This is a genomic window from Lactobacillus johnsonii (genome assembly GCF_013487865.1).
Classification (GTDB): Bacteria; Bacillota; Bacilli; order Lactobacillales; family Lactobacillaceae; genus Lactobacillus; species Lactobacillus johnsonii_A.
The window spans coordinates 980415-1441787 of record NZ_CP047409.1 but is presented as its reverse complement, the minus strand read 5'-3'; the positions used below and the strand labels follow the sequence as shown (position 1 = coordinate 1441787).

The 461373-nt window shown below is 33.8% G+C and carries 427 protein-coding genes, 2 tRNA genes, 2 other RNA genes, 17 pseudogenes, 1 CRISPR repeat array, 4 riboswitches and 2 other annotated features (1 of these 455 cut by a window edge); of the genes and pseudogenes, 364 read left to right on the top strand and 84 right to left on the bottom strand.

Annotated elements, in window-relative coordinates; genetic code table 11:
- Window positions 1-291: 291 nt before the first annotated feature.
- The gene (gene rlmD / locus GTO82_RS06845; RefSeq protein WP_180872992.1) at window positions 292-1671 is read right to left on the bottom strand and encodes a 23S rRNA (uracil(1939)-C(5))-methyltransferase RlmD; all 1380 of its coding nucleotides are present in this window, start codon (window positions 1669-1671) and stop codon (window positions 292-294) included.
- 128 nt (window positions 1672-1799) lie between these two features.
- Between rlmD and recX the strand changes: the two genes are divergently transcribed.
- Genes recX through GTO82_RS06830 form a run of 3 tightly spaced genes read left to right on the top strand, consistent with a single transcriptional unit; the run spans window position 1800 to window position 3711 of the window.
- Window positions 1800-2615 carry a recombination regulator RecX gene (gene recX / locus GTO82_RS06840; protein WP_180872991.1) on the top strand — a complete coding sequence of 272 codons (816 nt, stop codon included), beginning with the start codon at window positions 1800-1802 and terminating at the stop codon, window positions 2613-2615.
- A 36-nt stretch (window positions 2616-2651) separates the two neighbouring features.
- Window positions 2652-3242 (top strand): DUF402 domain-containing protein, encoded by a 591-nt coding sequence (locus tag GTO82_RS06835; protein WP_023599822.1) that lies wholly within the window; start codon window positions 2652-2654, stop codon window positions 3240-3242.
- Window positions 3214-3711, top strand: coding sequence for a hypothetical protein (locus GTO82_RS06830; protein ID WP_180874129.1), 498 nt, complete (start codon window positions 3214-3216; stop codon window positions 3709-3711). Before GTO82_RS06835 ends, GTO82_RS06830 begins: the two co-directional genes overlap by 29 nt.
- On the opposite strand, the gene GTO82_RS06825 is transcribed toward GTO82_RS06830, so the two are convergent.
- Window positions 3712-4173, bottom strand: coding sequence for a hypothetical protein (locus GTO82_RS06825; RefSeq protein WP_180872990.1), 462 nt, complete (start codon window positions 4171-4173; stop codon window positions 3712-3714).
- 115 nt (window positions 4174-4288) lie between these two features.
- Here GTO82_RS06825 and GTO82_RS06820 point away from each other — a divergent pair, with 115 nt between their 5' ends.
- Both GTO82_RS06820 and GTO82_RS06815 read left to right on the top strand, forming a co-directional pair.
- Window positions 4289-5155, top strand: a complete 867-nt coding sequence (locus GTO82_RS06820; RefSeq protein ID WP_180872989.1) for a hemolysin family protein — start codon at window positions 4289-4291, stop codon at window positions 5153-5155.
- Window positions 5155-6723: a peptide chain release factor 3 gene (locus GTO82_RS06815; protein ID WP_180872988.1), complete on the top strand. Its 1569-nt coding sequence runs from the start codon at window positions 5155-5157 to the stop codon at window positions 6721-6723. Before GTO82_RS06820 ends, GTO82_RS06815 begins: the two co-directional genes overlap by 1 nt.
- 44 nt (window positions 6724-6767) lie before the next feature.
- Here GTO82_RS06815 and GTO82_RS06810 read toward each other — a convergent pair whose 3' ends face one another.
- A complete protein-coding gene (locus GTO82_RS06810; protein WP_034525186.1) occupies window positions 6768-7046 on the bottom strand; it encodes a DUF1827 family protein in 279 nt (92 codons plus the stop codon).
- Window positions 7047-7172: 126 nt separating this feature from the next.
- Window positions 7173-9338: an ATP-dependent Clp protease ATP-binding subunit gene (locus GTO82_RS06805; protein WP_180872987.1), complete on the bottom strand. Its 2166-nt coding sequence runs from the start codon at window positions 9336-9338 to the stop codon at window positions 7173-7175.
- Window positions 9339-9545: 207 nt separating this feature from the next.
- On the opposite strand from GTO82_RS06805, the gene GTO82_RS06800 reads away from it, so the two are divergent.
- The 6 genes from GTO82_RS06800 to GTO82_RS06775 all read left to right on the top strand — a co-directional run bounded on the left by GTO82_RS06800 (window position 9546) and on the right by GTO82_RS06775 (window position 14154).
- Window positions 9546-9728, top strand: coding sequence for a hypothetical protein (locus GTO82_RS06800; RefSeq protein WP_004893811.1), 183 nt, complete (start codon window positions 9546-9548; stop codon window positions 9726-9728).
- A 119-nt stretch (window positions 9729-9847) separates the two neighbouring features.
- On the top strand, window positions 9848-10114 hold the full coding sequence (locus tag GTO82_RS06795) for a phosphocarrier protein HPr (RefSeq protein WP_004893814.1): 267 nt from the start codon (window positions 9848-9850) through the stop codon (window positions 10112-10114).
- Window positions 10114-11853, top strand: coding sequence for a phosphoenolpyruvate--protein phosphotransferase (gene ptsP / locus GTO82_RS06790; RefSeq protein WP_180872986.1), 1740 nt, complete (start codon window positions 10114-10116; stop codon window positions 11851-11853). Before GTO82_RS06795 ends, ptsP begins: the two co-directional genes overlap by 1 nt.
- A gap of 200 nt (window positions 11854-12053) precedes the next feature.
- Window positions 12054-12455, top strand: a complete 402-nt coding sequence (gene spxA / locus GTO82_RS06785; protein ID WP_023599818.1) for a transcriptional regulator SpxA — start codon at window positions 12054-12056, stop codon at window positions 12453-12455.
- Window positions 12456-12558: 103 nt separating this feature from the next.
- Window positions 12559-13215, top strand: coding sequence for an adaptor protein MecA (locus GTO82_RS06780; RefSeq protein WP_180872985.1), 657 nt, complete (start codon window positions 12559-12561; stop codon window positions 13213-13215).
- A 57-nt stretch (window positions 13216-13272) separates the two neighbouring features.
- Entirely contained in the window at window positions 13273-14154 is an 882-nt protein-coding gene (locus tag GTO82_RS06775) for a competence protein CoiA (RefSeq protein ID WP_180874102.1), read from the top strand.
- A 5-nt stretch (window positions 14155-14159) separates the two neighbouring features.
- On the opposite strand, the gene GTO82_RS06770 is transcribed toward GTO82_RS06775, so the two are convergent.
- Window positions 14160-14765: a DsbA family protein gene (locus tag GTO82_RS06770; RefSeq protein ID WP_180872984.1), complete on the bottom strand. Its 606-nt coding sequence runs from the start codon at window positions 14763-14765 to the stop codon at window positions 14160-14162.
- A gap of 70 nt (window positions 14766-14835) precedes the next feature.
- Window positions 14836-15459 (bottom strand): CYTH domain-containing protein, encoded by a 624-nt coding sequence (locus GTO82_RS06765; RefSeq protein ID WP_180872983.1) that lies wholly within the window; start codon window positions 15457-15459, stop codon window positions 14836-14838.
- A 77-nt stretch (window positions 15460-15536) separates the two neighbouring features.
- Here GTO82_RS06765 and GTO82_RS06760 point away from each other — a divergent pair, with 77 nt between their 5' ends.
- From GTO82_RS06760 to GTO82_RS06745, 4 genes are all read left to right on the top strand, one after another.
- Window positions 15537-16163 carry a GTP pyrophosphokinase gene (locus GTO82_RS06760; RefSeq protein ID WP_004897745.1) on the top strand — a complete coding sequence of 209 codons (627 nt, stop codon included), beginning with the start codon at window positions 15537-15539 and terminating at the stop codon, window positions 16161-16163.
- Window positions 16163-16975 carry an NAD kinase gene (locus tag GTO82_RS06755; protein WP_180872982.1) on the top strand — a complete coding sequence of 271 codons (813 nt, stop codon included), beginning with the start codon at window positions 16163-16165 and terminating at the stop codon, window positions 16973-16975. Before GTO82_RS06760 ends, GTO82_RS06755 begins: the two co-directional genes overlap by 1 nt.
- Window positions 16975-17874 (top strand): RluA family pseudouridine synthase, encoded by a 900-nt coding sequence (locus GTO82_RS06750; RefSeq protein ID WP_180872981.1) that lies wholly within the window; start codon window positions 16975-16977, stop codon window positions 17872-17874. The genes GTO82_RS06755 and GTO82_RS06750 overlap by 1 nt, the downstream gene beginning before the upstream one ends.
- Window positions 17875-17973: 99 nt before the next feature.
- Window positions 17974-19749 (top strand): oleate hydratase, encoded by a 1776-nt coding sequence (locus GTO82_RS06745; RefSeq protein WP_180872980.1) that lies wholly within the window; start codon window positions 17974-17976, stop codon window positions 19747-19749.
- A gap of 67 nt (window positions 19750-19816) precedes the next feature.
- Here GTO82_RS06745 and GTO82_RS06740 read toward each other — a convergent pair whose 3' ends face one another.
- Together GTO82_RS06740 and GTO82_RS06735 are read right to left on the bottom strand one after the other, a co-directional pair.
- Complete coding sequence (locus tag GTO82_RS06740) at window positions 19817-21046, bottom strand: DUF2075 domain-containing protein (RefSeq protein ID WP_061400720.1); 1230 nt, start codon at window positions 21044-21046, stop codon at window positions 19817-19819.
- Window positions 21047-21115: 69 nt separating this feature from the next.
- Window positions 21116-22138 (bottom strand): lactonase family protein, encoded by a 1023-nt coding sequence (locus GTO82_RS06735; RefSeq protein WP_180872979.1) that lies wholly within the window; start codon window positions 22136-22138, stop codon window positions 21116-21118.
- A 138-nt stretch (window positions 22139-22276) separates the two neighbouring features.
- On the opposite strand from GTO82_RS06735, the gene GTO82_RS06730 reads away from it, so the two are divergent.
- The 13 genes from GTO82_RS06730 (at window position 22277) to GTO82_RS06670 (ending at window position 36447) form a co-directional block, all read left to right on the top strand.
- Complete coding sequence (locus GTO82_RS06730) at window positions 22277-22657, top strand: PTS glucitol/sorbitol transporter subunit IIA (protein ID WP_180872978.1); 381 nt, start codon at window positions 22277-22279, stop codon at window positions 22655-22657.
- A gap of 11 nt (window positions 22658-22668) precedes the next feature.
- On the top strand, window positions 22669-23850 hold the full coding sequence (locus GTO82_RS06725) for an AI-2E family transporter (protein WP_180872977.1): 1182 nt from the start codon (window positions 22669-22671) through the stop codon (window positions 23848-23850).
- A 72-nt stretch (window positions 23851-23922) separates the two neighbouring features.
- On the top strand, window positions 23923-24480 hold the full coding sequence (locus GTO82_RS06720; protein WP_061400724.1) for a tRNA (cytidine(34)-2'-O)-methyltransferase: 558 nt from the start codon (window positions 23923-23925) through the stop codon (window positions 24478-24480).
- A gap of 1 nt (window position 24481) precedes the next feature.
- Window positions 24482-24916 (top strand): DUF1149 family protein, encoded by a 435-nt coding sequence (locus GTO82_RS06715; RefSeq protein ID WP_180872976.1) that lies wholly within the window; start codon window positions 24482-24484, stop codon window positions 24914-24916.
- Between the two features lie 21 nt (window positions 24917-24937).
- Window positions 24938-27361, top strand: a complete 2424-nt coding sequence (locus GTO82_RS06710; RefSeq protein WP_180872975.1) for an FtsK/SpoIIIE family DNA translocase — start codon at window positions 24938-24940, stop codon at window positions 27359-27361.
- A gap of 2 nt (window positions 27362-27363) precedes the next feature.
- Window positions 27364-28578 carry a M16 family metallopeptidase gene (locus GTO82_RS06705; protein WP_011161756.1) on the top strand — a complete coding sequence of 405 codons (1215 nt, stop codon included), beginning with the start codon at window positions 27364-27366 and terminating at the stop codon, window positions 28576-28578.
- On the top strand, window positions 28575-29810 hold the full coding sequence (locus GTO82_RS06700) for a M16 family metallopeptidase (protein ID WP_004897733.1): 1236 nt from the start codon (window positions 28575-28577) through the stop codon (window positions 29808-29810). Before GTO82_RS06705 ends, GTO82_RS06700 begins: the two co-directional genes overlap by 4 nt.
- Window positions 29811-30539 (top strand): elongation factor P 5-aminopentanone reductase, encoded by a 729-nt coding sequence (gene ymfI / locus GTO82_RS06695; RefSeq protein ID WP_011161757.1) that lies wholly within the window; start codon window positions 29811-29813, stop codon window positions 30537-30539.
- 58 nt (window positions 30540-30597) lie between these two features.
- Complete coding sequence (locus tag GTO82_RS06690; RefSeq protein WP_180872974.1) at window positions 30598-31647, top strand: helix-turn-helix domain-containing protein; 1050 nt, start codon at window positions 30598-30600, stop codon at window positions 31645-31647.
- Window positions 31647-32210 (top strand): CDP-diacylglycerol--glycerol-3-phosphate 3-phosphatidyltransferase, encoded by a 564-nt coding sequence (gene pgsA / locus GTO82_RS06685; RefSeq protein WP_011161759.1) that lies wholly within the window; start codon window positions 31647-31649, stop codon window positions 32208-32210. The genes GTO82_RS06690 and pgsA overlap by 1 nt, the downstream gene beginning before the upstream one ends.
- A 162-nt stretch (window positions 32211-32372) precedes the next feature.
- Window positions 32373-33455 carry a recombinase RecA gene (recA, locus tag GTO82_RS06680; protein WP_004897730.1) on the top strand — a complete coding sequence of 361 codons (1083 nt, stop codon included), beginning with the start codon at window positions 32373-32375 and terminating at the stop codon, window positions 33453-33455.
- 126 nt (window positions 33456-33581) lie between these two features.
- Window positions 33582-35204, top strand: a complete 1623-nt coding sequence (rny, locus tag GTO82_RS06675; RefSeq protein ID WP_004897729.1) for a ribonuclease Y — start codon at window positions 33582-33584, stop codon at window positions 35202-35204.
- A gap of 100 nt (window positions 35205-35304) precedes the next feature.
- Entirely contained in the window at window positions 35305-36447 is a 1143-nt protein-coding gene (locus GTO82_RS06670; RefSeq protein WP_180872973.1) for a glycosyltransferase family 4 protein, read from the top strand.
- Window positions 36448-36464: 17 nt separating this feature from the next.
- On the opposite strand, the gene GTO82_RS06665 is transcribed toward GTO82_RS06670, so the two are convergent.
- A complete protein-coding gene (locus GTO82_RS06665) occupies window positions 36465-37130 on the bottom strand; it encodes a YigZ family protein (protein WP_180872972.1) in 666 nt (221 codons plus the stop codon).
- 122 nt (window positions 37131-37252) lie between these two features.
- Here GTO82_RS06665 and GTO82_RS06660 point away from each other — a divergent pair, with 122 nt between their 5' ends.
- The 21 genes from GTO82_RS06660 to whiA all read left to right on the top strand — a co-directional run bounded on the left by GTO82_RS06660 (window position 37253) and on the right by whiA (window position 62992).
- Entirely contained in the window at window positions 37253-38440 is a 1188-nt protein-coding gene (locus GTO82_RS06660; protein ID WP_180872971.1) for a DEAD/DEAH box helicase family protein, read from the top strand.
- Window positions 38437-39108, top strand: a complete 672-nt coding sequence (locus tag GTO82_RS06655; RefSeq protein WP_180872970.1) for a ComF family protein — start codon at window positions 38437-38439, stop codon at window positions 39106-39108. The genes GTO82_RS06660 and GTO82_RS06655 overlap by 4 nt, the downstream gene beginning before the upstream one ends.
- Before the next feature lie 81 nt (window positions 39109-39189).
- A complete protein-coding gene (gene hpf / locus GTO82_RS06650) occupies window positions 39190-39735 on the top strand; it encodes a ribosome hibernation-promoting factor, HPF/YfiA family (protein WP_180872969.1) in 546 nt (181 codons plus the stop codon).
- Between the two features lie 157 nt (window positions 39736-39892).
- Window positions 39893-42292: a preprotein translocase subunit SecA gene (gene secA / locus GTO82_RS06645; protein WP_180872968.1), complete on the top strand. Its 2400-nt coding sequence runs from the start codon at window positions 39893-39895 to the stop codon at window positions 42290-42292.
- Between the two features lie 81 nt (window positions 42293-42373).
- Window positions 42374-43490, top strand: a protein-coding gene (gene prfB, locus GTO82_RS06640; protein WP_180872967.1) for a peptide chain release factor 2 whose coding sequence is annotated in 2 segments (ribosomal slippage) — window positions 42374-42445 and window positions 42447-43490 — 1116 coding nt in all. Because the reading frame shifts where the segments join, the coding sequence is not laid out codon by codon here.
- A gap of 18 nt (window positions 43491-43508) precedes the next feature.
- On the top strand, window positions 43509-43787 hold the full coding sequence (locus GTO82_RS06635) for a hypothetical protein (protein WP_180872966.1): 279 nt from the start codon (window positions 43509-43511) through the stop codon (window positions 43785-43787).
- Complete coding sequence (hprK, locus tag GTO82_RS06630) at window positions 43780-44739, top strand: HPr(Ser) kinase/phosphatase (protein WP_180872965.1); 960 nt, start codon at window positions 43780-43782, stop codon at window positions 44737-44739. Before GTO82_RS06635 ends, hprK begins: the two co-directional genes overlap by 8 nt.
- On the top strand, window positions 44736-45572 hold the full coding sequence (lgt, locus tag GTO82_RS06625) for a prolipoprotein diacylglyceryl transferase (protein WP_180872964.1): 837 nt from the start codon (window positions 44736-44738) through the stop codon (window positions 45570-45572). Before hprK ends, lgt begins: the two co-directional genes overlap by 4 nt.
- A 36-nt stretch (window positions 45573-45608) precedes the next feature.
- A complete protein-coding gene (locus tag GTO82_RS06620; protein ID WP_180872963.1) occupies window positions 45609-46628 on the top strand; it encodes an NAD(P)H-dependent glycerol-3-phosphate dehydrogenase in 1020 nt (339 codons plus the stop codon).
- A 70-nt stretch (window positions 46629-46698) separates the two neighbouring features.
- The gene (trxB, locus tag GTO82_RS06615; RefSeq protein WP_180872962.1) at window positions 46699-47634 is read left to right on the top strand and encodes a thioredoxin-disulfide reductase; all 936 of its coding nucleotides are present in this window, start codon (window positions 46699-46701) and stop codon (window positions 47632-47634) included.
- Window positions 47635-47805: 171 nt separating this feature from the next.
- Window positions 47806-48813 (top strand): LacI family DNA-binding transcriptional regulator, encoded by a 1008-nt coding sequence (locus GTO82_RS06610; protein WP_180872961.1) that lies wholly within the window; start codon window positions 47806-47808, stop codon window positions 48811-48813.
- A 118-nt stretch (window positions 48814-48931) separates the two neighbouring features.
- Window positions 48932-50101 (top strand): galactokinase, encoded by a 1170-nt coding sequence (locus tag GTO82_RS06605; RefSeq protein ID WP_180872960.1) that lies wholly within the window; start codon window positions 48932-48934, stop codon window positions 50099-50101.
- 18 nt (window positions 50102-50119) lie between these two features.
- Window positions 50120-51589, top strand: a complete 1470-nt coding sequence (locus GTO82_RS06600) for a UDP-glucose--hexose-1-phosphate uridylyltransferase (protein ID WP_180872959.1) — start codon at window positions 50120-50122, stop codon at window positions 51587-51589.
- A complete protein-coding gene (locus GTO82_RS06595; protein ID WP_180872958.1) occupies window positions 51590-52576 on the top strand; it encodes an aldose epimerase family protein in 987 nt (328 codons plus the stop codon).
- 126 nt (window positions 52577-52702) lie between these two features.
- Complete coding sequence (locus GTO82_RS06590; protein ID WP_180872957.1) at window positions 52703-54427, top strand: phospho-sugar mutase; 1725 nt, start codon at window positions 52703-52705, stop codon at window positions 54425-54427.
- A gap of 98 nt (window positions 54428-54525) precedes the next feature.
- Window positions 54526-56541, top strand: a complete 2016-nt coding sequence (gene uvrB / locus GTO82_RS06585) for an excinuclease ABC subunit UvrB (protein WP_180872956.1) — start codon at window positions 54526-54528, stop codon at window positions 56539-56541.
- A 14-nt stretch (window positions 56542-56555) separates the two neighbouring features.
- Entirely contained in the window at window positions 56556-59423 is a 2868-nt protein-coding gene (gene uvrA / locus GTO82_RS06580) for an excinuclease ABC subunit UvrA (RefSeq protein ID WP_180872955.1), read from the top strand.
- A gap of 49 nt (window positions 59424-59472) precedes the next feature.
- A complete protein-coding gene (locus tag GTO82_RS06575; RefSeq protein WP_004893923.1) occupies window positions 59473-60012 on the top strand; it encodes an HdeD family acid-resistance protein in 540 nt (179 codons plus the stop codon).
- 111 nt (window positions 60013-60123) lie between these two features.
- Window positions 60124-60999, top strand: a complete 876-nt coding sequence (rapZ, locus tag GTO82_RS06570) for an RNase adapter RapZ (protein WP_180872954.1) — start codon at window positions 60124-60126, stop codon at window positions 60997-60999.
- A gap of 10 nt (window positions 61000-61009) precedes the next feature.
- Window positions 61010-62047 (top strand): gluconeogenesis factor YvcK family protein, encoded by a 1038-nt coding sequence (locus tag GTO82_RS06565; RefSeq protein ID WP_004897706.1) that lies wholly within the window; start codon window positions 61010-61012, stop codon window positions 62045-62047.
- Between the two features lie 3 nt (window positions 62048-62050).
- A complete protein-coding gene (gene whiA, locus GTO82_RS06560; RefSeq protein ID WP_180872953.1) occupies window positions 62051-62992 on the top strand; it encodes a DNA-binding protein WhiA in 942 nt (313 codons plus the stop codon).
- A 48-nt stretch (window positions 62993-63040) separates the two neighbouring features.
- On the opposite strand, the gene clpP is transcribed toward whiA, so the two are convergent.
- Both clpP and GTO82_RS06550 read right to left on the bottom strand, forming a co-directional pair.
- Window positions 63041-63628 carry an ATP-dependent Clp endopeptidase proteolytic subunit ClpP gene (gene clpP / locus GTO82_RS06555; RefSeq protein WP_003647009.1) on the bottom strand — a complete coding sequence of 196 codons (588 nt, stop codon included), beginning with the start codon at window positions 63626-63628 and terminating at the stop codon, window positions 63041-63043.
- Between the two features lie 140 nt (window positions 63629-63768).
- Window positions 63769-65217 carry an APC family permease gene (locus tag GTO82_RS06550; RefSeq protein ID WP_180872952.1) on the bottom strand — a complete coding sequence of 483 codons (1449 nt, stop codon included), beginning with the start codon at window positions 65215-65217 and terminating at the stop codon, window positions 63769-63771.
- Window positions 65218-65653: 436 nt separating this feature from the next.
- Between GTO82_RS06550 and GTO82_RS06545 the strand changes: the two genes are divergently transcribed.
- The 10 genes from GTO82_RS06545 to GTO82_RS06500 all read left to right on the top strand — a co-directional run bounded on the left by GTO82_RS06545 (window position 65654) and on the right by GTO82_RS06500 (window position 75787).
- A complete protein-coding gene (locus GTO82_RS06545) occupies window positions 65654-66685 on the top strand; it encodes a sugar-binding transcriptional regulator (protein ID WP_004897703.1) in 1032 nt (343 codons plus the stop codon).
- Window positions 66686-66739: 54 nt separating this feature from the next.
- Entirely contained in the window at window positions 66740-67756 is a 1017-nt protein-coding gene (gene gap, locus GTO82_RS06540) for a type I glyceraldehyde-3-phosphate dehydrogenase (RefSeq protein WP_003647012.1), read from the top strand.
- Between the two features lie 106 nt (window positions 67757-67862).
- Window positions 67863-69074 carry a phosphoglycerate kinase gene (locus GTO82_RS06535; protein WP_004897702.1) on the top strand — a complete coding sequence of 404 codons (1212 nt, stop codon included), beginning with the start codon at window positions 67863-67865 and terminating at the stop codon, window positions 69072-69074.
- 18 nt (window positions 69075-69092) lie between these two features.
- Entirely contained in the window at window positions 69093-69848 is a 756-nt protein-coding gene (gene tpiA, locus GTO82_RS06530; RefSeq protein WP_004893957.1) for a triose-phosphate isomerase, read from the top strand.
- Window positions 69849-69894: 46 nt separating this feature from the next.
- Window positions 69895-71193, top strand: coding sequence for a phosphopyruvate hydratase (eno, locus tag GTO82_RS06525; RefSeq protein WP_004897701.1), 1299 nt, complete (start codon window positions 69895-69897; stop codon window positions 71191-71193).
- A 123-nt stretch (window positions 71194-71316) separates the two neighbouring features.
- A complete protein-coding gene (secG, locus tag GTO82_RS06520) occupies window positions 71317-71550 on the top strand; it encodes a preprotein translocase subunit SecG (RefSeq protein WP_004897700.1) in 234 nt (77 codons plus the stop codon).
- An 83-nt stretch (window positions 71551-71633) separates the two neighbouring features.
- On the top strand, window positions 71634-73976 hold the full coding sequence (rnr, locus tag GTO82_RS06515) for a ribonuclease R (protein ID WP_180872951.1): 2343 nt from the start codon (window positions 71634-71636) through the stop codon (window positions 73974-73976).
- 14 nt (window positions 73977-73990) lie between these two features.
- Window positions 73991-74446: an SsrA-binding protein SmpB gene (gene smpB / locus GTO82_RS06510; RefSeq protein ID WP_004897698.1), complete on the top strand. Its 456-nt coding sequence runs from the start codon at window positions 73991-73993 to the stop codon at window positions 74444-74446.
- Window positions 74447-74460: 14 nt separating this feature from the next.
- Window positions 74461-75030 (top strand): GNAT family N-acetyltransferase, encoded by a 570-nt coding sequence (locus tag GTO82_RS06505; protein ID WP_180872950.1) that lies wholly within the window; start codon window positions 74461-74463, stop codon window positions 75028-75030.
- Window positions 75031-75217: 187 nt separating this feature from the next.
- The gene (locus GTO82_RS06500) at window positions 75218-75787 is read left to right on the top strand and encodes a TetR/AcrR family transcriptional regulator C-terminal domain-containing protein (RefSeq protein ID WP_180872949.1); all 570 of its coding nucleotides are present in this window, start codon (window positions 75218-75220) and stop codon (window positions 75785-75787) included.
- Here GTO82_RS06500 and GTO82_RS06495 read toward each other — a convergent pair.
- Entirely contained in the window at window positions 75784-76299 is a 516-nt protein-coding gene (locus GTO82_RS06495; protein ID WP_180872948.1) for a hypothetical protein, read from the bottom strand. The genes GTO82_RS06500 and GTO82_RS06495 overlap by 4 nt on opposite strands.
- 29 nt (window positions 76300-76328) lie before the next feature.
- Window positions 76329-77189, bottom strand: coding sequence for a Cof-type HAD-IIB family hydrolase (locus tag GTO82_RS06490; RefSeq protein ID WP_180872947.1), 861 nt, complete (start codon window positions 77187-77189; stop codon window positions 76329-76331).
- Between the two features lie 76 nt (window positions 77190-77265).
- On the opposite strand from GTO82_RS06490, the gene GTO82_RS06485 reads away from it, so the two are divergent.
- The 3 genes from GTO82_RS06485 (at window position 77266) to tsaE (ending at window position 79489) form a co-directional block, all read left to right on the top strand.
- Complete coding sequence (locus GTO82_RS06485) at window positions 77266-77961, top strand: uracil-DNA glycosylase (protein ID WP_180872946.1); 696 nt, start codon at window positions 77266-77268, stop codon at window positions 77959-77961.
- 72 nt (window positions 77962-78033) lie between these two features.
- On the top strand, window positions 78034-79011 hold the full coding sequence (gene pta / locus GTO82_RS06480) for a phosphate acetyltransferase (RefSeq protein WP_180872945.1): 978 nt from the start codon (window positions 78034-78036) through the stop codon (window positions 79009-79011).
- Between the two features lies 1 nt (window position 79012).
- A complete protein-coding gene (gene tsaE / locus GTO82_RS06475; protein ID WP_180872944.1) occupies window positions 79013-79489 on the top strand; it encodes a tRNA (adenosine(37)-N6)-threonylcarbamoyltransferase complex ATPase subunit type 1 TsaE in 477 nt (158 codons plus the stop codon).
- A 15-nt stretch (window positions 79490-79504) separates the two neighbouring features.
- Here the strand turns inward: tsaE and GTO82_RS06470 are convergent, their stop codons facing one another.
- Window positions 79505-80038, bottom strand: coding sequence for a 3'-5' exonuclease (locus GTO82_RS06470; protein ID WP_180872943.1), 534 nt, complete (start codon window positions 80036-80038; stop codon window positions 79505-79507).
- Window positions 80039-80156: 118 nt separating this feature from the next.
- Between GTO82_RS06470 and murB the strand changes: the two genes are divergently transcribed.
- From murB to crcB, 11 genes are all read left to right on the top strand, one after another.
- Window positions 80157-81062 carry a UDP-N-acetylmuramate dehydrogenase gene (gene murB / locus GTO82_RS06465; RefSeq protein ID WP_180872942.1) on the top strand — a complete coding sequence of 302 codons (906 nt, stop codon included), beginning with the start codon at window positions 80157-80159 and terminating at the stop codon, window positions 81060-81062.
- 65 nt (window positions 81063-81127) lie between these two features.
- Complete coding sequence (locus tag GTO82_RS06460; protein WP_061400747.1) at window positions 81128-82219, top strand: ABC transporter ATP-binding protein; 1092 nt, start codon at window positions 81128-81130, stop codon at window positions 82217-82219.
- 3 nt (window positions 82220-82222) lie between these two features.
- Window positions 82223-83035, top strand: coding sequence for an ABC transporter permease (locus GTO82_RS06455; RefSeq protein WP_004893994.1), 813 nt, complete (start codon window positions 82223-82225; stop codon window positions 83033-83035).
- Window positions 83032-83829 (top strand): ABC transporter permease, encoded by a 798-nt coding sequence (locus tag GTO82_RS06450; protein ID WP_004893996.1) that lies wholly within the window; start codon window positions 83032-83034, stop codon window positions 83827-83829. The genes GTO82_RS06455 and GTO82_RS06450 overlap by 4 nt, the downstream gene beginning before the upstream one ends.
- Window positions 83826-84899, top strand: coding sequence for an ABC transporter substrate-binding protein (locus GTO82_RS06445; protein ID WP_180872941.1), 1074 nt, complete (start codon window positions 83826-83828; stop codon window positions 84897-84899). Before GTO82_RS06450 ends, GTO82_RS06445 begins: the two co-directional genes overlap by 4 nt.
- A gap of 40 nt (window positions 84900-84939) precedes the next feature.
- Window positions 84940-85788: a diadenylate cyclase CdaA gene (gene cdaA / locus GTO82_RS06440; RefSeq protein ID WP_011161793.1), complete on the top strand. Its 849-nt coding sequence runs from the start codon at window positions 84940-84942 to the stop codon at window positions 85786-85788.
- Complete coding sequence (locus GTO82_RS06435; protein ID WP_180872940.1) at window positions 85785-86753, top strand: CdaR family protein; 969 nt, start codon at window positions 85785-85787, stop codon at window positions 86751-86753. Before cdaA ends, GTO82_RS06435 begins: the two co-directional genes overlap by 4 nt.
- A 24-nt stretch (window positions 86754-86777) precedes the next feature.
- Window positions 86778-88133: a phosphoglucosamine mutase gene (gene glmM / locus GTO82_RS06430; RefSeq protein ID WP_180872939.1), complete on the top strand. Its 1356-nt coding sequence runs from the start codon at window positions 86778-86780 to the stop codon at window positions 88131-88133.
- 28 nt (window positions 88134-88161) lie between these two features.
- Window positions 88162-88224: riboswitch (Fluoride riboswitch) on the top strand.
- An 88-nt stretch (window positions 88225-88312) separates the two neighbouring features.
- On the top strand, window positions 88313-89128 hold the full coding sequence (locus GTO82_RS06425) for a Cof-type HAD-IIB family hydrolase (protein WP_180872938.1): 816 nt from the start codon (window positions 88313-88315) through the stop codon (window positions 89126-89128).
- A complete protein-coding gene (locus GTO82_RS06420) occupies window positions 89121-89510 on the top strand; it encodes a fluoride efflux transporter FluC (protein ID WP_004897682.1) in 390 nt (129 codons plus the stop codon). The genes GTO82_RS06425 and GTO82_RS06420 overlap by 8 nt, the downstream gene beginning before the upstream one ends.
- Window positions 89507-89866 (top strand): fluoride efflux transporter CrcB, encoded by a 360-nt coding sequence (gene crcB / locus GTO82_RS06415; protein WP_011161795.1) that lies wholly within the window; start codon window positions 89507-89509, stop codon window positions 89864-89866. Before GTO82_RS06420 ends, crcB begins: the two co-directional genes overlap by 4 nt.
- A 54-nt stretch (window positions 89867-89920) precedes the next feature.
- Here the strand turns inward: crcB and GTO82_RS06410 are convergent, their stop codons facing one another.
- On the bottom strand, window positions 89921-91138 hold the full coding sequence (locus tag GTO82_RS06410; RefSeq protein ID WP_180872937.1) for a DUF4097 family beta strand repeat-containing protein: 1218 nt from the start codon (window positions 91136-91138) through the stop codon (window positions 89921-89923).
- Window positions 91139-91250: 112 nt separating this feature from the next.
- On the opposite strand from GTO82_RS06410, the gene GTO82_RS06405 reads away from it, so the two are divergent.
- Together GTO82_RS06405 and GTO82_RS06400 are read left to right on the top strand one after the other, a co-directional pair.
- Entirely contained in the window at window positions 91251-91958 is a 708-nt protein-coding gene (locus tag GTO82_RS06405) for a hypothetical protein (RefSeq protein ID WP_180872936.1), read from the top strand.
- A gap of 2 nt (window positions 91959-91960) precedes the next feature.
- A complete protein-coding gene (locus GTO82_RS06400) occupies window positions 91961-92737 on the top strand; it encodes an alpha/beta fold hydrolase (RefSeq protein ID WP_180872935.1) in 777 nt (258 codons plus the stop codon).
- Window positions 92738-92781: 44 nt separating this feature from the next.
- Here the strand turns inward: GTO82_RS06400 and GTO82_RS06395 are convergent, their stop codons facing one another.
- The gene (locus tag GTO82_RS06395; protein ID WP_180872934.1) at window positions 92782-93672 is read right to left on the bottom strand and encodes a metal ABC transporter solute-binding protein, Zn/Mn family; all 891 of its coding nucleotides are present in this window, start codon (window positions 93670-93672) and stop codon (window positions 92782-92784) included.
- Between the two features lie 163 nt (window positions 93673-93835).
- Here GTO82_RS06395 and coaBC point away from each other — a divergent pair, with 163 nt between their 5' ends.
- The 20 genes from coaBC (at window position 93836) to GTO82_RS06295 (ending at window position 111322) form a co-directional block, all read left to right on the top strand.
- Window positions 93836-95044 carry a bifunctional phosphopantothenoylcysteine decarboxylase/phosphopantothenate--cysteine ligase CoaBC gene (gene coaBC, locus GTO82_RS06390; RefSeq protein ID WP_180872933.1) on the top strand — a complete coding sequence of 403 codons (1209 nt, stop codon included), beginning with the start codon at window positions 93836-93838 and terminating at the stop codon, window positions 95042-95044.
- Entirely contained in the window at window positions 95041-95556 is a 516-nt protein-coding gene (locus tag GTO82_RS06385; protein WP_180872932.1) for a VanZ family protein, read from the top strand. The genes coaBC and GTO82_RS06385 overlap by 4 nt, the downstream gene beginning before the upstream one ends.
- A gap of 73 nt (window positions 95557-95629) precedes the next feature.
- Window positions 95630-96361, top strand: a complete 732-nt coding sequence (locus GTO82_RS06380) for a YebC/PmpR family DNA-binding transcriptional regulator (RefSeq protein ID WP_004894030.1) — start codon at window positions 95630-95632, stop codon at window positions 96359-96361.
- 157 nt (window positions 96362-96518) lie between these two features.
- Window positions 96519-97496 (top strand): competence type IV pilus ATPase ComGA, encoded by a 978-nt coding sequence (gene comGA / locus GTO82_RS06375; RefSeq protein ID WP_004897674.1) that lies wholly within the window; start codon window positions 96519-96521, stop codon window positions 97494-97496.
- The gene (locus GTO82_RS06370; RefSeq protein WP_180872931.1) at window positions 97462-98463 is read left to right on the top strand and encodes a type II secretion system F family protein; all 1002 of its coding nucleotides are present in this window, start codon (window positions 97462-97464) and stop codon (window positions 98461-98463) included. Before comGA ends, GTO82_RS06370 begins: the two co-directional genes overlap by 35 nt.
- Window positions 98464-98475: 12 nt before the next feature.
- Window positions 98476-98772, top strand: a complete 297-nt coding sequence (gene comGC / locus GTO82_RS06365) for a competence type IV pilus major pilin ComGC (RefSeq protein WP_180872930.1) — start codon at window positions 98476-98478, stop codon at window positions 98770-98772.
- Window positions 98769-99185 (top strand): type II secretion system protein, encoded by a 417-nt coding sequence (locus GTO82_RS06360; protein ID WP_180872929.1) that lies wholly within the window; start codon window positions 98769-98771, stop codon window positions 99183-99185. Before comGC ends, GTO82_RS06360 begins: the two co-directional genes overlap by 4 nt.
- A complete protein-coding gene (locus GTO82_RS06355; RefSeq protein ID WP_180872928.1) occupies window positions 99175-99393 on the top strand; it encodes a type II secretion system protein in 219 nt (72 codons plus the stop codon). The genes GTO82_RS06360 and GTO82_RS06355 overlap by 11 nt, the downstream gene beginning before the upstream one ends.
- Before the next feature lie 5 nt (window positions 99394-99398).
- On the top strand, window positions 99399-99908 hold the full coding sequence (gene comGF, locus GTO82_RS06350) for a competence type IV pilus minor pilin ComGF (RefSeq protein WP_180872927.1): 510 nt from the start codon (window positions 99399-99401) through the stop codon (window positions 99906-99908).
- A 205-nt stretch (window positions 99909-100113) separates the two neighbouring features.
- Complete coding sequence (locus GTO82_RS06345) at window positions 100114-101115, top strand: class I SAM-dependent methyltransferase (RefSeq protein ID WP_180872926.1); 1002 nt, start codon at window positions 100114-100116, stop codon at window positions 101113-101115.
- Window positions 101116-101143: 28 nt separating this feature from the next.
- On the top strand, window positions 101144-102352 hold the full coding sequence (locus tag GTO82_RS06340; RefSeq protein ID WP_180872925.1) for an acetate/propionate family kinase: 1209 nt from the start codon (window positions 101144-101146) through the stop codon (window positions 102350-102352).
- Window positions 102353-102408: 56 nt separating this feature from the next.
- Window positions 102409-102774, top strand: a transfer-messenger RNA (tmRNA) gene (gene ssrA / locus GTO82_RS06335).
- Window positions 102775-103011: 237 nt separating this feature from the next.
- Complete coding sequence (locus GTO82_RS06330; protein WP_180872924.1) at window positions 103012-103452, top strand: levansucrase; 441 nt, start codon at window positions 103012-103014, stop codon at window positions 103450-103452.
- A 159-nt stretch (window positions 103453-103611) separates the two neighbouring features.
- On the top strand, window positions 103612-105420 hold the full coding sequence (locus GTO82_RS06325) for a glycoside hydrolase family 68 protein (protein WP_432759957.1): 1809 nt from the start codon (window positions 103612-103614) through the stop codon (window positions 105418-105420).
- 238 nt (window positions 105421-105658) lie between these two features.
- On the top strand, window positions 105659-106549 hold the full coding sequence (locus tag GTO82_RS06320; RefSeq protein ID WP_180872923.1) for a DUF3737 family protein: 891 nt from the start codon (window positions 105659-105661) through the stop codon (window positions 106547-106549).
- A 79-nt stretch (window positions 106550-106628) separates the two neighbouring features.
- Complete coding sequence (locus GTO82_RS06315) at window positions 106629-107714, top strand: MalY/PatB family protein (RefSeq protein ID WP_432759953.1); 1086 nt, start codon at window positions 106629-106631, stop codon at window positions 107712-107714.
- Between the two features lie 60 nt (window positions 107715-107774).
- Complete coding sequence (gene manA / locus GTO82_RS06310) at window positions 107775-108740, top strand: mannose-6-phosphate isomerase, class I (protein WP_180872922.1); 966 nt, start codon at window positions 107775-107777, stop codon at window positions 108738-108740.
- A 24-nt stretch (window positions 108741-108764) separates the two neighbouring features.
- Window positions 108765-109157, top strand: coding sequence for an SdpI family protein (locus GTO82_RS06305; RefSeq protein ID WP_180874096.1), 393 nt, complete (start codon window positions 108765-108767; stop codon window positions 109155-109157).
- A complete protein-coding gene (locus GTO82_RS06300) occupies window positions 109157-109867 on the top strand; it encodes a response regulator transcription factor (protein WP_180872921.1) in 711 nt (236 codons plus the stop codon). Before GTO82_RS06305 ends, GTO82_RS06300 begins: the two co-directional genes overlap by 1 nt.
- A gap of 3 nt (window positions 109868-109870) precedes the next feature.
- Window positions 109871-111322, top strand: coding sequence for a sensor histidine kinase (locus GTO82_RS06295; protein ID WP_180872920.1), 1452 nt, complete (start codon window positions 109871-109873; stop codon window positions 111320-111322).
- A 44-nt stretch (window positions 111323-111366) separates the two neighbouring features.
- Here GTO82_RS06295 and GTO82_RS06290 read toward each other — a convergent pair whose 3' ends face one another.
- Complete coding sequence (locus tag GTO82_RS06290) at window positions 111367-113559, bottom strand: LTA synthase family protein (protein WP_180872919.1); 2193 nt, start codon at window positions 113557-113559, stop codon at window positions 111367-111369.
- A gap of 159 nt (window positions 113560-113718) precedes the next feature.
- Here GTO82_RS06290 and GTO82_RS06285 point away from each other — a divergent pair, with 159 nt between their 5' ends.
- From GTO82_RS06285 to GTO82_RS06250, 8 genes and pseudogenes are all read left to right on the top strand, one after another.
- Window positions 113719-114321 carry a VanZ family protein gene (locus tag GTO82_RS06285; RefSeq protein ID WP_180872918.1) on the top strand — a complete coding sequence of 201 codons (603 nt, stop codon included), beginning with the start codon at window positions 113719-113721 and terminating at the stop codon, window positions 114319-114321.
- An 83-nt stretch (window positions 114322-114404) separates the two neighbouring features.
- The gene (locus GTO82_RS06280; RefSeq protein ID WP_004897655.1) at window positions 114405-115748 is read left to right on the top strand and encodes a glucose-6-phosphate isomerase; all 1344 of its coding nucleotides are present in this window, start codon (window positions 114405-114407) and stop codon (window positions 115746-115748) included.
- A gap of 104 nt (window positions 115749-115852) precedes the next feature.
- A pseudogene (locus GTO82_RS06275) lies at window positions 115853-117265 on the top strand (MFS transporter).
- Window positions 117258-117698 (top strand): hypothetical protein, encoded by a 441-nt coding sequence (locus GTO82_RS06270; protein WP_180872917.1) that lies wholly within the window; start codon window positions 117258-117260, stop codon window positions 117696-117698. The pseudogene GTO82_RS06275 and the gene GTO82_RS06270 overlap by 8 nt, the downstream one beginning before the upstream one ends.
- A gap of 151 nt (window positions 117699-117849) precedes the next feature.
- Window positions 117850-117921 (top strand) — tRNA-Glu (locus tag GTO82_RS06265).
- Window positions 117922-117926: 5 nt separating this feature from the next.
- Window positions 117927-117999 (top strand) — tRNA-Gln (locus GTO82_RS06260).
- Between the two features lie 57 nt (window positions 118000-118056).
- Window positions 118057-119076 (top strand): serine hydrolase domain-containing protein, encoded by a 1020-nt coding sequence (locus GTO82_RS06255; RefSeq protein WP_180872916.1) that lies wholly within the window; start codon window positions 118057-118059, stop codon window positions 119074-119076.
- 146 nt (window positions 119077-119222) lie between these two features.
- Window positions 119223-120982 (top strand): annotated as a pseudogene (locus GTO82_RS06250) (IS1182 family transposase).
- Here the strand turns inward: GTO82_RS06250 and GTO82_RS06245 are convergent.
- Window positions 120916-122268 carry a Mur ligase family protein gene (locus GTO82_RS06245; RefSeq protein WP_180872915.1) on the bottom strand — a complete coding sequence of 451 codons (1353 nt, stop codon included), beginning with the start codon at window positions 122266-122268 and terminating at the stop codon, window positions 120916-120918. The pseudogene GTO82_RS06250 and the gene GTO82_RS06245 overlap by 67 nt on opposite strands.
- Before the next feature lie 159 nt (window positions 122269-122427).
- Between GTO82_RS06245 and GTO82_RS06240 the strand changes: the two genes are divergently transcribed.
- The 19 genes from GTO82_RS06240 (at window position 122428) to GTO82_RS06150 (ending at window position 136581) form a co-directional block, all read left to right on the top strand.
- On the top strand, window positions 122428-123027 hold the full coding sequence (locus GTO82_RS06240; RefSeq protein WP_180872914.1) for a thymidine kinase: 600 nt from the start codon (window positions 122428-122430) through the stop codon (window positions 123025-123027).
- A 24-nt stretch (window positions 123028-123051) separates the two neighbouring features.
- Complete coding sequence (gene prfA, locus GTO82_RS06235) at window positions 123052-124140, top strand: peptide chain release factor 1 (protein WP_180872913.1); 1089 nt, start codon at window positions 123052-123054, stop codon at window positions 124138-124140.
- Window positions 124133-124975, top strand: coding sequence for a peptide chain release factor N(5)-glutamine methyltransferase (gene prmC / locus GTO82_RS06230; RefSeq protein ID WP_180872912.1), 843 nt, complete (start codon window positions 124133-124135; stop codon window positions 124973-124975). Before prfA ends, prmC begins: the two co-directional genes overlap by 8 nt.
- Window positions 124975-125967: an L-threonylcarbamoyladenylate synthase gene (locus GTO82_RS06225; protein ID WP_180872911.1), complete on the top strand. Its 993-nt coding sequence runs from the start codon at window positions 124975-124977 to the stop codon at window positions 125965-125967. Before prmC ends, GTO82_RS06225 begins: the two co-directional genes overlap by 1 nt.
- Window positions 125968-126080: 113 nt before the next feature.
- Window positions 126081-126710, top strand: a complete 630-nt coding sequence (upp, locus tag GTO82_RS06220; protein ID WP_180872910.1) for a uracil phosphoribosyltransferase — start codon at window positions 126081-126083, stop codon at window positions 126708-126710.
- 91 nt (window positions 126711-126801) lie between these two features.
- A complete protein-coding gene (gene atpB / locus GTO82_RS06215) occupies window positions 126802-127518 on the top strand; it encodes a F0F1 ATP synthase subunit A (RefSeq protein ID WP_180872909.1) in 717 nt (238 codons plus the stop codon).
- Window positions 127519-127536: 18 nt separating this feature from the next.
- A complete protein-coding gene (gene atpE / locus GTO82_RS06210) occupies window positions 127537-127749 on the top strand; it encodes a F0F1 ATP synthase subunit C (RefSeq protein ID WP_004894153.1) in 213 nt (70 codons plus the stop codon).
- Window positions 127750-127798: 49 nt separating this feature from the next.
- The gene (gene atpF, locus GTO82_RS06205) at window positions 127799-128299 is read left to right on the top strand and encodes a F0F1 ATP synthase subunit B (protein WP_004894154.1); all 501 of its coding nucleotides are present in this window, start codon (window positions 127799-127801) and stop codon (window positions 128297-128299) included.
- Window positions 128299-128847, top strand: coding sequence for a F0F1 ATP synthase subunit delta (locus GTO82_RS06200; RefSeq protein WP_180872908.1), 549 nt, complete (start codon window positions 128299-128301; stop codon window positions 128845-128847). The genes atpF and GTO82_RS06200 overlap by 1 nt, the downstream gene beginning before the upstream one ends.
- 14 nt (window positions 128848-128861) lie before the next feature.
- Complete coding sequence (gene atpA / locus GTO82_RS06195) at window positions 128862-130373, top strand: F0F1 ATP synthase subunit alpha (RefSeq protein WP_004897610.1); 1512 nt, start codon at window positions 128862-128864, stop codon at window positions 130371-130373.
- Between the two features lie 17 nt (window positions 130374-130390).
- Window positions 130391-131347, top strand: a complete 957-nt coding sequence (locus GTO82_RS06190; RefSeq protein WP_180872907.1) for a F0F1 ATP synthase subunit gamma — start codon at window positions 130391-130393, stop codon at window positions 131345-131347.
- Between the two features lie 22 nt (window positions 131348-131369).
- Complete coding sequence (atpD, locus tag GTO82_RS06185; protein WP_004897607.1) at window positions 131370-132812, top strand: F0F1 ATP synthase subunit beta; 1443 nt, start codon at window positions 131370-131372, stop codon at window positions 132810-132812.
- Window positions 132813-132823: 11 nt separating this feature from the next.
- A complete protein-coding gene (locus tag GTO82_RS06180; protein WP_180872906.1) occupies window positions 132824-133264 on the top strand; it encodes a F0F1 ATP synthase subunit epsilon in 441 nt (146 codons plus the stop codon).
- A gap of 50 nt (window positions 133265-133314) precedes the next feature.
- Window positions 133315-133548, top strand: coding sequence for a DUF1146 family protein (locus tag GTO82_RS06175; protein WP_180872905.1), 234 nt, complete (start codon window positions 133315-133317; stop codon window positions 133546-133548).
- A gap of 107 nt (window positions 133549-133655) precedes the next feature.
- Entirely contained in the window at window positions 133656-134645 is a 990-nt protein-coding gene (locus GTO82_RS06170) for a rod shape-determining protein (RefSeq protein WP_004894172.1), read from the top strand.
- 2 nt (window positions 134646-134647) lie between these two features.
- Window positions 134648-134833, top strand: a complete 186-nt coding sequence (locus GTO82_RS06165; RefSeq protein WP_180872904.1) for a DNA-directed RNA polymerase subunit beta — start codon at window positions 134648-134650, stop codon at window positions 134831-134833.
- A 1-nt stretch (window position 134834) separates the two neighbouring features.
- Entirely contained in the window at window positions 134835-135128 is a 294-nt protein-coding gene (yidD, locus tag GTO82_RS06160; protein WP_011161824.1) for a membrane protein insertion efficiency factor YidD, read from the top strand.
- A 10-nt stretch (window positions 135129-135138) separates the two neighbouring features.
- A complete protein-coding gene (locus GTO82_RS06155) occupies window positions 135139-135366 on the top strand; it encodes a DUF2969 domain-containing protein (RefSeq protein WP_004894179.1) in 228 nt (75 codons plus the stop codon).
- An 18-nt stretch (window positions 135367-135384) separates the two neighbouring features.
- The gene (locus tag GTO82_RS06150; protein WP_180872903.1) at window positions 135385-136581 is read left to right on the top strand and encodes an FtsW/RodA/SpoVE family cell cycle protein; all 1197 of its coding nucleotides are present in this window, start codon (window positions 135385-135387) and stop codon (window positions 136579-136581) included.
- A gap of 48 nt (window positions 136582-136629) precedes the next feature.
- On the opposite strand, the gene GTO82_RS06145 is transcribed toward GTO82_RS06150, so the two are convergent.
- From GTO82_RS06145 to rpsD, 5 genes are all read right to left on the bottom strand, one after another.
- Window positions 136630-137109 carry a universal stress protein gene (locus tag GTO82_RS06145; RefSeq protein ID WP_180872902.1) on the bottom strand — a complete coding sequence of 160 codons (480 nt, stop codon included), beginning with the start codon at window positions 137107-137109 and terminating at the stop codon, window positions 136630-136632.
- 57 nt (window positions 137110-137166) lie between these two features.
- The gene (locus GTO82_RS06140; protein ID WP_180872901.1) at window positions 137167-137451 is read right to left on the bottom strand and encodes a hypothetical protein; all 285 of its coding nucleotides are present in this window, start codon (window positions 137449-137451) and stop codon (window positions 137167-137169) included.
- 284 nt (window positions 137452-137735) lie between these two features.
- A complete protein-coding gene (locus GTO82_RS06135; protein ID WP_180872900.1) occupies window positions 137736-139031 on the bottom strand; it encodes a replication-associated recombination protein A in 1296 nt (431 codons plus the stop codon).
- A gap of 2 nt (window positions 139032-139033) precedes the next feature.
- Window positions 139034-139498 (bottom strand): YueI family protein, encoded by a 465-nt coding sequence (locus tag GTO82_RS06130; RefSeq protein ID WP_180872899.1) that lies wholly within the window; start codon window positions 139496-139498, stop codon window positions 139034-139036.
- A 117-nt stretch (window positions 139499-139615) separates the two neighbouring features.
- Entirely contained in the window at window positions 139616-140227 is a 612-nt protein-coding gene (rpsD, locus tag GTO82_RS06125) for a 30S ribosomal protein S4 (RefSeq protein ID WP_003647084.1), read from the bottom strand.
- Window positions 140228-140506: 279 nt separating this feature from the next.
- Between rpsD and ezrA the strand changes: the two genes are divergently transcribed.
- The 13 genes from ezrA to mreD all read left to right on the top strand — a co-directional run bounded on the left by ezrA (window position 140507) and on the right by mreD (window position 157518).
- A complete protein-coding gene (ezrA, locus tag GTO82_RS06120) occupies window positions 140507-142231 on the top strand; it encodes a septation ring formation regulator EzrA (protein ID WP_180872898.1) in 1725 nt (574 codons plus the stop codon).
- Window positions 142232-142321: 90 nt separating this feature from the next.
- Complete coding sequence (locus GTO82_RS06115) at window positions 142322-143476, top strand: cysteine desulfurase family protein (RefSeq protein WP_180872897.1); 1155 nt, start codon at window positions 142322-142324, stop codon at window positions 143474-143476.
- Between the two features lie 9 nt (window positions 143477-143485).
- Complete coding sequence (thiI, locus tag GTO82_RS06110) at window positions 143486-144703, top strand: tRNA uracil 4-sulfurtransferase ThiI (protein ID WP_180872896.1); 1218 nt, start codon at window positions 143486-143488, stop codon at window positions 144701-144703.
- Between the two features lie 50 nt (window positions 144704-144753).
- Entirely contained in the window at window positions 144754-145455 is a 702-nt protein-coding gene (locus GTO82_RS06105) for a pseudouridine synthase (protein WP_180872895.1), read from the top strand.
- 12 nt (window positions 145456-145467) lie between these two features.
- Complete coding sequence (locus GTO82_RS06100) at window positions 145468-146571, top strand: glycerophosphodiester phosphodiesterase (protein ID WP_180872894.1); 1104 nt, start codon at window positions 145468-145470, stop codon at window positions 146569-146571.
- 211 nt (window positions 146572-146782) lie between these two features.
- On the top strand, window positions 146783-149410 hold the full coding sequence (locus GTO82_RS06095) for a cation-translocating P-type ATPase (RefSeq protein ID WP_180872893.1): 2628 nt from the start codon (window positions 146783-146785) through the stop codon (window positions 149408-149410).
- 41 nt (window positions 149411-149451) lie between these two features.
- Window positions 149452-149664, top strand: a binding site (T-box leader).
- A gap of 38 nt (window positions 149665-149702) precedes the next feature.
- Window positions 149703-152342 carry a valine--tRNA ligase gene (locus GTO82_RS06090; protein ID WP_180872892.1) on the top strand — a complete coding sequence of 880 codons (2640 nt, stop codon included), beginning with the start codon at window positions 149703-149705 and terminating at the stop codon, window positions 152340-152342.
- A 2-nt stretch (window positions 152343-152344) separates the two neighbouring features.
- Window positions 152345-153610 (top strand): bifunctional folylpolyglutamate synthase/dihydrofolate synthase, encoded by a 1266-nt coding sequence (locus GTO82_RS06085; protein WP_180872891.1) that lies wholly within the window; start codon window positions 152345-152347, stop codon window positions 153608-153610.
- Window positions 153600-154280, top strand: a complete 681-nt coding sequence (locus GTO82_RS06080; RefSeq protein WP_180872890.1) for an HAD family hydrolase — start codon at window positions 153600-153602, stop codon at window positions 154278-154280. The genes GTO82_RS06085 and GTO82_RS06080 overlap by 11 nt, the downstream gene beginning before the upstream one ends.
- Window positions 154281-154318: 38 nt before the next feature.
- Window positions 154319-154930: a JAB domain-containing protein gene (locus GTO82_RS06075; protein ID WP_180872889.1), complete on the top strand. Its 612-nt coding sequence runs from the start codon at window positions 154319-154321 to the stop codon at window positions 154928-154930.
- A gap of 137 nt (window positions 154931-155067) precedes the next feature.
- Complete coding sequence (locus tag GTO82_RS06070; protein ID WP_004897587.1) at window positions 155068-156069, top strand: rod shape-determining protein; 1002 nt, start codon at window positions 155068-155070, stop codon at window positions 156067-156069.
- Between the two features lie 64 nt (window positions 156070-156133).
- Complete coding sequence (gene mreC, locus GTO82_RS06065; RefSeq protein ID WP_180872888.1) at window positions 156134-156985, top strand: rod shape-determining protein MreC; 852 nt, start codon at window positions 156134-156136, stop codon at window positions 156983-156985.
- Window positions 156985-157518 (top strand): rod shape-determining protein MreD, encoded by a 534-nt coding sequence (gene mreD, locus GTO82_RS06060; RefSeq protein WP_053106985.1) that lies wholly within the window; start codon window positions 156985-156987, stop codon window positions 157516-157518. Before mreC ends, mreD begins: the two co-directional genes overlap by 1 nt.
- A gap of 47 nt (window positions 157519-157565) precedes the next feature.
- Here the strand turns inward: mreD and GTO82_RS06055 are convergent, their stop codons facing one another.
- Window positions 157566-157694: a DUF4044 domain-containing protein gene (locus GTO82_RS06055; RefSeq protein ID WP_004894226.1), complete on the bottom strand. Its 129-nt coding sequence runs from the start codon at window positions 157692-157694 to the stop codon at window positions 157566-157568.
- A 97-nt stretch (window positions 157695-157791) separates the two neighbouring features.
- On the opposite strand from GTO82_RS06055, the gene GTO82_RS06050 reads away from it, so the two are divergent.
- From GTO82_RS06050 to recD2, 26 genes are all read left to right on the top strand, one after another.
- A complete protein-coding gene (locus tag GTO82_RS06050) occupies window positions 157792-158127 on the top strand; it encodes a DUF3397 domain-containing protein (RefSeq protein ID WP_172476327.1) in 336 nt (111 codons plus the stop codon).
- Between the two features lie 180 nt (window positions 158128-158307).
- Window positions 158308-158739, top strand: a complete 432-nt coding sequence (gene mraZ / locus GTO82_RS06045) for a division/cell wall cluster transcriptional repressor MraZ (RefSeq protein WP_011161838.1) — start codon at window positions 158308-158310, stop codon at window positions 158737-158739.
- Window positions 158740-158743: 4 nt separating this feature from the next.
- On the top strand, window positions 158744-159691 hold the full coding sequence (gene rsmH / locus GTO82_RS06040) for a 16S rRNA (cytosine(1402)-N(4))-methyltransferase RsmH (protein WP_180874094.1): 948 nt from the start codon (window positions 158744-158746) through the stop codon (window positions 159689-159691).
- A gap of 28 nt (window positions 159692-159719) precedes the next feature.
- On the top strand, window positions 159720-160082 hold the full coding sequence (gene ftsL / locus GTO82_RS06035) for a cell division protein FtsL (RefSeq protein ID WP_004897582.1): 363 nt from the start codon (window positions 159720-159722) through the stop codon (window positions 160080-160082).
- Complete coding sequence (locus GTO82_RS06030; protein WP_180872887.1) at window positions 160082-162232, top strand: penicillin-binding protein; 2151 nt, start codon at window positions 160082-160084, stop codon at window positions 162230-162232. The genes ftsL and GTO82_RS06030 overlap by 1 nt, the downstream gene beginning before the upstream one ends.
- 24 nt (window positions 162233-162256) lie before the next feature.
- Complete coding sequence (gene mraY, locus GTO82_RS06025) at window positions 162257-163216, top strand: phospho-N-acetylmuramoyl-pentapeptide-transferase (RefSeq protein WP_180872886.1); 960 nt, start codon at window positions 162257-162259, stop codon at window positions 163214-163216.
- Between the two features lie 7 nt (window positions 163217-163223).
- The gene (murD, locus tag GTO82_RS06020; RefSeq protein WP_180872885.1) at window positions 163224-164606 is read left to right on the top strand and encodes a UDP-N-acetylmuramoyl-L-alanine--D-glutamate ligase; all 1383 of its coding nucleotides are present in this window, start codon (window positions 163224-163226) and stop codon (window positions 164604-164606) included.
- A gap of 1 nt (window position 164607) precedes the next feature.
- Entirely contained in the window at window positions 164608-165720 is a 1113-nt protein-coding gene (gene murG, locus GTO82_RS06015; RefSeq protein WP_023599735.1) for an undecaprenyldiphospho-muramoylpentapeptide beta-N-acetylglucosaminyltransferase, read from the top strand.
- 18 nt (window positions 165721-165738) lie between these two features.
- Window positions 165739-166587: a cell division protein FtsQ/DivIB gene (locus GTO82_RS06010; RefSeq protein ID WP_180872884.1), complete on the top strand. Its 849-nt coding sequence runs from the start codon at window positions 165739-165741 to the stop codon at window positions 166585-166587.
- 64 nt (window positions 166588-166651) lie between these two features.
- Window positions 166652-168022 carry a cell division protein FtsA gene (ftsA, locus tag GTO82_RS06005; RefSeq protein ID WP_180872883.1) on the top strand — a complete coding sequence of 457 codons (1371 nt, stop codon included), beginning with the start codon at window positions 166652-166654 and terminating at the stop codon, window positions 168020-168022.
- A gap of 17 nt (window positions 168023-168039) precedes the next feature.
- Window positions 168040-169413: a cell division protein FtsZ gene (ftsZ, locus tag GTO82_RS06000; RefSeq protein ID WP_180872882.1), complete on the top strand. Its 1374-nt coding sequence runs from the start codon at window positions 168040-168042 to the stop codon at window positions 169411-169413.
- A gap of 18 nt (window positions 169414-169431) precedes the next feature.
- Window positions 169432-169866: a cell division protein SepF gene (locus GTO82_RS05995; protein WP_004897575.1), complete on the top strand. Its 435-nt coding sequence runs from the start codon at window positions 169432-169434 to the stop codon at window positions 169864-169866.
- Window positions 169866-170162 carry a YggT family protein gene (locus tag GTO82_RS05990; protein ID WP_180872881.1) on the top strand — a complete coding sequence of 99 codons (297 nt, stop codon included), beginning with the start codon at window positions 169866-169868 and terminating at the stop codon, window positions 170160-170162. The genes GTO82_RS05995 and GTO82_RS05990 overlap by 1 nt, the downstream gene beginning before the upstream one ends.
- A gap of 1 nt (window position 170163) precedes the next feature.
- Window positions 170164-170961 carry an RNA-binding protein gene (locus tag GTO82_RS05985; RefSeq protein ID WP_180872880.1) on the top strand — a complete coding sequence of 266 codons (798 nt, stop codon included), beginning with the start codon at window positions 170164-170166 and terminating at the stop codon, window positions 170959-170961.
- Window positions 170962-170965: 4 nt separating this feature from the next.
- The gene (locus GTO82_RS05980) at window positions 170966-171754 is read left to right on the top strand and encodes a DivIVA domain-containing protein (RefSeq protein WP_180872879.1); all 789 of its coding nucleotides are present in this window, start codon (window positions 170966-170968) and stop codon (window positions 171752-171754) included.
- 228 nt (window positions 171755-171982) lie between these two features.
- Entirely contained in the window at window positions 171983-174769 is a 2787-nt protein-coding gene (gene ileS / locus GTO82_RS05975; protein WP_180872878.1) for an isoleucine--tRNA ligase, read from the top strand.
- Complete coding sequence (locus GTO82_RS05970) at window positions 174769-174978, top strand: cold-shock protein (RefSeq protein WP_004894259.1); 210 nt, start codon at window positions 174769-174771, stop codon at window positions 174976-174978. Before ileS ends, GTO82_RS05970 begins: the two co-directional genes overlap by 1 nt.
- A 13-nt stretch (window positions 174979-174991) precedes the next feature.
- On the top strand, window positions 174992-175555 hold the full coding sequence (locus tag GTO82_RS05965) for an NUDIX hydrolase (RefSeq protein ID WP_180872877.1): 564 nt from the start codon (window positions 174992-174994) through the stop codon (window positions 175553-175555).
- Complete coding sequence (locus GTO82_RS05960; RefSeq protein WP_180872876.1) at window positions 175548-175838, top strand: hypothetical protein; 291 nt, start codon at window positions 175548-175550, stop codon at window positions 175836-175838. Before GTO82_RS05965 ends, GTO82_RS05960 begins: the two co-directional genes overlap by 8 nt.
- A gap of 15 nt (window positions 175839-175853) precedes the next feature.
- Window positions 175854-176555, top strand: coding sequence for a 5'-methylthioadenosine/adenosylhomocysteine nucleosidase (locus GTO82_RS05955; protein WP_180872875.1), 702 nt, complete (start codon window positions 175854-175856; stop codon window positions 176553-176555).
- Window positions 176556-176656: 101 nt separating this feature from the next.
- The gene (locus GTO82_RS05950; RefSeq protein WP_180872874.1) at window positions 176657-177811 is read left to right on the top strand and encodes a cysteine desulfurase family protein; all 1155 of its coding nucleotides are present in this window, start codon (window positions 176657-176659) and stop codon (window positions 177809-177811) included.
- A 103-nt stretch (window positions 177812-177914) separates the two neighbouring features.
- The gene (locus tag GTO82_RS05945) at window positions 177915-178250 is read left to right on the top strand and encodes a DUF1831 domain-containing protein (protein WP_180872873.1); all 336 of its coding nucleotides are present in this window, start codon (window positions 177915-177917) and stop codon (window positions 178248-178250) included.
- Between the two features lie 17 nt (window positions 178251-178267).
- Window positions 178268-179395, top strand: coding sequence for a tRNA 2-thiouridine(34) synthase MnmA (gene mnmA, locus GTO82_RS05940; protein WP_180872872.1), 1128 nt, complete (start codon window positions 178268-178270; stop codon window positions 179393-179395).
- A gap of 102 nt (window positions 179396-179497) precedes the next feature.
- Window positions 179498-180157, top strand: a complete 660-nt coding sequence (locus tag GTO82_RS05935; protein WP_180872871.1) for a histidine phosphatase family protein — start codon at window positions 179498-179500, stop codon at window positions 180155-180157.
- 2 nt (window positions 180158-180159) lie between these two features.
- Entirely contained in the window at window positions 180160-180804 is a 645-nt protein-coding gene (locus GTO82_RS05930) for a tetratricopeptide repeat protein (protein WP_180872870.1), read from the top strand.
- Window positions 180791-183166, top strand: coding sequence for an SF1B family DNA helicase RecD2 (gene recD2, locus GTO82_RS05925; protein ID WP_180872869.1), 2376 nt, complete (start codon window positions 180791-180793; stop codon window positions 183164-183166). Before GTO82_RS05930 ends, recD2 begins: the two co-directional genes overlap by 14 nt.
- A 38-nt stretch (window positions 183167-183204) precedes the next feature.
- Here the strand turns inward: recD2 and GTO82_RS05920 are convergent, their stop codons facing one another.
- The 4 genes from GTO82_RS05920 to def form a co-directional block, all read right to left on the bottom strand.
- The gene (locus GTO82_RS05920) at window positions 183205-184140 is read right to left on the bottom strand and encodes a diacylglycerol/lipid kinase family protein (RefSeq protein ID WP_180874092.1); all 936 of its coding nucleotides are present in this window, start codon (window positions 184138-184140) and stop codon (window positions 183205-183207) included.
- A gap of 49 nt (window positions 184141-184189) precedes the next feature.
- Window positions 184190-185869 (bottom strand): ribonuclease J1, encoded by a 1680-nt coding sequence (gene rnjA / locus GTO82_RS05915; RefSeq protein ID WP_023599724.1) that lies wholly within the window; start codon window positions 185867-185869, stop codon window positions 184190-184192.
- A 5-nt stretch (window positions 185870-185874) separates the two neighbouring features.
- Window positions 185875-186102, bottom strand: coding sequence for a DNA-dependent RNA polymerase subunit epsilon (locus tag GTO82_RS05910; protein ID WP_004894289.1), 228 nt, complete (start codon window positions 186100-186102; stop codon window positions 185875-185877).
- Between the two features lie 185 nt (window positions 186103-186287).
- Window positions 186288-186842, bottom strand: a complete 555-nt coding sequence (def, locus tag GTO82_RS05905) for a peptide deformylase (RefSeq protein WP_180872868.1) — start codon at window positions 186840-186842, stop codon at window positions 186288-186290.
- Window positions 186843-187088: 246 nt separating this feature from the next.
- Between def and typA the strand changes: the two genes are divergently transcribed.
- The 9 genes from typA to holA all read left to right on the top strand — a co-directional run bounded on the left by typA (window position 187089) and on the right by holA (window position 196587).
- Window positions 187089-188945, top strand: coding sequence for a translational GTPase TypA (typA, locus tag GTO82_RS05900; protein ID WP_012846345.1), 1857 nt, complete (start codon window positions 187089-187091; stop codon window positions 188943-188945).
- Window positions 188946-189058: 113 nt separating this feature from the next.
- Window positions 189059-190243, top strand: a complete 1185-nt coding sequence (locus GTO82_RS05895) for an FtsW/RodA/SpoVE family cell cycle protein (protein ID WP_180872867.1) — start codon at window positions 189059-189061, stop codon at window positions 190241-190243.
- Entirely contained in the window at window positions 190240-190575 is a 336-nt protein-coding gene (locus GTO82_RS05890) for a YlbG family protein (RefSeq protein ID WP_012846343.1), read from the top strand. Before GTO82_RS05895 ends, GTO82_RS05890 begins: the two co-directional genes overlap by 4 nt.
- Entirely contained in the window at window positions 190572-191120 is a 549-nt protein-coding gene (gene rsmD, locus GTO82_RS05885) for a 16S rRNA (guanine(966)-N(2))-methyltransferase RsmD (protein WP_180872866.1), read from the top strand. Before GTO82_RS05890 ends, rsmD begins: the two co-directional genes overlap by 4 nt.
- Before the next feature lies 1 nt (window position 191121).
- Window positions 191122-191622 carry a pantetheine-phosphate adenylyltransferase gene (gene coaD, locus GTO82_RS05880; RefSeq protein ID WP_087285282.1) on the top strand — a complete coding sequence of 167 codons (501 nt, stop codon included), beginning with the start codon at window positions 191122-191124 and terminating at the stop codon, window positions 191620-191622.
- On the top strand, window positions 191609-192619 hold the full coding sequence (locus GTO82_RS05875; protein ID WP_180872865.1) for a SepM family pheromone-processing serine protease: 1011 nt from the start codon (window positions 191609-191611) through the stop codon (window positions 192617-192619). Before coaD ends, GTO82_RS05875 begins: the two co-directional genes overlap by 14 nt.
- A 56-nt stretch (window positions 192620-192675) precedes the next feature.
- Window positions 192676-193362 carry a helix-hairpin-helix domain-containing protein gene (locus GTO82_RS05870; RefSeq protein WP_180872864.1) on the top strand — a complete coding sequence of 229 codons (687 nt, stop codon included), beginning with the start codon at window positions 192676-192678 and terminating at the stop codon, window positions 193360-193362.
- On the top strand, window positions 193319-195601 hold the full coding sequence (locus tag GTO82_RS05865) for a DNA internalization-related competence protein ComEC/Rec2 (protein WP_180872863.1): 2283 nt from the start codon (window positions 193319-193321) through the stop codon (window positions 195599-195601). The genes GTO82_RS05870 and GTO82_RS05865 overlap by 44 nt, the downstream gene beginning before the upstream one ends.
- Entirely contained in the window at window positions 195598-196587 is a 990-nt protein-coding gene (holA, locus tag GTO82_RS05860; protein ID WP_180872862.1) for a DNA polymerase III subunit delta, read from the top strand. The genes GTO82_RS05865 and holA overlap by 4 nt, the downstream gene beginning before the upstream one ends.
- A 68-nt stretch (window positions 196588-196655) precedes the next feature.
- Here holA and rpsT read toward each other — a convergent pair whose 3' ends face one another.
- Window positions 196656-196913: a 30S ribosomal protein S20 gene (rpsT, locus tag GTO82_RS05855; RefSeq protein WP_011161866.1), complete on the bottom strand. Its 258-nt coding sequence runs from the start codon at window positions 196911-196913 to the stop codon at window positions 196656-196658.
- 194 nt (window positions 196914-197107) lie between these two features.
- On the opposite strand from rpsT, the gene rpsO reads away from it, so the two are divergent.
- The 47 genes and pseudogenes from rpsO (at window position 197108) to GTO82_RS05630 (ending at window position 239292) form a co-directional block, all read left to right on the top strand.
- A complete protein-coding gene (gene rpsO / locus GTO82_RS05850; protein ID WP_004894315.1) occupies window positions 197108-197377 on the top strand; it encodes a 30S ribosomal protein S15 in 270 nt (89 codons plus the stop codon).
- A 160-nt stretch (window positions 197378-197537) separates the two neighbouring features.
- Entirely contained in the window at window positions 197538-199313 is a 1776-nt protein-coding gene (locus tag GTO82_RS05845; RefSeq protein ID WP_180872861.1) for a ribonuclease J, read from the top strand.
- Window positions 199313-200170, top strand: a complete 858-nt coding sequence (locus GTO82_RS05840; protein ID WP_012846334.1) for a hypothetical protein — start codon at window positions 199313-199315, stop codon at window positions 200168-200170. The genes GTO82_RS05845 and GTO82_RS05840 overlap by 1 nt, the downstream gene beginning before the upstream one ends.
- A 177-nt stretch (window positions 200171-200347) precedes the next feature.
- Entirely contained in the window at window positions 200348-201538 is a 1191-nt protein-coding gene (gene tuf, locus GTO82_RS05835; RefSeq protein WP_004894320.1) for an elongation factor Tu, read from the top strand.
- A gap of 158 nt (window positions 201539-201696) precedes the next feature.
- Window positions 201697-203034 (top strand): trigger factor, encoded by a 1338-nt coding sequence (gene tig / locus GTO82_RS05830; protein WP_180872860.1) that lies wholly within the window; start codon window positions 201697-201699, stop codon window positions 203032-203034.
- 144 nt (window positions 203035-203178) lie between these two features.
- Window positions 203179-204444, top strand: a complete 1266-nt coding sequence (gene clpX, locus GTO82_RS05825; RefSeq protein WP_180872859.1) for an ATP-dependent Clp protease ATP-binding subunit ClpX — start codon at window positions 203179-203181, stop codon at window positions 204442-204444.
- Complete coding sequence (gene yihA, locus GTO82_RS05820) at window positions 204444-205028, top strand: ribosome biogenesis GTP-binding protein YihA/YsxC (RefSeq protein ID WP_011161870.1); 585 nt, start codon at window positions 204444-204446, stop codon at window positions 205026-205028. Before clpX ends, yihA begins: the two co-directional genes overlap by 1 nt.
- A gap of 217 nt (window positions 205029-205245) precedes the next feature.
- Entirely contained in the window at window positions 205246-205722 is a 477-nt protein-coding gene (locus GTO82_RS05815) for a low molecular weight protein-tyrosine-phosphatase (protein ID WP_180872858.1), read from the top strand.
- Window positions 205722-206237 (top strand): SA1002 family membrane protein, encoded by a 516-nt coding sequence (locus GTO82_RS05810; protein WP_180872857.1) that lies wholly within the window; start codon window positions 205722-205724, stop codon window positions 206235-206237. Before GTO82_RS05815 ends, GTO82_RS05810 begins: the two co-directional genes overlap by 1 nt.
- A 120-nt stretch (window positions 206238-206357) precedes the next feature.
- Window positions 206358-206528, top strand: coding sequence for a hypothetical protein (locus tag GTO82_RS05805; protein ID WP_180872856.1), 171 nt, complete (start codon window positions 206358-206360; stop codon window positions 206526-206528).
- 18 nt (window positions 206529-206546) lie between these two features.
- A complete protein-coding gene (locus tag GTO82_RS05800) occupies window positions 206547-207182 on the top strand; it encodes a DsbA family oxidoreductase (protein ID WP_180872855.1) in 636 nt (211 codons plus the stop codon).
- 139 nt (window positions 207183-207321) lie between these two features.
- Entirely contained in the window at window positions 207322-207855 is a 534-nt protein-coding gene (locus tag GTO82_RS05795) for a DUF4767 domain-containing protein (protein ID WP_180872854.1), read from the top strand.
- A gap of 96 nt (window positions 207856-207951) precedes the next feature.
- Window positions 207952-209220, top strand: a complete 1269-nt coding sequence (locus GTO82_RS05790) for a hypothetical protein (RefSeq protein WP_180872853.1) — start codon at window positions 207952-207954, stop codon at window positions 209218-209220.
- A gap of 67 nt (window positions 209221-209287) precedes the next feature.
- The gene (locus tag GTO82_RS05785) at window positions 209288-209953 is read left to right on the top strand and encodes a DsbA family oxidoreductase (protein ID WP_053106962.1); all 666 of its coding nucleotides are present in this window, start codon (window positions 209288-209290) and stop codon (window positions 209951-209953) included.
- A 93-nt stretch (window positions 209954-210046) separates the two neighbouring features.
- Window positions 210047-210220, top strand: a complete 174-nt coding sequence (locus tag GTO82_RS09765) for a hypothetical protein (RefSeq protein WP_260983133.1) — start codon at window positions 210047-210049, stop codon at window positions 210218-210220.
- Between the two features lie 265 nt (window positions 210221-210485).
- Complete coding sequence (locus GTO82_RS09760; protein ID WP_260983132.1) at window positions 210486-210728, top strand: hypothetical protein; 243 nt, start codon at window positions 210486-210488, stop codon at window positions 210726-210728.
- A gap of 339 nt (window positions 210729-211067) precedes the next feature.
- A complete protein-coding gene (locus GTO82_RS05775) occupies window positions 211068-211412 on the top strand; it encodes a sigma-70 family RNA polymerase sigma factor (RefSeq protein ID WP_260983131.1) in 345 nt (114 codons plus the stop codon).
- Between the two features lie 237 nt (window positions 211413-211649).
- Entirely contained in the window at window positions 211650-212654 is a 1005-nt protein-coding gene (locus GTO82_RS05770; RefSeq protein ID WP_180872852.1) for an LCP family protein, read from the top strand.
- 6 nt (window positions 212655-212660) lie between these two features.
- Window positions 212661-213524, top strand: a complete 864-nt coding sequence (locus tag GTO82_RS05765) for a YveK family protein (protein WP_180872851.1) — start codon at window positions 212661-212663, stop codon at window positions 213522-213524.
- A 10-nt stretch (window positions 213525-213534) separates the two neighbouring features.
- Window positions 213535-214302 (top strand): CpsD/CapB family tyrosine-protein kinase, encoded by a 768-nt coding sequence (locus GTO82_RS05760; RefSeq protein WP_180872850.1) that lies wholly within the window; start codon window positions 213535-213537, stop codon window positions 214300-214302.
- 5 nt (window positions 214303-214307) lie between these two features.
- Window positions 214308-215078, top strand: coding sequence for a tyrosine-protein phosphatase (locus GTO82_RS05755; protein WP_180872849.1), 771 nt, complete (start codon window positions 214308-214310; stop codon window positions 215076-215078).
- 26 nt (window positions 215079-215104) lie between these two features.
- Window positions 215105-215764, top strand: coding sequence for a sugar transferase (locus GTO82_RS05750; protein WP_180874091.1), 660 nt, complete (start codon window positions 215105-215107; stop codon window positions 215762-215764).
- Window positions 215765-215774: 10 nt separating this feature from the next.
- A complete protein-coding gene (locus tag GTO82_RS05745) occupies window positions 215775-216551 on the top strand; it encodes a DUF4422 domain-containing protein (RefSeq protein ID WP_127835876.1) in 777 nt (258 codons plus the stop codon).
- 26 nt (window positions 216552-216577) lie between these two features.
- Window positions 216578-217678, top strand: a complete 1101-nt coding sequence (locus GTO82_RS05740) for a glycosyltransferase family 1 protein (RefSeq protein WP_180872848.1) — start codon at window positions 216578-216580, stop codon at window positions 217676-217678.
- Window positions 217675-218796, top strand: coding sequence for a glycosyltransferase (locus tag GTO82_RS05735; protein WP_180872847.1), 1122 nt, complete (start codon window positions 217675-217677; stop codon window positions 218794-218796). Before GTO82_RS05740 ends, GTO82_RS05735 begins: the two co-directional genes overlap by 4 nt.
- 6 nt (window positions 218797-218802) lie before the next feature.
- On the top strand, window positions 218803-219897 hold the full coding sequence (locus GTO82_RS05730; RefSeq protein WP_180872846.1) for a glycosyltransferase: 1095 nt from the start codon (window positions 218803-218805) through the stop codon (window positions 219895-219897).
- Window positions 219898-219914: 17 nt separating this feature from the next.
- Window positions 219915-220823, top strand: coding sequence for a glycosyltransferase family 2 protein (locus GTO82_RS05725; protein WP_180872845.1), 909 nt, complete (start codon window positions 219915-219917; stop codon window positions 220821-220823).
- Window positions 220823-222115: an O-antigen polymerase gene (locus GTO82_RS05720; RefSeq protein WP_180872844.1), complete on the top strand. Its 1293-nt coding sequence runs from the start codon at window positions 220823-220825 to the stop codon at window positions 222113-222115. Before GTO82_RS05725 ends, GTO82_RS05720 begins: the two co-directional genes overlap by 1 nt.
- Window positions 222112-223224, top strand: a complete 1113-nt coding sequence (gene glf, locus GTO82_RS05715) for a UDP-galactopyranose mutase (RefSeq protein WP_180872843.1) — start codon at window positions 222112-222114, stop codon at window positions 223222-223224. Before GTO82_RS05720 ends, glf begins: the two co-directional genes overlap by 4 nt.
- Window positions 223214-224116 (top strand): beta-1,6-N-acetylglucosaminyltransferase, encoded by a 903-nt coding sequence (locus tag GTO82_RS05710; protein ID WP_260983130.1) that lies wholly within the window; start codon window positions 223214-223216, stop codon window positions 224114-224116. The genes glf and GTO82_RS05710 overlap by 11 nt, the downstream gene beginning before the upstream one ends.
- Window position 224117: 1 nt before the next feature.
- Window positions 224118-225545 carry a flippase gene (locus GTO82_RS05705; RefSeq protein ID WP_180872842.1) on the top strand — a complete coding sequence of 476 codons (1428 nt, stop codon included), beginning with the start codon at window positions 224118-224120 and terminating at the stop codon, window positions 225543-225545.
- A 1-nt stretch (window position 225546) separates the two neighbouring features.
- The gene (locus GTO82_RS05700; RefSeq protein ID WP_180872841.1) at window positions 225547-226563 is read left to right on the top strand and encodes an acyltransferase; all 1017 of its coding nucleotides are present in this window, start codon (window positions 225547-225549) and stop codon (window positions 226561-226563) included.
- Between the two features lie 637 nt (window positions 226564-227200).
- Complete coding sequence (locus tag GTO82_RS09665) at window positions 227201-227587, top strand: hypothetical protein (protein ID WP_222125470.1); 387 nt, start codon at window positions 227201-227203, stop codon at window positions 227585-227587.
- Between the two features lie 189 nt (window positions 227588-227776).
- Entirely contained in the window at window positions 227777-227947 is a 171-nt protein-coding gene (locus tag GTO82_RS05695) for a hypothetical protein (RefSeq protein ID WP_180872840.1), read from the top strand.
- Window positions 227944-228261, top strand: coding sequence for an IS66 family insertion sequence element accessory protein TnpB (tnpB, locus tag GTO82_RS05690; protein ID WP_260983129.1), 318 nt, complete (start codon window positions 227944-227946; stop codon window positions 228259-228261). The genes GTO82_RS05695 and tnpB overlap by 4 nt, the downstream gene beginning before the upstream one ends.
- Before the next feature lie 84 nt (window positions 228262-228345).
- The gene (locus tag GTO82_RS05685; RefSeq protein WP_095183156.1) at window positions 228346-228579 is read left to right on the top strand and encodes a hypothetical protein; all 234 of its coding nucleotides are present in this window, start codon (window positions 228346-228348) and stop codon (window positions 228577-228579) included.
- Window positions 228527-229811: pseudogene (tnpC, locus tag GTO82_RS05680) on the top strand (IS66 family transposase). The gene GTO82_RS05685 and the pseudogene tnpC overlap by 53 nt, the downstream one beginning before the upstream one ends.
- 168 nt (window positions 229812-229979) lie before the next feature.
- A complete protein-coding gene (gene rfbB, locus GTO82_RS05675; protein ID WP_180872839.1) occupies window positions 229980-231017 on the top strand; it encodes a dTDP-glucose 4,6-dehydratase in 1038 nt (345 codons plus the stop codon).
- A 6-nt stretch (window positions 231018-231023) separates the two neighbouring features.
- Window positions 231024-231908, top strand: coding sequence for a glucose-1-phosphate thymidylyltransferase RfbA (gene rfbA / locus GTO82_RS05670; RefSeq protein WP_180872838.1), 885 nt, complete (start codon window positions 231024-231026; stop codon window positions 231906-231908).
- A 29-nt stretch (window positions 231909-231937) separates the two neighbouring features.
- On the top strand, window positions 231938-232546 hold the full coding sequence (gene rfbC, locus GTO82_RS05665) for a dTDP-4-dehydrorhamnose 3,5-epimerase (protein WP_004897504.1): 609 nt from the start codon (window positions 231938-231940) through the stop codon (window positions 232544-232546).
- 16 nt (window positions 232547-232562) lie between these two features.
- On the top strand, window positions 232563-233549 hold the full coding sequence (gene rfbD / locus GTO82_RS05660) for a dTDP-4-dehydrorhamnose reductase (protein ID WP_180872837.1): 987 nt from the start codon (window positions 232563-232565) through the stop codon (window positions 233547-233549).
- A 218-nt stretch (window positions 233550-233767) separates the two neighbouring features.
- The gene (locus GTO82_RS05655; RefSeq protein ID WP_180872836.1) at window positions 233768-234445 is read left to right on the top strand and encodes a helix-turn-helix domain-containing protein; all 678 of its coding nucleotides are present in this window, start codon (window positions 233768-233770) and stop codon (window positions 234443-234445) included.
- A gap of 161 nt (window positions 234446-234606) precedes the next feature.
- Window positions 234607-235977 carry an FRG domain-containing protein gene (locus GTO82_RS05650; RefSeq protein WP_180872835.1) on the top strand — a complete coding sequence of 457 codons (1371 nt, stop codon included), beginning with the start codon at window positions 234607-234609 and terminating at the stop codon, window positions 235975-235977.
- A gap of 289 nt (window positions 235978-236266) precedes the next feature.
- A complete protein-coding gene (locus GTO82_RS05645) occupies window positions 236267-237268 on the top strand; it encodes a DUF3644 domain-containing protein (RefSeq protein ID WP_180872834.1) in 1002 nt (333 codons plus the stop codon).
- 683 nt (window positions 237269-237951) lie between these two features.
- Window positions 237952-238259 (top strand): annotated as a pseudogene (locus GTO82_RS05640) (PTS sugar transporter subunit IIB).
- 128 nt (window positions 238260-238387) lie between these two features.
- Window positions 238388-238963 carry a hypothetical protein gene (locus GTO82_RS05635; RefSeq protein ID WP_180872832.1) on the top strand — a complete coding sequence of 192 codons (576 nt, stop codon included), beginning with the start codon at window positions 238388-238390 and terminating at the stop codon, window positions 238961-238963.
- A 185-nt stretch (window positions 238964-239148) separates the two neighbouring features.
- A complete protein-coding gene (locus tag GTO82_RS05630) occupies window positions 239149-239292 on the top strand; it encodes a hypothetical protein (protein ID WP_180872831.1) in 144 nt (47 codons plus the stop codon).
- 176 nt (window positions 239293-239468) lie between these two features.
- Here the strand turns inward: GTO82_RS05630 and GTO82_RS05625 are convergent, their stop codons facing one another.
- On the bottom strand, window positions 239469-239972 hold the full coding sequence (locus GTO82_RS05625) for an ArpU family phage packaging/lysis transcriptional regulator (protein ID WP_127795545.1): 504 nt from the start codon (window positions 239970-239972) through the stop codon (window positions 239469-239471).
- Window positions 239973-240453: 481 nt separating this feature from the next.
- Between GTO82_RS05625 and GTO82_RS09755 the strand changes: the two genes are divergently transcribed.
- Entirely contained in the window at window positions 240454-240714 is a 261-nt protein-coding gene (locus GTO82_RS09755; RefSeq protein WP_260983128.1) for a hypothetical protein, read from the top strand.
- A gap of 23 nt (window positions 240715-240737) precedes the next feature.
- Entirely contained in the window at window positions 240738-242009 is a 1272-nt protein-coding gene (locus GTO82_RS05620; protein WP_260983127.1) for a hypothetical protein, read from the top strand.
- 803 nt (window positions 242010-242812) lie between these two features.
- Here the strand turns inward: GTO82_RS05620 and GTO82_RS05615 are convergent.
- A complete protein-coding gene (locus GTO82_RS05615) occupies window positions 242813-242995 on the bottom strand; it encodes a hypothetical protein (protein ID WP_127795546.1) in 183 nt (60 codons plus the stop codon).
- Between the two features lie 184 nt (window positions 242996-243179).
- On the opposite strand from GTO82_RS05615, the gene GTO82_RS05610 reads away from it, so the two are divergent.
- The 11 genes from GTO82_RS05610 to GTO82_RS05560 all read left to right on the top strand — a co-directional run bounded on the left by GTO82_RS05610 (window position 243180) and on the right by GTO82_RS05560 (window position 258070).
- Window positions 243180-243605, top strand: coding sequence for an HIRAN domain-containing protein (locus GTO82_RS05610; RefSeq protein WP_180872830.1), 426 nt, complete (start codon window positions 243180-243182; stop codon window positions 243603-243605).
- Window positions 243606-244202: 597 nt separating this feature from the next.
- The gene (locus GTO82_RS05605) at window positions 244203-245120 is read left to right on the top strand and encodes a M48 family metallopeptidase (protein ID WP_180872829.1); all 918 of its coding nucleotides are present in this window, start codon (window positions 244203-244205) and stop codon (window positions 245118-245120) included.
- 1645 nt (window positions 245121-246765) lie between these two features.
- The gene (gene cas3, locus GTO82_RS05600) at window positions 246766-249516 is read left to right on the top strand and encodes a CRISPR-associated helicase Cas3' (protein ID WP_180872828.1); all 2751 of its coding nucleotides are present in this window, start codon (window positions 246766-246768) and stop codon (window positions 249514-249516) included.
- Complete coding sequence (locus GTO82_RS05595) at window positions 249509-251194, top strand: type I-E CRISPR-associated protein Cse1/CasA (protein ID WP_180872827.1); 1686 nt, start codon at window positions 249509-249511, stop codon at window positions 251192-251194. The genes cas3 and GTO82_RS05595 overlap by 8 nt, the downstream gene beginning before the upstream one ends.
- Window positions 251195-251222: 28 nt before the next feature.
- The gene (gene casB, locus GTO82_RS05590; RefSeq protein ID WP_180872826.1) at window positions 251223-251819 is read left to right on the top strand and encodes a type I-E CRISPR-associated protein Cse2/CasB; all 597 of its coding nucleotides are present in this window, start codon (window positions 251223-251225) and stop codon (window positions 251817-251819) included.
- A 2-nt stretch (window positions 251820-251821) separates the two neighbouring features.
- Window positions 251822-252982: a type I-E CRISPR-associated protein Cas7/Cse4/CasC gene (cas7e, locus tag GTO82_RS05585; protein ID WP_180872825.1), complete on the top strand. Its 1161-nt coding sequence runs from the start codon at window positions 251822-251824 to the stop codon at window positions 252980-252982.
- Window positions 252963-253673, top strand: a complete 711-nt coding sequence (gene cas5e, locus GTO82_RS05580; RefSeq protein WP_127795552.1) for a type I-E CRISPR-associated protein Cas5/CasD — start codon at window positions 252963-252965, stop codon at window positions 253671-253673. Before cas7e ends, cas5e begins: the two co-directional genes overlap by 20 nt.
- 11 nt (window positions 253674-253684) lie before the next feature.
- Window positions 253685-254332 carry a type I-E CRISPR-associated protein Cas6/Cse3/CasE gene (gene cas6e / locus GTO82_RS05575; RefSeq protein ID WP_180872824.1) on the top strand — a complete coding sequence of 216 codons (648 nt, stop codon included), beginning with the start codon at window positions 253685-253687 and terminating at the stop codon, window positions 254330-254332.
- A gap of 2 nt (window positions 254333-254334) precedes the next feature.
- A complete protein-coding gene (cas1e, locus tag GTO82_RS05570) occupies window positions 254335-255273 on the top strand; it encodes a type I-E CRISPR-associated endonuclease Cas1e (RefSeq protein ID WP_180872823.1) in 939 nt (312 codons plus the stop codon).
- 5 nt (window positions 255274-255278) lie between these two features.
- On the top strand, window positions 255279-256157 hold the full coding sequence (cas2e, locus tag GTO82_RS05565) for a type I-E CRISPR-associated endoribonuclease Cas2e (protein ID WP_180872822.1): 879 nt from the start codon (window positions 255279-255281) through the stop codon (window positions 256155-256157).
- 69 nt (window positions 256158-256226) lie between these two features.
- Window positions 256227-256621: a CRISPR direct-repeat array (repeat unit 28 nt; unit sequence GTGTTCTCCACGTATGTGGAGATGATCC).
- A gap of 672 nt (window positions 256622-257293) precedes the next feature.
- Entirely contained in the window at window positions 257294-258070 is a 777-nt protein-coding gene (locus GTO82_RS05560; RefSeq protein ID WP_180872821.1) for a hypothetical protein, read from the top strand.
- Between the two features lie 65 nt (window positions 258071-258135).
- On the opposite strand, the gene GTO82_RS05555 is transcribed toward GTO82_RS05560, so the two are convergent.
- A complete protein-coding gene (locus tag GTO82_RS05555) occupies window positions 258136-258978 on the bottom strand; it encodes a hypothetical protein (protein ID WP_180872820.1) in 843 nt (280 codons plus the stop codon).
- Window positions 258979-259129: 151 nt separating this feature from the next.
- On the opposite strand from GTO82_RS05555, the gene GTO82_RS05550 reads away from it, so the two are divergent.
- On the top strand, window positions 259130-259570 hold the full coding sequence (locus GTO82_RS05550) for an 8-oxo-dGTP diphosphatase (RefSeq protein WP_180872819.1): 441 nt from the start codon (window positions 259130-259132) through the stop codon (window positions 259568-259570).
- Window positions 259571-259599: 29 nt separating this feature from the next.
- Here GTO82_RS05550 and GTO82_RS05545 read toward each other — a convergent pair whose 3' ends face one another.
- Window positions 259600-260259 (bottom strand): hypothetical protein, encoded by a 660-nt coding sequence (locus tag GTO82_RS05545; RefSeq protein ID WP_180872818.1) that lies wholly within the window; start codon window positions 260257-260259, stop codon window positions 259600-259602.
- A gap of 204 nt (window positions 260260-260463) precedes the next feature.
- Between GTO82_RS05545 and GTO82_RS05540 the strand changes: the two genes are divergently transcribed.
- The 3 genes from GTO82_RS05540 to GTO82_RS05530 all read left to right on the top strand — a co-directional run bounded on the left by GTO82_RS05540 (window position 260464) and on the right by GTO82_RS05530 (window position 262407).
- Window positions 260464-260865, top strand: a complete 402-nt coding sequence (locus tag GTO82_RS05540; protein WP_180872817.1) for a hypothetical protein — start codon at window positions 260464-260466, stop codon at window positions 260863-260865.
- 88 nt (window positions 260866-260953) lie between these two features.
- Window positions 260954-261334: a DUF1828 domain-containing protein gene (locus tag GTO82_RS05535; RefSeq protein WP_180872816.1), complete on the top strand. Its 381-nt coding sequence runs from the start codon at window positions 260954-260956 to the stop codon at window positions 261332-261334.
- Window positions 261335-261555: 221 nt separating this feature from the next.
- Window positions 261556-262407, top strand: coding sequence for a Rib/alpha-like domain-containing protein (locus GTO82_RS05530; RefSeq protein WP_180872815.1), 852 nt, complete (start codon window positions 261556-261558; stop codon window positions 262405-262407).
- 44 nt (window positions 262408-262451) lie between these two features.
- Here GTO82_RS05530 and GTO82_RS09750 read toward each other — a convergent pair whose 3' ends face one another.
- Together GTO82_RS09750 and GTO82_RS05525 are read right to left on the bottom strand one after the other, a co-directional pair.
- The gene (locus tag GTO82_RS09750; protein WP_260307612.1) at window positions 262452-262580 is read right to left on the bottom strand and encodes an SPJ_0845 family protein; all 129 of its coding nucleotides are present in this window, start codon (window positions 262578-262580) and stop codon (window positions 262452-262454) included.
- Window positions 262581-262675: 95 nt separating this feature from the next.
- Window positions 262676-264028, bottom strand: a complete 1353-nt coding sequence (locus GTO82_RS05525; RefSeq protein ID WP_180872814.1) for an APC family permease — start codon at window positions 264026-264028, stop codon at window positions 262676-262678.
- Window positions 264029-264298: 270 nt separating this feature from the next.
- On the opposite strand from GTO82_RS05525, the gene GTO82_RS05520 reads away from it, so the two are divergent.
- Entirely contained in the window at window positions 264299-264943 is a 645-nt protein-coding gene (locus GTO82_RS05520) for an NAD(P)H-binding protein (RefSeq protein WP_180872813.1), read from the top strand.
- A gap of 35 nt (window positions 264944-264978) precedes the next feature.
- Here the strand turns inward: GTO82_RS05520 and GTO82_RS05515 are convergent, their stop codons facing one another.
- The gene (locus GTO82_RS05515) at window positions 264979-265776 is read right to left on the bottom strand and encodes a site-specific integrase (protein WP_180872812.1); all 798 of its coding nucleotides are present in this window, start codon (window positions 265774-265776) and stop codon (window positions 264979-264981) included.
- A 184-nt stretch (window positions 265777-265960) separates the two neighbouring features.
- Window positions 265961-267276, bottom strand: a pseudogene (locus GTO82_RS05510) (IS4 family transposase).
- A 463-nt stretch (window positions 267277-267739) separates the two neighbouring features.
- Here GTO82_RS05510 and GTO82_RS05505 point away from each other — a divergent pair.
- A protein-coding gene (locus GTO82_RS05505; RefSeq protein ID WP_180872811.1) for an IS3-like element IS1223 family transposase occupies window positions 267740-269142 on the top strand; the annotation gives its coding sequence in 2 pieces (ribosomal slippage) (window positions 267740-268214 and window positions 268214-269142; 1404 coding nt in all).
- 88 nt (window positions 269143-269230) lie between these two features.
- Here GTO82_RS05505 and GTO82_RS05500 read toward each other — a convergent pair.
- The 5 genes and pseudogenes from GTO82_RS05500 to GTO82_RS05480 all read right to left on the bottom strand — a co-directional run.
- A pseudogene (locus GTO82_RS05500) lies at window positions 269231-269371 on the bottom strand (IS110 family transposase); the annotation flags it as partial.
- 77 nt (window positions 269372-269448) lie between these two features.
- On the bottom strand, window positions 269449-270099 hold the full coding sequence (locus tag GTO82_RS05495; RefSeq protein WP_180872810.1) for a histidine phosphatase family protein: 651 nt from the start codon (window positions 270097-270099) through the stop codon (window positions 269449-269451).
- 8 nt (window positions 270100-270107) lie between these two features.
- Window positions 270108-270932 carry a Cof-type HAD-IIB family hydrolase gene (locus tag GTO82_RS05490; protein WP_180872809.1) on the bottom strand — a complete coding sequence of 275 codons (825 nt, stop codon included), beginning with the start codon at window positions 270930-270932 and terminating at the stop codon, window positions 270108-270110.
- Between the two features lie 10 nt (window positions 270933-270942).
- The gene (locus tag GTO82_RS05485) at window positions 270943-271896 is read right to left on the bottom strand and encodes a 1-phosphofructokinase family hexose kinase (RefSeq protein ID WP_180872808.1); all 954 of its coding nucleotides are present in this window, start codon (window positions 271894-271896) and stop codon (window positions 270943-270945) included.
- A 2-nt stretch (window positions 271897-271898) separates the two neighbouring features.
- Complete coding sequence (locus tag GTO82_RS05480) at window positions 271899-272657, bottom strand: DeoR/GlpR family DNA-binding transcription regulator (RefSeq protein WP_180872807.1); 759 nt, start codon at window positions 272655-272657, stop codon at window positions 271899-271901.
- Between the two features lie 184 nt (window positions 272658-272841).
- Between GTO82_RS05480 and GTO82_RS05475 the strand changes: the two genes are divergently transcribed.
- The 8 genes and pseudogenes from GTO82_RS05475 (at window position 272842) to GTO82_RS05445 (ending at window position 279039) form a co-directional block, all read left to right on the top strand.
- On the top strand, window positions 272842-273300 hold the full coding sequence (locus tag GTO82_RS05475) for a PTS sugar transporter subunit IIA (protein ID WP_180872806.1): 459 nt from the start codon (window positions 272842-272844) through the stop codon (window positions 273298-273300).
- A gap of 50 nt (window positions 273301-273350) precedes the next feature.
- Window positions 273351-273671, top strand: coding sequence for a PTS galactitol transporter subunit IIB (locus GTO82_RS05470; protein ID WP_180872805.1), 321 nt, complete (start codon window positions 273351-273353; stop codon window positions 273669-273671).
- 30 nt (window positions 273672-273701) lie between these two features.
- Window positions 273702-275090: a PTS galactitol transporter subunit IIC gene (locus tag GTO82_RS05465; RefSeq protein WP_180872804.1), complete on the top strand. Its 1389-nt coding sequence runs from the start codon at window positions 273702-273704 to the stop codon at window positions 275088-275090.
- A 23-nt stretch (window positions 275091-275113) separates the two neighbouring features.
- Entirely contained in the window at window positions 275114-275383 is a 270-nt protein-coding gene (locus GTO82_RS05460) for a hypothetical protein (RefSeq protein WP_180872803.1), read from the top strand.
- A 7-nt stretch (window positions 275384-275390) separates the two neighbouring features.
- Window positions 275391-276164, top strand: a complete 774-nt coding sequence (locus GTO82_RS05455) for a class II aldolase/adducin family protein (RefSeq protein ID WP_180872802.1) — start codon at window positions 275391-275393, stop codon at window positions 276162-276164.
- A 356-nt stretch (window positions 276165-276520) separates the two neighbouring features.
- Window positions 276521-277330 (top strand): hypothetical protein, encoded by an 810-nt coding sequence (locus GTO82_RS05450; protein WP_180872801.1) that lies wholly within the window; start codon window positions 276521-276523, stop codon window positions 277328-277330.
- 27 nt (window positions 277331-277357) lie between these two features.
- The gene (locus GTO82_RS09660) at window positions 277358-277597 is read left to right on the top strand and encodes a hypothetical protein (RefSeq protein WP_222125469.1); all 240 of its coding nucleotides are present in this window, start codon (window positions 277358-277360) and stop codon (window positions 277595-277597) included.
- Window positions 277598-277723: 126 nt separating this feature from the next.
- Window positions 277724-279039, top strand: a pseudogene (locus GTO82_RS05445) (IS4 family transposase).
- A 67-nt stretch (window positions 279040-279106) separates the two neighbouring features.
- Here GTO82_RS05445 and GTO82_RS05440 read toward each other — a convergent pair.
- Window positions 279107-279718, bottom strand: coding sequence for a DedA family protein (locus GTO82_RS05440; RefSeq protein WP_180872800.1), 612 nt, complete (start codon window positions 279716-279718; stop codon window positions 279107-279109).
- 8 nt (window positions 279719-279726) lie between these two features.
- Entirely contained in the window at window positions 279727-280653 is a 927-nt protein-coding gene (locus GTO82_RS05435; protein ID WP_180872799.1) for a nucleoside hydrolase, read from the bottom strand.
- 141 nt (window positions 280654-280794) lie between these two features.
- On the opposite strand from GTO82_RS05435, the gene uvrC reads away from it, so the two are divergent.
- From uvrC to GTO82_RS05395, 8 genes are all read left to right on the top strand, one after another.
- Window positions 280795-282597 carry an excinuclease ABC subunit UvrC gene (gene uvrC, locus GTO82_RS05430; protein ID WP_180872798.1) on the top strand — a complete coding sequence of 601 codons (1803 nt, stop codon included), beginning with the start codon at window positions 280795-280797 and terminating at the stop codon, window positions 282595-282597.
- A gap of 104 nt (window positions 282598-282701) precedes the next feature.
- Complete coding sequence (obgE, locus tag GTO82_RS05425; protein WP_180872797.1) at window positions 282702-283988, top strand: GTPase ObgE; 1287 nt, start codon at window positions 282702-282704, stop codon at window positions 283986-283988.
- Between the two features lie 30 nt (window positions 283989-284018).
- Window positions 284019-285944 (top strand): acyltransferase family protein, encoded by a 1926-nt coding sequence (locus GTO82_RS05420; RefSeq protein ID WP_180872796.1) that lies wholly within the window; start codon window positions 284019-284021, stop codon window positions 285942-285944.
- 13 nt (window positions 285945-285957) lie between these two features.
- Entirely contained in the window at window positions 285958-286887 is a 930-nt protein-coding gene (gene rnz / locus GTO82_RS05415; RefSeq protein WP_180872795.1) for a ribonuclease Z, read from the top strand.
- A 4-nt stretch (window positions 286888-286891) separates the two neighbouring features.
- A complete protein-coding gene (locus GTO82_RS05410) occupies window positions 286892-287686 on the top strand; it encodes an SDR family NAD(P)-dependent oxidoreductase (RefSeq protein WP_011161924.1) in 795 nt (264 codons plus the stop codon).
- Between the two features lie 9 nt (window positions 287687-287695).
- Window positions 287696-288022 (top strand): lipopolysaccharide assembly protein LapA domain-containing protein, encoded by a 327-nt coding sequence (locus tag GTO82_RS05405; RefSeq protein WP_180874087.1) that lies wholly within the window; start codon window positions 287696-287698, stop codon window positions 288020-288022.
- A gap of 116 nt (window positions 288023-288138) precedes the next feature.
- A complete protein-coding gene (rpmF, locus tag GTO82_RS05400; RefSeq protein ID WP_004894461.1) occupies window positions 288139-288330 on the top strand; it encodes a 50S ribosomal protein L32 in 192 nt (63 codons plus the stop codon).
- Between the two features lie 59 nt (window positions 288331-288389).
- Entirely contained in the window at window positions 288390-289955 is a 1566-nt protein-coding gene (locus tag GTO82_RS05395) for a bifunctional metallophosphatase/5'-nucleotidase (RefSeq protein WP_180872794.1), read from the top strand.
- A 57-nt stretch (window positions 289956-290012) separates the two neighbouring features.
- On the opposite strand, the gene GTO82_RS05390 is transcribed toward GTO82_RS05395, so the two are convergent.
- On the bottom strand, window positions 290013-290213 hold the full coding sequence (locus tag GTO82_RS05390; protein ID WP_012846275.1) for a YjzD family protein: 201 nt from the start codon (window positions 290211-290213) through the stop codon (window positions 290013-290015).
- A 102-nt stretch (window positions 290214-290315) separates the two neighbouring features.
- On the opposite strand from GTO82_RS05390, the gene GTO82_RS05385 reads away from it, so the two are divergent.
- The 22 genes from GTO82_RS05385 to GTO82_RS05280 all read left to right on the top strand — a co-directional run bounded on the left by GTO82_RS05385 (window position 290316) and on the right by GTO82_RS05280 (window position 312842).
- Window positions 290316-293432: a DNA polymerase III subunit alpha gene (locus tag GTO82_RS05385; protein WP_180872793.1), complete on the top strand. Its 3117-nt coding sequence runs from the start codon at window positions 290316-290318 to the stop codon at window positions 293430-293432.
- Window positions 293433-293605: 173 nt separating this feature from the next.
- A complete protein-coding gene (gene pfkA / locus GTO82_RS05380) occupies window positions 293606-294565 on the top strand; it encodes a 6-phosphofructokinase (protein ID WP_011161928.1) in 960 nt (319 codons plus the stop codon).
- A 34-nt stretch (window positions 294566-294599) separates the two neighbouring features.
- On the top strand, window positions 294600-296369 hold the full coding sequence (gene pyk / locus GTO82_RS05375) for a pyruvate kinase (protein ID WP_004897452.1): 1770 nt from the start codon (window positions 294600-294602) through the stop codon (window positions 296367-296369).
- 112 nt (window positions 296370-296481) lie between these two features.
- Complete coding sequence (locus GTO82_RS05370) at window positions 296482-297375, top strand: CvfB family protein (RefSeq protein WP_004897451.1); 894 nt, start codon at window positions 296482-296484, stop codon at window positions 297373-297375.
- Window positions 297365-298255, top strand: a complete 891-nt coding sequence (gene xerD / locus GTO82_RS05365) for a site-specific tyrosine recombinase XerD (protein ID WP_180872792.1) — start codon at window positions 297365-297367, stop codon at window positions 298253-298255. Before GTO82_RS05370 ends, xerD begins: the two co-directional genes overlap by 11 nt.
- 5 nt (window positions 298256-298260) lie before the next feature.
- Complete coding sequence (locus GTO82_RS05360) at window positions 298261-298623, top strand: hypothetical protein (protein ID WP_004897447.1); 363 nt, start codon at window positions 298261-298263, stop codon at window positions 298621-298623.
- The gene (locus GTO82_RS05355; protein ID WP_061399952.1) at window positions 298616-299359 is read left to right on the top strand and encodes a segregation and condensation protein A; all 744 of its coding nucleotides are present in this window, start codon (window positions 298616-298618) and stop codon (window positions 299357-299359) included. The genes GTO82_RS05360 and GTO82_RS05355 overlap by 8 nt, the downstream gene beginning before the upstream one ends.
- On the top strand, window positions 299349-299939 hold the full coding sequence (scpB, locus tag GTO82_RS05350; protein WP_180872791.1) for an SMC-Scp complex subunit ScpB: 591 nt from the start codon (window positions 299349-299351) through the stop codon (window positions 299937-299939). Before GTO82_RS05355 ends, scpB begins: the two co-directional genes overlap by 11 nt.
- 1 nt (window position 299940) lies before the next feature.
- Complete coding sequence (locus tag GTO82_RS05345) at window positions 299941-300660, top strand: pseudouridine synthase (protein ID WP_011161931.1); 720 nt, start codon at window positions 299941-299943, stop codon at window positions 300658-300660.
- Window positions 300661-300720: 60 nt separating this feature from the next.
- Window positions 300721-301482 carry a LysM peptidoglycan-binding domain-containing protein gene (locus tag GTO82_RS05340; RefSeq protein ID WP_180872790.1) on the top strand — a complete coding sequence of 254 codons (762 nt, stop codon included), beginning with the start codon at window positions 300721-300723 and terminating at the stop codon, window positions 301480-301482.
- 70 nt (window positions 301483-301552) lie between these two features.
- A riboswitch (FMN riboswitch) is annotated at window positions 301553-301664 on the top strand.
- Window positions 301665-301746: 82 nt separating this feature from the next.
- Window positions 301747-302340: an ECF transporter S component gene (locus GTO82_RS05335; protein ID WP_004894495.1), complete on the top strand. Its 594-nt coding sequence runs from the start codon at window positions 301747-301749 to the stop codon at window positions 302338-302340.
- 107 nt (window positions 302341-302447) lie between these two features.
- Window positions 302448-303113, top strand: a complete 666-nt coding sequence (gene cmk, locus GTO82_RS05330; RefSeq protein ID WP_012846264.1) for a (d)CMP kinase — start codon at window positions 302448-302450, stop codon at window positions 303111-303113.
- Between the two features lie 62 nt (window positions 303114-303175).
- Window positions 303176-304378, top strand: coding sequence for a 30S ribosomal protein S1 (gene rpsA, locus GTO82_RS05325; protein WP_011161934.1), 1203 nt, complete (start codon window positions 303176-303178; stop codon window positions 304376-304378).
- A gap of 74 nt (window positions 304379-304452) precedes the next feature.
- Window positions 304453-305760: a ribosome biogenesis GTPase Der gene (gene der, locus GTO82_RS05320; protein WP_180872789.1), complete on the top strand. Its 1308-nt coding sequence runs from the start codon at window positions 304453-304455 to the stop codon at window positions 305758-305760.
- A 163-nt stretch (window positions 305761-305923) separates the two neighbouring features.
- On the top strand, window positions 305924-306199 hold the full coding sequence (locus GTO82_RS05315) for an HU family DNA-binding protein (protein ID WP_004894504.1): 276 nt from the start codon (window positions 305924-305926) through the stop codon (window positions 306197-306199).
- A 100-nt stretch (window positions 306200-306299) separates the two neighbouring features.
- The gene (locus GTO82_RS05310; protein WP_180872788.1) at window positions 306300-307559 is read left to right on the top strand and encodes a tetratricopeptide repeat protein; all 1260 of its coding nucleotides are present in this window, start codon (window positions 306300-306302) and stop codon (window positions 307557-307559) included.
- 163 nt (window positions 307560-307722) lie between these two features.
- Entirely contained in the window at window positions 307723-309543 is a 1821-nt protein-coding gene (locus GTO82_RS05305) for a DUF2075 domain-containing protein (protein ID WP_180872787.1), read from the top strand.
- A gap of 19 nt (window positions 309544-309562) precedes the next feature.
- Window positions 309563-310384: an SIR2 family protein gene (locus GTO82_RS05300; protein ID WP_180872786.1), complete on the top strand. Its 822-nt coding sequence runs from the start codon at window positions 309563-309565 to the stop codon at window positions 310382-310384.
- A 15-nt stretch (window positions 310385-310399) separates the two neighbouring features.
- Window positions 310400-310849, top strand: coding sequence for a hypothetical protein (locus GTO82_RS05295; RefSeq protein ID WP_180872785.1), 450 nt, complete (start codon window positions 310400-310402; stop codon window positions 310847-310849).
- A 22-nt stretch (window positions 310850-310871) separates the two neighbouring features.
- Window positions 310872-311444 (top strand): hypothetical protein, encoded by a 573-nt coding sequence (locus GTO82_RS05290; protein ID WP_180872784.1) that lies wholly within the window; start codon window positions 310872-310874, stop codon window positions 311442-311444.
- A gap of 12 nt (window positions 311445-311456) precedes the next feature.
- On the top strand, window positions 311457-311915 hold the full coding sequence (locus tag GTO82_RS05285) for a hypothetical protein (RefSeq protein ID WP_180872783.1): 459 nt from the start codon (window positions 311457-311459) through the stop codon (window positions 311913-311915).
- A gap of 159 nt (window positions 311916-312074) precedes the next feature.
- Complete coding sequence (locus GTO82_RS05280; RefSeq protein ID WP_222125468.1) at window positions 312075-312842, top strand: hypothetical protein; 768 nt, start codon at window positions 312075-312077, stop codon at window positions 312840-312842.
- 250 nt (window positions 312843-313092) lie between these two features.
- Here GTO82_RS05280 and GTO82_RS05275 read toward each other — a convergent pair.
- Window positions 313093-314322 (bottom strand): annotated as a pseudogene (locus GTO82_RS05275) (ISL3 family transposase).
- A 654-nt stretch (window positions 314323-314976) separates the two neighbouring features.
- Here GTO82_RS05275 and GTO82_RS05270 point away from each other — a divergent pair.
- Entirely contained in the window at window positions 314977-316698 is a 1722-nt protein-coding gene (locus GTO82_RS05270; protein WP_180872781.1) for an IS1182 family transposase, read from the top strand.
- 195 nt (window positions 316699-316893) lie between these two features.
- On the opposite strand, the gene GTO82_RS05265 is transcribed toward GTO82_RS05270, so the two are convergent.
- A complete protein-coding gene (locus tag GTO82_RS05265; RefSeq protein WP_180872780.1) occupies window positions 316894-317784 on the bottom strand; it encodes a YitT family protein in 891 nt (296 codons plus the stop codon).
- Between the two features lie 56 nt (window positions 317785-317840).
- Here GTO82_RS05265 and GTO82_RS05260 point away from each other — a divergent pair, with 56 nt between their 5' ends.
- Entirely contained in the window at window positions 317841-319037 is a 1197-nt protein-coding gene (locus GTO82_RS05260; RefSeq protein ID WP_180872779.1) for a CCA tRNA nucleotidyltransferase, read from the top strand.
- A gap of 48 nt (window positions 319038-319085) precedes the next feature.
- Here the strand turns inward: GTO82_RS05260 and trhA are convergent, their stop codons facing one another.
- The gene (gene trhA / locus GTO82_RS05255; protein ID WP_180872778.1) at window positions 319086-319751 is read right to left on the bottom strand and encodes a PAQR family membrane homeostasis protein TrhA; all 666 of its coding nucleotides are present in this window, start codon (window positions 319749-319751) and stop codon (window positions 319086-319088) included.
- Window positions 319752-319895: 144 nt separating this feature from the next.
- Here trhA and GTO82_RS05250 point away from each other — a divergent pair, with 144 nt between their 5' ends.
- The 17 genes from GTO82_RS05250 (at window position 319896) to GTO82_RS05170 (ending at window position 337096) form a co-directional block, all read left to right on the top strand.
- Window positions 319896-320753, top strand: a complete 858-nt coding sequence (locus GTO82_RS05250; protein WP_180872777.1) for a DegV family protein — start codon at window positions 319896-319898, stop codon at window positions 320751-320753.
- Window positions 320753-320980 (top strand): YozE family protein, encoded by a 228-nt coding sequence (locus GTO82_RS05245; RefSeq protein WP_004894551.1) that lies wholly within the window; start codon window positions 320753-320755, stop codon window positions 320978-320980. The genes GTO82_RS05250 and GTO82_RS05245 overlap by 1 nt, the downstream gene beginning before the upstream one ends.
- Before the next feature lie 7 nt (window positions 320981-320987).
- Window positions 320988-322439 carry a S41 family peptidase gene (locus GTO82_RS05240; protein WP_180872776.1) on the top strand — a complete coding sequence of 484 codons (1452 nt, stop codon included), beginning with the start codon at window positions 320988-320990 and terminating at the stop codon, window positions 322437-322439.
- Between the two features lie 2 nt (window positions 322440-322441).
- Window positions 322442-323281 (top strand): ribosome biogenesis GTPase YlqF, encoded by an 840-nt coding sequence (gene ylqF / locus GTO82_RS05235; protein WP_180872775.1) that lies wholly within the window; start codon window positions 322442-322444, stop codon window positions 323279-323281.
- A complete protein-coding gene (locus GTO82_RS05230; RefSeq protein WP_004897410.1) occupies window positions 323278-324030 on the top strand; it encodes a ribonuclease HII in 753 nt (250 codons plus the stop codon). Before ylqF ends, GTO82_RS05230 begins: the two co-directional genes overlap by 4 nt.
- A gap of 52 nt (window positions 324031-324082) precedes the next feature.
- The gene (gene dprA / locus GTO82_RS05225) at window positions 324083-324928 is read left to right on the top strand and encodes a DNA-processing protein DprA (protein ID WP_180872774.1); all 846 of its coding nucleotides are present in this window, start codon (window positions 324083-324085) and stop codon (window positions 324926-324928) included.
- Between the two features lie 65 nt (window positions 324929-324993).
- Window positions 324994-327075: a type I DNA topoisomerase gene (topA, locus tag GTO82_RS05220; RefSeq protein ID WP_180872773.1), complete on the top strand. Its 2082-nt coding sequence runs from the start codon at window positions 324994-324996 to the stop codon at window positions 327073-327075.
- Window positions 327076-327172: 97 nt separating this feature from the next.
- Window positions 327173-328489: a methylenetetrahydrofolate--tRNA-(uracil(54)-C(5))-methyltransferase (FADH(2)-oxidizing) TrmFO gene (gene trmFO / locus GTO82_RS05215; protein WP_004894568.1), complete on the top strand. Its 1317-nt coding sequence runs from the start codon at window positions 327173-327175 to the stop codon at window positions 328487-328489.
- Between the two features lie 2 nt (window positions 328490-328491).
- Window positions 328492-329415 (top strand): tyrosine recombinase XerC, encoded by a 924-nt coding sequence (gene xerC, locus GTO82_RS05210; RefSeq protein WP_180872772.1) that lies wholly within the window; start codon window positions 328492-328494, stop codon window positions 329413-329415.
- 4 nt (window positions 329416-329419) lie between these two features.
- Window positions 329420-329944 (top strand): ATP-dependent protease subunit HslV, encoded by a 525-nt coding sequence (gene hslV, locus GTO82_RS05205; RefSeq protein WP_004894572.1) that lies wholly within the window; start codon window positions 329420-329422, stop codon window positions 329942-329944.
- A gap of 10 nt (window positions 329945-329954) precedes the next feature.
- Window positions 329955-331349, top strand: a complete 1395-nt coding sequence (hslU, locus tag GTO82_RS05200; RefSeq protein ID WP_004894575.1) for an ATP-dependent protease ATPase subunit HslU — start codon at window positions 329955-329957, stop codon at window positions 331347-331349.
- Between the two features lie 27 nt (window positions 331350-331376).
- Window positions 331377-332264, top strand: a complete 888-nt coding sequence (locus tag GTO82_RS05195; RefSeq protein WP_180872771.1) for an aldose 1-epimerase family protein — start codon at window positions 331377-331379, stop codon at window positions 332262-332264.
- Window positions 332265-332324: 60 nt separating this feature from the next.
- A complete protein-coding gene (locus GTO82_RS05190; RefSeq protein WP_180872770.1) occupies window positions 332325-332921 on the top strand; it encodes a hypothetical protein in 597 nt (198 codons plus the stop codon).
- 118 nt (window positions 332922-333039) lie between these two features.
- A protein-coding gene (locus tag GTO82_RS05185) for an IS3-like element IS1223 family transposase (protein ID WP_180872769.1) occupies window positions 333040-334442 on the top strand; the annotation gives its coding sequence in 2 pieces (ribosomal slippage) (window positions 333040-333514 and window positions 333514-334442; 1404 coding nt in all).
- A 134-nt stretch (window positions 334443-334576) separates the two neighbouring features.
- A complete protein-coding gene (locus GTO82_RS05180; RefSeq protein WP_180872768.1) occupies window positions 334577-335140 on the top strand; it encodes a metal-dependent hydrolase in 564 nt (187 codons plus the stop codon).
- Window positions 335141-335407: 267 nt separating this feature from the next.
- Window positions 335408-335869, top strand: coding sequence for a hypothetical protein (locus GTO82_RS05175; RefSeq protein ID WP_004894587.1), 462 nt, complete (start codon window positions 335408-335410; stop codon window positions 335867-335869).
- A 195-nt stretch (window positions 335870-336064) separates the two neighbouring features.
- A complete protein-coding gene (locus tag GTO82_RS05170) occupies window positions 336065-337096 on the top strand; it encodes a YeiH family protein (protein WP_180872767.1) in 1032 nt (343 codons plus the stop codon).
- A 228-nt stretch (window positions 337097-337324) separates the two neighbouring features.
- Here the strand turns inward: GTO82_RS05170 and GTO82_RS09745 are convergent, their stop codons facing one another.
- A complete protein-coding gene (locus tag GTO82_RS09745) occupies window positions 337325-337627 on the bottom strand; it encodes a hypothetical protein (RefSeq protein WP_260983124.1) in 303 nt (100 codons plus the stop codon).
- On the opposite strand from GTO82_RS09745, the gene GTO82_RS05160 reads away from it, so the two are divergent.
- Window positions 337572-337757, top strand: a complete 186-nt coding sequence (locus GTO82_RS05160) for an alpha/beta hydrolase (RefSeq protein WP_180874086.1) — start codon at window positions 337572-337574, stop codon at window positions 337755-337757. The genes GTO82_RS09745 and GTO82_RS05160 overlap by 56 nt on opposite strands.
- A gap of 368 nt (window positions 337758-338125) precedes the next feature.
- Here GTO82_RS05160 and GTO82_RS09740 read toward each other — a convergent pair whose 3' ends face one another.
- A complete protein-coding gene (locus GTO82_RS09740; RefSeq protein WP_260983123.1) occupies window positions 338126-338395 on the bottom strand; it encodes a hypothetical protein in 270 nt (89 codons plus the stop codon).
- A 188-nt stretch (window positions 338396-338583) separates the two neighbouring features.
- On the opposite strand from GTO82_RS09740, the gene alsS reads away from it, so the two are divergent.
- Complete coding sequence (alsS, locus tag GTO82_RS05150; protein WP_180872766.1) at window positions 338584-340263, top strand: acetolactate synthase AlsS; 1680 nt, start codon at window positions 338584-338586, stop codon at window positions 340261-340263.
- 17 nt (window positions 340264-340280) lie between these two features.
- On the top strand, window positions 340281-340997 hold the full coding sequence (budA, locus tag GTO82_RS05145) for an acetolactate decarboxylase (protein ID WP_180872765.1): 717 nt from the start codon (window positions 340281-340283) through the stop codon (window positions 340995-340997).
- 45 nt (window positions 340998-341042) lie between these two features.
- On the opposite strand, the gene GTO82_RS05140 is transcribed toward budA, so the two are convergent.
- The gene (locus GTO82_RS05140) at window positions 341043-341456 is read right to left on the bottom strand and encodes a DUF3021 domain-containing protein (protein ID WP_180872764.1); all 414 of its coding nucleotides are present in this window, start codon (window positions 341454-341456) and stop codon (window positions 341043-341045) included.
- A gap of 1 nt (window position 341457) precedes the next feature.
- Window positions 341458-341892 carry a LytTR family DNA-binding domain-containing protein gene (locus GTO82_RS05135; RefSeq protein ID WP_180872763.1) on the bottom strand — a complete coding sequence of 145 codons (435 nt, stop codon included), beginning with the start codon at window positions 341890-341892 and terminating at the stop codon, window positions 341458-341460.
- Window positions 341893-342438: 546 nt separating this feature from the next.
- On the opposite strand from GTO82_RS05135, the gene GTO82_RS09735 reads away from it, so the two are divergent.
- On the top strand, window positions 342439-343002 hold the full coding sequence (locus tag GTO82_RS09735) for a pectate lyase-like adhesive domain-containing protein (protein ID WP_349304730.1): 564 nt from the start codon (window positions 342439-342441) through the stop codon (window positions 343000-343002).
- Between the two features lie 202 nt (window positions 343003-343204).
- On the opposite strand, the gene GTO82_RS05125 is transcribed toward GTO82_RS09735, so the two are convergent.
- Window positions 343205-343888 carry a TMEM175 family protein gene (locus tag GTO82_RS05125; RefSeq protein WP_180872762.1) on the bottom strand — a complete coding sequence of 228 codons (684 nt, stop codon included), beginning with the start codon at window positions 343886-343888 and terminating at the stop codon, window positions 343205-343207.
- Window positions 343889-344060: 172 nt separating this feature from the next.
- Between GTO82_RS05125 and GTO82_RS05120 the strand changes: the two genes are divergently transcribed.
- From GTO82_RS05120 to brnQ, 9 genes are all read left to right on the top strand, one after another.
- Window positions 344061-344612, top strand: a complete 552-nt coding sequence (locus tag GTO82_RS05120) for an aldo/keto reductase (RefSeq protein ID WP_180872761.1) — start codon at window positions 344061-344063, stop codon at window positions 344610-344612.
- Window positions 344613-344962: 350 nt separating this feature from the next.
- The gene (locus GTO82_RS05115; protein WP_180872760.1) at window positions 344963-345562 is read left to right on the top strand and encodes an HAD family hydrolase; all 600 of its coding nucleotides are present in this window, start codon (window positions 344963-344965) and stop codon (window positions 345560-345562) included.
- A gap of 22 nt (window positions 345563-345584) precedes the next feature.
- Window positions 345585-346208: an NUDIX hydrolase N-terminal domain-containing protein gene (locus GTO82_RS05110; protein WP_180872759.1), complete on the top strand. Its 624-nt coding sequence runs from the start codon at window positions 345585-345587 to the stop codon at window positions 346206-346208.
- A gap of 139 nt (window positions 346209-346347) precedes the next feature.
- On the top strand, window positions 346348-347043 hold the full coding sequence (locus GTO82_RS05105) for a response regulator transcription factor (protein ID WP_180872758.1): 696 nt from the start codon (window positions 346348-346350) through the stop codon (window positions 347041-347043).
- A complete protein-coding gene (locus tag GTO82_RS05100) occupies window positions 347036-348388 on the top strand; it encodes a sensor histidine kinase (protein ID WP_180872757.1) in 1353 nt (450 codons plus the stop codon). Before GTO82_RS05105 ends, GTO82_RS05100 begins: the two co-directional genes overlap by 8 nt.
- Window positions 348389-348517: 129 nt before the next feature.
- Window positions 348518-349165 carry a PepSY domain-containing protein gene (locus GTO82_RS05095; RefSeq protein WP_180872756.1) on the top strand — a complete coding sequence of 216 codons (648 nt, stop codon included), beginning with the start codon at window positions 348518-348520 and terminating at the stop codon, window positions 349163-349165.
- Window positions 349166-349316: 151 nt separating this feature from the next.
- The gene (locus GTO82_RS05090) at window positions 349317-350360 is read left to right on the top strand and encodes a zinc-binding dehydrogenase (protein ID WP_180872755.1); all 1044 of its coding nucleotides are present in this window, start codon (window positions 349317-349319) and stop codon (window positions 350358-350360) included.
- Window positions 350361-350521: 161 nt separating this feature from the next.
- Window positions 350522-351268, top strand: coding sequence for a DUF4097 family beta strand repeat-containing protein (locus tag GTO82_RS05085; protein ID WP_011161975.1), 747 nt, complete (start codon window positions 350522-350524; stop codon window positions 351266-351268).
- A gap of 90 nt (window positions 351269-351358) precedes the next feature.
- Window positions 351359-351604 (top strand) — a binding site (T-box leader).
- Between the two features lie 66 nt (window positions 351605-351670).
- Entirely contained in the window at window positions 351671-353047 is a 1377-nt protein-coding gene (brnQ, locus tag GTO82_RS05080; RefSeq protein WP_086874865.1) for a branched-chain amino acid transport system II carrier protein, read from the top strand.
- Between the two features lie 96 nt (window positions 353048-353143).
- On the opposite strand, the pseudogene GTO82_RS05075 reads toward brnQ, so the two are convergent.
- The 3 genes and pseudogenes from GTO82_RS05075 to GTO82_RS05065 all read right to left on the bottom strand — a co-directional run bounded on the left by GTO82_RS05075 (window position 353144) and on the right by GTO82_RS05065 (window position 356936).
- A pseudogene (locus GTO82_RS05075) lies at window positions 353144-354422 on the bottom strand (ISL3 family transposase).
- 145 nt (window positions 354423-354567) lie between these two features.
- The gene (gene dapF / locus GTO82_RS05070) at window positions 354568-355569 is read right to left on the bottom strand and encodes a diaminopimelate epimerase (protein ID WP_180872754.1); all 1002 of its coding nucleotides are present in this window, start codon (window positions 355567-355569) and stop codon (window positions 354568-354570) included.
- 14 nt (window positions 355570-355583) lie between these two features.
- Complete coding sequence (locus GTO82_RS05065; protein ID WP_180872753.1) at window positions 355584-356936, bottom strand: aspartate kinase; 1353 nt, start codon at window positions 356934-356936, stop codon at window positions 355584-355586.
- 158 nt (window positions 356937-357094) lie between these two features.
- A riboswitch (Lysine riboswitch) is annotated at window positions 357095-357276 on the top strand.
- Between the two features lie 89 nt (window positions 357277-357365).
- On the opposite strand from GTO82_RS05065, the gene lysA reads away from it, so the two are divergent.
- The 15 genes from lysA to GTO82_RS04990 all read left to right on the top strand — a co-directional run bounded on the left by lysA (window position 357366) and on the right by GTO82_RS04990 (window position 372679).
- A complete protein-coding gene (gene lysA, locus GTO82_RS05060; RefSeq protein ID WP_180872752.1) occupies window positions 357366-358670 on the top strand; it encodes a diaminopimelate decarboxylase in 1305 nt (434 codons plus the stop codon).
- Between the two features lie 18 nt (window positions 358671-358688).
- The gene (gene dapD, locus GTO82_RS05055) at window positions 358689-359399 is read left to right on the top strand and encodes a 2,3,4,5-tetrahydropyridine-2,6-dicarboxylate N-acetyltransferase (protein ID WP_180872751.1); all 711 of its coding nucleotides are present in this window, start codon (window positions 358689-358691) and stop codon (window positions 359397-359399) included.
- Between the two features lie 2 nt (window positions 359400-359401).
- Complete coding sequence (locus GTO82_RS05050) at window positions 359402-360550, top strand: N-acetyldiaminopimelate deacetylase (protein WP_004894673.1); 1149 nt, start codon at window positions 359402-359404, stop codon at window positions 360548-360550.
- Between the two features lie 2 nt (window positions 360551-360552).
- Window positions 360553-361491 (top strand): 4-hydroxy-tetrahydrodipicolinate synthase, encoded by a 939-nt coding sequence (dapA, locus tag GTO82_RS05045; RefSeq protein ID WP_180872750.1) that lies wholly within the window; start codon window positions 360553-360555, stop codon window positions 361489-361491.
- Window positions 361484-362263 (top strand): 4-hydroxy-tetrahydrodipicolinate reductase, encoded by a 780-nt coding sequence (gene dapB, locus GTO82_RS05040; protein WP_180872749.1) that lies wholly within the window; start codon window positions 361484-361486, stop codon window positions 362261-362263. The genes dapA and dapB overlap by 8 nt, the downstream gene beginning before the upstream one ends.
- A gap of 15 nt (window positions 362264-362278) precedes the next feature.
- Window positions 362279-363460, top strand: coding sequence for an aminotransferase class I/II-fold pyridoxal phosphate-dependent enzyme (locus GTO82_RS05035; RefSeq protein WP_180872748.1), 1182 nt, complete (start codon window positions 362279-362281; stop codon window positions 363458-363460).
- The gene (locus tag GTO82_RS05030) at window positions 363457-364515 is read left to right on the top strand and encodes an aspartate-semialdehyde dehydrogenase (protein WP_180872747.1); all 1059 of its coding nucleotides are present in this window, start codon (window positions 363457-363459) and stop codon (window positions 364513-364515) included. The genes GTO82_RS05035 and GTO82_RS05030 overlap by 4 nt, the downstream gene beginning before the upstream one ends.
- A 455-nt stretch (window positions 364516-364970) precedes the next feature.
- The gene (gene sufC / locus GTO82_RS05025; RefSeq protein ID WP_086874870.1) at window positions 364971-365765 is read left to right on the top strand and encodes a Fe-S cluster assembly ATPase SufC; all 795 of its coding nucleotides are present in this window, start codon (window positions 364971-364973) and stop codon (window positions 365763-365765) included.
- Between the two features lie 8 nt (window positions 365766-365773).
- Window positions 365774-366979 carry a Fe-S cluster assembly protein SufD gene (sufD, locus tag GTO82_RS05020; RefSeq protein ID WP_004897367.1) on the top strand — a complete coding sequence of 402 codons (1206 nt, stop codon included), beginning with the start codon at window positions 365774-365776 and terminating at the stop codon, window positions 366977-366979.
- A complete protein-coding gene (locus GTO82_RS05015; RefSeq protein WP_180872746.1) occupies window positions 366960-368198 on the top strand; it encodes an aminotransferase class V-fold PLP-dependent enzyme in 1239 nt (412 codons plus the stop codon). Before sufD ends, GTO82_RS05015 begins: the two co-directional genes overlap by 20 nt.
- Window positions 368185-368643: a Fe-S cluster assembly sulfur transfer protein SufU gene (gene sufU / locus GTO82_RS05010; protein ID WP_034525085.1), complete on the top strand. Its 459-nt coding sequence runs from the start codon at window positions 368185-368187 to the stop codon at window positions 368641-368643. Before GTO82_RS05015 ends, sufU begins: the two co-directional genes overlap by 14 nt.
- Window positions 368636-370039, top strand: a complete 1404-nt coding sequence (gene sufB / locus GTO82_RS05005) for a Fe-S cluster assembly protein SufB (protein WP_180872745.1) — start codon at window positions 368636-368638, stop codon at window positions 370037-370039. Before sufU ends, sufB begins: the two co-directional genes overlap by 8 nt.
- Entirely contained in the window at window positions 370039-370362 is a 324-nt protein-coding gene (locus GTO82_RS05000) for a metal-sulfur cluster assembly factor (protein ID WP_023599635.1), read from the top strand. The genes sufB and GTO82_RS05000 overlap by 1 nt, the downstream gene beginning before the upstream one ends.
- Window positions 370363-370370: 8 nt before the next feature.
- Window positions 370371-371870: an Nramp family divalent metal transporter gene (locus tag GTO82_RS04995; protein WP_011161983.1), complete on the top strand. Its 1500-nt coding sequence runs from the start codon at window positions 370371-370373 to the stop codon at window positions 371868-371870.
- A gap of 68 nt (window positions 371871-371938) precedes the next feature.
- Entirely contained in the window at window positions 371939-372679 is a 741-nt protein-coding gene (locus GTO82_RS04990; protein WP_172475697.1) for a class I SAM-dependent DNA methyltransferase, read from the top strand.
- Window positions 372680-372812: 133 nt separating this feature from the next.
- Here GTO82_RS04990 and GTO82_RS09730 read toward each other — a convergent pair.
- Together GTO82_RS09730 and GTO82_RS04985 are read right to left on the bottom strand one after the other, a co-directional pair.
- A pseudogene (locus tag GTO82_RS09730) lies at window positions 372813-372947 on the bottom strand (M57 family metalloprotease); the annotation flags it as partial.
- Between the two features lie 114 nt (window positions 372948-373061).
- Window positions 373062-373301 carry a hypothetical protein gene (locus tag GTO82_RS04985; protein WP_180872744.1) on the bottom strand — a complete coding sequence of 80 codons (240 nt, stop codon included), beginning with the start codon at window positions 373299-373301 and terminating at the stop codon, window positions 373062-373064.
- A gap of 275 nt (window positions 373302-373576) precedes the next feature.
- Here GTO82_RS04985 and bsh point away from each other — a divergent pair, with 275 nt between their 5' ends.
- Entirely contained in the window at window positions 373577-374554 is a 978-nt protein-coding gene (bsh, locus tag GTO82_RS04980) for a choloylglycine hydrolase (protein ID WP_180872743.1), read from the top strand.
- 101 nt (window positions 374555-374655) lie between these two features.
- On the opposite strand, the pseudogene GTO82_RS04975 reads toward bsh, so the two are convergent.
- The 3 genes and pseudogenes from GTO82_RS04975 to GTO82_RS04965 form a co-directional block, all read right to left on the bottom strand.
- Window positions 374656-376394 (bottom strand): annotated as a pseudogene (locus tag GTO82_RS04975) (IS1182 family transposase).
- A gap of 146 nt (window positions 376395-376540) precedes the next feature.
- Window positions 376541-377620 carry an NB-ARC domain-containing protein gene (locus GTO82_RS04970; protein WP_180872742.1) on the bottom strand — a complete coding sequence of 360 codons (1080 nt, stop codon included), beginning with the start codon at window positions 377618-377620 and terminating at the stop codon, window positions 376541-376543.
- Between the two features lie 320 nt (window positions 377621-377940).
- Entirely contained in the window at window positions 377941-379041 is a 1101-nt protein-coding gene (locus GTO82_RS04965) for an ATP-binding protein (RefSeq protein ID WP_180872741.1), read from the bottom strand.
- A gap of 230 nt (window positions 379042-379271) precedes the next feature.
- Between GTO82_RS04965 and GTO82_RS04960 the strand changes: the two are divergent.
- Together GTO82_RS04960 and GTO82_RS04955 are read left to right on the top strand one after the other, a co-directional pair.
- A pseudogene (locus GTO82_RS04960) lies at window positions 379272-381794 on the top strand (excinuclease ABC subunit UvrA).
- A 209-nt stretch (window positions 381795-382003) separates the two neighbouring features.
- Entirely contained in the window at window positions 382004-382456 is a 453-nt protein-coding gene (locus GTO82_RS04955) for a hypothetical protein (RefSeq protein ID WP_180872740.1), read from the top strand.
- A gap of 67 nt (window positions 382457-382523) precedes the next feature.
- Here the strand turns inward: GTO82_RS04955 and GTO82_RS04950 are convergent, their stop codons facing one another.
- A complete protein-coding gene (locus GTO82_RS04950; protein WP_004897354.1) occupies window positions 382524-382856 on the bottom strand; it encodes a putative quinol monooxygenase in 333 nt (110 codons plus the stop codon).
- A gap of 133 nt (window positions 382857-382989) precedes the next feature.
- Window positions 382990-383484 carry a thiol peroxidase gene (gene tpx / locus GTO82_RS04945; RefSeq protein ID WP_004897353.1) on the bottom strand — a complete coding sequence of 165 codons (495 nt, stop codon included), beginning with the start codon at window positions 383482-383484 and terminating at the stop codon, window positions 382990-382992.
- Between the two features lie 196 nt (window positions 383485-383680).
- Here tpx and GTO82_RS04940 point away from each other — a divergent pair, with 196 nt between their 5' ends.
- The 5 genes from GTO82_RS04940 to GTO82_RS04920 all read left to right on the top strand — a co-directional run bounded on the left by GTO82_RS04940 (window position 383681) and on the right by GTO82_RS04920 (window position 390575).
- On the top strand, window positions 383681-384094 hold the full coding sequence (locus GTO82_RS04940; RefSeq protein WP_086874876.1) for a cupin domain-containing protein: 414 nt from the start codon (window positions 383681-383683) through the stop codon (window positions 384092-384094).
- A 208-nt stretch (window positions 384095-384302) separates the two neighbouring features.
- Window positions 384303-384470: riboswitch (M-box (ykoK) riboswitch) on the top strand.
- A 76-nt stretch (window positions 384471-384546) separates the two neighbouring features.
- Window positions 384547-387225, top strand: coding sequence for a magnesium-translocating P-type ATPase (gene mgtA / locus GTO82_RS04935; RefSeq protein WP_180872739.1), 2679 nt, complete (start codon window positions 384547-384549; stop codon window positions 387223-387225).
- Between the two features lie 131 nt (window positions 387226-387356).
- Window positions 387357-387794 (top strand): MarR family winged helix-turn-helix transcriptional regulator, encoded by a 438-nt coding sequence (locus GTO82_RS04930; protein WP_094497281.1) that lies wholly within the window; start codon window positions 387357-387359, stop codon window positions 387792-387794.
- An 84-nt stretch (window positions 387795-387878) separates the two neighbouring features.
- Complete coding sequence (locus GTO82_RS04925; RefSeq protein ID WP_180872738.1) at window positions 387879-389630, top strand: ABC transporter ATP-binding protein; 1752 nt, start codon at window positions 387879-387881, stop codon at window positions 389628-389630.
- Between the two features lie 123 nt (window positions 389631-389753).
- Window positions 389754-390575, top strand: a complete 822-nt coding sequence (locus GTO82_RS04920; protein ID WP_135014258.1) for an aldo/keto reductase — start codon at window positions 389754-389756, stop codon at window positions 390573-390575.
- Between the two features lie 88 nt (window positions 390576-390663).
- On the opposite strand, the gene GTO82_RS04915 is transcribed toward GTO82_RS04920, so the two are convergent.
- Complete coding sequence (locus tag GTO82_RS04915) at window positions 390664-390927, bottom strand: transcriptional regulator (protein ID WP_086874879.1); 264 nt, start codon at window positions 390925-390927, stop codon at window positions 390664-390666.
- 115 nt (window positions 390928-391042) lie between these two features.
- Between GTO82_RS04915 and GTO82_RS04910 the strand changes: the two genes are divergently transcribed.
- Both GTO82_RS04910 and GTO82_RS04905 read left to right on the top strand, forming a co-directional pair.
- Window positions 391043-392323, top strand: a complete 1281-nt coding sequence (locus tag GTO82_RS04910) for a replication-associated recombination protein A (protein WP_180872737.1) — start codon at window positions 391043-391045, stop codon at window positions 392321-392323.
- A 799-nt stretch (window positions 392324-393122) separates the two neighbouring features.
- A complete protein-coding gene (locus GTO82_RS04905) occupies window positions 393123-393401 on the top strand; it encodes an NAD(P)H-binding protein (protein WP_180872736.1) in 279 nt (92 codons plus the stop codon).
- A gap of 55 nt (window positions 393402-393456) precedes the next feature.
- On the opposite strand, the pseudogene GTO82_RS04900 reads toward GTO82_RS04905, so the two are convergent.
- Window positions 393457-394744, bottom strand: a pseudogene (locus GTO82_RS04900) (transposase); the annotation flags it as partial.
- Window positions 394745-394994: 250 nt separating this feature from the next.
- Here GTO82_RS04900 and GTO82_RS04895 point away from each other — a divergent pair.
- The 10 genes and pseudogenes from GTO82_RS04895 to GTO82_RS09725 form a co-directional block, all read left to right on the top strand.
- Entirely contained in the window at window positions 394995-395150 is a 156-nt protein-coding gene (locus tag GTO82_RS04895) for a hypothetical protein (RefSeq protein WP_173644855.1), read from the top strand.
- Between the two features lie 162 nt (window positions 395151-395312).
- Window positions 395313-395912, top strand: coding sequence for a DUF1819 family protein (locus GTO82_RS04890; protein ID WP_180872735.1), 600 nt, complete (start codon window positions 395313-395315; stop codon window positions 395910-395912).
- Window positions 395912-396502 carry a DUF1788 domain-containing protein gene (locus GTO82_RS04885; protein ID WP_180872734.1) on the top strand — a complete coding sequence of 197 codons (591 nt, stop codon included), beginning with the start codon at window positions 395912-395914 and terminating at the stop codon, window positions 396500-396502. Before GTO82_RS04890 ends, GTO82_RS04885 begins: the two co-directional genes overlap by 1 nt.
- A gap of 11 nt (window positions 396503-396513) precedes the next feature.
- Window positions 396514-400233: a BREX system P-loop protein BrxC gene (gene brxC, locus GTO82_RS04880; protein WP_180872733.1), complete on the top strand. Its 3720-nt coding sequence runs from the start codon at window positions 396514-396516 to the stop codon at window positions 400231-400233.
- Between the two features lie 87 nt (window positions 400234-400320).
- Window positions 400321-403833 carry a BREX-1 system adenine-specific DNA-methyltransferase PglX gene (gene pglX / locus GTO82_RS04875; protein WP_180872732.1) on the top strand — a complete coding sequence of 1171 codons (3513 nt, stop codon included), beginning with the start codon at window positions 400321-400323 and terminating at the stop codon, window positions 403831-403833.
- A 112-nt stretch (window positions 403834-403945) separates the two neighbouring features.
- On the top strand, window positions 403946-407659 hold the full coding sequence (locus GTO82_RS04870; RefSeq protein WP_180872731.1) for an ATP-binding protein: 3714 nt from the start codon (window positions 403946-403948) through the stop codon (window positions 407657-407659).
- 130 nt (window positions 407660-407789) lie between these two features.
- Window positions 407790-408697, top strand: a pseudogene (locus GTO82_RS04865) (DUF3644 domain-containing protein).
- A 255-nt stretch (window positions 408698-408952) separates the two neighbouring features.
- A complete protein-coding gene (pglZ, locus tag GTO82_RS04860) occupies window positions 408953-411445 on the top strand; it encodes a BREX-1 system phosphatase PglZ type A (protein ID WP_180872730.1) in 2493 nt (830 codons plus the stop codon).
- A gap of 354 nt (window positions 411446-411799) precedes the next feature.
- Window positions 411800-412072: a hypothetical protein gene (locus GTO82_RS04855; RefSeq protein WP_180872729.1), complete on the top strand. Its 273-nt coding sequence runs from the start codon at window positions 411800-411802 to the stop codon at window positions 412070-412072.
- A gap of 303 nt (window positions 412073-412375) precedes the next feature.
- Window positions 412376-412471 (top strand): annotated as a pseudogene (locus tag GTO82_RS09725) (GNAT family N-acetyltransferase); the annotation flags it as partial.
- A gap of 4 nt (window positions 412472-412475) precedes the next feature.
- Here GTO82_RS09725 and GTO82_RS04845 read toward each other — a convergent pair.
- Entirely contained in the window at window positions 412476-414257 is a 1782-nt protein-coding gene (locus tag GTO82_RS04845) for a hypothetical protein (RefSeq protein WP_180872728.1), read from the bottom strand.
- A 144-nt stretch (window positions 414258-414401) separates the two neighbouring features.
- Between GTO82_RS04845 and GTO82_RS04840 the strand changes: the two are divergent.
- From GTO82_RS04840 to GTO82_RS04800, 9 genes and pseudogenes are all read left to right on the top strand, one after another.
- Window positions 414402-415410, top strand: a pseudogene (locus GTO82_RS04840) (AAA family ATPase).
- Between the two features lie 57 nt (window positions 415411-415467).
- Window positions 415468-416379 carry an amidohydrolase family protein gene (locus GTO82_RS04835; protein WP_180872727.1) on the top strand — a complete coding sequence of 304 codons (912 nt, stop codon included), beginning with the start codon at window positions 415468-415470 and terminating at the stop codon, window positions 416377-416379.
- Between the two features lie 17 nt (window positions 416380-416396).
- The gene (locus GTO82_RS04830) at window positions 416397-416627 is read left to right on the top strand and encodes a hypothetical protein (RefSeq protein ID WP_094497270.1); all 231 of its coding nucleotides are present in this window, start codon (window positions 416397-416399) and stop codon (window positions 416625-416627) included.
- A 128-nt stretch (window positions 416628-416755) separates the two neighbouring features.
- Entirely contained in the window at window positions 416756-417472 is a 717-nt protein-coding gene (locus GTO82_RS04825) for a Bax inhibitor-1/YccA family protein (RefSeq protein WP_011162000.1), read from the top strand.
- Between the two features lie 298 nt (window positions 417473-417770).
- On the top strand, window positions 417771-418880 hold the full coding sequence (locus GTO82_RS04820) for an ABC transporter permease (RefSeq protein WP_180872726.1): 1110 nt from the start codon (window positions 417771-417773) through the stop codon (window positions 418878-418880).
- Window positions 418877-420130, top strand: a complete 1254-nt coding sequence (locus GTO82_RS04815) for a tellurium resistance protein TerC (RefSeq protein ID WP_180872725.1) — start codon at window positions 418877-418879, stop codon at window positions 420128-420130. The genes GTO82_RS04820 and GTO82_RS04815 overlap by 4 nt, the downstream gene beginning before the upstream one ends.
- Before the next feature lie 6 nt (window positions 420131-420136).
- Complete coding sequence (locus GTO82_RS04810; protein ID WP_180872724.1) at window positions 420137-420940, top strand: ABC transporter ATP-binding protein; 804 nt, start codon at window positions 420137-420139, stop codon at window positions 420938-420940.
- Window positions 420941-421058: 118 nt separating this feature from the next.
- Window positions 421059-421934 (top strand): aldo/keto reductase, encoded by an 876-nt coding sequence (locus tag GTO82_RS04805; RefSeq protein WP_086874883.1) that lies wholly within the window; start codon window positions 421059-421061, stop codon window positions 421932-421934.
- Between the two features lie 135 nt (window positions 421935-422069).
- The gene (locus tag GTO82_RS04800; RefSeq protein WP_086874884.1) at window positions 422070-422684 is read left to right on the top strand and encodes a sugar O-acetyltransferase; all 615 of its coding nucleotides are present in this window, start codon (window positions 422070-422072) and stop codon (window positions 422682-422684) included.
- 102 nt (window positions 422685-422786) lie between these two features.
- Here GTO82_RS04800 and plsY read toward each other — a convergent pair whose 3' ends face one another.
- Window positions 422787-423443 carry a glycerol-3-phosphate 1-O-acyltransferase PlsY gene (plsY, locus tag GTO82_RS04795; RefSeq protein WP_180872723.1) on the bottom strand — a complete coding sequence of 219 codons (657 nt, stop codon included), beginning with the start codon at window positions 423441-423443 and terminating at the stop codon, window positions 422787-422789.
- Between the two features lie 99 nt (window positions 423444-423542).
- On the opposite strand from plsY, the gene parE reads away from it, so the two are divergent.
- From parE to GTO82_RS04750, 9 genes are all read left to right on the top strand, one after another.
- A complete protein-coding gene (parE, locus tag GTO82_RS04790; RefSeq protein WP_180872722.1) occupies window positions 423543-425501 on the top strand; it encodes a DNA topoisomerase IV subunit B in 1959 nt (652 codons plus the stop codon).
- Window positions 425502-425517: 16 nt separating this feature from the next.
- On the top strand, window positions 425518-427998 hold the full coding sequence (gene parC / locus GTO82_RS04785; RefSeq protein WP_180872721.1) for a DNA topoisomerase IV subunit A: 2481 nt from the start codon (window positions 425518-425520) through the stop codon (window positions 427996-427998).
- Window positions 427999-428240: 242 nt separating this feature from the next.
- Window positions 428241-429194 (top strand): LysR family transcriptional regulator, encoded by a 954-nt coding sequence (locus GTO82_RS04780; RefSeq protein ID WP_004897334.1) that lies wholly within the window; start codon window positions 428241-428243, stop codon window positions 429192-429194.
- A gap of 118 nt (window positions 429195-429312) precedes the next feature.
- On the top strand, window positions 429313-430248 hold the full coding sequence (locus tag GTO82_RS04775) for a manganese-dependent inorganic pyrophosphatase (RefSeq protein ID WP_004894829.1): 936 nt from the start codon (window positions 429313-429315) through the stop codon (window positions 430246-430248).
- Window positions 430249-430318: 70 nt separating this feature from the next.
- On the top strand, window positions 430319-432115 hold the full coding sequence (recQ, locus tag GTO82_RS04770) for a DNA helicase RecQ (RefSeq protein ID WP_180872720.1): 1797 nt from the start codon (window positions 430319-430321) through the stop codon (window positions 432113-432115).
- 61 nt (window positions 432116-432176) lie between these two features.
- Window positions 432177-432764, top strand: a complete 588-nt coding sequence (locus tag GTO82_RS04765) for a peptidylprolyl isomerase (protein WP_004894833.1) — start codon at window positions 432177-432179, stop codon at window positions 432762-432764.
- 66 nt (window positions 432765-432830) lie between these two features.
- Window positions 432831-433526 carry a YoaK family protein gene (locus GTO82_RS04760; protein WP_011162010.1) on the top strand — a complete coding sequence of 232 codons (696 nt, stop codon included), beginning with the start codon at window positions 432831-432833 and terminating at the stop codon, window positions 433524-433526.
- Between the two features lie 1290 nt (window positions 433527-434816).
- Window positions 434817-435887, top strand: a complete 1071-nt coding sequence (gene xerS, locus GTO82_RS04755) for a tyrosine recombinase XerS (RefSeq protein ID WP_011162011.1) — start codon at window positions 434817-434819, stop codon at window positions 435885-435887.
- A gap of 70 nt (window positions 435888-435957) precedes the next feature.
- Window positions 435958-436839 (top strand): LysR family transcriptional regulator, encoded by an 882-nt coding sequence (locus GTO82_RS04750; RefSeq protein WP_011162012.1) that lies wholly within the window; start codon window positions 435958-435960, stop codon window positions 436837-436839.
- A gap of 56 nt (window positions 436840-436895) precedes the next feature.
- On the opposite strand, the gene GTO82_RS04745 is transcribed toward GTO82_RS04750, so the two are convergent.
- The 3 genes from GTO82_RS04745 to GTO82_RS04735 all read right to left on the bottom strand — a co-directional run bounded on the left by GTO82_RS04745 (window position 436896) and on the right by GTO82_RS04735 (window position 439506).
- A complete protein-coding gene (locus GTO82_RS04745) occupies window positions 436896-438008 on the bottom strand; it encodes a hypothetical protein (RefSeq protein ID WP_180872719.1) in 1113 nt (370 codons plus the stop codon).
- Between the two features lie 84 nt (window positions 438009-438092).
- Window positions 438093-438980 carry a DegV family protein gene (locus tag GTO82_RS04740; protein ID WP_011162014.1) on the bottom strand — a complete coding sequence of 296 codons (888 nt, stop codon included), beginning with the start codon at window positions 438978-438980 and terminating at the stop codon, window positions 438093-438095.
- A 115-nt stretch (window positions 438981-439095) separates the two neighbouring features.
- A complete protein-coding gene (locus GTO82_RS04735) occupies window positions 439096-439506 on the bottom strand; it encodes a MarR family winged helix-turn-helix transcriptional regulator (protein WP_004894850.1) in 411 nt (136 codons plus the stop codon).
- Window positions 439507-439693: 187 nt separating this feature from the next.
- On the opposite strand from GTO82_RS04735, the gene GTO82_RS04730 reads away from it, so the two are divergent.
- Window positions 439694-441385 (top strand): Rqc2 family fibronectin-binding protein, encoded by a 1692-nt coding sequence (locus GTO82_RS04730; RefSeq protein ID WP_180872718.1) that lies wholly within the window; start codon window positions 439694-439696, stop codon window positions 441383-441385.
- A 72-nt stretch (window positions 441386-441457) separates the two neighbouring features.
- Here the strand turns inward: GTO82_RS04730 and GTO82_RS04725 are convergent, their stop codons facing one another.
- Genes GTO82_RS04725 through GTO82_RS04700 form a run of 6 tightly spaced genes read right to left on the bottom strand, consistent with a single transcriptional unit; the run spans window position 441458 to window position 449098 of the window.
- The gene (locus tag GTO82_RS04725; protein ID WP_004897325.1) at window positions 441458-444622 is read right to left on the bottom strand and encodes a carbamoyl phosphate synthase large subunit; all 3165 of its coding nucleotides are present in this window, start codon (window positions 444620-444622) and stop codon (window positions 441458-441460) included.
- A gap of 3 nt (window positions 444623-444625) precedes the next feature.
- Window positions 444626-445681, bottom strand: coding sequence for a carbamoyl phosphate synthase small subunit (locus GTO82_RS04720; RefSeq protein WP_180874046.1), 1056 nt, complete (start codon window positions 445679-445681; stop codon window positions 444626-444628).
- Window positions 445682-445684: 3 nt separating this feature from the next.
- On the bottom strand, window positions 445685-446599 hold the full coding sequence (locus GTO82_RS04715; protein ID WP_180874044.1) for an RluA family pseudouridine synthase: 915 nt from the start codon (window positions 446597-446599) through the stop codon (window positions 445685-445687).
- A 14-nt stretch (window positions 446600-446613) separates the two neighbouring features.
- Entirely contained in the window at window positions 446614-447078 is a 465-nt protein-coding gene (gene lspA / locus GTO82_RS04710) for a signal peptidase II (protein ID WP_004894860.1), read from the bottom strand.
- Window positions 447078-448757: a formate--tetrahydrofolate ligase gene (locus GTO82_RS04705; protein ID WP_180874043.1), complete on the bottom strand. Its 1680-nt coding sequence runs from the start codon at window positions 448755-448757 to the stop codon at window positions 447078-447080. The genes lspA and GTO82_RS04705 overlap by 1 nt, the downstream gene beginning before the upstream one ends.
- Window positions 448754-449098 carry a hypothetical protein gene (locus tag GTO82_RS04700; protein ID WP_180874041.1) on the bottom strand — a complete coding sequence of 115 codons (345 nt, stop codon included), beginning with the start codon at window positions 449096-449098 and terminating at the stop codon, window positions 448754-448756. The genes GTO82_RS04705 and GTO82_RS04700 overlap by 4 nt, the downstream gene beginning before the upstream one ends.
- Window positions 449099-449230: 132 nt before the next feature.
- On the opposite strand from GTO82_RS04700, the gene GTO82_RS04695 reads away from it, so the two are divergent.
- Window positions 449231-450154 carry a DegV family protein gene (locus GTO82_RS04695; RefSeq protein WP_180874039.1) on the top strand — a complete coding sequence of 308 codons (924 nt, stop codon included), beginning with the start codon at window positions 449231-449233 and terminating at the stop codon, window positions 450152-450154.
- Between the two features lie 86 nt (window positions 450155-450240).
- On the top strand, window positions 450241-451368 hold the full coding sequence (locus GTO82_RS04690; protein ID WP_180874037.1) for an acyltransferase family protein: 1128 nt from the start codon (window positions 450241-450243) through the stop codon (window positions 451366-451368).
- 46 nt (window positions 451369-451414) lie between these two features.
- Here GTO82_RS04690 and GTO82_RS04685 read toward each other — a convergent pair whose 3' ends face one another.
- From GTO82_RS04685 to GTO82_RS04665, 5 genes are all read right to left on the bottom strand, one after another.
- Window positions 451415-452647, bottom strand: coding sequence for a metallophosphoesterase (locus tag GTO82_RS04685; RefSeq protein WP_180874035.1), 1233 nt, complete (start codon window positions 452645-452647; stop codon window positions 451415-451417).
- 5 nt (window positions 452648-452652) lie between these two features.
- Window positions 452653-453777 carry a THUMP domain-containing class I SAM-dependent RNA methyltransferase gene (locus GTO82_RS04680; protein ID WP_180874034.1) on the bottom strand — a complete coding sequence of 375 codons (1125 nt, stop codon included), beginning with the start codon at window positions 453775-453777 and terminating at the stop codon, window positions 452653-452655.
- Window positions 453778-453851: 74 nt separating this feature from the next.
- Window positions 453852-454222: RNase P RNA component class B (gene rnpB / locus GTO82_RS04675), an RNA gene on the bottom strand.
- Between the two features lie 24 nt (window positions 454223-454246).
- Window positions 454247-454684: a DivIVA domain-containing protein gene (locus GTO82_RS04670; protein ID WP_180874032.1), complete on the bottom strand. Its 438-nt coding sequence runs from the start codon at window positions 454682-454684 to the stop codon at window positions 454247-454249.
- 203 nt (window positions 454685-454887) lie between these two features.
- Window positions 454888-455451, bottom strand: coding sequence for a DUF1273 domain-containing protein (locus GTO82_RS04665; protein WP_180874031.1), 564 nt, complete (start codon window positions 455449-455451; stop codon window positions 454888-454890).
- Between the two features lie 67 nt (window positions 455452-455518).
- On the opposite strand from GTO82_RS04665, the gene recU reads away from it, so the two are divergent.
- The gene (recU, locus tag GTO82_RS04660) at window positions 455519-456130 is read left to right on the top strand and encodes a Holliday junction resolvase RecU (protein ID WP_180874029.1); all 612 of its coding nucleotides are present in this window, start codon (window positions 455519-455521) and stop codon (window positions 456128-456130) included.
- Between the two features lie 11 nt (window positions 456131-456141).
- Window positions 456142-458532, top strand: a complete 2391-nt coding sequence (locus tag GTO82_RS04655) for a PBP1A family penicillin-binding protein (RefSeq protein ID WP_180874027.1) — start codon at window positions 456142-456144, stop codon at window positions 458530-458532.
- 67 nt (window positions 458533-458599) lie between these two features.
- Here GTO82_RS04655 and GTO82_RS04650 read toward each other — a convergent pair.
- From GTO82_RS04650 to GTO82_RS04640, 3 genes and pseudogenes are all read right to left on the bottom strand, one after another.
- Window positions 458600-460001 (bottom strand): annotated as a pseudogene (locus tag GTO82_RS04650) (IS3-like element IS1223 family transposase).
- A gap of 97 nt (window positions 460002-460098) precedes the next feature.
- Complete coding sequence (nth, locus tag GTO82_RS04645; RefSeq protein WP_180874026.1) at window positions 460099-460728, bottom strand: endonuclease III; 630 nt, start codon at window positions 460726-460728, stop codon at window positions 460099-460101.
- A gap of 10 nt (window positions 460729-460738) precedes the next feature.
- On the bottom strand, window positions 460739-461373 hold the 3' portion of the coding sequence (locus tag GTO82_RS04640) for a DnaD domain protein (RefSeq protein WP_180874024.1). It continues 10 nt past the right edge of the window; 635 of the gene's 645 nt are visible here — the last part of the coding sequence; its start codon lies off the right edge, out of view; its stop codon occupies window positions 460739-460741.

The window sequence follows — 461373 nt, the reverse complement described above, 5'->3', positions numbered from 1 at the left end:
TTGTTATAATAAGATGTGTGGAGAGGTAGAATAATATTGTAAATAGTTTTTATCTCCAGATTGTAGTGTTTTAAAGACAAGATTCTCTTAGTAAGATCAAATAGTCGTTATTCAATACAGATGCAAACAAGTGATGTTGATCAAGTCATAATATCAAACCCAGATACTGACGTTATGGCGCTAGATAGTATTTACCTCATCCACTTGAAAAAAGGTTGTAGACCAGGCAGTCTACAACCTTTTTTATAAGCACAAAAAAAGCAGTCACATCGACTGCTTAAATTAATATAATTACTTATTTTTTCTTAAAACTAGTTTGGTAACGCCTTCCCAACGTGGTGTTTGTGGCATCATATCAACCGGTTGAATTACCCTAACATCATAAGCGTCACTTAGAAGAACTAAATCTTTTGCAAGAGTAGCTGGGTTACAAGAAACATAAACAAAGGTTTCAGGCTTTACTTCAAGTAGAGTTTTAATTAACTTTTTGCTTAATCCTGTACGTGGAGGGTCGACGATTAATGCATTAATTGGAACACCTTGATTTTTTAGTTCTGGAAGTAATTTTTCTACATTTCCTTGAATATATTCCGCATTTCTTACATGATTTAAGCGGCAGTTTTCTTGAGCATCGATTACGGCTTCAGGAATAGATTCAATTCCAATAACCTGTCTTACTTGATCGCTAGCTAAGATTCCCAAAGTACCAACGCCCGCATAAGCATCGATCAAAGTTTGATCAGGAGTTAAGTCAAGATATTTAAGGGCTTCTGAGTAAAGAGTAGTAGTTTGTTCAGGGTTAAGCTGGAAAAATGCGCGTGGTGAAAGCTTAAATTTTTTACCTAGTATTTCTTCTGTAATATGTGACTTTCCGAACAATTTAATAGTTTTATTGCCCCAAACTTGAGGATTTTGCCATTGAGTTTCATTTTGGAAAACAGAAACTACATTCGGAAGTTTCATAATATGACTAGCAAGTAACTTGAGATCTTTAATTTTTTTACCAATTGTAATTAAAGTTACCTGAATTTCACCAGTAGCATTGCTTTGACGAACGGCAATGGTTTTAATTCCATCGGTATGACGTCTAAAGTCGGCAATTCGGATGTGAAGTTTATCGATTAGTTTCTTAATTTCACGTTCTACTTTTTGAGTCTCTTTTGTTTGAGTAGGCATATCAGGCAGGTCAATAAGACGACGGGAATTAGGAGCATAGAGACCAAGTTTACTCTTCCCCTTATTAAATTCAATTTGATATTGAGCTTTATTTCGATAATTCCAAGCGTTTGGTGCAGGAATTGTCTTTTTAACTTTATATTTAATATAGTCTCTTGGATGATATTTTCTAAGCGATTCTAGAATTAGGTGTTGTTTAAATTCAAGTTGTTTTGAATAAGAAAGGTGTGCGAGTTCTAATCCACCAACTGCAGGATCAACTCCTTTAGGAAAGGTAACTCTGTCAGGAGATTTTTCTTTAATTCTTACTAATTCACCTTCCAGATAGTGTGGATGGCGATCAACGATCTTAGCAACAACTGCCTCATTTGGAAGCGCACCAGGAATAAAAATAATTTTCTTTTTATAGTATCCAATACCTTCACCATTAATACCCAAGCGTTTAATAGTGATGATAATATTTTTTTCTTGTTTGTTTTTAGTAAATTTTGTCAAAATAAGGCCCTCATTTCGATTGATTCATGAAAAAAGTGTCACAATAAGCATAAGCGTTATTTTCAAGTGATACAAGTATTTAATTTATTATAATATAGAAGAAATAAAAAAATGAAGAAGGTGTAATAATGCCAATTATTACTAAGATTAGTACACAAAAGCGGAAGGGCCGCTATAATATTTTTATTGATAATGAATATGCCTTCAGTGTCAGTGAAAGAACATTAGCTGAAAAAAGACTGTTAAAAGGAACTGAACTAAGCCTTGAAGATATTGAAAAAATAAAAAAAGCTGAAGCAGATAGTCATGCGCTCCAGTTAGCTATGTCTTATTTAAGCTATCAGCCGCGTAGTGTATATGAAGTTTTAACTTATTTAAATAAGCAGGGGATTAGTCCAGAAGCTAGTCAAAGTGCTATAGAAAACTTAATAGAATTAAATTATCTTGATGATAATAATTTTGCACGCTTATTTATCCAGAATAACCTTAGAGTAGGAAAAGATGGTCCAAGATCGATTAGTAATAAATTAAAACAAAAAGGTGTAGCCAATGATATTATTCAGGATGCTCTATATGAAGTAGAAGATGAGGAATGGGTAGAAGCTGGAGTGCGATTAATACATTCAATTGGTCATCAAGTAGGAAAAATGTCATATAAAGAAATTAAGCAAAAAGCTCTAAAAAAACTACAGACACATGGTTTTAATCAAGAGTTGGGAGAACTTGTAGTTGATCAGTTAGACTTAGAAAGTACAGAAGATGATCAACTAGAGGCTTTGGAAAAACAAGGAATCAAAGCTTGGCGTCGTTATCGAAGAGATGATGACTTTAAGAGACGACAGAAAGTTAAAAGATACTTATTTCAACATGGTTTTTCGAGTGGAGAGATTGATAGTTTTTTAAGTGGTGAAGTAGTAGATTTAGAAGAAATAGATGAATATTAATTTGCTGGTATAATATCTAGTTAGGAGGCGAAGATCATGGAGATGCCTCGTGAAGGCGATTATATCGCAATACAAAGCTATAAACATAATGGTACGCTACACCGAAATTGGCGTGACACTATGGTAGTTAAAACAGAACAAAATATTATTATTGGCGTTAATGATCGGACCTTGATTACCGAAGAAGACGGTAGAAAGTGGATTAGTCGTGAACCAGCAATTGTTTATTTTCATCGTAAACTTTGGTTTAATGTGATAGCAATGCTTAGGCCAGATGGTGTTGCATACTATGCAAATTTAGCTAGTCCATTTATTTTGGACCGAGAAGCATTAAAATACATCGACTATGATTTAGATATTAAAGTTTTTCCAGATGGAGAAAAAAGACTTCTAGATGCCGATGAGTATGCTATGAACAAAAAACGCTGGCATTATAGCGAAGAGATTGATAGTATTTTGCGTAGTACTAGTTTTGAATTATTAGATTGGATTGATCAAAAGAAGGGACCATTTGCTAAGAAGTTTGTGCAAATTTGGTATGAACGCTATAACCAATTGCGTCCTGACTTAGATCGAAGCTTTTTTAAGGGGAGAGAAAATGAAGAAAGAAAAATACTCGGCACATAATTTTATTGGTAAGGTTTTTATGCCAAATCAAATTGATGAAAATAAGACATATACAGCTGCTATTCAAGAGATGGAAAATGATTCTGTATTCCAAAAGTTTATCAAAGACAATGGGTATGAAAATGAACGAGCAAGCTTGGTAGTATTTGGACCAGAAAACTTTATGTTTTGGTATGGAGTCTTAGCTGATGACAAGCAAATGCCGGTTGAAGGATTAAATAAATTTGAATTACCTACTTCAGAAATCGCAGAAATTGATACACCAGATAGCAATTTAGCTTTCTTTAGCCAACCTTTAAATTTTGTTATTCCTACTTTTTTAGATAAATTGTCAAAAGATGGCATTACGATGTATGAAAACTTAGGTGACAGTGAAAAGCCATATGTTTTAGCTAAGTTAAACTTAGAAACAAAAGAACTGGCCCAGATTTTATATCTAGATGCCAGTTCTGAAGAAAGTTCAAAATAATTATTTCTGTTTGGGGTCAATAGAAAGATTATCATATTCAATATAGGCGCCAATACATGTTGAAATTAGCATGATCAATAGGACTATCCCAACAGAATTACCAATAATAAAAGATAGTGAGAAGAATTTTCTTACTAAATCCATAGCAAGCCAGCAGAGTGCAAAGTCAACTAAACAATTACAAATAAGTAGAAATTTACGTCTACGAATACTATAAAAACGTAGAATTTGTTTAAATACGTTATTTGGTACTTCGTCAGAGACTAAATCAAGTGGACGCTGAATAGTGGCCTTAATTGCAAACATAATAATTGCACCAACTAAGGCACCAATAAAACTTCTAAAAATATCACTAGAGTGTCTAACTAGAGCATTGTAACAGATACCAATTAAGGTTAAACTGCAAAGATACGGAATTAATAGTAAAAAAGTAAAGACTAAGTAGATGTTTTGTTTTTTCATCTATAGGACCCCATTTCTTGTTCCTTATTTTATCATATATTTGCATGTGATATAATTACCGATAATTGTAGTTAAAATGGGCATTAATACATCAATAGAAAGAGAGAATTTAAAGATGAGTAGTGATCCCGGTGCGGGGGATATATTTAGCAAATTAAGAGCTAAATTTCGTGGCGAAGAAGATATTGATGGCCAACGTAAGTTAAATAAAATTTTAAATAAATTACATGAGCAAAAAGAAATTAGTGATCGCGAATATTCAATGATGGAAGGTATTCTTGAATTTGAGGAAAAAATGGCACGAGAAGTAATGGTGCCTCGAACTGATGCCTTTATGGTCGATATTAATGATAGTTTTCAAGAAAACTTAGATAAGATCTTAAAAGAACCTTATTCAAGAGTGCCTGTTTATGATGGGGATAAAGATAAGATTGTAGGCGTCATTCATATTAGAACTGTTTTACGAGAAGCTCACAAAGTTGGTTTTGATAAGCTAGATTACGATCAGGTTATGTTTAAGCCCTTATTTGCACCTGAAACTATTGAATTAGGAGAATTGTTAGTCGAGATGCAGGAGACTCAAAGACAGCTTGCGATTTTGACTGATGAGTACGGCGGTGTTGTTGGGCTCGCAACAATTGAAGATTTAATTGAAGAAATTGTCGGCGATATTGACGATGAAGTTGATAAGGCTGAGGTATTATTTTCAAAAATTGGTCCAAGAGAATATGTGATTTATGGGAAAATGCCTTTAGCTGACTTTAATGAAGAATTTGGAACTGATTTAGTAATGGAAAATGTGGATACTGTTGCTGGATATGTAATTACTAAATTAGGTCTAATTCCAGCTAAGGGAGAGAAGTTGAGCGTTAAACTTGATAACGGGATAGTTTTAACCACTAGACGAATGAAAGGCTCGCGTTTATTAACACTCCTACTAACAATTCCAGAAAAACAAGAAAAGGAAGAAGCAAAAGATTAATGACAAAGTTAACGGATGAAGTGAAAAAAAGACGTACATTTGCGATTATTTCTCACCCTGATGCGGGTAAGACTACAATCACTGAACAAATGCTCCTTTTTGGTGGAGTAATTCGAAGTGCAGGTACAGTTAAAGCACGTAAAAGTGGTCATTATGCAACTAGTGACTGGATGGCGATTGAAAAAAAGCGTGGTATTTCAGTTACTAGTTCAGTAATGCAGTTTGAATACCAGGGAAAGAGAATTAATATTCTAGATACTCCTGGACACCAAGATTTCTCTGAAGATACCTATCGTACTTTAATGGCGGTTGATGCTGCAGTAATGGTTATTGATTCTGCTAAGGGTATCGAGCCTCAAACTAAAAAGCTGTTTAAAGTTGTAAAGAAGAGAGGTATTCCGATCTTTACCTTCATGAACAAATTAGATCGGGATGGACGTGAACCGTTAGACTTAATTGCTGAATTAGAAGATTTGCTAGGTATTGAAGGGGTAGCAATGAACTGGCCAATTGGTATGGGTAAGCAATTAAAAGGATTATACGATATTGCGAACAATCGAGTTGAACTTTATCGAAAAGACGATGATGATCGTTATATGCCATTAGATGAAAATGGCAAATTATCTGAAGATGAGGCTTTAGCACAGGATAGTTTATACCAATCGACTTTAGATGATATCGACTTGCTTAAAGAAGCTGGGAATACTTTTGATAAAGATAAGATTTTAAGAGGAGATCAAACACCAGTCTTCTTTGGATCTGCTTTAACTAATTTTGGTGTAGAAACTTTCTTAGATAGTTTTGTTAATTTAGCACCTGCTCCTCAGGAACATGTGGTTAATGACGATGAAAAGCTAGCCGCAGATGATCCAGAATTCTCCGGTTTTGTCTTTAAAATTCAAGCCAATATGAATCCTAACCACCGTGATCGAATCGCTTTTGTAAGAATCGGAAGTGGTGAATTCAAGAAGGGAATTGATGTAACTTTAGCTCGAACTGGGAAGCCGGTTAGATTAAATACTGCAACTGAGTTTATGTCTAGTGAACGTGTACAGGTTTCTGATGCAGTAGCTGGAGATATAGTTGGCTTGTACGATACGGGTGATTTTCAGATTGGTGACTCAATTTATGCTGGAAAGAAGAAAATTGTCTATCCAGAGTTACCACAATTTACGCCTGAAATTTTTATGCGAGTAACTGCTAAGAATGTTATGAAACAAAAGTCATTCCATAAAGGGATGAATCAATTAGTTCAAGAAGGTGCAATTCAACTTTACCGTGGCTATTCAACTGATGATTATATTTTGGGGGCAGTTGGTCAATTACAATTTGAAGTATTCTCTTTCAGAATGAAAAATGAATACAATTCAGAAGTTGAACTCCATACGTTAGGAAACCGTGTAGCTCGTTGGATTAACCCAGATCAATTAGATCCTAAAATGTCATCATCCCGTAACTTATTGGTTAAAGATCGGGATGGCGAGCCATTGTTCTTATTTGAAAATGCATTTGCTGAGAGATGGTTTAAAGATAAGTATCCTGATGTTGAGTTGACTTCAAGATTATAAGATAGAAAAAAGCCGTGGAAAAACTCCACGGCTTTTTTGTGATTTTAACGATCACAAGTGATAGAAATGATTTTTCTACTTTTATCAACTGTTATATCATAAATTCGATCTTCATGAATTAGACGCTTAATAACAAATTCTACTTCATCTTGTCTAATAGGACGTTTATGATTTTCCATAACGATTTCAATTTTATCAGCTGTTTCGCTGTATACTACTGTGGTATTACCTAAAGAGTAAACTTTTACGAATTGACTATTAGTAGCTGCTAATTGTCTTTGGACTAAATCACGGTAGCTATTTGTAACATCAATTAAATGCATCATATTTATAACCTCGATATATAAATGTGTCTTTAAAATCCCAATTTAAGTATAACCTTTTTATAGAATTTATAAAAATAAAAATAAGAGTCACAAATTATGTGGCTCTTATTTACTCTTAAATAATTAATTTTCACTAATTACTATTTCACCGTCAACTACATCAGCTTTTAATTCTTTGGCAGCTGGATTATCTAATTTATAATCGGCTACCTTATCTTCAATTTCTTCTTGGATTGTACGACGAAGTGGACGAGCACCCATAGAAGGATCATAACCTTTTTCGACAAGAAGGTCTTTTGCTTCAGATGTAACATCAATATGTAGGCCTTGATCTTTTACCATATCATTGGTATTTGCAAGCATTAAATCAACAATCTTGATTAAGTCTTTCTTATCAAGTGCATTAAATTCAACTATATCATCAAGTCTATTTAAGAATTCAGGTTTAAAGTATTGACCTAAGCTATTCTTAAATTGTTCTTGATGACTGTTTTCAGCTGCAAAACCTACGCTAGCTTCTTTGATTCCTTGACCAGCATTAGAAGTCATGATGATAATGGTATCTTTAAATGAAACTGTGCGACCTTGCGAATCAGTTAAGCGACCATCATCGAGAATTTGCAAGAATAGGTGGAGTACATCAGGATGAGCTTTTTCAATTTCGTCAAATAAAATTAGGCTATATGGATTATGGCGTACTCTTTCTGTTAATTGACCAGCTTCTTCATAACCTACATAACCTGGTGCAGATCCGATGAGCTTAGATACGGAATATTGTTCCATATATTCACTCATATCGAACCGAATCATTGCATCTTCTGTACCAAAGATTTGCTTAGCTAATTGTTTAGCTAATTCTGTTTTACCTACACCAGTAGGTCCTACAAATAAGAATGAGCCGATTGGACGACCAGATTTGTTAAATCCAACTCGATTTCGTCTTATTGCACGAGCAACAGTTTCAACGGCTTTGTTTTGACCAATTACATTATCTTTAAGGTCAGTAGCTAAATTCTTTAATTGAGTTTCTTCTTGTTTTTGTAAGTCACCAACAGGAATATTAGTTTTCTCCTCAACGATCTTATTCATGATCTTTTCGGTGATTTTAGGTGTTTGATCAGGATCTACTTTCTGATCTTTTAATTTTTCATACTTTTCAATTTGATCACGATAGTAGGCAGCTTTTTCGTAATCCTCATTTTTTAAAGCATCTTGCTTTAAGCTTTCAGCAGCATCCAGTCTTTCTTTGATTTTTTCACTATCAACATAAGGAATAGTGAGATTCATTCTTGAACCAGCTTCGTCTAAAAGATCGATGGCTTTATCAGGTAAGAAACGATCTTGAATGTAGCGTGAAGAAAGATCTACGGCAGCTTGTATAGATTCATCAGTATAGTGAACATGGTGGTAATCTTCGTAACGCTTACGAATGCCTTGTAAAATCTTAATTGTTTCTTCAGTTGTAGGTTCTTTAACCTCTACTGGTTGGAATCTACGAGCAAGGGCAGAATCCTTTTCGATGTTTCGATATTCCTTAATAGTAGTAGCACCAATTAATTGGAAATCTCCACGAGCTAAGGCTGGTTTAATAATGTTACCAGCATCCATACCACCTTCAGCATTACCGGCACCAACTAATTCATGAATTTCGTCGATAAATAGGATAATATTATCGTTTTGTTCTAATTCTTTGATTAATTGTTGCATTCTTTGTTCAAATTGACCGCGAATTCCCGTCCCTTGAACCATTGATACCATATTTAAAGAAATGATTCTCTTGTCTTGAAGTTTAGCTGGAACTGAACCATCGACAATTTGTTGTGCTAAGCCTTCAACAACAGCGGTTTTACCAACACCGGCTTCTCCGATAAGAACAGGGTTATTTTTAGTCCGTCTGTTTAAAATTTCAATAACGCGAGCAATTTCTTTATCACGACCAATAACTGGATCAATTTTACCCTTTTTTGCTAAGTCGGTTAAATCCGTACCATACTGGTCGAGTAGAGATTTTTGACCACCATTATTTCCACCTCGACGGCCACCACCCATTTGCATACGTGGATCACGGCCTTGAGGATTATTTTGTTCATTGTTGTTATTATTTAAGGCGTTGAATAAATCATCAAAATCGCCAAAAAATGCATTATTATTCATACTATTATTTTGTCCTTGTTGATTTTTCAATTCTTGATAACATTGTTGACATAATGAAATTTCACGATCTTGCCCATTAACATTTGTATAAAGATGAATGGAAGCAGGACGTTCATGACAGTTATCGCATAGCATTAATATTTCCGCCTTTCTTACAATATTCAGGCCATATTTCTGTTTTAGCACTCTTAGTATATGAGTGCTAACTCGCTAATATCATAGTACGGATACTTACTAATTGCAAGTGGTAAGCCCAGATTTTTATAGAAAATTGATATAATAGGATGAAGAACAAAATTTTTTTATAAAGATATGAAAACTTCAAGGAGATAAGTATAAGAAATGGATTATAAAGAAATATTAGATAAAATTATCAGTGGTGAATTGAAAGAATATAGGGTTAGTCCGAAAGATGCTTTTCAATTCCAATTGGCTCTTAGAAGCTATGGAAAAAGACAGAGTATAACTGGAATTGCTCAGAGAGGTGGGGATATAATTTATACCTTATCTGATAATGAAAATTAAGTACTTTATAATGTAAACATTTACATTTGTGTTGTTTTCATTTAAAAAACATGATAACCTAATAAACGAGTGGGTATAAAACTCCCGATTATTTTTGATTTTAAAGGAGATAATTTAAAATGGAAAAACGCGAATTTCATATTATTGCTGAAACTGGTATTCATGCTCGTCCAGCTACTTTGTTGGTACAAGCTGCTTCTAAGTTTAACTCAGATATTAACTTGGAATACAACGGTAAATCAGTAAACTTGAAGTCAATCATGGGTGTTATGTCTTTAGGTGTTGGCCAAGGTGCAGATGTAACTATTACTGCTGATGGTGACGATGCTAAAGAAGCAATTGAAGCTATTGCTGACACTATGAAAAAGGAAGGTTTAGCTGAATAATGTCGAAAACTTTAAAGGGAATTGCAGCCAGCGATGGTATTGCAGTTGCACCAGCCTACCTTTTGGTAGAACCTGACCTTTCGTTTTCTAAAACCTCAGTTAGCGATGTTGATGCTGAAGTAGCTCGCTTTAAAAAAGTTGTTGAAGAATCAACTAAAGAACTTGAAAAAGTTCGTGATAAAGCTAAGGAAAGTTTAGGAGCAGAAGAAGCACAAGTTTTTGATGCTCACCTTCTATTCTTAAGTGACCCAGAATTTACTGGGGCCATTGAAACAGAAATCAAAGATCAAAAAATTAATGCTGAAGCTGCATTAGATGAAACTGCTCAAAAATTCATTACTATTTTTGAAGGTATGACTGACAATGCATATATGCAAGAACGTGCAGCTGACGTACGCGATGTTTCAAAGCGTCTTATGGCACATCTTCTTGGTAAAAAATTGCCAGATCCTGCAGCTATTGACCATGAAGTTGTAGTAGTAGCCTATGATTTAACACCAAGTGATACAGCTCAACTTAACAAGAAGTACGTTAAGGGATTTGTAACTGATGTTGGTGGTAGAACTGCTCACTCAGCAATCATGGCTCGTTCATTGGAAATTCCAGCTGTTGTTGGTACTGAAACGATTACTAAAGATGTTAAAGATGGCGATATGCTTATTGCCGATGGTTTAGACGGCGATGCTATCATTAATCCAACTGATGCTCAAATCGAAGAATACACTAAGAAAGGTGAAGCCTTCGCTAAGCAAAAGGAAGAATGGAAGAAGCTAAAGAATGAACCATCTGTAACTGCAAATGGTAAGAAGTTCATTATCGCTGCTAATATCGGTACTCCTAATGATATGAAGGGTGTAAAAGAAAACGGTGCTGAAGCAATTGGTTTGTACAGAACTGAATTCTTATACATGGATTCAAAAGACTTCCCATCCGAAGAAGCTCAATTTGATGCTTACAAGAAAGTTATCGAAGACATGGATGGTAAGCAAACTATCATTAGAACTTGTGATATTGGTGGAGACAAGCACTTAGATTACTGGGATCTTCCAGAAGAAATGAACCCATTCTTAGGTGTTCGTGCTATTCGTCTTTCAATGCAATACAAGGATATCTTTAGAACCCAATTAAGAGCTTTACTTCGTGCCTCTGCATATGGTCCATTAGGAATTATGTTCCCAATGATTGGTACTTTGGCAGAATTACGTGAAGCAAAGCAAATCTTAGCTGAAGAAAAAGATAAACTTGCCAAAGAAGGCGTTAAGATCGGTGACGACTTACAAGTTGGTATGATGATCGAAGTTCCAGCTGCTGCTGTATTAGCTGATCAATTTGCTAAAGAAGTTGATTTCTTCTCAATTGGAACTAACGACTTAATCCAATATACTATGGCTGCTGATCGTGGTAATGATAACGTTTCTTATCTTTACCAACCATACAACCCATCTGTTTTACGTTTGATTAAGCACACTATTGATGGTGCTCATGAAAACGGTATTTGGTGTGGTATGTGTGGTGAAGCTGCCGGTGATGACATTATGTTCCCAATCCTTTTGTCAATGGGACTTGATGAATACTCAATGAGTGCAACTTCAATCTTACGTATCAGAAGTTTGATGAAGAAGATCAATACTGAAGATATTAAAGAATTAGCAAATAAAGCTTGTTTTGTTTCAGAAACTGCTGATGAAAACAAGAAATTAGTTGAAGAAACTATGAAGAAACTTAATATTCTTGATTAGAAAAAAGAGTACTTTTAGTACTCTTTTTTGTTTTTTTGTTGGAACTTCACACAAACTTCAATATTTGCTGCTAAAGTATATTATGTAAGCTAATAAAAGAAATATGATTACAACTTATAAAAGACAAGTATTTGTGATACAATATCTTATGTAAGTGAAACAGTAGTTATTTTTCTACACGCAAAGGAGTGTGGAGTTAAGTGTTAAATTTATATACATCACCAAGTTGTACTTCATGTCGTAAAGCTAAAGCATGGTTGAAGGAACACGATATTTCATTTAAGGAAAGAAATATTTTCGCCAATCCACTAAATAAAGAGGAAATCATGCAAGTTTTACGAATGACTGAAAACGGCACAGAAGAAATTATTTCTACTCGTTCCCGTACTTTCCAAAACTTAAAGATTAATTTAGATGATTTATCAATTGATCAACTAATTGATCTTGTTGAAAAGAATCCTAGCCTATTAAGACGTCCAATCATTATGGATGATAGACGTTTACAGGTAGGCTACAACGAAGATGAAATTAGAAGATTTCTTCCTCGTAAAGTTCGTCGCTTAGAACTTGAAGAGATCCAAGCAATGACTGCTGATTTTTAATTAAAAATTGTAAAAACGTTAGCTTTTTTTAAGCTAGCGTTTTTATATGAGTAGGAAAATAGGTTACAATGTATTAAAGATAGAGACTTCGAGGTGATAATAAGTGGAAGTACACAGAATAAGTGAAAATACCATTCGTGTAACAATGGACGCAGATGAACTTAAAGAACGCGGAATAACAATGCTCGACTTGTTAGGAAACAAAAGTCAAATTCAACATTTCTTCTATCAAATTTTAAGTGAAGTCGACACAGATCATACTTTTGCTAAAGGAGATCCCGTTACTTTTCAGGTGATGCCAAGTAGTTCGGGATTAGAATTACTTATTTCAAAAGTACCTGATGGTAATGATGATAGTAGTAACAATCCGAATGATCAATTACGAGATCTTTTAAAGGGACTAGGAGCTGGCGAAGATGACAATCAACGCAAAACTGAAATTAATGATGATCGGGAAAAATTAGTCAGTGATAATCGTCGCGTCTTTAAGCTGGATAGTATTGATTTAGTTGCAGCCTTAGCGGATGCTTTAAAGGTTGAAGGATTAGCCTCCAGTTTATATACCTATCATCATGAATACTATCTAGATTTAGCCTATTTAGATGATAATTATGTAGAATTGAAACCCGAAGATACTTGGGTAATTGCTAATGAATATGGAAATGGAATGACTGAAAAGCAATTCCAAAGAATAAAGAAAAATGCTAAGTGCTTAATTGGCCAAGATGCATTAGGGAATATAAGAGAATATTTCGATTAAAAAAGGGAGATGAAAAAAATCATCTCTCTTTTTGCGTATATAATATTGGGCGATAAAATGTACGCGGCTATTTTAAATAAAAAATTAGTCTTAGCAATTAACGAAGCAGAACAAGTTAACAAAGGATTTAAGAAGTTGAATCAAGATTATTATACTTGTCCATCTTGTAGGAAACGAATGATTTTGATTTTATCTGAAGAAAAACTACCATTTTTTAAACATTTCTATCAAGTAAAAGGAACAGGAGAAAAGGAAGAACATTATCAATCAAAGCAACTTTTATGTACTGCACTAAAAGCAAATGGAGTTAATTCAGAAGTTGAAGTTCCTTTATTCGACCAACAATTGAGAGCTGATGTATTAGTAGAAAATAAATTAGCTTTTGAAGTGCAATGCGCACCTTTAAGTGAAACAGAATTTAATCATCGACATAATTTATACGAAAAACTATCCATAAAAGATATTTGGATTGTGGGGCAAAGGCATTATTTAAAAAATAAACTTAATCGTTCAAAAGAAATATTTTTAAGGTATAGCCCAAAATGGCAATGGTATTATTTAGAAATTAATCCATTTAGTTGTGTAATTACACTGAAATTTAATATTTTAAAGGCTGCACTTAGTTCAGAAATAAGCTATGAGATAAAACATTTTTCTTTAGATGAGAAGGGAATTGCAAATTTATTTACTTTTGTTCCAGCTAATCGACGAAAGATAAAGTATACTTCTATTCAAGATCAAAAAATATATTTACAGAAACAAATTACCCAGAAAAGCAAACTAGGGTTAGAAATTGCTTCTTTGTTATACCAATTACACTCTTCAATAGAGGATATACCTGATGAGTTATTTTTAGAATTGAGAGGGCCTAAGGAAAAGAGTCCAATAATAACTTATCTACAAAAAAAGCTAGACGATTCAAAAAATCATCTAGCCTAATTGAATTATAACAAGCGTAAACTATTATCACTACTAGTCTGTTTATCCTCAACGATTGCAGACTCAATTTCTTCACGATTTGCACAGCCTTCGATCATCATACCAGAATCTCCTCGGTCATCATCGTAGTTAAAAATGATGGTCGTAGGAGTAGTGACAACATTTAAGTCGTCAGCGAGTTTTAAATCTTTATCCATTGATAGCTTTATGTAGTTTGATTCTCGATTCTTTTTGAAGTTTTTTATTGAAACATCTAAAGAATTTAGAATCTCATCAACGAGCTCTGGAGAATAAGTTTTATTCATATCATTAATCGCATGCTGCAAATTAATGATATATTGTCTAGCTTTTTTATTGCCGACAATTAATTTTAGGGTGTGGTAATCTTTAGTGGCGTTGTAAGCACTTTGACTAAAAGTGTTGAAAACTTCGACGTTATTTGAAGAAAGATGTCTAGCTTTGATATCGTTACGAATTGTGTTCATCGTAGTCATGGGAATAAAGTGGTAAGAAATATTTTGATTGTAACCACTGACTGCAGCGATTATTTCCTGCTCATTTTGATAACAGTTAATCCCAATTGGATTAACAAAGAAAAATATTTCAAACATTTTGTTATTTCCTCCATCCAAGTTCATGAATACTGTATCAGAAAATGAATGAAATGGAAAAAAATTTGTTTTATTTTTTATGTTCCCAAGCACGTTGTACTTTACTTTGATTAGTATTTTCTTTATTAATTGTAAAATTAAATTGCTTTTCTAATTGAGAAAGTACCTTTTTAATAGTATCAGGATCGTCATTTTCAATTTCTAATTCAAAGTCATAGTATCCATCTGGAAATTCTGTTAAATCTAAAGTCAACTCACAGTTTTCTGGACCGTTAGCTAGTATTCTTCGAGTTTGACTCCAGGAAATTAATTTCAAAGAGTGAATTGCTTCATTGGAATAATGCTTTTGGAGGTAATCACCAACATCCCCTCCAAATAAAAAGAAGGTACCCTCATATGAACTTTGAGTCATTTGTTCTGCTTGGGTTACAGATAGTAAATCATTAATTTCAACTCGTTCACTATATTTATTTTCCTTAGGATTAGTTTCTTTAACTTTAATAGTTTGCTCTGCATGATCAACAAGAATTCTGATTCTTAAGCTAGCATCACTATTTTTTAAATCAGAGTCTGGTGTATCGAAATAATAATTCTTTTGAATAAAATCAGATTTTGCGGTAAAAGCTGCACGCATTTTCTCATAGGTTTCTTTATCTAGTAGGGTTTTTGATTCAATTTCTAAATTTTTACTCATAATTTTATCCTTTCACTAGTTAATGTTATCCCTCTATATGGTAGAATAATTTTGTTTGAAACGGAAAGGATTTATACATGAAAGATTGGGATTTATTTTTATGGCCTTATCAACAGGCTGTTTCTGAATTAAAAGTTAAATTTCGATCACTTAGACAAAGTTTTTTAAACAAGGGTGAGCATTCGCCGATTGAATTCGTGGTCGGACGTGTTAAAACAGTTGATTCAATTAAAGAGAAAATGACACGGCGTGTTATTGCCCCTGAGGTCATTGAAAATGATATGCAAGATATTGCTGGTATTAGAATTATGTGTCAATTTGTCGATGATATTTATCGAGTAGTTGATCTAATTCATGAACGGCAAGATATGCAGGTAGTTGAGGAAAGAGACTATATTCAAAATGCTAAACCATCAGGATATCGATCCTATCACATGGTAATTGAATATTCAGTTTTTTTACCTGATGGACCAAAAAAAATAATTGCTGAAATTCAAATTCGTACCTTAGCAATGAATTTCTGGGCAACAGTAGAACATACACTAAATTATAAATATCAGGGAAAATACCCGGAAGATATTTCTAAGCGACTTAAGACAACAGCTGAAGCTGCTTATAAGTTAGATGAAGAAATGTCATCAATTAAAGATGAAGTGCAGGAAGCACAGAGAATTTTTACTAAATCTAAAGGAAAAGAGCAATAATGAAAGTCGCACTCGTTTATAATAATAAAGTTGGAACCTTAGCAGTAGTTAAAGCATTGGAAAAATTACTAAATGCTAGAAAAATTGAAATTGATCCTGAAAATCCTGACGTGGTAATTACTATCGGAGGAGATGGAACATTAATTTCAGGATTTCATAAATACCAAGATCTAGTTGATAAAATTAGATTCATTGGTGTTCATACTGGACACTTAGGTTTTTATACTGACTGGCGTAATTTTGAAATTAACAAAATGGTAGATAATTTGACTAAGAAGCAACCATCTTCAGCTTCCTATCCACTCTTGGAATTGATCATTACTACTGGAGCAGGTGAAAAGAAAAAGTTGCTTGCATTAAATGAGGCAACTATTAAACGAGTTTCTAAGACTTTAAAGGCCGATGTTTACATCAGAGACCAGTTTTTTGAAAGTTTTAAGGGAGACGGACTATGTGTTTCAACACCTACTGGCTCTACTGCCTATAGTAAGTCATTAGGCGGTGCTGTTATTCATCCACGTTTAAAAGCTTTACAAATGACTGAAATAGCTTCAATTAATAATCGTGTGTTTAGAACGCTCTCATCTCCAATTGTAATTGCACCCGATGAATGGATCACGATCAAGCCAGAAACAGGTAGTGATGATCACTATGTAGTTACATTTGATGGGTATGAATTTAATCATAAGCATATTAAGAAAATTGAATACCGTATTTCTCAACATGTTATTCGCTTTGATAAGTATCAACATACTCATTTTTGGAATCGTGTAGAAGATGCCTTTATCGGCCAACCTAAAGATAAACAATAATGCAATATTTTAAATTAAAATTTGAAAATAAAACACCTCAGAAACTGGGGCGTTTTTTATTAAAAAATGGTTTTTCTAAACGGGCTTTGACTAATAGCCAGCATCATGGTGGGATGCTTCTAGTAAATCATCACCGCCGGTATACTAGCTACTTGCTACATGCTGGGGATGAGGTGATTTTTATTTTAGGAGAAGAAAAAGAAAATAAATGGTTAAAGCCCTCGTCTAAGAAGCTAAATATCGTTTTTGAACAAAAAGATTATTTAGTTATTAATAAAGAAGCCGGAGTATTATCAATTCCATCGCGCTATGAAGATAGTGATTCAGTAGTAAATCGCCTATTGCACTATTTTCAACAACAAAAACAAACTGAGCTTAAACCACATGTGATTACAAGACTTGATCGAGATACATCTGGATTAGTTTTGGTAGGAAAAAACGCAGTTGCCCATGCACGTTTTAGTAAGATAGAAAAGAATGACTTCATTAAGAGATATCATGCAATTGTGCATGGAAATTTTGAAGAAACACAAAGACAAGGAACTATTGATGCTCCAATTGGCAAACTAGATACAGGAGTTAAGCGCGGAGTAGTAAACAACGGACAAAGATCAGTTACAAAATATCGGGTTTTAGATCAAGTTAGAGGTGCTAGTTTAGTAGAATTACAGCTTTTGACCGGACGAACTCATCAAATTAGGGTGCACATGCAATATTTAGGACATCCTCTGTTTGGTGATCCGTTGTATGGAATTGAAGATAATTTTAAGCGACAAGCTTTAAATTGCTTTTATCTTGAATTTGATGACCCCTTTTCAGAAAAAAAACAAAAAATTGAAATATCAGATCCGACTGATATGGAAACACTATGGAAGAACTTGATAAGTAATAAATTATAAATATAACAGCTAAATTTATTGACTATTGTAACCGCTTTACATAGAATTGTATATAAGAAGTGTTAATACTATTCGAATATAGAAAAGAGGATCACTTGTATGTACTATTCAAAAGGAAACTATGAAGCTTTTGCGGATACGAAAAAGCCGGCGGATGTAGACAAGAAGTCGGCTTACATAATTGGTAGTGGCTTAGCGGGCCTTTCAGCAGCATTCTTTTTGGTTCGAGATGCTAAGATGTCTGGTGATAAAATTCATATTTTAGAAGAATTGGATGTTGCGGGCGGCTCTCTAGATGGGACTAACCGGCCTAATGCTGGTTTTGTAGTTCGAGGTGGTAGAGAAATGGAAGACCACTTTGAATGTATGTGGGATATGTATCGATCAGTTCCCTCATTGCGGATACCAGGTGCTTCTTACTTAGATGAATATTACTGGCTTGATAAAGAAGATCCTAACTCCTCGAATTGTCGATTGATTCATAAGCGTGGCAATGAATTACCAACAGATGGACTGTATCAATTGGGTTCGCATGCTAGTGAAATTGTTAAGTTAGTTTTAACACCAGAATCTGAAATTCAAGGAAAAACAATTGAAGAATGGTTTTCACCTGAATTTTTTGAAACTAATTTTTGGACTTATTGGTCAACAATGTTTGCCTTTGAAAAATGGCATTCTCTTGCAGAGATGAGGCGCTATTGTATGCGTTTCATTCATCATATTGATGGATTACCTGACTTTACTGCCTTGAAGTTTAACAAGTATGATCAATATGATTCTATGGTAAAACCATTACTTAAATACTTAAAAGACCATGGCGTTAAGTTTGAATATGGTGTTCAAGTAGAAAATGTATTAGTTGACCATGAAGAAAATGAAAAAGTTGCTAAAAAGATTGTGATGAAGAAGAACGGTAAGCAAGAAGATATTGACTTAACTGAAAATGACATTGTCTTTGTAACTAATGGCTCAATTACTGAAAGTTCTACTTACGGCAACCAAACTACTCCTGCGCCAATTACTCATGCTAAGGGTGGATCTTGGAAGTTATGGGAAAACCTAGCTAAACAAGATCCTGCGTTTGGTCATCCTGACGTCTTTAGTGAAAACTTACCTGAAAAATCATGGTTTGTTTCTGCAACTACAACATTAAAGAATAAAAAAGTAGCTCCTTACTTTGAAAGATTGACTAAACGTAGTTTGTATGATGGAAAGGTAAATACTGGTGGAATTATTACGGTTACAGATTCAAATTGGGGTCTAAGTTTTACTATTCACCGTCAACCTCATTTTCCAACTCAAAAGCCGAATGAAATTGTAGTCTGGATCTATGCTTTGTATTCAGATACTGAGGGGAATTATATTAAGAAAAAGGTGGTCGACTGTACTGGACAAGAAATTGCTGAAGAAATGCTTTATCATTTGGGTGTACCAGAAAGTGAAATTAAAGAATTGTCTTCAGAAGAAAATATGAACACCGTTCCGGTATATATGCCTTATATTACTAGTTACTTCATGCCTCGTCATGATGGGGACCGGCCAGCTGTTGTACCAGAAGGATCAAAAAATTTAGCATTTATTGGTAACTTTGCTGAAAGTCCTACTAGAGATACAGTGTTTACTACAGAATATTCAGTTAGAACAGCTATGGAATCTGTTTATACACTACTTAATGTAGATCGAGGAGTTCCAGAAGTTTGGAGTTCTGTTTATGATATTCGAGAACTACTTCGTGCTATGTATTACATGTCTGATAAAAAGAAATTAGCAGATCAAGAGATGCCATTACCAGAAAAGTTAGCTGTAAAAGCTGGTATGAAGAAGATTAAGGGAACATGGATTGAAGAATTGCTTGAAGAAGCAAATTTAATTTAAAGATGTAACAATTTATTTAAATGAGAATTAAAAAAGATTATGGTTTGTTGTTTTAAACCATAATCTTTTATTTTGTCTTCTGTGTTGCTTGCTTGAACATAGAGACTAAAGTTTTTCTAAGCAAAGGATCATGAGCATAAAGATAAGTTCCTTTGATTCCACGCTTAAATAAAACATTTAGAGAATTAAGAACCATTTCTTCTTCAAGGGTTTTGATTTCATGAGGATCAGATAGATCTTTTCTCTTTTTAAACATTTCTATATCAGTTATTTTGTCCAAATTAACACGGATTTTGTTTTTACCTGGGATTTGGCTGATGGGCGGTCCGATAATAATACCAGCATAGTTTAAATCAAATCCCTGACAAGTATATATTGAACCTACCTCGTCAATTGTTTTTGGTATTTCAGCCCAAGGGGTAGCAGTGTAATTATACTGGTCCCATGGCATTTTGAATTTTCCTTCTTGGATGTAATGTTTGCCTCCATCTAAGGTCGAAGGATAGCCGGATGTAGAAAGAACTCGACTTAACCCTACTTCACAGTTACGCTTAACGATTTCCTTTCGCATTTTCTCGGCATCATCAAAAATACGAAAGTCATAGTTGCTATTAGCATTAGTAGGGATAGGATCAATGATTTTATGTTTAGTAAATGAATTGAACCAACTAAGTAATTCAGAAGAAGCAGTCATCCTAAATTGATGTTTTAAATGATATTTTTGATGAGGATAGGGATCGATAATTTTTTCTAGGCGATCTTTAGTCCAAAGAGTTTTCATTTTTAGTACTTGATATGGATCAAATACTAAAATCACTACCTTGCTTCTTTTAATAATTTCAGTTAACTGATTATCATGATAAAAATTATTGTAATGATCTGGCTTAGAAAGAAGTAAGTGGGCCTCATCGATTATCACAATATCAGCCTGTTCATTTTTTTTATCTAATTGATTAATAAAAGTAGTTGGTCTTTGAAAATTTTTCTTTAAGAGGTTAGGTAAAGTTCCAGCAATTTGACGATAAACTTTCAAAATCTCTGGATGATTAACAAGAAAATAATTGTTAGTTTGATAAATACTACTAGTTTTATCATGACGTAATTTTTGTATTTGGTAAAACAGGGAAGAAAGAACAACGCTTTTTCCTGTACCAGCCTCGCCATAGATGGTGAAAACAGCGGGAAAGTTCCGATTAATGTGTTGTTTAGTAAAAGAAATAATTTGAGTAATTAGATTTTGTTGTTCTATTGTTAATTTCGTGAAAGGTGAAAGTTTATCAGCTGCATTATTTTGCATATTGTATATCCTTTTTCCAATAAATAAAGAAAAGCCATGAATATTCATGGCTTAATTTATAGAATGAGTTTAATCTTCTTCAAATAATACGCGTGTAGCTTCAGGAACAGAAATGTCTTTTTGAATTGGAGTTAGATTACCGGTTTCAGAGTTTCGACGGTAAAGAGTTGCGTTATTAGTATTTTGATTAGCTACAACTAGGTACTTTTCTGCTTTATCCCAGTTAAAATCACGTGGGAAGGAACCAAAGACAGAAATTCTTTGGGCTAATTCTAGTTTTCCATCATCTAAAACTTTAAAGACAGCAATTGAATCATGACCACGATTAGAAATATAAATAAATTTTCCATCTTTAGAAATTCGAATTGCAGCAGCTCCATTATGATCAGTAAAATCATCCGGGATAGTCTTATATGTTGCTATATCCTCAAATTCCCAAGTGTTTTCATTTAAACGGGCAACATTAACCTGACTAGATAATTCACCAACAATGTACATGGTTTTACCATCTGGTGAAAAGGTAAGGTGCCGAGTACCAAAGCCTTTTTCCATTTGATAGCGTGCTAGGTGTTTTAATCTGTTATCGTCTAACTTATAAAAATCAACAGCGTCGATTCCTAAATCACATGAAACTAAATTACCAGCAGGAGTTTCATCGAAGAAATGTGGGTGGGCCTGATCTTGTTCTACTCTTGGTCCATGACCCTCATGCTTGTCGTTAGTAATGAAGGTTAATTTTCCATTTTTGTCGTAAGAAAACACATTAATAGTTGCTAAGTGATAGTTTGCAGTGAAAACTAAATGCTTTTGTGGATCAACACTGATGTAGCAAGGAGCTGCTCCTTTGTGAAAATAGGTATCTAATTTTTCAGCTTCACCATTTTTAATTCTATAGGTAGCAATACCGCTTTGGTCGTCTTTTTGGATGATAGTAAACAATAAATCACCAACTAATTGGAAATACGTTGGTCTTTCAACTTCAACAATATTTTTAATATTAATTAGTTTAATATCAGTTCCATCATTTTCAACATTAGCGGTATAAATACCCTTTGAGTCATGGCTCGTATAGCCACCAAACCAAACTTTCATAATTTTTATGTTAGCCTCCTGATAAAACTTTCCATAACATATTTATTTTCTACCTTTTAATAAGAATAGGCAATCGTAATTAAGTGTTATTGGATAAATAAGTTGATATGGTAAAATTTAATAAAGAGGTTGATAAAAATGAAATGGAATTCTACAATTACTGCTATTGGTTCGGAAGCATTGGATCCAGCAGATAACATCGTAATTTTATTTGATAATAAGGCTACCGATAAGTTGCGGGATGTTGCTGTATTGCAAGAGTTCGATTCAGCAACACCAGTAGAAAAATTTGTCTTTAAAAAAGACGATTCTATCACAATTGATGGCACTACCTATTTAGCTCTATATGTTGGACCAATGGTTCAAATGAATATGCAAGCTATTGGTCATGCTACTTTAGTATTTACTGATGAAGTTCCGAAAAAGCCAATGACTAATGCTATATATTTAGAAAAAGATTCTAAAGAAAAATTGCCAGAATTTAAGGTAGGCGACTGGATTACCTATGAACATAGATAAGAGGGAAAGCTATGGATGTAAAAAAACATCATCAGAAGAGTAATTTTTTTGTTAAGTGGTTTTTGAACAACCGTTTTAGCATAGCCTTACTTAATATTTTATTGTTCTTCTTGATCATTTTGGTATTTAACCAAATTTCTTTTGTGTTAAATCCTTTTTGGACATTTTTTAATGCAATTTTTCCACCAATTTTAGTTGCATCAATCCAATACTATTTAATGGATCCAGTAGTTGATTGGATGGAGAAAAAATTAAAAGTTCCCCGAATAATTACGATCATTCTACTGTTTGTTATCGTTGTAGGAGGATTGATTTGGATCATTAATACTTTGATCCCTATTATTCAGCATCAAACTGATTCCCTAGTAAAGAATTGGCCAACTTATTGGAAAGATGCACAAAAAGGTTTCGAAAAGATGATTCGCGATCCACGCTTAAATGGAGTTCGCGGAGGAATTAATCGAGCTATTTCTGATGCACAAACTAAAATGTTTAAAACAGGTCAGGATAGCTTCAATTTAGCCTTGAGTAACTTGTCATCTGCTGTTAACGTAATTACAATGATTTTTATGACCTTATTAACAGCACCATTTGTTTTATTCTTTATGTTAAAAAATGGTCATCGTTTGAATCCTTATGTGACTAAGATTGCTCCTAAAAAACTACAACCTAGTTTTTCAAGCTTACTTAGTGATATTAACGGAGCAGTTGCTTCCTATATTCGAGGTCAAATTACTGTTGCCTTCTGGGTTGGAGTAATGTTTGCAATAGGTTATTCATTAATTGGATTAAATTATGGAATTACATTAGCAGTTTTAGCTGGAATTTTGAATATGATCCCATATTTTGGTACATTTATTGCCTTTATTCCTGCAATTATTTTAGGATTAATCAGCTCTCCAATGATGTTGATCAAAGTCTTAATAGTTTTTGCTATAGAGCAAACACTTGAAGGACGCGTTATTTCACCACTAGTAATGGGAAATAAGATGAATATGAATCCTGTTACAACTATTTTGCTATTAATTGGTGCAAGCGCAGTAGCTGGTTTATGGGGAGTTATTTTTGCCATCCCTGTCTATGCTGTAATCAAAATAATTGTAACCAGACTATTCAATTATTATCGTAAGATTTCAAATCTTTATGATGATGAGTCAATCGAAGATAGTGATACTCAAGGAAGTAAAGAGTAGAATTGAAGATAGAATTAAGCGTGGTACTTGCCATATTACAGGTGCTGCGTTTTTTTACAAGAGGAGTTTTTTATGACAAATCACGTTGTACTTTATGAACCATTGATGCCAGCAAATACGGGAAATATTGCTCGTACTTGTGCAGGTACTAATACAGTGTTAGATTTAATCGAACCGCTTGGCTTTCAAATTGATAATAAAAAAATGAAGCGTGCTGGATTAGATTATTGGGATAAAGTTGATATTAGAATGCATGATGATTTAGAAGCTTTTTTAAATACACTTGGTCCAAATGATGAAATGTACTTAATTTCAAAGTTTTCTTCAAAAAATTATGCTCAAGTAGACTATACGGATCCCGATAAAGATTATTATTTTGTTTTTGGTAAAGAAACAACAGGCTTGCCAGAAACTTTTATGAGAGAATATTATGATAGGAATCTTAGAATTCCTATGTCTGATAATATTCGTTGTTATAATTTATCAAATTCAGTTGCTATGGTTCTTTTAGAGGCTTTAAGACAGCAAGGTTTTCCAAATATGGAAAAGAGCCACCATTATGAAAATGATAAGTTAAAGGATAATTACAATCGTCCTGAACGTTATGAAAGAAATTTAGGAGAGAATTAAAATGGATTTTAAAAATATGACTCCAATCGTAGTTCGTTCTTTTCACTATGATTTAAATGATGAACAAAAGGTGAAAAATGAAGTTAATGTTTCATTGAGACAAGTCTACCAAGATTTAGAAGATGGCAGTCAAGATGAAGGTAAGAATGGCAAATATTTCGAAATTGCCGTTCCTTTTGAAGTATCACCTGCTCCAGGTGACTTTACAGTTAGTGGAGTAATTACTAGAGTGGTTCAATTTGTTGACTATTTTGGGGATGGTTCAGATTTAGAACCGTCAGATTATCAACTACTTTCTAGACCTTTAGTTGAAGAAATTGAGACTTTGACTTATGAAATTACTCAATTAACTTTAGACCACCCGGTTAACCTTAGTTTTAAGTCAAACTTTAACGAGTTAAACAAGGACAATCAAAAAGATAAAGATGACAAATAAAAAGATTGAGAAGGTATCTTGATGGCTAAAAAGCGAAAACGCAGGGCAACAAAAAAGAAAAAAACAACTACTAAAAAGAAAAAGCAAAGTATGGACTGGGTCATTACAGGAATAGTACTTGTTTTAGTAGCAGTTTTAAGTTGCGTTCATTTCGGTTTATTTAGTCAACAACTAATTAATTTAATTCGATTTTTTGTTGGTGATAGCCACTATTTAGCTAGTATTATTCTTGGTTTGTTTGGCTTAGTGATGGTTATTTATAATCAACCCCCGCATTTTAGTTTGAAGCGTGGGAGTGGGTTAGGCGTATTTTACTTGGGCTTACTTCTTTGGGAAAGTTCTCGCGTTTTTAATCAAATGATGATTCATCAAGGATTTGTAAATGCTTTTTTGACATCAATTGGTGAAGAATTTTCCCGGGCGCAGATTACAACTAAGGTTGGTGGCGGCTTTATTGGAAGCATGTTTTATCAACTTGTTTTTCCAATTTTGGGAACCGTAGGATCTGAAGTAATATCTTTGTTGATGATGCTAATCGGTATTTTAATGATCTGTAACGTAAAATTTGCTACCTTGCTGTCCGGTTTTCAAAAAGGTTCACAATTAGTAATTGAAAAAAATAAAGATGCTGGGGAAGCTTTAAAAAGTAAATACAGCGATTTAGTTGAAAAGCATGAGCAAAATAAGCAAGAAAAATTAAATAATCGAGAAAAACTAACTGATCCTTTAGATAATCATGATGATACTTTCCCAAGTATGTCTGATTTTAATAGTGAACCTGCGGCTTCTAATAAAGTTGAGGAAGAAAGCAGTCCAAAAGTTGAGCCTCCAATTGAAGTTTCCCAAGAAAGCACTCCGATAGCAACAGAAGTTGAAGATACTTCTACAGATGATTTGCCAGCTTTACATTCTTATGCTGAAGAAGATCAAAAGATGAAACAAGAACTTCAAACTGTTGATCATGGAGATTTAGAGACAAAACAAAGTAGTCAGCCAAAGAATCCCAACTATAAAAAGCCGCCAATTAATTTATTGTCACCTATAAAAAATGTAGATCAGAGTCAAGACAAGGCTTTAATTCAAAAAAATACAGAAGTTTTAGAGTCAACTTTTAAGAGCTTTGGCGTGCATGTTATCGTAAAAAAAGCTGTATTAGGTCCAACGGTTACTCGCTATGAAGTCCAGCCAGCAGTTGGAGTGAAAGTAAGTAAAATAGTCAACTTAGCGGATGATCTTGCTTTGGCTTTAGCTGCAAAAGATATCCGTATTGAAGCTCCAATTCCAGGTAAACCATTAATTGGTATTGAAGTGCCGAATCGAACTACTTCTGCCGTTTCATTTAAAGATGTTATGGTTCATCAAGATGCAAAATCAAAAGAGGTTTCGCTTGATGTGCCGTTAGGCAAAGATGTTGAAGGAAAAGTAATTTCAGCAGATTTACGTAAGATGCCACACTTGTTAATCGCGGGATCTACTGGATCCGGTAAGTCTGTTGCAATTAACACAATTATTACTAGTGTTTTGATGAAGGCTTACCCTGAGGATGTAAAGTTAGTACTAATTGATCCAAAAATGGTTGAACTTTCTGTATATAATGGAATTCCCCATTTACTAATCCCTGTTGTTACAGATGCTAAATTAGCAACGAATGCCTTGCGTAAAACTGTTAAAGAAATGGAAAGACGCTACCAGCTTTTTGCTGCTGGAGGCGTTCGAAATATTACTGAGTACAATCAAAAAGTAGTTGAAAATAATGCTGATAAAAATAATTCAGCAATGGAAAAGCTACCTTATATTGTAGTGATTGTTGATGAGTTAAGTGATTTAATGATGGTTGCCGGGCATGATGTGGAAGATGCAATTGTTCGTTTGGCTCAGATGGCGCGAGCAGCAGGAATTCACATGATTTTAGCGACTCAAAGACCTAGTGTTGATGTCATCACCGGGTTAATTAAGGCAAATGTTCCTTCAAGAATCTCTTTTGCTGTTTCTAGTGGAGTAGATTCGCGAACTATTTTGGATCAAGTTGGTGCGGAAAAACTTCTGGGACGTGGAGACATGCTCTTCTTGCCAATTGGTGCTGCTAAACCTGAACGAGTTCAGGGAGCATATATCTCTGTAACTGAGGTAGAAAAAATAGTATCCTGGGTAAAGGAACAACAAGAGGCCGTATATAACGAAGATATGATTCCTTCGAAAAATGATTCTGAGGGTCAAGCTGAGAATGAAGATGAGCCTGAAGATGAATTTTATGATCAGGCAGTAGCCTTAGTGAGAAAGCAACAATCAGCTAGTGTTTCTATGCTTCAACGTAGATTTAGAATTGGATATAATCGAGCTGCAAGAATTGTAGACGAAATGGAAGCTAAAGGAATTGTCGGACCATCCGAAGGATCAAAACCTAGACAAGTACTTATTCCACCAGAAAAGGACGATGACCAGTAATTATGACAAATATTAGAATTGACCATAATTTAAAATTTAAAACAGCCACGTTGGGCTGTTTTTTACGTTTACCTTTAGATAAAAAAACACTGGCATTAGCAAATATCTTAGCTTGCATGCAGAGCAATGCCACTAAAGAATTTCCGGGTATAAACTTACAGGCAAAAACTTTTTCTAACCTTTATAATACGAGTTTGCAAGTTTTTCCTGAAGTATTTGGAAATCAAATCGTAGTTTTTTATACTATAAATTTCGTTGAACCACGTGAAATCTTAGATCCGGACTATAATTATAAAGTAATAATGGATGCCTTCTTTAAGGTGGTAAAAGAGCCTCTTTTTGATGGTCAATTATTAGAATTAGCAAAAAGGCAACTCGAACAAGAAAGAAAACAATATTATGAGTTGCCGGCGAATGTTTCTTTAAGCGGATTTTTTAATACCTGGTATCGAAATATGCCTAGTTACCAAGATAGTGTTTTTGGGGATGAAAAGACACTCAAAAACGCTAGTTTAGAAGAAATTAAGTCATTTTTTAATACGTTGAAAAATGCTCCAGCTTTTTGTTTAGGACAAGCACAAGATCCCGATAGCTTAACTGACTTAGTTCAAACACAACTTGATTGGCCTGGCTATTTTGATGATTTTGTAGTTTCTACATTGTCTCTTCCTGCAGAAGAAAATCCAATTGAAAGAGAGATACAATTTAAGAGTGAACAAGCACAGCTTTTAATTGGGTATGGGTATGATCAATCTCTTCCAATATATTTAAAACAATTTGGTGGATTATTTTTAGGAGAATATCTTGCTGGGGATGAGTCGTCTAAGCTCTTTACTGAAGTTAGAAAAAAACTAGGAGCAGCATATGCAATTGATGCGACTAATTATCTCAATAATTCTCTATTTTTAATTAGTACAGGAATTTCTAAAGATAAAATAGCAGCTGCTTCTAAAGCAATTAAAATGGGTGTAAAAGCAGTACAAGATGGAAAAGTGAATGAAGGAATTTTCTCTAAGGCTAAATCTGCCTTAAAGCGTAACTACCAAATTAGTACTGATCGGCAAGATTTGATTTTGATTCAGATGCTAGCCAATGCTCTAAGAGGGCGTGACTATACTTTTGTACAGAGAATTGCTGATGTTGATCGCTTTAAGATAGATAAATTAATTGAATTCAGCCAAAAATTATACTTTAACGAAAGCTATTGTTTAAAATGAAAAAATTAGATGTAACAACTAGAGATTACAAGTCTGGATTTCGTGCAAAAGTAATTAGGAGACCACTTTTTGCACAAAAGTTTATGGGAATAATCGTAGATTTTGGTGGCAGTGATCCTCAAAAATTATGTGGTGGAGCACATTTTTTAGAGCATAAATTATTTACTAAAAAAGATGGTGACATTTCGCAACGTTTTGAAGAACTTGGAGCTTCGACGAATGCGTTTACTACCTATAATGAAACAATGTTTTATGCGAGCTTTACTGAACATTGGCGTCAGGTTTTACCATTAATTTTTGAATTAGTCGGAACAACGCATTTCACCAAAAGCAATGTTGCTAAAGAATCAAAAATTATTGCTCAAGAATTAGCGATGTATCAAGACGACCCCAATTGGCAAGTAAATTATGAATTAATGCAAATGATGTTTCCGAAAACAAGTTTGGCAGAAGATTTAACCGGTACAAAATCTAGTTTGAAAAAAATGACGCCAGAAATTTTACAAGAAATTTATGACAATAACTATGTTAGTTGCCGGATGGAATTTGTTGCTTGTGGTGGATTCAGCGAAAACCAAACTAAAGAAATTTTACGTGAGGTAGGGAAACTTGAGAGTAAATATTTAATTTCTAAAAAAGTTGCACCTAAAAAATTATCCATTGTAAATTCTCAAAAAGAGCATAATAAAATTATTGCATCCGATTTAATTACGTCTAGGGTCGGTATAGGAATAAAACTACCTGACTTTAAAAAAGTAGGTTTGAGGAATAGCACAGCACAAAGTATTTTTGAAATGATGCTTCAAGCAAAGCTAGGAGTAACTAGTCCTTGGTTTGAAAAGATGCAAAAACAAGGTATTCTAAATTCACCAATGGAGCTGCAGGTCTCATATACTACTGCGGGTAATTTTGCTACAATTATTGGCGCTTCTAGTAAGCCAGATTTGTTTTTAAAGAATATTAAGAGCCAACTTTTGGAAGTTCCTGTTACGGAAGAGTCCTTTGTATTTCAAAAAAAGGAAGCATTGGCACAGACTATTAGAGAATTTGATGATCTTAGTACAATTGCTATTGAAGAAGCAGAATATGGACTTGAAAATGACAATTTTAATTCGGCAGCTCAAGCAATTCAATCTTTAAGTTTTAATGAATTTTATACAGCTGTTGAAAATATATTGGATAAAAGTGATATATTTACTACAACTTTAAAAGGTAAAGAGGAAGCTAACTAAATGAAGCGTGCAATAATTTTCGGAGCAACTGGTGGAATAGGAAGAGCTATTGCAGAAAATATGGCTGAAAATGGCTGGTCTTTATATATTCATTACAATCATAACCAACAAGAAGCCGGTAAAATGGTACAGGAATTCATTGAAAACTATCCAGACCAAGAATTTTTTTCATTAAAATTAAATTTTTTGGCTGAAGATGATGTAATTAAAAAAATAATATCAAATCTCTTACCAATAAGTGCTGTAATTTTTACACAAGGAATCACTAATTATCAATTTCTTGGAAGTCAAGAATTAGATGAAATTGAGAAGATTATCCAAATTAACTTATTAGCTCCGATAAAGATAACTTCCCTTTTAGAATCCCAGCTTTTAAAGCAGGCACATGGCCGAATAATATTTATTGGATCTGTGTATGGAGGACAAGCAAGTGCGCTAGAGAGTGTGTATAGTGCCAGTAAAGGTGGATTATCAAGCTTTGTACAAGGGTATGCACGTGAGGTAGCATCGGCTAATTTAACTGTAAATGTGATTGCTCCTGGAGCAGTTGATACACCAATGAATGCAATTTTTGATGCTGAAACTTTAAATGAAGTTAAAAATGAAATTCCTGCAGGAAGATTGGCAGATCCGAAGGATATATCTTTTTGGGTAGAAAATTTGCTTGATGAACGTTCAGACTATTTAACTGGACAAACTATTTATGTCGATGGTGGCTGGCTTGTTTAATGGTCGATTAGTTTGGTATACTCATATTTGAATTATTGCAAAAAGTTGAGAGGATATTATGGCAGATATTGGAGATAAATTACGCAGTGCTCGTAAGGCAAAGGGCATGTCAATTGAAGATGTAGAAAAAATAACTAAGATTCAGCGTCGATATCTTACAGCAATTGAAAATGATGATTTTGATCAATTACCGGGAGATTTTTACGTTAGAGCCTTTATTAGGCAATTTGCTGATGTTGTTGGTCTTAACGGCAAGGAATTATTAGCAGATTATAAATCTGAAGTACCTGAAGCAAAACCAGAAGAATATGTTGAAAATTCAATCGACAATAAGAGCGAAAGAATTAAAGAGACAACTAATAGTCGTAAGGGACTATGGCGTAACTATTTACCTCAAATTGCAACAGTAGTTGGTGTTGTTCTAGTAATTCTAGTAGTTTATATTGTTTACACTCGCTTCTTTACTGGAACCAATCAACAGTCAGCAAATCAAGCTGAGAATGTAATCGTTTCTTCTCATATCAAATCTTCAAAATCTAAAGCTTCATCAAAGAAGAAATCAACTCCAAAAACTACAACCTCAGAAGTTAAAATTTCTAGTTTAGGTAATAATAGTTACCGTGTTAGTGGATTGAAGAGTGACCGAACTTTAACTTTAGGAACCACTAAGAATGATGTTTGGGCACAAATTTTAGTAAATGGTTCTTCTGTTTGGCAAGGAACTTTGAAAGCTAATGAGAAGCACTCAGTTCAATTACCAGAAAATGTAAACAATGTTTCTGTACAAATGGGGAATAGTGTATCAACTACTTTGACTTTAGCCGGTAAGAAGGTAAATGCACATAATGCAACTAATCCAGCTTCACCAATGACAATTAGATTTACATTTGCTGGACAGAGTAATCAAAGTAGCCAAAGTAGTAGTACTCGTCAAAGTAGTGCAACTACTCAAAGTTCAACTAATAATGTAAATAATCAAACACAACAAAACCAACAAAATCAAAATACACAAAATGGCCAAACTACTCAAAACAATACGCAAAATACGCAGAACACACAAGGTCAAACTAATACTACCCAAAATAATGGAGGTCAAAGTAACCGTTAATGAATTTACCAAATAAATTAACTATGTTTAGAATTTTCATGATTCCAGTTTTTATGCTAGTCTTAATCTTTAATTGGCCAGCAGGTAGTGCAACTTTCTTAGGAGCACATATTTATTGGTCTCATGTGTTAGCAGCTGTAATTTTTGCAGTGGCATCAATAACTGATTTTTTGGATGGACATATTGCTCGTTCAAGAAACTTAGTTACCAACTTCGGAAAATTTGCTGATCCATTAGCAGATAAAATGCTAACGATGACAGCTTTTGTATTTTTAATTTCATTAAATTTAGCGCCTGCATGGGTAGTAGCTATTATTGTTTGTCGTGAATTAGCCGTCACTGGTTTACGTTTGATTTTGGCTGAAAATAAAGGCCAAGTTTTAGCAGCAAAAATGCCAGGTAAAATTAAAACTACGACTCAGATGCTCTCGATTATTTTCTTATTGCTTGGTGATGTGTACTATATTGGTACAATCTTATTGTACATTTGCTTAATCTTTACTATTTACTCTGGTTACGATTACTTTAAGCAAAGCGGCGATGTATTTAAAGGTGAAATTTAAGATTAAAAGAAGCAGAGATGCTTCTTTTTTTTGAAAAAAATTAATAAAAAATGCGTAATAAAAAATAGAGAAATATAATATTGAACGCTAGTTCGTATTTTTCTTGCTTTTAGGTAGTCAAACCAAGTATAATTATTATAAATGGAATAAGGAGGAAGAGATTTGGCTAAAGATGATAAAAAGAAGGCTTTAGACATTGCCTTAAAGAAGATTGAAAAAGACTTTGGAAAAGGCGCAGTGATGCGCATGGGTGAAAAAGTAGACACTCAAATTTCCACTATTCCTTCCGGTTCACTAGCTTTAGATGCAGCTCTTGGAGTTGGTGGCTATCCTCGTGGACGAATTATTGAAGTATATGGACCAGAAAGTTCTGGTAAAACAACTGTGGCTCTTCATGCTGTTGCAGAAGTTCAGAAGCGTGGAGGAACGGCAGCTTATATCGATGCGGAAAATGCGATGGATCCTGCTTATGCCGAAGCATTAGGTGTTGATATTGATTCCTTAATTTTATCTCAACCAAACACTGGTGAAGAAGGTCTGCAAATTGCAGATACGCTTATTGCGAGTGGTGCAATTGATATCTTAGTTGTAGATTCCGTGGCAGCCTTAGTGCCAAGAGCCGAAATTGACGGTGACATGGGAGATTCACATGTTGGTTTACAAGCCAGATTAATGAGTCAGGCTTTACGTAAACTCTCAGGAAATATCTCTAAAACTAAAACTATTGCTGTTTTCATTAACCAAATTCGTGAAAAAGTTGGGGTTATGTTTGGAAATCCAGAAACTACTCCTGGTGGACGTGCTTTGAAGTTTTACTCTACGATTAGATTAGAAGTACGTAGAGCAGAACAAATTAAACAAGGATCAGACGTAATTGGTAACCGAGTTAAATTAAAGGTTGTAAAAAATAAAGTTGCTCCTCCATTTAAAGTGGCAGAAGTCGATATCATGTATGGGAAAGGAATTTCTCAAACTGGTGAGTTAATTGATATGGCTGCTGATAAAGATATCATTAAGAAAGCTGGCTCGTGGTATTCATATGGGGATGATCGCATTGGACAAGGCCGCGAGAATGCTAAGCAATATCTAGAAGAGCATCCTGATGTTTACGAAGAAGTAAAAGAAAAAGTTCGTGAAGCTTATGGAATTGATGCTAAAGCAATTGAAGAACGAGAAAATCCTGAAAAGGTAAAACAGGACAAGGAAGTACCAGTAAACAAAGATGCTTCCGATGAAAAAAAATAATCGACAGATACAGTTAAACCTTGGCTTTTAGAGGCCAAGGTTTTTTGTATGATTGACATCACTTCCGGATACTTTTATTATTAATAATGTGTGAAATAATTCTATAAAAAAGGCGATAGTAAAAATATGGTAAATACAATTTTAGTTCCTGTTGCTGTCGCTATTGTTTCTGTCTTAGTTGGAGGTTGTGCTGGCTATAGTATCCGTAAAAATAAGTGGGAAACTCAAGCACAGAATGCAGCCCATGATGCAAAACACATCTTGGCAGATGCAGAAAGTAAAGCTAAAGCTGTAGAAGCTGATCTTGCTTCACAAAAAGAAGCAATGAAGAAAGCTGCAGCAGATGCAAAAAAAGAAAAAATTCTGGAAGCACAAGAAGAAATTCATCATTATCGCGAAAGAGTGGATAATGAACTTAATGAACGACGTCAAGAGGTTTCTAGACAAGAAAATCGCTTACTGCAACGTGAAGATGCTATTGATCATAAAGATAGTTTGTTGGATCAAAAAGATTCACAACTCACACAGAAAGAAAACCAAATTAAAAAATTGCAGGCTCAAGTTCTAGAAAAAGAAAATAGAGCCGATCAATTAGTGACCGAGCGAGAGAAAAAGCTCTATGAAGTTGCAGAGTTGAATCAAGAAGATGCTAAAAAGATCGTTTTAGATAAACTTTCAGACCAATTGGTTAAGGAAAGAGCAGAAATGATTGAAGAAAGTAATCAACTTGCTAAGGCAAAAGCAGATCATTTTGCTCGTAAAGTAATTGTTGATGCAATTCAAAGTAGTGCAGCCGATACGGTTTCTGAAAAAACTGTTTCAGTTGTTAATTTACCAAGTGATGATATGAAAGGTCGTATCATTGGCCGTGAGGGTAGAAATATCCGTTCATTTGAGGCTTTAACTGGTGTAGATGTAATCATTGATGATACTCCAGATGTAGTAGTCTTAAGTGGTTTTGACCCAATTAGACGTGAAATTGCAAAAAGAGCTTTAGAGCGTTTAATTAAAGATGGTCGAATTCATCCAGCGCGGATAGAAGAAATGGTTGATCGTGCTCGTAAAGAAGTAAATGATGATATTTACGAAGCTGGTGAAAGTGCCTTAATGGAACTTGGTATTCATAAGATGCATCCAGAATTGGTAAAGATTTTAGGACGCTTAAAGTATCGGACGTCTTATGGACAAAATGTTTTATCTCATTCCATTGAAGTAGGTAAGTTAACAGGTGTGATGGCTGCTGAACTTGGTTTAGACGAAAAAATAGCGGTACGCGCAGGATTATTACACGATATTGGGAAGTCCATTGATCATGAAATTGAGGGCTCTCATGTAGAAATTGGTGTTGAACTTGCACGAAAGTATCATGAACCAGATTTGGTTGTGAATGCAATTGCTGCTCACCATGATGATGTTCCTAAGTTATCATTTATTGCAGAATTAGTTGTAGCTGCTGATACAATTTCTTCAGCTCGACCAGGTGCTAGAAGCGAATCTCTAGAAAACTATATTCGTCGACTAGAACAACTAGAAACGATTGCAAAGGGACACATTGGTGTAAAACAGGCATATGCAATTCAAGCAGGCCGTGAGATAAGGGTAATGGTTGAGCCAGATAAGATCTCAGATGCTCGTACTACTATTCTTGCTCATGACATTAGAAATCAAATTGAACAAGATATGGAATATCCTGGTAACATCAAAGTTACTGTTATTCGAGAAAAACGTGCTGTTGCAATAGCTAAATAAAGACGAATCTTAAGATTCGTCTTTTTTGTTTACCGCTTTATTGTGTTTATATTGGGGTGTAGGTATAATGAAAAAAAGAAGTTTAAGAAAGTAGATTGTTATGTTTCAAACAATTATTAAAATATTCTTATTAGTAATTATTACTGCTGCTATAACTCCTTTTATTAGAAAATTAGCTTTTGTATTAGGTGCCGTTGATAATCCAAATGCTCGTCGCATCAATAAAAAGCCAATGCCTACTATTGGTGGATTAGCAATATTTGTAGCTTTTAATATTGGAGAATTTGTCTTATTACGGAAAGATTTTCCGACTCATGAACTTTTTTCAGTATTATTGGCATCCAGTGTTATTATCTTAACGGGTTTGATTGATGATATTTTAGAGTTAAAACCTAGACAAAAAATGTTTGGGATTTTTGTTGCATCCCTGGTCGTATATTTCTTAGCTGGAATTAAAGTAAGAGAGTTAAGCTTGCCATTTTTATGCCATATTCAACTAGGTTGGTGGAGTTTCCCTCTTACTATTTTTTGGATTCTTGCTCTAACAAATGCTGTTAATCTTATTGATGGTTTAGATGGCTTAGCAACTGGTGTTACCTTAATTTCTCTAGTAACGATGGGAATTGTTGGTTTCTTCTTTTTAAAGAGTTGGCAACACTATGTTCCAATTATGTGTATTATGCTAGCAGCTTGTTTATTGGGTTTTTTACCTTATAATTTTCATCCTGCGAAGATATTTTTGGGAGATACGGGTGCGTTATATATTGGATTTATGATTTCCGTTCTCTCTTTAAAGGGATTAAAAAATGTAACTTTTGTGTCATTATTAGTGCCAATCCTTATTTTAGGGGTTCCAATTACTGATACAGTTTATGCCATGATCAGACGAAAATTAAATAAGAAAAATATATCTCAAGCAGATAAGCATCACTTACATCATCAATTAATGCGAATGGGATTAACCCATCGTCAAACTGTGTTAGCTATTTATGGAATTTCACTTATTTTTTCTTTTGTCTCATTGCTTTCATTAGTATCTCCTCGGTGGGGAATCTGGCTATTAATTTTAGGTCTATTATTCGCAGTTGAACTTTTTGTTGAAACGATCGGATTATTGGGCGAAAAATATAAACCACTTTTGCATTTTCTTCAACACACTATTAATAAAATGGAACGTGCAGATCCTGAGGTAAAAGTAAGACGATTAAATAAAAAGAATACAAATAAAAAAGATTTACGTTAAAACAGCGTAAATCTTTTTTATTGTTCATGGAAATTTAAATCAGTAACAGGAATTTCATTAAATCTTTGGTCTATTTTCTTGAAATCTACTTTTCCAGATAATAAATTAATTAGATCCTCTTCAACTTGAGTGATTTGATCTAGATCTAGAAAAATTTGGATTGTTACATCAGTAGTATATATTTGATTATCAATGAGGATTTTATTTTCATTTAAATAATGATTAACCTCATCAAGTCGATTATAAGGAATTGTAAATTCAATTAATTGCTGCATGACGCACTTTACAACACCAATATTTTGAGCAGCTTCAGTTACGGAATTTGAATAAGCGCGGATTAATCCACCAGCGCCCAATTTAATACCACCAAAATATCTGGTGACTACAGCAGTTACGTCTTTTAATTTCATTAATTGAAGAGCTTTTAGTTCAGGGATGCCTGCTGTTCCGGAAGGTTCACCATTATCACTGGCCTTAACTTGATTATCATTTAATCCTAAAGTATAAGCATATGTATTGTGAGTGGCATCGTGATATTTTTTTGAAACTTGCTCAATAAATGTTTGGGCTTCTTCCACTGTTTTAGTACGAGCTAACGAGCAGATGAATCTACTTTTTTTGATAACCATCTCATGTTGACCAGATTTACTGATTGTTAGATAGCTTAATTGCTTTGATGACAAAAAATCGCCTCCAATTGCGTAATTAATATAGGGTGGTATTGATGAGTGAATTAAAAGGACGACAATGAATAGATAGTCAAAATAACCATAACATAAATAGTAAAACGACAAAAGTTCCTGCAATGATAAATGGTTTATGCCAACGATGTAACACTAAAGCAGATGCAACATTACCTAATAGATATTTATATTGCCGAGAATGTATTGGAGTTGGAAGAATAAGTGAAGAGAAGAATTTAGAAAGAAACATTGAAAAAAGTACTTATCCTAAAATAGTTACTCCACTAAGTTGGCAGGGAAAATTAACTGATCAACAGGAATTGATTTCTAATGAGTTAGTTAATTCTTTTAAAGAACGACGAAATCATTTAATTCATGCAGTAACTGGAGCCGGTAAGACAGAGATGCTCTTTAAAGTAGTAGAGGAAGTTTTAAAAAATGGCTTCCGAATAGCAATTGCTACGCCTCGAATTGATGTAGTTGATGAATTATTTCCCCGCTTTCAAGCAGCATTTGAAAAAGTAGAAATTGGAAAATATCATGGACGTGAATATCATGATGCAAAAGATGAGCAGTTTGTCATATGCACAACACATCAACTTTTAAAATTTTACCAGGCTTTTGATTTGATTGTGATTGATGAAGTAGACTCTTTTCCCTTTTATGAAAATAAAATGCTTCATTTTGCAGCTAAAAATGCTGTAAAAGAAAAGGGATGTACATTTTTTCTAACTGCAACTCCAGATGAAAAATTATTAAAACTGGCCAAAAGTAAGGTAATTAATTATTCTTTGCTGAAGAGAAGATTTCATAAGGGATTATTACCTGTACCGAAAGAAAAATATTTCTTTAAACCTTTTATTTCTAGTAAAGGAAAAGTTCATCCTGCTCTGATTAAACAGATTAGTAGAATTATAAATATGAATAAACCTATTCTGGTATTTGTTCCGAGAATCAAAGATTTGCCCATATATAAGAAACATTTGAGTGCTATTTTTAAAGAGAAAAAGATTGTAAGCGTATATGCGGGTGACAAAGAAAGGCAAACTAAAGTCGCTAGATTTCGTCATCAAGAAATTGATATTTTACTGACAACAACGATTTTAGAACGAGGAGTAACTTTTAAGCATGTTCAAGTAATTGTAATTGCGGCAGATGATCCGATTTACAATACTCCAAGTTTAGTTCAGATTGCAGGACGAGTAGGAAGAAGTGCGGATGATAGAGATGGGCTAGTTTTATTTTGTTATCACAAATATACTAAAAATATTCGGCAAGCGATGAAACAGATTAGGATGATGAACAAGTGAGTAATTGTTTATTGTGTCACTCTTCTTTTCGAAGAGAGATAGACTATGAAAAATTGTTTTTATTTGTTAAGTACAAGGAAAAATATACTTGTTCTGAATGTTTAAAAAAGTTTGTTAAAAAGAAAGGAAAAATATGTTCAGGTTGTAATAAAGAAATAGATACGAAAGGACTATGTAATGATTGTCTACAGTGGAAGCGGAAATATGCAGGCAATTTGTTAGATAATCGTTCTTTATATCAATATAATGATACTTTCCATGATGTTATGGTGCAGTACAAAAGATATGGAGATTATATTTTGTGTCATGTCCTAGCTGAGTTGATTGACCAGTTGCCAAGTGCTGATTATTATGTTCCTGTTCCCAGCTCGCCCAGTCATCTAGAAAAAAGAGGATTTGATACAATTTCTTCTATTTATCAAAAGTTAGTCCCTTTAACGAAATTATTAGTTAAGGCAGATACGGAGAAGGCTCAGGGAGAAAAGAATAGGGAGGAACGGTTATTGACTAAGCAAACCTTTTCGGCTATCGATAATAAAAATGTTAGTGGAAAAATTTTATTGCTAGATGATATTTATACGACCGGTAGAACCCTGTATCATGCACGAGATGCTCTTTTAGAAGTTTATCCTAATTGTAAAATAAATAGTTTTACAATTAGCAGATAAATCATTAGTAAAACCGCTTACAATTTGCTATACTAAATGTGTAAGAAAAAACGTCATAAGACGTTGGAAGGAGAATCTACAATGTTAAAATACAATGTTCGTGGAGAAAATGTCGAAGTTACTGATGCCTTAAGAGATTATGTTCAAAAGAGATTGAATAAGCTCGAAAAGTACTTCGAAATCAATTTTGATGTAATTGCTCATATCAATTTAAAGGTTTATCCAGATCACACTGCTAAGGTTGAAGTAACTATTCCACTTCCATACTTAGTTTTACGTGCAGAAGATACAACTGATGATATGTACAAGAGTATTGACTTTGTTTCCGAAAAACTAGAACGTCAAATCAGAAAATACAAGACTCGTATTAACAGAAAGAGTCGTGAGAAGGGCTTAAAAGATTTCTTCTATGAAGACTTAGAAGAAGAAAAGAAAGCACCTAAAGAATTTGATATTGTTCGTAACAAGCATTTGGATTTAAAGCCAATGAGTGCAGAAGAAGCCGTTTTACAAATGGACTTGTTGGGTCATGATTTCTTTGTTTTTGAAGATGCAGATACAAATGGAACAAGCATTGTATACCGCAGAAATGATGGTCGTTATGGCTTGATTGAAACTAACGAATAATTAAAACAATCTTATAAATTAAGAGTCTCTTGAGCAGCGATAAGCTTAAGAGGCTTTTTCTTGCAATAGTAGGTTTCTCATTTTTCCAAATTAATGTTAAAATTACATAGTATTATTTTAGATTTGTGCACAAAATTTAAATTTAAGGACCGATTAAATGGCTAATATTCTTAAAAAGATTTACGATAACGATAGAAGAGAATTAAAGAAATTTGAAAAATTAGCAACTAAGGTAGAATCTTTAGGAGACGAGTACGAAAAATTATCTGATGAGCAACTCCAAGCAAAGACACCAGAATTTCGTAAGCGTTTAGAAAATGGTGAAACGTTAGATGATATTCTACCAGAAGCATTTGCTACAGCACGTGAAGGTGCAAAAAGAGTGTTAGGATTATATCCTTTCCGTGTTCAAATTATTGGTGGTATTGCACTTCATTACGGTAATATTGCCGAAATGATGACTGGGGAAGGTAAAACATTAACTGCTACTTTGCCAGTTTATTTAAATGCCCTAACGGGGAAAGGTGTTCATGTAGTAACAGTTAATGAGTACCTATCTAGTCGTGATGAAAGTGAAATGGGGCAATTATATAAGTGGCTCGGTTTATCTGTAGGTTTGAACCTTAATTCGATGTCTGCAGACGAAAAGAGAGACGCTTATAATTGTGACGTTACTTATTCAACTAACTCTGAGTTGGGATTTGATTATTTAAGAGACAATATGGTTGTCTACAAAGATCAAATGGTTCAACGTCCACTTAATTATGCAATTATCGATGAGGTTGACTCAATTTTAATTGATGAAGCAAGAACACCATTGATTATTTCCGGACAAGCAGAGCAAGCAAACAGTGAATATATTCGTGCTGATCGTTTTGTTAAAACTTTAGTTGAAGATAAAAGTGATGACGATGTAGATGATGATGAAGACCATGGTGACTACAAGATTGATTGGCCAACTAAAACAATTAATTTGACCAATCAAGGAATTAAAAAGGCTTGTGAACACTTTGGTTTGAAGAACTTGTATGATATTGATAACCAAGTCTTAGTTCACCATATTGATCAAGCTTTAAGAGCTAACTACATTATGTTGAAAGATATCGACTATGTGGTTCAAAATGGTGAAGTTATGATTGTTGATTCTTTCACTGGACGTGTAATGGAAGGCCGTCGTTATTCTGATGGACTTCACCAGGCTATTGAAGCAAAAGAAGGAGTTAAGATTCAAGAAGAGTCTAAAACTCAAGCAACTATCACTTACCAGAATTTCTTTAGAATGTATAAGAAGTTAGCAGGTATGACAGGTACAGCGAAGACGGAAGAAGAAGAATTTCGTGAAATCTATAACATGGAAGTAATCACTATTCCAACTAACCGTCCAATTGCTCGTAAAGACTTGCCTGATGTTTTATATCCAACTTTAGATTCTAAATTTGAAGCTGTAGTAAAAGAAATTAAGGAACGTCACGCAAAAGGACAACCGGTATTGGTCGGTACTGTAGCTATTGAAAGCTCTGAACGTTTAAGTCAAATGCTTAATCAAGCAGGTATTCCACACGCAGTTTTGAATGCTAAAAACCATGCTAAAGAAGCAGAGATCATTATGAATGCTGGTCAAAGAGGAGCAGTTACAATTGCTACTAACATGGCTGGTCGTGGTACTGATATTAAATTAGGACCAGGTGTTAAAGAATTAGGCGGTTTAGCTGTTATTGGTACTGAACGTCACGAGTCTCGTCGTATTGATAATCAGCTTCGTGGTAGATCCGGTCGTCAAGGTGATCCTGGTGTAACAAGATTTTATCTTTCTCTAGAAGATGATTTGATGAAGCGTTTTGGTGGAGATCGAGTAAAATTATTCCTTGATCGAATATCTGATAATGATGATGATAAAGTCATTGAATCACGTATGATTACTAGACAAGTTGAATCAGCTCAAAAGCGTGTTGAAGGTAACAACTACGATACTCGGAAGCAAACTTTGCAATACGATGATGTTATGCGTACACAACGTGAAATTATTTACGGGGAAAGAATGCAAGTTATTTCTGAAGAAAAATCATTGAAAAATGTTTTAATGCCAATGATTAAACGGACTATTGATCATCAAATTGATATGTACACCCAAGGCGACAAAAAAGATTGGCGTAATGATCAAATAAGAGACTTCATTTCCTCTGCCATTACTGATGAAGAAACTACTAAAAAGCTTAATATGAAGCACTTAAGTGCGGAAGAACTTAAGAAGAGACTTTATCAGATTGCAGAAGACAATTATGCTGAAAAAGAAAAGCAACTTGCTGATCCTGAGCAAATGTTAGAATTTGAAAAAGTTGTTATTTTGCGTGTTGTAGATGAACGTTGGACTGATCATATTGATGCCATGGATCAATTACGACAATCTATTAGTCTAAGAGGATATGGACAACTAAATCCATTAGTTGAATATCAAGAAGCTGGCTATAGAATGTTTGAGGAAATGATCAGTAATATCGAATTTGATGCCACCCGTCTATTTATGAAGGCTCAAATAAGACAAAACATTAGTCGATAAAAACAAAGGGAGGCAGATAATGTCTCTCTTTTTTGCTATTATTAAAGTAAAAATTAATTTTGTAATGTGAGGAAAGTAAAAATGGAGATTAGCGAAATTCAAGCAGAATTAAATGATCTTAGTCCTAAATTAGAGCATTTCAGGAGGTCTCTTTGACTTCGATTCATTGAATGAGGGTATTGCGATTAATGAGCAAAAAATGGCAGAACCTGGTTTTTGGGATAACCAAGAGCAGGCTCAGAGTTTAATTAATGATACTAATCGAATGAAGGAAAAAAGTGAAAACTTTAAGCAACTTGAAGCAAAATTCGATGATGCTCAAACTGCTTTAGAGTTACTTAAAGCAGATCCAGATCCTGAATTGAGTGAAGAATTATCTGAAGAAATGGTGTCATTATCACAAAGTTTTCATGATTATGAATTATCATTATTATTGTCAGATAAATATGATCAACATAATGCTCTAATGGAAATTCATCCGGGTGCTGGTGGTACTGAAGCTATGGATTGGGCTGATATGCTTTTGAGGATGTATCAACGCTATACAGTTAGCCATGATTTAAAATTTGAAATTGAAGATTATGAACCTGGTGAAGAAGCTGGTGTTAAAAGTGTAAGCATCCGGATTCAAGGAAAAAATGCTTTCGGATTACTTAAATCTGAAAATGGTGTTCATAGATTAGTAAGAATATCTCCTTTTGATTCGGCAAAAAGACGGCATACATCTTTTGCTTCTGTCGAGGTAATACCAGAGATTGATCAAAGCATTGAGGTTGATATTAATCCAGATGATTTAAGAATTGACGTTTATCGCTCAAGTGGTGCTGGAGGTCAGCATATTAATAAGACTTCTAGTGCGGTTCGAATTACCCACTTACCAACTGGTATTGTTACCTCATCGCAGGCTCAGAGGTCTCAATTGCAAAATAGAGAAACTGCGATGAATATGTTACGGGCAAAGTTATTCCAGCTCGAAGAAGAGAAGAAAAGAAAGCAGACAGAAGAACTTAAAGGTAATCAAAAAGAAATTGGTTTTGGTTCTCAAATTCGTTCTTACGTTTTTCATCCTTACAATATGGTAAAAGATCATCGAACTAATTTTGAAACTAGTGATGTAAATGGTGTAATGGATGGAAAACTAGATAATTTTATTTATGCCTACTTACAGTGGCTCTTAAGCCAAAAAAATCCGAACTAAAGTTTAAGGAAAAGATCTATGGGATTTGTAACTATTTTAATATTAGTATTAGCTGCTTTGGTGATTTTAAGTATTTTATTTTCAATATTTAAATTCTTTATTGGCTTGTTACCTGTTGCTATAATTGTTGCCTTGATTATTTGGCTACTCGCTAAGTTTTCTGGCAATAAAAAAGATACAGATGAAACTAATAGCCATAATCCAGTGCAGCCGTCCACTAATAATCAAAAGCGAAAGAAAGCACGAGATGTTTCAGTCAAAGATGTAGAAGATAAAGAGGATAACAAAAATGGTTGAAGCAGTTAAAGTAAGTGAATTAGTAAAAGATCTTCCTTCACTTAGAGTGGTTGAAGGAAAGGAATATTTAGATCAAAAATTAATTAATACTTCTGATATTTCTCGTCCAGGTTTAGAATTAACAGGTTATTTTGATTTTTATCCTAAAAATAGAATCCAATTGCTAGGAAGAACAGAAATTTCTTATAGTGCACGTTTAGATCATGATTTGCGTGAGCGAGTATTTAACAAAATGGCAACTCCAGAAACGCCTTGCTTCATTGTGTCACGAGGTTTACCAATTCCTTCAGAAATGCTTGAAACAGCTGAGAAAGAAAAGATACCTGTTCTTTCTAGTAATATGGCTACAACACATTTATCAAGTGTCATTACTCAATTTCTAGATGAAAAGCTTGCGCCTCGAAAGAGTATTCACGGTGTTTTAGTAGAAATCTATGGAATGGGTGTATTGATTATTGGAAATTCTGGTGTTGGTAAGTCAGAAACAGCCCTAGACTTGGTAAAACGTGGACATCGGTTAATTGCAGATGATCGAGTTGATGTATATCAAAAAGATGACAAGACTGTAGTTGGAGAAGCTCCTAAAATTCTAAAGCATTTAATGGAGATTCGCGGAATTGGAATTATTGATGTAATGAATCTTTTTGGTGCTGGAGCGGTTAAGGACAGTACTGAAATTCAATTGATAATCTGTTTGCAAAATTGGGATCCAAAAGCTAATTATGATCGCTTAGGATTTAATGAAAAAACGCGTGAGATTTTTGAAGTAGATGTGCCGCAAGTAACTGTTCCAGTTAAAGTCGGACGGAATTTAGCTATTATTATTGAAGTAGCTGCTATGAACTTCAGAGCTAAGAAAATGGGTTATGATGCTAGCCAAAAATTTGAACAAAATCTAACTGAACTAATTTCAGATAATTCTAAAAAAGACGAAGGTGACAGCAGGAAATGAGTTTAGCCTTAAATCCTGTAGCTTTTAATCTAGGGCCGCTTCAAGTTAAGTGGTACGGTATTTTAATGGCTACTGGAGTTTTAGTAGCAACCTTAATGGCAATTAATGAAGGAAAGAAAAGGCATATTATGCCTGATGACTTTATTGACTTTCTCCTATGGGCAGTTCCAATTGGTTTTATTGGGGCCCGAATATATTATGTAGTTTTTGAATGGGGCTACTTTTCTCAACATCCCGATCAAATAATTGCTATTTGGAACGGTGGTATTGCTATTTACGGTGGTTTGATTGCGGGACTAATTGTATTATTAATTTTTTGTCATCAACGAATGCTACCGCCATTTCTAATGCTTGATATCATTGCTCCAGGTGTAATGGCTGCCCAAGTAATTGCTCGGTGGGGTAATTTTATGAATCAAGAAGCACATGGTGCTAAAACAACCTTGTCTTTCTTAGAAAGTCTACATTTGCCTCATTTTATTATTCAGCAGATGTACATTAACGGTTCATATTATCAACCAACTTATTTATATGAGTCGACTTTAAATTTAATTGGTTTGATTTTGATTTTGAGTTTACGTCATAGAAAACATCTTTTTAAGCGTGGAGAAATATTTTTAGGTTATGTAATTTGGTATTCTGCTGTTCGCTTCTTTGTTGAAGGAATGAGAACAGATAGTTTATACATTGCTAATACTATTAGAGTTTCACAAGCATTGAGCTTGATTTTATTTTTTGGTGCAATTATTCTTTGGATTTATCGTCGTAAGATTGTAAAACCAAAGTGGTATTTGGCTGGCAGCGGTTTAAAATACCCGTATAATAGAGATTGAAAGAAATAATTTTTTATAGAAAGTTTGAGTAAAAAAATGGCAAAGATTGCAGTTTTAGGTAATGGTTCATGGGGTTCTGTTCTTGGTTCAATGTTAGCTGATAACGGAAATGATGTAGTATTGTATGGAAACATTGACAGTGTTAACCAAGAAATTAATGAACATCATACCAATACTCACTACATGAAAAATTGGAAACTTAATCCTAATGTACCCGCTACTGGAGATTTAGAAAAAGCATTGGATGGTGCCGAAATTGTTTTATTTGTTTTACCAACTAAAGCAGTCCGTATCGTTGCTAAAAATGTACGTAAAATATTAGATAAAACTGGCGCTACTCCTTTATTGGTAACTGCAACTAAAGGAATTGAACCCGGGAGTAAAAAACTGATTTCAGATATTTTAACTGAAGAAGTTTATCCAAATGATAGTGAAAAAATAGTAGCTATTTCAGGACCTAGTCATGCTGAAAATGTAGCTCAAAAGGATTTAACTGCAATTGCTTGTGCATCCATTAGTGAAGAGAATGCTAAGAGAGTACAAAAAGTATTTTCAAATAACTATGTCCGTTTCTACACCAATGATGATTTAGTAGGAGTGGAAGTAGGTGGTGCAGTTAAAAACGTTATTGCAATCGCTGCTGGTATCTTAGTGGGTAAGGGGTATGGTGACGATGCAAAAGCTGCTTTAATGACTAGAGGCTTGGCTGAGATTACTCGTTTAGGAGTTAAGTACTTCGGCGCAAAACCAATGACTTTTTCCGGTCTTTCTGGTATTGGTGATTTAATCGTAACGGCTACTTCATCTAATTCTCGTAATTGGCGTGCTGGGAAGCAAATCGGTGAAGGAAAGAGCCTGGACTATGTCTTAGAAAATATGGGACAGGTTGTGGAAGGTGCTACTACTGTTAAAGCTGTCCATGAATTAGCAGAAGAAAAGAATATTGATATGCCGATTAGTGAAGCAATTTACCGTGTTCTTTACGAAAATGCTGATGTTGATGAAGAAATTAAGACAATGATGGGAAGAAACCCAAAGCCTGAAATTCAACTTTAGGCAAAAAGATTGCAATTTTATTTTTTAATAGTAAGATATACTTACGAAAAGTAAGAATTGAGGCGAGAATATGTCTGAGAAAAAGACTTATGATGTAATCGTAATTGGAGCAGGTCCTGGTGGATTGACTGCTGCATTATATGCCGCTCGGGCCAACTTAAAGGTTGTAATTCTTGATCGCGGTATTTATGGTGGTCAAATGAATAATACAGCTGGTATTGATAACTATCCTGGCTTTGTAGATATTCAAGGACCTGAATTAGGTGAGAAGATGTATCAGACTGCAACAAATGCTGGAGCTGAATTTGCGTATGGCGATGTTCAAAGTATTGAGCAGGATGGTAAGAAGAAAGTTGTTAAAACTGACTCAGGTGAATATGAAGCTAATGCTGTTGTTATTGCAACTGGTGCAATTCATAAGCATCTTGGAGTACCAGGTGAAGAAGAATATGCTGGAAAAGGTGTCTCTTACTGTGCGGTATGTGATGCTGCTTTCTTTAGGGATGAAGATGTTGCAGTAATTGGTGGCGGTGATTCTGCTATTCAAGAAGGCCTTTACTTAGCTCAATCAGCTAAGTCGGTTACTGTTATTCATCGTCGTGATCAACTTCGCGCAAAGGCTGAATTACAAAAGAAGGCCTTTGAAAATGATAAGATGAAGTTTATCTGGAATGCTCAGACTGAAGAGATTGTTGGTGACGGAAACAAGGTAACTGGTGTTAAGTATAAGGATAAAGAAACTGGTGAAGAAAAAGAAGTTAAAGTAGCTGGTGTATTTATCTACGTTGGTATTCAACCACAAACTGCTGTCTTTAAAGACTTGGGTATTACTGATGAACAAGGTTGGATCTTAACGGATGATCATATGCGTACTAAAGTTGATGGTATCTTTGCCTTGGGTGATGTTCGAGCAAAAGAACTCCGTCAAATTGCAACGGCAGTTGGTGAAGGAAGTATTGCTGGTCAAGAAGTATATAACTATTACCAAGGCCTCGATGAAGATTAAGGTCATAAATGAAAAGCTGTCTATCAACGATAGACAGCTTTTTTGTATATAAAATTATTTATATTATGAAAGAATCGATAAATTATTTACTTAAGTAATAAATTATTCAGTAATAGCAGATTAATTAGGATTATGATAGAGTATTTTTGAATAGAAAAAGTGGTGGAAAATATGACAACAATTAAAGAGATAGCTGCTAAATCTGGATTTTCACCGGCAACTGTATCACGCTTATTAAATAATGATCCACGTTTGTCAGTTACTCCTGAAACGAAAAGTAAAATATTAAAAGTAGCCAATGAATTAGGATATTTTAAAAAGATTAATAACGTAAGTGAGTTAAAGCCAGAAATAGCATTGCTTTATCGAGTGAATGGAAATGAACAACTTCAAGATGAATATTTTTCTTTTTTACGGGATGCTGTCAATAAAGTGGGGGAAGAAAAAGGTATTAAATTAACTTTATTCACTGAATTTAATAAGTTAATACACCAAGCTTCAATTTTTCAAGGTTTTATTGGAGTAGGAACAGCTGAACTTACCTATAAAGAATTAGAAAAACTACACGATGTTTTACCCAATGGTGTCTTTATTGATATTAATCCTGCTCCACAATTATTTGATTCAGTTCAGCCTAATCTTGAATTAACTGTACAGGATGCAATTAAGAAATTGATAGCGCATGGTTATAATAATTTGTGCTATATCGGTGCTGAAAGCTTTACTTTAGACCATCAACCGCAGCGGGATATTCGAGAGATTACGTTTACGGAGTATTGTAAAACTCAAGGTATAAAAAATGTTAAGGTTTTTGCTAAAGGAATCGTTAGTGTGAAAAATGGCTATGATTTAGCAAAAGAAGTAGTTAATAAATTAGGGGAAAAGTTACCCGATGCTTTTATTATTGCATCCGATACATTAAGTGTGGGTGTTTTGCAGTACTTTAACGAGGTAGGAATTAGAGTACCAAAAGATACTGCTATTATTAGCATTAACAACATTGATGTCGTAAAATATGTTTCACCACCGCTCACATCATACAATATTGATCAAATTGCTTTGAGTAAGTTAGCAATTTCTGTTTTACTTATGCGAATTACTAACTCAGATTTGCCAAAAGTTCATTTAACCATGAATACTAATTTAGTTATAAGAAAAAGCTTTAACGAAGTGCATTAAAAATTTAATGCACTTTTTTTATAAAAAATAGTAAATTTATTTACTAAAATGATAAATAGTTTTATGATTATTTATGAAAACGATTACACATGACTGATTAATTTACGAGGTAAAGATTATGAATAAAGATGAATTGATTAAAAATTATCAAAAAGTATTTAGTAAAAATGAAAAAGACGTATTTTTTTCACCAGGTCGAATTAATGTAATTGGAGAGCATACTGATTATAATGGGGGCCATGTTTTTCCGGCAGCTATTAGTCTAGGGGTTTATGGTGTTTATGGTCCAAGAAATGATAATAAAGTTTGTCTTTATTCAGGTAATGTAGACGGTGAAATTGTAGAATTTGACTTAAATGACGATACAGTAGAAAAAGATGATCGATTCTGGGCAAATTATTTTAAAGGAATGATAACTTATTTACGACAAAGAGAAGATGGAAATAAGATTAATCATGGCTTTAACCTGTATATTAAGGCTGATTTACCTTCCGGATCGGGTTTATCTTCAAGTGCAGCAATTGAAATGTTAATGGGAATGATCTTAAAAGATGAATTTGATTTAGATATTGATCGGCCAGATTTAGCCCGACTCGGTCAAAAAACAGAAAATGAATTTGTCGGTTTAAACTCGGGAATTATGGATCAATTTGCCTGCATTATGGGTAAGAAAGATAGTGCAATTTTCCTTGATTGCAACACCATGGAATATGAATACATGCCTCTTAAGTTAGGAGACCATGAGATTATTATTATGTCCACCAATAAAGAGCATACTCTGGCCGATTCTGCTTACAACGATCGGGTAAGAGAATGTAAGAATGCCTTGGAAAAATTGAAAACTAAGCTTGATATTACTTCTTTAGGTGAATTAGATAGTCAGACTTTTGACGAATATGCATATTTAATTAATGATGAGACAGAAATAAAACGTGCTCGTCATGCAGTTAATGAAAATGAAAGAACGATCCGAGCAACTAAGGCAATGAAAAATAATGATCTTGAAAAATTGGGCCATTTGATAAACGCATCCCACATTTCTCTCCACTATGATTATGAAGTAACAGGTAAAGAACTGGATACACTAGCAGAAGCTGCTTGGAAACAAGATGGTGTTTTAGGTGCCAGAATGATTGGTGGCGGTTTTGGCGGCAGTGCAATTGCAATTGTGAAAAAAGATAAAGCAGAAGCGTTTAAGAAAAATGTTGGTAAAATATATCGCGATAAAGTAGGTCATGATGCAAGTTTCTATGACGCAGAAATTGTAGATGGAACTAAGAAAATTTAAACTTAAGGAGCTACAAAAATGAAAGTTATTGAAAAATTTGCGCATGAAGTGATTGATAGTGGAACGTATAAAGAATTAGATTATGTTTACCTAGTTAATAAAATTAAGGCTTTGGTAGGAGATGAAGATGAAGAATATGATGAAAATCTATCTCCTGTAAAGCAACTTGTGCAAATAGCTGTAGATCAAAAAAAAATCCCTGATGATATTACCTCACGTGAAGTTTTGAATGATGAATTATATGATTTAAAAATACCAGCACCTTCAAAGGTAAATGAAATTTTCTGGGAAAAGATGCAAAAGTCGCCTAAGACTGCAACTGATTGGTTTTATCGACTTTGTGTTGACAATAATTATGTTAAAAAAGAAGCTATTGCTAAAAATATTGTTTTTTCTGGAAAGAGCTCTAAGAATCATGAATTGGAAATAACAATTAATCTTTCAAAACCTGAAAAAGATCCTAAAGCAATCGCAGCTGCAGCTCATAATGTGGAAAACAAGTACCCCAAATGTGCACTGTGTTTAGAAAATGAAGGGTATCTAGGTGGATATGGAAAAAATGCGCGCAGCAATTTGCGAATAATCCGGATGATGATCGGAGGTCGACCTTGGGGCTTTCAATATTCACCGTATGCCTATTTTAATGAGCATTGTATTTTCTTAGATCAAAAGCATATCCCAATGATTATTAATCAACAAACTTTAATTAATTTAGTTGATATTGAAAAGCAGCTGCCTGAATATTTTGTTGGTTCAAATGCAGACTTACCAATTGTTGGTGGTTCAATGCTAGCCCATGAACATTACCAAGGTGGACGTCATATTTTTCCAATGATGAAGGCTAAAATTAAAAAAGAGATTTATTTTGAAAAATATCCTGAAGTTAAGGCTGGTATAGTTGATTGGCCAATGAGTGATCTACGCTTGATTAGTAAAAATTCATTAGATCTAATTGATTTAGGGAGTAAAATTATTGATTTTTGGGATCATTATAGCGATCCAGCTCGTCAAATTAAAGCTTTTGAAGGTAATAGTAAACATCATACTGTTACGCCAATCATGCACCGTGAGGGAGAAAGTTTTATTTTAGATTTAGTTCTTCGTGATAATAATACTAGTGATGAATATCCATTAGGAATTTTCCACCCACATGCTGAACTTTGGCACATTAAAAAAGAAAACATTGGTTTAATCGAAGTAATGGGTAGAGCAATTTTACCCGGAAGACTTAAAGGAGAATTAGAGGAAGTTAAGAAGTATTTACTTAATCAAGATAATCAAATAGCTGATAGTCACCTTGATTGGGCTAGAAAACTGAAAACAGATTCTCAGATTACCAAAGAAAATGTTGACCAGGTTTTACAGCAAGCTTTAGTTGAAATATTTGATCGAGTACTCGAGTGTGCGGGTGTTTTTAAGAATAATAGAGATGGAGAAATAGGTTGGCAAAAGTTTACTGATGCTTTGATAAGCGAGGTAGATAGGTAAATGAAAAATAGTTTTAAAAAGTATGGACGTAAAGATAGCCAAGATTTGTGTGAGATCAGCCTTGAAAATGATCATGGAGTGCAGGTTAATCTTCTCAATTATGGCGCCACTTTAGAGAAAATCTTATTGAATCAGGAGAATATGATCTTGACTTTGAATAGTCCAGAAGATTATTCAAAAGAAAGAAATTTTTTAGGTGGGACAGTTGGTCGGATTTGTGGTCGCGTTCGTCTAGGACAATGGAAACATGGAAGACAGATCCAGCAATTACCTCAAAATGATGGAAAAAATCATATTCATGGAGGCCGTGGAACTGACATGAAGATTTGGAATTTTAAGCTAAAAAATTCTGATCAAGAAGCTCAAGTTGACTTTTTCCTTTTTGACGTAGATGGTACTAATGACTATCCGGGTAATATGAAATTACATGCTCGTTATAAGTTAGATAATGAGAACAACCTAACTTATATACTTACGGCTGTAAGTGACCAATTAACAATTTTTAATCCAGCTAATCATACTTATTTTAATTTAGGAGAAAAAGCAGCTGACTTAGAACTACAACTTGCAGCTGACTATTACTTGCCTGTTGGTGAAGATGGCTTACCGAATCAAGGGATGAAAAATGTCAAAAATACTCCTTTTGACTTTAGAAAGAAAAAGAAAATTTCTCTAGCTTTAAACAGTGATGATGATCAAATTAAATTGCGTAATGGTTTAGATCATCCTTTTATCTTAAATGGAATGCAGCCGGCTGCAATCTTAACATCAAAAAATCATCAAATGATTATGACTACGAATGCACCTGCAATTGTGATGTATACAGCTAATCACTTTAATCATACTGGTGTTGCAAATAATATTGGACAGTATGATGGAATTACATTAGAAGCCCAATGTCCACCTGCGGAGGGAGCCGATTTAGGAGAGATTACGTTACTTCCTTATGAAAAGTTTGAACGTAAAATCAACTGGAATTTCAAGTGATTATAAAGTAAGGGTCATAAGTATCTTTGATGCATAGAAAAATTTTATGGTTATATGATAGCAATTTCACAATGAGTTGCGTTAAAATAGCAGATGAAACCATAAAATTTACGTAAAGGGGAAATTATGAACGCAAAAGAAATTTATAGTCAATGGACTAATGCAAATAATTTACCTGATTATTTAAAAGATCAATTAAATGATCTAGGTAAAGATGAAAAGTGGATTGAAGATGCTTTCGGACAAGATATTAATTTTGGTACTGCCGGGATGAGAGGTAGACTTGAACCTGGTACAAACAGAATTAATTTGTTTACTGTGGGAAGAGTAACCGAAGGTCTTGCAAGACTAATTGATGAAAATGGTGAAGAAGCTAAGAAACGTGGCGTTGCAATTTCTTTTGATTCACGTTATCACTCAAGAGAATTCGCCGAACACGCAGCTCGTATTTTAGGTGCACATGGAATTCATGTATACTTATTTGATGATTTGAGACCAACTCCTGAATTATCATTTGCTGTCCGTCACTTAAATACCTTTGCTGGAATTAACATCACTGCTTCACATAATGCTAAACAATATAATGGTTATAAGGTTTATGGTGAAGACGGTGCTCAGATGGCGCCAGAAAATGCAGATCGCTTGTTTGCTTATGCTCAAAAAGTTGATGACATTTTTAGCGTTAAAGCTGCTCCCGTGGAAGAACTACGGGTTAATGGCACGCTACAATTGATTGGTGAAGATGTAGATGAAGCATACTTAGCTCGTTTAAAGGATGTTACTGTTGGTCCTGAAATGGTTAAGGCTAATGCTGATAAATTAAAGATTATCTATACTCCACTACATGGTACTGGAAAGATGCTGTATGATCGCGCCTTCAGACAAGGTGGTTTTGACAATGTGATTCCAGTTCCAAGTCAATCCATCATTGATCCAGAATTCCCTACAACTATCAAACCTAACCCAGAATACCGTGATGTATTTGAACCAGGATTTAAACTAGCTAATGAAGTTAATGCAAATGTTATTATTGCGACTGACCCAGATGCCGATAGAATGGGTGCTGCTGTTAGAAAATCAGATGGTGATTTCCAAGTTTTAACTGGTAATCAAATTGCTACATTAATGGCCTATTACTTATTAGTTCATATGAAGGAAAACGGAACTCTTTCATCCGACTATGAATTAGTAACTTCAGTAGTTTCAAGTGCACTTCCATTTAAGATTGCTGATGATTTCCGTATTAAAACTAAGCATGTGCTAACTGGATTCAAGTACATTGGTGAAGAAGTTGACCGAATGAATAAAGAAAATGACGGTAAATTCTTGATGGGATTTGAAGAAAGTTACGGTTACTTATTCAAGCCATTCGCAAGAGACAAGGATGCTATGCAAGGTGCACTAATGTTTGCCGAAGTAGCAAGTTACTATGCATCTAAAGGAATGACTGTTTTTGATGGATTACAAGAAATCTGGCAAAAATATGGTGTAGCTTACGAAATTACTAAGGCTATCGAAATGCCCGGTATTGGTGGTCAAAAGAAGATGGCTGAATTAATGAGTAAGTTACGTAAAGAACATTTAACTGAAATTAATGGTGCAAAAGTTGTTAAGATTCAAGACTTCGAAACCCAAGAAACCATTGAAGATGGAAAGAAAACTCCATTAGCTGGTTTTCCTAAGTCTAATGTTTTGAAGTACTTCTTAGATGATGAAACTTGGGTTGCTCTTCGTCCATCAGGAACTGAACCTGTAATTAAGGCTTATGTTGGAGTAAATAAGAAAGATATTGAAACTGCAGAAAAGGCCGCAGAAGAGTATCAAGATGCATTAGCTAATTTATTAAAGTAATGCAAAAATAGTGCGAAAATACGTTCGCTGTAGTAAAATAAATACGTTATATAGAAGTTGGGCTATTTTAGTCCAACTTTTTTTGCGGAGGAAGAAAAATGATTAGACGACAAAAAAATAAAAAATTTGAACTTGTCTCTAAATTTCAACCAGCAGGAGATCAAGAACAAGCAATTAAAAAGTTGACTGATGGATTTGAGCAAGGAGAAAAAGCACAAATCCTTGAAGGTGCTACTGGAACCGGTAAGACTTTTACTATGGCGAATGTAATAGCTAAGTTAAATAAGCCAACTTTAGTAATTTCTCATAATAAAACTTTAGTTGGTCAACTGTATGGTGAATTTAAAGAATTTTTTCCTAAGAATGCCGTGGACTATTTTGTGTCTTATTATGATTACTATCAACCGGAAGCTTATGTACCACAATCTGATACTTATATTGAGAAAGATTCATCAATTAATGATGAAATTGATCAATTGCGTCATAAGACCACTAGTGATTTAATGTCGAGAAATGATGTAATTGTTGTAGCTTCAGTATCATGTATTTATGGTTTAGGTGATCCAAGAGAATATGCGGCTAGTGTAGTCTCCTTATCTGAAGGTCAAGAGATTAGTCGAGATGTGTTATTGCGAGATTTAGTTAATATTCAATATGATCGTAATGATATTGATTTTCAGCGTGGACGCTTTAGAGTACGTGGTGACGTAGTAGAAATTTTTCCAGCGGGATATTCTGATCATGCATTTAGAATTGAATTTTTTGGTGATGAGATTGACCGAATTGTTGAAGTGGATTCTTTGACCGGTGAAGTAATTGGAGAGCGGGAACAAGTTTCTATTTTCCCAGCCACTCACTTTGTTACTAATGAACAAATTATGGAAAGAGCTTTGGCCTCAATTAAAGATGAAATGAATATTCAGGTGAAAAAGTTTGAAGGGGAAGGAAAACTTTTAGAAGCTCAACGAATTAAACAAAGAACCACTTATGATATGGAAATGATGAGTGAAGTTGGCTACACTAATGGAATTGAAAACTATTCTAGACACATGGAAGGACGGAAAGCTGGCCAACCACCACATACTTTGTTAGATTTCTTCCCTGATGACTTCTTAATTTTAATTGATGAATCACATGCCACCATGCCAGAATTAAAGGCAATGTACAATGGAGATAGAGCACGTAAGCAAACCTTAATTGATTATGGTTTTAGACTTCCATCTGCTTTAGATAACCGACCTTTAAAATTAGAAGAGTTTGAAAAACATGTAAATCAAATCATGTATGTATCAGCCACCCCTGGTGATTATGAACTTAATCAAACTGATCATAAGGTTGAACAAATTATCCGTCCTACTGGATTGCTTGACCCCGAAATTGAAGTTAGACCAATTAAGGGACAGATTGATGATTTAGTTGGTGAAGTTAATAAGCGTATTGAACGTGATGAGCGCGTTTTTGTTACAACTTTAACTAAGAAAATGGCGGAAGACTTAACCGACTATTTGAAAGATTTGGGAATAAAAGTACGGTATCTACATTCTGATATTAAAACTTTAGAACGTCTTGAAATTATTAGAGATTTAAGACTAGGAAAATTTGATGTACTGATAGGGATTAATCTTTTGAGAGAAGGTATTGATGTACCTGAAGTCTCTCTAGTTGCAATTCTGGATGCTGATAAAGAAGGTTTTCTCCGTTCTACCAGACCTTTAGTTCAAACAATTGGTCGGGCTGCTAGAAATTCAAATGGTAAGGTAATTATGTATGCTGATTCGATTACTGATTCAATGCGTGAAGCAATTGATGCTACGGAGAGAAGACGTAGTCTACAAATGAAGTTCAACAAAGAGCATGGCATTACTCCTAAAACTATCGTTAAACCAATTAGAGATGTAATTTCTATCACTAAAGATAGTGAGGATAAAGAGAATAAGGAAAGTTTTGCTGACTTAAACTTTGATGAATTGACTAAGAAACAAAAACAAAATATGATTAAGACTCTAACTGCACAAATGCGGGAAGCTGCTAAGAAACTGGACTTTGAAGAAGCAGCTAACTTGCGTGATGCAATTATGGACTTAAAAAAACAGGTGCATGAAAAGAAAAAGTAGAGGAGGATAGTTAAATGGCAAATGATAAGATTGTTATTCACGGAGCACGGGAACATAATTTAAAAGATATAAGTTTATCAATTCCAAAAGATAAATTAGTGGTTATTACTGGTTTATCAGGTTCTGGAAAAAGTTCACTGGCATTTGATACCTTATACGCTGAAGGTAGAAGACGATATGTGGAATCGTTATCAAGTTATGCTAGACAATTTTTAGGACAAATGGATAAAGCTGATGTTGACTCAATTGATGGATTAAATCCCGCAATCTCAATTGATCAAAAGACAACATCACATAATCCGCGCTCAACAGTTGGAACTGTAACAGAAATTAACGATTATTTACGTTTATTATGGGCTCGTGTAGGTCATCCAATTTGTCCAAATGATGGAACTTTAATTGAAAGACAAAGTGTAGATCAAATGGTAGATCGAGTAATGGATTTGCCTGAAAGAAGTAGAATTCAAATTTTAGCTCCAGTTATCCGGTCTAAAAGAGGAGAACATAAAGAGGTATTTAAGCGAATTCAGCGTGCAGGGTATGTACGGGTAATTGTAGATGGCGAAATGCATGAAATTACTGATGAGTTTGAGTTAGATAAAAACAAGCGACACAGTATTGATATTGTTGTAGATCGTTTAGTTGTTAAAGAAAATATTCGTAGTCGGTTATTTGATTCGGTAGAAGCAGCCCTTCGTTTAGCTGATGGTTACATGGATGTTGATGTAATTAAGGGCGAACGCATTAATTTTTCAGAATACTATGCTTGTCCGATTTGTGGTTTTACTGTTGGTGAAATGGAACCACGGTTATTTTCATTTAATGCACCTTTTGGAGCTTGTCCTGATTGTGATGGACTAGGGATGAAGCTATCTGTAGATGAAGATTTGGTAATTCCTGATAAGGATAAGTCATTAAATGATGGAGCCTTAGTTCCATGGGCTAATTCTAAGTACTATACGGCTATGTTAGAACAAGCTTGTACAGCCTTGAAAATACCTTTAGATAAACCATATAAAAAATTAACTAAAAGACAAAAAGATTTAATTTTAAATGGATCTAAAGGAAAGAAAATTAAATTCCATCTTGAAGGAGATTTTGGAGTAAACGATACAGTTCAAGAATTTGAAGGAATTTTAAATAATATCAATCGTCGATATCATCATCCAATGTCTAAATTCATGCGGGATGCAATGGGTAAGTATATGACTGAACTTACTTGTTCAACTTGTCATGGTAAAAGATTAAATGAAAAAGCTTTAGCAGTGAAAGTAAATGGTAAAGATATTGCTGAAGCATCTGATCTTTCTATTGCAAAAGCATTAGAATTTTTCAATTCAGTTAAATTAAGTGAACAAGAAGAAATGATTGCTAAACCGATTTTGAAAGAAGTACGGGATCGCTTAACATTTCTAATTAATGTTGGTTTAGACTATCTTACTCTATCTCGTTCTGCTGGCACTCTATCTGGTGGAGAAGCGCAAAGAATTAGACTAGCAACTCAAATTGGTTCTAATTTATCAGGAGTCATGTATATTCTAGATGAACCATCGATTGGACTTCATCAGCGTGATAATGATCGACTTATTTCTTCTCTTAAGAAAATGAGAGATCTTGAAAATTCACTAATTGTAGTAGAACATGATGATGAGACCATGAAACAAGCTGATTACTTAGTTGATATGGGACCTGGAGCAGGAGTATACGGCGGAAAGGTGATGGCTGCTGGTACACCTGAAGAAGTAATGGAGAATCCACATTCTTTAACTGGAGAGTATTTGTCTGGTAAAAAGATTGTTCCAGTTCCTCTAGAGCGAAGAAAGGGTAACGGTAAAAAAATAACTGTTACTGGTGCAAAAGAAAATAATTTAAAAGATATTTCTGTTGATTTTCCTTTAGGTAAATTAGTTGTTGTAACCGGAGTATCAGGGTCCGGAAAATCAACATTAGTTAACTTGATTTTGAAACGTGCTTTAGCACAGAAGTTAAATAATAATTCTGCAAAGCCCGGTAAATATGAGTCAATTAAGGGATATAAAAATATCGAAAAAATTATAGATATTGATCAAAGTCCTATTGGACGAACTCCACGCAGTAATCCAGCCACATATACTAGTGTATTTGATGATATCCGTACTTTATTTGCACAGACTAATGAAGCAAAAATGCGTGGATATACCAAGGCTAGATTTTCTTTTAACGTTAAGGGAGGTCGATGCGAAGCATGTCATGGAGATGGAATCATTAAGATAGAAATGAATTTCCTGCCTGATGTGTATGTTCCTTGTGAGGTTTGTCACGGAACAAGATATAACTCAGAAACTTTGGAAGTAACCTACCGTGAAAAAAATATTTCTCAAGTTTTAAACATGACAATTAATGAAGCATGCAAATTCTTTGAAAATATTCCAAAAATTCATCGTAAGTTACAAACAATTGTTGATGTAGGATTAGGATATGTAAAGTTAGGACAATCAGCAACTACTCTGTCTGGTGGGGAAGCACAAAGAATGAAGTTAGCTTCTGAATTACAAAAACTTTCTACTGGGAATAATTTCTATATCTTAGATGAACCTACTACTGGGTTGCACACTGATGACATTAAACGTCTGTTAGAGGTACTGCAACGCTTAGTTGATGAAGGAAATACCGTTTTAATTATTGAACATAACTTAGACGTCATTAAAAATGCAGATTGGCTAATAGATTTGGGGCCTGAAGGAGGAGATGGCGGTGGACAAGTTGTGGCTACTGGTACTCCAGAAGAAGTTGCTCAAGTAAAAGAAAGTTATACTGGCCAATATTTAAAACCTGTCCTTGAAAGAGATACTGAGTTAACTAAGCAAATGATAAATAATAAAAAGGAGCAAGGAGAAAGTTAATGGTGTTTTAGAAAATTAAGTGTAGAATATTATCTGGGAGGATATAAAAATGAACGACATTTATAATTCTAGACATCAAGGCTTTGATTGGGGCTCATTTATAGCAGGGATTTTGTTTGTTATAGCATCGTTCTTGTTATTACGCTACCCTGGTCGTGGTTTACAAGCATTTGTATTTGTATTTGGTATTTTATCAATCTTACAAGGTCTAATTTGGATTTCAGCATATGTTAAATTTCATAATATTTTTGATTTGAGCTGGGTAACAATAATTTCTGCAATTATTGATATTGTAATTGGTGTTTTGTTCCTATGTTCACGTGAAATTGGGGGATTAACTTTAGCTATTTTATTTGCTATTTGGTTCTTAGCTGATTCGATTATTGGGATTATTTTCTCATGGCACTTACGTGAATATTCAACTGGTTACTTTGTTCTTTGCTTAATTTTAAACATCATTAGTTTAATTATTGCTTTTGCTTTACTATTTAACCCAATGTTAGCCGCTATTACTTTAGTTTACTTAGTAGCATTTTGGTTAATGGTATTTGGAATCAATGAAATTTTTGTTTCATGGATGCACAGATAAAATTAAAAAAGTCGTATATCATTGGAGACGTTTCCAAAGATGACGACTTTTTATTTTATTTCAAAAATGGAACACCCGGTATGTTATAATATCGATTAAGGAGGGATAATTATGGCTGAACAAAAGAAACAATTATTGATTGTTACTGGCATGAGTGGCGCGGGTAAAACTGTGGCAATTAAAGCATTAGAAGATATGGGATATTTCGTGGTAGATAATTTACCACCAGAATTATTGGGAAGTTTCTGGGAATTAATTAACAATTCTTCGGATTTTAGTAAGGCAGCAGTAGTTGTTGACTTGAGAGTAAAGAGTTTTTATAAAGATTTGGTTGATGAAATCAAGTCTTTGGAAGATAGTCAAAATGTTCAGTCAACAGTCTTGTTTTTAGATGCTTCAGATGATGTCTTAGTGTCTAGATATAAAGAAACAAGACGTTTGCCCCCTTTGGCTCATACAGGTCGATTGCTTGATGGAATTCAAGAAGAAAGAAATATCTTATCAAGAACAAAAAACATTTCAAATATAATTATTGATACTTCTCATCTTTCTACTAAAGAATTAAAGACAAAATTAGTAGATAAGTTTGGAGACAATCGAACTCGGACATTTTCAATTGAGGTAATGAGTTTTGGATTTAAATATGGTATTCCAATTGATGCAGATATTGTGATGGATGTAAGATTTTTGCCGAATCCATTCTACATTCCTCAACTTAAACCATTTACTGGTTTAGATCGTCGAGTTTTTGATTATGTAATGAGCAAGAAAGAAACTAAAGAGTTTTATGTTAAGTTTTTAGATATGTTGGAGACGGCTATTCCAGGATATATTGCTGAAGGAAAAGAAAAATTAACTATTGCAATTGGTTGTACAGGTGGTCAGCACAGAAGCGTTTCAATTGCACGCCAATTAGCAGTTGATTTAGCTAAAAAATATCCTGTTGATATTTCTCACCGAGAGATTAGTCGTTATATTGGACAATAAAGGAGCGGAGATGGCGTACGGAGAAAATAAAATTGTACGTGTCATTCGTGGACGTCGCCCTAAAATTGTTGTTATTGGCGGAGGGACAGGTTTACCTGTGATTTTGAATGCTTTAAAAGAGCAAAACGCTGATATAACAGCTATTGTTACTGTGGCTGATGATGGCGGATCGTCCGGTGCAATTAGAGATTATATTAATGTGGTGCCACCAGGGGATATAAGAAATGTATTGGTTTCTTTATCTGATTTACCACAAGAAGAAAAAGATATTTTTCAATATCGATTTAATTCATCTGACTCATTTTTTGCAGGTCATGCAATTGGAAATCTAATTATTGCTGCCTTAGATGAAATGCAGGGAAATATTTTTGATGCTGTTCAATCCCTATCTAGAATGATGCGAATTGATGGAAGAATCTTTCCTGCTTCGAATGAGCCTTTGACTTTAAATGCGGAATTTGTCGATGGAACAACTGAATCAGGAGAAACAGAAATCACATCAAAAGACAAGAGGATTAAACGTGTCTGGGTTACCGATACTGACTCAGATGAAGAACCTAAAGCTGTGTTGCCAGTTTTAGCAGCTATTATGCAAGCAGACGCAGTAGTTTTAGGACCGGGTAGTTTATTTACATCGATTTTACCTAATTTGATGATTTCTAATTTAGGGGATGCTGTAAGACAAACTAAAGCTGAAGTAATTTATATTTGTAATATTATGACCCAGCAAGGTGAAACAGATCATTTTACAGCAGCTGAGCATGTGCAAGTTATTAATGACCACTTAGGAGGCCATTATATTAATACAGCTTTGGTTAACGGCGCTAAGATTGATATGACTAAATTTAACCCAGCTGATTATGATGCTTATCTTGAACCAGTAAGGAATGATTTTGCCGGATTGAGGGCTCAAGATTGTCGAGTAATTACAGCTGACTTTATCGATCAACATAGTGGATTGGTTTTTCATGATGGAAAAAAAGTAGCTGATGAAATTTTGAATTTAGCTTTTGAAGCATATTGTCGAAGACAGAAGGAACAGGACTAGTTAATGGTTTCATACGCAAGTGATGTAAAAAAAGAACTTACAAGTCTGCCAGTTCATCCCGAACACGCTAAGGCAGAATTAGCAGCTTTTTTGCGAATGAACGGAGTACTTAGCCTGCACGATCATCAATTTAGTTTGGATATTACAACTGAAAATCCAGCGATTGCAAGGAGAATATTTTCTCTTATTAAGACTGCTTATGGAATTGAACCTCTATTAATTGTTTCTAAGAAGATGAAATTAAAGAAAAATTATCAGTATTTAGTTAGACTTCAAAAACAAGTTCATGAAATTCTAACTGACTTAGAAATTTTTGATAGTAATAATGGTCTTATTACGGGAATTCCTGAAAAGATTATGTCTTCGGAACAAAGAGCAATGTCCTATTTAAGAGGAGCTTTTTTAGCATCTGGAAGTGTAAATAATCCAGAAACTAGTCGCTATCATTTAGAGATTTATTCTCTTTATGAAGATCACAATCAAGATCTATTAAAGTTAATGAACAATTTCTTTTATTTAAATGCAAAAGAAACTAGGAGACGAAGTGGCTATATCGTCTATTTAAAAGAAGCAGAAAAAATTGGTGATTTTCTCCATATAGTTGGTGCAGTGAACGCAATGCTAGCTTTTGAAGATCTGAGAATTATGCGTGATATGCGTAATTCCGTAAATCGTTTAGTGAACTGCGATACAGCTAACCTAAAAAAAACTGCGAATGCGGCAGCTAAACAAGTTGAAGATATTCAATTGATTGAAGAAAAATTTGGCTTAGAAAATTTACCTGAAAAATTAACTGTATTAGCTCGTTTTAGGTTATCGCATCCCGAACTTTCTCTTAAGGAAGTTGCAGCGCAAGTACCTGATGGGCCAATCTCAAAGTCAGGGGTTAATCATCGTTTTCAAAAAATTCGTGAAATAGCGAAACAGTTAAAGGAAGAAAATTAAATAAAAAAATAGAGCTCACTATGTGAGCTCTATTTTTGTCTGACAAAATTAGTCTTTCTTTTGATTTACCAAAATTTCATCGATTAAACCATAGTCTTTAGCTTCTTCAGCAGACAAGTAATTGTCGCGTTCAGTATCCTTAAGGATCTTATCAAGAGGTTGACCTGTGGTTTCATGTAAAATTTGGTTAAGTTTTTTACGACTCTTCAAAATTTCATTAGCTGCAATTTGAATGTCAGTTTGTTGACCTTGTGCACCACCTAATGGTTGGTGAATAAGAACTGTTGAGTTTGGTAATGCAAAACGTTTACCTTTAGTTCCACTAGTTAAAAGAATGGAAGCCATAGAAGCAGCCATACCAATGGCAATTGTAGATACATCTGACTTGATGAAGTTCATTGTATCCATGATTGCTAATCCAGAGGTAATAACACCACCTGGAGAATTAATGTAAAGAGAAATATCTTTAGTGTTATCTTGTGCATCTAAGAATAAAAGTTGAGCAATGATGGAATTAGCCATTTGGTCATTAATTTCACCACTAAGCATAATGATTCTATCTTTTAATAATCTTGAATAAATGTCGTAAGCACGTTCACCACGTGCGGTTTGTTCAATAACTGTAGGTACGAGCATTAATTTTACCTCCTAAACAAAATTAGCACTCTAATAAGTACAGTGCTAATTAAATCACTTACTTTTAATCATGTCAACTGATGAAGCTTAATTTTATGTAGAAAAAATGACCGATATACTTTTATATCGGCCATTTGTAATTAATCCATTAATGGATTATTACCATCTTCTCTTTTCTTGATTGCCGGTAAAATCAATCCTAAAGCAATCAAAATAATTGGAGTAATAATATTAAGGAAAAGTGTAAAGGGATCAGGAGAATAAATTCCTAAAACACAGCATGCAGCTGTTACAATGAAACACCAAATTCCCGCAGTGTATGCAAGCCCTTGATTCTTTGTCATTTGATAAGAAGTATCAAATTTTGTTTGTTGCTTTCTAAGAGCGATATAGGCTGCAAATACCCATAAATAACGCATTGGCATTGTAGTGGAATTTAATTTAACTAATTGCGCCATAACAGCTTGTGCATCTGGTAGTAAAGCTTGAGCTGCAATTAAACCACCGGAAAGGATAACAACCATCCAAATACCATTGATATATGCTCCATATTTATTAACTTTAAGTAGTTTCTTAGGGATGAAGTTTTTGGCTTCTTTACTGCCTAATAACATTCTAAGTGGAGCATCGATACTAATAACCAAGGTAGAAAATTGGCCAATAACGTTACACCATGAATAGATATACATAAACAAGCCACCAACATGGTAATATTCACCTAAACGTTGGAATGCCATATAAGCACCGTTTGAAATATATTCATTTAAATTATTGTTAACAACTTTAGGATCAAACATCAAAGCCATGGCAAATGTTCCTAAAATAGCAGAAATCATAACCATAATAGCAAGAGCCATCATTGCTTTCGGGAAGTTTTTTGAAGGGTCTTTAACTTTATTTACATAAGGAGATATTTTTTCACATCCACCAACAGCAAAAACTAGAATTGAAAGAGAAGTTAAATACTTAAGATTGAATGTTGGCATTAAACTTTTCCAATTAAAGTTAATTGAATAATATCTTGCGTGAGGATTAATTGCTGGAGCAGCAAACATCATAATGATAAACAAAATAGACATGATAAACATTGAGGATCCAGCAATAGTAGCTAAACTCTTAAGAACTGGAATTCCTTTACTAGTGACCCAGCAGAAAAATAGAAAAACTACTAAAGTGGCAAGTTGCGTCCACGCTGTTGGAAGACCATCATACCATTTGGTATTTCCAAAAATACCCCAAGCCATCGCTCTTAAGCCACCCGTACCCTTACTTGAAATATAAACGACGTGACAAGCCCAATAGGTCCATCCGGCATAATATGCCCATTTTGCACCCATGGTTGCATTGACCCAAGATGAGACACCACCATTTGCATTTTTAAAGGTAGCTCCCAATTCTCCAACCATTAATGCATACGGAACAAAATAGAGCAAAAACATTAGAACCCAGCTGAAAACAACTTTAGTACCGTCGAAGTAAACATAACCGTTTACAACATTGCCAAAGCCCCAAACAGTTGAAAATGCCATCATTGCCAGTGTAGGCCAAAGCATTTTTTTGGCATTAGACTTTTTTTCTTCTTCGATCATAAAATAACCTTTCTGTCTATGTACATAATTAACACCAATTTTAATTATAACGAAAATGCTTACAAATGATAGGTTATTTCTAAATAAACCGAGTAATTAAATTATGAAAAAACAGCCAGCAAATGCTGGCTGTTTCTATTATGCGCCCCCTGAGAGTCGAACTCAGATTTTAAGAACCGGAATCTTACGTGCGATCCATTACACTAAGGGCACGACAAACTAAAATAAGTATATCAGAAAATATAGAAAGTACAAATTAATTATTCTGAATGATATATCTTGAATTTAAAAAAAGATATTGCTATACTAAAAACTGTCGAGAGAGAAATGTGAATTGAAATATAGTTAATTCGCGTCTCTCTAATATTTTTAAGCTTTTTGGGTCGCTTACCGTCATATGGTGGTATCATTTTTGACCCAATAGAGGGAGCGAGCAATGGACTCGGATTTAACCTTGTTGCAAAGCTTAGTTCCTGATGTTTTAAAAATAATTCGGCAACGTTTTCTTGTTCTTGAACAGATTTCGCTGTTAGCTCCAGTTGGGCGAAGAGTTGTTGCTAAAAAATTAGGATTAAGCGAGCGCAATGTGCGAACTGAAACTGATTATCTGCGGCAGTTAGGACTCATTAATATCCAGAGCTACGGTATGGAATTAACTGATAAAGGAAAGAGAACTTTAAAGGAAGCTGCTCCTTTAATCGATCGTTTGTTTAATGCTAGTCAAACTGAAATTGAATTGGCACAAAAATTAGGGATCGATCGAGCTATTATTGTTCCTGGTGACATGGATCGACAAGAGCGCGTTGTTGACTTAATGGGTGAACAACTTAACTCTGCGCTTGATTTACTTTTACCATTAGGAAAAAGTATTATTACTGTTTTAGGTGGTACTACTGTGGCGGGAGTAGCCCATCATCTTTCTCCTAAATTAAGCCGCTATCGGGATTTGTTATTTGTTCCCGGAAGAGGAGCAGTTGGAGAAAGCGTTGAAATCCAGAGTAATACTGTTGCTCAGATGATGGCATCTGAGACAGGTGGAAAACATAAAGGGTTATATTTACCCGAAAATGTTTCATCTGAGGCCTTGACTTTATTGCTTCAAGACACAGATATTGCGAATGCGATTTCAAACATTTATAATAGTGATATGGTGATACATGGAATTGGTAGAGCAGATGTCATGTCAAAAAGACGTGGCTTAGATGTAATGACTAGTTCCAAGCTTCGAAATGATGGAGCTGTGGCCGAATGTTTTGGGTATTTCTTTGACCAACAAGGTAGACTTGTAAAACGTATCCCACGGATCGGTCTTCAATTAGAAGACTTAGATAAAATACCCCATGTATTTGCAATTGCTGCTGGGGCTAGTAAAGCTTCTGCAATTGTAGCTTACATGCATCATGCTCCTAAACAAACGTGGTTAATCACGGATGAAGGAGCCTCAAACTTGGTTTTAAAGGGGAAGTAATTCCCGTTTAAAATAAATTGTTACTTACATATTTCCTAAGGAGGAATATAGGATATGACAGTTAAAATTGGTATTAACGGTTTCGGCCGTATTGGTCGTTTAGCATTCCGTCGTATTATGGATTTAGGCGAAAAGTCTTCAGATATTGAAGTTGTTGCAATCAACGACTTGACTACTCCAGCACTTTTAGCTCACTTACTTAAGTACGACTCAACTCATGGTACTTTCAACCACGAAGTTTCAGCAACTGATGACTCAATCGTAGTTGACGGTAAGAAGTACCGTGTTTACGCTGAACCACAAGCACAAAACATTCCTTGGGTTAAGAACGATGGCGTTGACTTTGTTCTTGAATGTACTGGTTTCTACACTAGCAAAGCTAAGTCAGAAGCTCACCTTAAGGCTGGTGCAAAGCGTGTATTAATTTCTGCACCTGCAGGTTCAGACTTGAAGACCATTGTTTACGGCGTAAACGATGATACTTTGACTGCTGATGACAAGATTGTTTCAGCTGGTTCATGTACTACTAACTCATTAGCACCAATGGTTAATGCTTTACAAAAAGAATTCGGCATTGAAGTTGGTACTATGACTACTATCCACGCTTACACTTCAACTCAAATGCTTTTAGATGGTCCTGTACGTGGTGGTAACTTACGTTCTGCACGTGCTGCAGCTATCAACATTATTCCTCACTCAACTGGTGCTGCTAAGGCTATTGGTCTTGTTGTTCCAGAATTGAACGGTAAGTTGAACGGTCACGCACAACGTGTTCCAGTTCCAGATGGTTCTGTAACTGAATTAGTTTCAATCTTAAGCAAGGATGTAACTGCTGACGAAGTTAACGAAGCAGTTAAGAAGTACGAAAGTCCTTCATTTGCATACAACGACCACAACATCGTTTCTAGCGACGTTTTAGGTATGACTGCTGGTTCAATCTTTGACCCAACTCAAACCATGGTAACTACTGCAGGTGACAAGCAATTAGTTAAGACTGTTGCTTGGTACGACAACGAATACTCATTCACTTGCCAAATGGTTCGTACTTTATTGAAATTTGCTACTCTTTAATCATTAATTGTTTATTACTGATTTTAAGTAAGCAGACGAGAGAAGGCGGAGGGAATTACTTCCTCCGCCTTTTTTCAAATAATCTATCGGAGGTAAATTAGTTTAAATGGCTAAATTAATCGTTTCAGACCTTGATCTTAAAGGTAAAAAAGTTTTAGTTCGTGTTGACTTCAATGTTCCAATTAAGAATGGTGTTATTGGTGACGACAACCGTATTGTTGCTGCATTACCAACTATTAAATACATCATTGATCACGGTGGTAAAGCAATTTTGCTTAGCCACTTGGGTCGTGTTAAGTCAGATGCTGACAAGAAAGAATTGTCATTACGTCCAGTAGCAGAACGTTTAAGTGAATTATTAGAAAAGCCTGTAACTTTTGTACCAGAAAACGAAGGTAAAGAAGTAGAAGAAGCTATCGACAACATGAAGGATGGCGACGTTGTTGTTCTTGAAAACACTAGATTCCAAGATATTGACAACGACTTTGGTAAACGTGAATCTAAGAACGATCCAAAGCTTGGCGAATACTGGGCAAGTCTTGGTGATGTATTTGTAAACGATGCATTTGGTACTGCTCACAGAAGTCACGCTTCAAATGTTGGTATTGCAACTGCTATGAAGAAGGCTGGTAAGCCTGCAGCAGCTGGTTACTTACTTGAAAAGGAAATTAAGTTCTTAGGTGATGCTGTTGAAAATCCAGTTCACCCATTTGTAACTATTCTTGGTGGTGCAAAAGTATCAGATAAGATTGGTGTTATTGAAAACTTAATTCCTAAGTCAGATCACATTTTAATCGGTGGTGGTATGGCTTATACTTTCTTAGCTGCACAAGGTCACAAGATTGGTAAATCATTGTTTGAAGCTGACAAGGTAGAACTTGCTAAGAGCTTGCTTGAAAAGGCTGGCGACAAGATTGTTCTTCCAGTTGATAACGTTGCAGCTACTGAATTCTCAAATGATGCTCCTCACGAAGTTGTTGGTGACGATATTCCTGACAACGAAATGGGTCTTGACATCGGTCCTAAGACTGTTGAAAAATTCAGAGATATCTTAAAAGATGCTAAGACTGTTGTATGGAACGGACCTATGGGTGCATTCGAAATGCCAAATTACGCAGAAGGTACTTTGGAAGTTGGTCGTGCATTAGCTGACTTAAAGGATGCTGTAACTATTATTGGTGGTGGTGACTCAACTGCTGCTGCTAAGCAATTAGGAATCGCTCCTAAGATCAGCCACATTTCTACTGGTGGTGGTGCTTCACTTAACTACCTTGAAGGTAAAGAATTACCAGGAATCGCTTGTGTTTCTGACAAGTAAAATTAGGAGGAATTTTTAATGCGTACACCAATTATTGCTGGTAACTGGAAATTACACATGAACCCTGAACAAACCATTGAATTTGTTAATGCAGTTAAGGGTAAGTTACCAGATCCAAGTAAAGTTGAATCAGTTATTGCTGCACCTGCAGTTGATCTTTATGTTTTAAAGAAGACTGCTGAAGGCTCAAACTTACATACTGGTGCAGAAAATGCATACTTTGAAGTTGAAGGTGCCTTTACTGGTGAAACTTCACCTAAAGTTTTGAATGAAATGGGTATTGACTACTGTATTATTGGTCACTCAGAACGTCGTGGTTACTTCCACGAAACTGATGAAGACATTAACAAGAAAGCTAAGGCTTTATTTGCTAATGGCGTAACTCCAATCATTTGCTGTGGTGAATCTCTTGAAACTCGTGAAGCTAACAAGCAAGATGAATGGGTAGTAGCTCAAATTAAAGCTGCTTTAGATGGCTTAACTGCAGAACAAGTTTCTAAACTTGTTATTGCTTACGAACCAATTTGGGCTATCGGTACTGGTAAGACTGCTTCTGCTGATCAAGCTGAAGAAATGTGCAAGACTATTCGTGAAACTGTAAAAGACTTGTACAATGAAGAAACTGCTGAAAACGTTCGTATCCAATACGGTGGTTCAGTAAAACCAGCTAATGTAAAAGAATTAATGTCTAAGCCTGACATTGATGGTGGTTTAGTTGGTGGTGCTTCTCTTGATCCAGAATCATTCTTAGCATTGGTAAACTACCAAGATTAATTAACAATTTATTTAAACGGAATTAGAAGAAAAAAGGAGAATCTCCATGTCTGTTATTACTGATATTCACGCACGTGAAGTTCTTGACTCTCGTGGTAATCCAACTGTTGAAGCTGAAGTTTACACTGAATTAGGTGGCTTTGGTCGTGCTATCGTACCATCTGGTGCTTCTACTGGTGAACATGAAGCAGTAGAATTACGTGATGGTGACAAGTCTCGTTTTCTTGGTCAAGGTGTTTTAACTGCTGTTGAAAACGTTAATGGTGAAATTGCAAAAGCTGTTATTGGCTTAGATGTAACTGATCAACGTTTAATTGACCAAACTATGATTGACCTTGACGGTACTCCAAACAAGGGTCGTTTAGGTGCTAACGCTATGTTGGCTGTTTCATTAGCAAGTGCACGTGCTGCAGCTGATGAATTAGGTTTACCTTTATACGAATACTTAGGTGGACCAAACGCTCATGTTTTACCAACTCCAATGATGAATGTTATTAACGGTGGTAAGCACGCCGATAACAACGTTGATATCCAAGAATTCATGATTATGCCAGTTGGTGCTAAGTCTCTTCATGAAGCTGTTCGTATGGGTGCAGAAACTTTCCATACTTTGAAGAGCTTGCTTCAAGAACGTGGTGAATCAACTGCTGTAGGTGACGAAGGTGGTTTTGCACCAAACTTGAAGAACAACGAAGAACCATTTGAAATTTTAGTTGAAGCTATTCAACGTGCTGGCTACAAGCCTGGTCAAGATATTTCTATTGCATTTGACTGTGCAGCTTCTGAATTCTACAACAAGGATACTAAGAAGTATGTGACTGTTGCTGACGGCCGTGAATACACTGCTGAAGAATGGACTTCACTTATGGAAGACATCGTTGACAAATACCCAGTTATTTCTATTGAAGATCCTTTGGACGAAAACGATTGGGAAGGTTGGAAAGTCTTCACTGAACGTTTAGGTGATAAGGTACAAATCGTTGGTGACGATTTATTCGTAACTAACACTAACTACCTTGAAAAGGGTATTAAGATGGGTGTTGCTAACTCAATCTTAATTAAGCTTAACCAAATCGGTACTTTGACTGAAACTTTTGAAGCTATTGAAATGGCTAAGGAAGCAGGCTACACTGCTGTTGTTTCTCACCGTTCTGGTGAAACTGAAGATACTACAATTGCTGATTTAGTTGTTGCAACTAATGCTGGTCAAATTAAGACTGGTTCAATGTCAAGAACTGATCGAATTGCTAAGTACAACCAATTAATGAGAATTGAAGAAGCTTTGGGTTCAACTGCTCAATACAAAGGAATTCACAGTTTCTACAACTTACACAAACAATTTTAATTAATAGTTGAAATAAAAGAAAAAGGGACGTTGCTTTAGGTGACTCCCTTTTTCTTTTAGCATTCACTGGCTAAATATGGTAAAATCAGTACAGTAAGAAATTTAGGTAATGGAGGCAGCGCTTTGTATAATATCGTCATGACGCTACTCATCATTGTTAGCTTTTTAATTATTATTGCTACGTTGATGCAGCCGCAAAAGCAACAAGATGCCTTAAACGCATTGTCCGGCGGTGCAGTATTTAGCGGCCAGACAAAGAAGCGTGGATTTGAAGCATTAATGGAAAGGATTACCGCTGTATTATTGGTTCTCTTTTTTGCTCTTGCTTTGATCTTGGCAGTACTTTCATCCAAGTAAAAAAAGCCTTCCGGTCACAGGAGGGCTTTTTTAATTTCTTTTAACTTAACTTATTTTATAAAGAAATTGAGGCAATTTATATAATGACACAGAATGAACGAGTTTTAGCTGATGTTTATGAAACATTTAGACATAATCCTCAAGAACAATATGATGTGGATCAACTTGAAAATGATCTTAGTCGTAGCCAAAGATTGAATTTTCCTGATTTGGTTAAAGCTTTAACTTTTTTAGAGCATAGTAAAAAGATTGTAACTGATGGTCAGGGAAAGTACCAGTTGAATCAATTAAACACTGTTGCTGAAGGTACCTTTAAGGCAAATGATAAGGGATTTGGTTTTGTCAGATTTGATGATGAAAGCATGGAAGATGCCTTTATTGATAAACATAATACCAAATTTGCTATTGATTGGGACCGCGTTAAGGTAAAAATTATTGCTGGTGCTAATCCATGGAATGGCAAAGGTCCAGAAGGTAAAATCGAAGAAATTACTGAACGTGGTGTAGAAACTTTAGTTGGAGAATTTCATCCATATTCTGATGAAGTAGTGAAATCAAGTGGATTTTACGGTTATGTTGTTAGTGAAAATAGAAAATTAAAGAAATATAAAATTAATATCACTGATAATGGTGTTAAGCCACAAATGGGTGATATGGTGAAAATTTCTATTACTAAATATCCTGATGAAGATCAACCAGATGAAATGCAGGGTGTAGCACTTCTCACAATCGGTAATAAGAATGATCCTGGTGTTGATATCATGTCAATTGTTGTTGATAATGATATTCGGACTGATTGGCCTGAAGAAGCAATGGATCAAGCAAATAACATTCCTGATCATGTAACTGAAGAAGAAAAAAGTAAACGGGTTGATATTACCGATCAACCAGCTGTAACAATTGACGGTGACGATTCTAAAGACTTTGATGATGCAGTCGTAGTTTGGAAACTCCCTAATGGTAACTATCACTTAGGAGTACATATAGCTGATGTATCTCATTATGTAAAAGAAGGCACACCGCTAGATAAAGAAGCTTTTGCTCGTGGTAACAGTACATATTTAGTTGATCGTGTTATCCCAATGCTTCCATTTAGATTATCAAATGGTATTTGTTCTCTTAATGAAGGTGTAGAACGTTTAGTTCTATCATGTGATATGGAAATTACTCCAGAAGGTAAACGTGTTGGATATAGAATTTATCCATCAGTTATGAAGTCACATGGACGTTTAACCTACAATAATGTTAATAAAGTTCTTGACCCAAACAATCATGAAAAATTAGAACAAAAGTATTCTGATGCAGCTCCGATGCTTCATGAAATGGCTGATTTACATAATATTTTGTATAAAAAACGTCACCAACATGGTGCTATTGATTTTGAAGAACCAGAAGCAAAAATTGTAGTCGATGATAAAGGTAAGCCAACTGATATTGTTCTTCATGAACGTGGCACTGCTGAAAAAATGATTGAATCCTTTATGTTGATGGCAAATGAAACAGTTGCGGAAGACTACTATAAGAAACATGCTCCTTTCCTTTATCGTGTACATGAAACGCCAGATCAAGAAAAAATGCAATCATTCTTTGAGTTTGTAGGTGCATTTGGGTTAAATGTGAAGGCTGATCCAAGTGATGTAAAGCCAAAGGATTTACAAAAGATTGTAGCTAAAACCGAGGGTACACCTGAAGAAGCTGTTGTTCAAATGATGATGCTTCGTAGCTTAAAGCAAGCACATTATTCTCCTGAACCACTGGGTCACTTTGGTTTGGCAGCTAAGTACTATACTCACTTTACTTCACCAATTCGTCGCTATTCTGATTTAATGGTTCACCGTATGATTCATGAATATGCGAATGAAAATATGGATCAAGATATTCAAAAGCACTTTAAGGCACAACTTCCAGATGTTGCTGAACAAACTTCAACACAAGAAAGAAAATCAATTGATACTGAACGAAGTGTAAACGATCTCAAGATGACTGAGTTTATGGCTGATAAAGTTGGTCAAACATTTGATGCAATTGTTTCTTCAGTAACAAGTTTCGGAATGTTTATTCAATTGCCAAATACTGTTGAAGGTTTAATTCATATTTCTAATTTAAACGATGACTACTATAATTTTGATGAAAAATCATTAACCTTAACTGGACGTAATTCACATAAGCAGTTTAAGATTGGGATGCCAATAAAAGTTAAGTTGATTAGAGCTGATGTGGAGCAACATCAATTAGACTTTGAAATTTATGATCCGAATGCACCAAAACGTCCTCAAAGAAGTAATAATCGTGGAAAACGTAGCTTTGATAAAGGACGTAAAAATGGTGGAAATAAGAGAAATAACAACACTTCTCACGTAAATAATGGCCATAATTTTAAGATTCGTCATCGTAAAACAACAGCTGTCAAGTCTAATAAAAAATAATTAGGAAGAAAACGATGAAACAAAAAGCAGATAATTTGATTGCTCAAAATAAAAAAGCAAGTCATGATTATTTTATTAAAGAAACTCTTGAAGCCGGAATTGCGTTAACTGGAACTGAGATTAAATCAATTCGTGCACGTAGAATTAATTTGCGGGACGGATATGTTCAAATTATTAATGGATCTGCTTTTTTAGAAAATGTTCATATTAGTGAATATAAAGAGGGTAATCGCTATAATCATGATCCTTTACGATCACGGCGCTTGTTGCTTCATAAGAAAGAAATTGCTCGTCTAGCTGGAATTCAAGCTCAACAGGGAATGGCTATTATTCCTTTAAAAGTCTATTTAAAGCATGGATTTGCCAAGGTTTTAATTGGTGTAGGACAAGGTAAGAAGCAATATGATAAACGTCAAACTATTAAAAAGCGTGATCAAGACCGTGAAATTCATCGTAAGTATGGGATTTAGTAGGTGAATTATAAATGATTAGAAAGGCAAAATTAACTGATTTTCCTTTAGTTTATCCAATTTTGAAACAAATCTTTGATGAGATGGATATGGATACTATTAAAGCTCTTCCAGAGAGTCAATTTTATGATTTAATGAAACATGGCTTTTATTCCCCTCATTATCGTTATTCGCATAATCGTATGTGGGTAGAAACCGATGATTTAGATCGACCAATTGGTTTAATAGTAATGTATGGTTATGATGATCAAGGTCTGATTGATATCTCATTAAAAAGTGCATATCCGAAAGTTGGGTTACCTCTTGACGCAGTCATTTTTTCAGATAAAGAAGCACTACCACATGAATGGTATTTAGATGCTATTGCTGTTTCTCCAAAACACTGGGGAAAAGGAATTGGACAGGAGTTAATTAAAATTGCTCCCGATATGGCAAGGCAAAAGGGATATAAAAAGATAAGCTTGAACGTTGATCAAGATAATCCTAGAGCTGCTCGCTTGTACGATTATATGGGCTTTAAAACGACTTCTACCATGACGATCGGAGATCGTATGTATGATCATATGGTTAAAAAAGTTAATTAAAATAAAAGAGAATCAATCATTGAAGAAAGATTGATTCTCTTTTTGTTATTAAATTTAAAGAAATATTTAAAAATAACGCTAATTACATTATTAATGTTGCACACCGTTTAAGAACCTGTTAAAGTAATAAAACTATGTAAGATTGGAGAGTGATCATAGGTTAGCTTAGAAAGGAAATTAGAATGAAATGCTGGATGAATTACAACGAGTTCAAATAGCTTTACATGATATGTTATCTCAAACGAATATAAAGAAAATAAATATTTCTAAACTTTGTATTGAAGCAGGAATTAGGAGAAGAACTTTTTATTTGAGATATGGAAAAATAAATAACTGTATTGAAGCTTGCATTTTGCTAGAGCTGAAAAAAGAATTACGTAAAAATGAAAAGAATAGTTTAAGACAAATTCTTAATATTTTATGTAGCTATATTCAAAAACATAAACAATATTTTTACAATGCATATAATTTAAGTGAAGAAAACTGCATGTGTGAAAAGATGAGAGAACATTTTTTTCAATATATTCGATCATATGTTTACAAACGAGGAAGTTTTTCAGAGCTTATACTTAAGCAATTGACTAATATCCTCTATGACCGAATCTGTTTTTGGATAAGTCATGGATGTAATAAAAGTTATAGTTATTTATTGGAAGATTTAGCAATCATTATTGAATTGATCGATTTTCAAAAGCATGTTTGTTCTCATCAATATCAAGTGTTTAATTTTTCACATTACTATTTAAACTATGATTAAGAGAGTGCATTAATTCGATTTTGAAAATTAAAAGTCGGCAAAAACAAGGGCTTAGTATGCCATTGTGTAAAAAGCAAACTAATTAAAATAATAAAGGGGACATCTTCAGGACGAGAGATATTACAGCTCCATGTAAGCCCCATATCGGTGACTAGCGAACAGACGCTAGCCACTTTTTTAATACCTGAGTAAAAGCCGTATCTACCTTGCTTTAGACTACCTTTGATCCAATAATTTAACCGAGTAATATAGAATAAATTAGTAAAACGACTATTAAGTTTCTTTACTTTGACTAGAGAATGATTGACCACATCAATACTATAACTTGCTAAAAGATGGTTAGAGTCTAAATAAAGTCGACCAATTTCATTACGGTTAATATCAGTTAGAATGATTGGTTGGTTAAATTCATTAAGATTACCCTTTAAAATATAAACTATTTCCCCTTGATCATTTTTTACTGGGATTTGACCACAAGTTTGACCATGTGTAAGTTGGACAGTATAACGCATAATTTCATCTACCTTTAGAAAAATTATGTTTATTTACAAAAATGACGAATTGCATATGCAACTCCATTATCATTGTTACTTTTGGTAATAAAGTTAGAAATTTTTTTGATTTCAGGTGCAGCATTTTCCATTGCTACACCTACACCAGCCATGCGAATCATTGATTCATCATTAAGATTATCACCAATGGCCATTACTTCATTTGGTTGATAGCCTTGCAGCCGTGCATAATCCATTAAAGCAATGCCTTTTTGAGCTTTAATATTGTTAATTTCAATATTGGTTGAAGAACTTGCAGTAACAATTAAGTCACCCATTTTGCCGATTTCATTACGAATATGTTTAAATACTTTAGGACCATCAGGATGAAAAGCAACAAATTTCATGGCTTCAAAGTCGGGTTTTTCAAGCAAATCTTTAAAGTCAGAAACGTATTTAATTCTCATGATTTCATCTGAACCAGCAGCAAAAGAAACCGCCTTTTTAAAAGTTAATTTTTTGTTGAGATCAACTAATAGATCAGAAAAGTTAGCAATTCTGCGCAAACGAGAATCGGAATAAACGTTATCAGCAGCAACTATCTCAAAGTAAAAACCAGAATCTTTGAGTAATTTATTAATCTTAATACTTTGTTCTTTAGGAATTGGCTCATTTACAATTAGTTTGCCAGCTGTATTAAAAACCAGAGCACCATTCAAATTAATAAATCCGGTATGAAGTCCTGCTTTAGCAAGTATTCCTTGGGATTCGGAAGGTGCCCGACCTGTTGCAACTAAAAATTCAACGCCTTTAGCTTGTGCTTCTTTAATAGCAGCGATGTTTTCAGATGAAATTTGCATTTGTTTATTTAACAACGTGCCGTCCATGTCACTTGCAATAAGTTTAATCATTTTAAGTCCTCCAATCTTTTATCTATATGATATCATGAACTTGGATTTCTTAGAGAGACAAGAGGATAGAATAAGTATGAAAAAATTAATTGGAAATGATTGGGATGAAGTTTTAGAACCGGTTTTTGAAAGTGAGAAGTATCAAGAATTACGTAATTTTTTAAAAGAAGAATATCAAACAAAACAGATATTTCCCGATATGTATCATATTTTTACTGCTTTTAAACTAACAAGTTTTGCAGATACGAAAGTTGTAATTTTAGGACAAGATCCATATCATAATCCAGGTCAAGCTACTGGAATGAGCTTTAGTGTTAATCCAGGAGTCCCATTGCCTCCATCTTTAAAAAATATTTATAAGGAGCTGTATGATGATGTGGGTGCAGTTCCAGTAAATCATGGTTATCTAAAAAAATGGGCCGATCAAGGCGTATTACTCCTAAATGCAGTGTTGACTGTACCCTATGGAAAGGCTAATGGACATCAAGGAAAAGGATGGGAAGTAATTACTGATGCAGCTATTAAGGCATTAAGTGATCGGGGGAAAGTTGTATTTATTTTATGGGGAAGATTTGCACAAAATAAAATTCCTTTAATTGATGAGGGAAAGAATGTAATTATCAAATCTCCTCATCCTAGTCCTTTTTCAGCAGATCGTGGCTTTTTCGGCTCACGTCCGTTTTCTAGATGTAATGATGCTTTAATTAAATTTGGTGAAAGTCCAATTGATTGGCAATTACCTCAAGAAGTACGTGTAGGAGACATGGCATAGTTTTTGTTTTGAGAAAAAGCTTTGAAATTGTAAAATATTATCTATAAATAAAAAAGAAAGGCTTAATTTGTTATGAAAGTATTTGACTCACTTAAGAAAAAAGCAGAAGAATCAAAGAAGGTAATTGTTTTTCCAGAAGGAAACGATGATCGAATAATAAAAGCTGCTGTTCGCCTCGAAAAAGAAGGCATTGTTAAACCACTTTTACTGGGAAAGCCTGATGAGGTAATAGAGACTGCTCAAAGCTTGAATGTTGATTTAGGTTCAATTGAAATTATTAATCCAGCAGTTTACCCAGATTTTGAGAAAATGTGTCAAGACTTCGTTGAGTTAAAAAAAGGAAAGAATACTTTAGCAGAAGCAAAGGAAATCCTCCAAGACGTTTCTTACTTTGGCACAATGTTAGTCTATGAAGGGAAAGCGGATGGGATGGTTTCAGGAGCTACTCATTCTACTGCTAATACTGTGCGTCCAGTACTTCAAATTATTAAGACTAAAAAAGGCATGAGTCGTGTTTCAGGAGCCATGATTATGGAACGCGGAGATGAAAAGTATATTTTTGCTGATTGTGCTATTAATATTGATCCAGATAGTGAAACGCTAGCTGAAATTGCTTATCAATCAAGTAAAACCGCTGAAATGATTGGCCTTGAGCCAAAGATTGCAATGCTTAGTTTTTCAACTAAGGGATCAGCAAAGGGTCCAATGGTAACTAAGGTGCAAGAAGCGACTGCATTAGTACATCAAAAATATCCAGAATTGATTTGTGATGGAGAATTACAATTTGATGCTGCAATTGTCCCTCGGGTTGGAGAAGCAAAAGCCCCAGGTTCTGCAGTTGCTGGATATGCAAATGTATTTATTTTTCCAGAACTACAATCCGGTAATATTTCTTATAAAGTTGCAGAGCGTTTAGGTGGATTCAGCGCCATTGGTCCTGTATTGCAAGGTCTTGCTGCTCCAATTAACGATTTGTCACGTGGATGTAAGACGGAAGATGTATATTTATTAGCTATTTTAACTGCTGCACAAGCTAATATGGAGAAATAAAATGAACTCATTAGAAATAAATTCTGATGAACAGATGCAAAAATTAGGTAAGGCAATTGGTGAAAGTAGTAAGGGGCATGATTTATTGCTCTTATCTGGTGATTTGGGTGCCGGAAAAACTACATTAACTAAAGGAATTGCAAGAGCTTTGGGAATTAAACGTCCTGTTAAAAGTCCCACTTTTACAATTGTTAGAGAATATCGGGAAGGTAAGAGACCACTTTTCCATATGGATATGTACCGGCTAGAAGATGGAGATTTATCAAGTATTGATATGCCCGGATATCTAGCTGAGGATGGATTGGTTGTAATTGAATGGCCACAATTTATTATTGAAGACCTACCTAACGATTATCTCGAACTATCAATTAAGCGTGTAGATGATTCATGGGATTCTACCAAACGAATAGTTGAGTTTAAAGCTGTCGGAGAAAGAAACAAGGTTTGGTTGTCAGAAATAAAAAAATATTTTGAATAATAAAAATGGTTAAGCTTAGATGGGCTTAACCATTTTTTTGATTGGATCATCTCCGACACGTTTATTTTCTTCAATTAAAATACCTGCACAAGCTTCACTATCACTTAAAGCGTTGTGGTGATGCCATAGGTTAATATTTAAAGCGTCTGACACTGTATCTAGCTTGTGGTTAGGAAGATCGGGTTCGAATGCCTTACTAGTTGCTAAAGTATCAATTGCAAAGTAATGGGGGGCTGGAATATTATAGCGAGCCAGTGATTTTTCCATTACGCGGCAATCGAAGCGAGCGTTATGGGCCGCTACTAACATTCCTGGTTGATATAATTTTTTAATTTTTGGCCAAACTTCAGCCATTGTTGGTGCATTTTTTACATCTTCAGCTGTAATGCCATGAATTCTTATATTTCGTCCATCAAAAGGCATTTGCGGATTGATAACTGTATAAAAACGATCGACAATTTCATTATTTCTAACCATAACTAAAGCAAGAGAACAGGCACTTTCAGGATGACTATTTGCCGTTTCAAAATCCATTGCAGTAAAGTTCATTTTTATCCTCTGAAATAAAACATTATTTTTCTTTTTAGTATAACACTTAAGGTAGAAAACTATCCATTTAATGCGGTATGATTAAAGAGATGATTATTTAAGGAAAAGAGAGATAAAAATGCAACTAATGGATTTAAAAAAACAGGGGATCGATATTCAAGAAAATATTCCATTGAGCCGTTTTACGTTTACTAAGACGGGAGGACCTGCGCAGTATCTTGCTTTTCCTAAAAATTTAAATGAGCTAGAACTATTGGTAGATACAGTTAAAGAGAATAAGATTCCCTTAACTGTTATTGGAAATGCTTCCAACTTGATCATTAGAGATGGTGGTATTTCTGGATTAGTTTTGATTTTGACAAAAATGGACACAATTGTTGCAAATAAAGATGAAGCAACTATTACAGCTGATGCTGGGGCACGAATTATTGATACATCTGAAGCAGCATGTGAAGCTAGTCTAAGCGGTCTGGAATTTGCGGCTGGTATTCCAGGTAGTGTAGGAGGAGCAGTCTTTATGAATGCGGGCGCTTATGGCGGTGAAACAGAATTTGTTATTAAGTCTGTTCGTGTCTTAACTCGTGCTGGTGAATTTAAGACTTACACACATGATGAAATGGAATTCGGCTATCGCCACTCCGTGGTTCAAGAAACTGGAGATATTGTTGTGAGTGCTACTTTTGGTCTTGAGCCAGGAGATAAGTGGGCTATCAAAGCAAAGATGGAATATTTTAATGGTTTACGCAGAGCAAAACAACCACTAGAATATCCTTCTTGTGGAAGTGTTTTTAAACGTCCAGCAGGACATTTCGTAGGACCAATGATTATTAAAGCAGGTCTGCAAGGTAAAAGAATCGGTGGAGCAGAAGATTCAATGAAGCATGCTGGCTTTATCGTTAATGTTGGCGGTGCTACAGCTACTGATTATTTAGATTTAATTCATTTAATTCAAAAAACAATAAAAAAAGACTTTGGTATTGATTTACAAACTGAAGTAAGAATTATTGGAAAAGAAAAAGATTAGATACTAGTACAAAGCTACAAGTAACGGCTTGTAGCTTTTTTTATGAGATAGATGGTGAGAAAAAATTGAGCGATATTATTAAATTAAAGCATGTTCGTAAGGAATATGATGATGGTTTTGTAGCACTAAAGGACATTAATTTAACGATTGAATCGGGAAAATTTTATTCTTTATTAGGACCATCGGGTTCGGGGAAAACTACTATTTTAAGAATAATTGCTGGATTTAGCGAACCAACGAGTGGACAAGTTTTTTTTGATGGGAAAGATATTACTAATTTAGATGCTGCTAAAAGAAAAATTAATACTGTTTTTCAAAATTATGCTTTGTTTCCTCATATGAATGTTTTTGAAAATGTGGCATTCGGTTTACAGATCAAGAAAAAGGATAAGCAAGAAATAAAATTAGCTGTTAAAGAAGCTTTACACATGGTTCAATTGGATGGCTTTGCAAACCGAGAAATTTCTGAATTAAGTGGTGGACAGCAGCAGCGAGTTGCAATTGCTAGAGCAATTGTTAATCAGCCAAAGGTACTACTTTTAGATGAATCTTTATCTGCCTTAGATAAACGTTTAAGAAAAGATATGCAATTTGAATTACGTGAAATTCAAAAAAAGCTGGGGATTACTTTTATTTTTGTTACTCATGATCAAGAGGAAGCCCTAGCAATGAGTGATGAAATTTTTGTTTTAAATGAAGGGAAAATTCAACAAAGTGGTAGTCCGGTTGATATTTATGATGAACCAGTTAATGACTTTGTTGCTCGCTTTATTGGCGATTCTAATATCTTAAGTGGACGAATGATTAAGGATTATGAAGTAGAATTTGTAAATCATCGTTTTGAATGTGCTGATGCAGGTATTAAACCTGGTGAAAAGGTAGAGGTCGTTTTAAGACCTGAAGATTTAGATATCACTGATATTGAACATGGAAAACTAAGAGTTGTGGTTGAAAGTCAGCTCTTTTTAGGAGATCATTTTGAAATTAAGGCTATTGATAGTGACGAGAATGAATGGTTAATTCACTCCACTAATCCAACTAAAATTGGTAAGGAAGTAGGAGTATATTTTGATCCTGAAGATATTCATGTTATGCGTTTTGGCGAAAGTGAAGCTGAATTTGATAAGCGTTTAGAGGCATATGAAGGAGAGGAGTAAGATATGAAAAAAAGTAAATTGTTTTTTCTCATTCCTTATATTCTATGGCTTGGGTTATTTGTTATCGCCCCGATTATTTTGATTACAATTAATGCATTTAAAGGGGATGATGGCTTTACTTTAAAGAATTTTCAGCAATTTTTTGTTAATGGTACTTTTTTAAGAATGACTCTAAATTCATTTTGGTATGCATTCTTAATTACCTTAATTACGCTGCTAATTTCTTATCCAATTGCCTATATTTTAAGCCAAATGAAAAACCAACAATTTTGGCTGTTATTGATTATTTTGCCTACTTGGATTAACTTGCTTTTGAAAGCTTACGCATTTATTGGCATTTTTAGTAAGCATGGCTTATTGAATAATTTTCTACGCCTTTTTGGAATAGCACCTGCAAATATTTTGTTTACTGATTTTGCCTTTATTTTTGTTGCAGCTTATATCGAAATTCCATTTATGATTTTGCCAATTTATAATGCAATTTGTGACATTAATCCAGCTGTAATTCAAGCAGCTTATGATTTAGGCGCAAGTAAATGGCAAACATTTATTAAGGTTTTATGGCCACTTTCAAAATCTGGAGTTGAGTCAGGAATTCAAGCAGTATTCATACCTTCACTTTCTTTATTTATGCTAACTAGGCTAATTGGAGGAAATCGAGTAATTACCCTTGGTACTGCGATTGAAGAATACTTTATGACGACTATGAATTGGTCAATGGGTTCGACAATTGGTGTGGTATTAATAGTGTTAATGGTGATTGTTATGCTCTTTACCTCATCAGATCATCATCATAAAAAGGAGATCAAACTATGAAAAAAATAAAATGGTCCCGAATCTATTTTGCTTTTGTTCTGGTTTTGATGTATTTGCCCATTTTTTATTTAATATTTTATTCTTTCTCAAGTGGTCATAATATGGATCATTTTGAAAAGTTTACTTTAAGTCATTATCAGGATCTTTTTAATGATAATAGGCTATTAGCTATCTTTCTAGAAACAATTTTACTAGCACTCTTATCTAGTTTGATTGCCACTATAATTGGTACTTTTGGAGCAATTGCAATTAGTCAGACTAAAAATAAAAAAGGACGAAAAACTTTGTTAGCCTTAAATAATGTTTTGATGGTATCACCAGATGTAATTATCGGGGCGAGTTTTTTAATCTTTTTTACTTTTTTAGGGATTGGCTTAGGATTTGGATCCGTTCTATTAAGTCACATTGCTTTTTCGATTCCAATTGTTGTATTAATGGTTTTGCCCCGCTTAAAAGAATTTGATTATTCTTTAGTGGATGCAGCTCGAGATTTAGGTGCCTCCACTTGGCAAGTTTATAGCAAGGTAATGATCCCAGCTATTACGCCTGGGATTTTAGCTGGCTTTTTTATGGCTTTGACTTATTCCTTAGATGATTTTGCAGTTACTTTTTTTGTGACAGGAAATGGTTTTTCAACATTGTCAGTAGAAATTTATTCACGTGCGCGCCAAGGAATTAACCTAGAAATCAATGCCTTGAGTACTGTGATGTTTATTTTTGTAATGATTTTAGTACTTATTTATTATGTAATTACTAATCATAAAACCCATATTGGTAAGGGGCGTGCACAATGAAGAAGCTGTTAATTGGAATTGTGACTATTCTATTGGTTTGTTTTGGCTTAGAAGCTGGGGCTAAACAATTAAATAATAATGGTGTTAGCACTAATAACAAAAATTTGATTATCTATAATTGGGGTGATTATATTGACCCCAAGCTAATCAAGAAATTTGAAAAACAAACTGGATATCATGTAATTTATGAAACATTTGATTCTAATGAAGCCATGTACACGAAGATAAAACAAGGTGGTACTGCATACGATATTTGCGTCCCTTCAGATTACATGATTTCAAAAATGCGTAAAGCTAACTTGCTTGATAAAATTGATACTAAAGAAATTCCAAACTACAAAAATATTGGGAGTGAGTTTTTACATCACTCTTTTGATCCAAAAAACACCTACTCTGTTCCATATTTTTGGGGAACGTTAGGAATTGTATATAATGATAAATTTGTAAAACCTGGGCAAATAAAGCATTGGAATGATCTCTGGTCCAAGGATTATCGGCATAATATTTTATTAGTTGATTCTGCTAGAGATATTATGGGACTTTCTTTAGCGTCTATGGGGAAGTCTTTAAATACTACTAATTCTTTAGATCTAAAATTGGCAAAAACAAAATTGGATGGTCTCGGACCCAATGTAAAAGCAATTATTTCAGATGAATTAAAAATGTATATGATTCAAAATGAAGCGGCTGTTGGAGTAACGTGGTCTGGAGAGGCTCGTACAATGCTAAACGATAATAAACACTTACATTATGTAGTGCCACCTGAGGGCTCAAACTTATGGTTTGATAATTTTGTCATTCCTAGGACCGTAAAGAATAAAAAGGGTGCTTATGCTTTTATTAATTTTATGCTTGATCCTAAAAATGCTGCTCAGAATGCAGAGTATATCGGGTATGCAACTCCTAATGTAAAAGCTCAAGAATTATTACCAAAGGAAGTAAAAAACGATAAACAATTTTATCCAAGTAAACAAGCAATGAAAAATTTACAAGTTTATCAAGACCTAGGTCCAAAGAAAATTCAAGAATATAATGATCTATTTCTCGAATTTAAAATGTATGGTCGATAAGAGCTTGGTTTATTTATAATTGAATTTTAGGAGGGTGGCAATGAAGTTTAATATTGAGCAAATATTTACCTGGCAAAACCTGATGAATATTATTGATATTTTAATTGTATGGTACATTATCTACCGTTTAATTATGTTGGTAAGAGGGACTAAAGCAGTTCAATTAGTTAAAGGGATATCATTAATTATTCTGGTTAGAATTGTAGCTGGGTTGTTACATTTACATACGTTAACGTATTTTGTCGATCAAATTCTTTCTTGGTCAGTAATTGGAATAATTGTTATTTTCCAGCCAGAAATTAGGCGTGGCTTAGAGCATTTAGGTAGATCACCAATTTTTGGTGGGACTACAATGACTGAAAAGCAAGCTGCTGAAAAGATGATTGGAGAATTAGATAAAGCAATTCAGTATATGTCAAAGAGAAGAATTGGTGCTTTGATCACGATTCAACAAAATACAGGACTAGAGGACTATATTGAAACCGGTATTCCAATTGATGCTGATATCACTGGTGAATTATTAATCAACATTTTTATACCTAATACGCCATTGCACGATGGTGCCGTAATCATTCGCAATAATCGAATAGCAGTTGCTGCAGCTTATTTACCTCTTTCTGATAATAGTATGATTCCTAAAAAACTTGGGACACGTCACCGTGCAGCTGTTGGTATCTCAGAAGTTACCGATGCAATTACTATCGTTGTTTCAGAGGAAACCGGTGGAGTAACTATTACTCGTAATAGCCAGTTTATGCTTGATCTAACTAGAGAAGAATATTTGAAATATTTAAATGCTCAATTAGTTCCAAAAGAGGAAGAAGAAAAGCCAAAGTGGTATCAAAGAATTGTAAATCATGTTTGGAATTGGGGGTCAAATAAAAAATGAAAAAGTTTTTTGATAAACCTTGGTTCTATCGAATTATTGCTTTGATTTTGGCTATTTTATTAGCTGTTTATGTAGCATCTAATCAGCAAGGTTATGTTACTCAAGGCCGACGTGAAGAAACCTTAAAAACTGCAACTAAAACCCAGGTAATTAAGGTACCCTTACAAGTTTCAGTTAATACGGATAACTACTATGTAACGGGATATCCTGAAAAAGTAAATTTAACTTTAGAGGGATCGAATGCTTTAGTTACATCTACTATTAATACTCAAAACTTCCGTGTCTACATTGATTTAAGCCATTTAAAAACAGGAGAGCATACTGTACCAATTAAGGTAAATGGTTTAAGTAGTCAATTAACTTATAATATTAGCCCAAGTAAAGTACGCGTAAATATTCAAAAGAGAAAATCTCGTACTCTTCCTGTACAAATAGAGTATAATAAGAGTGCTGTAGCTCATGGATATAATCTTGGAACTGCTAAAAGTGATCCAGAAGTAGTTAATATTACTGGAGCTAAAAGCGAAGTTAACCAAGTTGACCGAGTAGTAGCTCGGGCAAATTTACCAAAGGGAATAGACAGCACATTTGAACGTGAAGAAATGCTGGTAGCGCTTGATAAAGATGGACATCAGCTTAACGTCGTTATGGATCCAGTAACGGCATATATTACTATCCCAATTAGCTTATCTAAGAAGAAGGTTAAAATAAATGTAACTTCGAAGAATGAATCTTCGACTCATGTTTATTCTTTAACTGCAAAGAAAGAAAATATTGAGATATATGGTGATGAAAATACGCTCAAGAAAATAACGTCTCTTCCTTTAAAGGTTGATTTAAGCGGTATTAACCATGACATTACGAAAAATGTCGCACTTAAATTGCCAGATGGCGTTGTTAAGGCATCACCATCAGTGATACCAGTTCATATAAAAGTAACTGATACTACTGCTAAAAAAGAATAAAACAAGGAAAGGTTGTTAAAAATTATGCTTAAATATTTTGGAACAGATGGTGTACGGGGGGTTGCTAATGCTGGCTTAACTCCAGAGATGGCTTTTAAATTAGGTCGTGATGGAGGATACGTTCTTACTAAGGATAAAAAAGATGGAGAAAGAGCTAAGGTATTAGTTTCTCGTGATACACGTATTTCTGGACAAATGTTAGAGTACGCATTGATTTCTGGTCTACTTTCCGTCGGAATTGAAGTTTTAGAAGTTGGTGTAATTACTACTCCTGGTCTTTCTTACTTAGTACGTGCACAAGGGGCAGATGCTGGTGTTCAAATTTCAGCTTCACATAATCCGGTTGAAGATAATGGAATTAAATTCTTTGGTAGTGATGGTTTGAAATTATCTGATGCTAAAGAAGAAGAAATTGAAAAATTGATTGATGCACCTGAGGATAAGCTTCCACGTCCTTCTGCAGAAGGTTTAGGAACTGTAACAAATTACCATGAAGGAGCTTCTAAGTACTTACAATTTATTGAAAATACTTTACCAGAAGAATTAAGTGGAATTAAAGTTGTTGTAGATGGCGCTAATGGAGCTGCTAGTGCTTTGATTTCAAGATTATTTGCTGATATGGGGGTTGACTTTACTACCATTGCAACTCATCCAGACGGTTTAAACATTAATGATCATGTGGGTGCAACTCATACTAAGAAATTACAAGAAGAAGTTGTAAAACAAGGTGCTCAATTAGGTTTAGCATTTGATGGGGATGCTGATCGTTGTATTGCTGTCGATGAAAATGGGAACGAAGTTGACGGTGATCACATTATGTACGTTATTGGCTCATATCTTGCTGATCATGGTCGCTTAAAGAAAGATACAATTGTTACAACTGTAATGAGTAACCTTGGTTTTACAAAGGCTTTGGAAAGACGTGGTCTTAAAAATATAAGAACACAAGTTGGTGACCGTTATGTTTCAGAAGAAATGAGAGCTAATGGTTATAATCTTGGTGGAGAACAATCAGGTCACGTTATTATCAGCGACTACCACAACACAGGTGATGGGATGCTTACGGGATTACATTTATTATATGTAATGAAGGATACCGGTAAATCCCTCAGTGAATTATTGAGTGACTTTAAAGAATACCCACAACGTTTAATTAATGTTCCTGTTGAAAATAAAAAAGACTGGAAAGAACATAAACGCATTACTGAAGCCATTGAAAAGGTTGAAAAAGAATTAAGTGGTGAAGGACGTATTTTTGTTCGTCCATCTGGAACTCAAAGTTTGCTTCGTGTAATGACTGAAGCTCCAACACAAGAATTAGCTGACAAGTACTGTGAAGAAGTTGCTAAGGTTGTTGAAGAAGAAATGGGTTCAAACTAAAAACTAATTATTTTTGGCTTTATTTAAAATTTAATATGGTGATGGTGTTCACCAATTTAACCGATTAATATCTGACGACGCCTACTTTCTTGGATCAACAGGGAGGTAGTGTCGTCTTTTTTTATGCATTTTTTGTATAATAGAAAGGAGAGTAACCGATTACATAAGGAGAAAAACTAATGAATATAAAATTAATTGCTGTAGATCTTGATGGAACATTATTAAATGATAAACAAGAAATAAGTGTTAAAACCAAGCAAGCACTTCAAAAGGCATCAAAGATGGGAATAAAAATAGTTCCTTGCTCAGGTAGACCATTTCCAGGTATTAAGGACTATCTTAATGAATTGGACTTAAAGGATTCTACTCAGTATGTTGTTGCATTTAATGGAGCTTTAGTGTTAAATTCTCAAGGAAAAGCAATCGTTGAAGAACTGTTAAGCTATAATGATTTTATCTTTTTTGAAAAGATTGCTGATAAATTACAAGCAAATTTTCATATTGAAGTAAGAGATAAGTTTATTACATTAGATCATTTTATTAACTATTATCTATCACGTGAAAGTTGGTTAACAAGAATGCCAATAGAGGTTTCTGAACTAAAAGATATTTCGGAAGATATTAAATTTACTAAGGCAATGTTTTCAGGATCTCCAGCTGAAATGAAGAATATTTATGGGAATTTATCAGAGGAAGTATTTGAAAGATATAATGTCTCAACTTCAGATGAAACTTTGATTGAGATTAATTCTAAGCATGCATCTAAAGGAAATGCGTTAAAAGAGTTAGCTAAAAAACTAAATTTAAAAGAAGATGAAGTAATGATTTTCGGTGATCAAACTAATGATATTTCTATGTTTGATGTATCGGGATTCTATAAAGTAGCTATGGGAAATGCGGTTTCTGAGATAAAAAAGCGTGCTAATTTTATAACTAAAACAAATAATGAAGACGGAATAGCGTATGCATTAAGAAGGCTGGTTTTTAATGAATAGACGATTGAAAAATTATTTAAGTGTAGGGATTTTTGCTTTTTTTGGAGGTGGACTGCGAGCCTATTTAAATTTAATCTGGTCACAGACTGGAACTTTGACTGCTAATATTATTGGCTGCTTTTTATTAGCATTTTTTACTTATTTTTTTGTTGAATACCGAGAAGGAAGAGATTGGCTAGTTACTGGATTAAGTACAGGATTTGTTGGTTCCTTTACTACTTTTTCAAGTTTTAATTTAGATACGCTTAAGCAATTAGAAAGTGGGATGAATAGTCAAGCAACTATTTATTTCTTTAGTTCGATCTTTATTGGTTTTTTATTTGCTTATTTGGGAATGTTAGTAGGTAAAAGAACAGGTAGAAAGTTGGCAGAAAAAGCATGATAACAGTTTTAACAGCCGGATTCGGAGCTATTTGGGGAGCAATTTTAAGATATGGCATTACTAACTATGGTAAAAAACATTGGTCTGAGAAATTTCCGTACGCAACGCTATTAATAAATCTTACAGGAGCATTTTTATTGGGATTTATTTTTTCTCGTAAATTCTCACCCTTTATCTATGCTTTGATTGGAACAGGAGTATTAGGCGGTTATACAACATTTTCAACGTTAAACGTTGAATTGCTGTCTCATTGGCGAGATCGTAATTACAGTGTATTCACCCTATATGCATTGCTATCATATGGTGGTGGCTTAATTTTAGTATTTTTAGGATATAAAGTAGGTACTTTGATTTAGATCTCAATAAAAAAGAATGTATCAGATTCCGATACATTCTTTTTTTGATAGTTATTAATTTTGATTTTTAATCGAAACTTTTCCTACTTTGCTTGAAATATCAATTAAATTAGTTGAATCTTCCTTACCAACATAGCCTTCAATTTTATCGTAATCATCGTTTCCGTAAATAATGGCATCAAGAGGAAAATCAGTTGGACCAATTTTTTTGGTATTAATTTTGAATTTGAAAAATATTGCCGGTGGGACATTAACCGATATATTACCAACTTTACTTTGAATTGATAAATTAAATTTAGACTTTTCAGCCAGTGATAAGTTAATTTTCCCCACATCAGATTTAATATTACCACTTCCAGTAAGATTATTTAGAAGCATTAATCCGGTATCGGTTACTAAATCTATATTCTCACTTGTAAGCCCATTTACAGCGATCTTGCCACTTTTAGTATCCACAAAAAAGTTTTTAGTATTAATATTTTCTAATTCCATATTTCCACTGATTGTGTGATAAGATATTTCTTCTTTTGCATTCACATCATTACTGTCCAGCATTCCTGAGTGACCATTAACATGAAAGACATTAGCGGAAGTATTAGAAATGACAATGTCTCCGGATTTTAAGTCTGCTTGTACTCGTTTAAGAGTAGAGTGAGCTAATAGAAAATCTCCTGAAACCGCAGTTACATCTACCATACAATAATTAGAAATCTTATTAATATAGACATCCCCACTTTGACTGCGAATAGTTAGAAAACCAGTGAACTCTTTAGGTAAAAATAGCAAAGTTTTATTTTTAAAAATACCAACTAGTTTGCGAGGGCCTTGGGTAATTTTTAAAACATTTCCAACTTTTTCAACTGTTGAGTGTAGGTTTTTAATATCGCGAGACATAAAGTCATGTACGATTAGTTGGGAAGAATTGGTTGGTAAAACTAAAATATCACCCAAGCGATAGTTAAGATGAATTTCATCAATTTGATTTAATTTTATCTTTAGTTCATTGACTAGTTTTGAATCGAAAATTTTGGCGAAAAAATCATTATATTTTACATAGTCATTTTCTTCTAAAGATTTTAGTTGAGAAAGCATGGTATCAAGATCCGTTAAATTTAAAAGTGCTTTTTGTTCTGCTTCAAATTGACTGGCACCATGCTGAATTTCTTTTTTTATTAAGTTTTTAATTTTTTTACTTAAAGTATTTTGTAAAGGCTTATTTTCTTTAATATGAGGAAATTTATTGAAAAATTCTTTTAGTTTTTCATCAATCATGCTGAACTCCTTTGATATTTGTTACACTTTTATTATATAGCACTAAAAAATCTATGGATTTACTTTATTAAGTGTAAAAAAATAATCTTAAAATTTTCATTAGGAGAAAAAATTGAAATTTGTAAAATGGATTTGGAGATTGGTTGTAGTTGGGCTCATCTATGTATCATTGAGTTTAACTTTAACTAGTCCCGTAGAATTAAAAGTAGACAGTACAGCCGGCTTAGTAAAAAGTTCTATTAATAAGGTGGTTGATCAAGCAAATAATAGTGATTTACAAATGGGTGTTAGTTTTCTGCAAGATTCAGGTATTGAAGATACACTCTTGTCGCAGTTGCCTAAAAATATCAAATTAAAGACATCTTATCAAGGATTATATCAATTAAGCACTAATTATTTGGCTAATGATAAGTTAACGGATGTTGATCTGAATTTAAAGAATGATACGCAGCAGGAGCAAGTTTTTAATCAAGTCATATTACAATTGGTAAATGAACAGTTGAGGCAAAATTCTGATTCGGTAAAACAGGCTGCTGAGATTTATCATTTAATTTACTTCTTGTTGATTGGACTATATATTTTGGCAATGGCTTTAGCTTTGTTTGGAAAAAAAGTAGCCCTTATTCCACTTTTAATTGCGGCTATTGGATCATATGGTGTTTTATCTTATGCAGCCCAGATTGCCACGAGTTCGCTGCATGAAAGTGTGTATAGCGGAATTAATGTAAGCCTAAGCAGTGGATTAACACAAGCTTTAATTACCGCAATTATTGCGGCTGTAGGCTGTCTATTTATTAAAATTAAGCAGAGGCAGGAATAAAAATGCTATTTAAGACAAGTGATAATGTAGAAATTAATTACCAGTTAACGGGAAAAGGAAAAAATATTGTTTTGGTTAACGGCTTTGGAGCCTATCAAGAAATATGGTCAGCACAAGTCCCATTTTTAAATAAATTAGAGTATCAAGTTTTAACTTATGATCACAGAAATATGGGAAAAAGCCAACGAACAGAAAAAGGTCATACTATCGAACGTTTGACACAAGATTTGAATGAATTGACATCATTTTTGAAAATCAAACAAGCTATTTTTATGGGACATTCAATGGGCGCTTCTATCATCTTTTGTTTAATGAAAAATAATCCAAAGCTGGTTAAACAAGCATTGTTAATAGATCAGTCACCTAAAATGCTTGATGATGAAAATTGGAAATATGGCTTTATGGATTATACAAAAGAAAATTATTTAAAAAAATGCCAAGAAAGGCCACGGGTTCATGAAACATATAATGGCTTGGATGATAATGTGTATGCTAAGTTAATGAAGGCCAAGAAAGCCAATCCATTTAATAGAAAAGATAATGTAGATTTGCTTGAAAATCATATGTCATTAGATTGGCGAAGAGTTTTAGAAAAAACAACAATTCCAACTACTTTTTTTGTTGCAAAGGAAAGTCCTTATTATCGAGAGGGATATGAAAAGAAGCTTGAACAAAAGAATAGCCGAATAAATAGCTTTATTATGTCACCAACGGGACATGTAATTATGGCGGAAATTCCACAGCAATTTAATATAAAGTTAAAAGATATTTTAAAGTGAAAAAGAGGGTCTCGTATTAGAGGCCCTCTTTTTAATAAACTAACTTAGTCTAGTTTTTTATTAATATTTGCTAAATTCTGATAATTTTCTGTCATCCATTTTATGTAACTTGTATTGTTGGGGATGGTTTCACGAACTTGCAAGATTGGAATATTTTTTGACTTAGCTCTTTTTACAAAATTATTAACAGTTGAACTGCTTACTTGAGAATTTTTAACAAAGAAAGAAATTCCACGATTATTAATTGTTTGGTTCATTTGATGAATAATTTTGGCACTTGGATCTGTTTCATTTTCAATTGCTTCTTCAAAAGCTTTATCACCAATCTTAAAGTGAGTAGCATTTAAGGCATAGTCAAACACTGGCTCGCTGACATATACTGGCTTTTGTTTTGCACCATCAATAGAATCTGCAATTTTTTGTATCTTATTGATTTTTGCAAGATATTCCTTCCCATTTTCTTTGTAGTAAGCTGCATGTTTTTTGTCTATTTTAGAGAGTCGCTCAACTAAATAGTTAACATATTTTTTAGGCATGTTTAAATCAAACCAAATATGCGGATTTGCGCCATTTTTTAGATTCATTAAATCTTCGCCAACTAAAACAGCAGACTTATTAGTTGATTTAGCAAGCTTAGGAAGCCAAGAATCATAGCCCAAACCGTTAGCAACAACAATTTTTGCATTTTGAACTTTTTTTGCGTCTGCAGTTGTTGGTTCAAAGTCATGTGGATCAGTAGCACTGTTAGTAATAATAGCAGTTGCTTTACCATATTTTCCTAAGACATTTTGCGCGATGTCGGCATAAATATTAGTACTTGTTACGATAGAAATTTTATTTGATGAATTTTCTTTTTTTGAGCAGCCAGTAAGAATTAAAACAAGACTACTAATTGCAAAAAAGAGAGCAAAAATCTTTTGATAATGTTTTCTCATTCTATATATTTATCCTTTCGAATTATGTTGTTTAGATCTGCATTCAATATAAATCATAGCAGAATTTACTAATATTTTTTAATTTGCTAATTTATTTTTAGTAATTCGACTTAGTAAGCTTGTGTTATAGTAGAAAGAAATTATGAATTAAGGTTGATAAAAAATGAAAGCTACAATATATATCACGGGTAGTATTGCTGCATATAAGGCAATTAGTGTTGTACGTGATTTTCAAAAAGAAGGACATGAAGTAAGGGTAGCGATGACCGAAGAGGCAGTTCATTTGATTGGAACACAAACTTTAGCTGCCTTAACGAAGCATCCAGTATTAACTGATCTCTGGAAGGAGAATAGAGCTGATAAAATTCAGCATATTGAATTGGCCGACTGGACTGATATTGCGGTTGTAGTTCCGGCAACAGCTAACTTTATTGCAAAAATAGCCAATGGGATAGCAGATGATGCTGCAAGTACAACGTTTTTAGCAACTGCTGCACCTAAATATGTTATTCCGGCAATGAACAGCCATATGTGGAGTAATCCTGCATTCCAAAGAAACTTACAGCAATTAAAGCAAGATGGAATCTTTGTAATGGATCCTGATACGGGCCGTTTAGCTGAAGGATATAATGGTAAGGGAAGAATGCCTGAACCAGCAGCAATCATGAACTGGATAAACTCATCTCTTCAAGTAAATGATGAATTAGCTGGTAAAAAAGTTGTAATTACTGCTGGCGGAACTATCTCCCCACTTGATCCTGTTCGTTATTTAGGCAATCGCTCTAGTGGAAAGATGGGACTGGCCTTAGCAAATGCAGCTCTTAGGGCTGGTGCAGAAGTTGTTTTGATTGTAGGACATGTTTCAGTTCCTATTCCTGAGTCATCAAAAATGATGGTTATTCATGTAGAGACGACTGAAGAAATGCTTGCAGCTGTGAAGAAAGCTTTTTCTACTGCGGATGCTTTAATTATGGCGGCTGCTGTAGCGGATTATGAGCCAGTGAACTACATAGATCATAAAATTAAAAAGCAAGATCAAGGAGATAAACTAAAAATTTATTTAAAAGAAACTCCTGATATCTTAAAAACAATGGGAAGTTTAAAGCAAGAACAGCAAGTTGTGGTTGGTTTTGCAGCTGAAACAAATGATTTACTCGAAAATGCGACTAAAAAGTTGAAAAATAAAAATGCAGATATGATTGTAGCCAATAATGTTAGTCAGGGAGTATTTGGAAGCGATAGGGATAAGGTTACGGTATTAAGAAAAGATAAAGCAAATGAAAATATCGCAGAGACAACTAAAGTAGAAATAGCTAAGAAAATAATTACTTTAGTTGCTGAAGAGCTTGAAAGTAGGAAAGTTATAAAATGAAAAAAACTTTGTTAACTAAGCGAGAAATTATTTTTGTATGTTTAATGATTGCTGTATTACTGGGATTGTTTATTTCTAGTTCAATGACTTATCATGAGCAAGAGATGTCACCAGGATTTATACATCGTCATTTTCCAATTATTGAAAGAATAGTAGGAAATTGGAATATTTATTATGGTGGACGATGGCATAATGCAGTTTTGGACAATGGTGAAGCTGGGATGACACAGTTTGTCATGAGAAAATTTGCTCACTTTTCATCTTATTTTTTAGTGGGTTTGTTTGCTTGTTTGGGATTAGATCGATTGTTTAAGAAATGGTGTGGTCCTTTATTTATTTGGCTAGGTATCATTGGTTTGGCGGGATTAGACGAATTTCACCAGTATTTAACTGGAGATAGAACACCCAGTGTTCATGATGTAGCGCTTGATTCAGCTGGTGCACTTTTAGCGATCTTAATTTGTATTTTTGGTTATTGGCTTAGACATCGTGCAGAAAAAAGCAATTCCTAGATTGAATTTAAACCTTTAGTGCGTTATGATTGACAAGGTTAACTATATTAAATAAAAAGAAAGAAGGATTCTTATGTCAGGACATTCAAAATGGCACAATATTCAAGGCCGCAAGAATGCGCAAGACGCTAAGAGAGGTAAAGTTTTCCAAAAATTATCTCGTGAAATTTATATGGCTGCAAAGAGTGGTGGTCCTGACCCTTCAGGAAATCCTACTTTACGTATGGTTATGGATAAAGCACGTGCAGCTAACATGCCTAAGACTAACATTGAACGTGCTATTAAAAAGGCTGAAGGTAATTCAGATGAACATTATGATGAAATTACCTACGAAGGTTATGCACCAGGTGGTGTTGCAGTTTTAGTTGAAGCTTTAACTGATAACAAGAACCGTACTGCTTCTGATGTTCGTGTTGCCTTTACTCGTAATGGTGGTTCTCTTGGTGCAACTGGTTCTGTTGCTTACATGTTTGACCGTAAGGGTTACCTTGTAATTGATCGTTCAACTACTGACGCTGATGAAGATCAAGTTTTGCTTGATGTTATGGATGCTGGTGGAGACGACTTGGAAACTAGTGATGATGCATTTGAAATCTACACTGATCCTAAGCAATTTACTGCTGTACGTGATGCATTGGAAAAAGCTGGCTATAAGTTAGCTAATGCAGAATTAACTATGATTCCACAAAACACCACTCCAGTTCCAGCAGATAAGAAAGAGCAATTTGCTCATTTAATTGATGCATTAGAAGATAACGATGACGTTTCTAATGTATATACTGCTGCTGCAGATGATGATGAATAATAATTTATCGCAAAATAGATCTAAAATTATATTTTAGGTCTATTTTTTTGGACTGACCTTTAGGTCAGTCCATTTTTTTTGCAAATTATTTTGAATAATAAAAAATAATTTTGATTTTTTGCGTACTAATAAATATAGAGTAAAGGAGGGATTAAGAGTGAATGAGATGTCGGAAAGAATTTTAGAAGAGGCGATTGAAAGACATGCTAGTGATATTTTTATCTTTCCTATTATCAATGGATACGAGGTAAAAATTCGAACTGCAATGGGTTTAGATAAAATTCAAGAGTTAAGTCGACATGGTGGAAGAGAGCTCTTAAATTATTTTAAGTTTCAAGCACAGATGGATATTTCTGAACGGCGTAGACCCCAGGTAGGAGCGTATCAGACCGAGTTTAAAAGAAAAAAGATATTTTTACGTTTTTCTAGTGTTGGAGAATTTGCCGGAGCTGAATCTTTAGTAGTTAGGTTGATTTATGGAGAAAAGAATAATAATTATTTTCTTCCGGAGCAGTTTAATTTAATTAAAAAACTTACCAATCAACGTGGATTAATAGTTACAAGTGGGCCAACAGGATCGGGAAAAACTTCAACCATGTATGAGTTAGCGCAAGTGATTGGAAAAAATAAAGTTGTAATGACTATTGAAGATCCAGTTGAAGTGTGGAATCCAGACTTCTTACAGACGCAGGTGAATCTAATTGCGGGGATTACATATCCCGATTTGTTGAAAGCAGCTTTACGGCATAGACCGGATATTTTAATTATTGGTGAAATTCGAGATCAAGAAACAGCAAAAATCAGTATTAATGCTGCCCTGAGCGGCCATTTAGTTTTAGCTACTATTCATGCTAAGACGGCTTTGCAAACAATATCGCGTCTTGAAGGATTAGGTATTACTAAAGATGAACTGAGTAATTGCTTAACGGCGGTTTCCTATCAACGGTTATTACCTATAAAAGATAAAAATGATGTTGCTTGTTTAATGGATATTGGATATGGAGAAATGCTTAATCAAGCAATCACTAATAACGATAAACGTGGTAATTTGCATGATTGGCAGAATAGTTTAAATCAATTAGTAAAACGAGGAAAGATTAGTGAAAAAACTCAGCAACTTTTTGAAGAAGGATAAGTTAAATAGTGCTGACCAATTGATTTTTATTGATTATTTAAGGCAGGCTTTAATTAATGGATATTCCTTGAATGCTAGTTTGAGACTATTACCAAAAATTTGGAGGGGTAATTCTAGTCAACTTCTTTATGTAAATCAGCGAGTAGAAGAAGGAAGCCAGTTGGGAGACGTACTGCAGGAAGTGGGATTTTCTAGCACTCTAGCTGCCCAAATAAATCTAGCAGTTATTGATGGAAATCTATTATCTTGCTTAGATCAAATGAGTAAACTTATTCGATTAAAGAATAAGCAATTAAAGAAATTAAAGGGAGAATTAGCCTATCCAGCGCTTTTAGTTGGGATGATGGTTACCTTGCTAATTTGTATGCAAACATTTCTAAAAACAGAAATATCTGATAATGACTTGACTAGTAATGTAATGCTTGGTGGCCTGATACTTTTGGTTATTACAGCAGTATTTTTTATTAGTAAAACAATTAGATTACTTAATAAACAAGATTATTATGCTCTTAAAAAACTAACAAATTTACCTATGATTGGAGCTGTTTTACGGTTATATGTTCATTATCTAGTTGTGTCTGATTTAGCAGTTTTATTAATTAATGGTTTTTCACTACAAAAAATCTGTCAACTTACTGCTATGCAACCTGATAGGTCATTACAACAAGTTATCGGGGTAAAAGTAAAAGATCAACTAGAAAAGGGTACTGAAATTAAAGAAATTATTGAGCAAGAATTTTTCATACCTGATAATTTGGTCATGCTTCTAGAAACTGGAACAACTAGAAAGGAAATTGGAAAGCGTGCCTTATTGCTTAGCAAGACACTTTTTTATGAACTGAATCTAAAATTGAATAGCCTAATTCTCAATATCCAACCGATATGCTTTATTTTTATTGGGATTTGTATTTTAGGGATGTATTTAAAGATATTAATGCCGATGTATCACTTAATGGAAACTATGTAGAGGAAAAATAAAATGAAAAAATTAAAACAATTTATTATAAAAAATAAGCAAGTAAAAGGATTTACTTTAGTAGAAATGGTAATTGTAATTGCTATCATTGCAATGCTAATTTTGCTGATTGTGCCAGGACTAAGCAAACAAAAAGATAGAGCTACGAGTAAGACTGATGAGGCTTTAAGAACAACAATTGAGACACAAAGACAGCTGGCTGAAGATAATGGAGATGGAACTTCCTTAGAAGAACTTGTAAAGAAGGAGTATATTTCTCAAAAGCAAAAAGAAAGATATGAAAAATTACAACAAAAATGATTTTTAAAAAATTAAGAGGATTTACTTTAATTGAAACTGTAGTTACATTAGCAATTGTTTGTCTTCTCGTCTTGATGCCAACCCTTTATGTTAAAAATATCAAGGAACAAGTGGTTTTAGATAATAGTACACGTCAAGTGAAATCCACCATTGATAAGTATTTACATCTGGCCACAGTAAAAAAGAAATCATATTTTTTGTCATATTTTGATAATAATTCTTCGATTCAAATAAAGGAGCCGCATCAGGTTTCACAAGTTTATTTAGATAAACATATTAGAGTTTACAATTTTGATAATCTTTACATTAGTAATCGGGGAACAATTTCACCAAGGACGATTACGATTAAGAATGGTAATAAAGAAAAGAAAATAAAAATACAAATGACATGGGGAAGAATGGTTGAAGAATAAAAGAATAAAAGGATTTATTTTCTGGGAAGCATGTTTAGGATTTACAATTGCTTGTTTGGGAGTGATTTTATTAGGCTTGACACTTAAGCAAAATAGACAAACGGAAAAACAAATTGAAAAAAGAGTAGATAAATCCTATGCTGAATATATTTTTAAACATAGTGATAAGAAAATATTATTAGTCCATGATCATGTCTATCATAGGTAAAAATAATGAAAAGAATAAAAGGTTTTACTTTATTAGAGGCAGTTTTTGCAATTGCGGTTACGATTTTTTGTGCGCAAATACTTTTTGGACTCGTAAATACACTTAGAAAAATTAATCATCAAAAAGGTGGAATAAATGAAATTGCATATAGTTATGTACAAGTAAATAATTTTTTAAAAGAAAGTGGACATGTTGAAGTAAGTACAACTGGATCAGATCCAACTAAAATTATTCTCAGAAAATTTTCTGATAAAAAGAAAAAGAAGACTGATCCAACTTATGAGACGTATGTGATTGATTTAAGCTTAAATGATACTTTAAGAATGCGGACAGATGAGGGTGGACATATGCCTCTACTTTTTAAAGTTAAAAAAATTAGATGTTCTACGTCAAAAGATTCATTTACAATCCTGATAACTGAAAAAGATGGTAGACAAAGTGAAATGTATTTTAAAACAGATTTACCAGAAAAAAAGGAAGTGAATCCAGTTGATGAGAAAGAAAAAAAGAGTTAATCGAGTAAACGGGAGTGCTCTGGTTAGTAGTTTACTGCTTATTAATATCTGTATTACTTTTACGTTAATGTATCAGCATACTTTTACCGAAAATATGGAAAGCAATCTTTCTTTAATAAATTATTTCTCTAAGTAATAAGGAGTGCTTGCTAGTATTTGAGGATACCTATAAAATATTAGAAGGAATATTAAAGAAGGAAGAAAAATGCAAAAAGTAGAAGAATTGTATCCAAAATTTCAGACAGCTATTGAGCATTTACAAAAGTCTCTTAATGTTTCTTTTTCATCTGCATTGACGGAAACCTTTGATAATTTAGAAAACGGAAAGATCAAAGTTGAGTCAGGTGCTCCTGATAAGGAAACTGTAGCTGAATTGACTGAAGAATATCGTCAATTAGATTGTGAGAATTTGCCACGGGCATTGAAAGTACAAATATTTACTTTATTAGCTTTAAAGGCAATTACTCAAGATGCTAGTGACTATAACTTAATGCCTACACCATCGGTGGTCGCTACAATAATTGCTTTGATTTGGCAAAAAATTGTTCCTACTGGTAAAAAAACTGTAGTTGATCCAGCTATTGGGACTGGAAATTTACTTTATTCAGTAATTAGACAATTAATACAAGAGAATCACTCTCAAAATAATTACAATCTAATTGGAATTGATAATGAAGAATCTCTATTAGACTTGGCTGATATTGGTGCTCATCTTGAAGATTTGAAAATTGATTTATATTGTCAAGATGCATTAGATCCATGGATGATTGAAAAGGCTGATATTGTCTTGAGTGATCTTCCTGTAGGCTACTATCCACTAGATAATAATGCTCAACGCTTTGAAAATCATGCAAAGGAAGGACATTCATTTGCCCATACTTTGTTCATTGAACAAATTGTAAATAATCTTAAGAGAGATGGTTTTGCATTTTTAGTGGTGCCTAGATTACTATTTACTGGCAAAGGCTCTACTGAATTCATGACTTGGTTAGCAAAAAAGGTTAATATTCAAGCTATTGTAGATTTGCCGGATAATATGTTTTCAAGTCAAATTCAGCAAAAATCAATTTTGGTTTTCCAAAATCATGGAGATCATGCTGCAGAGCGGGAAGTATTGGTTGCTAAATTAGATTCACTAAAGGGACCAGAATCTTTAGTAGCATTTAATATGAAGTTAAATGATTGGTATCATAAGAATAAAGATTAATTTTTTAATAAGCATGTGAGGTAGAGATATGAAAAAAGTTTTAGCAGTAAATTCCGGTAGTTCATCATTTAAGTACAAATTGTTTTCTCTTGATAATGAAGAAGTAATTGCATCTGGTATGGCTGACCGGGTAGGATTACCAGGCTCTGTTTTTACTATGACTTTAGCTGATGGTAGTCAACATGATGAACAAAGTGATATTGCTAACCAAGAAGAAGCAGTTCAAAAGTTACTTAGCTGGCTTAAAGAATATAATGTTATTGATTCTTTAGAAGATATTGCGGGCGTAGGTCACCGTGTAGTTGCTGGTGGAGAAGAATTTACCGATAGTACAGTAATTACTGAAGATAACCTTTGGAAAATTTACAATATGAGTGACTATGCACCTTTACATAACCCAGCTGAAGCTGATGGTATTTATGCCTTCATGAAAGTTTTGCCTAATGTACCAGAAGTTGCAGTTTTCGATACGTCATTCCATCAATCATTAGATCCAGTTCAATACTTATATTCTGTTCCTTATAAGTATTACGAAAAATTCCGTGCTAGAAAATATGGTGCACACGGTACATCTGCGCGCTACGTATCACGTCGTACCGCTGACCTTTTAAATAAACCGGTTGAGGACTTAAAGATGGTCCTTTGTCACTTGGGTAGTGGTGCATCTGTTACTGCTATTAAAGATGGAAAATCTTTTGATACTTCAATGGGCTTTAGTCCTGTTGCAGGAATTACGATGAGTACTAGAAGTGGTGATGTAGATCCTTCTTTACTTCAATTTATTATGAAAAAAGGAAATATCACTAGTTTTAACGAAGTTATCAAGATGTTGAATACTGAATCTGGTTTATTGGGCCTTTCAGGAATTTCACCAGATATGAGAGATATTGAAAAAGCTATCAAAAATGGTGATAAGCAGGCTCAACTTACAAAAGATATATTTATTAATCGAATTGTTCGGTATATTGGTGCCTACATGACTGAAATGGGTGGATTAGATGTTTTAGTCTTTACAGCAGGTATTGGTGAACATGATGCAAGTGTAAGAAAGCAAATTATGGATGGTCTTACTTGGCTTGGTCTTGAATATGATGAAGAAGCCAACAAAGCTAACCATGAAGGTGTGATTACTACACCAAATTCAAAAATTACTGCTATGATTGTTCCAACAAATGAAGAATTAATGATTGCACGTGATGTTGTACGCTTAGCAAAATTGGATAAGTCAAACAAATAAGGTTAAAATCAAAGTTATAGCATTTTAATAAGGACTGTGATATCATTGAAACATCTGGGGATGTTTTGGGATTCGACAGGCGTAGATTCGCGTTGACTGCGATTCGTAGGTCACGTCTACGTTAAAACGTCACAGTTAAATTATAACTGCAAATAACGAAAATTCTTACGCAGTAGCTGCTTAGTCAGCCTGCGTGATCCAAAGATGGATTGCTCGTGTCTGTCTGCGGGTCTTACCATTTAACGAGCTACGTTTAACTACTTACCTTAATAGTTAGAAATAAGATTCTTAGGTTAGTTTTGATAGTTTAGCCCTGTTATATGGCGTTTTATCAAAGCGAAATTTAAGTAATATAACTATGATCGTAGAGGTTAGCGACGAAATACGTTTGGACAGGGGTTCAATTCCCCTCATCTCCATAGTAAAAAGCCTGTAAGTTAAATACTTACAGGCTTTTTTATTATATATTAACTGCTATGTTTAAGATTCAATAGCAAATGCTGCTTTGAAATAAAACTGATAATCGTTTAACATTCGGCACTAATAAAGGATTTTCGCTAAATCTATACAATTTCTTCTAAATTTTATTTATTTTTTTATAAAAAGATGATAGGCTTTTAGATGAAATGTTAAACGCTTAACATGTAGGAGGAGAAAAGATGTTGGAAAATAAAAATCATAAAAAGATATTTTTAAGCGGAAAATCTTTGTTAATGGGAACCTTGTCAACAGCAGCAATTGTATTAAGTGCATCAACTGCAAATGCTGCTACTAATGCAGACAATGTTAATGAAAATCAAACTGTAGAAGTAACTGCTACTTCAGTAAACAATGAAAATAATAAGCAAGTAACTGAAAAAGATAGTGCAGATAAAAGTACTAGTGATGTGGCTGAAGATGCTAACACCAAGAAATCAAACGAAAATACAGAAACTACAGAAAATAATACTCAAACAGTTGTTACTAATGCGCCAGTAAGTGATGTGAAAAATACAAACACAGTTACCGCTGAAACACCTGTTGATAAAGTAGTAAATAATAGTGATCAAAAGACAACTAATGCTGCAACTACTGATACTAAAAAAGATGATGTAAAATAAGTTGAAAAGAAAGACTCAGTAGATAAAACAAATGCTGAGGAAAATAAAGATAGTTCAGTAAAGCCAGCTGAAAATGCTACTAAGGCTGAATTAAAGGGCCAAGTTAAAGATATCGTTGAAGAATCTGGTGTTGATACTAGCAAGTTAACTAATGATCAAATTAATGAATTAAATAAAATTAATTTCTCCAAAGAAGCAAAAAGTGGTACTCAGTTAACTTACAACGACTTTAAAAAAATTGCTAAAACTTTAATTGAACAAGATGCTCGTTATGCTGTTCCATTCTTCAATGCAAGTAAAATTAAAAATATGCCTGCTGCTAAAACACTTGATGCTCAAAGTGGAAAAGTAGAAGATTTGGAAATTTGGGATTCATGGCCTGTTCAAGATGCAAAAACTGGTTACGTATCTAACTGGGATGGCTACCAATTAGTGATTGGTATGATGGGAGTTCCAAACGTCAATGATAACCACATTTATCTTCTTTACAACAAGTATGGTGATAATGACTTTAATCATTGGAAGAATGCCGGTCCTATTTTCGGCCTAGGTACTCCAGTTATTCAACAATGGTCTGGATCAGCAACTTTAAATAAAGATGGCTCAATTCAACTTTACTACACTAAGGTTGATACTAGTGATAATAATACTAACCACCAAAAACTCGCTAGTGCAACTGTTTACTTAAATCTTGAAAAAGATCAAGATAAGATTTCTATTGCTCATGTTGACAACGACCATATTGTCTTTGAAGGTGATGGTTACCACTACCAAACTTATGACCAATGGAAAGAAACTAACAAGGGTGCTGACAATATCGCAATGCGTGATGCACACGTGATTTATGATGATAATGATAATCGTTACCTTGTGTTTGAAGCAAGTACTGGAACCGAAAATTATCAAGGTGATGATCAAATTTATCAATGGTTAAATTACGGCGGTACTAACAAGGATAATTTAGGTGATTTCTTCCAAATTTTATCTAACTCCGATATTAAAGATAGAGCTAAATGGTCAAACGCTGCAATTGGTATCATTAAACTAAATGATGATGTTAAGAATCCAAGTGTTGCAAAGGTCTACAGCCCACTTATTAGTGCACCAATGGTAAGTGATGAAATTGAACGTCCTGATGTTGTTAAATTAGGTAATAAGTATTACTTATTTGCTGCTACTAGATTAAACCGTGGTAGTAACGATGATGCTTGGATGGCAACTAACAAAGCAGTTGGTGATAACGTAGCTATGATTGGTTATGTTTCTGATAACTTAACTCATGGTTATGTTCCATTGAATGAATCTGGCGTTGTTTTAACTGCATCTGTACCAGCTAACTGGCGTACTGCAACTTATTCATACTATGCAGTTCCAGTAGAAGGAAGAGATGATCAACTTTTAATTACTTCATACATCACTAATCGTGGTGAGGTTGCTGGAAAGGGTATGCATGCAACTTGGGCACCAAGTTTCTTGTTACAAATTAATCCAGATAACACTACTACTGTTTTAGCTAAAATGACTAACCAAGGGGATTGGATTTGGGATGATAGTAGTGAAAATCCAGATATGATGGGTGTACTTGAAAAAGATGCTCCAAATAGTGCTGCCCTTCCTGGAGAATGGGGAAAACCAGTTGATTGGGATTTAATTGGTGGATACAACTTGAAGCCACACCAACCTGTAACTCCTATTCCAAATGTACCAACTACTCCTGAAACCCCAACCACACCAGATAAGCCAGAAGTACCAACTACCCCTGAAGTCCCAACCACTCCAGAGGTACCAACTACTCCAGAAACTCCAACTCCAGAAGTTCCAAAGAATCCAGTTAAGAAAGCTAGTCAGTCTAAACTTCCAAAGGCGGGAGATAAAAATAGCTTTGCAGCAGTTGTTTTAGGTGCTGTAAGTTCAATATTAGGTGCTGTTGGTTTAACAGGTGTTTCAAAACGTAAACGCAATAATTAAATTAAAAAAGATGAGTTCCGTTGAATTCATCTTTTTTTGCTATAAATATAATTTATCCTAGGATGAAAAACTGTAAATTTTCTCAAAAATAGCTTTTTTCTATAATGAGTTAGAAAAGTAATAGAGTGCTACCTATCTATAGGTCAGAAGTATATTTAAGTATGCTTATCAAATATTAGACAATTACTTTTCATAATTTAGACTAGATGTTTGAAAGCTTTAATAAAAGAGAAAATATATGCAAAAAATTAAAGAAAAATATTTTGGAGGAGAAAGAGCCTTGTATGGCCTTTCAAATACAATTTTAAAAAATATTACTTTTGGTGAAGGAGAATCTCCTTTAAAAGAAACCAAAGATTTAGAAATAAAAGCCACTATTTTTAAATATAAATATCCTTTATGGTATTCAAATAACATTAATATTACTGATACGATTTTTGAAACAATGTCTCGAAGTGGAATCTGGTATACCAATAATATTTCTATTAAAAATTCTAATCTGCAAGCTCCAAAGCTATTTAGAAGATGCAAAAATATCACATTAGACCATGTTTTCTTTTCCAATGCAGAAGAGACAATGTGGACCTGTGAAGATATTACAATTAAAAATACAGAAATTAACGGGGATTATTTTGGAAAAGATAGCTCTAATATTTACATGGAAAATGGTAGAGTAATTGGAAATTACGTATTTGATGGAGCTAAAAATATTGTATGTAAGAACTGTAGTTTTGTTTCAAAAGATGCTTTTTGGAATTGTGAGAATGTAACTTTGATTAATTGTCAGATAGATGGGGAATATTTGAGCTGGAATAGTAGTCATATTACGTTTAAAGATTGTACTATTGAGAGTGATCAGGGACTATGCTACATGGATTATGTTACTTTAGAAAATTGTATCTTGAATCAAACTCCTTTAGCCTTTGAAAAATGTAGTAATATAAAAGCAACTATAAACAGCAAAATTACTAGTATTAAAAATCCAATTTCAGGAATAATTAAGGCTAAAAAGATAGAAACGGTAATTATTGATCCTACTAAAGTTGATCCTAAGGCTACAAAGATTATTTCTATAGAACCAGTTGATAGAGAAGTATCCGTTTCTGATCAAAATCAAGAAGGTGAATAAATTTGAAATATGATTTTCAGCAGTAAATAGAAGACATACAGATTCCGTAAAATGGAATATACAAGATAATGAACTGCCAATGTCCATTGCAGACATGGATTTTAAAACAGCTCCTGAAATTATTTTGGCAATGCAAGAAAAGCTTAAGCTTGGGGCCTTTGGCTATGAAGAAGCGGGAGAGGACTATTTTAATGCTGTAAGCAGTTGGTATCAACTAGAGCATGGAGTCAATGCTGATCCAACATGGATGATCTTTGTCACTGGAGTAGTACCAGCAATTTCATCAATTGTCAGACGCATATCGCATATTGGGGATAATGTATTGGTGCAAGAGCCAGTTTATAATATTTTTTATAATTCGATTGAGAATAATGGTCGCCATGTATTATCAAGTGATTTGAGCTATCATGATGGAAAATATGAGATCGATTGGCAAGATTTAGAAAATAAATTAGCTGATCCATTGACCACATTAATGCTCTTCTGTAATCCTCATAATCCTACAGGAATAGTGTGGTCGCGTAGTGAAGTAAAGCGAATAGCAGCTTTATGCCAAAAATATCATGTAGTGTTGTTATCAGATGAAATCCACGGTGACATAGTTAGAAATAATGTAAAATATACACCTGCATTCTCTGTTACCAAAGAATTGAAAAATAATGTAATCAGCCTCGTATCACCAAGTAAAACGTTTAATGTTGCTGCTCTTCATGCTGCTACGGTAATTATTCCTGATGAGAATTTACGCATGATTGTTAGTCGAGGACTAAATAGTGATGAATTGGCTGAGCCAAATCTAATGGCAATTCCGGCAACAATTGCTGCTTATACAGAAGGATTTAATTGGCTGCATGATTTATTAGATACAATTAATGAGAATTTTATCTATGCTGAACATGAAATAAATAAAAACTTGAAAAATGTAAAGATTGTCTCTGGACCTGCAACTTACTTAATGTGGTTAGATGTAAGCGAAATTTCAAAAGATAGTAAAAAATTAGCAGATTATCTTCGAAAAGAAACTGGCTTAATTGTTTCAGCTGGCAGTATTTATCGGGGTAACGGGAGTCAATTTTTACGTCTTAATTTGGCCTCACCAATATCGATGGTAGAGGATGGAATTGAACGATTGATTACTGGAATTAAAAATTTTTCTAAAAAATAGTTGAAAGTGATTTCAAAGTCATCTCAAAAAGATATATACTTTTATTGAGGTGATTTTTTTATGGAACCATTATTTTTAACGCCATACTTTAGACCAAAAATTTGGGGTGGTCGTAAATTAAATACTGTTTTAGGATATGATATTCCTGATGGAAAGGTTGGAGAAGCCTGGGTAATTTCAGGATACAAAGACGATGCTTCAATTGTTAATGCAGGTCCATTTAAAGGAAAGACATTGCGAGAAGTATATTTAGAGCATCCTGAGTTATTTGGTAATCCAAAAGCAAAAGAATTTCCTTTACTAGTTAAATTCTTAGATGCAAATGATAATTTATCAGTTCAAGTTCATCCAGATGATGAATATGCCAGAATTCATGAAAATGATTCAGGGAAAACAGAAAGCTGGTACGTGCTTCATGCTGAACCGGGTGCTAAACTTATTTATGGGCACAATGCTAAGAGCAAGGAAGAGCTAGAAGATTGGATTAAAAATGGAAAGTGGTCTAAACTTTTGCGTTATGTACCTGTAAAAGAAGGAGACTTTTTATATGTTCCTTCTGGCACTGTGCATGCTCTAACAAAGGGGATTATGGTTATTGAAACTCAACAATCAAGTGATGTAACGTACAGATTGTATGATTGGGATCGAGTAGATAAGAAGACAGGAAAGAAGAGAGAGTTGCATATTAAGCAATCTCTTGATACTATTCAAGTACCACATAAAGATCCGAAACTGAAAATTACATCAGAAACAGTAGAAGATGCTAAAATTACTACGTTAGCACAACCACCAATGTCACCACATTTTTATTTATGGCAGATTGATGTTGATGGAGATTTTGCTTGGAGTTTAAATGATCATCCTTATCTTCTAGTATCTATAATTAAAGGTAGCGGTAAGTTTATTGCTGATGGTAAAGAGTATAATATTAAATTAGGAAGCAACTTTATCATTCCTAATGAAATGAAGAACTTTAGCTTTAGTGGTAACTTGCGTTTAGTAATTTCAGCTCCGGGTAAAGAATAAATTTAAATGAATGGAGTTGGTCAAATGATTTATATTGGTTGCGGGGTAATAATGTTTGTAATCGGGGTCATTTGGCTGATTGCTCCTTCGCCTAACCCTAATCGAATTTATGGATATATGTCCTATTTAGCTTCAGTTAATGAAGCAAGCTACCAGTATGCACAAAAAGTAGCTCGTAATTATTTTATGTTGTTTGGCTTGATTCAAACGCTTCTAGGATTAGGAATTCATTTTTTGCACTGGGATCGCTACTTTTTGATTTGGTTGCTTACTTTTTATTTGTTTATCTTGGCTCCAATAATCTTAACTGAAAAGAAATTGCAGACTTTTTTACGTGCTCGACATGAGTTGCCACATGATTATATTGAGCCGGATAAGATTAAACATACTAGAGTAAAAGGATTTAAGGACAAATAATGCTAAAGATATTAATGGTTGAAGATGACAATTCTGTTGCGGAAATGATGAAAATGTTCTTTAGTAAAGAGCAGTGGGACGTAGATATAGCTAAAGATGGAGTAGAAGCTGTTGAAATGTTTAAGGCAAATCCAAGCTCTTATGATATCGTTACACTAGATCTTAATTTACCTAAAAAGGATGGTATGGAAGTAGCTAAGGAAATTAGAGCAATTTCTCTCTCAATACCGATAATTATGTTAACTGCTAGAGACTCAGAGACTGATCAAATTTTAGGATTGGGGATTGGTGCAGACGAATATGTTACTAAGCCTTTTAGTCCCTTAGCCTTAATAGCACGGATCAAGGCGCTGTATCGCAGAAGTCGTCTGGAAAAGGATATGCACGCCTCTAATGGGATAAAATATGATGTAGTAACTAAGCATTTAAAAATTTCGAAGGACCATCGAGAGGTACGATTTGATGACAAAGCTGTTGAAGGATTGACCCCTAAGGAATTTGATTTACTTTACACCATGGCTCAAAAGCCAAAGCAGGTTTTTTCAAGAGATAAACTTTTAGAGCTAGTGTGGGGATATGAGTTTTTCGGTGAGGAAAGAACTGTTGATGCTCATATTAAAAAACTACGTCAAAAGTTAGAGAAAGCTGGTCCGCAAGTAGTTCAAACTGTTTGGGGTGTGGGCTACAAATTTGATGATTCTGAGGTATAGAAGTTGAAGCTATTCTATCAAGAAATTTTAGGTTTTTTGCTAGTAATAATTACTAGTATCGTAATTATTGGTTCATCAACTATTCATTTTGCGACTATTCAAGCCTATTCTCAAAGTTACACTCGCTTAGAAGGATATGGAACTTCGATTGGAAAACTGGCTTTAGCTAAAGATAATCCTAAACATGAATTAGATGCAAAATTTTTAAAAAATTTACAGGTAGTAATGGAGGGCGAAGATGTAAATCTTCGCATTTTTAATAATAAAAATAGACAAGTTTATCCAGAAACTACGATGAACTGGGCATTACCGCAAAAGTTATTTAAGCAATTAAAGAATGGCAAGACGATTCGTATTAGGAACGATCATGAGGATGGACGAGTAAGTTCTTTTTCAAATAAAGATGCATATACTAGTGTAATTGTTCCCTGGCGTAGTAAAGGAAAACTCGTGGGAGTAATCTGGATCGGTTCACGTGTGCAAAATGTGGAACAAATGATTGTCCGAGAAAAGCATAATCTGTTAACAGCTTTACTTAGTTCTTTAGTTATTGGTGGATTGATCAGTTTTGTCTTGTCATACTATATTTCAAGAAAGATAAAACTCTTATCTAATGCTACTAAAAAAGTGGCACAAGGTGACTTTAATGTCCATCTAAAACACAAGGATACAGATGAGATTGATGATTTAGCACGTAATTTTAATATTATGGTCAATGCTTTAAAAGAATCAAATGATGAAATTAAGGCACAAGAAAAGCGACGAGAGCAATTTATGGCTGATGCTGCTCATGAGATGCGAACCCCGCTTACTACAATTAATGGGTTGTTAGAAGGATTTGAATATGATGCTATTCCTGAAGAAGCCAAACCTAAATCTATTGCTTTAATGCATAGTGAAACAAAGCGATTAATCCGGCTGGTGAACGAAAACTTAGATTACGAAAAAATTAGAAATAATAAAATTAGTCTGATTCAATCGAAATTCAATGCTACTGAAGTTCTAACTAATTTATTAACACAGATGAAGCAAAAAGCTGCTCAAAAGAATGATGAACTGATCTTAGACTGTCCGCAGCAAGTTGAAGTTTATGCCGATAAAGACCGCTTCACTCAAATAATGGTTAATCTAGTTCAAAATGCATTACAATTTACTGAAAATGGAAAAATTACAATTTCTGCTAAAAGGATTGAGCATGGCGCCCAATTTAAAATAGCCGATACAGGAATTGGAATGAATAAGAAGCAGATGAAATATATTTTTGAAAGATTTTATAAGGCAGATCCATCGAGAGCAAAAATTGGCTCGGGAGAATCTGGCTTAGGGCTGTCAATTATTCTTTCTCTTATTAAACAGCACGGTGGTAAAATTGACGTTGATTCAGAACCTGGAAAGGGTGCAACATTTACCGTGACCTTATATGATAAGGGTTATAAGGAATTTATTAAAGACTAACAAAAAGGGTAGTACTTATATATTTTTTAAGTACTACCCTTTTTTTATTTATCGAGATTATCTTTTCCTGGAGAACTGTTTTGATTATTTTTATTTTTTTCACTTGTAGCAGATTGAATATTCGCAGGAATATTATTTATTTCGTCCTTATCGATTTCGGAAGCATCAGTTGTATAAAGATCAGTAGTTGTTCCCTTATGCTGAGAATAAAGAGAAGTAGATTTGTTACCTAGTTCTTTTCTTAATTGCAACATTTTTTGATAGTTGATTTTATAGTCGAATTCATTCGGATTAGTTGGAATAAATCCAGCTGGAGTGTAGAAACGTAGCAGATTGTGATTATTTAATAAGTCGGAATAGTGGAGGGAGTTTCGGCCATATTCAACTAATTTAGCAATTTCATCCTTCTGCTTTTTATTAAATTTAGTGATCTTTTCCCCAGTTTGATGATTATAAATTGTACCTTTAATGCCTTTACCGCCCATAATTATATATTTAGGAGTAACAATGGTACCGTTTCTAAATACAACTACTTGTCGATATTGTTTAGAGAATAAATCCTGACCAAATTGAATATAATTTTTATTTGAGATCCCTAAAAGATGAAGTAAGGTTGGGAGAACATCAATCTCACCACTGATTTTATTGTTAATTGTACCCTTAATTCCATTCATATGGATCATGAAGGGTACTTTTTGAAGTTCTGTTGTGTCATAAGATGTCCACTTACTAAAGTCTTTACCTAATACTGGTGTAAGAGCAGATAATTCATCGTCTGAACTACCAACACCATAATGGTCCCCATAAAGGATGACCATTGTGTTTTTATCAAGGCCACTCTTTTTTAGATAATCAAAGAATTCTTTAACTGATTGGTCAAGATAATGAGCTGTCTCAAAGTAATTATTGATGGTTGTATTTGAGGTGTTTGTAGTAGTAAAGTTATCATCTTTATCTTCTGGATCAAGTTGAAATGGAATATGATTAGTAACAGTCAAATACTTAATATAAAATGGTTGCTGAATCTGCTCAAGGTACTTAATACTTTCACTAAACAATAGCTTATCTTTTAGACCATATCCGATTTTGTCGTTCTTTTTTTGAGAGAAATAGTTTGCATCGAAGAAATAGTTATATCCTAAATTTTTATATACTTCATTTCGATTCCAAAAAGTTCCTGTGTTACCGTGAAAAACAGCAGAAGTATAGCCAGTTTGACGAAGAATTTGAGGTGCGCCTTGGAAAGTATTTTCAGATCCTAATGATGAAAATAGGGAACCATCTGAAATGCCGTATGTTCCAGTTTCAAGCATGTTTTCTGCATCACTGGTTCGTCCTAAGCCTACTTGATGATAAAAATTACTAAAGCTAACAGTATCCTTATTATGGTAGAGTGAGTTAAGGAATGGAGTAACTTCTTGTCCATTAACCTTTAATCCAATTAAAAATTGTTGAAAACTTTCTAGATGTAGGACAATAACGTTTTTACCCTTAGCTTTACCAAAATATTCCGGATTTGCTTTTGCATAATGCTTTTTAGTAAAAGCGAGTACTTGATTAATGTCTTCTGCGTTAGCATTTTTCTTAACTTGGTTTGATTGTGCACTTTTTACGAGGTCATATACTGAATAAGTATCAAGTCCAAGATATTTAACCACGTAAGAACGGTCAAAAGTGTTTCTCAATAAACGTGGACGTGAGGTTTCTGCTAAAAACATATTTAAAGTTAACATGAAAACGCCAAATGATGAGACAGCAAATGGACGTTTAAATCCATACTTACGTGGATCAATTTTAATAACTTTAATAATCAACAATATAATGATTATTATGAGATCTAGCCAAAGAAAAATATCACTGGGATGCAGCAAAGCAACGGTACTCTTTCCTAATCCCTGTGATACTTTCGCTGTGTTTTGAATAGTTTTACTAGTTAGAAAGTCTGAAAACTGACGATAATAAAGGACATTTGCAAAAAGCAAAATAGTATTTATTGTGTCTAAAACTAGCATTGCAATATAAGAGACTAAGGGCTTAGAGAAATAGAGTCCTAAACTAAGGATAATAATGCACGTGCCTAAAGGCGTTAACCAGACGATGAAGTGCTGGTATGGGTCACTTAAGCCAAGCTTAAAATCAAAGTAAGCTGCATACATATATTTTGCCCAAAAACAAAGTGTTAGGATTGTTAAGAAACCAATTCTAGTTTGCCAGAAATTACGTTTTGTTTTATTCACGCTTCACTACTCCTTTTAATAAGGAATATTTTACTGGTAAATTCAAAAAACGACAAACTTTTGTGAAAGATTTGCGATTTTTTAATATTTTGAAAAAAATCATCTTTCGTAGGAATCTTTACGTTATAATTAAGCCAAAATTACGGAGTCGGTTAGGTTATGCTTTTTTTACAACCCTTATATGAATACATTTTTCATCATTATGCAGCGCATATTAATCACTTTGCTTTGATTAAGTTGATTTTGTATAGCTTAGATAAAACACTTTTTTATTTTATTATTTTTGTAATTATTCGTTTATGTTGGCTGTTATTGGTGAGACATAGAAGAACCCTGAAGTCCGAAGCTTGTGTATGGATATTTAGTTTTTATATAATTTTGCTCTTAATGTTAACGGTATTTAGAGATACATATTTTCCATGGCAGTTGACATTTAATTTCCACCGTAGTCTAAGCGATATAAACTTAGTATTTATGAAAGAAACGCTAAAATTGACTCATGGTCAGAGTTTGCTTGACTTTTTTTATAATTCACTTGGAAATATTTTATGGTTTATCCCGTTTGGTTTATTATTTCCTACAGTTATTCAGAAAAAAAGCATCGTAGGAACAATTTTAGCTGGGGGATGTTTGTCAATAATTATTGAATCTTTGCAGTTTGTTTTAGAAACTGGTGTAAGCGATATAGATGACGTATTTTTTAATGTTTGCGGCACTATAATTGGATTTATATTATATCGAATTATTTATAGATTCTTATAAGAAAAAACTCTAGTTTTATGAAGAAGTAACTGCTAAAATAAGGTTTGTATGTGAAAAAGTTACAAAAAAAGGAAGTTTAAATAATGAGTAAAGTTGTTCACTTTGATGCAAGTAAATTAACTCCTTTTGTTCATGAAAATGAATTAAAGGAAATGCAAGCAATGGTAACTGCTGCAGATCAAGAATTACGCGAAGGTACTGGCGCAGGTAGTGACTTCCGTGGTTGGATTGATTTGCCAATTAATTATGATAAAGACGAATTTGATCGTATTAAAAAAGCAGCTAAAAAGATTCAAAATGATTCAGAAGTTTTAGTTGGTATTGGTATTGGTGGTTCATACCTTGGTGCCCAAGCTTCAATTGAATTCTTAAATAGCTCTTTCTACGGTAGAGAAAAAGAAAAGTACCCAACTGTAGTATTTTGTGGTAATTCTCTTTCAGGTTCATACCTTTACGATTTGCTTGAATGGTTAGGAGATAAGGACTTCTCAATTAATATTATTTCTAAGTCTGGTACTACTACTGAACCTTCAATTGCTTTCCGTGTATTGAAGGACAAGTTAATCAAGAAATACGGTAAAGAAGAAGCTGCTAAGAGAATTTATGCAACTACTGACCGTGCTAAGGGTGCTTTGAAGACTGAAGCAGATGCAGAAGGTTACGAAGAATTCGTAGTCCCAGATGATATTGGTGGTCGTTTCTCAGTATTGTCAGCTGTTGGTTTGCTTCCAATTGCCGTAGCTGGTGGTGACATCGATGCTATGATGAAGGGTGCTGCAGATGCACGTGCTGCTTACACTGATCCAGATGTTTTAAAGGATAGTCCTTACCAATATGCAGCAATGCGTAATATCCTTTACCGTAAAGGCTACACTACTGAATTACTTGAAAACTATGAACCATCATTAAGAATGTTTGGTGAATGGTGGAAGCAATTGATGGGTGAATCAGAAGGTAAAGATCAAAAGGGTATTTATCCATCTAGTGCTAACTTCACCACCGATCTTCACTCACTTGGTCAATACATCCAGGAAGGTCGTCGTAACTTAATGGAAACAGTTATTCGTGTTGAACACCCAACACATGATGTAACTATTCCTGACGATAAGGAAAACCTAGATCAATTAAACTTCTTATCAGGTAAAACTATGAATTACGTAAATGATCGTGCTTACGAAGGTGTAGTTCTAGCTCATACTGATGGTGGTGTACCAGTTATGACTGTTGATATTGAAAATCAAACAGCTCATACTTTAGGTTACTTAATCTACTGGTTTGAATTAGCTGTAGGTATCTCAGGCTACTTAAATGGTATTAACCCATTTAACCAACCAGGTGTTGAAAGTTACAAGAGAAACATGTTTGGTCTTTTAAACAAACCTGGTTATGAAGACTTACATGATGATTTAACTAAACGCTTAAAATAAATCTACTTAGCATATTTTGATAGTATGCAGATCGAATATAGCTAGATAATAGTTAAAGAAAGGGTAGAGGCTAATTGCCTCCACTCTTTTTTATTGGAGAAAAAATGAAAAAACAGACAGAAAACACATTGGCCGTCCTAGCAACCGCGTTCATGTCCTTTGTGGGAATTTTAACTGAAACAAGTTTAAATGTAACTTTTCCCGCGATGATGAAACAATTTAACGTCTCTTTAGATACAATTCAGTGGACGACAACTGGGTATTTATTAATGATTGCAATAATTATGATTAGTTCTTCTTATCAAAATGAGTGTTTTACGGCTAAGCAATTGTTTGTAACAGCTGCCATTGCATTTATGGTGGGGAGTATTATTTCAGCCTTTGCATTAAATTTTTACATTTTGTTATTGGGGCGCTTAATTTCAGCTCTAGGTGTTGGTCTTTGTACACCAATGATGTTTAATTTGATTGTAGAAGTAATGCCAAGAGATGAATGGGGACTATATATGGGAATTGCTGGTTTAGTGGTAGCAATGGCCCCAACTCTGGGTCCAGCTTTTGGGGGAAGTATTTCTTACTACCTTAATTGACGCTGGATTTTTATAATTGCTACAATTTTCGCACTATTAGTTTTTATTGCTGGAATTTTTGTGATTGGAAGCTACCATCCAGTAAAAAAGAAATCTTTTAATTGGCCTGCTTACGCAATTTTAAGTGCGGGGATGGTAAGTTTAGTAATTGGCGTAAATCAATTGAGTAAAGGGCTGAAAAATTAGCGTCTATGGGTTTTATTAGTATTAGCCACCATTTTATTCATGCTATTTGTTAAAATTTCCAAATGTTCTACTAGTAAGCTACTAGACTTATCAGTTTTTGAAGATAAGGCATTTATTTTTGGAGCCTGTGCTTACTTCTTACTTCAGTTTATTAATATTGGAGTGAGTTTTGTCTTACCTAACTATATTCAAATTGTTAATAAACAAACGTCTTTAATTGGGGGACTCGTTTTACTTCCAGGCAGTATTGTTGCTGGACTATTAAATCCATATTTTGGCCGACTATATGATCGTCTAGGAGCAAAAGTGCCATTATATAGTGGTGCGTTTTTAATGGCGCTAGGGAGCTTTTTATTAGCTAATTGGGGGTTAAGCTTGACCACATCGATGATTATTTGTTTTTATGGAATTTTAATGTTAGGACATCGTATGTCCTTTAGCAATACGATGGCTCAAAGTTTAAAAATAGTCGATAAAAATTTGAAGGCAGATGCAACAGCTGTTTGTCAAACAGCGCAACAATTAGCGGGTTCCATGGGGACCGCCATTTTAGCTGCAATTATAGCGGTATTTCAAAATAAGCAAACTGGGAGTTATGCTGCTTTAACTGCTCAAGGAAGTCGACTAGCATTCTATTTCACTTTTGGTCTTGGAATTTTGATTTTAGTATGTGATTGGTTTATGTTTAAACTAGGTAACGAAAAACATACAAGAGAAGAAAGTGTAACTAAAGATGAATAATAATTTTTTAGCTATGGAAAAGAACATACACGATTTTGCTCAAGAACTTTATTTTAGAAATGAAGCTGCAACTGATTTAGTGGAAAAAGATGAACAAAAAGATTTATTACATTTTGATAGAAGCGATGTTGAAGAATTACAAGAGATTGCTGGTATTTTGAAAGATTTTTGTCAGCCACAAGTTCGAGCTATTTTAGAGGTTAGTGAAGAAGCAAAGAAAACCGATCTAGATCAGAAGTTATTGCAAAATCAATCCCATCAGTTACTTCAAAATTTCTCTAACTTAGAAAAGTTAGTTGCTTATGCGAAGAAACAAGCAGAACAAAAAAATAAGAAATTGAGTAAGCAATGGGTGGAGTTGAAAGAAAATCTAGCTAAAATGAATGTTAATCAAATAGAAGATATTGAGAAAACTACAAAAAGTATGTCATAAAGAGTGAAAATAAGTGATATAATTGAAAAGCTGCATCATGGTGAGTAAGACGTGATGCAGCTTTTTTTCACTTTAAATTACTTTTCAAAGAAAAATGACAATGTAACTTGACAGATTTACAATATTCAATTATATTTACATATGTTGAATTTGCCCGTTGGTCAAATGGTTAAGACGCCACCCTCTCAAGGTGGAGTTACGAGTTCAATTCTCGTACGGGTGATATACTGAGATATAGCCAAATTGGTAAGGCACAGGATTCTGGTTCCTGGATGTTTCGGTTCGAGCCCGAATATCTCAATACGTTACCGTCAGATCACTGATCTGACGGTTTTATTTTATAATCCAGGTGGTAAGGATGATAGAATTTTTCAAGACTCAACATTTAGTTGAAAGTATGGTCAGTGAGCGAATTGTTCCGGGAGTAAATTATGCCTTTATTAAAAAAAAGCAAGTATTTACTTCAACAGTTGGCTTTGCTAGTTTAATACCTAAAGTTGAGCAACTTAGTCCTTTTGCTCTCTATGACTTAGCTAGTTTAACTAAGGTATTAGGAACAACTAATGTTTTTTTGAAACTGAAAGAAGAAGGAAAACTTAATTTTACAGAACCTCTTAAAGATTTTATTCCTGAATTTAAAGATGCACGTATTCGCCTTAGTGATTTGTTAACTCATACTAGTGGAATCCGGGGCTGGATTCCTAATCGTGATGAATTAGCTGCACCTGATTTATTGAAGGCAATCATTGGTTTACCTGTTACTGATGAATTTAAAACAAAAATGCGATATGCCGATACTAATTTTATTCTACTGGGATTAGTTCTTGAAAAAATATATGGTTTACCTGTCCAAGATATAATTACGCGGGAAATCATTTTACCTGCTAAATTGAAAGAGACAACTTTTCATCCAAAGGCAAGTGAGTGTGTTCCTACAGCTTTAACTGAAGATGGAAAAATGTTACGAGGAATTGTGCATGATCCTAAAGCTCGCGTACTAGGAAAGGATTGTGGCTCTGCAGGCTTGTTTGCAAATCTGGAGGATCTCATAAAGATAACCCAGGCTTATCTAGGAATACGTGATGATATTTTACCTCTAGAGCAGGCGACATTAGCTAATTTGTTTCAAATTGAAACACCTAAGAAAGTACATCCTCGTTCTTGGGGATGGGATTTACGTTTTGACCCTGTTGACCAACATTCATTGATTTATCATACTGGTTTTACTGGAACGTTTATGTTAATTGATCGACTTAATCAAACAGCAATGATTGTTTTAACAAATAGAATCCATCCGAGCGGCCATAATCAGATTTTTCTTGCAATGAGGGAAAAGATTGTTGATACGTTTTTGAAAGAAAATGTCTATAAAAACTAAAAAGTGTCTGGGAAAAAACTAATTCTCAGACATGAAAAAAGAACGATGATTTCCATTTTGGATTTCATCGTTCTTTTTATGTACTTTAAGTGCCTTCCTTGCTATTATTGAATCACCACAAAACAAAATGAAAGAAGGCAATCTCAATGTATCAAAATTATATCACAGGTCAAACTGCTTTAACACTTAATTTAGACTTCTCTATTCCTAACAATCATTTAGCTACTGTTATCAGCTGGTTTGTCGATTCAATTCCAGAAGATGTTTTATTGGGAGATACTGCCGAAACTGGACGTCCAGCCTATCATCCGGCCATGATGCTTAAAATTCTGCTTTTTGCTTATTCCAGAAGAGTATTTTCAGGCCGAAAGATCGAATTAATGTTGGAAGAAAACCTGCCCATGATGGTATTGGCAGAACATCAAAAGATTTCTTACCATACCATCAATAATTTTAGATCTAGCAAGCATGCCAATCAGCTCATTAAGAAAAGCTTTTTGTACTTTACCAACTTATTAGAACAAGAGGGTTTAATCAATGAAGGGACTATCTTTATTGATGGCACCAAGATTGAAGCGGATGCCAATCGCTATACTTTTGTTTGGCGTAAAGCTGTTGAAAAGTTTCATGAAAAGCTAAAAGATCAAGCAGTCAAGCTTTATGATGAATTGGTTGCCCAAGAAGTGGTTAAAGCAATGGAAAAAGAAAAAGTTCAAACTAGTCAAGGCTTAGCAGAACTAGCCCAAGAAACCGAAACTGAAATTGAAAAACTGACTAAAGAAATTGAGCAAGAACCAAAAGCTATCCCAGGTGGCTCGCCTAGAAAAGCGAGAAGACGTGGACTTAAAAAGTATCTTCATCGCTTGAAAAAAGACTATCTGCCCCGAATGAAAAAATACGAGGAAGCCGAGAAGATTTTTGCTGGACGCAACAGCTACTCCAAGACAGACCATGATGCGACTTTCATGCATATGAAGGAAGACCACATGAAAAACGGCCAGCTTAAGCCAGGCTACAATATCCAAGCGGCTACGACGGATCAGTACGTGGTTGATTTTGCCTTATATCCTAATCCAACTGATTTCAAGACGCTGGAGCCTTTTTTGAAACAGATGACGGTCCTAGATAAGTTTGACAAGATTGTCGCCGACGCTGGCTATGGGAGTGAATATAATTACACACAGCTGGAAGAAAAGTATTCAGACAAAGAGTATTTCATTCCTTACACCATGTATGAAAAGGAACAAACCAGAAAGTACAAAAATGATCCAAGCCGGCTGTCTAACTGGTTCTACAATGAAAAAGATGATTATTATTTAGATCAAAACGGCGTTAGATTCAATTTCAAATATTATAGCCAGCGCAAGGACCACTCTACTGGTCAGGTTCGTGATTTTAAGATATATGAAGCAGATGAATTCCAAATCACACCAGAATTGGAACGCTTAGCTAAAACAAAAAGCGGCCGTCAAAGGCAAGTACGTTATAATCCTAACTGGCAGTATTTAAAAGAAAAGACAAAAGAAGTTCTTCAAAGTCCTGAAGGCAAGCACATCTACAGCATGAGAAAGTATGATGTCGAGCCAGTTTTTGGACATTTGAAGAACGTCTTTGGCATGCGCCGAACTCATCTAAGAGGTAAAAAGAAGGTTGAAACTGATGTAGGAATAGCCTTGATGATGATGAACTTAAGCAAGTATTGGCACAGAAGATGGTCCAAAGACCGATCTGCTTTATGTGCAAATAAAAATAGAAAAAAAAGACGGTCAAGCTACTCAAATTAAGAGTTGGCTTGATCGTCTTTTTGTACCTGAGAATTAGTTTTTTCCCAGACACTTTTTACATCCCTGCTTTAATAATTTTCTTTTCACCCATTGTTTTACGAAGTGAAAGCATAGCAGTATAAGTAGCTAAAATATAAACTTTCTTAGTTGGTAATTTTGAAATTTCATCTAGCAAAGCTTCATTATTAGTAGCAGTTGTCATTAAACCCGGATCAAAGCCTGAAACTTCTAGTCTAAATCCCATATCATGCCAACGTTTTCCACCAACTATTACTTTTTTGATTTGGTCTTTGTTTAATCCTTCATAATCTGCATCCCAGATCCAGGATGTATCGATTCCGTCTGCGTGATTTGCATTCAAAAGAGTAACTAAAGAATAGCTATCTTTTTCAGTGTTTAGCATATGGAGAACTTCATCAAGTCCAACTGGATTTTTAACTAAGATTAGATCTATTTCTTTATCTGCATAATTAATCAATTCCTGTCGACCAAAAATTCGTTTGTTTTCAGCAAAACTTTGGGCTACTTCTTCTTCACTTAAACCAAATTCACGTGCTACAGAATAGGCAGCAAGAGCATTATAGATGTTATAGGTACCACCGATACCAATACTGTATTCTTTTTTACCCATTTTGAATTTTAAGCTATTTGGAGTTTGATCAATAATTTGATTTACACTATAGGTCAATTCTGGACGATGGTAGCCACAATTAGGGCAGAAATAGTCACCTAAGTTTGCATAAATACGTTCGTGATAATGCAAGATATGATCGCACTTAGGACATAAAACGCCATCAGTATTTACGGGAGCCTTGAAGTCATTTTCAGGCTTGTCTTCTGGAAGTTTGAAGCCATAGAATACTTTTTTATTAGGTAATTCCACGGATGAAAAAATACTTGCGTCTCCGTTAGCAATAATAGTTGCATCGGGAGCCAATTTAATTCCGTCGACAATCTTTTGATAGGTAGTATAAATTTCACCATATCTATCCATTTGATCACGGAAAATATTAGTTAAAACAAATACGCTGGGGTGAAGTAATTTGGTTACCATTTTTACATTTGCTTCATCTACTTCTAGTACAGCAATTTTCTTTTTTGCTCTTTTATTCTTGTGAGCTAAAAATGCTGTAACAATTCCTTGCTGCATATTTGATCCTGATGGATTGGTTAAAATATCACCATATTTCTTTTTTAATGCTTCCACGATTAAAGCAGTTGTCATTGTTTTACCATTAGTTCCAGTGACAATGATTGTCTCATAGCCTTTTGCTAATGAATTTAATACTTCAGGATCAATTTTCATGGCAAATTTTCCAGGAAAACTCGTCCCGCCCTTTAATACGTTATGAAGAAACCAGTAAGATGATTTACCAGCTGCCTTAGCGATGCCTGATTTTAAATTCATATTATTATCCCTCACTTTAAAACTAAATTTTACTATAGCATATAGAGAAAATGAAGACGACCTTTTTTATTTTTACCTGCACGATTTTTAAATTTACTTTATACTAATTAAGGCAATATTAGTGAAGTTACATAAACTTAACAATGGAGGAATTTTGCAGTGGCTCAGTTGTTTTTTCGCTATGGTGCAATGAGTAGTGGTAAGTCGATTGAAATACTAAAGGTTGCCCATAATTATGAGGCACAAGGACGAAAAATCGCTTTACTGACGAGTAATGTAGATGATAGAAGTGGAGTAGGAACCGTAGCTTCTAGAATCGGTTTACATCGTAAAGCTATGCCTATAAGTGAAGATTTAAATTTATTTAATTATGTTTCAGAATTGAATAAAAGTGATGTGGAGTCTGGCAATGGTAGGGTGGCTTGTGTTTTAATTGACGAGGCACAGTTTTTAAAAAGACATCACGTATTAGAATGTGCCAAAATTGTTGATGAATTAAAGATACCTGTAATGGCATTTGGTCTGAAAAATGATTTTCAAAATCATTTGTTTGAAGGTAGCGAAAATTTGTTAATTTTTGCGGATAAAGTAGAAGAAATGAAGACAATTTGTCACTACTGCGGCCATAAGGCTACAATGAATTTACGAATTAATTCTGGAAAACCTGTTTATGAGGGTGAACAAGTTCAAATTGGTGGAGATGAATCTTACTATCCCGTTTGTCGTTTTCACTATTTTCATCCCAATAAGCAAAGATAAGAGAATTAAGAAAGGATAATAATTATGGATAAAGTGATGGCCCAATTGGAAGGATTAGTTGCCCATTATGAAGAACTTCAAGAAATGATGGCTGATCCCGAAGTTATTAATGATACTAAACGATATATGGAAATCTCTAAAGAAGAAGCCGATATGCGTGAAGTAGTACAAAAATATCGCAAATATAAGTCAGATATTAAAGAAATTGATGATAATAAAGAAATTATTTCTAATGAATCTGATAATGACTTAGTTGAGATGGCTAAGGAAGAAAATTCTGAATTAGAAAAAGAAGTTGCTGAATTAGAAGATGAGATCAAGATTTTAATGCTTCCTAAAGATCCTAACGATGATAAAGATATTATTATGGAAATTAGAGGAGCTGCCGGTGGGGATGAAGCATCATTATTTGCAGGCGATCTTCTTAGAATGTACGAAAAATATGCGGAAACTCAAGGCTGGAAAGTATCTTTAATTGATTCTGAGCCAACTGAAGTCGGTGGTTATAAGCGCGTTGCCGTTATGATCACAGGTGATAAAGTTTACTCAAAATTAAAGTATGAAAACGGAGCTCATCGTGTACAACGTGTTCCAGTAACTGAATCTCAAGGTCGTGTTCATACTTCTACTGCGACTGTAGCCGTTATGCCCGAATATGAACAAGTAGACATCGACTTAGACCCAAAAGATATTCGTGTAGATGTTTACCGTTCATCCGGTGCTGGTGGTCAGCACATTAACAAAACTTCTAGTGCTGTGCGTATGACTCACCTTCCAACTGGAATCGTTGTTGCTATGCAGGATCAAAGAAGTCAACAACAAAACCGTGAAAAAGCTATGCAAATTTTGAAATCACGTGTTTATGACTACTATGAAAGTCAAAATCGTGATCAATATGATGCTAAAAGAAAAGAATCTGTTGGTACAGGAGATCGTTCTGAAAGAATTAGAACTTATAACTATCCTCAAAACCGTGTAACTGATCACAGAATTGGTCTAACTTTAAACAAGCTTGATCGAATAATGAACGGCGAATTGGATGAAATTATTAATGCGCTAGTTCTTTACTACCAAACTCAGCAATTAGAAAAGATGGCTGAAGAAAATGCCTAAAAGTCTAAAAAAAATAAAAGAAACTGTGTTAAATAATAATTCTGAAATTCGTCCAGAGGATATTGATTACGTTCTGGGGGAAAGATTAGGCTATACACCTTCAGAATTTGAGTTACACATTAATGATGAATTAACCTCGGAACAAGAAAAACAAGCATTAAAAGATATGAAAAAATTGCGTAGAGGAATTTCCCCGCAATATATTTTGGGTTATGCTTGGTTTTATGGCTACAAAATTTTAGTTAATCGCGGTGTTTTAATTCCTCGGTTTGAAACTGAAGAGTTAGTTAAATGGGCACTTGAAACTATTGAATCTGGTAAAAAGATCCTTGATTTAGGAACTGGTTCTGGAGCTATTATGGTTGCTTTGGTAAAGCAGGCGCAGAAACAAGGAATTCAGGATTTGAATCTATACGCAAGTGATATCACAGATTCTGCTTTGCGTGAAAGCGAAGAAAATTTCTTAAAGTATGATCTAGATGTTAAAACACGTAAGGCAAATGTACTAGTGGGCTTAGAAAAATTTGACATGATTATTTCTAATCCGCCTTATATTAAGACGAGTGAAAAGAACTTAATGGATAAAAATGTTATAAAAAACGAACCTGATACTGCCTTATATGGTGGAGAAGATGGTCTAGATTTTTATCGTAAGTTTGCAAAGCAAGTTCAGTCACATTTAAATTCTCAAGGACAATTTTTCTTAGAGTTTGGTTTTAGTGAAAAAGAGCAATTAAAAGAATTATTTGAAACTGAATTACCAGATTTTGAAATTGAATTTAGGGATGACTTAGCAGGTAAGCCAAGAATGGTTCATGGAAGGTGGAAAAAGTAATGGAAACGAAGATTTTCAATAAAGAACAAATTCCTGAAGCAGTTGCCCTGTTGAGAAAAGGAGAATTAGTAGCTTTCCCAACTGAAACCGTATATGGTCTTGGGGCATTAGCAACTAATGAAAAGGCTGTTAAGGGTGTATATGCAGCTAAAGGCCGCCCAAGTGATAATCCATTAATTGTAACTGTGTCTGATGAACAAATGATGGAAAAGTATGTTAATGAAGTACCAGAACGTGCTAAAAAGCTAATTAAGCACTTTTGGCCTGGTCCATTAACTATTATTCTTTTTGTCAAAGAAGGCACTTTACCAGATGCTGTAACTGGCGGTCTTCCAACTGCAGCATTTCGCTGCCCAAATGATGAGATGACTCATGATCTAATTAGTGAACTGGGAAAGCCTATTGTTGGGCCCTCTGCTAATACTTCCACTAAGCCTAGTCCTACAACTGCGGAACATGTTTTTCATGATTTAAAAGGAAAGATTGCCGGGATTATTGATAATGGGCCAACCGAGATTGGTTTGGAATCAACAATTGTTGATTTGTCCGTTGAAAAGCCAACGGTACTTCGTCCTGGTGAAATTACTCCTGAAGAGATCTCAGCAGTTCTGGGAGAAGAAGTTTTGATGAATAGGGGAACTACGCAGACTAAGGGTGTGCCAAAGGCTCCTGGTATGAAATATCGTCATTACGCTCCTAGTGCTCCTGTTTTAGTTGTGGACAAAGAAGAAGATTTTTCGAAAATCCAATGGGATGATGAGACTGGTGTAGCTGCTTTGGATGAAGTTCTTGAAAAGATCGATAGTCCCAATAAATATAGTTTAGGCAAGACCATTGATAAGGCAGCCCATAATTTGTTTGGTGCTTTAAGATATTTTGATGGTGAAGATAAAATTAAGCGTATTTATGTCCAAGGTTTTGACCATGGTGCAATTAGTGCTGCTTATATGAATCGTTTAAACAAAGCTGCTGCTGGCCATCATTTTCATTAAAAATAAAAAGGCATGTAGAAAAACATGCCTTTTTTCGTATGATTTAGGAAACATTTATCTAATAATTTGTTAAAATAATGAACGAAGTATTATTTTTAAAATAGGAGGCCATTATGGGTAAGTTTACCGTTTTGAATCACCCGTTGATCCAACATAAGTTGACAATTATTCGTAAGAAAGACACAGGTACAAATGAATTTCGTCAAATTGTTGGTGAAATCGGTGGACTCATGGTGTATGAAATGACACGCGATTTGCCATTGAAGAATGTTGAGATTGAAACTCCAATTGGAAAGTCAACTCAAAAAGAACTAGCAGGTAAGAAACTAGTTATAGTACCAATTTTACGTGCTGGTCTTGGAATGGTTGATGGTGTTCTTCAAATGATCCCATCTGCAAAAGTAGGACATATCGGAATGTATCGTGATGAAGAAACTCTAAAGCCACATGAATATTTCTTCAAGATGCCACCAGATATTGAAGAACGTGAATGTATTATTGTTGATCCAATGCTTGCAACAGGTGGTTCAGCAAATATGGCTATTGAAGCATTAAAGAAGCGTGGCGCTAAGAATATTCGTTTAGCTGTTCTAGTAGCTGCTCCTGAAGGTGTAAAGGCTGTACAAGAAGCAAATCCAGATGTAGACATCTACGCAGCAGCAGAAGATGAAAAATTAATGGAGAACGGTTACATCTACCCAGGTCTAGGGGATGCAGGAGATAGATTGTTCGGAACTAAGTAATTTTACTCAAAAATATTTTGAAATTGAAATTTTTGGGTGTTATCATTTTTAGTGTGTTTGAGGTATTCAGCACAAGAAGGGAGGTCACGAAGTGAATGAGAAATCTGTAGTCGTTAATGTGTTCGGCTTAAATTTCAATGTAACTAACTGCTTAGGGGGAACGTTAGTCGCAATTGCGGTTTTCTTTCTTGTTTGGTATTTAGGACGTAATGTTTCTTTAAAACCTAATAAAAAGCAAAATCTTTTGGAATATATGATTGATTTTACAAATGGGATTGTTAAGGACAACGTTGCTGACGTAGATGCACAAAAGCACCTATCTTTATATGCCTTTACCCTATTTATGTTCATTTTCTTTATGAACCAGTTAGGTTTGTTCTTTGAGTTTTCAATTAATGACCATATCCTTGTCAAATCACCAACTGCTAACCCATTGATTACTATGACCATGGCAATGATGACATTGCTTCTGTCTTATAACTTTGGTATTCAGAGGTTTGGTGCTAAAGGTTATTTTGCAAATTATGCAAAACCAGTTGGATTTTTACTTCCAATCAATATTATTGAAGAATTCACTAATTTCTTGACGTTATCATTACGTCTTTACGGTAATATTTATGCCGGTGAAGTATTATTAACTTTAATCGGTAATCGTTTTGCAAAGAGTGCGGGTTGGTTTACCGTCATCGCTTCGGTTCCACTAACTTTAATCTGGCAAGGCTTCTCTGTCTTTATTGGCTCTATCCAGGCATATGTATTCGTAACTTTGTCAATGGTATATATTGGTAAAAAGGTTACTGAAGAATAATTTTACGGAGGTTTTTCTATGAAATATTTAGCTGCCGCAATTGCCGCTGGTTTAGCTGCTTTGGCTGCTTCCTACGGTAACGGAAAAGTTATTTCAAAAACTATTGAAGGTATGGCAAGACAACCTGAATCTGCTAACAACCTTAGAGCAACTATGTTTATCGGTGTTGGTTTGATCGAAGCTGTTCCTATCTTAGCTATCGTTATTGGTTTCTTAATTCTCTTCCTGTAATTTGCGTTTTAAGAACAAGATCGTAATTACGAGAAAGAAGGGTTGAGACATGCAATTTATGTTTGCAGCCTTAAAATTAGAGTTGGGCGACACACTCTACTATCTTTTGATCTTTGCAGCTTTGCTCCTATTAGTTAAGCATTTTGCTTGGGGCCCGGTAACAAAGATGATGGAGGAACGTCGTCAAAAGGTAATAAGTGACCTTGATCAAGCAGAAAGTGATCGAAAGAAAGCTGAATTGCTTGCTAATCAACGTGAAGCTGCCTTGAAAGACTCTAAACAAGAGGCAACACAAATTCTTTCTACTGCAAAGAGCAATGCGGAAAAGACTAAGAATAATATTATTAGTCAAGCTGATCAAGAAGCTGCCGCAATTAGAAAGAGAGCATCAGAAGATGCTGCCCAAGCAAAAACTGATGCACTCAATGAAGCAAGAGATCAAGTAGCTGATATTTCTGTTGCTATTGCTGAAAAAGTAATTAGTAAGAATTTATCTGCTGCTGATCAGAAAGACTTGGTAGATCAATTTATCAAGGGGCTGAATGACTAATGGCTTTAAGTAGAGAAGAAATTGCTTCCAGATACAGTAAAGCTTTATTTGCTTATGCACAGGATGCTAATAGCTTAGATGCAGTACATGAGGATATGAATGTATTGCTTCAAGTAGCTAAAGAAAATCCTGACATGCTGCGTTTGTTAAGCGATCCAATTATTCGAAAGAATCAAAAAGAGGAATTCTTATCCAGTTTTAGCGATAAGTTTTCAATTGAAACTAAGAATTTTTTAGATTTCTTATTAGAGTATCGCAGATTTGAATCCTTAACTGCAATTATTGAGGCATTTAATACTCTTTATGATGAGTATAAGAATATTGCTTCAGGGATCGCAGTAAGTGCTATTAAGCTTAATGAAGATGAATTAAGTAGAATAAGCCAAGCCTATGCTAAGAAGTATGGCTTTAAAGAATTGATTCTAACAAATAAAGTGGATCCAAGTATCTTAGGAGGTATTATCCTCAAAGTCGGGGATCGCATTATTGATGGTTCTATAAGAACTCGATTGCAACAAATTCGTGAGCAATTAATTGAAAATAGATAAAAGAGGTGAAACCATTGAGCATTAAAGCGGAAGAAATTAGCGCTTTGATCAAGCAACAACTTGAGAAATATGATGATAAGCTCAACGTCAACGAAGTTGGTACTGTTACCTACGTCGGTGACGGTATCGCCCGTGCTCACGGTCTAAATAACGTATTATCAAGTGAACTATTACAATTTTCTAATGGTTCATACGGTATTGCGCAAAACCTAGAAGCCAATGATGTTGGTATCATCATCTTAGGTCGCTTTGACGATATTCGTGAAGGTGATCAAGTTAAGCGTACTGGCCGAATTATGGAAGTTCCTGTTGGCGATCAATTAATTGGTCGTGTTGTGAACCCATTAGGACAACCAGTAGATGGTTTAGGTGAGATTAAGACTGATAAGACTAGACCTATTGAAAGTAAAGCTCCTGGAGTTATGGATAGACAATCCGTTAACCAGCCTTTACAAACTGGTATTAAAGCTATCGATGCTTTAGTTCCAATTGGTCGTGGACAGCGTGAATTAATTATTGGTGACCGTAAGACAGGTAAAACTGCTCTTGCACTAGATACAATCATTAATCAAAAGGGCCAAGATGTTATTTGTATTTACGTTGCCATTGGTCAAAAGGAATCAACAGTTAAAAACTCTGTTGAAACTTTAAAACGATTTGGTGCTATGGACTACACTATTGTAGTAGAAGCCGGTCCTAGTGAACCAGCACCAATGCTTTATATCGCTCCATATGCGGGAACTGCAATGGGTGAAGAGTTTATGTACAATGGTAAGGATGTATTAATCGTATTTGATGACTTGAGTAAGCAAGCCGTTGCATACCGTGAAATTTCCTTACTTCTTCGTCGTCCACCTGGTCGTGAAGCTTATCCAGGTGATGTTTTCTACTTACACTCTCGTTTACTAGAACGTAGTGCTAAGTTGAATAAGAAACTTGGTGGCGGTTCAATGACTGCCTTACCATTTATTCAAACCCAAGCCGGGGATATTTCAGCTTATATTCCAACTAACGTTATTTCCATTACTGATGGACAGATTTTCTTGGAAGCTGATTTATTCTTTGCTGGTACCCGTCCTGCCATTAATGCCGGTGAATCAGTTTCCCGTGTTGGTGGTAGTGCACAGATCAAGGCTATGAAAAAAGTTGCAGGTACATTGCGTGTGGACTTGGCATCATATAGAGAGCTTGAAAGTTTTGCTCAATTTGGTAGTGATCTTGATCAAGCTACTCAAGCTAAGTTAAATCGTGGACGTCGTACTGTTGAAGTATTGAAGCAGCCACTACATAAGCCACTTCCTGTTGAAGATGAAGTATTGATTCTTTATGCTTTGACGCATGGCTTTTTGGATGCAATTCCTGTACCTGATATTCAACGTTATGAACTTGAATTATATGATTACTTTGCAAGTAACTATAACGACTTACTTGATGTAATCCGTACTACAGGAGATTTACCTGAGGAAGATAAGCTTAATGAAGCTTTAAAGAACTTCAACGAAGGTTTTTCAATCAGTAAGAAATAGAAGAGGAGGTTTTTTCATTGGCAGAATCTCTCCTTGAACTGAAAAAAAAGATTGCTTCAATTCAGAAAACAGGTCAAATAACTGAAGCTATGAGAATGGTTTCAGGTGTTAAATTGAATAGAACTGAAAAGCTTGATCAAGAATATACTATTTACAACGATAAAGTTAGAGCAACCGTTTCTCATTTGATGAGTTCACAAATTGTGAATCAATTAGGTAAAGAGACAAATGAATATAGTGAATTTGGCGGTCAATCTAATATCGATTATAGTAGTTTCTTCGATTTAGGTACTTTAGCATCTTTAGTTCAACCTCGTAAAGAAATTAAATCTACTGGTTACTTAGTAATTAGTGGAGATAGAGGCTTAGTTGGTTCTTATAACAGTCAAGTTATTAAGAATATGATGAGTATCTTTAAAGATGCTGATGCACAAAATAAAGATGTTAAAATTTTGGCAGTTGGTAGTGTTGCAGCGCAATTCTTTAAGAAGCAAAATCTTAATGTCGTATATGAATATAGTGGTGTAAGCGATGTTCCAACTTACAATGAAGTTAGAGATATTGTTCAAACCGCTGTAAAGATGTACTTAAATGGTGTTTATGATGAACTTTTTGTTTGTTATACTCACCACGTAAATACTTTGACTTCTGCTTTTAGAGTAGAAAGCATGCTACCAATTTCTGATATTGATATTAATCATAAAGAAACAATACCAAAAGACTACATTATTGAGCCAGATATTGATTCAGTATTGAAGACAGTTTTACCTCAATTTGCTAAATCAATGATCTTTGGAGCTATTTTGGATGCTAAAACTGCTGAGCATGCAAGTTCAATGACAGCGATGCAGAGTGCATCTCAAAATGCAGATGATGTTGTTTCTGGTTTGAAGACTAAATTGAATCGAGCAAGACAGGCACAAATCACTACCGAAATTACCGAAATTATCGGTGGTGCAAATGCCTTAGAATAAAATAGAAAAGGAGGTAGATGTTTTGAGTAAAGGCGAAATTGTCCAAGTTATTGGACCTGTCGTTGACGTGGAATTCCCACTAGATAAAGATTTGCCTGATATTAATAACGCCTTACGTGTCACAAACAACAATGGTGATACTCTTGTTCTTGAAGTTACACTAGAACTTGGTGACGGTGTTTTAAGAACTATCTCAATGGAATCTACCGACGGTTTAAGACGTGGGATGGAAGTTGAAGACACAGGTGCTCCAATTTCTGTTCCTGTTGGTAAAGACACTTTAGGACGTGTCTTTAACGTATTAGGTGATCCAATTGATGGTGGTCCTGCTCTAGGTAAAGATGTAAAACGTGAAGGTATTCATAAAGAAGCACCTAAGTACGATGAACTAAGCACAAGTGAAGAAATTCTAGAAACTGGTATTAAAGTTATTGACTTACTTGAACCATATGTTCGTGGTGGTAAGGTTGGTCTATTCGGTGGTGCCGGTGTTGGTAAGACAACTATTATTCAGGAATTGATTCATAATATTGCCCAAGAACACGGTGGTATTTCTGTATTTACTGGTGTTGGAGAAAGAACACGTGAAGGTAACGACCTTTACTTTGAAATGAAGGCATCTGGCGTTTTATCTAAAACCGCTATGGTCTTTGGTCAGATGAATGAGCCACCTGGTGCCAGAATGCGTGTTGCATTAACTGGTTTGACTATTGCGGAGTACTTCCGTGATGTTGAAGGTTTGGACGTATTATTATTTATTGATAATATTTTCCGTTTCACTCAGGCAGGTTCTGAAGTTTCTGCTTTACTTGGTCGTATGCCAAGTGCCGTTGGTTACCAACCAACTTTGGCAACTGAAATGGGTCAATTGCAAGAACGGATTACTTCTACTAAGAAGGGATCTATTACTTCAATTCAAGCCGTTTATGTGCCAGCTGATGACTATACTGACCCAGCTCCTGCAACTACATTCGCTCACCTGGATGCTACTACTAACCTAGAACGTCGTTTGGTTGAACAAGGTATTTATCCAGCTGTTGATCCACTTGAATCAACTTCTAGTGCACTAGATCCAGAAATTGTTGGTGAAGAGCACTACGAAGTAGCTGTTAAGGTTCAACATATTTTGCAACGTTACCAAGAATTGCAAGATATTATTTCTGTTTTAGGTATGGATGAATTATCAGATGATGAGAAGCTAATTGTTGAACGAGCAAGAAAGATTCAATTCTTCCTTTCACAAAACTTCTTTGTTGCTGAACAATTTACTGGTATTCCAGGTTCCTATGTACCAATTAAGGAAACAATTAAAGGCTTCAAGATGATCATTGATGGTAAATTGGATGATCTTCCAGAAGATGCTTTCCGTAACGTTGGTCCAATTGAGGATGTTATTAAGCAAGCTGAAAAGATGGGAGTTACTCCTAAAAATCCTGAAGCAAAAGCAATGCTAGAAGCAAAGTAGGGTGATGCGTTATGGCAGATCCAGAAAAAATTATAAAAGTTAGCGTTGTAACACCTGATGGTATTGTCTATTCGCACAATGCTACAATGGTAGCAATGCGCGCAATTGATGGAGATCGTGCAATTATGTATGATCACCTTCCAATTGTTACTCCTTTAGCTATTGGTGAAGTTCGGGTAAAAAGAACGCATGAAATGAATGATCGTGTTGATCATATTGCTGTTAATGGGGGCTACATTGAGTTCTCAAATAATGAAGCAACTATCATCGCTGATAGTGCTGAACAGGCTCGCAATATTGATGTTAAACGTGCACAATCAGCTAAGAAGCGTGCTGAACAACATATGCAAGAAGCTAAAGAGAAGCACAACGAAAGAGAAATGCTAGAAGCTGAAATTGCTTTACGTCGTGCGGTTAATAGATTACATGTACGTGAAAATTACGGTAAATAGAAATGAGAAAGACGAACGATGTGTTCGTCTTTTTTTATGGAGAAAATTATATGATGAGACAAGTAGGAGTTCATGCAATTGTCAGTCTAATCACATATTTAGTGACAATTGCGTTTTCATTCAGAGCAATGAGAGGTCTAAGAGTCGACCAATTATTTAAGAAGGGGCATACGTTTGAAATTCAAGTATTTTTACTATTTGTGTCGATTGCCTTAGGGTTTATAGTCGGACAATTTATTTTGGCATTAGTTGACCAATCATTGGCATTAAAAATGCTTTTTTAATGATTTTCATAAGAAATGCTTTAGAAAAGCACTTCTTTACACTTGTCCTTAAAGTAAAGCGGTATTTATGTTACAATTTTTAATGATTAAATACTGGAGGCACTAGCGTGGCAAGAGATATAGGAATTGATTTAGGAACTGCAAATGTTCTAATAAATGTATCCGGCAAAGGTATCGTTTTAAATGAACCTTCTGTTGTTGCTGTAGATACTGATAAAGATAAAGTTGTCGCAGTCGGTACTGAGGCATATAAAATGGTGGGACGTACGCCAGGTAATATTAGAGTAATTAGACCATTGAAAAATGGTGTGATTGCAGATTTTGATATTACGGAAGAAATGCTTAGCTACTTTATTGAAAAATTAAACGTAAAAGGTTTTATGTCTAAACCTAATATTCTAATTTGTGCTCCTACTGGAGTTACTTCAATTGAGCAAAAAGCTATTATTCAAGCTGCTGAAAAATCAGGTGGAGGTAGAGTATACCTAGACTTTGAACCTAAAGTAGCAGCTGTAGGAGCAGGCTTAGATATTTTTAGACCACAAGGAAATATGGTTATTGATATTGGTGGTGGTACGACTGATATTGCTGTCTTGTCAATGGGAGAAATCGTAACTTCTCGCTCACTTCGTTGGGCTGGGGATAAAATGAATCAGGCCATTGCCAGCTACATTAAACGTAGTAAGAATCTTTTAGTGGGACAACACACTGCTGAGCAAATTAAGATTCAACTTGGGACCGCTTTTGAAGCTGATCCAACTAAGACAATGACTGTTCGTGGTCGTGATATGGTTGATGGATTGCCAAAACAAGTTACGATTAATGAATTAGAAGTTCAAAAGGCTCTTGAAGATGGTCTAATGTCAATTGTTGCTGCAACTAAAGAAGTTTTAGAACAAACTCCACCTGAATTATCTGCTGACATTATCGATCGTGGTATTATGTTAACAGGTGGTGGAGCCTTACTAAAGAATATTGATAAATTAATTACTTATTATCTCCAAGTTCCAGTTTTAAAAGCTGATGAACCATTAGAAGCTGTTGCAAATGGAACCGGTGTGTTGCTTAAAAATATTGAGAATCATCAGAGACACTAATTATGAAGAGAGTAAGTTTTAATTTTTCATTAGTAAATAAGCATTTAAAAAAAGTAGGAAAGATTATTTTATACTTGTTTGCAACCATGCTCCTTGGAGCCTTTATTGGATGTGGTGTTGCAAGTGGTAATCCCTTTGCAATTTTCTTTCCTACAACATGGATTCATTTTTTTGAGTTTTTAAGTTAAAATGAATAAATTGTTAATTGGGTTAGTAAATGTTTACAAAAAATTTATTTCTCCAATTTTGCCACCAACATGTAGGTATTATCCTACCTGTTCAAGCTATATGATTGATGCTTTAAAAAAGCATGGAGCAATTTTAGGCTTAATAATGGGACTAGCGCGGATATTACGCTGTAATCCTTTTATTAAGGGAGGAGTAGATCCAGTACCGGATTATTTTACCCTGCGTCGTAATCCTCATCCTGAACGATATGAAGATGAAATTATTGCGCAGGCATTTCATTCGAATAAAAAGTAGGAGAATATATATGTCTAGAAAATTGGAAAGTATTGATATTGAAGTTAATGAAAGAAAAGGTACTTCAGCGCCTACCTGGGAAGTTGTTATTCCTGGTAAACGTTCTATTGGAATTATTGAACAAGAAGAGGAACGCTACCATGTAGTATCTTCTAAAACAAATCATAGTCTCTATTCCAAGACTTTAGAAAGTGCTATTAATGAATTGCTTTCATACTTTACTTTGCATGAAAAATAAACAAAGTAGGGATGTACAATGACAAAAGTTGAAAATAAAGCAGATTGGTATGATCGCATCGCATGGGGTGTAGTAGTTCCAGTCTTTTTATTAGCCGTCATCAGTTTATACGGTATTTGGGTTGCTACTGTTAACGATCCTAAAATGGGGAGTCCAGTAAAAGCGGTTATTACTCAAGCAGTTTGGTATCTTGTATCAATTGCACTGGTGATTTTCGTAATGCAATTTGATGCAGAACAACTTTTTAAAATTGCTCCAATTGCTTATGGAATTGGAATAATTTTATTAATTGCGGTTTTATTCTTGTATAACAGGCAAGTATTTGCTGATACTGGTGCGAAGAGTTGGTTTAAATTAGGACCATTAACTTTTCAACCCTCTGAAATAATGAAACCTGCCTTTATTTTAATGTTAGCAAGAGTGGTAGAACGGCATAATGAACAGTATGCCCACACTTTTAAAACAGATTGGCTTTTGATTGGTAAAATATTCGCTTGGTTAATTCCAGTTGCAGTTTTGCTAAAACTTCAAAATGACTTTGGTACCATGCTTGTGTTCTTCGCAATTGTTGGTGGGGTAATTTTAGTTTCAGGAATTACTTGGAAAATTATCATACCAGTATATGGCGTCGTCTTTATTATTGGAGCTACGGCAATCTTACTGGTTACTACACCTGGTGGACAAGCATTTTTAGGAAGTGCATTTAACTTTAGGGCCTATCAGTTTCAAAGAATTAACTCTTGGTTAAATCCATCTCAAGATACTTCTTCAGGGGCCTATCAGTTGTGGCAAAGTATGAAGGCGATTGGATCAGGTCAAATCTGGGGACATGGTTTTGGTAAAGTTAGTGTTTATGTTCCTGTTAGAACTTCCGATATGGTTTTCTCAGTTATTGGAGAATCATTAGGTTTTGTAGGATGTTGTGCTTTAATTTTGATTTATTTCTATTTAATTTTTCAAATGGTCAAAATTACTTTTGAAACAAAAAATGCATTTTACTCTTATATTTCTACAGGAATTATCATGATGATTTTATTCCACGTTTTTGAAAATATCGGAATGGGAATTGATCTTTTACCATTGACTGGTATCCCACTACCATTTGTATCTCAAGGGGGATCAGCCTTATTGGGAAATATGATTGGAATTGGGTTGATTCTATCGATGAAGTGGCACCATAAAGATTATATTTTTAGTACTGCTGGAGACTTTTAAAAGTATAAAAAAATACCTCATCGTTTTTGATGAGGTATTTTTTTGCTCTTAATTTTTTCTATTTTTCTTAATATCTTCGCTTTGTGCAGCTGGTTGACGAATTACAAGAACATCACAAGCTGCAGTACGGGTAACGTACTCCGTAATACTACCAATTAATAATCTTTCTACAGCGTTTAAACCAGTAGCACCTAAAATTATCAAATCGATATTGTGTTCTTCTGGAAATTCATGAGCAATGATATTCTTGGGAGAACCAAATTCAATTGAATAGTGAACATCTTTAACTCCGGCATCTTTAGCCCGATTATAATATTCTTCAATTTTAGTTTTTGCCTCTTCAGATACTTGTTCAACCATTGCTGAATCAAAGCTAGAAACATCTTGAAATGCACGGGTATCTACTACGTGTAAAATCTCAAGAGTAGCACCGTTTCTTTTGGCTACTTCAACAGCTTTGCTAAATGCAACGTCAGCTTCTTTTGAACCATCGACGGCAACTTGGATATGTTGGTATTGTTTTAACATGTTGATCACCTCTCCATCAATATTTTACCAAAATTTGATTTAAATAGAATAATAAAACTATTCATTTAAATTCATAAAAGTAAATGAAAAGATGGAAAGCGCCATTGCAGCAATAATTAAGGTAATGAAATTAAATATTTTAGGTAAGGTAAATAAAATAATAATCCCAATAAAACCAATTAAAATTAACACTAAACTAGTAATTGAGAACAGCATATTAATTTTTTTATTTCCAATAAAAGTGAAAATAATGAATTGTCCTTTATTTTTACTTCTAATTAAATACCAAGCTGTAATAAACACTAATAAAATAAAAATTAGCATTAGAACCTTTAATACCACTTATTAAACCTCACTTAATAAAAAAAGCGGCTTACGCCGCTTCCTTGAATTTCAATAAAATCTGAGTTGACTGCAACATAATGACGCTTGTTGAACCCGCAGTGTTCAAAATTTGAATCTATGTCGCAGTGAATATGGATCCTAGGACAAGCTAGTATTCCGATTCAGATGTTATTCATAAATTCCAACGTCTTTAGTTTGATCGGTCAACTTTGTAATTAGGTTGATCAACTCAGATCACTATATATTCTAGCAAAGATATAATTAATGTCAATAAATTGAATTTACTTTTCCAGCCCATCTTTTTGCATTTTTTTTAGACGCAAATATTGTCTTTTTAATGCCTCTTCAATTTTTGAATTACCTTTTGGATTGAAGTAGGAGACATTTTTTAAGTTGTTAGGTAAGTATTGTTGTGCAACCCAATCACCTTGAAAGTCATGGGGATAAAGATAAGAAACACCATGATTTAAGGTAGCTGCTCCTTTGTAGTGGGCGTCCTTTAGACTATCAGGGATAGGATCATTCTGCTTATTTTGAATGTCACTTATTGCTGAATCAATTGCAGTAATTGCACTATTACTTTTGGGCGATAGGCAGAGTTCAATGACAGTATTTGACAAAATAATTCGCGCTTCTGGTAGACCTACCATTTGAGCAGCTTGTACTGCATTAACTGTACGACTGCAGGCCGGGGGATTAGCGAGTCCAATATCTTCATAGGCAATGACCAACAATCGTCTACAGATTGCTACTAAGTCGCCAGATTCGCAGAGATTCCCTAGATAATAAAGTGCTGCATCTGTGTCAGAACCCCGAATTGATTTCTGAAAGGCAGATAATAAATCATAGTGGCCATCACCATTTGCATCGTAATTTTGAGATTTAAATTGGATGGAATCTTGCATTTCAGCTTTATCAATTACTAGTTTATTATCAGCGTTCTCCTGTTTTTCTTCTTTTGTCGATAGAACTGCTAGTTCTAATGCGTTAAGGGTTGCCCTTAAATCGCCATTTCCTTTTTCAATTAGTAGATCACGTGCATCTTTTGTTAACTCTACATTGTATTTACCTAATCCTGTTTCGGAATCTTTAAGAGCCCGATCAATCGCATGCGAAATATCCATTTTTTTTAGACGATGTAATTCAAAAATCTGACATCTGGATCGAATAGCAGGAGAGATGGAAATATAGGGATTTTCTGTCGTGGCACCGATTAAAATAATATTTCCTGATTCTAGAAGAGGTAATAAAAAGTCTTGTTTTGTTTTGTCTAAACGATGAATTTCATCTAAAAGTAGGATGACAGTCCCACTCATTTTTCCTTCTTCGGCAACGATTTGAAGATCTTTTTTTGTGTCGGTTGCTGCATTAAGTTTTCTAAATGCATATTTAGTGGATCCTGCAATTGCGCTGGCAATACTAGTTTTTCCAATGCCAGGAGGTCCATAAAGAATCATGGAAGATAGAAGTTTGGCCTCGACCATTCGTCTAATTATTTTCTTATTTCCTACTAAATGTTCTTGACCAACAACTTCATCTAAGTTTTTGGGGCGCATACGATAAGCAAGAGGTTGCATAATTAGTCCTTTTTTCTAAATAATTTGTCCCAGAAATTTTCTTTTTTTGGTTTTGATAATTTTTCATGTGGTACTTCTGGAGCATATACTTGGTTGATATCAATTCTATAATGATTAATAGCAGTTTTTGAAACTACTAAAATGCCAGTGGAGTCTGGTTCGTTTTTGGCAGTCTCGTCATTTATTAAAGTGAACTTAATATCTTTTTGTGAACACAAACTCATTAATTTACTAATAAATTTATTTTGAGGCATTTTACCATTAATTAAGATAGTGTAATTTTTAAAGTCATTTAAATGGTCTAAAAACAAAGTATCTAAGGTCGAGTTATCGGTTTCTTTTACAGTCATTCTTACTAGAACTCGTTCACGTAAAGAACCTAAATATCTTCTCCGTTCATCGGGACAAGTTTGAGGAGTAATGCCTTTAGCAGCATGTTCAAGACGTGTATTTAAATCTTCAGTCATATTTCTTTTTCCTTTTTATAATAAAATATTACATTCTTAGTGTAGCAAGTGGAAAAGAAGAAAACAAAAAAGTCTTTCCAAAAGAGGAAAGACTTTTTTGTAATGAAGCAGTAAGTATTAAAGCTTCTTGTTGTACCATTCAACGATAAGAGCTTCATCAACTTCTGGTTCCATTTCGTCACGTTCTGGAAGACGAACTAAAGTACCAGTCATCTTGCTGTCGTCAAATGAAACAAATGGTGGACGTGATACAACTGCATCTAAAGCGTCCTTAACTTGTTGCAAGTTCTTTGACTTATCTCTTAAGCTGATTTCTTGACCAACTTTAACTTCGTATGAAGGAATGTCAACACGCTTGCCATCTACTAAGATGTGACCATGGTTAACAAGTTGTCTAGCTTGTTCTCTAGTTGAAGCTAAACCTAAGCGGTAAACGATGTTGTCTAAACGTCTTTCAAGTAAAGCCATAAAGTTAACACCGTGCTTACCTTCACGAATCTTGCCGGCACGGATGAATAAGTTTTGGAATTGACGTTCATTTAAACCAAACATCCAACGTAACTTTTGCTTTTCTTTTAATTGTTGACCATATTCGGAAACCTTTGCACGGTTGTTAGGACCATGATCACCAGGTGCGTAGTTACGACGGCTAATTTCCTTACCAGTACCTGAAAGTGAGATACCTAAGCGTCTTGAACGTTTCCAACTTGGACCAGTATATCTTGACATAAAAAATCCTCCATAAAAAATAGTAATTTTTTGGAGTAAAATATGAGAAATAAGTTCAACATTCGTGCATCTCAAGTTGCATGTTTCGCCCAGTGCAGCGCGGGTTACTCGTTCACTAAACGCCTCAAGATGTTGACGTTCTTGTCACTTATTGCTGCAAATATTTTACACGAAGACTATTATAGTAAGAAATATGTTTTAAAGCAAGTAAAAGTCAAGATTTTCTAGCTGGTATTAAGATGAAGTCTGGTATAATTAATATGAAATATGGAGGGTATTATGTCATCAGGGTTATCTATTCTTATTATTGTAATATTGATTGCTATAATTGCTGCTATTGCTACAGTTGTTATTCTTAATAAGTATTTTAATCATCAGATTGCGGAATTAGATGCGCTAACTGATGAATTAAAAGATATTAGCGTTGAAGAAGATATTAAACGTTTAGAGAAAATGGAATTAGCCGGAAAAAGTTTGGAAACTTTTAAAAGATGGCAGAAAGTATATCAAAAAGTTGACACTAAGGACGTTGGAGAATTAAAGCATCTTCTTGAACAAGCAGCTGGACTTAATGCAAAATTTAATTTAATAAAAACTCGCCAATTAATTAAAGAAGCAACAGAATTATTGCAGACTAATCAAGATAATGTAGAACACAGTAAGCAAGTATTTACTAATTTACTCGAAGCAAATCGAGATAATCAAAAACACTATGCTGCTTTATCAAAAGATTATCAGCAATTACGTAAAAAAATATTATCCCAGTCTTTTAATTACGGAAATGCAATTGACCAGATTGAAGAAGAGCTTGCAACTTTAGAGAGCGATTTTCAAACTGTAAAGAACTTATCTGGTGAAGGAGATCATGAAGAAGCAAAGAAAGTATTAGTTAAAATTGATACAAATCTTACTACTTTAAAGACAGATCTTCCTAAGGTAGAGAACTTTGATCAAGAGTTGAAAAATGTTTTTCCCGACCAACTTAGCGAACTCAGCAATACTTATCGTCAAATGATAAAAGATAAGTATAAAATTACTGAGGTCGATGTATTAGAAGAAATTAAGAGTTTAAGAGAATTAGTTGATAGTACTAAAAAGGATCTTAACAAATTAGAGCTTGAAAAAGTTGAAAAGAATAACAAAGAAATAAGTACACGAATTGATAGCTTGTATGACATTCTTACAAAAGAATTTAAAGCTCGACCATTTGTTGATAAAAATCAAGATAAAATTGTTCAAATTCTTTCCCATGTTGGAAATGCATCTAACCAACTTGTAGCTAAGTTAGAGCATGTTGATCAAAGTTATGAATTGACACATGGAGAGCTAGCTGAAGCTAGACAACTAAAAAGTCAAGTTAGCCGAATGAATTCTGACTTTGATGTTGACTGTCAAAAGCTAGCTGATGGGAACGGTGTTTACTCTCAAATTGAGAATAAATGGCTAACTATGTTAGATAATTTGAAAGAAATTGAAAAGACTGAGAAAAAACTCTCGAATGATATAGATGGACTATTTGATGCAGAAAAAATCGCTAATGATTCTATAATTCATTTTAAGCAAGAAATTTCTTTAGTTTATCGAAAAGTTGAACGGCGTCAGCTACCAGGAAAGCCTGAAAGTTTTATTCAAATGTATACTTTAGTCTTAAATGAAGTTAAGCATACAGATGATGAATTGAATCAAGTTAGAATAAATATGGAAAAAATATCTAGTGAATTGATTCAAATTCAAGAAGATATTAAGCGCTTAAAGAAAGAGGCAGATGAGATTTTGAATTCTGCTGATTTGGTTGAATTAATTATGCAATATTCAAATAAATATCTTTCAAATCCTGAAATTAAACGCGCACGTAAAGAAGCCTATGATTTGTACCAGAATAAATATGAATATAAGGAAGCACTGGATATAATTGCCACAGCATTAGAAAAGGTGGAGCCAGGAAGCTATCAAAGAATTGAAAAAGAATACTATAGCGAGCAAGAAGCAGGCGAAGAAGAGTAAATGATTGAAGCGACAGTATTTTTAAGTTAAGATTTTATATGATTATCAAACGACCATCATTCATGGTCGTTTTTTAGGGGAGAAAGAAAATTGATCTATTTTGATAATAGTGCTACAACAGCTGTCTATCCTGCAGCTTTAGAGACATATGATAAAGTAACAAAGGATATCTGGGGAAATCCTTCAAGTTTGCATAAAATGGGAGATCGATCTCATCAACTTTTAGAAGCCTCTAGAAAGCAAATTGCTAATTTATTGAATGTTAAGCCATATGAGATATTTTTCACATCTAGTGGAAGTGAATCTGATAATTGGGCAATCAAAGGTACTGCTTTAGTTAAAAAAGAATTTGGTAACCATATTATTACATCAAGTGTTGAACATGCAGCAGTTTCAAATTCAGTACGTGCTTTAGAAAATTTAGGATTTCGTATAACTGTTTTACCAGTTGATAAGAATGGACAAGTAAATCCTGAAGATTTAAAAGAAGCATTAGATAAAGAAACAATTTTGGTTTCAATTATGGGCGTTAATAATGAGATTGGTACAATTCAACCTATTAAAGCTATTAGTAAGGTTTTAGAAAATTATCCCAACGTTACTTTTCATGTTGATAATGTCCAAGCTTTGGGAAAAGATGTTTGGGATGAAGTATTTACTGATCGAGTAGACCTAATGAGTCTATCAGCTCATAAATTTCATGCACCTCGTGGCGTAGGTATTCTTTATAAAAAAGAAGGTAAAATGATTAAGCCGTTAATTGATGGTGGTGGTCAAGAAAAGGCCTTACGTTCAAGTACTGAAAATTTACCTGCAATTGCGGCAACTGCTAAAGCTATGCGTTTATATTTAGCTGATGAAAAGAAAAATGCTGAGCAAGAATTAGCAGTTAAAAATAAAATAGTTTCCTATTTAAATGGAAAACCAGGAATTCATATTTTTTCACCAATTAACGATAATTTTGTTCCAAGTATTTTATGTTTTTCATTAGAAGGTATTCGCGGGGAAACTTTAGTTCATACGCTTGAGTCTGAAGATATTTATGTTTCAACTACTAGTGCATGTTCTTCAAGAAGTGGTGTTGAGAGTGGAACTTTGAATTCTATGAAGGTAGATGATGATTTAGCTACCGGTGCAATTAGACTAAGTTTTGATCCAAGTAATACAATTGAAGAAGCTGAGCAATTTATTTCAGTTTTTGATAAAATATATAAGCACTTCGCTGAAATTAATCATTTGAAATAAGGTGAAATTATGCAATATACAGAAGTAATGGTTCGCTATGGTGAACTATCCACTAAGGGAAAAAATCGAAAAGATTTTATTGGAAGACTTGCTGGTAATGTAACTAGAGCTTTGCAAGATTTTCCAGAAATTGAGATCCATCCTAAACATGATCGTATGCACATTGTCTTGAATGGTGCACCATTTGAGAAAATTGATCAACGTTTAAAACTTGTTTTTGGTATTCAAACTTATTCTCCAACTATAAAAGTTGATAAGAATCTTGATGCAATCAAAAAAGCATCCCTTGAATTGATGCAAGCAACTTTTAAAGATGGTATGACCTTTAAAGTTAATACTAGACGCAGTGACCATAATTTTGAATATGACACTAATCAGTTAAACATGATAATTGGTGATTATCTATTTGATAATATGGATAATTTAAAGGTTCAAATGAAAGAGCCTGACCTAGTCTTGAGAATTGAAGTTCGACAAGACGCAATCTATATTTCAAACCAACTTCTTCATGGAGCAGGTGGTATGCCGGTCGGAACTGCTGGAAAGGCAGTTATGATGTTATCAGGTGGTATCGATTCTCCCGTAGCTTCTTACTTAGCAATGAAGCGTGGAGTTGAAATTGATATGGTGCACTTCTTTAGTCCTCCATACACTACGGAAAAGGCACTTGCTAAAGCAAAAGAGTTAACTGGAATTTTGGCTAACTATTCTGGAAAAATTAACTTTATTGCTGTACCTTTTACTGAAATTCAAGAGCAAATTAAGGAAAAGTTACCAGAAGGTTACTTAATGACCATTCAACGCCGTTTTATGTTGCAATTGGCAGATCGTATTCGTGCAATGCGTGGTGGGTTAGCAATCTTCAACGGTGAATCAGTTGGTCAAGTGGCATCTCAAACACTAGAATCAATGGTTGCAATTAATGATGTAACTTCAACTCCAGTTCTTCGTCCAGTCGCTACAATGGATAAAACTGAAATTATTAAGCTAGCTGACCAAATCGGAACATTCGACCTTTCTATTGAACCATTTGAAGACTGTTGTACAATTTTTGCTCCGCCGCGTCCAAAGACTAAACCAAAATTGGATGAAGCACGTAAGCTAGAAGATAGACTTGATGCTGAAGGAATGATTCAGCGAGCAATTGATGGAATGGAGATTACACCAATTTATCCAAATCAAAAATTCTTAGATGATAAGGCTCAAGAAGACGCAGACTTGTTATAAGAAAGTGCTAGCAGAATGCTAGCGCTTTTTATTTTAGAAAGACAAAATATATGAGAATTGATAAGTATTTGGCTAACATGAATGTTGGTTCACGTAAAGAAGTTCATAATCTCATTAAAAAGAAGATTGTGACAGTTAATGGGGAAGTTGTAAAGACACCCAAGGAGCAAGTTAAAGAAGACGACGAAATAATAGTTGACGGAGAAAAAGTGGTATATCAGAAATACCATTATTTTCTTCTCAATAAACCTAAAGGTGTTATTTCAGCAACAGAAGATAGAAGTCAAAAAACTGTTCTTTCTTTACTTAAACCTAAAGATCATTATAAAGACATAGCACCAGTGGGCAGACTGGATAAGGATACGACGGGTTTATTATTGTTAACAAATGATGGTGCTTTAGCGCATGAGTTATTAGCTCCTAATAAACATGTTACTAAAAAATATCGGGCAAAAATTGCTGGAGTAGCTGATGAAGAGAAAGTTAAAGTTTTTGCTAGTGGTATGACATTAGGTGATGGGACAAAACTAAAACCAGCAGAATTAAAGATTTTGATGCAAGATAAAGAGTCCGATCAATCAGAAATTGAGATTGAAATTCAAGAGGGAAAGTATCACCAAATTAAGCGAATGTTTGGAGCAGTGGGGATGAAAGTAATAGAATTAGATCGAATTTCCATGGGAAAATTAGTTTTACCAGCTACTCTAAAACGCGGCCAATATCAGGAAATTACTCTAAAAGAAATTAAGTAGAGAAATAGAATTATGAATAAATATATTTTGGTTGGTTTCCTTATTTTAATTTTTCCTTTTACTTGTGGTTTTTTAAACATCGCCCACCGCGGGGATAATGAACAAGGAAAGTTTGCAGAGCATAGTTGGGTTGCATATGATCGTGCAGTATGTGCAAAAGTAGACTATTTAGAACTAGATTTACAACAAACTGCTGATCATGTTCTCGTGGTAAGCCATGATGAAAACCTAAGTAGAGTTTTTGGGATTGATAAAGGTATTGCAAACTTGCCTTATCATGATCTAATTACATATAAAAATCAAAATGGTGAATCCATTCATAGTCTTGTCGATGTCTTTAAACGTTATCAGAGTTCTAACGTAAAATTTATGATTGAACCAAAAGATAGTAGTGATAATGATATTAATAATCTACTTAGTTTAATCAAAAAATATCATTTACAAAATCGGGTGTTGTTAGAATCTTTCTCAGAGCTAGCTCTTTTAAAAATTCATAAAAGTGAGCCGCAAATTCCGCTAACTCAATTAGCTGGTGATTTTAAAATATCACCAATGCTGCAGTATTTTGCAAATAATTTTTATGCTAAGAAAGCTGCTGATTATTTGGATGAGCATAATAAAAAGTATTTACTCTGGGGCATTAATACAAAAACTCAAATGAAGAAGTATTTGCGCCCAGAAAAAAATGTTTCAGGAATATTGACAGATTATCCAGTTAAATTGGCCACTATTTTACATGAAAATTGTATCTTTAAAAGATACTATGAAGTAGCCGCTTATCCTAATGAATCAATTTCGGGTTATATGTATTTGAAAAATGGTAAAAAAGTTTATGTCGATCAAGTTAAAATGAAAGATAATCGACTTTTTTATCATGTAAAACCTAATATTTGGATTAGTTATGATAATTTAAAAAATTACAACGAGTTTGCTCCGAAAGCACAGGTTGGTAAAGTTAAATTAGAACATGATGCGCAAGTTTATACGGATCCGGCTTTTGAAAAGAAAACCGAGAAGAAATTACGTAAAGATAGTACTTGGAATTATTTTGCAGTAAAGAAAATGCACGGGAAAACTGCCTATAACTTGGGTGGTGCACAGTGGGTAAGCCAATGATTTTTTATTGCTAGCTTAATTAAAACATGATAAACTTATAATCAACATATAGGGAGTAACCGGCATAAGTGTGTACTTACGGCGTCAAAACGAAATTAATTTTTCCGCTGTAAGTTTAAATGGTGAGACTATTGGCTAAACGTTTTTTGTTCAGACAATGGTCTCTTTTTTTATGCCAAAGTCTGGTTTTCCTATTAGATGGAGGGTTTAAGTGAAAGCATATTATCGTGAGAGTAAAGAAGAAGTTCTAAAAGAGCTTGGAGCTAATGAACAGCAAGATTTAACTAGTAAAGCTGCCCAAGAAAAGTTAGCTCAAGTAGGACCAAATGCTCTAGTAGAGGGTAAGAAGAAAAGTGTTGTAGAAGTCTTTTTAGAACAATTTAAAGACCTAATGGTTATTATTTTGATTGTTGCAGCTGTGATTTCTGCATTCACTGGTAACCTAGAAAGTACAGCAGTTATTATTGTTGTTTTGATTTTAAATGCTATTTTAGGAACAGTGCAACATGTTAAGGCGGAAAAGTCGCTAGCGGCCTTAAAATCCCTATCCGCACCTGCTGCTAAAGTTTTAAGAGATGGTAAGAAACAAGAAATTGCCGCAAAAGATGTTGTTCCTGGAGATATACTCTTACTCGAAGCAGGGGATTTAGTTACTGCTGATGGTAGAATTTTAGATAATTTTTCATTGCAGGTAAATGAAAGTTCTCTAACTGGAGAGTCAACTAATATTGATAAGTTAGATACGACTTTTGAAAAAGAAGTTCCTTTGGCTGATCGTGTAAACATGGTATATTCTAGTTCTCTTGTAACTTATGGACGTGCGAATGTTTTAGTTACAGCTACTGGAATGGAGACTGAAATTGGTAAAATCGCTACCCTGATGAATGAAACTAAGGAACGCAGAACGCCACTACAAGTTTCACTTGATCAATTTTCATCTCGTCTTGCAACTGCAATTTTGATTTTCTGTGCCTTGATCTTAGGATTGCAAATGTGGCGTGGTCGACCTTTGCTAGATGCATTACTATTTGCAGTAGCATTAGCAGTTGCAGCTATTCCTGAAGCTTTGAGCTCAATTGTAACTATTGTGCAGGCGATGGGAACTCAAAAAATGGCTAAAGAGCATGCAATTATTAAGAACTTAGCTGCGGTTGAATCATTAGGGTCAGTTTCAGTAATTTGTTCTGATAAAACTGGAACCTTAACTCAAAATAAGATGACTGTTGAAGACATTTATATTGGCGGTAAAGTTCTTAAGTCTGAAGAGTTGAACTTAAGTAATCAGTTGCACCGTTATTTACTATATGATGTAGTTTTGAACAATGATGCAAGTCTATCCGATGGTAAAAAAATTGGTGATCCAACAGAATCAGCCTTATTAGAAATGTACCGTAAAGTTCCAGGAATTGATCTTGGTGATGGAAAATTAGGCTTATCTGAAAGTGAATTAAGAGAACATTTAGATCGTTTAGAGGAAGTGCCTTTTGACTCTGATAGAAAATTAATGAGTACTAAGCACTTAATTCACACTGTTCCTACAATTTTTGTAAAGGGAGCAATCGATGTTTTACTTAAACGTTGTGTGAATATTCGTTTCGGGGATGATATTCGCCCAATGACTGAACAAGATCGAAAAGATATTTTGGCTCAAAATAATCACTTTTCAGAAAATGGACTAAGAGTATTGGCATTTGCATATAAGGAAAGTGATGAAGAGTTATCTACTGATAGCGAAAAAGACTTAACTTTCATTGGTTTGGTTTCTGAAATGGATCCACCTAGAGAAGAAAGTGTTGCAGCTGTTGCACGTGCTAAAGAAGCTGGAATTAGAACTGTTATGATCACCGGTGACCACAAAGTAACTGCAGTAGCAATTGCAAAAAAGATTGGTATTTTCACTGATGGTGATCTTGCATTAACAGGTTTAGAGTTAGATGCATTAAGTGATGAAGAATTAGACCAACAAATTGAAAAAGTAGCAGTTTATGCTCGAGTTTCACCAGAAAACAAAATTAGAATTGTTAATGCCTGGCAAAGAAAGAATCATATTGTATCAATGACAGGTGACGGAGTTAACGATGCACCTGCATTAAAGAAGGCAGACGTTGGTGTTGCAATGGGTATTACTGGTACGGAAGTATCAAAAGATGCTGCAAGTATGATCTTAACTGATGACAACTTTGCTACAATTATTAAAGCTGTTGCAAATGGTAGAACAGTTTATGAAAATATCCGGAATGCAATTGGATATTTACTATCTGGTAACTTATCAGCTATCATTACTGTTTTATTCGCTTCAATTGCTGCATTACCGGTTCCGTTTGTTGCAGTTCAACTTTTATTCATTAACTTAGTTACTGACTCTCTTCCAGCTTTAGCTATTGGGATGGAACCAGGAAATCCTGATATTTTAAAACGTAAACCACGTGATCCTAAAGCTAGTTTGTTAGATAAAAAATTCGTTACACAAATTAGTATTCAAGGTTTCTTAATTTCATTAAGTGTTATTGCTGCCTTCTTACTTGGTTTAAGGGATACACCAGCAATTGCATGTACTATGGCCTTTTCAACTTTAACATTTGCGCGTTTACTTCATGGGTTCAACTGCCGTTCACAACATAGTATTTTTAAGATTGGATTTAAAAATAATTGGTACAGTTTAGCAGCTTTTGCGTTAGGAACTGTACTTTTAGCCTTAATTCTTTTTGTACCAGCATTACATGGACTCTTTGCAGTTCAACCATTAACTGCTCAAGAAGTATGGCTAATTGTGATTTTGGCAATTATTCCAACTATCTTAATTCAATTGGTGAAAGTGATTAGAGAAAATAGAGATTAATTCATAGCTTTCTTCTTATTTTCTTTCATGCTATAATCATAAACAAAGCAAGAATCAAGAGGGGTAATTTCGCATTACAGAGAAAAGTCAATATGCTGAGAGACTTAAAGAATATTACTAGTAGCTTGATTAGCTGATTAATTGAATTTTTTAGTAGGTTAATCCGGACACTTCAGCGCCGTTATCGCTTATAAGAGAGGTATAGGTTCTATACCTAATCGTAGGTGGTACCGCGGAAAAATTTCGTCCTAGACAAATATTTGTCTAGGACTTTTTTATTGGAGGAATTTAAATGGCAGATTTAGCACCTAAATATAATCCTAATGAAGTTGAAAAAGGAAGATATCAGGAATGGCTTGATGAGGATCTTTTTAAGCCATCTGGCGATAAAAAAGCTCATCCTTATTCAATCGTTATCCCACCACCAAATGTAACTGGTAAGTTGCACTTGGGTCATGCATGGGATACAGCAATTCAAGATACATTAATTCGTTTTAAGCGTATGCAAGGCTATGATACTTTATACCTTCCTGGTATGGATCATGCTGGTATTGCAACTCAAGCTAAAGTTGAAGCTAAACTTCGTGCACAAGGAAAAGATCGTCATGAAATGGGACGTGAAGCTTTTGTTAAGCAAGTTTGGGACTGGAAAGATGAATATGCATCAATTATCAAGAGCCAATGGGCAAAGATGGGTCTTTCACTAGATTATTCTCGTGAAAGATTTACCCTTGATAAAGGTCTTTCAAAAGCTGTTAGAAAAGTTTTCGTTCAACTTTATAATGAAGGACTCATTTACCGTGGTGAATACATCATTAACTGGGATCCAAAATTGGAAACTGCTCTTAGTGATATTGAAGTTATTCACAAAGATGATAAGGGTGCATTTTACCACATTAAGTATCCATTTGCAGATGGTTCTGGATTCGTTGAAATTGCAACTACTCGTCCTGAAACTATGTTTGGTGATACTGCAGTAGCTGTTGCACCAGGGGATGAACGTTACAAAGATATTGTTGGTAAGGAATTAGTATTACCACTTGTTGGTCGTCATATTCCAATTATTGAAGACCAACATGTTGACCCAGAATTTGGTACTGGTCTTGTTAAGATCACTCCAGCTCATGATCCTAACGACTTCCAAGTAGGTAATCGTCATAACTTAGAAAGAATTAATGTTATGAACGATAATGGAACTATGAATGAAGAAGCTGGTAAGTATGCTGGCATGGATCGATTTGAGGCTCGTGAAGCTTTAGTTAAGGATCTTGAAAAAGAAGGTTTCTTAATCAAGGTTGAACCAATTGTTCACTCTGTTGGTCACTCAGAGCGTTCTGGTGTTCAAGTAGAACCAAGACTTTCTAAACAATGGTTCGTTAAGATGAAGCCATTAGCTGAAAAAGTTTTGGAAAATCAAAAGACTGACGACAAGGTAAACTTTGTTCCGGAAAGATTTGAACATACTCTTGAACAATGGATGAGCGATGTTCATGACTGGGTAATTTCTCGTCAATTATGGTGGGGACACAGAATTCCAGCTTGGTACAACAAGAAGACTGGTGAAACTTATGTAGATCTTGAAGCTCCTAAAGATAGTGAAAACTGGGAGCAAGATCCAGATGTACTTGATACTTGGTTCTCAAGTGCATTGTGGCCATTTTCTACTTTGGGCTGGCCTGATGAAAATTCAGAAGACTTCAAGCGTTACTTCCCAACTAATACTTTAGTTACTGGTTATGACATCATCTTCTTCTGGGTATCAAGAATGATCTTCCAAAGTTTACACTTCACTGGCAAGCGTCCATTTGATGATGTCGTTTTACACGGATTAATTCGTGACCCACAAGGACGTAAGATGAGTAAGTCCTTGGGTAACGGTGTTGACCCAATGGATGTTGTTGATGAATACGGTGCTGACGCTCTTCGTTGGTTCTTGCTTAATGGTACTGCTCCTGGTCAAGATACTCGTTACGATCCAAAGAAAATGGGTGCAGCTTGGAACTTTATCAACAAGATTTGGAACGCAAGTCGTTTCGTAATTATGAACTTGCCAGAAGAGGCTAAGCCTGCTCATATGCCAGATACTTCCAAATTTGACTTAGCAGATAGCTGGATTTTTGATCGTTTGAATCATACTGTTAGTGAAGTAACTAGATTATTTGATGAATACCAATTTGGTGAAGCTGGTCGTGAACTTTACAACTTTATCTGGAATGATTTCTGTGATTGGTACATTGAAATTTCTAAAGTTGCATTAAATGGTGATGATGAAGAATTAAAGGCTAGAAAACAAGAAAACTTAATTTGGATTCTTGACCAAATCTTACGTTTACTTCACCCAATCATGCCATTTGTAACTGAAAAGTTGTGGCTTTCAATGCCTCACGATGGTAAGAGTATTATGGTAGCTAAATATCCAGAAACCCATAAGGAATTTGAAAACAAAGAAGCTGACAGTCAAATGGCCTTCTTAATTGAAGTAATCAAGGCTGTTAGAAATATCCGTATGGAAGTTAACGCACCGATGTCATCCCCAATTGATATCATGATTCAAATTGATGATGATAATAATAAAGCTGTTTTAAATAATAACGCTGAATATGTAGAAAATTTCCTTCATCCAAAAGCTTTATCCGTTGCAGCTGATATTGAAGCACCAAAACTTGCTAAAACTGCCGTAATTCCAGGAGCTCAAATCTTCGTTCCATTAACTGAATTAGTTAATGTAGATGAAGAACTTGCTAAGATGGAAAAGGAAGAAAAACGTCTTGCAGCTGAAGTGGAAAGAGCTGAAAAGAAACTTTCAAATCAAGGATTTGTAGCTCATGCTCCTGAAGCAGTTATAAATAAAGAGAAAGAAAAGAAGGCTGACTACGAAAGTCAACTTGCTGGTGTTCGTGAAAGAATGAAAGAATTAAAGGAAAGTAAATAGAAGTGAAATTTACTAATGTTGACCAGGTAATTAAAAGAATATATTCTTTACCTAAGCTTCATCCTAAAAATGATTTGAGTTATATTCGAAGGATTTTAAAACAATTAAATAATCCTCAAGATAGCGTTAAGACAATTCATGTTACCGGGACAAATGGTAAAGGGTCGACATCCTATTATTTGAGTAATCTATTGCAAAAGGCCGGTCAAAAGACTGGCCTTTTTGTGTCTCCTTATATATATGAATTTAATGAAAGAATTCAATTAAATGGGAAAAATATAAGTAATAGTGATCTCATTAAAACAGCTAATGAAATTGAGACGGCAATAGAGATACTAAAAAAAGACGACCCTAACTTTTCTTTAGTAACATTTGAATATGAAGTAGCTTTAGCCTTTCAATTTTTTGCTCAAGAAGACTGTGACTATGCAGTTATTGAAGTAGGGATTGGAGGAGAGCATGACAAGACAAATGTAATTGTTCCTGAGGTAAGTGTTATTACAACAATTGGATTAGATCATGAAAAAATAATAGGACCAACTTTAAAAGATATTGCTCAAGAAAAAAGTGGCATAATAAAATTGAATAAACCCGTGGTCTTAGGAAATGTTCCCCAAGATGTACTAGAGATTTTACTTAATAAGGTGCAAAGTGAAAATTCAAAATCATTTTTATTGGGAAGAGATTTTCAAATAAAAATAATGCCCGATGTGATTGAATATCAAGATTCAACGAATATCTATAATTTTGCATTACGGCCTTTGGTAGAAGCTTATGATATTGGGGTAGCAGTTCAAGCAATTCAATTGTTGCAACTTGATTTAGATAGAAAAAAGATTGAAGAAGCAATTAATGAAACCCGTATTCCTGGTAGATATGATGTGATTCAAACTAATCCTGAAATCATTGTCGACGGGGCACATAATTTACAAGCGATGGAGAATCTTTTAAACTTAGTTCGAAAGAAGAAAAAGGGACAAATCTACGTGTTACTTGGAATGATGAAAGATAAAGACCTGGGTCCAGTCACAAAATTATTTGAGGATGAAAAAGTCACTTTAACACGAATTGATTATCCTAGAGCTGCTAGATTAGAAGATTTTCCAAAAGAGGCACAAAAAGAATTTGAATATAAAGAAAATTTTGAAGAAGCTTATACGAGCTTGAGGAATAAGTTGCAGGTAGATGATATGCTATTAGTGACAGGATCTTTTTATTTAGTTGGTGCAGTTTTAAATTGCTGCAAAAGAGGTAAAGATGAAAGTTGAAGATATTGCTGATCCTATTGAAGGTATAATTTTTGATATGGATGGATTATTAGTTAATTCCGAAAAGCTGTATTGGGATGCTAATATCGTGGCTGCTAAAGAAGCAAACTTAGATATTCCGGATGATAGTTATCTGAAACTAGTTGGTTCCTCAGTTAAGGAAATGGAAGAGTTTTATCATAAACATTTCAAGACTGAAGCTAATCGAGATAAATTTATTAAAAGAACTGATGATTTAGTCTGGAAATGGACCGATGAAGGTAAACTTAAACTTCAACCAGGAGTGCAAGAAGCATTAGCGGTATTTAAAGAAAAAAATATTAAATTATCAATTGCATCGAGTAATTATGAAAATGTAATTGCCCATAATCTAGATGTTTTAAAAATAAAAGATTACTTTGATTTTTATCTAAGTTATAAAGATGTTGAATCTGGAAATATTAAAGCTAAGCCAGCACCAGATATTTATCTACTAGCTGCTAAAAAAATGCAATTACCTAAAGGGAATCTATTAGTATTTGAAGATTCAAGCACAGGTGTTGCAGCAGCAAGTGCTGCCGGTTTAAAATGCGTAATGGTTCCAGATTTAAAGCAACCGACAAAGTTAGATAAAGATAAGGCGACATTAATTTGTAAAGATTTTTATGCTTTTCTTGAAAAAATTAAATAGTTTTTTCGTAATAAGTATCAAAGGAGTAATTGATATTTATGAAAAAAGAAGAACTATTGCAAACCGATGTTGACTTAATAAAGAAATTAGCTAAATCGTTAGAGAAAAAAGACATTATTACGTTTGATAGTTTATTTAGAAAGCTAGATAATGTAGGAATCCGTAGCTTTAAGGAGTTATGGCAATTTGCTGCTAGCCCAGGTTGCAATGATGAGGTAGCAATTTTACTTCAATTATTATTGGAGCGCATAAAGAGCGTCAATAATAAGAAAATTGAGAGTTTTTACTCAAGTTCACAAGTAGGATGCTATATCGCAGATAAATTATGTGGCCGTCCGCAAGAAGAACTTTATGGGATTTATCTGGATTCAAAAAATAAGATAATTGCTGAAAAATTAATTTTTCAGGGAACGGTAAATAGAGCGGTTGCTCATCCAAGAGATATTTTTCGCTGGGCTGTCATTTATAATAGTACTGCCTTTTTTGTGGCGCATAATCATCCTAGCGGGGATGAACAACCATCGCAGCATGATTTGCGTTTTACCAAAAAGCTGGCAGAGGCAAGTAAATGTATGGGAATTGATTTCTTAGATCATTTTATTGTGACAGATAATACTTATTTGAGCTTTCGAGAGACTGAACTTCTTTAAGTCTTCCTTAAGTATTAGGCAAATTTCCTTAAAGCAAATTTTTACATTAGTGTTTCTATGCTATAATATCTAAGACTAAATAAAGATACGATTTAGGCTAAAATAATTAAAGAGATAAATTTAAGGAGAGATTTTGCGTGTTTGGATTAGGATCTAAAAATATTGGGATTGATTTGGGAACCGCCAACACACTCGTTTATATTGAAGGTAAAGGTATTGTTTTACGTGAACCTTCTGTTGTTGCTAAGAATACTCAAACGGGTGAAGTTATTGCAGTTGGTTCCGAAGCCAAAGAAATGATTGGTAGAACTCCTGGATCAATTGTAGCTATTCGACCAATGAAAGATGGAGTTATTGCAGATTACGATACAACTGCTGCTATGCTTAAGTATTTCATGGAAAAAACAGTTGGTAATTCAAAGCCAGCTGCAATGATTTGTGTACCATCAGGGGTAACTGAAGTTGAAAAGAGAGCTGTTATTGATGCAGCTAGAGTTGCTGGGGCACGTGAAGCATACGTAATTGAAGAACCATTTGCTGCAGCAATTGGTGCTGGTCTTCCTGTTATGGATCCAACAGGTTCAATGGTTGTTGATATTGGTGGGGGAACTACTGATGTAGCAACTATCTCATTAGGTGGTATTGTTTCATCTCGTTCTACTAGAATGGCGGGCGATAAGTTTAATAGTTCAATTGCAACTTATATTCATCAAAATTACAACTTGTTAATTGGTGAAAGAACTGCTGAAACTATTAAGATTCAAATTGCTTCTGCCTCAGTTGAAAAAGCAAAAGAGATTGAATCAATGAATATTCGTGGACGTGATTTAGTCACAGGATTACCAAAGTCAATTGATATTAATGCAGAAGATGTTGCAAAAGCTATTCAAGAAGTAGTTCAAAATATAATTGTAGCAATTAAAGAAACTTTGGAAGAAACATCTCCAGAAATTGCCGCTGATGTTATTGACCATGGTATCGTATTAACCGGTGGTGGAGCTCTTTTGAAGAACTTACCGGAAGTTATTTCAGATGCTACTAAAGTTCCAGTCTTTATTGCTCAAGATCCACTTGATTGTGTTGCAATTGGTACCGGTGAATCTCTCAAAAATATTGAAGTTATGCGTAAGAGACGTTAATTTAGAGACCGGCGTAAAAGCCGGTCTTTTTCTATTAACTTTTAAATTAGGAAGATAGTAGTAGATGAAAAAATTTCTCAAAAACAAGAAGTTATTGACAATTTTTGTCTTAGTCATTTTAGTTTTAAGTATGTTATCTATTTCTGTTCGCTTACGTAATAGAAGACAATCACCTTTTTTAGTTCAAAAAATTGGTAATGATACGGTTTCCATAGTAACCCGAGTAGTTAATTGGCCAATTAACTTAGTTTCTAATGGAGCGGCTAATGTAGAAGATCTGTTTAATACTCAAGCTGAAAACGATCATTTAAAAAAGCAAATCGATAATCTTGCCCAAACTAAGGCTCGAAATAGTTCACTTGAAGCTGAGAACACTCAGTTAAAGCAAGCCCTAAAATTAAAGAAAACATTGACGGACTATACAATTATTAATGGTTCGGTAATTTCTCGTGCTGCAGATACTTGGTCAGATTTATTAATTATTGATCAAGGTTCAAGAGCCGGTGTTAAAAAGAATATGCCTGTTATGGCGGGTAAAGGTGTAATTGGCCGGGTTGTTGAGGTAAACAGTACTACTTCGAAGGTTGAATTGATTACTACAACTGATAAATCAACAAATAAATTTGCTGTAGAAGCTGATGCAGCTAATGGTAAAAAAGTTCATGGAGTAATTTCTGTTGTTGGAAATAATCAAATTGCATTTACTCAAGTAGTTGATGGTCAAAAGTTGAAGAAAGGAACCCGAGTTTATACCAGTGGAATGGGCGGTCTATCTCCAAAAGGTCTCTTAATAGGAACGGTTAAGAAGACAACGCGTGATACTTTTGGTTTATCAGATGTTGTAGAAATTCAACCAGCAGGTAACCTTAACGATCCATCAGTTGTATCTGTAATTAAAAGAAAGGTTGAAGAGTAATGGCAGAATTACGTCGATGGTATGTTGCCATTGCTTTGTTCATGGCATTAATTCTCGATGGGGTATTAGCCTATAATTTACAGACTTTTATCTTTCATCGAGGTTTTTCTGGAAGTTGTTGGTTAACAATTATTGGGATTACCTTGATTTCTCTATGTGATGATAAAAATGATGCTGATATTTGGCTCTGTTTAGGATTAGGCCTTATTGCGGACTTATACTATTTAGGAATTATTGGAATTTATGCTGTAGCTTTTCCTTTAATTTGTTTTATTATTCAGCAAAGTGCTCGCTTTCTTCCAGAAGTATTCTGGTTTAGATTATTAATCTGTTTAGTTACTTATTTATGCGTAAGTGCTTATGTCTTTTTAATGTTTAATATGGTAGGAATAATCCAATTGTCTTTTGCTAGTTTCACACGTAGTATTTTGCCTAATTTACTATGGTGCTTAATTCTTGTTTTATGTACTTATTGGTTCTGGGTAAAACTAGCCGAAGAGTATCCATTTTTGAAAAAAGAATATTATTTCTAAACAAAAAAGAGTCGCTATTAAGCGGCTCTTTTTAATATGCAAAAGATTTAAAATTGAAAGACACCAGTTCCAATTAAAGCAGTAGCTACTACCCCAAGAAGGGTGATAACTGCCATAAACCAGGCCATAATAATAGTTAACTTTTGAAATCCGGATTTTTTCTTACGTTTTCTCATATGTCCCTCCTAAATTAATAATTCTAGTGTACCATGTTTTAATTATAATTTTATATTTAATTGAAATAGTTTAAAATAAAATTATTGGAGGGTTTTCATGAATTTTTTGCTTATCTTTTTAATTCCTTTATGTGGAATTGTCGTTGCCGCTTTTTTAGTAAAGTTGTTTCCTAAAGCTCAATTTAGTGGCTATGACATTTTGCCTTTTTTCTTTATTGTTGCTTGTCAGTTATTAACTCAAGAAACAAAGCAACCATCTTTTTTACCGTACGGATTCTTGCTTTATTTTATTTTAGTTGTAATTGTTTCAATTTATACTGCCATCAAAAATAAAAATATTTCAGTGGGGAAGACTTTTGGGATGTTATGGCACTATTTAGCTGCTTCATCTATTGTTTGGTACGTTGGTCTCTTAATTTTGCTTTTACTATAAAATTCTTTCCCCACATTTGTAATAAACCTTAAACTGTCCTCAATCCTTGTGATGAGGGCTTTTTTATTGGATAAAATTATAATTATCATAAAATAACTGAATATATAAATAAAAAGTGTAAAACTTGTGGTAGAAAGTGGGGAAGTGTGGTAAATTATTCATTGGAAAGGGGGCTAGACCATGTTCATGGGCGAGTATCATCATAATCTCGACAGCAAGGGTCGGCTAATTATACCAGCCAAATTTAGAGTTGAGATTGGTGATAAGATGATATTTACTCGTGGAATGGAAGGCTGTATTTTTGGCTATCCAATTGAAGAATGGCAAAAAATTGAGGCTAAGTTAGCCAAACTTCCACTGACTAAGAGAAGTGCACGTAAGTTTACGCGACTTTTCTACTCAGGTGCGATGGAGAGTGAGTTTGACAAGCAAGGACGTGTTAATCTGACCATGACACTGAAAGAGCATGCCGCACTCATTAAGGAATGTGTAATTGTTGGTGTTTCCAATAGAATTGAAATTTGGTCAGCAGAACGCTGGAATGATTTCTCAGAGGAAGCCAACGAAAACTATGACGATATCGCAGAAGACTTGGATGACATCGAGTTATAAAATTATGAAATTCAAGCATAAAAGTGTGCTTTTGCACGAAACAATAGACAATTTAAATCCAAAAGATGGTGGTCTTTATGTAGACGCAACTTTTGGTGGTGGTGGTCACGCCCGATATCTACTCAGCGAGTTAAATAAGGGTACTGTGATTGGATTTGATCAAGATGAATATGCAATTTCTATGGCAAAAGAAAGTTTTGCTAAGGAGTTACAAGTAGGAGCAGAACCTCGATTAATGTTGGTTCATGATAACTTCTGTCATTTGAAAGAAAATCTGGTAGAGCTGGGAATTTCAGATGGAATAGATGGTATTTATTACGATCTCGGAGTTTCGTCTCCACAATTTGATCAACCTGAACGGGGATTTTCTTATCGTTTCGATGCGCGATTAGATATGAGGATGGACCAAAGCCAAGAGTTAGATGCTTATACAATAGTAAACACTTGGTCACAAAAAGAATTAAGTGACGTTTTGTATAGGTATGGGGATGAAAAGTTTTCTCGTCAGATTGCTAGAAAAATAGTTGATCGAAGAAAAGAGAAGCCGATTGTAACTACCTTTGATTTAGTAGATGTGATTAAGGATGCCATTCCAGCATATGCACGACGAAGTGGGGGACATCCGGCAAAGAAGAGCTTTCAAGCTATTCGAGTTGCAGTTAACAATGAATTAGGTGTATTACAAGAATCTCTTGAAGAAGTAATTAAGCTATTGAAGCCAGGTGGTCGAATTAGTGTAATTACTTTTCAGTCTCATGAAGATAAAATCGTCAAAAAGATATTTAAAAAGTATTCTGAAGTCGAAATACCACGGGGAATGCCTATGGTACCGGCTGACAGTAAACCAACATTGCGATTGATTAGTCGCAAACCTATCATGGCAAGTAGCGATGAATTAGAGGAAAATAATCGCTCACACAGTGCCAAGTTAAGGGTTGCAGAGAAATTATAATTTTTAGTTAATATTTAAGGAGAAAAAGATGGCTGATAGCTCAGCAAGAAATTTAAATTATCAACAAAGTCAACAGCAGACTGAGCAGCCAAAGAAAGCAATTGTTCTTAATCCTAAAAGCGTTCCTTGGACAGCATTTGAAAAAAGTTTAGTCGTTCTAGGTTCACTCATTACATTAGGTTTAATGATTTTATTGGTTTCAGCTAGCATTTCCGCTACTAGTGCTCAACATAAATTAGCAAACGTTGAGCAAACAATAATTTCTCAAAAAAGTCATAACACTGATCTTCGTCAGAAGATTGGTGAATTAACGTCAACTACTAGAATTAATAAAATTGCCCGTGATCAAGGCTTGCACTTGGTTGAGAGTAACATTAGGAATGTCCGTTAATGAAAAAGTTTAATAACTTAAATAGAAATAGATCCAAAGCCCACGGCTACCGCTTTACGGTGGGGAGAATCCTCCAGCTAGTCTTGGCTTTGGTTTTTCTTGTATTTATAGGTAGATTTTTATATATAGGGATTTCAAATCAGGTTGCTGGTGAAAACTTAAATAAGCGTGTAAATCAGATTTATAGGCGAAATGAGGTTTTAAAGGCAACCCGAGGAACAATTTATGATAAGAATGGTTTGACTCTTGCTGAAGATGCGCATGTGTTTACTGTGTATGCCATCTTAGATAAGAGTTCAATTGACTATCATAATAAGCCAATGTATGTTACGAATAAACGCAAGACTGCACAAAAATTGTCCGAAGTACTTCCCTTGAGTGAAGAAAAAATATATTCATATTTGACTCCGAAGCATAAGGCTTTTCAAGTTGAATTTGGTTCAGCTGGAACAGGCTTAACTTTATCTCAGAAAGAAAAAATTGAAGAAATGAAGTTGCCAGGAATTAAATTTATCGAAACTCCATCTAGGCTTTATCCAAATGGAAATTTCGCGTCTCACATTATTGGTTTGGCACAACCGCAAAAGAACCAAGGAAATAGTACTCTAGTTGGTACAATGGGAATTGAAGCATACTTTGACAAGCAATTAGCTGGTAAAGACGGGTATCGTGAAGCTTTTGTGGATGCAGAAAATTATCAATTACCTAACAGTCAAAAGAATGCACGTGCTACAAAAGATGGAGACAACATTTATTTGACACTTGATTCACGATTGCAAACATATTTAGAAGTTTTAATGACGCAAGTACAAGATAAATATAAGCCTAAAGCTTTAACAGCAGTTGTAGAAGATATTAAAACTGGTAAAATTCTGGCTGCTTCTCAGCGTCCTACCTTTAATCCTCAAACTAAAAAGGGATTAGATACATCATGGCGAAATATGTTAGTACAGGATTCCTATGAACCGGGATCAGTTTTCAAAGTTTTAACTTATTCAAGTGCAATTGAGAGCGGTCATTACAATCCTAATGAGCAATACAAGTCCGGAGCAGTCACTGTTCAAGGCTCAACAATTCATGACTGGAATAATAGTGGTTGGGGAAGTATCCCATTTAGCCAAGCCTTCCCTCGTTCAAGTAATGTTGGTTTTGTAAAACTTGAACAAAAGATGGGTTCAAAAACTTGGAAAGAATATTTGAATAAATACCGAATCGGTAAAAAAACGGGAGTAACACTCCCTGGAGAAACCGCAGGTATTTTAAACTTTTCTACCCCATTGAATCAGGCTGTTACCGCATTTGGACAAGGGGTTAATGTTAATGCAATGCAAATGATGCAAGCATACAGTGCCTTGGCCAATAATGGACAGATGGTAAAACCTCAATTTGTCGAAAAAATAGTTTCACCTTCTGGTAAAGTAGTAGAAAAGTTTCACCGTACAAAAGTCGGAACACCTATTTATTCTGCTAAAACAGCTAAAACTGTTCTAAAAGGAATGCAAGATGTTGTAAACGCATCTTACGGTACTGGTGCAGCTTATAAAATGCCAGGAAAGAGCATCGCTGTAAAAACTGGTACGGCACAAATAGCTGGACCTCATGGAGGATATTTGACTGGGGATAATAATTACATTTTCTCAGTAGTTGGGGTAACACCTGCTAATAATCCTCGTTATTGTGTTTATTTAACCATGAAACAACCACAAAAAATGTCTAAACCAGCTGAAACAATTCTTGCTTCTATTTTTAAACCAATTATGAATCGCTTGATTTCACTTTCTGATTCTTCAGCAAAGGTTAATGAAAAAGTAACTGTTCCTGCTTTAACTGGTAAAAGTGTTGAAAAAGCAAAAGAAGACGCTAATAATGCAGGAGTTTCAGTTGAAGTGATTGGAACTGGAAAGAATGTTAGTCGACAGTCAGTAGGAGCCGGTGTAAAAGAAGATACTGATACAAAGATTTTCTTATATACTGGAGGACAAGTTACATGTCCAAATATGGTTGGCTGGAGCGAAGATGAGGTTAATAGCTTCATGACGACAACTGATATTCCAATTACGATTAATGGAAAAGGAAAAGTTACTAAACAGTCTATTCCGGCTGGGAAAGTAATTGATAAAAATAGTAAGCTATCTGTAAACTTAAAATAGTAAAAGTTAAAGGAGTAATACAAAATGCAGTTTTCTTTGATACCGTTCATTAGCAGCTTTGCTCTTACGGTTATCTTCTTACCGTTGTTTATTGGTTTCATGCGAATGAAACATGAAGGACAAGTTATTAGAGATGAAGGCCCTAAGTGGCATGAGAAAAAATCGGGTACACCAACTATGGGTGGAGTAGTCTTTATGCTTGCCGGTGTTATTTCTACCTTATGGGTATTGGTTTGGCAAAAAGATTTAAATAAGACTGCATTGATTTTAATTATTGCTTTCTTAGGATACGGAATTATTGGTTTTTTAGATGATGGAATTAAGCTATATTTCAAACGTAACTTAGGGTTGAGAGCATGGCAAAAATTATTAGGACAAATTATTATTGCCGCTTTAATTATTACACTAGCCTTTAGTGATCATTTTGCCTTTGAATTATATATTCCTTTTGCAGGAATGGTAAGAAATTCCTTCCTATTCAGTTTGTTTGTCCTTTTCTGGTTGGTTGGATTTTCTAATGCAGTTAACTTATCCGATGGTTTAGATGGATTAGCAACTGGATTATCAATTATTGCTTATGCTACTTATGCTTGGATCGCTTACCAAGAAAGAAATTGGGTTATCGTTGTATTTACTCTCAGTGTAATTGGTGGTTTAGTAGGTTTCTTCATTTTCAACCATAAGCCAGCTAAAATTTTCATGGGAGATGCAGGTTCGTTAGCTTTAGGTGGAGGATTAGCCACTGTATCGATCTTCCTTCATCGTCCATGGTCATTGCTTTTAATTGGAATTGTTTTTGTATTAGAAACTTTAAGTGTGATTTTACAAGTTATTTCCTTCCAAACTACTGGAAAGAGAATCTTCAAGATGACACCAATCCATCACCATTTCGAAATGCTTGGCTGGTCTGAATGGAAGGTTGATATTGTATTTTGGATTGGTGGTTTGATTGGAAGTATTATTTATTTAATTATCTGGGGTTAATTTTAAAATGAAAAAAATTAAGACATATGAAAATAAAAATATTTTGATTTTAGGCTTAGGAAAGAGTGGTTTTTCTGTTGCTAAGCTTCTTTTAAAGCTTGGCGCTAAGCTGACTTTAAATGATAAAAAAGATTTGTCTAACGACGATCGTGCTGCTGAATTAGATAAGTTAGGAGTTAGAGTGATTTCTGGATACCATCCAGTAGAGATTTTTGATGAGGAAAATTTTGATTATCTTGTTAAAAACCCCGGAATTCCTTATGAAAATCCGATGGTAGAGAAGGCAGAGAAGTTAGATATTCCAGTTATTACCGAACCTGAAATTGCACTTAATGTCAGTGAAGCACCGTATGTTTGTGTTACTGGCTCAAATGGAAAGACGACTACGGTTATGCTTACCCAAAGAATTATGGATCATCATTTATCCAAAAATGATGGCCATGCTTATGCAGTTGGTAATATTGGTGTTCCAATTTCAGAAGTTGTTGAAAAAGCGACTTCTAAAGATCTCTTAGTAGTAGAAATGTCTAGCTTCCAATTACTTGGTGTAACTGATATTAAGCCTAAGGTGGCTGCCATTGTTGATATTTATAATAATGTTCACCTTGACTACCATAAGACTTTTGACAATTATGTTGAAGCTAAGCTTAGAATTACTCAATCTCAAGATCAAGATGATTATTTCATTGCTAACTTTGATCAAAAGAATATTTTAGAAAAAGAGCTTGATAAGACAAAAGCTAAGGTTCAGACATTTTCAGAAACAGATAAAACTGCCGACTATTTTATTGGTGATGAATATCTTGAAAGCAAAGACGATCATCACATTATGAAGATCAGCGATATCAAGATCCCAGGTATTCATAACCAACAAAATTGTTTAGTAGCGATTGCTATTTCTAAATTAATGGGTGCAGATGATAGTGACATTCAATATGCATTAAGTACTTTTACTGGTGCGACTCATCGTTTGCAATATGTAATGACTTATAATGATCGTAAGATTTATAACGATTCAAAATCAACGAATATTGAAGCTGCTACTGTAGCTATCCCATCATTTAAAGAACCTGAAGTTTTGATTGCGGGTGGATTAGATCGCGGATTTATGTTTGATTCACTTGTTCTCCTATTTAAAAAGTATGTAAAATCAATTGTGCTTTATGGCGAAACTAAATATCTTTTAGCTGATGCCGCTCGTAAAGCGGGTATTAAAGATATCGTAATTGTTAACACTTTACAAGAAGCTGTTCCACGAGCATATGAATTAAGTGAAGCAGGTGATGTTATTTTGTTTTCACCAGCATGTGCATCTTGGGATCAATTTAACACTTTTGAAGAACGTGGAGACTTTTTTGTAAAATTTATTAAGGAATTAAAGACTAAATAAAATGAGAGTAATTTTTTCTGGTGGCGGAACTGGTGGCCACATATATCCAATTATGGCGTTAATTGAACGTTTGAAAGAACGTAAGTTAGTTACAAATGATGAAATTCTATTTGTTGGAACAGATCGAGGATTAGAATCGAAGATTGTTCCTGCGGCAGGAGTTCCGTTTAAGACTTTAAAAATTAAAGGATTTGATCGAAAGCATCCTCTAAAGAATTTCGAAACAATCGAATTATTCATTAAAGCTACAAAAGAAGCAAAACAAATTATTAAGAACTTTAAACCTGATGTAGTAGTGGGAACTGGTGGATATGTATCAGGCGCCATAGTTTATGAAGCAGCTAAAATGCATATTCCAACTATCATTCATGAATCTAATTCAGTAGTTGGACTAGCAAATAAGTTTTTAGCTCATTATGTTGATAAAATTTGTTATACCTTTGATGATGCTGCAAAGCAATTTTCAGAGAAAAAGAAATTAGTAAAAACTGGTAATCCACGCTCACAACAAGTCCTTGGGTTAAATAAGGAAAATATTGATATTGCTAAGAAATGGGACTTAAATCCTAACATGCCAACAGTGTTGATTTTTGGGGGCTCTCGCGGTGCTTTAGCAATTAATCAAATCGTTGAAAAGTCTTTACCAGAGCTTGAAACAAAACCATATCAGGTTATTTGGGCAACTGGACAATTGTATTATGGCGATGTTAAGAAAAAATTAGCCGGTAAAGAACTGAATTCAAATATAAAGATTGTTCCTTATATTGATAATATGCCAGGCTTATTACCACAAATGACATGCGTTGTAGCACGATCGGGAGCAACTAGTTTGGCTGAATTTACCGCCCTTGGTGTTCCTGTAATTTTAATACCTAGTCCAAATGTAACGCATAATCATCAAATGAAAAATGCGCTTGATATGGAAAAAGCAGGAGCCGCTTTAGTTATTGCAGAAAATGATTTAAATCCTAATAACTTTGTTTCATCAATCGATCATATTCTACTCGATACAAATTATGCAAAGAAGATGAGTGAAGCATCTAAGAAATTAGGTGTTCCAGATGCATCTGATCAAGTAATTTCGGTGATGGAAAGTCTAATTAAAAATAAATAGTGAAAGGGAGTGAGGCATGTGGCCAAAAGAAAAATAACCAAAAAAGATCCTAAAAAAGAATTATCAGGATGGATTGATTATAAAAATAAGGCAAACAATAATGAAAAAAGACGGGTCTCTGCCTCACTAACTAAATTGCAAGCTGAACGACGGCATGCTTTATTGACTCGATTAGGTTTTATAATTTTCTTTTCACTGTGTTGTATTTTAGCTTTAGGATACTATATTTCTCCAAAAGCAAATGTAGCAAGCGTGCAGGTTAAAGGAGCGCCTGAATTAAATAGTAGGCAAGTAGTAAAGACTGTAGACATTTCTCCTGAAAACAAGGTTGTCTTTTGTCTCCTAAAAGGAAAAGAATACAGTAAAAAACTATCAGCTACTTTCCCAGAAATAGAGAAAGTACAAGTGGGCGTCCAAAAAGCAAATCATTTGATTTTAAATATCAAAGAGCGACCAGTAATCGGATATATTCATGAAGGTGACGGTTATCGAAAAATTTTAGCCACTGGAAAAGTGGGTAGTCAAATTATCGCAAGTAATGAAATTGATAAAAATAAGCCTTTATTTACTGGATATAATCAAAAAGTTTCTCTTAGTGAAGATATCAAGGTTTATGCCAGTCTTCCAAAAAATATCCGTGACCAAGTTAAAATGTTGAGTGGTGAAACACGAAGGCCAACGCAAATTATTTTGGTAATGAAAGATAATAATATAGTTATTGGAAATCTTTCTACCATTAAAAGTAAAATACGCTATTATGACAAAATTAAAAGTCAGCTAAGAGAACCATCTGTAATTGATTTTGAAATTGGTGCTTATAGTAGACCGCTCACACAGGCAGAAAAAGTCAAATTAGGACTGACTTGATATTAGTGAGAACGTAAATCATATGTTAAAATTTATTGTATAGTTATGTTTTGGGGGCATTACCTTGGATAAAACTGATTTACTTGTAGGCTTGGATATAGGAACAACAAGCGTAAAAGCAGTAGTCGCTGACACTGCATCTAATGAAATGCAAATTATTGGTGCTGCAAATGGTCCTACTAAAGGAATGCGGCATGGAAAAATTGTTGATATTGATCAAACTGCTGAAAGTATTAGTGCTGTTTTAAAGAAAGTAGCGCAAAAAACAAATTCAAAGATTTATCGCGTAGTAACTGGAATTCCAGTTGGATTACTTCAATTAGAAAATGCTGTTGGATTAATTAACATTGAAGAAAATGGTAGAGAAGTTACTGATAATGATGTAAAACGCGTTCTAGTAACTGCTATTGATACAGCATTAAAAGATGGCCGAGAAGCAATTGCTTTCTTACCTAATAAGTTTTTAATTGATGGAAAAACTGATGTAGATGATCCAAGAAAAATGATTGCTCATTCACTTGAGGTACACGGTATATTACTGACAGCACCTAGTGCAGACTTACACAATATTCGTAAGGCCATTGAAAGATCAGGATATCAAAATAATTTCTTTGTACCTACGCCTTTAGCAATTGCAAGTGTTGCTCTTGATGAAGGAGAAAGAACCTTTGGTACAGTTCTTCTTGATCTAGGTGGGGGATCAACTACTGCGACTGTTATTCATGAGAATAAGATTAAGTATGCGACAATTGATTTAGAAGGTGGAATTGATATTACCAATGATATTTCAGTTGTTTTGAATACTTCAAAAAAAGAAGCTGAAAAAATCAAACTACAATTTGGTTATGCAGATCCAAGCTTAACTTCTAGTGATAACCAATTTCCAGTTAATGTAGTGGGTGAAAATGCTCCAAAAATGATTGATGAAGAGTATCTAAGTGAAATAATTAATGCTCGTCTCGATCAAACTTTCAGTCGAATTGGAAAGGGATTAAAATCTCACGATGCTTTCAATTTGCCAGGTGGAGTTGTGATTACTGGTGGAAGTAGTGCACTTCAGGGAATTGATGACATTGTAAAGGAAGATTTTGGTGTAAAAGCTAGAATTTTTCAACCAGATCAAATGGGACTACGTAATCCAATGTATGCTGCTAGCTATGGAGTAGTAAATTATGCTTATAGTTTGGCTGATATTGATTACTTGGTTAACAGTGTTATTTATGGAAACCAGGTTACTTCTCCGGTTTCTAACCAATCTTCGTCTCAAGAAAATATGAAATTTTTCAAAAGACGTCTAACTCCTAGTGAAATGGAGCAAAAAGAAGATTATAATAAGACTAGTGTTACATCAACGGTCTCTAGGTCTGAAGAGAATGATGATAATAAGAATAATAAAAAAGGAATCAAAGAATTCTTTAAGAAATTTTTTGATTAAATAAGGTGGTTTAGTAAATGGATTTTACTTTCGATTCTGATGACAACAAAAACGCAGTCATTAAAGTAATCGGTGTTGGTGGTGCCGGTGGTAACGCTGTAAACCGAATGATTGATGAAGGAGTACAAGGAGTTTCCTTTATTGCAGCTAACACGGACGTACAAGCTCTTAATAGTAATAAAGCAGAAAATAAGATTCAACTTGGACCTAAACTTACTCGTGGTTTAGGTGCAGGTTCTCATCCGGAAGTTGGTCAAAAAGCTGCTGAAGAGAGTCAACAAACAATTGAAGACTCTTTAAAAGGAGCTGACATGATCTTTATTACTGCTGGTATGGGTGGGGGGACTGGAACTGGTGCTGCTCCTGTAATTGCAAAGATCGCACGTGAAACTGGTGCATTAACTGTTGGGGTTGTTACTCGTCCCTTTACATTTGAAGGTCCAAAACGTTCAAAAAATGCGGCAGAAGGAATTGCTCAATTAAAGCAGTATGTTGATACTCTGGTTATCATTGCGAATAATCGTTTATTAGAAATGGTTGATAAAAAGACACCAATGATGGATGCTTTCAAAGAAGCTGATAATGTCCTCCGTCAAGGTGTTCAAGGTATTTCAGACTTAATTACGTCAACTGACTACGTTAACCTTGACTTTGCAGATGTTAAGACTGTGATGGAAAATCAAGGTGCTGCCTTAATGGGAATTGGACGTGCTAGTGGAGAAAATAGAACAGTTGAAGCTACTAAACTTGCTATTTCATCTCCATTACTTGAAGTATCAATTGATGGAGCAAAACAAGTCCTACTTAACATTACCGGTGGACCAGATCTAACTTTGTTTGAAGCGCAAGATGCTTCTGATATTGTTTCAAAAGCTGCTGGAGATGGCGTAAATATTATCTTTGGTACATCAATCAATGCAAACCTTGGTGATGAAGTTGTAGTTACTGTGATTGCAACTGGAATTGATTCAAAGGCTGAAGAAGAAGCTTCAAAACAGCCAATGCGCCGTCCTTCACATCCAGTCCGTCAAGAAGTAGTAACTCCTGAACGTAAGAGTGAACAACCAGAAGTATCTACTCCTACTCCAACAGATAATGCTGAAGTTAAAGTAGAAAATACTATTTCTCATGAAGCTCCTACCCAATCTACTCCTGAAATAAAAGCAGAAAAGAAAGAATCTCAAGATACTTTACTTGACCCCACAAGCGTTTGGAAGCAAGATAGAAAAGAGAACAATCGTCCACAACCTGTAGAAAACAATGAAAAAGATGACGATGAATTTGATTCATTTAGTTCAGACGACTCCACTAGTATTTCTCAAATCGAAACTAGTGTAGATGATGAATCAGATAATGATATTCCATTCTTCAAACATCGTCGTCAAGATTAGTATTTGGAGGAAGAAATTATGGCTTTTGATAAATTAGGTAGATTTTTTGGTATTTCCGAAGATGATGAAATGAATGAAGTACCATATACCGAATCAGAAGAACAACAAGAAGAAATCCCTCAAACTCAAAAAAATGAGAGAAGAGCAAATGTTGTTTCTATTAATTCTGGTGTTAGTGCTACGAGTAAAATCGTTTTATACGAACCTCGTGTATATTCTGATGCAAAAGAAGTAGCTCAAAATCTTCTAAATAACAAGGCTGTTATTATTAATTTTGCACGTATGGATGATGAACAGGCACGTAGAATTGTTGATTTTATTACTGGTACTGTTTATGCCTTAAACGGTGAAATTCAACGTGTAGGTGACAAGATCTTCTTAGCAACTCCACCAAAATTTGAAACTGATGGTAAAATCGCTGAATTAGTTGAAAAGAAAGATAAAATGGATTAATGGTATTTTCAATTGTAGGCTGGATATTACGTATTATTTCCGATTTATTAAATATCTATAGCTTTCTAATTGTTATCTATACTTTACTAACTTGGATCCCAAGACTACTTGTAACTAAAGTGGGGCGAGTACTAGGGAAAATTGTTGAGCCTTATTTGGAGATGTTTGAACGTTTTATTCCTCCAATCGCTGGAATTTCCTTTGCCCCCGTTGTAGCTTTGTTAGTAATTTATTTTGTAAATAATTATGTCCTTTATTGGATAGCAAATATAATTAGGTACGTGTTTATTAGATAAAATGGAAAAAAGACAAGCTAGTAGTTTTTATCAACATTTTGATGAAAGTGAAAGACCGACGGTGGATTATTTCGTCGGTCTTTTTAATCAGTTTTTATTTAAAAATGAACTGATTTTGACGGATTTTTTAAATCCGAGAGAACAATATATTTTCCGAGAAATAGTTGGAGGCTATGCACAGTTATACAGCTTTGGTGGCTTTTCGAATGCGGAAAAGAAGCGAATGCTATTATGTGATTGGAGTGAAGGCTACGAGCCCGATAAATTCAATATTTCCCTTTTAGAGATTGCTTATCCTCAAAAATGGTCTGAACTCACTCATAGTCAAATCTTAGGTGTTTTGACGCACTTAGGAATTGAATTGGATACTTTTGGTGATATTATCAATGATGAGAATGGAAATTGGCAGTTTTTTGTCAAAGCTGAATTGAAAGATTATTTTCTTGAGGAAATTGATCGAATTGGAAGAACAAAAGTTAAATTATCTGAACTGCCACTATCCAAAGTTTTAGTGCAGGAAGATGATAGTGACGAAATGACTTCAGTAGCGATTTCACTTCGACTTGATGCTGTTATCAGTGCGATTACGAATTTAAGCAGAAGCCAAGTTAAGAAAATTATTGAAGCGGGAGAAGTGAAATTAAATTGGCATCTTGTAACACAATCTAATATAATTGTTTCTGTACAGGATATGCTTAGTATTCGCCATTATGGGAGATATGAGATTATTAATCTTGCCACTACGAAGAAAGGTAAAAAAAGACTTGAGATAAAAGTATGGCAAGCAAAGAAAAGGTGATAATATGACATTAACGCCAATGGATATCCATAATAAGGAGTTTAGTACAAAACTTCGTGGATATGATTCCAAGCAGGTAGATGGTTTTTTAGATCGAATTGTTGATGCATATGGGGATGCACTCGATCAAATTGTTGATTTAAAAAATGAAAATATTGAACTAAAGAAAAAAGTAGATAAATTTGAAAAGGTTAAAGATTCAATTAATGAGTCTTTAATTTCAGCACAAGAAAATGCTGAGGAAATTAAAAAGAGAACCAATAAAGAAGCTCAAGAAATTATCCAAAAAGCTAATCAAGATGCTGATGAGATAGTTAAGAAAGCTCAAGATGAGGGCGAGAAAAAAAGAGCTGAACTTCAAAAGCAATATGATACTTTAAATCATGATTATGATTTGCTTAAGGCAAAGGTAGAAGATTTTAGAGAAGCAATTCAGGGAATGTTAAAAGATCAGATAAAGGAATTAAGTCATTCTGATTGGCAATATTACCTAGATAAATACTATGGCCGCTCCCGCTTATATCCAGCTGACGGCTCACAACCACTTGAGGATGATCCTATTCCAGATGGTCCGGTAGATGATGAAGTACCAGCTGAAGAAACTACTTCTTCTATTTCAGAGGTTGACAATAATGCAGTAAATGAAGTAAACTCTGTTCAAGAAAAGGAAGATAGTACTGAACTTTTAGCTGGAGAAAACTCCGTTAAAGAAAGTATGCATGCTACAGAAGAGAGTTCTGAGCGTCGCGATGGTCCAGTGATTATTTTCCCGGATGATATAAAAGATAATTAAAATTTAAGTCGACAGTAACAACTAGTAGATACCTTAGCGAGTTAGTGATGGTGAAAGACTAACAACTTTCGAAAGTTAATCAGCTGCCAATTGACTTGAACGTTTTCTGTACGATACACAGAGAATAAGTGGAATAGGGTACACTGTACCCTATTCAATTTAGGTGGTACCACGAGAAGCTTCGTCCTATTTGGGATGAAGCTTTTTTTGATTAAGAAAGGATTTTTTATGAGAGTCAAAGATACATTGAATTTGGGTAAAACTAAATTTAAAATGCGCGGTAATCTTCCAGTTCGTGAAGCTGAATGGCAAAAAGAATGGGAAGAAAATAAATTATATGAACAAAGATTAAAACTTAATGAAGGTAAACCCCGTTTTGACCTTCACGATGGTCCTCCATTTGCTAATGGTAATATCCACATGGGACACTCATTAAATAAGATCTCTAAAGATATTATCGTTCGTTTCAAAAATATGAATGGTTACTATGCTCCTTATGTTCCTGGATGGGATACTCACGGTCTTCCTGTAGAACAACAATTAGCTAAAAAGGGCGTTGACCGTAAAACAATGGACCGGGCTAAGTATAGGGAGCTTTGTCGCCAATTTGCGGAAGAACAAGTTCAAAAACAAATGGCTGACTTCAAACGCTTAGGAGTAATGGCTGATTGGGATCATCCTTACATTACTTTACAACCAAAATTTGAAGCTGAAGAAATCAGAGTCTTCGGTGAAATGTTTAAAAAAGGTTATATCTATAAAGGTAAAAAACCTGTTTACTGGTCTTGGTCAAGTGAATCAACTTTAGCTGAAGCTGAAGTGGAATATCATGACATTAAATCGCCAAGAATCTATGTTGCTTTCCCAATTAAGGATGGAAAGGGTATTCTAGACTCAGATACATCACTTGTAATCTGGACTACTACTCCTTGGACTATTCCAAGTAATATCGGAATTACTGTAAATCCTAAATTTGATTACTCAGTAGTTGAAGTTGACGGTAAAAAGTATGTTATTGGAGCAGATCGTTTAGCAGCAGTAGCAGAAGATTTAGGTTGGAAAGACTACAAAGTTCTTCAGACCTTAAAAGGTACTGACTTTGATAGAATGACTTACCAACATCCACTTTATGATGTAACTGGTCTTGTGATGAATGATACTTATGTTACTGATGATGATGGTACTGGCTTAGTTCACAATGCTACTGGTTTTGGTGAAGATGACTACAATGTAGGTCGTCGTTATGGTTTGCCAGTTTTCAGTCCAATGGATGCACAAGGTAGATTTACTAAAGAAGTACCTGATCCAGACTTAGTGGGAATGTTTTATGATGATGCTAATAAAGTGGTTGCTGACAAGCTTGAAAAAGCTGGAGCACTCTTAAAGCTTAGCTTCTTTACTCACTCGTATCCACATGACTGGCGTACTAAGAAACCTGTTATTTACCGTGCAACTACTCAATGGTTTGCTTCAATCGATAAGTTTAGAGATCAAATCTTAGATCAAATTGAAAAATCAGAATTTATTCCTTCATGGGGTAAGACTCGTCTTTACAATATGATTAAAGATCGTGGTGACTGGGTAATTTCTCGTCAACGTGCATGGGGTGTACCACTTCCAATTTTCTATGCAGAAGATGATACTCCAATTGTTACTCCAGAAACTATTGAACATGTAGCTAAAATCTTTGAAAAAGAAGGTTCTAATGCTTGGTATACTCATACTGCAAAAGAACTACTTCCAGAAGGATTTAAGTCAGAACATTCACCAAATGGTAAATTTAGAAAAGAAACTGATATCTTAGATGTTTGGTTTGATTCTGGTTCTTCTTGGGCTGGTGTAATGCAAGAGCGCGATGGCTTAGGTTTCCCAGCAGATTTATATCTTGAAGGTAGTGACCAATACCGTGGTTGGTTTAACTCAAGTTTAATTACTTCAGTTGCTGTAACTGGTAAAGCTCCATATAAGCAAGTTTTATCTCAAGGTTTTGTTTTAGACGATAAAGGACATAAGATGTCTAAATCATTAGGTAATGTAATTTCCCCTAATGATGTAATCAAGCAAATGGGTGCAGAAATTATTCGTTTATGGGTTGCTGGAGCAGATACTACTTCTGATGTAGCAGTTTCTCAAGATATTCTACGTCAATCTGCTGAAAGCTACCGTAAGATCAGAAATACTATGCGCTTTATGCTTGCTAATACTTCAGATTTTGATCCTAAACAAAATTCAATTGCTTATCCCGATATGTCTGGTGTAGATCAATACATGGAAATTAAGTTGAATCGCTTGATTAAAGAAGCAATTGAAGCATACAATAAATTTGATTTCACTAGTGTTTATAAGAAAGTATTCAGCTTCATTTCTAATGACTTATCTGCCTTTTACTTAGACTTTGCTAAGGACATTCTTTACATTGATGCTGAAGACAGTGAAACTCGTCGTTCAATGCAAACTGTAATTTACGATGTTTTAGTTAAGCTAACTAAATTGATGACACCAATCCTTCCACATACTATGGAAGAAGTTTGGGGTTACCTTAAGGAACCAGAAGAATACGTTCAACTTGCTAATATGCCAGAAGTAGACCATTTTGCTAATGAGGATGAAGTTTTAGCAGATTGGAACGCCTTTATGAAAGTTCGTTCAGATGTTTTGAAAGCACTTGAAGAAGCACGTAATGCTAAGGTAATTGGTAAGTCATTTGAAGCACACGTTACTCTTTACCCAACTGAAGAAACGAAGGCACTTCTGGATAAATTAAACGCTAATATCAGACAAATTTTGATTGTTTCTGATTTAACTATTAGTGATGAAGAAGCACCTGAAAATGCTGAAAAATTACCAACTGCATCCATTGTAGTGGAACATGCTGCTGGTGAAGTTTGTCCAAGATGTCGTCGTACTACAACAGATGTTGGTAGTGACCCACGTTTCCCAGAATTATGTGCGCGCTGTGCAGCTATCGTTGCTGAAAACTTTCCTGAAGCAGAAAAAGAAGGTTTAGAAAAATAATGCGTAAAGGTACTGTTAAACAATTTGATCCAAACTCTGCGTATGGATTTATTGAGGATGATTTAACTCATTCATCTTACTTTGTTTTTTATAAATCAATTAAAGAAGAAGGTTATAAGAAACTGAATGTAGGTCAAAGAGTTCGTTATCAATTAGCGCAAGGAAAAAAGGGTCTACAATGTATCAACGTTTATGTTGATCATGACTAAAAGGAGAAATTAAGTGAATCTGAGAGAAACTGAAATCTCAAATAAACCTATTTTCGAAGGTAAACTTATTGACTTAAATGTTGAAACTATTAGTTTACCTAATGGAAAAATAGCTACTCGTGAGATAGTTAAGCATCCCGATGCTAGTGCTGCAATTGCCATCAATGATGAGAAGAAAATGCTTCTTGTAAAACAATGGCGTGAGCCTATTAAACAATTAACTTTGGAGATTCCTGCAGGTTTAATTGATGAGACAGATGCTTCACCTCTTGATGCAATGAAAAGAGAGTTGAATGAAGAGGGGGGCTACAAGGCTGAGTATTGGGAAAAGGTAAGTGAATTTTATACATCTGTTGGTTTTTGTGATGAAAAAATTCATTTATTCTATTGTGATACTTTGTCAAAAATTGAAAATAAACGTCCTCTTGATGAAGATGAATTTTTAACTCAAGAATGGTACAGTCTTCCAGAATTAAAACAGTTAATTGCGTCTGGAGAAATTATGGATGCAAAGACTGTAATGGCAATTACATTTTGGGAAAATATGATTTTAACAGGAAATCAAAGTAATGACTGAAAAACGAGCAGATTATCGTAAAAAACAACAAAAAGAAAAAGTAAGCAAAATTTTCGATAATTTTAAACGATTGAGGAAAGATAAGCATCAAACTGGTGTAAGTGATCAAAAAGTTGAGGTTCAAGATTCTTCAAAATTTGAATCAAGAGAGGATCTCGCAAATCGTGCCTTAAAAGAAAAGCATGAAGATAAGATTAATCGTTTAAAAAAGCGTCTGAACTATGCCATTTTAATTGTTGTTGTTTTATTAGTTATAGTTTTGTTCGCTTTGTTTAAACTTTAGATTTAGAGGTAAAAAATGAAAATCGCAATTATTGTCCCAATGGAAGAAGAAGCAGAATTCTATAAAAAGCATTTTAAGTCTGAAAATAAAGAAGTCTTTGGCACAACTGAATTTGATCATTTTTCAGTAAATGGAAATGACATTTACTTAGGATTAAGTGGAATCGGTAAAGTTAATGCAGCTATGAATTTGACTAGTCTGTTAACCAAGGAAGATATCGACTTGATTTTTATGACTGGTTCTGCTGGATCGTTGCAAGAAGATGTAAAGAGAAAAGATCTAATTTTGCCTAATAAGTTTATGTACTATGATGCTCATAATACTAGTGCAGGTAACTACGTGGAAGGACAAATTCCCCAAGAGCCTGCGGGCTATACTCTAGATAATGCCTTCCGTGCAAAATTTGCGGCGTATTTGAAGGAACACAATATTCCTTTTAAAGAGGGATTGATTGTAACTGGAGATAGTTTTATTGCTTCTGAAGCACAAAAAGATGAGATTAAAAAGAATTTCTCTGACGCATTGGGAGTAGAGATGGAAGGAGCTGCTTTTGCACAAGTGGCTAGACATTTTAATACTCCATTGGTTGCAATTCGTGCTATTTCAGATAATGGGGATGCTAATGCTGACAATGACTTTGATAAATTCGTCAAGGAAGTTGGAGCAAAAGCTGCAAGTATAATTGCATCCTATCTTGAAGAAACAGTTTTAGATTAAACTATTGATAGACTAAGTTCATCGTAACTTGGTCTATTTTTATGTTAAAATAAAAGAGCCACTTCCGAAATGTAAGGAAAGTAAAGAGGTTATAAGATAATATGACTAGGAAAAATGTATACTTAGATAACGCGGCAACTACGCCAATGGATCCAAAAGTTATTGAAAAAATTAGTAGTGAAATGGCTGATGATTTTGGCAACGCTTCTAGTCAACATGCATTTGGTCGTAAGGCACGTCATGTAGTTGAAACAGCGCGTCATCAACTAGCAGAAACAATTAATGCGCAAGATAAGGAAATAATTTTTACTAGTGGTGGCTCTGAAAGCAATAATACTGCTATTTTTGGTACAGTATGTGCTAGAAAAGATGTTGGTAAAAAAATTATTACTACTAAAATTGAGCATCCTTCTGTCTTAAATCCTATGAAACGCTTAGCTCAAGAAGGATACAATATTGTATATCTTGATGTGAATGAAACTGGCCATATTAATTTAGACGACTTGAAGAGAGAGTTAACACCAGATACAATCTTAGTTTCTATTATGGCAGTTAATAATGAAGTCGGATCAATTATGCCGTTAAAAGAAATTGGTGAATTAGTGAAAGATTCTAATGCATATTTTCATGTAGATGACGTACAAGGCTTCGGAAATATTGAAATTGATGTTAGAGAAATGAACATCGACTTATTGTCAACTTCTGCTCACAAAGTTAATGGACCAAAATTTTTAGGTTTTCTTTATGAAAAAGATGGTCTAAAAGTAAGTAATCTACTTTTAGGAGGTGAACAGGAAACTAAACGTCGTCCCGGAACGGAAAATGTACCAGGTATTGCTGGCTTTGGTATAGCTGCTCAAGAACTGAACGAGATGGACAAGCAGAAACTACAAGAGAAATACCAAAAGTTTCAAAAAATAATTTTGGATGAACTTGATGAAAATCAAATTGATTATGAAATTAATGGAACTCTTGAAGGTGAAGTATCCCATCACGTTTTGAACTTATGGTTAAAGGGTGTAGGTACTTACTCTGCTCTAACTAATTTAGATTTAAGTGGATATGCTATTTCTGGTGGTTCTGCATGTACGGCTGGTTCACTTACTCCTTCACATGTTTTACAGGCAATGTATGGGGAAGATTCACCGAGAATTGCAGAATCAATTAGAATTAGCTTTGGTAGATTTAATACTGAAGAAGAAATTCAAGAGTTTGCAGAAGCCTTAGTTAAGATGTGCAAGCGTCTAGCTAAATAGTAAAATTATTTTTTTAAGAATTTGTCTTAAGGTATAATAATAGTAAAATCATATACTTGACACTTACAAAAAATAAGATAATAATATTGAGAGTGATATTTTTATGGCAAATACAGTAATTATTAACGGCGATAATCGGAAATTTACGATTAATCCTGAAATTAAGCGTTATGCATTGATTGATGCAGGTTTCACAAAAACTAAAAGAGGTAATTTCATGTATAAGCATCCCTTATATAATGAATCTCCTTACAATGCGACCTGTCAATTAAAGCTAACAATTAATGAAGATTTAGATCATTTAACAATGGTAGTAACAGATACTAATGGGTTGCAAAAGGTTAATATTTTTAAGAATAAACAACTAGCATCAATGGTTGAACTGCTTAACTTCATTTTAAAGGATCTTGAGGATCGCCAAATTATTGCACCTTGCTAAAAGGAGAAAAGGATAAAATGGTAGATAACAGCAAAATTAGAGTCGTTGTTGGTATGAGTGGTGGAGTTGATTCTTCAGTTTCTGCGCTTTTGCTCAAACAACAAGGCTTTGATGTTGTCGGCGTCTTCATGAAGAATTGGGATGATACTGATGATTCCGGAGTTTGTACGGCAACTGAGGATTACGAAGATGTAAAAAAAGTTGCAGATGAAATCGGTATTCCTTACTATTCCATTAACTTTGAAAAGGATTATTGGGAGCGTGTATTTGAATATTTCTTGGATGAATATAAAAAAGGTAGAACTCCAAATCCTGATGTAATGTGTAATAAAGAAATAAAATTTAAATCCTTCTTAGATTTCGCAATGGATTTAGATGCGGATTATATTGCAATGGGTCACTATGCAGCAACTAGAGTTGACGACAACGGTGTTGTTCATATGATGCGTCCAAAGGATGGCAATAAGGATCAAACTTACTTTTTAAGCCAACTTTCACAAGATCAATTGAAGAAGGTAATTTTCCCACTTGCTAATTTAACTAAGCCACAAGTACGTGAAATTGCTATTGCTTCAGGCCTAGCAACTGCTAAAAAGAAAGATTCTACAGGAATTTGTTTCATCGGTGAACGTAACTTTAGAAAGTTCTTGAGTGAATTTTTACCAGCTCAATCAGGAAAAATGGTTACTCCAGATGGAAAAGTTGTTGGTGAGCATGCTGGTTTAATGTACTACACTATTGGTCAAAGATCTGGCCTTGGTTTAGGTTCAACTAAGGAATCAACTGATCCATGGTTTGTAGTAGGTAAGGACCTAAAGAAGAACGAGCTAATTGTTGAACAAGGATACGACAGCAAGCTTTTATATGCTACTAGTCTAGATGCAAGTAGTGTGTCATTCTTTACAGGCCAACCAGATCACGACGTTGATTTGAAGTGTACCGCTAAGTTTAGATACCGTCAACCTGATGTTGGCGTAACTATGCACTATCATGCCAAGGATAATACAGTTCATGTTGAGTTTGATGAGCCAGCACGTGCCGTTACTCCAGGACAAGCTATTGTGTTCTACAATGGTGAAGAGTGCTTAGGTGGAGCTACAATTGACCGCGCATACCAGAACGAAAAGCAATTACAACTAGTATAGTTTAAAAGAAGTCTCTTTGAGGCTTCTTTTTTATTTTTATAAACTGTTATTTTCTCCTCTTAAAACTTATAATAGTAATAAAAGTGGAGGGATAAGCAAATTATGCAATTATATTTTGTAAGACATGGAAAAACAAAATGGAACTTAGAAGGACGCTATCAAGGTGGTAGTGGTAATTCACCTCTTTTGCCTGAAAGTTACGAAGACATCAAAAAATTGGCTGAATACTTAAAAGGAACAAAGTTTAGAGCCTTTTATTCTAGTCCTTTACAACGCGCATTAACGACGGCAGTGATGCTGAGAAATGATATGGGAATTACTGTCCCAGTCATTGTTGACGACCGTTTAAAGGAGTTTAATCTAGGAGATCTGGAGGGAATGAAGTTTGTTGATGCTGAAAGTAAATATCCAGATCAAATAAAAGCATTTCGTTATTTCCCTGATCGTTATGATCCATCAACTTTCCATGGTGAAAATTTTGACCATATGATAGAGCGTGGGAAGAAATTGATTGCTGATATTGTAAAAAGATATCCTAATAAAGATGATAAGGTATTATTAGTAAGTCATGGAGCTGCTTTGTGTGCCTTAATTAGAACGCTAGAGGGGTATGATATTGCAGATATTAGAAAGCGTGGCGGCTTGACTAATACAAGTCTTACCGTTCTTGATACGGAAGATCATGGAAAGACTTTTGATGAAGTAGCGTGGAATGAAACAAGCTACTTAGATCGGAAAATTACTAGTAGGGATACAATTTAAAAATGGATAAAAAAATAGCCAACTTATATGATGCTGGCAATGTGGATAAAGCTATACATTTATTAATTGAAAAAATAAATAAGCATCCCAAACATATCGAAAATTATTTGCAGCTTTCAACTTATTTAATTGAACAAAATGCTACTGATCAGGCGTTAGAATTATTAGAAAAAGCTCGGGGCCTTGTTAAGCATCCGGAAGATCTAACTTATAACATTGCTGTCTGCTACTACATGCAAGGAGATTTTGCTAAGTCACTTGCGTTACTTAATTCTATTGCTGACGATGAAGAAACAATGTATCAAAAGGCTTTAATTTTTATGAAATTAGGTCAGTATCAAAAGGCCTTAGCCTACGCCTTAACGTTAAAGAATCAGGATGAGCGAACTTTAGAATTAATTGGTGATATTTGGCTTAGTTTGGGTGATTTAAAATCTGCAAATCAAACTTATAATAAAATTTCAGAAGACCAAAGAAATGCAAAAGTTAATTTTTTATTGGGGTTAACTTTATTTGATACTAATCCTGATGAAGCAGAAAAATATTTTAAATTATCAAAAAATCAAGATCCCAAATATTTTGCTCAAGCACAAAAGCAATATAATGCGGTAGCAAAATTGATTAGAGGTAAAAATGGCAGAAACTAGTTTTACTGGACGAATAAATGGAATTGTTTTTGAAAACAATCAAGACCTTTTCAAGATTATTGATGTAGATTTAATTAGTAAATTACCTGATTATGATCGTGATAATATTCGAGTAACTGGAAATTTTGGGGATATCCAAATTGGATCAACTTATAAATTTACCGGTAATATTGTTGTACACGGAAAATTTGGCAAACAATTTCGTATAATTTCCTATGAACCAGTTTTGCCCCATGAAGAGGGTAGTTTAGCTAAGTACCTTAGTTCTGACAAGTTTCCTGGGATTGGTAAGAGGGCTGCTGAAAAGATCATTGATAGTTTAGGAACAAATGCGTTAGATCTTATTAAGTCAAATCCAACTGAGATTGACAATCTTGATTTGACTCAAAAGCAAAAGGATAGCTTATTATCTGGAATTAATCAGATGGATTCATTTTCAGAAATTGTGATTAAACTAGCTAGATATGGAATCAATAAAAAAGTAGCCGGTAATATTTATAAAGTGTATCATGGTGATTCCTTGAAGAAACTAGAGGAAGATCCTTATCAAGCCCTTGGTGAAGTTCGTGGTTTTGGTTTTAAAACTGCGGATAATATGGGACACGCGCTCGGAATAGAACTAAATGATCCTAGAAGAGTTAGGGGAGCAATTTTAAGTATTTTACAGACTGCTCTTAATACCTTGGGAGATACTTATGTTCCACTTGATGAATTATTAACAGAGGCTTATGATTTAGTTCAATCGACCTCTTATGATGAACTTGCTAATAGTGTTAATGAACTTCAAAGACAAGGAAAAGTTGTTATTTCAGGTGATAAGGCGGCCTTGCAAGCAATTTTCCAAACTGAACTTGATATAGCAACCGAATTAAAACATGTGGTTAATAATCAAGTTGAAAACGAAGAATTTGATAATAGCGATATTGAAATGGCAATTAAACATGTTGAAGAAACACTTGAAATTGAATATGATGAAACTCAAAAAAGTGCAATTAAAAATGCTCTAAATAATCCAATTTCAATTCTTACTGGTGGTCCTGGTACTGGTAAAACAACAATTATCAATGGGATTTTAATGTGCTTGAAGGAATTGGCAGAAATTCCAAGTGCAACTTTATATAGTGATGATCCACCATTCTTACTGGCTGCACCAACGGGTCGAGCAGCCAAACGAATGAGCGAGGTTACAGATATTTCAGCAAAAACCATTCACCGTTTATTAGGGTTAGGTATCGGTGAAAATGATGCAACTGATGTAAACGAATTGAATGGTGAGATTTTAATAATTGATGAAATGTCAATGGTTGATATGTTTCTCTTTAAACAGCTTTTATCCGGTATTAATTCAACAAAGAGGATAGTTTTTGTTGGGGACAAAGATCAGCTTCCTTCAGTTGGAGCAGGTAACGTTTTCGGTGATTTAATCAGCTCCGGAGCATTTCCAACTACACGGTTGCAAGTGATTCATAGACAGGGTGAAGATTCATCAATTATTAAGTTGGCCCATGCAATTAATGATGAAGAAGCCGAGGAGACTATTTTTAATAAAACTAAAAACTACTCTTTTATTCCATGTCAACCAAGCCTGGTGGGGGATGCAATTGATCAAATCGTAAATTTAGCCATTAAACGTGGCTTCAAAAGGGATGATATTCAAGTTCTGGGAGCCATGTACAATGGTCAAGGTGGAATTACTCACTTGAATGATATTTTGCAGGATGTGATGAATCCACTATCAGTAAAAACTAAAGTAATTGAAGCTCACAATGAAAGTTTTAGAATCGGGGACCGAATTCTACAATTACAAAATAATCCAGAAAAAGATATTTATAATGGTCAAATTGGTAAAATTATTGGCCTTAATCCTGATGATAAAGCCAAAATATTAATTGCAGATTTTGACGGTCGTGAAATAGAATTTGGTATTAAAGACTTAAATGATATTACCCGTGCGTATGCCATTACCATCCATAAGTCCCAAGGATCAGAATTTCCGTTAGTAATTTTAAATCTTACGATGCAAAATTATATGATGTTGAGGCGGAATTTGTTATATACCGCCATTACTCGTGCCGAAAAAAATTTAGTTATGGTAGGAGAAAAAAAGGCGTATATTATGGCATTGCGTACTCCAGGTAATGACCGTAAGACTGAGTTAGCAGCTAAAATTAGGCATGAGTTAGGTCTAAAAGAAGTTGAAAATACTTCAAATGTAAATGCGGAACAAGAAAAAAACAAAGCTGAACTTAAAGAAGAAAATGTTGAGCCAGAAAATTATATTTTGACTCCTGAGCTAATTTATTCTGGACAGATTGATCCAATGATTGGAATGGAAGATATTAGATTAGAAGAAAAAAGATAGCAAAATAGCCAGCTCATTATGAGCTGGCTATTTGTCGTTTATTGCAAAAGATCAAAATGATCCACTTCAAATTTTAGATGAAACTTTCTTTTTGATAATTCTTCTCCATCTAACTGACCATACTCAGGATCATCAGTTTTAACTTCAATTGCAGATGATTCAAAATAATGAAATTGGTTACTTTTCATGTGTGATCCATTAATTAGCAACTTAGAAAATAGATAAATAAATTTTACTAAGTTTGGCTTTTCTACAATTGCAATATCTAAGTGATGATTGTGAATGCTAGCAATCGGTAAGATTGGTACGCCGCCACCGAAGTAGGGATGGTTAGTAGTAGTAACTAAATAGGCGTGTTCATAGTAAGAGGTGTGACTATTAGTCGAAACTCTGACCTTAAAATTGTCTTGTCCCTTGAGCGCTTGAACAATATTAATTCCGTAAGTTAAGTTACCTATATTAATTTTATTAAATTTAGTTTTTAGTTTTGAGTGGTTCGTTTTATTAACTACATAAGCATCAAAACCAATTCCTAAATTGTTAACAAAGTATCTTGTCTCACCGTTAATTAGATCATGGTATTTTCCGCAATCTACTTTAGTAACGGTCGGATTATTCTTTAGATGTCTAATCAATTTTAGAGGATCTGTTTCAAGTTTAGCTGCTCTAGCAAAATCATTTCCAGTGCCTGCTGGGAAGTAGGCAAGGGGAGTGTTAGGCTGCTCTGAATTTTTAACACCATTTAAAGCTTGGTTTAGAGAACCATCGCCACCGACCACAATAACATATTCAGTTCCGGAACTAATTTCATTGGCTACCTTGGTTGCAAGTGGAACCAATTGTCCCGGATAATTGGAGATATGAATGTCATAGTCCATTTTTTCATTTTTAAGTACAGTTTCAATTTGCTTGAGAGCTTTTTCGCCTCTGTTGCTCCCGGATTTTAGATTTACCAGTAAGTGAATCTTTTTCATCATTTTTTGCCTATGTAATATAAAAATAAGCCCCGAGATGGGGCTTACTTTATTTCTTTTCAATTAGCATTGGCAGAATCATTGGTCTTCTTTCAGTCTTTGAATATAGGAAATCTTGAAGATTCTCAATGATAGCCTTTCTAATTTCATTTTCTTTTGGTTGTGGATCTTTCGCCATTTCCGTCTTAAGAACATGGTAGACATGTTTCTGAGCTTGACTAATCAATTCTGTTGATTCACGCATGTAGACAAAACCACGACTCAAAATGTCTGGACCTGCAAGAACGCGTTGGTGTTTGTAGTCAACAGTTGCTACCACTACTACAAGACCTTCTTCAGCTAAAATTTGACGGTCACGAACAACGATATTACCAACATCATCGCTACCAGAAGTATCAACAAAGACATCCGGAATATTAATGTGACCAGCAATTCTAGAAGAATCTTTCGTTAAAGCAAGAACATCTCCGTTTTTAAGAACGAAAGTATGATCTTTAGGCATGCCAGTAGATTGAGCAGTTTCAGTATGAACAACTTGCATTCTATATTCACCATGAACTGGAATGAAGTATTCAGGTTTAGTTAACTCAATCATCATCTTTTGTTCTTCTTGGCCAGCGTGTCCAGAAGTATGGACATTATGAATCTTACCATGAACAACATTAGCACCAGCTTCAGTTAACTTATTAATTAAGTGGTTTACGCTAGTGGTGTTACCTGGAATTGGATTAGATGAAAAGATGACTGTGTCGCCTGGTTGTAGTGAAATCTGACGGTGAGTTCCATCTGCAATTCTTGAAAGAGCAGCCAGAGGTTCACCTTGAGAACCAGTACATAAGATCATTGCTTTTTCCGGTGGAGTATGGTTAATTTCATTAGCATCAACTAAGGTTCCTTCAGGAATATCTAAGTAGCCAAGATCAATACCATTTTGAACCCCATTTTCCATTGAACGACCAAAGATAGCTACTTTTCTTCCGGTATCAACAGCAGCTTTGATCGCAGTTGATACACGGTAAAGGTTGGAAGCAAAAGTGGCAAAAATAATTCTACCTTTAATTCCAGTAATGATGTCGTGTAATGAATGAGCAACAAATCTTTCTGACTTTGTAAATGTAGGAACTTCTGCATTAGTAGAGTCGGATAAAAGGGCCAAGACGCCTTCTTTTCCGAGCTTAGCCATCTCTTGAAAATCAGGAGCCGGTTGATTCATAACTGGAGTTAAATCGAATTTAAAGTCTCCAGTAAATAGAACGGCTCCTTCAGGAGTATGAACTGCAATTCCTAGAGTATCAGGAATTGAGTGAGTGGTTCTGAAGAAACTTACTGATAACTTATCAAATTTTAAAACAGTATCTTCATGTTCTTCATGAAGTTCACTAGAGTTTAAAATTCCATGTTCATCAAGTTTTCCTCGAATTAAGGCTAAAGCAAATGGAGTAGCATAGACAGGAATTTCAGGAATTTTCTTTAAAAGGTAAGGAATTCCTCCAATGTGATCTTCATGTCCGTGCGTAACAACTAATGCTTTGATTTTTTTTCTATTCTTAACTAAGTAGGAATAGTCTGAGATAACATAATTGATTCCCATCATATCGTCTTCAGGGAATTTGATACCGCAGTCCATGATGATAATTTCATCTTGGTACTCAACGCAGTACATATTACGGCCGATTTCGCCTAGACCCCCTATAGCGTAAACGCCGACTTCGTTATTCTTTAATTTCAAGGTCGTTAGTTATCCTTAGAATCAAAAGTTGTCAGTTTGAAATCTGGGCTTTGCTTTTCGTAAGCAAGGGAGTTTCCAGTTAATTCTTGGATGAGTTCAATGTTGTAGGGGGTATTATCCTCAACCATAGTTCTTGCTGCAACTACATTATCTGCTTCTAAAAAAAGAGTCTTAGTAGTTTCTCTTCTTGGATTAACGATCTGGTCTTTTTGGTATAAAACTTTGTAGATCATTTCTTATAATCTCCTTATATTTAAAACGTTCAAAAAAACTTCTGCATAAACTTGCAGAAATTCATAGCTATTAAAATTTTATCATAAACTTGCTTTTAAGTATACCAATTTACTTCATATATAGTATGGAAAAAGGCGATAGAACATCTTGCTCTAACGCCTAGTAGAAAATTAAAAGTTTAATTTTAAGAAATTACGATTGTATCTTCTGCTAATTCAAAAGGATTTTGCTTATTGATGCGATCATAGAATAAATGACCATTTAAGTGATCAATTTCGTGGGAAGCAACGATTGCCGGATAGTCTTTTAAGCGAATAGTTTTTTCTTCACCATCTACTGTATAGTAACGAATTTTTAATTTATCAGGACGAGGAACATATCCTTCAATGTCTTTGTCTACACTTAAACAGCCTTCACCTTCAGCAAGACAAGTTCTTCTAACTGATTCAGAAAGAATTTTAGGATTAACAAAAACTTCCTTAAAGATGATTTCACCTTTGTCGTTGGGAACTAAAAGAGCAGCCATTTGAACACTTTCACCAACTTGTGGAGCAGCTAGACCAACACCAGCTCTTAATTGATGCTTTTCAGCAATCTTAGGATCTTGGGAGTTGATTAAGTATTGCATCATGTCGTCAGCTAATTTTTTGTATTCATCGGATAATGGAAAAGTTAAAGGCTTAGCAATTTGTCTTAAAACTGGATTGCCATCGCGCGTAATATCATGCATTAAAATCAAAATTATATCTCCTTAATTAAATAATTTGCTATAAACTATAATAACAATTGAAAGAAAAGACGGCAACGACCGAAGTTTTTGGTATAATATTTTTGTTAAAAATAAACAGTTCACAGCTTGTACTTCCGTTGACGACATTATATTTTTAGAGTAGAATTGTAAAACGAAACTATAGAGATATAAAGCTTCAATAACTGCATTATTATTTTTGCGTAAAAGGGCTGTGACTGGAGTCACAGTTTTTTTATGAAGTTCGGGGAGGAATTTCTTTTGCAAAGAAGAGACGATATTAGAAATATTGCCATTATCGCACACGTTGACCACGGTAAGACTACTTTGGTTAACCAATTGTTAAAACAATCAGATACATTGCCAGAGCACATGAATCTAGAAGATCGTGCTATGGACTCCAATGCTATTGAACGTGAACGTGGTATTACTATCTTATCTAAGAACACTGCTGTTAAGTACGGTGATACTACTATTAACATCTTGGATACACCAGGACACGCTGACTTCGGTGGTGAAGTAGAACGTATCATGCACATGGTTGACGGATGTTTATTGCTTGTTGATGCTTACGAAGGTACTATGCCACAAACTCGTTTTGTGCTTAAGAAGGCTTTGGAAGCTGGCGTTAAGCCAATCGTAGTTATTAATAAGATTGACCGTCCAGGTGCTCGTCCAAAGGAAGTATTGGATGAAGTTCTTGAATTATTCATCGAATTAGGTGCTAGTGATGAACAACTTGATTTCCCAGTTGTTTACGCATCTGCTTTAAACGGTACTTCTTCATACGAATCAGACCCAGCTAAGCAAGAAGAAACAATGGATCCTATTTTTGATACTATTGTTAAGAACATTCCTGCTCCAGTTGATAATTCTGATGAACCATTACAATTCCAAATCACTATGCTTGATTGGGATGACTACGTAGGTCGTATCGGTGTAGGACGTATTTACCGCGGAAAAGTTAAAGTTGGTGACAACATTACTGTTATGAAACGTGATGGTTCAACTCAAAACTTCCGTGTTACTAAATTATTTGGTTACTTCGGTTTGAAGCGTAACGAAATTCAAGAAGCAAAAGCCGGCGATATCATTGCTATTTCTGGTATTAATGATATTTATGTTGGTGAGACTATTGCTTCTGCTGACAAGCCTGAAGCATTACCACTTCTTAAGATTGATCCACCAACTCTTCAAATGGACTTTGTTGCAAATGATTCACCATTTGCTGGTCGTGAAGGTGATCAAGTTACACCTAAGAAACTTGAAGACCGTTTAATTCGTCAAACTCGTACTGATGTTTCTTTAAAGGTTGAACCAACTGACCAATTAAATGCCTGGACTGTTTCTGGTCGTGGTGAATTACACTTGTCAATTTTAGTTGAAGAACTTCGTCGTGAAGGATTTGAATTACAACTTTCACGTCCTAAAGTTATTTACCGTGAAGTTGATGGACAAATGTGTGAACCATTTGAAGCAGTTCAAGTAGATACTCCAGATGCTTATGTAGGTTCTGTTATTGACTCTCTTTCACAAAGAAAAGGTGAAATGAAGAATATGGAATCTACTGGTAACGGCCAAACTAGACTTGAATTCTTAGTACCATCACGTGGTTTGATTGGTTACAACAATGAATTCATGTCCCAAACTGCTGGTTACGGAATTATGAACCATACTTTTGATTCATACAAGCCTGTTGTTAAGAACTGGGAACCAGGTCGTCGTAACGGTGCCTTAGTTTCAATCAATCAAGGTCAATCAACAACTTACTCACTTCAATCAGTTGAACAACGTGGTGAATTATTCATCGGTGCTGGTGTTGAAGTTTACGAAGGTATGATTGTTGGTCAATCATCACGTGAACGTGATATTGCTGTTAACGTAACTAAGGGTAAGAACTTAACTAACACCCGTGCTGCAGGTAAGGACCACTCAGCTTCAATTAAGACTCCTAAGACTATGACTTTGGAAGAAGCTATTGAATTCTTGAACGATGATGAATACTGTGAAGTAACTCCAGAAAGTATTCGTTTACGTAAGAAGATCTTAAACACTAACGAAAGAAAAAAGGCAGATAAGAAACGTAACAAATAGTTTATTTCTTATTTAATTTTTAAAAGTAGCTCAATTTATTGAGCTACTTTTTTTGTTATGCAGAGGTAGTGATATAATAAGAAAGATTATTTAACTAAAGGGGCAGATATATTGTGCGACAAAAACTAAGATACTTAGACTATAGCATCTTGATCCCATATCTTGTTTTGTCAACTATCGGGGTTATTATGGTCTATTCAGCAAGCTCGGACATTTTATTAGTAAATGGTTTTTCACCGAGTGTATATATGAAAAGACAGATTATATATTTCTTGGCAGCATTTATAGCCTTTGGAATTCCTTGTTTTGCTTTAAAATTAAGAGTATTCAAAAACAGAAAATTTGTTATGTCCTACTTAGGAATTTCATTTTTGATGTTAATGTTTTTAATCGTTCTTAAAATTGTTAGTCATGGAAAAGCTGCTGTTAATGGTGCTGTTGGTTGGATTAATTTAGGATTTATTAATATTCAGCCAGTGGAAGTAGCTAAATTATCTCTAGTTCTTTATTTGGCTTTTGTCTTGTCGAGACGAGATGGGAAGTTTATTCCGGGACAAATCTGGCATAATTTATTTGGGCCAACTGTAATTTCATTTTTGATGATTGGTTTGGTAATTTTAGAGCCTGACTTTGGTGGTTCAGCAATTCTATTTATGATTGTTTTTGTCATGTATAGTGTCTCAGGAATCCCCACAAGATTAGCCGTTTATTGGTTAGTAGGATTACTACTAGGAATTGTTTTATTGATGGCAATTTTATTGTTTTGGACCCCAGGATTCATCAAAGATTCCTATCAGTTTCAGCGCTTGCTCGCTTTTGCCCATCCCTTTAAGCTAGAAAAAACAGGTGGTGCACAGCTGGTAAACTCCTATTATGCAATTCATAATGGTGGTTTGTTTGGTGTTGGATTAGGTAATAGTATGCAAAAGAGAGGCTACTTACCTGAACCATATACTGATTTCATTTTATCTATTACCGCTGAAGAGTTGGGAGTAATTGGCGCTATTGTGATTATTACCTTATTATTCTTTTTAATGTGGCGCATTATGGAAGTAGGAATTCATGCCGATTCACAATTTAATGCTTTAGTTTGTTTCGGGGTTGTAACCATGATTTTTACAGAAACGTTCTTTAATGTAGGGGCAGTTTTAGGATTATTGCCAATTACTGGGGTAACCTTACCATTTATTTCTTATGGGGGATCATCAATGATTGTGCTAACTGCTGCTTTAGGTTTAGTCTTAAATATTTCAGCTGCTGAAAAGAAAGCATTAGTAGAAAGTAGGAGTGTACTTTGAGTTTGGTTTTTAAGGATGAGTCAAATGAAAAAATGACTCCCCGTACGCAGATAATTGTTTGGTTGAATCAAATTAGCGATCAGTATAAGTTGCGTAGATTTGGTAATATTATTTATTTTTCACGTAAAAATAAGTATGTGATTTTATATGTCAGTTCACAATACGCAGCTAAGACAATTGCAGAGCTCAGAAGCAAAAGTTATGTGCAGTCTGTGGAAACATCAAAAACTGATGAGCTCGATTTCTCTGCTGAACACGAGGAAAAAATGATGCGGGAACTAAAAGAAGAAGCAGAAAAATTACGAGAAGAAAACGAGGATTTACGAGTTTGAGAATTATTGCAGGAAAATATGCTAAGCGTAATTTACATACATTGAAGAGTAATGCCACTCGACCAACTAGTGATAAAGTAAAAGGGTCTTTATTTAATTCTTTGGGGCAATTTTTTGATGGCGGCCAAGTACTCGATCTATATGCCGGCAGTGGTGCCTTAGGAATTGAAGCTGTTTCTCGTGGCTATGATGAGGCTGTTTTAGTAGATATTAGTGGTCAGGCATGCCAGGTTATCAAAAAAAATGTTGAACTCACCAAGGAAGAAGAAAGATTCAGAGTCTTAAAGTGTAGTGATAATCGCGCAATTAAAATTTTGCAGGATGAGGGTAAGAAATTTGATCTTGTTTTTCTTGACCCACCTTATGCTAAACAAAAAATTGTAAAAATTATGACGAAATTGCTTGAGAATAACCTATTAAATGAGAAGGCGCTTGTTGTAGCGGAGACAGATGAACATGATGAATTACTAGAGGTTTCTGGCTTTTCAATTATTAAGGATCATCAGTTAGGACGAACAAAGGTAAAGGTTTACGAAAGAGATTAAAATGACAAAGGCGATTTTTCCCGGAAGTTTTGACCCAATAACTAATGGACATGTTGAGGTGATTGAAGGTGCATCTCATATGTTTGAAAAATTATATGTAGTAATTATGACCAATACTAGTAAAAAGTATCTTTTTAATGAAAAAGAACGTTTAGAATTGGCGAGAAAAGTTTTTGAAAACAACGAAAAAGTTGAAGTTATTGCTCGACCAGCCGAGTTAACCGTGGAAGTAGCACATGAACTTGGTGCAGGTGCAATTGTTCGTGGATTGCGAAATACAGCCGATTTTAACTACGAGCGTGATATAGCTGGAATCAACAAGACCTTAGATCCAGATTTAAATACAGTTTTATTGTTTACTCGCCCAGAAGATAGCTTTATTTCTTCTAGTATGATTAAAGAAACTGTATTTTTTGGTGGGGATGTTTCAACCTTAGTTCCAAAGCCAGTCGCAGCTGCATTGGAAGAAAAATTGAGGAATAGAAATAATGAAAAAAAATAGAAAATTAAAGTTTTGGCTGCTAGGAATAGCAGCATTTTTAATAGCAGTTGTATTTTGTCTGTGGCCAACGCAATATTATATTGAAGCTCCTGGTGAAGCTTTTCAGATTAGTAAATATGTAAAAAGTACTAGAAAGGCTAATCCTAATTTTTATTTGGTAACCGTAAGTGAACGACCAGCGATAATGATTGATTATTTGACAAGTTTTTTGAGGCCAGCAGATAGTCGCTACTCAAAGGATGAATTAATGGGAACATCAACTAGTGCAGAATATAATCAAATGCAGCAGTATTATATGGAAACTAGTCAAAATAATGCTATTTACTATGCGGCTAAGAAGGCAAATGTTCCGCATCGTCAAGAGTTCCTAGGCGTTTACGTAATGGAAATAATGAGTAATTCAACTTTTAAGAATAAATTGAAGGTAGGAGACGTATTAGTTAGCGTAAATGGTAAGAAATTCAATTCTAGTCAAGAATTAATTAAATATGTTTCTTCTTTAAAGAAGAGTAAGGTAAGAATTGAAGTTATTAGAGGAAAAAAACACCTAACTTTCTCCGGTAAAACGGTAAAACTTTCTGGAACTAACCGTTACGGAATCGGTATTCAACTTGTAGATCATACGCGGGTAGTAACAAAGCCTGCAGTAAAAATTGATGCGGAAGATATTGGTGGCCCTTCAGCTGGATTAATGTTTACGCTCGAATGTTATCAATTATTTACCGGAAAAAATCTTAGTTCTAAAAAGATAGCAGGGACTGGGACGATTGATGATCAAGGAAAAGTAGGAATGATTGGCGGCGTTGATAAGAAAGTAATAGCAGCTAGTCGACAGGGAATGAAAGTCTTCTTTGCTCCAACTGATCAACCATCGGGAGTTAAAAAGAGTGAAACGAATTATGCAGAAGCGGTAAAAACTGCTAAGAAAATTCATACTAAAATGAAGATTGTACCCGTAGCTCGATTTGAAGATGCACTAAATTATTTAGAAAAATAAGAAAAAGCAGCAAAAAATTGCTGCTTTTTTTCGTAATAAATAATGAGGTGATAAAAATGGATTTTGAAAAAATAAAAGATTTCATCTTAGGAAAGAAAGGACTAGTAATTGGAATTATTGCGATGATTTTAATTGGTGGATATTTTATTCAAAAAAATAATCAGCCGGTAGTTAATAATAATCAAGTTTTAAGTGAAAATAATAAGAACCAATCAACAGATTTTTCTAAAAATAAAAGTAATAACACTCCTTCTGCTACTGGCGTTAATAGTCCATCTAAACAAAATACTGTAACTGTAGATATTGCTGGATCTGTTAAACATAGTGGAGTTTATACCTTAAAAAATGGGGCACGCTTAAATGATTTATTAAAAGTATGTGGCGGCTTAACCGATAAGGCAGAGACAAGAGCAATAAATCGAGCAGCTCTTTTAAAAGATCAAGATCAAATTTATGTCCCCCACATTGGTGAAAAAATAGAGAATGTACCAGCAGTCGGAAATACAACAACTACTAACTCATCTGCTTCAGATTCTTCTAGTTCAAATTCTGAGCAGGTCCATTTAAATTCTGCAACAGTTGAAGATTTACAAAAATTAAATGGAGTGGGTCAGAAGAAAGCAGAACAAATTATTGCGTATCGCGATCAAAATGGAGGTTTCAAACAAATTGAAGATTTAACTAAAGTGACAGGAATTGGTGAAAAGACTTTTGAAAAGCTTAAAGATCAATTGGCTCTCTAGTTTTTATGCTCCCGGATTCTATTTATTACTTAGTTTGGGAGGTATTTCAGTTACTTTTCTAATTTTGCAAGCTACTTCTTTTGCTCAAAGAGTTGTAGCTGTAATTTTTTTGCTTTTTTTCTGCTTCTTGCTCATTTATAAATTTCCTCAGTATCGACAATTACTGGTTTTGTTTTTAGGAATAATATCTCTTATAACTTTACTTAATCAGCAAACAAGTGAAACGAAAATTGGAGAACCAATTCAAATATATAGTGATCAGGTGAAGGTGAGTGACCAATTTTTCTATGGGGAGGGAAGAATTGGAAAGAATAAAGTTTTAATTAGTGGAAGTATAAACAAGTCACTTGAAAAAGAATTAAATCGCTTTGGGGGATGTTATTTAGTAAACTACAAGGCAAAAGTAGAACAAATTATGCCAGCAACTAACCCAGGTGAATTTGACTACCAAAAGTATTATCGTAGTAAAAAAATAAGGGAGAGAGTGAAACTTGAAAGCTATGAGCTTTATCCTAAGAAAATTACTATTTTTGATTGGATCCATATTTTACGTAAGTGGCTGATCGATTATTTTGAAAAAATGCCCCAGTTTACAAGATTTTTTGCCAGTGAAATGGTTCTAGCACAAAATCTTAGTCCAGAAAATAAGGTTTTACTCAATAGTTATCGTGACTTAGGAATTATCCATTTGTTAAGTATCTCTGGGCTACACGTAAGTTTATATATTCTAGGGATCATGTGGCTTGGAACAATTATGAAAAGAACAGAAGAAGAATTAACGATTTTTTGTGTTCTTTTTTTAATAATTGAAATCTTACTTTCTAATTTTCAGGCTGGTTTTGTGCGAGCAAGTTTAAGCTACTTTTGGAATGTATTCTTTAAAAGAAAAAAGATTATGATTAGTAGCGGAGATAAATTAGGAATAGTAGCGTTAACTCATCTCCTATTTAATCCGCTATTATTTTTAAATAGTGGGGCGATTTTAAGTTATTTGTTAGTCTTTGGATTAGAAATAAGCAAAGATTTTAAAAAAATTAAACAAAATATAGTTCTCAATTTATTAATTACGCCAATTCTATTACATAATTTTTATCGGATTAATTTTCTAACTATCATTTATAATTTCTTGATTGTTCCAATTTTTAATTTTATTCTTTTGCCTTTAACCTTTATTGTGATTTTTATATTTTGGTGTTTACCAGATATTGTCAGAATAAGTGAACCAATTTTTAAAGTCATTGCGGACTTAACTAATTTTATTGCTGATAAGCAGGTGGGATTAATAACTTTTGGGCAAATAAATTGGTTTCAAACTATATTTTTATTGGCTGTGACTTTGTTTTTGATTATTATGCCTAAGAATAAAGTAAAGAAATTAAAATTAAGAGTAATTTTGCTTGGGGCATATACTAGCTTTTTCTGTTTGATTCATTTTCCACTTAAGGGGCAAGTTTCTTTTATTGACGTAGGACAGGGGGATAGCATTTTAATTACGACGCCCTTAAATAGAAAAACATACTTAATAGATACAGGTGGAAAACTAAATTTTGGTAAAAGAAAAAGTGAGCCGCAGTTAAATCGGATCACTATACCATTTTTATATGCACAGGGAATTGATCATCTTGATGGAGTCTTTTTAAGTCATCAGGATGCAGATCATATCGGTGATTTAAAAGCTTTACTGGATCAAATTCCAGTAAAGCATCTATATTTTGCTAGAGGTTTGACTGATAATCAGTCTTTTATGAAGAAAATAAGTAATCATTTAAATGATGTGCAACTGATGCCACTTCTTGCAGGGGATAAAGTTAGAGAAGGCGGGATCGACTTTGATGTGGTTTATCCTTTTAAAGCGGGCTTAGGTAAGAATGAAGATTCTTTATCTATAACTTTTAAGTTAGCAAATAAACGCTGGCTTTTTACTGGGGACTTGGGCAGAGAAGGAGAAAAAGAGATACAAAATCACTATAATTTCCAAGTTGATTACTTTAAATTAGGCCATCATGGTAGTAAAACTTCTAGCGATCCAGATTTTTTAAAGAAGTTAAATCCACGTCTAGTCTTTATTTCTTCAGGACGCAATAATCGTTTTGGGCATCCCCATCAAGAAACTTTAAAAACATTGAAAGACTTAGGTATTCCATATTTAAATACGCAAGATAGTGGTACAATTACTTGGAATTACTCACCATTTCAAGGTGATAAGATTACGACTTTTTATAAAGGAAATACAAAATGACATTAATCTCTCTTTTTAAACAGACTAATCCTAAGAATGCTAATCTTTTAATTCAAGGACCAGATTCATTTTTTAATGATTATTTGGTTCGCAACTACCTCAATCAAAAATCTTTTTCTGAACTTGATCAAGTGATTGTAGACTGCCTTGAAGATGGACTTGATGAATTAATGGCAACTTTAACCGAGTCTTCTTTATTCAGTAACCAGAAAGTTGTGGTTGTGAAGAATCCTTTCTTTTTAATGGCTAAAGTACCACAAAAGTTTAAAAAACAAGTTGAAAAATTAACTAGAATCATTGAACATTTGAGTGATTTAGAAGATGTAGTTGTTTTTGTGGCTAATTATGAAAAAATTGATCGTAGAAAAAAGATTAGTAAACTTTTGCTTGAACATGTTAATGTGGTTGAAACTACGTTTAAACCCTATGAAGTTAGTGGAATAATTAAGGCCATAAGTAAAGAAGAAGGATATCAAATTACTAATATGGCGCTTCAAATATTGATCCAAAGAAGTGACCAAGTTCTAGACGTCTCATTAAGTAACTATGTAAAATTAAAAAATATTGTTGGTGAAGATAAAAGGATCACGGAAACACTAATTAAGGAAAATATTGATCGTTCTCTTTCAGAAAATATTTTTGAAATATTAACAGCTGCTTTTGATAAAAAATATCAAGAGGCTACTCAACGTTTAGAGGATCATTTACGAGAAGGGGCAAGTGTAATTCAGCTACTAGCTATTTTTGAATCTCAACTTGAATTTTTGACTTGTGTTAAAGTTTTGCAGAATAGACGGTGGAGTAAAGATCAAATTACTAAAGAGTTAAAAGTGAATCCGTATCGAGTAAAATTAGCCCTTGAAAATAAAGTCTCATTAAGTAAATTAACAGTGTTGTTAAAGCAGGCGATTGAACTTGATTTTGGCTACAAAAACGGAACTTATCATGGGGATGAGTTTTTGAAGCTCTTTCTATTAAAAATTTAGACAACAAAAAAGCTCGGAGGAAAACTCCGAGCTTTTATTTTGCCTAATATCAGGTGTCAAGTAAATAATTACTTGTTAGCAGCCTTCTTAGATAAGCGTGACTTATCACGGTTAGCTTTGTTCTTAGAAATAAGACCTTTAGAAGCAGCCTTATCTAAAGCACGTGCAGCTTTAACTTCTAAATCGAGGACATCTTTTGCGTCATTTTCAACAGCTTCGTTGAATTTTCTTACAGCAGTTCTCAATTTACTTAATTCAGCAGCGTTGCGCTTGTTAGCAGTAGCATTAGTCTTAACACGTTTAATTGCTGATTTAATTTGTGGCATCAAAATCACCTCGATAAAATAGATTTACTCGTTAATTATACTTAATACAAGCCGTTGGTGCAAGGTAATTTGGACTTGCTTTTTTAAAAACTTCCATGTAATATTAATATCTGTTGGAACCATTGACGCTGTTTTCCCGCCGCCGACGGTTAACGTTGTTAATGGCAATTATTTAAAAGAGAGGTATTTTTCTAATGGCTATTTCAAAAGAAAAGAAAGATGAATTAATCAAAGAATACGCACGTCACGATGGCGATACTGGTTCTCCAGAAGTTCAAATTGCACTTTTAACTAGTGATATCAACAACTTGAACGACCACTTAAAGGCTAACAAGCAAGACCACCACTCATACGTTGGTTTGCTTAAGAAGATTGGTCACCGTCGTAACTTACTTCGTTACTTGAAGAACAAAGATATTCAACGTTACCGTGAATTAATCAACAAGTTAGGTTTACGTCGTTAATTTTAATAATTCATAAACCTCAGCTACTCTTTATCTTAAAGAGTAGCTTTTTTGTTCCTTTCAAATTCATACTATTATATGGTAAAATTAATTAGATTAACTTCGTTTTGATCATTAAGATCCATAAATAATTTAAGTAAATATAGAAAGAAGCAAAAAAATGTCACAAAAAATTAAGATAATGATCTTGGGTGGCGCACGTGAAAATGGTAAAAACATGTACGCTGTTCAAGTAGAAGACGAAATTTTTATTATGGATGCGGGTTTGAAGTATCCTGATTCATCTTTATTAGGAATTGACGTTGTTATTCCTGACCTACAATTTTTCCAAGATTATGCCGATAAAATTGCCGGTATCTTTTTAACTCATGGTCATGCTGACTCAATCGGGGCTCTTCCATATATTTTAAGAGATCACGATATTCCAGTTTTTGGTTCAAAATTAACTATTGAATTGGCTAAGATTGCTGTTCAACGTGAAAATAGACGTCGTAAAAATGACTTATTCCATGTTATTGACGCTGATACAGAAATTGAATTTAAAAATGCAAATGTCTCTTTCTTCAAGACTACGCACTCAATTCCAGATTCTTTAGGAATTGATATTTCCACTAAAGAAGGAGAGATTGTCTACACTGGTGACTTTAAGTTTGATCCATCAGCTAAAAAAGGTTATCGAACTGATTTTGTTCGTTTATCTGAAATTGCCCAAAAGGGCGTCCTCGCACTTCTTAGTGACTCCACTAATGCTGAAGCAAACTTCCCAAATGATCGTCAGACTAGTATTGAAAAATACATTTACAATATTTTTGAGAATTATGATGGTCGAATCATTGCTGCAGCAAAAGCATCAAATATCGTCCGTGTTCAAGAGATTTTCCAAGCAGCGGCTGCCACTGGAAGACATGTTTTCTTGACAGGTAGAGATGCTGGTAAGATTGTCTATACAGCAATGAAATTAGGTTACTTAAACGTACCTAAAGGATTACTTGTTCACAGTAAGGACTTAAAGAAGATTCCTGACAATGAATTAGTAATCTTAGAAACTGGTCGGATGGGTGAACCACTTAAGTCGCTTCAAAAGATGGCAACTAACCGTCACCGTATGATTAAGATTAAGAAGGGTGATTTAGTTTTCATCGCTACCACTCCTTCACACTCAGTTGAAACTATGGTTGCCCAAACTAGTGATATGATTTATCGTACTGGCGGAACAGTTAAAGAACTCGGTAGAGATAAGCATACAAGTGGACATGCCACTGGCCGTGACTTACAAATGTTAATTGATACACTTAAGCCTAAGTTCTTAATTCCAGTTATTGGTGAATACCGTCTTCTTGAGATCCATAAAGATTTAGCTATTGAAGCAGGTATGAATAAGAAGGATATTTTCTTACCACATAACGGGGATGCATATGCTTTAGAAAAGGGTCGTTTCTATCGTACAGATGCTGTTCCTGGTGAAGATATCATGATTGACGGTTCTGGTGTCGGTGATGTTGGAAACATCGTTTTAAGAGACCGGGAAGTTCTATCTGATGACGGTGTCTTCATTGCTGCAGTTACTATTGACAGAAAGAAAAAGAAGATCATCTCAGAACCACGTGTTTCAACTAGAGGATTTGTATACATTAAGGCTAACCATGCCTTGATGAATGGCGCTGCTGATGTAATTAAAGAAGCAGTAAACAATAACTTTGAACATAAGAAATTTGATTGGACTGAATTAAAGCAAGATGTTCGTAATGATGTTGAAAAATATCTTTACAAGCAAACAGGGCGTCGTCCAGTTGTTTTACCAGTCGTAATGGAAGTTAACCAAAATAGACACCGTGCAATGGCTAGACGAAACAATCAAGAAAATAATTCTGAGAAACGTCCAGTTAGAAAAAATCATCATAAAAAAGATTCAGAACAAAAGAAGGCAAAAGCTTAATGTCACATGCAAGTCAAGATAACTTTCTTCTTTTAGCAAAAGAGGCTAAAAAGCACAATGATTTACCGCAAGCTAAGCAATATTTACTTGAAGCTTTACGGTTAGGTCATGATTCAGATATTGTTTGTGAGCTATGTGAAATATATTTAAGCCAAGAGAAGGGAGATCAGGCATATTCTTTGATTAAGGAAGAGCCTGACCTTTTTTCTAATCAAAGAGTATATGATACTTATCTTAAAATTTTAGCTTTTCAACATTATGCAATTGAAGCGGCTGAGCTTGAGTATTTACTGCAAAAAAAGCTACCAGTAAAAATTGAACCGGTTAGTCAAATTAAGCAGTTAGAAATAATGAAAAATTTTAAACAGCTTAAATATATTCAAGAAAAAGATTATTTACTTTTATATTGCTTAAGTACAGAAAACTTTACTAATTTGGCAAAAAGTATTTTAATGGATCCATCTCCTAATTTTGCTTTGCGTTTATCCTTATGTGAAGATTTAATAAAACTTGGATACAGCGAAAAAGTTCAAGTTTACATTTTAGGAGAATTAAAAGAATTTATTCCTAAAGAAACTGACTTGCTTGAAAAAAGTCCAATTTATCGTGAAGTTTGTGTTAGCTTAGCGGATTACTTTAGACAGGATCCAAGCAAACTGCCAATAATGATTGGTGAGATGAATGTTTGTTTAGGGATGCTATATCCGCGTTTAAATGATTATATTAGAGATCCGGATCAATTTGCTCATGATTTTAGAAATTATCTTGAGCAAAAGAAGGGCGGAGCTAATCAGAAACTTTTAAATAAAATATATGAATATTTGGCATATGAAAAAGCAACAAATTCTGATTTTTAGTGCCGATATTGAGCAAAAAAGGTTTACATTTTCTGTGGATCTAGTATAATCAATAAAGGATATTTTCAAAGGGGTACGAGCTAGGCTTTTACCTTTGAAAGTAGTATAATAATCAACAGAGAATTATCCGTTACTTACTCAACGGACTTCTTGCAAATTTACAGGAGGGTCATATTAATGGCAGAAAAAGAACATTACGAAAGAACTAAGCCGCACGTTAACATTGGTACTATCGGCCACGTTGACCATGGTAAGACCACTTTAACTGCAGCTATTACTACTGTTTTGGCAGAAGACGGTTTGGCACAAGCTGAAGATTATTCACAAATCGATGCTGCTCCAGAAGAAAAGGAACGTGGTATTACTATTAATACCGCTCACGTAGAATACGAAACTAAGAATCGTCACTACGCTCACATGGATGCTCCAGGTCACGCTGACTACATCAAGAACATGATTACTGGTGCTGCACAAATGGATGGTGCTATCTTGGTTGTTGCTGCAACTGATGGTCCTATGCCACAAACTCGTGAACACATCTTACTTGCTCGTCAAGTTGGTGTTCAATACATCGTTGTATTCTTAAACAAGGTTGACTTAGTTGACGATCCAGAATTGATCGACTTAGTTGAAATGGAAGTACGTGACTTGTTATCAGAATACGATTACCCTGGTGACGATGTTCCTGTTATCCGTGGTTCAGCTTTGAAGGCACTTGAAGGTGACCCAGAACAACAAGACGTTATCAGAAAATTAATGGAAACTGTTGACGAATACATCCCAACTCCAGAACGTGATACTGACAAGCCATTCTTAATGCCAGTTGAAGACGTATTTACTATCACTGGTCGTGGTACTGTTGCTTCTGGTCGTATCGACCGTGGTACTGTTAAGGTCGGCGATGAAGTTGAAATCGTTGGTTTAACTGACAAGATTGAAAAGTCAACTGTTACTGGTTTGGAAATGTTCCACAAGACTCTTGACCTTGGTGAAGCCGGCGATAACGTTGGTGTATTGCTTCGTGGTATCGACCGTGATCAAGTTGAACGTGGTCAAGTTTTAGCTGCACCTGGTTCAATTCAAACCCACAAGAACTTCAAGGGTCAAGTTTATATCTTGAACAAAGATGAAGGTGGTCGTCACACTCCATTCTTCTCAGATTACCGTCCACAATTCTACTTCCACACTACTGACGTAACTGGTAAGATTGAATTGCCAGAAGGTACTGAAATGGTTATGCCTGGTGATAACGTTGAATTCACTGTTGAATTGATCAAGCCAGTTGCCATTGAAAAGGGTACTAAGTTTACTATCCGTGAAGGTGGTAAGACTGTTGGTGCTGGTCAAGTTACTGAAATCCTTGACTAATTCCAAACTTTCTTAAAAAAGATGTATCTTAGGATACATCTTTTTTTTATACAAAAATTAACAAATTTCTCTCTGGATTTGTGTTTTAGCAACGTTTAGGGTAAGATAGTTAAGTGTGCAATAGCAAACCCAAATTTGACATCGGAGGTATTTAATTAATGTCTGTAAAATGGGAAAAGACCGGTAAAACATCCGGTGAATTAACTTTTGAAATCTCACAAGAAGAAGTAAAAAAGAGCTTAGATCAAGCTTTCAAACGTGTTAAGAAGAACTTACGTGTACCTGGTTTCCGTAAAGGTCACGTTTCTCGTGTTGTTTTTGATCAATTTTACGGTGAAGAAGCTCTTTACGAAGATGCTTTAAACATCGTTTTACCAGAAGCTTACACTGCTGCTGTTAAAGAAGCTGGTATTGACCCAGTTGGCCAACCACAAATTACTCCAGTTTCAATGGATAAGAACAAGCCTTGGGTAATGAAGGCTACTGTTTCTGTTAAGCCAGAAGTTAAGTTAGGTGACTACAAGGGTATTGAAGTTCCTAAGCAAAACACTCGCGTTTTAGTTAAGGACGTAGATGCGGAATTAAACAAGCGCCGTGAACAAAATGCTGAATTAGTATTGAAGGACGGTAAGGCTGCTAAAGGCGATACTGTTACTATCGACTACACTGGTACTATTGATGGTAAACCATTTGATGGTGGTAGTGCACAAAACTATTCATTAGAATTAGGTTCTGGTACTTTCATTCCTGGTTTTGAAGATCAACTTATTGGTCACAAAGCTGGTGATGATGTCGACGTTGTTGTAACCTTCCCAGAAGATTACGGTGCAAAAGACTTAGCTGGTAAAGAAGCACACTTTGCTACTAAGATTCATGAAGTGAAATCTAAAGAATTACCTAAGTTAGATGACGAGTTTGCTAAAGATGTTGATGATTCAGTAGAATCACTTGATGAATTAAAAGATAAGATCAAGAAAGACTTGAAGAAGCACAAGGAAGATGACGCAAAAGACGCTATCCAAGATGCTGCAATCAAGGGTGCAGTTGAAAATGCAACCATTGATGAAGTTCCTCAAGCAATGATCGACGAAGATGTTCAAAACCAATTGAACCAATACTTAGGCAACATGCAACGTCAAGGTATTGACCCACAAACTTACTTCAAGTTAACTGGTACTACTGAAGCTCAATTGCGTGAACAATTAGCTAAGGGTGCTGCAGAACGTGTTAAGACTAACCTTGTTTTGGAAGCAATCGTTGCTAAAGAAAAACTTGACGCAACTGCTGATGAAATTAAGCAAGAAATCAAAGACTTAGCACACGACTACAACATGGACGAAAAAGTTGTTCGTCGTAGCTTGAGTGATGATATGCTTAAGCATGATATTGCTATTAGAAAAGCTATTGATTTAGTAGCTAACAAGGCAAAGCAAGTTGCTAAGAAATCAACTGCTAAGAAGTCAACCAAAGAAGACGACAAAAAGGCTGATAAATAATAGTTGATAACTAGTTTAAGAAAAGGGCGGCTATGACAGTCGCTTTTTTCTTTACTATTAATTAACAAGACAATTTTCTTTACTCTGTTAAAGTGAACTGCTAAGCTTATTTTGACATAAAGTAAGTGAAAAGGAGGACGGCTGATGGCTAACGAAATTACTGAGCAAGAAGAAGTAAAATGTTCTTTTTGCGGTAAACCACAGTCACAAGTTAAAAAAATTGTGGCTGGAAAGGGAGTCTACATTTGTAATGAATGTATCGATCTTTCCAAGAAAATTATTGATGATGAATTAAAAGCAGATTCCATTAAAGAAACTAAAGCTTTACCTAAGCCAATGGAAATTAAAAAGCAATTGGATGAGTACGTAATTGGTCAAGATCGTGCCAAAAAGGTACTTTCCGTTGCTGTTTACAACCACTACAAACGTATCAGTCAAATGGATATTGATAGCACTGGAACTGAGTTACAAAAATCAAATATTGCTTTGATTGGACCAACTGGTTCGGGTAAAACTTATTTAGCCCAAACTTTAGCTAAAATTTTGAATGTTCCATTTGCTATTGCGGACGCTACTACTTTGACTGAAGCCGGTTATGTTGGTGAAGATGTAGAAAATATTTTGCTCAAATTGTTGCAAAATGCCGACTATGATTTAGAGCGTGCACAACGCGGAATTATTTACATTGACGAAATTGATAAGATTTCTAAAAAAGCAGAAAATGTTTCAATTACGCGTGATGTTTCCGGTGAAGGTGTACAACAATCACTACTTAAGATTTTAGAAGGAACTATTGCTTCTGTTCCTCCTCAAGGTGGACGTAAACATCCTCAACAACAAATGATTAAGATTGATACTACTAATATCTTATTCATTGTCGGTGGTGCTTTTGATGGTATTGAAAATATCGTTAAAAACCGTCTTGGTAAGAAAACAATTGGTTTTGGCGCAGAAAATGGTCTTAATCAAGTAGATGCAGATGACTGGCAAAAGAATCTTACAACTGGAGATTTAGTTAAGTTCGGTTTAATTCCTGAATTTATTGGACGTATTCCAATTATTGCTACTCTTGATAAGTTGAGTACTGAGGACTTAATTAGAATTTTAACTGAACCGAAGAATGCTTTAGTAAAGCAATACAAGAAGTTATTGTCACTTGACGATGTAGATCTTGAATTTACTGATGGGGCACTTCAAGCTATTGCGGATATGGCTATTAGTCGTCATATGGGTGCGCGTGGCTTACGTTCTATTGTTGAAAATTCATTGATGGATGTAATGTATCGCACACCAAGTGATGATAACATCAAAGAAGTCCAAATTACTAAGGATGTTATTACTAAGCATGCAGAGCCTAAGATTACCTATAAAGAGGACAAGGCTGAAGAGACGAGTGAGGCGACTAAATAATGAAAGTCGTAGATGCTGAATTTGTCATTAGTGCTGTTTCTGAAAAACAGTATCCAAAAGATGATTTACCAGAATTTGCCTTGGCTGGCCGTTCGAATGTTGGTAAATCTAGTTTGATTAATACAATTGTTAATCGGCGTAAACTAGCCCGTACATCACAACAACCAGGTAAGACTCAAACTCTTAATTTTTATAAGGTTAATAATGAGTTGTATCTGGTTGACGTACCAGGTTATGGCTATGCAAAAGTTTCTAAAAAGCAAAGAGCTGCTTTTGGTGAAATGATTCAAGATTATCTTGAAACGCGTGCTGATTTAAAGGGGTTAATTCTTTTAGTTGATGCACGTCATAATCCAACGGCTGATGATATCAATATGTTTAACTATGCTCTCTATCTCGATATTCCAATCTTGGTGGTAGCAACGAAGATGGATAAGTTGAAAAAGATGGAAGCAAGTCAGATTAAGCAAAAAATCGGTAAGAGTTTGGATCTTTCACAAGAAAATGTATCTTTTTTACCATTCTCGAGTGTTTCTAAATTAAATGTAGATAAATTCTGGGATTGGGTCGAAGATAAGATGTAATTTAAAAAAATTGCATAATTTACTGATTAAATTGATCTATCTTTGATATAATTAGATACGTTGAAAATATTGAACTAATAATGTTTCAACAACCTTTGAAAAAGAAAAATACCGGTTGGAGCTGATAAGCTCTAGTCGGTATTTTTTCTTGCCTAAATAAATGAAATGTATTAGCTTTAGAATTAAAATATACACTTTAAAGAAATAAGGGAAAGAAATGACTAAGAAAATCTTGTTTATTTGTCATGGTAATATTTGTCGTTCACCTATGGCTGAATTTATTACTAAAAAGCTTGTTAAAGATCTAGGTAAAGAAAATGAATATGAGATTGCTTCTGCCGCTACAACCGAAGATGCAATTATTAGTGGGATCGGCCATGATATCGATGTACGTTCTCAACGAGTAATGAACGAGCATGGGATTCCTTTTAGCCATCGTCAGGCTAGAAAAATGGTTAAGAGCGATTATGAAAAATACGACTATATCATTGGAATGGATGAAGAAAACTTCTTTGATATGAATCATATTTCAGCAGGAGACCCGGAAAGAAAAGAATATAAACTTTTATCCTTTGTTGGTTCGATGATGGATGTTGATGATCCGTGGTATACTGGCGACTTTGAAGCAGCATATCAAGATATTTATCGAGGCTGTGAAGCTCTTATTAAGAAAATCGAGATGTCTGATAAGTAATGCAAGTTTTACCAATTTTCCTGGTTATTTTAGCGATAGTCGTATCCGGATATATTTTTACCTCTAAACGTCGTTTTTATTTTCTGAGAGCAATTATTCTGTTTTTAGTATTGTTACTGCTAAGTACAATTAATTTCTCAATCTTCTTTGGATTTGCGGCTCTCTTTATTGACCGAATTCATGATATGGAACTAGGAAATCTCTTCTTACTCCTAGCAGCCCTGGTAATTTTATCAGGTCTTCTACTATATGAAGGCTTAAAGAGATTTAACAAATATCATCCAATTTCAGAAATAACTCTAACTTTAATTGAATATTGTATTCAATGGGCATTAGTTTATGTCACAGTTTATCAATCGATCTTCAATAACATTGCTAAGATCCATACAATTACTAAAATGATAAAAACAGTTCGTATCCTCAATCCGGATTTACTAGTAGTAATCATTTTGCCATCGTTTATTTCAATTTGGATTGCGGTTGTTTTATTGAAGAAGTATCAACATGATTTATAAAAGATAGTCTTATAGTAAGACTATCTTTTTATTATATTAAGACTAAATTTTTGTCATTATGCCTTTAAGCTCATACAATAAAAAGTGAAAGCGGATTATATATGAAAGAAGGCTGTAATTATGACGGTTCCAACATTTGATCGTGAAAAAGAAGCTATTATGAAAGACATTCGTGAAATGATTCACCGTAATCGTGACAATGGCTTTATTTTAGAAGAATTACAAAATAAATACGGTAAAGACTTTTCTGATGATGATTTGAAGGCTTTAATTAAAGAAGCTACTAAATAACCGGAAAGTAGGCATACTATGAGAATGAGTTTTTGGATGGATTATGCATCTCCATTTTGTTATATTGCTTTTCATAAGCTGGCAGTAGGAATTGATCAAAACAAGTTAGATTATAACTTTCGCGCTTTTCAAATTGATCCAACTGCTACTGAAAATCCAACGCAAACGCGCGGAGAGAAGTTGATGCAAAAAGATGGTTTAACCCAAAAGCAACTTCATGAAAGATTTCAAAATATTACTGAACAAGCTAGAGATGCTGGTTTAACAATTAATTATGCAAATACACTTCCAGTCAATACGATGAAGGCATTGCGTTTAACTAAATGGGCTAATGATACACAAAGTAATCAAAAGATAGCCAAGTTAATTGACGCAATCTTTAAAGCTTATTTTGTTGAAAATCAAAATATTGCTGATAATGACGTCTTAGTAAAATTAGCAAAAGACGCTGGATTGGATGACTCATCTGCCAAAAAGATTCTTACTAGTGAAGAATATAGGGACGTAGTTATCGAAGATGAAAATGACTTAGCCAATCAAAATGCAGATGCAGTACCATACTTTGAAATTGGCCATTATCATGATGAAGGTGTGCCTACTAAAGAAGCTCTAATTGAAGCAATCAACAATTTAATATATCAGAAGGCAAACTAGCCTCTATTACTAAATTTCTTCTATTCAAAGTGTAATTTCGCTAAAAAGTGAAATTACACCTTTTTTATTCAAGATTAAAAAGGTTCTAAAGTTGAAATTTAATGGTGGGATAAGAATGGAAGAAAAGGAGAAATATTATATGAAGAAAATATTATTAATGAGTGTGATTGCTCTCAGCTTAGTAGGAGCAAGCGGCTGTTCAAATAACTCTAATTCGACTAATACTAGTAGCACTAAGAGTTCAAAGACAGTTCAAAAGAAGCACTGGGATAAGAAAAAAGACCAAAAACTTGCTAAAGAAATGGATAAGTACGGTAAAAAGAAGAGTCAAACCTATACCAAGTATGATGGTAAAAATAAGCTTTCTACTTCAGCAAATCGTGTTTATCCAGATGCCTTTAAGAAAGATACTTTTAAGCTAAATGGTAAAAAGATAAGCATTGGTTGGAGTCCACAAGGCGAACATCATTATGATTATGACGTCTTGGCTATCTATAATCATGACTTAACTAAAGATGGACAACATAAGACTTTCCTCTTCTGCTGGCACAAGCAAAAGCCAATTGTCTTAGTAGATGAGTCTGGTAAAGGAAACGTTGTTAACTTACATGTCAGTCAAGATAAGTCATTAAATGGTAGCTTTTCAAACATTATGTATGGTGAAAATATCTAGCTTAAGGTCTGCTTTGTTGCAGACTTTTTGTTTCTAAAAATAAATACCCGTATAATAGATAAAAAGTGAGATGATTGGAATAGGTAGGGTATAAAAATGTTAAGTAATAAAATGAAAGAACTTCTTGATAAGGTGTATGAAACACCAAATACAATGGATCTAGCACTCGTAGTACAGACACCGGACTTTGAAGAAACTTTTATTAGTGATAATTTACGTCGCTCTTATCAACCTGCAAGAGCTGAGAATCTTGTTTTTAGATTAATTGGGACTTTCGTTCAAAAACTTGATTTAGATTATTATGAATTTATTGATGTGTTAAAGGGCGATTTAGAGAGTGACTTATTCCATGTTCATGCTATGAGAAAGCTTAAGCGTCCTAGTCAGCAGATTTCTGATGAAAAACTTAAGCAACTAAAGACAAGAGTAGAAGATATCATTGACCTAGCTGAAGAGCTAGCTAGTGAAGAAGAAATTGGTGACTATGTCTTGGTCGTTAATTATACAGACCAGTTAGGGGATGTTTTTTTTCATGATACTAGCGATCAAAATATGTCGACTTATCATGATATTCAAGTGATGCTTATGGAATATGCAAACCGTAATATTCTTAATCCGTTAGCTCTAATAAAAGATTTAGAAAAAAAGCGTCCTAGTGAAGCTAAATTACTCAATAAAGCTGCTTTTGAAGATCGAAATATTGATGGCTTCAATGTAGAAGACTTTTGGCAAATATATCGAGCTCCTTATCAGGGTGGCCAATTTGATTTAGAGAATCCTGAAGGTTATCGCTTTGAAAAAGAACTGGTTAAATATAGTAGAAACTTGCAACACTTAGATTTGACGTACTTTCTTCTATTTGTGCGAACAGACCGTTATGTTTATGTATTAACCCCATCCTTTAAGACAGAAGATGATCTAGTAGCAGCCTTAGCTGGATATTTAACTAGTCTAGAAGTGAATATGGACTTTACTGATGAAAAGTTTAAAGAGATCAGCGACATGATGCTTGAGAGGAAGTCCTATCTCGATTTAGCTCGTGGAAAAGCTTCTGCGTATGCGATTGACTTACCGGTTAAACGAGAGGCGACTGATGGTCAAGAAATTCGAAAAGAAATTAATGACATTTTCAGTGAGCTGGTAACTTATCAAAATATGGATACAGTCCGGGACTTTTATTTGTTTGCAAATATTAAAGATAATAATTTCACGGGTGGGATGATGAAAGACAATAATTTAACGAGTTACTTACTAAACTTCGTTGAATTATTAGCTTATCTAACTCATATGTATCCAAATCTAGCACCAAAGAAGATAATTGACTTAGTTGCAACTAAAGAAGACTTAAAACGTAAGCGAAAATAGTTGCTTTATACGGATAAAGTTTCTATTGTAGAGGTGAGAGTGTAATAAGAGAAAGAAGAGTTGAAAAATGAAAATTTCAATTTGGGGCGATTATGCATGTCCTTACTGCTACATTGGTGAAACCAACTTACAAAAGGCAATTGAAGAGTTAGGTGTTCAAGATAAGATTGAATATGACTTGAATGCTTTTCAAATTGATTTAGATGCTCCTAAGTCAACTAAGCAAACTAATGCAGTCCTCTTAGCTTATGAAAAGGCAATTCCTTTAGCTAAAGCAAATGCGGCCTATGATCATGCTAAGGCAATGGGTAAGGCAGTTGGTTTAACAATTAATGAAGCAACTGCTTATAATACAAATACCATGGATGCTCACCGGATGGTTCAATGGGCTAAGGCAACTTATCACGATTCTAAGCTAATTGAAAATCTAGCTGATGATTTATTCTATGCTTACTTTACTGAAAATAAGGAATTAGCAGACCATAAAGTATTATTAGACGTTGCAAAGAAGAATAAGCTAGATACCGAAGAAGTTAAGAAGATTCTAGATTCTAATGCATATCAAGATGTAGTTATGCAAGAAGAAGCTGACTTAGAAAGTCGCGGAGTTGAATCTGTACCATACTTTTTAATTAATGGTCAGCAATTTGATGGCGTTCAAGATGTTTCAACCTTTAAAACTGTTATTGGGGCAGCTTTTGGGATGAAGCCAGATGAATTTTTAAACTTCTAAAAAAGTTATTTAATTAGGTCCTACATAGTGATTTTTTGGTATTATTATATTATTTAATAAAAAATATTATTTAATAGAAAAAAGGAGATGACAATGAATAATAAACTAAATCTTTTTAACATTGGTTTACCAACTAATGAAGACTTAAATACTTGGTTTAAAGACTACATTAAGCAAAGGCTAGATCACAATATCAGTGGCAATCTTATACCGTTTGTGTCAGAAGCACCAGATTATGAATTAAATGAGAATATGGTAGCCTTGTAATGACTTCCGTACTAATTCTATTAAGGGGAAATATCAGTCAGTAATTTTTGATAAAAAAGCTGGTATTATTTTATGCCAAAAGAATAGGCGCCAGTTAATTAATCATTTGTTAAAACACAAGTTAATTTTAGGAGCAGTTTTACAAAAGAAACTACAAAAAGAACTAGGCTTTTACTATCGGCATACAATTTCTCCAGGAGAAATTGCTTACTTTTCACTTCGAGCACATTCAGAAAAGTAAACTTCCTGGATTGGCTTGCATCATATGCAGACAGAACAACAAGAAAAGGGTCGCGTTACTTTTTCCTATCAAGAGAATGGCTATAGTTATAACTTTGAGTTTGAAGACTGTGCGCCAAACATGTATAAGCGACTAGCAGAAGCAATTGAAGAATTTCATCGCAATTACGGTCGACACTGTGCCGACTTTTTTGACATCAAAGATTGGCAGATAAATGACCATAATTTGATTTATCGATTATCTAGAAGAATAAAATCAATTCTGTAGCACGCTTAAAAAAGCGTGCTTTTTCTTTACAAGAAATATGGTGTTGTAGAGGAGAAGATACAGGAAAGAAGTGAATGAAAGATAAAAAGTTAGAATCTACAAGGATTATGGCTATACGGTTCTTGGATTTTAGAAAAAATGCGTTCCTGGTAATCTAATATCTGCACAAGCGCTTGTGACATTACTTAAAGGAATGATCACATGATTAAAGAAGAGAATTTTATTAAAGCATGGGAAAATCGGCGGTTGGTTTGCGGAGCAATTAAGGCGGCTGGCGTGAGAAAAGATTATCAAGAGTATGCGGACTTGGTCTAGGATGGAGTTTTGATTTATGCGGGGATGCTTGAGAAGAGTCAGGGTCAAGATATTGATCGGCTGGCCTTTAAGAAGATTCTTTGGCATACGTTAGATGAGTTAAGAAAGATTCGACGCCGCGAAGAAAGAAGCGAAGAGATAAATAACGAGCTTGAATTTAAGAAAGAAAAAGTCGAATGGGATAACTTAATAATTTTGAAAGATAAAGTCAAGGAATTAAATGGAATTGAAAAACTAGTGTTTTTTGAACACTTACTCGCACAAAAAGAAATTACAAATTTGGTTGAAGTGGCGGGATGTTCAAGGCAAACTTTGCAGAGAGTGAAGAAGGGCTTGCTCCTTAAATTGAAAAACGCCTTGAAGAATTAAATAAAAAGCGCAGCAAATTAAATAACGAGAGCCGTATTTTTGCCGAAATAAGGTTGATTTCTGGGGAGTGCCAGTATACTTATATGCGTGAAGGTGGTTAGATTGCCATTTAGAGCATATTTTAATTCAATAAATGTGTTTTTTTATGCTAATTGTGAATTTTCTATTAATTTTCAAATATTTTTTGTATAATGATTTTTAGTGTTACTAAAAAACGAAAAATAAAAGAGGAATAAAATGGATCATAATAATAGTGATAATGAATTAAGACATCGCTCACATCATCACCGTCATCATCGACGTAAAAAGTTTTGGCGTATCTTTTGGATTGTATTAGGTGTCTTCCTAGCAGTAGACATCATTGCGGTTATTATCGCTTGGCACAATATCCATATTGCCACTAACAATATGTATAATCCGATGAGTAATGAAATTAGTGATCGGAAGGTTAGCGACACACTGAAAGATAAGAAGCCAATGAGCCTGCTTTTATTGGGAACAGATACAGGTGAATTTGGACGTTCTTACAAGGGGAGAACAGATACAATTATGATGATGGTTATCAATCCTAAGACCAATAAGACAACAGTTGTCAGCTTGCCTCGAGATATGAAAGTTAACTTACCGGATTATCCAGACTATTCACCAGCTAAGATTAATGCAGCCTATACTTATGGTGGTGTAGATGAAACTGTTAAAACGATCAAGAAGTACTTCAATGTTCCAACTGATGCTTACGTCATGGTAAACATGGGAGGGCTTGAGAAGGCAATTGATCAAGTTGGAGGAGTGACAGTTAAGTCGCCATTAACATTTGATTATGAAGGCTATCACTTCACTAAGGGCGTAACTTATCACATGAATGGGAAGAAGGCTTTGGCATTCAGCAGAATGCGGTATGACGATCCACGAGGAGATTATGGGCGTCAAGAGAGACAAAGAATTGTAATTATGGCATTATTAAAGAGTTCCATTTCTTACAAGACAGTCGTAAACCAAGCATTCTTGAATTCAATCTCTAAGCAAACTATGACTAACTTAAGTTTTGATAATATGGTTGCCTTAGCTCAGAACTATCGTCATGCAACTGATAACATCACAACTGACCATGCTCAAGGGCAAGGCGACTGGGAAAACGGCGTTGCTTATGAGTCAGTTAGTCAAGCAGAATGTCAAAGAATTAGTAATAAGTTACGTGCTGCCTTAGGGCTTAAGCCGGAAACCTTAAAGACAGGAGAATAGGAAAAAGTGGAAAACAGTACAAAGACTGAAAATACAATTGATTTACGTAGATTATGGATGCTTTTAAGAGCACATATTTGGTCTATTATCTTATGGGTAATTGGATTAGGAGCAGTTGGGTTTATCTTAGCTACTTTTGTGGTTGAACCTAAATATACCTCAACTACTCAAATCTTAGTTAACCAGAAACGTAATGCAAATGATGCAAATCAAGCATTTAATGCACAGCAAGCTGACGTTCAGGTGATTAATACTTATAAGGATATTGTTATTAGTCCAGTTATCTTAAAAGATGCTTCTAAATGGATTAAAAATCCTACTGAAGTGGTAAAACCTGCTAAGAAGGCTAAATATAAGACTTTAGCTGATGGAACTAAGAAGTTAGTTAGTCCAGCTGAGCCGGCAGTAGTTAGAAGAGCGGGACGTGGCTATAATGTTAGTGCTAAAGAAATGCAAAAATCAGTTTCTGTTACTACGCAACAACAGTCACAGGTCTTCACTATTAGCGCTAAAAGTAACGATCCTGAAAAGGCTCAAGCAATTGCAAATGCAGTAGCTCAGACATTTAAGAGTAAGATTAAGACTATTATGAATGTTAACAATGTAACTATTGTTTCTCCTGCTTCTGTTGGAACTAAGACATTCCCTAAGACGACTCTCTTTACTTTAGCGGGTGTTGTATTAGGCTTGATTATCAGTATTGCTCTAATTGTCTTACGTGATTCATTTAATACTACTGTTAGAGATGATGATTATTTGACTAAAGAATTAGGTTTAACTAATTTAGGTCATATATCTCACTTCCACTTGTCTAATAAATTTAGTATTAATGACAATGATAGCAATTCTGGTAAAAAGAAACGTGTATAGGAGAGTATAAATGGGATTGTTTAATAGACGTAAAAAACGTGGTACAGATGAAACCATGCAATATGGTGCTAAGTTAATTACTGTAGCAAAACCACAAAATCCAGTAAGTGAACAGTTTAGAACTGTTAAGACTAATATAGATTTTACAAGTGTGGATCACCAAATTAAGGCTTTGGCCTTTACTTCTGCCAATATTAGTGAAGGTAAGTCTACTGTAACTGTTAATACCGCAGTAACTATGGCTCAATCAGGGAAAAAAGTCTTATTAATTGATGCTGATCTTCATAGACCTACACTACATCAAACCTTTGATATTCCTAACCGAGTAGGATTGACAACAATTTTAACTTCACATTCTAATGAAGTAGACATGGCAGATATTGTGAGAGAAGATATCATTCCGAATCTTTCAGTTATGTCTGCTGGTCCCATTCCACCTAACCCAGCACAATTATTGGGTTCTAATAGAATGCAAGCATTCTTAAATATGGTTAAAGAACACTATGATTTGGTTGTCTTAGACCTTGCTCCTGTTCTTGAAGTTTCTGATACCCAAATTCTTGCTGGCGAAATGGATGGGGTAGTACTTGTTGTTCGACAAGGTGTTACCCAAAAGGCGGGTATTGAACGTGCCTTAGAAATGCTTAAGCTAACTAAAACACATGTTTTAGGGTATGTAATGAATGACGTAAGAACTGGCCCAGATGGTTATGGATATGGCTACGGTTACGGATATGGCTATGGATATGGTCAACAAAAAGATGGAGAATCGAAGTAAAGAAAATGGTATTAGTTGATATTCACTCGCATATATTGCCAGGTATTGATGATGGATCTCCTGATTTGGATTCATCGTTAGGTTTGGCTGAGGCAGCAGTAGCAGATGGAATTACTCATGCATTGATGACGCCTCACACTTTAAATGGAAAATACCTAAATCATAAAAAGGATATCATTAAGGATACAGCTAAGTTTCAGGGAGAATTAAATAAACATAATATTCCATTAACTGTCTTTCCAAGTCAAGAAGTTCGTTTAAATGGAAATTTACCGCAAGCTTTAGACGATGACGATATCTTATTCTGTGATGAAGATGGCAGATATATGTTATTAGAATTTCCAAGTGAAGATGTACCAACTTATGCTAAGGATATGACTTTTAAATTATTGGGACGGGGAATTACACCAATCATTGTTCATCCAGAAAGAAATTCAGGTATCTTGGCTCATCCAGAAAAATTACAAGAATTCATCGAACAAGGATGTTTAACACAAATAACTGCTAGTTCATATATAGGTGTATTTGGAAAAGAAATTGAAAAGTTAGCTGATCGATTTGTAGAGGCAGGCCAGGTAGCTACCTTTGCTTCCGATGCCCATACATTGCCAAAACGAGAAAGTCGAATGCATGACGCTTATGAGAAGTTAGAAAAAACGCAAGGATTGGATATTGCTAATAGCTTTAAGCAAAATGCGCGAAACATTATTAACTCTGATAATGTTAGCTTAAATTGGAGACCATTAAAGAAAAAGAAAAGATTTTGGTTATTTTAAATTTATTGGGGGGGATAGAGTTTTAAATAATGGCACAAGAGGTTAAGAAAATAAAACTAGATCCGTCAAAAATCAAAGGACGTTGGGGCTATCATGCTATTAAAAGAGGATTTGATATTTTGGGTAGCGGAATAGCTCTAATATTATTATCGCCACTTTTTTTAATGTTAATTATCTTAATTAAAAAAGAAGATGGAGGCCCAGCTTTTTATTCGCAAGAGCGTATTGGAAAAGATGAGAAGCCATTTAAGATGTGGAAGTTTCGTTCAATGATTGTTAACGCAGATAAAATGGTTAAGCAATTAGAAGAGCAAAATGAAATTGATGGGGCAATGTTTAAGATTAAAGATGATCCTCGAGTTACGAAAATAGGTCATGTAATAAGAAAATATAGCTTAGATGAATTACCCCAGCTTTGGAATGTCTTGAAAGGCGATATGTCTTTAGTTGGACCAAGACCGCCTCTACCAATGGAAGTAGAAGACTATACACCGTATGATAAATTACGTTTAACTGTAATACCAGGTTGTACTGGGTTGTGGCAGGTAACTAAGCGTAATGATGCTGATTTTGATGAAATGGTAGAATTAGACCTGGAATACATTAATAATAGCAGTCTATGGTTTGATTTTAAGATTTTGTTAATGACTGTCGGTGTTGTTATTCATCCAAATAGTGCTTATTAATGGAGTTAGAATGAAGATAAAAATTTTAATTGCTGCTCATAAAAAATTTCCAATGCCAGCTGTTCCTGGATACTTACCAGTATTAGTAGGCGCCAAGAAAAATTATAAACCAGATATTCCTTATCAAAGAGATGATGAAGGAGACAATATATCTGAAAAAAATCCTAATTATAACGAGTTAACAGCTATTTATTGGGCTTGGAAAAATTTAAAAGATGTCGATGCTGTAGGCTTAGTTCACTATCGACGTCTTTTTTTCGATAAAAAACCATATAATTTAGAGAACGTTATAAATATTGAAAAAGTAGAACAACTCTTACAAAAATATGATGTACTTTTACCTAAAAAGAGAAATTACTATATTGAAACAAACTATTCTCATTACATTCATGCACACCATAAAGAACCTTTAGATAAAACACGCGAAATAATTGAAAAGTCATATCCAGCATATCTAACAGCTTTTGATAAAGTGATGAAAAGCCGAAAAGCACACATGTTTAATATGTTTATTATGAAAGCTGATGCATTTGATTCATACTGCAATTTTATGTTTGGGGTCCTAGAGAAGCTTGAAAATGAAATTGATATTTCAGATTATTCTGTTCAAGAAGCGAGAGTATTTGGATATATTTCAGAGCTTTTAATGGATGTTTGGTTATATACCACTAATGAAAGCTATAAAGAAATTCCGTGGGGACAAATTGGCCCTAAACAATTAGTGAAAAAGGCTATTAGTTTTGTCAATAGAAAATTTGGAATTGGTAAAAAACAAACTCATTTTTAGCATGATTTATATAGTAGGTGGAAAGTTTGAAAAAGATTCTTCAAATTGGAATGACGTCTAACTATGGTGGAATTGAATCTTTTATTATGAATGTATATAGAAATATTGATCGTAATAAATTTCAATTTGATTTTGTAAACATGGAAACTGGTGGAAAAGCTTTGGCCTATTCGGACGAAATAAAAAGTTTAGGTGGAAAGATTTATAACATACCAGGAAGACGAGAAAATTTAAAAGCAAATAGAAATCAATTAAAGAAGATAATCGAAGAAAATAATTATAACTTTGTTCATAATAACGTTTTAACTTGGAGTTATTCCGATGGTATTATATTGCCATTAAAGTATTCTAACTCTAAAGTAATTGTGCATTCTCATAATTCGTATATGAATCCAGGAATGTATGCACGCAGAGTTTTAAACTTTGTCAATAGAAGACTTAATTATAGAAATGATATAATCCGCCTTTCTTGTAGTGAAGGTGCTACTAGATGGCTATTTAGAAATCGTTCGGCCGTAGTAATTCCTAATGGGATTGAGACGAAAGACTATAGTTTTAATCCTATAATTAGAGACAAATATAGAAGAAAGTTCAATGTAGAGAATAAAAACGTTTTTTTACATGTAGGAAGATTATCTCATCAAAAGAATCATGACTTTTTATTTAGATGGTTCAAAGAAATTCTAAAAAAAGATTCGAATTCAATTTTATTTTTGGTGGGAGATGGTGAACTAAGAGAAAAGCTACAGCAAAAAGCAAAAGAATTAGATATTTCATCACATGTTAAATTCTTAGGAATAAGAAATGACGTTAAAAATTTAATGTTTATGAGTGATGCATTTCTATTTCCATCGCGTTATGAGGGGTTGGGAATTGTTCTTATTGAAGCTCAAGCAACGGGTTTACAATGTATCGCAAGTAATAATATCGAGCCAGAGGCAAAAGTAACTAATCAAATTAAAACCATTGATATTACTGCTTCACCTGAGAAATATGTTGATTTAGCGTTAAAAGGTGTTGAAGAATCACGTAAATCTAACCGTATAAAGTCATATGAGGAAGTGCAAAAAGCTGGCTATGATATTAGTAATACTGTAGAAATATTAGAGGGGATTTATTCAAAGTGACCGCGAAGAAACTATTAATTGTTGGGGACTTTATTAGTGGAAGTGGTTTGACTCAGTTTATATTCAATATGTTTCCTCATTTTGATGTTAATAAATATAATATTCAATGTGTAGGATATGGAATTGATTCAAAACAAGAAACAAATAAAACATGTGATGACTTAGGGTGGCGATTAGAAAGGGTAGTACCTATAACAAAACGGCCATTAGCACATGTGAAATGGTGGAAAAACTTTCTAAAAAATAATGATTTTGACATTATATATTTTAACTATTCGTCTTCGTGGAATTATTTTCCTGTCAAATATGCAAAACGCTATACAAATGCACAAATAATTTGTCATTCTCATAATGCATATTATAGTCATGTTTTTAAAAATAAAATTTTAATGTATTTCCTGAATGTAATGAATAATAGAGGAAAAAAACTTCTTAATAATATGGCTGATGTAAAATTAGCTACTTCTAAAGATTCTGCATTATGGATGTTTAATACATTAAAAGACGTAACTGTTATAGATAATGGAATTGAATTAGATAATTTTAAATTTGATGCGAAAGCACGTAAAGAACTTAGAGCTGAGTTAAATATATCTTTAAATGAAAGATTAATTGGATTTGCCGGTGTTTTACAAGAAAGAAAGAACCCTATTTTTGCTTTACAAGTTTTTTCAGAATACCTTAAGAGCAATCCTAATAGTACATTCTTAATGATCGGTAATGGCCCGATGAAGAGTGAAATTGTGAGAATAGCCGATGAATTAGGAATTAAGAAAAAAGTTAAGTTTATAACCTACACTAATAAATTAAATAAATGGTATTCGGCCATGGACGTACTTTTATTTCCAAGTTTATATGAAGGATTTGGTCTTGTTCCATTAGAGGCACAGGTAAGTGCTTTGTCTGTCCTTGCTTCTAGTAATGTGGCACCACAAGTGTTTGTAACACAAAATATTAAACGAATTACTGGGTATGACAAGGATAATTGGGTTAAGAATTTAAGCACTATAAAATTTAAAACAAATGAGGAAAGATCATCACTTGATTCGTCTTTAAATAAATTTGATGTGAAGAAACAGGCAAGTCAAATATCTAGTTTGCTAGAAAGTGAAAAGTGATAATTAATGAAAGTTATGCATTTTACGGCTGGTTTTATTAACGGTGGAGTAGAGCAAGTTTTATTAAATTATACTGGTAAGTTAAATAAAGATTATGATGTAAAGGAATCAATAGTTTATCTACATACTGCAGATTCAGCAAAAAAGAAAATGTCGGAAGAATTGGGGAATAAAATGTATCAAATTCCGGCTCGAAGAGAAAGTCTTTGGGGAAATATAAAATCAACTTACCAACTTATAAAAAAAGAAAAACCTGACGTTGTACATAGTCATATGAGCCTGATGAATTTCTTTCCACTAACTATTGCAAAAATTTTGGGTGTTCCAGTTCGTGTGTCCCATTCTCATTTAGCCCTAAATGATAGTGATTCTGTTAAAGATAGGATCTATAAGAAATTAACTAGTTGGTCAGCCAACGAATTAGTAGCGTGTGGTGAAGAGGCTGGAAAATATCTCTACGGAAATCAAAAATTTAATATCTTGTTTAATGCAATTGATCAGAGTAAATATCAATTTAATCAATCTGCAAGAGAAGAAATAAGAAAAAAGTATCATATTCCAGAGAAATCATTTTTAATTGGAAACATTGGACGAGTGGTTGAACAAAAAAATCAAAAATTTCTTGTTGAAATATTTGATAAATTTTATGATGAGTATCCCGAGAGTTACTTAATGATTATTGGAAAGGGCGAGAAGAATCAGCCTGATGAACAAGAATTAGAAAAGTACATTAAATCAAAGAAAAGTGCAGATCATATCATTAGAGTACGTGGTGTAAAAAGTACTGAAAAGTTTTATTCTGCATTTGATGTATTTGCTATGCCTTCTCTTTATGAAGGCTTGCCAGTAGTAGCAATAGAAGCTCAAGCATCTGGTATACCAACAATACTATCTAAAAACATAGATCCTTCAGTTATATATTCTGATAAAGTAAAACTACTCTCAATAGATGAGGGAGTAAATCCGTGGATTAATGAATTTCAATCTTGGAAAAAACAGGATTTTGATCGTAGTTTTAGGGGAAACGATAATTATAATATTAATGTTCAAAATAAGAAACTATATGACTGGTATTATTCATGGATAAACAAATATAAGTAAAGATGAGTAGGAGTAATATGAAAAATAAAAAAAGCGTTGATTGTGTAGTTGTAACCTTTAATAGATTAGATTTATTAAAAGAATGTGTTGAAGCCATTGAGAGTCAAACCTATCCAATAGAACATTTTTTTATTATAGATAATTGTTCTACTGATAATACTTGGGAATATTTACAATCTATTAAAAGTGAAAAAATAGTTCCTATACATCTAGAAAAAAATCTAGGAGGAGCTGGTGGTTTTAACGCCGGTTTAAAAACTTTTATTAATAAAAGTCACGCAGACTATGTTTGGATTATGGATGATGATACTATCCCAACCTCAACTGCTTTAGAAAAATTAATTGATAAATCAAATATTTCTTCTCATCTTGGATTTTTATGTAGTAATGTACGTTGGCAAGACAATAGTGTAGCTGTTATGAATATTCCAAGTCCAGATAAAGAATGGAATAAATATAGTGATCAAGGTGTAACGAAAGTTAAATCAGCATCTTTTGTATCCATTATGTTTCCTAGAAATGTAGTAAAAAAGGTAGGATACCCAATTACTGATTTCTTTATTTGGGGCGATGATGTTGAATATACTCTTAGAATTACGCATGATTATCATTTAGATGGATTTATGGTTAATGACTCTTTAGTAGAGCATAAAATAAAGCAAAATATTGCTACGGATTTGGTTAAAGAAGAGAGCTTGGGTCGTGTAAAACGTTACTATTTGGCACAGCGTAATACAATTTTTTATCTTAAGAAACATAGTACAAAAAAAGAAGTATTTAAAGCAACCGTACGTCAAGGGGTAAAGGTACCAATTAAAGCTTTAATCAAGTCTAAAGACCATAGATTTTATAGAGCTTGGATATCAGTAAAAGGTACAGCAGCGGGATTATTTTTTAATCCAAAAATAGAAAAGGTAGAAAAATAATGATATTTTTAGCTTTATCGTTAGTATTATTAACTTTATTAGCCTACTATCTAAATAATCGATCATTAGTTTCACCATCAATTCTTTTTTGTGGCGGCATGACTATAGCGTCTTTTATTGCTTGGATTAATCAAATAGCTTGGAATCTTGAGTTGGATATAAGAACGTTCTTAGTTATTACCTTAGGTGCGTTAGAATTTATAATAGTAGGATACGTTGTAAATTTTATTTTCAACACTATATCAAGTGGGACTCGAGCAAAAAAAATAGCCCCTTATAAAGTAATTCCCGAATATGTTGATAAAAGATTTACAAGTATCCTTTTTATACAATTAGTAATATTATGTTTAGCAGTATTTACAATCAGGCGAGCTACAGGTATCTCAAATTTAATGACTGCTATCAATTATATTAACTATGTTCAGAATGGATTTATAAAAGGACAAATAAATTTACCAGGTTATTTTGGGCTTATTCTTCTTTTTAATAGTTCGGCTGGAATGATGGCTGGATATGTTTTTCTAGAAAATATAATAGTAAAGCGAAAATTTAATTTAATTTTGTTTTTTAATTTACTTTTGGGTCTCGCAACACCACTATTAACAGGAGCTCGAGGCGATAGTATTGTATTTTTAATTGCTTTGACTATTTTAGGATACTTTATAGTTAAAGAACAACATAACTGGAATTCAGCAAATACAAAATATGTTGTCTTAGGTGTTATAGGGGCAATTTTATTTGTTTTTGTCTTTGAATGGTCCGCTAGCTTAGTGGGAAGAAATATGGAGAATAGTAATCTAGGAGAATATATTTCTACCTATATGGGAGCAGAAATTGCTAATTTAAATGAATTTATAAAAAATCGTTCATTTCCAATAAAAGGGGAAATTTTTGGACAACAGACTTTTGTAACAATTTTGCCAACTTTATCACGAGTATTTCGATTTGCTTTGCCAGAATATAAATTGGATATACCGTTTCAAATTTTAAATGGTCATAATACTGGTAACGTAGCAACTATGTTTTATTCTTGGCTATATGATTTTGGATATATGGGAATAGGAATTCTAACTATTGTAGTTAGTGGTGTTGGGGAAGTATGTTATAAGTTTGCAAAGCAAAGCAATGGTTTTGGAATTATGAAATTAGTTTATAGTTATATAGGTGCCTTAATTGCTTTGTCTTTCTTCTCTAATAGATTTTTTGAAAACCTAAACGTAAATTTTTTGTATATGATAATCTCATGGATAGTATTAAAATATATTTTATTTAGACGGGGGAAAAACGCATGAATTATTTAGTTGTAGGATCAGGCTTATTTGGTGCAGTATTTGCTCATGAAGCAGCAAAACGTGGTAATAAAGTTACTGTAATTGAACAACGGGATCACTTGGCAGGAAACATTTACACTAAAGAAGTTGATGGGATTCAAGTTCATCAATATGGAGCACATATTTTTCATACCTCAAATAAAGAGGTTTGGGATTATGTACAACAATTTGCTGAATTTAATCGATACACAAATGCACCCGTAGCTAATTATTATGGTAAAATGTACAATTTGCCATTTAATATGAATACTTTTAGTGAAATGTGGGGAGTAAGGACCCCTCAAGAAGCTCTTGAAAAAATCAATGAACAACGTCAAGAAATGGCAGGAAAAGAGCCACAAAATCTTGAAGAACAAGCTATTTCGTTGATTGGACGCGATATCTATGAAAAGTTAATCAAAGGCTACACTGAAAAACAATGGGGCAGAAAAGCAACTGAATTACCAGCATTCATTATTAAACGCTTACCAGTTCGATTAACTTATGATAATAACTACTTCAACGATGATTATCAAGGAATTCCTAAGGGTGGATACACTCAAATTGTTGAAAAAATGCTTGATAATGAAAACATTGAAGTTAAGTTAAATACTGATTTCTTTGATAATAAAGATGAATATTTAAAAAAATTTGATAAGATTGTTTACACGGGAATGATTGATAAGTTTTTTGATTATAAGTTAGGCGAATTAGAATATCGTTCACTTCATTTTGAAACTGAAGAAAGAGATGTTGATAATTACCAAGGTAATGCAGTAATTAATTATACTGATGCAGAAACTCCATATACTCGTGTAATTGAACATAAACATTTTGAATTTGGTAAAGGCGATAAAAATAAAACAATTATCACACGTGAATATCCAGCTGATTGGAAACGTGGAGATGAACCATATTACCCAGTTAACAATGAAAGAAATAATACTTTGTATGAACAATACAGAGACTTAGCTGAAAAAGAAAATGACAAAGTTGTTTTTGGGGGTCGTTTAGGTCAATACAAGTACTATAATATGGATCAAGTAATTGCAGCTGCTTTAGAATCTGTAAAAGGTGAATTTGAAAAATAAAATGGGAAAACATGCGTATCTAATAATTGCTAATCGAAATCCTAACCAGTTAGCAACTTTAATAGCAACCTTAGATGATTCTAGAAATGATATTTTTATTTTATTAGATAAGAAATCTACAAGTATCTTTCCAGCAGTCTATAAAGCAACCTATGCTACTGTAACGATGATTGATCCAATAAATATATTTTGGGGAGATTATTCTCAAATTGAAGCAGAGCTAGCACTTTTTAAAGCTGCAAATAATGGCCATTATGATTATTATCATTTACTTTCCGGTCTTGATTTACCGTTAGCTAATCAAGATCAAATACATGATTTTTTTGATAAAAATCTAAATAAAGAGTTTATTACATACAGTGGAGCTTTAAATCCAAAAGAGTTATCAGTGAGACTTCATAATTATCATTTTCCTAATACTTTTAGAACCGATAATAAATTTAAAGGTCTCTATCATAGAATAGAAACAAAACTATACTCTAAAATGCCACAGCGAAGAATTAATATTGATAAAATTAGTTTTGGCTCAAATTGGGTATCACTAGATAATGAGCTTGTCTCAGACTTAGTAGATAATGAAGATTTAATTTATCACTTATTCCATAATGGATTTTTAGTGGATGAATTATTTATTCCAGTATTTATTAATCTATTTCCAAAATATAAAAAACGAGTATATGACTCAACTAAAGTTAGTGATAAACCAGATGAGTTTCAAGGAAATTTACGTTATATAAACTGGTGGGATGGTAGTCCCTATACTTGGCGATTGAAAGACTATGATATGCTTCAACAAGCTAAGAAAAAAAGGCATCTTTTTTCTCGCAAATTTGATGAAAATATTGATAGCGATATTATAAAAAAGGTAGTAAACAATAATTTAAGCAGTTAATATGAAGGTTATAAAAAATTATCTATATAATGTAGGATATCAAGTTCTTGCAATTATTGTTCCACTAATAACTTCTGCTTATGTAAGTAGAGTCTTACGACCAGAAGGTGTAGGGGCAAATTCATTTACAAATTCCATTATTCAGTATTTTATTTTAATCGCAAATATGGGAATTGGTTTTTATGGAAACCGACAAATAGCTTATGTACGTGAAAATAGAGTTCAAATGTCACAAACCTTTTGGGAAATTCAAATTGTAAAAACAATAATGACTCTATATGCATTCGTAGCATTTGAAGTATTTATGATTTTTTATACTCGTCAACCTGAGTATATGTGGGCACAATCTATTAACTTAATTGCGGTGGCGTTAGATATTTCATGGTTTTATGAAGGTATAGAAGATTTTAAGGTTACTGTGTTGAAAAACTCCTTTGTAAAAATAATTTCGATGATTGCTATTTTTATTTTTATTAAGGGGCCTGATGATGTAACCCTCTATATCATTGTCTTGGCGCTATCTACTTTGCTAGGTAACTTGACATTGTGGCCTAATATTCGACGTGACTTAAGTAGAACAGATTGGAAAATATTAAACCCATGGCAACATTTTTTACCAATGTTGGAACTATTTATTCCCCAAATTGCAACTCAAGTCTATGTTCAACTCAATAAAACAATGCTCGGAGTTATGGTAAATGAAACAGCATCAGGATATTATCAGTATTCCGATAATTTAGTAAAGTTAATTTTGGCACTTGTAACTGCCACGGGGACTGTAATGTTGCCTCATGTGGCGAATGCAGTTTCTCATGGGAATATGGAAAAAGTAAATAAGATGCTCTATAAGTCTTTCAATTTTGTTTCTGCTATTTCATACCCTATGATGTTTGGATTAGCTGCTATTTCCTTGACATTAGCTCCAAAATATTATGGTCCAGGATATGGTCCAGTTGGACCAGCAATGATGATTGAATCTATTGTGATTTTAATCATTGCATGGAGTAATGTAATTGGAGTTCAATATTTGCTTCCTATCCATAGACAAAAGCAATTTACATGGTCTGTCACCTTAGGAGCGATTGTAAATCTAATCTTAAATGTACCTCTTATTAAAATGTGGGGGCTAAATGGGGCTATGTGGTCAACAGTCATATCAGAAATAGCTGTAACATTCTATCAAATGTGGGCTGTTAGGGATCTTCTAAATTTTAAAGAGCTATTTTTAGACTCTTGGAAGTGTTGTGTAGCAGGGATATTAATGTTTATTCCAGTCTTTTGGATGAATTTACATTTACCTCAATCATGGTTAATGCTAGGTATTGAAGTTCTTATTGGAATTTTGATTTATGGAGTAGCTATTTGGATATTGAAAGCTTCAATACTTAACGAAGGTAGACAGGTAATAAAGGAAAAGATACATAAATAAGATGAAAAAAAGACAATCAAATTTTGAACTGTTACGTATAATATGCATGTTTTTAATCGTTGCTGGTCATGTTACATGGCAAACTAAGTTTTCTTATGATGAATTAAATTTGGTTCATCGAGTATCTATTCAAAGTTTATGGATGGGTGGAGAACTAGGTGTATGGGGGTTTACCCTAATTTCAGCTTATTTTTTAAGTGGATCACATTTTAAAATAAAATCTCTGAAAAAGATCTGGGGAATTACCTTATTTTATTCAATATCTATTTACTTATTATTAGTGATTTTCCATGTTATTCCAATCAATCCTAAAGATGCACTTAAATCATTTCTACCAGTTTTAACAGGAAATTATTGGTATGTTTCTGCTTATATTGGTATGTATATTTTAGTGCCATATATGAATATTGTAATTGAACATTTGGATAAAAAAGAATATCAAAAGCTTCTTTTACTTCTATTTATTATGTTTTCTTTACTTCCTTATTTAAAGAATATTACAGTAGTAACTAACAATAATTCTGTAATTAATTTAGTTTATATTTATTTTGTAGGAGGATATCTAAGAAAATATTCTTCTGATTTTACAAAAGAAAATCAAAAATATTATATTTTAATATTTTTAGGATCACTAATTTTAATGTTGAGCTCTATAGTTGTACTAGATTTGATTAGACCTAAGTCATGGTTTGCATTTTTGACTACATCAAGTCCTTTAGAAGCTATAGCTGGTGTATCGCTCTTCTTGATTGCTAAAAACACCTCTATTTCTTATAACGAAATAATAAATAAAATTGCTGCATCTACGTTTGCTGTATATTTAATTCACTGTCAAGCTATTTTTCTACCAATTTTATGGGATAAGATTGTTCATGCACAGCAATGGCAAACGATTCCATATACGGCAGGATATGAATTGTTAGTTGCATGCGTTATTTATTGCACAGCAACTCTAATTGATTTTACTAGACTATATATTTTACACTTATGGTCAAAAATAAAAGTTAGATTTGGTTAAAAAGAAAGAAATACGAACAATATGAAAAAAGTTGGAGACTCAAAGTCTGAATTATTACGTATTGTTTCCATAGTATTTATTGTTATTTCCCATTATTCGTTATGGGGGGAAGGAAATCTATAGATATAAATATTTAATTTATCAACCTTTAGGATAAATTTGTGTTTGTGTATTTGTATTTATTTCAGGTTACTTTTTATCGTCACGTGTTTTGAGTGCAAAGGATGGCTGGCACAGAGCAAAAAAATTATGGATAAAAACTTTAATTTATTCATGGCTAATATTTGTAGTTGTTATTAGCATAACAGGATTAAAAAAATTATCTATTACTAAAATCTTAACAGCAAATTTTTCAGTTGTTTTTGGTGAATATTGGTTTATTACTGGATGCTATTTATTCCACTTTTAAATCGAATGCTTACGTCCTTAAATAAAAATGAACTTAAATATTACATTGAAATAATTGCATTTATTTCTACGGTCTTACCATTGTTTGTTAAAAGTCTTAGTCCATTTGGAGATATGAATTCGGCATCAGTTTTAATAACAGTTTATTTAATAGCTGGCTATATGAAAAAATATGATATAAAATTAAGTAAATTTATATCATGGGGCATATTTGTAGGTGGACTTATCCTTGAATTTAATCTCAATTATGGTATTAAGAAATCATGGTGATAAAATGATGCATTTTACTTATGGTATCATTCCAATGGTTTCTGCTTTTGGATTATTTAATATAGATATTTCGATGAAGAGCTTTTATAATAAGTTTATTAACTATATTGCATCATCGGTTTTGGCAGCATATCTCATTACAGAAGATCCATTTATAAGAATGTGGTTATGGAATGACTTTCTTCATGTTTCTAAGTTGCAGAACTATAATTATCTTTTCTTTCTTTTGTATGGAATAGTTATTTCCATATTGTTAGTTATAGTATGTTGCTTAATAGATAAAATATATGAACAAATTGAAAAAAAAGATTGTAGCAAAATAAGTATATGGAAAACTAGTTCCTAAACTACTAAAAAAGAGATGATCTTCGTTATGAAGAGTATCTCTTTTTCAATACACTTTAGTTTTTGACGCTTATTGTCTTTATCTGCATGAATTTAGAAAAAATACCGTAAGCGTCAAAAACTGAAGTACCTATCTTCTCCTTTGCTTTCGTCCTATACTTGTCTTATCAATTTTGAGGAGGCAAATTTTATGAACGATAAACACGATATTGTACCTTTAACAGATAAAACTAAGTTTCCAAAACGAAATAGTCGTAATACTCTGATGCTAAGTATTAAAAATAAAGATTTAGAGCTAAATTTTTATAGGTCTCTAGATTCTAAAATAATGATCGAAATTCTAGAAAAAGTCTTGCCATGATTAATCTTTACGATCTCGGTCAAGTATATATTGTTTGCGGCAAGACTGATATGAGAAAAGGCATTGATACCTTAGCTTATTTAGTTAAAGAGAATTTTGAACTTGATCCTTTTTCTGGTAAAGTGTTTCTCTTTTGTGGCGGGAAACAAGATAGATTTAAAGCTTTATATTGGGACGGACAAGGATATTGGCTGCTCTACAAAAGATTTGAAAATGGTAAGATGAACTGGCCTAAGAATCAAGATGAGGTAAAAGCACTAACTTCTGAACAAGTTGATTGGTTATGCAGGGCTTCTCTATTACGCCAAAAATAAATGATGCCAAGGCACGTAATTTCTATTGATTTTACGTGCTTTTTTGATATCCTTATGTTTAACGAAATCTAGGAGGGCTTACAAATGACTGAAGCAGAATCAAAAGAAATTATTAAAAGTTTAACAACAACTATTAATAACTTAAATGAAGAAATAGCCCTTCTCAGAGAACAAGTAGCGTACTTAACGCAAAAGAGATACGGTAAATCTTCTGAACAGATGCCACTATCTGGTCAAACCAGTTTGTTTGAAGAAGATCAAATTAGTGAAGATGATGATCTTCCCAGGAGAAGAGCCAGAAGAAACTATTATCTATAAGAGAAGTAAACATAAAGCTAAAAGAGAAGCTATTCTATCAGCTTTTCCTTCAGAAGAAGTACATCATAAACTATCTGAAGCAGAACAAATCTGTTCAGATTGCCAACATGAATTAAAAGAAATTGGCTCCTGGACTGTAAGAAAAGAATTAGTCTTTATTCCTGCACAAATTAAGCGGCTCGATCATATACAGCATGCTTACAAGTGTAAACATTGCAGCTTAAATAATGAAAGAGACAAAATTATTAAAGCACCTATTCCTAAGGCTCCTTTAGCCCATAGTTATGGTTCAAGTTCAATTATTGCTCATAGTATTTACCAAAAGTATGAGTTAAAAATACCAGCTTACCGTCAAAAGAACGACTGGCAAAAGCTAGGCTTGCCTATTCAAAGACAAGATCTAGTTAACTGGCAAATGAAGTGCAGTGAATATTACTTCAAACCGCTTTATGACTTATTGAAGGAAAGACTTCTGCAACAGGAGATTCTTCATGCAGATGAAACCAGTTATCGAGTACTTGAAAGTGAAACTATTAAAACTTACTATTGGACTTTCTTATCAGGCAAACAAGAAAAGAAACCAATAATTCTTTATCATCATGACCCACACCGCAGCGGTAAAGTTGCGATAGACTTTTTAGGCAATTTTTCCGGGTATCTTCACTGTGATATGTGGCAAGATTATAAGCCATTATCTAGCACAACGCTAGTTGGCTGCTGGGCACATGTTAGAAGAAAGTTTAAAGAAGCAATGCCACCTACTAATAAGGGAAAGTCTCTGTCTAAACAAGGGGTTCACTATTGTAATAGGATGTTTACCTTAGAGAGGTCATGGGAGAAGCTATCTAATGAAGAACGATATCAAAGACGACAAAAAGAACTAAAGCCTTTATTTGAAGGATTCTTCGACTGGTGTCGAAATAATCAACCGATGGTTTTACCAGGATCCAAGCTTGGTAAAGCGATTGCTTATGCACTGAATCATGAAGAGACCTTCAAGAATGTCTTGCTTGATAGCAAACTGGTTATTCTCACAAAGCTTTGAAGGTGCACAATCATCAGCTATAATTTTGAGTTTAATTGAGACAGCCAAAAGAAATAGCCTTGATCCAGAAAAATATATTGAATACTTACTAGATAAATTACCAAATGAAGATACTCTGACAGATAAAGAAGCACTGTCAGCTTATTTACCATGGACAAAAGAAGTTCAGAAAGTATGTAAAACATAAAGCGGCCTAGCAGATACACTCTGTATCAAAGCTAGACCGCTTTTTCAATATACTTCAGTTTTTGACGCTTACGAATTAAAAAACAGCATTTTTTTATTTTATCCTCTTGAGGGTGACGTAACGTAATGTTATATACTTCATATGAACTCAAAAATTTGGAGGATAAATATGAAAGTTATTGTTACTGGTGGTGCCGGTTTTATCGGTTCAAACTTTGTTTTTTACATGTTAAAGAAGCATCCTGATTATAAAATTATCTGTTTAGATAGTTTAACTTATGCAGGTAACTTATCTACTTTAAAGGATGTTATGGATAACCCTAACTTCAAGTTCGTTAAGTTAGATATTCGTGACCGTGAAGGTGTTTACAAGTTATTCGAAGAAGAAAAGCCTGATGTAGTAGTTAACTTTGCTGCTGAAAGTCACGTTGATCGTTCTATTGAAAATCCAGAAATTTTCTTGGAAACTAACATTATCGGTACTTCTGTCTTAATGGATGCTTGCCGTAAATACGGTATCAAGCGTTTCCACCAAGTTTCAACTGACGAGGTTTACGGTGATTTACCATTAGATCGTCCAGATCTTTTCTTCCACGAAGATACTCCACTTCATACTTCAAGTCCTTACTCATCAAGTAAGGCTAGTGCAGACTTGTTAGTTGGTGCATATGGCAGAACTTTCAACTTGCCAGTAACCATCTCACGTTGTTCTAACAACTATGGTCCATATCAATTCCCAGAAAAATTGATTCCATTGATGATTCAAAGGGCATTAAACAATGAAAAATTACCAGTTTACGGTGATGGTAAGAACGTTCGTGACTGGCTTTACGTTGAAGATCACTGCAACGCAATTGACCTTATCTTAGAAAATGGTAAGCCTGGTGAAGTTTACAACATTGGTGGTCACAACGAAATGGCTAACATTGATATTGTTAAACTTATCTGTGATTACTTAGACAAGCCATACTCATTAATTGAACACGTTACTGACCGTAAGGGTCATGACCGTCGTTACGCTATCGACCCAGAAAAGATTCACAACGAATTAGGCTGGCTTCCAGAAACAATGTTCAAAGATGGTATCAAGAAGACCATTCAATGGTACCTTGACAACAAAGACTGGTGGGAAAACATCATTTCTGGTGATTACCAAAACTATTACGACGAAATGTACGGTAAGAAGCAAGTTTTAGATAAGGACTAATTCAGCATGAAGGGAATTATTTTAGCAGGCGGTTCAGGTACTCGTTTATATCCATTGACTTTAGTAACTAGTAAACAATTATTGCCAGTTTACGACAAACCAATGCTTTATTACCCATTATCTACTTTAATGTTAGCCGGTATTAAAGATATTTTAGTTATCTCTACTCCAGCTGACACTCCACGTTTTAAGGAACTATTAGGTGATGGTTCACAATTTGGTATTAACCTTTCTTACAAGGTTCAACCAAGTCCAGATGGTTTGGCTCAAGCATTTACATTAGGTGAAGATTTCATTAATGGTGAAGCATGTGCCATGGTTTTAGGTGATAATATTTTCTACGGTAATGGTTTTACTGATTTACTTAAGAATGCTGCTGAAGATGCCCAAAAGGGTAAGGCAACTGTATTTGGTTACTACGTAAATGATCCAGAACGTTTTGGTGTTATTGGTTTTGATAAAAATGATAAAGTTGTATCTATCGAAGAAAAACCCGAACAACCTAAGAGTAACTATGCTGTTACTGGTCTTTACTTCTACCCAGCTGGTGTAAGTGAAAAGGCTGCTCAAGTGAAGCCAGGTGCACGTGGGGAAGTAGAAATTACTAGTCTAAACGATATGTACTTACAAGACGATAACTTAGGTGTACAGCTTTTGGGTCGTGGTTATGCATGGCTTGATACTGGTACAATGCAAAGTTTAGTTGACGCTTCTAACTACGTTAAGATGATTGAAGAACGTCAAGGCGTTTCTGTTTCAGCTCCAGAAGAAATTGCTTATATTCACGGCTGGATTGACAAGGATCAACTTTTAGAAGCAGCTAAGCACTATGGCAAGAGCCCATATGGTAAACACTTAAAGGCTGTTGCTGAAGGTAAAGTTCGTTACTAAAATTTTTAATTAAGAAAGAAGCTTTTAAAATGGGACAAATTAAAGTTGAAAAAAATGTTGGTGGAATTGAAGGTTTAGCAGTTATCACTCCAACTGTTCACGGTGATGACCGTGGTTACTTCATGGAAACTTTTAACCAAAGAGATATGATGGATGCTGGCTTCAGCATTAACTTCGTTCAAGATAACCAATCAAGTTCAACTAAGGGTGTACTTCGTGGTTTACACTTCCAAAAGAAATACCCACAAATCAAGTTGGTTCGTGCTGTTCGTGGTAGCGTATTTGACGTTGCTGTTGACCTTCGTAGCGACTCAAAGACTTACGGTAAGTGGTACGGGGTTGAATTAACTGCTGAAAACAAGAAACAATTCTTGATCCCACAAGGTTTTGCTCATGGTTTCCTTGTTTTAAGTGATGAAGCAGAATTCTGTTACAAAGTTAACGATTTCTGGCACCCAAACGATGAAGGTGGTATGGCTTGGAACGATCCTGAAATTGGTATCGAATGGCCACATCTTAAGGGTGATTACCCAGGCAGTCCAGATGCTAGTGGCTACACTCTTGATGATGGTACTAAGCTTACTTTATCTGACCGTGATCAAGAATGGAAAGGCTTAAAGGATACTTTTAAGTTTTAATTAGTGAGGTAAATTAATGAAAGTTTTTGTAACTGGCGTTAATGGTCAACTTGGCCATGACGTAATGAATGAACTTGCTAAACGTGGTTATGAAGGTGTGGGATCAGACTTAGCACCTGAATATGCTGGTGTTGCTGATGGCACAGCTGTGACTAAAGCTCCATACGTTTCTTTAGATATTACCGATGCAGACGCAGTAGGCAAGGTTATTTCTGAAGTAAATCCTGACGTGATTATTCACTGTGCTGCTTGGACTGCAGTTGACATGGCTGAAGATGATGACAAGGTAGCTGCTGTTCGCAAAGTTAACGTTGATGGAACTCAAAACATTGCTAATGTTGCTAAAAAGCTAGATGCCCCAATGGTTTACTTATCAACTGACTACGTCTTTGATGGTCAAGGAACTACTCCTTGGGAACCTGACTTTAAGGGTTACAAGCCATTAAATGTTTACGGTGAAACTAAGCTTGGTGGAGAAGAAGCTGTTGCTAATACCTTGGACAAGTACTTCATCGTTCGTATTGCTTGGGTATTTGGTGTAAACGGATCTAACTTTATTAAGACAATGCTTAAAGTTGGTTCAAACCATGATGAAGTTAAAGTTGTTAGCGACCAAGTAGGTACACCAACTTATACTTTTGATTTAGCTCGTTTATTGGTAGACATGATTGAAACTGATAAGTACGGCTACTACCATGCAACTAATGCGGAATTACCAGCAAGTGAAGGCGACCATGACGAAAATGGTACTAAGACTGGCTATATTTCTTGGTACGATTTCACTAAAGAAATCTATCGTCAAGCAGGCTACAAGACTAAGGTTACTCCCGTAACTACTGAAGAATATGGCTTATCAAAGGCTGTTCGTCCGTTTAACTCTCGTTTAGATAAGAGTAAGTTAGAAGAAGACGGCTTTAAGCCACTTCCAACTTGGCCAGACGCTATCAGCCGCTATTTAGACATTTTAAAGGCTGACGGCTTCTTTGATGAGTTGGGGAAGTAAGTTTTTAACTAAATAATACCGAATGAAAGATCAAGCAATTTTTGCTTGGTCTTTTTTGGTGGGGAAATGATAATACAACAAATTGAATGAATTTTGTCTCATAAATAGACAATAAGTTAAAAAAAGACATAAAAACACGACAAACCAGTACTACATTCAAAGTAAAGGAAGATATAAAATATAATTACTAAATAAGAAAAAGGATAGACGACTATAGAATGAATGTTTCAGAGATAAATGAAGTGATGGGAAAAAATTTATATAGAATAAGAAAAGTTCGAGGGTTAACTCAGAAGACTTTAGGATCAAAAGTCGGGGTTGGTGCTGCAACTATTGGAAATTATGAGCGCGGAATTCGATATATTCCCGGGTACCTTATTCATGGATTAGCTCTAGCATTGAATGTTCCGGAACAGTTTTTAGTTAGTGAATTACCTGACGATATTAAAAATAGTGATATCGCTAACAGTAACTCAAATGAATTATTGCGAAAAATAAGTGATAGAGATGCATGGAAGAAAGCTGAATTAAGAAAGCAAGTTCAAACAATACAATTAGTGGACAATTTATTAAGGGATGAATACTTAGAGTTGATGCTGGAAGAGGAGACAGATAGTGAGCCATTAAAAAAAGTAAAAGAAGAAATCTTTGAAATTTTTCATGAGCTAGAGTTTTTTGGAGATATAAGTCAAGAGTTTAAAAACTATGAGGATAATTTTGATCTAATTTATTGGACAGGATTATTTTTCTTTAATTTTATTGTTGGGCAACGAGAAATAGTAAAAGACAATCCATATTTTAAAAATATTAATTTTATAGAAGAAATCACAGATGTATTGACCCAGCGTAGCTATTCCGGAGAACTTATTTATTATAAATATGAGAAAAAACACTGAATAGTAATTTCGTTACGAATCAACGTGATAAATGATATAAAGTTTATAAAAGAGAGAAAATTAATGAAAGATGATCAACAAATAACGTTACAGGAATACGAGAAAAGAATTACTTTTTTGATCCATATAAAAAACAAAATAAATTATTTTTTAGAGGTCAGTTGACTAAATATGAAAATATGAATCCAACAATTGCACGAAATAAAGAAAATTTGAGTAAGGAACATCAATTTTTTGAACAGTACAAAAAGAAAGATAAGAGTGATTTTCAAAATCTTGCTTACCAACAGCACAATGGGGGATTAACACGAATATTAGATATGACTACTGATCCATTAGTAGCTTTGTTTTTTGCAGTCAATAATAATGAGCGTGCAGATAGTAGTGTGTTTGTTTTTATTAGAGAAAATGTAAGTGCAGATAGTCTTGAGGCAAAACTAATGAGTTTCGTTCCAACAGTTAGTTCAAGAGAAGTATCTGTTATAGTAGACCAGTTTAATAAAAAGTATAATTGTTCGCTAACTATTGAGAGGGCAACTAATATACTTTCGCATGACCTGTTTATTACTCCTAATACTTTGATAGATAATGATAACGAGAGGATGAAAGAACAAAAAGGGACATTTGCATTCCCAGCAAATGAAATTAAAAATAATAAAATTGTTGGAATTAAAGATTTTAGAGATACTAAATCGTATCAAGAAATTATAATTCCTTTTGAATATCAAGAAAAAATATTTTCTGAATTGAAAGAGCGAAATTATTCTTCTGATCGTCTATATAAAGATCCGACGAAAGATAGGATAGTACCTGATTTAAAGGATGTATCAAAAGCAACAATAGTTAATTTTCATAAAGTAACAAGTGCTTATAAAAAAGAAAATGGCACAGTATTCACGCATACGCTTTTGAAAAAGAAAGAATTAGAAAAATTGGGTTATCAAATTGCTAAAGAGAGAAACGATGAGATGCTGACCCTTTGGTTTAGAAGAAAAGGCGCTCCAAGAGGAGTAAACATTTTAACTCAGTTTTGGAGCCAAGGAAATGGAAAAAGATGGTGGAACACGGGAAAAAATGTTGATCAATTTATTTTACAAGAGGATTGGAGCGATAGTTTCTATATATATCAGTTAGTATTGACTGACTCAGATAAAGTTAATAGGAAAGTTTTACCACAATCTAAAAATGCAGTTGAAGTAATTTTAGATGTAAAGCTTTTGCGTGGAAAATTACACATTAAAACTAATCTTTATGCTGGAGCGCGATTATTTATTACTGGTGAGGGATACAGTAAAACTGTAATTACACAAGAAAATTGTGATGATTACTATCTTCCTATAGATCCTTCAGTGAATAGAATGGAAGGTCAAGTGACACTTGCAACACCCTCATTACAACCAAAAGACTTTTTAGAAAAAGCAGGTATTGATTTTGAAAATTTAAAAGGTGACTTTATTAAGCGAGATAATAATATGTTAAGTTTAATTTCTGGTATTAAGGAATTTGATTGTAAGATTGAAAATGACAGTTGATTACAAAGGCATAGAGGTTTCTATAGTTTCATTAAAAAGATAAGACCTCAAGTTTATGAAATTTCAAAAATCGATGAGTAATAATACTTTAAACCACTTCTAATTATAAACCGATTTTTTAGATACTAACTTTTTTGATAAATGAAGTAGGTTCTTTTGATAGCCTACTTTTTTCAGCGTGTTAAACAAAGAAATTTTAATTTTCAATTCAATAAAGTTTATATTATATTTATATATCAAACATATGTTTGATATAATTTGAGTAAATAATTAATTAGGAAGTGCAATCATGGAAAATATTTCAACCAGGTTGGTAAATAAAAGTGTCGAAGCATTCATACTAGGTTTGGAAATATATAATAAGCCTACGATTAAATATAGGGCGGAAGGATTTGCATTTTTTATATCAAATGCATGGGAATTGATGTTAAAAGCTTATTTGGTTAATAGAGATGGACTAGAAAGTATTTATTTTAAAGATAAGCCCGATAGAACTCTTTCCTTAGAAAATTGTATAAGGAAAGTATTTACAAATAAAAATGATCCTCTTCGCCTCAATTTAGAGAGAATTATAGAGCTTAGAAATACAAGTACACACTTTATTACGGAAGACTATGAAGCAATTTATGCCCCTTTATTCCAGGCGAGTGTTTTAAATTATGCTGAAAAATTACAAGAATTTCATGGAAGAGACATTACACAAGAAGTAACTTCAAGTTTCTTAACATTAAGTTTAAATGTAGATCAGCTTTCGGATGAACGGGTAAGAGCAAAATACTCTAAAGAGACAGCAGAGCGGCTGATCAGAGAACGAAATGAAGTTCAGGGAGAGATTCAAACTGAAAATTCTAACTTTTCAATTCCTATTGAAACGCACCTACTTTTGACAAAAAGAGCAAATGATGCTGATTTAAAAGTAAAAATAGATAAAAATGCTGAAAATAGTATCGCTATAGTACGTGATATTAAAGATAGCAATTCAATTTATATTTATACCACTAAAAAAATAATAAGTCTGGTGAACAAAAAGTTAAAAGTCAAAAAGATAAAACTAATAAAAGTAATCAAAGGGGTAGAAACTGAGGGTATCTTTACAACCAACGATTTTCAACTTTTTGCAAAGTTTTACAACCTAAAACAAAATGATCAATATTGTTGTTTTTATCATATTGGAAGAAGATATGGGTATTCAATAAAAACAGTAGACTTTATAGTTGAAGAAATCATAAAGAAGCCTAAAATAATTATTCATATAAAAGAAGAATTGAATAAAAATAGAGCAAAAAAATAAAGATAACCCCAGGAGCATGAGAATTCTCGGTCGATACCTTACTCCCATTCAGGAACTCAGCTTAATCCTTCACAAGTTATCTTTGTTACCAATATTATATCAAAAATACATTTTAAATGTATATTTATTTAGTTTTTATCTAAATAAATGATATGGGTTAGAAATTACATTAATTTAAAATAGATATTTTTAAGGGTATCTATAAAAAACATAAATACTATCCTTTAACCTTAGAATGAATTAATTCTTTTTACGAACTTTACTTTTTTCCATGTTAGAGATTGAGGTTTTAATTATATAGTATAAACTTGGTTAAGATAATGGAAGCTCAGCACGATGACCAATTAGTGCTATTTGTTGGGACAGGAGTTTCTATTAATTGAGTGATACTATCATGGGAGAACCTAACTCAGAAATATGAATTTTTAATTGGATGCACAACGAAATTGTATTAGACTAGCTAGGTGAAAATTATAATTTAAAAATATACTAGATATTAATTTACTGAACAGTCAAGGGATAAAAAGATCTCTTGGCTGTTTTTGCTAAAAAAGACGTAGCTATGAATAGATCACTAAATTGCACTCCTACGGTGCAAAAGATGAATTTAATGTAAGCGGTTAATTTAATGCTATAAACATGTAAAGAGAAAAAGAAATAATTGATTATAGGAGAAATTCAAAATGAGTAAGAATATTTTATTGATTTGTGGTTCAGGTGCTTCATCAGGTTTTATGGCAGCAAATATGAGAAAAAGTGCTAGGAAGGCAGGCTTAGATTATAAAATTCAAGCTAGAAGTGAAGCAGAATTAGGAGAATACGCTGATAAAATTGATGCTTTAATGGTTGGTCCGCACTTAAAAGCAGAATTTGATGCAATAAAAATGAAGTTCCTGATAAAGTAAAGGCTATTTTGATGAAAACAGATTATTATTCAATTTTAAATAGAAAATCTGCAATTGATGATTTAAAAACACAATTGGAAAATTAAAACGGTAAATCAGAAATGAGGTAAATAAAATGAATGGCTTCATGCATTTTTTTAATACAACATTTGCACCTGGTGCTTAAAAAAGATAATTTTGTTATTAATCTGGCTTAGAAATTGGAGACTTAAATATGGAAAGTTTAAATCTTAAAAAAATCAATCGATATAGTTTAATAAATCAAATTATTCCAATAATTTATTTCATGATAATTTATTTTTTTGTAGAGACAAGATGGATCATGAATTTTATTGGTTTTTGTGTCTATACAATTTGTAGTGTAGGTATTATAACTATCTATTTTTTATTAGGAGGACACGTTATAAATTTATTCAATGGAATATATAAAAAGTGGCCTTTTGTGATTCCATGGATTTTTGGTGGCTTGGCAATGGTACTGGGACTTGGAGCATTTATTGTTGCAAAGCTAAATTACAGGAATCTTTCATTGGTATTAATCTATGGGTATATATGGTTGTTTGCAATAGATATTGTCTTATACTTATTTCCAGGATGTTTATTAGGAACCTATACATCAAAATTTATAAATGACGAAATCAGTAACTTTTATACATTATTTTCAAAAAATCCTGCATATTTTGATATAAGTTTGGTAACTGAAATATTGAAAGATCCATCAAAGTTAGAACTTTTTTACGACAAGTTGATAATGGAGAGAAAAATGGAACGAATATTATTTATAATTTAAAAGTATTAAGAGATAAGAGTATAGACGATTTTATCGATTTAAAAACAGAAATTTCATTTAGGTCAAATATAAATCTATTTTCTGAGGCCTCTTTGTTTATTACTGTAGTGAATCTTTTTATATTTAGATATTATAGTCAGATTATTTCTGTTTTTATAAAATTACTACTTGGGAAGACTGTAAATTTGTGGAAAGGTTTAGTATGCGGATTTGGGCTAGGCTTTATTTATCTTACAGTTATTGGAGCATTTTTTGCTTTTAAAAAAGAAGTCGAAAAAAGAAAATTCAAAAAAATGGAGGAATATATTAAATATGCAGATAAGGATTAGCCAATAGTAATGAGACATGGTTATTTAAACGATAGTGAAACTTATGAAATGATGTAAATGAGATGTGGTTTGATTTCGCATTTAAAATATATTAATTTGATAATTATTTTCTGTTAGCACCTTTTTGTACATAGTTGAAAATTTATTCTGTAAGATAGATAAGAATTATCTACAGCTTATTTCAAGTCTTTATGAGCAGTTTTATAGTCTGTATCCCTGTCTTCATAAATATGTAAATCGATAATGGAATTTTCACTAACTTTATTGACGAATTGCTGTATAAGGAATTTTTGGGCAAATAATAAAAGAGCACTATTTTGTAATTTATTATATTGGGAAGAACTGTATTGGACCTTTAACGCAATTTGCCATGCTGAATTAAATTTTAAGTATCGTTCAGTAAGTATAGTTTTATAGGGTGCATGTGGTCGATCGGGACATTTATTAATTGCCTGTTGAACACTCATGACAATCAAATTTGCCTCAATTTGTTGGGTAATCAATTTTTCTAAAGCATCAGTTCGTCTAGTTTGGGTAACATATGGTTGAGTATAATCAATAGATTTTAATTCATAATTTGTAAGATCACTCAGATTAAGATAATTAGGATAATTGTAATTAAAGAATGATCTAATTCGTTGTAAAGTGGCCTTTCTATTAATATTGAGGGTTGTTTTCATATTAATAATCACCTGACCTTGTATAAATTAAATTATTAAAAATAATTAAATACTCCAGTTTTTATAGAAATAAACATTTTAAATAATACTATTTTCTCTTAATTGTACATTATAGTTATTAGAAAAATGTCAATAAGAACGAGAAATGTGAAATTTAATTCAGTCATTTAAATAAGGAGATCCTTATTTTCATTGGCTTGATAACCCTTTAAGGAAAAAAGATCTAAACAGGAAAAATTATGTACCCAAAATTCATTATTGAAAATAAATTTTTGTACGGATAACGCAGTAAGTAAAAAATCTAATCCTTTTATTAAGTTTGATATTTTTTGAAATTACTGCTATAGTTAAACTGTTCTCATAGATAGAGAACGATATTGCCAGTGATCTCTATAATTGATAGAGGTGATCCTTTAATTAAAGGATTAAAATTAAGTGATCTCTACAGCTTGTGGAGGAAAAAATAAATGGAGAAAAAACCATGGATAGGAAAAATACCAACGTTACGTTCACAGATAAGGAAATAAAAGAAGAAGTACTAACGTTAGAAAATTACGAAGTAAAAGATATAGATTATGATCATGGAGTATATAAGTCGACTTTAAGCTTAAGTACTGAAGATGAAAAAGAAGAAAAAAAGATAATTGCAGAGGCATATTGTTTCTTGGTGAATGGCGCTGAAGAAAATATAGTGGAAGCAGTATTGCTATCATCGATTATTATTACTTATATTCGTCAATAGCTACAGTTGAGAGTAAAAAATACTTGCTGACAAATTTTATTTTGCCTTATTTTAAAGATAAGGGAGTTGATTATGTAGGTTTCTGCAATGCAGGTTTTGAATTTACTAATGATACAAGAAATCAAAGAACTGTAGACAAAGCATTAGAAGAGACTCCTATAATTTTTACTAAAAAAACAGAAGGAGACGAATGGAAGTCAACGGTTAATATCATTGATTTGAAAAATATTGATGATTACATGCTAGAAAAGGACTATGGATTAGAAGAGTATGAGAAAGAAAAAGGAATAGAATTATCTGATAATTTTAAAGAGGAGTATGATAAATTTATTTTTGAAGAAGATCCCAAGATTGAAGATGATGTATTGGCTCAAATAAAAGATGTGTATAAATTTAAGAAAAATTTATATTACTCTGAAGATGGAAGAAGAGTAAATATCACTACTGAAGATAGAAAAGAAATGAATCGGTTTCAAACTATCAGAGGAACTTTTGAAAATATTGAAGAGCTGTATGATAGAGTGGCTTCTTCGTATAAAAATTTAATAAAAACATCTATTTCTCAAGATATGGAAATAAATCCTAATACAATTATTGGAGCTTTTATTTCTGATGGGAATGCCTTTATAGATTATCTTGATCAACAATGGTTAGAACGGTATGTGTCTAACTTTAAAGATAATTGGAAAAAAATTTGTTCATATATCTATGATAGTAATTTAGGCTACAGGTTGTGCTATAACTTACGTGATTTTGACCAGCATCCTCAGGGACATGCAGCACGACAAGTGATAAAAGAAATAGGAGAAGATGTAGGAACAGAAAGAATAGATTATTATCTGAATGTAGCCGGGATCTTTTCTGATGATAAAATCAAGAAAAAAATGAGACAAGATTTTCTTGATTTACAAGAAAATGATTTATTTACACCCTATGCAAGTAATTACATGATTAATTTAACAATACTTTATAATTTAGCTTTAAGTCAATTTGTAGCTAATAATTTGGAGGATATTCAGGAAGTTTACTATTACCTAGTTACCCATAATTTTAATGAAAGATTGATAAAAAGTGTTGATGATTATGAATTCCGAATTACCGGAGAAGACTATGCTGATGATGTTATTACGACTTTTGATGTAGATTACTTTTTGCATAGATTAGAGAAAAAAGGGATTATTAATGCACAAGTCATCTTAGATATTCGGAACGGCCAAGAAGATACCCCAGATATAAGAGTGGCTTCAGGAGACGCCTTAAAGAATATACTTAAAACTCATTTGCTTGGAAGATAATTAATTATTTTTAAGGGAGTAAATTTATTTGTCCGTGATTCACTAGCAATGGTTGATAAGGATGCAAAGAATAGAAAATGAAACTTAGGATATTTTGTACAGTATAATTACATAATATTGATTATTTGCGATTTGAAAATTAAATATAATTAAAAGGTGTACTGCCTTTATTAATTGAAGCAGTAATCACTTGCGTTAAAACCATGAACAAAAAAATATATAAATGATTTTTGAAATCATTATTTTTTAATAAGCCTTTATGAATTTAGTAAAACTAATGAAAAATTGTCGTATTATAAACTATGAATGTGATAGGAACAAAGAATATTTAGTATGTTCTCCACGTAGGTGGAGATGATCCTTAAACGAGGGAGATAGATTTGATGAATCTCTGATGTTCTCCACGTAGGTGGAGATGATCCCAATGGCTTAGCTACCCTCTCATTCGCATTGTAGATGTTCTCCACGTAGGTGGAGATGATCCTCAATAGTACCTTTTAGCTTTTTGACTTTACTCATGTTCTCCACGTAGGTGGAGATGATCCTGAATTGATGAATGCACGAGAACGCAAATAATTATGTTCTCCACGTAGGTGGAGATGATCCTGCTGTACACATGGTACCTAGCGTAAGTATTTCGTATTCTCCACGTATGTGGAGATGCACTCCCTTTGATGTATATTTCCAAACTTTTCGAATTCTTTTCTTTTCATTGTGCTATGCTTTCATAAGGCTTATACAATCTCATCTCTCATCGAAAATACATAGAAATAGTTTGTTTAAAGACCTACGTAGGTCGATATTTAATTATTACTTGTATTCTTACTAAAAAATGGTGTATCTATTTTATTTTCATTTAATCGCTCAATGATATAATTAGCATAAATTATCTTTTGTTCGTTTGTAGCATTACTTTTCAATATTGGCAACGGTGCATAATCAACATACACTAACACACCCTCCAGTTCTTTAGGTGTTAATATCATGAGCGAAAACCTTCTTTAGTTTAATATTTCTATCTTTTTACCACAGGCTTTCGAGCAAGCTGCTGCGGAATTTGAAAAATCAAATAATACTTTATCATAAGATCATTGAGGTAAACAGTCTACTAGAGTTTCCGACGAACGGACAAAATAAGCCTAAAATTATTCAATAGAAAGAGTAAATGTAATGAGTATGTACAGAAATGATGATATTTTAATTACAGATTTGATGGATCGAATTAGTAATTTGGAAAATCAAATGACTGAATTAAAAAAGATATACTATAAACAATCTGGAGAAAGTCATAGTACATTTCTATATGGATGTGAGGTACGTGGTTCGGACTATTTGCATTTAGAAGATAGGATAGTTCCTCGCTTAAAGGAAAACGACCCAGTTTTACTAATGCGTGAAGCAGATAATAAATACGATAAGAATGCAATTTCTGTTACTACACCTTCTGGCCTGAAACTGGGCTATGTTCCACACGAACATAATTTGATATTTAGTCGCTTAATTGATGCAGGAAATCTTTTATTTGGTCGTGTAAAAACTTTCCATTGGGATGGTAAAAATTTGGAATTAGTAATTAAGGTTTATTTGGCAAGTTAGTATTTATAGATAAAAAGATAGTCCTTTTGTTCAAGGGACTATTTTTTTAATATGGATAATTATGGGAAAATATTAATGTACTTAGTTAGATTTTGTATTGCCTCCACGACTGTGGAGAATAGCGCATGAATAAGCCACCCATAAAACTAGCTAAAGGATCACCTCCACATCCGTGGAGAATAGCGCTACCGTCGTCGTTTAAATGTTCGTCTAGAAGGATCATCTCCACATCCGTGGAGAATAGTGTCGGATTGAAATTGAAAGAGCCAGACAGTGAGGATCATCTCCACATCCGTGGAGAATAGTTTCCCGAATCAATATCAATGTTCAGATTTCCAGGATCATCTCCACATCCGTGGAGAATAGTAAACTGCATGGCTACAAACCGGGCTGGGCATAGGATCATCTCCACATCCGTGGAGAATAGACTAAGAAAATCCCAATGTAATAATAAATCCCAAAATAAATACTAACATTTTTAATGAGTTTTAATAACTCTTAACCTTAAAATACCTATAAATAATAAGAATAAATTTGGCTGTTAACTTGTTTTTAAAAGAGGTAAAATGATTCTGAATAGTACTTGGAGTGAATATAATGCTTTATAAACAAATTGAACAGAATAAACGAAATACTTGGATTATTTTAGGTCTATACACCTTGTTGATACTAATAATAAGTATTTTTCTGGGAATGCTTTTTACAGTTTATGTTGGAGGAGCTTTCTTTGTTATAGGTTTAATTTACATTGCACACGTCTATTTTGATGCAACTCGCCATCTTATGAAAGTAACAAATGCTGTTGAAATTACTAAAGAAACAGAGCCCCAAATTTATGAATTAGTTGAAGAACTCTGTTTAGCAGGTGGGCTGCCAGTTCCAAAATTATATATTACTCCTGATCAGGCGCCGAATGCTTTTGCTACCGGACGTGATCCACAACATGCAAGTTTAGCTTTAACGCAGGGACTATTGAATATGATGAATAAAAAAGAAGTTCAAGGTGTCATTGGCCATGAACTTTCTCATATTCGAAACTACGATACTCGTATTACAGTTTTAGCGAGTGCGCTAACCAGTTTAATTACAATGACTGGTGTAGGAATCGTTGTATTTGGATGGACTGTATTAACTAGTGAGAATAAAGGTTTGTTAGGTCTTCTTATCAAATTCTTTGCCTTATTTTTGATTATTGTAGGTGGAATTATTTCTATTATTGGAATTCCTATAGCAAAGTTGCTATTTTTACTAGTATCACGTCAGAGAGAGTATTTGGCAGATATTGGTTCAGTTGATTTGACACGTGAACCAAGTGGCTTAATTTCTGCTCTGTCTAAACTTGAAAAACTAGAAGAAGGAGAGAGTACCCCGCAAATTGGCTCTCAAGATTTAGCCCTACAACATTTGTATTTTAATTTTCCGAGTGCTCATAATTGGATTAGCCGCCTTTTCTCCGATCATCCACCTTTGGATAAAAGAATTGAACGCCTAGAAAATAGTAATCGGATAAAATAAGATAAGCACGACCAAATATCATGAGATGGTATTTGGTCTTTTTGCTGGGGTCAAATGTAGGTTAAACACTTGATTCTTAGTTGATAGAAACTAATTGAAAATGATATTATTTGAATTAGAGAATGGCATCATATCAAGGATCTTTTAGTGTATTCTCCACGTATGTGGAGGTGATCCTATAGTCTGTTTGGCTGTTCTTCCATACTCCATGTATTCTCCACGTATGTGGAGGTGATCCTCATGTTCTCAGCGGCTTTTTCAAGAGTATCAAGTATTCTCCACGTATGTGGAGGTGATCCTTATTTTCGTGAGCTTTCAGGTCTACACTCGGTGTATTCTCCACGTATGTGGAGGTGATCCTCTTGAGCAAGCTAAGATTGCTCAACAAGAAAAGTATTCTCCACGTATGTGGAGGTGATCCTTTAGGCTTAAGTAAAAGAACATCATCATAACTGTATTCTCCACGTATGTGGAGGTGATCCTCAATTGCAATTTCAGGAAGATCAATGGTAGAAGTATTCTCCACGTATGTGGAGGTGATCCTTAATCCATCACAAACTGGAGCACGTCCATTAAGTATTCTCCACGTATGTGGAGGTGATCCCGTCCACCAGGAACGGTTACTAAGTTCGTCACTGTATTCTCCACGTAAGTGGAGGTGATCCTTACATCTTCTTTTGGCTTAGCAGCAAAAAATCGTATTCTCCACGTATGTGGAGGTGATCCCTTACAAGCCTGAAACATGGGTTAAATCCAATCGTATTCTCCACGTATGTGGAGGTGATCCTCATTTGTCAAGGCATCAGGAGTTCTTTCTTCTGTATTCTCCACGTATGTGGAGGTGATCCTGATAGCGCCTATAATCGTTACTCATTACTTATGGTGTTCTCCACGCATGTGGAGATGATCCTATACCTTGTCATACCGTATGTTTGCGTTTTATGTGTTCTCCACGTAAGTGGAGATTATCCTGGTCAAGGGGATCAACAATCATCAATTACTCAATGTTCTCCACATATGTGGAGATAATCCTAAAGATGACTTTGAAGTTATGAAGAATGCACTGTGTTCTCCACGTAAGTGGAGGTGATCTTTCATGGCCGCTCATTAATAGCAATTGTTCTAAGTGTTCTGTTCTCCAGGTATGTGGAGATAATGCTATTCCTGCTAACTTGACTGATGAAGTAGCCAAGTGTTTTTCACATAAGAGGATATAACCTACGATAGTGGCAAAAATAATTTATATTTGAGTGCTTTTTATCAAAATGGCGCAATAAGTAGTGCACGATAATTCTGAATTTAAAAAATTGTATAGTGCACAATCAAACCTTTAATCTCTGTTCCAAAAATAAAGTTGAATCTAATTCAGCAAAGGTAAAAGTTTTATCTCATTCATTAAGCGCTCTAGTAGCGCTTTTTGTTTTGCGATGGACTTATCACTACTGATGGATAATCTAAAAAATTAATAATGGAGTATAATTAGAAAAGGTGTTCTTCACAGAAGTGAAGGTGATCCGAATATAGTGTATAGTTCGGAAAGTATTCTCCACAACTGTGGAGTTTTAAGAAAAATAAATAATAATATAGTGTAAAGTAAGCTAACTGTGATATAATGAAAGCGAATTCAAAAAGGAGATGGAAATTAATGGTGAACTTATTTCCGGCCACTAAGGCTTTATGGGGAAAGAAAGCGGTTCATGATGATCAAGAATTTTGGCTTCCTTTAGTAGCGCATTTAATTGATACTAAAAATGTAATGCAGTGGCTTTATAATAACTGGATTAGTGAAGGTACTAGAAAAATTTTGCAACAAAATCTTTCTCCTGAAGATACTCAAAAGCTGGTAGGATTTTTGGGATTTTATCATGATTTTGGTAAGGCCACGCCAGCTTTTCAATATAAACAGTCCTTTCCAAGGAATAAAGATTTGGATGAGGATATAAATGAAAAATTAAGAAGAGCAGGTTTTTCGTCCATCTCCATGGATAACTATAGAGTCCGTAAGTCACTTCATCCCATTGCTGGTGAAACTTTACTGGAATCTTTTGGATTAAATGAATCAATAGGTTCAATTATTGGTGGCCATCACGGTTTACCTCCAAAAAAAGATGTCACTTTTAAACAACTGAATATCTATGCTTCGAATCTTTGGGGCCGAGACACAGATACTAAAATTCAACATGAGTGGAAGTCTGTTCAAAATAATCTTTTTAAATATGGACTAGCATTGTGTGGTTATAATGATATTAAGGATGTTCCAGAGGTTACTTTGCCGCAAGCAGTAATTTTAGAGGGAATGTTAATCATGGCTGACTGGCTTGCCTCTAGCGAAAAATTAACTAATTATAGCAATATATCATTATTTCCCTTGATTTCGTTAGAAGAAGATTTTGATGAATTGAATATGGAAGAACGTTATCATCAAGCAATTAAAAAATGGGATATTAGTGATCGATGGATGCCAGAAAAGATTGCTTCTGTTAATGAACAATATCGCTTAAGGTTTAATTTTATTCCTCGTCCAGTGCAAAAAGAAATGTCAGAAACAATTTCTCAAGCTAATGATCCAGGCTTAGTTATTATTGAGGCACCGACTGGAATTGGCAAAACCGAGCTAGCATTGACAGCAGCCGAACAACTAGCCTTTAAGCAAGGAAAATCCGGCTTATATATGGGTTTACCAACTCAAGCAACAACTAACGCAATGTTTTCAAGAGTTAAAGAGTGGCTTGATAGTATAGCAAAAGAACAAGCTGCACATCCTGATGTGAAATTGCTCCAAGGTAAAGCAAAATTTAATAAACCATATACTAAATTACCCTATGCCGAGAATATTTATGATGATACAGATGGAGCGGTAGTAATTAATAGTTGGTTTGCGGGAAAAAAATCGAGTTTATCCCATTTTGCAGTTGGAACAATTGATCATCTCTTACTCACTGCCTTAAAGCAAAAACATCTTTTTCTAAGACACTTAGGCTTTAGTGATAAAGTGGTAATAATTGACGAACTTCACGCGTACGATTCTTATATGAGTTCATATTTAGAGAAAGCTATTAAATGGTTAGGAGCATATCATGTACCAGTAATTGCTTTGTCTGCAACTTTACCTAAGAAAAAAAGAAATGATTTGTTAAAAGCTTATCTGAAAGGAAAATATGGCAGTATAAAAATAAAAGCCAATGATAATTGGGAAGCTAATGAAGGCTATCCCTTACTTAGTATTCTGGATGGAAACAAATTAGAACAAGTAAGTGAGTTTTCGATTGCGAATGATGAAAATAGAACGATTAATGTTGTTCGTTTTAATGGAAATGAAGAAAAAATTATTAATAAAGCAGTTGCCGAAATAGAGGATGGCGGAATAGCTGGAATAGTTGTTAATACCGTTAAACGAGCTCAAGACTTAGCAAGATTAGTCCCTGAAAACATTGAAGTATTACTTTTACATTCTGCTTATTTAGCACCAGAGCGTGAAAAAATTGAAGAAGGACTTCAAGCGAAAATTGGAAAGGGTGGCATGCGTCCCCAAAAAATGATAGTTATCGGAACGCAAGTTTTAGAGCAATCTCTAGATATTGATTTTGATGTGCTTTTTACTGATATTGCACCAGTAGATTTAATTATTCAGCGAATTGGTAGACTACATCGTCATAAAATTTCCCGACCTACAACTTTAGCGAAGCCGACAGTGTATATTACAGGAATAAATGGCTACGGTGATTATGGGAAAGGAAATGAATTTATCTATGAAAAATACTTATTAATGAAAACCGATCATTTTCTAAAAAATAAGATTAATATTCCTGACGATGTATCTCCATTAGTACAAAAGGTATATGATCCTAAGGTAGATAAAGATATTAAAGATATTGCTGAAGCTGAGGCAAAGTTTGAAAAGGATTTAAAAAAATCTAAGAATAAAGCACGAGTATTTCAAATAGGAAATCCGAATGAAAAAGACAGAAATAATTTATTTGGTTGGTTAAGTGATGTACAAATTAATGTTAACGATGACAATCATGCTGCTGCTTGTGTTCGAGATATAAAAGAAACTATTGAAGTGATTCTTTTAAGAACTACTAGTGAAGGAACCTTTTTGATGGATGGTCGTAATATTGAAGAAGTAAGCAGTGAGGAAATAGCTGGTCAAACTATTCGATTACCATTTGCAATAGTAAATAGTTCAAAAATTGAAGATCTAATTGATAAAACAATTAGAGAATTGGAGACTAATATGCAATCTTTACATAATAAATGGAAAGAGGATATTTGGTTATGTGGTGCTTTAGCACTAGAGTTTAATGAGAATAATTTAACTACTTTAAACGGATTTAACTTAAAATTTTCTTCAAAATTAGGATTAATGTACGAAAAGGAGGAGGAAGATGGATAAAAAAAGTTTTAATCTTGTCACTGAGCCTTGGATTCAAGTCTTGGACAAAGATGGAAATCCCAAGGAAGTTTCATTATTAGAAGTTTTTGAAAATGCTGCTAGTTACCAGCGCTTAGCTGGTGATATGGCGAGTCAAGATTTAGTAATATTACGCTTACTTGTTGCTATTTTAACTACTGTATACTCTCGAGTTGATGCAAATGGAAAAAATTATGAATGGTTAACTCTTGATGAAAAAATGCATCTTAAAGAAGCAGAGGAAGAAGATTATGAGTACGATGATTTAGTAAACACGTGGCAATTTTTATATAAAAATGGACAATTCTCTAAGTCGGTTCTCCAATATTTAAAAGAAAATAGTTCTAAGTTTGATTTTTTTGGGGATGATCCATTCTATCAGGTTAATAAGGAAGTTTATGATCAGGAAGTACCAGCTAATAAAAAAGTTAATATCAAAAGTCCCAAGGGAACGGTTGATGTTAAACAAATAAACAGAACTATTTCTGAAAGTAATAATAGTCTATCAATTTTTTCACCTAAAACAAGACAGACTAAAAATGAGATAAACTTAGCTCAATTAGTGCGCTGGATCCTAACTTATCAAAGCTTTACAGGAGTAACTGATAAAACAAAGCTAATTAATAAACCGGTATCTAGCGGTTGGCTATATGGTTTAAATCCCGTATTTGCTCAAGGTGAAAACTTATTTCAGACTTTAATGTTGAACTTGGTTTTTTCAGAAGAATATAAAGAAGAAAAACCTTTTTGGGAATTCGAAAACGCATTTGAATATATTGAGTTCCTAAAAGATGAGCCTTTCGCTCGCGATCTTTCAATTAGTACTTTATATACGTTATGGTCAAGAATGCTGCATATTGAATGGATAAATGAAAAACCTATTATTTTTACTGCAGGTTTGCCAAAATTGGATAGTGCGGAAGCCTTTATTGAGCCAATGACTACTTGGCGTAAAAACAAAAAAACAGGGGAGGTTTATCCTGCTACTAAGCATTTGACTGATCTAACAAAAGCAATGTGGAGAAATTTTGGGCAATATGTTAGAACTACAGATCCCGAGGAATTAGAAGATATGCATGAACCAGAAATAATTAAATGGCTGAGAAAGGTACAAAATAACGAATATCTTCCTACAGACACTTCCTTAACTTTGCGAACTACAACATTAATTAGCGATGGCAAATCTTCTTCTCAGTTACCAACATTTGAGGTTAATGATTGCTTTAAGATTAAAGCAAATGTACTTTTTGATAAAAATAAAAAAGACTATTGGCCAGAAGATATTGAAAATATGATTGATTTGACTCAACAAGTAGGAAAAGATTTTTGGATTTTTACTAATAATATTAGTAAATTAAGAGGTTTAAATGGAACAGATTCTGCTGATAATTCGACTATTAAATTTTATGAAAGTTTAAACCTTCCATTTCTTACTTGGCTAGCAAGTTTAAGAAATGATCAAGAACGAGCTGACAAGACAATTGAATGGAAAGAAATATTAAAGAGGATTTCTATAACGAAAGCTGAGGAAGTTCTAAAAAATGCTTCTCCAAGAGATATCATTGGACAAGAAAGTTCGAAAGAAGAAGGAAGTGGAATAAATAACATTTTTACTATTTTTAACTGGTATAAATTAAATGTATTTCGTCATATTAAATAATAAATTTTAAGGAGGAATGATTATTTTGGTGACAAATATTGAAAGAAATACCAATAAAATTATAAAAAAATTGCATGAACGAGGGGGTAATGATAAAGCAATATTGTCTGCTCTAAGACGTTCCAATTCTATTCTAAGTCGTCAAGCTACTATCGTTTGGCCACTGCTATTTGAATACATTAAAGAAAAAGATATCTTTGGTGAAAATAGTAAACAAACAGTTTCAGAACGAGCAATTTTTACAGCCTTACGATGTTATTCTGTTTTTGAGCAAGGTAATGATATTGAAAGAGATCGTGAGTATGATAGTGAAAACGCACAATCGTTGTTTAGAAATCTATCATTTTTGCGTAAAGATGAACACTTTCGAGAAGCTTTAGATAGACGTGTGCAGTCTGTATTAAGTACAACGAATATAGAAGCAGTTGCTAGATCGGTAGTAAGTTTAACTAAAATAATAAAAGTTAATAATCCAGCAACCAAAATTAATTATCCTGAATTAGCAAATGATTTATATAATTTTCAATTAGGTTTTGAAGCAGCTAGAAAAGTGGCCATTAAATGGGGAAGAGAATATTTCTGGCTTAACGATGAAATAAATAGTAAAGAAAGCAGAGAGGATTAAAAATGACAAAAAATAACTTATACGTTGATATTCATGTATTACAAACTGTACCATCATCAAATATCAATAGAGACGATACTGGTGCACCAAAAACTGCTATTTATGGAGGAGCTACTAGATCACGTGTGTCATCACAAAGCTGGAAAAAAGCGATTAGAGAAGGATTTAAAAAAGATAGTAAAGAACATGATTGGCTTAATGGCTTTCGTACTAAACGAACGGCTACCTTATTGGCCAAAGAGTTAATGAAACAAGATTCTTCTTTAAGTTTTGATGATGCACGCAAAAAAGCTAAAGAAGTCTTATCTAATATGGGATTAAAGTTTGATAAGGCAAAGAAAAATGATAAAAGTAATGATAAAGATTTTGAAACCAAAGTCTTACTTTTCTTTAGTCCTAGTCAACTAAGAAAATTGGCAGAATATATTCTAAATAATGATGAAATTAATAAAATTGATGAATTAGACAAAAAAGAAGCAACGAAAGTTTTAAAGGAAGCTAAAAAGGAATTAGATAGAAATCAATCATTAGATTTAGCACTTTTTGGTAGAATGGTAGCAGATGATCCAGAACTAAATGTTGAAGCCTCTGCTCAAGTAGCACATGCTATCTCAACTCATGAAGTTGTGCCAGAATTTGATTTCTTTACAGCAGTAGATGACGCTAAAACCTCTGAAGAATCAGGTTCCGCCATGCTTGGAACGCTTGAATATAATTCTTCTACTTTATATAGATATGCAAATGTAAATATGAATGAATTGATTCATAATTTGGGAGAAGAGTTAGCTCAAATAGGTTTGAAAGAATTTATTAAAAACTTTGCTTTGACAATGCCTACAGGTCATCAAAATTCCTATGCGAATAAAACTTTACCTCAATACATCTTAGTAACCATTAGAGAAGATACTCCTGTAAACCTAATTTCAGCATTTGAAAGACCGATCCAAAGTAATAATGGTTATGCTAAAAAATCTATTGAACAATTAGAGGCAGAATTTGATAGCACTAGTAGTTGGATAGGTGAACCATTAGCTAGTTTTGTTCATGCCAATAAAGGATTTGTAACAACTGTAGGAGAAAGAAAAACAAATATTGATGAGTTATTAAATGATGTTTCTACTGTAGTGGCTAAGAGGGTAGAAAATGAAGACACTGACGATTAAATTAAAGGCGCCACTTCAAGCTTATGGTAATGAAGCTACTTTTGAAAGACGAACTACCAATCCTTATCCTACTAAAAGTGCAGTAATTGGAATGATTTCTGCATCCTTAGGATATGATCGTAATGATAAAAAAATCTTAAAATTAAATGATTTGGAGTTTGCAGTAAGAAGTGATCAACCGGGACAAATAGTAAATGACTTTCAAATCGTTGAATATGCAAAAAGTGCTACAAAAAAAACAAAGAAATTAACGTATCGCTATTATCTACAGGATGCAATATTTATGGTAGCAATTGGATCAGAAAATGATGATCTCATCGAAAAAATTCATTATGCTTTGCAGCATCCTAAATTTTCATTATTTTTAGGTAGACGCTCATGTCCTCCGGCTGGACCACTGGAAATTGAAGTGTTTAATAATCAAAATCCATTAAATGTTTTAAAATCAATGGATTGGCAAGCAGCCGAATGGTATCAAAGAAAGCATTCTAGTTTTAATGCAGAGCTCGTTTATGATGCTAATCTTGGAGCAAGAGATCATTTTGTATTTCAAGTGAAGGATAAAGTGGGCTCATTTGACCAAAGAAATCGATATCATGATTACCGTGAAGTGGTAAGTACATATATACCAATGAAGAATCAAATAAATAAACATGCTGAAACAATGCATGACATAATGTCGAATATATAAAGAGGTTAATAATGTATTTATCAAGAGTTGAAATTGATTTAAAAAATAGACGAAAAATAAGCGATTTGTCTCATTTGGGTGCTTATCACAATTGGGTTGAATCATGTTTTCCAAAATATCAAGACAAAGATAATCGGCCCAGAAACCTATGGCGTATAGATGTTCTAAATGGAAAAAGCTACTTATTAGTTTTAAGTGAACAGAAACCAAATTTAGAAAAACTAACTAAGTATGGAGTGTTAGGAACAGCTAGCACGAAAAAGTATGATGATTTCCTGGATAAATTATATGAGGGAGAAATATTACGGTTTCGTTTAACAGCAAATCCTAGTCGAAAAATAAGTGTTCCTGGGCAAAGACAGGGCCGAATTATGCCACATATTACTATTGATCAGCAAAAAAAGTGGTTTTTAGATCGGACCGAAAGTAACGGATTCAAAATAGTAAAAAGTCAAGGAAATTATCCGAAAGTGGATATTGTTAATCGTGAATGGAAATTATTGCGTCATAAAGAAAGTGGAACAGCTAGACTTAGTTGTGTCACTTTTGAAGGAATTTTAGAAATAACAGATTTGAAAAAATTCAAAAATGCAATGATAAGCGGTATTGGAAGAGAGAAAGCGTATGGGATGGGACTATTAACAGTCATCCCAATGTAATCATGCAGAGAAAATTTGGGGCAAAAAAGCCGGAAATCAGTGAACTAAGCAAGGTTAGTGACAGAATAACTTTTTTATACTTAGAGCATGCAAAGTTAAATAGAATTGATAGTGCAATTAGCGTGGCAGATAGTACGGGAACGGTCTATATTCCTGCTGCAATTATTAGTGTTTTACTTCTTGGGCCTGGTATTGATGTAACACATCGTGCAATGGAACTAATGGGAGATGCGGGAATGGCAGTCCTATGGGTAGGTGAAGATGGAGTAAGACAATATGCTCATGGTCGGTCACTAAATCATTCATCGATCTTGCTTCAAGCACAAGCTAAATTAGTTTCTAACACGAGGACACGCTTAGCGGTGGCTCGAAAAATGTATCAAATGCGTTTCCCGGGAATGGATGTTTCTGGGCTGACCATGCAACAATTGCGTGGTAAAGAGGGAGCCCGTATTAGAAGAGTTTATCAAGACCAATCTCAGAAAACAGGAGTTGCCTGGTCACGGAGAGAATACAAAGTTGATGATTTTGAGTCAAGTACTCCAATTAATCAAGCTCTAACAGCAGCTCATCAAGCTCTCTATGGATTAAGTTATAGTGTAATTGTTGCTTTAGGTGCATCTGCTGGACTAGGTTTTATTCATACTGGCCATGATTTATCCTTTGTATATGATTTTTCTGATCTGTATAAGGCGGATTATTCAATTCCTATTGCCTTTGAAATGGTTAAGGAATATGGAAAAGATGACATTGCAGCCCATACAAGACATGCAATGAGGGATGCTTTTAAAGATGGAAAATTAATAGAAAAAATGGTCAAAGATCTCAAATATTTATTAGATATTAAAAATCAAGACGAAGTGCATGCAGTAATGAGTCTTTGGGACAATAAAAAAGGGCTTCAAAAATTTGGAGTCCAGTACCATGAGCTAGAGGAGTAGTTTTAATGATTGTAATTACTCTATCCAAAACACCAGCTTCCTTACGTGGTGATTTAACAAAATGGTGTCAAGAAATTCAAACTGGAATCTATGTTGGAAGTGTTAATGCAAAAGTTAGAGACCTATTGTGGGAACGTGTTCAAAAAAATATCGGTCAAGGAGAAGCTACTCTCGTTTATAATACGAATAATGAATTAGGGTATACCTTTCGAACCACTCGATTAGACAGAAAAATAGTAGATTTTGATGGTATTCCTCTATTAAAACATGTTAATGTAACGCCAAATTTAAAACTAGGGTTTAGTAATGCTGCAAAATATCATAAGGCTAAGGTAAATTCACGATCTGTGTTACATAATTCAACGTTATTAAAGTTTGCAGTAATTGATATCGAAACTACAGGCTTAGCTCCCAATAAAAGCGAGATTCTTTCTATTGGTGCCGTTAAGTACTTGAAAAATGGAAAAGTTGATGTATTTTATAAATTAATTAGGGATGTAAACTGTATTCCGGCTGGTGTAAGTGAATTAACTGGTTTGAATATGAAGATATTAAAATCAAAGGGAAGCAATTTAATTGAAGTTTTAAAAATGCTGAAAGACTTTCTGGGTGATCGAATTTTATTAGGTTACAATTTAACATTTGATATTAGTTTTTTGGATATAGCCTATAAAAGAAATAATATTTCTGGGTTAATTAATACTTCTAAAGATTTACTTCCGATAATTAAAAAGAATAATAAATTTCTTGATAATTATAAGTTGAGTACAGTATTGTCTGAATATAAAATTGAAAATCAAAATCCACATCATGCAGATTCTGATGCAAAAAGTACGTATCAATTGGCCTTGAAGTTGATTAATGAGGGAAAATTAAAGCTTTAAAGTTTGATAAAAGTAATGTATTTGGACCATTACATCTTTTTAAAATGTTGCTACGATAGGATTCTTTTAGTGTTCTCCACGTATGTGGAGATGATCCTCCATTAAAACGTATCATTATTCCAAAGAAGACGTGTTCTCCACGTATGTGGAGATGATCCCTGTTTTTAGAAGTCCATGTTCCTTACCTGTTTGTGTTCTCCACGTATGTGGAGATGATCCTGTTGACTTAACTAAACCAAAAGTTCCAACACAGTGTTCTCCACGTATGTGGAGATGATCCCATTTTCTTGTATTTAACTTTTTTAACTAGTAAGTGTTCTCCACGTATGTGGAGATGATCCCAATGATCAATATCAGCAGATGTTGGACGTTCTTGTGTTCTCCACGTAAGTGGAGATGATCCTGAAGTAATAGGTTTAAGACAGGGTGAAAATAAGTATTCTCCACGTATGTGGAGGTAATCCCATGAAAAGTGGTGTTGGCAAAATTAATAACTCGTATTCTCCAGTAAATAAAAAATGCCACATCATTCAAAACATACTATATCTATACAATCCTACGTCAATTAATTGAATGACTTGATAGCTCATATTAGTTGATTTATATAAAAATATCAAGAGAGAAAAAATGTGACACCATCAATTGACTAAAGGCCAATAGGATTTGCTACAATAATGAAAGGACAAGTGAACGTAGTTTATTATAGAGAAGAACAATGGGGCTATGCTAAAAAAGCGACTCACGAGTCTACTATGAAGGTAGGAGATAGTTAGGTGGACGCGCATAGATGTCAGATAGGTGTGGGTGCAAATCTCGCCTTGCTTGTCTTAAAGAAAACGATACTCAAACGAGTGTCGTTTTTATTTTGATATTTTTTCTCGAGGATAGGACTTAAATATTTAATAAAGATAATCCAGATTATCATCCCATAACTAAATACACTAACTCTACTTGTTATGAAATCAAGCTGCTTCTACTTGTTGTGCAAGGAAAAATCATCACGTAAAGCAGGTTTAAAGCCTGCTTCCATAACAGGCTAATCCGTAATTTGAAAACTCAATTCGTTATATAATCTGTATAATTTTTTAACTAAAAATGCTAGAATTATTGATGTATTCAAATAGGGAGGTTTTTTGATGAAAAAAAGATATCTTTTAGGAGCATTAGGCTTAGTACTTCTGGGATTAGGAACAAGTGCTTGCTCTAGTCAAACAAACAATAGTAGCAGCAAACAAACAACTACTAGTAAGTCAAAGAAGTCTATCGAAAAGACAGATGAAAGCGGTAGTGAGAGTACAAAACGCTCTAAAAAAGATTTAAGTACAGCGGCTGACAATCAAGCTAATAATAGTAACAGTAACGATGGTAAAGCTTATGGTGGAAATTTCCAAGATAGTAAGGGATATATCGCTATCAATAATGTAACCAACGTCACTGTTAAGAGTTCTGATGGCGATGAACACTATGCTCTAGTACAAGGAACTTTCAGTAATAATGATAAAGAAAGCATTGATCCAACATCTTTCTTTAGTAACCACTTAAAAGTAATGGAGAAAGTTGGCAAAGCTACTCATGATCTTGTTTTGGTCACCACGGACATTGAAAATGAATTAACACCTTGGGGAAATCAGATTAAGGAGGGTCGTAAGAAGGTTGAACCTAATATGACCGGTAATTTTGCTATAGTATATAAATTAGATCCTGCAAATGGAGCTAAAACTAATGCAACCCATTATGTATTCGAACCTTACGATTCTAAATTTGGTAAATCATTAACTGCAAAAGTTTATGAGTCTAAAACCATTAAAAAATCTAGCGATAATGCAAGCAGCAATTCACATTCTGACGAAAGTACAGACACAAATTCAAGTGCCGATACAAGCAGTGATGCTGATGTTGATACAGATGACTAATTAAATATTAAAAAACTGAGAACTATGAGGATATTTCATAATTCCCAGTTTTTTATTAGGTAGCATTATTGTCCAATTAGTTGCTGGAAATCGCTAACTAGTTTTTGAAAAGTCGCATTTAAGTTCTGCATAAATTCATTTTGATTATTTTTCATTTGATCTAATAATGAATCGGCCTGATTTGGATTTTGTTTGATTTGGTCGATAGTAGAGCCCAGTTGATCAATTTGATTTTGTAAGGCTTGATTATTAGCCGCATTATTTTTCAATTGTTCATTTTCAGTTTTGATTTGGTTTAATTGGTTTTGTAATTCCTCTTTATTTTGATCCTGCTTATAGGTATTGATAGCACTTTGTAGTTCTTTATTTTGTTGCATTAATTGCTTGTTTTGTTCAGATAGATTATCTAATTTACTGTTAGTATTATTGAGGGCATTACTTTGAGCTTGCTCATTTTGAACTGTATCATTATGAGCTTGACAAGCTGAAATACCAAAAATGATGGCAATTAATAAAACAAGCACTCCAAGAACAATATATACTATCTTTTTCTTGCCTTTCTTTTTAGGACTAGCAGGTTTATTAGAAGAAGTATATTGTGCTGGTTTTGTGGGAGCTGGTTGAGGAGTAGGGGAAGAATCAACTACATTGTTTTTATCCGTTACCCAGGCTTGAATTTTCTTGGTCGCATATTCATTATTAGTACCAATTGCAGTGATAATTACTGGATATACTCCTGCTTCAGACCGATTAACAGCCTTTTTATTTATACTAAGATTATCATTTGAAATAAGATGGCCATTTTCTGTAACTGTAAGTTCCAATTGAGAGATTATTTCTTGATTGGTCAAATTTTGATTAAGAGGCCAGGTAATTGAGTCTACTCTGGTATTGATTTGTAGTGTCATATCTAAATTCCTTTGAAAAATTTTAGTCTATTTAATTTAATTATACTAATAAAATTTACTTAGAGAAATTAATTAACAGCAGTAAAATAAAACTTAAACAATAATAAATTATAGAAATAATATAATTAAAATTATGTAAAATGGAGAAGAAATGAAAAGAACAGAAGCTATAACTTTAACTAATATGTGTATGATAAAAGATAAAGATAAAATTTTAGTTCTAAATAGGACTGATCCAGTTTGGCCTGGTTTAACTTTTCCGGGTGGCCACGTCGAATCTCATGAAGCTTTTTATGATTCAGTGGTTAGAGAAATAAAAGAAGAGACGGGATTAGAAATTGAGAATCCGCGTTTAGTTGGAGTAAAGCAATTTTTTGATCATAATGATGATCGCTATCTTGTATTTTTCTACGTAGCTACTAAGTTTACTGGTACATTAAAGGCTTCTGATGAAGGAGATTTAACTTGGATGACAAGGGAAGAAATAGAAAAAGCAAAATTAGCATATAATTTTGACCATGACTTACCAATCTTTTTCGATGAAAAGTTAAGTGAACATATTTTAGATGGAGATAGAGATCAAACTTATTAAAAAAAGACATTCGATCGAATGTCTTTTTATTAGTCTTGAGTATTTTCAGTTGAGCTAGTTGATTCAGATTCATTATTTTGACTAGCTGGCGTTTCACTTTCCTTGCTTGAACTTGAAGAAGATTCAGATGAAGCAGTAGAAGATGATGAAGTGTGTGCATTTTCAGAGTTTGAACTACTTGTAGCAGAACTTTGAGTAGTTGCATTTGCATTACTGTTAGTAGTCCAGCTGTTATCAAAGTAATAGTTAGGTTGAGGATTATAATAACTATAATTACGGCGTGGAATAGTATAGAAAGAAGTACCAAAGTTAGATTTTGGTAGGCTACTGCTTGTCTTATGTTCACTACGTTGAATAGGTGTAGGAGTACTTGATGAACTAGAACTTTGGCTTTCAGAACTAGATTGCTCTTCTTTATTTTGGAGACTATCTAGTTGATCATCCATCTTAGTGTCTTCAGCTTTTTTCTGATCAGTTTTATCTGCTTTTTCCTTTTTATCTTCTTTATTTTTAGGTTTCTCTTTTTCAACTTTTTTATGAGATTGCTTATGAGAAGACTGAATAATGGCATAGTCTGCTGCAGAAGATTTATGTTTTGGCTCAACCAAATTGTTACGACAACCCGCAAGTAATAAAAGACTACAACTTAAAGCACCAACGATTAACTTTTTCAAATTAATTTCCTCCATTTAAAACTTCTTTTATTATAACCAAAATTATTAATATAAAACAGTAAAATTAAGCGTTGATAAGAAGGTATTTGAAAAATAATATATTATTTTTCAAGTTTGGGAGCTCAAAGAACATATTTTTCCTAGAAAAGATATAATAGATATGTAGTGAATTAATTTGTTAAATTTATTTTTAGATAAAGATGTTGGAGGTCAGTTTCTATGTATGATCTTGAAGACGTTTTAATGAAATCTTTTAGAGAAGATAATGGCATCAGTTCGTCATTTTCAATTGAACCGGTTGATGATAATGAATATCGTGTTTCAACTAATGTAGTTGATGGCCTGGACGATACTATTCACTTTTATTTAGTTGTTTATCCTAACGGAACTTATGCCTTGAATGATCGCGTATTTACCGCACAAATGATTGATAATAATATCGGTAGTTTCGCAAGCATTGCCAGTGATGTGGCACGTTTAGCTAGTGAATTTGGTGTACTATTAGATGACCGCGGAGAACTAACACGTGACTATATCAACGCTCGTGACCTTAGAAATGAAGTAAACAACTTTACTCAATTATTAAATCGCGTAGTTGAATTTGCTCAAATTCATAGATAATTTAATTACAAGAGAAGAAGCCGAAAGCAGAAGCTTCTTTTTTTTTGCCTAATTAAGTTATAATTTGAATAAAAACAAGGAGAGAACTATGAAAAATTCTGAAATAGAGCTAATTGAGCAAAATGCTATGAATTGGTTAAAAGAAAATATTCATTTTATAAAAGCTGGCTCGGACATTGAGGTAGCCACCCCTCTAATTGGTGCATATGGGGACTTAGTATATTGCTGGATTGAAAAAGAAGATGATTACTACCGCATTACTGATGATGGGGGAACTTTATTTAAGCTTGATCCCGGTCAAGAAAATATGGATTTACTTGAAGAAGCAATGGATATTGTAATTGGAGCTGGTTTTGAATTTGATGAAGAGACTTTAGAAATTTACCAAGTGGTAGATCAAGGCGATATCCCAGCTACACTTAATGATCTGACTCAATTACAGGTTGCTTTGACTTATTTAGCCAGCTAATAACCTATTCATCATAATTAAGTTTTTAAGCATATGTTTTTTGTTTTCAAAATGCCTATGATATAAATAATGTGAAAGCGCTAATAACGCGTATTTCTTAAAATATTACAAAGAATGTAAAAAATATCTTAATTTGTAACATTTTTGTAAAACTACGGTATAATAAAAGTAAATAAAACAGCAAGCTTAAGTATAGCTTACCTTGCTGAGGAGCGTGAATTATGATGAGAAAAGTTAAGAAGAAAAATATCATTACAAGTTTAGGTGCAGCTGCAATGTTAGCATCTTTGAGTGTAGGTGGAACTGCTTTTGCAGCAAGTACTACAAGTGCTGATAGTAGCACCGCAACTACTGATCAAGCCAAGACTTATCAAACTCAACTTGAAGAACATAAGAATTTACAAGCTTATACTAACCCATTAACTGTACAAGCTTTAACTACTACTAAGGGTGTTTTACCCGATGCAACAAGTGGAATTTCTAATTGGAGTCAGGTTCCAGCTGGAACAGTAGCTGCTTGGGATAATAAGCCTGAAGTTAATAAGGCCGGAACTAGTTACGGAACAGTCTATGTTACTTTCCCAGATGGATCTAGATCACGATTAGCAGTTTACGTAACAGTTAAAGATAGTGCAGCTAGTCAAAGTAGTGAAAATACAACTACTACTTCTTCAGATAAAAACTCTTCAGCTGCAGGAACATCAAAGTCAACTGCTAAGAGCTCACAAGTAGAAAGTGAAGCTAAGACTTCTGCAAAAGACGCTGATAACGATACTGAAAAGTCAACTACTGTTGAGAAAACTGATAAAGACCAAGCAGCAAAATCCAGTTCTAAAGCTAACGAAGATGTAGTTATAAAGGATCTAGGATCAACTACTGTTACTGAAAAAAATGTTAGTGTTGTAAGTAACTCAAAGGATAAGAATAAGAGTTCAAATCCAATTTCTGTTGCTACTCGCTTACCAGAAACTGTGGCTAAGGCTACTAATCCATTTGTAATAATTTGCGGTGCATTAATTGCAGCTGTAAGTGGTGCAGTGATTTGGAGTAAAAAATTAAAAAAGAGAAATTAATAGATAATAAAAGAGGTTGAAACCAATCGTTTCAACCTCTTATTTTATTTCTCTTTATTTTTTTCCTTATCTTTGCTATTTTGAGCTTTTTTCTTTTTAGGATCATCTGGCAAGATAGCAAATTTATCAAGCATTTTTTCTAATTGATTATTTTTTTCAAAAGTTAAACCCATATTTATCTTTAGCTCCTTTGAATTAAGATAAGTGAATTATACCCTATAACTTTAACTAAAAAAAGCAAGCTGCATCTTATAAGCAGCTTGCTTTTTTAGTTTTTACGTCTTAATTTAGCTAGAAAATCCTCATGTTCTTTTTCTAACTTTTCATCCTTATCAATAAAGAAATAGCAAGCGGCCGCAATTACTGCAACTACAGCACCTAAGAGTAGGGTCTTAGGTGTAAAGTTAGTAACCATATAACAAGAAATAATTAAAGCAATAATTGGAATAGTGTATTTCCCGGGTAGTGAAAAACCATGTGTTGGATATTCATTACTGTGCTTAAATTTAATAACTGCTAAAATTGATGGTACATATTGAACAAAGGATGCTAAAACTGTACATGAAACAAGGAATAGATAACTTTGAGTAGCTAATGCACCTGAAAGAACAGCGGTAAAAATAATACCTACCCAAGGAGCATCATGTTTATTTTTCTTACCAATCCATTTAGGAAGCATCCCATGTTCAGTAGCAAGGGATGCAATTAGGGAAGGGGTGTTAAATGAAGCACTAAAGGCAACACCAAAGATTGAAATTAACATTCCGACAATCATAAAAGCAAATCCCCATTGGCCAACACCAGTCTTTAAAGCACTAGCTAATGGATTAGAATAACTTCCTAGTTTTTGTCCACTTAAACCAATTGCAACTAAAAGCATCAAGCAATCAAGAATTGTAACACTAGTCATTACTGCAATTAAAACGCGTGGAATATTCTTTTCTGGATTATTCATTTGCTTTGCAGCAATTGGAATAAAAGAAAAGCCAGTAAATAAGTAAAAAATTGGTGTGAAGGCATCCCCAAAATGCTTAAAGAATGGTCCAACACCTGTTAAAGCTGCATGTGGAATTACTGGAGTAAAGTGAGCTTTCTTAATAAAGAAGGCTCCCACAATAATGAAGACAAGTAATGTAATAATCTTAGCTGCAGCTGAAATATTATTAACAATTTTTACCCAAGATCTACCAAAGAAATTAATAATTGAAAACAGTAAAATTAAGAAGATAACTCCACTAATGTAGACTGCATTGTTTTTAAAAATAGGTAGAAAACTCTTTAGAATGGTTAATAAAGCAACTACTTCAGCAGAAAGAGTTGTACATCCTAAAAACCAAGTAAAAATACCTAGTTCATAACCCGAGAAACGCCCAAAAGCATTATATGAATAAAGCCAAGCGGCTCCGGATTGTGTGAAACGGCTGGATAAGTCAGCATAGCACAGGGCAATCATGCTGACGGTGACAGCAGTATATAGAAGAACAAGAATAGCTGTTAAGTTCATGTAACGATAAATTACAGAAGGTAGCAGGAACGTTCCTGATCCAATGACCGCGTTAATACCTAAGAAATAAATTGATATAAAGGAGAGTTTCTTAGGTACAGAACTTTTATTAGTCATGTTTTTACCTCTCTATCTAGTAATGTTCTCCTTTATCTATTGTAATTCTTTCAATAAGTAAATCTATATGAAATATTCAAAAACAAAATAAAATTATTAGTAATTAGTTGACTTATTATTTGTAAGCATTACTATTAAATTGTAAGTGAAGGATAGCTAAGCAAGGAGATAGTTATGACAGAAATTATTCAAATTTGCACTGTAGCTAGATAAATTATTTAAAAAGTTTATTGAATTTAGTTTTTTGAATATAAAGTGAGGAAAATAAAAATGACAAAAATTGCTATTTTAGGTGCTGCTGGTCAAATTGCTCAATTGGTTGAACCAATGCTATTGAAGAATACCGATGCAAAAATGATGCTATACTTACGTCATCCTAATAAATTAAATCAAAATAAACTTACTGACCGAGAAGAAGTAATCAAGGGTGATGCAAGTAACTTTAATGAATTGAAGGCTGCCTTAAAGGATGTAGATTTAGTCTACGCTAACTTAGCTGGAAGTAATATTGAAGAACAAGCAGAAACTGTAGTTAAAGCCATGGATGCTAATCATATTAAACGTTTGATATGGATTTCTTCTCTTGGAATTTATGATGAAGTACCTGGTAAATTCGGCGAATGGAATAGAAATATTTTGGGATCCTATTTAACAACTTACAGAGCTGCTGCAGATAAGATTACAGCTAGTGATTTAGACTACACAATTATTAGACCAGCATGGCTGACTAATAAAAATGAAATAAATTATGAAAAAACTATTGGTGCTAATACTCCATTTAAGGGTACTGAAGTTTCAAGATTAAGTGTTGCCGATTATGTAACTAAACTAATCGAAAATCCTGAAAAAGATGTAAAAGCGAATATTGGATTAGATAAGGAAGGTACTGATGGTAATAAGCCAGCATGGTATTAAAATTTGAAGTAGATAAAAAGGACGACTTGAATAATTTAAGCCGTCCTTTTTGGGTTAAAGGGAGCAAGTTTGATTTTATCTAATTGATTACGATAATAAGTTAAACTTTTTCTATTGCAATGTAATAGCTCCATTAGCTGTAAATCAGATAAGCTTGGATCATTTACTTGAGCATAAACATAAGACAAGCGAAGTTTTCCCGGAGTAAGATCAAAGTTTAAAACTTTTTTATCAGGAACTATCTTTCTAGTTAAAGAGGTCAGAGCTGAGATTTCTTTGCCAGTTTTGGTTTGGAAAATTAAGGGATTGTCATCAGTATTAGTAGTCAAAATTGCACGATAATCTGGATTTTTAATAGCATCGATATCGCTACTAGTTAGATCAAGAAAAGTTTTAGGATCAAACCCGTATGCGATTAAAATTAATACTTTTTTTGTAGTAAGACTAATTTCTGACCAAGAAATAATTTCTTTCAAGTTTTTAATCCAGTCAATACAAATATGGGGTGTACGATCGAAAGTATAGCCATGAAGATCAGTAAAAAGATATTTTTTAACCAATTGATGATTGTAGAGAAAAGAAAAGTACTTTTTCAAATGGGTGACATATTTATTGAGAGTGCTGATTGTCTTATGTTGATTTTGCTCTAAATAATCAATGAATGAACGAATATCTTGCGAAGAAACATTGGAAATTGTTGGTTCCAAATTTGAATTTTTTAGAAAATAATTCCAAAAATAAAAAATTGATTGATTAATGGAAGTAATTGTTTGCGGAGCAAGATTTTGACTTTTACACCACTCATTAAAATTTCTTTGGTAAGGAAAATTCATTTTTAGCCTCTTAAAAAAGATATAATTGTTACTTTAACATTAAAATAATTATATCAAAAAAAGTTGGCGAACTTCCAGTCCGCCAACCAGTAAACAAAGATTTTACTTCTTAACTGAAACTTGAAAGCACTAAAACTAGCCGGATCTCTTATTGGATCTGGCTTTTTGTTTTTTAAATTAGTTTTTAAGCCGGCCTCAGAAGCTGTTTTTGTATGAAAACCGGCAATAACTTAATAAAGTTGTCTAATATTTGTTCCACTGTCGCGGAGATCTCGGCCTTTGCTTCTTTGAGAGCTGTATGCAGGTAGACCAATGCTTCTTCAAAGGCTAAATCAGGCAGTGCCTCATTCATTAGATAGAATAAATCGCCTAAAGTTCGATCATCGGTACTTTGTCTTTTTTGCCAAGCTAACAGATCATAAGTTAGAGCCGTCACGGCAATGTAGCCGCATTGTCCATCATAGCTTTGGATCTGTGATTTGTTTAAGGCTAAATATTGCTTAGCTGCTTTAAAATAAGTTTCGATCTGCCATCTGCGGCCATAGAGCTGAATGATTTCTTGTGGATGCAGTTTGTATTGCGTAGTTGCCAGTACTAAATATTTGCCTTTACTGCCGCGTTTAGTGACATAGACTAATCTAATTGGAAAAGCATGTCCTTGATATTCGGCTTCAACCACGCTGCTATAGAGATAGTCTGTTTTCTGATGCATTTTGGAAGCAGCCAAACGTTCATATAGTCCTTTGACATCATAAAGGCGGCCGCGGTAACGATAATAAACTTTCTTAGTCTGCTTAAGCATACCTACGCTATCGAACCATAATTGCTTCAGCTGCCAGAACATTTTAGGTGAAGAGAACCAGCTATCAAATAAGACATATTCAGCTGGTATGCCCATAGCGATAGCTTGCTTAATCAGCTCTACGGTGCCAGTATTCATCGGTCTTTGAGCTTGAGTTCTTCTACGGCCAGCAATTGAGCGCTGATCAGTAGTGACTGGTTGGCTGCCAATCATATTCTCTTTTTTCTTGGTTGACATCAAAGCAAAATTTACCGGCAAGAAAGTATTGCCGTCACTCCAGCCAATAGTTAAACCCCGATAGCCGGTTAGAAATTCATGCTTGTCATGATCATAGACTTTAGCCAATAGTTCAGTCTTCTTAGAACAAGAGCGAGCCATTAGCGTGTCATCAACGATTAAAGCTAATCTTCTGCGGCGATCAATCACCGGCCTTAAAGAGGTAATCAATTTAGCCGCTGATAAACAGACTAATTTCTGCCAGTTTTGGCAGTAAAATTCTTTGCGCGCTGACAGCGGTAAAGCGACTTTCTTGCAAATCTAGCCTTGATCATCCAGGTAATAACCATTAACAAGCTAACCAGGGAATGGCGTTTAAAATTTACCTTTTTGCTTAAATCAGCTAGACCAATTAATTTAGAAAAAGCAGAAATTAAAGATTCAGTGTCCTTTTCTTGGTCGAATTGCGTTATACTTTTCATTGCGTAGGATCTCCTTTACTTTGAATTTGACACTTAAAGTATAATGCGGAGAGATCCTGCGTTTTTATTTTTATGCAAAAAGACTAGGAACCATGCCGAAAGAGCATGATTTCTAGCTTTCAAGTTTCAGTAAAATGTTTAGTGGAATAGATTTTTTATTAAAGAGGACTATGTCCTCCTTTTTTGATGCAATAAAAAACCTGTTAACAGCTTATCATACAGATAAGTCATCAAAAGGAGGAATTATAGAACCTTTTTACCATCAGCAGAGGTTTTTTCTACGTAAAGTCAAGTATTATCAGTGATTTAAGTAGAAAATTTTGCTTGTTATGATGGTGCGAATTAGGTCAAAAAAGAAAAAGCGGAATTTGAAAGAAAACAATAGTACCACAAATAACCCATGAATACTGAAGTGCCTCATAATTGTTAGACATAAAATCTAATAATTATGAGGTATTTTTTTATGACCAAATATTCGACTGAATTAAAAATTGAAATTGTTTCCAAATATTTAAATCATGAAGATTCAATAAAAGGTTTAGCTAAACAATATAATATTCATTGGACTCTTATTCGTAGGTGGGTTAATAAGGCTAAGTGTCAAGGTTTAGCTGCCTTATCTGTTAAACATACTAAAACTACTTATTCTTCTGACTTTAGGCTAAATGTGGTACGCTACTACTTAACACATTCTATTGGAGTTTCAAAGGTAGCGGCTAAGTTTAATATTAGTGATTCTCAAGTATACAATTGGGCTAAAAAGTTCAATGAAGAAGGATACGCTGGGCTGCTGCCTAAACAGAAAGGTCGGCCTAGGAAAGTGCCTAAAAAGAGTAAGAAGACAACTAAAAAGTTAGAACTTAGTGAAAAGCAAAAGTATGAAGAAAAAATTCTTAAGCAGGAAGCTGAATTAGAAAGACTTAGAGTGGAAAATCTTGTCTTAAAAAAAGTGGCTGCCCGATATCCACGTTATCCAACAAACAAAAAACACAATTAATACAGGATATTCGGGCAAAACACCATCAAATTAAACTTAAGGTCTTATTTAAGGTGCTTAAATTAAATAGAAAGACTTACTATGACAATGTAAAAAATAGAATTAATCAAGCTGATAAGTATGCTTTAGTAAAAGAGAAGATTCAAGAAATCTATTATGGCTATGAAGGACAAGAAACATATGGTTATCGTCCTATGTGGGGAGCGTTAAGAGATGAAGGATTTAAATTTTCTCTAGAAACAGTACGTAAGTTAATGAGAAGTTTAGGAATAAAAACAACAATTTATCATAAAAATACTGGTAAATATAGTTCGTATAAGGGTAATGTAGGAAAGAAAGCACCAAATATCCTAAATCAAACTTTTGATGAAACTATCCCCTATAAAGTTCTTCATACCGATGTAACCGAATATAAACTAACTAACGGCAAGAAAGTTTATATTTCTCCTGTAGTAGATGAAGCTTCTTTGGAGATTCTAGCTTGTGCAGTAAGTTACTCTCCTGAAATGAAAACTATTTATAATATGCTAGATGAACTAGCAGATAATCTTCCACCAGGAGCTGCTCCTATCCTTCATTCAGATCAAGGCTTTCAATATCAGAATCCAGGCTATCAGGCTCGACTAAAGAAAATGAATATAATTCAAAGCATGTCCCGAAAAGGAAATTGTCATGATAATGCACCAGGAGAAACGATATTTAATCTAATGAAGAGAGAAAAACTGAATCGACTTAAGATTGGAAGTTTAGAAGAGATGAAGGAAATTCTGAAAGATTATATTTATTGGTTTAACAATGTTAGAAGATCAAACAAATTAAAATACACGACTCCTGTAAAATACAGAAATCGTGTATTATCAAATCTTTAAAATTTTATAAATGTCTAACTTTTCTATGGCACTTCATACTTGTAGTTTTTAATAGGTTGTTATACTTAAATTGATCATTTGATTTCAACTAAAGTCTTTGGTTATGTGTGGCTACGTTGTAATCATATAATTGATCATGTTTGATAAGAGCAAACATTGTACGTATCAGTTTGTGGACTGATGCAATGGCGATCTTCTTATAGCCTTGGCTATTTGAAGATCGTTTTTTTATTGCAATAAAAAACTGTCAGCAGCTTATCAGGTAGATAAGTTATTGACAGTAAGGTGGAAATTTTCCTTTTTTTGCTAAATTATTTGATTATCATAATCTAGGACATGTATGTTTTGTGGAGTAGTTAATTCAATTCTAGTAAAAGAAGAATTACGTGGATCTTTATGTACATCAATTTCAGGTGCAAATTTGTTTACTATACTTCTAATTGTAAATCCATGTGTAACCAATAATACATTTTTAACATTTTTTAACTCGGAAATTAGTTTAAATCCTTTGTTCAAGCGCTGCCAATATTCATTTGCATCTTCTGCTTGCTTGAATGGATCCGCATCTTTGCACCAATTTCTAATAGTATCTATTTTCTCATTAGTAAACATATCTTTACTATGTTGGTAACCATGTGGAGAGCCAGCCATACGCCATGCCATTTCAGAATCTAAGCCTTCAAGATAACCATAAAATTGTTCACGGAAATAAGGAGTAGGAATGACTTTGAGCTTTTTCGAGTTTATATTTTCTTTCACAATAATATTGCATGTATCATGTGCTCGTTTAAGGTCACTTGTGATAGCTATATCGAAGGGGATCTTTGATAACTCTTTTCCTAATTCTTTAGCACCTTTAATTCCACGTTGAGTGAGTGGTGTATCTGACCATCCTTGCATTTTAGTATACAAGTTCATGTAAGTTTCACCATGACGAACTAAATATATTGTTTTCATTTTGATACCTAATTCTTTAAAATAAATTTTTCTATTGCATCTGTAATGCCAGAATGATTGTTGCTACCAGTAATAAAGTTTGCAGCTTTTAACAAATTGGGAGTGGATTTTTCCATGGCTACTCCGACTCCTGCAAATTTCACCATTGGTATATCATTATCCGCATTACCGAATGCCATAACTTCACTTGGTAATAGGTGTAGATACTCTGTTAATTCTTTTAATGCCCATCCTTTATCAACATTAGGTGCCGCAAAGTCTAAATATACAGGCTCCGAGCGAATTGGACTTAGTTTTTCTGTAAATACTTCTGGAAGATTTTTTTGGATTTGATCTAATTTTGCTTTATCTGCAACAGTCATGATTTTCAGCATTTCTGGCTTTTTAGGTGAATCAATTAAATTGTGCAAAGTAGTTATTTTCATGGGTAATTTGTTTTTCCATGATTCATGAGCAGCATCGATTGGAATAAAATTGCTTGTTGTATATAAGGACTTTTGAGTTTCCAATTGATTGTAAAGCTGATGTCTTTCAGCCCATAATTCGAAATCTACAAAGGTCTGAAAATCAAAGACTTTTCGCTTAATTACTTTGCCTTTAGTATTTTCTATAATTGATCCATTAAAAGTAATTACGTATTGGTCGTCTGGATTATCTAATCCTAATTCATCTAGGAAAGGTTTAACACTTACTAGTGGACGACCAGTAGTGAGTACTACCTTAACACCTAATTTTTTAATAGCTTGTAATGATTGAATTGATTTAGGTAATATTTTCCCTGAATCATTAAGTAAAGTACCATCTAAATCAATTGCTACTAATTTAATGCTCATATAGTCACTCCTAATTAAGCATAGAAATATCAATATTAGGAATAAGTTCGTCAAAGGTTTTGCGATCAACGTATCCAGTTTTGATATTCATAGCGTTAGCTGTTCCTGCAGCACAAGCAAATTGAATCATTTCTTTAATATTGGCATCTTTATCGATTGCTGACAAAATACCACCAACCATCGCATCCCCTGAGCCTTCGGTATTAATGGCTTTAACTGGTTTTTGAACAGCATAGAAATAGTTATCATTGTGTTTTACTAAGCATCCCTTTGCACCAAGAGATACAAAGATAATTGGAATGGCTCTAAGTTTGGCGTTTTCTTGAATATCAGACATTAGTTCCTTAGGATCAGTTGTCACAGGTTTGTTTAAATATTCTGCAATTTCATGCTCATTCGGCTTGATAATATCAGGCAAGGTGCCATTATCTAATATTTGATTGAGAATATTACCAGAAGTATCTAGCACTATTCCACATTCTGGCTTTATATCTCGAATCATCTTGATCAGATCAATATAATAATGATAATCACAGCCTTGCGGTAAAGAACCATTTAAAGAAATAGCTTTAATGTCCTTACTTTCTAGCATTCCTTTAAGACTATTGGTTAATTTGTCATAGTAATCATGTTTAATGGGTAATCCATTTTCGTTGATTTCCGTTTTATTATCATTGTCATCAATAATCTGCAAGCAATTGCGTGTTTCAACTTTGGTATCAATAAACCAAGTACTGTATTTGTCCTTTTCAGCTTCTTTTTTGATAAAATTACCGTTTTCACCGCCAATAAAGCCGAAAACAATAGTTTTTCTACCAAGAAGGGAAGAAACACGTCCCGCATTAAAACCTTTACCACCAACCATGTGCTTTTTCAGATTTACACGATTTAGTGTATTAGGAACTAATTTTGACACGTGATATAGCCGATCTACAGATGGGTTAACTGTAATAGTAATAATCATTTTTACCACACTTTCGTATAAGCTGAATATTCTTTCCTCAATTCAGCACTTATTTCATTATCAGTTACTAAACCGTCAAATGTATTCAAATTCCTGAAAGTAATCATATCTGATCTTCCCAATTTAGTATGATCTGCAACAATTAATGCTTTAGTAGCATGATTGATAGCTACGTTTTGAATTCTGCCTTCATCTTCACTGCTAGTAGTAACATCGTTGTCTCTTATGCCATTAGTGGAACAAAGTGCATAATCAAGATTTAAGCCATCAAATGTCCTTTCAGCTATTTGCCCTAGAAATTCTCCAGTATTTTTATGTAATTCACCACCAGTAGAAAGCACTCTACAATCAGTTCCACTAGTAGCTAACTTACTAAATGATATAAAACTGTTAGTAACAAATGTTAGTTTCTTTTTAACTAAAAACGGAAGTGAATATAGAAGAGTAGTGCCAGCACCTAAGTAAACGGTAGAGCCATCCTCAATAATATCTGCTAATTTTTGACCGATCTCTTGTTTTAAATCAATATTGATTTTCATTTTTTGTGAAGTTGAAAATTCAACGGTCATAGAGTTATTTAAGGATTTTGCACCACCATATATTTTTATAAGCTTATTTTGTTGAGATAATTCAGAAATATCTCTTCTGATAGTCATAGGTGTTACGCCGATTTGTTTAGCTAATGCCTTAGAAGTCATGAATCCCGTTCGATTTAACAACAAGATAATTTGATCTTGTCTTTCTTGCTTCTTCATTGTCATATAATTTCATCTCTTTTTTTCGTTTTGCTAAAAAAGCACTTTTAGTATACTTAATTTGTTTAAAATGTTCAAGTTTGAACACTTTTTGTTTTTCTTTGGATATTTTATTGACTTTTTTTTTTTTTTTGTACAGTGTAAGCGTAAACATATTAGCAAACAGATAAATTTTGAGGGGGGTGAAAATATGCAAGACATGTTTAATGTTGATTTGATCGACTTAAATGCTTCTGTTTCAGATGAACAAGAATTGTTTGATTTAGTAGGTACTAGAGTGATCGAAAAGGGCTTTGCTAATTTAGGTTATATATCTGGATTGGAAAAGCGTGAACTTTCATATCCAACTGGTTTGAAGTTCCCAGAGATTCCGATGGCTTTGCCACACGTAGATCCAAAGTATATTAAGAAACCATTTATTTATGTAATCCGCAATGATAAGCCGATTAATGTAAAACAAATGGGGGATTCAGCAGACATGCAATCTTCTAATTTCTTATTTTTAGGTCTTAAAGACGGTGCCAAGCAGCCAAAGTTGTTAGCTGAAATTATGGCTGCTTTTCAAAATAAGCAATTTGTAAGCGCATTCCTTGATGCTGATGAAAAAGAAGCAATGTACAACTTGCTTACCAATAAATTCGCAGAATAGTAGGGTAGTTATTCTGTGATATTAGATTTTAGTTTATAGAGGTATATATTATGAAAACTATTTTAGTTTGCTGTGGTTCAGGTGTTGCAACTAGTCCACAAGTGTCACAAAAGATTAATGAATACTTAGCTAGTGAAGGTTTGGATAGTCAAGCAAAGGCAATTCCAAAGCCAATTGAAACTGCTGAATCAACAGTACAAAATGATCCAAGCGTAATTTGTTACATTGGTATTGCTGCTCCAGATGATGCTTTAAAAGAAGTATTAGATGCAAACAATATTAACCATGATTTAACTGGTTTACCTTGGTTAACCGGTATGGGTCAAGACGAAGCTAACGAAAAAGTTAAAGAAATGGTCGAAAACAGTTAGTTTCTTCCTATATAAAGGAGATGAAGATGTATGGACTGGAATAATGTTGTACAAGCCATATTGGGAGTTGGGTCACAAGTTTTAATTCCTATTTTAATTATTATTTTGGGGCTCATATTTGGTATGAAGCCTTCTAAGGCTTTCTTATCAGGTTTGTATCTTGCTACAGGTTTCATTGGTATGTCAATGGCTATTAATCAATTGACTACTGCTGTTAGTCCTGCTGCTAAAGCCTTAGCACAACATACAAGTATTAATTTACCTGCGGTTGACTTTGGTTGGCCTGGTGCTGCTGCGATTACTTGGGCTTGGCCAATGGCCTTTGTATTCTTCGCAGTTGAAATTATTATTAACTTAATTATGCTTTTGGCAAACTTAACTAAAACATTGAACGCTGATATGTGGAATGTTTGGGGTATTGCCTTAACTGCATACATGGTTTATAGCATTTCAGGCTCATTACCTTGGGCTTTCGTAGCTGCAGGTATTCAAATTATTATTAGTTTGAAGTTAGGTGACATGTGGGCCGAAGAAATTAAGACTGACTTTGGATTAGTCGGTGTTACTACTACTCACATTGAAGCCTTTACTGCAACTATTATGTTCCCAGTAAACTGGGTAATGAACTACATTCCTGTATTCAACAAGAAATGGGATGCACGTGATTTAAAGAAGAAAATTGGTATTTTATCTGAACCTGTTGTAATGGGTGCCATTATTGGTTTTATTCTTGCATTAGCTGGTCGTTACAGTGTTGGTGCTGCACTTAATTTAGCTGTTACTGTCGGTGCTGTTATGGCTATCTTCCCACCAATGGCAAAATTCTTCATGGATGCTTTAACTCCATTTGGTACAACTATGAGTAACTTCATGAAGAAGCACGTTAAAGGTCGTGAATTTGTTATCGGACTTGACTGGCCAATCTTAGGTCAATCAACAGAACTTTGGGTAACTATGGTATTGATGATTCCTATTTCTATCGTTTATGCCGCTATTTTACCTGGAAACAAAGTTTTGCCAATTGCTGGTGTTATTAACTACTGTATCGGTGTAGGTGGTTTGCTTCTTACCGGTGGTAACTTATTAAGAATGATCGTTTTAGGTATTATTTATGAACCATTATTCCTTTACGGAGCAACTTACTTCTCAGGTGTATTTACTAAATTAGCAACTTCAACTGGTGCTGCTAAGGTTCCAAAGGGTTCTGAAGTAACTTGGTCATCAATTGAAGCACCTGACTTAAGATTTTTAATGGCTCAAGCAGGTAGACTTAATTGGTTAGCTATTATTGGTTTGATCGTATTACTTGCATTGTTTGTTCTTCTTTACCAATACATGAAGAAGAATCCATTACCAGGCAAGCGTTATGAAGCTTTGGAAAAGAAGGAAACTAAAGCTACTCCTGCTGCAGGTAAGTAATAAATAGATAGAAGGTAAGCATAGTGCATAAAATTTTAAACGCAAAATCTTTCTGGACGCTTGTCTGTTTTGCAGCATTCAGTATCTTTACAACATCTTTGGTAACAAAAATGTGGTGGTTAAATATTTTCACCATAATATTAGGTCTAGCATTTAAGTACTATGGCGATGAAGTCTGTTTCCCTGAAAGAGCCAAGATGCGTAGAGAGCGCGAAGCTAAAATGCAAACTTACCTAAACAAGCGTCAAGAAATGAATAGTAATTATGTGCGCAATAAGCGTAATAGAAAGTAAGGCAATTATGAGAGTTCCAAAGGGTAGAATTCCATTTGAATTTGAACGTGAAGATTTGGCAAAAGTAGTTAGATTAGTTATGGAACGTAGAGATACCAACGTCGTTGGTGGTAATATCTCAATTCGTGTAACTGATGAAACTGGCAAAGATTATCTTGTTATGACACCAACCATGATGTCAGAAGCATACTTAGGTCATTTAAATGCCGACCAAATTTTGGTAATTGATCCAGAAACCAGAAAGATTATCTCAGGTACTGGTAATTTGACTCGTGAAATCAATATGCACGAAGCAATTTATGCAACTTCTCCAGATATTAAATGTGTATTCCATGCTCATGCAGATCAAGCAATGTTCTGGGCTACAACTGGTTTAAACATGCCAAATGTTACTGAAGCTACTCAAAAGCTTAAGGAAATTAAGACTTGTCAATGGCATCCAATGTGTACTGAAGACTTAGCTCAATACATGAAGAAGCAAGTCGAAGAACGCTTAGCTAAAGGTCAATTAAGAAATGCCTTCTTATTAAATAGTCACGGTGTACTCTTTACTAATGGTGGTAAGGACATGGATCCATTAACAGCTTTACATGGTTCTTTAGCTGATGTAGATATTGTTGAATGGAATGCCAAAATTGCTTACAAGCAAACTGTTTTACAAATGAACGGTATGCTTGATGGCTATTACGGTGAAGATACCAAGATTGGTACTTGGGACGATGTTAAGGCAGGTAAATGCCTCTATAACACTAAGATGTTAGAAAACAAAAATGGTGATTAATTCTAAATAAGCTGAATATTTTAGCATCATCCTAATTCTCTCTCTAGGTTTGTAAACAAAAAATCTTGTTAATTGCTACATTATCCCTCTGCAATTAACAAGATTATAAAAATATTTATGAAACTCAATCAGTTTCAAACACATTATACCAAATCGGTAATGATTTCCCACTCATGATAGAAATAAGTCTAAGAAATAGATTTTCTTAGGCTTATTTTTTATGGTCCGACATATATTGTGAGACATAGATTTTATTGATATAATTTATTCGTTAATTTTGTATAAATAGTAGAAAGCTCCGGTAATCTCTAATGAGGTTAGTGGGGCTTTTTTAGTGATGTAGAGTATATGAAAAAATGAAGTTTATAAATTTTAAATCAAAGAGTGATCTTTTTATAACTGTAATATCATCTTTTATATCGTTTGGCGTAGTAAGTCTGGAACTATTAAGCGTTGTAACTTTTTCTTTTGGTGTAGCATGTTTGTTTACAATCATTGTAATGATAGTCGCCGTTATATTAATGACGTTTTTCCTGGTAGATAATGATAGAGGATATGTGCTTTCTGATAAGTTTTCTTTACGTAATTGGCAATTCATCTCGATATTATGTATTGTACTAATATCACTTTATGTAATTGTAATAATGATCCAGCCTTCTATATTATTGAAAATTAATAAAAATATTTTTTCTATAATTGGGGTCATTAGTACATTATTAGGATTTTGGCTAGCAGCTTTAAAAAAGACACAAATTTTAAAAGTAAAAGTTATTGGAGAAAAAGTGCAATTTATTGATGATATGGCATATGTTGGAATTGCAGATTCCTTTGATGTACAAGCTCTTTGTGATGGTAATAATGAAGACACTATAGAATTTGTGGGATTTTGTCTAAATAAGGACTTTTTAGATGTTAGAGACAAAGTAGAAGGATATCAATCCAAAATTTTAACGCCTATTTATGATAATGGAAATAAAATAATACCTTCTTATGAATTAATTCAGCCCCATCGACTTGGACGAGTATATAAAACGTCCAGTCAATATATATTGAATGCACTGCATATCGATTGTGAATCAGAAGTAAAAGTTGAGATATTGTACCGAGATTCTGAAGAACATTATTTTGGTCAACTTGTATGTATTGATTTAAATAAATGTAAGTAAGCTAGAATAAAATTAAGGAGATATGTTTTGGATTTAAAATTAGATATATTCTATTTAACATCTCAGATTATTTATAATTTAGGCAGTCTTCCTGATTGGTTATCAGCAATTGGAACTGTTTCGTCTGTAATAGTGTCATTGTATTTTGGCTTTCATCGTACTAAAAAACCTCATGTAATTTTTAAATTATTAGAAGATATGCATAATAATTTAAAAATTTCAGCTTCAAATTTTAGTAGTCAATACGTAAGTTTAGTTACTATCTGAAACTTGAAAGCTAGAAATCATGCTCTTTCGGCATGGTTCCTAGTCTTTTTGCATAAAAATAAAAACGCAGGATCTCTCCGCATTATACTTTAAGTGTCAAATTCAAAGTAAAGGAGATCCTACGCAATGAAAAGTATAACGCAATTCGACCAAGAAAAGGACACTGAATCTTTAATTTCTGCTTTTTCTAAATTAATTGGTCTAGCTGATTTAAGCAAAAAGGTAAATTTTAAACGCCATTCCCTGGTTAGCTTGTTAATGGTTATTACCTGGATGATCAAGGCTAGATTTGCAAGAAAGTCGCTTTACCGCTGTCAGCGCGCAAAGAATTTTACTGCCAAAACTGGCAGAAATTAGTCTGTTTATCAGCGGCTAAATTGATTACCTCTTTAAGGCCGGTGATTGATCGCCGCAGAAGATTAGCTTTAATCGTTGATGACACGCTAATGGCTCGCTCTTGTTCTAAGAAGACTGAACTATTGGCTAAAGTCTATGATCATGACAAGCATGAATTTCTAACCGGCTATCGGGGTTTAACTATTGGCTGGAGTGACGGCAATACTTTCTTGCCGGTAAATTTTGCTTTGATGTCAACCAAGAAAAAAGAGAATATGATTGGCAGCCAACCAGTCACTACTGATCAGCGCTCAATTGCTGGCCGTAGAAGAACTCAAGCTCAAAGACCGATGAATACTGGCACCGTAGAGCTGATTAAGCAAGCTATCGCTATGGGCATACCAGCTGAATATGTCTTATTTGATAGCTGGTTCTCTTCACCTAAAATGTTCTGGCAGCTGAAGCAATTATGGTTCGATAGCGTAGGTATGCTTAAGCAGACTAAGAAAGTTTATTATCGTTACCGCGGCCGCCTTTATGATGTCAAAGGACTATATGAACGTTTGGCTGCTTCCAAAATGCATCAGAAAACAGACTATCTCTATAGCAGCGTGGTTGAAGCCGAATATCAAGGACATGCTTTTCCAATTAGATTAGTCTATGTCACTAAACGCGGCAGTAAAGGCAAATATTTAGTACTGGCAACTACGCAATACAAACTGCATCCACAAGAAATCATTCAGCTCTATGGCCGCAGATGGCAGATCGAAACTTATTTTAAAGCAGCTAAGCAATATTTAGCCTTAAACAAATCACAGATCCAAAGCTATGATGGACAATGCGGCTACATTGCCGTGACGGCTCTAACTTATGATCTGTTAGCTTGGCAAAAAAGACAAAGTACCGATGATCGAACTTTAGGCGATTTATTCTATCTAATGAATGAGGCACTGCCTGATTTAGCCTTTGAAGAAGCATTGGTCTACCTGCATACAGCTCTCAAAGAAGCAAAGGCCGAGATCTCCGCGACAGTGGAACAAATATTAGACAACTTTATTAAGTTATTGCCGGTTTTCATACAAAAACAGCTTCTGAGGCCGGCTTAAAAACTAATTTAAAAAACAAAAAGCCAGATCCAATAAGAGATCCGGCTAGTTTTAGTGCTTTCAAGTTTCAGTTCTTAATTCGAGTTTTGTACCATTTAATGCCAAAGTAAATAAATAAGATTAATAAAATGGCAATGATTACTAAGGTGTAATCATCAAAAATTCTAACTACAACTTGCCAGTTTTTACCCATGTAATGTCCAAGTCCAACTAAGACACTGTTCCAAACTAAACTACCTAAAGTAGTTAAGATTAAAAACTTTGTCCAGCCGACATGAGCAATACCTGCAGGAATAGAGATCAAACTTCTAACTACAGGGATGCAGCGACCGTAGAAAATTGCACCAATACCATGTTTATCAAACCAGTTAATTGCCTTTTGTGCATCATCTTTTTTGAAACCTAGGAGTCTGAATAATTTAGTTTCAAGTAATTTCTCTAGTCTTGGCAAGGTTAAATTTCGACTGATAGAGAAAAGAATAATTGCTCCGATAATTGAACCTAATGTAGAAGCTAAAATTACTCCAATTAAAGTAAGCTTAGTTCCACTAACTAAGAATCCTCCTAATGTCAGAATTACTTCTGATGGAATTGGAGGAAAAATATTTTCGACTGCGATTAAAAAGATAATGGCAATATAGCCAAAGTTTTCGATAAAATATGTTAACCAAATTGTCATTTATATGTTTATTGTCTTTCTAAAATTTCATCCATTTTCTTAAAGAATAGGTCTTTATTTGCTTTAGTTACTTCTGTAAGTTCTTTTCCATTAGAGTCTTTGAACATTCTGCCACTTGCTAAGCCGGAAGTAATAACGTCTGCTTTTACTTGACGTGTTTTTACGATTTCAGGGTATAGGGCAGACATAGTTGTGAGGACATCCCATAGATATAATTCCGCATTAGGAACAGAAATAATTAAACTGTAGCCGAGCCCAACTAGGTCAATAGCAGGATATTTTCTCAAACTTGCCCAGTGCTGACGAAGTTCATCAGTTAAAGGCAACTCTTCAGTACTTTCTAAGCCGACCATTTGAATTTCAAGATTTGAATTTAAAACGCGTTTAACTGCATCTGGATCCCAAAAGGCATTCCACTCTTGTGTGCCGTCTGCGTCAACACTTACTACATTACCATGGTCGTCCAGTGAGCCACCCATCCAGTAAACTTTTTCAATTTTTGATTGAATTGATGAATCTTCATCCAAAGCGCGTGCTAAGTCAGTGATTGGACCAGTCATGATTAAGGTAACTGGTCCATTTGCTTTTTTGATTTTATCAATCATATCCAAATGAGCTGGGAGAGGAGCTTCTGAAGTTTTAATTTTCCCGGTTTCATTTAGAATTGGAAAATAATTGAATGAGTAAGGCGCCATTCGCCATTCTTTTGGAAATTGATGAATTGCACGCGAATTAGAACGAGCAACTTCTAACTTGTCTCCGCGTAGATTGAATTTATCTACCATTTTTCGACAAGCTTCTACTGCTGGATCGACATATCCATCCCCATCAATGGCACTAATACCAATTAATTTAATGTCAGGTGCCTGTAATAGTAAAAGAAGAGAGACTAAATCATCAATGTTTCCATCATGATTAAAATAAATATTTTTCATTTATTTGCGACCTTTCTTTTTGGTTTAATTATTATTTTATAGGAAGATGAGCGATAAGGTAAATAAAAAAGTCATCTTACTTGGTTTTAACAAGGAACGTGATAAAATACTATGAGAATTTTAATAGGAAGGAAAAAATCAATGGCAACGGAACATATTGAAAATAAATTAAAGCTTTTGCCTGATAAACCAGGTTGCTACTTAATGAAAGATATTAACGGCAACGTGATTTATGTAGGAAAATCTAAAAACTTAAAGAACCGCGTTCGTTCCTATTTTAAAAGTAAGCAAGTGGGCAGACGTGCTGAACTTGTGCGTGAAATACGTGATTTTGATATCATAACTGTTTCTTCTGACAAAGAGTCTTTTTTATTAGAAATCACATTAATTAAAAAATACCAACCTTATTACAATGTACAGTTAAAACAAGGAACAGGTTATCCTTATATTGAAATTACGAATGAACGTGATCCACAAACGCGCTTAACTTCAATCGTTCATAAAGATAAAGGATATTATTTTGGCCCTTATCCAAATGTTTATGCAGCTCAGGCTACTTTGAAGTTTATTCAAAAAGTTTGGCCCTTGAGAAGATGTTCCGGACATCAAGGTCGACCTTGTCTTTACTATCATATGGGACAGTGTCTTGGAGCATGTTTTAAAGAAGTACCAAAAAGTGCCTATGAAACACAAATTAGAAAGATAAAGCGTTTCTTGAATGGAGACATTTCTCAAGTTAAACAAGACTTAACTGAAAAAATGACTAAAGCGTCAATGGATCTTGAATTCGAACGCGCTGCTGAAATAAGAGATCAATTGAAATATATTGAACAAACTGTTGAAAAGCAAAAAATCATTTCCAATGACCATACTCAAAGAGATATCTTTAACTTTTATGTTGACAAATCTTGGATTTCAATTCAGATTTTCTTTTTAAGACAGGCTAAATTATTGCGTCGGGAAACAAGATTATTCCCTTTAACCGATACTAGCGATCCAGAGGATGCATTTGTTTCATTTATTGCTCAATTTTATGGGCAACGAAACCGTGTTTTACCTAAAGAAGTGTTAGTTCCAGCTGGAATTGATAATGAATCTTTGTCTGAAGTGTTAAAAGTTCCTGTGCGAACTCCTCAGCGTGGTCAAAAGCGTGCGCTTTTAGAAATGGCTCATGATAATGCCAAGCTAAAACTTGATGAAAAATTCCGTTTGCTTGAATTAGGAAATCGAAAGACCAAAGGAGCACAAAAAGAAATTTTTGATGCCTTAGGTTTGCCATATGGGCATCGGATCGAAAGCTTTGACCACTCGCATATTCAGGGAGCTGATCCAGTATCTGCACTAGTTGTATTTACTGATGGCGAGCCAGATAAGCATGAATATCGTAAGTATAAATTAAAGGGTGAAGTTGAACATCAAAATGCGGCTGACGAAGTTGGGAATACTCGCGAAGTAGTTAGAAGACGTTATAGTCGTCTTTTGAAAGAACACAAAAAAATGCCAGATTTGATTTTAATGGATGGTGGTCAAATTCAGGTTGATGCGTGTTTAGACGTTTTAAGAAATGAATTAAATGTAAATATTCCTGTTGCTGGAATGGTTAAGGATGACCACCACCGTACTAATCATTTAATTTTTGGAGACCCAACACAAGGCGAAGAATTAAAATTAATTCCGCTCAATCCCAAGTCTGAGGGCTTTTACTTAATGACTAGAATTCAAGATGAAGTTCACCGCTTTGCAATCACTTTTCATAGAAAAACGCATGCCAAAAATGCACTTTCAAGTAAATTGGATGAAATTAAAGGTATTGGACCAAAATCTCGTAATAAGTTGCTGAGAAAGTTCGGATCCTTAAAAAAGATTAAAGAGGCATCAGTAGACGAATTAAGAGATGCAGGTTTAACTCTTCCTCAAGCACAAACTGTAAAATTGAGTTTATAAATTAACTACAAAAGACCTGATTTAATAGGGGTTGATATGGTATCATAGTTAAGAAACTTTAAGAATAAATTTAATGATAATTTGATAAATAAAGGAGGCAAATTATGTTTGTCGACCAAACAAAAATAGATGTACAAGCAGGTAAGGGCGGCGATGGTGCAGTTGCCTTTCGTCATGAAAAATACGTACCACTTGGCGGACCAGCTGGTGGAGATGGTGGACGCGGCGGAAGCATCATTTTAGTTGCAGATTCCGGCCTGAGAACTCTAATGGATTTCCGTTTTAGACGTAAGTTTAAGGCAGATAATGGCGAAAACGGACGAATTAAATCTCAATACGGACGTGGAGCTAAAGACGTGCGTTTAAAAGTTCCAATGGGAACAACAGTCTATGACTTTAATACTGGTGAACTTTTAGGTGACTTAGTTGAAAATGGTCAAGAATTAGTTGTAGCTCATGGTGGTAAAGGTGGTAGAGGTAATATTCACTTTGCGACTCCAACTAGAACTGCTCCTGAAATTGCTGAAAATGGTGAGCCAGGAGAATTTCGAACTTTGCGTTTAGAATTGAAAGTTTTAGCAGATGTTGGTTTAGTAGGCTTTCCATCTGTAGGAAAATCAACTTTACTATCTGTTGTAACTAAGGCTAAACCCAAGATTGCAGCTTATGAGTTTACAACCTTAACTCCTAATTTGGGAATGGTTGTTCTTCCAGATGGCCGAGATTTCTCAATGGCAGACTTACCAGGTTTAATTGAAGGTGCATCTAAGGGTGTAGGACTTGGAATTCAATTCTTGCGTCACGTTGAACGTACAAAAGTAATTTTGCATCTGGTATCAATGGATCCTAATAATGGACGTGATGCATATGAAGATTACGAAACAATTCGCAAAGAATTAGCAGGTTATACTAAAGATTTAACTACTAAAAAAGAATTAATTGTTGCTACTCAAATGGATATTCCGGGTAGTGAAGAAAAATTAGCCGAGTTTAAGAAGAAATTAGGAGATAAGAATGTATATCCTATTTCTAGTGTGACTCATAAAGGTGTTAGTGAATTGATGGGTAGAACAGCAGATCTTGTTGAAGAAGTTGCTCGTCAAGAAGCTGAAAAGCCAGCAGAAATCAAAGTTGCCGAAAAAGAATATATTTACAAAAAGCCTGAAGATGAAGGATTTAAAGTTGAACGAACAGGAGAGCATAGCTTTATTATTACGGGCAATAAGTTAGAGCGTCTTGTTCAAAGAACTAATCTTGATCACACCGATGGTATAATGCTTCTTGCTCGTAAGTTAAAGCGGATGGGTGTAGATGAAGCCTTAAGAGAAAATGGCGCAGTAAATGGTGACGATATTACAATAGCTGACTTTACTTTTGAATTTGTTGATTAATAAAATTTGAAGAAGTAGGGAGTAAGACTTTTGAAAAAGAAGAACCGCTTTATTACAGGGTATGCGGGCTTACGTGCTTTAGCCGTTATTGGAGTTATTTTGTATCACCTTAATCCAAATAGCTTTATGGGCGGATATTTAGGTGTACCAATATTTTTAGTGTTATCTGGATATTTAGTTACAGATCATATGTTTCATGCCTATGAGGAGCGGGGAAAGTATAACTTCAAATCTTTCTACATCAGGCGAATTAAAAAGTTATACCCTCAAATGATTACATTGCTGTGGGGATGTAGTGCCTATATCTTGCTTTTTCAGCAGAATCTTCTAGCTAAGTTGAATCAAATAGTCGTTACTAATTTATTGAACGTCTATAACTTTTGGCAGATAAAGAATGGGCAAAGTTATTTTGAAAGATTTGCGGCTAATGAATCACCGTTTGTTCATTTATGGACCATGTCAATTGAAGGTCAGTTTTACATTATTTGGCCATTAATAATCTTTTTACTAGTTAAGTTCGCTAAAAAGAAAAAAGTTATTTTTTGGATTATTACCGCCTTAACTGTATTTTCTGCCTTAGAGATGGCATTTTTATTTAAGCCAGGTGTTGATACAAGTAGAATTTACTATGGGACAGATACAAGATTCTTCTCTCTAGGTTTAGGGGCAATGCTGGCAGTTATTTGGCCAACTTGGAAGTTAAATGAAAATCTAGAAAAAAGAGATCACTGGTTCTTAAATATTGTTGGAGCAATAGCATTAGTGGGTATCTTACTAATGGCAACGAGTCCAATTTTTAATCCGCAAAAAGCATTTGCTTACCGTGGAGGGATGTTCTTATTCTCACTAGTAACGACGATTTTTGTTGGAATTATTGCTCATCCAGGCAGTAGTTGGAATAAGTGGTTAACTAATCCAGTATTTAAATGGATTGGGTCACGTTCATATGGGATTTACTTATATCAATTTCCAGTAATGATCTTCTTTGAGGATAAGGTTAAAGATATTGCTGATCATGTGGTTTTATATCATTTAATTGAAGTTATTTTAATTTTGATAATTGCTGAACTTAGTTATCGCTTTATTGAAAAACCATTTGGTCGAATTGATTGGGAAAAAGTTCGTCAATTCTTAACTAAAGCCTTAAATTTACGAGCAAAGCACTATCAAGCAAAGATACTTTTTGCGACAGGGATAATAGTTTTTGTTCTAGGTAGTTTTGGAATTTTAAAAGCACCAACTGTAAAAGCGGAAAATCCTAATCACTCTCAACTAGCTAAACAGATTAAATCAAATCGTAGTAAGCAACTAAAGAATAATCAGAAACTAATTAAAGAAGCTCAGTCTAGAAAGAAAAAAGCACCAACTTCAAAAGCTGATCTTATAAAACAAGCTAAGAAAGCGGCAGTTACCAAACCGGTAAATAAAGACTTTGAAAAATACGGAATTTCTCAAGTTGATTTACAACTAGCACAAAAAATTCAGGTGACTGCCATTGGAGATTCAGTAATGGCTGGTTCTAGTCAAAACCTGCAAAAATTGATGCCACATTTAATCATTGATGCAGCAGTTTCTAGACAATTGGGTGATACTATTCCACTTTTTGAACAATACAAGGCAAAGGGTGCTTTAAATGATAATGTGTTAATTGGCTTAGGTACAAACGGAGCCTTTCAACCTCAAGAACTTGATCACTTAATGCACATTATTGGTCCAAAGAGACATGTTTTTTGGGTTAATACGCATGTTCCAACACGTGATTGGCAAGATCAAGTTAATGGTGAACTAGATGCAGCGTCAAAAAAATATCCAAACTTAACCATTATTAAGTGGCATGAATTTGCTGGTAGTCATCAAGATTGGTTCTACGATGATCATACACATCCAACTCCAGAAGGATCGAAATTTTATAGTGCCTATATAACTAAAGTTTTAGTTACTGAAGGAAAATATTAGAAATAGGGTTTTCATGGAAATACAATTTTTAGGAACAAGTGCGGGGCAACCATCAAAAAGTAGAAATGTTTCTTGTACCGCATTAAAATTATTAGATGAATTAAATGAAGTATGGTTATTTGATGTGGGAGAAGCTACACAACATCAAATTTTAAAGACTAACATTAGACCTAGAAAAGTAACGCGAATCTTTATTTCACATACTCATGGTGACCATATTTTTGGACTTCCAGGTTTTCTCTCATCTCGTTCTTTTCAAGGCGATGGTGGTCCACTAACAATCTATGGTCCAGCTGGTATTGAACAATTTGTACAAACTTCTCTCAGGGTTTCTAAAACTCGCGTTTCATATCCGATTAAGTACGTGGTTTTAAAAGAAGACGGCTTAATTTTTGAAAATGATATTTTTGCAGTTTACACGGCTCGTTTAGATCACCGAGTACCAAGTTTTGGCTTTCGTGTAGTTGAAAAGCCACGTCCAGGTGAATTATTAATGGATAAAGTGGCAGAATACAATGTACCTAATGGACCACTTCTTGGTGAATTAAAGGCTGGAAAAACAATTACATTAAGTGATGGTCAAAAACTAGATGGACGTGACTTTCTTGGAGAAGAGCGACCAGGGCGGATTGTGACAATTATTTATGATACTCGGCCAACAAAAAATATTGGTGAATTAGCAGATAATGCCGATGTGTTAGTTCATGAATCAACATTTGATGGTGGAGAAGAAAAAATGGCCCATCGCTACTTCCATTCAACTTGCTTGGATGCAGCTCGAGTGGCTCGAGATCATAATGTTGGAGAGCTTTATTTAACTCACATTTCTGCTCGCTACACGGGAAGAGCTGGTCGGCAATTAGAACATGATGCTAGAAAGATTTTTAAACATACTCACTTAGCTAATGATCTAGATAATTTTGAAATCACATTGAGGGGATAATAATATGAGTAATTCATTAAGGGACAAAGTCGTAGTAGTTACAGGAGCTTCTAGTGGTATTGGACGCTCAATTGCTTTAGAAAGTGCAAGTCGTGGTGCAACAGTTATTTTGATGGCGCGTCATCAAGACAAGTTAGAAGAAATTGCCAACGAAGCACGTCAGCTTTCTGGAAATGAAGTATACGTATTTCCAACAGATATTAGTAAAGCTGATCAAATTGATCGTGCCTTTAATGAAATTGTTAGTCATGTTGACCACATTGATTATCTCGTCAATGCGGCAGGTTTTGGTGTCTTTAAAGAATTCTTGGAGACTTCACCTCAAGTGGTAACTGAAATGTTTCAAACCAATGTTTTAGGTTTGATGTACTTCACTCGTCTTGTTGCGCGCGTCATGATCGATCAAAAGCAAGGGCAAATTATTAATTTTGGCTCAATTGCTGGCATTGTACCGACTACTAAGACAGCAGCTTATAGTGCTACTAAAGCAGCCATTATTCAATTCTCAAATGTTTTACGCCTAGAATTGAAGCCTTTTGGCGTTAAGGTCATGACAGTAAATCCTGGACCAGTTTATACTAATTTCTTTAATATTGCTGATGAAAGTGGCTCTTACGTGAATAATGTTCAACGTTTTATGCTTGATCCAGATGATGTGGCTTGGCAAGTCGTTCACTTCTTTGGCTCTAATCGTCGTGAATTGAATTTACCTCTAAGCTTGGCTACTTTAGCAAAGCTTTACCAAATTTTCCCTCGTATTGGTGACTGGGCAAGTCTAAAGTTTGCTAGCAGAAAGTAGGGAAGAATGATGAATAAGCAAAGAAATTTAGTAATTGGACTAATTATAGTTTTAGTGCTCGTGATTTTTGCATGCCTCAATACTGAACCAGTAGCGATTAATTTTGGTTTTTTCCAACCTAAAATGCCTTTAATCATTATTTTAGTGATTATGCTTCTATTAGGTGCTTTGGTATCACTTTTGATTGGTAAAGGTGAAAAAGTTTCTCCTGATATCAAAAAAGCACTAGCAAAACAGAAGAAAGAATTAGATAATAAATATCGGAGTGAAATTGAATCTAGAGATAAACAAATAGCTGAATTAAAAAAAGTTAATAATTCTGAAGCTACAAAATAAGATTGGACTTGATTTATCAGCTCTTAGATTGTATCATTGAAATACGTGAGTATTTAGTGAATTTGTTTATTTAAAGGTTCGCAAGTCTCAATTCTATAAAAAAGGAGATCTAACTAATGGCAGTTCCTGCAAGAAAAACTTCTAAGCAAAAGAAACGTTCACGTCGTGGTCATATTAAATTAACCACACCAGCAATGCATTACGATGCTACTACTGGTGAATACCGTTTAAGCCACCGCGTTTCACCAAAGGGCTTTTACAAAGGCCGTCAAGTTGCTAACGAAAACAAGCAACAAAATAACGATTAATTAAAGACACCTTGGGGTGTCTTTTTTTATATAATTTTTGATTAAAGGAATAGGTATTAATGAAACTAGTTATTTTACATTCAAGTGATACGCATGGCTTTTTAATGCCAACTGATTATCAAGATAAAAACAATTATGATGCACCAATTTCACTTAGCCGTGTAAGTAGTGTCGTAAAAAGTGAAAAAGAAAAATATGGTGCAGATAATGTTTTAGTTACAGATAGTGGGGATTGTTTGCAAGGATCTCCTTTGGCTAGCTTTACGCACAAACTTCCTGAAGAAGAAGGTTTACGTAAATTTACTGAAGCATATAACGAAGTAGGCTATGATGCACGTGCCCTAGGTAACCATGATTTTAATTATGGATTAGATTACTTATCATATTACGTGGATAATAATCGTGCTCCATTTATTAATGATAATGTTTTAGATGTAGAAACTAATGTGCCTTTTTTTGGTAAAGAATACACTATTATTGAAAAGGCCGGCTTGAAAATAGGAATTATGGGGATTACTACCCAATATATTTCTCATTGGGAATCAGAAGAGCATATCAAAGGATTAAAGTTTGTTTCTGGCTATGATGTACTTTCTAAATTAGCTAAGAAATTGCGCCCACAGGTCGATATTCTTTGTGCTATGTATCATGGTGGCTTTGAGAGTGATCCTTTGACCGGGGAAGCAACTGAGCCCCACACTGGTGAAAACGAAGGATATAAGATTTTAACTGAAATTCCTGAAATTGATGTCTTTTTAACGGGACACCAACATCGTCGCTTAAACTTAGTTACTCGTGATACTGCAATTGTTCAACCAGGGTATCGAGGAGAAGCTGTCGGTAAAGTAGTTATTGACTTTGACAAGGATGAAAAAGGTAAGGTCAAGATTAATGAGATGACTACTGAATTAATTGATAGTAAGGATTACGCACCTGATCCAGCTATTGAAAAGATTGTTAAGAGCTTGGATGAAGAGACTCAAAAGTGGTTAGATCAGCCGATTGCTCACTTATCTGAGCCTGCTCCAATTGAAAATGCAATTAAGGGTAGAATTGAGGGCGCTCCATTCATTAACCTTATCCAACAAATGCAACTTTGGTTTACTGGTGCAGATGTTTCAGCTACTGCAATTATGTCTGAATCAGCTCATGGATTTTCAAAGAATGTTACTATGAGAGAAGTTTTGCTTAATTATCCATACGCAAATCAGCTTTGCATTGTTAACCTTACTGGAAAAGAATTAAAGGAAATCATTGAATACTCAGCTGGCTTTTTAGAAAAAGACAAGGACGGTAAAATTAAATTTATCGATCGTTGGATTACCCCTAAGCCAATGTTATATCATTTTGATCTTTTCTATCCTGTTAAATACGAAGCTGATTTATCTAAGCCAGTGGGTCAAAGATTGACTAAGGTGACTTTAGATGGTAAAGATCTTGAAGATGACAAGGTTTATAAGTTAGCCGTGAACAATTATCGTGCTCTCGGTGGAGGTTTCTACCCAGCTTACAGTATGGATAAAATTGAAAAGATTTTTGACCAAGATTATGTTCAAATGTTTAGTGAGTATTTAACTCATGATGATATTAAAGTAGATACAAGTAAGAATTATAAATTTTACTAAGAAAAAAAGCTGTTTCTTAATTGAAACAGCTTTTTATAATATTCAAATTTAATTTAATTATAGTTTGCTATACTTACTTTTATCTTTGTAACTTTTGGCAGTAATGGCAGGAATGATAATTGCGAAGAGCAAGCCAAAGACTGCGCCAATAATCAAAGATTGCATAGGATTAAATTGCATCTGAGTTAGAGATGCAGCAATAAAACCGATAATTTCGCAAAAAATGCATGACCAAATCACTGTAATAATGTAGCGCATAATTTCTCCTTCTTTCGCTAGGTATCTTAGCAAAAATAAGATGTTTTAGCAAGCTAAGTTAATAGAATTTGCTATACTTAAATTATCAGAAAGGGTGAGTATATGGGAGCGATTAGTTTACAAAATTTAAGCGGTTTTACTCTACTTGAGAGTCCAACTAAAGTTAAAAACTTGGCTGAAAATTCTAAGAAAAAAGGCTATTCTGCGATTGCTTTAACCGATATCAATATTACCTACGGCTTGGTAGATTTTTATAAGGCAGCAAAAGATATCGGGATCAAACCTTTGCTAGGGATGCAACTTAGAATTAATGGTTTAATTGATGAAGCTAATAAGTATGATCTCATTGTAATTGCCAAAGATGACCAGGGATATAAAAATATTTTACGTTTATCTAGTGCAGTTAATCTTTTAACTGAAAATGGCGAAAAAGAAAATATTTTAACTTTCGAAGATTTAAAAAAATATCTCGGCCATTTAATTCTAATTACTCCAAGCAATTTACATAGTGAACTAAAAATGTTGCAAACTAATAATCCTAGAATGGGAGCAAATTATTTACGAAAGTTGCAAGATTCTCTTCCGAGCTCATCTTCCATGTATTTGGGAGTCTATGCGGATTCAGGACAGCAAGAATATATAAATTATATTCGCTCACTGGCTACACAATTTAGCTTACCTCTAACTGCTGTAGAAGATGGACAGTACCTTAACCGTAATGAGCAATTTTTAAGACGTACACTTCAAGCAATTAAAACTAATACTCATTTAGAAAATATAGAACAGTTGGCTAAACAAGCTGGTTCACACTATTTGAAAAATAGTGAAGAATTGCAGGTAAGTTATCGGAAGTTTGATATTGAAGATGCATTGAAGAATGCAGAAGAAATTGGAGAAATCTGTACTGCAGAAATCAAATTTCAAGATCCGCAACTTCCAAAATTTAAACAAAATAAGTTTCCTACTTCAAAAGAATATTTGCATGCTTTAGCTCAAGAGGGGCTTGCAAAAAGATTTAATAATCAAATTCCCGCTCAATATCAAAAAAGACTTGATTATGAATTACAAGTAATTAATGAAATGGGATTTGATGATTATTTTCTTATTGTGTGGGATGTAATGAATTTTGCACATAGTGTCAATATTACAACAGGTCCAGGGAGAGGATCAGCAGCTGGATCTCTTGTTTCTTATGCCCTTAGAATTACTGAAGTGGATCCAATTGAATATAATTTGCTGTTTGAACGTTTCTTAAATCCGGCTCGTCAGCAAATGCCTGATATTGACTTAGATATTCCAGACAATCGTCGGGATGAAGTAATTAAGTACATGTTTGAAAAGTACGGGATGAATCATGCAGCCCAGATTTTAACGTTTGGTACTTTAGCGGCAAAGCAGGTTTTAAAAGATGTTTGTCGTGTTTTTGGATTAAATAAGGTCGAAACCTATCGTTGGTTAGATGCCATTCCGCACTCTAAGGGAAAAATCACCTTAGCTGAGGCCTATCAAAAATCAAAAGAATTGCAGCTACTAGTGAACACAAATGACTTAAGCAAAATTTTGTTTGCGACTGCTGAGCATTTAGAAAATTTACCAAGGCATTATTCAATTCATGCGGCTGGATTAGTAATTACCGATGATTCATTGGCTGAAATAGTAGGTCTACAAGCAGGGCCTCTAGGAATCCCCGTGACTCAACAAACAAAATCGAATGTTGAATCATTAGGTTTATTAAAGATCGATTTCTTAGGATTAAGAAACTTAACTATTTTGGGGAACATCGTTGCAGCTTTAAGAGCAGACGGAATTGACATCGATCCTAACCAAATTCCCTTAGATGACCCAGATACACTTGCCTTGTTTCAGCGTGGAGATACAGATGCAGTATTTCAGTTTGAATCTGACGGTATTAAGCGAGTACTTGAACAACTTCATCCAGATAGTTTTGAAGATATTGTTGCAGTTAATGCCTTATACCGTCCCGGTCCAATAAATAATATTGATCATTTCATCAATAGAAAACATGGAAAAGAGAGGGTTCAATATCCTGATCCTAGTTTAAAGAGGATTTTAGGTACCACCTATGGAGTTTTAGTTTATCAAGAACAAGTTATGCAAACAGCTCAAGTTTTAGCAGGTTTTTCTTTAGGAGAAGCTGATCTTTTAAGACGTGCAATGTCTAAGAAAGATGCGGATGTAATTCAACGTGAAAGGTCTAAGTTTATTGAAGGTGCAATTAAATTAGGCCGTAAAAAGGAAACTGCTGAAAAAGTTTATGACTACATTGCACAGTTTGCTAATTATGGATTTAATCGTTCTCATGCGGTTGCCTATAGTAAGATTGCTTTTTGGCTTGCTTATTTTAAAGTACATTATCCAGGAGCCTTTTATTTAGCTTTGTTAAACAGCAATATGGGTAACCGACATAAAATTGCCCAATATTTAATGCAAGCTCAAGAAGCTGGAATTAAAATTTTGCCACCTGATATTGAAGGCAGTAAAGCAGATTTTTCATTAGAGAATGGAAAAATTTTAGTCGGATTAAAGGCAATTCGGGGACTAAGGAGCGACTTATTGAAGCAAATTTTAGAAATTAAGCGTCCAATTAAGTCGATGACCGATTTTCTCTGGAAAATAGATAATAATTTGCTGAGTGCAGATGCGGTCGAAAATTTAATCAAGGCTGGAACTTTTGATCGACTAGCTCCTAATAGAAATGAACTGTTAAAAATAAATAAAGATTTAGTTGAGAGTGTAAAAATGGCAGGTTCAAATTTATCGTTATTCGAAACATTAGAGCCTAAAGTAGAAGAAGAAAAAATGCCAACTGCGGCTGAAAAATCAGCGATGGAAGTTGAAGCTATGGGCTTTAGTACTGGCATTAATCCGATTATTGCGGTTCAAAAATATGCTCGAAAGTTTAATGCAAAACGATTACAAGTTTTTGAGAGTAATGAACAAGGAATTGCAGTTGGAAAGTTAATGAAGGTTAAACCAATTACCACAAAAAAAGGTGATAACATGGCTTTTGCTGTTTTTAGTGATACTAGTGGCGAAAAAGACTTTACTATTTTTCCTCAAGTCTGGGAAAAAGTAGGTGAGAACTTGAAGATTGGTGAGATATATTTACTTCAAGTGAGAACTCAAAGTGATCGTTTTAACCCTAACAAAATTCAATTTCTACTTTCTAATGCTCGGCAGGTTAATTTTAAAGATTAATTCAATTTTTTTGAAAGCAAACAAAATTGAGCCTAATAAGATTGAAAGCGAAAACATTTATTTTATAAGGATTATTAGTAAAAAAATAGGCTTTTTTTTGAAGACATTGAGTAAAAAAAATGGTACGATAAAATCGATGTGAGTAAAACACAGAAAATCGTAGAGGTGAATTCATGAAACGGATTGGTATTTTAACTAGTGGTGGAGATGCCCCTGGTATGAACGCTGCCATTAGAGCTGTTACTCGTACAGCTTTGGCAAACGGTATCGAAGTTTGCGGAATTCGTTATGGATATGCTGGTTTAGTTGCTGGTGATATTTTCCAAATGACTTCTGAAACAGTTGCGGATAAAATTAGCCGCGGCGGTACTTTTCTTTATTCAGCTCGTTTCCCAGAATTTAAGGAAGAAGAAGTTCAACTTAAGGGAATCGAACAATTAAAGAAGCACGGAATCGATGCTTTAGTTGTCATTGGTGGTGACGGTTCTTACCACGGTGCATTGAAGCTTACGAGACATGGCTATAATGCTATTGGTCTTCCTGGTTCAATTGACAACGATATTCCTTATACTGATTACACAATTGGTTTTGACACTGCATGTAATACTGCAATGGAAGCCATTGATAAGATTCGTGACACTGCAACAAGTCACCAACGTGTATTTGTTGTAAATGTTATGGGTCGTGATTGTGGGGATATCGCAATGCACGTTGGTGTTGCTACCGGTGCTGACGCAATTGTTATTCCAGAAGAACCTTATGACATTAAGGAAATTGCTGAAAACTTGAAGCAAGGATTTGCTAATGGTAAGAAACATGGAATCGTTGTTTTAGCTGAAGGTGTTATGGACGCTGAAAAATTTAAGGATGAACTTCTTAAATATGGTGACTTTGACGCTCGTGCTAATGTATTGGGCCATATGCAACGTGGCGGAAGCCCAACAATGCGTGACCGTGTAGTAGCAAGTGAAATGGGTGCCTACGCTGTTAAGTTATTACTTGAAGGTAAAGGCGGCTTAGCTGTTGGTATGGAAAACAACAAGCTTACTCACCATGATATTCTTGATTTGTTTGATGCAAAACACCACGGTAATTATGCGTTATACTCATTAAACAAAGACTTAGCCAAGTAGTTTTTGATTTTGTATTATAGGAGATTTTTTCAAGATGAAGAAAACTAAAATTGTTAGTACTTTAGGGCCAGCCTCAAACGATGTTGAGACTATTACTAAATTAGCTGAAGCAGGTGCAAACGTATTCCGTTTCAACTTCTCACACGGTGACCACGAAGAACACCGTGCACGTATGAACATGGTTCGTGAGGTTGAAAAGAAGACTGGTAAACTTCTTGGCATTGCTCTTGATACTAAGGGTGCCGAAATTAGAACTACTGAACAAGAAGGCGGCAAGTTCACTATTAACACTGGTGACACTATCCGTATTTCTATGGACGACACTAAGAAGGGTAACAAGGACATGATCCACGTTACCTACGATGGTCTTTACGACGATACTCACGTTGGTGGTCACGTATTAATCGATGATGGTTTAGTTGACCTTTTGATTAAAGACAAAGATGACGCTAAGAGAGAATTAGTTTGTGAAGCTCAAAACACTGGTGTAATCGGTTCTAAGAAGGGTGTTAACGCTCCTGGCGTTGAAATCCGCCTCCCAGGTATCACTGAAAAAGATACTAACGATATTAAGTTCGGTTTGAAGGAAGGTATCAACTTCATCTTTGCTTCATTCGTTCGTAAAGCACAAGATGTTCTTGACATTCGTCAATTGCTTGAAGAAGCACATTGTGAATACGTAAAGATCTTCCCTAAGATTGAATCACAAGAAGGTATTGACAACATCGACGAAATCTTAAAGGTTTCTGATGGTTTAATGGTTGCTCGTGGTGACATGGGTGTTGAAATTCCATTTATCAATGTTCCATTTGTACAAAAAGAATTGATCAAGAGATGTAACGCTTTAGGTAAGCCAGTTATTACTGCTACTCAAATGCTTGACTCAATGCAAGAAAACCCACGTCCTACTCGTGCCGAAGTTACTGACGTTGCAAACGCCGTTCTTGATGGTACTGACGCAACTATGCTTTCAGGTGAATCTGCAAACGGTCTTTACCCAGTTAAAGCTGTTAAGGCTATGGCTGAAATCGACATGCGTACTGAAAAGCAACTTGCTAAGCGTAACAAGTTAGCTCTTCAAAGATTCGAAGAATACAAGGGTTCAAACGTTACTGAAGCTATCGGTGAATCAGTTGTTAGAACTGCTGAAGAATTGGGCGTTAAGACTATTATTGCAGCAACTGAATCTGGTTACACTGCACGTATGATTTCTAAGTACCGTCCAAACGCTGATATTATTGCTATGACTTTCAACGACAAGATTCAACACTCATTAGGTGTTGTTTGGGGTGTAAAGCCAATGTTGACTGAAAAGCCTAAGTCTACTGAAGAAATGTTTGAAAAGGCAGCTGAACTTGCTAAAGAAACTGGTCTTGCAAAAGACGGCGACTTAGTAATTATCGTTGCTGGTGTTCCTTTGGGCGAAACTGGTACTACTAACTTGATGAAGTTACAATTAATCGGTACCCAACTTGTTAAAGGTTTAGGTGTTGGTGAACAATCAGTTATTGGTAAAGCTGTAGTTGCAACTTCTGCTGAAGAAGCTAACAGCAAAGTTCAAGATGGTGACATCTTAGTTGCTAAGACTACTGATAAGGATTACTTACCAGCAATCAAGAAGGCTTCAGGTATGGTAGTTGAAGCTTCTGGTTTAACTAGCCACGCAGCTGTTGTTGGTCTTTCACTTGGTATCCCAGTTATCGTTGGTGCTACTGATGCAGTAGAAAAGATCAAGGATGGTTCTAAGATTACTGTTGATGCTCGTCGCGGTGCTGTTTACCAAGGCGAAGCAACTAACCTTTAATCTGAATTAAATAGCTTATTAAAATAGTCAGCGAAAGCTGGCTATTTTATTTTTGTCTTTTTTTCCTTATACTATAAGATGATAGACAAAATAAAAGGATTGAGGCGCTATTATGTTAGGTGAAATAAGAAAAGGAAAAGTTACTGATGAAAATGAATCTGCTTTTTATGTGCAGGTTGAAGGGGTAACTTTTGAATTAAAGAAAATAGAAATTACACAAGATGAACCAATCCATTTAGGTGATGAAGTACAAGGCTTTATTTATGAAAATAAGGATAAAAAGAAAGAAATGACACAATTTTATCCTTTTGCTCAAAAAGATCAGTATGGTTGGGCAACTGTAACAGAAGTGCGCCGTGACTTGGGTGTTTTCTTAGATATTGGTTTGAACGACAAAGATGTTGTTGTATCTTTAGATGATCTTCCACTTGAAAAGGATCAATGGCCAAAGAAAGACGATCGCTTATTAGTACGTCTTGAAACTGATGAAAAAGAACGTATTTGGGCTAAAATGGCTGAAGAAAACGTCTTTGAGCAATTAGCTGCTAATTTCCCAGCACATTTAGAGAATAAAAATATGTCCGGAACTGTTTATAGAAATTATGAAGTAGGTTCCTTTGTAATTACTGATCAGTACTACTTAGCCTTTGTTCATAAGTCTGAAATGTTTCGTCCATTACGACTAGGTCAAAAGATTAAGGGACGTGTAATTGGAGTTAGTCAATATGGTAGATTGAACTTAAGTGTTCTTCCTCGTGGATTTGAAGAAATTGACGATGACGCACAAATGATCTTAGTAAGTTTACGTCGTGAAGCTACAAAAACTCTACCATTTTACGATAAGAGTGATGCCCAAGAGATTAAAAATCACTTTGGTATTTCTAAATCAGCTTTTAAACGTGCCTTGGGACATTTATTAAAGGATGGGTTAATTACTGAAGATAAAGATGCAGGAACAATTAGCTTGGTAGAAAAAGATGACTCAGACACAGATAATGAAGGATAATTTAGAAGATTATTTACGATTTAGTCAAGTAGAACGTGGCTTAAGTCCCAATACAATTGTTTCTTACCGAACTGATTTAGAAGAATATTTAAGTTATTTAGAAGATCAGAATGAAACAAGTTGGGAAGTTGATTATCTAGTAGTTGATGCTTTTCTTGCAACACAAAAAGATAAGGGAAAAGCCACAACTTCAATCAGCAGAATGATCTCTAGCTTACGCAAATTTTATCAATGGCTTTTGCGGCAAGATATAATTGAACGTGATCCTTTAGTTAAAATTGATTCACCTAAAAGCGAACGTAGATTGCCGACAGCTCTTAGTGAGGAAGAAGTTACTAAATTGTTGGATGCTCCTGATACTAATACTCGTTTGGGGATTAGAGATCGAGCTATGCTTGAAGTGCTCTATGCAACTGGAATGCGGGTTAGTGAGTTAATTAATTTACGTACTGGCGATATTCACAGTGAGTTAAAAATTATTAGAGTTCTTGGTAAAGGATCAAAAGAACGTCTTGTTCCGATTACCGAAGTTGCTTTATCATGGTTAGAGAAATATCAAAAAGATGTCCGAGAGAATCAAATCTTAAAAAGCGGTCAATTTACTGATGTGATTTTCCTAAATAATCATGGTCATCAATTGACGAGACAAGCTGTTTGGCAAAAGATAAAAAAATATTGTCAACTTATCGGAATAACCAAAAATGTTACACCACATACTCTTAGACATACTTTTGCGACTCATTTATTAGAAAATGGGGCGGATTTAAGAGTGGTTCAAGAAATCTTGGGCCATAGTGATATTACAACTACGCAGATTTATACTAATCTGACGCAGAAACATATTTTGGAGGTTTACAATCGAGCACATCCACGTGCCTAACTATTATGATCAGCAAATATAAAAAAGATTACGAAAAAACTGTAATGGGATATTTATCTTATCTCCCAGATTTTAAAAATATTAAGAATCTGCAAGAAGAGATGAAACTGTATACTAGCGATTCCAATCAATTCGAGGTTCTTATCTATCAACAAGATGGTAATGCTCGCGGTATTGTTGGTATTCAAGAAGAGAAAGATTTTATTATTATCCGCTATTTATCTCTTGATCCAACAATGCGTGATGAAAAAACAAAGCAATTGGTAATGAATGACCTAAAGCATCTTTATCCTGATAAAATGATTACTGCCCTACCTAATTGGGCATCTTTATTAAATTATTTAAAGGAAAATAAAACTGATGAATAATGTTGATGAATTAACTTTAGATCTTCCTAATTTTACGGGACCACTCGATTTACTTTTACACTTAATCAGATCACAAAAGATAGATATCTATGATATTCCAATTGCAAAAATTACGGGACAATATTTAGCTAATTTAGCTCGCTGGCAAACTTTGGACTTACAAATTGCTGGAGAGTATTTTGTGATGGCGTCAACATTACTTAGAATTAAGTCTCAATATTTACTTCCTAAAAATGACTTTATTGAGGAAGATCAGTATCAAGAAGATCCGCGTACTGAACTTGTTGAGCAACTAGTCCAGTACTCAGTCTTTCAAAGAATTGCCGAATACTTTAAAAAAAGAGATGAAGAAATGCCAATTACAGTGGCAAAGGATCCATCTGTTTCCCCTAAAAAAGAGATTGAACCACTTCCTTTAGGAGAAATTACAAGTGATGAGCTTGCAAATACTTTTAAAGTAGTTTTAGAGCGATTCAAACTGAGAAAGCCACAAGTTGGAAAAATTGAGGTTCACGAGACTTCAATTGAAGAAATGACAAGCTTTTTAAAAAACAGGTTACAAAAGAAAAGATCGACTAGTTTTTTTGATTGTATTAAAAACTTTCAAGATCTTGATCAAGTAATTGGTTTATTCCTAGCAGTTTTAGAATTATGTCGTGATCATAAAATTGTAGTAAAGCAAAATAGAGATTTTGGTGATCTAGAGTTAGAGAAAGTTGAGATTAATGGCAAGTAAAGAAGCAGAATTAGAAGCCTTACTTTATGCAGCGGGGGATGATGGTTTAGAAACTGAGAATTTACTACAGTTGTTAGAAATTTCTCCAGCTGCCCTAAGAGAATTAGCTAATCATCTTAAGGACCGATTGAAAAATGATGAAAATTCAGGTTTGCAGTTAATTTGCATCAATCAAATTTATAAATTAACCACTAGTCCGAAATGCGGAGATATTATTTCTAAATTTTTCCAAAAAGATCTATCTAAGAATTTAAGTCAGTCAGCACTTGAAATCTTGTCGATTATTGCGTATCGACAGCCGATTACTCGAGTTGAAATTGATGACTTAAGAGGGGTTAACTCAGCGGGTGCGCTGCAAACTTTGGTTTGGCGCGGATTAATCAAAGTAGATGGAAAAAAGGATGTCCCAGGACATCCTAACTTATATGTAACGACCGATTATTTTTTACAGTACTTTAACTATGAAAGTTTGGCTGATTTACCGGTAATTGAAGAATTTGAAGCAGATGATAATCCTGTGAACCTATTTAATCAGGATGATAGTAGAAATAAAGAAATTAATTTTGATGAGGGTGAGTAAAATGGCTGAAAGATTACAAAAAGTAATTGCGCAGGCAGGTGTTGCCTCAAGACGTAAGGCTGAAAAGATGATTAGTGCAGGACAAGTAACTGTTAATGGTAAAAAAGTTACTGAACTAGGAACAAAAGTTGAACCTAGCGACAAGATTGAAGTAAATGGAGTTCCAATTGAAAAAGAAGCCCTCCACACATACTTATTTTATAAGCCACGTGGTGTCATTTCTTCAGTAAGCGATGACAAAGGAAGAAAGACAGTAGTTGATTTCTTTGAAGATGTACCATATCGCCTTTATCCAGTAGGGCGTCTTGATTACGATACATCCGGCTTATTACTAATGACAAACGATGGTGAATTAGCAAATAAATTAATGCACCCACGTAACGAAGTGCCAAAGGTTTATGTAGCAAAGATTAAGGGAATCCTTTCTCCAGAAGAGATTCGCTCTCTTACTCATGGTGTGCGTATTGATGGACGAAAGAGTGCACCAGCTAAGTTAAAGATTTTAAAGACTGATGAGAAAAAGAAGACTCAAATTGTTCAATTGACTATCCATGAAGGTCACTACCACCAAGTTAAGAGAATGTTTGAAGCAGTACATCACTTTGTAGAAAAATTAGCTCGTGAAAAGTATGCCTTTTTAACTTTAAAGTCATTAAATTCGGGCGAGTATCGTGAATTAACGAATGAAGAAGTCTTTCGTTTAAATCACTTAGCTGACTAACGCTTTATTAAAAGCTATGATAAAATGAAACTAATAATCTATAATTTGGAGGACTTTTGAATGAAGGAAAATAAATCTCAGGACAATAAAGAACCAAAAGGCCCTTACAAGCATTTTGAGCGTCCTAAAACATCTAGAAGGGCAATGCATCATCGGGAGTCAGAAGCAGAGCCAGAAGTTACTTCTAGAAAATCTACTCAATCAGAAGGCAGTCCAAAAGGTCCACATCATAGTCAGCTCTGGGCTGGATTGATTATTGTTGCAATAATTATCATTGCATTAATTCCGATTGTTTCTTCAAGATTGCACGCAAACTCTAATAACTTAGCTGAAAAGAGCGTTAAGGTTTCAAAAAGCTCATCTTCTAAGTCTTACAAGACTAAAAGTAAAAAGAGTAAGCACAGCTCTTCTAAGAAGAGTAAGTCTAAGAGTTGCAGTGTGAGAAGAGAAGAAGAAAGTTCTTCAAGTCAATCTCAAGATACAACACCAGCTGTTGTTAGTCAGTCAGAATCTCAAAGTAGTCAGGTTAGTCAAAGCAGTAGTAGCCAATCTTATGAATCTAGTGCTAGTCAAACTACTACTCAATATCAAAGCCAACAATCAACTCAAAACTCGACTCAAACTAATCAAAATACTTGGCAAAACAATGGTGGAAGTAGTTCTTCACAACATGAGGCACCAAGATCTTACACTGTGCAAGAGGGAGATTCTTTATCAAAGATTGCCCGTGAAAATAACACTTCAGTGCACCACTTAGAGCAAATTAATGATTTAGAGTCAGCTGATAGTATTAGTATTGGCCAATCAATAAAATTAAGATAATAAAAAACAATAATGTTTACAATTCTACCAAGAAGTATTATTATTTACTTGTAAAAAATAAATACAAGGATGTTGTCTTCAGGGCAGGGCGAAATTCCCGACCGGCGGTTAGAGTCCGCGAGCTACACATGTAGTTGAACCTCAGGTACCGATAGTTATAGTCTAGATGGAAGAAGACAGACTAAAGAATTAAACATGATTTAGATGATTAATAAGGTCTGTTGCTGAAGCGACAGACCTTTTGTATGTTATGGAGGAACTATCATGCAAAGAAAAACAAGTTTAAGTCATGTAAGATTAGCCTACTGGCTCGCTTGGGCAATGATTGGTGCATTAGCATTTTTGATTATGAAGATTGAAGTCCCAATTATTCCCGGCTTTGATTACTTAAAGATGGATTTTTCTGATTCATTAGTAGCTTTAAGTACTTTGGTTTTTGGTCCTTTGGGCGGGACAATGATTGCGCTTTTTAAATCATTGTTGAGCCTCTTTATTTCGGGATTTAACCCAATTTCAATGATTGGTCAATTGGCTGCATTTTTAGCAAGCTTAGCTTATATCTTGCCATTCTACTTCATTAGTAAAAAGCATGAAGACAAAGTACAATACCAAATTTTGGGATTAGCAGTCGGAACAATTGCTTTAACGGTAGTAATGTCTTTAGCAAACTATTTCGTTTTAACTCCAATGTATATTTCTTTGATGGGCTTTAAGCTTAATTCATCGCTTTTAACTTATATTGTTTCAGCAATTGTGCCGTTTAACCTAATTAAAGGGATAATTAATAGTATTGTCGTTTTATTATTGGCTAAGACCTTATTGCCAGTTTTAGAAAAATTTGTAAGACGTAACTTTTAAAGTTTAAATAGTAAAAATAATTTTATTTAGCAGGAGTCAATTGACTTCTGTTTTTTGTTTTATGGTAGAATTTACTTTGAATGAAAAAGAAAGGACTAAATTATTTAATGCAAGTAGCTATTGATGGTCCTGCATCAGCGGGGAAGAGTACAGTTGCTAAAATTATCGCACATAATTTGGGCTATATTTATATCGATACTGGTGCAATGTATCGAGCATGTACATTAATTGCACACGATAATAACGTTGACTATGGGGATGAAAAGGCAATTTTGAACTTAATCGACCATAGTACAATTGATTTTAAGCAAGAAGATGGAGAACAAAAGGTTTACGTAAATGGCAAGGATGTGTCAATTGACATCAGAACACCTGAAATTACAGAGAACGTTTCTCAAGTTTCTGCCTTAAGATCAATTCGTGAAAAGATGGTTGAATTGCAGCGCGAAATGGCGGGCAAGCACGATGTTATTATGGATGGTCGTGATATTGGAACGACAGTTTTACCAGATGCAGAGGTAAAAATTTTCTTAATCGCTAGTGTTGCATCAAGAGCTAAGAGACGCTTCTTAGATTTTCAGGAAAAAGGCATTCATCAAGACTTAAAAGATATCGAACATGATATTGAGGTTAGAGACTATAAAGATTCGCATCGTGAAATTTCTCCATTGAAAAAAGCAGATGATGCAATTGAATTAGATACTACAAACTTAACAATTGATGAAGTTGTAGCCAAAATAACCGAGATAATTCAAAAAAAGCAAAAAAATTAAACAAAAGTGTGGAAAAAAGATATCAAGTACTTTAAAATAGAGTATGATATTGGGAGGTAATTATGACAGATAATAGTAATCAATTCTTAGATGCTCTAAAAGAAATGCAGGGAGTTGAAGTCGGCAACATTGTTAACGTTGAAGTTTTAAGTGTTGAAGATGGACAAATCGCTGTTGGTGTTGAAAATGCAGGTGTTGAAGGTGTAATCACTAAGCGTGAATTCACTAACGACCGTAATGCAGATTTGAACCAATTGGTAAAACCTGGTGATAAGTTTGAAGCTTTAGTTCTTAGAAGAGCTGGTGGCGACAAGGAAAACGGTGAATTCTTCTTCTCAGTTACTCGTTTGAAGGAAAGAGAAGCTTACAAGGAATTAGAAAAGGTCTTCGAAGAAGGCAAGACTGTTGAAGGTACTGTAACTGGTGCTGTTCGCGGTGGTTTATTAGTTGATGTTGGTACACGTGGATTCTTACCAGCTTCATTAATTTCTAACCGTTACGTTTCTGACTTGAAGCCATACATTGGCAAGAAGATGAACTTGAAGATCACTGAAATTGATCCTAACAAGAACAGATTAATTCTTTCAAGAAAAGACTTAATCGAACAAGAACGTGAAGAAGCTTTCGAAAACGTTGCTTCACAATTAGTTGTAGGTGACACTGTTGAAGGTAAAGTATCACGTTTAACTGGTTTTGGTGCCTTTGTTGACGTTGGTGGTGTGGACGGTTTAGTTCACATTTCAGAAATTTCTTACAAGCATGTTGATAAGCCAAGCGATGTATTGAAGGCTGGTCAAGATGTTAAGGTTAAAGTTATCGGTATTGATGACGATAGACACAGAATCTCCCTGTCAATTAAGCAAACTTTACCATCCCCATTTGAAGAAGCTACTGAAGGCTTACATGAAGGCGACATCATTGAAGGTGAAGTTAAGACTTTAACTTCATTCGGTGCATTCATCGAAGTAGCTGATGGAATTCAAGGCTTAGTACATGTTTCAGAAATTGCTAACAAGCATGTTGATAAGCCAAGTGATGTTTTAAAGGTTGGTCAAACTGTTAAAGTTAAAGTTTTAAGTGTTGACCCAAGTGACAGAAGAATCTCATTGTCAATCAAGCAAGCTGATCCTAATGCTGCTAAGAGTGAAAACAACTCACGTCCACGTCGTCGTCAAGATTCTGTAGCTGATAAGTACATGAATGACAATGACAACGGTTTTGCTTTAGGTGACATTATTGGTGATCAACTTAAAGATAAGGATTAATCGTCATTAGTCTAAAAAAAGCTGACTCCGGTCAGCTTTTTTTATTTCATTAGATAGAAAGGGGTAGAAATAATATGTCATTACCCGTAGTTGCATTAGTTGGACGTCCAAATGTTGGTAAGTCAACTATTTTTAACAGAATTATTAATTCTCGTGTAGCTATTGTTGAAGATAAGGCTGGAGTTACTAGAGATAGAATTTATGCCCGTGCTGAATGGATGGGTCATGAATTTATCCTGATTGATACTGGTGGTATTACTCTAGACTCTGGTGAAATTGAAGAACAAATTAAGGCACAAGCTGAAATTGCCATTGATGAAGCAGATGTAATTGTGATGTTAGGGGATGTTACTCAACATATGACTAACATGGATGAAACAATTGCTAAAATGCTTTATCGAACTAAAAAGCCAGTTATTTTGGCCATTAATAAGGCTGATAATCCTGAGCAAAGAACAGATATTTATGACTTTTATAGCTTAGGCTTAGGTGATCCAATCCCAGTTTCTGGTAGTCATGGAACTGGAATGGGTGATTTACTCGATGCTATTGTTGGTGAATTTGGGGACAAGGCTAACCAACATGAAGATGGTTCAATTCGCTTTAGTGTGATTGGACGTCCAAATGTCGGTAAATCTTCACTTGTAAATGCTATTTTAGGTGAACAACGTGTAATTGTTTCTAATATCGAAGGAACGACTAGAGACGCCATTGACACGACTTTTACCAATGATGGGCAAAAGTATACTATCGTTGATACAGCCGGTATCAGACGGCGTGGTAAGGTTTATGAGAAGACCGAAAAGTATTCTGTTTTAAGAGCGATCAGTGCTATTGAAGAAAGTGATATTACACTTTTAGTCTTAGATGCAAGTACTGGTATTCGTGAACAAGATAAGCACGTAGCAGGATATGCTCATGACGCAGGCCGTGGTGTAATTATTGTTGTAAATAAGTGGGATCTACCTAAAAAAGATAGTAGAAGTATGAAGGACTTTGAAGATACAATCAGAAGAGAGTTCCAATACTTAGACTATGCTCCAATTATTTTCGTTTCTGCTAAGACGGGTCAAAGAGTTCCAGATATCTTGAAGCTTGTTAAAGAAGTTCATGAAAATCAAACTCGTCGAATTCAGTCTAGTGTCTTGAACGATTTACTTCTTGAAGCAACTAGAATTACACCAACTCCACTTGTTAATGGAAAGAGATTAAGAATCTACTACATGACTCAAGTTGCTGTAACGCCGCCAACATTTGTCGTCTTTGTAAATGCTCCAGAGTTGCTTCACTTCTCATACCAGAGATTTTTAATTAATCAATTAAGACAAAACTTTGATTTTGTGGGAACGCCAATTAAAATCTTAGCTAGAAAACGTAAATAAGCCTTAAATTTCAAAAAAATAGGGATATATCTGCGAAAAAGCTTGCAACTAAGCGTCTTAGTGTGCTAATTTTATTGCAGGGAATAAATGAATAACTCATTTTTCTTATTTTCAAAGGTTTTGTTTAAAAATATTATTAGTTCATTTTGGGAGGTGAAGTGGAATGGCAAACAAGGCAGAATTAGTTTCTGAAGTTGCTGCTAAAACTGACTTAACCAAGAAAGAAGTTGCTGCTGCAGTTGATGCAATCTTTAACTCTATTCAAGAAGATCTTGCTAAGGGTGAAAAAGTTCAATTGATCGGTTTCGGTACTTTTGAAGTACGTCACCGTGCAGCTCGTAAGGGTCGTAACCCACAAACTGGGGCTGAAATCGAAATCCCAGCTTCTAAGGTTCCTGCATTCAAGCCAGGTAAGGCTCTTAAGGATGCTGTTAAGTAATTGTTCAGTTACTAGCAAAATAAAAACGTGCTAAGTTGTATAGCTTGGCACGTTTTTTGTGTACAATTATTGTGAGAGCACAAATGAAAAGAGTGAAAAAATGACTTATTCTGAACAACTATTAGATGCAATTCAAAATCATGATTTTTCTGATAATCGAATTCTCTTGAAAAAGGCTTTGGATAATGATGACCCAAAAATCCTTGCTTCTTTAGCTGAAAACTTAACTGATCTTGGTTTTACTGATCTTTCTAAAGAAGTTTACCGTTTTTTGATTGGACAATTTCCTAAAGAGGATTTGTTTAAGGTCTATTTAGCTGAAATTTTGTTAAATGATGGGGATGAAGACGATGGCTTGCAGCTACTTTATGATGTAAAGTCAGACAGTGACGCTTATCTTGAAAGTTTGCTTGATTTAGCTGATTACTATCAAAGTAATGGGTTAATTGAAACAGCCCATCAAAAGCTCTTAGAAGCACATAAATTAGCTCCTGATGAAGATGCCATTAACTTTGGTTTGGCTGAATTAGACTATCTTAGCGGTGACTACAGCGAAGCCTTAGACTTATACCGTGGATTAGCTAAAAATAATAAGACTTTCGGTGAAGTAGTTTTAAGTCAAAGAATTGCAGCTTGTCTTGCTAAATTAGGTGAGTATGAAGAAGCAGCAAATGAAATTAAGAGTCATGAAAATGATATTTTAAGTATTGATGCTCTTTATGAAGCTGGCTTAATTATGCTTTCGGCTAACGATAATAAGGCTGCAATTAAGTATTTAGACCAGGTAATTGAAACTCAACCGGATTATGTAAATGCCTATCCACTTCTTGCCCAAGCCTATGCCGCTGAAGACAACAATGAGGAAGTGCTCAGAACTGCGCAAACTGGTCTATCTTATAACGAATTAGATGAAGTTCTGTATAGTTTGGGTGCCAAAGCTGCTGCTAACTTGAACCAATTAGATGAAGCAGAACGCTTGCTTAAAAAGGGACTTGAGGTTGCTCCTGACAATAGTGATTTGCGCTTGCAGTTGTCTAACTTATACCTTCACCAGCATCAAGATGAGGCTAATATTAGCTTATTCAAGGATCTTGACGATGAAGAATTAGAGCCACAAGCTCACTGGAATTTGGCTGTTTCTTACCAAAGACTTGAAGATTACGATAAGGCTAAGAGTGAATTCTTGCTTGCCTATCCAGCCTTTCAAAATAATGCAAACTTCTTGAGACAGATGATTAGCTTGTTCTATGAGTTGCGTGAGATTCCAACAACTAAGGAATTGATTAAGAAGTACCTGCAAGTTCAACCAGATGATCTTGATATGCAAGATGTGTTAGATGAATTGAATAGTGAAGAGTAGTAGAAAAGCTGGCTTGTTAGTCAGCTTTTTTGCTTGGTTCATATTTTTTATTATGTAAAATAACTAAAATACTAGAATTTTTGTATATCAGTAGATACAATTATGATATCTTTTAAGAAGAGTATGTAATAAAGATTATGAATAAAAGAGAGACTTTAATATTTTGGCAAATAAAGAATTAAAAGCACCAATCATATATGAAACTAGCTATAATATTCAAACGGCTAGTCAGTTAAATGATAAGATTAATCAAAAATATGCTTCAGATAAAAAAAAGCGAGTATTATTGACAGAATTTCCTACTGTATATGTCATAAACGATCCTATGAATAAAGATAGTTCACAATATACAGTATATGTTGGTGAAACAAACGATATTCAAAGACGTACATTACAACACTTGGATTCAGATCCAGCTAAAAGAGATGATTTTTTTCATTTAAAAAATTCAAAAAATGTAAGTATGTTTGTAATTGGACACGAACACTTTAATAAATCTATGACTCTTGATATTGAAAATAGAATGATGCAATATCTTAGCAGTGTACCGGCAGTATATCGTTTAAATAATAGACGTCATAATGAGCAAAATAGATACTATGATTCTGATGAATTTGATAATTTATTTGATCTCATTTGGAAACAATTAGGAAAGAAAAACAAAATTTTATTTCCAACTCGTAAAATAATTGAATCATCAGCTATTTTTAAGGCATCCCCGTTTAATAAACTAACCAACGAACAATTAAATGCGAAGGCAAAAATTATAGATAAAATAAATGAAGAACTCTTTAAGCAGAAAAATAAAAAAATGGATGAAGGTAAGCTTATTCTGGTAGAAGGTAATGCTGGCTCAGGTAAAACCGTTTTGATGAGTAATATTTTTTACGATCTAGTGCATGAAGATCAAATATCTGCTAACGAGAAAAAAATTAAGGACAACTCTCAAAGATTATCTGTTGCAATGATAGTTAATCAAGCTGAACAACTTAAAGTATATAAAGAAATATCAAAAAAACTTTTTGATAGGGATGATCAAGTACAAGTTGCAAAGCCTGTTACTTTCATAAAGCAAGTTGATCCTGAAAATAAAATAGATATAGCCTTGATTGATGAAGCGCATTTATTACTTACGCAGAAAAACCAAGCTTACGCCAAATACGGTGATAATATGTTAAAAGATATTATGAAACGCGCTAAAGTAATTATGGCAGTATATGACCCAAGACAGGTTTTATCCACATCTTCAGTTTGGGAAAAGAAAAACTTTGCTAAATTAGAAGAAAAAGTAGGAAAGAATAATATTATCTATTTGAGCAATCAGATGAGAATGGATGCCTCTCAGGCAACAATAGATTGGATTCGGAATATAGTAGATAAGGGTTTAATTAATAAAATACCTCACGACGACAATTATCAAATAAAGATTTTTAATGATCCATCTGAAATGCAAAAAGCTATCCAAGAAAAGAATAGCAATCAAAAAAATGGAATAAGTAGAATGGTTGCTACGTTTGATTGGGACTATTCTGGCGGAAAGACACAGCCACCTAATAATCAAAGATACTGGGAAGTGTCTGAGGGAGAATGGCATATGCCATGGAATTATGAAATCAATAGAAGAGACAAGTACGAAAGTAAGCATAGAGCGCATAAGTCGGTAAAGTATAGTGAGCAGTCATGGGCCGAAAAAGATTACACAATAGATGAGATTGGATCAACTTATACTGTACAAGGATTTGATCTTAACTATGTTGGTGTAGAATTGGGACCATCGGTAAAATATCGAAACGGACATATTATTCATGATCCACTAGAGAGCTCTAATAGTAAGGCTACTCAGAAACGTGATTCTACTAAAAGTTATGCGGATACTCTTTTAAAAAATGAATTTAATGTATTAATGACACGTGGAGTTCATGGACTATACATTCATGCAGTTGACCCAGAACTCCAAAAAGCATTAGAAGAAGCGAGTAGATAAAAATGAAATGGAGTTATTTATGGATAAAGGATTTGAAAAACTAGTTTCAACCAAAATAAATTCATCTGCAGAATATAATAATTTTATTAACGCACTAGCTTCGACTAAAGAAGATAATACACTTGTTTGTTTTCTTGGAGCTGGTACATCTATTTCTCAAGGATATAAAAATTGGAATGGCTATGTTCAAGATCTTATTCAATATTGGAAAACTCATTTACAAGATTTATTAGGACAAGATTCATTTTATTCATCAGTACAGGCAACCGATATTAGCTTTTTAGACTGGCTAAACGATAGAAGTGGCTATTCTAATAAGAGAAAACTTGATATGGTTCATCATATGATTAAAAAGTATTGTAGGAGTAAATCATTGGATCATAAGCTTGAAGAGAAAACTAAATATTTAGAACATGTAAATGATTTTGAAAAATATTATTTTCTTGAAATAAATCCGATAAAAAAGACTAATGAAATAATTGATCAAGTTCTTAATTTAAGTGCGATTTTTATAACTACGAACTATGATAATCAAATAGAAAAAGCATATGAGAAAACTTTCCAATCACATCCAAGTACTCTAACAGACATCAATGCTTTAGACAATATTGACAAATTAGCTGATAAATCTATTTTACATATGCATGGAACTCCTGTTACTCCTGGAGTTTTATTAGTTAGTTCATCAAATTCATATAATCAATTATATTTGAATAATAATGCTAAGAAAAAAATAGAAACGCAATTGATAAAACAAAATACGCATGTACTATTATTTATTGGTTCAAGTCTTCAAGAAGAAGAAGTTCTAACTCTATTTTCATCAGATAGTTTAAATTAAAAAAAGTATGCGTTGATGCAATTTAGGAATGATATCTCTGAAGACCAGGCTAATTTAGTAAAAGAGTACTATAGAGAAGAGAAAAATATACAAATTATATGGTATGGGCATAATTATTCGGACTTACCACTTTTTTTAAAGAAAATGAATAAAGATATTAATAATAAGTATCGGGAAAAGCATACATTTGTTTCTGCCAAGGAGCTTATTGACGATATAGATAAAAATCATTTAGATCAGCTAAATAAAGACATAACTAGAGCTTTGTCGAATGAGGAAACGTTTATAGATGAGTGCTTTAGAAATAGGTTAAATAAAGATAGTATTAATTTGCTTGTCAACAATAGTAAATTTGTAAACGAATTAAGCAATGGAAAGTGTTATCACAATTTTTGGAGTGAAGTAAATAGGGAATTTTCAAAGATAAATGAGGAAACTAAATCCAAAATAATAAAAATCATCTGAAGTTTTTGGTGATGAAAATATAATGAATATTTTATATAAACATTGTAAGGATTTTGATTATTTATATGAAAATGGTAAGAACTTTTTAAATCGAGTACATTCTCCAAATAATATCTCAAGGAATGAAGTGCGAGTAATTTGGTTATTAGTTAACTTAGAAGATAATAGTATTTTTTCTACTTTTGGTAATTTAGTTGAATATGACTTAAATAAGAATATATTTTTTAATTTTTCTTCCGCAGCTTTGAGAAAGTTAATAGAAATTTTAAACAAGAAAAAAATATTATCACAAGCTTCAATTGAACAGATTTTAGAGAATGAACCAATTAAAGTACTGGAGTATTTGTTTTTTAAAAATCGGATTGTATATAAGTCCGGTGCCTTTCCACAGTATTTCTATAGAGACAGTAAATTGATTCAAAGATTATTGATAAATCTAAGTTTAAATGATAATTTCCCAAAAGTATTTGATTTTGACAAATTATTAAATAATATAGACTTTAATGATAAATTAATGGGGAAGGAAATGAACAAATTTGTTCAAAAATTTGCAAAAGATAAGAATATAAAATCAAATTATTATATTGATGGTTGATATGTTTTTGATATGACTTTAATGCCAAACAAGCCATTTTTTGAAATGGAGCAACCTACTAATCCACGTGATGTAAAAAAGATTGTTGAGAATTTGAAAGAGGCATTAAATTTAAAATCTAAACTAGATGATAAAAATATAATTGGGCAAAAAGAACAATTACTCAAAGTTTTTAAAAATAGTGAGAGTTGGAAATATTTTAGTAATATTAATAACTATTTTTTAGAAGAAGTAATTGGTAATGATACGATATTAAAAAACTATTTGATTGAAATAAATAAAATACTGATTGCTGGTGCAGAAGCTAACAAGCTAAGCGTTGAAATAGTTAAACAATATTTTAATCGCTTAGATTCTTGTTTAAAATCAAAGTTATCTGGTATTAATTTTGAATTTTTAAAATATATATCTACAAATGGTACTATTGAACAAAAGAAAATATTATATGATTACTTATTCAATGATTTTTAACTTAAAAATACTAGTTTTTATTATAATAAGAGAAATAAAACTAAATGGATATCTTTAGAAGACTTTGTGAATACCACGGCCTATCAATATGTATCATTAATTGATGATATGATAAAAAATGATAAAAGTAATTTTGAAGAAAATTATAAAAGTAAATTTATGGATACTATTTTAAAGTTACCTGAACATGAAAGAGAATATATGAAAGGTCATTTTTATATTTTCTTTGAAAATAATGATCCTATTACAGAAGATGAATTTATTGGATTTTCTCATAGTTATCAAATTAATGAAAATATAGCAAACAGAGCCACAAATGCAGTAACACACCTGTTTAATACGGAGTTTTCAGATGATTTTTGTGAAAACAACATAGTTTGGATGCTAATTTATTGTATAAAACCCATGCAAGCAAACATAAAAAAAACAATTAAAGCTGAATCATATAAGAAATCTTTATTTAGTTCCATGATTAATTATTTCTTAAAACAAGAATTAGGGGAAAAAAACAATGTAGTAGATTGGATTAGGTGGTATTTAAGAAATATGCCTGATACACTAAAAATCGCTTTAAATGCAATTTGTAGACATATAAATAATTTTTCTGCTTGTGAGTCGATTTTTGAAGAAATATTACGAAATAAGACATATATTAAGAAAAAATATGAGATGCTATATGTCTATTTTAGAGAAGATAGAAATTATTCAAAAGACAGTCTAAAATTAATGACTAAAATAATTGAATCTCTTTTTATAAATGGGTTATTAGTCATCAATCATTCTTTAACCTTTAATTGCTTTGAAGTAGTTAAAAAAATGAATGAAAATAATTACCAGGACTTAATTGAAGATTTTTTAGATGTGACGAAGAAATTTCTTTTGCCAGAAGATCAAAAGGAATTAGAAGTAAAATATTTGCAAAATTGATAAGGGTAATAACATTCAGAAGCTATGGTAAAGCTGATGGATTGGAGAGCCTAGTAATTAATTACACGCAAAACGGTTGAAAAAAGCGGTCGATTAGCTAATCGACCGTTTTTTTGATAGAGTAAATTATAGATATAGGAAGTAGCTAGTATTTTAGATGGCTGTTTGTCAAATCCTGTTGATGAATAGTTTGTAAAGAGAGCTAAGCAACTAGAAAATAGTTGTTTGGCTCTTTTTCTTTTACAATATTTTATTCAAGTCTAATTCTAATTAATAAATGTTTGAAATTTCTATAGCCATAAGCAGTACGTTCAATTTGCTTAATCTTCCGATTGACACCTTCAAGACAACCATTAGAGTAGTTAGAAGATATACCGTTTAGGACACCGGTATAATTATGCTTAAAGGTCAGTAGTGTTTGATGCATTTGTTTACCAACACTTTGTTTTGAATGAAGTAGATGGATAACTTTCTTTTCATCGTTATCCTGAATAGCAGTCATAAAGTCCTGCATAACCCAATAAGTATTTTCTAAGGTTTGGTCACAATCTAAACCATCTAAGACAACATGTTCCTGAGTGAGAGAGTCTTTAAAGTGCCAATCGTAGTAGGGAGTAGTCTTATTAAGTTTGTCATATTTCATGAGATAAAGCTTCCAAGGAGACTTTAAAAGCTTATATTCATGGCTTTACTTTTTAAATTGCTTCATGATTTGAACTCTGAAAATATTAAACGATCTAGTAAGCATTTGAACCATATGAAAACGGTCAATAACTATCTGAGCATTTGGAAATAATTCTCTAGCAACTAAAGGATAATAACAATTAAGATCCATAGTTACTGTTTTAACCATTGCACGAGCTTTAGGAGTGAACTTGTAAAAATAGCGTAGAATATCAGGTTTGAAACGAGTTCTAAGAATTTGAACAACTTTGTGAGTATCACCATCTAGACAAATAAAGTGAAGCTTTTTGCCTACACCTTTGAATTCATCAAAAGCTAAGTGTTCAGGGAGATGATCAAAGTCATCATAGAACTTAGAAGAGCAGGCTTCTAATACTCTTTGAACCGTGTTGACAGATACATTATGTTCTCTAGCAATGCTGGTCATTGAACGATCTTCAGTAAGAGCAGAAAGTATTTTTCGCTTAGAAGTGTTAGAGATATAGGAGCCTTTATTAACCAGATTAGATTGAGCCATAGATCTTTTTAAACAGTCATTGCAGAGAACACGTTGTTTTCTTAATCTGATAGTAACGGGCTTACTAGCATCAGCAGTAATGAAACGAACGTTAGAAACGTAATGACCGTTATGCTTAAGATTAGAGGAAAGACAGTAAGGACAATGGGACCGAATAAGTTTAGCTACATAGAGATTATGATATTTGCCGTTAATATATTTTTTAAAATAATCAGAAAAAATAATATTAGGATCTTCAATATTGAGATGAAATTTAATACAATCATTGTTAGAGGACATAAGCAATCACCTTTATTCTTTAGAGTGGAATCAGAAGATTTAATGCAGTGAGGCTTATGGCCTCTTTCTTTGTGCAATAAAAATCCTGTCGATAGAATATCATAGATATCCATCAACAGGAAAAAGTATAGAGCCTTTTAGATATGAGATATACAGACTAGATAAAAAGTGACGTTTATTAAACTTAGAAAATGTGGTTAAGGAGATGTAATGAAGAAAAGAAAAACTTTCGCAGTAGTAAGTAGTGTAGTACTATCAATTTATTTAACTATTTTGCTTCCCATTCAAGTAACCTTGAAAATATTGAAAATTATAGTGAAAAGAAATAACTACACAAACTTTATATTAAAAGTATTAATCATACTAACCCTAGTACCTGGATATATGTGGGTAGTTTAGTAATAGTGCTGTTACTTGGTAGTTTTCTCATCCCTAAGAGATTTTGGAGGAAAATTTTGGGTGGAAAAGGTCGTCATTCAAAATAATTAAAAATTTTTCGCATGCATTTAAAGTGTCTGGGAAAAAACTAATTCTCAGACATGAAAAAAGAACGATGATTTCCATTTTGGATTTCATCGTTCTTTTTATGTACTTTAAGTGCCTTCCTTGCTATTATTGAATCACCACAAAACAAAATGAAAGAAGGCAATCTCAATGTATCAAAATTATATCACAGGTCAAACTGCTTTAACACTTAATTTAGACTTCTCTATTCCTAACAATCATTTAGCTACTGTTATCAGCTGGTTTGTCGATTCAATTCCAGAAGATGTTTTATTGGGAGATACTGCCGAAACTGGACGTCCAGCCTATCATCCGGCCATGATGCTTAAAATTCTGCTTTTTGCTTATTCCAGAAGAGTATTTTCAGGCCGAAAGATCGAATTAATGTTGGAAGAAAACCTGCCCATGATGGTATTGGCAGAACATCAAAAGATTTCTTACCATACCATCAATAACTTTAGATCTAGCAAGCATGCCAATCAGCTCATTAAGAAAAGCTTTTTGTACTTTACCAACTTATTAGAACAAGAGGGTTTAATCAATGAAGGGACTATCTTTATTGATGGCACCAAGATTGAAGCGGATGCCAATCGCTATACTTTTGTTTGGCGTAAAGCTGTTGAAAAGTTTCATGAAAAGCTAAAAGATCAAGCAGTCAAGCTTTATGATGAATTGGTTGCCCAAGAAGTGGTTAAAGCAATGGAAAAAGAAAAAGTTCAAACTAGTCAAGGCTTAGCAGAACTAGCCCAAGAAACCGAAGCTGAAATTGAAAAACTGACTAAAGAAATTGAGCAAGAACCAAAAGCTATCCCAGGTGGCTCGCCTAGAAAAGCGAGAAGACGTGGACTTAAAAAGTATCTTCATCGCTTGAAAAAAGACTATCTGCCCCGAATGAAAAAATACGAGGAAGCCGAGAAGATTTTTGCTGGACGCAACAGCTACTCCAAGACAGACCATGATGCGACTTTCATGCATATGAAGGAAGACCACATGAAAAACGGCCAGCTTAAGCCAGGCTACAATATTCAAGCGGCTACGACGGATCAGTACGTGGTTGATTTTGCCTTATATCCTAATCCAACTGATTTCAAGACGCTGGAGCCTTTTTTGAAACAGATGACGGTCCTAGATAAGTTTGACAAGATTGTCGCCGACGCTGGCTATGGGAGTGAATATAATTACACACAGCTGGAAGAAAAGTATTCAGACAAAGAGTATTTCATTCCTTACACCATGTATGAAAAGGAACAAACCAGAAAGTACAAAAATGATCCAAGCCGGCTGTCTAACTGGTTCTACAATGAAAAAGATGATTATTATTTAGATCAAAACGGCGTTAGATTCAATTTCAAATATTATAGCCAGCGCAAGGACCACTCTACTGGTCAGGTTCGTGATTTTAAGATATATGAAGCAGATGAATTCCAAATCACACCAGAATTGGAACGCTTAGCTAAAACAAAAAGCGGCCGTCAAAGGCAAGTACGTTATAATCCTAACTGGCAGTATTTAAAAGAAAAGACAAAAGAAGTTCTTCAAAGTCCTGAAGGCAAGCACATCTACAGCATGAGAAAGTATGATGTCGAGCCAGTTTTTGGACATTTGAAGAACGTCTTTGGCATGCGCCGAACTCATCTAAGAGGTAAAAAGAAGGTTGAAACTGATGTAGGAATAGCCTTGATGATGATGAACTTAAGCAAGTATTGGCACAGAAGATGGTCCAAAGACCGATCTGCTTTATGTGCAAATAAAAATAGAAAAAAAAAGACGGTCAAGCTACTCAAATTAAGAGTTGGCTTGATCGTCTTTTTGTACCTGAGAATTAGTTTTTTCCCAGACACTTTTTCGACCGAAAAACGCGCGCAAAAATAAAAACTTCTGATTTAACTTAAAGTCGGAAGTTTTTTACTATCTTCTTATTAAGGCCAAAATGAAAAATAGACCAATATAAATTGTGAAGTATAGTGACTCGTTTTTTAATTAATGTAAGATAGGGCGCTATAATTGATAAATAAAAGTTTGGAGTTAACTCCAAACTTTTCCGCCTTTAAAGATAAAAAGAAACTACTATCTTCTAAAGAAAATATTTCTCTTTTTTCTTTCATAAGTAAAGCCTTGACCTAGGGCCTCATGAACATCAATTACTGAAACAAAGGCATTTGGATCTTCGCGCAAGATTAATTCTTTAACCTGACTAATTTCACGCGGTGAAATTACACAGTAAATAATTTTTTTAGCTGAGCGATCAAATCCACCCTCTGCATTTATGAAGGTATATCCTCGATCTAACTGAACATCAATCATTTTAGCGATTTGTTCATATTTATCAGAAATAATAAACAATCCCCGTGCAGCATAAGCCCCAGCTTGAATCGAATCAGTAATTCTAGCTAAAACAAAACTAGCTAGCAAAGTATAAATCATATGTTTAATATCAAGGTAACTAAGAGAAATAGTTAAGACAAAAGCGTCAAGAGCTAGTAAAGATTTTCCAACTGGAATACCTAATTTTAAATCTAAGATTCTGGCAATAATATCTGTTCCACCCGTGGTTCCGCCGTATTTAAATACAATCCCGATCCCAACACCAGAAAATAAACCTGCTAATACACCAGCAATAAAAAGATCATGGTCTAAATTTAATTGGTTTATAATAGGAAGATGAAGCCAAAAAGATAAAAAGAAGGATAGACAAAGTGTGCCCCAGATTGTCAAAGCAAGGAGTCGTTTGCCCATAAAGCGATATCCGATTATAATTAGGGGGATGTTTAGAAGTAACGTGGATAAACCTGGATTGATGTGGAACCAATACCTAAGTAAAAGGGCAATACCACTAATTCCACCATCAGCAAGTTTGTTAGGGATGCTGATGGCATCTAGGCTAAGGGCATAGATACTGCAACCTAGAGTAATGAAGAATATTTGTTTAAAGAGTTGTTTATTAAATAATTTAGTCATGTTACTTCCTTCTTTCTATATTAAGAGGTGTGAAAATTAAGGGGAATAGGGAATATATGAAGATTAATAATTTACCGGAAGTTTTTACCGCTGCGCTTCCAGTTTTAAAAGAGATTAATGAGGCGGGGTATGAGGCCTATTTTGTCGGCGGGAGTGTGCGAGACCTGCTTTTAAATCGGCATATTCATGATGTCGATATTGCAACTAGCGCCTATCCGATGGAAATTAAGCAAATTTTTAAGAAAACAATTGATACTGGAATTAAGCACGGAACCGTCACTGTTCTTTATGAGGGTGAAAGCTATGAAATTACAACTTTCAGAACTGAATCAGGCTACCAAGATTTCCGTAGACCCGACCATGTAACTTTTGTCCAAAACCTATCAGAAGATTTAAAGCGGCGTGATTTCACTATTAATGCTCTAGCAATGGACGTAGATGGAAATATTATTGATCATTTTGACGGACTAGGTGACTTAGAAAAGCATTTGATTCGTGCCGTTGGAAAAGCTGAGAATCGTTTTCATGAAGATGCCTTAAGAATGATGCGTGCAGTTCGATTTATGAGTCAATTGCAATTTACGCTTGAACCAGAAACCGAACAGGCAATTAGTGACAATCATGAGTTACTAAGTAAAATTTCTGTTGAACGTATCAGAGATGAATTCATAAAAATGGGGATTGCTCCTGGTAGCCAAAAGGCATTCCAAATCTTTTTAGATACTGGTTTATCAGAAGAAGTACCCGGTTTTAGGGGTAAAAAAGAGAATTTAGCTCTTTATCCTCAACTTAATTTTAGCCCTACTAATGAAGCTAATCTATGGGCTTTGATGATTATTTTACTAAAATTACCAAATGACAAGATTCCTCACTTTATGCGGCTGTGGAAGAATTCTAACGCAATGGAGCGTCAAGTAGCTGATATTGTTGCTTTCTTTGACTTAATTAGTTCACACGCTCCAAATAATTATGATTTGTATAAAGCTGGTTTAGAAACAATTGTTTCAACAATTGATTTAGCTCATATTTTGGGCCAACCAGTCAATGGGAGTGCCTTAGTTGATAGTTACGAAGCATTGCCAATTAAGAATAATCGTGACCTAGTGATAGATGGCCACTTTTTATTGAAAAATGGTATTCCAGCTGGACCAAGAGTTGGGCTTTTATTAGAAGAAATTAAAAAAGCCGTTTTAGAGGGAGTAATTAGTAATAACAAGGCAGCGATTACTGAATTTATTTCTTTAAATCATTAACCAAAAAAAGCAGGCAGTGATAATGAAAATTCACTGTCTGCTTCTTTTTTAAACATAAAACAAAATTGAAAAATACATCAGGATTGAACCTAATAAAACAAACATGTGCCAAATCACATGAATGTAAGGAACGCCGCGCATTGAAAATAAGATGGCACCAACAGTATAGGCAATTCCGCCCCAGACTAAGAGCCAAAATCCAGTTGGTCCAAGAACTGGGTAAAGGGTACTGGAAGCAATAATTACAATCCAGCCCATTAATACGTAAAGGATAGTATCTAAAACAACATGTTTTCCCTGATTAAAGATATAAAATAAAATACCAAAAATAGCCAGGGCTAAAATAATACCAAACATTACCCATCCCTTTACCCCGCCAATTGCAACTAAGGTATAAGGAGTATAGGTTCCAGTAATTAAAATAAAAATTGAAGAGTGATCGAATATTTGAAACACTCGCCTAGCTCGAGTAAAAATCAAACTATGATAGAGTGTTGAAAAAAGATAAAGGATAATCAAACTAGAACCATAAAGAGTAAAAGCTGTCACCCTCAGGGCACTTCCTGTATGGGCAGCTTTCACAATTAAAACTACCAATCCTGCAACAGCTAGCCCAAAGCCAATTCCATGAGTGATGGCACTAAAAATGTTGTTCAAAATGTTATAGGTTTTAGATCGATTTTTGGGTTCTTGCCACAATTGTTTAAAAGACATTCATTTATTCCGCCTTGTATAATAACTTTATAATCTATTTAATAAATTTTAACTCATTTTTGTATTTTTGATATACTTGAGGTTGTACTTAATAAATTCTAACATAGAATAATAATTATAGAAGAATAGGGGATAGCACTTAGAATGGCTAAGATTAAAGTAGTAACTGATTCCTCAGTTCAATTAACTCCTGAAGAAATTGATAAATACGATATTACAGTCGTTCCATTAACTATTACTATCGATGGTCAGACTTACACAGATGGCATTGATATCAGTCGAGAAGAATTTGTGAAGAAGATGGATGAATCTGAAGAATTACCTAAGACAAGTCAACCATCAATCGGAATTTTTGAAAAAGTATTTAAAGAATTAACTGCCGATGGAAACCAAGTAGTAGGAATTTTTCTTGCTCGTTCTTTAAGTGGGACAATTGAAGCTGCTAGACAGGCTGCTGACATAATTGGAAAGACTAAAGAAGTAACTTTAATTGATTCTGAACTAACTGACCGCGCCGAAGCTTATCAAGTGCTGGCCGCTGCTAAGGATGCGCAAGCAGGCAAGAGTCTTGAAGAAATTGTAAATCATGTTGAAGACCTTAAAAAGAAACAAAAATTACAAATGATGGTAGTTAACCTAAATAATTTGATTAAAGGTGGACGTCTTGGACCATTGGCTGGTAAAATTGCTACTTTATTAAATATTAGAATTGAATTGCATATGCCAGGCGGAAATTTAGACGTTGCTAAGAAAGGCCGCGGGAAGAAATTTTCTAAGAACTTTGATAAACGTGTTTTAAAGGACATTGAAGAACATAAGCACGATATCAAAGAAGTAGCAATTTCTTATGTTGATACGCCTGAAGATATGGAAGTTTGGACTAATAAAATTAAAGAAATTAATCCTGATATTAAAGTGTTAACTCGTGTTACTAGTCCAATTATTGCAACTCATGCTGGTAGTGGTGCTTATGCAGTATTCTATACAACGGAGGACTTTTAATGGCTTATCGTGAGAGCTTTTATCGTTTTTTAATGACTCAAAGAAATCCTGATTCTTTAGATGATATTGCTGAATTTGCTAATAATGCTCAACATGACAGCTCTTTTCCAAAACAAGAAGAAGACTATGAAAAATTATCAGAATACTTAGAATTAAATGCTGGTTATTTACCAAGCATGAGCGTTTTTGACAAGGCATATCAATTATATTTAGATAATATGAACTGAGGCTAATATGGCAGAAGTAGAACCAAATAATTCTCATCAAAATAAAGAAATTTCAAATAATAAAAAGAAGCATCTTCCCAAATATGCTCAATTTTTGTTAACTGGTATAGCTGGTGCGGCAATTGGCGCAGGTTTGACCTTTGGAATTATGGAAGTTAAGGAATTAAAGTCTCCTTTTTATCAAGTTGAAAAAGTGTATGAGCAATTACAAGGTTCATATTATAAAAAAGTCTCACCGCAAACATTGCGCCAAGGGGCAATTAACGGGATGCTTAATAGTCTTAATGATCCTTTTTCTGAGGGATTAAGTGGAGCAAATCAAGAACAAGTCAATAATATGTTAGAGGGTTCAAGTTTTGGCGGAGTAGGTATTCAGATGGCAGTACGCAACAATAAAGTTGTTGTGGACTCTATTGTTGCTGATTCTCCAGCTTCGAAAAGTACTATTAAGCCTGGCGATGAGATTGTTGCCGTTAATAATAAAAAAGTAAGTGCAGCTCAGTTTAGTAAAGTAGCTCCTTTAGTCAGAGGAAAAATTGGTACAAAAGTTACCTTGAAACTTAGACGTGCTAACTCTACTTTTAACGTTACCTTAAAGCGCGCTAAAATCTCCCAATCTAGCTTAACTAAGCGAACTGAAGGTAACGCAACAATTATTACAATTACACAATTTGACGTTAATACGGCTAAAGATTTAAAGAGTGCTTTAAAGTCAATTGATACTAAAAAATATCCTAAGTTAATTATTGACTTGCAAGATAATCCTGGTGGTGCAATGGATGCTGCTTTGAAGTCTGCATCATATTTCTTACCAAATAATAAAATTATTATGCAATATCAGGATCGTAAGCAAAAAGAAGTTATTCACTCTGATAAAAAGCTTTCTGGTGGCTTCCATACAAGTCTAAAGCCGATTATTTTGATTAATGCTAATACAGCCAGTGCTAGTGAAATCTTTACTGCAGCTCTGGTTCAAAATCACCGGGCGGTTTCAGTTGGTCAAACGAGCTATGGGAAGGGAACGGTGCAAGAAGTAGGGCAGACGCAAGATTCAGAATATAAATATACAATTGCTAAGTGGCTTACACCTGATGGAACTTGGATCAATAAAAAAGGATTAAAGCCAACTTATCCTGTTCCTGAATCTTCTTTAGCTAAACTACCTCAATTCCAAAGTATGAGTATTCTGAAGAAATCAATGACTGGTGTTGATGTGGCAACTCTGCAGCAATATTTGACTGCCTTAGGTTATATGCCAAAGCACGTTACAGGAGTTTTTGATGATGAAACTAAGAATGCAGTTATTCAGTTTCAAAAAGCCCATGGCTTGACAGCAGATGGTATAGTAAATGGGCAAGTACAAGCGCAACTTTATTTAGCGGTTGCACAAAAACTGCAAGATGATAATCCTGCTTTAAAGAAGGCAATGAGTTTAAATCTAAAGGAAATGGAGGATTAAAAATGGCAACTATTCAATGGTATCCAGGACATATGAATAAGGCTAAAAATCAGCTAGAAGATAATCTAGACTTGATTGATGTCTTAATTGAAGTTTTAGATGCGCGTTTACCAGTTTCTTCTCGTAATCCAATGATTGGACAATTAACAAAGAAGAAACCGCATATTATTGTTTTAAATAAGGCTGATTTGGCTGATCCAATTCAAACTAAAAAATGGACTCATTATTATCAAGATGAGGGTAACTTCGTGATTTCGATGGATGCCCAGCATACTACAAATATGACTAGTCTATTTAAAATTATCAAGTTGGCTGGTAAGGAAAAGACAGATAAATTAATTGCAAAAGGTGCATCAAATCCAATGATTCGAGTAGCTATTGCAGGAATTCCAAATTGTGGTAAATCTACTATTATTAATCGTATGGTTGGAAGAAATGCTGCAATTGTTGGTGATAAGCCTGGTGTAACACGTGGACAAAGTTGGCTCAAAACCAAGACTAATGTGCAAATTTTAGATACACCCGGGATTTTGTGGCCTAAGTTTTCTGATCAAGAAGTAGGTTACAAATTAGCAGCTTGCGGGGCAATTAAGGCGGATATTTTTCATCCCGATGACGTTGCCTTATTTGTGATTGAATTTTTGAAGCAAAATTATCACGATGATCTTGTTAAATTTGCACGAATTTCAAGTGAAGAGATGGACAGTATGTCTAATCCAGATTTATTGTTAGCAATGACCAATAAATACGGTATGCGAGATGACTATGATAAGTTTTCACTCTTTATGCTTCAACGTTTACGCAAGGGAAAATTGGGAAGGATTACATTCGATCTTAGATGACGATTACTGAGATAAAGAACTTACTTCAAGGAGAAGTAAGCAAAGAGCAATTAGAAGAATTAAAAGCTGATGAACGAAAAGGCGTCCAAAAGCTCTTAATTAGCTATGAAAAAAGACAAGCTAAATATGCTAAAGCATTAGCTCAATTTCAATCACGTTTTTCTTATGAAAAAGAATTTTGGCAAAAGGATCAACTTGTTGCTGGGGTTGATGAAGTAGGGCGTGGACCGCTTGCTGGACCTGTAGTTACAGCTGCGGTTATTTTGCCACATGATTTTGATTTAATTGATGTTAATGACTCAAAAAAATTATCACCTAAGAAGAGGCAGGCGCTTTTTCCAAAGATTCTAGAAAAAGCTGTCAGTGTTAGTGTCGGCTTAGCTAATAATGATGTAATTGATCAGATTAATATTTATGAAGCAGATCGTGTGGCAATGGCTCATGCTGTTCAAGGTCTAAAAGTAAAGCCGGATGCCTTATTAGTTGATGCGATGAATGTACCTTTAAACATTCCCCAAGTTAAATTAATTCATGGGGATGCTAAGTCTAACTCAATTGCTGCCGCTAGTATTGTAGCTAAAGTGTTTCGGGATAACTTAATGGATGCTTATGGTGAGCTCTATCCAGAATATGATTTTAAACATAATGCAGGCTACGGAACCCGTGAGCACATGGAGGCTCTTAAAAAATACGGTCCAACCCCGATTCATCGGAGATCTTTTGCTCCAGTTAGTGAATACGAAAAATAATTAAAAAATAAACCTTCACTTTTGCGTACATGATAGTGGAGGTTTTATTTATATGAATTTGAAAGAATTTTGTTTAAGGTTAAAATTACAGCAAGGTCTTGGCATTACTACTATAGGAAAAATTGTAGCGAATTTTACTGCTGGTGAAGAAGTAACAGTTGACAAAATAGAGAGTTTATCATTAAAATCAAATATCCAAAATCTTGTTTTAGCTGCAATGAAAAATGATAAGTTTAATTCTTGGATTGAAAGAATTGAATTACAGTGTGATGTTATCACTATTTTTGATACAATCTATCCAAATGCACTCCGTGAAATGTATAATGCACCAACACTTCTTTTTACTAGAGGAGACTTATCCTTGCTTAAAAAGGAGATTACAGTTATAGTTGGCGCAAGACAGCCGACAAACTATAGTCGTTTTGTCTTAAAACAATTAATTCCCCAGCTGATACAGCAAGATTTTGTTATTGCTAGTGGCTTAGCACGCGGAGTGGATGGAATTGCTCATCAAGAAACATTAAAAAATCACGGTAAGACAATTGCCGTGATTGGAAATGGACTCAACCATTTTTATCCGCAAGAAAACAAAATGCTCCAGGAAGAAATTATGGCGAACGGGCTATTGATCAGTGAATATTTACCTGATACTCCGCCAAGACCTCATCGCTTTCCGCAAAGGAACCGTATACTTGCGGGCTTAAGTAAAAATATTATTGTGACTGAAGCTAGAAAAAGATCGGGCTCCTTAATTACTGCAAATATTGCTTTAGAAGAAAATCGCAATATTTTTGCAGTTCCGGGACCAGTCTCAAGTCCTTTGTCAGAAGGCCCTAATGAGCTAATTGCCGCTGGTGCTTATCCACTGGTTAATGCTGATTTTAAAAATTTGCTTTAGTTGACAAGAGTAAAATTTTTGGTATTTTAGAATTTGGTAGAAATTGTGCAAGGAAGGGGCATTCTATGCCTACTAAACGAAAAAATAAAAAGAATTTAGTTATTGTCGAGTCTCCTCATAAGGCTAAGACAATTGAAAAATATTTAGGAAAAAATTATCATGTTATTGCTTCAAAAGGCCATATTCGTGATTTACCCAAGTCTCAAATGGGAGTGGATGTAGAACATGACTATGAACCAAAGTATATTTCCATTCGTGGAAAAGGCGATACGATTAAAGAATTAAAGAGTGAAGCTAAAAAAGCAAAATATGTTTATCTTGCTTCCGACCCGGATCGAGAAGGAGAAGCGATTGCTTGGCATGTCGCTCATGCATTAAATCTAGATCCAAAAGAACATAACCGCGTTGCTTTTAACGAAATTACTAAAGATGCTGTTAAGAATGCCTTTAAGAATCCAAGAACTATTGATATGGATATTGTTGATGCTCAACAAGCTCGTCGTGTCCTAGACCGTTTGGTTGGTTATTCAATTAGTCCGATTTTGTGGCAAAAGGTAAAGAAAGGTTTGTCAGCTGGACGTGTTCAATCGATTGCCTTGAAGTTAGTAATTGATCGTGAAAATGAAATCAAGAACTTTAAGCCAGAAGAGTACTGGACTATTGATGCTGATTTTGAAAAGGGCTCAGAAAAGTTTAAGGGTGCTTTTTATGGCATTAAAGGCAAAAAACAGGAATTGCCAAATAACGAAGCAGTTCAAGATGTTTTAAAGCGAATTGATAAGCGAAAAAACTTTGAAGTTACAAAAGTAGTTAAAAAGGAAAGAAAACGTCAACCGGCTGCTCCTTTTACCACTTCAACTATGCAACAAGAAGCAAACAAGCGCTTAGGCTACAGAACTCATCGAACAATGAGAATTGCTCAATCTCTTTATGAAGGTGTGAATCTTGGTAAAGGATCTGTCGGTTTGATCACTTATATGCGTACTGACTCAAAGCGTATTGCCAATGTTGCAAAGCATGAAGCTTCAAAATTTATTCATGAAGAATACGGTGAAAATTACGCAGCAGTTAAGCCACAACATTTTAAAAATGATGCAGATGCTCAAGATGCCCACGAAGCAATTCGTCCTACTTCAGCTTTTAGAACTCCAGCTTCTGTGAAAGAGTATTTAACCACTGAAGAATATCGACTATATACTTTAATTTGGTCAAGATTTATTGCTAGTCAAATGACTCCGGCTGTTTACGATACAGTTAGAGCTGATATTGAGCAAAATGACGTAACTTTTAGAACAACAGGATCAAAACTTAAGTTTGCTGGATTTACTAAGGTATACGATAACCAAAAAGAAAAGAGTAATGAACTTCCTGAGTTAAATGAAGGCGATAAGGTTAAGCTTAAGAAGACTGATGATCGTCAACACTTTACTCAACCACCTGCACGTTATACAGAAGCTAGTTTAGTTCGTGCTCTTGAAGAAAATGGTGTCGGTCGTCCATCAACTTATGCCCCAACAATTGATACCATACAAAAACGTTACTACGTAAAACTTGAAGGTAGATCAATTGTACCTACAGAATTAGGTGAAATCGTAGATAAGTTAATCGAAGAATTTTTCCCAGACATTGTTAATGTCGACTTTACAGCTCAACTTGAAAATGACCTAGACGGGGTTGAAGTAGGGAAGAAGAACTGGATTAAAGTAGTTGATGAGTATTACAAGCCATTTTCTAAAGAATTAGATAAAGCAGATCAACAAATTGAAAAGGTTCAAATTAAAGATGAACCTGCGGGCTTTAACTGTGATATTTGTGGAGCTCCAATGGTTATTAAAATGGGACGCTACGGTAAGTTTTATGCTTGCTCTCGTTTTCCCGATTGTCGTAATACTAAACCAATCGTTAAGAAGATTGGCGTAACTTGTCCTAAGTGTGGTAAGGGCGAAGTTATTGAAAAGAAATCAAAACGCAACCGTAAATTCTATGGCTGTTCCCGCTATCCAGATTGTGATTTTGTTTCATGGGATCAACCAATTGGTCGAAATTGTCCAAATGATGGTCACTTCTTAGTTCAAAAGAAGAACAAGAAAGGATTAGTAATCCTTTGTCCAAATGGTGATTACCGTGAAGAACCAGAAGAAAATTAAATTATAATAAAAATCAATGATATCATTAAAACGAAAGCGGTTTAATGATATCATTTTTATATAGACTTGAAAGAGTCGAGCAGAAAGGAAAGATTGCATGGTAAAGAATGTAACCGTAATTGGCGGAGGTCTTGCAGGGAGTGAAGCTGCATGGCAATTAGCTAAGCGTGGCATTGAAGTAGATTTATATGAAATGCGACCTAAGAAAAATACGCCTGCTCATGAAACTGCAAATTTTGCAGAACTAGTATGTACTAACTCAATGAGATCTAACCAACTGTCAAATGCTGTTGGTTTATTAAAAGAAGAAATGCGGCAGCTGGATTCTTTAATTATGAAAGCAGCGGATGAAACTGCAGTACCTGCTGGTGGAGCCTTAGCCGTTGATAGAGATAAGTTTAGTGCAGTTGTAACTAAAACTTTAAAAGACTTGCCAAATGTTCATGTTCATGAGGAAGAAATCACCGAAATTCCAAAAGATGGTATCACGATCATTGCGACTGGTCCATTAACCTCAGATACACTAGCAGAACAGATTAAGGAGTTCTGCGGTACTGATTCACTTCATTTCTTTGATGCAGCTGCTCCAATTGTGGCAGCTAGCTCAATTAATCGTGACATTGTTTATAAAAAATCACGTTATGACAAGGGTGAAGCTGCATATTTGAATTGTCCAATGACTAAAGAGGAGTTTTATAATTTCTACAAAAATTTAGTTGGGGCGGAGACAGCTACTTTACATGGTTTTGAAGATAAGAATGTCTTTGAGGGATGTATGCCAATTGAAGTAATGGCTAAAAGAGGAGAAAAAACAATGCTCTTTGGCCCACTTAAACCAGTTGGTTTAGAAGATCCTAAGACTGGAAAAACTCCTTATGCAGTTGTGCAATTGCGTCAAGATAATGCAGCTAGCACAATGTATAACATTGTTGGTTTCCAAACTCATCTAAAATATGGTGAGCAAAAGAGAGTCTTTTCAATGATTCCAGGTCTTGAAAATGCAAAATTTGTTCGCTATGGTAAAATGCACCGCAATACCTATATTGCTAGTCCTGAAGTTTTGAATGCAAATTATGAAGCTAGAAAGCAAACTGGTCTCTTCTTTGCTGGACAAATGACTGGAGTAGAAGGTTATGTTGAAAGTGCCGGTTCTGGGTTAGTTGCCGGAATTAATGCGGCTAGAGAAGCTTTAGGAGAAGAAACGCTAGTCTTTCCTAAGTCAACTGCCTTGGGTTCTATGGCCAACTACATCACAACCACTAGCGCAAAGCATTTCCAACCAATGAATGCTTCCTATGCACTCTTGCCAAAATTAGATTACAAGGTAAGAAACAAACAAGAACGACACTTAGAAATTTCAAAGCGAGCATTGAAAGATCTTGAAGCCTTTAAGGAAGAGAAGAAGCTTGATTAATAATGTCTAAAGAAAATGATAAATTAATCAAACAATTTCAAGATTACTTGAACTATGAACGTAATTATAGTAAAAATACTGTAAACTCTTACTTAAATGACCTAAATGAAGCTAAGGAGTTTTTTAAAGAAAATGGAGGCTTTAGCGGCTGGGATCAAGTCAAAAGTCGCGATGTTGAAATTTTCTTACAAAACTTAGCGACTCAAAATAGGTCAAGAACTACTCAAGCGCGTAAAATGTCTAGTTTAAGATCTTTTTATCGCTTTCTTGTTAAGCGAGAAGTGCTAGATAATGATCCAATGCAGACAATTAGTTTAAGATTAGGCGAAAAAAAATTACCACAATTTTTCTATGAAAAAGAAATGCGGCAAGTCTTTGATAGTCTTGCTGGTCATGAAAAGTTGGTAGTAAGAAATCGTGCAATGTTTGAACTTTTTTATGCGACTGGGATGCGTTTAAGTGAGATGGCATCTTTAAAGCTAGATCAGATTGATTTTGATTTAAAGATTATCTTAGTTCATGGGAAGGGTAATAAAGACCGCTATGTTCCCTTTGGAAAAGATGCGGCCAATGCTTTAAAAGAGTATTGTGATAGTAGTCGACCTGCTCTATTAGGCAAAAATGAAGATCGAGGCTGTGTATTTTTAAATAACCGAGGACAAAAATTAACAGGCCGGGGAATTGAATACATTATGCAGCAAGTTTTTATTAAAGCCGGAGTTGGTGGAAAGGTTCATCCCCATATGCTTAGACACTCTTTTGCGACCGAAATGCTCAATAATGGGGCCGACCTAAGGAGTGTGCAGGAGCTTTTGGGCCATGAATCTTTGTCAACGACGCAAATTTATACTCATGTCACAATGAAGCATTTACAAGCAGATTATCAAAAATTTTTCCCAAGAAAAGATAAGAAAGACGAGGCATAATAATATGACAACAATTTGTTCTGTTAGATATAACAATAAAACAGCCATAGCTGGTGATGGTCAAGTTACCTTAGGTGAAAAAGTTATTGCTAAGGCAACTGCTAAAAAGATTAGAAGAATTTATCATGATCAAGTAGTAATCGGCTTTGCTGGCGGTGTTGCAGATGCAGTTAGCTTGCAAGATATGCTTGAAGGAAAGCTTGAAACTTATTCAGGTGACTTACGTAGAGCTGCCGTTGAAATGGCTCAAAGCTGGCGTAAAGATCCAACTTTAGCTAAATTACAAGCTATGGTAATTGCTTTTAATGATAAAGATTTACTATTAATTTCTGGTAATGGTGAAGTACTTGAACCAGATGAAGACGTGGTAGCTATTGGTTCTGGTGGTAACTTTGCCCAAGCAGCTGCAATTGCCATGACTCGCCACAGTAATGGGATGAGCGCAAGTGAAATTGCTAAAGAAGCTGTTAAGATTGCTTCCGGAATTGATGTGTTTACAGATGACCACATTACTACTGATGAAATCTAGGTGAAATATTTTGACTGAAAAAAAAACTCCAAAACAAATTGTAGAATTACTTGATAAATATATTATTGGCCAAAACGAAGCTAAAAAGTCTGTTGCTGTTGCATTGTATAATCGCTATCGTAGATTGCAACTACCAAAACAAATGCAACAAGATATTACGCCAAAAAACATGTTAATGGCAGGTCCTACTGGTGTAGGTAAGACCGAAATTGCACGTCGACTTGCTAAAATTGTCGATGCACCTTTTGTAAAGGTTGAAGCAACTAAGTTTACTGAGGTTGGTTACGTTGGACGTGATGTTGAATCAATGGTTCGTGACTTAGTTGAAGAAGCAGTTCGAATGGAAGAAAAAGATCAATTTGAACATGTTAAAATGCAAGCTACTAAGAAAGCTAATAATCGTCTAGTGAAGTTAATTGTGCCCGGAATTAAGCGTGAAAACCGTGAAAATTCGATGCAACAAATGATGCAAATGCTTTCTGGTAATTTCAACATGAATCAACCTCAAGATAATGAAGAAGTAACTGATGATATTCGTAATGAACGTCTTAGCGTAGCTGATCAACTTAATAAGGGATTACTTGAAAATCGTGAAGTTACCATCGAAGTAGAACAAGCTCCAAAGGTAAACCCAATGGGCGATATGATGGGCCAAATGGGAATTGACATGTCAAGTTTGATGGGCGACTTAATGCCTAAGAAGACTGTTAAGCGTACACTAAAAGTATCAGATGCACGTGAAGTTTTAATTCAAGAAGAATCAAAGAAGTTAATTAACTACGATTCTCTCTACCAACGTGCAATTGAACGTACTCAACAAAATGGTATTATCTTTATCGACGAAATTGACAAGATCACTGCTGGTAACAAGAAGACCTCTGGTGAAGTTTCTCGTGAAGGTGTACAAAGAGATATCTTACCAATTGTTGAAGGTTCAACAGTTTCAACTAAGTATGGTCCTGTATCTACTGACCACATTCTCTTCATTGCAGCGGGTGCTTTTGCTGAAAGTAAGCCAAGCGATTTAATTCCAGAATTGCAAGGACGTTTCCCAATTCGTGTTGAATTAAATGCCTTGACTCAAGAAGACTTTGTTAAGATCTTAAAGGATCCACAAAACTCACTTTTAAAGCAATATATTGCACTTCTTAAGGCTGATGGTATTAAATTAGTCTTTACTCAAGAAGCAATTGATCGAATTGCTCAAATAGCTTTTGAAGTAAATCAGGGAACTGACAATATTGGTGCACGTCGTTTAGCAACTATTTTAGAAAAATTACTTGAAGATGTTCTTTACGAAGGCCCAGACATGAATATGGGTGAAATCACTATTACTCAGAAGTATGTTGATCAAAAATTGAGTGATATAATTATTAATAAAGACTTAACAAAATTTATTTTGTAATTTTAGTAGATAAAGAGAAGTTAAATTATGGATTATCAATTAAAGAATAATTTTTTAACAGTAACACTTTCTGATAAGGGTGCTGAAATTCAAAGTGTTAAAGATGTAAATAGTGGTCGAGAATACATGTGGCAGGCAGATCCCGAAATTTGGGGACGGCATGCTCCAGTTTTGTTCCCAGTAGTTGGACGTTTAAAGGGTGATCAATATACTTATGATGGTAAAACTTACCATATGGGACAACATGGTTTTGCTCGGGATGCACAATTTACTGTTGAAGAACAAGATGATAAGCACATTGTTTTTCTTCTAACTTCTAATGAAGATACTAAAAAAATGTATCCATTTGATTTTGAACTGAGAGTATCTTACAGTTTAATAAATAATTTGCTGGAAGAACACTTTACAGTAACTAATACTGATACTAAAGAAATGATCTTTGGTATTGGTGGCCACCCAGGTTTTAATTTACCAACTGATAATGGGATGAATAAGAATGATTACTACTTTAAGTTTGATCCTTCAATGGACCATGTGAAGATTCCTTTAAAGGCACCATACCTTGACTGGGAAAACCGTTCTTTGCTCGCAACTGATTCAATTTTTGAAATTAGTGATGAATTATTTAAGGATGATGCCTGGGTCTTTGAATTAAAGCAACCTAACAAGATTTCTATTAGAACTGATAAGAGTGACTATCACATTAATGTCAAAATGGAAAATGCACCATTTGTGGGTTTGTGGTCACAATATCCTAAGACTGGCAACTATATCTGTATTGAACCATGGTGGGGCATTGCAGATACTTTAGACAGTGATGGTAAACTAGAACATAAACGTGGCATGAATCATCTTGCTCCAAGTGAAGTTTGGGAGAATGGTTTTACAATTGCGTTTCATGATAAAGCTAAGTAATTAAGATAAATAAGACTTTGGTTGAAAGATCAAAGTCTTATTTTGTATACAGGTGAAAAAATGAAGATTGGATATTTAAAAAATTTAGGTAGACATGAGTTGGAACAGGCAGCAGGTAAATGGCAAACTTTACATAAAGACGAAAAGGTGAGTTTAGAGCCTGTTTCATATGATGAGATTGAAGTTAAGATTCAAAACAATAAGTTAGATGCAGTCTTAGTTAATTCAAGGCATACTATCTATCAGCAACTAGCTACTTATCTGGTTGATGAGGTTGCTTTAGTGGCCCTAGTGCAAGCGGGTAATTTTAATAAATATCAACAAACTGTTGAAGTGAGTGATTTAAAGAATTTGCCTTGCATTATGGTAGCAGGAGTAGAGGAAGAAAAGAGTGAATACCACTATTTAAAAGATGTTCTTCAAGTTGATAGTGATTTACTTGCGGTTGAAACCTTAGGAGAAGCAATTTTAATGGTTGAATCTGGATCTGGCTACTTAATTATGAATGAAAAAACAGCCACCCATATTGAGGATGACCAAGTACAAAAGTTGTTCTTGTTGCGAGATGGAAAACAACTCACTGAAGAATATGTTTTTATTGCTAAACCAGAAGATCAGCGAGTAGAAGAATTGAGCAAGATATTTAAAATAAGATAGCAATTAAAAGTAAAATAATTATGTAAAGTTATAAAATGATATTACTTAAAAACTCTAGTGCAATGAAGTGCCTCATAATTGTTAGACATAAAATCTAATAATTATGAGGTATTTTTTTATGACCAAATATTCGACTGAATTAAAAATTGAAATTGTTTCCAAATATTTAAATCATGAAGATTCAATAAAAGGTTTAGCTAAACAATATAATATTCATTGGACTCTTATTCGTAGGTGGGTTGATAAGGCTAAGTGTCAAGGTTTAGCTGCCTTATCTGTTAAACATACTAAAACTACTTATTCTTCTGACTTTAGGCTAAATGTGGTACGCTACTACTTAACACATTCTATTGGAGTTTCAAAGGTAGCGGCTAAGTTTAATATTAGTGATTCTCAAGTATACAATTGGGCTAAAAAGTTCAATGAAGAAGGATACGCTGGGCTGCTGCCTAAACAGAAAGGTCGGCCTAGGAAAGTGCCTAAAAAGAGTAAGAAGACAACTAAAAAGTTAGAACTTAGTGAAAAGCAAAAGTATGAAGAAAAAATTCTTAAGCAGGAAGCTGAATTAGAAAGACTTAGAGTGGAAAATCTTGTCTTAAAAAAAGTGGCTGCCCGATATCCACGTTATCCAACAAACAAAAAACACAATTAATACAGGATATTCGGGCAAAACACCATCAAATTAAACTTAAGGTCTTATTTAAGGTGCTTAAATTAAATAGAAAGACTTACTATGACAATGTAAAAAATAGAATTAATCAAGCTGATAAGTATGCTTTAGTAAAAGAGAAGATTCAAGAAATCTATTATGGCTATGAAGGACAAGAAACATATGGTTATCGTCCTATGTGGGGAGCGTTAAGAGATGAAGGATTTAAATTTTCTCTAGAAACAGTACGTAAGTTAATGAGAAGTTTAGGAATAAAAACAACAATTTATCATAAAAATACTGGTAAATATAGTTCGTATAAGGGTAATGTAGGAAAGAAAGCACCAAATATCCTAAATCAAACTTTTGATGAAACTATCCCCTATAAAGTTCTTCATACCGATGTAACCGAATATAAACTAACTAACGGCAAGAAAGTTTATATTTCTCCTGTAGTAGATAAAGCTTCTTTGGAGATTCTAGCTTGTGCAGTAAGTTACTCTCCTGAAATGAAAACTATTTATAATATGCTAGATGAACTAGCAGATAATCTTTCACCAGGAGCTGCTCCTATCCTTCATTCAGATCAAGGCTTTCAATATCAGAATCCAGGCTATCAGGCTCGACTAAAGAAAATGAATATAATTCAAAGCATGTCCCGAAAAGGAAATTGTCATGATAATGCACCAGGAGAAACGATATTTAATCTAATGAAGAGAGAAAAACTGAATCGACTTAAGATTGGAAGTTTAGAAGAGATGAAGGAAATTCTGAAAGATTATATTTATTGGTTTAACAATGTTAGAAGATCAAACAAATTAAAATACACGACTCCTGTAAAATACAGAAATCGTGTATTATCAAATCTTTAAAATTTTATAAATGTCTAACTTTTCTATGGCACTTCACAAAACTAGAGTTTTTTTATACCTTGGCGTATACAAGTTCCCATTCTGGTGGGAATTTTGTTAAAATAGAATATATGTTCTAGAGAGGGTGAAAAGAAGTGCTAACTAGGTCACATCGAATTTGCAGTATTGCAATCGTGGAACTAAGCTTATTATTAACTAATCGTCTATTGATCGATCCAGTTAACAACATTATTATTCTGGCTGCGACTGCGATTGGCGCTTCTTTACCTGATATTGATGAATATAACAGTTCTGCGAGCAAGAAGTCAGTGATCAATTTTAGTCTTTTTCTTAAACATCGTGGGATTACTCATTCTTTCCTTGGCTGGGCCATTTTTTCTGGTGGTCTATATTATTTAATGAATAAATTTATTCCTATTCATATCAACAACTTAACTTCTCAGAATTATTGGAGTGCGCTTTGGTTTGGGCTAGTAATTGGCTATTTTTTGCATCTAGTTGAAGATAGTTTCAGTAAGCAAGGAGTAGAGTGGCTAGCGCCATTCTATAATAAAAAGAGAAAATCACCAATTCATTATAAAGTTGGAGGTTGCTTTGAGAACTTTTTAACTATGATGTCTTATTTAGCAGTAATTATGATGACTTTTTATTGGATTTGGCTTTCTTTGACACCTGCAACACAAGTCTTTTTATTTTAAAAAGTAGACTTAAGCTTGTAAGATAGATACTGAGGGGAAGATTCCAAGAAAGGAGTCCTGAATATGTCCCAATTATTAGTAATAGCCGGTTTAATCGGTATTTTGTATGGTGCAGTTGAGCTTAAAGTCCAGCCAATTCCAGTTGAAAATGACACAGTTCATAAAGGACGTTAGTTGACCTAGATGACCAAGAGTTAAAATTGCTCTTGGTCATTTTTAGTTTAACCAGTATACTGGTAGAAAGAAGAATATTAAAGGATATGAAGTATGGATTCGAATGAATTAATTTTTATTAAATTAGAAAATAAACGTTTACGTTATAATTTGCTTGCGGACATCTTGCTAATTCTTGGAGGCATTTTAATGTTTAGACAGCCTCCAATGAGCCTTTTATTTCAATTACTTGGAGCCGGCTTAATTATTATTGGAACCGTATTTACTTTTTTATCATTTCGAGTAAGGACTAGTAAGCAATATCATGACCTATCTTTATTAGTTAAAAATGAGCCAAGCAGTTTTAAGGAGGTCGTTAATTTATTTGGAGCAAAGTTAACTGCTTTAGCTTTGTTTGTGGGAATAGGGCTTATAGCATTAGCAATTTGCTTTTTCTTTTTACTTAGTCGATCTTGGATTAAGGCTTTACTGTTTTTCTTAACATTTGAGACTGTAATTGATTTGAAAGATTTTATGAATAATATCACAAAATTGAAGGATGAAAGTACAATTTAGGCTTTCATCCTTTTTATATCAATAAAAATATTTGTGATTTTGTGAGCATATTATTTTACTTTAATTATTGAATTGGATACTATAGTGCTATAAGAATTTTGCTTTCGAGAAAGAATCACTTTAAAAAACTATATAATTGCTTATTCTGTAAATTTTCCTAGGTGGGAATAAGTAATTAAACTGGAGGTATTTTTATTGATAAGTATTGTTAAGAGTAGATCATTTGGTCTTGCAGCTGCAATGACTTTAATTTGTTCCGTGGCAGGTATTTTTCTAGCAAAATTACCTTATGTCAACTTGATTGGTGCGTTGGTAATTGCCCTTTTATTAGGAATTTCGCTGCAGGTGTTACCAGTTGGGGTAAGAGAAGAAGCAGCACCAGGGATTGGTTTTATTTCTAATAAGTTTTTGAGATTAGGAATTATTTTACTGGGTTTTAGACTTAATCTTACTAAGCTAGCTGATGCTGGTATTAAAACAATTTTAGTTGCAATGCTAGGGGTAAGTGGAACGATTGTTTTGACTTACTGGCTTAGTAAAAAATTTGGGGCAGAAGATGAACTAGCAGTGTTATCAGCTTGTGGCTGCGGAATTTGTGGAGCAGCTGCTGTAATGGGCGTTTCCCCTCAAATTGAGAGTAGAGATGAAGAACGTAAAAGAGAAAACGAGGTACTTGCTGTTGCCGTAGTTTGTGTGATGGGAACAGTATTTACACTCTTAGAAATTGTGATTAAACCAATGCTTGGGTTAACAGATTCACAATTTGGTATTGTTGCTGGTGGATCTCTTCATGAAATTGCCCATGCTATTGCAGCTGGTAGTGCTTTTGGTGAAGCAAGTTTAGATAGTGCGTTAATTATGAAATTATCACGTGTTTTACTGTTAGCACCAGTTGCTTTAGTAATTGGATACTGGTACCAAAGAAGACTGGTAAAAGAAAGTGCGCAAGATCATACACAAGCACCTAAGAAATTACCAATTCCTTGGTTCTTAGGCGGATTTATTTTAACCAGTATTTTAGGTACTTTCTTACCATTCCCACCAGTAGTTTTAGATGGCTTAGTTCAAGCAGCATATGTCTTTTTGGGGATGGCAATGGCCGCTTTAGGTATTTCAGTTAACTTCAGTGTTATCTTCAAACGTGGTGGTACCGTATTTGGGGCTGCTGCAATTAGTTCTACTTGCTTGATGATCTTCGTGATTATTATGAGTAAGTTGTTCTTTTAAATTAGTGATAAAAAGCCGATTGCTTCTCCACCAAGCAATCGGCTTTTTTACATTTGATCATATTTACTCCATTGATCCTGCAATTTTTCAATTAAAGGCATAAGACGAGTTTGGTTTTGCTTTAAGTAGCAAGCATAGAACTTTTGATGAGCCACCTCATCTGATAAGGGACGAGCGGAACGGTTATTAGGAAGATCATTACCCCATTATGAGTCTAAACTAGTTAAATTAGTAGTAAAGAAGGGGGAGGACGGAATACTGTAAGATTTCGCTATAATCTGTTGACTCATCTTGGAAGATTATTTTGCTATCAGGAATTTCATCATGATAAATCTGGGCCCAAAAACCGATGTTAGCAGGGCTTAAAATCGTTTTTCCTTTTAGCATTCTAAATGATAATTCTGAATTTTCATTAAGCTTACATTCGGTAGGTAAGTTAACTGACATGGATTCTGTACCTAAATAAGTAGAGGTAATATCACGATCTTCAATAGGAAAATTAAATGGTAGTGATGGTAGGGTTGATAACAAGTCATACCTTTCAGGGGGTAACAGTACTTATCGTGTTTTGAAGATTAACGGCAAAAATGCACAGCATTCAAAGCTCCATGAAAATTCGCAAGTTGATAAAGCTCTCATTAAGTTTGTGTGGAATAAGTGATGTGTTTATACAAGCAATAAAACCAGCAATGCCTTTAATTGACCATGACCAGTATTTTATTGAACAAGTTGCCGATAAAAGAATTAAATTAGCTAACTAAACCAAATTAAAAAATGGATAGGGAAAAGAAACCTATCCATTTTTATTTACTTATTTAGTTATGTGGAAAAAATGATTAATTAAAATTCAAATTTTCTTGTAAAAATAGGGTGAGTACGATGATCTAAGTAGGCTGCTTCTTTTGGTGTAATTTCTAAAACCCGCAGATCTTCTTTTGCACCTTCAATATCATTTGCATATATTTCATTTAAATAATCATTTTTTTCAAAAATCTCGTCAATATATTCATGTTCGACATTTTTAATTGTTCACCGAATTGAAAAGCCGCATGAATCCATCGTGCCATCCCCTTTGTACCCATTGATAATCACCTTAGGTTGATGGATCAAATCTTGAAAGAAGGGATTTTGACTAGAGGTAACAATGTAGAGCTTACCATTTTTATTCAAAACTAGATCACAGACTTGAGCAGAAGGTGCACCATGATGTGTTGTAGCAACATCAACATTGTGGACCTCATTGGTCGCAAATTCTAAGAACTCTTCATTACTAGTTTGATTATCTAAGATCCTAACCATGTCTATTCCTCGCTTAAATTTATTTTTATTCAAGTTCTATTATAGAATGGATTTGTGATATATCTATATTAGAAGTATTTGATTTGAAGTTTTCTATAATTATATTTACTTGAAAGTATGGTAGCTTGTAAGTATACTTTTAATTTGTAAGTAGATATGCAATATATATTGGAAGAAGGAAGATTGCTGTGGCAGAAGAAAAATATTACGGCGCAAATGCAATTGTTGATAGCTTAATTAATCATGATGTTAAATTCGTCTTTGGAATTCCAGGTGCCAAAATTGATCGAGTATTTGAATTACTTGAACATTCTAAAGATCCACGTACGCCTAAATTTGTTTTAACGCGGCACGAACAAAATGCGGCCTTCATGGCGGCTGGAGTAGGAAGGATTACAGGAAAACCAGGTGTTGTTCTCACTACCTCAGGTCCGGGTGCATCAAATTTAGCAACTGGCTTAGTAACTGCTACAGCAGAAGGTGATCCAGTACTAGCTATTTCTGGCCAAGTGCAAAGAACTGATCTTTTGCGTTTGACTCACCAAAGCATGAAAAATGCAGCTTTATTTGCTCCGATTACTAAATATAGTGCCGAAGTTCAAGAACCTGAGAATATTTCTGAGGTGATTGCTAACGCATACCAAGAAGCAGAGGCATCTAAGCAAGGGGCAAGCTTTGTTTCTGTTCCGCAGGATGTAACTGATGCAGAAGTAAAAACGAGCGTGATTGCGCCACTTGAGCCCCCGAAGCTAGGCCCAGCTAGTCCAATTGAATCAACCTTGCTTTCACAGCGTATTAAAGCCGCAAAGCTTCCTGTACTTTTGTTAGGAATGCGAGCATCTGATCCAGAAACTACCAGAGCTATCAGACGTTTAATTGCGGAAACTCATCTACCTGTAGTTGAAACTTTTCAAGGTGCTGGAATTATTCCACGTGAATTAGAGGATGATTTCTTCGGTCGTGTAGGTTTGTTTAGAAACCAACCAGGAGATCAATTGCTTAAAAAGAGTGATCTGGTTATTGCAATTGGTTATGATCCAATCGAATATGAACCTCGAAACTGGAATTCTGATCGAAGCGCAAATATCGTTGTAATTGATTCTATGCGGGCAGAAATTGATAAAAATTATCAGCCTGAGCGAGAATTGGTTGAAGATATTTCTCAAACTTTAGACTTTCTTTTACCATATATGAAGGGCTATTCAATGCCGAATGAATCTAAAGAGTATCTTGATTCATTGCGTAAAACCCTGCAAAAACGTGATACTCCACCAGTTGTGACTAAGGATCAAGTGAAGAGTCATCCCTTGAGTATTATCCAAGCTCTGCAAGACCGAGTTACTGATGAGATGACGGTAACAGTAGATGTGGGTAGTTTTTACATCTGGATGGCACGGCATTTCAGAAGTTATGAACCACGTCATTTGCTTTTTAGTAACGGAATGCAGACACTTGGAGTCGCTCTTCCTTGGGCAGTCGCAGCAGCTTTGGTAAGACCAAATACAAAAATTGTTTCCGTTTCTGGGGATGGGGGATTCATGTTCTCCTCACAAGATTTAGAGACTGCTGTTAGATTAGGTTTGAATATTGTCCATATTATCTGGAATGATGGAAATTATGACATGGTTAAATTCCAAGAAGAATTGAAGTATGGCGATTCAGCAGCTGTTAAATTTGGTCCTGTAGACTTTGTTAAATATGCAGAAAGCTTTGGTGCTAAGGGTTACCGTGTAGAGAAGGCAGCTGATTTAGATAAGATTTTGGATAAAGCCTTTAAAGAAGATGGACCAACTGTTGTTGATATACCGGTTGATTATAGTTTCAATCAAGAATTAGGAAAGACAATTTTAGAAGATCAGCTACATTAATAGAAGGTAGGAAAATTATGGCAAAATATGAAAGCAAGGTTTATCAGCATGGTACCTTGGGGATGCTGGTGCCAGGATTGTTTGAAGGGACAATGACAGTTGCAGATCTGTTAAAGCACGGTGACTGGGGCATTGGAACAGCTAGTGGCCTTGATGGTGAAATGATTTTACTTGATTATGTACCGTATTTAGCTCAAAGCAATGGTAAAATTAGAATCTTAAAACCAGAAGAAAAGGTCCCATTTGCGACAGTTCATTTTGAAGAGATAAAAGATAGTTTTAAGGTCGAAAATTTAACTCAAAAAGAATTAGAAGATAAGATTTTAGCTGACTATCCTTATAAAAATGTCTTTTTTGCAGTTAAAATTGTGGGGAATTTTTCAACTGTTAAAACAAGAGTAGTTGAAAAGCAGACAAGACCTTACAAGACCTTATTGCAAGTAGCAAATGAACAAGCCGTTTTTGAATCTACTGATGTTTCTGGTACAGTTATAGGTTACTTTGCACCGAAGATGTTCCAAGGTATGGCTGCTACTGGATACCATTTACATTTTTTAGCAGATAACAAATCAATTGGTGGACACTTATTAGACTTCAAGATAAAAGAATCAACTGTTTATTTACAGCCATTTACTAGTATTGAGCAACATTTGCCAATTGATAATCAGGAATTTTTGAACAAAGATTTGGATATCGCTGATATGCATGATCAAATCCAAAAGGCTGAAGGATAAAAAAGCAGATCATTACCGTTTAATTATGGTAGTGATCTGCTTTTTTTATAATTTATGGTTTAACTGCTTTACTTGGATTTTTATTTGATGGTAGATACAGAGCCAAATGATTAAGTAGCCGATGATATAGAGTACCGTAAAAACCAGAAATGGGATAATTTGTAACTCAATCCAATTGTTAAAAACATAAAAGAGAAGGTAGTCAATGTAAATTACAATCGCATCAATCATAGTTGCAAGTCCAAGAGAGATTTTTTCAACTTTAAAGACTGCACTAATACCTCCGGCGATAAAGGCTAGTAATAAACTGGAAAGAATATTCTTATTTACGTTTTGAATCGAAATAGTATGGAAGTTAATAGTAAAAGAATAAATATAATAAAAAATCACAAGAATTAAAGGACCAAATCCTGCAGCTTTCATGCCACTTTTAATAAAATTTTTGATAAAATCTTTCATTTTAATTCAGTTCCTTCCTAATTTTAGAAAAACAGCGTCTTGAAACATAGTCGCTTAATCCATTTGTCATAATGACATTTACCCCAGAAGTTTTTGTTTCCTTAAATTGATCGATATAGGAACGATTTATAATAGTGGATTTATTGATACGCCAAAAATTAGTGGGGAGAGTATCTTCTATTTGGTAGAGTCTTTTTCTGATGTGATATTGCTTATTGTTACAGATAGCAAAAACCTTATTTTCAATAATTGTAAACATAATAATATTCCCTAAGTTAAGCATAATTAAATCTTTGTCATCATAAGCAGGTATCGCATTTGAATTACCGTTTGATAAAACAAATTGCTCTAATTGAGTAGAAAAATTACTTTTTCGATGAACGGTAGCCTCGACAATTTCTTGACTGTTTGGATTAATAAATAACTTAAATTTCATATCTTACTCCTTTCAAGTTAAATTATATCGATATGAGGTATTTTTACTTTGTTTTGTCAGTCATCGGTCGAAAATGACTTTTAATCGGTAATAAAATTTTGATTCCAAAAATGTAAAATTATAAAAGCAAGCGCTGATATTTTTGTTATTTAAATATAATAATATTACGTACTAATAAAATGATTATTTAAAAATTATGCCATTATGCTTATTATAAGACCACTATTTGATAGGAAGACTTAATTCTAAAGAAAGTCATATAAATTATATAGGAGTATAGAACAAGAAAAGATTACATGTTACTATATCACTTGTAATTAATTTCTAAAATTAAACTACTGATACTAATACTTCTTCTGATTTGAATAATGCAGTAAACGATGCAAAGACTGAAGTTTCAACTAATGCACTTAACGTAAATAAAGCAGTTCAAAATGCATAATTCCTTAGTGCAAATAATCTTGCTGAAAGTAAGGTAGCAGCTACAGCACTTGCAGCTGAAGCAGAAGATCCTATGCAGTAACAGTTAGTGACGCTAAGGGATTTATTAATGCAATTCAAAATGGGACTACTACTACTATTAATGTTGCTAAAAATCTTAATTTAGCAGACCAAACAGATAGTACATATACAGAAACTCATATCAAGAATACGTGTAATATTGTAATTCAATCAGATAATCCAGAAGAAAAACGTACAATTGATTTCTCCGGATATTCATTTGATATGAATACACAAAATTCTGTAACCTTTAAAGATTTGAATATTTATGCTCGTAGTTACTGGGGCCTTGTTTATAATGCTGGTGGATACACAGTTGATAATGTTAACTTTACTGGTTCACAACTTATTTATACTAAACCAAGTATTAATTCAACCTTAGCATTTAAGAATACTATTACTGCAAACTCTGTTTCATTTTATGTAGGACCACTTGATGGTAAGACACGCGCTACTCAACAAAACGGTGAGCAGCAAATTCTTCAATTTGAAGGTGGAACACATCAAATTATTTTTGATGAAAACAGTAATGTGACCTTAACAACAGAAGATGCTAATGCTCTTGAAATTGATGGTGGGACCACAACACTTGATGTAAAAGAAGGATAATTCTAACTTAACGTTAGCAGGAGCTGCACTTCTTGGGTTAGCAGGTGTATTCTCATTGTTTGGATTAGGAGACAAGAGAAAAAAGAATAAATAGTCAACATCGTTGATACGAAAAAGAGCGATACTCCCTAAAGTGGAATATCGCCTTTTTTGTTTGGAAATGTTAAAAAGACAGAAGCATTTAATTGTGCTTCTGCCTTTATTACATGATTTTATTACGCTTAACAGGGAATAAAAATGAAATAACTGGTATAACTACATAAAGAATCATGGCAAGTCTAGGAAGAACAAACGATAGACCAATGAGAACAATATTTAAAAATAAGGTGACAGCAACCTTTCTAATAAAAGATCGACTGATAATAATGTTCATAATTTGGGAATATTTCGCCGTCTTCTTAGCGCCAAAATATTGAATTAAATATTCTAAAATTTTAGCAATTAAAAAAACTACTCCAAAATTAGCTACCGCAAATGTTGAACCTTCTGCCATAATCCATTTTGTCATTACCGGAAGAAGAGAAAGGTCAGCTAAGAAAAAGAAGTCTAAGACAGCAATTGTTTTTGAGGGCTTAAATATATAGTAGGAAAAAGCTAAATGCAGATCATACCAAAAATCCGCCACGATGAAGAATGTAATTAAAAATACAATAATATTTGCGAGAAATTGTCCATAGTGAACTTCATTAATAGCTGGCTGGATCTCTAATACAATAATTGTAATAATGATTGCCATTACCCCATCATTAAAAGCTTGGAGGTGCTCACGTAAGTTTTCTGGTTCTTCTTTTTGTGCTTGAATAAGTTCTTGGCGAACAGTCTTTAATTTTTCTTTTTCTTGCTTTGAAAAATCATTGAAATTGTGTTCTTTTCTGTTTCTTTTCATTTTATCTTTCCTTACAATTTACTAATATTAGCATTTTACAACATTTAAAGACGGTGATTAAGATGGAAATAAGCAAAATATGCATTTAAGTTATAGAAATTGATGCATTCTAAATCTTAGGTAGTTAAAAAATTTTTTTAAAAATGAAATTAGCAAAGAAAGGGATGATTCTATGTCTATTTTTGATGAAACTTTAACCATGAATAATGGTTTAAAAATTCCTAAGATGGCACTTGGGATATGGGAGATTCCTGATGATCAAACACCTAAAGCAGTCGAAGAAGGAAAGTTACGTACAATTGGTGTCGCCAGCTTTGAAAAAGAAGATTTAGATAACTTAATGCAGAATAGTTCTACTAAATCTGCTGTTAATCAAATTTTAGTTCACATTGGTGAAACCCCGATGAACTTAATTGATTACATTCAAGGAAATGATATTGTAGTTGAAGCTTTCTCACCAATTGCTCACGGTGCTCCTCTAAATGATACAAAAATTGAAAAGATGGCTGATAAGTATGGTGTAACCGTACCTCAATTATGTATTCGTTATGATTGGCAACTTAACTGTGTTGTATTACCTAAGTCTGCAAATCCTGCACATATGAAGAGTAATGCTGAAATTGATTTTGTAATCAGCGATGAAGATATGGATAAACTTAAGAAGTTTACCCCGGTTGATTATGGTAAATCAGGCGTCTTCCCAGTATTTGGCGGCAAGATGTAAATTTAATTGTTCCAGATTATAGGGAAAAGTTTAATTTTTATTAAAAAATTAGCATTGTACTTACTTTTAATCAGTATATAATTATAACTGACAAAAAGTAAGAGGAGATACTTTACTTATGAATCAGATTTTAGCAATTGCAGTGTTACTAGGAACTTTATTCTTTTCAGTAAGTATTAAACCTAAACGAGTTCCCATAAGAACTAAAAATAATACTCTTCATCGCGGTCGATAAGATAATAATTAATCCTTAAGACGAGAGTTTATCAAATCTCTTGTTTTTTCTTGCAAGATTCTAGCAAAAAGAGCAATATTTTTACTATAGACTATTAAAGATAGAGGGGAAGTTAATGCTTAAGAATATTATTTTTGACTTTGGAAATGTCATTATGAACTACAATCCAGATGAAATTTTAAATCATTATGAATTGAGTCCCGAGGATCATGATCTAATTAGAAAAACTATTTTTGAATCTAAAGAGTGGGGCGAAATCGACTCTGGAAAAATTACCGAGGAAGAAGCCACTGAAATTTTTATTAGTAAAGTTCCGGATAAGCTAAAAAGTAAGGTTAAGCAAATTATGGCAACTTGGCCAGAAAATGTTGATTTCTATGAGCCAGTTTTTAATTATATGGAGGAACTACGTAAACAAGGTTATAAGATTTACGGTTTATCCAATACGGGAATGCAGTTTGCTAATTTTGTTAAAAATTCTGAGATGGGCAATTATTTTGATGGTTATGTTTTTTCTGCCCAAGAGAAATTAATAAAGCCAGATAGAAGAATATATGAAAGATTAACTGCTCGCTATATTTTAAATCCAGAAGAGAGTATATTTATCGATGATTTAAAAGCAAACACCGATGCAGCAAAGAAGCTTGGTATGTTAGCTTTTACCTTTAAAATTGATAAACTTGGCGAATTACAAGAATATATTTCTAACCATTAAGTAAATTTTAGGTGATTGAAAAATGAAAACAAATGATCAAATTGCAAATTGGGCAATGGATTTGCAGAGCCTAGCGCAAGCCGGATTAAGATATGGCCATGATGTTTTTGATCGTGAACGCTATGAAGAAATTCGGCGTATTGCTGGTGAAATGATGGCTGCTAGGACTGGAATTCCAGAAGAAAAAATTAAAACCTTGTTTCTTGGAGATGAGGGATATCAAACTCCTAAAATTGAGACTCGAGCTGCAATTTTTAAAGATAATAAAATCTTATTAGTTCGTGAAAAAATGTCTCAAGAATGGTCATTGCCAGGCGGCTGGAACGATTATGATCAAACTGTCGCAGATAACTGTGTTAAAGAGGCTTTTGAAGAATCTGGTAGAAAAGTAGAACCAATTAAAATTATTGCAGTTCAAGATCGTAATCATCATAATAAGCCAATTTTAGCGACTAACGTTACTAAGATTTTCTTTTTATGTAAAGAATTAGGTGGTACATTTACTCCTAATGATGAAACAGATGCTTGTGACTACTTTCCTCTAGACAACTTGCCAAACTTATCTATTGATAGAAACACAGAAGAGCAAATTGCAATGTGTTTTGAAGCAAATAATAATCCAAATTGGGATACTAAGTTTGAATAAAAATTTATTACAAAATAGCTCCAAGCAGTTTACTTGGAGCTATTTTAAATGTCTATTAAAATAAAAAGAATCAAATTAATATTGAATTTACTATTTAAAAATAATCCTAAAGGTGATTTGGAAAGCAGGGGGGTAAGATATGGAAAAAGCAAAAATTCTTTTAATTGAAGATGAAGAGAGTCTAGCTAGTTTTATTCAACCAGAGCTTGAATTAGAAGGCTATGAGGTAGTCTGGGCTAAAGATGGTAAAGAAGGTCTTGAATTTTTTGAAAAAGAAAAACCAACTTTAATCCTTTTAGATTGGATGTTACCTGTTTATGATGGCATCACTGTCTTAAGAAGAATTAGAAAAGTTAGTGACATTCCTATTATTATGTTAACTGCCCGTAACCAAGCTTCTGACATTAGTAATGCTTTAGATCAAGGCTTAGACGACTATATGACCAAGCCTTTTGAAATAGAAGAACTTTTCGCCCGAATTAGAGTGATTCTTAGAAGATTAGAACGAGAAAAGAGACGGGTTGTCAGTTCTACCTTAGAATTTAGTGTTTTAAAAATTGACTTGGTTTCTCATAAATTTTGGTGCAAGGGTGAGGAAATCTACTTAACTCCAAAAGAATATGCATTGCTATGTGAATTAATGAATGATCCTGAAAAAGTTAAAAGCCGGGATGAATTATTAGATATCGTATGGGGATATGATTTTATCGGTCAAACTAACACAGTTGATGTCTATATAAGAGCGCTGCGAAATAAGTTGGGAAAATATCGTAATTTGATTAAAACAGTTCGTGGATATGGCTATTGCTTAAGAAAGGTGGACGATAATGAATAAAAAAATAAGAACAACTTCCCAACAATTAACACAGTTGTTTCTGACTTTATTCATTATTATTCTCTTCCTAGTTAATTTAGCCTTTGCTGGTATTTCAACAGCATTCATTTATAATAATGCTCATGAGCAAGCAGAAGAAGTTATTGATACAATTAGTGATAATATTAGTGACCACGATGAGCATAAGAATAAAAATGAATGGAAATTATTTCTAAATGCTTATCTTGCTAGACAAAGTAATGATGCGATTTCACTGAAAACTCCTAAGGGTAAGACTGTCTATTCGGAAGATGGGGAAGAATTATTTGAAAAAGTAAAGAATCATAGGAATTACAATAATGTTGTTTTTATGGAAAATAGCGTTTATTATTTACGGACTGCAAATGAAGATGGCTATCGAATTTCTGTGATTTTAAATGTTGACGATCTTTTTACCTTAATTACCCATTTATTACTTGCAATCATTATTTTAAATTTAATTGCCATCATTTGTTCGATTCCTTTAATTAAACGTTTTTCAAGAAAATGGAGTCAGCCACTAGAGAAAATAGATCAAGATATTGAGGCAATTGAACATCAAACCACGGCAAAAAAGAAAGTATTCGTGCCGAAACAACCAGCAGAAATTCATCACTTAGCGCAGTCTTTTAATAAATTGCTAGAGTATCAAGATAAGGCAATTCAGCGTGAACAACAATTTGTTACTGATGCATCTCATGAATTGAAGACGCCGCTTGCTGCAATCCGTGGCCACATTAATTTGATTAAAAGACGCGGTAAAGAACATCCCGAAGTTGTCGCAAAGTCCCTCCAATATATTGACTCTGAATCAAGTAGGATGGAAATACTGGTTAATGAACTTTTGGAATTAGGACGAGCTAAGAAACAACACCAATCAATTGATCCCATTGATCTAGTGCCAATAGTTCAAAAAGAGAGTGAAATTCTTGAACAAGAATATAATACTTGTAGCGTCTATATTTCAAGTCCAATAAAAGTTTTCTACCCAATTGAAGTGAAAGATTTCCGCTTAATTATTCATAACTTGTTAGATAATGCAGCTAAGTATTCTCAAAACAATGCCAAAATAAAGATAGAATTACAGAAAGATAATGGGTACTTAACTTTAAGAGTTAAGGATCAGGGAATTGGTATTAGAGAAGAAAATTATGATAAGATTTTTGATCGTTTTTATCGAGAAGATCAAGCTCACTCTAGTCAGATTAAAGGTACTGGAATTGGCTTAGCTATTGTAAAAGATATTGTTACCAAGTATCATGGAAAAATTAGTGTTTCAGCTAATACTCCTAAAGGGACGATTTTTGAAATAAAATTACCACTCTAATGATTAAAATGAAAAAATCTTCATTTAATTTATATCTGCTCTTAGTTTTTTCATCCTCGTTTTTTCGTAAACTAAATATATAAAGTTAAGCAACAAAAATAAATTTGAAGAAAAAGTGAGGATTCTATTATGAGAACAAACATTAAGAGATTATCATTAGGCGCAGCTGTTTTAGGTTTAGCCTTAGGTGGAACTAGTCTTACTTTAATTAATCAAGCTCAAGCATCTACTGGTGGACAAGCTACGGAACAAACACAAACTTCTAACTCAATCAATCTTTCTCAAAGTGATGTAATTAATAAATTTAATGAAAAGTATGGCTCAAAATCCATTAAGGAGATTGAACTCAAGAATAAGAAAAATGAATATGTTTATGAAATAGAGGGCTTTGATTCGGAAACAGAATATAAAGTTAAAATTGATGCAAGTAGTGGTAAAATTTTAAAAGCTAAGTCAGAAAACTTAGATGCAGATGATAAAGAAGAGGCCTTAGATCTAAATGGCTTAATAAGCCGTAGTGAAGCTACAAAAATTGCCCAAAGTAAGGCATCTGGTAAGGCTGTTAAGTGGTCTTTAGAAATGGACGATAAGCAACCAGTTTGGAAAGTTGAATTAAAAGATGGCAATAAAGAAACTGAAGTTAAGATTGATGCCAAAAGTCAAAAAATCTTAAAGACTAAGACTGATGAAGACAAAAAAGATAAGAAAGATAGTGAAAAGAAGGATCAAGTAGATCACAAAGAAAATAAGACTAGCAAAGAAGATAAGAATAATTAAGAACTTAGAATCGGATCGTATAGATCCGATTTTTTGTTTGCGAGTGTGTCATACGTAAAATGAATAGTAGCATGTTTTTTTAGCAATTGTAGGTGGTACTTTTTTAATTTAAACTATCTGTGTAAGTTAATGAAACGAAAGGATATAGAATATGAAAGCAGCAGTTTTTGTAGAACCTGGTAAAGTTGAAGTAAAAGAAGTAGAGAAGCCAAAGATTGATGGAGAAAATCAAGCTATTATTCGAGTGATTCGTGCGAGTGTTTGTGGTTCAGATTTATGGTGGTTTAGAGGTATTGCCGACCGTGAATCTGGTTCATTGATTGGCCATGAAGCAATTGGTGTGGTTGAAGAAGTTAGTGATGATGTAACAGATATTAAACCAAATGACTTTGTCATTGTTCCATTTACTCATGGTTGTGGCCACTGTGTTGCATGTATTAACGGATTTGAAGGTAACTGCTTAAATCAAAAGTCAGGAACAAACGGGGGATATCAAGCAGAATACATGAAATATCAACCAGCAAATTCAGGTTTAGTTAAAATTCCTGGAAAGCCAGAAGACTACACTGATGATCAATTGGCATCCCTTCAAACTTTATCAGATGTAATGGCAACTGGTTATCATGCAGCTTTAAATGCTGAAGTAAAACCTGGTTACACTGTAGCCGTAATTGGGGATGGTGCTGTTGGTCTTGCCGGTGTAATTGGTGCCAAGTTATTGGGTGCTGAAAAAATTATTCTTTTATCTCACCATGATGATCGTGCACAATTAGGTAAAGAATTTGGTGCAACTGATATTGTTTCGAGTCGAGACGAAGAAGCTGTTAAGGATGTGCTGGCCTTAACTAAGGAAAATGCTGGGGCTGATGCAGTGCTAGAATGTGTTGGTGCAGAAAGTGCTATTGAACAAGCTGGTCAAATTGCTCGTTCTGGTGCTGTGATTGGTAGAGTGGGTGTACCACATGCAGAACCTAAGTCAAACCAATTATTCTGGAAGAATGTAGGTTTGCGTGGTGGTATCGCTTCTGTAACTAAACCTGATAAAGAAGTTTTATTACAAGCAGTTCTTGATGGTAAAATCAATCCAGGTAAGGTATTTACCAAGAGTTTTGATTTAGATCATATTCAAGATGCGTATGAAGCAATTAGTAATCGTGATGCAATTAAGTCGTTGATCATTGTTAATGATAAGTAAAATCTCAAAAGACAACTTAAACTGTATGTTTAGGTTGTCTTTTTTGCATCTTAGTTATCAATTTTAGCCACTTAGTAATAAGTTATTGAAAAATATTTGTATGATAGTAAAATTAAAACCAAATAAAAATAATGAGTGAATAATAAAACGAGGTGGCTGAAATGTTTTTCAATACAAGTGAGAAAACGAAGAATGAATATGTTAATGAAATTTTAAGTAACGATAGTTTTACTGATTTGAAACTTGATTTAATTGATCTAGACCTAAAAATTAAAGCAGGAGATCATTTTGAAGTTCACTATCGTGGACCAGTCGATAAGAAACCAAGTTTAGTCTTTAATGAAAACTTGCTTGAAATTAAAGAACCTAAGGTAGAGCGTAAACCAGGTAAGTTTTGGAAAAAAGGGATTATTGAAATAAACATAGTTACAGATAAAGACAGGGGAGAGTTAGTAATTACTGTGCCAGAAGATCAGCACTTACACATGTTAAATGCGAGCTCGGTAAGTGGAGATTCTAGTTTAGAAAATTTAAAATTAGAAGCTTTAATGGGGTTTGCAGTAAGTGGAGATTTAGATTTGAAGAAGGTAGAAGTTGAAGATGCTAAATTAACTACTACATCGGGAGATATTGATTTTATTAATGTAATAGTAAATCACGGAAAAGTTAAGTTAACGAGTGGAGATTTTAAGATGAAAAATAGTGAAGTAGGCGATGAACTTAGGGTTTCAACTACTTCTGGGGATACTTTGGTTGAAAATACTAAAGTAGCTCAATATCAACTCTCTACTTTAAGTGGGGATAATTCACTTTTTGGAAAACGTGGTGTAGCTGCACAAAGAGGGGATGAACATGATAAATCCACCCTTATTTTAAGTACTCTATCAGGTGATAATACAGTTAGATAATAAAATTGATTTTTTAACAAGAAAAAGTATAAAAAATTGTTGACATTTATGATGCTTATATTAAAATAATTATTAACAAATTTAATTAATCTGAAAACAAAGAGAAAGAAGAGTAGTTTAGTCCTAATTTACAGCGAGTCTCGTTAGGTGTGAGGAGATAAATTCTAAGATTAAATGAAAATCACTTTCGAGTTCTAATTCTTAATCTTGAGTAAGAAGAAGTGGTAGCACCCATTATAGTGCCAACGTATCGCCAAGTAATTGGCCGCACGTGAAAGGTATTGTTAGTGATAACAATATAAATAAAGGGTGGTACCACGCTGAAGCGTCCCTCAATCAAAGTAATTTGGTTGAGGGACTTTTTTGTATTCAGATGTTTATTTTCTGGAGGGAAAGAATATGATGACAGATTATACATCACGTAAATTAACATGGAAGGACTATCTCGTAGTTGCTTCTTTGCTATTCGGTTTATTCTTTGGGGCTGGTAACCTAATTTTCCCATTACATTTGGGCCAACTTGCTGGAGCCAATTGGGGAACAGCTGCTGTTGGATTTTTAATCACTGGTGTATTACTGCCTTTATTATCAGTGTTAGCAGTTGCAATTACCCACGCTGATGGGGTTTATGACATTGGAAAGCCTTTAGGTGCAGGATTTGCAGTTGTATTTATGGTTTTAATCCATGCTACAATTGGACCTTTATTTGGTACTCCAAGAACAGCCACTGTTTCATTTACAGTGGGAATGGCACCATTTATTCCTAAGAACATGCAAGGAACAGCCTTATTAGTCTTCTCTGCTTTATTCTTTTTAGCAGCCTTTGCATTTTCTTACCATCAAAACAACATCTTGTCTAACGTTGGTAAAGTATTAAATCCACTATTTTTATCTCTATTATTTTTAGTATTCGTTGTTGCTTTTGCTCGTCCTTTGGGTAACCCACAAACTGCAGCTGTAACAAGTGCTTACAAGCATGGAGCATTAGTTAACGGATTCTTAGAAGGCTATAACACAATGGATGCTTTAGCAGGTTTAGCATTTGGTATTACAGTTGTTACTGCTGTTCGTGGTATGGGACAAAAAGATGCTAAGAGCGTCTCTAAAGTAGTTGCTAAATCTGGTTTGTTAGCAGTTTTGGCTATCGGCTTTATCTATTTATTGTTAATCTTAATGGGTGCAATGTCATTAGGTCGTTTTAAGGTTTCCGATAACGGTGGTGTTGCATTTAACCAAATCGTTAATGTTTATGGCGGTGTATTTGGTCAAGCCTTACTTGCTTTCTTATTAACTGTTACTTGTTTAACTACTGCTGTTGGATTAGTTGCAGCTTTTGCACAAGACTTCCATAAGCACTTCCCACAAGTCAGCTACCATGCTTGGTTGGCACTTAGCTGCTTAGCATCATTCTTAGCAGCTAACTTTGGATTAGACACAATCATCGCTTGGTCAACTCCAATGTTGATGTTCTTATACCCATTATCAATGGTATTAATCTTATTATCTGTTTTTTCACCATTATTTAAAACAGATGGAGTTGTTTACTTCTTTGTAATCCTATTTACAGTTGTTCCTGCTTTAGGTGACATGGTAGTTGCTTTTCCAAGCGTTGTAAGTCAAAGCTCATTTGGTTTAGCTGTTACTTCTCTTAGAAATAATTTGCCATTAGCTAATATGGGACTTTCATGGCTCGTACCAGCTTTGGTTGGTTTAGTAGTTGGATTAGTTGTTCATTTTGTTAAATCTAAAAAAGTAGCTTCCGTTTTAGAAGAAGATTAAATATTTAGCTCTGCTGAAAATCAGCAGAGCTTTTTTGGAAAATAAATAAAATTGGCTGTTTGTCAAATCTGGTTGATGAATAGTTTGTAAAGAGAGCTAAGCAACTAGAAAATAGTTGTTTGGCTCTTTTTCTTTGACCAAATTTTCCTCTAGTCTAATTCTAATTAATAAATGTCTAAAATTATTGTATCCGTAAGTGGTACGCTCAATCTGCTTAATCTTGCGATTGATACCTTCAAGACAACCATTAGAGTAGTTAGAAGATATACCATTTAGGACACCGGTATTAATTATATTTAAAGGTCAGTAGTGTTTGATGCATTTGCTTGCCTACAGTTTGTTTTGAGTTAAGTAAGTGAATAATCTGTTTTTCATCTTTATTTTGAATAGCAGTCATAAAGTCCTGCATAATCCAATATGTATTTTCGAGATCTTTATTGCACTCTAAGCCGTCTAAGACAACATGTTCCTGAGTGAGAGAGTCTTTAAAGTGCCAATCGTAGTATGGAGTAGTCTTATTAAGCTTGCCATATTTTATGAGATAAAGCTTCCAAGGAGACTTTAAAAGTTTATATTCACGGCTTTGTTTATTGAATTGTTTCATGATCTGAACTCTGAAAATGTTAAAAGATCGAATAAGCATTTGAACCATATGGAAACGATCAATAACAATCTGAGCATTTGGAAATAATTCTCTAGCAACTAGTGGATAATAGCAGTTAAGCTCCATGGTCACTGTCTTAACCATTGAGCGAGCCTTAGGGGTAAACTTGTAAAAATATCGCAAAATATCAGGTTTAAAACGAGTTCTAAGAATTTGAATAACTTTGTGAGTATCACCATCTAGACAAATAAAGTGAAGATTTTTGCCTACACCTTTGAATTCATCAAAAGCTAGGTGTTCAGGGAGATGATCAAAATTATCATAGAACTTAGAAGAACAGGATTCTAATACTCTTTGAACCGTGTTGACAGATACATTATGTTCTCTAGCAATGCTAGTCATAGAACGATCTTCAGTAAGAGCAGAAAGTATTTTTCGCTTAGAAGTGTTAGAGATATAGCAGCCTTTATTAATAAGATTAGACTGAGCCATTGAGCTTTTAAGGCAGGCATTACACAAAACGCGCTGCTTTTTAAGTCTGATAATAACTGGATGGCTAGCATCAGCAGTAATAAAGCGTACGTTAGAAGTATAATGACCATTATGCTTAAGGTTAGAGGAAAGACAGTAAGGACAATGGGACTGAATAAGTTCAGCTACATAGAGATTATGATATTTGCCGTTAATATATTTTTTAAAATAATCAGAAAAAATAATATTAGGATCTTCAATATTGAGATGAAATTTAATACAATCATTAAGAGAGGACATAGCAAAAACTCCTAGTAAACTTAATTGAATTGGTCGAAGAAGGATTTTAAGTTAAGAGAGGCTATGGCCTCTTTTTTATGCAATAAAAAATCCTGTCGATAGAACACCATAGATATTTATCAACAGGAAAAAGTATAGAACCATTTTAGTTTGCGCTGAAATTATTGAAATGGGGCAAGTTTTGAATGAAATTTTGATAGTCACTTTCTTCTTCAGTAGAAGTTATATTTATGCTTGAAAAATCACAATTATGTAAGTCAGCTTCACTAATTTCAATTTGATCAGTGAAGGTAGCATTCCCAATTAATTCGATCCAATAAGTATGATTTTCGTGATGGACAATTGTTTGAACTTTTCCACCCGGATTGTAAACGTCAATTGATTGATTAAAGAAGCCTTTCTCCGGATAGGTCAAACAAAATGCCAAAGATGTGGCTGACATTCCAGTTCCGCAGGCATTTGTAAAACCTACTCCGCGCTCATAGGTACGTACAAAGAGCTTATTTTTATCAATGATTTGGGCAAAGTTGACATTGACTCCATCTGGGAAGTAAGGATTATCACCGTTTAAATATTCTCCAACTTCTTTTAAAATATTACTTTCAATTTGATTCTGATCCATAAAACTAATCAAATGGGGATTAGGAACGGCAATTGAGGTAAAACGTAGACCGGGATAAATTTCTGGTAAATATTGGTCAATGATTCGATTGTAACCTAAATTTTGAAAGGGAAGGGAGCTTTTATTAAAAGATACCGGAGAAATCTCGACTGCGAAGGCTTTTACTCCTTTAGCTAAATTATCATGCTTACGAACACGTAAATTAGCATTCATGGTGTCTACTAAAAAGTTGTCTTGATTATATTTTTCGAATAAATAGCGAGCGACAGTTCTTAGTCCATTCCCACACATTGAGGCCTCACTACCATCGGCATTGATAACTCGCATTTGCGCTAAAGCTTGTGGCCGCGTAGGAGAATTAATTGCTAAAACACCATCGGCTCCATTTAAAATTCCTGATGAGGGATTGGTGATTTTTTTAGTAAATTCAACTAATTCTGTATCTGTAAGAGGAGTGGAAAGTTCTGTTTGATCTAGAATAAAGAAATGGTTTTGAGAGCCGTGCACTTTATATAAAGTTGACATATAAAGAATCCTTTCTAGAAAAATTGTTTGTAGATTGTTTTAACTACTTGATCAGCTTCTTCTTTCTTGGTTCCAATCATGATTGAAATTTGTGAAGCGCCTTGGTTGATCATTTGAGGTGAAATATCCTCTTTATTTAGAGAGGATAAGATTTGTGAACTAATTCCATGTTCATATTTCATTCCTTCGCCGACGATCATAATAATGGCATAATCATCAATCCATTCCAGTTGATCAGGATTAATTAAAGACTGAATTTCGTTACAAATTAAATCAATTAATTGATCGTTTAAAAACTGGCGATTAAAGATAATTGTGATATCGTCGATCCCAGAAGGCATATGTTCGTAAGGAATATTATGCTTATAAAGAATTTGTAAGATACGTAAAGTAAAGCCGGCCTCTTTATTAAGCAAATATTTGTGCAAATAAAGAGCAGAGAAGTGTTTTTGACTAGCTACTCCTGTAATGGGATTAAGAGGCTTAAATAGCTTGTCAGGCACAATCATGGTACCAGGATTGTGAGGATCATGAGTGTTTTTGACGTTAATTGGAACTTCTCCTTCAATAGCTGGGATTAAAGCTTCATCATGAAAAACAGAAAATCCTGCATATGACAATTCACGCATTTCACGGTAAGTCATGGTCTTTATAGATTGGGGATGATGAATGATAGCTGGATTAGCTGCGAAGATTCCATTGACGTCAGTAAAGTTTTCATATAGGTCTGCATGCAATCCTTTAGCTAAAATTGCCCCAGTGATATCCGAACCTCCTCGAGAAAAAGTGGCGATATGGCCAGAAGGTGTAATACCAAAAAAGCCTGGAAAGATGATATGCTCATCAGAATCTATTTTGATTTTATCAAGGTTGAGGTAGGTCTCAGGACTCACAATGGCATCATTCGGTTCACCAGTAACGGTTAACCCAGCTTCATGAGGATCTAAATATTTAGTTTTAATTCCCTTTTGATTTAAAATCATTGCAATTACTCGTGCATTTAATCGTTCGCCATGAGCTTTAAATGCGGCAATTAGATAATCATCAGTTGGATAAGAAAATTCGGGTAAAGAAAGTAGAATATCTTTAATTATGTTAAGTTGAGTCTCATCTAATCCAAAAAAATAACCAATTTCTTGATAGCGACTATAAATTTCGTCAACTATTTTTGAATAGTTTTGATGATTTAGGACAGTTTTTGCATATTTAATTAAAAGATCTGTAACTTTAATATCTGAGCTATTTCTTTTACCAGGAGCTGAGACAACCATCACTTGTCGAGATGGATCAGCTAAAATAATCTCAAGTGCTTGATTCACACTAGTGCCGGTGGCTAGCGAACTGCCACCAAATTTTACTACTCTCATATCAGTACTTCCTTTTAGTTTAATTAAAGCTGCAAGTAAATGGGCTTTAGTTAAAAGATTTTTATTGCAAGTTTAACATTAATTTTCAAACTTGCAATAAAAATTAAAAAATCATGTAAAACTATTGACTCTGTTTTTAATAAAATATACAATTTAGTCAAATTCGAAGAGGCGCAACTGACAAAAGTAGCAATTAGGAGTTTAGGCAAAACTATGATGAATTGTGAAAGGGGAAGTTGCCGAAGTGATAATATGAGGCCAAGTATTATTTGCTGGGATGCAATTTAAGAGATTGTAAACTGTCGCGAAAATTAAAATTCGCGGAGCGCTATCGATCATAAGATTAAAAATAATTTAATCCGTTGTTTGTTGAGCGCAGACAATGGATTTTTTTATTAGCGCTTCTATTTTTAGAAATGCAGGCAAAATATGAATTCACAAATTACTAATCAGATTAATCAAGCAGGCCATTTAACTATTGGAGGAGTGGATAGCCTTAAGCTAGCCAAAGAATATGGAACTCCTTTAGTTGTATATGATGTTAGCCAAATTCGTAATCAAATTCGTGCTTTTAAAAAGGTGTTTGAAGAAGAACAAGTTAATTATGCAGTGAGTTATGCTAGTAAAGCTTTCGCCTCAATTGCGATGTATCAAGTTGCCAATGAGGAGGGAGCTTATACCGATGTTGTGTCTGCAGGTGAGCTTTATACAGCTATGAAGGCCAATTTTCCAATGGAGCGGATTAGTTTTCATGGCAATAATAAATCAAAAGAAGAGCTTGAAATGGCTGTCAAAAACCATGTTGGCAAAATTATGATTGATAATTTCTATGAAATTGATTTGCTGAGACAGGTTCTTGAAGAACAAGATAGTGAGATCAACGTCATGCTTAGAATCACGCCGGGTATTTCAGCTCACACTCATGAATATGATCAAACTGGTCAAGTAGATAGCAAATTTGGTTTTGATCTAAAGTCTGGTCAAGCCGACAAGGCCTTACAAGAAGTTTTGAAAAATCAAAGAATGCATATGTTAGGAATCCATGCTCATATCGGTTCACAAATTTTTGAACTTAATGGTTTTGAAATGGCAGCAGCTAAATTAGTTGATGTCGCAGCATCTTGGAGAAAAAATTATGATTATACAGCTCAAGTAATCAATGTCGGCGGTGGTTTTGGAATTAAATATGTTCAAGAAGATCATCCTCTAAAGCCAGAAGAATTTGTAAAAGCTATTGTAAAAACAATTAAAGATGAAGCAACTAAATATAATTTTCCAATTCCTGAAATTGATATTGAACCTGGTCGCTCCATTGTAGGACCAGCAGGGTACAATCTATACAAAGTAGGAAGCATGAAAGAAATTCCCGGCTTAGTTCCTTATGTTGCTGTTGATGGAGGGATGGGAGACAACATTCGGCCAGCTCTTTACCAAGCAAAATATGAAACGGTTTTGGCTAACGATCCGCAAAGAAAGGCTAGTCAAGAATTTCATGTGGCTGGTAAATATTGCGAATCTGGCGATATTTTAGCAGATGCTAAGTTACCTTCACTAAAAGCAGGTGATATTTTGGCAATGCTTGATACTGGTGCTTATGGGTACTCAATGGCTTCAAATTATAATCGTAATCCTCGTCCCGCTGTCGTTTTTGCAGAAGATGGGAAAGCACAAGTAGTTATTAGAAGAGAATCCTTAGAAGATTTAGTTCATTTAGACCAAGATTACAATATTTAATGTAGAAAAGAGATAAAAATGTCAAAACTAGATGCTCAAAGTATTATTAATTATATTGGAAATGCTCCTAAAAAAACGCCAGTCAAAGTTTATCTTAAAGGAGAGTTGGAAAATATTGACTTTTCAGAAGAGATTCAAGATTTTGTCAATGCTAAAAGTGGTGTGATTTTTGGAGATTGGCAAGTAGTAAAAGAATTTTTAGCAAACCATTCGCAAGAGATTGAAGATTATCATGTCGAAAACGATGCCCGTAATTCTGCTGTACCTTTACTTGATTTAAAAGAAATCAACGCTCGTATTGAACCAGGCGCTTTAATTAGAGATCAAGTCGTAATTGGTAATAATGCAGTAATTATGATGGGAGCTGTGATTAATATTGGTGCTGAAATTGGTGATGATTCTATGATTGATATGGGTGCTGTCTTAGGAGGGCGTGCTATTGTAGGAAAGCATTGCCACGTGGGTGCCAATGCAGTTTTAGCAGGGGTAATTGAACCTGCTTCTGCGGAACCAGTAAGAATTGATGATAATGTTTTAATTGGTGCTAATGCAGTAGTAATTGAAGGCGTTCATGTTGGCGAAGGTGCTGTAATTGCGGCGGGGGCAATTGTAACTCATGATGTAGCTCCTTATACTGTGGTAGCAGGTGTGCCAGCTAAAGTTATTAAAAAAGTTGATCAAAAAACCGAAAGCAAAACTGGTTTAGAAGATAATTTAAGAAAGATATAGCAATGATTTTAACAGAAAAAGAACTCATTCAGATTAGACGTCATTTACATCAAATTCCAGAATTAGCTCTTAAAGAATTTAAAACTCATGATTATCTTTTAAATACTATCAGGGGCTTTAATCAAGATTATTTAAAAATCGAAGTACCACAATCACTTCCAACTGCCATTTTAGTATTAGTAAAAGGTAAAAATCCTCAAAGAACTATTGGTTATCGCGCAGATATTGATGCTTTACCTGTTAATGAAAAAACTAATCTTCCGTATGCTTCTAAAAATCCTAATGTAATGCATGCGTGCGGACATGATATTCATATGACAGTTGCTTTAGGACTTTTAAATTATTTTAGTGAAAATCAACCTCAAGATAATTTGTTGTTTTTCTTTCAACCAGCCGAAGAAAGTGAAAGCGGCGGCAAACAAGCATATGAAAAAGGAATTTTTCATGATGAATTTAAACCGGATGAATTTTATGGTTTACATGACAATCCAGCTTTGCCAGCAGGCGCAATTGGTTGTCGAATGGGGACTTTGTTTGCCGGAACCACTGAGGTAAATATTGATATTACTGGTAAAAGTGGTCATGCTGCTTTTCCGCAAAATGCCAATGATACGGTTGTGGCAGCAGCTAGTTTAATTATGCAAATTCAAACTATTATTTCTAGAAGTATCGATCCTATTCAAAGTGGGGTAGTAACTTTAGGAAAAATAGAAGCGGGTACAATTCGAAACGTAATCGCAGGCCATGCCAGAATTGAGGGAACAATTCGTGGATTAACTCAAAAAATGATTGTTCAAATTGATCAACGCTTAAAAGATATCTGTGAAGGTATTGCTCGTAGCTATAATTTGGACGTTGAATTGCAGCTGAATCAAGGAGGCTATTGGCCTGTTGAAAATAATCCTGAATTAACTAAGCAATTTATCTCGTATATGAAAAATAATCCCCAAGTCAACTATGTTGAAACAGCGCCAGCAATGACGGGAGAAGATTTTGGATTTTTATTAGCTAAATTCCCTGGAGTGATGTTTTGGTTAGGAGTAGAAGATAACTCCGAACTTCATTCGGCAACGTTAACACCTAATGAAAGCAGTATTATGCGAGGTATAGAAGCTATTAAAGGATTCTTGATTTATAGAATGGAGAAATAAAATTGACAAGATTAATTGATACTGATTTATTAACGGCACTTGTAACTCCTTTTGATGAAAATGAAGAAATCGATTATGACAGTTTAAAGAAGCTAACTAATTATTTGATTAGTCAAGGGACCAATGGTTTTGTTGTTGGGGGAACAACTGGTGAGACACCAACTTTATCTCATGATGAAAAAATTGAGCTTTATACTAAATTTGGTGAAATTGTAAATGGACGTGTTCCAGTCATTGCCGGAACTGGAAGCAATAACACCGCTGAAACAATTGCATTTACTAATGAAGTAGCAAAAATTAAAGGAATTGATTATGCCTTAGTTGTTGTTCCTCCTTATAACAAGCCGAATCAGCGTAGTATGGTAGCTCACTTTACTGCAGTAGCCGAGAATGTTGATCTTCCAATTTTGATTTATAACATTCCAGGACGTGTTGGCGTCAAAATGAATCAAGAAACGGTGGTTCAACTCTCTCACATTGAAAATATTAAAGGAATTAAGCAATGTGCCAGCCTAGAGGAATTGGAATACATTATTGATCATAAGGATAATGATTTCCAAGTCTTTACGGGTGAAGATAGTCAAGCTTTAACTGCGCGTTTGCTTGGGGCAAATGGTGTTGTATCAGTAGCTTCCCACATTTATTCTAAGCAAATGCGTGAAATGTACGATGATTTGTACGCTGGAAACTATCCTGAGGCTGCTCGCTTGCAACGATGGTTAACTCCAAGAATGGCTGCATTATTTATGTATCCATCCCCATCACCAGTTAAGGCAGTTTTGAATGCTCAGGGATTTAAGACTGGTGGTTGTCGTTTGCCATTAGTAAGTTTAAATGAAGAAGAAAAAGTAACCTTAGCACAACATTTGGGCTTAAAAGACGATGCTTTAATGCACGAATTACCACTAGATTTAGGAAAAGAAGTGGAAGAAAATGATTAAAAAAGTTTTAATTGCTGGTTTTGCGGGTGCCATGGGGCAAAAAGTAGTTAACTTAGTAAATAACATGGCCGATTTTGAAATTGTAGCAGGTCTTAGTCCCCATGCTAATCATGATCCTGAAGAATATCATCTTCCTAAGAGTGCTCAAATTTTTAATCAATTGAGCGATATTCCTGAAAATATTGCTGATATTTGGATTGACTTCACTACTCCTAATGCAGTTTATGAAAATGTAAAATATGCAATTCTGCATCATATTTTACCGATCGTGGGAACGACTGGTTTAAGTGATGAACAAGTGACAGAACTAAAGGACTTAGCCCAAAAAGAAAAAGTAGGAGGAATAATTGCTTCTAATTTTGGAATGTCTGCGGTCTTACTGATGAAATTTGCAAAAGAAGCTGCCAAATACTTTCCAGATGTTGAAATTATTGAAATGCACCATGCGGATAAGAAAGATGCCCCCTCTGGAACGGCTTTAAGCACGGCAAAATTAATTGCAGAAAATCGTCCAAAACATGAAAGTGCTCCTAATGAAGTTGAAAGCTTAGCTCATGTTCGTGGTGGTGATTATGAAGGAATTAAGATCCATTCCGTTCGTCTTCCAGGTTACATTGCTCATGAACAAGTTTTGTTCGGCGGTAACGGAGAAGCTTTGACTATTCGACAAGATTCGTTTGATCGTGAATCATTTATGAGCGGAGTTAAAGTAGCACTTGAAAAAGTTGATTCTTTACATGAATTGATAGTTGGATTAGAAAATATTTTATAGATTGTGAGGCCTAAAATGCCAGAATTAGCTGATAATCTTCATTTTAGTGAAAAGGTTGAAAATTTAAAGCCATCAGGAATTCGGATTTTTGATAATAAAGTTTCAGAAATTCCCAACATTATTAAATTGACTTTAGGTGAACCAGACTTAAATACACCTGAACATGTAAAAAAGGCGGCTGTTAAAAGTATTAAGGAAAATGACTCTCATTATGCTCCTCAAAAAGGAAAGAAAGAGCTTTTGGAGGCTATTAGTTGTTTTTTAGACAAAATCATTCACGTTAAATATGACCCTAAGAGTGAAATTGTAGCTACAGTGGGAGCTACAGAAGCAATTAATGCCGCTATTTTTGCTTTATTTAATCCCGAAGATAAAATTTTAGTCCCTACACCTGTTTTTTCACTTTATTGGCCAGTTGCTAATTTAGCTGGTGTTCAATATTCTTTAGTGAATACAGCAAGCGATGACTTTAAACTTACTGCCGAAAAATTGGAAGAGGTAGTAAAAAATGATCCGACTATTAAAGGGTTAATTCTCAACTATCCGACTAATCCAACTGGAGTTGAATATACTCATGAAGAAATCAAGCAACTGGCTAAAATAGTCGAAAAATACAATCTTTACGTGATTACTGATGAAATTTATAGTTCATTAACTTATGGTGTTGAGCATTATTCAATTGCTACTGAGATTCCAGAGAGAACTTTATATATTTCTGGTTTATCTAAATCTCACGCAATGACGGGATACCGTTTAGGCTATATTGCTGGACCAAAAAAGGTAATGGATCAAATTAGTAAGGTTCACGGCTTAATGGTTACTACCACTACTGATTCCTCTCAAGCAGCGGCGATTGAGGCACTTACTAATGGAATTGATGATTCAAAAGAGTATAAAAAGATTTATCAAAAAAGACGTGATTTTGTAGTAAATGAATTAAGTAAAATGGGCGTTGAATTTGTTAAACCCCAAGGCGCATTTTATATTTTTGCAAAAATTCCAGAAAAATATGGAACCGATGATATGCAATTCGCACTAGATTTAGCTTTTAAGAAAAAGGTTGGGGTTACTCCAGGAAGTGCATTTGGACCTGGTGGAGAAGGTTACATTAGATTATCCTATGCTTCATCAGATGAGGCTTTGCAAGTTGCGTTAAAGAGAATTGGGGAGTTTTTAAAAGAAGGTAATGAAGAATGAGTAAGGAATATAATGTTGCAATTTTAGGTGCTACTGGTGCAGTTGGGAGAAGAATGATTGACCAATTAGCTAAGTCAACGATTCCGGTTAAAAGCGTGAAGCTGCTTGCTTCATCACGTTCAGCGGGCACGCATCTTAAGTTTCGTAATCAAGATTTAGTAGTTGAAGAAACCACTCCGGATTCTTTTAATGGGATTGATTTAGTGTTATCTTCAGCCGGTGGAAGTGTATCAAAGAAGTTTTTGCCAGAAGCAGTTAAAAGAGGGGCCGTTTGCGTAGATAACACCAGTGCGTTTAGAATGGATGAAGATGTGCCTTTAGTCGTTCCAGAAGTTAATCCGGAAGCTTTAAAGAATCATCATGGCATTATTGCTAATCCAAATTGCTCCACTATTCAGATGGTGATGGCGCTTGAACCAGTTCGCCGAATGTTTGGCTTAAAGCAAATTATTGTTTCAACTTATCAAGCTGCGTCTGGTGCAGGCCAAGCCGCAATCGATGAACTTAAGAAAGAATCGCAAGATTATTTAGATGGTAAGAATATGCAAGAAGATGCACATATTTTGCCAACTAAGGGTGATAAAAAGCATTATCCTTTAGCATTTAATTTACTTCCTCAGATTGATGTTTTAGAAGATAGTGGTTATTCTCATGAAGAATGGAAAATGATTCACGAGACTAAGAAGATTATGCTCAATGATATGAATTCTAAGGATATTAAGGTTACTGCAACTTGTGTGCGTGTACCTGTACCCATCGCTCATGGGGAAAGTGTTTATTTCACTGTAGAAGATGAATCAGCTACTGCGCAAGATATTATGGATGTGATTGCGGATTTCCCAGGGGATGTATTACAAGACGATATTAAAAATCAAATTTATCCTCAACCAATTAATGCAGAAGGTTCACGCGATACCTTTGTTGGAAGAATTCGTCCTGATTATGAAAACAAGGGAGCCTTTAATATGTGGGTTGTCTCCGATAACTTATTAAAAGGCGCTGCTTGGAATACTGTAGAAAATGCAGAGTATTTGGTAAAGATGGGGTTGATTTAGTAAAAAAGAGATTGATTTAAAATCAATCTCTTTTTTATATTGTATTTGGCAAAACGAAGTAAAGCGACTTTGCATTAATAAGCCTACTACTGTCCCTAAGCGCAAAGCATAGATGGTGTAGTTTTTAAGAAAACAAATTGCAATGACAACAAGTAGGGCAATCATGTTGAAATATTTCATCATTTTAGGCCTCCACCGACTCTTTAAACAAGAAGATAAGGCATCGCGGGAATGAAATTACCTCATTTGTATCTTAGCACTAAAATAACTAGATTCATGAACAGGGAAAATTATGCAGCCAATAAAATTTACTTGTTATTAGAATAGGGCTAAGAACTTCTAATCAAAAGTCAAGACTAAAATTATAGCTTTAATAGGATTAATATTATCTATATGTTGTATGTTAGCTAGAGCTGATAACACTAAATATAGAATGATAAAAGGTGAGGATTTACATGGCTACGTTAGAAATTAAAGATTTACATGTTGAAGTTGAGGATAAGGATAAGAAGAGTAAAAAAAAGATCCTTAAAGGTGTGAATTTAAGTTTGAAAACTGGCGAGATTCACGCAATTATGGGGCCTAATGGAACCGGGAAATCTACTTTATCTGAAACAATTATGGGAAATCCCCGCTACCATGTTACTCAAGGAGATATTCTGTTAAATAATGAAAGCATTGTTGAAATGCCGGTAGATGAGCGAGCTCGTAAGGGACTATTTCTAGCAATGCAATATCCAGCAGAGGTACCTGGGGTAACTAATGCAGAATTTTTACGTGCTGCAATTAATGCTCGTCGACCCAAAGATGATCCAATATCAGTGATGACTTTCTTGAATGAATTGGATAAGAACCTTGATTTGTTAGATATGAATGAGGCCATGACTGAACGATATCTTAATGAAGGATTTTCAGGCGGAGAAAAGAAACGTAATGAAATTTTACAGATGTTAATGATTAAACCAAGTTTTGGAATTTTAGATGAAATTGATTCTGGCCTTGATATAGATGCATTACGAGTAGTATCGCGTGGAGTTAATGCAATGCGAGGAGATAATTTTGGTGCTTTAATGATAACGCACTATCAACGTTTGCTTGATTACATCGTCCCAGATATTGTACATGTCATGATGGATGGACGAGTTGTAAAAGATGGAGGTCCTGATTTAGCTAAGAAGCTTGAACAAGAGGGATATGCAGGTTTACGTGACGAACTTGGCTTAGATATTAAATTAGTTGATGAGAATTAGGAGTGCTTATGCTAACTAAAGAAAATTTGCTTAATTTTTCTCATAAAAATAATGGATCCTCATGGTTAACTGATTTAAGAATTAAATCCTTTGAAAGACTAGAAGAACTTGATTATCCTAAAATGCAGCGATTCTCGTATCAAGATTGGCCTTTGATTAAAAAGGAAGATTTTTCTTGGTCTAATCAAGCTGACTTTTCTTTAAAAGAGGAGCAGAAACTTTTAGAAAAGAAAGGTATTATCTTAACCGATATTTTTACAGCAAGTAAAAAATATCCCGAACTTGTGCAGTCAACTTTAGGGTCAGTAATTAAACATAATGAAGATAAATTAACTGCCTATCATTATGCCTACTTAAATTCTGGACTTTTCCTCTATATTCCTAAAGATACTATCTTAACCGAACCGATTACAATTTCTTTAAGCCCAACTCAAGATACCTATATTTCTCACCTTTTAATCGTTGCCGATAATAATAGTAAAGTAAAATTTTTAGAAGAAATTCAAGATAAAGAGAAAAAAGCTAGTTCAGCAAGTTTAATGGTGGAACTTGTAGCACGCCCAGGGAGTCATATTGAATTCTCTTCACTTGATGAACTTAGCCAAGACACAACCCTTTACTTTAATCGTCGAGCAAAAATTGAAAAAGATGCCCATGTTGAATGGGCAATTGCTTTTATGAACGATTGCAATACACTGGGAGATCTTGATTCTGAGTTAGTTGGGGAAGGAAGCTTTGCAGATTCTAAGGCAATTGCAGTTACAACTGCTAACCAAAAAGTGGGAATTAATAATCGCGTAACTAATCGTGGTCCGCACTCAACTGGATTAATTAATCAACGTGGGGTCTTACTAGAAAATTCCAGGTTGATCTTCAATGGAATTGGTCAAATTGTGCATGGTGCACATGGCTCAAAAGCTGATCAACAAAATAGAGTCCTAATGATGTCGGATGAAGCTCATGGGGATGCTAATCCATTACTTTTAATTGATGAAAATGACGTTATTGCAGCTCATGCTGCTAGTGTTGGTCCAGTTGATAAAGTCCAAATGAACTATTTAATGAGTCGAGGAATTCCTTACGATCAGGCACAAAGATTAGTTATACGTGGCTTTTTAGGTGCAGTTTTAGATGCAATTCCAAATAAAGATGTTCGCAGAAAAATGATTGATATTCTAGAGAGAAAACTGATCGATGGCCAAATTAAACACTGAAAAAATAAAGCAGGATTTTCCAATTTTTAATCAAAAGATTAATGATGAAACTCTTGTTTATTTAGATAATGCTGCAACTAGCCAAATACCGAAATTTGTTGAAGAAAAAGTTAGAGATTTTAATGAAAAAGAACGTGCAAACGTCCATCGTGGAGTTCATACATTAGGCTTAAGAGCTACTAATCAATATGAATCAAGCCGTCAAAAGGTGGCTAATTTTATTGGCGCAAATAATGCTAAAGAAGTTATTTTTACTTCTGGATGCACTGATAGTTTAAATTTAGTTGTAGCTAGCTTTGGTGAACAAAATATTCAGGCAGGGGATGAGATCCTAGTTTCAATTATGGAACACCATAGTAATCTTTTGCCGTGGCAGCAACTTGCTAAAAGAAAACAGGCTAAGTTAAATTTTATTGAAATAAATTCAGATGGCTTACTTGATATTAAAAATTTAAAAAGTAAGATCAATTCAAAAACTAAAATTGTTGCCTTGACGCATGTAAGCAATGTTTTGGGCACAATTAATCCAATTAAGGAGCTTACTGATCTAGCTCATGAAAAAGGAGCAATTGTTGTAGTTGATGGTGCACAAGCAGTTGGACATTTTCCAATTGATGTAGCTGAATTAAATGTAGATTTCTATGCTTTTTCTGGCCATAAAATGTTTGCTCCGGCAGGAATTGGTGTTTTATATGGGAAAAAAGATCTCTTAGATAAAATGCAACCTTATCGTTTGGGTGGTGAAATGATTGCTAATGTAACTAGAGAAGGAGCAACATGGGCAGAAGTACCATATAAATTTGAAGCTGGTACACCAAATATTGCTGGTGCCATTGGACTTGGAGCAGCAATTGATTATCTGCAGTCTCTAGACTTTGAGCTTATTCAAAAACATGAACAGGAATTGACAAGTTATGCCTTAGAAAAGCTTAAAAATGTTTCAGGATTAACAATCTATGGTCCACAAAAAAGTAATGGTCGCATTGGAGTAATATCTTTTAATTTAAAGAATATTCATCCCCATGACTTAGCGACTGCACTAGATTTAAACGGAATTGAAGTTCGTGCTGGCCATCATTGTGCTCAACCGCTAATGGCTAGCCTTAATACGGAGTCAACTGTTCGAGCTAGTTTATCTATTTATAATACTAAAGATGATATTGATAAATTAGTAAGTTCTCTCCATGAAGCAAAGGAGTTTTTCAGTGAGTTTAGATAAATTAAGAAGTTTATATAAAGCTGTAATTTTAGATCATGCTCAAATGCCGCGAAATTATGGACAACTAACTGACTTTAGTCATGAAACTACTGTATATAATCCAAGTTGCGGTGATAAAATTCATCTGACAATTTTGATTGAAAATAATAAAATTAAAAAAATTGCTTTTAACGGCGAAGGGTGCACAATCAGTAAAGCGTCTGCCAGTATGATGACAGACTTGGTAAAAGGAAAAAGTATCAAAGAGGCAATTGAGCTTTCACAGCTATTTTCAAACTTAGCAGCCGACAAGAAAAGCGACACTTTAAAATTAGAACAATTAGGAGACGCCCAAGTATTAGTAAATATTATGCAATTTCCTGCCCGAATCAAATGCGCTACTTTAGCATGGTGGGGACTAGATCGAGCATTACTTGGTAAAGAAAAGGAAGAAGAAAATGACTAAAGCAGAGGATATAGTTAAAGACGAAGATTATCAGTTCGGCTTTCACGATAATGTAGAACCGAAATTTTCAACTGGTCGTGGCTTAACAGAAGAAGTAGTTCGACAAATTTCAGCAGAAAAACATGAACCTAAATGGATGTTAGATTATCGTTTAAAGGCTTTTCATATTTATGAAAAAATGCCAATGCCAGATTTTGGTCCCGATCTTTCAGGGCTTGATTTAGATAATATGCTGTATTATCAAAAATTGACCGATAAAAAATATCGTGATTGGAAGGATGTACCACAAGATATTAAGGATACTTTTGAGCGACTTGGTGTACCGCAAGCAGAGCGAAAATACTTAGCGGGTTCGGCTGCCCAATATGAATCGGAAATGGTTTATCATAAAATGAAAGAACAATTTGATAAACTAGGGATCATCTTCACTGATACGGATACAGCTTTGCAGGAGTATCCTGATTTATTCAAAAAATACTTTGGTAAGTTAGTTCCAATTGATTCAAATAAATTTTCTGCCTTAAACTGTGCTGTTTGGTCAGGAGGAACTTTTATTTATGTGCCAAAAGGAGTACAAGTTCCAACACCAGTTCAGGCATATTTTAGATTAAATGCAGAAAATTCAGGCCAGTTTGAAAGAACTTTGATCATTGTTGATGAGGACGCGCATCTTGATTATGTTGAAGGATGTACTGCTCCGCAATACTCTTCAGATTCTTTACATGCGGCAGTTGTTGAAGTAAATGTCTTAGATAATGCATATTGTCGTTATACTACAATTCAAAACTGGTCTGATAACGTCTATAGTCTAGAAACAAAGCGTGCAGTTGCTGGAAAGCATGCAACTATGGAATGGGTAGACGGTAATTTAGGTGCGAAAGTTACCATGAAATATCCAAGTGTCTATTTAAACGGTGAAGGTGCTCGCGGTACTATGCTTTCAATTGCAGTTGCCCATCACGGTATTCACCAAGATTCTGGAGCTGGAATGTTTCATAATGCTCCTAATACTTCTAGCTCAATTGTGTCCAAGTCAATTGCTAAGGGCGGTGGGTCAACAGATTATCGCGGTAGTGTTAAGTTTTCTAAAAAATCAGATGGCTCAAAGGCTCATGTGGAATGTGACACGATTATTATGGATGATATGTCTTCTTCTGATACGATCCCAACTAATGCTATTGAAAATTCAAATGTAGCGATGGAACATGAAGCCACAGTTTCTAAAATTTCTGAAGACCAGCTGTATTATTTAGAAAGTCGTGGCATCCCAGAAAGAAAAGCAACTGAAATGATTATTATGGGCTTTGTTGAACCCTTTACTAAGCAATTACCAATGGAATATGCAGTCGAACTTAATCGCTTGATTAGCTTCCAAATGGAAGGAGCAATTGGATAGTGCTAGAAATAGAGAAATTATCTAATACCGAAAAGGAAGTTTACCAAGCCTTAAAAAAAGTAATTGATCCAGAACTTCAGGTTAACATCGTTGATTTAGGATTAATTTATGGTATTGAAGTAAGCGAGACAAAATGTCAGATTACGATGACTTTAACGATTATGGGATGTCCTCTAAGTGAGTGGTTAGATCACGAAATTACTAAAGCTGCCAAAAGTGTTGATGAAGTTGATGAGTGCCAAATTAAACTCGTTTGGTATCCGCAATGGAATCCAAGTATGATGTCTAGAGTGGCCCGGATGACCCTTGGAATTCATGGATAGGAGTAAAGATGGAAGATCATAGTTTTATTTCATACGCAAATGGTAAATCTTTAGTAGAAATTAATAGTACTATTCCAGTTCCGAGAACTCGTAATTTCTTCAGGATGCTTTTAGCATATACTGGTCCTGGTGCATTAGTTGCTGTTGGATACATGGATCCAGGAAACTGGGCAGCTTCAATTAATGGTGGTCAGAGTTTTAATTATCTTTTGATTTCTACTATTTTAATTTCTAGTTTAATGGCTATGCTTTTACAATATATGGCCGCAAAACTAGGAATCGTTACTCAAATGGATCTAGCACAAGCCATTCGTGCACGTACTAGTAAAAGATTAAGTTTTATCCTTTGGATTATAATTGAACTAGCAATTATGGCAACTGATGTAGCGGAAGTTATTGGAGCGGCAATTGCTTTAAATCTTTTATTTAAGATTCCCCTAGTTATTGCAACTTTTATCACTGTCTTTGATGTATTACTCTTATTGTTATTGTCAAAAGTGGGATTTAGAAAAATAGAAGCCCTGGTATCCTGCTTGATTATGGTGATACTACTGGTTTTTACTTATCAAGTCATGTTAGCTAATCCTAACTGGAAAAATATTTTTTTGTCTGCATTGCCATCTCCAGAATTAGTAGCTCAGCATCCCGTAGTTAATGGATTATCACCTTTAACAGGAAGTTTGGGAATAATTGGTGCCACTGTGATGCCGCATAATTTTTATTTGCATTCATCTATTTGCCAAACTAGAAAAATTAACCATGATAATCTTGCAGATGTTCAAAATGCAGTCCGTTTTACTACGTGGGATTCAAATATTCAATTAATTATTGCCTTTTTTGTTAATGTACTTTTATTAATTATGGGAGCTGCTGTTTTTAAAAGTGGTGCAGTCAAAGATAGTTCATTCTTTGGTTTGTATGATGCTCTAAGCAATACGACTATGTTAAGCAATCCAATTTTGATCTCAGTAGCTAAGACAGGAATTTTATCAGTCTTATTTGCAGTTGCACTTCTTGCTTCTGGTCAAAATTCAACAATTACTGGAACTCTCACTGGACAGGTAGTAATGGAAGGCTTTATTCACTTAAAGATGCCACTATGGGCAAGACGATTATTTACTAGATTATTATCTGTGATTCCAGTTATTATGTGTGTATTGATGACAGCAAAAGATTCAATTTCTCAGCAACATTTTGCCCTAAACATGCTTTTGGAAAATTCTCAAGTTTTTCTAGCATTTGCAGTACCATTTTCAATTGTGCCACTTTTAATTATGACAGATGATAGGAGAATGATGGGACAATTTAAGAATAGAAAGATTTGGTCGATTCTAGGATGGGCCAGTTCAATTATTTTGATTTTCTTGAATTTGTGTAATTTACCAGCTACTTTTGTTTCCTTTAATATGATGCCAAAAAGAGATGCAGTAGTTTTCGCTTACACGATCATTATGTTGATTATTTTATTAATGGGCTGGACATGTTGGGATATGCGAAAGAAGAAATAGTTTTAATATCTTTAATAATTGGGTTAATATTAAGAGAATAATAATTTAAATAGATCGGATTAATAAAAATGATTTATCAAACTTTTGCCCAATTATATGATCAGTTGTTTGATTCAGATATGTACAAGAGCTGGGAGAAATTCACTTTAGCTAATATTAATAAAAAGAATGGTAAGCTACTCGACCTAGCTGGTGGTAGTGGACGATTAGCTGTTTTACTTGCTAAAGATGGTATAAATGTCACGGTAGCTGATTTTTCTGATGAAATGCTGAGTTTAGCAGACCAACATAGTACTGAAAATAATGTTTCTTTACAGTTGGTTCAAGCTGATATGCGAGATTTAGCTGGCCTTGAAAAATTCGATGTAATTACTTGCTATGCGGACTCTTTCTGTTATCTTGATGACGAAGCTGACTTGTTTCAAGTATTTTCTGAGGTCGCCAATCATTTAAAAGATGATGGTGTATTTCTTTTCGATGTAATTACACCTCATCAAACTGACGATATTTACCCAGGCTATATGTACAATTATCAAGATGATGATCATCGTCGAGCATTTATGTGGCAGAGTTATGCCAATGATGATGTCGAACATGGGGTGATCCATGATTTAACATTCTTTAATCGTCTACCCAATGGCGAATATGATCGTTTATCTGAAACTCACTATGAAAGAGCATATGATTTAGATACCATTAAAGAATTGTTGAAACATGCTGGTTTTAACTCAATTGAAGTTGGATCTGACTTTAGTTTAGAGATGAGAGATAAAAAGGCAACTCGCTGGTTCTTTAAGTGTCAAAAATAATAAAAGTATCCAGGGAAAAACATTAAAATAAAGCACTGATAATCATCGTTAAATAAACGTTGATATATCAGTGCTTTTACTTTCTAAAGAGTTATGTTTTAAATCAAATTAAGACTTGTTTACGAAACTCTTTTTATGCCGCATATGCGGATTTGTATAAATCTCTAGCGGCATTAATATCTTGCTCTTGAATAGAATAATAGGATCCTGCCGGATACATTACAGAAGCTGTATTAGTATGTTGTAAGCTAATTGCATGACCTAATTCATCATTATTTGAAATATCAATAAAGACATTTGCTTTAGCATGGTTCCAAGTCTGGTTGCTGGAAGTCTCTTGATTTTGTCCTTCACTAGAATTAGAAGTTACTGGCTGATTTGGCTATTGGTTATCTGATTCCGAGGATGGCGTCTGATCAGAAGGTCGATCGGAAACTTTAGGTGGAACTATCTTTAATGGATTAAGATCGCTAGCATCTAAGGTTGATATTTTTTCCTTTAATGTACTAATTGAATCGTTAGTAGCCGTGCGAACAGTAGGATTATTCTTATAAGTATTAACACTTACAGAAACAAGACCTAATAGAAGAAAGAGCTTAATTGTTTTTCTGACACTTTTCATGTAACTGTTATCACCTCCATTCGACAACAAGTTCATTTGGGAGATGTGAATAATTAATGGTGAAATAGTTATATATTTTTAGTGAAAGTTAACTTTTTCTTAGTAAGTAGTAAAAAATACTATGCACTTAGCGTATGAGAATAAAGGTTACTCTTCTTAATTCATGTTCTACTTTTTTTATTTAAAGTTGCATCCAAGACAAGTTAAGGGAATTTATTACATTTTAAGACTACAATAGAAAGTGAAAAGATTTTTGAGAAGAGAAGGAAATTAAGATGTGTACATCAATTTTATATAGTCCAAAAGATAATTATTTTGGTAGAAATTTAGATTATGAAATTGCCTATGGTCAGAAAGTGGTAATTACTCCTAGAAATTATCAACTTGATTATCGTCATTTACCAACACAAGATACTCATTATGCAATGATCGGTGTTTCAGTAGTTGCCAATGACTATCCATTGTATTGTGATGCTATCAATGAAAAAGGATTAGGAATAGCCGGATTAAATTTCACTGGTCCTGGTAAATATTTTGCTGTAGATGGAAGCAAAAAGAATGTTACTTCTTTTGAACTGATCCCATATTTACTAAGCAGTTGTGAAACTATTGAAGATGTAAAGAAATTATTGTCTGAAACTAATATTACTGATGAAAGTTTCTTTAAAGATTTACCAGTTACTACTCTTCATTGGTTAATGGGTGATAAAAGTGGTAAGAGTATAGTTATTGAATCAACAGAAACTGGTTTACACGTTTATGACAACCCAGTTAATACTTTAACAAATAATCCTGTCTTTCCAGCTCAAGTTGAAACCTTGGCTAACTTTGCTTCGGTTTCTCCAGCTCAACCTAAAAATACACTTGTACCTAATGCAGATATTAATCTGTATAGTCGTGGATTAGGGACCCATCATTTACCAGGCGGAACAGATTCAAATTCTCGCTTTATTAAGGCATCTTTTGTATTAGCTCATTCACCAAAAGGTAATGATGAAGTTGAAAATGTAACTAATTTCTTCCATATTTTACATTCAGTTGAACAAGCAAAGGGTACCGATGAAGTTGAAGATAATGTATTTGAATTTACCATGTATTCAGACTGTATGAATTTGGATAAGGGAATTTTATATTTTACTACTTACGATAATAACCAAATTAATGCTGTGGATATGAATAATGAAAATTTGGATACTTCTGATTTGATTACCTATGAATTATTTAAGGATCAGGCCATTAAATTTGAAAATTAAAAGTTAGTTTAAAGTTAGTTTAAAATTAATTTAGTAGTAAATTTTGACAAAGTAAAACGGGTGAAGTTGATTGGCTCCACCCGTTTTAGTTTATTTATTATTTAGGTTAAAACGAATTTTATTTTAAAAAGTAAATAATTACAAAACAATGTGTCTGGGAAAAAACTAATTCTCAGGTACAAAAAGACGATCAAGCCAACTCTTAATTTGAGTAGCTTGACCGTCTTTTTTTTCTATTTTTATTTGCACATAAAGCAGATCGGTCTTTGGACCATCTTCTGTGCCAATACTTGCTTAAGTTCATCATCATCAAGGCTATTCCTACATCAGTTTCAACCTTCTTTTTACCTCTTAGATGAGTTCGGCGCATGCCAAAGACGTTCTTCAAATGTCCAAAAACTGGCTCGACATCATACTTTCTCATGCTGTAGATGTGCTTGCCTTCAGGACTTTGAAGAACTTCTTTTGTCTTTTCTTTTAAATACTGCCAGTTAGGATTATAACGTACTTGCCTTTGACGGCCGCTTTTTGTTTTAGCTAAGCGTTCCAATTCTGGTGTGATTTGGAATTCATCTGCTTCATATATCTTAAAATCACGAACCTGACCAGTAGAGTGGTCCTTGCGCTGGCTATAATATTTGAAATTGAATCTAACGCCGTTTTGATCTAAATAATAATCATCTTTTTCATTGTAGAACCAGTTAGACAGCCGGCTTGGATCATTTTTGTACTTTCTGGTTTGTTCCTTTTCATACATGGTGTAAGGAATGAAATACTCTTTGTCTGAATACTTTTTTTCCAGCTGTGTGTAATTATATTCACTCCCATAGCCAGCGTCGGCGACAATCTTGTCAAACTTATCTAGGACCGTCATCTGTTTCAAAAAAGGCTCCAGCGTCTTGAAATCAGTTGGATTAGGATATAAGGCAAAATCAACCACGTACTGATCCGTCGTAGCCGCTTGAATATTGTAGCCTGGCTTAAGCTGGCCGTTTTTCATGTGGTCTTCCTTCATATGCATGAAAGTCGCATCATGGTCTGTCTTGGAGTAGCTGTTGCGTCCAGCAAAAATCTTCTCGGCTTCCTCGTATTTTTTCATTCGGGGCAGATAGTCTTTTTTCAAGCGATGAAGATACTTTTTAAGTCCACGTCTTCTCGCTTTTCTAGGCGAGCCACCTGGGATAGCTTTTGGTTCTTGCTCAATTTCTTTAGTCAGTTTTTCAATTTCAGCTTCGGTTTCTTGGGCTAGTTCTGCTAAGCCTTGACTAGTTTGAACTTTTTCTTTTTCCATTGCTTTAACCACTTCTTGGGCAACCAATTCATCATAAAGCTTGACTGCTTGATCTTTTAGCTTTTCATGAAACTTTTCAACAGCTTTACGCCAAACAAAAGTATAGCGATTGGCATCCGCTTCAATCTTGGTGCCATCAATAAAGATAGTCCCTTCATTGATTAAACCCTCTTGTTCTAATAAGTTGGTAAAGTACAAAAAGCTTTTCTTAATGAGCTGATTGGCATGCTTGCTAGATCTAAAATTATTGATGGTATGGTAAGAAATCTTTTGATGTTCTGCCAATACCATCATGGGCAAGTTTTCTTCCAACATTAATTCGATCTTTCGGCCTGAAAATACTCTTCTGGAATAAGCAAAAAGCAGAATTTTAAGCATCATGGCCGGATGATAGGCTGGACGTCCAGTTTCGGCAGTATCTCCCAATAAAACATCTTCTGGAATTGAATCGACAAACCAGCTGATAACAGTAGCTAAATGATTGTTAGGAATAGAGAAGTCTAAATTAAGTGTTAAAGCAGTTTGACCTGTGATATAATTTTGATACATTGAGATTGCCTTCTTTCATTTTGTTTTGTGGTGATTCAATAATAGCAAGGAAGGCACTTAAAGTACATAAAAAGAACGATGAAATCCAAAATGGAAATCATCGTTCTTTTTTCATGTCTGAGAATTAGTTTTTTCCCAGACACTTTTTATCCCCAATTTAATTCATCATATTTTGCTTGGATAAATTCCCTAAATAAAGGTAGGGTGAATCCTAATTTACCGCGAATGATTGTTTTGATTAAATCATATTTAATTAGCTTAGTACGATATATATTTACATATTGCTTGCTTTTACCCATTTTTTCAATAATTGCACTAATATTATTATTTTTTGACATCTCGTAGAGAAATTGAAAATCAATTTCTGTTAATTCATGTGAGATGACATCATATGCTTGATTGAAAAGCGTATCTTTAAAAGCTAACTTAGTATAATTCCAGGCATCTTTAAAATTTTTACCAGTAGATAGCTCTTCATACATCAAATCGCCAATTAATTGAAAAGCATAAGCATAACCTTGTGTCATCTCAGCCATTTCTTCAGCTTGCTCACTTGTAATGTCAAATACTTTAATATACGCTTGAGCAATTGATAATTTTTGCAATTTATTAACGTGAAACCTATCAGCGCGTACTAAAAAAGTTAAATTATGCGAACTAGAAAGTTCCGCTACTTCCTTCAACAATCCGGTCATGATAACAGAAACTTGAAGTTCACTTAAGCTCCAATTATTAAATTCTTCAGCTAATTTTTGAATTGCTGGTGTATTAGAAACTTCATCAATACAAAATGCGACTCGCATGTTAGCTTGTTTCAGTAATTTTAAAATTTTAGTGATTTCGGTTTTATAGTAGATTTCATCATGTTTTTCATTTGCTTCAGCAAAATTTATAGAAACGAATGGTAAGCTAATTGAAACAGATGAAGACCACTTTTTTAATTTATTAAGCATTGGAGCTAGCTTAATATACATTATACGGAATAAATCTTCAGTATTATGAAGAGTTACCACGATTGTATCATCATATTTATTAAGTTCTTTGCCAACTTTGTTCATAAAAACTGTTTTACCTGAACCACGAACACCAGTAATAAAAAGTGAGTAGGTGGGATGTTTTTTGTAACGATGTGCTCTTTTAGCATATTTGACAGCATCATTATTAAAGTCAAGATATAGTTCAGGAATACCGCCGAATTCGGCATCAAATGGATTTTCACTGTACATTCTATAACCTCGTTATACTTCATTATACTTTACTGCAAAATTTTATACTTCATTATACTTCATTATACTTTTCAGCACAATTTTATACTTCATTATACTTTTTAAGGAATTTTGGAATTGTTTTGCATAAGTGTATTAATGTTGATAATATTTTATCTTTTACGACTGAAGGATATAGTACTAAAAGAATCTTAGATATGAATATAAAAATGAGCAATAATTTTCTATACACACTGTAGAAAAATCATTGCTCATTTTTATATTCATATTTAGTTAAATCACGAGGAATAAGAAAGAAACTAAAAAGTTCTAGATGAATTTTAAAATTCATCTAAAATCATCTCTTGTTCGACGAATTTATCGAAGTAGGGTAACAAAAAGCTAACATAGCCATAACCATTCGGTTTAATAATTTGGTCATCAATTAATTTCCGGCGATAGACAGCAATGTAATTAGGTCCTTTTTCCATAAGATTACCAATAACCTGACTTTTAACCTTGTGTTGCTTAGATTTAACCATAGCTTGTACGAATTCTTTTTCACGCTCAGACATGTCGCTATAAACTTTGAAGTAAACATTTCTATTTAATTCACTAATATAGATGTCTAAGATGTTGTTTATATCAGATATAGAAATCGTCTTATTGGAGGAATGAATGATTTCTTCCCACAAATGATAACCCAATAATTGAAAAGCATAAGCAAATCCTTGAGTTTGTTTAGTCATATATAAAAGAGTTTCAGTCGAAAATGTATAGCCAGCTTTATTAAAAATGTGCTGATAACTATTTTTTATACTTTCAATATCTAAAGGATTCAAAACGATTCGATTGGCACGCAATAAAAAGGTAAGAACATCATCATTTTGGATTTCTGAAACATTTTCCGGTAAACCTGCCATAAGTAAAGAAACATTAAGATTGTTTCGAATCATAATTTGATAACAACTAGCAAATTTTTTTAATAATAGTGTTAAATGTACTTCGTCAATGTTAATTAAAACATGAAACCCTTTTTTTGTTAGTTTCTCTAAGGCATCTTGGAATAATAATTGAAAATTAGATTCAGCCTGTTGATGGAAACTAGCACTCATATCCAGTCCAAAGAAGTTCATCTTTAGGTCGATATTTTTTATGATCTTTAAGTTAAGAAGATGTCTTTGTAATTGATTTATTAATGAAATTAAAAGGTCATCATCTAAGACTAAATTAATTACTAACCAATTTTTATCTTTACTTATTAAATTAGAAACTTCTGTCATCAATGTAGTTTTTCCCGAACCACGTTGCCCGTAAAGAAGGGATGTTTGAAAAGGCGATCCCACTCGGTTCAATTCAGTAACTATACGTTGAGTTAATGAATCACGATTTAAGAAAACACTGGGCATTTTTCCAAAACTAGGATTAAAAGGATTTTCCATTTAGTTACACCTCTTTTTATAACTTTTTATAACTTTTATTTAATTTTATAACTTTTTATAACTTTTTTCCAGTTTGGAAAATTATGTTAAGGAGAACTATAAATTTTAAGAGAAAAAACTACACATAGAATATGCATGAAAACAGAAATTTAACAACTGAGTAAAAAGTTTCCTATTAATGTATAGGTACAAATTATCTCAATTATAAAAATGATAAAGAAGGAAATAAAATGGCAGTCCCAAAAAAGATTGAAGTTCGTGGTGGGCGTGTTCATAACTTAAAGAATATTAATGTAGATATCCCACTTCATAAGTTTGTGGCTATTTCAGGACTTTCGGGGTCAGGAAAGTCATCCCTAGCAATGGGAATTTTATATGAAGAAGGGTCGCACCGTTACTTGGATGCTCTATCTACCTATATGCGTCGACGGATTAAGCAAGGTGCGCAAGCGGATGTAACTAGTGTAAAACATATTCCATCTGCCTTAGCTCTCCGCCAGCGGCCAAGTGTTCCTAATGAACGAGCTACAGTTGGTACAACCACTGAAACATATAATGTTTTACGGCTTATTTTCTCAAGATTGGGTTCACCCGTTTGTCCGAATGGACACCGAGTTGCTCCAAGTTTAGATATTGCAGAAGCAATGTCAAAGTCCGGAGATGAGATGGGGCAGGCTACTTGTCCAACTTGTGGTGTAAAGTTTCACGTTCCAAGTGCGGAAGATTTTTCTTTTAATTCTGATGGAGCTTGTGAGCGTTGCGGTGGAACTGGTAAGGTACGCCAATTAGACGAAAGTAAATTAATTACCGATCCCAATCTATCAATTAAAGACGGTGCGGTAGCTTCTTGGAACTTACCTGGAAGGAACTTTATGCCAAATGTAGCTGAACATGCAGGTGTTAGAATTGACATTCCCTATAAGGATTTAACTGAGAAAGAGAAAGACTTTGTTTTAAATGGCCCTGAAAAGAAGTATAAGATGGATTTATTATCAGGAACAGGTCGCGTTTTTCATAATTTTAATGCCTTATATGAAAATGCGCATCAAGCAGTATTAAAGTCTGCTGAAAGTAGTAAAAGTGAACGAGCACAGAAACGTCTTGCAGAATTTTTTACTTATTCAACTTGTCCCGTTTGTCATGGAACGCGTCTTTGTCCAGAACTACTTAATCAGTTAGTTAATGGAAAAAATATTGATCAAGTTCAACATATGCAACTAGGCGATTTGCCTAAATGGAGTAAAGAAGTTCTCGCTAGTCTGCCAGAAAATATGCATCCCATGGCTAAAGCCCTACTCAATGAATTTATTAATAATTTGCAGCCATTACTGGATTTAGGATTAGATTATTTAACCATGGCACGAGCTGGGAATACCTTGTCTACTGGTGAATTACAAAGAATCCAACTTGCTAGAACTTTACGTACAGAAACTACCGGAGTTTTATACGTTTTAGATGAACCTTCAATTGGATTGCATCCCGCTAATGTTGATGGATTAATTAAAGTATTTCGAAAATTAGTTGCACAAGGTAATTCTCTTGTGGTCGTTGATCATAACGTTGATATTATAAAAGCAGCTGATGAAATTATTGAAATTGGTCCTGGTTCTGGTGAAGCTGGAGGAGAAATTTTGGATCAAGGCACTCCTTTAGAAATTGAAAAAGATCCTCAATCTTTAATTACACCTTATTTAGATGGCAAAGCCGATTTAATGGCTCGTAAAGTTAGTGATCAAGTTAATTCCGACCAAATTACTTTTGAAGTAGATCACTATTTTAATTTACATGATATTAAAGCAGGCATTCCTGTAAATCAAATTACTGCTGTAACTGGCTTTTCATGAGCAGGTAAGACTAGTTTGATTTTAGATTCTATTGTTCCAGCAATTAAGGCCCAAGATAAGGGAGAGCCTTTACCAAAGCAAGTTAAAGAATTTAATTCTCCTGTGCACCATGTTGTAAGTGTGGATGCTTCTCCAATTGGAAAGAGTACGCGTTCAACAGTCGCAACTTATACTTCGATTATGGATAATTTGCGTAAGCTCTTTGCTCAGCAACCTTTAGCCAAAGAAAAGTATTATACTCCAAGTTACTTCTCTTATAATAATAAAGAAGGGGCTTGTCCCACTTGTGGTGGTACCGGAATCGTTACTTTAGATATCCAGTTTTTACCGGATATGCAACAAACATGTCCTACTTGCCATGGAGATCGATATAATCAGAAAATTCAGAAAGTTAAATGGCATGATCTTTCAATTGTTGATGTTCTTAACTTGGATATAAACGAAGCCATTCCAATTTTTAAAGAAGTTCCAAAAATTGAACGCGATCTACTTTTATTGAAAGAAGTAGGTCTTGATTATTTACACTTAGGAGAAAGTACACCAACTTTGTCTGGTGGGGAAGCGCAGAGATTAAAATTAGTAACACACTTAAGTCAGAGACAAGACGATACCTTATTTGTTTTTGATGAACCTACTATTGGTCTGCATCCCTTAGATGTAAAGGTATTAGTTCATGTAATGCAAAAACTTCTTGATCAAGGCGCAACTATAATTACTATTACGCATGATCTTAACTTAATCGTTAATACTGACTACATGCTTGATTTAGGGCCACGTGGTGGTGAAAATGGAGGAAAGTTAGTGGCTAAAGGTAGACCATTAGAATTAATTAAAGATCCGCACAGCCTGACCGTGAAGTATTTAGCAGATTATGTCGATCAGTTTAAATTAAATAAAATAAATAGTTAATAAGAAGTAGCCAATCTAAGAATTGTAGTGACCCTCGAAATTCGGACACGAATTTCGGGGGGTTCTTATGACCAAATTATCTAAAGAAGATAAAAAGTATTATATTGAAGCCTATATATTTTTCATCCTTGTTAATTAGTTAAAATTGTTAAATAATTTTGTATAATAAAGTGGCAATTCAGTAAAGTTTGAGAGGATGGAAGCATAGTATGGAAAAGTTAAAAGCAATTCAATTTAATTTTGAAAATTGTGAGTCTGAGCAAATTCCAATTGAGTATATTCCTTATTTTAATTTTAAAAATGTATATACTAACTTAAGCCATCGCTGGGACCATGAAGAAGAAGATAGTGATGTCCTTAAAACAGGCCTTGAATGTGATGGGTTTACTATGATTGCTGACTGGGACAGAGTAAATACCATTGAAACCTCAGAAGAATATAATTTAGCTGACCGGATTGCTAAATTCCATGATTTAGTTGATGTAGATTTGATTTTTAAATCTGGAAAAACTAAAAATATTTATATGCCATGGGAAGATGCAAACTATGGTGAATCTAACGCTTTAATGATTGTTCTAAAGTCTGATTCTAGTTCTTATGTTACTAATAGCAAGTTCAACAATAGTACATTTTTAGAGGTTTATACAGAAAAAAAGGCGTAAGCTAATATCTTTTTTAGATATTAGGCATGCGCCTTTTTATTAGTCTTTGAATATGGTTAAAAATCTATTATTTTCGAATAAATTTTTGATCACTGCTTGGAATACCATTCTCGTCAGAAATATAACGTTCTACACGCATATGAAGATCATACTTTTTACGTAGGTCGGCTAATTCTTGCATCATTGGTGAAGCATGGTGGGCATCAAGAGATTCTTGATTTTTCCAGCTATCAATTAGAAGAATAGTTTCAGGATCATCTAATGGAATGAAATATTCATATTTTTCATTTCCTGGTTCTTTCCTAATACGGTCGGCTACACCGCTGCTTTCCATTTCTTCAGCGAATTTACGAGCGCTTCCATTTTTACCAGTGTAGTAAAGATTAACTGTTAATGACATATCTAATCCTCCTTAATTATTCGTGGTAGTTCTTTAACCATTTTATATTAAATTTTAATCAAGAAAAAAGTGTTTACCATCAAGACTTTAAAATCTGGTAAACGCTTTTTCTATAAACTGATTTTGATAAACATTAATGCAATTGTTTTAATTCGTTTAATACTGCATCATAGTTTGGCTCATGTGTAATTTCATCAACTAATTCACGGTATAGAATTTTCCCATTAGGATCGAGGACCCAAACAGAACGAGCAAGAATACCGGATTCAGGAATTAATAAGCCAGTTGCCTTACCAAATGAAAAATTTTTATCAGACATCAATTGCATATTTTTAACATCTTCGGCAGCACACCAAGTTTGCTGGTCTTCAACCGTATTAGTTGAAATAGTCAAAAAGTTAATTTCTGGAAATTTATCCATTGTTTTATTAAAAGTTTTGGTTTGAATACTGCAAACAGGAGTATTAATATCTGGTACTACACTAATTAAACTAAATTTACCTAACAAATCAGACTTAGTGAATTCTTGATTGTTCTTATTTAGTACTGCAAAATTAGGCATTTCTTCACCAACTGCTGGCGGAGTACCTATTAATTTAACTTCTTTACCTTTAAAAGTGATTTTCATAAGTTATACCCTCTCTTTCTTCTTATTATCTTAAATATAGCAAATTATAGGAGGTATCTTAAATATTTAGCCTATGTAGTAAAATACCATACCTTAAATGCATAGATGTCTAGTAGAAATAACTATTTTTAATTTATAAAGGGTAGATATAAACTAATAGATGAGAGAAATAAAGAGTTTTACGGAGGAAAAAATAATGGCAAAAAATGAAGAAGAAGTAAAAAATAGTGTCTTTGGCTTTGGTAAATTTAACGAAGCATACGCAAAATACTTTCAAGGAAAGAGTTACCTCAATCCTTTAGCATCAAGTAAAGAGGCTAAAACTGGTGTAAGTAATGTAAGTTTTGAGCCTGGTTGTCGTAATGATTGGCACATGCACTCAATTCCTCGAATCCTAATTGCCGTTGCAGGTGAAGGTTGGTATCAAGAAGAAGGTAAACCAGCACAGAAGATGGTTCCCGGGGATGTTGTAATTGTTAACCCTAATACTAAACACTGGCATGGTGCTACCAAGGATTCATGGTTTGCTCATGTAGCAGTAATGGTCGGAGACGGTAAAACCACTTGGCTTGAGCCAGTTTCTGATGAAGAATACGATAAGTTAGGTTAAATTTAATAGAGTTTATATTAATGAATTAGGTAGATAAAAAGTTAAGTACTGACTGTAGTACTTAACTTTTTTCGTAAACTTGATAATTTCTTTAAAGAATACTTGAAGTAAAATATTTCGATTTTTTTAAGAAAGTAAAGAAATTATAAAGACGGTTGAATAATAAAAAATAGTCGTTTAGGCTATAGTCGTTAATTAAATAAAGAAGCAAATAAACTGTTAGGTGAGACTCCTACGTAAATATATGCTGATGCTCAGGAACATCCAGAGATGCCAACGGGTCAAACAGGAACTGTCGAGTTAAGGCTTTTCCCAGTCAGCTAGTTGAAAAAACTTTACGTTACGTAGTGTTAAAACTGAACGACGAGTATTAAATCGCTATTATAAGACCAATGCAGTTTTTGCGTTGGTCTTTTTGTTTGTTTGCCGATTTTTTAGAGGGAGAGATTACTATGTTAAAATTCAACTCTAAAGATCGTGTAGTAACTGATGCGACTTTAGCTAAGCAAATTGCTGGAAAAGAAAAGAGTGAAGTATTAAAGCAATTAGATACGTCAATTAATGGGTTAAACCCTGCGCAAGCAAAAAAGCGTTTAGAGCGCGATGGGTTAAATGAAGTATCAAATAAAGAGTGTCATCCAAAATTGCATTTTTTATTTGATGCTTTCATGACTCCATTTACAGGAGTATTACTGTTTTTAGCTCTTTTATCTTTTTTGACTAACTATCTTTTTGTTCCTGCAGATCAAAAGGATCTCAGTACAGTCATTATTATGATTACAATGGTTTTAATTTCTGGAATAACTAGTTTTATCCAGAATGTTAAAACCAGTGACGCAGTTGATTCACTATTAAATATGGTATCTGTAACCACGAATATCAAACGAGATGGGAAAGATCAAGAATTACCGACTAAAGATGTTGTAGTTGGTGATATCATCAATCTAACTGCTGGAGATCTAGTACCAGCAGATCTGTATTTATTAAAAAGTAAGGATCTCTTTTGTTCAGCAAGTTCATTAAATGGTGAATCTAGTCCTGTTGAAAAACTAGCAGATGAAAAGCCAAAGGAAAATGATAACTATCTAGATTATCCGAATATTTTATATGAGGGAACAAATATTGTTTCGGGCTCTGCAATGGGCGTTGTATTTGCTACAGGTGATGAGACAGTTTTTGGTAATTTAGCACGTACTCTTAGCAAGAATAAAAATAAAGAAACAACTTTTGATATTGGAATCAAAAATGTTTCAAAGATTTTATTGATTATGACCGCCGTAATTGCACCTCTTGTATTTTTAATTAATGGCTTAACCAAAGGGGATTGGCTTAATGCATTGATTTTTGCTATTGCTACAGCTGTGGGACTAACTCCAGAAATGCTTCCTGTAATTGTTACAAGCAATCTAGTTAAGGGATCAGTTGAAATGGCAAGGCACGAAACAATTGTTAAACGAATGAATTCAATTCAAAACTTTGGCTCCGCTGATATTCTTTGCACAGATAAAACTGGAACCTTAACACAAGATAAAGTAGTTTTAGAACGTCACTATGATTTGGATTTAGAAGAAAAATCAAAAGTCTTAGAACTATCATACTTGAACAGTTACTATCAAACAGGGATGAAAGACTTAATTGATAAGGCAATCATTAATGCAGCTAAAGATGAATTAGATACAGAAGAAATTAACCAAAATTATCAAAAAATTGATGAGATTCCCTTTGACTTTAAAAGAAGACGAATGAGTGTCGTGGTAATGAATAAGAAGCATGAACACTTATTAGTAACAAAAGGAGCTGCTGAAGAAATGCTTGCTTGCTCTAATCGGTTGGAAATTAACGATAAAATTACCATGCTTGATCAAGAGCAGAGACAAGAAATTTTAAATAAGATCAATCAAATGAATCAAGATGGGTTACGGGTGGTATTGCTCGCTTATAAAAAGAATCCTGCTCCTGTTGGTGAATTCAGTGTTGATGATGAGAAAGAACTAATTTTAACTGGATTTTTAGCATTTTTAGATCCACCAAAGGATAGTGCCAAAGCTGCCTTAACAGCTTTAAAGAGGGATGGAATTACTGTAAAGATCTTAACTGGAGACAATGAAGCTGTCACTAGAAATGTTGGCAAACAAGTTGGATTAGATATCAATTGCGTGTATCAGGGAAAGGACTTAGAAAATAAAAGTTCAGCTGAATTGAAGAAAATGATTGAAGAATGTGATGTTTTTGTAAAACTATCTCCTCAACAAAAGGCACAAATTATTCAATTATTAAGAGAAAATAACCATACTGTTGCTTATATGGGAGACGGAATTAATGATGCGCCGGCTATGAAAGCGGCTGATGTTGCTATTTCCGTTGATACAGCCGTAGACATTGCTAAAAAATCTGCTGATATAATTTTGTTACACAAAGACCTAATGATTTTAGAAAAAGCTGTTCAAATTGGTCGCCAAGTATTTGGAAATACGATGAAGTATATTAAAATTACGCTTTCATCTAATTTTGGTAATATTTTATCAATTTTAGTAGCATCCTCATTTCTTCCTTTTCTTCCAATGCTTCCAGTTCAACTTCTCATTTTAGACTTAATGTACGGTACCAGCTGTCTATCAATTCCATTCGATACAATGAATAAACATTATTTATCTGAACCAAGAAAGTGGAGTACGAAGAAGCTTCCTAAGTTTATGTTCTATTTTGGTCCTACATCTTCGATTTTTGACATCATAACTTTTGCATTACTGTTCTTTATAGTTTGTCCACAAATTATCGGAAGTAGCTATGCAGGAGCAACTGCTTCACAAAAATTACTTTTTTCAGCTGTCTTTTGTACTGGCTGGTTTATTGAATCGCTTTGGACCCAAGAAATGGTTATTCATGCACTTAGAGATCCAGGCCTCCCATTTATTAAACAGCATGCTACAGCAATTGTTACCTGGGCAACGATTGGTATGGCTGCAATTGGGACTATGTTACCATTTATTATTCCTGTCGCAAAAGCAGTGAAATTTGGCCCAATTCCAGTATATTTTTTAGGAATTGTATTTATTTTACTAATTTTATACATTGCTTTAACGATGTTAGTAAAGAAATGGTATCTAAAATCAGAGAAATATTTAATCTAATTGTTTTAATATTAAATCTATTTTTAAAGGAAGTATGTTTTACTACATACTTCCTTTTGTTTTATTGTGGCATATTTTATAATTAGGTATCTAACAGTATACATTCTAACTATTAACAAAGGGGTTAAAAGATGACAGATAAAGTAGAAAAATATCAAGAAATGATGGATTTATTCCGTTTATACTTCAACTTTTCTAAAAGATTTTATGGGGAAGAAGTAAAATTTAGTCAACTTACTCCTCAGCAAGGACGAACTTTGATGTATATTCAAGAGCATCCGGGTATGATTCAAAGGGAACTAGCTGATAATTTTCATTTACGTAATGCCAGTGTAACTAATATGTTGAAAAATCTTGAACGTGATGGATATATTCAACGCAAGCAAGATGAAAAGTCTGCTCGAATTAAACGGATTTATATTACCCAGTTAGGAGAAAAACAAGTTATTGAGATGAAAAAAAGCTTTAACTTGATATTAAAAAAACTTTCTAGTCGAGTAGACGAAAAGCTATTAGATCAATTAATTCCACTCCTGAAGGAACTAAACCAACAAGTTCGAAATAATTAGTGACTTGACAGTTAGGTATCTACATGTTTTAATACTAAGCGTCAATCATTATTAGGTACCTAACTATTAAGGAGGAATTTATTAATGGATAGAGGAAGACCCCGGATTGAAAAAGGAAAACATAGTTTTAGTTTTCAGGATTTTTTTAAATTAATAAATCAAGTGCATCCTAAATACTGGCAATTAATTGTTGGTATTCTGGCTGGCTTAATTGCCACGGGAGCGAACTTAATCGTTCCTCAATTTGCACAAAGAATTATTAATAACTTTAAGCATTTAAATATAAACCTGGTAATTATTACTGGAATAGTATTTTTTGGTGGAGTAATTATTAGTGCCTTATCTGGTTATATTTTGGGAGTTTTTGGAGAGCATGTGGTTTCGAAACTTCGTGATAATCTCTGGGCTCGCTTACTTAAGATGCCAGTTAGTTATTTTGATAATACTTCGACAGGTGAAATTTCATCAAGACTAGTTAATGACACGTCACAAGTCAAGAATTTACTTGCTAATACCTTGCCGAATGCAATTACTTCTTTATTACAATTCTTTGGTGCTGTCGTCATCATGTTTATGATGGATTGGCAGATGTCCTTAATCATGGTTCTTGCTGTTCCTTTAGTGATATTTGTCCTACTACCATTTATGAGATTGTCAGGAAAAATTGGCCGGGCACGTCAAGATGAACTGGCAAAATTTTCTAGTGATTCAACTAATGTTTTAAGTGAGATCCGTTTGGTAAAATCAAGTAATTCAGAGAAGAAGGAGCTTGCTACAGGAACAAAAAGAATTGCTAAACTTTATGCAATTGGGGTAAAGGAATCATGGATTAATTCCTTAATGCAGCCAATTTCTAATATGTTAATGATGATTTTAGTAATTGGTATTTTAACTTACGGTGCTATTCGTGTTATGCAAGGTACACTTACTATGGGTGCACTTATTTCCTTCTTAATGTATCTATTTCAATTGATGGGTCCAGTAATCATAATTAGTCAATTTTTCAATGAATTAGCTAAGACGTCAGGTTCAACTGAACGTATCGGCGAAATGCTTAATGAACCAATTGAAGTATCTGCCGATAATCAAAAGGTTGATATTGCTGGAAAAGAATTGAAGCTGCAGAATGTAAGTTTCTCATATGAAAAAGGAAAGCAAATTCTACATGATATCAATGTGTCGGCTAAGCCTAACACTGTTGTCGCCTTTGCTGGTCCATCAGGTGGTGGAAAATCAACAATTTTTTCACTAATAGAACGTTTCTATAAACCAACTTCGGGAAAGATAACTATTGGTGGTCAAAATATAGAAGAGATTGATTTAACTGATTGGCGTAAACAAATTGGACTTGTAGGTCAAAATTCATCAGTAATGCCCGGAACTATTCGTGAAAATCTGGTTTATGGCTTAGGAAGAAAAGTTAGTGACGATGAATTATGGCATGTTTTAAAGATGGCATATGCAGATAAATTTGTAAAAGAGGCAGAAGATGGCTTAGAAACACAGATTGGTGAACGAGGTGTTAAGCTGTTTGGTGGACAAAGACAGAGAATTGCAATTGCGAGGGCCTTTTTGCGTGATCCGAAAATCTTAATGCTTGATGAGGCTACTGCAAGTCTTGATTCAGAATCTGAAGCTATGGTACAAAAAGCCTTAGCAAGTCTGATGAAAAATAGAATGACTTTAGTAATTGCTCACCGTTTAAGTACAATTGTTGATGCAGATAAAATTTATTTCATTGATCATGGAACTGTTTCCGGCTCAGGTACTCATGATGAACTAGTAAAATCAACACCTCTTTATGCAGAATACGTTCATAATCAATTTAAAAAATAGTAGATAAAAATAGCGGCTTTTAAGTCGCTATTTTTTGTATAAATTAAAATAAGAGTTTTATTTATTCTTTTAGGATATGATTATCATATGGAAGTAAAATAATGAATTAACATAGAGGTAATTATGAAACATTTAACGTTAAATAACGGTGTTAAAATCCCAATTTTTGGCTTTGGAACTTACGAGATTAGCCCAGACCAAACAAAAGAAGCTGTTTTATCTGCTTTTAAAGATGGCTACCGTTTAATTGATACAGCACAATATTATCAAAATGAACAGCAGGTAGGAGAAGCAGTCCGCGCAAGTAATCTTAATCGGGATGAAGTTTTCATTACTACAAAGACCATGACTGATGGATATGAAGCGACTAAGCAGGGACTAGATGAATCTCTAAATAAAAGTGGCTTAGATTATTTTGATTTAGTCTTAATTCATTGGCCAATGGGCCACGATTTAGATACTTGGCGCGCTCTAGAAGAAGCATATAAAGCTGGTAAAACGCGAGCTATTGGTATCAGTAATTTTAATAGTCGACAAACTTTAGAATTAATTAATCATGCAGAAATTCGGCCCATGGTTGATCAGATTGAAACACATCTTTTATTACAACAATGGAAAATGCACGAATTTTTGAAAAAAGAAAATATTATTCATGAAAGCTATAGTCCGTTAGGTAACGGTCAACAAAATCTGATGACTAATCCAGTGTTACAAAAAATTGGTGAAAAATATGGTAAATCACCAATCCAAGTGATTTTACGGTATTTAGTCCAGAATGACATTGTAACTATTCCTCGCTCTACTAATCCAGCCCATATTAAAGCTAATATTGATATCTTTGATTTTGAGTTAGATAAAGAGGATCTTAAGCAGCTTCGTGCTTTAGATGAGCGCAAGCCAATTGATGGTTGGCCAGCAGAAATGCGAGAAGATGAGGATTATTAAGCTGAAAAACATAATATAAAAACATAAAAGAGTAATTGTAGTCTCATAGATGGTATGAGATAGACAATTACTCTTTTTTATTACTCACTTAATTATTGAGCGAGTCTCGTAATTTTTCTAAAAATAAGTTTCCTAAATTAGATAGCTTTCGATTCTTCTTCCAAATAACGATATTGGGATCAGTAATTTGGGGAGAAAGAGGGCGAGCAGTTAAGCCTTCTAGTTTCTTATCATATAAATTATTATAAGAAATTTGGACGCTATGACCTTCACCAGCTAAAAGAGACGCAGTATAAGCTAAATTGCTGTTTGCAACCGTTAAATCAGTTGGGGTAATCTTACAATCGGACAAAGTGTTTAAAATGATTTGAGTAGAGCTTGGGGTTATATAAATTTGTTTTGAACTAATAATTGTGATAATAATAGATAAAACTTAACACTTTACTATAAGTAAGAAGGTCGATTTTATGCCTATCAAAAAGCCATTAGCAGATTTGATCCGACCAAAAAATTTATCACAATTTGTAGGTCAAACTAAGCTAATTTCTGAAGGAAAGCCCCTTTATCAAATTATCAAAAATCATGTTCCAATTTCGCTCTTATTATGGGGTCCGCCTGGAACAGGAAAAACTAGTCTAGCGCAAATTATCGCTCGAGAGTATGACTATCCGTTAGCCACTTTTAATGCTTCGGTTGATAATAAAGCAAAGCTGATGCAAATCATTAATACTTATCCATACCAATCGTTTGTTCTACTAATTGATGAAATTCATCGCATGACGACAACATTGCAGGATTATCTTCTGCCGTATTTAGAGAACGGGCAAATTCTTTTAATTGGCGCAACTACTGAAAATCCGATTATGTCAATTGTTCCTGCTGTCCGCTCACGTTGTCAGATTTTTGAATTTGAGACTTTAGATGATAAGGATATTAGTCATGTTTTGATTCGTGCTCTAAAAGAAGTATTCCATTTAGAAGAAAAGCAAATAGATAAAGAAGCAATTAACATTATTGCTCGCTCAGCTGATGGGGATTTGCGTGTAGCATTAAATTTATTAGAAAGTATCCATGCAGTTAATGGAGAAGAGATTTCAGTTAAAAATGTTAAGGAATTTGTAAAAGGTCAACATTTTGCTTATGACAGAAAAGCAACTAAGCATTATGATTATTTAGCAGCTTATTCAGATTCAATGGCTGGGTCCGATACTGATGCAGCCTTGTATTATCTTACCGTCTTACTTAAAAACGGAGATCTACCGTCAGTAGTGCGGCGTCTACGAGAAATTCCATACACATACGTTGGCTTAGCCAATCCAGAACAAGTAACGCAAATAGTAGTTGCAGCTAATCAAGCAGAAAAAATAGGGATGCCAAAGGCAAAATATCCTTTAATGTTTGCGACTATGTTAATGTGTTTGTCCCCTAAGTCAGGTGCTTTTGATGAAATTTGGGAAAAGCTTGATAAAGATACTACTCATCCTAATGAGCATCCCATGCCACATGGATTACGAGATATGCATTATAAACATTCAGAAGAAATAACGGGTGGTGGGTTGATAGATAATCCATTTACACAACCATTTCAAATTGCAAAACAAAATTACATGCCGAAAGGTCTTGAAGGTAAAAGATATTACTTTGCAAAAGATAATGTTAATGAGAAAAAGCTAGAGCAACAATATTTGAAACTTCATAAATATATTTATGGTAAGGAATATAAAAAAGATAATTTGTCACAAAAGTAATTATTATGTATTATAGATTGATTTTTCCTTAATCATTTGTGCTAAAAGATTACGATTAACTTGTTATATGTAAATATTTGATTTATAGCCTTTAAAGATATCTACGTCGGTAGATATTTTTTACTATGCATAAGTAGCATAGCACTATAAAATTCTAATAATTTTCTTCGATAGTAAAACTTAATAAAATATATTTAAAAATTAAATCAAGTAAGAAAAATAATGAAATTTGTTTTGCTGAAATTAATACAATTCCAATATCAGAAGTATTTTTGTATAGTTAGTTTTTTACCATAAATAATTCGAATACTAGTATAAAAAAATAGCAATTTTTTTACATCGTTTTTCTTCCTAATTAATAAACATTAAGTTAAATAAAATAGCAAAGAGATAAAAATTATGTCACAAATAATCGAAATTGGAATTTTATTAGGTTTATTATTTTTATCAGTCAGCCCTAGTCAAAGAACTCAACCTCATAAAATTGATCGGCGTGGAAGATAGGATGATTTAAATGAAAATTTTAATTCAACAGTTGGTGACGTAAAGAAGAAGTTAAATTTTACGAAAATCAAAATATTGCTGTTGAAGCATGGACACCTTTTCCAGAAGGAAAGTCAATTTTTTGATTATCGAGATCCAGTAGCCATTGAAAGTATTTTCGGTAACAGTATTAAAAGTTTAAAGAGCTAATTTACTATGCATTAATTGCAATAGCTCCTATAAGTAGTAATTTTCAGATTAGGCTTAGTGCAATATACTTTTTCTTGTAAAAAATTATGAAAGGAAGAAAAACATTATGACAAAAAATGTTGCAATTATTGGTGCAAACGGACAAATCGCACGTTTAGTTGAAGATCGTATTTTAAATGAAGACAAGAATGTATATTTAACTCTATTTCTTAGAAATGCAAGTCGCCTTTCTAATTTAGCAAATAATGAACAAGTAACTATCATCGATGGGGATGCTAATAAACCAGAAGATCTTAGAAAAGCAATTATAGTATTAAAATGTGTCTGGGAAAAAACTAAGCTTTTATTCCAGATAACAAAACAGAGAAATTTATTTTTGCAGTGAATTTCTCTGTTTTTTTGCTTTTTTGAATAATAATTTAAAGGTTTTACCTTTCTCTTTGCTCCATATTTACTTAAATTCATCATCATAAACATAATTCCGATATCTGTTTCGACTTTCTTTTTGCCTCTTAAATGGGTTCTTCGCATGCCAAATACACTCTTCATATGTCCGAAAATTGGTTCCACATCTGTCTTTCTACAGCCATAGATTCGTTTACCATCTTCGCTTTGAAGAGTTTCTTTTGCTTTTTCTTTTAAATATTGCCAATTTGGATTGTAATGAATTTATCTTTGACGACCAGATTTGGTTTTAGCTAGAGCTGTTAGCTCTTCTGTTAACTGGAACTCCTCGGCTTCATAAATCTTAAAGTCTCTAGTCATGCCAGTTGTTCTGTCTTTTCTGCGACTATAGTACTTGAAGTTAAATCTAACAACAGACTTGTCTACATAGTAATCTGCTTCTTCATTGTAATACCAATTGGCAATTTTTGAAGGATCTTTCTTATATTTCCGTGTTTGTTCTTTTTCGTATAACGTGTATGGTATCTGATAGTCTTTGTCTGAATAATTTTCTTCTAGAATTGAATAGTTATACTCACTACCATACCCAGCATTAGCCACAATGTTATGAAACTTATCTAAGATACCATGGGATTTCATCTGTTCTAAAAATGGTTTAAGGGTTCTAAAGTCAGTTGGATTAGGGAATAGGGCAAAGTCTACAGCATATTGGTTAGTAGTTGCTGCTTGAATATTGTAGCCTGGTTTTAATTGACCATTTCACATGTGGTCTCCTTTCATATGCATGAATGTGGCATCATGATCTGTTTTGTAGTAGCTATTCCGACCATCAAAGATCTTTTCAGTTTCTTCATATTTCTTAGCTCTAGGAATAAGATCTTTTTGAATCTTGTTTAGAATCTTATTTAATCCGCGTCTTTTGAATTTGTTTTTAGATCCACCTGGAATAACTTTAGGCTCTTCTTCAATCTCTTTGGTAATTTTCTTAATTTCTTTTTCTGTTTCTTGAGCTAGAATTTCTAATCCTTGACTAATTTGAACCTCTTCTTCGGGCTATAGCCTTAACGACTCCTTATTGATCAATTCATCATATAAGCTAACTGCGTCATTTTTTAACTTATCATGATACTTTTCAACTGCTTTACTTCAAACAAAAGTGTACTTATTTGCATCATCTTCAATCTTAGTATCATCAATAAAAACAGCACTTTCACGAATTAATCCCTCATCTTCTAATAATGGAGTAAAGTAGACAAAACATTTCTTAATTATTTGATTAGCGTGGTCACTTGATCTGAAGTTATTGATGGTATGATATGAAATGAGAATGACAAAATTAACTAAAGGCTATGCTTATGCATTCCAAGATTTGGGATACTATGTTTGAAAGCATGCAACTGATCACATAACTGAAAGTGATATAGATGACATTCTGCCTTTGTTTAAAAATGATCTTTATAAGAATGTTTATACAAAAATTATTTCTGAATTATCTCCAACTGATTAAAAATTCTTAATGATTATGGCGGAAAGCGATAATAATGTTGTTTAAATAAGTCATATTAGAAAACAAATGAATAAAAGTTCCAATTATGTCTCACAATATCGTCAGCGTTTGATTGACAGTCAAGTCATTATTGAAGCAGGATACGGAAAAGTTTCATTTTCTTTGCCGTTTATGAAAGAATTTCTACTAAAAGCTGCTGAATTTTATAATATCGGAGAATAAAAGTATGACTTCAACTTAGATGTGAAGACATGCTTCTTTATTTGATAAAAGTTGATCATAAGAAATACTGCTAAAAAAGATAATAGTCATATATAATGTATTAAGCGTGATTGTGTTAATGCAGATAGCATTATGCAATAATTAGAAATTTGAGGGGATAAAATGCCGCGTACTTATAATGGTGGAATTGCTTCATATGCAATTTGGTTGCCGGAGTTTGCACAATTTATTGAGCTTTATCAATCAGGAAAAAGTATTGATGAAATAAAACATCTTAGCGATAAAGAAAATATATTTAAAATGTCTAGCAAATCTCGGGCTAGACGTTGTTCAAGAAATTTATCTGTCAGAATTAATGCTTTACCAAAGACTATTATAGATATTTTTCCATCTTTAAATCCTACCAATCAAAAGATAGTGTCACTAATATCTATGATGTTAACAAGTAAAATTCTTAATGAATTTGTTTATGATGTATATCGACCTAAAGTAATTATGCGTGAAAATACTTTACAAGATTATGAAATAGAATCATTTCTTAACCAGAAAAGAATCGAAAGTCCTGAGGTCGCAAAATGGTCTCTTAATACTTTTAAACGTCTCAAAGGAGCTTTGAAGACTTTCTTGAGGGATGGGGGATTGTTAGAGAATGTTAAATCTAATGAGGATAAGCTACTTTTTCCATTAATAGATTCACAACTAATCATTATTATGAAAGAAGAAAAGTTAGACTATGAATTGGCTGCTCTAGGAGAAGTATAATGACAGAAGATATTAATCTTAGATTTGAACATTTAAAAGAAAAAATGATTGATCCCAAGTTTCAAAAAAATAAGGGACTGTCTAATGAAGTGGGGTATTGGATTTTTGACTATCCAGCTAATCAAGAATTAGAAGTTCGTAAAAAAATAGCTAAGATAAAAGAGAGTGCTCTTGCTTCTAGAGTGAACCTAAAAGTTTTTGATATTTATAATGTTATGATGACCTTGCTAAAGGATCAGAAAAAATATACAGGTGCTGATCCTATCCCAATCCTTGAAGAAATTGAAAAAAATCGAGGCTTTGACGTATTAATTGCGCAGATTAATAACATTCTAGAAATGAGTGAAAATAATAATTTAATTGTTCAATATATAAAGAATAGATTACCAGAAAAGTGTATTGTATTTATAGTAGGACTAGGCAAAACCTATCCTATTATTAGAGCTCATAAAATATTAAATACGATGCATCAGGTTTTGGATGAAAATCCAGTTGTGTTATTTTATCCGGGTAATTATGATGAAAAGAGCTTAAGAGCGTTTGGAGAAGTTAAGGACCAAAATTATTACAGAGCGTTTAGATTAGATTAGGGATAATAAGTATGACAAAAATAAAGAATATTTTCAAAAAAGATATTGATCGAGATATTCGCGGAGTTATTAAAATTGGTCAAGATAGTGAAAAAATTAAGAAACAAGAACTTGAAGAGTATGTTATTACTGATGAATTAAAGAATGATTTTACTCGCTTTTTTGATGCTTATGATAAAAGTATTGATGCACCTACAGATAAAATGGGAGTATGGATTAGTGGTTTTTTTGGTTCAGGTAAATCACACTTCTTAAAAATTTTATCTTATCTTTTAGAAAATGATATAGTTGATGGACGTAAAGCAATAGACTATTTTTTAGAAGATGGAAAATTTGATGATAACCATTTATCTAATGCTATTGAAAAAGCTACAAGTGTATCAACTGATGTTGCTTTATTTAATATTGATTCTAAAGCAGACTCCAATTCAGCCAATGATAGTAGTGCTATTTTAAATGTATTTCTTAAAGTGTTTAATGAACAGTTAGGATATTCTCCAATTGCAGAAGTTGCTGATATGGAGCGCTGGCTGGATAGTATTGGAAAATATGATGCATTTAAGAAGGCTTTCCAAGATCTTGATCCAGAAAATCACTCCTCATGGGAAGAAACTAGAAGCAGATATGCGATTATGTTAAATACACGTATTAAACCTGCACTGACTAGTTCTGGCGCATTAGATGAAGTAGATGCACAAAATTATATCAATGAATTTCTAAGTAAAAAGTTCAGTATTGATGCCATTGGATTTGCCAAATTGGTAAAAGACTATCTTGATAAAAAAGGTGGTAATCATCATTTTGTATTTTTGGCTGATGAAGTAGGGCAGTTTATCGGTGGAGATGATAACAAGATGCTTAACTTACAAACTATTGTTGAGCAGCTCGGAATTCAATGCCATGGACGTGCTTGGGTTGTAGTAACCTCTCAGCAACAAATGGATGAAGTTACAGGCAATTTCCATAAACATGAACGTGATTTTTCAAAGATTCAGGGTAGATTTAATACTCTAATCTCAATGAGCTCTGCTAATGCTGATGAAGTTATCCGGAAACGTTTATTGGATAAAAAGCCATTAGCTAAGGAAGAATTAGATGATTTATTTACTCAAAATGAATATAGCATTAACAATAAGATTAATTTCAGTGATGCTATAAAAAGAGAAAAATATGAGGATTCTCAATCTTTTGTTGATAATTATCCATTTATACCATATCAATTTAGTTTGCTAAAAAATGTATTATCAGCTGTTCGTAAGCATGGTGCCAGCGGTAGTCATATGTCTGATGGTGAGCGTTCAATGCTAGCCACTTTCCAAGAAGCTACTAAAAGGTACGTAGATGATGATTTAGGCAAACTTGTTCCGTTTTCTGCTTTCTTTATTGGGATGAAAGAATTCCTCAATCATGATCACCAAGCTGTATTTGATCAAGCAATGGGTGATACATATATAGCCAAAGATAGTTTCAATATTCAAGTCTTGGCTGTTTTATTTATGGTTCGCTATGTTGACAATTATCCATCAACTCTTGAAAATATTACTACGTTGCTTTTAGACGACATTAATCAAGATCGTCAAGAATTGACTGCCAAGGTTAAAGATGCTTTGAGCGTTTTAATTAGACAGAATCTTATTCAAAAGAATCTTGATACATATGAGTTCTTAACTGATTCAGAACAAGAAGTTAATGAAGCAATTAATGCGATTGATATAGATGATCAAAAAATTGTTCGTGAAATAGGTAGTTACTTGTTTACGTCTAATTTAATAGATTCTAAGTATGTTTATCCTAAAAAGAAAAATCAATATATTTTTGAATTTAATATGTATATTGATGGAATAGGATTAAATCCTCTAAAAAATGATTTGAATATTAGGATCGTATCCCCACTGCAATCTGGAAACTATCGTGAAATTGATTATAAGCAGCAGTCAGGTGATAACCGTAACATCATTGTCGTTTTAAAAAATGATGATCGGTATATTGAGAACTACAGACAAGTAGAAAAAATCAAAGAATATATGCAAAAGCCGGAATCAAGATCTGATGAAAAGATTAGATATATTGCGGCTAATCGAAACAGTCAAGCAAAGGATATCGAGCGTAATACACAAAAAATGTTGGAAGATGATTTGCTTGATGCTGATATTTATGTTGATGGCGATGTATTAGCTAAGGGCAGTAACTTTACTAGTCGTTTAGCTGAAGCTAAAAAGATAATTATTGATGCTAATTACCGAAATCTGCAATACATTGATGATGTTAAATCTGATCAAGACATTCTTAATGTATTAAAGGGTAATCAAAATGCTGTACTTTTGACTGATAATGAGCAAGCAATTAATGCGGTAATCGAATATATAAATGGACAAGCTGGTTTAATGAATAATATTTCCTTGTCTAGTGTGGTTGATCGTTTTAGTAAAATTCCGTATGGTTATAAGCCAAATGATACTGCTTGGCTAGTTGCTAAAGCATTTTCTGATGGTAAGCTTAAGATCTATTTCAATAATTCTAAGATCTCTTTAGATGAAGCGCGTAAAGATCCAAAATCAATTCAGCGATATTTTATCAGTAAGAGTAATCTATCAAGATTGACGATGAAGCCTGTTAAAGAAATCTCTGCACGCGAAAAGAAAGATGCCAAAGAATTTGCAAGTGATGTTTTAGAAGTCAGTTTAGTTCTTCCAGATGGTGCCACTTCTGAGCAATTAGCTGATGAGATTAAAAAGAAGACACAACAAAAAGTTAGAAGTCTTGAAGATATACTAAATTACAACCATGATAATAAATATCCTGGTAAAGATATTCTACATGAGGGAATTAACAGCTTAAAACAGATCTCTATGGTTCCTGATAGCGATCAAATCTTTTCAATTATTTCTAAACACTTAGATGATTTAGAGGATTGGCGTGATGAGGTTGAAGATAAAGCTATTCTACAATTTTATGGTGATATTGGTAATATTAGTGACCAAGAAAAAATTTGGAGAAAATCTAATAGCTATTTAGCACGTTTTAATCATGCTAAAGGATTTATTGAAGATGAAAATTTAAAAGAAATAGCTAATGAACTTGACAAGTATTTAGATATGGATCAATTTAATATTTCTATTCCTAAATTGAAGAATTTGAATTCTGAATTCGTTTCTTTATATAGTGATGACATGGATAAAGTCCATGAGAAAATCATAGGCAAGGTTAATGAAAGCTATGATCGACTTAAGAGTTTAGTAACTGATGCAGAATTTCCTAAAAAAGAAAGCGATGAACTTTTTGCTGAGGTTAACAACACTCTTAAATCGATAAGTGATCGTGCAGATCAATATAATGAAAGTAGCGATGAAAATGCATTCTTGAATTTAATTAGTTTAGATAATGCTATTGATTCTGCTAATGATAGATTAAGAAATAAAATTTCAGAAGTAAGCCAAGAGTTAGCTGAGAAGGCTCAACAGGAACAAGAAGCTGCTGCAAGGAATGTGGTAGAAGACGTCACTAATCCAGATAACAAGCAAGAAGAAACGGTTAAAGTTTCACCTTTACCTCAACCTAAGCCAACTGTAAAAATTAAGAAAACCATCTTTAAGAGGATTTATGATGTGGTTCCAGAAAATAGCTGGAAGATTGAAAGTGAATCAGATATTGATAAATACTTAAACGCTTTGAAAGTAAGTCTTGAAAAAGAATTAGAGGATAACGATATTATCAATATTGACTTTAAGTAGTTAAGGAAGAGACTGATTTTAATATCAGTCTTTTTTCTTGTTATAATTAATAGTAATTATTTGAAGTTTAGAGAGATTTAAAAAAGTATGGACAAAAATAAAATCAAAAAATTTGCAATTAATGCTAGAAAAAGTTTGAGAGATACAACGGAAATTCAGCTAGCTAATTTGGGTATTACAGATGAAAAGATTAATGATGAACTTTCTATCTCTACAAAAGATAAAAAGTACTATGTAGACGATAATGAAAATAATGCTTTAACTGGTAAACAAATTGGCTGGCGAAAAGATGTTGTTAATGAATTAAAAAATAGGGGATATGATGATGACCCTAAGACTGTCTTTGATGATTTTATTGAAGAAGTTGCCTACACTTGGTTCAACAGAATTATCGCAATTAGATTTATGGAAGTTAACAATTATCTGCCAAGTAGGGTAAGTGTCTTAACTAGTGAAGAAGGTAAGGCTGAACCTGACATCATTAATGAAGCAATGGAGATTGAAGATGATTTAGGTGGCTATAGTCAGGCAGAAAAAGAATTGATTTCGACTGCTTTGACTGAGAGAACTCCTGAATTGATGGATAAGCTTTATGCAATGCTATTTATTAAGCAATGTGATGCACTAAGTGACATTTTGCCAGGATTGTTTGAAAAAACTAATGATTATTTGAAGTTGTTGTTTACACCTAATTATAACCGTGGCGTTATTCAAGATTTGATTAATGAAATTCCTGCGAGTTATTTTGATGTAAATGAGGAAGGACAAGTTCAAATTATTGGATGGCTTTATCAATATTACAATAGTGAACCTCATGAAAAAGTAGTTAATATGAATGGTAAAGCTATTAAAAAAGATGAAATTCCTGCTGCTACTCAATTGTTCACTCCAGACTGGATCGTCCGTTATATGGTTGATAATTCATTGGGAAAGTACTATTTAGAGCGTCATGAAAATAGTCAACTAAAAGATGAATTGAAATATTTATTACCAAGTAAGATTGAATCAGTGAATAATGATCAAGATATTTCCAAATATAAATTTTTAGATAATGCTATGGGTTCAGGACACATATTAATCTATGCTTTTGACTTATTGATGAAGATGTATCTTGAAGAAGGATATTCTAAGAGGGATGCTGCACAAAAAATTATTGAAAATAATATCTTTGGACTTGAAATTGATAAACGAGCATTTCAATTAGCTTATTTTTCATTAATGATGAAAGGTAGAGAATATGATCGACGCTTCTTTAGAAGAAATGTAGCCAATAATCTCTACTACTTTGAAAATTTACATGTTTCCGAAGATTTTTATAATTTTATCGATAATGAAAAAACAAAAGAAGATTTAAAAAAAATAGTAGAAGCTTTTGCTGATGCAACAGAATTAGGATCTATTATAAAAATAGATCAAAACATTGATATTGATAATCTTCAATCTACAGTAGAGAAAATTGCTTTTGATGATAGCTTGGATGTTTTCGGAAACAAACGAACTAAAGATAAGATCCTTAAGATTCTAAGTATTATTAGAATAATGACTAACAAATATGAAACTGTTGTAACAAATCCACCATATATGAATAAATTCGATAAGAAGCTAAAGAAGTACTTACGAGATAATTATAAAGATTATTCTAAGGATTTATTCTCTGTATTCATTTATCATAATATGCATCTCTTACGTGATGGAGGGTATTCTGGCTATATGACTCCATTGGTGTGGATGTTTATTAAATCTTATGAATCACTTCGTAAAGATATTATTGATAATGTAAATATTAATAGTTTAATTCAAATGGAGTATTCCGCTTTTGAAGAAGCCACTGTGCCAATTAATACCTTTATATTGAAGAAAGCCGATGAAAAATCTGGCACTTATTTGAGATTAAGTAATTTTAAAGGCGGAATGGCTGTTCAAGAACAGAAAGTGTTGGAAGCTATTGCTGATCCTGAAGTTAAATATTTGTATCATGCTGATCAAGACAATTTTGATAAGATTCCTGGCAGTCCTATTGCTTATTGGGCAAGTAAAAATCTAATTTTAAAATTTAATTCTAATAATATAGCATCTTTCGGGCCAGTAAAATCAGGTATTATGGTAAATAAAAAATTTATCCGTTTTTGGCATGAATTAAAGGCAGAAGAAATACAATTTGATGCTTGTAAGGTAGATGATATGTCACCATATAAATGGTTCCCTTTAAATAGTGGTGGAGGGTTTAGAAAATGGTATGGATTAAATAATGATGTTATCGATCTTGAAAATGATGCTAAAAATATAAAAGAATCTGGAACTAATTATCGATTACGTGATTCTAAGTTGTATTTTAAAGATGGTATTACATGGGGGAGAATAACTTCTGGTGGGTCATCATTTAGAAAAGCACGAAGTGGGAGCTTATTTGGTGATGCAGGTCCGATGTTTTTCCCTAATAATAAAGAAAATTTGAACTATATTCTAGGAGTTTTGAACAGTAAAGTTCTATCAAAATTAGAGTTGATTTTAAATCCAACTCTGAACTTTCAAGTGAATGACTTGGCTCAAATCCCAATAGTATTTGATAAAAAATATAAAACAAAAATAGATATGCTAGTTAGCAATAATATTTTGCTTTCTAAAACTGATGACTTTGAATGGGAAACATCATGGGACTTCAAACGTAGTCCGTTATTAGTAAATAAAGCTGCAACTTTAGAACAAGCTTATAATAATTGGTCACAAGAAGCTTTAGATAGATTTAACCAACTTAAAGCCAACGAAGAAGAGCTTAATCGTATCTTTATTGATCTTTATGGTTTACAAGATGAATTAACTCCAGAAGAAGACGATAAGGAAGTTTCTGTTCGTAAAGCTGATCAAGTTCGTGATATTAAAGCATTCCTATCCTACTTTATTGGTTGTGTCTTTGGTCGTTATTCACTTGATCAAGATGGACTTGCATATGCTGGCGGTGACTGGAATGCATCCCTTTACTCAACCTTCAAGCCCAACAAAGAAAACATTATTCTTTTAACTGATCGTCAATATTTTGATGATGAGCGTGATATCATTGTTCGTTTGCATGAGTTCTTATCTAAGACTTTCGATCCAGAACATCTAACGGATAATATGAACTTCATTGCTCAAACTTTGGATCCTAAGAAGTTCGAACGTGGAGTTAGTGCAGAACAGATTATACGTTACTATTTCGTCAATGATTTCTACAAAGATCATGCTAAGATATATCAAAAACGTCCAATTTATTGGGAATTTAATTCTGGTAGAAACAAGGGATTTAAGGCTTTAATGTACTTACATCGCTACACTCCAGAACAACTTGCAATGGTTCGCCAATATCTTCACGATTTGCAGCCGGCAATGAACGATTTAATCGAAATTGATAATGATTTATTAGATCAGGAAACAACGGCAAGTGCTAAGAGCAAATATCGAAAGATTATTTCAACTCTTAATAAGCAAATGAATGAATTAGTTAAGTATGACCAAGTCTTAGATCACTTATCTCAAAGTCCAGTAGATTTAGATCTTGATGATGGTGTTCTTGCTAATCATGACAAATTGCAACAAGGAGAAAAGTTGTTGACTAAGTTATAATTATAGAAAAAACTTATCTAATCAATATGATATAGATAAGTTTTTTTGTTTATAATTTAAATGAATCTCTGTGAAAGTACACTATTTTTATGGAAAGAAAGTGACTTAGTGGATGAACGAATTAAATAAAATCGAAAATGCTATTAAAGAAATTGATGCGACAACCTTTCAAAAACTTTGTGATGAATATTTATCTCGTATTTTCGGAGGAACATTAAATCCTCTTGGTTCTGAAGATGGTAAAAATAAACCAACTAAAGGAACACCAGATTCGTATATTATAAATGATAATGGTGATGTGTATTTGATGGAATATACATCACAAGAGAGTAGGTTAATTCAAAAAATTAATAGCGACTTAAAAAAACTTAGTGAATTGAATATTAATAAACGCACTGTAAAAAAGATTATTTATTGTTCAGCTACATCAAACGTAAGTATAGAATACATCGACTCGTTAAAAGAAAAGTATAAGAAAGAAAATATAGAGTTTACATTTATTTCAAACTTTGAATTAGCCAAATATATTCAAGATAAGTACCGTGATTTAGCCAATAAATATTTAGGATTTGCATTACCGCCACGGCAACTAAAAAATATTAGTGAATTTGGGGAAGAATATAATAAGCAATTTAGTGGATCAAAATTAAATTCATATTTTGCTTATAGAGAAAAAGAGCTTGCAGAAATAAATGAATATTTTAAGACACAAAATATTATAGTGCTCACAGGTAAACCGGGTGTAGGAAAGACGAGGTTAGCCTTTGAATTTGCTAAAAGAAATTTCTTGAATAATAGTTTTTTCGCACGAAATGTATATGATATTAACGCTCTAATATCCGAACTTCAGATTGAATTTTCAGATGATTCTACTAAATTAATTGTTTTTGATGATGCAAATCAAATTGAAAATTTGGAGAAAATATTTAAAGCTTTTGTTCAACAATTAAATTCTGGAAAAGTAAAGATTTTAATTACAGTACGCGATTATGTAAAAGAAGATATAGAAAATAAAGTAGATGAATACTCTTCAGTAAGTACCATTAATTTACAATCAATCAATACTGAAGAAATTAGAGAATGCATTACAAAAGTATACAATATAAAAGATGAGTATATTTTAGATATAATTTGTGAAATATCTCATGGAAATCTTAGAATGGCGATGTTAACATCTGAAGTATATTTGAAAAAACATAGAATTATTGATATTGCAGATGCGTCTCAAGTTTATAAAAAACTACTTAAAAATGTACTAGAAAATGTAATTGATAATGATCGACAACTTATTTGCTTAGGAATAATTGCTTTTTTTGGAAATTTAAATATTAATAACGAACAAGAAAAAGTTTTATACAAACCAATATTAGATAGAGCCAATATTTCATATACCGAATTTAAACGAAATATTGCTTTACTTGATAAACAAGAATTAATTGATTTTATAAATCAAAAATACATATATTTTTCAGATCAAACGTTAAAAGCTTATGTTTTAAAGATTGTCTTTTTAGATGAAAAGTTAATTTCTTTAAAAGATCTAATAGAATATACTTTTGAAACCAAAGCTGAGCCGGCTATTAATTGTATCAACGATTTGATAAATACCTTTTACAATGAAGAAAATAAAGATTATCTTACTCAAGTTGTAGAAGAGGTTTGGAAATATTTGGAAGATAAACATAGTGCAAATTATTTAGACTTTGTTTTGGATTTTGTAGAATTTGATGTTAATAAAACTATTGAAACAGTGAAAGAAAAAATTGATCAAATTAAACAATATCCAAGAAAGAATAATATTAGTTTCAATGTTTCGGATAATAGTAGATTAGATGATATTATTTTAAAAATAATTAATCATCTTTCTTATACTGATAGCTATAAATATGCTTCTGAGTTATTCTGTCTATATTTAAATAAACAACCACAGCTATTTTCTGAATTTCATGCAGCTATAATTCAAGATTGGGCCATAGATTATGACACATTTATTAATTATAAATTTAAAAGACAGATTAGTTTGATTAAGGAATTGATGAATAGCGAAAGATTCGATAGTGAGGTAAATATTTATTTACTTTTATCTATCATGCCTAAATATTTAGAATTAGTAATTGAAGAAACTCATGGAGTTGTTAATGAACCAAATAAATTTATGACACGCAAATTTTTATCTTCTGCTACTGAAGATAATCTTGTTTTTAGAGAGCAACTGTGGACATTCTTATTGAAACTTGATTTTAATTTTGATAGTAAAGTTAGAAAAATTGTAGCAAACTATGGATTAGAGTTATTTGGATTGAACAATATAGATGATACTACTAGAAAAGTTGTTCAATTTGATTTGAAATATATTAGTAAATTAATTCATAAACTATTTGATCCAAAAAGCCTTATAGATTGTGTTGCAGTGGGTCAAATTAAAAATAGATTATTTAAGATAAATATCGAAATTTCCAATATAGATAATTTCCTAAATAATAGTGATTATCGTCTTTACCAAGATATCGAAAGTATTAGACGTGAAAAGAAACACAAAAGTAATAATTTTCTAAAAAAATATGTTGATGATAATTTAAACTCCGATGTAGAAACTTTGAAAAATATAGTAAACATTATTGATAACTTAGAAAAAAGATCTCAGACTTATGGCTTGTTGATGGTTGTACAAATTATACTAGATAATTTAAAAAATAATAAAGATGATTACCTATCCGGTATAAAATTTTTATTTTCAAGTAAAATTGCAGTACCATCGATTTTTTATGCAATCATAAATTATTTACATACTGTAAGCTCTACATCAAAAATTATCCAGATATTAGATGAAGTAAAGAATGAAAGTAGAAAAGACTGGTTATATTATATTTATTTTGATAGCTTGCCCGAGAAAAATTTAAATTTTAAAACCTATGACTTATTAACAAAGTACTTAAAAAATGAAACTGTGAAAAGTATAGGAGGTTATAGCAATCGCAGTCTTGATTTTCTATATAAATTTAATACTGTTGATACACATGCATTTGAAGAATGTTGTAAAATTGTATATTCGAAAGAAGAAAAATTTAAAAGGATTTATTTTCACTTTTCCTACCTTGATGAGAAACAAAGTGAAAGTATCGTAAATTTATTTGATGATATCAAATTATTAATAGATATTTTTATCAATTATATTGATAATGATCAATACGATATATCTAATTATTTACTTGAAAAAATATATAAAAAAGATCGATCAATTTTAACTAGTTATGTGAATAAAATTTTAATCCCCAAATTAAAGAAGTTTCATTTTCATAATGAAGATCAATTACTTCTACTTTTAAAAAACAATAATAGTATTGAGATTTTAAATAAGATATGGAATCTAATATGTCAGAAAAAAGATAATTTTTTACTGATTGTTTGGTGTAAGGAATTAGTAAACTTAGTAGAAAAAGATGACTGTGTAGATAATTGGATAAAATTTTTTATAAAAAAAGGTAATTATGATTCTAGAGAAATTCGTATTTTGTTAGAAGGAATCAACATAAAAAATATTAAACTTTTTTATAAGTACCTTAAAGAATATATTCAAACTAAACCAGATATAAAAGAATTTGATAAAATTCAACTTTTTCCAATGAGCTATAGTATTCCGATGAACGAAAAAGGCATTAAGAAATTCCATGTTACTAATATAGAATCTCTTAAAGCTCTTTCTGAGTGGATAACATCTTTAGGATTAGACTATTTTGAGTATAAAAATAAAGTTGACATCTGTGTTAAAGGTGAAAGGGATATGTTAAAAGAAGATCTCGGAAAGTTAAGAGCTAATATTTATTAAAAAACTACGTAATTACACGCAGTTTTTTCCTATATTTTAGAATTTTTAATACATTTATTTTGTGGAAAATTTTAATGGGGATTTTGGTACAATAGTAAAGTTGATTTTTATGTAAAAGGAAAATAAATTAATGAATAATACCCTTTCTCAAAATACGGTTGATAAGAGTATAGAGTCTTTTTTAATGGGATTAGAAATTTACAATAAACCAACTATTAAGTATAGGTAGAAGGTTTTAGTTTTTTTATTTGTAACGCATGGGAATTGCTATTAAAGGCAATAATTATTGATAAAAATGAATCCATTTATTATAAAGACAAACAAAATAGAACTATTAGTTTAATTGATGCAGTAAAAAAGATCTATCCTGATAAACATACAAGAATTAGATTGAATCTTGAAAAAATAATAGAGTTAAGAAATATTAGTACCCATTTTATTACTGAAGAATATGAAGTTAAATACGCACCATTGTTTCAAGCGTGTGTATTAAATTATACTAATGAATTAGAAAAATACCAAAACAGAGATATTACTAAATATATATCTCAAGACTTTCTAACTTTATCAACTCGTTATGAGCCATTAAGCAATGAACAGATAAAAATGAAGTATCCTGCTGAAATTGCTCAACGTTTATATATTCCAAGAAAGAAAAAGAATGCCGATTTTACTGTCAGAATAGAAAGAAATTCAGAAAATTTCGTAGCTATAGTTAAAGACATAAAAGATCCATCTGATACACACTAATATTCTTACAATAATGTTATTATGGCAGTCAATGAACGATTAAATAAACAAAACATAAAATTACAGTATAAAAGTGGTTTTAATCAGTATGTTTTAAATATGATAATAGATTTTTATGACATTAAATCAAATCCTAAGTATTCTTGTGAACATGTAATAGGAAAACAACACAGTTATACTTATTCTAAACAATTTGTAGAATTTGTTGTTACCGAGATAAAGAAAGACCCTCAACACTTTGTTGAGAGTCTTAAAAAGTATAAAAACAAGATAACCCCGGGCACATAAGAATGCTCAGTGTAACAACTTACCCCGTTTTGGGCCCCAGCGTTAATCCTTAACAAGTTATCTTTCACTTTAAATTGTAAATCAATTATACAATTGTATAATTGAATATGCAAAATATTTATACTTATCAGATTTTTTAGTATTTCTATATTTTTATTATAGATAATTAAATAGAGTAGAATTTTTATATACTTAGGGTGCCTTTAGGATACTTTGCGACTGATATAATTTATTTAACGAACAGGAGTTAACAGTATGGCAACATTAACGACAGATAAAATTATTTCAGAACTTAAAAACTATTTTGAAGATAAATATCAGTATGTTTTTTGGTATGACGATAAGGCTCAGTTTAAAGATATCATTGATCAAATTGCTTCTAATTTAAATGAAGTTAAACTATATAAAGCTCAAGCTAATCAACAATTTAAAACAAAAATTAACCTTTTAAGTGATTCTCAACATAAATATTTAATTTATGCACCTTATGAACGACCAAGAATACAAGAAAATTATTTAACTGATCTGGAATACTATTCGAAGCTTTTTACTGCTGATGCAACACAAATTATACTAGAAGAATTAAATTTGTCAGTAGATAAATTATCTTTTGTAAAACAATATCATACATTTTTTGGTGCTAAAGATAGACGCAAGAACTTTATTAAGTATTGGAACGTAGATTTCGATACCACTCCTGAAAAAGGTATTATCGCAGCAATTACCAAAACTGAAAAGCTAGATATTAATGAATTATTGATGAAAATTATTTCTGCCGGAAAAGAAAACAATCAATATTTATTCCTTTTTGCTAAATATAATGTACTAGATTATTTTTGGAAACTAGTTGGAAATTATTTCGGCTATGATACTATTGAAAATGCTAACTTAGATAATCTAATTAATAATCTTTTTTTCACATATTTAGATACAGAATTAGATATTAAAAATTCTAGTAAATTTCAAAATTTATTATTAAGTAATAGAGATAATGTACAAATTTTTATTGATCGCTTTGCTGATTCTAATAAATATAATAAATACTATATCTCAGAGTCAAATCGTGTTTGGAATGAATTGAAATTACATGATTTACTAGTGCAAGAGTCTCTCAGTAATTTAACAAAGGTAACTATTTTTGAAGAAGTAAACAGTATCGTATTAACAAAAATTAGAGATAAATTTATTGATAATCAAGTTACTGATTATGAACAAGTTCTAAATATTATTGATCGAATGTCTAGCCACACTCGCAATAACTTCTCTAATAATAGAGAAAATGAATATAGATTTTTACGTTATAGTGCTGAATTATTTAATTTGCGTATCCCATTATTTGAAAACTGGCAAAAAGAATTGGACGGATATATAAATAATGAATACCAAATAGACACTATTTATCGAAAATTATTATTAGCTTATACAAAAATTAGTAATAACGATTTATATAGTAAAATCAAAAAAAATATTGATTTGTATTATGGAAATATTTTATTGAATAGCTCGGTTAAACAATGGAATAATACCTTTGATTTATCAGAAGTACCAAGTGATCTAAAACAAGAAAAATTTTATCATAATCATGTATCTCATGTGCCAGAAAGAGTTGTAGTAATTTTTTCAGATGCCTTACGCTTTGAAGTTGGTAAAGAGCTAGAAGATGAGTTAGATAATAATGATCGATTAACTTTAAATATGAAATATGCGCTTACTAGCTTGCCGTCAGTGACGTATATGGGAATGAATGTTATGCTACCACACAATAGGCTTAGATGGGAGGCAGAGAAACATAAAGTTAAAGTAGACGATAAAAACGCTGAAAATACTTCTGCTCGTAATAAAATTTTAAAAACATTCAATGAAAGTAACACAGCTGCTCAACTAAAAGATATCTTAGAAATGACTTCAAAGGAAGTGAAAACTTTCATTAATGGTAAGAATTTAATTTATTTGTATCACAATCAAATTGATGCTAAAGGACATGAACTAAAAACAACTAAAGAACTAGTAGATGCTACAGAAAAGGCAATTGAGGAAATCAAAAAAGCTATTCAAGCTTTACGAACAAACGGTGTGTCGCACATCATTGTAACAGCCGATCATGGCTTTATTTATCAAGAACGTCCAATTTATGATACCGACAAAATTGATTTAGCAAATGAAGACTATTTAGGCAATGCACATTTAAGATATTTGATTACCCCCGATAAATTAAGCGTAAGGGGAGTTAAAAGTACTACAATGGGTATTAGCTTATCTAATGATGATAAAACTAATATTTATTATCCAACAAGCCCAAACGAATTTATTGCAAGAAGTGGAAGTAAAAATTATGTTCACGGCGGCTCTTCTATTCAAGAAATGTTAATTCCAATATTAGATATCAAAGCAACTTCACGAAAATCCGCTGCGCAACCAGCAGAAATCAAATTAGCGGCTACTACTTTTAGAATTAATAGTTTAAAAATGAATCTACTTTTTAATCAAGTAGCTTCAGTTAGTGATAGAGTATTACCAACTGAATATAATGTATTCTTTGTTGATGAGGATGAAAAGATGATTTCTAATAAAGTAGTAGTTGAAGCAAATCGTAAGGGATCTGCAGCTGATCGTACTCTTCCTGTAACTATTACAATTCAGAATACAAATTATAATCTTAATAAAAAATATTATTTAGTAATTGAGAATCAAGATACTAATTATTGTCAAAAAATAGAATATACCATGGATATATTTTCAAATAATTAAATGTATAAGTATTAATCATATAGATAGTAGATAGATCAGGATGTTTTTCTGATCTATCTACTATTGATCCTAAGAAAGCTAATGACCTCAATGACAAAACTAACATCTGCACAACAAGCCTTGCACCAGGGCTTAATTACTTTATTAAGTCCTAAGAAAATAAATCAAGTTTCTATTAAAGAGCTAACCAAACATCAAACGTTGCTCGAAGTACTTTCTACGCATATCACGATAATATAGACAACTTATTAGAAGAAATAGAAAATACATTTATAGAAAAGCTGAATACGCTTGATCAGAGTATCAGAGATCCAGCTACAAACAACTTTACATATTTTTATGAAGTGTTAAGTTATGCTAAAAAATAGCAATCTGCTTTCAGCTTTATTAATTAAAGATTGCGATTATCGTTTAGCTGAAAAATGGAAGACAGCAATTAAAGAAAATTTGTATCGGCGCTTTAAGTTAACTAATCCTAATATTAAAGCAGAACTTTTATTTGAAATGACAGCAAGTGAGGTAATTTCGGCAGATATTTTTTATCTAAAGCACAAGAGTAAATTTGATCGAAAATTTATCCTAGATCTGATTTCAAAAGAATTAACTAACTTAGCAACTTATTTTTAGACATTTTTGGCAATTGTGTAGTGTTAAATTCGCATATTTCTTCATAAAATATTTTTACAAACTAAGGTATTTTATGAGGTGAATGATTATGTCAGAATATAAAGTTCATATAATTAATACTGGAAAAGTTAGGATTGAGCCTGAATTAGCATTTGGTGGAGACCATTGCTCAACTCCGAAGGCTGCTGGCTTTTCAATTAAAAAATCACCTAAAATATCGTTGCCTGTAAATGTCTTTTTGCTCGAAACGTTGGATAAATTAATCTTGCTTGATACAGGTTGGGATCGTTCAATGAGTCCAACTATGAGAAGAGAGGATTTAAGAATGAAGGCAAAACCTCTGATGATATCCCTGATCCGGATGGAATCAGTAGCTATAACATGGTGAAAGATATTTAGTATTTTATTTTATATGATAGGTTTCGGATGAATTAAACAGACGGAATTCTTTAATATTTTTAGCTTTTATATAATTTAGCCTATTATTATCAACATCCCGAACTTTTAAATAGAAATTTAGTGGGATAGTTTTAGCCTCTGTGATCATATTTTTAATATCTCGAGCGGTATAAATATCTAGTTCTTCGGTATAATACTGGCCATAAGAAGTCATTAGAATGGTGTGATTAATTTTGCTCGCTTTAGTTATCTGACTTTTATCAATGAAAGATTCTCTTGTCATGACTTTATTACGACGAATGTTACGAAGCATTTGACGTAGATGAAGTTCTTTTTCGATTTGTTTTATACTATTTTCATTAAAGTATTCTTCATTTGCATTTGTATAAGCTGGTTTAAGCTGCAATTTTTGAATTATCTTTTCTAATTGCATTCCGGTAAGATTTAATTGTTGAGAAATTTCTTCTTTGTTAAAAGATTTTACTTTTGCAGGATTAATATTTTGTGTTAAAGGTTGATTGTTAGTCTGACACCATTCTTTATATTTTTCTAAAAAGATTAAGTGATCTGGAGTTTGATCATTTCTATCTCTCATAATCATCCCAACTAGCGCATCATTTGTATCAGGTATTGGAGAAAGCTTTGTTGGATAGTTTGTAGAAATTTCAATAATTTGATCTTTATCTTCACTTTGGTTTGGTAGTTTAGCTCTGGTCGAAAAACTAATTTTCATTCCAGGCTTTAGGCGACCGAGTTTAATTAAAGGCGGATTAATCTTGAAAAAAGCATTTTGTGAGACACTCTCGTTTAGTTCATTAAATATATCAACAAATTTAACACACGGAACGAAATTTCCATTTTGATCATTATAGTAAAAATAGCGACTAAATTGCGCATGGTATCGCTGAAGTGACCGTGTATGATTAATAGTCTGATGGACGGAGTGCTTGATGTTTTTTACTTCTCTAGTAAAATTAGGAGATTTTGCTTTTTGCTTTCTTTTTTTGATGGCTTTATGAGCTAAGCTTCTTTCAATATAAGATTGATGCTTTGAACGTTGATAATTAGTAAATGCGGTACCAGATAAGGCTAGAAGACTAGTGAGTTCATGTGTGGTAGGGCTTTTAGAAAAAAAGGTATCATTTTTCTTATTATTGATTTTTAAAATCCAATCATTATGTCTATCATAATCAGTTATAAATTTGTGTGATATATCAGTTTTTTGATCATTTCTTTCATCTGGTCCGACAAAAATACCTGCCCCTAGAATTACAGTTTCTCTTAATTCATATTTGACCTCTTTCTTTGGTCCAAAATAGATTCCAATATTGCTAACACCTTTAATCGCGTCACCAACAGCAATCGACTGGGGATTAGTAATAGTATGCTTGATATACTTTGTATTAAGCCAAACGTGACGCTCTAATAGTTTACAATTATTATCACTATCAACTGCAAACACTTTCTCTAACAGCACTGCTGGTTTATTTTTATTTCCAAAAGGCCAACCTATATCAGAAACTAAAGCTATCCAGTGCAAAGACTCCATATTTTGATAATATTTTTCTAAAGACTTATGCCTGTTTGAATGATATATTTTGTGATTCAAATAGTTGTTGAGACTATAAACTCTTGCTAAGTTATATTCATCGATCAGAGGATGTTCAGCTAAAGTATTTTCATCAACATATGGAAACAGCGGTAAGTTATCACTTGGAAAAACTAAACTATCCTGGTATTGTTTTTGTTTTAGATTTAAAAAGAAATTTTTTAAAAAATTAAGCATAATTTCTACCTCAAAAAATATTTGCTTTTTAAATTATATCGAACGTGTATTCGCACTTAAAGAGAATTTTTACTTTAGCATAAAAATTTTTTCTTATATTATAGAATATATAGAAACCGTTTATAAAAATAGAAGGTGAAAATATTGCCAATTAAACAACCACTAGCAGATTTAATGCGACCAAAGCAATTGAAAGATCTGGTAGGTCAAGAAGAGCTAGTTAACGAAGGGGTACCGCTATATCAAATAATTCACAAGCATGTACCAGTTTCATTTCTTTTATGGGGACCTCCTGGAACAGGAAAGACTAGTTTAGCCCATATCATTGCTCGAGAATATAACTATCCTTTAGCAAATTTCAATGCATCAGTTGATAACAAATTAAAGTTAACACAAATCATTAATACTTATCCTCATCGATCTTTTGTCTTATTAATAGATGAGATTCATCGAATGACAAAAAATATTCAAGATTATCTCTTGCCATACCTTGAAAACGGACAAGTAATGTTAATTGGAGTCACCACTGAAAATCCAATCATGTCAATTGGTCCTGCGGTTAGGTCACGTTGCCAGATTTTTGAATTTAAAGCTTTAAGCGATCAAAATATCTTAACGGTTTTAAAAAAGGCGACGGCAGATGTCTTAAAAATAGAAAAAGACAAGATTGATTCGGAGACATTTAAAATGATTGCTACATCGGCTGATGGTGACCTACGCGTGGCTCTCAATATTTTAGAAACTGTTCACGCAATTAACGGAGATAAATTATCAATAGACGCTGTCAAAAACTTTGTAAAAAAACAACATTTTGCATATGATAAAAAAGCTACTAAGCATTATGACTACTTAGCGGCATATTCAGATTCTATGGTAGGCTCAGATACTGACGCTGCACTATATTACTACTAAAAAATGGTGACTTACCTTCGGTAGTTAGGCGTCTGCGTGAGATTCCATAGAAATAACCGGCGGAGTATTAATTGAAAATCCATTTGAGCAACCATTCCAGATCGCTAAGCAGAACTATATGCCAAAAGGATTTGAAGGTAAAAGATATTATTTTGCCAAAGATAATTTGAATGAAAAGAAGCTTGAGCAACAGTACTTAAAGCTACATAAGTATATTTATGGTCAAGATTATAAAAAATAAGCTTGCAATATTATAAAATGAATTTGAAAGAATTATTTTATAGAGAAGGCAAAAATTATGAAAATTGACGCATTTGCACATATTCTAACTCCAAATTTTTATCAAACAATGCTTGATATTGACACAACTATTCCGCAAAAATATCCATTTATCAAAATTGAAACTTTGGTTAGCTTAGATGAAAGGCTAGAGCAGTGGCCAGATAAAAATACCAAGCAAGTTGTTTCATTTGCAAATATTAATCCTGAAGATTTTGTAAATGGTGAAAAATCTAATAAAATTGCAGTAGATGCTAACCAAGAATTAGCTGGTATTGTAGCAAATTATCCAGATAAATTTGAAGCTGGAGTAGGTATGTTGGCAATGAATAATATCCCTGCTTCACTTAAGATCTTAGACTATATCAAAAAGAGTCCATATCTAGTTGGTGCTCAAATTTTTACCAGACACTTGGGTAAAAGTATTGCCTGTCCTGAATTCGAGCCTGTTTTGATAAAAGCAGCTGAATTAAATCTTCCATTGTGGTTACATCCAGTATTTGATAAGCGAAAGCCAGATAATAATCTCGTATTTTCTTGGGAATATGAATTATCGCAAGCTATGTTACAACTGGTTCAAAGTAATATCTTTAAGAAAGCTCCCAACTTAAAAATTCTAGTTCACCATGCTGGTGCAATGGTTCCTTTCTTTAGTGGGAGAATTGAACACATTTTAGATCAAGAGCATGCAGAAATGTTTAAGAATTTCTATGTAGATACAGCTATCTTAGGTAACACTCCTGCTTTACAATTAGTACTTGATTATTTTGGCATTAATCATGTTTTGTTTGGAACTGATGCTCCGTTTGCAGTAATGCCATCGGGAGCTGATGAGATTGTATCTAATGCAATTGAAAATCTAGATATCTCGGATTTATATGATAAAAAGATCTTTGAAACTAATTATTATCATATGCTTGAGAGACAATAAGGGAGAGAGTGAGTATTATGACTGCGAATGAAAAAATTATCGCACTAGTTAAGCCGGAATATTTAAATAAAATACCTAAAATGTTTCGTAAACACGCAACTGAAAATACTTGTAAATTAATTGCGAGGGAGCATCCCGATTTATATAAAGCTTTTGAAGAAGAAGCTAGTGCAGAAGAAAAAGAAGAAATGAAAAAAATAGTAAACGGTATTTTCGAAGAACGAATGAAAAAACATAAAATGTTGTAAAAGCAATCTTCAGCAATTTTTGCTGTTGATTGCTTTTTTGTGCATAAAATAATAGTTCATATTTCTATTCATCCTTACTAAGTGATACATTAAAAGTGAAAGAATATAGGTAGATTGGAGGATTTAATATGTATAATTTTGATCAGGAACCAGAGCGGCGACACTTAGTTGACGAATCTGGACTAAATAGCTTTTTAAGTAAAATTTACGGTTATATGGCTCTTGCAGTTTTTGTATCTGCTCTGAGCGCTTACTTAACGATGACTGTATTTGCTAGCCAAATGGTTTCTTTAATGGTTCATCATCCATGGACGATGTGGCTTTTATTATTAATTCCAATTGTTTTAACATTTGCAATTAATTTTCAAGCTACGAGAAATCCAGTAGCAAGTTTTATTTTATTGATGATTACAGCGATTGTTTATGGCGTAACTTTTGCTTTTATTGCAGGCACATATACTGGGCAAGATATTGCTTCTGCTTTTATCGCATCTGCAACGGTCTTCGTAGTCATGGCCATTTTAGGTACAGTTACTAAGAAAGATCTAAGTAGGTGGGGCTCCTATGCGTCAGCAGCATTAATTGGTTTAATTGTAGCGATGTTAATCAATATGTTTTTAAAGAGTTCAGCAGCTAATTACATCTTTTCATTCATTGCAGTTATTATCTTCACTGTTTTAACTGCTTGGGATGCACAAAGAATGAAGAACATCTATTTACAATTTGGTGGTGAGCTTCCTACTAATGGATTAGCTATTGTGGGAGCACTTCAGTTATATCTAGACTTTGTTAACTTGTTTTTGCAGTTTTTAACTATTTTTGGTTCAAATGATAATAATAATTAAAAATCTTTGTTTATAGTATTTACGATATTAGCGATATATTAATTCATCTATATTTTAATAGACTAGAATTATCCTTTGAGTAGGATAACTGAAAGCTTATTGAGAGATTTATCAGTAAATAAAAGCCCATGTTTTACACGGGCTTTTTTGTTGATCGATAATTGTCTAATTGGTCTGATTGAGCTAAAAATAATATGAAAAGATAAAAAAAGAATATGAAATATTAATTTTATTTATTAATGCTTTTGTTATTTTGTGCTAATATTATACTAAAATAAATTTTAAGGAAGTTGTACCAATGAATCTAACATATCTTAAATCCAACTTGTTAATTGTCTTAAAATCAAAGAAAAACCAACTTCTTATTGTTATTCTTATCCTATTTTCAACCTTTTCTTTATTTATAGTGGAAAATCAAAAAATAGGAGATGGAACAAAAAGCTGGGAAACTTATAGCGAATCCTTGCAGGCTAATTCTAATTATTTTGATAGTGAAATGCTAAAAAAATCTACTTATAAGAATACCTATGACAATTTAAATAAACAAGCTCAGGAATTAGCTAGTTTACAAAATAGTCAAGTATTTACCGATCCTGTGCAATATTTAAACAGCTATCGCAATTTGCTAACCACTATGCAAGCAGGCTATACGAACCACTATGCTGGAGCTAATACATTAAATGTGCCATCGCAATTTTTTATTAGCAAAGAATTGAATCGGATTAATTATTTGATTAATCATAAGATTCCGATTGTAATGAGTAATGAAAGTTCAGCAACATATTTAATTTATGTTTTATCATTTTTAGGTACTATTATCTTCTTTTATATTTCTTTCATCTCGGCTGATAGCTGGATTATTAACTTGAACCATCAATCAGTCTTAAAAAATATTCCTTATTTCTTTAAAGACGAGATAATTGAAAAGATTGGCATTAACTTTATCTTAGTTTTCTCATCAGTATTACTCTCTATAATTGGAGCTTATGTATTTGCTGGTATAAAACATAATTTTGTTACTTTAAACTATCCGGTTAATTTTTATTTTACTCATGCACTTACTATACCTTTATGGAGTTATTGCCTTGTCTTTTTAGCATATATTTCTGGATTAGTTATTTTTGTTACAAGTTTAAGTATGTTTTTAAATCAGATAACTAAGAACATTTATTTAACTATCTTCATCGAAGGCAGTATTTACGCTTTATTATTTTTACCAAAAGATATTTTGAAGTGGCTTGTATTTTTACCATCGCCATATTTAGATTTAACCAATCTATTTAATGGAGACCTTGCAAGTAATTTGCATTTAACCAATGTTAATTTTCTGACTGGCTACTTAGTACTTCTGATCTGGTCATTGATTTTGATTTATGGATTTAAGTATCTAGGGGAGAGGAAGGGATGAAAATGAAGAAACAATATTTTATTTTTCAACTAAAATGCTTTTTCACTAATCCTAAAAATATTGGTTTATTTGTTTTAACTTTTATTCTTTCTTTATATTTTGGCTTAGTTAGCGTACCTAATCGGCAAATAATTGAAAAAGTTGATCCTTATGCAATTAAGGGAGAATACCAACGATATAATTTATTCTTGAAAAAAGCAGTAACAAAAATAAATGAAATGCAGAAATCAAAAAATGCACATGAGGTGCCGAATGAAGGATATGTTAATGCTCTAAAAACTTATCCTGCTATTCTAAAATTTGATAAACATCGTCTTCATGGAATTAAGACAAACAATTGGAGAGAATATGCTATTTACTCAAGCAGGTGGTATAAAGATGTTGATCATTTGATTTTTGTAGATGAGAATGAACAATTTCTATATCCCGTTCAGTATTACCAAAATAATAATTATAGGGAGGATGGGCACTTTGGTTATCAAAGAACAGCCCATTTATATGACGCTCTAGTTAAAAGCAAACAGCCACTTACTAGGAATACTATCGAGGAAAGAACTACTTTACAAATATTGCAAAATTCTATATCAGGTTGGACAGCTCTAATATTAATTATTATTGTGATATTTTTTGCAGCGGATATTGTACCTAACGATCGTAAGAACAAATCGGTCTTAAAAAATATTCCCTTAAGTAAAAATTCTATCCTTTGGATTAAAACCCTGGTAGTTGAAATAGGCGTCGGGATAAATTTTTTACTAGCTTTAGTGGTAATTACTTTATGTACAGCTCCAAAATATGGCTTTGGTTCATTTAATTTGAGAACAACTTTTTATACGGGAAGATTGTATTTTTTACAGCCTTTTAAATATCCAACCTTAGGAGAATATTTTGGGCAGTTTGGAATTTTTGCCATTTTAATTGTTTTCTTGTTTATTAGGCTCACGATTTTATTTTCTATAATTTTTAGAAATGAATACATTGCTGAAATATTAGCAACTATGTCTGCAATTAGTGGAAAAGTTTTCTATTTTTCTTTAGGAATGGGATATGTATATCCATTTTTACAAAATCTACCAATGATGTATTTCTCTATTGGAGAAAGTTTAACTGGAAATTTAGCATATTTAATGGATTCTCCAGGATGGGGATTTGTAGCAGGACTTTATCCGCTTATTTTTGCCATTTTAATAGTTGAAATTTGTATGATAATGATTAGTCATTCAAATAGAGTTTCATTAGTAAAGGGATGAAATTAAATGCTTAAATTAAAAAATATTACCTTATCTTTTGGTAATCATACTGTCTTAGATGATTTTAATTATAATTTCCAAAATGGAACAATTTATGGCTTAGTTGCACCAAATGGTACAGGAAAATCGACATTGATCAATGTTATATTGAACAATCTAAAACCTCAAAAGGGATACGTAGAATATAATGAATTACAGTATAAGAACGAAAAGACAACAGTTAAATTGCATCAAGAAATTTGTGCTTTTCCTGACCAAAGTGAACTTTTTTCTTTTATGACTGGGAGAGATCATTTAAAACTTTATGCTAACTTATGGCATAATAATCCGCAGAAAGTAAAAGATATTATTTCAACCTTAAAAATGGAAACTTATATTGATCGTAAAGTAGAAACCTATTCACTAGGGATGAAACAACGTTTATGTTTTGCAATGGTGGTGGCTACCAATACGTCAGTCATGCTTTTAGATGAAGTAATGAATGGATTAGATCCCCAAAACGTTCAGTTAATTTCACAGGTATTGTTAAATTTGCGAGCACAAGGTAAGTTAATAATTATGGCCTCACATTTGTTAGAAAATTTACAGCAATATGCAGATCAAGTTTTATTTTTAAAGAATGGTAGAATAATTAAAAATCTAAACAATAAAGCTGAAACAAAAAAATATTTAGAATTTAATAATTCAAGTTTGATTAACGATATTCTCGAAGAAAGTAATTATCAAATTCTACCTAATCAAACGATTCTTTTACCAATTACTGTTAGGAAAATTTCACTAGAAGACTTATTTAACAAGTTTTATGAGTAGCTTAGCCATTATTTCACTGGCAAAATCAAAGATAATGAAAAATAAGCTCTATTAGTTTATTTATTGCATTTTTAGACTTAGAATGAAGGAGAATGAGTAGAAAAGGGAGGACTTATAAATGACAGAAGTTCCAACTATTACATTAAATGATGGCAATAAAATGCCTTTACTTGGTTTAGGCGTCTTCCAAATACCAGATCATGAAAAAGCAAGACAAACAGTAGAGATGGCGTTAGCAAACGGTTATCGCATGATTGATACTGCAGAAGTATATGAAAATCAAATTGCTGTAGGTGAAGCAATTGCAGAGAGTGCAGTTAATAGAGACGATATTTTCTTAACTACAAAAATTTGGGTTTCAAACATGTCATTTAAAAAAGCTACTAAAGCAATTGATCATGACTTAAAAGAATTAGGAACTGATTATTTAGACTTAGTATTACTTCACCAACCATATGGCGATACATTCGGCGCTTGGAACGCTTTAGCTGCTGCTAAGCGCGCTGGTAAAGTTCGTTCAATTGGTTTATCAAACTTTTATCCTGATCAATACATGAACTTAGAGCTTGCTCATGAAGATAAGCCAGCAATTAACCAAATTGAAATTAATCCATGGTTCCAACAAACTAACGATGTTAAATTCTTTCAAGGAAGAGATGTAGCTGTAGAAGCTTGGGCTCAATTTGCAGAAGGTAAACATGATATTTTCAATAATAAGACATTGAAAGAAATTGCTGAAGCTCACCACAAGACTACTGCTCAAGTTATTTTGCGTTGGCTAACCCAACAAGATATTGTTGTTATTCCAAAATCTGTTCATGAAAAACGTCAAAAAGAAAATCTTGATATTTTTGACTTTGAATTAACTAAAGATGAAATGGATAAGATTAAAGGATTAGATAAGGGCGTAAGTCAATTCTTTGACCACCGTGACCCAGCAGTAATTGATGATATTTTCGGAGAAAGCCTAAAGCAATTACGTGATTCAGAATAGTCAGTAACATTAAGACAATAGAGATAGATAGAAGCATGGTTTATGTTTCTATCTATTTTTTTATTCACTATAATCTTAATCCCAAATATGATATTTTAAAGATAATCAAAACCATAAGAAAGTAAGGTGTAAGAAATGGAAGAAAATACTAAAAATATGCTAGCAGGATTACCTTATCGTCCCGACACAGAAGAGTTAAGAGCTATTTCGACAAAGGCGCATCGCTTAAGCCGTGATTATAATCAAACAGCAGATGAAGATAAGGAAGTAAGAAAAGCAATTATTGATAATTTATTTCCAGAGCATGGAGAAGGAGTTTACCTTCAAGGACCAATTGAAGTAGATTACGGTAAATTTACAAAATTAGGTAAAAATTTTTATGCTAACTTTAATTTGACTATTCTAGATACTTGTCCAGTTACTATTGGCGACAATGTAATGTGTGGTCCTAATACTTCATTAGTAACGCCGCTGCATCCCTTATTGCCAGAGCAAAGAAATGCGCGCTTACAGGCAGATGGTAAGATAGCAGATATCGAATATGGCGCACCAATTACAATTGGCGATAATTGCTGGTTAGCTAGTAATGTAACTGTTTGTCCAGGAGTAACGATTGGAAACAACTGCGTTATTGGGGCTGGTAGTGTAGTTACAAAAGATATTCCAGATAATTCTTTAGTTTTAGGTGTTCCAGGCCGAGTAGTTAGAAAAATCACTGAGAAAGACCACCTAGATAATTATCCATATTAATTAGGTGCTAAAATTGCATCTTGCGAACGTTTGTTCAAATAAAGTATAATACTTATGAAAAAAGACTGTTGAGGATTTTACCTAAACAGTCTTTTGTTCTGATTATTTATTTTTAGCATTCTTTTTTAGCAATCCATGAGACTTTTTGTACCAATACCATAGTCCAAAAGGAACGATATTTTCTTCATGATTAATTAGGCGCTTGATATTGGAGCGGTGTCTTACAAAGAGCAAGATCATCATAGTTCCTGTAATGATTGTAAGAAAGATATCATGAAACCAGAAGGAACAAATGAAGATGATAACTATTGAAACCAAGCTTGATAAACTTACATATGAGGTAATAAATAGCATTGGTAAAAATACGAGGGCACATAGTCCAAAGAATTTTAAATTATAGCCAAGAAAGACGCCGGCGCTAGTTGCTACCGCTTTTCCTCCCTTAAACTTTAGAAAGATGGAAAAGGTATGACCTAGAATGGCACAGGCACCAGCAATTAGTAATAAATACTTTGGTCCCTTTAGATGGAAAATTAATGGTAAATCTGTTGCAAGTGTCCCTTTTAATACATCAATGACTAAAACTGCACTGCCTGCTACAGGTCCCATTACTCTAAACGAGTTGGTTGTACCAATATTTCCTGATCCAAAATTTCTTATATCTTCATGAAAAAATATCTTTCCGACTAACACACCTGTGGGAAAGGATCCAATCAAGTATGCTAAAATAAAAATTAGTAAATAATTCAACGTAGACATTCACTTTTCAACCCCATTTAAAATCTAAAGCTATTTTAACAAAGATTATAATAGCTGTGGGGTTGATTTTGATTGTCTGTTAAAAATGGAGGCATTTATTTGGCTAAAGCAAATAAAACTACCAGTTCATATGATGATTCTTCGATTCAGATTCTTCATGGACTAGAGGCAGTAAGAAAACGTCCAGGAATGTATATCGGTTCAACTGATCGGCATGGGTTAAATCACTTGATTTATGAAATCGTTGATAACTCAGTTGACGAAGCAATGGCTGGTTATGGTAAAGAAATCAATGTAACTATTCATAAAGATAACTCAGTTACGGTTCAAGATTTTGGACGTGGAATGCCAACAGGAATGCATGAATCAGGAATTCCAACTATTGAAGTTATCCTTACTGTGTTACATGCAGGTGGTAAGTTTACCGAAAAGAATTATCAAACTTCTGGTGGTTTACATGGAGTAGGTTCTTCTGTTGTAAATGCACTATCTTCTTACTTAAAAGTAAGAGTAGTCAGAGACGGTCAAGCATATGAAGAAGAATTTGAAAATGGTGGTCATCCAATTGGTACGCTTAAGCATTTAGGCAAGACTAAGGATAAAAATGGTACTACTATTACTTTTAAACCAGATCCAACTATTTTTTCTACTACCACATATAATTACGAAACTATTCAAGAACGAATTCGTGAGTCAGCTTTTCTATTAAAGGGTGTTAAGTTCACACTAACTGATGAACGAGAACCAGAACATCATGATGAGTTTCTATATGAAGATGGAATTAAGTCATTTGTATCTTATTTAAACGAAGACAAAGATACAATGGGAGATGTTTTTTACTTTTCTGGTAAACAAAATGGAATTGAAGTTGAATTTTCAGGCCAATACAATGATGGATATTCCGAAAACTTTGTTTCATTTGTAAATAATGTTCGTACAGCTGATGGTGGTAGTCATGAAGCGGGAGCACGTAGTGGGTTTACAAAGGCTTTTAATGATTACGCTAAAAAGCAAGGGCTATTAAAGAATAAGGATAAAGGTCTAGAAGGTAGCGATTATCGTGAAGGCTTAAGTGCAGTATTATCTGTTAAGATTCCAGAAGAATTACTAGAATTTGAAGGACAGACTAAAGGAAAACTTGGAACTCCTCAAGCTAGAAGTGTTGTAGACAGCATTGTTTATGAACAGCTTTCATACTATTTAATGGAAAACGGAGAATTTGCTCAAAGCTTAGTTCAGAAAGCACAAAAAGCAAGGTATGCACGTGAAGCTGCTAAAAAGGCCAGAGATGAAAGCAGAAGTGGTAAAAAGAGACGAAAGAAGGAGATTCTTTCAGGAAAATTAACTCCTGCTCAATCACGTAATCCAAAGAAAAATGAGTTATTCCTAGTCGAAGGGGACTCAGCCGGTGGTTCCGCAAAACAAGGAAGAGATAGAAAGTTCCAAGCTATTTTGCCATTACGAGGCAAGGTCTTAAATACACAAAAAGCTAAGTTACAAGATATCTTTAAAAATGAAGAAATCAATACCATGATCCATACTATTGGTGCAGGTGTTGGGTCAGATTTTCAGATTAAGGATGCAAATTACGATAAAATCATCATCATGACAGATGCGGATACTGATGGTGCCCATATTCAAATTTTGCTTTTAACTTTCTTTTACAGATATATGCGTCCAATGGTTGAAGCGGGTCGTGTGTATATTGCTCTGCCTCCTTTATACAAATTACAAAAAGGTAACGGAGCAAAAGCCAAGATTAAATATGCTTGGACTGATGAAGAATTGAGCGAAGACTCTAAAGACATGGGTAAGGGTTTTGCTTTGCAGCGTTTCAAAGGTTTAGGTGAAATGAATGCTGATCAATTATGGGAAACAACTATGAATCCTGAAACTCGTACCTTAATTAGAGTTAAGATTGACGATGCTCAACTTGCTGAAAAGCGTGTAACAACCTTAATGGGAGATAAAGTGGCCCCTAGAAGAAAATGGATTGATGAAAACGTTAAATTCCGTATGGGTGAAGACGGATCAATTCTAGAAACAAGTAGAGATTAAGAGGTTATATTTTTAAATGACACAAACAAATGAAAGAATTAGGGAATTACCTCTTGAAGAAGTTATGGGTGAAAGATTTGGACGATATTCAAAATATATTATCCAAGAACGTGCTCTCCCAGATATTCGAGATGGCTTAAAACCAGTTCAACGTCGTATTCTTTATGCGATGTATAAAGATAATAATACATATGATAAGCCTTATAAGAAGGCGGCAAAAGCTGTCGGTAATGTCATGGGTAACTTTCACCCTCATGGTGATAGTTCTATTTATGGGGCTTTGGTTCACTTATCGCAAGATTGGAAAATGCGTGAACCTTTAATCGAAATGCACGGTAATAATGGATCAATGGATGGGGATGGTCCAGCAGCCATGCGTTATACCGAATCTCGTTTAAGTAAAATTTCTAATTTACTTTTACAAGATATTGATAAAGAAACTGTTCAAATGATTTTGAACTTTGATGATACAGAGTATGAACCAACAGTTTTACCGGCTCACTTTCCTAACTTATTAGTTAATGGATCAACAGGTATCTCAGCTGGATACGCAACTGAAATTCCACCTCATAATCTTGCTGAGGTTATTGAAGCAGCTGTTTATCTGCTAAAGCATCCCGATGCTACAACAGATGATTTGATGAAATTTGTTAAGGGACCCGATTTTCCAACAGGTGGCATTGTCCTAGGAACTAAGGGCATTAAAGAGGCCTATGAAACTGGTCGTGGAAGAATTCAAGTTAGGTCTAAGACTACAATTCAAGAAATTAAAGGCCATCGTCAGCAAATCGTTGTAACCGAAGTACCTTTCGGCGTAAATAAAGCAATGATGGTTAAGAAAATTGACGAAATCCGTTTAAATAAGGAAATTGACGGTATTTCAGAAGTAAGAGATGAAACTGATCGTCACGGCCTTTCAATTGTAATCGAACTTAAAAAGGGTGCTGATAGTCAAAACATCTTGAACTATCTATTTAAAAACACTGACTTACAAGTTTCATACAATTTCAATATGGTTGCTATTGATCGTATGACTCCTGTACAAGTTGGATTAAAGCGTATTTTATCTTCTTATTTAGCACATAAAAAAGATGTTGTAACTAAGAGAACAGAATTTGATCTAAAGAAAGCTAAACAGCGTCTAGAAATAGTTGAAGGTCTTATTCATGCCTTAGATATTTTAGATCAAGTAATCAAAACTATTAGATCTTCTAAAGATAAAAAAGATGCTAAAAAGAATTTAATTGCTAAGTATGAGTTCACTCCTAATCAAGCGGAAGCTATAGTTTCTTTGCAGTTATACCGTTTAACTAATACTGATGTTAACCAACTTAAAAAGGAACAAGCAGATTTAAATAAAAAAATCGAAAAGTTCAATGAAATATTAAGTGATAATAAGGTTCTTGAAAGAGTTGTAGTTAAAGAATTAAATGCGGTAAAAAGAGAATTCGGTTCACCAAGAAGAACAGAAATTACTGCTAAAGCAGCTAAAATTGAAATTAATGAAAAAGCTCTAGTAGCTGATGAAGATGTACGAGTATTAGTAAGTAAAGACGGCTACTTGAAGCGTTCATCTCTTCGTTCATTCCAATCAACCGATGATGAAGATAATGGATTGCCTGCTGGTGATAAGGTTGTGTTTGAAAAAACAATGTCTACCTTGGATAACCTTTATATTTTTACTAATAAAGGAAACCTAATTTATCGTCCAGTACATGAATTAATTGAAACAAAATGGAAAGAAACAGGGCAGCACCTGTCTCAAGAAATTGGTCTTGATAGTGATGAAGAAATTATTCGGGTGTTTGAAGTTAATGATTTAAAGGCCAATTTAAACTTTTTGATTGCTACCAACGATGGATACATTAAACAAGTTACATTAGCCGATTTACAACCTACTAGAACATATAAGTCTCGTGCAATTACTGCTATTAAGCTTAAGAGTAATGACAGTAAAGTTGTCCGCATTGATCAAGTTCAACCTGATAGTAAAGAAGAAATTACTCTAATTACTAACCAAGCCTACGCAGTAAGATTTGATATTAATGAAATACCTACATCTGGTTCAAAAGCCGTAGGGGTCAAGTCAGTTAACCTTAAAGATGATGACTACATAGTAAATTATGTTTTAGCTGATCCTAAATATATTGATTTAATTAAGGTTGGAATCATCACTCAACGGGGGGCCTTTAAGCAACTCAAACTTAACCTTATAAATAAAGTTACACGTGCAAAACGAGGTGTCCTTGTACTACGTGAACTTAAGACTAAGCCTCATCGAATTATGGCAATCAGTAGTTATGGTGGAAATCATATTCTTCATCTGAATACTTCTAGTGATCGTCATATTGAGCTTAATACTTCTGAATTCCCATTGGGCGATCGCTATTCAAATGGATCGTTTGTACTAGACCCAATGACAGATGGGACTCCTGTCTCATTAACGCTTGGTCAGCCAATCGCAGATGGAAGAGATAAAACTGAAGATTTATTTTAATTAGTTAAAAACTAAGGATAATGATTTAACTGTTATCCTTAGTTTTTTTATTAAAATAAGAATTATAGGAAAATAGTATGCATTTTATGCAAAATTTTTTATTATTATTGGCACAGGTGTTATTATAAAAAGTGTGAGATGAATATTAAGCTTTAATAAAGGACTATCAGAAAATAATTAGTTGTATTTAAAAATCTTATTCATTAGCTATTATTCCAGATTTATATAAGAGGTATTCAATTATGAAAACAAATACTGATGCGGTTTTATCCGCGAAATCGTTACGTTACTTTCTTCAATTAATTGATAATATGAGTTATACGCAAGCAGCTCAAATTTTAGGTATTACTCAGCCGGCCTTAACGCAACAAATTAAAAAACTTGAACGAGCAGTTGGGTCACCATTATTTGGCCAAATGGGTAAGAAACTATATTTAACTGATGCTGGTTTAAAGATGGAAGAGACAGCAAAAGCACTATTTTCAACAGTTAATAATGCCGTAGACAGTATCCAGCAGTACACTAAATCAGATACCGGAACTATTTCTTTAGGAATATTATCTACTATTGAAGCAAGAGTAATTGATCAATTCTTAGTTAAATTCAACCATAAATATCCTGATATAACATTACATGTGGGTTTCTATAATAGGACAGAGCTTTGGGATAGACTAGATAATAATCAATTAGATTTAGCAGTTCTTTACATGCCAGATCATAATTCAACTGTGAAGAACATGAAACAGTATATGGCAAAACAAATTTATCCTGAAGAAGTTATTTTCTTAACTCACGATCCAGAAGATGAGTTTAATAAAACAACTCAGCATAAATGGGTTGCTTATCCTAAGGACTACTATTTACCACAAATTGTTCGTCGCTTTTATGCTAGTGAGTTTCCAAACAATGAATTAAATACTACGGTAACCTTTACTGCTCCGTATCAATTAATCAAATTTGCTGAACAAACTGACTATAACACCTATGTCTCCAAGAGTTTTTATAAGGCACACAAGGCTGAAATTACATTATCTCCAGTAAAGACAAAGAGTGAGACAAACTTTGAAAGTTGTTTTATTTATCGTAAAAATAAGAGTGAAATACCTCGACTAGTCAACTTCCTAAAAGAGTGGGATAAGTTTATTGAAGAAAAAGATTATGATAGTAGACTAGAGGATATTAAAGTTAATATTTAGTTTTAAGGCATTCTTTTTATAGCAAAAGGATGCCTTTTTAATGCGTGATAGATTTGCTTAAGTTTAACTTTTAATCTAAAATAATTAGGTAGATATAATTTTAAAGGAGCTCTATATAATGGCAAAAGAATTGATTTTTGGTCACCAAAATCCTGATACAGATGCAATCGGAACAGCAATTGCATACTCATACTTACAAAATAAGTTAGGTTACGATACCGAAGCGGTTGCTTTAGGTGAAGCTAATGATGAAACTAAGTATGCTTTAAATAAGTTTGGGTTTACTGCACCTCGTGTTATTAAAACTGCTTCAAATGAAGTTGATGCAGTAATGCTTGTTGACCATAACGAACCTCAACAAAGTGTTTCTGACATTGATAAGGTTAAAGTAACTCATGTAGTTGATCACCACCGTATTATGAACTTCAATACTGCTGATCCTTTATACTACCGTGCAGCTCCAGTTGGTTGTACCAGTACCATTATGTGGCAAATGTACAACGAAAAAGAAATTGAAATTCCACAAGATATTGCAGGAATTATGCTTTCAGCTATTATCTCAGATACTTTACTCTTAAAGTCACCAACTACTACTGACCAAGATAAAGAAGCTGTGGTATCTTTAGCAAATATTGCTGGTGTTGACTACAAGGAATATGGTCTTAAGATGCTTAAAGCTGGTACTAATATTGCTGACAAGTCAGAAGAAGACTTAATTGATTTAGATGCTAAGAGTTTTGAATTAAACGGTAGCAACGTTCGTGTAGCCCAAATTAACGTTGTTGATTTACCAGAAGCATTAGAACGTAAAGACGCATTCTTAAAGGCTATGGATGAAGCTTCTAAGCGTGAAGGCTACGATATGTTTATGCTTTTAATTACCAACATTCTTGACTCAGATTCAGAAGCTTTAGTAGTAGGTAGTGATGAATCAAAGGCTAAATTTGAAAAAGCATTTAACGCTAAATTATCAGATTCAGAAGTTAAATTACCAGGCGTTGTTTCAAGAAAGAAGCAAGTTGTTCCTCCTTTAACTAATGCTTTTGAAGCTTAATTATTTGGTTTAATTTAGAAAAAGACAGGTATGATCCTTTCATACTTGTTTTTTTATTTAGTAGAGGAAAATGAAATCATCAATAGAAGTACTAAAAAACGTTTTTGGTTATACAACTTTTCGTCCTGGACAAGAGCGAGTTATTGAGCAAGTTCTTAAAGGAAAAAATGTTTTAGCTGTAATGCCAACTGGAGCAGGAAAGTCAATGTGCTATCAGATACCGGCATTAGTTAATCCTGGTCTAACATTGGTAATATCTCCTTTAATTTCCTTAATGAAAGATCAGATAGATTCGCTAAAACAAAATGGTATTAATGCTGCTGCTTTAAATTCAGCAACTCCTCAAGAAGAAGTAAATCCAATCTTGAGACAAGCCTATGAAGGAAAAATAAAACTTTTATACATAACTCCTGAGCGGCTAGCAATGGATTATTTTCGCTATCAATTAAACTTTTTGGATATTTCTTTAGTTGCAGTCGATGAAGCCCACTGTATTTCTCAATGGGGCCATGACTTTAGACCTGCGTACCGCCAAATTATGGAGGGAGTAAAGTCAATTAAAAGCCAGCCTAACATTTTAGCTTTAACAGCAACGGCAACCCCTTCAGTGCAGAAAGATATTGCAGATCAATTAAATATTCCGGCTGAAAATTATGTTATTACTTCATTTGCAAGACCAAATTTGAGCTTCAAGGTAGTAGATAATCCTAAAAATACTAACTTATATCTTTTAGATTATATTAAAAAGCATCCCAATCAATCAGGGATTGTGTATGCGAGTACAAGAAAAAATGTTGAAGAGTTGACTGACTATTTAGCTCAAAATGGAATTTTAACAGCGAGTTATCATGCTGGGCTATCTAATAAAGAAAGAGCCGATGTACAAGATGCCTTTCAATTTGATAAGGTCCAAGTGATTGTTGCAACAAATGCTTTTGGTATGGGAATTGATAAAAGAAATGTTCGATTTGTAATTCACGCTAATAGTACTCCAAACTTAGAATCATATTATCAAGAAGCCGGGAGAGCAGGCAGAGACGGAGAGCCATGTGAAGGAATATTAATTTATCACCCGAAAGATATTAGACTATATCGTTGGTTTATTGAACAATCTGATTTAGATGATGAATACCAAAAAATTCAATATCAGAAATTAGCTGCAATTACTAAGTACGTCAATACAACGGAATGTTTACAACAATTTATCGTCAGATATTTTGGTCAGACTTGCTCTCCATGTGGCAAATGTTCTAATTGTTTGGGAACATTTATTGAAAAAGATATTACTGCAGAAAGCAAAAAAATCATTTCAACAATTTATGAACTTGATGGACGTTTTGGCAAAAATGTAGTTGCCGATGTAGTTACAGGTGCCAATAATCAGCGCATGCGAGAAATTCGGGCATCTAATTTTAAAAATTATGGTAGTTTGAAGTTGGGGAAGAGGGCTGCCTTAGACTTAATTAATTATCTAATCAGTCATAACTACTTGGAGCTAACAGATACTCAATATCCTGTAGTTCATGTAACTAATTTAGGATGGGACGTTTTAGATGATAAAAAGCAAGTAAGTCAAAAGATTTCAAAAAATATCAGAAAATCAATACAACTTACTAATCAAATTTCAGAAAAGGAGAATAATCTATTCTTGCGTTTAAAGGAAACACGCTTAGAGTTAGCTAAAGAGCAGGGAATACCAGCATTTTATATTTTCTCTGATAAATCATTAAGAGATATGGCACTTCAAAAACCTAAAACAAAAACAGACTTTTTGAATATTTCAGGTGTTGGTCAAGCAAAATTAAAAGCATATGGGCAAATTATGCTTGATACCATTAGAAAATATTTGAAAGAAGAAATAGATTAATGAAGTGTCTAGTAATAAATAGTAGAATAGACTAGAACAGATTAAAAATAGGAGGACTAAAATGGAATATCCACAATTAGACCTTGAAAATGTAAAAGGTCCAAAAGCAGTAATTAAAACTAATCATGGAGATATTAAAGTTCAATTATTTGAAAAAGATGCTCCAATGACTGTAGAAAATTTTGTTCGTTTAGCTAAAAAGGGTTACTATGATAATACTACTTTTCATCGTGTAATTAGTGACTTTATGATCCAAGGTGGTGATCCAAAGGGTGACGGTACTGGCGGTGAGAGTATCTGGGGACATCCTTTTGAAGATGAGTTTTCAAATAAACTCTTTAACTTACGTGGTGCACTTTCCATGGCTAATTCTGGTCCTAATACTAATGGTAGTCAATTCTTTATTGTTCAAAATAAGAATGTGCCTAAACGAATGATTAAGGAAATGGATGCAGCTGGCTATCCAAAAGAAATTGTAAAAGCATATAAACAGGGTGGAACCCCATGGTTAGATGGTCGTCATACAGTTTTTGGTCAAGTAATTGATGGTATGGATGTCGTTGATGAAATTGCAAAGGTTCCACGTGATAAGGCAAATGATAAGCCTAAAGAAGATGTAATTATTAAGAACATTCAGATTGAAGATTAATTCGGTTAAAAACATGGTCTACCTTGATCATGTTTTTAATTTGGGCTTATAACACGGGGGTTAAATATGAATATATTTACTAATGATAAGTATCGGCCATCAGAATCACGTATTTTAGCTACATCCTTAACTTTTTCAGCTGGTTTTATTGATGCTTATACTTATATTCAACGAGGACATACTTTATCTGCAGGGCAAACAGGAAATGTTATCTTCTTTGCTTCAGCATTTGCGGATCACAATATAGCTGGTATGTTAAATAGAGCAACTACATTTATTGCATTTACTTTAGGGTTATTACTGGTAGGTCTTTTTCATAAATACGTAAAAAGTAATTATTGGCGGGTATTTTGTCTATTTCCAATTTTACTTATTTGCTTAGGAGTAGGCTTTGTTCCTAAAACTGTTCCGAATTATTATGTCGTGCCCGTAATTGCCTTTGGACTGGCTGTTCAAAATGCTTCCTTTAGTAAGATCGAAGGTATGGGGTATAATAATGCATTTACAACTGGTAATTTAAAAAAATCTGTCGTTGCCTGGAGTGCATATTTCTTTGGTGAAGATAAATCTCAGCATAATGCAGCTGTTAACTACATGCTTTTAGTTATTGCTTTTGCATTTGGAGCCATTGTGTCAGCATTACTTCAAAAAGTATTTCTCTTAAAAACTATATGGTTTGCAGTATTACTTCTGGGAACTATTAATATTGTTTATACAATTTCATTAAGTAAACGGAAAAAATTAAATTTCAAAAATGAGTAGTCGTTAAAATTTTTAGTACATGTTTTAAAATCTCACTAAATGAACTGTGTATTCAGTGGTTCAATTTGGTGAGATTTTTATTTAGAAAAAATAAGCGGTAAAGAGAAAAGGAGCTAATAAATCATAAAAGCATAAATTCGTATAATATATATTATGTAAAGTAGTATATAAAAATTATAGAATATATCAAAAGTACCTTGTTTATATGTATTATGTTTTAGGCAGTTAAATCTTTATCAACATATCTAAAATAATTTTTCTGAGTTAATTAGATTCTTACTAACTAAAAAATATAAGTTAAGGATTTTTATTTTGAATCTTCACTGTAAGCTTAAGTAAAAATTTTTATAGCTATGTCTATCTCTTATCTATAACTTTGTGATGCTGTGGCGGCCATTCTATGGCTTTTAAAATAATTATTGGTTAGCAGTTAATCGATTTGATTTAAATTTTCTGTTATATGTCCTATGCAAAATGTTTGCTATTGCCAGAGCTTATTTGTGGATTTAAGCTAGTTGTACAAGTATTCTCAGATAAAAGCTTAGATAGGATAAGTATATTTTATCTTGAACTTATGATATTTTGAAAATAATTGAAATATAAGGGATTGCTAGATTTTATAGTTCTTACTGAATATGATTATGGTAATACATAGAGTAATAAATTAGGGCAATAATACATGATTTTTCATTAAAATTACCTTTCATTAAAATTATTGTTTTAATGAAAGGTATAGATGTATATCCTATAAAATATGGATTTTTAATTCATTCAAATCGATCTGTTTTTTCTTTTAAAGTTAACTTTTAAAATTTTGTTTTGATCCCAACAGCTACAAATTTATTTTAACCATATGTAATTCAGTCCGATATTTAAATATTTTACTATATCATTTTTGAACTAATACTTTTTATTCTCCTTTAATACCCTTATTCAGCTTATGTTTATCTCCTATTTTAACCTTAACTTCTCATACATTATAGTTAATTTTATTATTCATGCTTTGAAACTACGCTTATTTACAGCAATAATTGCTTTTTACTTAATGATTTTTCTTAAATACCCTTTATTTATACTAAAAATCCGTTCTTTTTAGATTAATTTATTGTTCTGATCCTGTTAGTTGTAAATTGATCTAAATTCCATACGCGTTATAACTAATTACCAGCCTTTTCCATAGTATACTAGCTTGTCTCCCCTCTCTCCTGCTAGGGGACAGTAACAAAACTTTTTTTAGGTCAATAAATAAGATATAATATTATACAAACCTACGTTCGAGGAGACTATAATTTGGAAACTAATAAATACTTAGAACTTATTAAGCAAGAATTGGCTAATATGCCAGATTTTGTAAAGGAATACAATCTAGGAACTTCTCATTCATTAACTACAACCTATCAATATTTAACTGAAATTCGACGTTTTTTCGACTGGCTAAGACAAAATAATATTGCTTCAGTTTCTTCTAATAAAGAGATTGAAGTAACGACGTTGGAAAATCTACAAAGAAATGATGTTATGCTGTACATTCATCATCTTAAACATACTAAAAATCAACAAGGTCGCTTAAATTCGCCAACTACCATTAATCGTTCTATTAATGCTCTACGCTCCCTCTATAAGTTCTTAACGATTACTTCTGACAATAATCATGGTGAACCATATTTTGACCGTAATGTCATGTTAAAAATCAATTCATTAAATGACACTAAGACATTAAATTATAGAGCTCATGTTTTAGAGTCACATATGTATATGGGAGATTTAAAGTACCAATTCTTAGATTTTATTGAAAATGAATATATACATAAATGTAATAAGCAGTCCCTACCTGCCTTTAAAAAGAATCACGAGCGAGATATGGCGATTATTGCATTGATTTTAGGAACTGGAATTAGAGTTTCTGAATGTGTTGGCGTAAATATGCGTAATATTAATTTAAAAGATGCTATGCTGGATGTTACACGCAAAGGTGGTCAAAAAGATAGTGTTCCCATTGCTGAATGGACGATTCCTTATTTAAAGAAATATAGGGAAATACGTGCCGATCATTATCATGCTGAAAAAGAAGATATTGCTTTCTTTTTAACTAGATGGCATGGAAAGACTAAAAGGATAACCACTAATGCAGTTGAGAAAATGGTTAACAAGTATTCTGCAGCTTTTGGGAAACCTCTTACTCCCCATAAGTTACGCCATACGCTAGCTAGTGAACTTTATGAAGTAACTAAGGATCAAGTGTTAGTAGCACAGCAATTGGGTCAGAAAGGAACAACAGCTACTGATTTATATACTCATGTAGATCAAAAAAAACAAAAAGCGGCACTAAATAAAATAAATAGATATAAATCTTCTGATTAATTCAACTCTAATCTCATTATTTAGCCTATAATAAAAGTGTATACTTTATGTAAAAAGGAAGGAACACTTCATGGAATTAAGAGTTTTAAGATATTTTCTTGCGGTTTGTGAAGCAAAAAATATATCAAAGGCAGCTGAAGCTCTTCATATTAGTCAACCATCGCTTTCACGCCAATTGAAAAATTTAGAGGCTGAACTTGGCGTAACTTTGTTTTATCGTGGACATCAGGAAATTACTCTTACTCAAGAAGGATATTATCTTCAGGAACATGCAGAAGAAATAATTTCTTTGACCAATAAAACACAACAAAATCTAAAACGCTCTCAAATTATATCTGGTGAATTATACATCGGAGCAGGAGAAAGTATTGCAACTAAACGTGTAATGGATATTATCCATCAAATTTTACAGAACTATCCTCAAGTGAAGATTCACTTCTTTAATGGAAATTCATCCATGATTGAAAGCAAGCTTGAGCGCGGACTATTAGACTTTGGAATTACAATGGGCCAATATGATACTACTCAAAATTTTAATAGTCTGACCCTTCCTGAAATTAATGAATATGGTGTGATTGTAAGTAAAAATCACCCATTAGCTGATCATTCCTGTGTTACTGCCGAAGATTTACAAAATTATCCTGTCATTATGTCAAAACATACGGCTGATTCTGATAACTTTAGAGATTGGTATACTGAGCCACAAAAGTTAAATATCGTGGCTACATTTAACTTACCTGATAATTTGCAGTATCTCGTAGACAAGGGACCTTATTGCCTATTGATATATAAAGATTTGCTTCCTTTAGATAAGAGTAATTTATGCTTTTTACCACTTGAGCCTAAAATTATTGACCATAATCGTTTGATTTGGAGTTCAAGAAATCAACTATCAAATGTTGCAAGTCTATTTCTTAAACTGATACGAGATTCTATAAAAAGCAAAAATTAATTTATACATAAAAAACGATTTGAAGATCTAAAAAAGATTTTCAAATCGTTTTTTAATTAATGACTTTGCTGACTAGCAGCAGATTGTTGGTTGTTTTGTGCTTGTCCTTGATTATTGTGGTTAGTATCTGAGCTGTTGTTACTATTATTGGCTTGTGATTGTTGACTAGATTCTTTATTATCAGAGGATTGGGTTGATGTACTACTTTGACTTTGAGAATATTGACTTTCCTCGTTATGTTCTTCTGATTTGCTACTTTGCGATGAACTAGATTGTTGGCTACTACTTGAAGAACTTTCACTTGATTGACTAGATTGAGTATTTGAATTTCCAGAATCAATATCAATATCAAAACTATCATCAGCTTTTGGATGGTATACTCTATGACTCTTCTTTGTGGCTGTCTTAGCTCTCAATGCTTTTGGAGTACTTACCTTAATTGCATTGATTTCTGTATATGTTCCCTCTTGAGAAATATCGTATCCAGCATAAGCAAAACGCAAGTAGAATGAAAAGCTCGTCAAGACTAAGTGGCCGCCCTTTTCTTTTAAGGTATATTCAACCTTTAACCTTTTAAGTGCTCCCTCATTATCTAATCCAGATGCATTACCTTTAAGCTTTTTAATTAGCTTACTGTGGGTCTTATTCCAGAACTTTAGACTATTACCACTGTAGCTAACGCGATAGATAGAGCCAGATTTCTTAAGTTTCATATCACCTTTAATTGCTTTACTTCCGCTTAAAATAATTGCTGGGTCGAATTGGCTAACTACTTTATTAGGAGTCATAGTAGAAGAAGCTTTCCACTTTGGACTACCAGTATTATCCCACATTTTTTGATATACTTTGTCTTCATTTAGCCACATAGATGTCTTATCAACTTTAGCTTGTGCCTTAAGTGGATCATTTTGATATTCCCCAGTCCAAGTTCTTGTAGCTTGAATTCCGGGTGAATTCTTTACATTAAATTTATAGCTTTTGAAATCGGTATTGAGTGCTTCTGCAATAATTTCTTTGTCACTACTATTACTTGTAGCAGAATTAACAGCGGTAGGACTACTACTTTTAATAGCACTTGTGTTCATAGCTAATATAACTTGAAAAACGATTACCAGTCCTAGACCAATACCAGCGACTAGTCCTAATATTTTTAAAAACTTATTTTTCATTTAATCACTCTCGTTTTAAGTTCATGTAATTTACTTTATTAAAAAAATAGGAAAGCAACTTTAGCTCTCCTATTTTTGATATGATTATTTTTTACTAAAGTCCATTTTATCTATGTCTGCCATCCAAGTAATACCAAGAGATTTTTCTCCTAAATAGGTAGCAATTACGGAACTAAAATTGAACATTTTAATGGTCATATTAGGGAAAGCAGCTTGAAAATCATTTTTAACCTTAGTAGCCTGCTCTAAATCATTAGAATTATAAACTGCTAATGACAATTTATCCTTAATAGGCGAATTATTAATTCGCTCAATAGTGATATTTTCAGCCTTCTTAACAGCTCTCTTCATGGAACGAACTTTATCAAAACTTACGATTTGATAATCATCCTTTTTAAATGTTAAAAGTGGCTTAATTTGAAGCATGGTACCAATAAAAGCACTCGCATTACTCAAACGGCCGCCGCGCACTAAGTTATTTAAATCATCTACAACGAAAAGAACATCAATTGTATCTCTAATTTCGTCTAACTTAGATAGAATTTCTTTAGGTTCCCAACCATTTTTAATCATTTTAGCAGCTGCTAGCACTAGATTTCCCATTGAACGAACGGTCATTGCTGGATCATAAGGATAAAGATTAAATTCAGGATGATTATGAGCTAAAGTAACTAAACTGTTATAAAAGCCAGAAATACCAGATGTTAAGGGAATAGCAATAATAGCTTCATAACCTTCATTTTTCAATTTTTGGCATAATTCAAGCATAGTACCCGGACTAGGCTGCGAAGTCTTAGGAAAAGGTGCTCCATCGCGTTCTAGCTCAAAAAGCTTCTCTGCAGTAATATCTACCCCATCCATGTATTGCTTATCTCCAATAATAACCGGAATAGGTACTACTGTAATATCATTGGCCTTGGCTTCTTCTGGGCTTATATCACTAGTACTATCTGTAATGAGTGCTATCTTCACGTGTGAAAACCTACCTTAAAATTAAAATGGCAGCATTAAGTTGCATGCTGCAATACTACTTATCAAAATAAAATTATATCATAAAATCCAACGTTTTTTAAACATAATCGATGATTTATACTTCATCTGTTACAAGGTTATTAACAATAATTTGTAATTTACTATCAAAATCCTGTATTTTTTCTTCACTCCAACTAGAAAAAATTTGTGCTTCAATTTGAGAAAGAACTTTTTTTAATTCTTGGGCTTTAGCTAATCCTTCATTGTTTAAATTTAAAGATTTGCTAGAATCCTTCTTTGAACGTTCTACTTTAATTAAAGAAGCAGTTTTTTTCTGCTTGATTTGTCTACTTAGGGTCGAAAGAGATATACTTAATGCCTGTGCTAATTCTCCCATCGTCAAAGTCTCGTTCTGATGATGATCAAAGAATAGTAATAAGCGAGTTTGAGAGAGGTTTAATCCACACTTTTTATTAATCACTCGCTTAATATTCTCACTAACGCTATTAAATATTAAGACATTCATTTTATTTACCACCTATACTTAATTTTCCCATTTTTCTAATCAACAATAATTCTAAGACATAATTTAATTTTTCACAAGATTCGTGAAAAATTAACAATATTAGTGAAAAAATCACATATATATTTATCAAGGAAATTCAAGAGATTAAAGAGTATAATTAAATATACTGTTTTAAAGGAGGATATTTATGGCTTTTGATGGTTTATTTATTCATAGTCTTCTGCAAGATCTCTCCCCTACTCTGGTTGGAGGAAAACTTACTAAAATATACCAACCATTTGAACAAGATTTAGTTTTAAATTTCAGGAAAGATCGTAAGAATCAGCGTTTGCTGATTTCTGCTAATGCTCAAAATCCACGCTTTTATATTACAAATGATACAATTGCAAATCCTGACGTTGCTCCTACTTTTGTTATGGTTTTGCGGAAATATTTAGAAGGATCAGTTCTTCAAAAAATCGAACAAATCGGTGTTGAGAGAATAGTTAACTTTCATTTTTCTAATCGAAATGAATTAGGAGATGAAATGCAGCTTATTTTATCGGTAGAATTGATGGGACGACATAGTAATGTGATTTTATATAATGCGGATAATAATAAAATTATTGATTTGCTTAAAAGAATCAATCCTGATGAAAACCGCGCACGCTTATTACTTCCACATGCACCTTATGAACTGCCTCCTCTTCTTCCAGGAATCAATGGCTTTGATCTTTGTGCTGACAACTTCAATGACTTAAAGGAAAAGTATCCTGAACCAGCAGATTTTGTAAGACAATTTAATGGTTTAGACGGAGACGATAAAAAAGAATTTACTGGTTACTTAGAAGACGATTTTTCATATAGTTCTTTACAGACATTTTTTAATCAATTTAATAGGCCAAAAGGATATGTGCTACAGACCATTAAGCATAAGGATCGTGTATATACTTACCTACCATATCATCTAGAATTAAATTTGATTTATTCTAATGACGATGTCAATAAAACATTAGACGAGTTTTATCGTGATCAGGCTAATCGTGAATGGGTAAAGCAAAAATCTAAAAGAATTGAAAATATTGTTAATAATGAGCTTAAAAAACTTAAAAAGAAGATTATTAAGTTACGTAAGCAATTAGATCAAGCCGAGAATTCTGAAGAATATCGAATTAAGGGTGAATTACTTAATGCTTATCTTCATGAAGTAAAGGCTGGGATGACAAGTATTGATCTACCAAATTATTATAAAAATAATAAGCCCTTAAAAATAAAACTTGATCCCGCACTTTCACCTGCTAGAAATGCACAAAAATACTTTACTCGTTATCAAAAATTACGTAATTCAATTAAACATGTTAATGAACAAATTAAATTAGCAAACGAGAATTTAGATTACTTTGATTCTATTCAAACTGCAATTGATAACGCTGATCCACAAGATATTGATGCAATTAGCGATGAATTAATTAATCAAGGCTATCTAAAAGAACAAAATCATAATCATCGCCGGAAGAAAAAGATTAGCGAAAAAAATTTGAATACTTTCAAACTAAGTGATGGTAAAAAAGTATTAGTTGGTAAAAATAATTATCAAAATGATTGGCTAACTTTAAAAAAGGCAGACAAACGTGATTACTGGTTCCATGTCAAAAATATGCCTGGCTCTCATGTCATTTTGCAGGACAATGATCCAAGTGATGAAGATATCAAAGAAGCAGCCGAAATTGCTGCCTATTTCTCTAAAGGAAAGAATTCTAGTCACGTCCCAGTTGATTATGTGCAAGTTAAAAGAATTAAAAAACCTAATGGTGCTAAGCCTGGTTTTGTCATTTATACTGGTCAGAATTCAATCGAAGTCACTCCCAATGAAAAAGATATTTTAGAAAAAAGACTATAGAAAAAAGCGTTCATATCAAAATGAGCGCTTTTTCTATAGTCTCTAAATTTACATAATAAATAATATTTAATTTTACAAAGGCTGAGTAGTCATTGCTAAAGTTTCAAGTACTATTAAAACATCTTGCGCTGATTGTAAACTAGAAAAAACAGGAATATGTGTGCTTAAAGCTGCATCTTTAATCATAATTGCATCATGACTAGCAGAGTCGGATAAACTGGTTACATTGATTACTAGATTAATTCGATGCTGCTTTATCTTTTCAAGTAAGCTATTGCTTCCCTCTTGAACCTTTTCAATAATTCCTGTTGTTATTCCCTCTTCAGCTAATACATTTGCAGTACCTTCAGTTGCTAAAAGCTTAAAACCTAACTGATGAAAACGTGCAGCTATTTTAATTGCATTATGTTTTTCAGAATCTTTAACCGAAATAAAGACAGTACCATATGTTGAAATCATTAAATCACTGCCTTCATATCCTTTAAACAAGGCAGTCGGCAAATGCTTGGCTCGTCCCATCACACTACCAGAGGTCTTCATCTTAGAATCAAAGGTATTTTCACTACTATATGATAAATAAGAAAAGACGGGCATTTTAACGTGAATTAAGTCGTTTGATGGCCAAATATCGCTTGGAAGATCTAATTCAGACAATGTACTTCCTAACAAAACTTTCATTGTTATAGCTGTAATATCTTTTTTTAGTGCTTTAGTTAGAAAAGCTACATTGTGTCCAGAGTAACTTTTAATTTGTAATAAATAGATTTGATCATTAGCTAGTAAAAAGTGTAAGTTAACTGGTCCTCTTAAATTAAGTTTAGTGGCAATACTAATTGCACTATCACGTAATCTACGCTGATCATTAGTTGATAAATTTTGTGGACGATAGACAGCTATGGAGTCACTGGCATGTGAGCCGGTCTGTTCAAAGTGTTCAATAATTCCGGGAATAGTAACATTTTTACCATCAGAAATAGCAGTCACTTCATACTTTTTACCTTCAATAAACTTCGAAACATTCATATGCTCTAATGAATTTTCAGCAATATATCTTTGTAAAGCTGGTAAATCAAAGACCACAGCAGATTTTTGCTTCTTACCGTTACTTGTACCACCAATTAAAGCTGGAAAACCATTTCTTTTAACAAAAGCTAAAATGCTTTCTTCATTGTCGCATTGAAGAGCTGGGACTGGATTAACGCCGGCCTGATATACTTCGTCTGCATGATCTTCCCTTAGAATTTCCTTCAAATTAGGCTGACCTAAAATTGTTAGCCCATGTTCTAAGAGTGAACTGCGATATTCATTAATCTGTTTGCCAGAAAATTGCGTTACCACTTCTTTGATATTTTCTTTCCATGCAACTTCAAGAATATTTTCTAAAGTAATTGGTTCAAAGTAAATTCGATCGCATACATCATACGCTGCACTCACACTTTCTGGATTATTACTAATAATCACAGGACTAATTCCTTGCTCTTTTAAGGTCTTGGCAGCATGGTAGAGCATATAATCAAATTCTCCAGTTAGAGATACTTGAAATGGTTTTAATCCTAAAAGAAGGCATTTTTTCGAATTAGATAGTGGTATTATTTCATCTTCAATTCCATAACTACTGTAAACAGCTTGAATATTAGGATGAATTAATCCAGCTGTTCCATCAATTTCAATATAGCTAGGCTTAATTGACCATTTTTTACATAAATCAGCAATTGATTTTTCATCTCGCTGCGTAATTTCAGCAATTAATCGATTAGAAAAACCATTTTTCTTTACTTTCAGCATTAAATCAGCTGTAAGTTCATCATTACGTAATTTCTTTAATAAAATCAAAATATGATTAAACTTCTGCAAAAATACTAAATGAATATGTAAAAGCTGGTGAAGAGTGTGGTAATTAATTCCCTTTGCTATCGCGGCTAATAGTGTAATTAGGTGTATTTCATTAGGCTTCGATAGATCTTGCAATAATTCTTTTTCGCTTTTTTTATATTCCTTTTTAAAGGTCTTAACATTATTAGAAAAACCAGTAGTTGACTGGAGAGCCTTTAAAAATGCACTTTCAAAGTTACGACCAATTCCTAGAGCTTGGCCTCCGGAAGTGGTTTTATTATTAAGAGTGTAGTGATTATAACCAGCTTCTGTGAAAGACCAATAAGGTAATTTTACAAAGCAAGCATCTTGCACGGGATCAACAGCAGCAGAAATTCCAGATTGTGGATCGGTAATTTCATTTAAATTATAGCCAAGTGCAATTTTGGCCGTTACATATCCAATAGAATATACGCCACTTCTATAAGAAAGCAGACTACTCTGAGTCAAACGGGGCTTAATACTTAATACTTTAAAATTAAAGTCTTCCCCACTTTGCTTAACAGCAAAATGAATACTCAAAGCTCCATGTAAATTAAGACAATTAGCAATCTTTCGACAGCAATTTCTTAAGCGCTGAATTTGATTATTATTTCTAGTTAAAATTGGCGTCACTAATAAAGAATCCGAAGAGTTAATACCAACTGGTTCTAAACTGCCAATATTTCCTACAAATACAAAGTTTCCATTATTATCCCGAACAATATCAAAAATTAATTCTTCCCAATTCGATAAATCTTCAGTTAAACGATAATCTTTCCAATTAAAATGGTCATCGGATTCTTCATCTAAGAAGTATTGTTCTAATTGAGCTAGATTTTCTAGAGAGATCATGCTATCGGGGCGATAATGCTGCTTTTTTGATAAAAGCAAAGGAAAATGAGCATGTTCAATTACTCGCCTTAAGTCCTCTTCTTTTTCTAACAGCCATTGATTGGCCACCGCAATCTTATTTGCTTTAAGAAAACTATAGAAATTATGAGGAGCTGATAGACTCAATGCCAAGCTGTTAATAGTTAGTAACTCAATATTCATTTGGGTTAAGATGCCCGACTCTAATAATTCACTGGTAAGTTTTAAAGCCGGTTTGCCCCCAAAAGCCGGAATAATAGCATCTGGCTTCTCCATCCGAACGATTCGCTTCACAAAAGGCAACGTCATTGGTTCAAGATATACATTTACATTAGGATGCGGATCTGTTGTGACGGTTGCAGGATTGGGATTAATCAATACAACTTGTACGTTACTTTCTTCAAAAGCCGTTAACGCTTGTTTAGCAAGAATATCAAGTTCTGTTACTTCTCCAACAATACTTGGCCCCGCTCCAATAACAAGAACTTTATTAATTTCATTATGTAAAGGCATACTCTACTCCATCATATTCAAAAACTGATCATAAATGCTGGCTGCATCAAAATTACCTGGTGAGCCTTCTGGATTAAAGGCAGTTGCTAAAACTTTATCTTTTTTGATACTGTAGCCTGCTAATAACTCCGATCTTAAATCAAAATATTTACGTGAAAGATTCAAAGATAAACTATCAGGTACTACTAGTTGATCAATATTCATTGCAGTTTGCCAAATTCGATTATTAGTTTGTTCAATAACTGGAAAATTACTACCATTATAGGCTGGAATTAAGTCCAAGAGTTCTAGGTCTAAATAATTACTAATTGCTAAAAAGCCTAAGCCAATTCCTAAAATAGGTAATTTCCCGTAAAACTTATCAAATACTGGTTTTAAAAATGGTGCAACTTCTTCTACTCTACTTGGCCCATTAGAAATAACAATTGCATCAGCTCGAAGATTAATAATATCGTAAATCGATGCATTGTATGGTAAAACCACACTATTAATTTTCCGTAAAGAAAGGGAGCGCAGTAATGAATGCTTTAAACCAAGATCAATTACAGCTACAGTTTTTCCAATATTTGGGGCAGCATAAGGATGCGTTGTAGATATTTGTGCTGTTTTGTTTTTTGGTAAAACCAGGGCCTTTATTTGATCAAAAGCATGGGCATCATCTGTATCCATAATAGACGCTTTAATAACCCGCTTATTCTTCAATTTTTGAACTAAAGCGCGAGTATCAACACCGTAGATTGCTGGAATTCTTTTCTCTTTTAGAAAATCATTTAAATCTTGAAAAGTTGGATTAGCAGAAATATGAAAAGCAATATCGTTAGCAATTATTCCACGTACACTCGGATCAATTGATTCATAGTCGATTGCATTAATACCACTTCCACCAATCATTGGAGTAGTAAAAGCCAAAATCTTACCAAAATTGGCAGGGTCGGAAATTGCTTCCTGATATCCAAAATTGCTTGTTTGAATACCGAGCTCCCCTGTAGCAGTAATGGGAGCACCAAAACCGTGCCCCGAAAATGCAGTTCCGTCTTCAAGAATTAAATATCTTTTCATAATCTATTGCTTCATTTCTTGTCGTAAATTCTCTAATTGTTTTTCAAAAATTGTTGGCAATGGTGCAGAAAATTCCAACCATTCATTCGTAGAAGGTTGATAAAATCCCAAAGTCTTGGCATGCAAAAATTGTCCATAGCCTGACAAGGTTTTCTTTGGGCCATATAAGGGATCGCCAGCTAATGGATGACCGATGTACTTCATATGCACTCTAATTTGATGCGTTCTACCCGTTTCCAGTACACATTTGACTAAACTATAATTTTTAAATTGCTCTAGTACTGTAAAGTGTGTAACTGCAGCTTTCCCCTTTGGATTAACCGCCATTTGCTTTCGATTATTTGGATTTCTACCAATCGGAGCATTGATTACGCCATTTTTAACTTCAAAATTACCATGAACAATTGCCAAATATTCTCTTTTATTTATCTTTTCTGCTAATTGCTTTTCTAAGCTTTCACGTGCTTTATCATTTTTAGCTATCATTAATAAACCAGAGGTATCTTTATCAATTCGATGAACAATCCCTGGACGAAACCCTTCAGGACTATCAGCTAAATCACGTGTATGATAAAGTAATCCGTTGACTAAGGTATGATCTGGATGGCCGGCTGAGGGATGAACAACCATCCCTTGAGGCTTATTAACCACAATCACATCCGAATCTTCATAAACAATATCAAGATGTAAGTTTTCAGCTTCTAATGATAATGGCTTAACAGGCGGAATAGTAACATCAATTACATCCCCAGACTGTACTTTATAAGATACTTTTTCAGCTTTATTATTAACTAAAATATTTTTATCATTAACTAATTCCTTAATCTTAGTTCGACTTAAATCTGTAATTTTCTCAGCGATTACCTTATCTAAACGTCCTTTTTCCCCATCAATTACTAACTTATAATTTTTAGTCATTTACTCTTCGTCCTTTAGTCTTTTTCGCTTATAAATATTAGATAGATAAAAACTAAGATAATTCCAACTGTAATTGCGCTGTCCGCAATATTAAAGATATTAAATTGAATAAAATCTAGTTGCAACATATCAATTACATATTTTAGATGCAAACGATCAATAAAGTTACCAATGATTCCACCTAAAACTAAGGCTAATCCTGTATCAAAAAGGCCATTTTTATATTTGGGATTAAAAAGATAGTAAATTACAACTGCAATAGCGGCAATACTAATTAAATAAAATAAAATCATTTGTCCACTGAAGATATTCCAGGCTGCTCCATCGTTTTGTAAATATGTAAATGAAAGGACACCAGGAATAATGGTCTTTTCATCACCAATTTTAAAATTAGTAACTATATAATTCTTTAATAATTGATCTGCAATAATTACTAATAAAGAAATTATTAGATATAAGGCTTGTTTAGCTTTACTCATTAGAATAATCCTGAAATCTTTCCGTTATTATCTACATCAATATCTAAGGCAGCTGGATGTTTTGGCAATCCTGGCATATCTAAAATAGATCCCGTAGCTACCACAATAAAACCTGCTCCATTTTTAAGAGCTAAATTCTTAACATGGAGTGTAAAATATTCTGGAGCTCCTAAGATACTCTTTTTATCAGTAAAGCTATACTGTGTTTTAGCCATAATTACTGGTAAGTTGTCTTTACCCATTTTCTTAATTTCTGCTAATTGATCCTTAGCTTTATCAGAATATTCAATATCCTTGGCATGATAAATATTATGGGCGATTTTACTAATTTTTTCTTCTACAGAGTCAGTAGGTTCATATACTGAGGTAAAGTCACTAGCTTTATTAGTTAACTCAACCACTTTTTCTGCGGCCTTAATTCCGCCCTTTGATCCTTCATCATGGTAAGAGACTACTTCACATTCAAAGCCATCAGCTTTAACAAGTTCTTTCAATTTTGATAGTTCTTGTTCAGTATCACTAGCAAATTTATTTATTAGTACAATTACAGGTACACCATAATGAGCCATGTTTTCCATATGGCGCTTTAAGTTCTCAAAACCTTTTTCTAAAGCTGGAATATTTTCCTCATCTAAGTGATCAGTTGTCTCTTCTGCTTGATACTTCAACGCTCTTACGGTTGCAACTACTACTACAGCGTCAGGACGTTTATCTAAATGGTTAGAAACAAAATCCATAAACTTTTGGCCACCCAGGTCTGCTCCAAAACCAGCTTCAGTCAAAACATAGTCGCTTAAGTGTAAAGCGGTATTAGTAGCAATTACTGAATTAGCACCATGAGCAATGTTAGCAAATGGACCGCCATGAACAATTGCTGGGGTATGTTCAAGTGTTTGAACTAAGTTAGGCTTTAATGCGGTTGATAAAAGCGCAGCAATTGCCCCCTCAAACCCTAAGTCTTTAACATAAACAGGTTCATCTTTCACAGAAAAGCCAACTAGCATATTTCCAATGCGCTTTTTCAAGTCATCAATATCAGTTGCTAAACATAAAATAGCCATTAATTCATTAGCTACAATAATTGCAAAGCTAGCTTCATGTTCTATTCCATTAAAACGTGAACCTTGTCCGATAGTGATTTTTCTTAAAGTACGATCATTAACGTCAATTCCACGTTTTAATAAGATACGATTAGGATCTAGCTCTAGACTATTATCTTGATAAATATAGTTATCAACTAAAGCAGCCAAAGTATCAATTGCACTAGTTAATGCGTGCATATCACCAGTAAAATGTAAATTAATATCTTCCATTGGGATGATCTGTGCACATCCACCACCAGTTGCACCACCTTTTAATCCAAAAACAGGACCCATTGAGGGTTCTCTTAATGCAATTAAAGTATTTTTGTGAAGTTGGTTGCTGATTGCATCCCCTAAACCAATGGTAATAGTAGATTTTCCTTCACCAGCTGGCGTAGGACTAATTGAAGTAACAAGAATTAGCTTACCAAGCTTTTTACCTTGTTTAATTCTGTTAATTCCCTTCCAGCTAATCTTAGCCTTATCATTACCATAAAGTTCAATTTCATCTGGTTGAAGATCAACTTTTTTTGCAATTTCTGTAATAGGTAATTCTTTAGTGTCTTGTGCGATTTCAATATCTGACTTCAAATTCATTCCTTCTTTCTTTTAAGTGCTAAAAGCAAGTAAGTATTAATCTTACTCTTTGCTTCATATACAACAAATGCCTTCCATTGCCACTTAATCTTTAAATTTTGAAGCTGAAGTTTCTGACGATATGGTAGTTTTAGCCAGTAAACACTTGCTTCTTTCTGAAAATAAGAATTAAACCAGGTATAAATAACTATAACCACAAAAATAGCTCCTAAGTTAAGTGCAGGATAGCTAATTGCTTTATTGCTTTCATACCCGACAATAAAGGCTGCAAAAATTAGTGCTAGGAGCCAGGAGTAATAAATTACACCAGCAGCGCCTAAAAAAATAAAATGTTTTTTCATAATTTAGAATTTAGGTCACACCCTATTTGTTAATTACCTCTATTGTAACAAAAATCAAGCAGATTTACGTTTTTGTTTAAAATAGCGTTCTAGACTATAATATTAAACAAGAATATGGAGGAAAATAACAACATGAAAATCGGCGTTTTAACTGACAGTTCATCTTATTTAACTAAAGAACAATGCGAGAAATATGGAATTGATGTCTTACCAATTCCAATTATCTGGGATAATAAAGAATATCTGGATTTAATTGATATTGGTTTCCATGAATTTTATGAAAAGCTAAGCAGTTCTTCTACTCTTCCGACTACATCTCAACCCTCAATTGGAATCGTAAAAAAATACGTTGATAAATACATTGATGAAGGTTATACCGACCTAATTATTATTACTCTTTCAAGCGGTATTTCTAGCTTTTACAATAATGTTTTAAGTGTGGCTGATGAAGAAAGCAGAATTAATATTCATCCCTTTGATTGTAAAATAACCTGTGCAGGAGAAGCTAATGCTGCAATATTAGCTGGTCGATTAGTCAAAGCCGGAGCTGATATTGATTTAATCATGCATGACTTAAAGGATTTAAGAAACACTACTGATGTTAGATTTATGGTAGACAATCTTAGTCATTTAAAAAGAACAGGACGCTTATCAAATGCTGCAAGCTTTGTAGGTTCTATATTAAAGATCAAGCCAATCTTATCTATGGACGTTCAAAATGAGGGGAAAATTTCAGCAATTGCAAAAGAGAGACATTATAAACGTGCGTATAATCATATTAAAAAGGACTTTGATCGTTTAACTTCTGATATGCCCTATCCAATTCAGTTAACAATTTTTCATGCTGATGATGAAGAAAGAGAAGCTGAATGGATTAGTGATTATGAAAATAGTTTTCCTAAGGTCAAAATTTATCAAAGTATTATCGGACCAGTAGTTGGTGTTCATGTAGGACAACATACCATGGCTATGATTTGGTGCAGAGATTTAGATTCTTATTTTGATAAAAATGGCAAGCCGATTAAGGATATTAAGTCAAAAGCTGTTGAAGATTGATACTATTTAACTAATATAATTAAGAGAAGCAAGAATTTTATTAAATTTGCTTCTCTATTTTAATTTATAACCTTAAGGTGCTAATTATGAAAAAATATAAATATTCTAGTTACGATATTGCAGATATTGGTGATTATTTAAAAGTTTTTGCTTGTACAGCTGTAATGTCGCAGCCAATTATGAGCATAATTCTTAAGATACATCAGTCTCAGCAAATACAAATTGGTTTTGGTATTCTTTATAATCTAGTTAAATATACTGCTCCGGCCTTTATTTTTGGTATTTTATACACGACTATTAGGACTAGTGACTTAAACGGTCAATTCTTTTACTTCAAGCATCTGCAAAAGAATTGGTCTAATCTCTTTGTACCAACTATTTGGTGGACGTTAATTTATTTATTAGGGATGCCATGGCTTCAGCAAGGTAATAAGTTTAATAGCTTTGGCACCTTTTGCTGGCAATTTATTAATGGTAATGCAGCACCTCACTTATGGTATAACACAATGATGCTACAGTTTATTATCTTAATGCCGTTTTTCTGGCTAATTAGTCGCTATGTAAGAAATAACATTAAACGTGGCTTTGCAGTGGCAATTGTTACTCTAATTCTTTACTTAGCCTGGTTAGGTTTTTATGACTATTATGTTTTTCATGGTGTTCACCAAAATAACTGGTATTTGTTAGATAGAATATTTATCTCTTTTTTTATTTATGCTATTTTTGGTGTTTTAGCCTGGCAATTTAGATCTTACTTTAATCAATTTATAACTAAGTTTTGGTGGCTAATTGCAGTAATCTTTATTATTTGCTTTATCTTGACTAATTATGAATTAAGTCAATTCGGTTACCCTATTAATTTCTATAATGCGCCTTACTATAAAACGTCAATGACTTTTTACTGTTTGGCAGTAATTTGCTTAGTTGCTGCTTTCTGTTTATATCAAGTTCGTAAAAGACAGATAAATAGTTTAAGAATATTCCATTTTTTAGCTGTTTATGCTTACCGAGCCTATCTTGCTAATGTCTTTTGGAACCAGTTAGTCTGGCGCGGATTAAATATGCAATATCATGCAAAATTCCATCCCTTTTTAACCTTATTTGGTTGCTGGTTATTAACCTGGATCTTATCATTTTCATCTGCATATCTTTTACATATTTGGTGGACAAAAGTAAAGGAAATAGTATCTAGAAATACCTATCTGTATATCTAAAAACTCTGAAAATTGCCGCTAGGAGCAGTTTCCAGAGTTTTTATTTTTAGTATTTAATTTTTACATGTAAGTTATCATGAGCTGACGTATCATACAATGTTTGTAAGTACAATTCATAATGTGGACTTTCCGCAATTAAACGTTGATAAATTTTCGACTTTTTAAGTTTTTGTAATTCTTCACTATCAATATGATTCTTTCCAGTAAAAAAGTGATAATTCATCTCGCCAAAAAGACGCCCCATTTTTCTGACAGTATCTAGATCATCATGATTTTGATAAAGATCTTTCTGCATTAATTCTGCCGAAATAGTTCCTAGTTGAATATTTTCTAAATAATCATGAAAGTGAGTTAAAGTCCAATTTTGTTTTTCTTTGTCAGTTAAATAGTCCTTCATCTTAAAATGATGACAAGTATAACTAACTTCTTTCGGAGAAACTTTAACTACCCCATAGCCTTGATCATTGGAGCAAAAACTAGAAGTTACAATTTCTGTAGCTGGACAAGGATCTTGCGGCAACATAATATTCTGAGCATGAATATGACCAGAGAAAACTAATTTCACATTATATTGAGCTAATAACTTACGCAATTCACGATAATCATCAACAACATATCCTTTGTTTACAGCTGGATTATGGGCGTAGAGATTATGATGCATACAAAAAATTACTTGAAGGTTATTCTCACTAGCGTATTGCAGTTGCGCCTTAATCCAACGTCGTTGCTCTTTTCCTAAAAAACCAGCTGTCGCAGGTGCAGTAGTTGCTTCTTCTTTACCGTAATCATTAGAATCAGCTAAAATCAACAAATAATCAGGATTAAGCTTAACACTATAAGCTAAAGATTTATTATCAACACTAACTGCATTTTTATAGGATGTTTTAAAAATATTACGCCACATTCTAGGACTAATTTGACCAGCGTAGTATTGTTTCTTTCCCCGGAATTCTCTAGCCCAGCCATCATAAATATCATGGTTTCCAGGAAGAACTAAAAGCTGTGTTTCTTTTAAAGGTTTAAAAATCTCAGCAAATTTTTCTGCTGACACTCTCTCGCCATTAAAAGTTACATCCCCCGTAACAATGATTGCGGCCGGCTTCTTTTTTTGCGCCATTCTTACAAATGCGCTTAAAGCAGTTTCTTGATAGTATAGATCTTTACCCTGACTAGTTTTTTGCATCTGTGAAAAAGCCTGTCCATGATCATGTAAGCTATCTGCAATTAAATGAGTATCACTAATAACCCAAAAACTAGTTTTCTTGTCTTGCGTTAACATAATTGTTATCTCTTATTAGCCCAATATTGATAATAGTCGGTCCGTAAATTACCATTATAGAATTTTCTCTTCTTAGTGGCCTTTGCACCAAAGTATTTTTCAAATTGAGGATCAGATGTAAGGTAGTACTGACTAAAAGAAGTAAGAGGACGCAATGTTTGTCCCATTTCTTCATAGATCTTTTCAGCTGCTTCTCGATCCTTAAGCCGTTTACCATAAGGAGGATTTACAACAATAACCCCATTTTCTAAGTCAGTTGAAAAGTCTTTTACAGCGACTTGCTTAAATTTTATATCTTGTAATACGCCTGCATTATGAGCATTAACTTTAGCAATTTCTAAAATTGATTGATCAATATCACTAGCTAAGATTGGAGCATGCTCCTTTTTTTCTTGTGCTTTAGCTTCTTCTACTAATTCGGGATGCAATTTCTTATCAAACCAATCAAAATTATCAAATGCAAATTTTCTCCAAATACCAGGAGCTACATTTTTTGCCTTAAGAGCAGCTTCAATTGCAATTGTTCCGGAACCAGTCATTGGATCAATAAATGGATGAGAACCATCAAAAGGAGTTAATTCAATCAAACCTGCTGCAAAATTCTCTTTCAAAGGCGCACCACCATGCTCGACACGATAGCCACGCTTGAATAAACTTTGACCAGTAGTATCTAAGCTTAAACGTGCAGTGTCTTTGTAGAGATGGATATCTAGCGGATATTCTGCTCCACTTTCTGGTAAAAATCCACGTCTTCGATATTGATCGGTCAATTTATCTACAATAGCTTTTTTTACAATTGATTGAACATCAGGTTCAGAATGTAACTTACTACGGACGCTTCTTCCCTTTACAGGAAATTGAGCATCTACTGGTAATAATTCTGCCCAATCATAGCTATAAACTTTATCATATAATTGATCAAAACTAGTAGCCTTAAATTCTTTTAGTAAGATCTTTACGCGGTCAGCACTTCTAAGCCATAGATTAGTTCTGACGATATCTTTTTGAGTTCCTTTAAAAAATACACGGCCATTTTCAGTTGTTGTTTCGTAACCTAAATTGTTTAATTCTTTTGCAACTACACTTTCAAATCCAGCGCCCATTGTTGCATATAATGTATATTCTTTCATTTTATATTTTCTCTATCTATATAAATTTTTCTATAAAAAAAGGCTGAGCCAAAGCTCAACCCTAACCTACAAATCTCTATAAGCCACGTTCTGTTCCAATAGGATTTGGTTAATTCCTATTTTCAGCGACCATCTATCTTCATTAAAAAATGACTTCGTCTTTAGTTCATTTACTTAGACAAAAGCGCCCCTACCAAATTTGGGTTGCCCGCTTGCAGGGTTTACCTCGTTCCACCAGTAAAGTTTCCTTCACTGCTTCGTCACTGTGGCACTTTTCAGGATAGTCACACATGTCAAAAAATATGATTTAGTGCTTTTTCCGCCGTAACTTGTAAAAACAAGTCCCCCAGCTTATTGGGCTGAGTACAAAAACTACAAGCATCTCAGCTTGTGCGTGCGTGGACTTTCCTCAGCTAGCATAAGCTAACCGCGATCGCTCGAAATTTGCAATAATTATTATACCATAGTTTTAATTAGCTTGGTAAGTTCTATCTTGTTGATTCATTCTTTGTTCAAGGTTGTAAACTTTACGCTCTAAAGTAGAAATACGTTGAATCATAGCAACATTAGTAGTTAATTCTGGTGTTTCTTTTTCCTCATTAATGCTACTTACAGCAGCTTTTTGTACTTTCTGAGGAGTATAAGTTTTAATATCATCTTCAATTTCCTCATTCTTAAAATCTAACTTAGGTACAGTACTTTTAGCTGCAGTTTGTTTTTGTTGAGCTTTTAAATCACTGAGTTGTGTTTGCAAATCTTCAATAATAGTCGCAAAAGTGCTGTAATCGGAAATAATTGTATCAAGATATGAATCTACTTCATCAGAATCATATCCCTTCATTTTTGTTCTAAATTGCTTTTTTAAAATACTTTGTGGATTTAATTGAATATCATTTAAACTTGCCATTGGTTTCGTCAAACTCCTTAGTTACAGACTAACGTCTGTTTTAATTTAGGCGATAAAATGTTAGCTAGTTGACAGCTTAATGGCACTCATTTCATCGTATATATTTAGTATAAGTTATAAGTATCCTTCAAGCAATAATAGTAATACTATCTAAAAAAATCTTATTGTCTTAGGTATATAAAAATTAAAGAGCAAATTTATTTTCAATAAAAATTCTTTCGATGATTTTCCTCATATTCTTCTGCAGCTTTTTGTAAGTCATAAAAATCAATTATATCCAGCGGATAATCATGTTTTTCTTGATACTTTTTAATAGCTTCATAATCATACTTTGGTTTACCGGGATGTTCAGGATCATAAAGTAAAATGGCTCGATCTGTATGTTCTAACATAAAATTTTGATAGTTTTTAAGCTGAGCTGGTCTCATATAAGGATAGTCAGAAGTAGAAGCTGTAAAATCAACCTGCTCAGTAAGGTTTTGATACTTCATTTGATTACTATCATTCCATCTTTTTGAGAATTCTAAATAAGGTGTCATTAAAGCCGTATGAACACTATAATCCTTCTGCAGACTAATTGCTGTTTCTAGTGCCCATTGTTCAGTCCCAAGGTTTGCTCCACTAATTACCCAGTCAATCTTTCCTTCTTCAAGTAAACTCTTTAGATAGTTATTCAGAGCATACTTAATTACAGTCAACTTCGGATCTTTATCACTAAAAACTCCCAATTCATAAGAACGATATCCCGTAACCCACAGTCGCTTCATTCTGATCCTTCCTTTCTCTAAAAATGATTTAAAATCTTTGCTATAATGCTAAACAGGAGTGATGTTGATGGTAAAATATCCAACAGGCAGTTTAACACATTATACTAAAGATCAAACTGACCTTTTACATCCAAGAAAGCAAAAACACCGTAAAGATGTTGTATTTTCTGATCGTGGAATGAGCCTAGAACAACAGATCAATGAGTCCAATAAGTATTATCTTCTTGAAGATATTGCCGTTGTTCATAAAAAGCCAACCCCAGTCCAGATAGTTAAAGTAGATTATCCTAAACGATCCCGTGCAGTTATAAAAGAAGCCTACTTTAGGCAAGCTTCTACAACTGATTATAATGGCGTATATCAAGGACGTTATTTAGACTTTGAAGCTAAGGAAACAAGAAATAAGAGCTTATTTCCTTTAAAGAACTTCCATGAACACCAAATTATTCATCTTGAAAGATGTTTAAAGCAAAAAGGAATTTGCTTTACGATTATCCGCTTTGTAACTCTTAATCGATATTTTGTAACTCCTGCTAGTTTTGTAATTGAAGCTTGGAAAACGCCACATAAGAGTTCAATGACCTTGCAAGAGTTAGTTGATAATTCAATTGAGATTAAAAGTGGATTTCGTCCAACTCTTCCATACTTGGATGCAATAGACAATTTTATAGATAGATAGGAACAAAAAGAATGGCAGATAATAATCAAAGGCCAAGTAATTCTAGAATGGCTAAACTTCATCCAAAAGGTAAGCCTCGCAAACGAATTTGGCTACAAATAATCAAGTGGTTCTTTATTGTAGCAATGTTAGTAGTTGTGTCCGGTGTAGGCTTATTTGCATACTATGCTAAAGACGCTCCGAGCATATCACAGGCTCAGCTTCAAAGTGGCGGTACGAGTAGTTTGTATACCCGGGATGGAAAATTTCTTCTTTCTCTAGGGTCAGAAAAAAGAACCTATGTTGATAATAATGAAATTCCTAAAGAACTTAAAAATGCCATTGTCTCTGTCGAAGATAGGCGTTTTTATAAAGAAGGAATTGGACTTGATCCAATTAGAATTATTGGTTCTGTCTTAGTTAATGCTAAAAGTAAAGGCGTGGCTGCTGGTGGATCAACTATTACTCAGCAATTAGTTAAGTTATCGGTCTTCTCCACTGCTGCTTCTCAAAGAACCCTTCGTAGAAAAGCTCAAGAAGCATGGCTTTCAATGAAGGTAGAACGAGAATTTAGCAAAGAACAAATCTTGGAATTTTATATTAATAAAGTTTATATGAACTATGGTAACTACGGGATGGGAACAGCAGCTGACTATTACTATGGTAAAGACCTAAAGGATCTTGACTTAGCTCAGACTGCTCTTCTTGCAGGGATGCCTAATGCCCCAGTTACATATGATCCATATGTTTATCCAGAAAAAGCAAAATATAGACGTGACATTGTATTAAAAGCAATGCTCAGAAATGATAAAATTTCAAAAGCCCAATATAAACAAGCAGTTAATGAGCCTATTACTCAAGGTTTGCAGCCTAAGAAGAATAACTCTACTTCTGAATTACGAAAAGTAGATGATCCATACATTAAAGAAGTAATTAATGAAGTTAAGAGTAAGGGATTTAATCCATACAACGATAATTTGAAAATTACAGTTAATATTGATCAAGATGCTCAACAAAAGCTTTATGACTTAGTAAATGATGGTTCTGTTCCATTTACTAATGACAAGATGCAGGTTGGAGCTACAATTATTGATCCTCGAACTGGTCATGTTATTGCCATTATTGGTGGACGTAAACTTCCTGCAGTTCAATTAGGTTTAAATCGCGCTGTTCAAACTGGTCGTTCAACTGGTTCTACTGTTAAGCCAGTATTAGATTATGGTCCTGCAATTGAGTATCTTAACTGGCCAACTTCTCATATGTTAGATGACTCTAAATATGTTTACCCTGGTACTAACATTCAACTTTATGACTGGGATAATAAATATGAGGGTAAAATGACTATGCGTCATGCTCTTGAACAATCTAGAAATGTTCCAGCTGTTAAGACTTTAAGCAAGGTTGGAGTTGCAAGAGCTTCTCTTTTTGCAAGGAAGCTTGGGGTTAATGTCCCTTCTGATTCTGGCCTCTCAGTTGCAATTGGTGCTAATGCCTCTTCTCTTCAAATGGCGGGCGCATTTGGTGCATTTGCTAATGACGGTATTTACCACAAACCACAATTTGTTTCTAAGATTGAAACTCCAGATGGCTTGACTAGAAACTACGATAGTACTGGTACAAGAGTAATGAAGGAATCAACTGCCTACATTATGACCGACATGCTTAAAGGTGTTATGACTAAAGGTTCGGGTACACAAGCACGCATTAAAAACTTATACGAAGCTGGTAAAACAGGAACAGTTAAATATTCTGATGAAGAGTTAGTAAGATACCCTCAATACAAAAATTCACCAAAAGATTCTTGGTTTGTTGGATATACCAAACTCTACTCAATGGGAATTTGGACTGGATATGATAATCTGAAAGATGGTACTCCTTCGGGTGTGGGCTCATCATCGGCTCAGCTTTTATATAAGCAAATGATGTCATATCTAATGAGTGATAAAGCTAATAAAAACTGGTCAAAACCAAGCACAGTTGTTAGACGCAGAATTGCTAATGGTACACAAGATAAGGTGGTTTCCCCTAATGCAAGTAATTCGAGCTGGCAATTATTTGTTAAAGGTCATGCACCAAGTAATCCATATAGTGATGTGACTGTTGATAGACGAAAAGAGGAAGACGACGATATTGATACAAGAATTGATACAGAAGATGATACTTCTTCTAAAGGACAATCTCGTTCCCAAAGCAGTAGTTCTTCATCATCGAGTCATGCTGAACAATCTTCAAGTCAAAGACAATCCTCCTCTACTTCTAACAACAATAACTCTAATAACCAAACTCAAAATAATAATCACCAAACTGAAAAAACAACAGAAAATAATAACAATAATTCACAACAAAACCAGAATACAAATAATCAAGGAAACAATCAAAATCAACAACAAAATCAGGGTCATAACTCCAATAATAATCAATAATTGAAGTTAAGCTAAAAGATCCCCGAAGTCATGAAGTGCCATAGAAAAGTTAGACATTTATAAAATTTTAAAGATTTGATAATACACGATTTCTGTATTTTACAGGAGTCGTGTATTTTAATTTGTTTGATCTTCTAACATTGTTAAACCAATAAATATAATCTTTCAGAATTTCCTTCATCTCTTCTAAACTTCCAATCTTAAGTCGATTCAGTTTTTCTCTCTTCATTAGATTAAATATCGTTTCTCCTGGTGCATTATCATGACAATTTCCTTTTCGGGACATGCTTTGAATTATATTCATTTTCTTTAGTCGAGCCTGATAGCCTGGATTCTGATATTGAAAGCCTTGATCTGAATGAAGGATAGGAGCAGCTCCTGGTGGAAGATTATCTGCTAGTTCATCTAGCATATTATAAATAGTTTTCATTTCAGGAGAGTAACTTACTGCACAAGCTAGAATCTCCAAAGAAGCTTCATCTACTACAGGAGAAATATAAACATTCTTGCCGTTAGTTAGTTTATATTCGGTTACATCGGTATGAAGAACTTTATAGGGGATAGTTTCATCAAAAGTTTGATTTAGGATATTTGGTGCTTCTTTCCTACATTACCCTTATACGAACTATATTTACCAGTATTTTTATGATAAATTGTTGTTTTTATTCCTAAACTTCTCATTAACTTACGTACTGTTTCTAGAGAAAATTTAAATCCTTCATCTCTTAACGCTCCCCACATAGGACGATAACCATATGTTTCTTGTCCTTCATAGCCATAATAGATTTCTTGAATCTTCTCTTTTACTAAAGCATACTTATCAGCTTGATTAATTCTATTTTTTACATTGTCATAGTAAGTCTTTCTATTTAATTTAAGCACTTTAAATAAGACCTTAAGTTTAATTTGATGGTGTTTTGCCCGAATATCCTGTATTAATTGTGTTTTTTGTTTGTTGGATAACGTGGATATCGGGCAGCCACTTTTTTTAAGACAAGATTTTCCACTCTAAGTCTTTCTAATTCAGCTTCCTGCTTAAGAATTTTTTCTTTATACTTTTGCTTTTCACTAAGTTCTAACTTTTTAGTTGTCTTCTTACTCTTTTTAGGCACTTTCCTAGGCCGACCTTTCTGTTTAGACAGCAGCCCAGCATATCCTTCTTCATTGAACTTTTTAGCCCAATTGTATACTTGAGAATCACTAATATTAAACTTAGCCGCTACCTTTGAAACTCCAATAGAATGTGTTAAATAGTAGCGTACCACATTTAGCCTAAAGTCAGAAGAATAAGTAGTTTTAGTATGTTTAACAGATAAGGCAGCTAAACCTTGACACTTAGCCTTATCAACCCACCTACGAATAAGAGTCCAATGAATATTATATTGTTTAGCTAAACCTTTTATTGAATCTTCATGATTTAAATATTTGGAAACAATTTCAATTTTTAATTCAGTCGAATATTTGGTCATAAAAAAACACCTCATAATTATTAGATTTTATGTCTAACAATTATGAGGCACTTCAGTCATTAAAACGACTTCGAGGATCTTTTTTATTATTTATTGGTTAGTTTAATGGTGGTAAGAAAGAATACGGATCTTGATTTTTAGTACGTGCTGGCATTGTATATCTGCCGAATAAAATCATCGCATGATGTGTATGAATCCATTCTTCTTTTGGCAACAATTCTTCCAGGCGCTCCTCAACTTCGTGGGGAGTCGCTTTTGCACTAACGATATTAAATCGTTTAGAAATACGAGAGACATGTGTATCTACTGCAATTGCTGGTACTTTAAATCCTTCTGCTAAAACAACATTAGCTGTCTTTTCTCCTACGCCCGGTAAGGTCATTAAAATCTTTTTGTCTTTCGGAATCTGACCATCAAATTTTTCGGTAATAATTTGAGCCGTCTCTTTTAAATGCTTAGCCTTTGTACGGTATAAGCCAATTGTATGAATGTGATTCTCAATATCTTTAATATCTGCTTGGGCTAAAGCGGCACTGTCTGGGTAGTCTTTAAAGAATTTAGGCGTAGTTTTATTAACCATTTTATCAGTGGTTTGGGCACTCATTAAAACAGCACATAATAAATGAAACTTCGTATCCCAATTCAATTCACCTTTAGCATCGGGATACAAAGAAAGAATCCTTTTTAAAACCAACCGTGCTTCATCATCTGATAATAATTCTTCCATAATTAGTTACCTAGTTTCTTTGAAGAAAGTTTTTAATTTGATCTAGAGTAGTAAGACCATGGCGTTGCCAATTTAGTAATATTCTGTCAACGTATTTAAAATTATATACCTGCGCTAAAATAGCTTCTCTAAGGGCTAATTTGACTATTTCTGGGTTATAGTGATCAATATTAATCCAAGCAGCAATTTCTTGTTTTTCAATTGGACTCAATAAACGGCCAAATTCTATCTCAAATTGTCTTACCAATTCTTGAATTGGATTTGCGGATTGTTGATTAGATGGCGCAGCTTTGAAACTAGCTTGATCTTGATAATTTTCTTCTCTCTCATCAATAAGTGTATCTAATTTCTGATATAAATGATTTAAATCATAAAAATTAGTTATACGACCTTCCCCATCCCTTTTTTGCCCCAATTCAATTAAGTCCTTATCAATTAAATTTTGAATTAGCTGGGAAATCTCAATCGGAGATAAATTCATTCTCTCTGATAAATCGTTATCGCTAGGGAAAAACTTTTTCTCCTGTTTGAAAGATTCTAGCTGCAATAATAACATTGCTTCAGTTTCAGATATTTTTAAAGAGGGATAGTAACGTAAAAGACTATTAGAAATAACCGTAAAACCTTCATTTTGAATAGCCGAAA

Coding starts and splice junctions, on each gene's coding strand:
- recX (WP_180872991.1), top strand. CDS start 1,800: ATGCCAATTATTACTAAGATTAGTACACAAAAGCGGAAGGGCCGCTAT.
- GTO82_RS06835 (WP_023599822.1), top strand. CDS start 2,652: ATGGAGATGCCTCGTGAAGGCGATTATATCGCAATACAAAGCTATAAA.
- GTO82_RS06830 (WP_180874129.1), top strand. CDS start 3,214: ATGAAGAAAGAAAAATACTCGGCACATAATTTTATTGGTAAGGTTTTT.
- GTO82_RS06825 (WP_180872990.1), bottom strand. CDS start 4,173: ATGAAAAAACAAAACATCTACTTAGTCTTTACTTTTTTACTATTAATT.
- GTO82_RS06820 (WP_180872989.1), top strand. CDS start 4,289: ATGAGTAGTGATCCCGGTGCGGGGGATATATTTAGCAAATTAAGAGCT.
- GTO82_RS06815 (WP_180872988.1), top strand. CDS start 5,155: ATGACAAAGTTAACGGATGAAGTGAAAAAAAGACGTACATTTGCGATT.
- GTO82_RS06810 (WP_034525186.1), bottom strand. CDS start 7,046: ATGCATTTAATTGATGTTACAAATAGCTACCGTGATTTAGTCCAAAGA.
- GTO82_RS06805 (WP_180872987.1), bottom strand. CDS start 9,338: ATGCTATGCGATAACTGTCATGAACGTCCTGCTTCCATTCATCTTTAT.
- GTO82_RS06800 (WP_004893811.1), top strand. CDS start 9,546: ATGGATTATAAAGAAATATTAGATAAAATTATCAGTGGTGAATTGAAA.
- GTO82_RS06795 (WP_004893814.1), top strand. CDS start 9,848: ATGGAAAAACGCGAATTTCATATTATTGCTGAAACTGGTATTCATGCT.
- ptsP (WP_180872986.1), top strand. CDS start 10,114: ATGTCGAAAACTTTAAAGGGAATTGCAGCCAGCGATGGTATTGCAGTT.
- GTO82_RS06775 (WP_180874102.1), top strand. CDS start 13,273: ATGTACGCGGCTATTTTAAATAAAAAATTAGTCTTAGCAATTAACGAA.
- GTO82_RS06770 (WP_180872984.1), bottom strand. CDS start 14,765: ATGTTTGAAATATTTTTCTTTGTTAATCCAATTGGGATTAACTGTTAT.
- GTO82_RS06765 (WP_180872983.1), bottom strand. CDS start 15,459: ATGAGTAAAAATTTAGAAATTGAATCAAAAACCCTACTAGATAAAGAA.
- GTO82_RS06760 (WP_004897745.1), top strand. CDS start 15,537: ATGAAAGATTGGGATTTATTTTTATGGCCTTATCAACAGGCTGTTTCT.
- GTO82_RS06755 (WP_180872982.1), top strand. CDS start 16,163: ATGAAAGTCGCACTCGTTTATAATAATAAAGTTGGAACCTTAGCAGTA.
- GTO82_RS06750 (WP_180872981.1), top strand. CDS start 16,975: ATGCAATATTTTAAATTAAAATTTGAAAATAAAACACCTCAGAAACTG.
- GTO82_RS06745 (WP_180872980.1), top strand. CDS start 17,974: ATGTACTATTCAAAAGGAAACTATGAAGCTTTTGCGGATACGAAAAAG.
- GTO82_RS06740 (WP_061400720.1), bottom strand. CDS start 21,046: ATGCAAAATAATGCAGCTGATAAACTTTCACCTTTCACGAAATTAACA.
- GTO82_RS06735 (WP_180872979.1), bottom strand. CDS start 22,138: ATGAAAGTTTGGTTTGGTGGCTATACGAGCCATGACTCAAAGGGTATT.
- GTO82_RS06730 (WP_180872978.1), top strand. CDS start 22,277: ATGAAATGGAATTCTACAATTACTGCTATTGGTTCGGAAGCATTGGAT.
- GTO82_RS06725 (WP_180872977.1), top strand. CDS start 22,669: ATGGATGTAAAAAAACATCATCAGAAGAGTAATTTTTTTGTTAAGTGG.
- GTO82_RS06720 (WP_061400724.1), top strand. CDS start 23,923: ATGACAAATCACGTTGTACTTTATGAACCATTGATGCCAGCAAATACG.
- GTO82_RS06715 (WP_180872976.1), top strand. CDS start 24,482: ATGGATTTTAAAAATATGACTCCAATCGTAGTTCGTTCTTTTCACTAT.
- GTO82_RS06710 (WP_180872975.1), top strand. CDS start 24,938: ATGGCTAAAAAGCGAAAACGCAGGGCAACAAAAAAGAAAAAAACAACT.
- GTO82_RS06705 (WP_011161756.1), top strand. CDS start 27,364: ATGACAAATATTAGAATTGACCATAATTTAAAATTTAAAACAGCCACG.
- GTO82_RS06700 (WP_004897733.1), top strand. CDS start 28,575: ATGAAAAAATTAGATGTAACAACTAGAGATTACAAGTCTGGATTTCGT.
- ymfI (WP_011161757.1), top strand. CDS start 29,811: ATGAAGCGTGCAATAATTTTCGGAGCAACTGGTGGAATAGGAAGAGCT.
- GTO82_RS06690 (WP_180872974.1), top strand. CDS start 30,598: ATGGCAGATATTGGAGATAAATTACGCAGTGCTCGTAAGGCAAAGGGC.
- pgsA (WP_011161759.1), top strand. CDS start 31,647: ATGAATTTACCAAATAAATTAACTATGTTTAGAATTTTCATGATTCCA.
- rny (WP_004897729.1), top strand. CDS start 33,582: ATGGTAAATACAATTTTAGTTCCTGTTGCTGTCGCTATTGTTTCTGTC.
- GTO82_RS06670 (WP_180872973.1), top strand. CDS start 35,305: ATGTTTCAAACAATTATTAAAATATTCTTATTAGTAATTATTACTGCT.
- GTO82_RS06660 (WP_180872971.1), top strand. CDS start 37,253: ATGATAAATGGTTTATGCCAACGATGTAACACTAAAGCAGATGCAACA.
- hpf (WP_180872969.1), top strand. CDS start 39,190: ATGTTAAAATACAATGTTCGTGGAGAAAATGTCGAAGTTACTGATGCC.
- secA (WP_180872968.1), top strand. CDS start 39,893: ATGGCTAATATTCTTAAAAAGATTTACGATAACGATAGAAGAGAATTA.
- GTO82_RS06635 (WP_180872966.1), top strand. CDS start 43,509: ATGGGATTTGTAACTATTTTAATATTAGTATTAGCTGCTTTGGTGATT.
- hprK (WP_180872965.1), top strand. CDS start 43,780: ATGGTTGAAGCAGTTAAAGTAAGTGAATTAGTAAAAGATCTTCCTTCA.
- lgt (WP_180872964.1), top strand. CDS start 44,736: ATGAGTTTAGCCTTAAATCCTGTAGCTTTTAATCTAGGGCCGCTTCAA.
- GTO82_RS06620 (WP_180872963.1), top strand. CDS start 45,609: ATGGCAAAGATTGCAGTTTTAGGTAATGGTTCATGGGGTTCTGTTCTT.
- trxB (WP_180872962.1), top strand. CDS start 46,699: ATGTCTGAGAAAAAGACTTATGATGTAATCGTAATTGGAGCAGGTCCT.
- GTO82_RS06610 (WP_180872961.1), top strand. CDS start 47,806: ATGACAACAATTAAAGAGATAGCTGCTAAATCTGGATTTTCACCGGCA.
- GTO82_RS06605 (WP_180872960.1), top strand. CDS start 48,932: ATGAATAAAGATGAATTGATTAAAAATTATCAAAAAGTATTTAGTAAA.
- GTO82_RS06600 (WP_180872959.1), top strand. CDS start 50,120: ATGAAAGTTATTGAAAAATTTGCGCATGAAGTGATTGATAGTGGAACG.
- GTO82_RS06595 (WP_180872958.1), top strand. CDS start 51,590: ATGAAAAATAGTTTTAAAAAGTATGGACGTAAAGATAGCCAAGATTTG.
- GTO82_RS06590 (WP_180872957.1), top strand. CDS start 52,703: ATGAACGCAAAAGAAATTTATAGTCAATGGACTAATGCAAATAATTTA.
- uvrB (WP_180872956.1), top strand. CDS start 54,526: ATGATTAGACGACAAAAAAATAAAAAATTTGAACTTGTCTCTAAATTT.
- uvrA (WP_180872955.1), top strand. CDS start 56,556: ATGGCAAATGATAAGATTGTTATTCACGGAGCACGGGAACATAATTTA.
- GTO82_RS06575 (WP_004893923.1), top strand. CDS start 59,473: ATGAACGACATTTATAATTCTAGACATCAAGGCTTTGATTGGGGCTCA.
- rapZ (WP_180872954.1), top strand. CDS start 60,124: ATGGCTGAACAAAAGAAACAATTATTGATTGTTACTGGCATGAGTGGC.
- GTO82_RS06565 (WP_004897706.1), top strand. CDS start 61,010: ATGGCGTACGGAGAAAATAAAATTGTACGTGTCATTCGTGGACGTCGC.
- whiA (WP_180872953.1), top strand. CDS start 62,051: ATGGTTTCATACGCAAGTGATGTAAAAAAAGAACTTACAAGTCTGCCA.
- clpP (WP_003647009.1), bottom strand. CDS start 63,628: ATGCTCGTACCTACAGTTATTGAACAAACCGCACGTGGTGAACGTGCT.
- GTO82_RS06550 (WP_180872952.1), bottom strand. CDS start 65,217: ATGATCGAAGAAGAAAAAAAGTCTAATGCCAAAAAAATGCTTTGGCCT.
- GTO82_RS06545 (WP_004897703.1), top strand. CDS start 65,654: ATGGACTCGGATTTAACCTTGTTGCAAAGCTTAGTTCCTGATGTTTTA.
- gap (WP_003647012.1), top strand. CDS start 66,740: ATGACAGTTAAAATTGGTATTAACGGTTTCGGCCGTATTGGTCGTTTA.
- GTO82_RS06535 (WP_004897702.1), top strand. CDS start 67,863: ATGGCTAAATTAATCGTTTCAGACCTTGATCTTAAAGGTAAAAAAGTT.
- tpiA (WP_004893957.1), top strand. CDS start 69,093: ATGCGTACACCAATTATTGCTGGTAACTGGAAATTACACATGAACCCT.
- eno (WP_004897701.1), top strand. CDS start 69,895: ATGTCTGTTATTACTGATATTCACGCACGTGAAGTTCTTGACTCTCGT.
- rnr (WP_180872951.1), top strand. CDS start 71,634: ATGACACAGAATGAACGAGTTTTAGCTGATGTTTATGAAACATTTAGA.
- smpB (WP_004897698.1), top strand. CDS start 73,991: ATGAAACAAAAAGCAGATAATTTGATTGCTCAAAATAAAAAAGCAAGT.
- GTO82_RS06505 (WP_180872950.1), top strand. CDS start 74,461: ATGATTAGAAAGGCAAAATTAACTGATTTTCCTTTAGTTTATCCAATT.
- GTO82_RS06500 (WP_180872949.1), top strand. CDS start 75,218: ATGCTGGATGAATTACAACGAGTTCAAATAGCTTTACATGATATGTTA.
- GTO82_RS06495 (WP_180872948.1), bottom strand. CDS start 76,299: ATGCGTTATACTGTCCAACTTACACATGGTCAAACTTGTGGTCAAATC.
- GTO82_RS06490 (WP_180872947.1), bottom strand. CDS start 77,189: ATGATTAAACTTATTGCAAGTGACATGGACGGCACGTTGTTAAATAAA.
- GTO82_RS06485 (WP_180872946.1), top strand. CDS start 77,266: ATGAAAAAATTAATTGGAAATGATTGGGATGAAGTTTTAGAACCGGTT.
- pta (WP_180872945.1), top strand. CDS start 78,034: ATGAAAGTATTTGACTCACTTAAGAAAAAAGCAGAAGAATCAAAGAAG.
- tsaE (WP_180872944.1), top strand. CDS start 79,013: ATGAACTCATTAGAAATAAATTCTGATGAACAGATGCAAAAATTAGGT.
- GTO82_RS06470 (WP_180872943.1), bottom strand. CDS start 80,038: ATGAACTTTACTGCAATGGATTTTGAAACGGCAAATAGTCATCCTGAA.
- murB (WP_180872942.1), top strand. CDS start 80,157: ATGCAACTAATGGATTTAAAAAAACAGGGGATCGATATTCAAGAAAAT.
- GTO82_RS06455 (WP_004893994.1), top strand. CDS start 82,223: ATGAAAAAAAGTAAATTGTTTTTTCTCATTCCTTATATTCTATGGCTT.
- GTO82_RS06450 (WP_004893996.1), top strand. CDS start 83,032: ATGAAAAAAATAAAATGGTCCCGAATCTATTTTGCTTTTGTTCTGGTT.
- GTO82_RS06445 (WP_180872941.1), top strand. CDS start 83,826: ATGAAGAAGCTGTTAATTGGAATTGTGACTATTCTATTGGTTTGTTTT.
- cdaA (WP_011161793.1), top strand. CDS start 84,940: ATGAAGTTTAATATTGAGCAAATATTTACCTGGCAAAACCTGATGAAT.
- GTO82_RS06435 (WP_180872940.1), top strand. CDS start 85,785: ATGAAAAAGTTTTTTGATAAACCTTGGTTCTATCGAATTATTGCTTTG.
- glmM (WP_180872939.1), top strand. CDS start 86,778: ATGCTTAAATATTTTGGAACAGATGGTGTACGGGGGGTTGCTAATGCT.
- GTO82_RS06425 (WP_180872938.1), top strand. CDS start 88,313: ATGAATATAAAATTAATTGCTGTAGATCTTGATGGAACATTATTAAAT.
- GTO82_RS06420 (WP_004897682.1), top strand. CDS start 89,121: ATGAATAGACGATTGAAAAATTATTTAAGTGTAGGGATTTTTGCTTTT.
- crcB (WP_011161795.1), top strand. CDS start 89,507: ATGATAACAGTTTTAACAGCCGGATTCGGAGCTATTTGGGGAGCAATT.
- GTO82_RS06410 (WP_180872937.1), bottom strand. CDS start 91,138: ATGATTGATGAAAAACTAAAAGAATTTTTCAATAAATTTCCTCATATT.
- GTO82_RS06400 (WP_180872935.1), top strand. CDS start 91,961: ATGCTATTTAAGACAAGTGATAATGTAGAAATTAATTACCAGTTAACG.
- GTO82_RS06395 (WP_180872934.1), bottom strand. CDS start 93,672: ATGAGAAAACATTATCAAAAGATTTTTGCTCTCTTTTTTGCAATTAGT.
- coaBC (WP_180872933.1), top strand. CDS start 93,836: ATGAAAGCTACAATATATATCACGGGTAGTATTGCTGCATATAAGGCA.
- GTO82_RS06385 (WP_180872932.1), top strand. CDS start 95,041: ATGAAAAAAACTTTGTTAACTAAGCGAGAAATTATTTTTGTATGTTTA.
- GTO82_RS06380 (WP_004894030.1), top strand. CDS start 95,630: ATGTCAGGACATTCAAAATGGCACAATATTCAAGGCCGCAAGAATGCG.
- comGC (WP_180872930.1), top strand. CDS start 98,476: ATGAAAAAATTAAAACAATTTATTATAAAAAATAAGCAAGTAAAAGGA.
- GTO82_RS06360 (WP_180872929.1), top strand. CDS start 98,769: ATGATTTTTAAAAAATTAAGAGGATTTACTTTAATTGAAACTGTAGTT.
- comGF (WP_180872927.1), top strand. CDS start 99,399: ATGAAAAGAATAAAAGGTTTTACTTTATTAGAGGCAGTTTTTGCAATT.
- GTO82_RS06345 (WP_180872926.1), top strand. CDS start 100,114: ATGCAAAAAGTAGAAGAATTGTATCCAAAATTTCAGACAGCTATTGAG.
- GTO82_RS06340 (WP_180872925.1), top strand. CDS start 101,144: ATGAAAAAAGTTTTAGCAGTAAATTCCGGTAGTTCATCATTTAAGTAC.
- GTO82_RS06330 (WP_180872924.1), top strand. CDS start 103,012: ATGTTGGAAAATAAAAATCATAAAAAGATATTTTTAAGCGGAAAATCT.
- GTO82_RS06320 (WP_180872923.1), top strand. CDS start 105,659: ATGCAAAAAATTAAAGAAAAATATTTTGGAGGAGAAAGAGCCTTGTAT.
- GTO82_RS06315 (WP_432759953.1), top strand. CDS start 106,629: ATGTCCATTGCAGACATGGATTTTAAAACAGCTCCTGAAATTATTTTG.
- manA (WP_180872922.1), top strand. CDS start 107,775: ATGGAACCATTATTTTTAACGCCATACTTTAGACCAAAAATTTGGGGT.
- GTO82_RS06305 (WP_180874096.1), top strand. CDS start 108,765: ATGATTTATATTGGTTGCGGGGTAATAATGTTTGTAATCGGGGTCATT.
- GTO82_RS06300 (WP_180872921.1), top strand. CDS start 109,157: ATGCTAAAGATATTAATGGTTGAAGATGACAATTCTGTTGCGGAAATG.
- GTO82_RS06285 (WP_180872918.1), top strand. CDS start 113,719: ATGCTTTTTTTACAACCCTTATATGAATACATTTTTCATCATTATGCA.
- GTO82_RS06280 (WP_004897655.1), top strand. CDS start 114,405: ATGAGTAAAGTTGTTCACTTTGATGCAAGTAAATTAACTCCTTTTGTT.
- GTO82_RS06270 (WP_180872917.1), top strand. CDS start 117,258: ATGAATAATAATTTTTTAGCTATGGAAAAGAACATACACGATTTTGCT.
- GTO82_RS06255 (WP_180872916.1), top strand. CDS start 118,057: ATGATAGAATTTTTCAAGACTCAACATTTAGTTGAAAGTATGGTCAGT.
- GTO82_RS06245 (WP_180872915.1), bottom strand. CDS start 122,268: ATGAATTTAAAATCAGGCATCGCTAAGGCAGCTGGTAAATCATCTTAC.
- prfA (WP_180872913.1), top strand. CDS start 123,052: ATGGATAAAGTGATGGCCCAATTGGAAGGATTAGTTGCCCATTATGAA.
- prmC (WP_180872912.1), top strand. CDS start 124,133: ATGCCTAAAAGTCTAAAAAAAATAAAAGAAACTGTGTTAAATAATAAT.
- GTO82_RS06225 (WP_180872911.1), top strand. CDS start 124,975: ATGGAAACGAAGATTTTCAATAAAGAACAAATTCCTGAAGCAGTTGCC.
- upp (WP_180872910.1), top strand. CDS start 126,081: ATGGGTAAGTTTACCGTTTTGAATCACCCGTTGATCCAACATAAGTTG.
- atpE (WP_004894153.1), top strand. CDS start 127,537: ATGAAATATTTAGCTGCCGCAATTGCCGCTGGTTTAGCTGCTTTGGCT.
- atpF (WP_004894154.1), top strand. CDS start 127,799: ATGCAATTTATGTTTGCAGCCTTAAAATTAGAGTTGGGCGACACACTC.
- GTO82_RS06200 (WP_180872908.1), top strand. CDS start 128,299: ATGGCTTTAAGTAGAGAAGAAATTGCTTCCAGATACAGTAAAGCTTTA.
- GTO82_RS06180 (WP_180872906.1), top strand. CDS start 132,824: ATGGCAGATCCAGAAAAAATTATAAAAGTTAGCGTTGTAACACCTGAT.
- GTO82_RS06175 (WP_180872905.1), top strand. CDS start 133,315: ATGATGAGACAAGTAGGAGTTCATGCAATTGTCAGTCTAATCACATAT.
- GTO82_RS06165 (WP_180872904.1), top strand. CDS start 134,648: ATGAAGAGAGTAAGTTTTAATTTTTCATTAGTAAATAAGCATTTAAAA.
- yidD (WP_011161824.1), top strand. CDS start 134,835: ATGAATAAATTGTTAATTGGGTTAGTAAATGTTTACAAAAAATTTATT.
- GTO82_RS06155 (WP_004894179.1), top strand. CDS start 135,139: ATGTCTAGAAAATTGGAAAGTATTGATATTGAAGTTAATGAAAGAAAA.
- GTO82_RS06150 (WP_180872903.1), top strand. CDS start 135,385: ATGACAAAAGTTGAAAATAAAGCAGATTGGTATGATCGCATCGCATGG.
- GTO82_RS06145 (WP_180872902.1), bottom strand. CDS start 137,109: ATGTTAAAACAATACCAACATATCCAAGTTGCCGTCGATGGTTCAAAA.
- GTO82_RS06135 (WP_180872900.1), bottom strand. CDS start 139,031: ATGCAACCTCTTGCTTATCGTATGCGCCCCAAAAACTTAGATGAAGTT.
- GTO82_RS06130 (WP_180872899.1), bottom strand. CDS start 139,498: ATGACTGAAGATTTAAATACACGTCTTGAACATGCTGCTAAAGGCATT.
- rpsD (WP_003647084.1), bottom strand. CDS start 140,227: ATGTCAAGATATACTGGTCCAAGTTGGAAACGTTCAAGACGCTTAGGT.
- ezrA (WP_180872898.1), top strand. CDS start 140,507: ATGTCATCAGGGTTATCTATTCTTATTATTGTAATATTGATTGCTATA.
- thiI (WP_180872896.1), top strand. CDS start 143,486: ATGCAATATACAGAAGTAATGGTTCGCTATGGTGAACTATCCACTAAG.
- GTO82_RS06105 (WP_180872895.1), top strand. CDS start 144,754: ATGAGAATTGATAAGTATTTGGCTAACATGAATGTTGGTTCACGTAAA.
- GTO82_RS06100 (WP_180872894.1), top strand. CDS start 145,468: ATGAATAAATATATTTTGGTTGGTTTCCTTATTTTAATTTTTCCTTTT.
- GTO82_RS06090 (WP_180872892.1), top strand. CDS start 149,703: ATGGCAGATTTAGCACCTAAATATAATCCTAATGAAGTTGAAAAAGGA.
- GTO82_RS06080 (WP_180872890.1), top strand. CDS start 153,600: ATGAAAGTTGAAGATATTGCTGATCCTATTGAAGGTATAATTTTTGAT.
- GTO82_RS06075 (WP_180872889.1), top strand. CDS start 154,319: ATGAAAAAAGAAGAACTATTGCAAACCGATGTTGACTTAATAAAGAAA.
- mreC (WP_180872888.1), top strand. CDS start 156,134: ATGAAAAAATTTCTCAAAAACAAGAAGTTATTGACAATTTTTGTCTTA.
- mreD (WP_053106985.1), top strand. CDS start 156,985: ATGGCAGAATTACGTCGATGGTATGTTGCCATTGCTTTGTTCATGGCA.
- GTO82_RS06055 (WP_004894226.1), bottom strand. CDS start 157,694: ATGAGAAAACGTAAGAAAAAATCCGGATTTCAAAAGTTAACTATTATT.
- GTO82_RS06050 (WP_172476327.1), top strand. CDS start 157,792: ATGAATTTTTTGCTTATCTTTTTAATTCCTTTATGTGGAATTGTCGTT.
- mraZ (WP_011161838.1), top strand. CDS start 158,308: ATGTTCATGGGCGAGTATCATCATAATCTCGACAGCAAGGGTCGGCTA.
- rsmH (WP_180874094.1), top strand. CDS start 158,744: ATGAAATTCAAGCATAAAAGTGTGCTTTTGCACGAAACAATAGACAAT.
- ftsL (WP_004897582.1), top strand. CDS start 159,720: ATGGCTGATAGCTCAGCAAGAAATTTAAATTATCAACAAAGTCAACAG.
- GTO82_RS06030 (WP_180872887.1), top strand. CDS start 160,082: ATGAAAAAGTTTAATAACTTAAATAGAAATAGATCCAAAGCCCACGGC.
- mraY (WP_180872886.1), top strand. CDS start 162,257: ATGCAGTTTTCTTTGATACCGTTCATTAGCAGCTTTGCTCTTACGGTT.
- murD (WP_180872885.1), top strand. CDS start 163,224: ATGAAAAAAATTAAGACATATGAAAATAAAAATATTTTGATTTTAGGC.
- murG (WP_023599735.1), top strand. CDS start 164,608: ATGAGAGTAATTTTTTCTGGTGGCGGAACTGGTGGCCACATATATCCA.
- ftsZ (WP_180872882.1), top strand. CDS start 168,040: ATGGATTTTACTTTCGATTCTGATGACAACAAAAACGCAGTCATTAAA.
- GTO82_RS05995 (WP_004897575.1), top strand. CDS start 169,432: ATGGCTTTTGATAAATTAGGTAGATTTTTTGGTATTTCCGAAGATGAT.
- GTO82_RS05990 (WP_180872881.1), top strand. CDS start 169,866: ATGGTATTTTCAATTGTAGGCTGGATATTACGTATTATTTCCGATTTA.
- GTO82_RS05985 (WP_180872880.1), top strand. CDS start 170,164: ATGGAAAAAAGACAAGCTAGTAGTTTTTATCAACATTTTGATGAAAGT.
- GTO82_RS05980 (WP_180872879.1), top strand. CDS start 170,966: ATGACATTAACGCCAATGGATATCCATAATAAGGAGTTTAGTACAAAA.
- ileS (WP_180872878.1), top strand. CDS start 171,983: ATGAGAGTCAAAGATACATTGAATTTGGGTAAAACTAAATTTAAAATG.
- GTO82_RS05970 (WP_004894259.1), top strand. CDS start 174,769: ATGCGTAAAGGTACTGTTAAACAATTTGATCCAAACTCTGCGTATGGA.
- GTO82_RS05960 (WP_180872876.1), top strand. CDS start 175,548: ATGACTGAAAAACGAGCAGATTATCGTAAAAAACAACAAAAAGAAAAA.
- GTO82_RS05955 (WP_180872875.1), top strand. CDS start 175,854: ATGAAAATCGCAATTATTGTCCCAATGGAAGAAGAAGCAGAATTCTAT.
- GTO82_RS05950 (WP_180872874.1), top strand. CDS start 176,657: ATGACTAGGAAAAATGTATACTTAGATAACGCGGCAACTACGCCAATG.
- GTO82_RS05945 (WP_180872873.1), top strand. CDS start 177,915: ATGGCAAATACAGTAATTATTAACGGCGATAATCGGAAATTTACGATT.
- mnmA (WP_180872872.1), top strand. CDS start 178,268: ATGGTAGATAACAGCAAAATTAGAGTCGTTGTTGGTATGAGTGGTGGA.
- GTO82_RS05935 (WP_180872871.1), top strand. CDS start 179,498: ATGCAATTATATTTTGTAAGACATGGAAAAACAAAATGGAACTTAGAA.
- GTO82_RS05930 (WP_180872870.1), top strand. CDS start 180,160: ATGGATAAAAAAATAGCCAACTTATATGATGCTGGCAATGTGGATAAA.
- recD2 (WP_180872869.1), top strand. CDS start 180,791: ATGGCAGAAACTAGTTTTACTGGACGAATAAATGGAATTGTTTTTGAA.
- GTO82_RS05920 (WP_180874092.1), bottom strand. CDS start 184,140: ATGAAAAAGATTCACTTACTGGTAAATCTAAAATCCGGGAGCAACAGA.
- GTO82_RS05910 (WP_004894289.1), bottom strand. CDS start 186,102: ATGATCTACAAAGTTTTATACCAAAAAGACCAGATCGTTAATCCAAGA.
- typA (WP_012846345.1), top strand. CDS start 187,089: ATGAAGTTCGGGGAGGAATTTCTTTTGCAAAGAAGAGACGATATTAGA.
- coaD (WP_087285282.1), top strand. CDS start 191,122: ATGACAAAGGCGATTTTTCCCGGAAGTTTTGACCCAATAACTAATGGA.
- GTO82_RS05875 (WP_180872865.1), top strand. CDS start 191,609: ATGAAAAAAAATAGAAAATTAAAGTTTTGGCTGCTAGGAATAGCAGCA.
- GTO82_RS05870 (WP_180872864.1), top strand. CDS start 192,676: ATGGATTTTGAAAAAATAAAAGATTTCATCTTAGGAAAGAAAGGACTA.
- holA (WP_180872862.1), top strand. CDS start 195,598: ATGACATTAATCTCTCTTTTTAAACAGACTAATCCTAAGAATGCTAAT.
- rpsT (WP_011161866.1), bottom strand. CDS start 196,913: ATGCCACAAATTAAATCAGCAATTAAACGTGTTAAGACTAATGCTACT.
- rpsO (WP_004894315.1), top strand. CDS start 197,108: ATGGCTATTTCAAAAGAAAAGAAAGATGAATTAATCAAAGAATACGCA.
- GTO82_RS05845 (WP_180872861.1), top strand. CDS start 197,538: ATGTCACAAAAAATTAAGATAATGATCTTGGGTGGCGCACGTGAAAAT.
- GTO82_RS05840 (WP_012846334.1), top strand. CDS start 199,313: ATGTCACATGCAAGTCAAGATAACTTTCTTCTTTTAGCAAAAGAGGCT.
- tuf (WP_004894320.1), top strand. CDS start 200,348: ATGGCAGAAAAAGAACATTACGAAAGAACTAAGCCGCACGTTAACATT.
- tig (WP_180872860.1), top strand. CDS start 201,697: ATGTCTGTAAAATGGGAAAAGACCGGTAAAACATCCGGTGAATTAACT.
- clpX (WP_180872859.1), top strand. CDS start 203,179: ATGGCTAACGAAATTACTGAGCAAGAAGAAGTAAAATGTTCTTTTTGC.
- yihA (WP_011161870.1), top strand. CDS start 204,444: ATGAAAGTCGTAGATGCTGAATTTGTCATTAGTGCTGTTTCTGAAAAA.
- GTO82_RS05815 (WP_180872858.1), top strand. CDS start 205,246: ATGACTAAGAAAATCTTGTTTATTTGTCATGGTAATATTTGTCGTTCA.
- GTO82_RS05810 (WP_180872857.1), top strand. CDS start 205,722: ATGCAAGTTTTACCAATTTTCCTGGTTATTTTAGCGATAGTCGTATCC.
- GTO82_RS05805 (WP_180872856.1), top strand. CDS start 206,358: ATGACGGTTCCAACATTTGATCGTGAAAAAGAAGCTATTATGAAAGAC.
- GTO82_RS05800 (WP_180872855.1), top strand. CDS start 206,547: ATGAGAATGAGTTTTTGGATGGATTATGCATCTCCATTTTGTTATATT.
- GTO82_RS05795 (WP_180872854.1), top strand. CDS start 207,322: ATGAAGAAAATATTATTAATGAGTGTGATTGCTCTCAGCTTAGTAGGA.
- GTO82_RS05790 (WP_180872853.1), top strand. CDS start 207,952: ATGTTAAGTAATAAAATGAAAGAACTTCTTGATAAGGTGTATGAAACA.
- GTO82_RS05785 (WP_053106962.1), top strand. CDS start 209,288: ATGAAAATTTCAATTTGGGGCGATTATGCATGTCCTTACTGCTACATT.
- GTO82_RS09765 (WP_260983133.1), top strand. CDS start 210,047: ATGAATAATAAACTAAATCTTTTTAACATTGGTTTACCAACTAATGAA.
- GTO82_RS09760 (WP_260983132.1), top strand. CDS start 210,486: ATGCAGACAGAACAACAAGAAAAGGGTCGCGTTACTTTTTCCTATCAA.
- GTO82_RS05775 (WP_260983131.1), top strand. CDS start 211,068: ATGCTTGAGAAGAGTCAGGGTCAAGATATTGATCGGCTGGCCTTTAAG.
- GTO82_RS05770 (WP_180872852.1), top strand. CDS start 211,650: ATGGATCATAATAATAGTGATAATGAATTAAGACATCGCTCACATCAT.
- GTO82_RS05760 (WP_180872850.1), top strand. CDS start 213,535: ATGGGATTGTTTAATAGACGTAAAAAACGTGGTACAGATGAAACCATG.
- GTO82_RS05755 (WP_180872849.1), top strand. CDS start 214,308: ATGGTATTAGTTGATATTCACTCGCATATATTGCCAGGTATTGATGAT.
- GTO82_RS05745 (WP_127835876.1), top strand. CDS start 215,775: ATGAAGATAAAAATTTTAATTGCTGCTCATAAAAAATTTCCAATGCCA.
- GTO82_RS05730 (WP_180872846.1), top strand. CDS start 218,803: ATGAAAGTTATGCATTTTACGGCTGGTTTTATTAACGGTGGAGTAGAG.
- GTO82_RS05725 (WP_180872845.1), top strand. CDS start 219,915: ATGAAAAATAAAAAAAGCGTTGATTGTGTAGTTGTAACCTTTAATAGA.
- GTO82_RS05720 (WP_180872844.1), top strand. CDS start 220,823: ATGATATTTTTAGCTTTATCGTTAGTATTATTAACTTTATTAGCCTAC.
- glf (WP_180872843.1), top strand. CDS start 222,112: ATGAATTATTTAGTTGTAGGATCAGGCTTATTTGGTGCAGTATTTGCT.
- GTO82_RS05705 (WP_180872842.1), top strand. CDS start 224,118: ATGAAGGTTATAAAAAATTATCTATATAATGTAGGATATCAAGTTCTT.
- GTO82_RS05700 (WP_180872841.1), top strand. CDS start 225,547: ATGAAAAAAAGACAATCAAATTTTGAACTGTTACGTATAATATGCATG.
- GTO82_RS05695 (WP_180872840.1), top strand. CDS start 227,777: ATGAACGATAAACACGATATTGTACCTTTAACAGATAAAACTAAGTTT.
- tnpB (WP_260983129.1), top strand. CDS start 227,944: ATGATTAATCTTTACGATCTCGGTCAAGTATATATTGTTTGCGGCAAG.
- GTO82_RS05685 (WP_095183156.1), top strand. CDS start 228,346: ATGACTGAAGCAGAATCAAAAGAAATTATTAAAAGTTTAACAACAACT.
- rfbB (WP_180872839.1), top strand. CDS start 229,980: ATGAAAGTTATTGTTACTGGTGGTGCCGGTTTTATCGGTTCAAACTTT.
- rfbA (WP_180872838.1), top strand. CDS start 231,024: ATGAAGGGAATTATTTTAGCAGGCGGTTCAGGTACTCGTTTATATCCA.
- rfbC (WP_004897504.1), top strand. CDS start 231,938: ATGGGACAAATTAAAGTTGAAAAAAATGTTGGTGGAATTGAAGGTTTA.
- rfbD (WP_180872837.1), top strand. CDS start 232,563: ATGAAAGTTTTTGTAACTGGCGTTAATGGTCAACTTGGCCATGACGTA.
- GTO82_RS05655 (WP_180872836.1), top strand. CDS start 233,768: ATGAATGTTTCAGAGATAAATGAAGTGATGGGAAAAAATTTATATAGA.
- GTO82_RS05645 (WP_180872834.1), top strand. CDS start 236,267: ATGGAAAATATTTCAACCAGGTTGGTAAATAAAAGTGTCGAAGCATTC.
- GTO82_RS05635 (WP_180872832.1), top strand. CDS start 238,388: ATGGAAAGTTTAAATCTTAAAAAAATCAATCGATATAGTTTAATAAAT.
- GTO82_RS05625 (WP_127795545.1), bottom strand. CDS start 239,972: ATGAAAACAACCCTCAATATTAATAGAAAGGCCACTTTACAACGAATT.
- GTO82_RS09755 (WP_260983128.1), top strand. CDS start 240,454: ATGGATAGGAAAAATACCAACGTTACGTTCACAGATAAGGAAATAAAA.
- GTO82_RS05615 (WP_127795546.1), bottom strand. CDS start 242,995: ATGATATTAACACCTAAAGAACTGGAGGGTGTGTTAGTGTATGTTGAT.
- GTO82_RS05610 (WP_180872830.1), top strand. CDS start 243,180: ATGAGTATGTACAGAAATGATGATATTTTAATTACAGATTTGATGGAT.
- GTO82_RS05605 (WP_180872829.1), top strand. CDS start 244,203: ATGCTTTATAAACAAATTGAACAGAATAAACGAAATACTTGGATTATT.
- cas3 (WP_180872828.1), top strand. CDS start 246,766: ATGGTGAACTTATTTCCGGCCACTAAGGCTTTATGGGGAAAGAAAGCG.
- GTO82_RS05595 (WP_180872827.1), top strand. CDS start 249,509: ATGGATAAAAAAAGTTTTAATCTTGTCACTGAGCCTTGGATTCAAGTC.
- cas7e (WP_180872825.1), top strand. CDS start 251,822: ATGACAAAAAATAACTTATACGTTGATATTCATGTATTACAAACTGTA.
- cas5e (WP_127795552.1), top strand. CDS start 252,963: ATGAAGACACTGACGATTAAATTAAAGGCGCCACTTCAAGCTTATGGT.
- cas6e (WP_180872824.1), top strand. CDS start 253,685: ATGTATTTATCAAGAGTTGAAATTGATTTAAAAAATAGACGAAAAATA.
- cas1e (WP_180872823.1), top strand. CDS start 254,335: ATGCAGAGAAAATTTGGGGCAAAAAAGCCGGAAATCAGTGAACTAAGC.
- cas2e (WP_180872822.1), top strand. CDS start 255,279: ATGATTGTAATTACTCTATCCAAAACACCAGCTTCCTTACGTGGTGAT.
- GTO82_RS05560 (WP_180872821.1), top strand. CDS start 257,294: ATGAAAAAAAGATATCTTTTAGGAGCATTAGGCTTAGTACTTCTGGGA.
- GTO82_RS05555 (WP_180872820.1), bottom strand. CDS start 258,978: ATGACACTACAAATCAATACCAGAGTAGACTCAATTACCTGGCCTCTT.
- GTO82_RS05550 (WP_180872819.1), top strand. CDS start 259,130: ATGAAAAGAACAGAAGCTATAACTTTAACTAATATGTGTATGATAAAA.
- GTO82_RS05545 (WP_180872818.1), bottom strand. CDS start 260,259: ATGGAGGAAATTAATTTGAAAAAGTTAATCGTTGGTGCTTTAAGTTGT.
- GTO82_RS05540 (WP_180872817.1), top strand. CDS start 260,464: ATGTATGATCTTGAAGACGTTTTAATGAAATCTTTTAGAGAAGATAAT.
- GTO82_RS05535 (WP_180872816.1), top strand. CDS start 260,954: ATGAAAAATTCTGAAATAGAGCTAATTGAGCAAAATGCTATGAATTGG.
- GTO82_RS05530 (WP_180872815.1), top strand. CDS start 261,556: ATGATGAGAAAAGTTAAGAAGAAAAATATCATTACAAGTTTAGGTGCA.
- GTO82_RS09750 (WP_260307612.1), bottom strand. CDS start 262,580: ATGGGTTTAACTTTTGAAAAAAATAATCAATTAGAAAAAATGCTTGAT.
- GTO82_RS05525 (WP_180872814.1), bottom strand. CDS start 264,028: ATGACTAATAAAAGTTCTGTACCTAAGAAACTCTCCTTTATATCAATT.
- GTO82_RS05520 (WP_180872813.1), top strand. CDS start 264,299: ATGACAAAAATTGCTATTTTAGGTGCTGCTGGTCAAATTGCTCAATTG.
- GTO82_RS05515 (WP_180872812.1), bottom strand. CDS start 265,776: ATGAATTTTCCTTACCAAAGAAATTTTAATGAGTGGTGTAAAAGTCAA.
- GTO82_RS05495 (WP_180872810.1), bottom strand. CDS start 270,099: ATGAAAACAATATATTTAGTTCGTCATGGTGAAACTTACATGAACTTG.
- GTO82_RS05490 (WP_180872809.1), bottom strand. CDS start 270,932: ATGAGCATTAAATTAGTAGCAATTGATTTAGATGGTACTTTACTTAAT.
- GTO82_RS05485 (WP_180872808.1), bottom strand. CDS start 271,896: ATGATTATTACTATTACAGTTAACCCATCTGTAGATCGGCTATATCAC.
- GTO82_RS05480 (WP_180872807.1), bottom strand. CDS start 272,657: ATGACAATGAAGAAGCAAGAAAGACAAGATCAAATTATCTTGTTGTTA.
- GTO82_RS05475 (WP_180872806.1), top strand. CDS start 272,842: ATGCAAGACATGTTTAATGTTGATTTGATCGACTTAAATGCTTCTGTT.
- GTO82_RS05470 (WP_180872805.1), top strand. CDS start 273,351: ATGAAAACTATTTTAGTTTGCTGTGGTTCAGGTGTTGCAACTAGTCCA.
- GTO82_RS05465 (WP_180872804.1), top strand. CDS start 273,702: ATGGACTGGAATAATGTTGTACAAGCCATATTGGGAGTTGGGTCACAA.
- GTO82_RS05455 (WP_180872802.1), top strand. CDS start 275,391: ATGAGAGTTCCAAAGGGTAGAATTCCATTTGAATTTGAACGTGAAGAT.
- GTO82_RS05450 (WP_180872801.1), top strand. CDS start 276,521: ATGAAGTTTATAAATTTTAAATCAAAGAGTGATCTTTTTATAACTGTA.
- GTO82_RS05440 (WP_180872800.1), bottom strand. CDS start 279,718: ATGACAATTTGGTTAACATATTTTATCGAAAACTTTGGCTATATTGCC.
- GTO82_RS05435 (WP_180872799.1), bottom strand. CDS start 280,653: ATGAAAAATATTTATTTTAATCATGATGGAAACATTGATGATTTAGTC.
- uvrC (WP_180872798.1), top strand. CDS start 280,795: ATGGCAACGGAACATATTGAAAATAAATTAAAGCTTTTGCCTGATAAA.
- obgE (WP_180872797.1), top strand. CDS start 282,702: ATGTTTGTCGACCAAACAAAAATAGATGTACAAGCAGGTAAGGGCGGC.
- rnz (WP_180872795.1), top strand. CDS start 285,958: ATGGAAATACAATTTTTAGGAACAAGTGCGGGGCAACCATCAAAAAGT.
- GTO82_RS05410 (WP_011161924.1), top strand. CDS start 286,892: ATGAGTAATTCATTAAGGGACAAAGTCGTAGTAGTTACAGGAGCTTCT.
- GTO82_RS05405 (WP_180874087.1), top strand. CDS start 287,696: ATGAATAAGCAAAGAAATTTAGTAATTGGACTAATTATAGTTTTAGTG.
- rpmF (WP_004894461.1), top strand. CDS start 288,139: ATGGCAGTTCCTGCAAGAAAAACTTCTAAGCAAAAGAAACGTTCACGT.
- GTO82_RS05395 (WP_180872794.1), top strand. CDS start 288,390: ATGAAACTAGTTATTTTACATTCAAGTGATACGCATGGCTTTTTAATG.
- GTO82_RS05390 (WP_012846275.1), bottom strand. CDS start 290,213: ATGCGCTACATTATTACAGTGATTTGGTCATGCATTTTTTGCGAAATT.
- GTO82_RS05385 (WP_180872793.1), top strand. CDS start 290,316: ATGGGAGCGATTAGTTTACAAAATTTAAGCGGTTTTACTCTACTTGAG.
- pfkA (WP_011161928.1), top strand. CDS start 293,606: ATGAAACGGATTGGTATTTTAACTAGTGGTGGAGATGCCCCTGGTATG.
- pyk (WP_004897452.1), top strand. CDS start 294,600: ATGAAGAAAACTAAAATTGTTAGTACTTTAGGGCCAGCCTCAAACGAT.
- GTO82_RS05370 (WP_004897451.1), top strand. CDS start 296,482: ATGTTAGGTGAAATAAGAAAAGGAAAAGTTACTGATGAAAATGAATCT.
- xerD (WP_180872792.1), top strand. CDS start 297,365: ATGAAGGATAATTTAGAAGATTATTTACGATTTAGTCAAGTAGAACGT.
- GTO82_RS05360 (WP_004897447.1), top strand. CDS start 298,261: ATGATCAGCAAATATAAAAAAGATTACGAAAAAACTGTAATGGGATAT.
- GTO82_RS05355 (WP_061399952.1), top strand. CDS start 298,616: ATGAATAATGTTGATGAATTAACTTTAGATCTTCCTAATTTTACGGGA.
- scpB (WP_180872791.1), top strand. CDS start 299,349: ATGGCAAGTAAAGAAGCAGAATTAGAAGCCTTACTTTATGCAGCGGGG.
- GTO82_RS05345 (WP_011161931.1), top strand. CDS start 299,941: ATGGCTGAAAGATTACAAAAAGTAATTGCGCAGGCAGGTGTTGCCTCA.
- GTO82_RS05340 (WP_180872790.1), top strand. CDS start 300,721: ATGAAGGAAAATAAATCTCAGGACAATAAAGAACCAAAAGGCCCTTAC.
- GTO82_RS05335 (WP_004894495.1), top strand. CDS start 301,747: ATGCAAAGAAAAACAAGTTTAAGTCATGTAAGATTAGCCTACTGGCTC.
- cmk (WP_012846264.1), top strand. CDS start 302,448: ATGCAAGTAGCTATTGATGGTCCTGCATCAGCGGGGAAGAGTACAGTT.
- rpsA (WP_011161934.1), top strand. CDS start 303,176: ATGACAGATAATAGTAATCAATTCTTAGATGCTCTAAAAGAAATGCAG.
- der (WP_180872789.1), top strand. CDS start 304,453: ATGTCATTACCCGTAGTTGCATTAGTTGGACGTCCAAATGTTGGTAAG.
- GTO82_RS05315 (WP_004894504.1), top strand. CDS start 305,924: ATGGCAAACAAGGCAGAATTAGTTTCTGAAGTTGCTGCTAAAACTGAC.
- GTO82_RS05310 (WP_180872788.1), top strand. CDS start 306,300: ATGACTTATTCTGAACAACTATTAGATGCAATTCAAAATCATGATTTT.
- GTO82_RS05300 (WP_180872786.1), top strand. CDS start 309,563: ATGGATAAAGGATTTGAAAAACTAGTTTCAACCAAAATAAATTCATCT.
- GTO82_RS05295 (WP_180872785.1), top strand. CDS start 310,400: ATGCAATTTAGGAATGATATCTCTGAAGACCAGGCTAATTTAGTAAAA.
- GTO82_RS05290 (WP_180872784.1), top strand. CDS start 310,872: ATGAATATTTTATATAAACATTGTAAGGATTTTGATTATTTATATGAA.
- GTO82_RS05285 (WP_180872783.1), top strand. CDS start 311,457: ATGACTTTAATGCCAAACAAGCCATTTTTTGAAATGGAGCAACCTACT.
- GTO82_RS05280 (WP_222125468.1), top strand. CDS start 312,075: ATGGATACTATTTTAAAGTTACCTGAACATGAAAGAGAATATATGAAA.
- GTO82_RS05270 (WP_180872781.1), top strand. CDS start 314,977: ATGTATCAAAATTATATCACAGGTCAAACTGCTTTAACACTTAATTTA.
- GTO82_RS05265 (WP_180872780.1), bottom strand. CDS start 317,784: ATGACTAAATTATTTAATAAACAACTCTTTAAACAAATATTCTTCATT.
- GTO82_RS05260 (WP_180872779.1), top strand. CDS start 317,841: ATGAAGATTAATAATTTACCGGAAGTTTTTACCGCTGCGCTTCCAGTT.
- trhA (WP_180872778.1), bottom strand. CDS start 319,751: ATGTCTTTTAAACAATTGTGGCAAGAACCCAAAAATCGATCTAAAACC.
- GTO82_RS05250 (WP_180872777.1), top strand. CDS start 319,896: ATGGCTAAGATTAAAGTAGTAACTGATTCCTCAGTTCAATTAACTCCT.
- GTO82_RS05245 (WP_004894551.1), top strand. CDS start 320,753: ATGGCTTATCGTGAGAGCTTTTATCGTTTTTTAATGACTCAAAGAAAT.
- GTO82_RS05240 (WP_180872776.1), top strand. CDS start 320,988: ATGGCAGAAGTAGAACCAAATAATTCTCATCAAAATAAAGAAATTTCA.
- ylqF (WP_180872775.1), top strand. CDS start 322,442: ATGGCAACTATTCAATGGTATCCAGGACATATGAATAAGGCTAAAAAT.
- GTO82_RS05230 (WP_004897410.1), top strand. CDS start 323,278: ATGACGATTACTGAGATAAAGAACTTACTTCAAGGAGAAGTAAGCAAA.
- dprA (WP_180872774.1), top strand. CDS start 324,083: ATGAATTTGAAAGAATTTTGTTTAAGGTTAAAATTACAGCAAGGTCTT.
- topA (WP_180872773.1), top strand. CDS start 324,994: ATGCCTACTAAACGAAAAAATAAAAAGAATTTAGTTATTGTCGAGTCT.
- trmFO (WP_004894568.1), top strand. CDS start 327,173: ATGGTAAAGAATGTAACCGTAATTGGCGGAGGTCTTGCAGGGAGTGAA.
- xerC (WP_180872772.1), top strand. CDS start 328,492: ATGTCTAAAGAAAATGATAAATTAATCAAACAATTTCAAGATTACTTG.
- hslV (WP_004894572.1), top strand. CDS start 329,420: ATGACAACAATTTGTTCTGTTAGATATAACAATAAAACAGCCATAGCT.
- GTO82_RS05195 (WP_180872771.1), top strand. CDS start 331,377: ATGGATTATCAATTAAAGAATAATTTTTTAACAGTAACACTTTCTGAT.
- GTO82_RS05190 (WP_180872770.1), top strand. CDS start 332,325: ATGAAGATTGGATATTTAAAAAATTTAGGTAGACATGAGTTGGAACAG.
- GTO82_RS05175 (WP_004894587.1), top strand. CDS start 335,408: ATGGATTCGAATGAATTAATTTTTATTAAATTAGAAAATAAACGTTTA.
- GTO82_RS09740 (WP_260983123.1), bottom strand. CDS start 338,395: ATGGTTAGGATCTTAGATAATCAAACTAGTAATGAAGAGTTCTTAGAA.
- budA (WP_180872765.1), top strand. CDS start 340,281: ATGGCAAAATATGAAAGCAAGGTTTATCAGCATGGTACCTTGGGGATG.
- GTO82_RS05140 (WP_180872764.1), bottom strand. CDS start 341,456: ATGAAAGATTTTATCAAAAATTTTATTAAAAGTGGCATGAAAGCTGCA.
- GTO82_RS05135 (WP_180872763.1), bottom strand. CDS start 341,892: ATGAAATTTAAGTTATTTATTAATCCAAACAGTCAAGAAATTGTCGAG.
- GTO82_RS05125 (WP_180872762.1), bottom strand. CDS start 343,888: ATGAAAAGAAACAGAAAAGAACACAATTTCAATGATTTTTCAAAGCAA.
- GTO82_RS05120 (WP_180872761.1), top strand. CDS start 344,061: ATGTCTATTTTTGATGAAACTTTAACCATGAATAATGGTTTAAAAATT.
- GTO82_RS05115 (WP_180872760.1), top strand. CDS start 344,963: ATGCTTAAGAATATTATTTTTGACTTTGGAAATGTCATTATGAACTAC.
- GTO82_RS05110 (WP_180872759.1), top strand. CDS start 345,585: ATGAAAACAAATGATCAAATTGCAAATTGGGCAATGGATTTGCAGAGC.
- GTO82_RS05105 (WP_180872758.1), top strand. CDS start 346,348: ATGGAAAAAGCAAAAATTCTTTTAATTGAAGATGAAGAGAGTCTAGCT.
- GTO82_RS05100 (WP_180872757.1), top strand. CDS start 347,036: ATGAATAAAAAAATAAGAACAACTTCCCAACAATTAACACAGTTGTTT.
- GTO82_RS05095 (WP_180872756.1), top strand. CDS start 348,518: ATGAGAACAAACATTAAGAGATTATCATTAGGCGCAGCTGTTTTAGGT.
- GTO82_RS05090 (WP_180872755.1), top strand. CDS start 349,317: ATGAAAGCAGCAGTTTTTGTAGAACCTGGTAAAGTTGAAGTAAAAGAA.
- GTO82_RS05085 (WP_011161975.1), top strand. CDS start 350,522: ATGTTTTTCAATACAAGTGAGAAAACGAAGAATGAATATGTTAATGAA.
- brnQ (WP_086874865.1), top strand. CDS start 351,671: ATGACAGATTATACATCACGTAAATTAACATGGAAGGACTATCTCGTA.
- dapF (WP_180872754.1), bottom strand. CDS start 355,569: ATGTCAACTTTATATAAAGTGCACGGCTCTCAAAACCATTTCTTTATT.
- GTO82_RS05065 (WP_180872753.1), bottom strand. CDS start 356,936: ATGAGAGTAGTAAAATTTGGTGGCAGTTCGCTAGCCACCGGCACTAGT.
- lysA (WP_180872752.1), top strand. CDS start 357,366: ATGAATTCACAAATTACTAATCAGATTAATCAAGCAGGCCATTTAACT.
- dapD (WP_180872751.1), top strand. CDS start 358,689: ATGTCAAAACTAGATGCTCAAAGTATTATTAATTATATTGGAAATGCT.
- GTO82_RS05050 (WP_004894673.1), top strand. CDS start 359,402: ATGATTTTAACAGAAAAAGAACTCATTCAGATTAGACGTCATTTACAT.
- dapB (WP_180872749.1), top strand. CDS start 361,484: ATGATTAAAAAAGTTTTAATTGCTGGTTTTGCGGGTGCCATGGGGCAA.
- GTO82_RS05035 (WP_180872748.1), top strand. CDS start 362,279: ATGCCAGAATTAGCTGATAATCTTCATTTTAGTGAAAAGGTTGAAAAT.
- GTO82_RS05030 (WP_180872747.1), top strand. CDS start 363,457: ATGAGTAAGGAATATAATGTTGCAATTTTAGGTGCTACTGGTGCAGTT.
- sufC (WP_086874870.1), top strand. CDS start 364,971: ATGGCTACGTTAGAAATTAAAGATTTACATGTTGAAGTTGAGGATAAG.
- sufD (WP_004897367.1), top strand. CDS start 365,774: ATGCTAACTAAAGAAAATTTGCTTAATTTTTCTCATAAAAATAATGGA.
- GTO82_RS05015 (WP_180872746.1), top strand. CDS start 366,960: ATGGCCAAATTAAACACTGAAAAAATAAAGCAGGATTTTCCAATTTTT.
- sufB (WP_180872745.1), top strand. CDS start 368,636: ATGACTAAAGCAGAGGATATAGTTAAAGACGAAGATTATCAGTTCGGC.
- GTO82_RS04995 (WP_011161983.1), top strand. CDS start 370,371: ATGGAAGATCATAGTTTTATTTCATACGCAAATGGTAAATCTTTAGTA.
- GTO82_RS04990 (WP_172475697.1), top strand. CDS start 371,939: ATGATTTATCAAACTTTTGCCCAATTATATGATCAGTTGTTTGATTCA.
- GTO82_RS04985 (WP_180872744.1), bottom strand. CDS start 373,301: ATGAAAAGTGTCAGAAAAACAATTAAGCTCTTTCTTCTATTAGGTCTT.
- bsh (WP_180872743.1), top strand. CDS start 373,577: ATGTGTACATCAATTTTATATAGTCCAAAAGATAATTATTTTGGTAGA.
- GTO82_RS04970 (WP_180872742.1), bottom strand. CDS start 377,620: ATGTACAGTGAAAATCCATTTGATGCCGAATTCGGCGGTATTCCTGAA.
- GTO82_RS04965 (WP_180872741.1), bottom strand. CDS start 379,041: ATGGAAAATCCTTTTAATCCTAGTTTTGGAAAAATGCCCAGTGTTTTC.
- GTO82_RS04955 (WP_180872740.1), top strand. CDS start 382,004: ATGGAAAAGTTAAAAGCAATTCAATTTAATTTTGAAAATTGTGAGTCT.
- GTO82_RS04950 (WP_004897354.1), bottom strand. CDS start 382,856: ATGTCATTAACAGTTAATCTTTACTACACTGGTAAAAATGGAAGCGCT.
- tpx (WP_004897353.1), bottom strand. CDS start 383,484: ATGAAAATCACTTTTAAAGGTAAAGAAGTTAAATTAATAGGTACTCCG.
- GTO82_RS04940 (WP_086874876.1), top strand. CDS start 383,681: ATGGCAAAAAATGAAGAAGAAGTAAAAAATAGTGTCTTTGGCTTTGGT.
- mgtA (WP_180872739.1), top strand. CDS start 384,547: ATGTTAAAATTCAACTCTAAAGATCGTGTAGTAACTGATGCGACTTTA.
- GTO82_RS04930 (WP_094497281.1), top strand. CDS start 387,357: ATGACAGATAAAGTAGAAAAATATCAAGAAATGATGGATTTATTCCGT.
- GTO82_RS04925 (WP_180872738.1), top strand. CDS start 387,879: ATGGATAGAGGAAGACCCCGGATTGAAAAAGGAAAACATAGTTTTAGT.
- GTO82_RS04920 (WP_135014258.1), top strand. CDS start 389,754: ATGAAACATTTAACGTTAAATAACGGTGTTAAAATCCCAATTTTTGGC.
- GTO82_RS04910 (WP_180872737.1), top strand. CDS start 391,043: ATGCCTATCAAAAAGCCATTAGCAGATTTGATCCGACCAAAAAATTTA.
- GTO82_RS04905 (WP_180872736.1), top strand. CDS start 393,123: ATGACAAAAAATGTTGCAATTATTGGTGCAAACGGACAAATCGCACGT.
- GTO82_RS04895 (WP_173644855.1), top strand. CDS start 394,995: ATGAATAAAAGTTCCAATTATGTCTCACAATATCGTCAGCGTTTGATT.
- GTO82_RS04890 (WP_180872735.1), top strand. CDS start 395,313: ATGCCGCGTACTTATAATGGTGGAATTGCTTCATATGCAATTTGGTTG.
- GTO82_RS04885 (WP_180872734.1), top strand. CDS start 395,912: ATGACAGAAGATATTAATCTTAGATTTGAACATTTAAAAGAAAAAATG.
- brxC (WP_180872733.1), top strand. CDS start 396,514: ATGACAAAAATAAAGAATATTTTCAAAAAAGATATTGATCGAGATATT.
- pglX (WP_180872732.1), top strand. CDS start 400,321: ATGGACAAAAATAAAATCAAAAAATTTGCAATTAATGCTAGAAAAAGT.
- GTO82_RS04870 (WP_180872731.1), top strand. CDS start 403,946: ATGAACGAATTAAATAAAATCGAAAATGCTATTAAAGAAATTGATGCG.
- pglZ (WP_180872730.1), top strand. CDS start 408,953: ATGGCAACATTAACGACAGATAAAATTATTTCAGAACTTAAAAACTAT.
- GTO82_RS04855 (WP_180872729.1), top strand. CDS start 411,800: ATGCTAAAAAATAGCAATCTGCTTTCAGCTTTATTAATTAAAGATTGC.
- GTO82_RS04845 (WP_180872728.1), bottom strand. CDS start 414,257: ATGCTTAATTTTTTAAAAAATTTCTTTTTAAATCTAAAACAAAAACAA.
- GTO82_RS04835 (WP_180872727.1), top strand. CDS start 415,468: ATGAAAATTGACGCATTTGCACATATTCTAACTCCAAATTTTTATCAA.
- GTO82_RS04830 (WP_094497270.1), top strand. CDS start 416,397: ATGACTGCGAATGAAAAAATTATCGCACTAGTTAAGCCGGAATATTTA.
- GTO82_RS04825 (WP_011162000.1), top strand. CDS start 416,756: ATGTATAATTTTGATCAGGAACCAGAGCGGCGACACTTAGTTGACGAA.
- GTO82_RS04820 (WP_180872726.1), top strand. CDS start 417,771: ATGAATCTAACATATCTTAAATCCAACTTGTTAATTGTCTTAAAATCA.
- GTO82_RS04815 (WP_180872725.1), top strand. CDS start 418,877: ATGAAAATGAAGAAACAATATTTTATTTTTCAACTAAAATGCTTTTTC.
- GTO82_RS04810 (WP_180872724.1), top strand. CDS start 420,137: ATGCTTAAATTAAAAAATATTACCTTATCTTTTGGTAATCATACTGTC.
- GTO82_RS04805 (WP_086874883.1), top strand. CDS start 421,059: ATGACAGAAGTTCCAACTATTACATTAAATGATGGCAATAAAATGCCT.
- GTO82_RS04800 (WP_086874884.1), top strand. CDS start 422,070: ATGGAAGAAAATACTAAAAATATGCTAGCAGGATTACCTTATCGTCCC.
- plsY (WP_180872723.1), bottom strand. CDS start 423,443: ATGTCTACGTTGAATTATTTACTAATTTTTATTTTAGCATACTTGATT.
- parC (WP_180872721.1), top strand. CDS start 425,518: ATGACACAAACAAATGAAAGAATTAGGGAATTACCTCTTGAAGAAGTT.
- GTO82_RS04780 (WP_004897334.1), top strand. CDS start 428,241: ATGAAAACAAATACTGATGCGGTTTTATCCGCGAAATCGTTACGTTAC.
- GTO82_RS04775 (WP_004894829.1), top strand. CDS start 429,313: ATGGCAAAAGAATTGATTTTTGGTCACCAAAATCCTGATACAGATGCA.
- recQ (WP_180872720.1), top strand. CDS start 430,319: ATGAAATCATCAATAGAAGTACTAAAAAACGTTTTTGGTTATACAACT.
- GTO82_RS04765 (WP_004894833.1), top strand. CDS start 432,177: ATGGAATATCCACAATTAGACCTTGAAAATGTAAAAGGTCCAAAAGCA.
- GTO82_RS04760 (WP_011162010.1), top strand. CDS start 432,831: ATGAATATATTTACTAATGATAAGTATCGGCCATCAGAATCACGTATT.
- GTO82_RS04750 (WP_011162012.1), top strand. CDS start 435,958: ATGGAATTAAGAGTTTTAAGATATTTTCTTGCGGTTTGTGAAGCAAAA.
- GTO82_RS04745 (WP_180872719.1), bottom strand. CDS start 438,008: ATGAAAAATAAGTTTTTAAAAATATTAGGACTAGTCGCTGGTATTGGT.
- GTO82_RS04735 (WP_004894850.1), bottom strand. CDS start 439,506: ATGAATGTCTTAATATTTAATAGCGTTAGTGAGAATATTAAGCGAGTG.
- GTO82_RS04730 (WP_180872718.1), top strand. CDS start 439,694: ATGGCTTTTGATGGTTTATTTATTCATAGTCTTCTGCAAGATCTCTCC.
- GTO82_RS04725 (WP_004897325.1), bottom strand. CDS start 444,622: ATGCCTTTACATAATGAAATTAATAAAGTTCTTGTTATTGGAGCGGGG.
- GTO82_RS04720 (WP_180874046.1), bottom strand. CDS start 445,681: ATGAAAAGATATTTAATTCTTGAAGACGGAACTGCATTTTCGGGGCAC.
- GTO82_RS04715 (WP_180874044.1), bottom strand. CDS start 446,599: ATGACTAAAAATTATAAGTTAGTAATTGATGGGGAAAAAGGACGTTTA.
- lspA (WP_004894860.1), bottom strand. CDS start 447,078: ATGAGTAAAGCTAAACAAGCCTTATATCTAATAATTTCTTTATTAGTA.
- GTO82_RS04705 (WP_180874043.1), bottom strand. CDS start 448,757: ATGAATTTGAAGTCAGATATTGAAATCGCACAAGACACTAAAGAATTA.
- GTO82_RS04700 (WP_180874041.1), bottom strand. CDS start 449,098: ATGAAAAAACATTTTATTTTTTTAGGCGCTGCTGGTGTAATTTATTAC.
- GTO82_RS04695 (WP_180874039.1), top strand. CDS start 449,231: ATGAAAATCGGCGTTTTAACTGACAGTTCATCTTATTTAACTAAAGAA.
- GTO82_RS04690 (WP_180874037.1), top strand. CDS start 450,241: ATGAAAAAATATAAATATTCTAGTTACGATATTGCAGATATTGGTGAT.
- GTO82_RS04685 (WP_180874035.1), bottom strand. CDS start 452,647: ATGTTAACGCAAGACAAGAAAACTAGTTTTTGGGTTATTAGTGATACT.
- GTO82_RS04680 (WP_180874034.1), bottom strand. CDS start 453,777: ATGAAAGAATATACATTATATGCAACAATGGGCGCTGGATTTGAAAGT.
- GTO82_RS04670 (WP_180874032.1), bottom strand. CDS start 454,684: ATGGCAAGTTTAAATGATATTCAATTAAATCCACAAAGTATTTTAAAA.
- GTO82_RS04665 (WP_180874031.1), bottom strand. CDS start 455,451: ATGAAGCGACTGTGGGTTACGGGATATCGTTCTTATGAATTGGGAGTT.
- recU (WP_180874029.1), top strand. CDS start 455,519: ATGGTAAAATATCCAACAGGCAGTTTAACACATTATACTAAAGATCAA.
- GTO82_RS04655 (WP_180874027.1), top strand. CDS start 456,142: ATGGCAGATAATAATCAAAGGCCAAGTAATTCTAGAATGGCTAAACTT.
- nth (WP_180874026.1), bottom strand. CDS start 460,728: ATGGAAGAATTATTATCAGATGATGAAGCACGGTTGGTTTTAAAAAGG.